Source organism: Desulfopila inferna, from assembly GCF_016919005.1.
Classification (GTDB): Bacteria; Desulfobacterota; Desulfobulbia; order Desulfobulbales; family Desulfocapsaceae; genus Desulfopila_A; species Desulfopila_A inferna.
In genome coordinates this window covers 346,030-807,402 of the sequence record NZ_JAFFQE010000002.1, presented here as the reverse complement: position 1 = coordinate 807,402, position 461,373 = coordinate 346,030, and the positions used below count along the sequence as shown (strand labels likewise).

The 461,373-nt window shown below is 49.5% G+C and carries 402 protein-coding genes, 5 tRNA genes and 2 pseudogenes (1 of these 409 only partly in view); 214 read left to right on the top strand and 195 right to left on the bottom strand.

Translation table 11 applies throughout. The annotated features are described in order from the left end of the window. From dapA to argB, 8 genes are all read right to left on the bottom strand, one after another. Window positions 1-554, bottom strand: the 5' portion of a protein-coding gene (gene dapA, locus JWG88_RS07575) for a 4-hydroxy-tetrahydrodipicolinate synthase (protein WP_205233096.1). 328 nt of this gene lie to the left of the window's left edge; the window shows 554 of its 882 coding nt (coding positions 1-554); the start codon lies at window positions 552-554; its stop codon lies off the left edge, out of view. Window positions 555-682: 128 nt separating this feature from the next. Next, window positions 683-1,519 (bottom strand): diaminopimelate epimerase, encoded by an 837-nt coding sequence (dapF, locus tag JWG88_RS07570; RefSeq protein ID WP_205233095.1) that lies wholly within the window; start codon window positions 1,517-1,519, stop codon window positions 683-685. A 74-nt stretch (window positions 1,520-1,593) separates the two neighbouring features. Beyond that, entirely contained in the window at window positions 1,594-2,643 is a 1,050-nt protein-coding gene (locus JWG88_RS07565) for a fibronectin type III domain-containing protein (protein WP_205233094.1), read from the bottom strand. Continuing rightward, complete coding sequence (gene argH / locus JWG88_RS07560; RefSeq protein WP_205233093.1) at window positions 2,643-4,046, bottom strand: argininosuccinate lyase; 1,404 nt, start codon at window positions 4,044-4,046, stop codon at window positions 2,643-2,645. Before argH ends, JWG88_RS07565 begins: the two co-directional genes overlap by 1 nt. Before the next feature lie 38 nt (window positions 4,047-4,084). After that, window positions 4,085-5,281 carry an argininosuccinate synthase gene (locus tag JWG88_RS07555; protein WP_205233092.1) on the bottom strand — a complete coding sequence of 399 codons (1,197 nt, stop codon included), beginning with the start codon at window positions 5,279-5,281 and terminating at the stop codon, window positions 4,085-4,087. Window positions 5,282-5,538: 257 nt separating this feature from the next. After that, the gene (gene argF / locus JWG88_RS07550) at window positions 5,539-6,462 is read right to left on the bottom strand and encodes an ornithine carbamoyltransferase (protein ID WP_205233091.1); all 924 of its coding nucleotides are present in this window, start codon (window positions 6,460-6,462) and stop codon (window positions 5,539-5,541) included. Window positions 6,463-6,629: 167 nt separating this feature from the next. Then, on the bottom strand, window positions 6,630-7,835 hold the full coding sequence (locus JWG88_RS07545; protein ID WP_205233090.1) for an acetylornithine transaminase: 1,206 nt from the start codon (window positions 7,833-7,835) through the stop codon (window positions 6,630-6,632). Beyond that, on the bottom strand, window positions 7,832-8,713 hold the full coding sequence (argB, locus tag JWG88_RS07540; protein WP_205233089.1) for an acetylglutamate kinase: 882 nt from the start codon (window positions 8,711-8,713) through the stop codon (window positions 7,832-7,834). The genes JWG88_RS07545 and argB overlap by 4 nt, the downstream gene beginning before the upstream one ends. Window positions 8,714-9,056: 343 nt before the next feature. On the opposite strand from argB, the gene lptA reads away from it, so the two are divergent. The 4 genes from lptA to JWG88_RS07520 all read left to right on the top strand — a co-directional run bounded on the left by lptA (window position 9,057) and on the right by JWG88_RS07520 (window position 12,900). Further along, a complete protein-coding gene (gene lptA, locus JWG88_RS07535) occupies window positions 9,057-9,614 on the top strand; it encodes a lipopolysaccharide transport periplasmic protein LptA (RefSeq protein WP_205233088.1) in 558 nt (185 codons plus the stop codon). Window positions 9,615-9,755: 141 nt separating this feature from the next. Next, window positions 9,756-10,478 carry an LPS export ABC transporter ATP-binding protein gene (gene lptB / locus JWG88_RS07530; RefSeq protein WP_205233087.1) on the top strand — a complete coding sequence of 241 codons (723 nt, stop codon included), beginning with the start codon at window positions 9,756-9,758 and terminating at the stop codon, window positions 10,476-10,478. 9 nt (window positions 10,479-10,487) lie between these two features. Beyond that, window positions 10,488-11,945 carry an RNA polymerase factor sigma-54 gene (gene rpoN / locus JWG88_RS07525; protein WP_205233086.1) on the top strand — a complete coding sequence of 486 codons (1,458 nt, stop codon included), beginning with the start codon at window positions 10,488-10,490 and terminating at the stop codon, window positions 11,943-11,945. Window positions 11,946-11,961: 16 nt separating this feature from the next. Further along, the gene (locus JWG88_RS07520; protein ID WP_205233085.1) at window positions 11,962-12,900 is read left to right on the top strand and encodes a helix-turn-helix transcriptional regulator; all 939 of its coding nucleotides are present in this window, start codon (window positions 11,962-11,964) and stop codon (window positions 12,898-12,900) included. Between the two features lie 7 nt (window positions 12,901-12,907). On the opposite strand, the gene JWG88_RS07515 is transcribed toward JWG88_RS07520, so the two are convergent. Continuing rightward, window positions 12,908-13,519: a YcbK family protein gene (locus JWG88_RS07515; RefSeq protein WP_205233084.1), complete on the bottom strand. Its 612-nt coding sequence runs from the start codon at window positions 13,517-13,519 to the stop codon at window positions 12,908-12,910. A 224-nt stretch (window positions 13,520-13,743) separates the two neighbouring features. On the opposite strand from JWG88_RS07515, the gene JWG88_RS07510 reads away from it, so the two are divergent. The 4 genes from JWG88_RS07510 (at window position 13,744) to JWG88_RS07495 (ending at window position 15,688) form a co-directional block, all read left to right on the top strand. Next, complete coding sequence (locus JWG88_RS07510; protein WP_205233083.1) at window positions 13,744-14,109, top strand: PilZ domain-containing protein; 366 nt, start codon at window positions 13,744-13,746, stop codon at window positions 14,107-14,109. A gap of 293 nt (window positions 14,110-14,402) precedes the next feature. Beyond that, window positions 14,403-14,699 carry a hypothetical protein gene (locus JWG88_RS07505; RefSeq protein ID WP_205233082.1) on the top strand — a complete coding sequence of 99 codons (297 nt, stop codon included), beginning with the start codon at window positions 14,403-14,405 and terminating at the stop codon, window positions 14,697-14,699. Window positions 14,700-14,925: 226 nt separating this feature from the next. Continuing rightward, a complete protein-coding gene (locus tag JWG88_RS07500; protein WP_205233081.1) occupies window positions 14,926-15,144 on the top strand; it encodes a hypothetical protein in 219 nt (72 codons plus the stop codon). 43 nt (window positions 15,145-15,187) lie between these two features. After that, the gene (locus JWG88_RS07495; protein WP_205233080.1) at window positions 15,188-15,688 is read left to right on the top strand and encodes a dihydrofolate reductase family protein; all 501 of its coding nucleotides are present in this window, start codon (window positions 15,188-15,190) and stop codon (window positions 15,686-15,688) included. A gap of 13 nt (window positions 15,689-15,701) precedes the next feature. On the opposite strand, the gene JWG88_RS07490 is transcribed toward JWG88_RS07495, so the two are convergent. The 4 genes from JWG88_RS07490 to JWG88_RS07475 form a co-directional block, all read right to left on the bottom strand. After that, on the bottom strand, window positions 15,702-16,085 hold the full coding sequence (locus tag JWG88_RS07490) for an Mth938-like domain-containing protein (protein WP_205233079.1): 384 nt from the start codon (window positions 16,083-16,085) through the stop codon (window positions 15,702-15,704). Between the two features lie 272 nt (window positions 16,086-16,357). After that, window positions 16,358-16,831 carry a ferritin family protein gene (locus tag JWG88_RS07485; protein WP_205233078.1) on the bottom strand — a complete coding sequence of 158 codons (474 nt, stop codon included), beginning with the start codon at window positions 16,829-16,831 and terminating at the stop codon, window positions 16,358-16,360. Between the two features lie 296 nt (window positions 16,832-17,127). Continuing rightward, window positions 17,128-18,072: a bifunctional Delta(1)-pyrroline-2-carboxylate/Delta(1)-piperideine-2-carboxylate reductase gene (lhpI, locus tag JWG88_RS07480; protein WP_205233077.1), complete on the bottom strand. Its 945-nt coding sequence runs from the start codon at window positions 18,070-18,072 to the stop codon at window positions 17,128-17,130. 126 nt (window positions 18,073-18,198) lie between these two features. Next, window positions 18,199-19,371, bottom strand: a complete 1,173-nt coding sequence (locus JWG88_RS07475; protein WP_205233076.1) for an MFS transporter — start codon at window positions 19,369-19,371, stop codon at window positions 18,199-18,201. Window positions 19,372-19,915: 544 nt separating this feature from the next. Here JWG88_RS07475 and JWG88_RS07470 point away from each other — a divergent pair. Beyond that, on the top strand, window positions 19,916-21,322 hold the full coding sequence (locus JWG88_RS07470) for an MBOAT family O-acyltransferase (protein ID WP_205233075.1): 1,407 nt from the start codon (window positions 19,916-19,918) through the stop codon (window positions 21,320-21,322). 116 nt (window positions 21,323-21,438) lie between these two features. Continuing rightward, entirely contained in the window at window positions 21,439-23,070 is a 1,632-nt protein-coding gene (locus JWG88_RS07465; RefSeq protein ID WP_205233074.1) for an alginate O-acetyltransferase AlgX-related protein, read from the top strand. A gap of 52 nt (window positions 23,071-23,122) precedes the next feature. On the opposite strand, the gene lpxB is transcribed toward JWG88_RS07465, so the two are convergent. From lpxB to JWG88_RS07390, 15 genes are all read right to left on the bottom strand, one after another. Then, window positions 23,123-24,268: a lipid-A-disaccharide synthase gene (gene lpxB, locus JWG88_RS07460; protein WP_205233073.1), complete on the bottom strand. Its 1,146-nt coding sequence runs from the start codon at window positions 24,266-24,268 to the stop codon at window positions 23,123-23,125. Between the two features lie 16 nt (window positions 24,269-24,284). After that, window positions 24,285-25,265 (bottom strand): Gfo/Idh/MocA family protein, encoded by a 981-nt coding sequence (locus tag JWG88_RS07455; RefSeq protein ID WP_205233072.1) that lies wholly within the window; start codon window positions 25,263-25,265, stop codon window positions 24,285-24,287. A 59-nt stretch (window positions 25,266-25,324) separates the two neighbouring features. Next, complete coding sequence (locus JWG88_RS07450) at window positions 25,325-26,134, bottom strand: LpxI family protein (protein WP_240194311.1); 810 nt, start codon at window positions 26,132-26,134, stop codon at window positions 25,325-25,327. Between the two features lie 143 nt (window positions 26,135-26,277). After that, a complete protein-coding gene (locus JWG88_RS07445; protein ID WP_205233071.1) occupies window positions 26,278-27,447 on the bottom strand; it encodes a DegT/DnrJ/EryC1/StrS family aminotransferase in 1,170 nt (389 codons plus the stop codon). A gap of 8 nt (window positions 27,448-27,455) precedes the next feature. Further along, window positions 27,456-28,046 (bottom strand): acyltransferase, encoded by a 591-nt coding sequence (locus JWG88_RS07440; protein ID WP_205233070.1) that lies wholly within the window; start codon window positions 28,044-28,046, stop codon window positions 27,456-27,458. Between the two features lie 123 nt (window positions 28,047-28,169). After that, the gene (locus tag JWG88_RS07435; RefSeq protein ID WP_205233069.1) at window positions 28,170-28,328 is read right to left on the bottom strand and encodes a hypothetical protein; all 159 of its coding nucleotides are present in this window, start codon (window positions 28,326-28,328) and stop codon (window positions 28,170-28,172) included. 418 nt (window positions 28,329-28,746) lie between these two features. Continuing rightward, window positions 28,747-29,292, bottom strand: a complete 546-nt coding sequence (locus JWG88_RS07430) for a hypothetical protein (protein WP_205233068.1) — start codon at window positions 29,290-29,292, stop codon at window positions 28,747-28,749. A 6-nt stretch (window positions 29,293-29,298) separates the two neighbouring features. After that, window positions 29,299-29,832: a hypoxanthine phosphoribosyltransferase gene (gene hpt / locus JWG88_RS07425; RefSeq protein WP_205233067.1), complete on the bottom strand. Its 534-nt coding sequence runs from the start codon at window positions 29,830-29,832 to the stop codon at window positions 29,299-29,301. Between the two features lie 260 nt (window positions 29,833-30,092). Further along, a complete protein-coding gene (locus JWG88_RS07420; RefSeq protein ID WP_205233066.1) occupies window positions 30,093-31,256 on the bottom strand; it encodes a glycosyltransferase family 2 protein in 1,164 nt (387 codons plus the stop codon). Window positions 31,257-31,610: 354 nt separating this feature from the next. Then, window positions 31,611-32,429, bottom strand: coding sequence for a sirohydrochlorin cobaltochelatase (locus JWG88_RS07415; RefSeq protein ID WP_205233065.1), 819 nt, complete (start codon window positions 32,427-32,429; stop codon window positions 31,611-31,613). Window positions 32,430-32,560: 131 nt separating this feature from the next. Continuing rightward, complete coding sequence (locus tag JWG88_RS07410) at window positions 32,561-33,229, bottom strand: YrbL family protein (RefSeq protein ID WP_205233064.1); 669 nt, start codon at window positions 33,227-33,229, stop codon at window positions 32,561-32,563. A 108-nt stretch (window positions 33,230-33,337) separates the two neighbouring features. After that, window positions 33,338-35,464, bottom strand: coding sequence for a Tex family protein (locus JWG88_RS07405; protein ID WP_205233063.1), 2,127 nt, complete (start codon window positions 35,462-35,464; stop codon window positions 33,338-33,340). A gap of 476 nt (window positions 35,465-35,940) precedes the next feature. Next, the gene (locus JWG88_RS07400; protein ID WP_205233062.1) at window positions 35,941-36,558 is read right to left on the bottom strand and encodes a class GN sortase; all 618 of its coding nucleotides are present in this window, start codon (window positions 36,556-36,558) and stop codon (window positions 35,941-35,943) included. After that, the gene (locus JWG88_RS07395; RefSeq protein ID WP_205233061.1) at window positions 36,555-38,693 is read right to left on the bottom strand and encodes a marine proteobacterial sortase target protein; all 2,139 of its coding nucleotides are present in this window, start codon (window positions 38,691-38,693) and stop codon (window positions 36,555-36,557) included. The genes JWG88_RS07400 and JWG88_RS07395 overlap by 4 nt, the downstream gene beginning before the upstream one ends. Window positions 38,694-39,193: 500 nt before the next feature. Beyond that, window positions 39,194-39,712, bottom strand: coding sequence for a hypothetical protein (locus tag JWG88_RS07390; RefSeq protein ID WP_205233060.1), 519 nt, complete (start codon window positions 39,710-39,712; stop codon window positions 39,194-39,196). A 111-nt stretch (window positions 39,713-39,823) separates the two neighbouring features. Between JWG88_RS07390 and JWG88_RS07385 the strand changes: the two genes are divergently transcribed. After that, a complete protein-coding gene (locus JWG88_RS07385; RefSeq protein WP_205233059.1) occupies window positions 39,824-40,330 on the top strand; it encodes a four-helix bundle copper-binding protein in 507 nt (168 codons plus the stop codon). 216 nt (window positions 40,331-40,546) lie between these two features. Here the strand turns inward: JWG88_RS07385 and JWG88_RS07380 are convergent, their stop codons facing one another. After that, entirely contained in the window at window positions 40,547-41,128 is a 582-nt protein-coding gene (locus JWG88_RS07380; RefSeq protein ID WP_205233058.1) for a hypothetical protein, read from the bottom strand. 276 nt (window positions 41,129-41,404) lie between these two features. On the opposite strand from JWG88_RS07380, the gene JWG88_RS07375 reads away from it, so the two are divergent. The 3 genes from JWG88_RS07375 to JWG88_RS07365 are packed head-to-tail and all read left to right on the top strand — an operon-like array spanning window position 41,405 to window position 44,372. Beyond that, window positions 41,405-42,493, top strand: a complete 1,089-nt coding sequence (locus JWG88_RS07375; protein ID WP_205233057.1) for an acyltransferase — start codon at window positions 41,405-41,407, stop codon at window positions 42,491-42,493. Then, the gene (locus tag JWG88_RS07370) at window positions 42,490-43,569 is read left to right on the top strand and encodes an alpha/beta hydrolase family protein (RefSeq protein ID WP_205233056.1); all 1,080 of its coding nucleotides are present in this window, start codon (window positions 42,490-42,492) and stop codon (window positions 43,567-43,569) included. The genes JWG88_RS07375 and JWG88_RS07370 overlap by 4 nt, the downstream gene beginning before the upstream one ends. Window positions 43,570-43,604: 35 nt before the next feature. Then, window positions 43,605-44,372 carry a M15 family metallopeptidase gene (locus JWG88_RS07365; protein ID WP_205233055.1) on the top strand — a complete coding sequence of 256 codons (768 nt, stop codon included), beginning with the start codon at window positions 43,605-43,607 and terminating at the stop codon, window positions 44,370-44,372. A gap of 219 nt (window positions 44,373-44,591) precedes the next feature. Here JWG88_RS07365 and JWG88_RS07360 read toward each other — a convergent pair whose 3' ends face one another. Both JWG88_RS07360 and JWG88_RS21890 read right to left on the bottom strand, forming a co-directional pair. Next, window positions 44,592-45,101 carry a type 1 glutamine amidotransferase domain-containing protein gene (locus tag JWG88_RS07360; protein WP_205233054.1) on the bottom strand — a complete coding sequence of 170 codons (510 nt, stop codon included), beginning with the start codon at window positions 45,099-45,101 and terminating at the stop codon, window positions 44,592-44,594. A 57-nt stretch (window positions 45,102-45,158) separates the two neighbouring features. After that, the gene (locus tag JWG88_RS21890; protein WP_306793066.1) at window positions 45,159-45,290 is read right to left on the bottom strand and encodes a hypothetical protein; all 132 of its coding nucleotides are present in this window, start codon (window positions 45,288-45,290) and stop codon (window positions 45,159-45,161) included. Between JWG88_RS21890 and JWG88_RS07355 the strand changes: the two genes are divergently transcribed. Continuing rightward, window positions 45,289-45,438, top strand: a complete 150-nt coding sequence (locus JWG88_RS07355) for a hypothetical protein (protein WP_205233053.1) — start codon at window positions 45,289-45,291, stop codon at window positions 45,436-45,438. The genes JWG88_RS21890 and JWG88_RS07355 overlap by 2 nt on opposite strands. A gap of 341 nt (window positions 45,439-45,779) precedes the next feature. Then, entirely contained in the window at window positions 45,780-47,366 is a 1,587-nt protein-coding gene (locus JWG88_RS07350) for a DUF748 domain-containing protein (RefSeq protein WP_205233052.1), read from the top strand. Window positions 47,367-47,607: 241 nt separating this feature from the next. On the opposite strand, the gene JWG88_RS07345 is transcribed toward JWG88_RS07350, so the two are convergent. The 5 genes from JWG88_RS07345 to JWG88_RS07325 form a co-directional block, all read right to left on the bottom strand. Next, complete coding sequence (locus JWG88_RS07345) at window positions 47,608-48,417, bottom strand: phage holin family protein (RefSeq protein ID WP_205233051.1); 810 nt, start codon at window positions 48,415-48,417, stop codon at window positions 47,608-47,610. 84 nt (window positions 48,418-48,501) lie between these two features. Then, the gene (locus tag JWG88_RS07340; protein ID WP_205233050.1) at window positions 48,502-49,104 is read right to left on the bottom strand and encodes a hypothetical protein; all 603 of its coding nucleotides are present in this window, start codon (window positions 49,102-49,104) and stop codon (window positions 48,502-48,504) included. A 267-nt stretch (window positions 49,105-49,371) separates the two neighbouring features. Continuing rightward, the gene (gene mtgA / locus JWG88_RS07335) at window positions 49,372-50,094 is read right to left on the bottom strand and encodes a monofunctional biosynthetic peptidoglycan transglycosylase (RefSeq protein WP_205233049.1); all 723 of its coding nucleotides are present in this window, start codon (window positions 50,092-50,094) and stop codon (window positions 49,372-49,374) included. 103 nt (window positions 50,095-50,197) lie between these two features. Further along, the gene (locus JWG88_RS07330) at window positions 50,198-51,271 is read right to left on the bottom strand and encodes a membrane-associated sensor domain-containing protein (protein WP_205233048.1); all 1,074 of its coding nucleotides are present in this window, start codon (window positions 51,269-51,271) and stop codon (window positions 50,198-50,200) included. Window positions 51,272-51,566: 295 nt separating this feature from the next. Then, complete coding sequence (locus JWG88_RS07325; RefSeq protein ID WP_205233047.1) at window positions 51,567-52,946, bottom strand: PRC-barrel domain-containing protein; 1,380 nt, start codon at window positions 52,944-52,946, stop codon at window positions 51,567-51,569. Between the two features lie 467 nt (window positions 52,947-53,413). On the opposite strand from JWG88_RS07325, the gene JWG88_RS07320 reads away from it, so the two are divergent. The 3 genes from JWG88_RS07320 (at window position 53,414) to JWG88_RS07310 (ending at window position 58,511) form a co-directional block, all read left to right on the top strand. Beyond that, complete coding sequence (locus tag JWG88_RS07320; RefSeq protein WP_205233250.1) at window positions 53,414-54,109, top strand: response regulator; 696 nt, start codon at window positions 53,414-53,416, stop codon at window positions 54,107-54,109. Between the two features lie 6 nt (window positions 54,110-54,115). Further along, entirely contained in the window at window positions 54,116-56,269 is a 2,154-nt protein-coding gene (locus JWG88_RS07315; RefSeq protein WP_205233046.1) for an ATP-binding protein, read from the top strand. 172 nt (window positions 56,270-56,441) lie between these two features. After that, the gene (locus tag JWG88_RS07310; protein WP_205233045.1) at window positions 56,442-58,511 is read left to right on the top strand and encodes a methyl-accepting chemotaxis protein; all 2,070 of its coding nucleotides are present in this window, start codon (window positions 56,442-56,444) and stop codon (window positions 58,509-58,511) included. 12 nt (window positions 58,512-58,523) lie between these two features. Here the strand turns inward: JWG88_RS07310 and JWG88_RS07305 are convergent, their stop codons facing one another. Next, window positions 58,524-59,261: a dienelactone hydrolase family protein gene (locus JWG88_RS07305; RefSeq protein WP_205233044.1), complete on the bottom strand. Its 738-nt coding sequence runs from the start codon at window positions 59,259-59,261 to the stop codon at window positions 58,524-58,526. Window positions 59,262-59,531: 270 nt separating this feature from the next. On the opposite strand from JWG88_RS07305, the gene JWG88_RS07300 reads away from it, so the two are divergent. Continuing rightward, window positions 59,532-60,860, top strand: coding sequence for a ferredoxin reductase family protein (locus JWG88_RS07300; protein ID WP_205233043.1), 1,329 nt, complete (start codon window positions 59,532-59,534; stop codon window positions 60,858-60,860). Between the two features lie 271 nt (window positions 60,861-61,131). Then, on the top strand, window positions 61,132-61,725 hold the full coding sequence (locus tag JWG88_RS07295; RefSeq protein ID WP_205233042.1) for a YceI family protein: 594 nt from the start codon (window positions 61,132-61,134) through the stop codon (window positions 61,723-61,725). Window positions 61,726-61,912: 187 nt separating this feature from the next. On the opposite strand, the gene JWG88_RS07290 is transcribed toward JWG88_RS07295, so the two are convergent. From JWG88_RS07290 to JWG88_RS07280, 3 genes are all read right to left on the bottom strand, one after another. Continuing rightward, window positions 61,913-63,205, bottom strand: coding sequence for a pyridoxal phosphate-dependent aminotransferase (locus JWG88_RS07290; protein WP_205233041.1), 1,293 nt, complete (start codon window positions 63,203-63,205; stop codon window positions 61,913-61,915). A 60-nt stretch (window positions 63,206-63,265) separates the two neighbouring features. Next, complete coding sequence (locus JWG88_RS07285) at window positions 63,266-64,090, bottom strand: rubredoxin-like domain-containing protein (protein ID WP_205233040.1); 825 nt, start codon at window positions 64,088-64,090, stop codon at window positions 63,266-63,268. 299 nt (window positions 64,091-64,389) lie between these two features. Next, the gene (locus tag JWG88_RS07280; protein ID WP_205233039.1) at window positions 64,390-65,607 is read right to left on the bottom strand and encodes a PQQ-dependent sugar dehydrogenase; all 1,218 of its coding nucleotides are present in this window, start codon (window positions 65,605-65,607) and stop codon (window positions 64,390-64,392) included. A gap of 34 nt (window positions 65,608-65,641) precedes the next feature. Here JWG88_RS07280 and JWG88_RS21885 point away from each other — a divergent pair, with 34 nt between their 5' ends. From JWG88_RS21885 to JWG88_RS07245, 8 genes are all read left to right on the top strand, one after another. Further along, window positions 65,642-65,776 (top strand): hypothetical protein, encoded by a 135-nt coding sequence (locus tag JWG88_RS21885; RefSeq protein ID WP_306793065.1) that lies wholly within the window; start codon window positions 65,642-65,644, stop codon window positions 65,774-65,776. A 48-nt stretch (window positions 65,777-65,824) separates the two neighbouring features. Next, window positions 65,825-66,898, top strand: a complete 1,074-nt coding sequence (locus JWG88_RS07275; RefSeq protein ID WP_240194309.1) for an AAA family ATPase — start codon at window positions 65,825-65,827, stop codon at window positions 66,896-66,898. Window positions 66,899-66,902: 4 nt separating this feature from the next. Then, window positions 66,903-67,817, top strand: coding sequence for a DUF58 domain-containing protein (locus JWG88_RS07270; RefSeq protein WP_205233038.1), 915 nt, complete (start codon window positions 66,903-66,905; stop codon window positions 67,815-67,817). Then, window positions 67,814-68,443: a DUF4381 family protein gene (locus JWG88_RS07265; protein ID WP_205233037.1), complete on the top strand. Its 630-nt coding sequence runs from the start codon at window positions 67,814-67,816 to the stop codon at window positions 68,441-68,443. Before JWG88_RS07270 ends, JWG88_RS07265 begins: the two co-directional genes overlap by 4 nt. Further along, window positions 68,440-69,426 carry a vWA domain-containing protein gene (locus tag JWG88_RS07260; protein WP_240194308.1) on the top strand — a complete coding sequence of 329 codons (987 nt, stop codon included), beginning with the start codon at window positions 68,440-68,442 and terminating at the stop codon, window positions 69,424-69,426. The genes JWG88_RS07265 and JWG88_RS07260 overlap by 4 nt, the downstream gene beginning before the upstream one ends. 72 nt (window positions 69,427-69,498) lie before the next feature. After that, complete coding sequence (locus tag JWG88_RS07255; protein ID WP_205233036.1) at window positions 69,499-71,382, top strand: VWA domain-containing protein; 1,884 nt, start codon at window positions 69,499-69,501, stop codon at window positions 71,380-71,382. Next, window positions 71,382-73,205, top strand: a complete 1,824-nt coding sequence (locus tag JWG88_RS07250; RefSeq protein ID WP_205233035.1) for a BatD family protein — start codon at window positions 71,382-71,384, stop codon at window positions 73,203-73,205. Before JWG88_RS07255 ends, JWG88_RS07250 begins: the two co-directional genes overlap by 1 nt. Next, entirely contained in the window at window positions 73,202-74,152 is a 951-nt protein-coding gene (locus JWG88_RS07245; protein ID WP_205233034.1) for a tetratricopeptide repeat protein, read from the top strand. Before JWG88_RS07250 ends, JWG88_RS07245 begins: the two co-directional genes overlap by 4 nt. Here the strand turns inward: JWG88_RS07245 and JWG88_RS07240 are convergent. Further along, window positions 74,121-74,858: an RsmE family RNA methyltransferase gene (locus tag JWG88_RS07240; protein WP_205233033.1), complete on the bottom strand. Its 738-nt coding sequence runs from the start codon at window positions 74,856-74,858 to the stop codon at window positions 74,121-74,123. The two genes, JWG88_RS07245 and JWG88_RS07240, sit on opposite strands and share 32 nt — an antisense overlap. 227 nt (window positions 74,859-75,085) lie before the next feature. Between JWG88_RS07240 and JWG88_RS22130 the strand changes: the two are divergent. Together JWG88_RS22130 and JWG88_RS07235 are read left to right on the top strand one after the other, a co-directional pair. Continuing rightward, a pseudogene (locus JWG88_RS22130) lies at window positions 75,086-75,313 on the top strand (hypothetical protein); the annotation flags it as partial. Window positions 75,314-75,378: 65 nt separating this feature from the next. Beyond that, complete coding sequence (locus tag JWG88_RS07235; RefSeq protein WP_205233032.1) at window positions 75,379-75,750, top strand: PilZ domain-containing protein; 372 nt, start codon at window positions 75,379-75,381, stop codon at window positions 75,748-75,750. Window positions 75,751-75,758: 8 nt separating this feature from the next. Here JWG88_RS07235 and prmA read toward each other — a convergent pair whose 3' ends face one another. After that, a complete protein-coding gene (prmA, locus tag JWG88_RS07230; RefSeq protein ID WP_205233031.1) occupies window positions 75,759-76,655 on the bottom strand; it encodes a 50S ribosomal protein L11 methyltransferase in 897 nt (298 codons plus the stop codon). Window positions 76,656-76,922: 267 nt separating this feature from the next. On the opposite strand from prmA, the gene JWG88_RS07225 reads away from it, so the two are divergent. The 4 genes from JWG88_RS07225 to JWG88_RS07210 all read left to right on the top strand — a co-directional run bounded on the left by JWG88_RS07225 (window position 76,923) and on the right by JWG88_RS07210 (window position 83,693). Then, on the top strand, window positions 76,923-78,284 hold the full coding sequence (locus JWG88_RS07225; RefSeq protein WP_205233030.1) for a paraquat-inducible protein A: 1,362 nt from the start codon (window positions 76,923-76,925) through the stop codon (window positions 78,282-78,284). Beyond that, window positions 78,268-80,955 (top strand): PqiB family protein, encoded by a 2,688-nt coding sequence (locus JWG88_RS07220; protein ID WP_205233029.1) that lies wholly within the window; start codon window positions 78,268-78,270, stop codon window positions 80,953-80,955. Before JWG88_RS07225 ends, JWG88_RS07220 begins: the two co-directional genes overlap by 17 nt. Before the next feature lie 370 nt (window positions 80,956-81,325). Next, on the top strand, window positions 81,326-82,210 hold the full coding sequence (locus JWG88_RS07215; RefSeq protein ID WP_205233028.1) for an N-formylglutamate amidohydrolase: 885 nt from the start codon (window positions 81,326-81,328) through the stop codon (window positions 82,208-82,210). 160 nt (window positions 82,211-82,370) lie between these two features. Then, window positions 82,371-83,693: an MFS transporter gene (locus tag JWG88_RS07210; RefSeq protein WP_205233027.1), complete on the top strand. Its 1,323-nt coding sequence runs from the start codon at window positions 82,371-82,373 to the stop codon at window positions 83,691-83,693. Window positions 83,694-83,798: 105 nt separating this feature from the next. Here the strand turns inward: JWG88_RS07210 and JWG88_RS07205 are convergent, their stop codons facing one another. Together JWG88_RS07205 and JWG88_RS07200 are read right to left on the bottom strand one after the other, a co-directional pair. Then, the gene (locus tag JWG88_RS07205; protein WP_205233026.1) at window positions 83,799-84,830 is read right to left on the bottom strand and encodes a hypothetical protein; all 1,032 of its coding nucleotides are present in this window, start codon (window positions 84,828-84,830) and stop codon (window positions 83,799-83,801) included. A 250-nt stretch (window positions 84,831-85,080) separates the two neighbouring features. Further along, window positions 85,081-85,791, bottom strand: a complete 711-nt coding sequence (locus tag JWG88_RS07200) for a hypothetical protein (RefSeq protein WP_205233025.1) — start codon at window positions 85,789-85,791, stop codon at window positions 85,081-85,083. A 285-nt stretch (window positions 85,792-86,076) separates the two neighbouring features. On the opposite strand from JWG88_RS07200, the gene JWG88_RS07195 reads away from it, so the two are divergent. Together JWG88_RS07195 and JWG88_RS07190 are read left to right on the top strand one after the other, a co-directional pair. Beyond that, complete coding sequence (locus JWG88_RS07195) at window positions 86,077-86,802, top strand: metallophosphoesterase family protein (RefSeq protein WP_205233024.1); 726 nt, start codon at window positions 86,077-86,079, stop codon at window positions 86,800-86,802. Beyond that, entirely contained in the window at window positions 86,799-88,148 is a 1,350-nt protein-coding gene (locus JWG88_RS07190; protein ID WP_205233023.1) for a protein kinase domain-containing protein, read from the top strand. The genes JWG88_RS07195 and JWG88_RS07190 overlap by 4 nt, the downstream gene beginning before the upstream one ends. A gap of 157 nt (window positions 88,149-88,305) precedes the next feature. On the opposite strand, the gene JWG88_RS07185 is transcribed toward JWG88_RS07190, so the two are convergent. Beyond that, window positions 88,306-88,701 carry a pyridoxamine 5'-phosphate oxidase family protein gene (locus JWG88_RS07185; RefSeq protein WP_205233022.1) on the bottom strand — a complete coding sequence of 132 codons (396 nt, stop codon included), beginning with the start codon at window positions 88,699-88,701 and terminating at the stop codon, window positions 88,306-88,308. 275 nt (window positions 88,702-88,976) lie between these two features. Here JWG88_RS07185 and JWG88_RS07180 point away from each other — a divergent pair, with 275 nt between their 5' ends. Continuing rightward, window positions 88,977-89,858, top strand: a complete 882-nt coding sequence (locus tag JWG88_RS07180; protein ID WP_205233021.1) for a DMT family transporter — start codon at window positions 88,977-88,979, stop codon at window positions 89,856-89,858. Window positions 89,859-89,912: 54 nt separating this feature from the next. Here JWG88_RS07180 and JWG88_RS07175 read toward each other — a convergent pair whose 3' ends face one another. Continuing rightward, on the bottom strand, window positions 89,913-90,827 hold the full coding sequence (locus tag JWG88_RS07175) for an AEC family transporter (protein WP_205233020.1): 915 nt from the start codon (window positions 90,825-90,827) through the stop codon (window positions 89,913-89,915). 504 nt (window positions 90,828-91,331) lie between these two features. Between JWG88_RS07175 and JWG88_RS07170 the strand changes: the two genes are divergently transcribed. From JWG88_RS07170 to JWG88_RS07160, 3 genes are all read left to right on the top strand, one after another. Next, window positions 91,332-93,311, top strand: coding sequence for a polysaccharide biosynthesis protein (locus JWG88_RS07170; RefSeq protein ID WP_240194307.1), 1,980 nt, complete (start codon window positions 91,332-91,334; stop codon window positions 93,309-93,311). Window positions 93,312-93,425: 114 nt separating this feature from the next. Then, on the top strand, window positions 93,426-94,415 hold the full coding sequence (locus JWG88_RS07165; RefSeq protein ID WP_205233019.1) for an MraY family glycosyltransferase: 990 nt from the start codon (window positions 93,426-93,428) through the stop codon (window positions 94,413-94,415). Window positions 94,416-94,794: 379 nt separating this feature from the next. Continuing rightward, entirely contained in the window at window positions 94,795-96,216 is a 1,422-nt protein-coding gene (locus tag JWG88_RS07160; protein ID WP_205233018.1) for a mannose-1-phosphate guanylyltransferase/mannose-6-phosphate isomerase, read from the top strand. Between the two features lie 209 nt (window positions 96,217-96,425). Here JWG88_RS07160 and JWG88_RS07155 read toward each other — a convergent pair whose 3' ends face one another. Genes JWG88_RS07155 through JWG88_RS07145 form a run of 3 tightly spaced genes read right to left on the bottom strand, consistent with a single transcriptional unit; the run spans window position 96,426 to window position 99,417 of the window. Further along, window positions 96,426-96,797: a YdbL family probable chaperone protein gene (locus JWG88_RS07155; protein ID WP_205233017.1), complete on the bottom strand. Its 372-nt coding sequence runs from the start codon at window positions 96,795-96,797 to the stop codon at window positions 96,426-96,428. 29 nt (window positions 96,798-96,826) lie between these two features. Next, complete coding sequence (locus JWG88_RS07150) at window positions 96,827-97,024, bottom strand: YnbE family lipoprotein (RefSeq protein WP_240194306.1); 198 nt, start codon at window positions 97,022-97,024, stop codon at window positions 96,827-96,829. Between the two features lie 2 nt (window positions 97,025-97,026). Then, entirely contained in the window at window positions 97,027-99,417 is a 2,391-nt protein-coding gene (locus JWG88_RS07145; protein ID WP_205233016.1) for an intermembrane phospholipid transport protein YdbH family protein, read from the bottom strand. 493 nt (window positions 99,418-99,910) lie between these two features. Between JWG88_RS07145 and JWG88_RS07140 the strand changes: the two genes are divergently transcribed. Genes JWG88_RS07140 through JWG88_RS07125 form a run of 4 tightly spaced genes read left to right on the top strand, consistent with a single transcriptional unit; the run spans window position 99,911 to window position 102,846 of the window. Further along, window positions 99,911-100,738, top strand: a complete 828-nt coding sequence (locus JWG88_RS07140) for a metal ABC transporter solute-binding protein, Zn/Mn family (protein WP_240194305.1) — start codon at window positions 99,911-99,913, stop codon at window positions 100,736-100,738. Between the two features lie 8 nt (window positions 100,739-100,746). Next, window positions 100,747-101,532: a metal ABC transporter ATP-binding protein gene (locus JWG88_RS07135; protein ID WP_205233014.1), complete on the top strand. Its 786-nt coding sequence runs from the start codon at window positions 100,747-100,749 to the stop codon at window positions 101,530-101,532. Then, the gene (locus JWG88_RS07130) at window positions 101,525-102,388 is read left to right on the top strand and encodes a metal ABC transporter permease (protein ID WP_205233013.1); all 864 of its coding nucleotides are present in this window, start codon (window positions 101,525-101,527) and stop codon (window positions 102,386-102,388) included. The genes JWG88_RS07135 and JWG88_RS07130 overlap by 8 nt, the downstream gene beginning before the upstream one ends. Before the next feature lie 2 nt (window positions 102,389-102,390). After that, window positions 102,391-102,846 carry a Fur family transcriptional regulator gene (locus JWG88_RS07125; protein ID WP_205233012.1) on the top strand — a complete coding sequence of 152 codons (456 nt, stop codon included), beginning with the start codon at window positions 102,391-102,393 and terminating at the stop codon, window positions 102,844-102,846. Between the two features lie 180 nt (window positions 102,847-103,026). Here JWG88_RS07125 and JWG88_RS07120 read toward each other — a convergent pair whose 3' ends face one another. The 12 genes from JWG88_RS07120 to JWG88_RS07065 all read right to left on the bottom strand — a co-directional run bounded on the left by JWG88_RS07120 (window position 103,027) and on the right by JWG88_RS07065 (window position 116,138). Beyond that, window positions 103,027-103,227 (bottom strand): helix-turn-helix domain-containing protein, encoded by a 201-nt coding sequence (locus tag JWG88_RS07120; RefSeq protein ID WP_205233011.1) that lies wholly within the window; start codon window positions 103,225-103,227, stop codon window positions 103,027-103,029. Between the two features lie 150 nt (window positions 103,228-103,377). Beyond that, window positions 103,378-104,841: an ATP-binding response regulator gene (locus JWG88_RS07115; RefSeq protein WP_205233010.1), complete on the bottom strand. Its 1,464-nt coding sequence runs from the start codon at window positions 104,839-104,841 to the stop codon at window positions 103,378-103,380. A gap of 266 nt (window positions 104,842-105,107) precedes the next feature. Further along, window positions 105,108-106,628: a PAS domain-containing sensor histidine kinase gene (locus JWG88_RS07110; protein ID WP_240194304.1), complete on the bottom strand. Its 1,521-nt coding sequence runs from the start codon at window positions 106,626-106,628 to the stop codon at window positions 105,108-105,110. Window positions 106,629-106,707: 79 nt separating this feature from the next. Further along, window positions 106,708-107,706 (bottom strand): hypothetical protein, encoded by a 999-nt coding sequence (locus tag JWG88_RS07105; RefSeq protein ID WP_205233008.1) that lies wholly within the window; start codon window positions 107,704-107,706, stop codon window positions 106,708-106,710. Window positions 107,707-107,822: 116 nt separating this feature from the next. Continuing rightward, a complete protein-coding gene (locus tag JWG88_RS07100) occupies window positions 107,823-108,206 on the bottom strand; it encodes a response regulator (protein ID WP_205233007.1) in 384 nt (127 codons plus the stop codon). Between the two features lie 41 nt (window positions 108,207-108,247). Next, window positions 108,248-109,174: a methylenetetrahydrofolate reductase gene (locus JWG88_RS07095; RefSeq protein WP_205233006.1), complete on the bottom strand. Its 927-nt coding sequence runs from the start codon at window positions 109,172-109,174 to the stop codon at window positions 108,248-108,250. Beyond that, complete coding sequence (locus JWG88_RS07090; RefSeq protein WP_205233005.1) at window positions 109,171-109,839, bottom strand: methylenetetrahydrofolate reductase C-terminal domain-containing protein; 669 nt, start codon at window positions 109,837-109,839, stop codon at window positions 109,171-109,173. Before JWG88_RS07090 ends, JWG88_RS07095 begins: the two co-directional genes overlap by 4 nt. Before the next feature lie 29 nt (window positions 109,840-109,868). Continuing rightward, on the bottom strand, window positions 109,869-110,312 hold the full coding sequence (locus tag JWG88_RS07085) for a hydrogenase iron-sulfur subunit (protein ID WP_205233004.1): 444 nt from the start codon (window positions 110,310-110,312) through the stop codon (window positions 109,869-109,871). Beyond that, window positions 110,312-113,356 (bottom strand): FAD-dependent oxidoreductase, encoded by a 3,045-nt coding sequence (locus tag JWG88_RS07080; RefSeq protein WP_205233003.1) that lies wholly within the window; start codon window positions 113,354-113,356, stop codon window positions 110,312-110,314. Before JWG88_RS07080 ends, JWG88_RS07085 begins: the two co-directional genes overlap by 1 nt. Before the next feature lie 65 nt (window positions 113,357-113,421). After that, on the bottom strand, window positions 113,422-114,294 hold the full coding sequence (locus JWG88_RS07075) for a methylenetetrahydrofolate reductase (protein WP_205233002.1): 873 nt from the start codon (window positions 114,292-114,294) through the stop codon (window positions 113,422-113,424). A 193-nt stretch (window positions 114,295-114,487) separates the two neighbouring features. Then, window positions 114,488-115,810, bottom strand: a complete 1,323-nt coding sequence (locus JWG88_RS07070; RefSeq protein WP_205233245.1) for a (Fe-S)-binding protein — start codon at window positions 115,808-115,810, stop codon at window positions 114,488-114,490. A gap of 85 nt (window positions 115,811-115,895) precedes the next feature. After that, entirely contained in the window at window positions 115,896-116,138 is a 243-nt protein-coding gene (locus JWG88_RS07065) for a sulfurtransferase TusA family protein (protein WP_205233001.1), read from the bottom strand. Window positions 116,139-116,381: 243 nt separating this feature from the next. On the opposite strand from JWG88_RS07065, the gene JWG88_RS07060 reads away from it, so the two are divergent. Continuing rightward, window positions 116,382-117,788, top strand: a complete 1,407-nt coding sequence (locus JWG88_RS07060; RefSeq protein ID WP_205233000.1) for a sigma-54 interaction domain-containing protein — start codon at window positions 116,382-116,384, stop codon at window positions 117,786-117,788. 77 nt (window positions 117,789-117,865) lie between these two features. Here the strand turns inward: JWG88_RS07060 and JWG88_RS07055 are convergent, their stop codons facing one another. After that, on the bottom strand, window positions 117,866-118,351 hold the full coding sequence (locus tag JWG88_RS07055) for a CBS domain-containing protein (RefSeq protein ID WP_205232999.1): 486 nt from the start codon (window positions 118,349-118,351) through the stop codon (window positions 117,866-117,868). 261 nt (window positions 118,352-118,612) lie between these two features. Here JWG88_RS07055 and JWG88_RS07050 point away from each other — a divergent pair, with 261 nt between their 5' ends. The 3 genes from JWG88_RS07050 to JWG88_RS07040 all read left to right on the top strand — a co-directional run bounded on the left by JWG88_RS07050 (window position 118,613) and on the right by JWG88_RS07040 (window position 122,582). After that, complete coding sequence (locus JWG88_RS07050) at window positions 118,613-119,158, top strand: type I restriction enzyme HsdR N-terminal domain-containing protein (protein WP_240194303.1); 546 nt, start codon at window positions 118,613-118,615, stop codon at window positions 119,156-119,158. 85 nt (window positions 119,159-119,243) lie between these two features. Continuing rightward, complete coding sequence (locus tag JWG88_RS07045) at window positions 119,244-120,590, top strand: class II 3-deoxy-7-phosphoheptulonate synthase (RefSeq protein WP_205232998.1); 1,347 nt, start codon at window positions 119,244-119,246, stop codon at window positions 120,588-120,590. A 543-nt stretch (window positions 120,591-121,133) separates the two neighbouring features. After that, entirely contained in the window at window positions 121,134-122,582 is a 1,449-nt protein-coding gene (locus JWG88_RS07040; RefSeq protein ID WP_205232997.1) for a DegQ family serine endoprotease, read from the top strand. 263 nt (window positions 122,583-122,845) lie between these two features. Here JWG88_RS07040 and JWG88_RS07035 read toward each other — a convergent pair whose 3' ends face one another. The 3 genes from JWG88_RS07035 to radA form a co-directional block, all read right to left on the bottom strand. Beyond that, entirely contained in the window at window positions 122,846-124,090 is a 1,245-nt protein-coding gene (locus tag JWG88_RS07035) for a cyclic nucleotide-binding domain-containing protein (RefSeq protein ID WP_205232996.1), read from the bottom strand. A 354-nt stretch (window positions 124,091-124,444) separates the two neighbouring features. After that, on the bottom strand, window positions 124,445-125,011 hold the full coding sequence (locus JWG88_RS07030; protein ID WP_205232995.1) for a hypothetical protein: 567 nt from the start codon (window positions 125,009-125,011) through the stop codon (window positions 124,445-124,447). 73 nt (window positions 125,012-125,084) lie between these two features. Then, window positions 125,085-126,452 (bottom strand): DNA repair protein RadA, encoded by a 1,368-nt coding sequence (gene radA / locus JWG88_RS07025; protein WP_205232994.1) that lies wholly within the window; start codon window positions 126,450-126,452, stop codon window positions 125,085-125,087. A 184-nt stretch (window positions 126,453-126,636) separates the two neighbouring features. On the opposite strand from radA, the gene JWG88_RS07020 reads away from it, so the two are divergent. The 7 genes from JWG88_RS07020 (at window position 126,637) to JWG88_RS06990 (ending at window position 133,797) form a co-directional block, all read left to right on the top strand. Further along, window positions 126,637-127,446 (top strand): EI24 domain-containing protein, encoded by an 810-nt coding sequence (locus JWG88_RS07020; RefSeq protein WP_205232993.1) that lies wholly within the window; start codon window positions 126,637-126,639, stop codon window positions 127,444-127,446. Continuing rightward, the gene (locus tag JWG88_RS07015; protein WP_205232992.1) at window positions 127,436-127,915 is read left to right on the top strand and encodes a CYTH domain-containing protein; all 480 of its coding nucleotides are present in this window, start codon (window positions 127,436-127,438) and stop codon (window positions 127,913-127,915) included. The genes JWG88_RS07020 and JWG88_RS07015 overlap by 11 nt, the downstream gene beginning before the upstream one ends. Window positions 127,916-128,178: 263 nt before the next feature. Then, window positions 128,179-130,104: a biosynthetic arginine decarboxylase gene (speA, locus tag JWG88_RS07010; RefSeq protein WP_205232991.1), complete on the top strand. Its 1,926-nt coding sequence runs from the start codon at window positions 128,179-128,181 to the stop codon at window positions 130,102-130,104. A 41-nt stretch (window positions 130,105-130,145) separates the two neighbouring features. After that, window positions 130,146-131,360, top strand: coding sequence for a saccharopine dehydrogenase family protein (locus JWG88_RS07005; protein WP_205232990.1), 1,215 nt, complete (start codon window positions 130,146-130,148; stop codon window positions 131,358-131,360). Window positions 131,361-131,364: 4 nt separating this feature from the next. Next, window positions 131,365-132,537 (top strand): carboxynorspermidine decarboxylase, encoded by a 1,173-nt coding sequence (gene nspC, locus JWG88_RS07000; RefSeq protein WP_205232989.1) that lies wholly within the window; start codon window positions 131,365-131,367, stop codon window positions 132,535-132,537. Further along, a complete protein-coding gene (gene speB / locus JWG88_RS06995; RefSeq protein WP_205232988.1) occupies window positions 132,534-133,427 on the top strand; it encodes an agmatinase in 894 nt (297 codons plus the stop codon). The genes nspC and speB overlap by 4 nt, the downstream gene beginning before the upstream one ends. After that, a complete protein-coding gene (locus tag JWG88_RS06990; RefSeq protein WP_205232987.1) occupies window positions 133,414-133,797 on the top strand; it encodes a hypothetical protein in 384 nt (127 codons plus the stop codon). Before speB ends, JWG88_RS06990 begins: the two co-directional genes overlap by 14 nt. 13 nt (window positions 133,798-133,810) lie before the next feature. Here the strand turns inward: JWG88_RS06990 and JWG88_RS06985 are convergent, their stop codons facing one another. After that, complete coding sequence (locus JWG88_RS06985) at window positions 133,811-134,299, bottom strand: hypothetical protein (RefSeq protein WP_205232986.1); 489 nt, start codon at window positions 134,297-134,299, stop codon at window positions 133,811-133,813. A 542-nt stretch (window positions 134,300-134,841) separates the two neighbouring features. On the opposite strand from JWG88_RS06985, the gene JWG88_RS06980 reads away from it, so the two are divergent. Next, a complete protein-coding gene (locus tag JWG88_RS06980; RefSeq protein WP_205232985.1) occupies window positions 134,842-135,108 on the top strand; it encodes a hypothetical protein in 267 nt (88 codons plus the stop codon). 344 nt (window positions 135,109-135,452) lie between these two features. Here the strand turns inward: JWG88_RS06980 and JWG88_RS06975 are convergent. The 7 genes from JWG88_RS06975 to rdgC form a co-directional block, all read right to left on the bottom strand. Beyond that, a tRNA-Pro gene (locus tag JWG88_RS06975) sits at window positions 135,453-135,529 on the bottom strand. Between the two features lie 437 nt (window positions 135,530-135,966). Further along, window positions 135,967-137,160 (bottom strand): MFS transporter, encoded by a 1,194-nt coding sequence (locus JWG88_RS06970; protein ID WP_205232984.1) that lies wholly within the window; start codon window positions 137,158-137,160, stop codon window positions 135,967-135,969. Window positions 137,161-137,443: 283 nt separating this feature from the next. Next, complete coding sequence (hemW, locus tag JWG88_RS06965; protein WP_205232983.1) at window positions 137,444-138,571, bottom strand: radical SAM family heme chaperone HemW; 1,128 nt, start codon at window positions 138,569-138,571, stop codon at window positions 137,444-137,446. Window positions 138,572-138,573: 2 nt separating this feature from the next. Next, on the bottom strand, window positions 138,574-139,320 hold the full coding sequence (gene radC, locus JWG88_RS06960) for a RadC family protein (RefSeq protein ID WP_205232982.1): 747 nt from the start codon (window positions 139,318-139,320) through the stop codon (window positions 138,574-138,576). A gap of 10 nt (window positions 139,321-139,330) precedes the next feature. Then, the gene (gatB, locus tag JWG88_RS06955; RefSeq protein WP_205232981.1) at window positions 139,331-140,755 is read right to left on the bottom strand and encodes an Asp-tRNA(Asn)/Glu-tRNA(Gln) amidotransferase subunit GatB; all 1,425 of its coding nucleotides are present in this window, start codon (window positions 140,753-140,755) and stop codon (window positions 139,331-139,333) included. 48 nt (window positions 140,756-140,803) lie between these two features. Beyond that, complete coding sequence (locus JWG88_RS06950; RefSeq protein ID WP_205232980.1) at window positions 140,804-141,355, bottom strand: hypothetical protein; 552 nt, start codon at window positions 141,353-141,355, stop codon at window positions 140,804-140,806. Between the two features lie 26 nt (window positions 141,356-141,381). Further along, complete coding sequence (rdgC, locus tag JWG88_RS06945; protein WP_205232979.1) at window positions 141,382-141,987, bottom strand: recombination-associated protein RdgC; 606 nt, start codon at window positions 141,985-141,987, stop codon at window positions 141,382-141,384. 367 nt (window positions 141,988-142,354) lie between these two features. Here rdgC and JWG88_RS06940 point away from each other — a divergent pair. From JWG88_RS06940 to JWG88_RS06925, 4 genes are all read left to right on the top strand, one after another. Then, a tRNA-Lys gene (locus tag JWG88_RS06940) sits at window positions 142,355-142,430 on the top strand. 13 nt (window positions 142,431-142,443) lie between these two features. Continuing rightward, window positions 142,444-142,521 (top strand) — tRNA-Glu (locus tag JWG88_RS06935). Window positions 142,522-142,879: 358 nt separating this feature from the next. Then, the gene (locus JWG88_RS06930) at window positions 142,880-143,176 is read left to right on the top strand and encodes a hypothetical protein (RefSeq protein ID WP_205232978.1); all 297 of its coding nucleotides are present in this window, start codon (window positions 142,880-142,882) and stop codon (window positions 143,174-143,176) included. A gap of 101 nt (window positions 143,177-143,277) precedes the next feature. After that, entirely contained in the window at window positions 143,278-145,134 is a 1,857-nt protein-coding gene (locus JWG88_RS06925) for a lytic transglycosylase domain-containing protein (RefSeq protein WP_205232977.1), read from the top strand. Window positions 145,135-145,418: 284 nt separating this feature from the next. Here the strand turns inward: JWG88_RS06925 and JWG88_RS06920 are convergent, their stop codons facing one another. From JWG88_RS06920 to JWG88_RS06910, 3 genes and pseudogenes are all read right to left on the bottom strand, one after another. Next, window positions 145,419-145,835, bottom strand: coding sequence for a secondary thiamine-phosphate synthase enzyme YjbQ (locus tag JWG88_RS06920; protein WP_205232976.1), 417 nt, complete (start codon window positions 145,833-145,835; stop codon window positions 145,419-145,421). Between the two features lie 427 nt (window positions 145,836-146,262). Further along, window positions 146,263-146,619, bottom strand: a pseudogene (locus JWG88_RS06915) (cytochrome C); the annotation flags it as partial. Window positions 146,620-146,784: 165 nt separating this feature from the next. After that, window positions 146,785-147,339: a PDZ domain-containing protein gene (locus JWG88_RS06910; protein ID WP_205232974.1), complete on the bottom strand. Its 555-nt coding sequence runs from the start codon at window positions 147,337-147,339 to the stop codon at window positions 146,785-146,787. Here JWG88_RS06910 and JWG88_RS06905 point away from each other — a divergent pair. Next, entirely contained in the window at window positions 147,332-147,559 is a 228-nt protein-coding gene (locus JWG88_RS06905) for a hypothetical protein (protein ID WP_205232973.1), read from the top strand. The two genes, JWG88_RS06910 and JWG88_RS06905, sit on opposite strands and share 8 nt — an antisense overlap. A 54-nt stretch (window positions 147,560-147,613) precedes the next feature. On the opposite strand, the gene JWG88_RS06900 is transcribed toward JWG88_RS06905, so the two are convergent. The 3 genes from JWG88_RS06900 to JWG88_RS06890 form a co-directional block, all read right to left on the bottom strand. Continuing rightward, window positions 147,614-149,728 carry a multicopper oxidase family protein gene (locus JWG88_RS06900; protein ID WP_205232972.1) on the bottom strand — a complete coding sequence of 705 codons (2,115 nt, stop codon included), beginning with the start codon at window positions 149,726-149,728 and terminating at the stop codon, window positions 147,614-147,616. 596 nt (window positions 149,729-150,324) lie between these two features. Continuing rightward, window positions 150,325-150,861, bottom strand: a complete 537-nt coding sequence (locus JWG88_RS06895) for a hypothetical protein (RefSeq protein WP_205232971.1) — start codon at window positions 150,859-150,861, stop codon at window positions 150,325-150,327. Then, complete coding sequence (locus JWG88_RS06890; RefSeq protein WP_205232970.1) at window positions 150,842-151,390, bottom strand: RNA polymerase sigma factor; 549 nt, start codon at window positions 151,388-151,390, stop codon at window positions 150,842-150,844. Before JWG88_RS06890 ends, JWG88_RS06895 begins: the two co-directional genes overlap by 20 nt. Before the next feature lie 259 nt (window positions 151,391-151,649). Here JWG88_RS06890 and JWG88_RS06885 point away from each other — a divergent pair, with 259 nt between their 5' ends. Together JWG88_RS06885 and JWG88_RS06880 are read left to right on the top strand one after the other, a co-directional pair. After that, window positions 151,650-152,282 (top strand): DUF6448 family protein, encoded by a 633-nt coding sequence (locus JWG88_RS06885; protein WP_205232969.1) that lies wholly within the window; start codon window positions 151,650-151,652, stop codon window positions 152,280-152,282. A gap of 143 nt (window positions 152,283-152,425) precedes the next feature. After that, a complete protein-coding gene (locus JWG88_RS06880) occupies window positions 152,426-153,046 on the top strand; it encodes a methyltransferase domain-containing protein (RefSeq protein ID WP_205232968.1) in 621 nt (206 codons plus the stop codon). Window positions 153,047-153,168: 122 nt separating this feature from the next. On the opposite strand, the gene JWG88_RS06875 is transcribed toward JWG88_RS06880, so the two are convergent. Then, a complete protein-coding gene (locus JWG88_RS06875) occupies window positions 153,169-153,849 on the bottom strand; it encodes a class I SAM-dependent methyltransferase (RefSeq protein WP_205232967.1) in 681 nt (226 codons plus the stop codon). 471 nt (window positions 153,850-154,320) lie between these two features. On the opposite strand from JWG88_RS06875, the gene JWG88_RS06870 reads away from it, so the two are divergent. The 3 genes from JWG88_RS06870 (at window position 154,321) to JWG88_RS06860 (ending at window position 157,548) form a co-directional block, all read left to right on the top strand. Beyond that, entirely contained in the window at window positions 154,321-155,709 is a 1,389-nt protein-coding gene (locus JWG88_RS06870; protein WP_205232966.1) for a sensor histidine kinase, read from the top strand. Beyond that, window positions 155,699-156,358 carry a response regulator gene (locus tag JWG88_RS06865; RefSeq protein ID WP_205232965.1) on the top strand — a complete coding sequence of 220 codons (660 nt, stop codon included), beginning with the start codon at window positions 155,699-155,701 and terminating at the stop codon, window positions 156,356-156,358. Before JWG88_RS06870 ends, JWG88_RS06865 begins: the two co-directional genes overlap by 11 nt. A 161-nt stretch (window positions 156,359-156,519) precedes the next feature. After that, the gene (locus JWG88_RS06860) at window positions 156,520-157,548 is read left to right on the top strand and encodes an ethylbenzene dehydrogenase-related protein (RefSeq protein WP_205232964.1); all 1,029 of its coding nucleotides are present in this window, start codon (window positions 156,520-156,522) and stop codon (window positions 157,546-157,548) included. A gap of 81 nt (window positions 157,549-157,629) precedes the next feature. Here the strand turns inward: JWG88_RS06860 and JWG88_RS06855 are convergent, their stop codons facing one another. The 7 genes from JWG88_RS06855 to nadB all read right to left on the bottom strand — a co-directional run bounded on the left by JWG88_RS06855 (window position 157,630) and on the right by nadB (window position 166,640). Continuing rightward, complete coding sequence (locus JWG88_RS06855) at window positions 157,630-158,979, bottom strand: glutamate--cysteine ligase (protein WP_205232963.1); 1,350 nt, start codon at window positions 158,977-158,979, stop codon at window positions 157,630-157,632. Window positions 158,980-159,159: 180 nt separating this feature from the next. Further along, window positions 159,160-160,068, bottom strand: a complete 909-nt coding sequence (locus JWG88_RS06850) for an amidohydrolase family protein (RefSeq protein WP_205232962.1) — start codon at window positions 160,066-160,068, stop codon at window positions 159,160-159,162. Between the two features lie 195 nt (window positions 160,069-160,263). After that, entirely contained in the window at window positions 160,264-160,827 is a 564-nt protein-coding gene (locus tag JWG88_RS06845; RefSeq protein ID WP_240194341.1) for an ABC transporter permease, read from the bottom strand. Window positions 160,828-161,095: 268 nt separating this feature from the next. Further along, window positions 161,096-162,196, bottom strand: coding sequence for an ATP-binding cassette domain-containing protein (locus tag JWG88_RS06840; protein ID WP_205232960.1), 1,101 nt, complete (start codon window positions 162,194-162,196; stop codon window positions 161,096-161,098). Further along, entirely contained in the window at window positions 162,193-163,356 is a 1,164-nt protein-coding gene (locus JWG88_RS06835) for an ABC transporter permease (protein WP_205232959.1), read from the bottom strand. The genes JWG88_RS06840 and JWG88_RS06835 overlap by 4 nt, the downstream gene beginning before the upstream one ends. A 21-nt stretch (window positions 163,357-163,377) precedes the next feature. Beyond that, entirely contained in the window at window positions 163,378-164,304 is a 927-nt protein-coding gene (gene osmF / locus JWG88_RS06830) for a glycine betaine ABC transporter substrate-binding protein OsmF (protein WP_205232958.1), read from the bottom strand. Between the two features lie 707 nt (window positions 164,305-165,011). Beyond that, on the bottom strand, window positions 165,012-166,640 hold the full coding sequence (gene nadB, locus JWG88_RS06825; RefSeq protein ID WP_205232957.1) for an L-aspartate oxidase: 1,629 nt from the start codon (window positions 166,638-166,640) through the stop codon (window positions 165,012-165,014). A 183-nt stretch (window positions 166,641-166,823) separates the two neighbouring features. Between nadB and JWG88_RS06820 the strand changes: the two genes are divergently transcribed. Genes JWG88_RS06820 through JWG88_RS06810 form a run of 3 tightly spaced genes read left to right on the top strand, consistent with a single transcriptional unit; the run spans window position 166,824 to window position 169,024 of the window. Next, window positions 166,824-167,642, top strand: a complete 819-nt coding sequence (locus JWG88_RS06820) for a ParA family protein (RefSeq protein WP_337833109.1) — start codon at window positions 166,824-166,826, stop codon at window positions 167,640-167,642. Window positions 167,643-167,646: 4 nt separating this feature from the next. Then, a complete protein-coding gene (locus tag JWG88_RS21880; RefSeq protein ID WP_205232956.1) occupies window positions 167,647-168,519 on the top strand; it encodes a ParB/RepB/Spo0J family partition protein in 873 nt (290 codons plus the stop codon). Beyond that, complete coding sequence (locus tag JWG88_RS06810; protein WP_240194302.1) at window positions 168,506-169,024, top strand: SH3 domain-containing protein; 519 nt, start codon at window positions 168,506-168,508, stop codon at window positions 169,022-169,024. Before JWG88_RS21880 ends, JWG88_RS06810 begins: the two co-directional genes overlap by 14 nt. Window positions 169,025-169,267: 243 nt before the next feature. On the opposite strand, the gene JWG88_RS06805 is transcribed toward JWG88_RS06810, so the two are convergent. After that, a tRNA-Ser gene (locus tag JWG88_RS06805) sits at window positions 169,268-169,360 on the bottom strand. A gap of 7 nt (window positions 169,361-169,367) precedes the next feature. Further along, window positions 169,368-169,453: transfer RNA gene (locus tag JWG88_RS06800), tRNA-Ser, on the bottom strand. 320 nt (window positions 169,454-169,773) lie between these two features. Between JWG88_RS06800 and JWG88_RS06795 the strand changes: the two genes are divergently transcribed. The 3 genes from JWG88_RS06795 to JWG88_RS06785 are packed head-to-tail and all read left to right on the top strand — an operon-like array spanning window position 169,774 to window position 172,582. Then, entirely contained in the window at window positions 169,774-171,327 is a 1,554-nt protein-coding gene (locus tag JWG88_RS06795; protein ID WP_205232955.1) for a sigma-54 interaction domain-containing protein, read from the top strand. Further along, window positions 171,328-171,897: an epoxyqueuosine reductase QueH gene (locus tag JWG88_RS06790; protein ID WP_205232954.1), complete on the top strand. Its 570-nt coding sequence runs from the start codon at window positions 171,328-171,330 to the stop codon at window positions 171,895-171,897. A 10-nt stretch (window positions 171,898-171,907) separates the two neighbouring features. Beyond that, window positions 171,908-172,582: an XTP/dITP diphosphatase gene (locus JWG88_RS06785; protein WP_205232953.1), complete on the top strand. Its 675-nt coding sequence runs from the start codon at window positions 171,908-171,910 to the stop codon at window positions 172,580-172,582. A gap of 172 nt (window positions 172,583-172,754) precedes the next feature. Here JWG88_RS06785 and JWG88_RS06780 read toward each other — a convergent pair whose 3' ends face one another. The 4 genes from JWG88_RS06780 to dnaN all read right to left on the bottom strand — a co-directional run bounded on the left by JWG88_RS06780 (window position 172,755) and on the right by dnaN (window position 180,000). Next, window positions 172,755-173,780 (bottom strand): NAD(P)H-dependent glycerol-3-phosphate dehydrogenase, encoded by a 1,026-nt coding sequence (locus JWG88_RS06780; RefSeq protein ID WP_205232952.1) that lies wholly within the window; start codon window positions 173,778-173,780, stop codon window positions 172,755-172,757. Then, the gene (gene gyrA, locus JWG88_RS06775; RefSeq protein WP_205232951.1) at window positions 173,758-176,235 is read right to left on the bottom strand and encodes a DNA gyrase subunit A; all 2,478 of its coding nucleotides are present in this window, start codon (window positions 176,233-176,235) and stop codon (window positions 173,758-173,760) included. Before gyrA ends, JWG88_RS06780 begins: the two co-directional genes overlap by 23 nt. A gap of 26 nt (window positions 176,236-176,261) precedes the next feature. Further along, complete coding sequence (gene gyrB / locus JWG88_RS06770) at window positions 176,262-178,673, bottom strand: DNA topoisomerase (ATP-hydrolyzing) subunit B (protein ID WP_205232950.1); 2,412 nt, start codon at window positions 178,671-178,673, stop codon at window positions 176,262-176,264. Between the two features lie 196 nt (window positions 178,674-178,869). After that, entirely contained in the window at window positions 178,870-180,000 is a 1,131-nt protein-coding gene (gene dnaN / locus JWG88_RS06765; RefSeq protein ID WP_205232949.1) for a DNA polymerase III subunit beta, read from the bottom strand. A 443-nt stretch (window positions 180,001-180,443) separates the two neighbouring features. On the opposite strand from dnaN, the gene JWG88_RS06760 reads away from it, so the two are divergent. Further along, window positions 180,444-181,457, top strand: a complete 1,014-nt coding sequence (locus JWG88_RS06760; protein ID WP_205232948.1) for a serine hydrolase — start codon at window positions 180,444-180,446, stop codon at window positions 181,455-181,457. Window positions 181,458-181,643: 186 nt separating this feature from the next. Here JWG88_RS06760 and JWG88_RS06755 read toward each other — a convergent pair whose 3' ends face one another. After that, a complete protein-coding gene (locus tag JWG88_RS06755) occupies window positions 181,644-181,886 on the bottom strand; it encodes a sulfurtransferase TusA family protein (RefSeq protein WP_205232947.1) in 243 nt (80 codons plus the stop codon). Between the two features lie 266 nt (window positions 181,887-182,152). Between JWG88_RS06755 and JWG88_RS06750 the strand changes: the two genes are divergently transcribed. The 5 genes from JWG88_RS06750 (at window position 182,153) to cmk (ending at window position 186,716) form a co-directional block, all read left to right on the top strand. Then, window positions 182,153-182,737, top strand: coding sequence for a 5-formyltetrahydrofolate cyclo-ligase (locus tag JWG88_RS06750; RefSeq protein WP_205232946.1), 585 nt, complete (start codon window positions 182,153-182,155; stop codon window positions 182,735-182,737). 246 nt (window positions 182,738-182,983) lie between these two features. Beyond that, window positions 182,984-184,090 (top strand): HD domain-containing phosphohydrolase, encoded by a 1,107-nt coding sequence (locus JWG88_RS06745; protein ID WP_205232945.1) that lies wholly within the window; start codon window positions 182,984-182,986, stop codon window positions 184,088-184,090. Between the two features lie 20 nt (window positions 184,091-184,110). Beyond that, a complete protein-coding gene (gene gatC / locus JWG88_RS06740) occupies window positions 184,111-184,395 on the top strand; it encodes an Asp-tRNA(Asn)/Glu-tRNA(Gln) amidotransferase subunit GatC (RefSeq protein ID WP_205232944.1) in 285 nt (94 codons plus the stop codon). Between the two features lie 69 nt (window positions 184,396-184,464). Continuing rightward, window positions 184,465-185,922 (top strand): Asp-tRNA(Asn)/Glu-tRNA(Gln) amidotransferase subunit GatA, encoded by a 1,458-nt coding sequence (gene gatA / locus JWG88_RS06735; protein WP_205232943.1) that lies wholly within the window; start codon window positions 184,465-184,467, stop codon window positions 185,920-185,922. A gap of 80 nt (window positions 185,923-186,002) precedes the next feature. Beyond that, entirely contained in the window at window positions 186,003-186,716 is a 714-nt protein-coding gene (gene cmk / locus JWG88_RS06730; RefSeq protein ID WP_205232942.1) for a (d)CMP kinase, read from the top strand. A gap of 96 nt (window positions 186,717-186,812) precedes the next feature. Here the strand turns inward: cmk and JWG88_RS06725 are convergent, their stop codons facing one another. Beyond that, a complete protein-coding gene (locus JWG88_RS06725) occupies window positions 186,813-187,457 on the bottom strand; it encodes an OmpA family protein (RefSeq protein WP_205232941.1) in 645 nt (214 codons plus the stop codon). A 626-nt stretch (window positions 187,458-188,083) separates the two neighbouring features. Here JWG88_RS06725 and rlmKL point away from each other — a divergent pair. From rlmKL to JWG88_RS06680, 9 genes are all read left to right on the top strand, one after another. Continuing rightward, window positions 188,084-190,228, top strand: a complete 2,145-nt coding sequence (rlmKL, locus tag JWG88_RS06720; RefSeq protein WP_205232940.1) for a bifunctional 23S rRNA (guanine(2069)-N(7))-methyltransferase RlmK/23S rRNA (guanine(2445)-N(2))-methyltransferase RlmL — start codon at window positions 188,084-188,086, stop codon at window positions 190,226-190,228. 250 nt (window positions 190,229-190,478) lie between these two features. Continuing rightward, complete coding sequence (locus JWG88_RS06715) at window positions 190,479-190,904, top strand: response regulator (protein ID WP_205232939.1); 426 nt, start codon at window positions 190,479-190,481, stop codon at window positions 190,902-190,904. Further along, window positions 190,898-191,254: an Hpt domain-containing protein gene (locus tag JWG88_RS06710; protein ID WP_205232938.1), complete on the top strand. Its 357-nt coding sequence runs from the start codon at window positions 190,898-190,900 to the stop codon at window positions 191,252-191,254. Before JWG88_RS06715 ends, JWG88_RS06710 begins: the two co-directional genes overlap by 7 nt. Before the next feature lie 35 nt (window positions 191,255-191,289). Further along, on the top strand, window positions 191,290-192,291 hold the full coding sequence (locus tag JWG88_RS06705) for a response regulator (RefSeq protein ID WP_337833108.1): 1,002 nt from the start codon (window positions 191,290-191,292) through the stop codon (window positions 192,289-192,291). A gap of 195 nt (window positions 192,292-192,486) precedes the next feature. After that, window positions 192,487-194,118, top strand: coding sequence for a response regulator (locus tag JWG88_RS06700; RefSeq protein WP_205232937.1), 1,632 nt, complete (start codon window positions 192,487-192,489; stop codon window positions 194,116-194,118). Window positions 194,119-194,325: 207 nt separating this feature from the next. Continuing rightward, window positions 194,326-195,369 (top strand): 3-oxoacyl-ACP synthase III, encoded by a 1,044-nt coding sequence (locus JWG88_RS06695; protein WP_205232936.1) that lies wholly within the window; start codon window positions 194,326-194,328, stop codon window positions 195,367-195,369. Between the two features lie 15 nt (window positions 195,370-195,384). Beyond that, window positions 195,385-195,948, top strand: a complete 564-nt coding sequence (gene amrA, locus JWG88_RS06690; RefSeq protein ID WP_205232935.1) for an AmmeMemoRadiSam system protein A — start codon at window positions 195,385-195,387, stop codon at window positions 195,946-195,948. A gap of 98 nt (window positions 195,949-196,046) precedes the next feature. Next, window positions 196,047-196,670, top strand: a complete 624-nt coding sequence (locus tag JWG88_RS06685) for a hypothetical protein (RefSeq protein WP_205232934.1) — start codon at window positions 196,047-196,049, stop codon at window positions 196,668-196,670. A 23-nt stretch (window positions 196,671-196,693) separates the two neighbouring features. Further along, window positions 196,694-197,203, top strand: coding sequence for a PaaI family thioesterase (locus JWG88_RS06680; protein ID WP_205232933.1), 510 nt, complete (start codon window positions 196,694-196,696; stop codon window positions 197,201-197,203). Between the two features lie 6 nt (window positions 197,204-197,209). Here the strand turns inward: JWG88_RS06680 and JWG88_RS06675 are convergent, their stop codons facing one another. The 7 genes from JWG88_RS06675 to cbiM all read right to left on the bottom strand — a co-directional run bounded on the left by JWG88_RS06675 (window position 197,210) and on the right by cbiM (window position 202,789). Beyond that, window positions 197,210-198,268, bottom strand: a complete 1,059-nt coding sequence (locus tag JWG88_RS06675; protein WP_205232932.1) for a hypothetical protein — start codon at window positions 198,266-198,268, stop codon at window positions 197,210-197,212. Between the two features lie 2 nt (window positions 198,269-198,270). Next, on the bottom strand, window positions 198,271-198,999 hold the full coding sequence (locus tag JWG88_RS06670) for an energy-coupling factor ABC transporter ATP-binding protein (RefSeq protein ID WP_205232931.1): 729 nt from the start codon (window positions 198,997-198,999) through the stop codon (window positions 198,271-198,273). 127 nt (window positions 199,000-199,126) lie between these two features. Continuing rightward, window positions 199,127-199,894, bottom strand: a complete 768-nt coding sequence (locus JWG88_RS06665) for an alpha/beta fold hydrolase (RefSeq protein ID WP_205232930.1) — start codon at window positions 199,892-199,894, stop codon at window positions 199,127-199,129. Window positions 199,895-200,031: 137 nt separating this feature from the next. Beyond that, window positions 200,032-200,784 carry a cobalt ECF transporter T component CbiQ gene (gene cbiQ, locus JWG88_RS06660; RefSeq protein WP_205232929.1) on the bottom strand — a complete coding sequence of 251 codons (753 nt, stop codon included), beginning with the start codon at window positions 200,782-200,784 and terminating at the stop codon, window positions 200,032-200,034. Then, on the bottom strand, window positions 200,785-201,564 hold the full coding sequence (locus JWG88_RS06655; protein ID WP_205232928.1) for a DUF4198 domain-containing protein: 780 nt from the start codon (window positions 201,562-201,564) through the stop codon (window positions 200,785-200,787). It abuts the gene before it with no gap. After that, window positions 201,561-202,187, bottom strand: a complete 627-nt coding sequence (locus JWG88_RS06650; RefSeq protein ID WP_205232927.1) for a NikL family nickel/cobalt ECF transporter subunit — start codon at window positions 202,185-202,187, stop codon at window positions 201,561-201,563. Before JWG88_RS06650 ends, JWG88_RS06655 begins: the two co-directional genes overlap by 4 nt. Further along, window positions 202,184-202,789 carry a cobalt transporter CbiM gene (gene cbiM, locus JWG88_RS06645; RefSeq protein ID WP_205232926.1) on the bottom strand — a complete coding sequence of 202 codons (606 nt, stop codon included), beginning with the start codon at window positions 202,787-202,789 and terminating at the stop codon, window positions 202,184-202,186. Before cbiM ends, JWG88_RS06650 begins: the two co-directional genes overlap by 4 nt. A 405-nt stretch (window positions 202,790-203,194) precedes the next feature. Here cbiM and tsaA point away from each other — a divergent pair, with 405 nt between their 5' ends. Continuing rightward, a complete protein-coding gene (gene tsaA / locus JWG88_RS06640) occupies window positions 203,195-203,938 on the top strand; it encodes a tRNA (N6-threonylcarbamoyladenosine(37)-N6)-methyltransferase TrmO (RefSeq protein WP_205232925.1) in 744 nt (247 codons plus the stop codon). Here the strand turns inward: tsaA and lptC are convergent. The 4 genes from lptC to pyrG are packed head-to-tail and all read right to left on the bottom strand — an operon-like array spanning window position 203,923 to window position 207,648. After that, window positions 203,923-204,501 carry an LPS export ABC transporter periplasmic protein LptC gene (gene lptC, locus JWG88_RS06635; protein WP_205232924.1) on the bottom strand — a complete coding sequence of 193 codons (579 nt, stop codon included), beginning with the start codon at window positions 204,499-204,501 and terminating at the stop codon, window positions 203,923-203,925. The genes tsaA and lptC overlap by 16 nt on opposite strands. Then, window positions 204,498-205,130: a KdsC family phosphatase gene (locus JWG88_RS06630; protein ID WP_205232923.1), complete on the bottom strand. Its 633-nt coding sequence runs from the start codon at window positions 205,128-205,130 to the stop codon at window positions 204,498-204,500. The genes lptC and JWG88_RS06630 overlap by 4 nt, the downstream gene beginning before the upstream one ends. Beyond that, window positions 205,120-205,971, bottom strand: coding sequence for a 3-deoxy-8-phosphooctulonate synthase (gene kdsA / locus JWG88_RS06625; protein ID WP_205232922.1), 852 nt, complete (start codon window positions 205,969-205,971; stop codon window positions 205,120-205,122). Before kdsA ends, JWG88_RS06630 begins: the two co-directional genes overlap by 11 nt. Before the next feature lie 6 nt (window positions 205,972-205,977). Further along, on the bottom strand, window positions 205,978-207,648 hold the full coding sequence (gene pyrG / locus JWG88_RS06620; RefSeq protein ID WP_205232921.1) for a CTP synthase: 1,671 nt from the start codon (window positions 207,646-207,648) through the stop codon (window positions 205,978-205,980). Between the two features lie 438 nt (window positions 207,649-208,086). Between pyrG and msrB the strand changes: the two genes are divergently transcribed. Beyond that, the gene (gene msrB, locus JWG88_RS06615; protein ID WP_205232920.1) at window positions 208,087-209,097 is read left to right on the top strand and encodes a peptide-methionine (R)-S-oxide reductase MsrB; all 1,011 of its coding nucleotides are present in this window, start codon (window positions 208,087-208,089) and stop codon (window positions 209,095-209,097) included. A gap of 54 nt (window positions 209,098-209,151) precedes the next feature. Here msrB and JWG88_RS06610 read toward each other — a convergent pair whose 3' ends face one another. From JWG88_RS06610 to trhA, 3 genes are all read right to left on the bottom strand, one after another. Further along, on the bottom strand, window positions 209,152-212,121 hold the full coding sequence (locus tag JWG88_RS06610) for a response regulator (protein WP_205232919.1): 2,970 nt from the start codon (window positions 212,119-212,121) through the stop codon (window positions 209,152-209,154). 464 nt (window positions 212,122-212,585) lie between these two features. Then, on the bottom strand, window positions 212,586-213,302 hold the full coding sequence (locus tag JWG88_RS06605) for a YkgJ family cysteine cluster protein (RefSeq protein ID WP_205232918.1): 717 nt from the start codon (window positions 213,300-213,302) through the stop codon (window positions 212,586-212,588). A gap of 33 nt (window positions 213,303-213,335) precedes the next feature. After that, window positions 213,336-213,980, bottom strand: a complete 645-nt coding sequence (trhA, locus tag JWG88_RS06600) for a PAQR family membrane homeostasis protein TrhA (RefSeq protein WP_205232917.1) — start codon at window positions 213,978-213,980, stop codon at window positions 213,336-213,338. A gap of 661 nt (window positions 213,981-214,641) precedes the next feature. Between trhA and JWG88_RS06595 the strand changes: the two genes are divergently transcribed. From JWG88_RS06595 to JWG88_RS06565, 7 genes are all read left to right on the top strand, one after another. Beyond that, a complete protein-coding gene (locus JWG88_RS06595; RefSeq protein WP_205232916.1) occupies window positions 214,642-216,264 on the top strand; it encodes a BCCT family transporter in 1,623 nt (540 codons plus the stop codon). A gap of 37 nt (window positions 216,265-216,301) precedes the next feature. After that, window positions 216,302-217,216, top strand: a complete 915-nt coding sequence (locus JWG88_RS06590) for a glycine betaine ABC transporter substrate-binding protein (RefSeq protein ID WP_205232915.1) — start codon at window positions 216,302-216,304, stop codon at window positions 217,214-217,216. A gap of 70 nt (window positions 217,217-217,286) precedes the next feature. Further along, entirely contained in the window at window positions 217,287-217,988 is a 702-nt protein-coding gene (locus tag JWG88_RS06585; RefSeq protein WP_205232914.1) for a S1 family peptidase, read from the top strand. A 409-nt stretch (window positions 217,989-218,397) separates the two neighbouring features. Next, entirely contained in the window at window positions 218,398-220,503 is a 2,106-nt protein-coding gene (locus JWG88_RS06580; RefSeq protein ID WP_205232913.1) for a 3'-5' exonuclease, read from the top strand. A gap of 145 nt (window positions 220,504-220,648) precedes the next feature. After that, window positions 220,649-222,529: a DUF294 nucleotidyltransferase-like domain-containing protein gene (locus JWG88_RS06575; RefSeq protein WP_205232912.1), complete on the top strand. Its 1,881-nt coding sequence runs from the start codon at window positions 220,649-220,651 to the stop codon at window positions 222,527-222,529. A gap of 160 nt (window positions 222,530-222,689) precedes the next feature. Continuing rightward, window positions 222,690-223,493: an enoyl-ACP reductase FabI gene (locus JWG88_RS06570; protein ID WP_205232911.1), complete on the top strand. Its 804-nt coding sequence runs from the start codon at window positions 222,690-222,692 to the stop codon at window positions 223,491-223,493. A 310-nt stretch (window positions 223,494-223,803) separates the two neighbouring features. Further along, window positions 223,804-224,085, top strand: a complete 282-nt coding sequence (locus tag JWG88_RS06565) for a hypothetical protein (RefSeq protein ID WP_205232910.1) — start codon at window positions 223,804-223,806, stop codon at window positions 224,083-224,085. Window positions 224,086-224,186: 101 nt separating this feature from the next. Here JWG88_RS06565 and JWG88_RS06560 read toward each other — a convergent pair whose 3' ends face one another. Next, entirely contained in the window at window positions 224,187-226,049 is a 1,863-nt protein-coding gene (locus JWG88_RS06560; RefSeq protein ID WP_205232909.1) for a sigma-54-dependent Fis family transcriptional regulator, read from the bottom strand. Between the two features lie 203 nt (window positions 226,050-226,252). Between JWG88_RS06560 and JWG88_RS06555 the strand changes: the two genes are divergently transcribed. The 9 genes from JWG88_RS06555 (at window position 226,253) to JWG88_RS06515 (ending at window position 234,906) form a co-directional block, all read left to right on the top strand. After that, entirely contained in the window at window positions 226,253-227,335 is a 1,083-nt protein-coding gene (locus tag JWG88_RS06555; RefSeq protein ID WP_205232908.1) for a tartrate dehydrogenase, read from the top strand. Between the two features lie 249 nt (window positions 227,336-227,584). Further along, window positions 227,585-228,538, top strand: a complete 954-nt coding sequence (locus JWG88_RS06550; protein WP_205232907.1) for a Bug family tripartite tricarboxylate transporter substrate binding protein — start codon at window positions 227,585-227,587, stop codon at window positions 228,536-228,538. A gap of 127 nt (window positions 228,539-228,665) precedes the next feature. Beyond that, window positions 228,666-230,177 (top strand): tripartite tricarboxylate transporter permease, encoded by a 1,512-nt coding sequence (locus tag JWG88_RS06545; RefSeq protein WP_205232906.1) that lies wholly within the window; start codon window positions 228,666-228,668, stop codon window positions 230,175-230,177. Next, window positions 230,174-230,629 (top strand): tripartite tricarboxylate transporter TctB family protein, encoded by a 456-nt coding sequence (locus JWG88_RS06540; protein ID WP_205232905.1) that lies wholly within the window; start codon window positions 230,174-230,176, stop codon window positions 230,627-230,629. The genes JWG88_RS06545 and JWG88_RS06540 overlap by 4 nt, the downstream gene beginning before the upstream one ends. 138 nt (window positions 230,630-230,767) lie before the next feature. After that, entirely contained in the window at window positions 230,768-230,929 is a 162-nt protein-coding gene (locus tag JWG88_RS06535; protein WP_205232904.1) for an isocitrate/isopropylmalate family dehydrogenase, read from the top strand. Window positions 230,930-231,172: 243 nt separating this feature from the next. Further along, the gene (locus tag JWG88_RS06530) at window positions 231,173-232,336 is read left to right on the top strand and encodes a mandelate racemase/muconate lactonizing enzyme family protein (protein ID WP_205232903.1); all 1,164 of its coding nucleotides are present in this window, start codon (window positions 231,173-231,175) and stop codon (window positions 232,334-232,336) included. A 50-nt stretch (window positions 232,337-232,386) separates the two neighbouring features. Next, window positions 232,387-233,286: a L(+)-tartrate dehydratase subunit alpha gene (ttdA, locus tag JWG88_RS06525; RefSeq protein ID WP_205232902.1), complete on the top strand. Its 900-nt coding sequence runs from the start codon at window positions 232,387-232,389 to the stop codon at window positions 233,284-233,286. Further along, entirely contained in the window at window positions 233,283-233,888 is a 606-nt protein-coding gene (gene ttdB / locus JWG88_RS06520) for a L(+)-tartrate dehydratase subunit beta (RefSeq protein WP_205232901.1), read from the top strand. Before ttdA ends, ttdB begins: the two co-directional genes overlap by 4 nt. A gap of 172 nt (window positions 233,889-234,060) precedes the next feature. Next, window positions 234,061-234,906, top strand: coding sequence for a sulfite exporter TauE/SafE family protein (locus tag JWG88_RS06515; protein WP_205232900.1), 846 nt, complete (start codon window positions 234,061-234,063; stop codon window positions 234,904-234,906). A gap of 467 nt (window positions 234,907-235,373) precedes the next feature. Here JWG88_RS06515 and JWG88_RS06510 read toward each other — a convergent pair whose 3' ends face one another. The 5 genes from JWG88_RS06510 to JWG88_RS06490 form a co-directional block, all read right to left on the bottom strand. Further along, complete coding sequence (locus JWG88_RS06510; protein WP_353740666.1) at window positions 235,374-236,477, bottom strand: sodium ion-translocating decarboxylase subunit beta; 1,104 nt, start codon at window positions 236,475-236,477, stop codon at window positions 235,374-235,376. Window positions 236,478-236,958: 481 nt separating this feature from the next. Continuing rightward, window positions 236,959-238,758 (bottom strand): biotin/lipoyl-containing protein, encoded by a 1,800-nt coding sequence (locus JWG88_RS06505; RefSeq protein WP_205232898.1) that lies wholly within the window; start codon window positions 238,756-238,758, stop codon window positions 236,959-236,961. A gap of 81 nt (window positions 238,759-238,839) precedes the next feature. Next, complete coding sequence (locus tag JWG88_RS06500) at window positions 238,840-239,133, bottom strand: OadG family transporter subunit (RefSeq protein ID WP_205232897.1); 294 nt, start codon at window positions 239,131-239,133, stop codon at window positions 238,840-238,842. 77 nt (window positions 239,134-239,210) lie between these two features. Further along, window positions 239,211-239,495 carry an antibiotic biosynthesis monooxygenase family protein gene (locus JWG88_RS06495; RefSeq protein ID WP_205232896.1) on the bottom strand — a complete coding sequence of 95 codons (285 nt, stop codon included), beginning with the start codon at window positions 239,493-239,495 and terminating at the stop codon, window positions 239,211-239,213. Between the two features lie 470 nt (window positions 239,496-239,965). After that, window positions 239,966-240,712, bottom strand: a complete 747-nt coding sequence (locus JWG88_RS06490) for an N-acyl homoserine lactonase family protein (protein ID WP_205232895.1) — start codon at window positions 240,710-240,712, stop codon at window positions 239,966-239,968. Window positions 240,713-241,046: 334 nt separating this feature from the next. Between JWG88_RS06490 and pyrF the strand changes: the two genes are divergently transcribed. Continuing rightward, window positions 241,047-241,763 carry an orotidine-5'-phosphate decarboxylase gene (gene pyrF, locus JWG88_RS06485; RefSeq protein ID WP_205232894.1) on the top strand — a complete coding sequence of 239 codons (717 nt, stop codon included), beginning with the start codon at window positions 241,047-241,049 and terminating at the stop codon, window positions 241,761-241,763. Between the two features lie 29 nt (window positions 241,764-241,792). Here the strand turns inward: pyrF and JWG88_RS06480 are convergent, their stop codons facing one another. Further along, a complete protein-coding gene (locus JWG88_RS06480; RefSeq protein WP_205232893.1) occupies window positions 241,793-243,043 on the bottom strand; it encodes a sigma-70 family RNA polymerase sigma factor in 1,251 nt (416 codons plus the stop codon). A gap of 654 nt (window positions 243,044-243,697) precedes the next feature. Here JWG88_RS06480 and JWG88_RS06475 point away from each other — a divergent pair. Continuing rightward, window positions 243,698-246,316, top strand: coding sequence for a GAF domain-containing protein (locus JWG88_RS06475; protein ID WP_205232892.1), 2,619 nt, complete (start codon window positions 243,698-243,700; stop codon window positions 246,314-246,316). A 244-nt stretch (window positions 246,317-246,560) separates the two neighbouring features. Here JWG88_RS06475 and JWG88_RS06470 read toward each other — a convergent pair whose 3' ends face one another. Beyond that, a complete protein-coding gene (locus JWG88_RS06470) occupies window positions 246,561-246,752 on the bottom strand; it encodes a hypothetical protein (protein ID WP_205232891.1) in 192 nt (63 codons plus the stop codon). A 519-nt stretch (window positions 246,753-247,271) separates the two neighbouring features. Between JWG88_RS06470 and JWG88_RS06465 the strand changes: the two genes are divergently transcribed. Continuing rightward, a complete protein-coding gene (locus tag JWG88_RS06465) occupies window positions 247,272-248,834 on the top strand; it encodes a sigma-54-dependent Fis family transcriptional regulator (RefSeq protein WP_205232890.1) in 1,563 nt (520 codons plus the stop codon). Here the strand turns inward: JWG88_RS06465 and JWG88_RS06460 are convergent. Beyond that, a complete protein-coding gene (locus JWG88_RS06460) occupies window positions 248,828-249,190 on the bottom strand; it encodes a hypothetical protein (protein ID WP_205232889.1) in 363 nt (120 codons plus the stop codon). The two genes, JWG88_RS06465 and JWG88_RS06460, sit on opposite strands and share 7 nt — an antisense overlap. Before the next feature lie 296 nt (window positions 249,191-249,486). Here JWG88_RS06460 and JWG88_RS06455 point away from each other — a divergent pair, with 296 nt between their 5' ends. The 5 genes from JWG88_RS06455 (at window position 249,487) to JWG88_RS06435 (ending at window position 255,731) form a co-directional block, all read left to right on the top strand. Continuing rightward, a complete protein-coding gene (locus JWG88_RS06455; RefSeq protein WP_371927047.1) occupies window positions 249,487-250,494 on the top strand; it encodes an amino acid ABC transporter substrate-binding protein in 1,008 nt (335 codons plus the stop codon). Between the two features lie 523 nt (window positions 250,495-251,017). Then, window positions 251,018-252,199: an amino acid ABC transporter permease gene (locus JWG88_RS06450; protein WP_205232887.1), complete on the top strand. Its 1,182-nt coding sequence runs from the start codon at window positions 251,018-251,020 to the stop codon at window positions 252,197-252,199. Window positions 252,200-252,201: 2 nt separating this feature from the next. Next, window positions 252,202-253,299, top strand: coding sequence for an amino acid ABC transporter permease (locus JWG88_RS06445; protein ID WP_205232886.1), 1,098 nt, complete (start codon window positions 252,202-252,204; stop codon window positions 253,297-253,299). 372 nt (window positions 253,300-253,671) lie between these two features. After that, entirely contained in the window at window positions 253,672-254,376 is a 705-nt protein-coding gene (locus JWG88_RS06440) for an amino acid ABC transporter ATP-binding protein (RefSeq protein WP_371927046.1), read from the top strand. A gap of 221 nt (window positions 254,377-254,597) precedes the next feature. Next, complete coding sequence (locus JWG88_RS06435) at window positions 254,598-255,731, top strand: trypsin-like peptidase domain-containing protein (RefSeq protein WP_205232884.1); 1,134 nt, start codon at window positions 254,598-254,600, stop codon at window positions 255,729-255,731. 20 nt (window positions 255,732-255,751) lie between these two features. Here JWG88_RS06435 and JWG88_RS06430 read toward each other — a convergent pair whose 3' ends face one another. From JWG88_RS06430 to ilvY, 5 genes are all read right to left on the bottom strand, one after another. Beyond that, a complete protein-coding gene (locus JWG88_RS06430; RefSeq protein ID WP_205232883.1) occupies window positions 255,752-256,237 on the bottom strand; it encodes an asparaginase domain-containing protein in 486 nt (161 codons plus the stop codon). Window positions 256,238-256,377: 140 nt separating this feature from the next. Then, window positions 256,378-256,701: an Hpt domain-containing protein gene (locus JWG88_RS06425; protein ID WP_205232882.1), complete on the bottom strand. Its 324-nt coding sequence runs from the start codon at window positions 256,699-256,701 to the stop codon at window positions 256,378-256,380. A 64-nt stretch (window positions 256,702-256,765) separates the two neighbouring features. Further along, on the bottom strand, window positions 256,766-257,449 hold the full coding sequence (locus JWG88_RS06420) for a response regulator (protein ID WP_205232881.1): 684 nt from the start codon (window positions 257,447-257,449) through the stop codon (window positions 256,766-256,768). Between the two features lie 830 nt (window positions 257,450-258,279). After that, window positions 258,280-259,041, bottom strand: a complete 762-nt coding sequence (gene surE, locus JWG88_RS06415) for a 5'/3'-nucleotidase SurE (protein ID WP_205232880.1) — start codon at window positions 259,039-259,041, stop codon at window positions 258,280-258,282. Further along, window positions 259,038-259,928, bottom strand: coding sequence for an HTH-type transcriptional activator IlvY (ilvY, locus tag JWG88_RS06410; protein ID WP_205232879.1), 891 nt, complete (start codon window positions 259,926-259,928; stop codon window positions 259,038-259,040). The genes surE and ilvY overlap by 4 nt, the downstream gene beginning before the upstream one ends. A gap of 145 nt (window positions 259,929-260,073) precedes the next feature. Here ilvY and ilvC point away from each other — a divergent pair, with 145 nt between their 5' ends. From ilvC to JWG88_RS06395, 3 genes are all read left to right on the top strand, one after another. After that, on the top strand, window positions 260,074-261,546 hold the full coding sequence (gene ilvC / locus JWG88_RS06405) for a ketol-acid reductoisomerase (protein ID WP_205232878.1): 1,473 nt from the start codon (window positions 260,074-260,076) through the stop codon (window positions 261,544-261,546). 336 nt (window positions 261,547-261,882) lie between these two features. Further along, on the top strand, window positions 261,883-262,863 hold the full coding sequence (locus tag JWG88_RS06400; RefSeq protein ID WP_240194300.1) for a sigma-70 family RNA polymerase sigma factor: 981 nt from the start codon (window positions 261,883-261,885) through the stop codon (window positions 262,861-262,863). Window positions 262,864-263,109: 246 nt separating this feature from the next. Next, window positions 263,110-264,312: a bifunctional alpha/beta hydrolase/OsmC family protein gene (locus JWG88_RS06395; RefSeq protein WP_205232876.1), complete on the top strand. Its 1,203-nt coding sequence runs from the start codon at window positions 263,110-263,112 to the stop codon at window positions 264,310-264,312. A gap of 394 nt (window positions 264,313-264,706) precedes the next feature. On the opposite strand, the gene glpK is transcribed toward JWG88_RS06395, so the two are convergent. The 9 genes from glpK to JWG88_RS06350 form a co-directional block, all read right to left on the bottom strand. Then, window positions 264,707-266,200, bottom strand: a complete 1,494-nt coding sequence (glpK, locus tag JWG88_RS06390; protein WP_205232875.1) for a glycerol kinase GlpK — start codon at window positions 266,198-266,200, stop codon at window positions 264,707-264,709. 245 nt (window positions 266,201-266,445) lie between these two features. Beyond that, complete coding sequence (locus JWG88_RS06385) at window positions 266,446-268,137, bottom strand: ABC transporter substrate-binding protein (protein WP_353740665.1); 1,692 nt, start codon at window positions 268,135-268,137, stop codon at window positions 266,446-266,448. Window positions 268,138-268,313: 176 nt separating this feature from the next. After that, window positions 268,314-268,595, bottom strand: a complete 282-nt coding sequence (locus JWG88_RS06380; protein ID WP_205232873.1) for a DUF2160 domain-containing protein — start codon at window positions 268,593-268,595, stop codon at window positions 268,314-268,316. Window positions 268,596-268,607: 12 nt separating this feature from the next. Beyond that, complete coding sequence (locus JWG88_RS06375; protein WP_205232872.1) at window positions 268,608-269,405, bottom strand: carbohydrate ABC transporter permease; 798 nt, start codon at window positions 269,403-269,405, stop codon at window positions 268,608-268,610. Window positions 269,406-269,407: 2 nt separating this feature from the next. Beyond that, entirely contained in the window at window positions 269,408-270,271 is an 864-nt protein-coding gene (locus JWG88_RS06370) for a carbohydrate ABC transporter permease (protein WP_240194336.1), read from the bottom strand. Between the two features lie 32 nt (window positions 270,272-270,303). Next, window positions 270,304-271,392 carry an ABC transporter ATP-binding protein gene (locus JWG88_RS06365; protein WP_205232871.1) on the bottom strand — a complete coding sequence of 363 codons (1,089 nt, stop codon included), beginning with the start codon at window positions 271,390-271,392 and terminating at the stop codon, window positions 270,304-270,306. An 8-nt stretch (window positions 271,393-271,400) separates the two neighbouring features. Further along, on the bottom strand, window positions 271,401-272,489 hold the full coding sequence (locus JWG88_RS06360) for an ABC transporter ATP-binding protein (protein ID WP_240194298.1): 1,089 nt from the start codon (window positions 272,487-272,489) through the stop codon (window positions 271,401-271,403). 204 nt (window positions 272,490-272,693) lie between these two features. After that, the gene (gene glpD, locus JWG88_RS06355) at window positions 272,694-274,199 is read right to left on the bottom strand and encodes a glycerol-3-phosphate dehydrogenase (protein ID WP_205232870.1); all 1,506 of its coding nucleotides are present in this window, start codon (window positions 274,197-274,199) and stop codon (window positions 272,694-272,696) included. 204 nt (window positions 274,200-274,403) lie between these two features. Next, complete coding sequence (locus tag JWG88_RS06350; protein ID WP_205232869.1) at window positions 274,404-275,174, bottom strand: DeoR/GlpR family DNA-binding transcription regulator; 771 nt, start codon at window positions 275,172-275,174, stop codon at window positions 274,404-274,406. 258 nt (window positions 275,175-275,432) lie between these two features. Here JWG88_RS06350 and JWG88_RS06345 point away from each other — a divergent pair, with 258 nt between their 5' ends. Next, on the top strand, window positions 275,433-276,179 hold the full coding sequence (locus JWG88_RS06345) for an enoyl-CoA hydratase-related protein (protein WP_205232868.1): 747 nt from the start codon (window positions 275,433-275,435) through the stop codon (window positions 276,177-276,179). A gap of 560 nt (window positions 276,180-276,739) precedes the next feature. Here the strand turns inward: JWG88_RS06345 and JWG88_RS06340 are convergent. The 7 genes from JWG88_RS06340 to glpA all read right to left on the bottom strand — a co-directional run bounded on the left by JWG88_RS06340 (window position 276,740) and on the right by glpA (window position 285,068). Then, entirely contained in the window at window positions 276,740-278,038 is a 1,299-nt protein-coding gene (locus JWG88_RS06340; RefSeq protein WP_205232867.1) for a CBS domain-containing protein, read from the bottom strand. 44 nt (window positions 278,039-278,082) lie between these two features. Beyond that, window positions 278,083-278,535, bottom strand: a complete 453-nt coding sequence (locus tag JWG88_RS06335; protein WP_205232866.1) for a hypothetical protein — start codon at window positions 278,533-278,535, stop codon at window positions 278,083-278,085. Between the two features lie 32 nt (window positions 278,536-278,567). After that, window positions 278,568-279,674 carry a pyridoxal-phosphate-dependent aminotransferase family protein gene (locus JWG88_RS06330; RefSeq protein ID WP_205233238.1) on the bottom strand — a complete coding sequence of 369 codons (1,107 nt, stop codon included), beginning with the start codon at window positions 279,672-279,674 and terminating at the stop codon, window positions 278,568-278,570. A 183-nt stretch (window positions 279,675-279,857) separates the two neighbouring features. Next, window positions 279,858-280,562, bottom strand: a complete 705-nt coding sequence (locus JWG88_RS06325; RefSeq protein WP_205232865.1) for a DUF6639 family protein — start codon at window positions 280,560-280,562, stop codon at window positions 279,858-279,860. A 116-nt stretch (window positions 280,563-280,678) separates the two neighbouring features. Then, window positions 280,679-281,989 (bottom strand): PQQ-dependent sugar dehydrogenase, encoded by a 1,311-nt coding sequence (locus tag JWG88_RS06320; protein ID WP_205232864.1) that lies wholly within the window; start codon window positions 281,987-281,989, stop codon window positions 280,679-280,681. A 198-nt stretch (window positions 281,990-282,187) separates the two neighbouring features. Beyond that, window positions 282,188-283,486, bottom strand: coding sequence for a glycerol-3-phosphate dehydrogenase subunit GlpB (glpB, locus tag JWG88_RS06315; RefSeq protein ID WP_205232863.1), 1,299 nt, complete (start codon window positions 283,484-283,486; stop codon window positions 282,188-282,190). Between the two features lie 4 nt (window positions 283,487-283,490). Then, complete coding sequence (glpA, locus tag JWG88_RS06310; protein WP_205232862.1) at window positions 283,491-285,068, bottom strand: anaerobic glycerol-3-phosphate dehydrogenase subunit A; 1,578 nt, start codon at window positions 285,066-285,068, stop codon at window positions 283,491-283,493. A 436-nt stretch (window positions 285,069-285,504) separates the two neighbouring features. Between glpA and JWG88_RS06305 the strand changes: the two genes are divergently transcribed. From JWG88_RS06305 to JWG88_RS06290, 4 genes are all read left to right on the top strand, one after another. Beyond that, window positions 285,505-286,383, top strand: coding sequence for a hypothetical protein (locus JWG88_RS06305; RefSeq protein ID WP_205232861.1), 879 nt, complete (start codon window positions 285,505-285,507; stop codon window positions 286,381-286,383). A gap of 358 nt (window positions 286,384-286,741) precedes the next feature. Then, window positions 286,742-287,122 (top strand): cupin domain-containing protein, encoded by a 381-nt coding sequence (locus tag JWG88_RS06300; protein WP_205232860.1) that lies wholly within the window; start codon window positions 286,742-286,744, stop codon window positions 287,120-287,122. A 256-nt stretch (window positions 287,123-287,378) separates the two neighbouring features. Continuing rightward, window positions 287,379-289,028 carry an ABC1 kinase family protein gene (locus JWG88_RS06295; RefSeq protein WP_205232859.1) on the top strand — a complete coding sequence of 550 codons (1,650 nt, stop codon included), beginning with the start codon at window positions 287,379-287,381 and terminating at the stop codon, window positions 289,026-289,028. 74 nt (window positions 289,029-289,102) lie between these two features. Then, complete coding sequence (locus tag JWG88_RS06290) at window positions 289,103-289,390, top strand: sll1863 family stress response protein (RefSeq protein ID WP_205232858.1); 288 nt, start codon at window positions 289,103-289,105, stop codon at window positions 289,388-289,390. A 209-nt stretch (window positions 289,391-289,599) separates the two neighbouring features. Here the strand turns inward: JWG88_RS06290 and JWG88_RS06285 are convergent, their stop codons facing one another. Next, on the bottom strand, window positions 289,600-290,616 hold the full coding sequence (locus JWG88_RS06285) for an Lcl C-terminal domain-containing protein (protein ID WP_240194296.1): 1,017 nt from the start codon (window positions 290,614-290,616) through the stop codon (window positions 289,600-289,602). 31 nt (window positions 290,617-290,647) lie between these two features. Continuing rightward, a complete protein-coding gene (locus JWG88_RS06280; RefSeq protein WP_240194295.1) occupies window positions 290,648-292,024 on the bottom strand; it encodes a dihydrolipoyl dehydrogenase family protein in 1,377 nt (458 codons plus the stop codon). A gap of 232 nt (window positions 292,025-292,256) precedes the next feature. Between JWG88_RS06280 and JWG88_RS21600 the strand changes: the two genes are divergently transcribed. From JWG88_RS21600 to arsB, 3 genes are read left to right on the top strand one after another with little or no spacing between them, the layout of a single operon-like run. Then, on the top strand, window positions 292,257-292,760 hold the full coding sequence (locus JWG88_RS21600; RefSeq protein ID WP_240194294.1) for an ArsR/SmtB family transcription factor: 504 nt from the start codon (window positions 292,257-292,259) through the stop codon (window positions 292,758-292,760). Next, window positions 292,697-293,089, top strand: coding sequence for an arsenate reductase ArsC (locus JWG88_RS06275; protein WP_240194293.1), 393 nt, complete (start codon window positions 292,697-292,699; stop codon window positions 293,087-293,089). The genes JWG88_RS21600 and JWG88_RS06275 overlap by 64 nt, the downstream gene beginning before the upstream one ends. Beyond that, the gene (gene arsB, locus JWG88_RS06270; RefSeq protein ID WP_205232856.1) at window positions 293,086-294,270 is read left to right on the top strand and encodes an ACR3 family arsenite efflux transporter; all 1,185 of its coding nucleotides are present in this window, start codon (window positions 293,086-293,088) and stop codon (window positions 294,268-294,270) included. The genes JWG88_RS06275 and arsB overlap by 4 nt, the downstream gene beginning before the upstream one ends. Window positions 294,271-294,451: 181 nt before the next feature. On the opposite strand, the gene JWG88_RS06265 is transcribed toward arsB, so the two are convergent. Further along, the gene (locus JWG88_RS06265; protein ID WP_205232855.1) at window positions 294,452-295,036 is read right to left on the bottom strand and encodes an exopolysaccharide biosynthesis protein; all 585 of its coding nucleotides are present in this window, start codon (window positions 295,034-295,036) and stop codon (window positions 294,452-294,454) included. Between the two features lie 115 nt (window positions 295,037-295,151). Between JWG88_RS06265 and JWG88_RS06260 the strand changes: the two genes are divergently transcribed. The 3 genes from JWG88_RS06260 to JWG88_RS06250 all read left to right on the top strand — a co-directional run bounded on the left by JWG88_RS06260 (window position 295,152) and on the right by JWG88_RS06250 (window position 298,093). Then, window positions 295,152-295,313, top strand: coding sequence for a hypothetical protein (locus tag JWG88_RS06260; protein WP_205232854.1), 162 nt, complete (start codon window positions 295,152-295,154; stop codon window positions 295,311-295,313). A gap of 463 nt (window positions 295,314-295,776) precedes the next feature. Further along, window positions 295,777-296,403 (top strand): uracil phosphoribosyltransferase, encoded by a 627-nt coding sequence (gene upp / locus JWG88_RS06255; RefSeq protein WP_205232853.1) that lies wholly within the window; start codon window positions 295,777-295,779, stop codon window positions 296,401-296,403. Window positions 296,404-296,755: 352 nt separating this feature from the next. Next, on the top strand, window positions 296,756-298,093 hold the full coding sequence (locus JWG88_RS06250; protein WP_205232852.1) for a uracil-xanthine permease family protein: 1,338 nt from the start codon (window positions 296,756-296,758) through the stop codon (window positions 298,091-298,093). A 114-nt stretch (window positions 298,094-298,207) separates the two neighbouring features. Here JWG88_RS06250 and JWG88_RS06245 read toward each other — a convergent pair whose 3' ends face one another. From JWG88_RS06245 to JWG88_RS06235, 3 genes are all read right to left on the bottom strand, one after another. Further along, window positions 298,208-300,742, bottom strand: a complete 2,535-nt coding sequence (locus JWG88_RS06245) for a S8 family serine peptidase (RefSeq protein ID WP_205232851.1) — start codon at window positions 300,740-300,742, stop codon at window positions 298,208-298,210. A gap of 347 nt (window positions 300,743-301,089) precedes the next feature. Next, window positions 301,090-301,971 (bottom strand): HAD-IIB family hydrolase, encoded by an 882-nt coding sequence (locus tag JWG88_RS06240; protein WP_205232850.1) that lies wholly within the window; start codon window positions 301,969-301,971, stop codon window positions 301,090-301,092. Then, on the bottom strand, window positions 301,964-303,250 hold the full coding sequence (locus tag JWG88_RS06235; protein ID WP_205232849.1) for an amylo-alpha-1,6-glucosidase: 1,287 nt from the start codon (window positions 303,248-303,250) through the stop codon (window positions 301,964-301,966). The genes JWG88_RS06240 and JWG88_RS06235 overlap by 8 nt, the downstream gene beginning before the upstream one ends. Before the next feature lie 525 nt (window positions 303,251-303,775). Between JWG88_RS06235 and JWG88_RS06230 the strand changes: the two genes are divergently transcribed. From JWG88_RS06230 to JWG88_RS06160, 15 genes are all read left to right on the top strand, one after another. Then, window positions 303,776-305,098 carry a DUF8689 domain-containing protein gene (locus tag JWG88_RS06230; protein WP_205232848.1) on the top strand — a complete coding sequence of 441 codons (1,323 nt, stop codon included), beginning with the start codon at window positions 303,776-303,778 and terminating at the stop codon, window positions 305,096-305,098. A 414-nt stretch (window positions 305,099-305,512) separates the two neighbouring features. Then, window positions 305,513-305,701, top strand: coding sequence for a Flp family type IVb pilin (locus JWG88_RS06225; protein ID WP_205232847.1), 189 nt, complete (start codon window positions 305,513-305,515; stop codon window positions 305,699-305,701). Window positions 305,702-305,962: 261 nt separating this feature from the next. Further along, complete coding sequence (locus JWG88_RS06220; RefSeq protein ID WP_205232846.1) at window positions 305,963-306,151, top strand: Flp family type IVb pilin; 189 nt, start codon at window positions 305,963-305,965, stop codon at window positions 306,149-306,151. A gap of 54 nt (window positions 306,152-306,205) precedes the next feature. Beyond that, window positions 306,206-306,763 carry an A24 family peptidase gene (locus JWG88_RS06215; protein ID WP_205232845.1) on the top strand — a complete coding sequence of 186 codons (558 nt, stop codon included), beginning with the start codon at window positions 306,206-306,208 and terminating at the stop codon, window positions 306,761-306,763. Window positions 306,764-306,802: 39 nt separating this feature from the next. After that, window positions 306,803-307,654, top strand: coding sequence for a Flp pilus assembly protein CpaB (cpaB, locus tag JWG88_RS06210; protein WP_205232844.1), 852 nt, complete (start codon window positions 306,803-306,805; stop codon window positions 307,652-307,654). Window positions 307,655-307,719: 65 nt separating this feature from the next. Then, window positions 307,720-309,162 carry a type II and III secretion system protein family protein gene (locus JWG88_RS06205; protein ID WP_205232843.1) on the top strand — a complete coding sequence of 481 codons (1,443 nt, stop codon included), beginning with the start codon at window positions 307,720-307,722 and terminating at the stop codon, window positions 309,160-309,162. Window positions 309,163-309,216: 54 nt separating this feature from the next. Then, window positions 309,217-309,501, top strand: coding sequence for a hypothetical protein (locus JWG88_RS06200; RefSeq protein ID WP_205232842.1), 285 nt, complete (start codon window positions 309,217-309,219; stop codon window positions 309,499-309,501). 22 nt (window positions 309,502-309,523) lie between these two features. Further along, a complete protein-coding gene (locus JWG88_RS06195; protein WP_205232841.1) occupies window positions 309,524-310,003 on the top strand; it encodes a TadE/TadG family type IV pilus assembly protein in 480 nt (159 codons plus the stop codon). A 1-nt stretch (window position 310,004) separates the two neighbouring features. Further along, complete coding sequence (locus JWG88_RS06190; protein ID WP_205232840.1) at window positions 310,005-311,237, top strand: TadG family pilus assembly protein; 1,233 nt, start codon at window positions 310,005-310,007, stop codon at window positions 311,235-311,237. 62 nt (window positions 311,238-311,299) lie between these two features. After that, the gene (locus JWG88_RS06185; RefSeq protein WP_205232839.1) at window positions 311,300-312,469 is read left to right on the top strand and encodes a CpaE/TadZ family protein; all 1,170 of its coding nucleotides are present in this window, start codon (window positions 311,300-311,302) and stop codon (window positions 312,467-312,469) included. An 18-nt stretch (window positions 312,470-312,487) separates the two neighbouring features. Further along, the gene (locus JWG88_RS06180; protein WP_205232838.1) at window positions 312,488-313,849 is read left to right on the top strand and encodes a TadA family conjugal transfer-associated ATPase; all 1,362 of its coding nucleotides are present in this window, start codon (window positions 312,488-312,490) and stop codon (window positions 313,847-313,849) included. A 28-nt stretch (window positions 313,850-313,877) separates the two neighbouring features. Continuing rightward, on the top strand, window positions 313,878-314,834 hold the full coding sequence (locus JWG88_RS06175) for a type II secretion system F family protein (RefSeq protein ID WP_205232837.1): 957 nt from the start codon (window positions 313,878-313,880) through the stop codon (window positions 314,832-314,834). A gap of 8 nt (window positions 314,835-314,842) precedes the next feature. Further along, window positions 314,843-315,781 (top strand): type II secretion system F family protein, encoded by a 939-nt coding sequence (locus JWG88_RS06170; RefSeq protein ID WP_205232836.1) that lies wholly within the window; start codon window positions 314,843-314,845, stop codon window positions 315,779-315,781. 34 nt (window positions 315,782-315,815) lie between these two features. After that, window positions 315,816-317,030 carry a LytR C-terminal domain-containing protein gene (locus JWG88_RS06165; RefSeq protein ID WP_205232835.1) on the top strand — a complete coding sequence of 405 codons (1,215 nt, stop codon included), beginning with the start codon at window positions 315,816-315,818 and terminating at the stop codon, window positions 317,028-317,030. Between the two features lie 231 nt (window positions 317,031-317,261). Further along, entirely contained in the window at window positions 317,262-318,248 is a 987-nt protein-coding gene (locus JWG88_RS06160) for a tetratricopeptide repeat protein (protein WP_205232834.1), read from the top strand. Window positions 318,249-318,348: 100 nt separating this feature from the next. Here JWG88_RS06160 and JWG88_RS06155 read toward each other — a convergent pair whose 3' ends face one another. The 4 genes from JWG88_RS06155 to metK all read right to left on the bottom strand — a co-directional run bounded on the left by JWG88_RS06155 (window position 318,349) and on the right by metK (window position 322,467). Continuing rightward, window positions 318,349-318,975, bottom strand: a complete 627-nt coding sequence (locus JWG88_RS06155) for a class I SAM-dependent DNA methyltransferase (protein ID WP_205232833.1) — start codon at window positions 318,973-318,975, stop codon at window positions 318,349-318,351. Between the two features lie 50 nt (window positions 318,976-319,025). After that, window positions 319,026-319,652 carry a class I SAM-dependent DNA methyltransferase gene (locus tag JWG88_RS06150; protein ID WP_205232832.1) on the bottom strand — a complete coding sequence of 209 codons (627 nt, stop codon included), beginning with the start codon at window positions 319,650-319,652 and terminating at the stop codon, window positions 319,026-319,028. 97 nt (window positions 319,653-319,749) lie between these two features. After that, window positions 319,750-321,198, bottom strand: a complete 1,449-nt coding sequence (ahcY, locus tag JWG88_RS06145) for an adenosylhomocysteinase (RefSeq protein ID WP_205232831.1) — start codon at window positions 321,196-321,198, stop codon at window positions 319,750-319,752. A gap of 63 nt (window positions 321,199-321,261) precedes the next feature. Then, a complete protein-coding gene (gene metK, locus JWG88_RS06140) occupies window positions 321,262-322,467 on the bottom strand; it encodes a methionine adenosyltransferase (protein WP_205232830.1) in 1,206 nt (401 codons plus the stop codon). A gap of 660 nt (window positions 322,468-323,127) precedes the next feature. Between metK and JWG88_RS06135 the strand changes: the two genes are divergently transcribed. Further along, window positions 323,128-324,510, top strand: a complete 1,383-nt coding sequence (locus JWG88_RS06135; protein ID WP_205232829.1) for a sigma-54-dependent transcriptional regulator — start codon at window positions 323,128-323,130, stop codon at window positions 324,508-324,510. A gap of 2 nt (window positions 324,511-324,512) precedes the next feature. Here JWG88_RS06135 and JWG88_RS21870 read toward each other — a convergent pair whose 3' ends face one another. The 5 genes from JWG88_RS21870 to JWG88_RS06115 form a co-directional block, all read right to left on the bottom strand. Then, window positions 324,513-324,635, bottom strand: coding sequence for a hypothetical protein (locus tag JWG88_RS21870; RefSeq protein WP_306793061.1), 123 nt, complete (start codon window positions 324,633-324,635; stop codon window positions 324,513-324,515). Window positions 324,636-324,797: 162 nt separating this feature from the next. Next, a complete protein-coding gene (locus JWG88_RS06130; protein ID WP_205232828.1) occupies window positions 324,798-325,205 on the bottom strand; it encodes a hypothetical protein in 408 nt (135 codons plus the stop codon). Between the two features lie 387 nt (window positions 325,206-325,592). Beyond that, entirely contained in the window at window positions 325,593-325,931 is a 339-nt protein-coding gene (locus JWG88_RS06125) for an STAS domain-containing protein (RefSeq protein ID WP_205232827.1), read from the bottom strand. Between the two features lie 305 nt (window positions 325,932-326,236). Then, the gene (locus JWG88_RS06120; protein ID WP_205232826.1) at window positions 326,237-326,644 is read right to left on the bottom strand and encodes an ATP-binding protein; all 408 of its coding nucleotides are present in this window, start codon (window positions 326,642-326,644) and stop codon (window positions 326,237-326,239) included. Window positions 326,645-326,724: 80 nt separating this feature from the next. After that, window positions 326,725-328,797 carry an ATP-binding cassette domain-containing protein gene (locus tag JWG88_RS06115; RefSeq protein ID WP_205232825.1) on the bottom strand — a complete coding sequence of 691 codons (2,073 nt, stop codon included), beginning with the start codon at window positions 328,795-328,797 and terminating at the stop codon, window positions 326,725-326,727. Between the two features lie 831 nt (window positions 328,798-329,628). On the opposite strand from JWG88_RS06115, the gene JWG88_RS06110 reads away from it, so the two are divergent. Beyond that, a complete protein-coding gene (locus tag JWG88_RS06110; RefSeq protein ID WP_205232824.1) occupies window positions 329,629-331,425 on the top strand; it encodes a PP2C family protein-serine/threonine phosphatase in 1,797 nt (598 codons plus the stop codon). A gap of 247 nt (window positions 331,426-331,672) precedes the next feature. Here the strand turns inward: JWG88_RS06110 and JWG88_RS06105 are convergent, their stop codons facing one another. Genes JWG88_RS06105 through JWG88_RS06095 form a run of 3 tightly spaced genes read right to left on the bottom strand, consistent with a single transcriptional unit; the run spans window position 331,673 to window position 335,520 of the window. Next, the gene (locus JWG88_RS06105) at window positions 331,673-332,437 is read right to left on the bottom strand and encodes a PP2C family protein-serine/threonine phosphatase (protein WP_205232823.1); all 765 of its coding nucleotides are present in this window, start codon (window positions 332,435-332,437) and stop codon (window positions 331,673-331,675) included. A gap of 10 nt (window positions 332,438-332,447) precedes the next feature. Then, a complete protein-coding gene (locus JWG88_RS06100; RefSeq protein ID WP_205232822.1) occupies window positions 332,448-333,812 on the bottom strand; it encodes a sigma-54-dependent transcriptional regulator in 1,365 nt (454 codons plus the stop codon). A 1-nt stretch (window position 333,813) separates the two neighbouring features. After that, complete coding sequence (locus JWG88_RS06095) at window positions 333,814-335,520, bottom strand: two-component system sensor histidine kinase NtrB (RefSeq protein ID WP_205232821.1); 1,707 nt, start codon at window positions 335,518-335,520, stop codon at window positions 333,814-333,816. Between the two features lie 613 nt (window positions 335,521-336,133). Here JWG88_RS06095 and JWG88_RS06090 point away from each other — a divergent pair. From JWG88_RS06090 to JWG88_RS06030, 13 genes are all read left to right on the top strand, one after another. After that, a complete protein-coding gene (locus JWG88_RS06090; RefSeq protein ID WP_205232820.1) occupies window positions 336,134-336,571 on the top strand; it encodes a hypothetical protein in 438 nt (145 codons plus the stop codon). Between the two features lie 86 nt (window positions 336,572-336,657). Next, complete coding sequence (locus JWG88_RS06085) at window positions 336,658-338,073, top strand: TolC family protein (RefSeq protein WP_205232819.1); 1,416 nt, start codon at window positions 336,658-336,660, stop codon at window positions 338,071-338,073. A gap of 3 nt (window positions 338,074-338,076) precedes the next feature. Beyond that, window positions 338,077-339,630 (top strand): efflux RND transporter periplasmic adaptor subunit, encoded by a 1,554-nt coding sequence (locus tag JWG88_RS06080; RefSeq protein WP_205232818.1) that lies wholly within the window; start codon window positions 338,077-338,079, stop codon window positions 339,628-339,630. Window positions 339,631-339,640: 10 nt separating this feature from the next. Beyond that, window positions 339,641-342,775 carry an efflux RND transporter permease subunit gene (locus JWG88_RS06075; RefSeq protein ID WP_205232817.1) on the top strand — a complete coding sequence of 1,045 codons (3,135 nt, stop codon included), beginning with the start codon at window positions 339,641-339,643 and terminating at the stop codon, window positions 342,773-342,775. A 1-nt stretch (window position 342,776) separates the two neighbouring features. Continuing rightward, window positions 342,777-343,244 carry a preQ(1) synthase gene (gene queF / locus JWG88_RS06070; protein ID WP_205232816.1) on the top strand — a complete coding sequence of 156 codons (468 nt, stop codon included), beginning with the start codon at window positions 342,777-342,779 and terminating at the stop codon, window positions 343,242-343,244. Between the two features lie 26 nt (window positions 343,245-343,270). After that, a complete protein-coding gene (locus tag JWG88_RS06065; protein WP_205232815.1) occupies window positions 343,271-344,347 on the top strand; it encodes a DUF418 domain-containing protein in 1,077 nt (358 codons plus the stop codon). Between the two features lie 200 nt (window positions 344,348-344,547). Continuing rightward, a complete protein-coding gene (wrbA, locus tag JWG88_RS06060; protein WP_205232814.1) occupies window positions 344,548-345,153 on the top strand; it encodes an NAD(P)H:quinone oxidoreductase in 606 nt (201 codons plus the stop codon). 193 nt (window positions 345,154-345,346) lie between these two features. After that, a complete protein-coding gene (locus JWG88_RS06055; protein WP_205232813.1) occupies window positions 345,347-345,802 on the top strand; it encodes a universal stress protein in 456 nt (151 codons plus the stop codon). An 801-nt stretch (window positions 345,803-346,603) separates the two neighbouring features. Continuing rightward, the gene (locus tag JWG88_RS06050) at window positions 346,604-347,773 is read left to right on the top strand and encodes a citrate/2-methylcitrate synthase (protein WP_337833106.1); all 1,170 of its coding nucleotides are present in this window, start codon (window positions 346,604-346,606) and stop codon (window positions 347,771-347,773) included. Window positions 347,774-347,780: 7 nt separating this feature from the next. Then, entirely contained in the window at window positions 347,781-348,014 is a 234-nt protein-coding gene (locus JWG88_RS06045) for a hypothetical protein (RefSeq protein WP_205232812.1), read from the top strand. Continuing rightward, window positions 348,011-349,483, top strand: a complete 1,473-nt coding sequence (locus tag JWG88_RS06040) for a RimK family ATP-grasp domain-containing protein (protein WP_205232811.1) — start codon at window positions 348,011-348,013, stop codon at window positions 349,481-349,483. The genes JWG88_RS06045 and JWG88_RS06040 overlap by 4 nt, the downstream gene beginning before the upstream one ends. 4 nt (window positions 349,484-349,487) lie before the next feature. Next, complete coding sequence (locus JWG88_RS06035) at window positions 349,488-349,949, top strand: GNAT family N-acetyltransferase (protein ID WP_205232810.1); 462 nt, start codon at window positions 349,488-349,490, stop codon at window positions 349,947-349,949. Beyond that, window positions 349,946-350,554 carry an SET domain-containing protein gene (locus JWG88_RS06030; protein WP_205232809.1) on the top strand — a complete coding sequence of 203 codons (609 nt, stop codon included), beginning with the start codon at window positions 349,946-349,948 and terminating at the stop codon, window positions 350,552-350,554. The genes JWG88_RS06035 and JWG88_RS06030 overlap by 4 nt, the downstream gene beginning before the upstream one ends. Window positions 350,555-350,682: 128 nt before the next feature. Here the strand turns inward: JWG88_RS06030 and JWG88_RS06025 are convergent, their stop codons facing one another. Continuing rightward, window positions 350,683-351,576 (bottom strand): LOG family protein, encoded by an 894-nt coding sequence (locus tag JWG88_RS06025; RefSeq protein ID WP_205232808.1) that lies wholly within the window; start codon window positions 351,574-351,576, stop codon window positions 350,683-350,685. Between the two features lie 272 nt (window positions 351,577-351,848). Here JWG88_RS06025 and corA point away from each other — a divergent pair, with 272 nt between their 5' ends. After that, window positions 351,849-352,928, top strand: coding sequence for a magnesium/cobalt transporter CorA (corA, locus tag JWG88_RS06020; protein WP_205232807.1), 1,080 nt, complete (start codon window positions 351,849-351,851; stop codon window positions 352,926-352,928). A 167-nt stretch (window positions 352,929-353,095) separates the two neighbouring features. Further along, window positions 353,096-353,887 carry an alpha/beta fold hydrolase gene (locus tag JWG88_RS06015; RefSeq protein WP_205232806.1) on the top strand — a complete coding sequence of 264 codons (792 nt, stop codon included), beginning with the start codon at window positions 353,096-353,098 and terminating at the stop codon, window positions 353,885-353,887. A 54-nt stretch (window positions 353,888-353,941) separates the two neighbouring features. Here JWG88_RS06015 and JWG88_RS06010 read toward each other — a convergent pair whose 3' ends face one another. After that, the gene (locus JWG88_RS06010) at window positions 353,942-356,104 is read right to left on the bottom strand and encodes a GAF domain-containing hybrid sensor histidine kinase/response regulator (protein WP_205232805.1); all 2,163 of its coding nucleotides are present in this window, start codon (window positions 356,102-356,104) and stop codon (window positions 353,942-353,944) included. A gap of 209 nt (window positions 356,105-356,313) precedes the next feature. Beyond that, on the bottom strand, window positions 356,314-357,057 hold the full coding sequence (locus tag JWG88_RS06005; RefSeq protein ID WP_205232804.1) for an alpha/beta fold hydrolase: 744 nt from the start codon (window positions 357,055-357,057) through the stop codon (window positions 356,314-356,316). 308 nt (window positions 357,058-357,365) lie between these two features. Here JWG88_RS06005 and JWG88_RS06000 point away from each other — a divergent pair, with 308 nt between their 5' ends. The 3 genes from JWG88_RS06000 to JWG88_RS05990 all read left to right on the top strand — a co-directional run bounded on the left by JWG88_RS06000 (window position 357,366) and on the right by JWG88_RS05990 (window position 360,169). Next, complete coding sequence (locus JWG88_RS06000; protein ID WP_205232803.1) at window positions 357,366-357,632, top strand: DksA/TraR family C4-type zinc finger protein; 267 nt, start codon at window positions 357,366-357,368, stop codon at window positions 357,630-357,632. Between the two features lie 208 nt (window positions 357,633-357,840). Next, entirely contained in the window at window positions 357,841-358,302 is a 462-nt protein-coding gene (locus tag JWG88_RS05995) for a YHS domain-containing (seleno)protein (protein WP_205232802.1), read from the top strand. A gap of 616 nt (window positions 358,303-358,918) precedes the next feature. Continuing rightward, entirely contained in the window at window positions 358,919-360,169 is a 1,251-nt protein-coding gene (locus JWG88_RS05990; RefSeq protein ID WP_205232801.1) for an acyl-CoA dehydrogenase family protein, read from the top strand. Between the two features lie 107 nt (window positions 360,170-360,276). Here JWG88_RS05990 and JWG88_RS05985 read toward each other — a convergent pair whose 3' ends face one another. Beyond that, window positions 360,277-360,918, bottom strand: a complete 642-nt coding sequence (locus JWG88_RS05985) for an OB-fold nucleic acid binding domain-containing protein (protein ID WP_205232800.1) — start codon at window positions 360,916-360,918, stop codon at window positions 360,277-360,279. A 611-nt stretch (window positions 360,919-361,529) separates the two neighbouring features. Between JWG88_RS05985 and JWG88_RS05980 the strand changes: the two genes are divergently transcribed. Next, window positions 361,530-362,483 (top strand): aldo/keto reductase, encoded by a 954-nt coding sequence (locus JWG88_RS05980; RefSeq protein ID WP_205232799.1) that lies wholly within the window; start codon window positions 361,530-361,532, stop codon window positions 362,481-362,483. Between the two features lie 98 nt (window positions 362,484-362,581). Here JWG88_RS05980 and JWG88_RS05975 read toward each other — a convergent pair whose 3' ends face one another. Continuing rightward, on the bottom strand, window positions 362,582-363,544 hold the full coding sequence (locus JWG88_RS05975) for an ABC transporter substrate-binding protein (RefSeq protein WP_205232798.1): 963 nt from the start codon (window positions 363,542-363,544) through the stop codon (window positions 362,582-362,584). A 580-nt stretch (window positions 363,545-364,124) separates the two neighbouring features. Here JWG88_RS05975 and JWG88_RS05970 point away from each other — a divergent pair. From JWG88_RS05970 to JWG88_RS05950, 5 genes are all read left to right on the top strand, one after another. Beyond that, window positions 364,125-364,865, top strand: a complete 741-nt coding sequence (locus tag JWG88_RS05970) for a (Fe-S)-binding protein (RefSeq protein WP_205232797.1) — start codon at window positions 364,125-364,127, stop codon at window positions 364,863-364,865. Beyond that, window positions 364,862-366,325, top strand: coding sequence for a LutB/LldF family L-lactate oxidation iron-sulfur protein (locus JWG88_RS05965; RefSeq protein ID WP_205232796.1), 1,464 nt, complete (start codon window positions 364,862-364,864; stop codon window positions 366,323-366,325). Before JWG88_RS05970 ends, JWG88_RS05965 begins: the two co-directional genes overlap by 4 nt. Further along, window positions 366,318-367,097, top strand: coding sequence for a LutC/YkgG family protein (locus JWG88_RS05960; RefSeq protein WP_205232795.1), 780 nt, complete (start codon window positions 366,318-366,320; stop codon window positions 367,095-367,097). Before JWG88_RS05965 ends, JWG88_RS05960 begins: the two co-directional genes overlap by 8 nt. Before the next feature lie 186 nt (window positions 367,098-367,283). Continuing rightward, window positions 367,284-369,131, top strand: a complete 1,848-nt coding sequence (locus JWG88_RS05955; RefSeq protein WP_205232794.1) for an SLC13 family permease — start codon at window positions 367,284-367,286, stop codon at window positions 369,129-369,131. A 291-nt stretch (window positions 369,132-369,422) separates the two neighbouring features. Continuing rightward, complete coding sequence (locus JWG88_RS05950) at window positions 369,423-370,508, top strand: DUF4388 domain-containing protein (protein WP_205232793.1); 1,086 nt, start codon at window positions 369,423-369,425, stop codon at window positions 370,506-370,508. Between the two features lie 43 nt (window positions 370,509-370,551). On the opposite strand, the gene JWG88_RS05945 is transcribed toward JWG88_RS05950, so the two are convergent. From JWG88_RS05945 to JWG88_RS05915, 7 genes are all read right to left on the bottom strand, one after another. Continuing rightward, window positions 370,552-370,926, bottom strand: a complete 375-nt coding sequence (locus JWG88_RS05945) for a response regulator (protein ID WP_205232792.1) — start codon at window positions 370,924-370,926, stop codon at window positions 370,552-370,554. Then, entirely contained in the window at window positions 370,923-373,505 is a 2,583-nt protein-coding gene (locus tag JWG88_RS05940) for a histidine kinase dimerization/phosphoacceptor domain -containing protein (RefSeq protein WP_205232791.1), read from the bottom strand. The genes JWG88_RS05945 and JWG88_RS05940 overlap by 4 nt, the downstream gene beginning before the upstream one ends. A gap of 127 nt (window positions 373,506-373,632) precedes the next feature. Beyond that, window positions 373,633-374,334 (bottom strand): ABC transporter ATP-binding protein, encoded by a 702-nt coding sequence (locus JWG88_RS05935; RefSeq protein WP_205232790.1) that lies wholly within the window; start codon window positions 374,332-374,334, stop codon window positions 373,633-373,635. Then, window positions 374,334-375,083, bottom strand: a complete 750-nt coding sequence (locus tag JWG88_RS05930) for an ABC transporter ATP-binding protein (RefSeq protein ID WP_205233234.1) — start codon at window positions 375,081-375,083, stop codon at window positions 374,334-374,336. Before JWG88_RS05930 ends, JWG88_RS05935 begins: the two co-directional genes overlap by 1 nt. Further along, on the bottom strand, window positions 375,076-376,068 hold the full coding sequence (locus JWG88_RS05925) for a branched-chain amino acid ABC transporter permease (protein ID WP_205232789.1): 993 nt from the start codon (window positions 376,066-376,068) through the stop codon (window positions 375,076-375,078). Before JWG88_RS05925 ends, JWG88_RS05930 begins: the two co-directional genes overlap by 8 nt. Continuing rightward, window positions 376,068-376,982: a branched-chain amino acid ABC transporter permease gene (locus JWG88_RS05920; RefSeq protein WP_205232788.1), complete on the bottom strand. Its 915-nt coding sequence runs from the start codon at window positions 376,980-376,982 to the stop codon at window positions 376,068-376,070. The genes JWG88_RS05925 and JWG88_RS05920 overlap by 1 nt, the downstream gene beginning before the upstream one ends. 39 nt (window positions 376,983-377,021) lie before the next feature. After that, window positions 377,022-378,179, bottom strand: a complete 1,158-nt coding sequence (locus JWG88_RS05915) for an ABC transporter substrate-binding protein (RefSeq protein WP_205232787.1) — start codon at window positions 378,177-378,179, stop codon at window positions 377,022-377,024. Window positions 378,180-378,832: 653 nt separating this feature from the next. Here JWG88_RS05915 and JWG88_RS05910 point away from each other — a divergent pair. Further along, complete coding sequence (locus JWG88_RS05910; protein ID WP_205232786.1) at window positions 378,833-379,423, top strand: DUF3786 domain-containing protein; 591 nt, start codon at window positions 378,833-378,835, stop codon at window positions 379,421-379,423. A 59-nt stretch (window positions 379,424-379,482) separates the two neighbouring features. Here the strand turns inward: JWG88_RS05910 and JWG88_RS05905 are convergent, their stop codons facing one another. Continuing rightward, window positions 379,483-380,916: a cytochrome B6 gene (locus tag JWG88_RS05905; RefSeq protein ID WP_353740663.1), complete on the bottom strand. Its 1,434-nt coding sequence runs from the start codon at window positions 380,914-380,916 to the stop codon at window positions 379,483-379,485. Window positions 380,917-381,576: 660 nt separating this feature from the next. On the opposite strand from JWG88_RS05905, the gene JWG88_RS05900 reads away from it, so the two are divergent. From JWG88_RS05900 to JWG88_RS05875, 6 genes are all read left to right on the top strand, one after another. Next, on the top strand, window positions 381,577-382,218 hold the full coding sequence (locus JWG88_RS05900; protein ID WP_205232784.1) for a (2Fe-2S)-binding protein: 642 nt from the start codon (window positions 381,577-381,579) through the stop codon (window positions 382,216-382,218). A gap of 3 nt (window positions 382,219-382,221) precedes the next feature. Further along, a complete protein-coding gene (locus tag JWG88_RS05895) occupies window positions 382,222-384,543 on the top strand; it encodes a xanthine dehydrogenase family protein molybdopterin-binding subunit (protein ID WP_205232783.1) in 2,322 nt (773 codons plus the stop codon). A 3-nt stretch (window positions 384,544-384,546) separates the two neighbouring features. Next, entirely contained in the window at window positions 384,547-385,539 is a 993-nt protein-coding gene (locus JWG88_RS05890) for an FAD binding domain-containing protein (RefSeq protein ID WP_205232782.1), read from the top strand. 4 nt (window positions 385,540-385,543) lie between these two features. Further along, on the top strand, window positions 385,544-386,413 hold the full coding sequence (locus tag JWG88_RS05885; protein WP_205232781.1) for an XdhC family protein: 870 nt from the start codon (window positions 385,544-385,546) through the stop codon (window positions 386,411-386,413). Beyond that, the gene (locus tag JWG88_RS05880; RefSeq protein ID WP_205232780.1) at window positions 386,376-386,924 is read left to right on the top strand and encodes a nucleotidyltransferase family protein; all 549 of its coding nucleotides are present in this window, start codon (window positions 386,376-386,378) and stop codon (window positions 386,922-386,924) included. The genes JWG88_RS05885 and JWG88_RS05880 overlap by 38 nt, the downstream gene beginning before the upstream one ends. A gap of 290 nt (window positions 386,925-387,214) precedes the next feature. Then, a complete protein-coding gene (locus tag JWG88_RS05875) occupies window positions 387,215-388,309 on the top strand; it encodes a GGDEF domain-containing protein (protein WP_205232779.1) in 1,095 nt (364 codons plus the stop codon). A gap of 32 nt (window positions 388,310-388,341) precedes the next feature. On the opposite strand, the gene JWG88_RS05870 is transcribed toward JWG88_RS05875, so the two are convergent. Continuing rightward, complete coding sequence (locus JWG88_RS05870) at window positions 388,342-388,809, bottom strand: PaaI family thioesterase (RefSeq protein ID WP_205232778.1); 468 nt, start codon at window positions 388,807-388,809, stop codon at window positions 388,342-388,344. Between the two features lie 247 nt (window positions 388,810-389,056). Here JWG88_RS05870 and JWG88_RS05865 point away from each other — a divergent pair, with 247 nt between their 5' ends. The 17 genes from JWG88_RS05865 to JWG88_RS05785 all read left to right on the top strand — a co-directional run bounded on the left by JWG88_RS05865 (window position 389,057) and on the right by JWG88_RS05785 (window position 408,599). Beyond that, window positions 389,057-389,425, top strand: a complete 369-nt coding sequence (locus tag JWG88_RS05865; RefSeq protein WP_205232777.1) for a DUF423 domain-containing protein — start codon at window positions 389,057-389,059, stop codon at window positions 389,423-389,425. An 89-nt stretch (window positions 389,426-389,514) separates the two neighbouring features. After that, on the top strand, window positions 389,515-391,098 hold the full coding sequence (locus JWG88_RS05860; RefSeq protein ID WP_205232776.1) for a PAS domain S-box protein: 1,584 nt from the start codon (window positions 389,515-389,517) through the stop codon (window positions 391,096-391,098). Between the two features lie 466 nt (window positions 391,099-391,564). Continuing rightward, window positions 391,565-392,326, top strand: coding sequence for an ABC transporter ATP-binding protein (locus JWG88_RS05855; protein WP_205232775.1), 762 nt, complete (start codon window positions 391,565-391,567; stop codon window positions 392,324-392,326). A gap of 8 nt (window positions 392,327-392,334) precedes the next feature. Continuing rightward, entirely contained in the window at window positions 392,335-394,260 is a 1,926-nt protein-coding gene (locus JWG88_RS05850) for an AMP-binding protein (protein WP_205232774.1), read from the top strand. Then, window positions 394,257-395,150: a branched-chain amino acid ABC transporter permease gene (locus tag JWG88_RS05845; protein ID WP_205232773.1), complete on the top strand. Its 894-nt coding sequence runs from the start codon at window positions 394,257-394,259 to the stop codon at window positions 395,148-395,150. Before JWG88_RS05850 ends, JWG88_RS05845 begins: the two co-directional genes overlap by 4 nt. A 2-nt stretch (window positions 395,151-395,152) precedes the next feature. After that, a complete protein-coding gene (locus JWG88_RS05840; RefSeq protein ID WP_205232772.1) occupies window positions 395,153-396,247 on the top strand; it encodes a branched-chain amino acid ABC transporter permease in 1,095 nt (364 codons plus the stop codon). Between the two features lie 330 nt (window positions 396,248-396,577). Continuing rightward, entirely contained in the window at window positions 396,578-397,804 is a 1,227-nt protein-coding gene (locus JWG88_RS05835; RefSeq protein WP_205232771.1) for an ABC transporter substrate-binding protein, read from the top strand. A 140-nt stretch (window positions 397,805-397,944) separates the two neighbouring features. After that, window positions 397,945-398,757, top strand: coding sequence for an ABC transporter ATP-binding protein (locus tag JWG88_RS05830; RefSeq protein WP_205232770.1), 813 nt, complete (start codon window positions 397,945-397,947; stop codon window positions 398,755-398,757). Between the two features lie 38 nt (window positions 398,758-398,795). Next, window positions 398,796-399,194, top strand: a complete 399-nt coding sequence (locus JWG88_RS05825) for a universal stress protein (RefSeq protein ID WP_205232769.1) — start codon at window positions 398,796-398,798, stop codon at window positions 399,192-399,194. A 373-nt stretch (window positions 399,195-399,567) separates the two neighbouring features. Further along, window positions 399,568-401,085: an AMP-binding protein gene (locus JWG88_RS05820; protein ID WP_205232768.1), complete on the top strand. Its 1,518-nt coding sequence runs from the start codon at window positions 399,568-399,570 to the stop codon at window positions 401,083-401,085. Window positions 401,086-401,553: 468 nt separating this feature from the next. Next, the gene (locus JWG88_RS05815) at window positions 401,554-402,816 is read left to right on the top strand and encodes a hypothetical protein (protein ID WP_205232767.1); all 1,263 of its coding nucleotides are present in this window, start codon (window positions 401,554-401,556) and stop codon (window positions 402,814-402,816) included. A 196-nt stretch (window positions 402,817-403,012) separates the two neighbouring features. Further along, window positions 403,013-403,207, top strand: a complete 195-nt coding sequence (locus JWG88_RS05810) for a YwbE family protein (protein WP_205232766.1) — start codon at window positions 403,013-403,015, stop codon at window positions 403,205-403,207. Between the two features lie 377 nt (window positions 403,208-403,584). Continuing rightward, the gene (locus tag JWG88_RS05805; protein WP_205232765.1) at window positions 403,585-404,190 is read left to right on the top strand and encodes a flavodoxin family protein; all 606 of its coding nucleotides are present in this window, start codon (window positions 403,585-403,587) and stop codon (window positions 404,188-404,190) included. Between the two features lie 13 nt (window positions 404,191-404,203). Next, window positions 404,204-404,983 (top strand): NAD(P)-binding domain-containing protein, encoded by a 780-nt coding sequence (locus JWG88_RS05800; RefSeq protein ID WP_205232764.1) that lies wholly within the window; start codon window positions 404,204-404,206, stop codon window positions 404,981-404,983. A 17-nt stretch (window positions 404,984-405,000) separates the two neighbouring features. Next, window positions 405,001-405,918, top strand: coding sequence for a DMT family transporter (locus JWG88_RS05795; RefSeq protein WP_205232763.1), 918 nt, complete (start codon window positions 405,001-405,003; stop codon window positions 405,916-405,918). A gap of 166 nt (window positions 405,919-406,084) precedes the next feature. Further along, window positions 406,085-407,848: a succinate dehydrogenase flavoprotein subunit gene (gene sdhA / locus JWG88_RS05790; RefSeq protein WP_205233233.1), complete on the top strand. Its 1,764-nt coding sequence runs from the start codon at window positions 406,085-406,087 to the stop codon at window positions 407,846-407,848. Window positions 407,849-407,867: 19 nt separating this feature from the next. After that, window positions 407,868-408,599: a succinate dehydrogenase iron-sulfur subunit gene (locus JWG88_RS05785; protein WP_205232762.1), complete on the top strand. Its 732-nt coding sequence runs from the start codon at window positions 407,868-407,870 to the stop codon at window positions 408,597-408,599. 28 nt (window positions 408,600-408,627) lie between these two features. Here JWG88_RS05785 and JWG88_RS05780 read toward each other — a convergent pair whose 3' ends face one another. Further along, entirely contained in the window at window positions 408,628-409,149 is a 522-nt protein-coding gene (locus tag JWG88_RS05780; protein WP_205232761.1) for a hypothetical protein, read from the bottom strand. A 724-nt stretch (window positions 409,150-409,873) separates the two neighbouring features. Between JWG88_RS05780 and nrfH the strand changes: the two genes are divergently transcribed. Together nrfH and JWG88_RS05770 are read left to right on the top strand one after the other, a co-directional pair. Then, a complete protein-coding gene (gene nrfH / locus JWG88_RS05775; RefSeq protein WP_205232760.1) occupies window positions 409,874-410,338 on the top strand; it encodes a cytochrome c nitrite reductase small subunit in 465 nt (154 codons plus the stop codon). A gap of 143 nt (window positions 410,339-410,481) precedes the next feature. Next, the gene (locus JWG88_RS05770) at window positions 410,482-411,951 is read left to right on the top strand and encodes an ammonia-forming cytochrome c nitrite reductase subunit c552 (RefSeq protein ID WP_205232759.1); all 1,470 of its coding nucleotides are present in this window, start codon (window positions 410,482-410,484) and stop codon (window positions 411,949-411,951) included. Window positions 411,952-412,334: 383 nt separating this feature from the next. Here JWG88_RS05770 and JWG88_RS05765 read toward each other — a convergent pair whose 3' ends face one another. The 9 genes from JWG88_RS05765 to JWG88_RS05725 form a co-directional block, all read right to left on the bottom strand. Then, a complete protein-coding gene (locus tag JWG88_RS05765; protein ID WP_205232758.1) occupies window positions 412,335-414,029 on the bottom strand; it encodes a CotH kinase family protein in 1,695 nt (564 codons plus the stop codon). 151 nt (window positions 414,030-414,180) lie between these two features. Beyond that, window positions 414,181-414,999, bottom strand: a complete 819-nt coding sequence (locus JWG88_RS05760; RefSeq protein WP_205232757.1) for a hypothetical protein — start codon at window positions 414,997-414,999, stop codon at window positions 414,181-414,183. Window positions 415,000-415,001: 2 nt separating this feature from the next. Further along, the gene (locus JWG88_RS05755) at window positions 415,002-415,697 is read right to left on the bottom strand and encodes a DUF4956 domain-containing protein (RefSeq protein ID WP_205232756.1); all 696 of its coding nucleotides are present in this window, start codon (window positions 415,695-415,697) and stop codon (window positions 415,002-415,004) included. 123 nt (window positions 415,698-415,820) lie between these two features. Next, a complete protein-coding gene (locus tag JWG88_RS05750) occupies window positions 415,821-416,501 on the bottom strand; it encodes a VTC domain-containing protein (protein ID WP_205232755.1) in 681 nt (226 codons plus the stop codon). A 456-nt stretch (window positions 416,502-416,957) separates the two neighbouring features. Beyond that, a complete protein-coding gene (locus tag JWG88_RS05745; protein WP_205232754.1) occupies window positions 416,958-418,127 on the bottom strand; it encodes an isovaleryl-CoA dehydrogenase in 1,170 nt (389 codons plus the stop codon). Window positions 418,128-418,198: 71 nt separating this feature from the next. Further along, window positions 418,199-420,148 carry an acetoacetate--CoA ligase gene (locus tag JWG88_RS05740; RefSeq protein WP_205232753.1) on the bottom strand — a complete coding sequence of 650 codons (1,950 nt, stop codon included), beginning with the start codon at window positions 420,146-420,148 and terminating at the stop codon, window positions 418,199-418,201. Between the two features lie 184 nt (window positions 420,149-420,332). Further along, on the bottom strand, window positions 420,333-420,923 hold the full coding sequence (locus JWG88_RS05735) for a Zn-ribbon domain-containing OB-fold protein (protein ID WP_205232752.1): 591 nt from the start codon (window positions 420,921-420,923) through the stop codon (window positions 420,333-420,335). 159 nt (window positions 420,924-421,082) lie between these two features. Beyond that, complete coding sequence (locus tag JWG88_RS05730) at window positions 421,083-422,510, bottom strand: thiolase domain-containing protein (RefSeq protein ID WP_205232751.1); 1,428 nt, start codon at window positions 422,508-422,510, stop codon at window positions 421,083-421,085. A gap of 161 nt (window positions 422,511-422,671) precedes the next feature. Next, the gene (locus JWG88_RS05725; protein WP_205232750.1) at window positions 422,672-423,214 is read right to left on the bottom strand and encodes a helix-turn-helix domain-containing protein; all 543 of its coding nucleotides are present in this window, start codon (window positions 423,212-423,214) and stop codon (window positions 422,672-422,674) included. A 311-nt stretch (window positions 423,215-423,525) separates the two neighbouring features. On the opposite strand from JWG88_RS05725, the gene JWG88_RS05720 reads away from it, so the two are divergent. The 4 genes from JWG88_RS05720 (at window position 423,526) to JWG88_RS05705 (ending at window position 425,626) form a co-directional block, all read left to right on the top strand. Then, window positions 423,526-424,116 carry a helix-turn-helix domain-containing protein gene (locus JWG88_RS05720; RefSeq protein WP_205232749.1) on the top strand — a complete coding sequence of 197 codons (591 nt, stop codon included), beginning with the start codon at window positions 423,526-423,528 and terminating at the stop codon, window positions 424,114-424,116. Window positions 424,117-424,184: 68 nt separating this feature from the next. Next, window positions 424,185-424,364 carry a hypothetical protein gene (locus JWG88_RS05715; RefSeq protein ID WP_205232748.1) on the top strand — a complete coding sequence of 60 codons (180 nt, stop codon included), beginning with the start codon at window positions 424,185-424,187 and terminating at the stop codon, window positions 424,362-424,364. Between the two features lie 229 nt (window positions 424,365-424,593). Beyond that, window positions 424,594-424,899, top strand: coding sequence for a GYD domain-containing protein (locus tag JWG88_RS05710; protein ID WP_205232747.1), 306 nt, complete (start codon window positions 424,594-424,596; stop codon window positions 424,897-424,899). 481 nt (window positions 424,900-425,380) lie between these two features. Then, complete coding sequence (locus JWG88_RS05705; RefSeq protein ID WP_205232746.1) at window positions 425,381-425,626, top strand: hypothetical protein; 246 nt, start codon at window positions 425,381-425,383, stop codon at window positions 425,624-425,626. 15 nt (window positions 425,627-425,641) lie between these two features. Here the strand turns inward: JWG88_RS05705 and JWG88_RS05700 are convergent, their stop codons facing one another. The 3 genes from JWG88_RS05700 to JWG88_RS05690 form a co-directional block, all read right to left on the bottom strand. Further along, a complete protein-coding gene (locus JWG88_RS05700) occupies window positions 425,642-427,294 on the bottom strand; it encodes an AMP-binding protein (protein ID WP_205232745.1) in 1,653 nt (550 codons plus the stop codon). Between the two features lie 9 nt (window positions 427,295-427,303). Then, window positions 427,304-427,873 carry a cupin domain-containing protein gene (locus tag JWG88_RS05695; RefSeq protein WP_205232744.1) on the bottom strand — a complete coding sequence of 190 codons (570 nt, stop codon included), beginning with the start codon at window positions 427,871-427,873 and terminating at the stop codon, window positions 427,304-427,306. 239 nt (window positions 427,874-428,112) lie between these two features. Next, window positions 428,113-429,177, bottom strand: a complete 1,065-nt coding sequence (locus tag JWG88_RS05690) for a branched-chain amino acid aminotransferase (RefSeq protein ID WP_205232743.1) — start codon at window positions 429,175-429,177, stop codon at window positions 428,113-428,115. Window positions 429,178-429,596: 419 nt separating this feature from the next. Here JWG88_RS05690 and JWG88_RS05685 point away from each other — a divergent pair, with 419 nt between their 5' ends. From JWG88_RS05685 to JWG88_RS05670, 4 genes are read left to right on the top strand one after another with little or no spacing between them, the layout of a single operon-like run. Further along, on the top strand, window positions 429,597-430,148 hold the full coding sequence (locus JWG88_RS05685) for a 2-oxoacid:acceptor oxidoreductase family protein (RefSeq protein WP_353740661.1): 552 nt from the start codon (window positions 429,597-429,599) through the stop codon (window positions 430,146-430,148). Continuing rightward, window positions 430,149-430,454, top strand: coding sequence for a 4Fe-4S binding protein (locus JWG88_RS05680; RefSeq protein ID WP_205232741.1), 306 nt, complete (start codon window positions 430,149-430,151; stop codon window positions 430,452-430,454). Between the two features lie 4 nt (window positions 430,455-430,458). Further along, window positions 430,459-431,652 carry a pyruvate ferredoxin oxidoreductase gene (locus JWG88_RS05675; RefSeq protein WP_205232740.1) on the top strand — a complete coding sequence of 398 codons (1,194 nt, stop codon included), beginning with the start codon at window positions 430,459-430,461 and terminating at the stop codon, window positions 431,650-431,652. A gap of 10 nt (window positions 431,653-431,662) precedes the next feature. Continuing rightward, window positions 431,663-432,562, top strand: a complete 900-nt coding sequence (locus tag JWG88_RS05670; protein ID WP_205232739.1) for a thiamine pyrophosphate-dependent enzyme — start codon at window positions 431,663-431,665, stop codon at window positions 432,560-432,562. A gap of 23 nt (window positions 432,563-432,585) precedes the next feature. On the opposite strand, the gene JWG88_RS05665 is transcribed toward JWG88_RS05670, so the two are convergent. Continuing rightward, window positions 432,586-433,236, bottom strand: coding sequence for a TetR/AcrR family transcriptional regulator (locus tag JWG88_RS05665; RefSeq protein WP_205232738.1), 651 nt, complete (start codon window positions 433,234-433,236; stop codon window positions 432,586-432,588). 447 nt (window positions 433,237-433,683) lie between these two features. On the opposite strand from JWG88_RS05665, the gene JWG88_RS05660 reads away from it, so the two are divergent. Both JWG88_RS05660 and JWG88_RS05655 read left to right on the top strand, forming a co-directional pair. Further along, the gene (locus tag JWG88_RS05660) at window positions 433,684-434,763 is read left to right on the top strand and encodes a radical SAM/SPASM domain-containing protein (RefSeq protein ID WP_205232737.1); all 1,080 of its coding nucleotides are present in this window, start codon (window positions 433,684-433,686) and stop codon (window positions 434,761-434,763) included. Window positions 434,764-435,485: 722 nt separating this feature from the next. Continuing rightward, window positions 435,486-436,115, top strand: coding sequence for a DUF2062 domain-containing protein (locus tag JWG88_RS05655; RefSeq protein ID WP_205232736.1), 630 nt, complete (start codon window positions 435,486-435,488; stop codon window positions 436,113-436,115). Between the two features lie 66 nt (window positions 436,116-436,181). On the opposite strand, the gene JWG88_RS05650 is transcribed toward JWG88_RS05655, so the two are convergent. Next, window positions 436,182-437,027 (bottom strand): 3-hydroxyacyl-CoA dehydrogenase family protein, encoded by an 846-nt coding sequence (locus tag JWG88_RS05650; RefSeq protein WP_205232735.1) that lies wholly within the window; start codon window positions 437,025-437,027, stop codon window positions 436,182-436,184. Between the two features lie 387 nt (window positions 437,028-437,414). On the opposite strand from JWG88_RS05650, the gene JWG88_RS05645 reads away from it, so the two are divergent. The 3 genes from JWG88_RS05645 to JWG88_RS05635 all read left to right on the top strand — a co-directional run bounded on the left by JWG88_RS05645 (window position 437,415) and on the right by JWG88_RS05635 (window position 440,902). Further along, window positions 437,415-439,061: a hydantoinase/oxoprolinase family protein gene (locus JWG88_RS05645; RefSeq protein WP_205232734.1), complete on the top strand. Its 1,647-nt coding sequence runs from the start codon at window positions 437,415-437,417 to the stop codon at window positions 439,059-439,061. Between the two features lie 3 nt (window positions 439,062-439,064). Beyond that, window positions 439,065-440,381 carry a histone deacetylase family protein gene (locus JWG88_RS05640; protein ID WP_240194292.1) on the top strand — a complete coding sequence of 439 codons (1,317 nt, stop codon included), beginning with the start codon at window positions 439,065-439,067 and terminating at the stop codon, window positions 440,379-440,381. Between the two features lie 86 nt (window positions 440,382-440,467). Continuing rightward, window positions 440,468-440,902: a MaoC family dehydratase gene (locus tag JWG88_RS05635; protein WP_205232733.1), complete on the top strand. Its 435-nt coding sequence runs from the start codon at window positions 440,468-440,470 to the stop codon at window positions 440,900-440,902. A gap of 18 nt (window positions 440,903-440,920) precedes the next feature. Here the strand turns inward: JWG88_RS05635 and JWG88_RS05630 are convergent, their stop codons facing one another. The 3 genes from JWG88_RS05630 to JWG88_RS05620 form a co-directional block, all read right to left on the bottom strand. Further along, window positions 440,921-441,436 (bottom strand): DNA-deoxyinosine glycosylase, encoded by a 516-nt coding sequence (locus tag JWG88_RS05630; RefSeq protein ID WP_205232732.1) that lies wholly within the window; start codon window positions 441,434-441,436, stop codon window positions 440,921-440,923. Between the two features lie 134 nt (window positions 441,437-441,570). Then, window positions 441,571-443,457 (bottom strand): bifunctional acetyl-CoA hydrolase/transferase family protein/GNAT family N-acetyltransferase, encoded by a 1,887-nt coding sequence (locus JWG88_RS05625; RefSeq protein WP_240194291.1) that lies wholly within the window; start codon window positions 443,455-443,457, stop codon window positions 441,571-441,573. 31 nt (window positions 443,458-443,488) lie between these two features. Next, window positions 443,489-445,600 (bottom strand): acetate--CoA ligase family protein, encoded by a 2,112-nt coding sequence (locus JWG88_RS05620; protein ID WP_205232731.1) that lies wholly within the window; start codon window positions 445,598-445,600, stop codon window positions 443,489-443,491. Between the two features lie 329 nt (window positions 445,601-445,929). Between JWG88_RS05620 and JWG88_RS05615 the strand changes: the two genes are divergently transcribed. Next, on the top strand, window positions 445,930-446,595 hold the full coding sequence (locus JWG88_RS05615; RefSeq protein ID WP_205232730.1) for a nitroreductase: 666 nt from the start codon (window positions 445,930-445,932) through the stop codon (window positions 446,593-446,595). A 9-nt stretch (window positions 446,596-446,604) separates the two neighbouring features. On the opposite strand, the gene JWG88_RS05610 is transcribed toward JWG88_RS05615, so the two are convergent. After that, window positions 446,605-449,436, bottom strand: coding sequence for an FAD-binding and (Fe-S)-binding domain-containing protein (locus tag JWG88_RS05610; RefSeq protein ID WP_205232729.1), 2,832 nt, complete (start codon window positions 449,434-449,436; stop codon window positions 446,605-446,607). A gap of 90 nt (window positions 449,437-449,526) precedes the next feature. On the opposite strand from JWG88_RS05610, the gene JWG88_RS05605 reads away from it, so the two are divergent. Further along, on the top strand, window positions 449,527-449,769 hold the full coding sequence (locus tag JWG88_RS05605) for a hypothetical protein (RefSeq protein ID WP_205232728.1): 243 nt from the start codon (window positions 449,527-449,529) through the stop codon (window positions 449,767-449,769). Between the two features lie 167 nt (window positions 449,770-449,936). After that, the gene (locus JWG88_RS05600) at window positions 449,937-451,298 is read left to right on the top strand and encodes an APC family permease (protein ID WP_205232727.1); all 1,362 of its coding nucleotides are present in this window, start codon (window positions 449,937-449,939) and stop codon (window positions 451,296-451,298) included. A 30-nt stretch (window positions 451,299-451,328) separates the two neighbouring features. Here JWG88_RS05600 and ligD read toward each other — a convergent pair whose 3' ends face one another. Both ligD and ku read right to left on the bottom strand, forming a co-directional pair. Then, window positions 451,329-453,782, bottom strand: coding sequence for a DNA ligase D (gene ligD / locus JWG88_RS05595; protein ID WP_205232726.1), 2,454 nt, complete (start codon window positions 453,780-453,782; stop codon window positions 451,329-451,331). Between the two features lie 49 nt (window positions 453,783-453,831). Then, window positions 453,832-454,596, bottom strand: a complete 765-nt coding sequence (ku, locus tag JWG88_RS05590; protein ID WP_205232725.1) for a non-homologous end joining protein Ku — start codon at window positions 454,594-454,596, stop codon at window positions 453,832-453,834. A gap of 342 nt (window positions 454,597-454,938) precedes the next feature. On the opposite strand from ku, the gene JWG88_RS05585 reads away from it, so the two are divergent. Continuing rightward, window positions 454,939-455,283 carry an MGMT family protein gene (locus tag JWG88_RS05585; RefSeq protein WP_205232724.1) on the top strand — a complete coding sequence of 115 codons (345 nt, stop codon included), beginning with the start codon at window positions 454,939-454,941 and terminating at the stop codon, window positions 455,281-455,283. 78 nt (window positions 455,284-455,361) lie between these two features. Continuing rightward, window positions 455,362-456,576 (top strand): mechanosensitive ion channel family protein, encoded by a 1,215-nt coding sequence (locus tag JWG88_RS05580; RefSeq protein WP_205232723.1) that lies wholly within the window; start codon window positions 455,362-455,364, stop codon window positions 456,574-456,576. A 40-nt stretch (window positions 456,577-456,616) separates the two neighbouring features. On the opposite strand, the gene JWG88_RS05575 is transcribed toward JWG88_RS05580, so the two are convergent. Both JWG88_RS05575 and JWG88_RS05570 read right to left on the bottom strand, forming a co-directional pair. After that, complete coding sequence (locus JWG88_RS05575; protein WP_205232722.1) at window positions 456,617-457,213, bottom strand: flavodoxin family protein; 597 nt, start codon at window positions 457,211-457,213, stop codon at window positions 456,617-456,619. 209 nt (window positions 457,214-457,422) lie between these two features. Next, window positions 457,423-457,674: a hypothetical protein gene (locus JWG88_RS05570; protein ID WP_205232721.1), complete on the bottom strand. Its 252-nt coding sequence runs from the start codon at window positions 457,672-457,674 to the stop codon at window positions 457,423-457,425. A gap of 96 nt (window positions 457,675-457,770) precedes the next feature. Here JWG88_RS05570 and JWG88_RS05565 point away from each other — a divergent pair, with 96 nt between their 5' ends. Beyond that, complete coding sequence (locus JWG88_RS05565; RefSeq protein ID WP_205232720.1) at window positions 457,771-459,915, top strand: VTT domain-containing protein; 2,145 nt, start codon at window positions 457,771-457,773, stop codon at window positions 459,913-459,915. A gap of 103 nt (window positions 459,916-460,018) precedes the next feature. Here the strand turns inward: JWG88_RS05565 and JWG88_RS05560 are convergent, their stop codons facing one another. After that, complete coding sequence (locus JWG88_RS05560) at window positions 460,019-461,305, bottom strand: acetyl-CoA C-acetyltransferase (protein WP_205232719.1); 1,287 nt, start codon at window positions 461,303-461,305, stop codon at window positions 460,019-460,021. Between the last annotated feature and the right edge of the window lie 68 nt (window positions 461,306-461,373).

The window sequence follows — 461,373 nt, the reverse complement described above, 5'->3', positions numbered from 1 at the left end:
AGTACGATAAAATCATCAGGGCAGAAGCGAATGACATCGCTGATCTGCTCGAGGCTCCCACAGGCTTCCTTGATGCCGATTATGTTTTTGATTTCGGCAAGTCGGGCGACTGTTTCCGGCAGGATATTGACCACCGTTCTACCGGGAACATTATAGAGAAACATCGGAATATCGACGGCTTCTGCCACTGCTTTAAAATGCTCGTAGATTCCCTGCTGGTTCGGCTTGTTGTAGTAGGGCGCCACGGAGAGCACTGCATCCGCGCCCGAGTCTTTGGCACTCTCGGTAAATTCGATCGCCTCCAGGGTATTGTTGGCGCCGGTTCCGGCAATGACCGGGACCCTGCCGTTAACTGTTTTCACCGCTATCTCGATGACGCGTTTGTGCTCATCGAAGCCCAGTGTGGCCGATTCACCGGTGGTGCCGCAGGGCACCAGACCGTGAATTCCTGCTGCTATCTGAAACTCTATCAGGTTGATGAAACCCTGCTCATCGACTTTGCCATTTTTAAAAGGAGTGACAATCGCTGTGAATGCCCCGCTATATTTTTTCATACTTCACCTCTTTATTATCTCTGCCGTTCTGTTGCCGGCGGTGTATGCTACTTATATAAAAGGCAATCTAGTTACCTGGTGTTTAACTCCGTGATCTTTGATTGCCAAGGTAACGTTGGGATAGAATGCTAGAGCAGCGCTTCGGCAGTCAATTCTCCCCGGTAGACGATACGCGCCGGTCCTTTCAAATAGACATTTTCAGCGCGGGTGCCGTTCCTCAATTCAAATTCTATAGTCAGCCTGTCTCCGCCCGAGGTCACCACGACAACCGGGGATACGACATGCTTTTTTATCGAGGCGATGATAGCGGCAGCCACGGCTCCCGTGCCGCAGGCCCTGGTTTCATCTTCAACTCCCCGTTCATAGGTTCGGGCCAGAATCTCGCCCGGTCCGCGTATGGTGACGAAATTGGCATTGGTGCCGTCGGGCTGGAACATTGGATGAAAACGAACTTCCGGTCCCCACTCCCTGACGGGAGCATCATCGTTGTCAACAAAGAGCACCGCATGCGGAACTCCGGTATTGACAAAAGATGCCGCCATCTCTCTGCCGCCGATGTTTAAAGAGAAATCGTCCTGCAGCCCGAAAGGATCGGTCATACGGATACGGACATCTTCATCTGCACAAATCTCCGCTTCAATGATTCCGGCAAGCGTTTCAAAGCGCATGTTCCTGCCGGCAATGCCGGTCCGGTAGGCAAATCTGGCCGCACACCTGGCGCCATTGCCGCACATCTCCGGCATGGAGCCATCGGAGTTATAGAAGCGCCAGCGAAAATCGGCTTTGTCCGAATCCTCGATCAGGATAAGCCCATCAGCTCCCACGGAAAACATTCTTCTGCATACCCTGCCGGCGAATTCCGCCTGCCGATCAACCGGAATAACTCCATCCCGGTGATCAATGATCAGGAAATCGTTGCCGGTACCGTTCATCTTGGTAAAAGCGATGGGAAAGATGTTTTCCATCCAGTTTACTCCATTTTGCATTGGCTCAGCGTTGGCTCAGTCTAACGCTTGAGTTTAAGACTGGCCCACGTTAATCAATGCCTGGTGGTTACTTCCTCTGATTTCTTCCCGACATTGCCGTCCTGATCAAAGGCAACGATGGAATAATACGCCCTGTCCCCACCGGACATCTCATTATCGGTGTAGATGGTCTGGGTAGGTCCAACCTCTCCAATTCTGCTGCTTTCTTTGTCGTCGGCAAGGCGGCGGTAAATCCGGTAGCCCGCCAGATCGTCAACGCTGACACTGTCCCAGAATATCCTGATATTAGTGGCGGAGGCAACTACGGTTACTCCGCTGACCTGTGGCGGCGGAACCGTATCGGTAACGTTTATGGAAACAGCAGAGCTGAGCGAACCTTCGACCGGAGTTTCCTCGAGCATCATGGCGCTCTTAACCCTGTAGGAATAGGTATTGCCTCTTTCCACCTCGCTGTCGACATAGGTAGTCGATTCCTGCAGAGCGCCTATGTCGCTGTACTGTTGTCCATCTGTGCTCTTCTGCACCTGATACCTGAGCGGCAGATCCGCGGATTCACCGTCAGTCAGGGTCTTCACCGGTGACCAGCTTAAGCGCACGTTGTTTCCGGCCATAGCGGCGCGCAGGTCCTGCGGCGCGGCCGCCGGAGTGTGAAAGATGAAGGAGACGATATTGGAAGGTTCGCTTTCGGCAAGCCAGTTGGTTCTTGAAGTTACTTTGAAAAAATACTTATTGCCGGAACGCAGTAATCCCGAAGAGAACTCGGCGGTGTTGCGCTGTTCTACTCCCGGAGCGCCACCTTCGACAGCAATAGGCTCGCCGAAGGGGATGGGGCAGGTACTGCAGAAATCATCGAGCGGTATCTCTGCTCGGTACAACTGAAAGGAAAGGATATCTTCGATGTTATCGCCATTTACTTTTTCCTGGGGATAGGTCCAGGTCAGTCGGGCACCTTCATCTTCCAGGCTGTAGCGCAAATCCTCGATAGCCTTCGGCACCACGGTCTGGGGCGGAACCGGGGGTGTTTTATATCCGCAGCCTCCGCTTAATGAAAGAGCAGCAACCAGCAGAAGTGATCCGGCAATACCTGATTTCCTTAAATTCATTATACCATTCCTAGTTGTTTTTCAGCTTTCTCTATAGCTTCCTCTACCCTCTTCCGAGCTGTTCCACCCGTGGATAACCTGCTGTTGACCGAACCGTCCACGGAAAGAACCGCATAGACATCTTCACCAATTGCCGGTGAAAATTTCTGTAAATCATCGAGCTGAAGATCTTCAAGCTCACAGCCCTTTTCGATGCAAAATGCCACTGACCGGCCCACAATCCCGTGAGCTTCACGGAACGGCACATTCTTCATGACCAGATAATCGGCGAGATCAGTTGCCGTTATAAAACCGGTCTGAGTCGCCTTCTTCATTCTATCGGTATTAAAGCGAAGATTGCCGAGCAGCTCAGCCATTATGGAAAGCGAGGCGGAAACGGTGTCCACCGCATCGAAGACCGGTTCCTTGTCTTCCTGAAGGTCACGATTATAGGTGAGGGGCAGACCTTTGAGCAGAGTGAAGAGCGTCATCAGACTGCCGATAACCCTGCCGCTTTTGCCGCGAATCAGCTCCGGAATATCCGGATTTTTCTTCTGCGGCATAATCGATGAGCCGGTACAGAATTTATCGGAGATATCGACAAAGGAAAACTCCTGGCTGGACCAGAGCACCAGCTCCTCGGAAATACGCGACAGATGGGTCTGGATCAGGGCACAGCAGCTGACAAACTCGATGGCGAAATCCCGATCTCCCGAACTGTCCATGGAGTTGGCCGTCACCCCGTCGAATCCCAGCTCTTCGGCAACGCTTTCCCTGTCTATGGGCAGCCCTGTTCCGGCAAGCGCGGCACAGCCCAGGGGAGAGAGGTTGATGCGCTTTCTGCAATCGAGAATACGCTGCCGATCGCGGCCGAACATTTCATAATAGGCCAGCATATGATGAGAGATCAGTACCGGCTGGGCGCGCTGCAAATGGGTATAGCCGGGCATAATATCACCGAGATAGTGGCGTGCCAGGGAGACGCAGGTTTTTTGGGCATCGGTGAGCAGGACGGCAAAGCGGTCGCATTGATCGCGCAGGTAGAGCCTCAGGTCCAGGGCGATCTGGTCGTTCCGGCTTCGGGCGCTGTGCAGCTTGGCGCCGGCGGGTCCGATTTTATCCACCAGGGCCTTCTCGATATTCATGTGAACATCTTCCAGCTCGCTCTTAAAGACGAAGCTGCCGCCGTCGATCTCTTTTTCAATGGCGCTGAGGCCATCGATAACGGCATCGAGTTCATCCTGAGTCAGCACGCCCTGTCTTTTCAGCATGGCGGCATGGGCCTTGCTGCCGGCAATATCATAGGAATAGAGCCGTGAATCGTACTGAATCGAAGAAGTAAAGGCCTCTACGGAGTGGGCCGTTGCCTCGGCAAAGCGGCCGCCCCATAATTTCTCGGATCCTGCTGGTTTTTCTTTGCTCATGATCGGTGCTTTACTCCCAGGTATCTATCCGGTTCTGTCTATTTTTTCTGTAATGCCTGAATGCGCAGGCGCAGGCCGTTAAGTCTGATAAACCCGGTGGCGTCACCCTGATCGTAGACATTGTCCTCTTCAAAGGTGGCGAAGCTCTCCTGATAAAGCGACTGCTCGGATTTTCTGCCCACCGGTACGCAGTTGCCCTTGTACAGTCGGAGACGGACCTTGCCGTTGACGGTCTTCTGGGTCTCGTCCATGAGCTTCTGCAGCAACTCTCTCTCCGGAGAGAACCAGAAACCATTGTAGATCAGCTCACTGTACTTGGGGATAAGGGCGTCGCGGATCTTCATGACCTCCCTGTCCAGAGTAATGGTCTCCAGGTCGCGGTGAGCCTTGCGCAGAATTGTACCGCCCGGTGTTTCATAGACGCCGCGGGATTTCATGCCGACGAAGCGGTTTTCCACCATATCCAGGCGGCCGATGCCGTTTGCTCCGCCAAGCTTGTTCAGTCTGGTAAAAAGCGCCAGCGGCTCCATCTTTTTCCCGTCGAGTGCCACCGGATCGCCGTTCTCGAATTCAATCTCCAGATAGGTTGCCTTGTCCGGAGCCTTTTCCGGAGAAACAGTCATCTGGAACATGGCCTCATCCGGCGTCGACCATGGATTTTCCAGAATACCGCCCTCATAGCTGATGTGGAGCAGATTCTCATCACAACTGTAGGGCTTTTCCTTGGTGACCGGTACCGGGATGTTATGGGTCTTGGCGAATTCCACCAGTTTCTGACGGGAATTCAGATCCCAGGTTCTCCACGGCGCTATGATTTTCAGGCTGGGATCGAGGCCGATGTAGGCCAGCTCGAAACGCACCTGATCATTACCCTTGCCGGTGGCGCCATGGCTTACCGCATCAGCCCCTTCGGCCTGGGCGATGCGTACCTGCTCCTTGCTGATCAGCGGCCTGGCAATCGATGTTCCAAGGAGGTAGGTCTCCTCGTAGATGGCGTTGGCGCGGAATGCCGGAAAAATGTAGTCCTCGACAAATTCCTTTTTCAGATCGGAAATGATCACCTTCTCGGCTCCGGTCGCCAATCCTTTTTTACGGACGGCATCCCAGTCTTCCTGCTGACCGATATCCGCGGAATAGGCGATGACAGGGCATCCGTATTCCTCTTCCAGCCACTTCAGTATCACCGACGTATCCAGGCCACCGGAATAGGCCAGTACAATTTTATCTATGCTCATAATTTTTCTCGAACCCTAATATGTTGTGATGGGATGCGATCCCTCTGATGGTTTTTTTTAATTACTAATGAACTCAACCGGTTTCATGCTGCCTGCCTTTGAGATTTTTACAAAAGCGTATTTTAAACACATTCCGCGAAGTTGATGATTTGCCCATAAATTTAGTTTCTTTGGCTTTGGTAATTAAATTATTTTTTGTCTTTTAACATACCTTCCAATTTCTTCTATTTCTATGAGAGAATCTCAGGAGTAAGGTGCTAATGGCTGCCCCCAGCGAGCAGCAGCTCCAGTATAGCCTTATGCATATGCATTTTGTTTTCGGCCTGGTCAAAAGCGACACACCGCTTTGACTCAAGGACCTCTGCAGTAATCTCCTCTTCCCGGTGCGCCGGCAGACAATGAAGGATCACCGCATCTGCGGGTGCCTTGGCGAGCAGCTGCGTATTCACCTGAAAGGGACTGAAAATCTTGAGTCGTTCCTGCTGCTCATTCTCCTGGCCCATGGAGGCCCAGACATCGGTATTGATGACATCGGCTCCGGCAACAGCCTCCTGCGGATCGCGCAGCAGCGTGATCGGCTTAGTGGCCGCGGCCATCGCCCTCTCCAGGATGCCTTGATCCGGTTCATATCCTTGCGGACAGGCCAGCGCCAGTTCGAAACCCAGGATGGAGGCCGCCTGAATCCAGGAGTTCGCCATATTATTACCATCGCCGATCCAGGCTACTTTCAGACCATCGAGAGACCCCTTGCATTCAATGACGGTCATTACATCGCTGAGCACCTGGCAGGGATGATGAAGATCGGTGAGGGCATTGATCACCGGAACCGTGGAGTACTCTGAGAGCTCGACCACGACTTCCTGACCGAATGTTCTGATCACCATGCCGTCGACATAACGGGACATCACCCGGGCCATATCCTTCAAGGGTTCCGATCTGGCCAACTGGGTGTCGCGCGCGGAGAGAAAAATAACCCGACCGCCGAGACCGTACATGGCGGCTTCAAAAGACACCCGCGTCCTGGTGGAGGGTTTTTCGAAAACAAGCCCTATGGTTTTTCCTTCGAGCTGCCGGTGCAGAACTCCCTTTTTCCGTTCGTCCTTCAACACCGCTGCCCGGAACAGAAAGGCCTGCAGCTCTTCTCTGCTAAAGTCCTCTAACGACTGTAAATGTTTAGGCATATTGATCACTTTTAATCCGGATTGGAAAGGCAGTCTTCCGCAAAATTCCTGCTCTCCCGGATTCTGCGCTCACTTTTCCCAGGAGAAAACTTTTATAACTACAAAAAAAAGAGGCGATTTGCAAAGGAATTCAAGTCCGCCGGAGTCGATCTTTTTTTCCCTTTTCTTTACTTTCCTGACATTTCCTCCAGCAATTCGGCAAGCTCCTCGATCATTTCGTCTATCTGCTCCCTGGCAACAATAAGAGGTGGAGCAAAGCGGAGGGCGCAATTGCCGGCAAAGTTGATGAGAAAGCCGCGGGCAAACATGGCATTGACAATCTCCGTTCCCCTGGCAACTCCCTGCTCGGAGAGAACCAGCGCCTGCAGCATCCCTGCTCCTCTGGCTCCCGCCAGCAGATCCGGGAAACGCGGCACAAGTTGAAGAAGCCGATCGTGCAGGTAGGCTCCACGTTGCCTCACACCTTCCAGAAAACCCTGTTCAAGCATGACCTTCATGGTAGCGACACCGGCTGCGGCCGCTACTGGGTTCCCGCCAAAAGTAGTGGCATGAGTTCCAGGCACCAGCGCTGCCGCCGGCCCTCTGGTGGTCACCATGGCACCGATGGGTAAGCCGTTGGCGAGACCTTTGGCAAGAGTCATAATATCGGGAACAACCCCTGTCTGTTCATAGGCAAACAAAGTCCCGCACCGTCCCATGCCGGTCTGTACTTCATCGAAGATAAGCAGCAGGCCGTGTTGATCGCAGAGCTCCCTGACGGCCGCGAGATACTCTCTGGTCAGCGGACGCACGCCGCTCTCACCCTGAACGGGTTCGCAGAGGATGGCACAGGTCGTCTCGGATATGAGATCCTTTAAAGCCTGCAGATCGCCAAACGGGGCGTGAACGAAGCCCTCCGGTAATGGCTCGAATCCGGCATGAAACTTGGGTTGCCCGGTGGCTGCGACCGTCGCAAGGGTTCTGCCGTGAAAGGAACCCTCGAGACTGATGATCTGATAGCGCTCCTTGGCGGCGTGAATTCTCGCCAGTTTGATGGCAGCCTCATTGGCCTCCGCGCCGCTGTTGCACATAAACACTTTGTCGCCGAAGGAATTGGCGACCAGAAGCTCGGCCAGTTCAGTCTGCGGCCGGGTATAGTAGAGGTTGGAGCAATGGACCAGTTCTCCGGCCTGCCTGCAGACAGCCTCGGTGACCTTCGGATGGCAGTGCCCCAAGGCGCAAACGGCAATACCTGCGAGAAAATCCAGATACTCTTTGCCCTTTTCATCATAGAGGACACACCCCTCACCCTTGACCATGACCGCGGGATAGCGCAGGTAATTATTGACAAATACCGCCTCGTTTCTGCTTTGTATATCGTTGGCTTCGCTCATTCTATTATCTGTGTCCCCACTCCTTCGCGGGTAAACATCTCCAGTAAAATTGCATGCTCGACACGACCGTCGATGATATGGGTTTTGACCACGCCATTGGCAAGTGCCTCGGCGCAGCACCTTACCTTGGGAATCATGCCGCCGGCAACCGTGCCGTCGCTGATGAATTTTTCCAATTCGTCTTTTCTGATAGTGGTCAGCAGCTTGCCCTCTTTGTTCTTGACCCCGGCAACGTCGGTGAGGAGAATCAGTTTGGCCGCCTTCAGCTCTCCGGCAATGGCGGAGGCCACCAGATCGGCGTTGATGTTGAAGGCCTGGCCGTCTTCCCCAACGCCGACAGGGGCAATGACGGGGATAAATTCCTCACGCTCAAGGCTTCGCAGCACGCTGGGATTGATGGCGGTGACCTGTCCGACTCTGCCGAGATCGATGAGTTCGGGCGGGGCATTGTCTGCCACCGTTTTGCTGACCTGGAGCTTGCGGGCGCAGACCAGATCACCATCACGCCCCGACAGGCCGACCGCCTTGCCGCCGCAATGATTGATCTGACCGACAATCTCCTTGTTGACCTTACCCACCAGAACCATTTCGACAACGTCCATGGTTTCGCCATCGGTTACCCGCATGCCCTGGACATAGTTGGCTTTGATATCGAGCCGCTCCAGAAACTTATTGATCTGGGGTCCGCCGCCATGCACGATCACCGGATTGATGCCGATATGCTTCATCAAAATAACATCCAGGGCAAACTGCTTTTTCAGGTGCTCATCGACCATGGCATGCCCGCCATATTTAATGACCACCGTCTTATGTCTGAATTCCTGCATGTAGGGCAGAGATTCGATAAGAACCTTGGCCCGTTCTATACTTTCCTGCATACTCGTCCTCGATAGCAAGTTGAGGGTTTGCAATCACACTCCCTGAAAAAATTTTTTCATGGCAATAAATGCCTTGCAGCATCAACTATTTCCGCTGGATTCCAATACCTTAAAAGATACGTGCTCCGGGTGGAAAATGAAAAAAACTTGCTTTGAAAATTCAGGATATTAGATGACAAAAACAGCCTATCTGTTCCATAGCATTCTACTTTTTCGTTCTCTTTTAGTAAAGTACTTCTTCCGGGCTGAGAAACATCCCTTTCCTTTACTTTGAAAACCTATTAAGGTATAACAGGCCTGGTAATTGCATTAAACCATGACTTTATCGTCGGAGACGAATTTTATGAAGACCATGAGAGCTCTCTTTTTACACCTGAAGTATACGGGCGCAGTGCTGTTTTTACTGCTGCTTGGCGGTTTTGTCTGCATTGCCGCGGAGCAGCCGATACAGATAGAAGCAGACAAGATGACTGCCGTGGAAAAATCGCAAACGGTTATATTTTCCGGAAACGTGGATGCCACCCAGGGTGATGTACGCATACGTTCCGATGAAATGACGATTTTCTACATTGAAGACGAAATGAAAACAGGTCCGAAAAGTGCCGGCAAAGACGCACAGCAGGTGGAGAAAATAATCTGTAAGGGCAATGTCGAAGTTACCAGCCAGGAATGGCTGGGCACATCGGAAACCATGCACTATTTTTCCAAAAAGAACCTGGTTCAACTTATCGGCAATGCCAAGGCCTACAAAGGCCAGAATATGGTGCAGGGCGAAAGAATAGATTATGATCTCGAGACAGGACAATCCGAGGTCTACGGGGGTAAAACGCGGATGGAAGGGGATGAAGCGGCGACCACCGAAAAATCCGGCCGGGTCAATATGACTATTCTGGAAGAATGATGGCGTCGCGATAAGCGAAGACTTCGAGAAAGCCCGATCTCCGGCGTTGCCTTGTATATCGAACTTTTTATCTAGCCATCTGACATCGTGGCGACTTTTTACGAAGTTATCAAGAATAGCCAATCGTTCAAGGAGAACATTGTGTCCCTGTTGGAGACCAAAAAGATAAAGAAAAAGTACGGCAGCAGAACGGTTGTCGACGGCGTCAGCCTGCAGGTGAAAACCGCCGTTGTCGTCGGTCTGCTCGGGCCTAACGGCGCCGGGAAAACCACATCGTTCTATTCGATTGCCGGATTTATCCGACCCAATGAGGGCAACATTCTGCTGGATGGAGAGGTCATTACCAACCTGCCCATCCATAAAAGAGCCCTTAAGGGTATCTCCTATCTGGCTCAGGAGCCTTCGGTTTTCAAGAAACTGACGGTTGAGGAGAATGTGCGCATCATCCTCGAGCCGCTCGGCCTTGCAAAAAACGAGATCAACAACAGAATCGATGAGCTGATGGCTGATCTGGGCATAGAATATCTACGCAACAACAAGGGGCATGCCCTGTCCGGCGGCGAGCGGCGCCGGGTGGAAATCATGCGGGCCCTCTCCACCAGGCCGCGTTTTATCCTGCTGGATGAACCATTTGCCGGTATCGACCCGCTCGCAGTAACCGATTTGCAGAAAATTATCAGAAAACTCAAGGACAAAGGACTGGGGGTGCTTATCTCGGATCATAATGTTCGGGAAACCCTGCAGGTATGCGATTTTGCTTATATCATGAATGCCGGTCAGATTTTAACCAGCGGAGTTGCCGATGATATTGTTGAGAGCGAGGTTGCCCGCAAGATGTACCTTGGTGAAAATTTCCACATGTAAGCAATAATTATGGCGCTGGAACTTCGACAACAACTAAAGCTTGTACAAAAACTTGTGATGACGCCGCAGCTGCGTCAAGCCATCAAGCTTCTTCAGTTAAACCGGCTTGAACTTACTCAGGCGCTGCGTGCGGAAATAGAGCAGAATCCCGCACTGGAAGAGGATATTGGAGCCTTTGATGCAGGCGAGCTTGCCCACGGCCTTTCCTCAACCTTTGAAACTACGGAACCGGGTCGGGAATCCGATTTCACTGAACGGGTTTCTGCAAGTGATATGCCCGCCGAGACCAACTGGTCCGACTACGCCAACAATTTCGACACTAATTTTTCCTTTTCCCGGGAAACGCCGCCTGCCGATGCGCCCTCCCAGTTCGACTTTATCTCCGAAAAACCCGGGCTATCCGCTTATCTGCAATGGCAGCTTGCTCATTGCAATCTGGAGCCCGATGAATGGGATGTTGCCCGATTTATCGTTGGTAATCTCAACCGCTACGGCTTTCTCGAAACCGATGTCGAAACCATCATTGAAAAGACCGACTCGGATATCGACCAGGTCGAGTATGTCCTTGAGGTCATCCAGGATCTTGATCCACCCGGAATCGGAGCACGTGATGTCAGCGAATCCCTCTACCTCCAGCTGGAAAGAAAGGGGATGGCCAAAAGCCTTGCCGCAACCATCGTCAAGAACCACCTGCCTCTGCTGCAGACCAAGAATTACAAGGCTCTGGTTAAGGCTACCGGACATAAACGCAGCGAAATAGTACGCGCCATCGACTACATTACCAGCGAGCTCACGCCTTTTCCCGGGCTGCCCTATTCCAACGACAACACCAACTATATCGTTCCTGATGTCTATGTTCGCATGATTGATGGAGAATATGTCATACGTCTCAACGACGACGATTTGCCTAAACTTAAACTTTCATCATATTATCAGGATCTTCTCGATTCAAACGACTCTCTGCAGAAGGATTCAAAAAATTATATAAACGAAAAGCTGAAGAGTGCGGAATGGTTTATAAAGTCAATCCAGCAGCGGCAAAAGACGATTTACAGGGTAATGGAAAGCCTGCTCCGCTTTCAGTATGACTTTTTCGAGCATGGCCCCAGCCGCCTCAGGCCTCTTATTTTGAGAGATGTTGCCGAAGATATTGAAATGCACGAGTCCACCATCAGCCGGGTAACCTCGAATAAATATGTGCATACGCCTCAGGGTATTTATGAGTTGAAATATTTCTTCTCAACCGCCATCCCCAGAGAAGGCGGTGATTCTTTCGCAGCTGAATCTATCCGCTCCAGAATACGGCAGATGATCCAGGAAGAGGATAAGCACAAGCCTCTCAGCGATAACGCCATCTCGGAAAAACTCGTTGCGGAATTCGATATTAAAATTGCCCGGCGCACCGTAGCCAAGTATCGGGAACAATTGAAGATTTTACCAGTAAAGCATCGTCGGCAATCGAAATAATGTCTCAGCCACTATCATGAGCCTTCTTGAACGCGTCTATCATTTTCACGAAGAGCTCAAAGACGACCGTTATCCTAACGCCAAAACACTCGTCGAGCAATTTGAAGTATCGCTCGCCACCGCCCGCCGCGATATCGCCTACCTGCGCGATCGGCTTTTAGCTCCCCTTGCCTTTGATCAACGAAAAAACGGTTTCTACTACACGGAAAACGGTTTTGGGCTGCCTTTTGAGCAAAGCCCGAAGATCGTCTTTCTTCTCGGAATGCTGGGAAAAATAGCCGACGAGACAGGACTTGGGGACCTACCTGAAGTCCGTGCCCTGGAGAAGCGGCTCTCCCAACTGGTTTTTCCGGAGTACTCCAGACTGGTCGAGGCGATTCATTGTGAATGGGTGGAAGTAGAGGCGGTTCAACCTGCGATTTTTGATAAAATCATAGAGGCAACCGTCAAACAAAGGGTGCTCAAGATCGACTATAGATCGGCCCTGGCCCGGAAAAGCGAGAGAGAACTGGAACCGCTACGCCTGATCTGCTATCAGGGACGCTGGTACATCCTGGCCTTTTGCCGGCTGCGTGGCGACATCAGAGTCTTTCATATCGCCCGCATCGGCAGAGCGACGCTGCAGAAGGAGGTTTTCAGGCGGGAGAGCGAGGATAATTACTCCAGCTATCTGAACTCCGCCTTTGGTATCTTCAAGGGAAAGCCGCTGTTTAACGCCACCATCCTTTTCACCTCAACCGCTGCGGAGCTGGTACGGCATCAACGCTGGCACAGAGAACAGATTGTCGAAGAAGTACAGGAGGGAATTCTGCTGCACCTCCCGGTAAATGACGACAGAGAGCTTGTCATGAAAATTCTGCAGTACGGCTCCATGGCCCAAGTCATACACCCCGACAGACTCCGCCGCCGCCTCTCCGATGAAGCTGAAGCAATCTCGAAACTCTATATTACCTGAAGCGGATCTACCAGCTTCTCTTCCCTCCGGTGTCAAGATGTACGAAATCGGAGCTGGGATAGAAGCCGACACCGCCCTGATGCAGGTTCAGTGCCAGATCACGCAGGGTCTTCGTGGGAAGACCGCTTACCCGGATATCTAGCGCCCGCCCTTGCATATGCAGGCTGTTGCGAGCAACTCCACTACTGGTTTTCCATAAAAATTCATTGGTTGAGGGAGATCTGTATCCTGAGATAACCTCAAAAGAAGTCTGCACCTCACAATTATTCTGGATGGCATAGAGACTGTCAAACAGCAGCGCGTCGAGAGTGTGCATCTCCCCCGTGCGAAAATCACGCAGAAAGTACTCCAGGGCCTGACGCACGGAGCCGCCATATGATCCCGGCGTATAATCCACCACCATTCGTTCCCTGGTGTGGATATTGTAGAAGCGCAGAGGCCTGCTCACCACTTTTGCGGCAAAGACAGGTTTGGGCAAAATTAAACCAATTGCGGTACCGGCCGATGCTGCCAGGAAAGCACGCCTGTCCAGCCTGCTGGTAAAAAAAGGGGTATGTGTTGTCCGGCTGTTTCTGGAATTGTTTTTCATTATGATCAACAGACTTTGAGAACTTTTCATTTTCGCCCCCCTATTAAAATGAATACGGCCCTCTTTGTCAAGCTCGTCAACCCGGCAGGCCAAGTTAATGGTGGGTTGTTTTTCTTTTTTCCTACAAATCTGTATGGCAAAAGTGCTATCATAAAAGACACGGGGATGGTTTGGTTCTGCACAATTTTCATCAAAGATGAAGGACGACAACAGCATCGCATCCCAAAGCCTGCGCTAAAAAATGGAGCGACACCATGACGCCGAACGAGAAAAGAAGATTTCAACGACGGGACTCACTTCAGCTGCTGGATTATCAGGTCATCGACAAGTCAGGCAACGAAGGTGAATATTCCATGGGACGAACTCTTGATATCAGCGTCAAAGGTATAAAACTTGAAACATCCCGAAAAGTTCCCATGGATAAGTCACTGGTTATCACCCTCGCTATAGAAGATAATCTAGTGGATCTCCTGGGGAAGCCCATTCATTCGCACCAGGCAGACAATTGGTATATTTCCGGCATTGAATTCAATAAGATCAGCAGTGAAGGCTGCTCTATTTTACGGCAATATATCGATGAGCTGCAGATCCGAAAAGCGAAGCCTGCGGAACATGATTAGCCCCCATTGCCTGCCGATACGCTATGATGTTACCTTGATTTTTGGTGTCGCAGCTTTTTTTCAGCACTCCCCAACAGAATCGTATTCCAAATATATTCTTACCAGATAATCCCCGAGATTCTGATTATATTGAAACCCAGAGCCTATCTCTCTGTCTTTATGAGATTACCAGCAGATATGCGGCTTGCATTCCCGGCAATAAGTTGGTAGCATCCCGCCCGCAAATATGCTATTAAGATCATTAATTTTTCTCACCGCTGAAGCCATTCAGTTTCCAATCAGCTGGATTAGGTATGGAAAAAAAGAGCCGCAGTAAAAATATTCCCGGAAGCCCAGGCTTTGTGGAACGACGCAAAAACCGCGAAAGACGCCAGAACTCGGATAGACGCTGCAGTGAAGAGCGTCGTCATGATTTTCGCAACGATTCTAAAGGCCGGCGAAAATCATTGCGCGGCTGGCTGCGCTCCATCACCAATGCGCGGCTGGGTGTCGACCGGCGTAAGGGCGAGAGAAGAAGCAATCTGGACAGAAGACAGCAAAACCTTCAATCCCTGCTCACTCAGGACGAGATTTCCGATCTTCTTGAATGATGGCGTGGTGGCAATTTTTTACGAGATTATCTTGAATGACGGACTCAGAAAAAGTTGATCTATGTCGTTTCAGCTACAACGCCTCCCTTTCATGAATTCCCAAAAGCCCCGGCCAAACAGCGGCCTTTTATTCCCCCTGGATTGAAATGTGTATTCATGTCATTATATTTGTAAGGATGCTGACCTTTTCCGACAATCTGTTGAACGACAAATCAAGGAGATCAACATGGGATATGATGTCGCTGTTTTCAAACCCTATCCTTTTCAAATAGGGCAGAAAATTCGAATCAAAGAGACAAGACGGGCTGGAGACTGGGAGATAGCTGCAATCGGTGAACACACTGTCACATTACGTTGCCCTTTTTCTCATAAGGAGTTTGAATGGAATATTTTCTGCTATCAGGTGGATGAGCTGATGGATACGGCCTGGCCTGAAAAAAAATGAACCTCTATCCGCCTCAATACACGATACGGAGATCCCTGCCATCATGAAAGTATTCCTGATAATGGCCCAGACCCTGGATGGGCATATTAGCAGAAATTCCAGTGAATTTATTGACTGGACAGGCAGTGCGGACAAAAAAATGTTCGTGCAGGTCACCAAGGAGGCCGGGGTGATTATTATGGGATCAAAGACCTTTGATACCATAGGCAAGCCGCTGCCGGGCAGAAAAAACATCGTTCTGACCCGCAATAAAAAACGCGTCAGCGATGCCCCTGATCTTGTTTTCACTGCCAGAGAACCGCGCCAGCTGCTTTCGGACCTGGAAGGGGAAGGATATAGCAGCGCAGCCGTAATCGGCGGTTCTCAGATCAACACCCTTTTCGCCAGGGCCAACCTCATAGATGATATCTATATAACCATTGCTCCGCGAATATTCGGCCAGGGCCTGAGCCTCTTCAATGTCTCGCTCGATCTGCGGCTCAGACTTGTTTCCACCCGAATACTCGAAGAGGATTATGTACTGCTGCACTATTCCGTGAAGTGAGGTATTTTTCACCTCAGCAGGTGGAGTGAAACAGTCCCCCCACCGCTCTGCCCTGCTCAACCAGGGAATTGTATATCTGCACTGCCTTCTTTGTTTTTTCAGTTATTATCTCAACTTCATTTTTTTCGAGATAGGCTATTGCCTGAGGGGTAACCTTTAGCCGTGAATACACGCCCCGGCTCAGGACAATCACCTGGCAGCCATGCTCAAGAAGCTCCTCACAGTCTCCCGGTTGGATTCCCGGTGAATGTGCCGTGCCATGTTCACTCCAGTTCCAGTTTCTGCCCCCGCCGGGCCAGAGCTTAAAATCCTTGCCGGCCCCAATACCCTCGACCTCCATTTTGCCCCACTTGACCGAGAGAATTCTCGGCGAGTTTTTGTTGCTGCCTTCAGCCATTTGAAACCCTCGAATCCTTTATTCCTGAAATTCATTTCTCTTGGGCGGTACAACCGCCTCATCCGTCGGCCACTCCTGTTTTCCACTCATCCGTGAGTGAAAAACTAGATTACCCCTGATCCTCAGCTCAAGGTCGGGACTGCTCTTGGTATTGCTCTCTGCAGCCCGGACGGCTGCAGCGAAGCCTCTATGGACGGGTTTACTGCGGCCCGATGAAAGAGCAGTCCCGCCTGGGCCAGAAGATGCTGAATTTCAAGGGTAATCAGAAAAAACTATTTGTCGGCAGAAGCTTTTTTGAGCAGCGTCTGTAGTTCCTCAAAATGTTTATGTTCTTCCGATATTACCGACTGTAGCTGTTGCCGGGTCTCGTCGTCCTCTATAAAACCGGCAAGCATTTCATAAAAAAGAATCGTATCCTGCTCAAACCCTTGGGAAGTGGAAAGAATTTCTTCCAGTGAAGAGACGGATCGGAGATCATTTTGATCAAGAGAAAAGGTGCGATTTCTCACCATTTCCTGCAGGATAGTTTTGCCGACGGCTTCCATTTCGCGCTGCTCTGCTGTCAACTTCTTGTTTGCATTGATCCGTTCAAACCACTGGGCATGTTCCTTTTCATCGTCGGCCATACGGACCAGCATTGCCGCAATTTCCGGATCCTCGGCAGCCGCTGCAGCCTTTCTATAGGTTTCCTCTCCATTTCGTTCTATCTGGATGGCTATATGACGAATATCTGCAATGGTGAACATTTTCCGCCCCTTTTTGCTCTATTTTCGAACCTGATTACCCCTAATCCTCAGTAGAAGGCCGGGATTGCTCATTTTTTAAGGGTCCCTGTGCAGCGAAGCCCCCATGGACGTCCCGGCGTGGGCCAGGAGATACTGAGTTTCAGGGGTAATTACATTTTCGAATAAATATACGTTAGTCATCCCGGAATTGATGCGAAATTATTTTTTTCTAAATAACAGTGGAATCCGGATCGGCACGGAATGACGGCCTCTCGGGGGATAATGATGCGGCAGAGCCGACTTGTTTTAGAGCAGCATCAGCTTTTTCGCCAGTTTTCATAGCAAAGAATGGCTGCCGCCAGGTCCTCCAGAGACGCCCCCACCGACTTAAAAAGGGTTATCTCTTCCCCTGTTTTTCTGCCGGGATGGGCGCCGCGGGTAAGTTCGCTTAAATCAGCAACAACATCTTCCGCCTTGAACAGCTTTTTTTCCATGGGACTGAGGAGATCACCAGCCTCGGCTAATGCCCCCTCCCGGGTGTCGACAAAGACCTCGGACCTGACGATAACCTCGTCATCACTCTCCCGCATAGTCGGCTTGAACGAGCCGATCAGATCGACATGCACCCCGGGACGCAGCCATTTCCCCTTGATCAGGGGTTCTGTCGACAGCGTCGCACAGCTGATGATATCAGCCCATGATGCGTCTTTTTCCAGATTTTCCGAGACGCTGCAGGTTATCCCGGCTTTCTGATATTCCTCCGTAATCTTCCGGGATTTTCCGGGGCTCCTTGCCCATATGCGGATCTCCTCAAGGTCCCGCACCGCCCCATGAGCAAACCCCAGATATCCGGCAAGCCTGCCGCTGCCGACGATCAGCAGTTTTTTGGCATCCTTTCTGCTTAAATAATCTGCGGCAAGGGCCGAGGCTGCCGCAGTACGGCGAGCGGTCAATTCTCCGGCATCCATCGAAATCAGGGGAACGCCGCTCGTTCCATCCATCAGCAGGTAATTCCCGGTTATCGTAGGTAAACCGCGCTTACTGTTATCGGGGTAGACATTGAGCTGCTTCAATCCGACATATTTGCCAGGCAGCCATGCCGGCATAAGCAGAAGGGTGGCCTGTTGCTGTCCCGGGATATCCATGCCGTGATGGTGTCTGGGCGGAGCCTCGCACCCTTCGGCGAACATCTTTCTCAAGGCTTCGACGATATCCTGCCAACCCAGATTCCTGCCAACTGTGTCCCCATCTATATAGTGCATATTTCTCTCTCGCCTAGTTTATCTTTCTCGAAGTCGGAGTTTATGCCCGCACGGGTGCTTATCGCAGAGTCCATCCGGCAACTTCGACGACACAAGAACATCTTATCATTTCATTGTACAAAAATTTCATGCCGGTTTCCATCCTTTAAGTCCCCAGAGAAGGGAGACCAGCCCCATAACTGTCAGAGCGGCCGAAACCCAGACCACACCTTCTATACCGCCGGTCCGCCAGAGAACACCGCCGATGAGCACGCCAACCATCCTGCCCAATCCGGCAGCGGCATAAAATCCCGCCATCATGGTGGCACGCGCTTCAGGCAGAAGCTCGGTGCTCAAGGAAAAGCTTGTCACCATTGTATACTCAAAGGAGAAGAATACAAAAAACATGGCCACCATTGCCAGGGGCAGAGACGTTCCGATTATCGGCAACAGAAGATAGGCAGTGATAGCCAGGACAAGCCCGATGATGATCGAACGCTTCAAGCCGAGTCGGTCGGAAAAGGCCGCAGTTGAAAATTCACCCAGTAATTCAGCCACCCCGATGGCTACGGTGCTGAAACCCAAGGAGACCAGGCTGATATTAAAATCATGTTCAAACCAGGCGCCATAAACCACGAACAGGTTATCGTTTGCCAGACTTATCCAGAAACCGAAGGCCAGCATTCCGGCGGCCGGTCTAATCTTAAACAGCTGTATCAGGGAGTGAAAAAGCTGCTTTGCCCCCCTGCGCGATACCTTCTCCGGCTTATCGGCGGGAAACACCTTGCCGATAGCGACCCAGCCGACAAATCCCAGCAATGCGATGATGTAAAAACTGCTCCCCAGGCCGGCATATTCTATCACCAGTCCCAGCAGCGGAATACCCATAAGTGTCGATCCGGCCCAGGATATCTCGATAGTACCGATTGCCCGTGCTCTTTTGGAATAGGGCACATTTTTGCCGATGAAGGCCTGAAGTGCGGGATCAAAGAGAATCTTGCCGAAACTGGCCAGCACCAGACCCAGGAATACCACCCAGTACACCGGAGCGAGGCCGCAGAGAAGCATGCCCATCGCCAGTGTGGCCAGACCGGCCTGCATCATGAACCTGTAGCCGGTGCGGTCGGCCAGAGGACCGCTGAAAAGACCAACCAGTGAGGTAATCTGGGTGGTGGCGATGATAGAGGTGATGGCGGTCAGAGGGACATCAAGTCCCCTGCTCAGGGCAGGAGCAAAAGGATAAACAAAGCGTCTGCCGATATTGAGGAGAAGCTTGCAAAGAGTTCCTAGGATTATCTGCCGAGAAAGATGTCCCTTCATTTTTTTTTACCGTCTGTTGAAGTACCCCGTAAAGCAGTACTTTTTCCATTGTGATGACGCTGCAATCCATGGGCCGCTGTTTCTCTGGTGACTGTCCGGGAATGAGCAGTTTCGCAACCTGGGCGATCTGAAATCGAAGCGCTTGATTAATGCAACCGCAGCCATATAGCTGATATCGGTGTCGTTTATGAACAGGCGGGGATACCGAATAATTCTCTGTTGTACCCAATGCTAAAGAGATGTACAACCATTAGCCTGAGCATTGATTGAAAAAACCACAAACCTCTTAAGGTGACAATACACTTTCCGGTAGCCCTTGCAGGGCCGGTTGAAGTAGTGCAGGAAATCACTTTCATCCATCGCCGGCAGAACCTCATTTTTGAAGGTTTATTTTTATTTTGACCATATCAAGACGGGGCTGAAAAACCAACCTCTCATGGAAGACATTTCATAGGAAATATTCGCAACTCCGGTTGGGAACTGGTATATTTTAAGGCAAATACAAAAAGAATTAAAATAATGTCTACATAGATTTGTTACTATTATGATTTTCAGTTCAACTGTTTTTCTCTTTGGTTTTCTGCCCTGCATTCTTCTCTGCTATTACGCAGTACCTTTCCGCCTAAAAAACATACTGCTGCTTTTTGCCAGTCTACTATTTTACGCCTGGGGAGAACTCGCCTATACGCTTCTGATGATCGCCTCTATTGTCTGGAATTACTTTCTGGGAAGATTGATCGACAGAGGCCATGGAAATAAGAAGATAGCTCTGGTTTTTGGAGTAACCGGTAATCTTTTGCTCCTTGGGTATTTCAAATATTCCAATTTCATTATTGAAAACATAAATGTACTTTTTTCGGTTATCGGGCTGTCTGCGCTCCAGCCGGACCCGGTCCACCTCCCTCTAGGAATATCATTTTTCACATTTCAGGCCATATCATACCTGGTTGATGTATATAGAGGCGAGAGCAAATGCCAGAAGAATCTGCTCACCCTTGGCCTCTATATCTCTATGTTTCCACAGCTTATTGCCGGTCCGATTGTCCGCTATGGTACAGTTGCACGGCAGCTGGTCCGCCGCACAATTACTTTTGTGCAGATGGAAAAGGGGGTTCTTCGGTTTGTCTACGGCCTGGCTAAAAAACTGCTGATAGCAAACCCTCTCGGCGAAATGGCCGATGCCCTGTTTGCACTGCCGGCAGACCAGCTCACAGCATTTCCTGCCTGGCTTGCCATTATTGCCTATAGTCTGCAGATTTATTTTGACTTTTCAGGGTATTCGGATATGGCCATAGGTTTGGGATTGATGCTTGGTTTTACCTTCCCCGAAAATTTCAATTATCCATACATTGCCAGAAGTATACGGGATTTTTGGAGAAGATGGCATATGTCCCTGACGGCATGGTTGAGAGATTATCTCTACATACCTCTTGGCGGAAGCAGGGTTGCGGCTCCACGCATCGCTTTTAATCTGATAACGGTCTTTCTCCTCTGTGGTCTCTGGCATGGGGCAAGCTGGAATTTCATCATTTGGGGTGGCTGGCATGGAGCATTTATAATACTGGAGCGGGGAAGCTTTGGACGGGTTCTCTATAAACTGCCTGCATATTTCCAGCACTTTTACCTCCTTCTGGTGGTTACCATCGGCTGGGTATTCTTCAGATCCGAGTCCTTAGCCCAGGCCCTCTCGCTTTTGCAGGCGCTTTCAGGATTTCAGGGCTGGACCAATGATTTGTATCCTGTTCAATTGTACTTATCAGGAGAAACTCTCATGGCTGGTCTGGCCGGTTGTGTTCTATCCATGCCCATCTTTCAAATGATCAAAGCAAGGTTGGAAGAAGGGGTGCAGGGTTTTGTCATCAGGCTGTCGCTGATGTCCCTACTTCTTTATGGCTCCTTTATGAAAATATCATCAGGAACCTATAATCCATTTCTCTATTTTCGTTTTTAATAGAGCTGAACTAAGTCAACCGGGCCGGATACGTTTCCTGAGGTACATTTGAGCTATTTGATTTTTAAGTGTTTTCGCTTTCCTGTTTTTGACAGACTTTTAGGAGTACCGCACTAATGCGTCACAGCAATACCAGTTTTGCCGTTATTATAGTGGTCATATTTATGCTGGCAATTTTTATACCCTTTGTCGGTGCCTTTCTGCAGCAGGATCAGGGTATATCCTACACAGAGAAGCGTAAGCTGCAACAGCTGCCTGAGTTTCCAGAACGGCTCGAAGAACTGTCAAGCTTCATACCTCAGTTTGAAAAGTACTATAACGATCAGTTTGGCTTACGTGATATCTTTATTAAGAGTTACAAACAGGCCAAAAAACTGGTGGGTGATCACGATATTTCAAGCACTTCCGGTAATGTTGGCACCAAAAACACTGTAAAAGGGAAAGAAGGATGGTTTTTTCTTAACCGTAAATGGGACGGCGATCCCTTTTCCGATTACAGAAACATTGATCTCTACAGCGAAAACGAACTTCTTCGATCAACGCTGCTCTTCGCCGCCCGCGCCGACTGGTTGAAAAGCCGGGGCATAGAATATCTGTTTTTCTTCGCGCCCAATAAACATACGGTCTACTCTGAATATCTGCCGGATTACATTAAAAAGGAAGGCGATATCTCTTCCCTGGACCAGCTGGACGACGCCCTGAGAAGATATACCGATGTCCACTTTGTCGACCTCAGAAATACTCTGCAGCAGGCTAAGAATGAAGCATCGAAATACTGGAAGGACCAGAAAGAGGATGCAGCCCTCTATTACAAAAAAGACAGCCACTGGAATGGCGCAGGGGCAGATATAGCCCAATTTGAAATTGCACGTAAGATTGAGGAATTATTTCCGGGAAAGATACACCCTGCCAAACGTCCTTTTGATGATTTTGCCATGTCCGCTTTCGCCGGCGACATCACTCTTATTATGGGAGGAAAGGAGAAAGAGGCATATGGCCCTGTCCTGGAGAAGGGATTATGTACTTCTGAAAAAAAATCGGATTATCTGCAAAGACAGCATGTGACAGTATGTGAAAAAGGAATACTCAATGCCGTCATTTTTTACGACTCCTTCTTCCCGCCCTTGAAACCCTACTTTACCGATTACTTCCACCGGACCGTCTACTATTGGGAGGAAATGAGCAAATCCAAGGTTGAGGAGCAAATTTCCATCAAAAAACCCGATATCATCATCGAAGAACGAGCCGAGCGGCATTTGCCTTTCACTCCCGAGACCGAAAATGAAAGCTATAGTGAATTCTGGGAAAAACACTGGCCGAAGTGGAAAAATACCGTTTTTGAACTTGACCTGAAGGAGACAGGAAAGGCTGGTCGGAGCGACAATGTCACACTCAGCTACAATGAGAAGGATATGGCATTGCTGCTGGAAGCTATCAATGATGATCCGATACTCTATCTACCCAAAACAGTCTTTGTAAAAGACAGACTGTATCTGGTCAAGACCATAATTGTCAGCGATCATGATACCGAATTGGAGATCTTCTACAGCGTCATCGGCAAAGAGAACCAGTTCTCCCAGGAGCACTCGGTGACAACCCGGCTCGCCAAAGGTGAGAATACTGTTTTCCTGCCTCTTTTTTCAATGGATTTAGCTGGTGATCTTCGATTCGATCCAGGTAAGAAATCAGGAAAATACAGCATTCAGGGGCTGGAAATAAAAGAAATAGATTGGATAGATCTCAGATAGTACACTCTCTTAAATAACAAGGGTAGGGTCGTACATCAGATCTCCTGCGGCACTACCTGCTATGGTCGCATCCCATCAGAGTACAGGCGATTGCGGCGACCTTCCGCGAGGCTCCCCGCTCCCCCAACCTTTCCCTGACAACAGCTAATTCCCGGCAAACCTCCTGGTACTTATCCGGATTGGAAAGTATCGCATGGGCAGAATCACTGATTGCCTCTGCAGTAACCTGCTGTTGCACCAGTTCGGGCACAATACACTTTTCGGCGATCAGGTTGACCAGACCGATATGTTCCACACGAATCAGCGCCCGGCCCAGCCGGTAGCTCAACGGAGAAACCACATAGGTAATAATGATGGGAGTTCCGCAGATAGCGGCCTCCAATGTTACTGTGCCCGAGGCCACGATCGCCAGATCGCATCTGGGAAACAGCTCGCTTACCGGTTCACTGCTGATTTCGACATGTCGTAGTGAACATTTGTTCAGAAGGGAGGGAATCAGTGTTTCGTCGATGGACGGAGCTGAGGAGATCACAAAGCGGACCTTATCCATCCTGTCTTGCAGGAGCTGAGCGGCTTCAAGCATTGTCGGGAGAAGACTGCCGACTTCGCCGGGCCGTGAGCCCGGCAGGAGCCCGATAAGCGGGGCCTGAGCATCAGGCAATGACGGCAGGCGCAGCGGTACTCCGCCTGTCCCGGAATCCATCAGGGGATGACCGACGAAAGATACCGGGACGTTGTGCTGCCGGTAAAAGTCTTCTTCAAATGGCAGGATCACTGCCATATGATCCACTCTCTTCTTTATCTTTTTGACCCGGCCGGACCGCCATGCCCATAATTGCGGGCTTATATAATACAGCACAGGGATGCCGAGCTTTTTCGCAGTGGAAGCCAGATGAAGATTGAATTCAGGGTAATCGACCAAAACCAGCAGATCAGGCCGGAGGCCGAAAAGCAGCTTTTTGAGCCGGCTCATGGCCTTGAAAACCTCGGAGGCCTTGGCAAGCACTTCCGTTATGCCGACAACAGCCAGGCGATCGGCATCAATCAGGATATTTGCTCCAACCGCACGCATGGATCTACCACCCATTCCGCAGACATACAGGGAGTTGTGCTGCTCACGCAGGGCCTTGATCAGATGAGCTCCATGAAGATCACCTGATGCCTCACCCGCCACCATGACTATCGATTTTAGTTTCATAAAAAAGGTGCTGCCGCTATCGTGCCAGCCGTTCGCTGGTCTGCTGAATTTGATCCATTACGCTGAGTGCGATCTCCAAGGCATCTCTTCCCATCCTGCCGGTGACCTCCGGTATCTTCCTGGCGGCAACGGCTTTGATAAACGAGCAGATTTCGTCATTAAGAGCGTCGGCATTTGAAAAGCTGCGCTGATCGACGGTCATGCCGGGAATAATTCCCTCGCTTTTGATTCCATTCTGACGGATTATGGTAATATTGCGGTCGGCGAAATTCACGGAAATGTATGCATCATTCTGAAAGAGCCTGATTTTGCGTTCATTTTTCATGGAAATGCGGCTGGCGGTTACATTGGCGATGCAGCCACTGTCAAACTCCAGGCGGGCATTGGCTATGTCCACGGTATCAGTGATCACCGGGATTCCGGCAGCATGTATGGTTTTGATGCCGGAGCCCACGAAATTTAAGATGAGATCGATGTCATGAATCATCAGGTCAAGCACTACGCTGACATCGAGGCTGCGAGCCTTGAACATGCTCAGACGGTGCGATTCAATAAAAAGAGGTTTATGAACGGTCCCCTGCAAAGCAACCACCGCCGGATTGAAGCGTTCCAGCTGTCCGACCTGGATAAGGCTTCCTTTCTTTTCCGCCAGGCTGATTAAGTCATCGGCCTGTCCGATGGTTGTGGTAATCGGTTTCTCGATTAAGACATCCACACGATTATTGATAAAGTCGCGGCTGATCGAATAATGAGACTCCGTCGGCACTGCGATACTCACGGCATCGACTTTGCCGATCAGTTCCCTGTGATCATAATAGGCGGGAATGTTCCATTGCTCTGCAATCCTGTCAGCCTGCAGGCGATCGGTATCCGCAATACCTATCAGGTCAACCTCGGGATGACGGCAATATTTTTCTGCATGGAATTTTCCCAGATATCCGACTCCGACAACACCAACCCGAAGACGTGCCCTCCCTTTTTTTTCCTTTTTGGTCATGGCAAGCTCATCGTATCCGGTTGTCTGGCTGGAGGCCCTTGGAATTATTCTTCAGCCAGTCACGTCCCTTGAAGGTCTTCTTCATTAAAACCGGCAATGGTCATCCCATACCGGTTGGCATGCTCAACCATGGTCTCACGATCGAAAACCACGGCCTTGCCTGCTTCAACGGCCAATGCTTTAACATCGACCTGTTGCATCGTTTTGATAGTACCCAAACCAATTGCAGGAATATCGAAACGGGTATCCTGAGTAGGTTTGCAAACCTTGACCACAACTGCCTGTCCTTTTCCCAGAGAGCCTCCCCGGGTAATAGTGGCATCAGTTCCCTCGATGGCCTCGACCGCCACCACACTGCCGCCGGCAACAACTACACATTGACCTATATCCAGTCGCCCTATTTCCTTGGCAATCTTCCAACCGATACGCATATCTTCACGCTCGGAACGTGATGGTTTTCGAGAGGTCCAGATGCCGGGCGGGGCAACCAGTTCGGGAAGCAGAAAGGTCGAGGATTCAATGCGGATACCTTCCTTCTCCAGCAGATCGGCGAACGCCCTCAGTATGGCATCATCATGAGTATGACGCATGCGCGCCAGCAAGGCGATGGCCTTTGTATCCGGACGGAAGTGGGTTAGCAGTCGCGCTTTGGCGACCCCGCCGATCATTACCGCATGGGAAATATCATGTTTTTTAAAAAATTTGATGATTCGTTTGATCTGGCCCAGATAACACCATTCCAGAACGGGGACATGCTCAGCCAGCAGCGGATCCGTTTCACCCTGATAACCGATGGCGCATACCTGCAGCCCCTTGAGATGCGCGGCCTTAGCGAACAGCAGGGGAAACTGGCCATTGCCCGCAATCATACCTATTTTTCCAGTCATCATTCAGTTGTCATGTTCGCTTGATTTCAGTTGCACACTGCTGCGCATTGTATGATTTCAAATTTGTCATAATTATGATAATCTCGTGGGAAGCCATCGAAGCAGCCGAGATGGACTCCATCATCTCAACTGCTCATTGCTTCATTCAGGATATAACAAATTCTTTCAACATGTTCATCAGAGAGATAGGGGTGTATCGGCAAGCTTAATATCCTCTCGCATATTTTTTCGGTTACGGGAAAATCATCTGCCGCAAACCCCAGGCCACTGTAGGCCGTCTGCTGATGTAGTCCTTTAGGGTAATAAATCATCGAAGGAATGCCTGCTTTTTTCAGAGCATTATGAATACTATCCCTGGAGTCGGACAGTATCGAATATTGTGCCCAGGCAGATGAACAGTCATCCGGAATATGTTGAACCGTAACCCCGGGCTTATGCCGGGAAAGAAGTTGAGTATATTTAGCGGCGATTTTCTGCCTGGAGGCGAGCTCATCAGGGAAAACCTTGAGCTTCTCCAGTAAAATCGCGGCCTGCAGTGTGTCGAGCCTGCCATTGAGACCAATACGGATATTGTCGTATTTCTCTGAACCCTGTCCATGATTTCGTATTGATTGAAGCTTCTCGGCATATACTTCATCATCGGTGAAGACCGCACCTCCGTCGCCGTAACACCCCAGAGGTTTTGCCGGAAAAAAGCTGGTTGCCCCTGCATGCCCGAGTCCTCCCGCCCGGCGTCCTTTGTAGGCGCCGCCAAAGCTCTGGGCCGCGTCCTCCAGAACAAAAAGTCCCTCTCTTCCGGCTATTTCCAGGAGAGGTTCATAATCCGCGGGTAAACCGAAAATGTCAACGGGAATTACCGCCCGTGGCTTCAGGGCGGAAATCCCGCAGGGAACTTTGGGGAGAGGATGAATGGCAGGATCAATCTTCTTCATAGCCTCTATTGCCAGGAGAAGCTTGTGATGATCAATATTGAAGGTTTCGGGATCGATATCAACAAATATCGGGGTAGCACCAAGCAGAGAAATAACTTCCGCTGTAGACACAAAGGTAAAAGGAGTGGTAAAAACCGCATCTCCGGGTCCAATATTCTCTGCCATTAACGCCATTAACAAAGCGTCGGTGCCACTGGAACAGGATATCGCGTACTTGACCCCGACATAACCAGCCAGACGTTGTTCAAGCTCGTAAACCTCAGGGCCCATGATAAATTTACCATGCCGGAGCACAGAGTCTATACCGGTACGGATTCCCTGTTCCAAAACTTCGAACTGCGCCTGAAGATCGACAAATTGCATGTTTTCATTTATTTGTTGCTTGTATTGAGAATCGAACAGCTGTTCTTCTCAAGAATATAAACGTCACCCGTATGTGGACATGAGTCCCGGCCTTGTCCGGATAGCGGCAGAGATAACCGTTCTCCAAATCTACTCATCCATCCTATGTGTTTTGCCGGATTTCCGGCCATCAGAGCAAATGGCGGAACACCCCCGGTAACGACGGAACCGGCTCCAATGAAGGCATATTCCCCAATGCTGTTGCCGCAGACGATCGTGCAGTTCGCACCAAGAGTCGCACCTTGTTTAACAATTGTGGACATATATTGATCTCTGCGTGAAATTTCGGCGCGGGGATTAATAATATTGGTAAAAACCATACTTGGGCCACAGAATACATCATCTCCAATAATTACGCAGTCATAAATTGAGACGTTATTTTGAATTCTGACGTTATTGCCTATCCTGGCCTTTCCGCTGACAAAAACATTTTGCCCAAGAGAGCAATTATTGCCGATCCGCGCACCACTGCTGATATGGGTCCAGTGCCATATCCTGGTACCATTGCCGATCACACAATCTTTATCGATAATCGCAGTCTTATGACTGAAAAAGCTCATGGATTCTTTTCATCGGAGGAAAATTCAATGAAATCAGGAGAGAACGGTCAGAACTCCCAGCAGACAAAAGGGGAACTGCAGTATCACCGCACTTCCCCTTAGCGGGCATAAAAGCGTTTTTCTTTACTTCTTCACCATATCCTGATTGCAGCACTGCAGAGGAACATTGCAGGCCTCCTCCTCACCTTCCTTACAACTACAAGGCTTGGACACTTTCAGCTCAAGGCCGCAAACATTGCAGACAAACAAATCGCCTTCCTTCATATCGCAACAGTTAGCCATTTTAACCTCCATTATGAAGAATTTAACTATTTAAGGCAATTTTATAAACGCCTTCGTTCGACTTGCCGGCCATCGTCAAACGTCTGTTTCCGCATTCATGGTTTTTACCGGGTGATCACAGACGGAATAACATTAGGATCGATGCAAGAGCTGCATTTCCTTTCAGCCTATCGTATCTTCGCCGCTTTTTCCAGATAATTTCCACCGGTGCGGAAGGGGCGGAACGAGGACCGCTGATATTCTCAAGGTAACGTTTGAGCGCAATTGATGGTCGCCGGCAATAACCAGCTGAGGACATGGCCGTCTGGAATGACAGCGCGGAGTTTTCCTGAATTGTTATCCCGTCCCAGCTGGGCTGGGCTAGTTTACAACCGAGTTAGATTCTTGATTTCATCAATAGTTATTGATATTGCCGAAATCATTCTTTATTTGCATACAATTCAATATCCGGATACAGTTTTTTTGCACAATCCGGACATATCCCATGAGTAAATTCAGCTTCGGAATGATCACGTATATATGATTCCATCTGCTTCCATTGCCCTTGATCATCCTTGATGTTCTTACACGATGCGCAGATAGGAAGCAGACCACTCAAAATTTTTATTTCTTCGAGTGCTTTCTCTTTCTCTTCATACAATCGTTTCCTCTGCATGCTCAGGATGGTCGCCGTCCAGATTGCAAATATGGCCAGGAAACGATTAGCGACAACCTGCCAAAGCTCACCACCGACCGGAGATATAAAAAAACCGATTATAGTCAACAAGGAACCGGTGGTTGCCATATACACCGGCATTTTTTTTCTGGGCGACCACAATGAAATAAGAACAACCAGGATATACGGCACTCCTCCCGCAATACCCAGAGGGATTGACGCATCTATCACAAATATTGCAAAAAAAAGGAACAGACACACCATCAACAAGAGATGGTCGGAGCTGAAGAATGTCGCTTTTATTCCCATAGAAAGTTACTCACCCAGGACACCCACATATGGCAGGTTTCTATATTTCTGAGCAAAATCGAGTCCATAACCGCAGACGAATTCATCCGGAATGTCCTTGCCGCAGAAGTCGATCGGAACATCGAATTTCCGGCGCGACGGTTTATTGAGAAAGGTGCAAACTTTCAGTGATTTGGGATTTCTATTCTTCATCATGCGAATAACCTTCTGAAAGGTGGTGCCGGTATCTATTATATCTTCAACAAGTAGCACATGCTTGCCTTCGACAGATTCATCAAGATCCATCACAATTTTCACATCACCGCTGCTGACAGTGCCGTCGCCATAGCTTGAAACAGCCATAAAATCGAGCACCAGTGGGTAATGAATCTTTCGTATCAAATCGGCCATAAAGACTACGGAACCACGCAGCAGCCCGACCACCATCAGTTCTCCGCCGCTCTCCCGGTAATGCTGGGTGATCTCCTCTCCAAGTCCGGCCACGATTTTTGCTATCTCTTCTTCTCGAATAAGTATTTTTGTGACTCCGGTATCCGGCATGATATCCTCTTTATTTTAAAGTATTATGAATTTCGGCCAACAGAACATCACTTTCAAACGCTTGTCTCCTGAAACAATATTTTTCATAATAATATGATTTCCGATGAAAATCAGCCGGAATAGCAGAGTTCAACCTCTGTCAATGATTACCAGATGATAATCACCAATTAAACTCAGTCAAAGACAGATGGCGTCATCTGCAAAAAGGCCTGTGCAATATCTTCAAGCGTAGCATGAATCCAGCTGAATTGGTTTCTTGGTCAAGGCCACAGCGGCTCGTTCTTTTTCAGTTCGGCAAGAGAATAGTGGGTTCCCCTCCAGATAATCCCTCTATCCCGATAATTATACCATGCCGCCCGAAGAACAATGTAAACGGAAAGGTACGGAGTAATAATAGTCCCAGGGGCGCACCAGGGCGAGATTTCCAGCAGACGTGTGCCGTAATAGAATGCCGTTATCCTCACGAGTATTGCACCGACAAAAAACAATCTGCTATAGCCATCGAGGAACATCGTTGCCCAAAAGGGCACGATAGTGAGCATAACCATGCCAAAGAGTAGCGGGATCAACATGAAATAACGGTAGTTAATGGTGGCCATGGCATTTTTCATCAGGCCGTTCACCATTGCCCTTATATCGGAGTACCAGGGTACCGTCACCAGATCCATGCCAAGAAGGCCTTCCTGATGGTATCCGTCGCGTTTGATGTTCTTGCCGAGCATAATATCATCTATGGGATGCATACGAATAGCTTTATGACCGCCGACGGCATGATATACCTGCTTCCGCACCATATTGAAGGCGCCAACGCCGATAAAGTTTTTCGAGTTTTTTTTCCGTGCCCGCCACGGTCTGAAAAGCTGCAGAAGAGACGCACTGGAGTCGAGAATCAAGCTGTTGAGCAGCCAGCCGGGAGAGATATTTCGAAAGACTAAGGCAATATGATCGAGATCTTCGTTTTCCATATGTTCGACGGCCCGGGCAATAGTCGTACTGTCCATCAAAATGTCACCATCGGTAAAGAGTAGATAATGACCGTTCGCCGCCTCCGCTCCAAGCTGCAGAGCATGGGATTTTCCCATCCAGCCCTGCGGCAGATCGTCAATGTGCAGGATCTCCAGTGCTTCATATTTTTTACCGAGTTTCTCAAGGATGGCACCTGTTGCATCGCTTGATCTGTCATTTATGGCTATTATTTGCAGATGTGGATAATCCTGACGCAGCTGGGCCCGGATGGTCTGCTCAATATGCTCTTCCTCATTGCAGGCCGGTATTATAACGGAAACCAGCGGCTGTTCCCGATCTTTCAACGGATCGACCTCGCTCAACCTTCTCATGCCGCGTATACCGAAAAAAAGATCGGCTGCCGAAAGGCAGGTAATGAGAAAAATCATCAGGGCGGCAGAGAGAAAAACAATTTCCATATATGCTGCTCCTGTTTATGCCTTACTTCTGAAAGTCGTCACTTAAGACCAGAAAACGATAATGTATTTAATTCAGTAATGGGCCTTTACTGCCCAGGCACTGATCCAGCTCTGCTGGTCCGTAGTCTCCCGATGAGTGAATCATTAACGATCGCATAGATCATAGAAAAAAGATCAGACTCTTAACGACGCCATAGAGATAGTGTAGTCATTGAGAAGAAGGGAAGAAAGAATGATTCGCTCTGTTCAACCTGGCAGGCTCAGGTACAGCGTTATCACGAGCTCGCGGTAGATTACTACAGCTTTCCCCGTGATGCCTCGTCCCATAAACCTGCCAGGCTCATGAAATCATATTTAGCTGCGAAGCAGAGTCAGGCTGCGCTCTAGTCTTTGCAGGAAAAATTCGAGAACTTCAGGATAGCAAGCCAGGCTTTTATAAAAACGTTCACCACCAAACTCGACAACCGGGCATTCGACATCAAAACCCATATTTTCTAGGCTGACTTTCCAGCTTGGTCCCTCCCCCATTAAGTCATCTTCGACATGAAGTCCGGCGATGAACAGCAGGGGGAGTATGCGGATCCGCTGGTATTTTTCAACCAGCATCGATCGTTTCATTTTGCGGAAAACCGCCTCGTGGTCCGGAACTCCTTCAAGAGACGCTACCATAACATGATCATAACGGTCGGTTACAAGTTTTTCGAGGCCGAGACAGACACCGTTGGCGGGATCTCCGGCCAGGGGCGAACCGTGAAGGGCAAGAAGATTCAGCGCTTGATCTGAACCTGCAAAATCTTTTTCAACGACACTCAGAACCTCTTTGACGAATTTCCACCTGTGCATCAGGGTTTCCCCGACAACAACTTCCAGATCGGGAAAATTAACTGCCGCAGCAGATATATTCTGATATTCCGCCCCGGGAAAGATTTGCAGAGGCAGAATGATGGCTTGGCGGAAGCCGGCAGATTTCACCTCAACAAGGGTCTGATGAAGGCTTGGCTTTCCGGTTTTCCGGCAAATTATCCGAGAGGTGTAGCCCCAGTAAATCGAGTAGTTTCTATAGCGCTCGGCCACCTTTTCGTGGAACAGGTCAAAAATAGCCTTTCCCCGACGACTGCTGCCGAATGCAGCTAATATCAGGGCAGGCTTATCGGTTATGTGCTGCGCTATCATTTTTTCAGGATCACCAGATGACTGCTTGAGTATATAGTATTTGTTTCACAATCCGCAATTTCAAGAATCGAAAGCGGTCCTTAGATCATGGTAAAGCATTCCCAGCCAAAGCGAATTTCCTAGGCCTGCCTTCATCCTTCCATCATTTGCAGTTCTTCCCTTCTTCGATGATACTCGGTTATCCTCTGCAGAAGCTGTGAACTTCTCCGCCTCAGCTTCTGTAGGGAAAGATACGGAATATACCTGGAAAAGGGGATCAATTCGTAATTTACATATCTCCCCTTCACGTCAATAATATAGGGTTTGCAGGTACCGTCGGTAAGCTGTTTGAGGACAATATTTTTTAGATTAAGATCAAAAATCCATATCCGGTTGGAGATCAGGAAATCACAGAATGTTTCTGTTATTTCGAGAATATGCCCTACATCACAATCGTCCTGGAAGACGACCGTATCCCAAATGGTTTTTGATATAGCGCCATCATCATCTCGGATACAATCGCAAACAAGTCCCTGCCCCTGATCTGTATTGACAAAACCATAACAGTGGCTGACAAATGACAGATCAATTCCTTCTTCCCGCAATATCCGATAACCCTTCAGTTCATTGTGATTAGCCTCGGCTTTCTTTCCTGCGGTGCTGATCGGAACCTTTATCACCAGTTTGGTGTCTTTCGGATGTCGATAGCAGGTTCTTTCGCTTCCTCTGTTGATGACCAATTCATCCGAAAGATGGAGGATATCACGATGATTAAGAGTATTCTTATGGGCAAAGTTGTCTTTATTTTTAAAAATAGGCATTAAAAGAGTCTGGAATATAAAAATTACATACGGAAATAAGGTGTATATCATAGAAGAAACCGTACTTTCTTTCAAAATTCAAGAAAATACGACGGCCGCGGGAATCCATCAGAGTAGCAGCGAAAGGCCGATCCGCTTTCTCTGGATATCAACTTCAACAACTTTTACCCTGACCTGCTGCCTGATACTCACCACTTCCGAGGGATCTTTGATGAAGCGGTCCGCCATGCGGCTGATATGAATCAGGCCATCCTGTTTTATGCCGATATCGGCGAATGCCCCAAATTTAGTGACATTGGTGATAATCGCCGGCAGTATCATGCCGACCTGCAGATCTTCCATGGCGTGAACGCTGTCATCGAAGCGGAACTGCACGAATTTTTGCCGCGGGTCCCTTCCCGGCCTGGCAAGTTCCTCCATAATATCATTCAGCGTCTCCATGCCGACGCCGTCGCCGCTGTAGTCATGCAGCCGAATGCGGCTTCTGGTTGACTCCGAAAGTAGAAGATCCTTAACCTCGACTCCAAGATCCCTGGCCATTGTCTGCACCAGAGCATATCGTTCCGGATGGACACCGCTGTTATCCAGAGGATTTGCCGAGTTACGGACGCGGAGAAATCCGGCACACTGCTCGTAGGCTTTGGCGCCAAGCCTTTTCACCTTGAGCAGATCTCTGCGACTGCGGAAAATTCCATTGTCATTACGGTAGGCCACAATATTGGCGGCAAGAGTCGTTCCCAACCCGGCAATATAACTGAGCAGCTCACCGCTGGCGCTGTTGACCTCCACTCCGACGCGGTTGACACAGCGAATCACAACTTCCTCCAGGCTTTTCTTCAGATCGGTCTGGTTGACATCATGCTGATACTGTCCGACGCCTATGGATTTCGGATCAATTTTTACCAGCTCCGCCAACGGATCCTGTAGCCTCCTGCCGATGGAAACAGCACCGCGTACGGTAATATCTTCATCCGGAAATTCCTTTCGGGCTGTTTCCGAAGCCGAATAAATCGAGGCACCGTCCTCGTTGACAAGAGTGATAAGAAGCGAATCCTGAAGATTGAGGGAGCGCACAAAGGTCTCGGTCTCCCGACCGGCGGTACCGTTGCCGATCGCTATTGCTTCGATTGCATGCCTGTCGGTCAGTTTTCTGATGACGGCTGCCGCCTGTTCGCTGTTTTTGCCGCCGTGGGTCGGATAAATGGTCTCACGATGCAGCAGCGCCCCCTGTTCATCAAGGCAAACCAGCTTTGCCCCCGTTCTGAATCCCGGATCCAGGGCCATCACCCTTTTCTGTCCAAGGGGTGGGGCAAGCAGCAGCTCTTCCAGATTTCTGGAAAAAACCTCGATCGCCTCGGCATCCGCCCGTTCCTTCAGAGTCTTGCGCAGTTCATTTTCCAGCGATGGCGCCAGCAGCCGGGAATAGCTCTCCTCCAGTGCCTGAAGAAGCTGTCCATTTTCCCTGCGGTGGCCTAAATATAACGAGCTGATCACCTCCAACGCCTTCTCGGCGGCAGGACGGATGGACAGCTTGAGATATTTTTGGGTTTCACCGCGGAAGAGGGCAAGCAACCTATGCCCCGCTGCCTTGGCGACAGGCTCCTGCCAGTCGAAATAATCCCTGAATTTGACAGCCTCTTCCCGTTTTTTCTCCACTACGCTGGAAGAGATTACCGCCTCTTTTGCAAAAAGACTACGCAGGCGCCGACGCACGTCGATACTCTCACTGACTCCTTCGGCGACAATATCGCGGGCACCGGCCAGAGCATCTTCGACGTTGATTATTTCATGTTCCTCCGAGAGAAAGTCCGCGGCCTTTTCCTGATATGGACCTCCACTCAGGATCAACTGCGCCAGGGGCTCCAGTCCTTTTTCCCGGGCAGCCATCGCTCGGGTCCTTCTTTTTGGTCTGTAGGGTAGATAGATATCCTCAAGGTGGGTGAGGGTCTCGGCGGCATCGATTTTTCGGCGGAGATCGTCCTGGAGCAGGTCTCGTTCGGCAAGGGACGTGAGAATTGCCGACTTGCGCCTGACCAGTTCCCGATGATGCGACAGGCTGTCCCTGATCGCGGTAATCTGCACCTCATCCAGTGATGAGGTCATCTCCTTGCGGTATCTCGCTATAAAAGGAACGGTGCCGCCCTCTTCCAGCAATGATATGGTGTTGGCCACACTCCGCTCAGCGATCCCCAGTTCGGCCGAAATGGTTTGTGTTTCTTTTGCGGTGATCTTCATTTTGTTTCTTTCTTTACTTTTTTGGTTCAATAGACTGAAGCGCCCTTTTGTTCAGGAGCTCAATCATCAGAATGGCGGTGAAGCAAAAGTACCCTAACTCCGGAAGAGCCGCTTTTTAAACTTCCACGAATCCTGAACAATCCATCATACCTTATAAACAATACATTGGCAGTGGTTATCATTCTACGGGGCGAAATGAACAGTTTAAAAAACTGAGGAAGGAGAGGAGAAGCAGTTTATTTGAAGAGACAACGAGACGAGCCAGTGGCCTGTCCCGAATTGGAATTGCATTATAATTTCCTGATTACCCTATCCTCAGCGCAAGGTTGGGACTGCTCTTTTCTCGGGTCTCTGCAGCCCGGACGGCTGCAGCGAAGCCCCCATGGATGGGTTTATAGCGTCCCGATGAAAAGAGCAGTTCCGACCTGGGCCGGAAAATGCAGGGTTTCAGGAATAATCAGTTTTACTTTGATACTTTACCCTCCATTGCCGAGATGCACCGCGATATCCGCCCGCTGAGAACGTATCTCCCTGGCAAAAACCACGAACCGCTGTTCGCTCCCGCCTTGCAGGGCATCAAAGGGATAGCAGGTGATCAGCGTGAGCCACGGGGTAACGGTCTCTTCAACAAAGAGATCCTGCTGGTTTTTGATTACTGTGGATACTACCTGATAGCGGCGTTCCGCATCGTCGATATTCTGCAGCAAAAGGACATCCCCCTTTTCAAGTTTATTGAGGAAACCGAATGAGGTATCCCGATGGCCCACCAGGGCGCAGTTTCCCTCGGTTGCCGGCTTGGCGCTTTGAGAAAGATGACCCGGACCAAAGGCCAGTACCTCACCGCTTTCACCCTCCAGAACTATGCAGTCGATACCGAGCCGTTCGACCCGCAGCCGTGCCACGGGCCAGGTATCCGCCCACGGCCACGGCTTGACGGGATTTTTCCCGGATATTGTCTGCTGCCAGGCTTGCTGCAGCAAATGTTGAGCGACTATCGCCTTGGCTTTTATATAGAGGCCGTCGCCGATAAAGAGAGCGGCCAGGAGAATCAGGGCCAGGCCTGTCCGTCTGCCTATCCATCTTTTCATTTTCATGAATATCTCCTTCTGGAAAGCTGAATCACGAGGGTGCCGATAGCCAGCACGATAATTCCCAGCATGATAGCCAGGGAAGAACGGGTCGCCGTATTTGCCACACCGCCGAAGACCTTGGTATACTGCCAGCCCTGGGGCAGATTGGTTTTCATAGTGGAGGATTCCAGATCCCTGTCCCGCGGACGGGAAACTTCTTCTTCGACCGCAACCAGGCTGGTATAGCGGCTGACCAGGTGATGCTTCACGGCGATATCGATCACCTCCCGGCGTACCGTATTTTCATCGGCGCCATGATGGAGGGTATCAATCAGGCCGCGAATCTTTTTTCTGGCCCACAGAGCGGCTATTCCCGGACGCATCTCGCCCCTCCCGGAAATATTGATATCCCATGGCTTGCCAAGCTGAGTGCCACTCAAGCGCAAGGGACCAAGGGCTTGCGACGTTTTCAGCAGTAGACGAAGGGGTTCTCCGCTGTAGAGATCGGGGAGAGGTTGGGGATATACTTCCATTTCGCCGCCAGCTACGGATTCCAGTTTTATTCCTGTGATCACGGGATTTTCCAGTTTCTTAAACAGAGTGGTCATCTTCTCGCCAACCTCATCGACGTTGCCGATGAAGGAATAACTGCCCCGCCCAACAGCGGCGGCACGTGTCATGAAATAGGAGTTGGGCGCGGAGCCGATTCCAACTGTGAACAGCCGGGAATCGCCCAATCGCCTGGTAATATACGCAAAAAGTGTTTCTTCATTGGCGACCGCTCCATCAGTCAGAAAAATAACCTGCCGGATGCGGCCGTGATCGTCTCTGCCGTCGAGGGCCAGCTTAAGAGCTGAGGCAATCTCGGTACCTCCCGAAGCCTCGAGTCCGGCGAGCTGTCCCAGCGCCCTTGATCTGTTCTCCGCAGTTGCCCTCAACGGTTCAGGATAGAAAGTCCTGGCCGAATCGTTAAAAACCACGACATTGAAGCGGTCCAGCCGGCGAAGCCGGGAAATTGCCAATTGCAAAGCCCTCTTGGCCTGTCGGATTGAACTCCCGGCCATGGAACCGGAAATATCAAGGACAAACATCACCTCGCGGGGCAGAGGGTTTTCCAGAATTACCGAGGGCGGCGTAATCATCAGATAACCATAATTGTCATCGGAGACAGATTCGGTGAACAGTGAAGCTGAAATCTCCGAGCCTGCATCCGCCCTGTATTCTATGACAAAATCACGATCTGCATAAACCCTGCCGTCAAAGGACATGCTGTAGGTGCCGTCGTCGAGTATTTTCGTCCTGGTACCATGATAGAGGCTGGTCAGGCCGCGCAGCGGAAATCCGGGTGCCAGGGAGAGGGAGAGCTCTACCGGGTTGACGGCGGGTTCGGAAGGTACGGCGACAGGAGGAGTTATTTCGGAAGCATCCCCAACCTCATTGCTGTCGGCGGACCAGCCGCCACCATCAAATGAAATGTTCTGTTGACTATTGGCCAGCGGTTTCCCGGGAATATACCGTGGACCGACAACAAGGGGAAATCGATAGGAAAAAACATCATTATCGAAATGCACTGCATCGAGAAATTCGATTTCGACCTCGACCACACCATTGGGAGGGATGTTGGCAACAGCCATGGAAAAAACATTCGGCCGTTTCTGGGCGAGCAGAGATGTCTTCTTCCCCTCGCTTCTGGCTTTCTCATAGATCCTGCGAGCTTCCCGCTTCTCTTCTATTTTGCCGACAATTACCCTATCTCCGACAATCATGCGCATATGCTGCACTGCACTTTCGTCCGGCAACGGAAAAACATACACCGCTTGCCGCCACTGATCGCTGTCATTTATGAAGCGCTGCCGTACAAAAGCATTGGCCACCATACCGCTGATGGAAATCTTCACCTCGTATTCAAGAACCGGCGCCTTCGAAAATATTGCTGTTTCGTCATGTTGTTCAGCAGCAATGAACAATTCGCCGCGCCGCACATCATTGAGGTCGGCCTCTTCCCCGGTAGTTCCGGTTTCTGCCGAAGCCTGGGAAAAACTGCCGAGCAGGAGGAAGAAGGCAATGATCATGATATAGATTACGATGAGGAGATTACCCGGATCGCCGGTTTTCACAGGATCATTCTTGCCGTGATAAATGTCTGCTCTATTTTTCATGCTCCGTCCCTTATCCTGTGATGGTAGTAAATGTAAACTTCTGATCGTTAAAAACGCCGCCGTGAAAAAAGGCAGCTGTTTACCGTACCTTCACATTAAAAACCTTCAGTGTGACAGAGCGCTGAAGAAAAAATGACAATGTCCGCAGCAATTATGACGAAAGATGACCATGCCGGAATTCTGTCACTGGAAATCACAGAAACCTGACCGACATGGGCGGCAAAGCGTCGGAGGTTGCTCTCAATCTAAAGCCGGTTCCTATCCTGTGGGATTTTCCTTTCAATCAGGACAATGAAAGAGCGGCAGTAGCCTTTATTGGAAAAATTGAAAAACACAAGGGGATACGGTCAAAAAGGGCGTAGGTTCGCAAATGACAAAAGGTTCATCGGTTTGAATAGCCTTCGTCTGCAAATAATCAATGGGAGCGGGTGCTGTCGGGCCAGGGATGAACATAACCCCGCCGAGAACCATAAGACAGGATTATGCTGTAACTCCAGTATTCACTTTTCCTGGATTTTCAACAGCTCTTCAGCCTGGCGAAAAGAGTCTCCATATTCCGGCTTCTGTTCGAAATCCCCGCGTATCATTTTGAGGGCGTTGCGTTCCTGTTCGATTTCCTTGCGTGTTCTTACCCCGAGTCGCCGTAGCACCGGCAACGGCGGACACCAGCCCTGCAGGGCGTGCTGGGCAAGAAAGCCCGTTACTCCCAAAGAAAGATAGAACCATCTCCGGTCAACAAGCTTGCCGAGCAGGACACCGCTGAAGGCAAGTATGGAGGCGTTGAGCTCTAATGTGCGTTCAGTATCCCATTCCCTGTCCAGTTTTTTCAGACGGGAGTCAATCTGTTCCGGGGATGTAATGGATTGAGCGATATTATTCACCGTACATTTTCGAATACGCTCCTGAACAGTATGTCGGGTATGCCTGGGAACGCGCTCTGCAGATGAGGGAATAATACCTGTGGATTCGGATTCTCTGCCATGAGTTGCTGACGGGGATTTCATTGTTGTCTGCTCCATAATATTTCTCCTTTTGTTGGAAATGACTCACCATTAGCCATATGGCTTACGGCAGCAACATTTATGCCAGAGAAATCTTCGGCTTTCCTAAAGTCATCGGAGGCTAAAAGCATGACGCAGAGATATAGTTGTGAGCATGCACGGCAGCTCGGATTTTTGCTCCCTGATCCGACTCCCTGTAGAAGCATATACGGGTTAACTTTTATTCCCTTCTATAACAAATACTTTCAGGGAAAAGGAACACCCCTTATTGACAAGCAGTTTTGTGACAGTGAAAAACTGGCGAAGGCTATTGGGGAGCTATATATATGCGCTCAGGCCTGCATCGCCTGTGCCGATGCCTGCCTGGGGGAAAAGCAGATACAGACTCTTGTCCGCTGCATCCGGCTTAATCAGGACTGCGCCGATATCTGCCATGCTACCGGTGCTCTGCTTTCGCGCCTGAGCATGGTTTCGAAGGATGCGCTGAAATACCAGGTTCAGGCATGCGCTGCCGCATGCAGCCTGTGCGCCTCTGAATGCGAGCAGCATGCCGGCATGCATGAACATTGCGGAATCTGCGCCGAAGCCTGCCGCCGCTGTCAGAGTGAATGCGAAAACATAACCGGACTGCTGTAGGTACATAAAATCGGAAGCAATTTACTGCTGTCATTCCGGTAAGCTTAATTCTCTATATCATCTTCACCGGAATGGCGGCAGAAGACATTCAGGCAAAAGATCGCTTTATAGCCTCAATCTTTGAGCAAGAGACAATTGCCGTCCCGATCCCGAAAAGATCAACTATTTTGGGGGGGCACAAAATCTCGGTTCTCCATAAAGGACATAAAGCCGTCCTTAATCTCGCCGGAGGAGATGAAGTATTGGGGCCAGCGGCAGTGCTTCAGCGGGAGGTGGCTCATCGGTGAACTGCAGCTGCCAGGAATAGGTGCCCGACCCGGTGGCGCCGACATATGGCGCGGTTTTCGTAGTGTTGTTTGTATACTCCATTTCAAGCTGGAAATCTGTATTTGAAGCCTCCACATATCCTGTTCCGCAAGATCCCGATAGTGTAATTTCCGAATATGTTTCCTGAATTCGCATGTTCAGGACACCTTGTACACATTCTCCGGTTATGGTCACCGTAACATCCGATTCGCCTTTGGAGGAACATTCGGATTCAACTTCCATTTCTACTATTCTTTGCAACACATTGTTGCCGGAGTTAACGATACCGGAAGGACCAATTTGTATACCGACAAAACCTAAGACTCTAGATGCCTGGCTGAATTCTCCAAATTGATTGAGCAGATTATGGTCGTAATTCAGTAGAGCATATCTATCGGAACTTGGGCATGTCGCCGTTTTAGTCCCCTGCGCGGAAATTGACATATAGATGCAGACGAAAAAGAGAGCAGCAGTGACCATTCTTAGATTCATTATTTTTGCAACCCAATGGCCTGACAAGGTGTGACATAAAAAATATCTATACACATCAGCAGGCAAATCTGCGGCGCGACTAGAAAGGTGTACGAATTAATGTACACCTAAATGTTGCTATATAAACAAAATATCGGGTATTGTATTATTCAAGCAGGATTGCTCTTCTGTGAATAAATCATCTGTGGACAGACGATGGCTCGGCACTGAGTCCATCAATGATCATTTTTCTGCGGTTCCGGTTTCATTTCTCATATCCATGGAAGAATACTGAAAATGCGCTTACTCTGGGCTGAAATCATGAAGATGACCGCCATCTTCGCGGTCATTCTTCTGCATGTCTCCGCACCCTTTCTGGTTCCCTTTGCAAGAACACCGGAATGGTGGATCGGCAACATCTACGATTCTCTCTCCCGCTGGTGCGTCCCTCTTTTTGTCATGGTCAGCGGGGCTCTGCTCCTGGCTGGCGCGGGCAGAATGCCGCTACGGAAATTTCTCCTGAACCGGGTGGGCAGGATTCTGCTTCCTTTTCTGATCTGGAGCGGTATCTATTTTATTTATCGCATCTATGTCAAGGGAGAAGACCTCGCTTTTATCCAGTTTATTCCAATGTTGCTGACCGAGCCGCTCTACTACCACCTCTGGTTCATCTATATGCTGATCGTCCTTTACCTCTTCGCACCGGCCGCCGGTGTCTTTTTAAAAGAGGCTCCGCGAAAGCACGTCTGGTATCTGATCACCCTTTGGTTCATCTGGGCCTCGCTCCTGCCGGTTATAGACCAGCCCCTGGATCTGCAAACCTACTTCACTCCGGACATGGATGATTATTCTCCTCTGAAGCTTTCCGGTTATTTTCTCCTCGGCTACATGCTCAAGGACAGGGTAGTCAGGCCGGGATTGCCGTTGTTCCTGATGCTGCTGGTCTTCCTGGGTGGCGCTGCAGCCACTGTTATCGGAACCTATGTGATGAGTGCAAACAGGGGAGAATTTCACCCCTATTTCTATAAATACTTCAGTATCACCGTGGTCACCATGACCATCTCGCTCTTTCTCCTGATTAAGAGCATTTTTCATACCCGCAAAGAGATCACCCCGGAAGGAGAAGAAAGGATCCGCAGGCATTCCCCTGAATTCATGCAGAAAATAGGCATGAGCGTTTTCGGGGTGTATCTGGCCCATGCCCTTATCCTTGATCTCCTCCGCGATGGTGTCTTCGGCTTTACCATCGACCAGACCAGCGCCTTCGGGATGGCGTTGCACCCCGCACTTGGAATCCCGCTTTTCGCGATGTCCGTTTTTGTTTTTTCGCTCGTTGCGGTATTTCTCATCCGCCTGACACCCCACCTGAGGAATCTGATCACATGATAAATTCAAAACTTATTCCTGCCCTGTTCATCTTCGTATTCTGTCTGCCCTTCAGCTGCACGGGAAGCTCCGATGAAGAAATCCAATTTGTCGAGGAGTATACTTCCTTCACCAAAATCGCCGAGCTTCCCCTGCGTGATCTGCCCAAGCGGCAAGCCTGGGAAAAGGCAGCCCCGGGTATCGATGAGATCACTATTCCCCGAAAAGATGGCGAATCGGGGCAACCCGCACTCTGGTATCATTCGGGCACCAGGAAAAAGAAGCCGCTTCTTCTGGTGCTGCACAGCTGGAGCGCCGACTACATGCAGCATTACGGCATCCCCTATGGGGTTTTTGCCGAAAAAAACGACTGGATATTCATCCACCCGAACTATCGGGGAGAGTTCGACGGAGCGGATGCCACAGCATCTGAAAAAGCAGTGGAGGATGTGCTCGATGCTCTTGAATATGCCACATCGCATGCACCTGTGGATGAAGATAGAATTTATCTGGCCGGATTCTCCGGCGGGGCCATGATGTCGCTTATCATGGTCGGACGTTTTCCCGAAAAGTTCAGCGCTGCCCTGGTCTGGGTGCCGGTGTACGATCTGAACGACTGGTATGATACCGTGATACAGTCGCAATACAAATATACCGAACATTATAAAAAAGATATCGAATCCTCGTGCGGCGGCAAACCGAATATTGACAAAAAGGCTGAAGAGGAGTGCCGCAGACGCAGCCCATCCAACTACCTTGCTAAGGCGCGCAATAGTGATGTCCGGGTTTTTATCAGCGGAGGAATCAAGGACCACTTCGTTCCCCCCTCGCATGCCGTCCGCGCATTCAACGACCTTGCCAGAGAGGAGGATGTCATCTCAGCGAAAGAATACCGTTTTCTCGACGAAAAGGGAGTTCTTCCCGACGGGCTTAAGGGACAGGGAGGAAAAAACAGGTTCTTCGAGGAAATGGGTCTTCCTGTGGTTTTTGCGCGAAAATCCGGTAATGCGGATCTCTTCCTCTTTGACGGGGGCCACGATATTGTTTATAATGCTGGACTGGAATGGCTTATACATAGCCCATCACGGCAACCTTGATGATTTTTTTTACCATCAATTATACTTAAAACAAAATGATTTCTGTTATTACCACGTTGTTCTCTCGTGGCAGGGCTTTATCGTTAATCCCCGTCTTCGCAGTATGTCTTCTGACACTTCCCGGCACTTCATCCGCCCTGATAGCAGATTCGGCCTATGTTTCTCCTCCTGCAGGAGCAAGCGAACGATCGGTATCAAGCGAATTGGAACAGGACCTCCGCCAAAAAGGGTTGATCTGCGCCAACATGCTCGACCCCTCAATCATTGTCGATCTCAAATATGCCAGGTCGGATAATTTCATGGGAGTAAACGTCTACCGCGGTCTGAACCGGGCCTATCTCCTTCCGGAGGCGGCCGAAAAGCTTGTCGCAGCCAGCCGGATTCTTCAGGAACAGTATCCGGAACTGCGCATCCTGGTAGGCGATGCGGTCAGACCCCGGTCCGTGCAACAGAAGATGTGGCAACTGGTTGTCAACACTCCCCGACAACCCTATGTCGCCAATCCGAAATGGGGCTCGATGCATAACTATGGCGCGGCGGTCGATGTCACCCTCTTCAATGTAAAAACCGGAAAAAGAGTGGATATGGGAACTCCGCTCGACCACTTCGGCCTCCTGGCCCAGCCCCTGCTGGAGGATGCTTTCCTGCGCCAGGGTAAACTGACCTCATCTCAGATCGAAAACCGTCTGATCCTTCGCAATGCTATGCTCGATGCGGGATGGCACATGATCAACATCGAATGGTGGCACTTCAATGCCTTTCCCAAGGAAGTTATCCGCGACAGCTTCTTGATAATCGAATAATTGGCATCCGATCCATCGCAGATGTTGGTCATCTTTTTTGAAAGCCGCAAACCATAAAGAGCATGGACCCTTCTGCCTTCCAACTGCATCGAAATTATATATCAACCTGCAAAATAGCCTTGCCGTCATTCCGGAGCTGAGCGTCCTTGATCAAATTTTCCTGGAATGACGGCAGCAAAAGGTTTACCCGTGTAATCCGGGCATCTCCTGACCCTCGTCCTATAGTTTTTTCAGCGATTCCTCGATAAATGCCGGGATATCGGAAGGATTGCGGCTGCTCACCAGATTTCCGTCGACAACCACCTCCCTGTCGATAAATTCGGCGCCTGCATTTTTAATATCCTGAATGATCGATTTGTAGCCGGTAAATTTGCGACCCTGCAAAACCTGAGCTGTGATCAGCAGCTGACCGGCATGGCAGATGGCGAAAACCGGTTTGTCACTGTTGACAAAATCCGCCGTAAAGCTGACTGCTTTTTCGTCGATACGAAGTTTGTCCGGAGAAAAACCGCCCGGGATGAGAAGCGCGTCGAAATCATCAACGCTGACCTCACTAACGGCCCTGTCGATTTGCACTTCCGTGCCTTCTTTTTTCCCTTTGGCAATTTTACCTGCTTCAAGACCGATATTTATTACCTCATGTCCTTTTTCCCTGAAAGCTTTGACGGGCTCGGTATATTCCGAATCCTCAAACATATCAGTGAGTATCGCCGCGATTTTTTTTCCCATAGTTATATCATCTCCCTCTCGGTAATTTCTGTGTCTGACTGAACGAAATCCTATTGCTCAAGGACACCCTATGCTGCACGGTATTTTTCCTATTTCGTTCTTGTTGTAGGGTTGTACATTGGCTTTGGACCAGCTTACGGTCTGTTTTTCCAGCGGTATTCCTTTTTCTTTGAGTGGATTGAAGCCCATGATTTTTCTCCTTTTAATGTTTCAGGTTTTTGTAAGTGGGATGGTTGCAAATACTGAAACGACACAGGAACATGGTGGTCGTGCAACGCCTTTACTCGAACTAACTGCGTTAAAAGCGGTAGAAAGAAGAAAATGTGAAGAAATGTAAGATATCCGGCAGGTCATTTATGACCTCGTCCATTTAGGTATAAATGTTAATGATGGCCTCGTGAAAGCCATCTTAAAGCTTCGTGACTATTCAGGAGATTTCTTAGTGATGAGTGCAAAATATGTGCCGATTATTTGACATCCATTCCCTATCCTTCGGTGTCAAACTAATAATTATTTCTCTCTCAAATTCGGCTATTTCACCTTTAGTCTTCATTGGAGTTGTCAACCGTCCCCAGTGGTCATGATCCCTTGTCACTTGTTTCGGACGATCATTCATGTGATAATTACAAAGGAACAGTGAATTGAAGATTAACCTAGAAGGGAGGTTCTCGCAGGATCATGGAAATCAAAAACCGTCTTTCCAGGACCGGGGTATGGGCAGGCGGCGCAATAATACTGGCGCTGCTTGTCATTTTTCTTCTATCATACCTGATAGAAGGGCCACTCCGGCAGCGTATGGAAAAACAGATAAACATGTCCCTTGAAGGATATTCTGTCGAGTTGCTGGAGCTCGATTTTCATCCTTTTGGTTTCGCTGTCACCCTGTATGATCTTATTGTCCGACAGGATGTGTACCCGGATCCCCCGGTGGCTCATTTTCCCAGATTAGATGCCCATGTACACTGGCGGGCTTTACTCTCGGGCAGACTCGTTGCCGAGTTCGACCTGCAAAACCCGCGCGTACATGTCAACCTGGAACAGCTCCGCAGGGAAGCGGAAAATAAGACGCCCGTCGAAGAGAGAGGCTGGCAGGGAGCCGTCCGGGCAATTTACCCGCTCAAGATCAACCGTCTGACTATCAGTGAGGGCGATCTTGTATATATCGATGAAGATCCGGAACGACCTCTTCATGTCGACAAGATTGATCTGCAGGCTGAAAATATCCGCAACGTGGAGTCTCCGGATCGAACATATCCGTCGCCATTCACCTTTTCCGGGAGGGTATTTGAAACGGGCCGCGCCTCAATGCAGGGGAAGGCTGATTTTCTGGCAGAACCACATGTCGGCATGGAGGCTGAAATTGAACTGGCCGGGATAGCGCTGGAATATTTCAAGCCTGTGCTGTCCCGCCATAATCTGTATATCGATGAAGGTATCTTCTCCGCTTCTGGTCAGATAGAATATGCTCCGGAAGTCAAAATCGCCCACCTGCGGAATCTTCAAGCACATAATCTCGCCCTGGATTATATCCACTCAGCCGAAACAGAAAAACAGGAGAAGGAAAAGGCAGAGAAGGTTCAGGCCGCCGCTCAGGAGGCTGGCAACAAACCTGGCCTTCTCCTGCGAATCGACCACTTGAGCCTGACCGGTCGCCTCGGCCTGGTCAACAATAAATCGGAACACTCCTACCGCATCTTTGTCAATCCCCTGGACTTCCAGCTTACAAATTTATCAAACCAGTTCCGGCAGGGAGAAGCCAGAGCCAGGCTTCAGGGCAGGTTCATGGGGAGCGGAGAAATTCTGGCAACGGCGACCTTCCGGCCTGAGATCGATGGTCCGAACTTTGATCTGAACATCAAAATAGAAGAAACCGAACTCACTTCAATGAACAAACTTCTTCAGACATATGGTAATTTTGATGTAGTCGGCGGACAATTTTCCCTGTACTCAGAGATCAGTGTGAAAAATGATAGTATTGACGGGTACATAAAACCTCTTTTTCAGGATATGGAAGTTTACGACCGGCGCCAGGATGAGGAGAAAAACATTTTCAGTCAAATGTATGAAGGCTTGGTAGAAGGCATTTCGGATCTTCTGGAGAACGTTCCCCGTGAAGAAGTAGCCACTCGCGCCGACATCTCCGGGGAAATCGTAGATCCTGAGACCAACACCTGGCAAATTATCATCAACCTCATCCAGAATGCTTTTTTCAAGGCAATTCTTCCCGGGTTCGAACAGGAAGTCTCCTCATCTGAAGAAAATTGACCGCTCTGGAATATGCTAGATCTTGATTTTTTTAAGAGCCCCGGATTCCTGCGCTGTCACCCCATCTTACAGTCTGCATGACGATCTTTCTTAAATTCCTCTTACATGCCCAGGTCACCGTATTTCCGAACTTTCTGGACATGTCTTGCCCGGCCGGACTGCTGCCGGGGAAAACCGGAAATCTTCAGGCAATCCCCTTCAAATTTCACAAGGACTCAGGAGCAAATGACAATGATTCGGCTCAGCTGGGTTTAGATTCCTGTTCGCTTTTCTTGCCAAGCTCTTCCTGAAAAGTCTCACCGGCAGCAGCAGCGGCTTCCTGACCTTCTTTGAATTTCTCTCGGCCGAACTCCTCCGCCTTTTCAAAGAGTTCTTCACCTTTTTCTCCCATCATTTCCTGTTCCCTGGCTGTTATCGGCAGGCTCATGGCAAGCAAGGATCCAACCACAAGTCCTGCAGCCGCTAAAATTACCGGCTGGCCGGCTATGTCGGAGCCTTTGGACTGCATCTTATCGGACCACTCATGCCCCTTGCTTTGCAAATGGCTCCGGCGTTCTTTCATGGTAGCAGACATTTGGTGCATCTTATCGCTTGCGCCACTGACCATATCTGCCGCTTGGGATTTCTTTTCGGCATACTTATCGCGCAGGTTTCCCTTTGCTCTCTCTGTATTCAGGGATCCGTAGTGGTGGGATCTGCCGCCATAATTCGATTCGGCAGCCATAAGCCGCATTTTCAGATTTGCCTTGGCTTTACCGATCATAGATATTCCAATGATCAGAACAACAACCGCAACTATCAGTGCGGAAAGCCATAAATCAAGAAATAATCCCAGGGCAAGAACTGCCGCCATCAGCAATACCAATACACCGGCATAGGCCACGGCTCCCCCGACGACAAGCGAAATCAAGCCACTTGTGGCCTGGCCCGCTTTTTCAGACATTTCAGTTTTAGCCAGACCAAATTCCTGCCGCAGGAGGGTGGTTACTTCTCTGCTCAGATCTGTGAATAAGTCGGCAATGGAATTTTCGTTTCCGCTTTTCGAATCCATATTCATTCTCCTGGTATGATATTCTGACGAGACCGGAACAATCTTTCCCCCAGCATTCCGGCTCAAGCTATTTGTTTTTCATACTTAGTATTCCGTTTCCTCACCAAGACCAGCCGCTGGCGCAGTGTAGGGAGGTCTGGACTTTTCCTGCCTGAAGGTTTCGTCCTCTTCGTACCTCTTTGAGGGGTAGGGTGACTGAGTTCCACCAGGCCTGTTGCGGTTCTCATATTCCGGCCCTCCATCACTGTCAATGCTCCTGAGCAATCGCGTGAAAGCAAAACCGGTAAGAAGAGCACTCCCAAGAAGAAGCAGCGGCTGACGCTGACCAAAGTTCTTGACTTGTCTCATTATTCCGTTGGCATCCTGTTCCTGCAAAGAGTTTGAGAACTGCCGGATGCCGCCGGATGCCGACCTGACATATTCAGCAGAAATTCGGCGTTCCCTGGCATCCAGCTCACCTGCGGCTTTTTGAAGGGCGTCTGCGAAATCGGCCATGACTCCTGCAGCTACATCTTTACGCTGTTCAACAAATTCCTGTCCTTTCCGGAGAGTTTCCTCCTTTATCTTTTGGGATTTTTCTTTTGCCTGTTCTTTCACTTCAGGTCCTGTTGTTTGACCGGTCGGCTTCTGAGTAGTTGTTCTTTCGGCGCCGGTGTCCCGGCTCTTACCCGTATCCATAGTTTCCATAAGACCTCCCATGATTTGAGTACAATGAGAAAAATCACCTCTCCGCACTGGAATGGATTTCTCAAAAACGTCTCCCCAATAAAACCGGGAGTTCAAAGTCGCGCATATCCTTTTGCTACAAGTAATATGGCAGTTCAAATGTTTTTGAGAGTTTACTGGTATGCTATGGTTATCTGAGCTTTTCTGAGGTATGATGGGTATACGATCTTTTTTGGTGGTATAACGCGATTCCTGCGGTGATCCAGGCAGCGGCACTGGAACGGTCTATCAGTTAAGCTGCAGAGGGCCTAGCCGATGCATCTGACTGGTAATCCAGTCGATGCGGCTGCGGATATAAGGACTGGGGGGATTTACTTTATATTCTCGAGGGTTAGGCAAAATTGCGGCGATTGCCGCCGCCTCTCTTTTTGTCAGACCTGCAGCAGATTTATTGAAGTGATGGTGAGAAGCTGCCTCCGCTCCATATATGCCCTTCCCCATTTCGATGCTGTTCAGATATACCTCTATAATGCGCTCTTTACTCCATAGAATCTCTATGAGAATGGTAAAATAGACCTCGAGAGTTTTGCGGATCCAGCTCCTATGCGGCCAGAGAAAAACATTTTTGGCCGTCTGCTGGGAAATGGTGCTGGCGCCACGCAGCCGCTTGCCCCCCTTCTCTTTTTTCAGGTAGGATTTGATGGCGCCCCTGATCGCCTCAAAATCAAGGCCGTAATGATCAAGGAAATTTTGATCTTCACTGGAAATTACCGCCACAACGAGATTGTCGGATATTGCCTGGAGAGGCACCCATTGGTGTTGAAGATGCAGTTCTTCTCCTGCCGAAACCTGTTCCAGCAATCTGATCAGCATCAGCGGCGTGGCGTAAACCGGAACAAACCGGAATATCAGAACCACAATTATGGATAATGCTGCAAACCACACTGCAGTTTTCCAGACGAACCGCAGTAATCTTTTCTTTGCGCTCTTCTTTGTCTTTTTTCGTGCCATCTGAAGCTGAGTGTTTTTTGTGATTTCGGAGGAAACCGGGGGGCAGTTTTGGCGGTGAAGAAGCTATTGACCTTCAGGTTCTGTAAACATGAGAAGATTCCCGTCAATTTTCGGGTAAAAATTGACTGTAATGCTGTTTTGCACACTCAGGACAGTAACTATGGCTGAATTGCAGATCCGAATGCTCATCGAAATATGATTCCAGGCTGTTCCAGTAGCCATTGTCATCGCGGATACTTTTACATACCGAACAGATGGGCAGCAAGCCCTGCAGGGTCTTAATCTCTTCAAGGGCCTGCTGCAGGTTGTTGATCAGTTTCCCTTTCTCCTTTTCGGTCCTTTTACGGATTTCAATTTCTTTCTTCAGGCCGCTGTTGGCTTTGTCGAGGTCGAAAAAAATCAGATCGAAGGGCTCCTTTATTCCTGTTTTAACGATTGCTTCATATATGAAGAAAAATGAGAAAATCTTAAAATAATGACCCACCATATTAAAAATATCGTAATTGCTCAGATAAAAAGTGAAAGAGATTTCCGAGAGTATTGTACAGAGTATCGACAGAAGCAAAATTGTATATATTTTTCCCTCAAACCTTTCCCTGTTTTTCTGCAGAAAAAAAATTGATGCTGCCAGGATACCGCAAATAACATATTCACTGATTATCTTGAAGGGAGTCAGGCCGATTCCATCGATCCAGCATTCCGGAAAGGTTTTCCAGTAGAATATGCTGGCGATCATCACAGCGGTAATAACCGTGTAGACTGCAAAGACAGTGTTGGCTTTGACTTCTTTATTCCAGCCTAAAAAGAGGAAGGCCACAAGGAGGGTCATACTTTCCATGTACCGCGCTGCAATCCACAACTGATTCGCATAATAGTCATAGTCGGTAAACAGAGGCATTCCTTTAAATGAAAGGGTATGCAGCAGATCGAGCAAGGCAATGAAAAGATAGGCGATGCCGACGAATAAAAGGTATGAATTTCTGCTGTACTGTTTTGAGTTCCAGGCTATGACGAAGATGGAGAATGCAATAACAATGCTGAAAATCTCCGCCATCGTATGAAAAACCAGGTAATTGATAAAGGTGGTAAGATATAAACCTATAAGAGCTGCCAATAGGATTAAATGATTGATAGCCGTTTGTACCCCAAGATCTTTATTACTGATGAGAGTTTTCAAACAAACCTCCTGGATGACATGCCATATCTGCTAAGTGCGACGTGATTCAGCGCAATATCACCTATAATGAAGAAAACTTCCAGGTTTTAAACTGTGGAAACAGGTGGGCTGGATTTTTGCACGTCTCTTGGCGTACCACATGTTTTTCGATATAAATTTGAGCAAATCGGGAGGAAATTCTACACCTGTTGATTCTAAGTTATTTTGGGAATTACCGTGGGAGTGGCAGGATAAAAAAGGTATTAAAATTCCCGTCCTGCCGGCAACAGGAGGACGGGAACTGTGGCATGAGTTTCTACTGTTGTGTTTCCGGCCGAGGCGGATTTTCCTCCGTATCAATGCCGGGCTGATTCATCTGCAGCTGTTGGGATTCGGGTGATTGCTTGTCGGGCTGCTGTCTGCCCTGCGGTTGATTTCCCTGCTGCTCCTGCTGCCAGGCGGGAGCGATTCCGTAATGGCTCTCGATCTCCTGAGAAAATTGTTGCTCGGCCAGACGCTGCTCTTCATCAGGACCGAAACTCGGAGAGCTGTCAAACGTCTGTTTATCAATCTTGACAGTTAATTCCTGTTGCCCCTCTTCTGCCTGTACCAGTTCAGCTGGAACGGGATGCATCTCGTTTTGATCTCCCTGGACTATCAGGAACTCAACAGTATTTCCGTCCTGGGAAAGCTTGGTGTCCTCGATACTGCCAAGCCTTTCGCCGTCACTGCTAACGAGATCGCGTCCAACCAGTTGTTCAGCTCCCGCTGCATCCATTCCTGCAGCCCGTGGCTGTTCCCGCTGTTGTTGGCCTGCAGCCTGCTGATCTTCCTGCGGCTGCTGGACGGCGACATCCACCTGCGGCTCACCTTGCTGCTGTACCTGGACCTGTGCCTGTTGCTGTTCTTCCACGTAGACCTCCGGGCGACCGGACTGTTCCACCTGGACTTCAGGATCGCTCTGCTGTATTGCTACCTTAGGCTTCTCCTGCTGAATGGAGACTTTCGGTTCCTGCTGTTCCACCGCCACCTCAGGTTCCTGCTGCCGAACATCTACCTTGGGCTGCCCTTGTTCCACGGTCACCTCCGGCTCCGGCTGTACTACCTGCACTTCAATTTCCGGCGGCGGCTGTTTTACCGTTACCTTCGGTTCAGGCTGTGCCACTCTTACCTGCGGTTCAGGCTGCTGTACCTGGACCTGCGCCTGAGGCTGCTCTACCCGTATATCCGCCTCGGAATCCCGAGCTACAACCTGGTCTCTTTGCTGCTCTGACTTCTGGTCCTGCTGCTCGGCAGTTCTTTCCTGTCCCGGCTCCTCCTGGTCCCGCTGGGCAGCAACAGGTCTTTCCTGTTGCGTCTCCTGCTGGTTCTGTTGTTCGGTTATTTGCGGCTGTTCAGCTCCGGCTCCGGAATAGACGTAAGAATCCTGATTCTCTCCCTGCCTTAGAGCGTTCCAGGGTATTCGGTTTTCTTCACCTCCCATCCCCAGAAAACCGCCTTTTTTGACGACAACCGCTTCGATATTTCCATCCGGTCCGATGATAACTTCCTCGATGGTGCCAAGAGTTTCACCCTGCTCATTTTGAACTTCCTTCCCCTTAAGCTCCTCCGCACTCTGCTGAGCCAGCACCGGAAAGCTCAACAAGAAAACCAGGAAGCCTGCCACGATTATTGATGGTATTGGTGATGTTTTCATAAATTCCTCCTTATCATTTAGTTCCTGTTTTTTGATGAAAATCAAAATGACTTTCATCTGCTTCAGAACGAAACAAGAATGGATAACGAGAAATTTATATACCTATCATAACATGTCAACGGCTCCAAACCTCTCGGCAGCAGCCATTGTTTCAAAAAGCTGTCTGGCATTTTGGGTATCTGTATAGAAATATAAAACAAGAATGCTCTTGGCCATGAAGAAAAAATCTCATGGTAATCTTAATTTATTTTTGGGTGTTGATTTTGTTGATTTGACTATTGCCATTTACCCTGAAGACCATGTGCCGTTATCAAGTGGATAAGCCTCAGCAATTATGAGAAAAGATGACCATACCCCAGTTCTGCTGCTTTTCTGCTTGCAGTGATGCGGGGCAACGGATTACTTTGATGCGATTAATTGTCGATCATTTTCGGATCCATACAACTCAAGGGAAGGTAGCGGAAGCCATGACGTATACCATAGCATTAGTTGAAGACGACGAACGCCTTAGAGCCAACTACGCCCAAGCCTTGAAAAGAGAGGGCTATGCGGTCAGCAGCTACGCCGGTAGAGCTGAAGCGCAGTCCGCCTTTACCCGTCAGCTTCCCGACCTCGCCATTCTTGATGTCATGCTGGGTGATGAAATGGAAGGAGGATTCGACCTCTGCCGCGAACTGCGCCGCGCTTCGCCCTCTATTCCCATCATCTTTTTGACAGCCCGTGATTCCGACCTGGACAAGGTGTCGGGCCTGCGGCTCGGGGCTTGGGATTACCTCACCAAGAACACCACTACCCTTGATTTTCTGCCGGTCCGGATTTCGGCACTGTTCAAGATGATGGAAGTACTAAAAGGAAATCCTGAAGCTTCAGAAAAAACATGGCGTTCAGGGGATCTTTTAATTCAGGAGGAGAGAAAACAGGTGTTCTGGAACGACATCCAGCTCAATTTCACTCTGACGGAGTATTGGCTTCTTGTCTCGCTGGTGAAACATCCCGGCCATGTCAAGTCACATTCTCAACTGATGGCGGCCGCCAATGTAGTGGTAACCAATAATGCCATTGCCGCTCATATCAGAAGAATCAGGGAAAAATTCAGAGAAATCGACCCCCAATTCAACACCATCCGCGCCGAATATGGTATGGGATACCGCTGGGTGGAATAACAGCCTATGCGAATATCTCTCAGGCTGAAACTCGCCTTGATTTCACTTTTACTACTCGCCATCCCGTATACAGGGGTACGCCTTGCCGCCATTGTCAAAACCAGCCTGCTCGAGAGCAAGAAGGAGGCGCTGATGTTTTCCGCCCGTGCGGTGGCCTCGGCATTGAGCGGCAGGGCAGGTCTTTTCGACCGGGAACTCTTTCATTCGCTGGACCGCAGCCGCGATCTCTATCTTTTTCAACTGACAAGCCCGATGCGTCTCAACGGTAAAACGGACGACTGGGAACCCCACCTGGAAAACGCGCTGTACTTCGGCAGTGAACATATCCTTGATTCACCGCAAAACTTTGATCCCGATGGCTCGGGATTCAGGCATCTGATCGGCAGAAGGGGAGACCACCTGTATGCCGTCTTTCTGGTGAATGACGATAGTCTGGTTTTTCGGCAGGAAAACTCACTGGCCCTGGACAGATCCGATCACCTGCAGATAGCCATTGAAGACAGACAGGGCAATCTCAACCGATATATCATCACGGCAAGCGAGCCGGGATGGGTTAACGGATATCTGGTCTCGCGAGACTTCGACAGCATACTGCCCGCTAAAAATGAATCCCGCCTTCAGGGAGTCTGGGAGACAACTTCATCCGGATATATTCTGGAAATGCGGCTGCCGCTTGAACTGGTCGGCAATAGGCTGGCATTCGCCATCGTCGATGTAGACGATGTCTTCTCCCGCAGAACAGAAAATATCATCGGGACGGCCGACCTTGAAAGTCCCGAAGATATCGGTTGGCTGCTGGCTCAATCCACCTCTATTGAAGATATTCTCGAATCGCTGAACCGGCCGCAGTCAAAAATACAGGTAATCGATTCGAACCAGCATATCAGGGCGAGCTACGGTTCTCTCAGAACAGCTGATGATGTCAATGCCGATATCCCCGGCCGGAACTCTTTTCTCTCCCGGCTGAACACTTTTTTTTCACCTCTCTATCATCTTTTCACAGAACCATTTTCCAATGATTTTGCCGACCCTGAAGCGCAGCCCTCGACCTTGAATCTCGAAGGGGTGCGCGAGGCCCTGCTCGGCAGCAGCTCCACCTCAAGCTACCGCATCGCCGAGGATGAAGTTGAGGTTATGGCGGCGATCACACCTTTGTATGAGAATGACACCATCGTCGGAGCAGTAGTTGTCGAACAAACCACCAACTCTATTCTTGCCTTGAAAAACAGGGTTATTGAAGAATCAATTGGCCTGACCCTGCTGGTCCTTATTTTTGGAGGCTGCGGACTGCTCTTCTTTGCCTTTCGCATTTCCTCGCGAATTCGTTTGCTTCGGGACCAGGCTGCCGCGGCAATCGGTGAAAACGGTCAGATTCTCACCTTGCCGTCTCCGGCAAATGCCCGTGATGAGATCGGCGATCTTTCCAGAACCCTTCATTCGGTTCTTTCTCAGCTTCAGGCCCAAAGCCGCTACCGGGAAAAAATGGCGGACAATCTGGAGCATGAAATGCGCACCCCGTTGGCCGGTGTTTCAGCCTCTCTGAAAAACCTCGCCCAGGAACTCTCCGGCCAGCCGGACCACATATCAAATTATGTCAACTGGGCTCTTGGAGATATCAAGCGCATGGAAGACATGCTCACCGGCATCCGCGATGCGGCAAATCTGCAAAATGCTCTCTCCCAGGATTTTGTTGAAAATTTCAATCTCTCCGAGGCCCTGGCAATGTGGCTGAGCTATAGTTGGCGAGTCACCTTTGATAAGGTTGAATTTATCTATAAAAAACCTGAAGAAGATGTCTACCTACTCGGTGATCCCTACCGCATCCGCCAAATGCTCGATAAGGTAATTGAAAACGGAGTTGCTTTTCATCAAAAGGGCACCGCCGTCGAACTGCATCTGGAGGCCTTTAAAAGCACATCCCGCATACACATTACCAACAGAGGCCCGGCTATCCCGGAGAACATGCTGGAGGAGATTTTCAGCTCAATGGTATCGGTGCGGACCACACATGACCAGGAACCGCATCTTGGTCTCGGTCTCTTCGTCGTTAGAACAATAGCCAATCATCATAACGGCTCGGTAAGCGCTGCAAATCTCCAGGGTGAGAGTGGCGGTGTCTGTTTTACTATTGAACTGCCTCGGCCTGAACGCGAAATATAGCCTTTTGTTTTTTATGTCTTTTAAGAGATCCGCTCTCAAGAATACGCATGTAAGGACCGATACGTAAATATCCTCAAAACTGGAACAGTCTCTGATATTCCGGAGAGAAAGCTTCGCAGCAGGGCGTTGATATTCTCGCGGCAAACACCATAATTCTGACAGGAACACCACTATGTTGAAAGACTTCAAAAGCAGTCTCAGCCTCAAGGTTCTCGGCGTTTTAGCTGTTATCCTGACTATTTCATTTATTGGCTTATGTCTCACCATTCTCGCCAGACAGAGCAGCCTGCTGGAAGACATGCGCGAAAACGTCAACGCCAAGCTCAATCAGACAACGACATCGGCACAACAGGAGTTTACCGCCCTGCAGCAGGATGTAAACGGTTCTCTGACAAAAATGAGCGACCAGGCCTCCTCCAGTCTGCTCGAAATTACCGAGACCGCTCTGTCGGCGGAGGAGAAAAATGTCACCAGAGGCATGGAAAAACTGTTAAAAGCCAATGCCCAGGGAATCGCCTCCCTCATTGCCAGTGTGGGTACAGACGCTATAAAGGCAAAGGATTACGGACAGCTCATTAAATTGAGCCGGGCCGGCGCCCAGGCCGAAGAAATTCTCTTTATCCTTTTTCTCGGACAAGAGGACGAGCCCCTGCCTAGTTATGTCAACAGGGTCGATGACACCATCGTCGACTATCTTGAGGACTTTGAATCCGACAAGAGCAGCGGACTGGAAGTTGCATTTCAGGAAATCCTGCAGGTTCTGGAGAAAGCAAAGCAGGACCAGGCGGTTTTGATTCATGAAAGCCCCATTGAGTACTATGGCCAGAAGGTGGGAACCATCGTCATTGGTATTTCCAAAGCCATGGCCATCCAGGAAATCAATGCCATGGGGATACGCTTCGATGGCCTTAAAAAGAAAAATGAACACACCATCCAGAACGTGCTTGCCTCAGAATCGGAGGAGGTGATCCTGCAGATAAAAAACAATCTGAACCAGGTCCAGGCAAACAACGTTTCTTCATTACAGAAGACCGCTGAAATCCTGGAAAAATCGTCATTTGATGTCAATTCTTCCACCACCTCCATCGTCATTATCGTTGGTGCACTTTGCGGCCTTATCATACTTCTGCTTTTTGCTTTTCTCCTCAAATTTATGGTCATCAGGCCGATTCAGGAAATTTCCAGAGGGTTGCAGGATGCGGCCGAAGGGGAGGGGGATCTGACCAAACGTCTCAATTCCTCCAGAACCGATGAAATAGGCGTCGTCGCCGGCTGGTTCGATGCATTTGTCGAACGGCTGGAGAAAATCATCATTAAAATAGGCGGCAATTCCGAGACGGTTACCTCTTCCTCGCTCGAAGTTCTTTCCGCCTCCGATTCTCTTGAAGGTGAATCAAATGAACTCAGTATGAAGGCCGATACCGTCGCTGCGGCCAGTGAGGAAATGAATACCAGCATGACCTCTATAGCCGCCGCCAGTGAGCAGGCCTCGACAAATATCAGTAATGTGGCGGGAACAGCCATGGAGATGAAAAGTGCACTCGAGGGAGTTGTGGTCAGCTGTGATCAGGCGATGCAAGTGTCGAATTCAGCCACAGGCCAGGTCCAGAGCGCCACGACCAAGGTAACTCTTCTGGGAGATGCGGCTCGTGAAATCAGCAAAGTGACGGAGGTAATAACTGAAATTGCCGATCAGACCAACCTCCTTGCCTTAAATGCAACCATTGAAGCGGCCCGTGCCGGAGAAGCGGGAAAAGGCTTTTCCGTTGTTGCCGCAGAAATAAAGGGGCTGGCCAATCAAACTCAGGAGGCCACCCGGGAGATCAAGAAAAGGATTGAGGGTATCCAGAATTCCACAGAGGGGACTGTTGAAGAGGTTGGCAGAATTTCCAAGGTAATCGCGGATATTGATTCAATAATCAATTCAATTGCCGGCTCCATGTCGGAACAGGCCGGACGCGCCTCGGAGGTTGCCCTCAATATTGAGCAGGCCTCTCTTGGTATCAGCGAAGTCAACGAAAACGTGGCCCAGAGTTCACAGGTGTCAGCGCAGATAGCTCAGGATATTGGTGAGGTGAGCGCCATCGCCCAGGGAATGAACACACGGAGCAACACGTTGCGCAGTAATTCAAAAAATCTCTCCGATCTTTCTTCCCAACTGCGCAACATGATCAGTGTCTTCAAGGTTTCGAACCGCGAGGTCTCATTCGCCAATAGAGAGGCGCAGAAAAAGAATAAATAAATATTCAGTTTCCTAGAGTGTGTCGGCAAGGAATCTGGTGAAACGCTGCCATGATTTCCTGTCGGCATCCTCGCGGTAGCGCTCGGTGTCGAAGACCGTAAAGGCATGGGGAGCACCGCCGTAGGTTATCATCTCATGATCGACATCCTGCTCCTCCAACTCTTTAGCCAGGGCGGCAAATTGGTCCAGAGTTACGGATGTATCGGCGCTGCCGTGAAGAACCAGAATCTTGCCTTTCGTCTGCGAATAACTCTGATTTTCAGGAGTTTCCAAGCCACCGTGAAAGGAGACAAATCCCTTAAGCGCAGCGCCTGTTCTGGCTAATTCCAGAATAGCCGCACCGCCGAAGCAATAGCCTATGGCAACGGCATTGTCCCTGTTGCCGCCGAGCTCTGCGGCCTTATCCAGCCCGCCCTGGAGAAGTCCCCGCATTCTTTCCCTATCCTCGTATAACATGCCGGTCAGCTTCTTTTTCTCCTCGGTCTCAACCGGCCGTATCCCTTCACCGAAGAGATCGACAGCAAAGACGGCATATCCAAGCTCGGCAAGCATATCTGCCCGCTTAACTTCATATTCCGTCAAACCGTCCCAGTCGTGCACCATCACAATCAAGGGCGCATTGTCGGCAGGCGAAATGAAATATCCCTCAAAAGATTCGCCGCCGACCTTGTATTGGACAAAATTTCCTGCAGCAATTGCCCCATTAGCGAACAGCAGCATTGCCGATACCAAGATGAGTCTGCGTATCATAATTCCTCCTTTTTCCTGCCCAGGCAGGGGGAAATTCTAGAATTACTTGGGATTTACCTGCGGTTTGGAAGTGGAAAGCCTCAAATTCTGTTGAACAAAACATGGTCAGCAAATATACTTTCGAAGACTCATATTTCCAAAGAACCGGAATCCATTTTTGGCCAGGTTCGAATAAACCATAGGAACTGAATCAGCGGAAATCAATTCAGAATCCAGGCTTTTTGGAAAATTCCAGATGGCCAGACACCATCCCGCAGGAGCTACTCCAGCATGCATTTGCGCCCTCTCTACCCCCCCGGCAAAAGAAAAGCACTCAAACTCATCCTCGTGCTCATTCTTCTACTCCTGCTAGCAGGTGCCGTAACTATTCCTTTTCTCTGGGAATCCTCCTCCCTCTGGTATAAGTTCGGGGGCGACAAGAGGCTCCTGCAGACCGGCAAGATAGCGGGTTTGTTCGCTGCCGTGCTGGTTTTTTTACAGATTCTCCTGGCTTCACGCCTCATCCTTTTCGATCGAACCTTCGGCCTTGATAAGGTCTATTTTTTCCATCAGCTCAATGGATTTGCGTTGGCCGGCCTGGCCTTGCTCCACCCTTTTCTAGTCCTGATTCCCGAAGGCATAGATAATCTCCCCATTGGCTGGAAGTTCTGGCCTGAAATGGTTGGCGCAACTACCTTGCTTTTGCTCGTCATCGTAATTTTCACCGCATCCCTGAAAAAAGGATTCATCCCCTACCATCTCTGGAGAATAGTGCATCGCCCTATGGGATATCTACTGCTAATCGGTATGGGCGTTCATGTTCTCACCGTCAGTGACTCGTTCGGGCAGGATGTGCCACGCCACTCGTTTTTCCTTGTTGCCGGAATTGTTCTCCTCTGTGTGATTACACATACATTCAGAACCATCAGGGATGCTTTAAGATATTTCAATATCAGCAATATCTCGCCGATAAGCGACAAGGTAATATCCCTGGAGATAAAGGCACCGACTTCCTTCTCTTTTGCTCCCGGTCAATTCGTCTTCCTGCGATTAATCGGCCACACCGTCAGCACTGAACCCCATCCCTTTACCATTGCATCCTCACCTGACAAAAACGAGACCCTGCAGTTTATGATAAAAAAATGTGGCGACTGGACCTCGAAACTTGATGCCGGAGCCGTTTTCAAGGCAGCCATTGAGGGTCCCTTCGGTCTTTTCAGCTATAAGGCCCGACCAGTAGCTTCTCATATGGTTCTCATTGCCGCAGGTATAGGGATAACGCCCATGATCAGTATGCTGCGGCAGCTTTCCACCGAGGAAAAGCAGCCCAGGCTTATGCTTCTCTGGAGCCTTCGTCGGAAAAATGAGTTTTTTTTGCATGATGAACTGAGAAATCTGAAAAATGAGCTTTCCTCACTTGAGGTCCATCTGCTGTTTTCGCGAGAGAAAAAAGGGAGAAGGATCAGCTGCAAACTTCTCGGCAATCTTCTGCCTTCTTTTCCTCGGACCAGCCATTTTTATATCTGCGGGCCGGAACAGATGATGGTGGAAACCGGAAAGAATCTGCAGAAACTCGGTTTCATGGGAAAGAACATTTTCCGGGAACGATTTTCTTTGTAGGGTGGCAATGAACCTACCAGCAACCTCCTTCGATCTTGTTCTTCCTCTAACATGTCTTACTGTTATGGAAAACAGCATCTCCAACTAGGTTAAATCCAGTAAAAAGTCGTCAAGTTGGCCGAGATGGAATCTGCGATAAGTGCAGACTTCGAGAAAAGCTTTATATACACAGTGCAGATCCAGCTTTTTACGAGTCATCGAATATAAAGGCCACCTTAACGACAATACTCGGATAACCCATTCACATATTCCAGAGAACCAGAGGTAAAATATGAAACGGTCGTTTTTGTATTCTCTGCTGCTGACTCTTTTCTTAGGGGTCCAAAGCAGTTTCGCAGAAGTTCCCGTCTGGCAGCTGGACAAAGACCACTCCAACTTCTACTTCAGTGTCGAACATATCTTTTCCAAGGTACGGGGCCGGTTTGAAAATTACACAGGGACCGTAAGGTTTGACCCGGCAAATCTTGCTGAAAGCAAATTTATCTTTGAAATAGAAGTTGACAGCATCACCACCCACCAAAGCAAACGGGATCGGCATCTGCTCTCTGCCGATTTTTTCGATGAATCGAAGTTTCCCATTATCCGCTTTGAAAGCAGGGAGATAACAGAATCAGGCCCCGACACTTATAATGTAGCCGGTACCTTTACCATAAAGGGAAAGGAATATGATCTCGACCTGCCTCTGAGGCTGGCGGGAATAAAGGAGCACCCAATGATGGAGGGAACACGGGTTGCCGGTTTCAACGGCAGGGTCACTATTGATCGTCTCGCCCATGGCGTCGGCACCGGTAAGTTTCTGGAGGCTGGGGTTCTCGGCAGAGATGTTGACATTTTTGTCAGCCTGGAGGTGCTTGATAAGCAATAATCAGCGGCCCCGGTGATTCCTCCAGCAAGCATGGTATCTACGGCAGACGACGCCCGCAGCTTTTCCACGCAACCAAAGTAATACATTTGTAGTCCAGACAAAATTCTCCTCACCGCTATGAGTTCTAGAAGTGTTCACTTCATTGTTTCAAGACATCACCGGTGCGGGCCAGGTTTGAGACTCCGCTTTATTCATCCAGGGCCCCCAGCCATTCGATGATGCGCTCGATCCCCGTCAGGGTGTTGGTACAGCAGGTCGCCAGATAGCTCTGGTCCAGGCCATCGTCTCCCGGATAATCGCGTAATGCCTTTTCACCATCGAAATCGACAAAGGCGAGCCTGGCGGTAAGTTCGGTAACAGGTCTGCCGAAATCGGAGCCTGGTAAAATGGCTACCCCGGTTTCATGTAAAAGCTCGTCACAAAGTTCAGCGCTGGTGAAGATATGTCTCTTCTCCAGCCTCAGACGATAATTGCCGAAATCCGGAAAAATATAAAATCCTCCCTGGGCGGGAATGACATCTATATCGGTTTTGGCCAGCCTCCGGGTTATGTCTCCGGCCAGTGCCCCAAGTATTCGTCGACACCTGTCGACATATATATCGATCTCCGGATTTTCCTCGAAAGCGGCGATCGCCGCATATTGAATTGGAGCGCTGGTGGAGGTGAAGGTCTCACTGGCCACCGTTGCCATGGCATTGGTGATCCAGCGCATGGCCTCCGGAACAATGAAAAGTCCCAGCCGCCAGCCGCCGGCCCCGCACCACTTACTCAACCCACCGCTGAATATCGTCCCTTCCGGATAATAGTCGATAATGGAAGTATGCTTTCCGGAGAAGGTCATCCTGGCATAAATCTCATCGGAGAGTACCAGCACCTGGTATTTAGAGACTACTTCGGCAAGCTCTTCCAATTCATTGGCATCATAGGTCTGGCCGGTGGGGTTGGAAGGATAATTGAGGATCAGCATGCGGGATCGTCCGGGATCGAGCCTGCAGATACTGTCTATCTGCTCTGCTGTAACTTTCCAGCGGTCTTTTTTCTCGGTGACGATATTGTTGACGTGCCGGCCGATGATTCTGGCCTGTGGTGCATAGGAAACCCAGGCGGGTATGGGTATCAATATCTCTCCATCGTAAACCAGCTGAAGGATAAACATCAGCTCCTTGGAGCCGGGCCCAATGATGACATCCTCAATATCGCAGCCGATGCCATAGGAGGCACAGTGACTTGCGGCAAGGGTCCGGCGCAATTCCTCGAGCCCCTTGACGGCGAGGTAATCTTTCTGGTGAGCATTTTCCTGAAGCGCCCTGACCACCGGTGCCGGGACTGGGAAAGGCGACTGCCCCAGACCCAGCCGGTAGATGGTTTTCCCTTCTTGTTGCAGTTGCCTGCATAATTGCTGGATGGCAATGGTAGCGGAAGTTGAAAGTCTACCGAGGTTATTATTAAGATGCGTTTTTGGAGAATTGTGATAAATCATGCACCCTCCCGATATTACGATTCAGTTTTCCCTGGTGATCAAGACAGAGAAACAAATTGGTCAATCCACATTTTTTCCAAACACCAGTCGTCCGCCAAGACTTCCGGCAAATCCCGCCACCGCAAGTACGACAGCGCACAGGGAAATGTACGTCCAGCCCGCAGTTCCTCCGGAAAACACAACCTGCGGATCTAAAATCCTCCAGAAAACCAATATGATCATGAGTACGGCTATAATGGCACTGCAGGCCCATTTGGCCTTGAAGATAAATGTTCTAGCCCCGCGATACTTTCTCTTCCAGGCAATAAACCCGGTTGCATAAACCACCGGCAAACTGATGAGAACAAAGATCAGATTGAAAAAAGCCGCCTGTTCCATGGCTCTTTGCTGAAAAAATACGGCAAGAAGGAGAAATACCAGGGCAACCGGCAGTACTCCGTTTGGTATATGGACAGTGATAGGATGAAAATGGTGACGGGTGACGATGGCGCCGATAATCCCGAAAGGTTTCTCCTCCTCAGGCGCCTCGGGGTTTACCGCAGATTTGTTGGTTACCGGCGGATTGTCGCCTGCCGTCTCCTTTTCGGTAATTTCCACAAAAGCGCTTTTGTCAGCGCCGCAGACCGGGCAGACATCAGGCGGCTCCTCGCCTGTATGCACATAATTACATACGGTACATCTCCATTTTCTCTGGGCAGCGGGATCTTTTCCCGGATCGGCTGCGGCCTCCTGTCGTTGTTTTCCTTTTTTCTCCTTCGCCTTCAACTCCTCATTATCGTCTTCACCTGCAATCATGTCCGCTCCGGCTCCACAGGCAGGACAGTTTTTAGGTTGTTCATCAGCAGAAAACACATAACCACAAGCAGCACATTTCCATTTTCTCATGCCTGAAACCTCAGATTTCTCATAACTTAATTTAATTTAAACACTTTTTCTCACACCGTGGGAATTATGGTTTCGGCGCGAATCTATTTATTCCGGATAAAAACTTTTGGCCATGCCCACCACCAGGATAAGACAGCTAGCCCGACATTTCATGACTTCTGAAATATCCGAGCTAGACTAGTAATCTCTGTATCTTATCACACCTACGACACCTGACCAAATACAATTTATCAAACTTTGGAGTTACCCCATTAACGGCGTCCTAATTGCCCGTTTTTCGAGGCGACTTGGCAATATCCTCATTGATTATCCAGCAGAAGACCGTAAATAGAAGAAATCGAACGGCCCGAATTCTCAGGAACAAGCCTGAAGAGACCATTAACCTCTCCTCCATCACTGGTGAAATAGATGTGGCCGTCCTCACCGACAGCAACACCGGCTGGTCTGGCAAATCTGCTGCCGTCACTGCGCTGAAAGCCGGTCACAAGATCTTCAACTCGGACAGCGTCGCCGTTTTCAAAAACCACCAGAGAAAGCTGAGGGGGTCTGCGCGACTCCGGCTCGCCACCCGGAGAAGTAGCCCAGGAACCATGAACGGCCACAACCGCACTGCCGTCATACTCTCTCCCCAGGCTGGATTCCTGCAGGAAAGCCAATCCCATCGGGGTCGAACGCGGCGGAAACAGGGCAGCCGGAGCAGTGGCCTGCGAAGCCGGCCGCGGAGGCGTACTTGCCGCACAGCCTGCCTCCCGGAAGCTCCCGTCATAATAGTAGAACCAGGGCATTCCATGAAAGGAATCGGGGGCGAGCGGAGAAAATATCTCCGGCGGCATGTCATATCCCAGGTGATCCGGCCCGGCATTGGTCGCATACAACTCATCGGTCTGCGGGTGGAAGGCCAAACCTATGGGATTACGCAGGCCGGAAGAAAAGCGTTGAAGATTATCATGCGCATCAAGGACAAAAACTCCGCCTCTTCTTGTTTCAAAAGGATAACTGTTATCGAGATACTCATCTGAGCAGTTGCCGCTGATGCCAAGCCCCACATAGAGACGGTCATCGGGCCCGGCAATGATAGTCCTGCTCGAATGCCCACCGGTCGCCGAGGGAAGTGAAGTTACTTCTATAAAATCCGCTGCGGTCAGACTAGTCGATGCTCCTTGATAATCTGCCGCCAGCACGGCTCCTGTTTCCGCAGCATAAATTCTTCCCTCTTTATAGGCCGCACTATGAATATAGCCCTGGAGGGTCACTAAAATTTCCGCCTCACTATAGGGATATGGAATACGATAGATGGTGGCCCCTCGGGAGCCGATGAGCATCTCTCCGTCAGGTCCCAGGGCAATAGCTCGCGGACGACCAATATTGGCCACATACTCGACGGTCATGCCCAGTGGAACCTGCAGTTCGCTGGAATAGCCGTTGACGGTTATATTCCGGCTCTGCAGAGGCAGAGAATAGAGCACGTCAACCGAACCGAAGAAAATACAGCAGATCAGCACGATAATTTTTTTCATATCTGACTCCTGGGTGGATTTTGTATTTTTCTGAATGAAGGATATCTCTACAATAAGTGTTGCCTATCTACTTGTCATGGAAGATGGCGTCGCCCTCATCGAATATTTTCAGGCTCATTACAGCAATGTAATGCTTATGAAAGGTTATGGTAATGTTGAGCTGGTATAGTAGCAGAATTCAAAAGGATAGACTGATCATGTCCTATAAGGAGAAGATATGTGGAAAAATAATAACGAGCAGGCTGTGGCTGCATACCCGCCACAGCCGGAAAATTTTGACGGGAAACAATCTCATCAGGACGTCTACGGCTCCATTGCCAAGATAAATGAAGCAGTCAGGGCCAGCGCAGTCTGGCTGGATCCCTTTCGGCGGCAGATGGCAAAAGCGGTTATCGGCCAGAGTGATCTTGTCGAGCGTTTGTTGGTGGGCCTGCTCACCGGCGGCCATGTCCTCCTGGAGGGATTGCCGGGACTGGCCAAAACACTCTCCGTGAAAACTCTGGCGATGACGATCCACTCGGACTTCAGGCGAATCCAATTTACCCCGGATATGCTGCCGGCGGATATCATCGGCACCGAGATATATAACCCCAGAGACACAGCTTTTGAGATCAAAAAAGGCCCGATTTTCGCCTCGATCATCCTGGCCGACGAAATCAACAGAGCACCGGCCAAGGTGCAGTCTGCCCTCCTTGAGGCCATGCAGGAGAAACAGGTTACCATTGGCGATCAGACCTTTCAGCTTCCCGAGCTTTTTCTGGTTCTGGCCACCCAGAATCCCATAGAACAGGAAGGCACCTATCCCCTGCCGGAGGCCCAGATGGACCGCTTCATGCTGAAGACCATTGTCGGATATCCCTCAATGGCGGAAGAGAGGCGCATCCTCGATGAAGTGGAGCGGACGGACAGGACCGTCAAGGTCAGCCCGGTCATATCCCCCGAAGATATACTCGCAGCACGAAAGATTGTCGACACCATCTATATAGATGATAAGATAAAGGATTATATCATCTCACTGGTTTGCGCCACGCGGGATCCGCGCGCCTTCAAGCTCGATCTGCATGAATACATCGAAACCGGAGCGAGTCCCAGAGCCACCATTAACCTCAAGGCTGTTGCCAGGGCGCTTGCCTATCTGGCAGGACGCGGTTTCGTCACGCCGGATGACGTTAAATCCGCTGCCTGTGATGTTTTGCGGCATCGTATCCGGATCAGCTACGAAGCCGAGGCCGAAGATATCAGCAGCGAGGATATCATCCGCAAAATTCTCGATTCAATACCTGTCCCCTGATCAGATGGAAAACGGATTCACCAAAGAGATCCTGAAGAAGGTCAGACAGATAGAAGTACGCACCAATCGTCTGGTCAATGACAGTCTCGCCGGAAGCTACCACTCCGTCTTCAAGGGCCGGGGCATGAATTTCGACGAAGTCAGGGAATATGTGCCGGGGGACGATATCCGCACCATCGACTGGAATGTGACGGCCCGGACAGGTGTCGCCCATATCAAGAAATTCGTGGAGGAGCGTGAACTCACGATCATGCTGCTGATCGACATCAGCGCCTCCGGCGAATTCGGCTCATCCGCCTTGTCCAAGAGGGAGATGATGGCGGAGCTCGGCTCGGTGCTGGCCTTCTCCGCTGTACGCAACAACGACAAAGTCGGGCTTATTCTGTTCACCGACTTTATCGAACTCTATATCCCGCCGCAGAAGGGCCGCACCCATATTCTCCGGGTTATCAGGGAAATTCTCTTTTTTACGCCGGAACGAAAAGAGACGGACCTCCGCGTCCCCCTCGATTTCGTCAACAGGGTGATCAAGCGGAAATGCGTGGCCTTCCTGATCTCCGACTTTTGCCTTGGTGAGGACTTTGATGGTACTCTGGCCCGGCTCTCGCACACTCTGAGGATCGGCAGTAAACGGCACGACCTTATCAGCCTTATGGTTTCAGACCCCAGAGAAACTGAGTTGCCCGACATCGGCAGGATCACTCTGGAAGATGCGGAAAGCGGACATCAGGTGGAGCTCAATACCTCCGATCCGGCAGTACGCCGCGGCTATCGCGAAATCGCCGAAGAAAACCGGCGCAAGATACACCACACCATTCGTTCGGCCGGTGTTGACCTGCTCGATCTTTCCACTGCAGTATCCTACCTGCCGCCGCTGTTGGGCTTTTTCGGAGCACGCCGGAGGAGGATGCGTCGATGAAAGTGCTTGCTCGGATTTTTCACCACAGCTTGATGATGGTGATATGTCTTCCTGTCTCGGCGATCAGCCAAAACGATCTGATGCTGCAGCATTCCAACACACCTCCAGCCGCTGCCGAAAACCAGGACCTCTACGATATTTATGGACCTGTTTTGCTGCCGGACCCTGTCAACTGGCCGCTCTATATTGCCGCCGCTGTCGCTGCCGCCGCCGTCATTGCCCTTGCTGTTTTTTTCCTGAAACGACGAAAGAAAAAGAAGCCTGAGACAGTTGTTGCTCCACATCAGGCAGCCCTGGCCGAACTTGCTTCAGCCCGCGCCTATCTTGAGAGGGGTCAGTCGCTGCTCTATGCACAGAGGATCTCGGAAATATTGCGAGGCTATATCGAGAAAAGATTCTCCATTCGTTCCACCCGGCAGACGACCTCCGAATTTCTCTTATCGATTCAAACTGAACAGGAGAGTAAGCCCGCTTTGTTACTGCCTTTTGAGAAGTTTCTGGCCCATTGTCTCAACCAATGTGATCTGGCCAAATATGCCTGCAAAACGACAGACAGGGAACAGATGGAAGAGATGGAGAAGAGTATCCGGCTTTTCATCGAGGATACCATCACGGAGGAGAAATGATGCGATTTGTCTATCCCCAGCTTCTCTGGCTGCTCGCTCTTTTACCGCTGCTGCTGATTCTCAAGGGTAAAAGAGGCGCCGCCCCGGCGCTATTGTTTTCCTCGACCACCGTGGCGAGAACCCTTGCCCTGGGCCGTAAAATGAATGCCGGGAATGTAGCCCTGACCTTCAAATTACTTGCCATGGCCTTTTTAATTGCGGCCCTCGCCAGGCCGCAGCAGGGCAATACAACCACGGAAATTCACGCCAGTGGAATAGATATTCTTCTTGCCGTCGATGTTTCAGGATCCATGGAAGCCATGGATTTTACCCTGCGGGGCCGCTCGGTAAACCGGCTCGATGCGGTGAAGGATGTTGTGGCGAAATTCATTGAAGACCGCCCAAATGACCGCATCGGCCTGGTGGCTTTCGCCGGTAAACCCTATCTGGTCAGCCCGCTCACTCTCGACCATGACTGGCTGCTCAAACGACTCGATTCCCTGCATATAGGTATGATCGAGGACGGCACCGCCATCGGTTCGGCCATCGGTACATCGGTGAACAGGCTGCGGGATCAGGAAGCTACATCCCGCATTGTCATTCTGCTCACCGACGGCGTCAACACCAGCGGCAGGGTGCCGCCGCTGATCGCCGCCGAAGCGGCGCAGGCCATGCAGATAAAGGTATATACCATCGGCGCCGGAACCCGCGGCCTGGCCCCCTACCCGGTCATGCAGGGAGGCAAACGGCGTCTGGTCAAAGCCCAGGTTGATATAGACGAGGAGACCCTGCGCAAAGTTGCCGACAAGACAGGGGCACTCTATTTTCGCGCAACCGATACAAACTCGCTTGAAGAAATATATGCCGAGATCAATTCCATGGAGACAACCATCCGAACCATAAAAAAATTTGAAAATTATCGGGAGCTCTTTCCCTATTTGCTGGCGGCGGTCTTTGTCCTTCTGGCCACATCCTTCGCTGTCGACCGTAACCGTCTGCCTTAGCCCGAACGTTGCATAAAAAAACGAAAGAAATAAAAATATGCATATTATGAAATATTCGTGATAGGAGTTGTCATGAATTTTGCTCAACCTCAATGGATAGCTGCCGGGCTGCTCTGCTGCAGCGCCATCTATCTCCTTCATCTGCATCTGGAGAAAAAGCGCAACCTGGCCCTGCAGGTCTTTGCCGCCCAAACCCTGCTGGCCGGTCTGACCCGCAATGTCTCTTCGAACAAAAGAAAGATCAGGCTTTTTCTGCTCCTGGGCACTGTTTTTTTCTGTTTTATGGCACTGGCCCGTCCGCAGTACGGTCATCACTGGATAGAGGTGAAGCGCAAGGGTATCGATATTCTCTTTGCCATAGACACATCCGCCAGCATGCTCGCTGAAGATATACGTCCCAATAGACTGGAGCGTTCAAAATTTGCAATCCTCGACTTCGTCAACCGGCTCGAGGGCGACAGGGTCGGCCTGATGCCTTTTGCCGGCTCAGCCTACCTCATGTCCCCTTTAACGGTTGATTACCATGCCTTCGAACAATCGCTTCAGGCTGTCGACACCACGCTTATCCCCGATCCCGGAACCAATCTGGCCGCTGCCATCACGCAGGCGGAATCGGTACTGCGCAACGATGCCAACCATAAGCTCCTGATAATAGTCACCGATGGAGAAAATCTACAGGGGGATGCCATAGCGGCCGCCTCCACTGCCGCCGAAAGAGACCTGACCATTTTCACCGTCGGAGTCGGCACTCCCGAAGGAGAACTCATCCCTTTGAAAAAAGGCGACTCTCCGGAATTCGTCAAGAATGATTCCGGTCAGTTTGTCGTCTCCAGGCTGGATGAGCAATCTTTGCGGGACATCGCCCAAAAAACCGATGGCCTTTATGCGCCGCTGGGCAACAGGGGGCAGGGTCTTCAGACGATTTACAATGAGAAGCTTATTCTTATCCCCAAGGAAGAGCTTGCCGAGAAACGGCATAAGGTGCCGGTGGAACGATTCCCCTGGTTCCTGGGCATCGCCCTTCTCCTGTTATTTGTGGAATACCTGATGGTCAGCCGCCGGATAGAGGGGTTGGCCTTTCAACTCCCCAGAAAGCTGCGTGGCAAAACAATAATGATGCTATTCCTGCTGCCTGCAGCCATATTTCACTCTCCTTCCGCCATCATGGCATCGCCTGGAGAACAGGCTTTTCAGGAAGAAGACTATCTGGCTGCAGCCGAATATTATGACAACGCCCTTGCAGATGATCCCGACAATGCCGCCCTGCTCTACAATTACGGAACCGCTGCCTATAAGAACAATCTCCATGATGAAGCAATTACTTCCTTCAACAGGGCGCTTCAGAGTGACGATCTTCTTCTCCAGCAAAAAGCCTACTACAACCGGGGTAATGCCCAATTCAAAAAGGGTGAAGAGAGCCTGCAGGCTGATCCCCGCAAAACCATTGGACACTGGCAGAACGCTTTGGCATCATATGAGGCTTCCCTGCAGCTGCAGCCTGATAATAAGGAAGCGGCAGCCAATCACGATTTTGTAGAAAAAAAACTGGAAGAGCTGCAACAACGGCAGCAGGAGCAGAATAAGGAAGAAAAAAACCAGGGCGAAAAAGACACCGACAGCGAAAACGGTAATCAGAACAGCTCGGAACAAGAGCCCCCCCCGGAGCAACAGGATAAAGAAGGGGAAAACAGCGGCGAGATCGCTGCTGAACCGGAAGAGCAGGAAAGAGGAGGCCGGGAAGAGACGACTGAGCCGGAAGAGCAAGAAGACACGGAGAAAAAATCGCAGCCGGAGAGCTCGAAGGACGGAGAGAAACAGCGGCAGGGACAGGAAGGAAAAATGAGCAAGGAGGAAGCCCGGCAGTTGCTGGAGGAGATGAAAAATGAAGACGGCACCCTCAATTTTATCCCCAAAACGGATCATAAGCCATCCAACACCCAAGGGAGAAACTGGTAATGAGCAGATTTTTTGATATGTCTCGGCTCGGGATAGTTTTTCTTGGGTTTTTAATTCCATTTTTTCTGTCAGGACCCAATCCCGTTCTGGCCCGGAATACACCTGATCTTACTGTTGCCCTTAATACATTGGCCTTCTCAATCGATTCGCCAGCCTATCTTTCAATTACCGTCACCGGCGCATCTTCGGCCGATATTGATCTGCCGGAGGTTGAAAACCTGATTTTTCAGAGAAGGGAGCAGCGCTCCAGCACTCAGGTGATAAATAGTTCCATAACCTCTTCAATCACCTATATTTACGTAATACAGGCCCTGCGAACGGGAACTTTCACCATCCCTTCCTTTAAAGTGAAGACCGGAAATGAAATACTTTTGTCGGAACCGCTCACCTTTGAAGTAAAATCAGGAAGCTCTTTAAATGAACCGAATCCAGTCAGCACTGAGAAGGAAAATGATTCCAGCAAAAATGTCTTTGTCATTGTCGAAGGTTTGCCGGAGAAGGCTTATGTCGGGGAAATTCTGCCGGTTCAGATCAAAGCGTATTTTCGTCAGGGCATACGCGCTGAAATCCAGAGAATACCGGAGATCAACGGCGAGGGTTTCATGCTCAACCCGTCCTCGGGCGAAGCTGAACAGAAAGTCGAAGCCCATAACGGCAGAACTTACTCCGTCATTACCTGGCGGTCGTCCCTTTCGCCGATCAAGGAGGGCCAATATGATTTCCAGGTAAATCTCGATTCCACTCTGCTGGTGCCGCAAAAAAACAGCAGGTCGCCTTTTTTCGGCAACGACCCTTTAGCTGATGATTTTTTTGGCGATCTTTTCGGCAGCATAAAAAGAGAGGAGGTTCATCTGCTCAGTCCGAAGCACCCCATGGTCATCCTGCCTCTGCCACAACAGGGCAGACCTGAAAGTTTCAGCGGCGCGGTGGGCAGATTCGAATTTGACCTGAAGGCCGCTCCCGATACTATCGGAATTGGGGATCCTGTGACCCTTACTATGACGATTTCGGGAAAAGGCAATTTCGACAGGGTTTCCGCTCCGCAATTTCCGGCAGGCAGTGAGTGGAAAACCTATTCTCCTACCGTACGCTTTGAAAATGACGGCAGCAGCTATCAGGGCAAAAAGATCTTCGAACAGGCAATTGTTGCCGAACGTGCTGAAATAAAAGCTATCCCAGCACTGAGCTTCAGTTTTTTCGATCCTGAAAAACAAACATATGTAACCAAAACGACGGCTGCGCTGCCGCTTACCATAAAAGTAGACCCTGCCCATGCATCCGCCCCGGCCTTGTCTCCAGCGGAGCTGGCGACAAGCCCGCCACAGCAGAGCGAAAGTCCACCGGCTGTGCAGCTACGCCTGGAAACCGGGACATTCGTCACGGAAATCATTCCTGTTTATCAGCGCAGCTGGTTTATTGCCATCCTGATCCTCTGCACACTTTTACTGCTTTCGATATTGACAGTGACCCTACTGAGAAATCACCGCGCCGGCAACAGTGAACTGCTGCTCCAAAAGCGTCAGCGGAAACATCTTTCTGCGGAACTGCAGGCTCTGATGCAGGACATTGAAGCCGGCGATGAAGCTGCTTTTGTACTCCGCTGCCGACGCATCATTCAAGCGCAGCTGGCGCTGCCATGGAAAATGGCGCCTGCCGCCATAACCCTGCATGATTTGCAGAGCAGGCTGCCTGCGGATTCGCCGCTTATTCTTCTCTTTGCGGCGACGGAAGAACATGCCTACGGTGGGCTGCACCTCTCAACCGAGGAAATGAAAAAATATTTTACAGTTGTGGAAAAGGAACTGGGGGAGGTGATCTCATGATCCAGCTCAGCCGAATTGGAATGCTTGCCGGCAAACTTGTGGGTACCCTGAAAAATGAGATTTTTCGCTCACGGTCGAGGCGTGGCAGCAAAATTTACCGGAGGCATATATTTTATATTCCGAAGATAAATTTTACTGACACAACGAAGAGATTGGGTGAAAAGGCCATTTCTCATGGTGGCCTGTTGTTTATCATTATGATAATGCCGCTCTACACCAGCGGCCATTGCGCTGAAACCGGGCAGGCCCCAGCCCAAAGGTTCGATGAGGCCAACCAGGCCTATACCGAGAGGAAGTATCAGCAGGCCATCACAATTTACAGAAGCTTGATCGGCGAATATGGCTTTTCCGCGGAACTCCTCCATAATCTGGCTAACAGTTATGCCGGCGCAGGGCAGGATGGAGAGGCGATTCTTCACTACCTGCGCGGGTTGAGAATCGCCCCGGGAGATGACGACCTGCGCGGAGATCTTGCCATGATACGAGAGAGGAACGGGCTGTTTTCGGAGCAAAAAAGTCTGGGAGAGAAGCTTCTCGTTCGCTATGACATGAACCAGTGGGCGTTGCTGGCGCTTTGCGGCTACGGTGTTCTCACCCTGCTTCTCATGTTATCCCTGCGCTTCCGTTTGAGAAAAGGGCGGTCGACTCTCTGCCTCCTGCTTATCGGTTTTATTGCTCTCGCCGGTCTGGGCGCCTATCGGCAGCACACCTTGTGGAATAGCGGAGTGATTACCGAAGAGGACATCAGGCTGCTGACATCCCCTTTTGATTCAGCCGCTTCTCTGGGCAGTCTGGAAGAGGGGACCCTGGTCCATGCCGGTAAGCAACATGGAGACTATCACTATGTACAGGACGAGAGAGGGCGATCAGGATGGATTCCCACTACCTCCTTTGAGCAGATCAATACCAGCCATATCACATATTCCCAAGATGGTGTTGGACGATAGAAACCGCGGCAATGACAGCGGTTTCAGCCCGCAGTATCCGCTGTCCCAGACCCACCGTTTGCCAGCCGGCGCGGCCGGCACACTCAATTTCCTCCTCGCAGAAACCGCCTTCCGGCCCGAAAAGGAGAAAAACCGGACTGCCGGGCCTTAACGGCTCCTGCAGGGAGGCCAGGTTCGTCTCCCTTTCATGCTCCCAGAAAAGCAGTTTTACCACATTGTCTTCGATTTCCGGCAGGTCGATAATCTCTTCGAAAGGGTGGATGGCCTGAAGATCCATGGGTCGGGAGCGCAGACATTGTTTGCATGCCTCGTCGATAATGCGGCGCCAGCGCTCCCCCTTTCCCCGATATTGCCGTATCAAATCACCCTGGCAGCGACTGCTCAAAAACGGGTAAAAGCCGTCAACCCCGAGCTCGGTACATTTCTGCAGCACCAGTTCCAGCTTTTTTGTTTTTATAACTCCCTGTCCAACCAGCAATCCGGTATTTCCCTTCTTCGCTCCGCTCCTCTCGGCCAGTATGCGCAGCCGCACATTCTCGGATGTGTCCATAATTTCAGCAAGATAAATAGTCCCTTTACCGTCTTGAAGCTCTACCTGCCGACCAGGCTTGTAACGTAGAACCCTGCTGATATGACGTGATTCGTCTGCACAGAGAATCACCGTCTCTCCGCTACGTTGTTCAGTATTAAAGAAAAATCGTCTCATAATCCCATACCATTCCTAGTGCGATAGTGACAAGCTATCTTCTTTCCACAGATTTATCCAGATTTTTTACAGGGCAGCTGACCAGTCCCCGGGCAGCTAATATAAAATTCATTTTCCTGCCTTTACTTATGCCTCCCAAAATTTATTGTTCCAATAAGGAAGTGTTATCGCACCGGTGCCGCCGGAGAGCATATCGAGCTTTATGAGCCCGGAATCAACAGGAGTACTCAGGAGGAGCGTCAGGCCGGAATGATTCTTCCGAGGCAGTCAGAACAGCTGTAATTAATAAGCGGGCCAGCGGCGCCGGCCTGATTACCGGACGCAAGGCCTTCCAGCGGCCGATGCGGGAAGGAGTAAAGCTCCTGAATACCAGTCATGTATCTCTCATATGCGGTAACCATAGCCTGGGTCTCTTTAAAAGAAAAATGATCCATTTGTTTGACATCCAGGCTTAACTCAACTATTAATCTGAATAACTGGTATTTGCCCTCGAAATCAGCACAATTACATCACCCTGAACATGAATAAAAATGACCGTAGGTACCACGAACGCTTTCTCCTGCAGCTCCAGGCCAAATTAAGTGCAGCTGCGGATAGTGCGGGAAATCCTATCAATGAAGTAACCACCGCGGTAAATATAAGCTCCGGTGGCGCCTTCCTGATCACCGATATACCAATTCCCCTGGCCAGCAGGGTATACCTTGAATTTTTGGTCGACTACGATCAATTGAAAAAACTCCGTTTTATCCTTTCGGCGGGCAGCCTGAAGAAGCTCGGAGCCGAGAAAATCTGGGTTAAGGCAACAGGGGTCGTTATTCGCGCCGAGGAGACGGGTCTGGGGATCATTTTTGATCAGGACTACCAGCTTTCACCCATGGATACCGCCGGGTAATTCCGGAATCAGCGTACCTTTTTCAAAAGCAGCGCCGCCCATTCATCCCGGTCCTTTCTCTTTTGCAGGCTAAAGCCCAGATCCTCGTAAACGTCGATTAGAGACTTCGCCTGCCGCTCCTGGAGAATACCCGAGAGAATCACAAGGCCATCCTTTATGGTCAGGCGATATAAATCTGCCGACATCCACTCTAAGACATCATAGACGATGTTGGCTATAACCAGAGAAGATTCCTCTTCCAATTGTGCCAGTGGAGTCTCTCTTACTGCCATAACGGCACCAAGAGCGTTCTTCTCTATATTCTCGGCAGCCGCAGCAACGGCGATAGGGTCATTATCTATACCAAGTACCTTTTCAGCTCCCAATAGAGCTGCCGCCATTCCCAGAATCCCCGTTCCGGTTCCGACATCGAGTACACTGCGAGGTCCATTGGGCTGCGCCATCACTTCCTTCAGCATCTGCAAGGCAAGAGCCGTGGTGGCGTGGTGCCCTGTGCCGAAGGCCATACCCGGATCCATGACCAGGACCTCTTCTCCGGGTTTAGGCTGGTAGTTCTCCCAGGAGGGCGCTATGACAAGTCCATCAGTAACGGCAAAAGGTAAAAAATGCTTCTTCCAGTTCTTTCCCCAATCCTCCTCTTCTATTATCGTCCAGCTGAGTTCAGGCGGGTTTACCTGAAAAATCTCCGCCAGCTCCAGAGTGTGATCAGCAACCAGCCGGAGTACCTCTTCAAGCTCATCCTGAGACGGATTTTCCTTCTCAACATAGGCATTGAGGGACTTCAGATAAATATCTTCATCAATGCCGATTTCCACCCCCGCACCGACGATGCCGATAAGGAAATCGGCAATAGAATCGACGAGAACCGGTTCTGTAATAAATGAGAGCTTTAGCCATCTTTTCATTTTAATCCTTGTTGCCTGGTTAAGATTTCAAACGATCGCCTTCATAAGTCATGGGCATTCTTTCATCCAGCTGTCTGCTCTTTAACTTGAGGGGGAATCAATTAGGATACGACTCCAACAAATATATTTCGACAAAAAAAGTATTTCAGATTACCCTTAGAGGTCTTTGGAACGTGCCCTTCAGTACATAATACTTTGGACACTTTCGACACTCTTGGGAACTCTGCCGAAGAGATTATTCATTACCTCTTAGCATCATATTTTCCCGTGAAACATCATTTTTACAACGCCATCGACTATAATACTCAATTCATTGCCTGCCCTGACTGTGATCTGTTGATGCATAAGATACGGCCCCCCGATGACAGGAAGAGCGCGTGTCCCAGATGCGGCCGTGTACTCCTTCAGCATTGCCGCGACAGTGTAACCAGGTCGCTTGCCCTGGCGTTGGCAGGGATGTGTCTCTACTTCCCCGCCGTCCTCATGCCTCTCTTGACTTTTCAGCAGCTCGGCCTGCACGAAACCGGTAATATCCTACAGACCATAATGAAATTTCTCGACAGAGACTATTATTTTGTTGCCGCAGCCGTATTCTTTTCTGTCGTCATTTTTCCGTTGCTTAAGCTCTCTCTTCTGGCAACTGTGGCTTTATGCCTTCGTCTCCGCAAGTATCCGCCCCATCTGGGCAGATTATTCCGAATATATAACCATCTTGGTGAATGGGTCATGGTCGAAGTCTATCTTCTCGGCATTGTGATAACGGTTATCAAGATGCTGCAAACGGTGGAAATAGATTTCAATATAGGCTTTTTCTGTTTTACAGGCCTGGTATTGATAACCATGGCAAGTTCGCTGGCAGTATGCCGGGAAAGCTTCTGGAATCTTATAGAAAATAAGGGTAAGAGCGATTCGCTGCCGGTACAGAGAGATACGGCTTCTACTTCCCCTTTCGCTAATCTTACGGCGGCCGGCAATAGTCTGGCGGTCTGCAGCGATTGCGACAAGCTCTCGCCTGTCCTGAATTCTATGCCTGAGGGTCAGCAACGCTGCAGTCGCTGCGGCGCTGTTCTTCATCTGCGGAAACCAGCCAGTATAGGCCGGACCTGGGCACTCATAATCGCCGCCGCCCTTTTTCTCTATCCCGCCAATTTTTTACCTATAATGCGTGTCGAATTTTTCGGTATACCCAGCCATTCCACCATTCTCGACGGTATTATTCTCTTCTTTCAGGACGGCTCCTATGTCATAGGGCTGATAATACTTACAGCCTCAATCCTGGTTCCCGTCTTCAAGATTGTGGGTCTGGCCATAGTTCTGCTCACTATTAAATTAAATCGTCCGAGATATCTACGGCAGAAAACCGCTATGTTTCGTTTTATAGCGTTTATCGGCAGGTGGTCCATGCTTGATATTTTTGTCATTGCCCTGCTCGGTTTCTTTGTGAATTTTGGTTTTTTCTCCTCAATTGAAACAGCACCGGCAGCTACCTATTTCTGCCTGATGGTGGTCGCCACAATGCTTGCAGCGCTAACATTCGACCCACGAATCATGTGGGATCTGCTATCCTCGGAAAAACCGCAGGATAAATCGGCCATAACCGGGGAAACACTTCATGGAACCAATTCCTGAATTCAAGAAGAGAAAAGGCATTTCACCGGTCTGGATTCTTCCCATTATCGCTCTGTGCATCAGTGGCTGGATCGCCTATACCAGCTACCAGAATGCCGGCATCGGTATTGTTATTTTTTTTGATGACGCCAGCGGCATCACCCCGGGGAAAACCCAGATAATTTACCGCGGCATTCCTATCGGGCAGATTTCCCGACTCGAGCCTGATCTTGACAACCGGAGAATCAAGGCCCTTGCTGAAATAGACAAAACCGCGGCCGGTCTGCTCGTCGAAGATACCAGGTTCTGGATTGTCAAGCCGGAAATTTCCGCCGCCAGCGTTCAGGGCCTCGACACTCTTCTCTCCGGTAGTTATATCGGCATCCAGCCGGGGACCTCATCGGATCCGGAAGAAACCTTTACAGGATTGTCCTCGCCGCCGCCGATACCGGCCGAAACTCCGGGCCTCCATGTCAAACTGCGCGCAGAAGAGCTGGGTTCCGTGCAAACCGGGTCTGGCATCTATTTCCGAAATATACGTATCGGCTCCGTCACCAATGTTGAACTTGAACAGGGTAACGATTTCGTCATCATCAACATCTACATCAAACCTGATTATGCTCATCTGGTAAAAGAAGACAGCAGATTCAGTAAGGCCGGCGGCATCAATATTTCCGGAAAACTCACCAACCTGGAAGTACAAATAGAATCCCTGGCCTCGCTTTTAAAGGGCGGGATTGTCCTGTTTACCCCGGAGGTATTTAAAGATTCCAAACCTGCACAAAACCGACAGGTTTTCCCCCTGTATGAAAACATCGAATCGGCCAGATACGGCATTCCCATGACACTTCAGCTCGCCTCCAGTACTGGAATTACCGAGGGAGAAACTCAAGTTATCTATCGAGGACTGGTTGCCGGTATAGTCGAAAAGATCGAATTCAACGAGGATGAACGGCATTCGGTAACCGCTCATATCATGCTTGATCCCAGGGCGGAACGGATCCTCCGCAGCACCACTGAATTCTGGATAGTCAGGCCCGAGATTAGTCTCGAGGGCATGGAAAACCTGGATACTATCCTCTCCGGCCCGTATATCACTTTTCTTCCGGGTGACGGGCCATTTAAAAAAAATTTTGAGATTCTGCCGGAACCGCCGCCCCTCAGGCCCCTGCGGCCCGGATCCGAACTGCTCCTCAGCGCCGCGAAATCACACTCTATTAATAAAGGCGCTCCGGTAAAATATAAAGAGAAAAAGGTCGGCGAGGTCCTGGATGTCGGATTTGATGATGATTTTGACAAATCGGAAATACTGATATTCATTTATGAGCAATATGAAGAGCTTGTTCAACCCTCTTCTGTTTTCTGGAAAGAAGGAGGTATCACCTTTGATGCCGGCTTCTCCGGTGTTCATTTGCAGACGGACTCTCTGAATGCCGTCTTAAATGGCGGAATTTCATTTATCACCCCCAAAACTGCCGCCGCCACTTCCCCCGATAAGACTGACAATATCAACTTTTCCGTATATGAAAGTTACGCCGAGGCTGTGAGAGAATCCCCCCTGCTCCAGTCCGACGGTTATCATTTTCAATTAAAAACGGATAATCCCGAATCCTTTAAGGTTGGAACCCCACTCTATTATCAGAAAATCGAGGTTGGGAAAGTAACCGGGTTTCGCCTCTCGGCGGATAACCACACCACAATTATTGACTGTTTTCTGGAAAAACAATACGCGGGTACAGTTAATTCTTCTTCGCGATTTTACAATATCAGCGGCATAACCGTCAAAGGCAGCCTCTCCGGATTCACGGTGGCTGCACAATCTCTTCAATCCATTGTCACCGGGGGTATCGGTTACTTTACCCCTCTGCGGAATGCCCTCCCCCAAAAGAACGACATTTTCCCTCTCTATGCCGATAGAAGCGCGGCCGAAGATATCGATAAGATAACCGTTTCCGTCAGGTTCCGTGAATCAGGTGATCTGCGCAAGGACTCCCCTGTCAGATACAAAGGTGTTGAAATAGGTCATGTAAGTGATCTCAGCTTCGCAGAGAACATGAATGATATAATAGTAAGGCTTTCGATTGATAAAGAAGCCGAGTCCTTTTTTCGGAGCCGCACAATGATATGGACCGAAAAGGCGGAGATGAGCCTTTCCGGCATCAGGAACTTGAAAAATGTTCTTTTTGGCTCCTATCTCAGTATCCTGCCGGGATCCGGCAATCTCAGTAAAGAATTTATCGCTCTGTCCGAACCTCCATCCTTCACCGTGGAGAATACTGCGGGATTGCATGTCATACTTGAAAGCAAGCATCTCGGCTCGCTGAAAATCGACTCACCGGTCTTCTACAGACAAGTAAAAATCGGCAAGGTAGTGAGCTACAAACTCTCCGATACCTTCAGGAGTGTCTTTATCCATTTAAACATTGAAGATCCTTACAGACCTTTAATCCGGGAGAATACCAAGTTCTGGAAAGCAAGCGGCGCCAGGATTGAAGGTGGTTTGTTCTCCGGACTTTCCGTCTCGATAGAATCACTGGAGGCATTATTGGCCGGAGGGATCGCCGTGGCGACTCCGAATAATTCCAGGATGCTGAGTGGTTCGGAAAAATACCACTTCACTCTGCATGATCAGGCCGAAAAGGAATGGCTGGACTGGCAACCTGAAATAAAGCTCGTGGAAGGGGAGGAGTAATCGCCTCCTTCTGTCTGTATATCAAAATTATCTATTCAACAAAGATTTCCTTAATTAATTTTACAGCATTTTTTTATTGATCATCATACTGATATCTTAAAAAATATTAATACTCAAGATCTGACCCTCATTCTTCCCTGAAAAGCCATCCGCTTGATTCATTCATCACTTTCGGTTATAATTTATTCGATCATAAAGACTTGAAAGAAATTGAAGCGGCAGCAGAGCTTCGTCTTTCACTGCCCGTTATCGACTGCGACACATCTCATTATCCCGGCTTTTTCACCCTTGATACTGTCGTATACTATTAATATCGATTTTCCATACAGGTTTCTTATGCCGGAAAGCGCCTTTTCCTGACATTATTCTTATGAAAGAAGAGCTTACTCAAGATGCAATGAAGCTGCCGCTCTTGATTTCGGTTCCTCATGGCGGCTATAGCGTTCCCCCTGATATAGTGCATCGGATAGCCTTGGATTTTTCGGATATTTTTCCCGATAGCGATCCTTGTACCCGTTCCATCTATTCTTTCAGGGATGAAGTCTGCTATTACCATGATTCCAATATCGCCAGAGCCATAATCGATCTCAACAGAGCTCCCGATGATCTGCCTCCCGAAAATCCTGATGGTGTGGTCAAGAACCACACGGTCATGGAAACCCCGGTGTACCGTCAGGGACACCGACCTGATAGTCGGCTCATCCAGGATCTGCTGGAAAGATATTACTACCCCTATCATCAGCAAATAGCTGAGGACATGACTGATCCCGCCCTGGTCTGCGGTCTGGATTGCCACTCGATGCTCGAGTATCCTCCAGGGACCGATACCGGAGAAAATGAAAGACCTTTTATCTGCCTCAGTAACTGCGGTGATGAAAACGGCTCGGGAGAAGATCTGGATATCTCCTGCCCCGCTGATCTTATCAATCTCTTTGCCGACTGTCTGCGCTCTGAATTTCCCGAAGAAGCGGACCGGATCGTTCTTAATAATCCCTTTAAAGGCGGACATATCTCACAACTGCACGGCAAGCAGATTCCCTGGATTCAGATCGAACTTAACCGAAGCGCTTACCTGCGTCGTCCGTGGTTCGATCCTGAAAGCCTGCAGGTAAATGGAAAACGGCTGCAGTATCTGCGCCATAAGCTATTCCAGGCCATTCTTTCCTTCTGTGAAGAAGCTGGCAGCATGCGTTATTTGCCGAATCAACCCAGTCTGCAGTATCATCTGAGACATTTTGCCCCGTCCCTTCTGTAGTTTTTCAATTTTCACCTTGTTGTTTTTCCACAGGAATCCCGCTTTCTAAAGATAATATACCCCTCGAGTGTCGTCCCGCATTGCTTTGACAATCACATCCGTCTCTGCTACATTCTCCCGGCTGTTTCTTGTTTCTCCTACATACTTCCGGAGTCTTTTAATGTTCAACACCAGTCAGACAGGCACCTATGGTTCCGCAATGGCCTTTGCCACGGCAAAATGGGCGATTTTTCTCATTCTCATCCTGACCTATATACTTGTCTATTTCCACAGAATGGCCCCAGGGGTTGTCTCTGAATATCTGATGATGGAATTTCAGATTAGCGGCACCCAGTTGGGAACCCTTTCTGCTATTTATTTCTTCGTCTACGCATTTATGCAGATTCCTTCGGGTGTGCTTGCCGATACCCTGGGTACACGAACATCTATTATCAGCGGTAATCTCACAGCAGGGCTCGGTTCCCTCTGTTTTGGCCTGGCGACCTCTTTTGAAATGGCATGTGTCGGCAGATTTCTCGTAGGCCTGGGAGTCTCTGTTGTTTTTGTCGCAATAATGAAAAATAATTCGGTCTGGTTTAAAGAGAGGGTTTTTGGTGTTATGAGCGGTCTTACCCTGCTGGTAGGCAACCTTGGTTCTATTCTGGCAGCAGGACCGCTTTCGCTCCTTCTCGATCATTATACCTGGAGGTCTATATTCACCGGTATCGGAGCGATGTCAATTGTACTGGCTATCCTGGGTTTTCTTGTGGTTAGAAACAGGCCGGAAGATCTTGGCTTCTCCGCCCCTAACGGTCCTGGAAACCTTCGGGACGGGCTCCAGGACAGCTGGATGAAGAATCTTCTTGATGTCATGAGAATAACTCGAATCTGGCCCGGTTTCTGGGTGCAGTTCGGTATGGTAGGGGGGCTCTACTCCTTTATGGGTCTCTGGGCGATCCCGTTCCTGCGGGACACCCAGGCAATGGGCAGGAACCAGGCGGCCGATTATGTTAGCATGATGATGCTTTTTTTTGCCGGGGGCGCACTTTTTTTGGGCTGGTTTTCCGACAAATTAGGCAAAAGGAAACCTATACTGCTCGGCAGCGTCCTCTGTTATTTTGGGGTCTGTGCACTGCTGATGTTCAGCCCATGGCAGCCGGGCCCTGCCGGATATATTCTTTTCAGTCTCATGGGATTTGCCGGAGCAGGGTTCGTTTTGACCTTTGCCTGTGCCAAGGAGATAATTCATCCTGAACTTTCCGGCATGGCAGTAAGTGTTGTCAACACCGGCTGTTTTATCGGCACTGCTCTGATGCAGCCTCTTTTCGGCTGGATAGCTGATATTTACTGGGATGGCCGGGTAGTGGATGGCATGCGTATCTACTCGGCGGCCGATTATCATCATGGATTTTGGGCGATGCTCGTTTTTGCGGCTATAGCGGTTTTGGGTGCGATACAGGTCCGGGAAACCGGATGCCGCAATATTTACAGAAGCTTCAGCTGAAGTATGGAACTCCCATCGTGATTCCTCGACAGGCACTGTTGAAAGCAGAGGACCACGAGAGGCCGGATCTAAATAGATAGGCAGAGCGCTATTTTCGGTGAAAGATTAATGCTTCTTCCGTTTCCTCTTAATATTGTAGCGTTTTTGGGCTTCGGCGGCGATTTTGCCGACATTGAGTCCTATATCTTCTTTGGGCATGATGGTATACAGATTATATTTCAGGGAACGCCTTCCCGGATTGGTCTGACAATAAACGCGCAATATCCCCAGGATTGTCAGATCGCCGTATTCCGCAAAAACATCTTCCGGCCGTAATTTTATCTTTCTTCTCTTCATCTCCTTGAGAAGCGGGGGAGTGATGGCCTCAAAGGAGATTGTGGCGAACTCTCCAAATTTTCCTATGCCTACAATCCTGGTGAGTCCGGTAAAGTTGTTTTCCTTATATCTGGTATCATGACAAACGACAATATACGGAGGATAGAGGCACTTGCCGTCACTCGAGACCGGTTTTTCCCTGGCCCTGTCAAGATCCCGGGTAAAGATCTGAGTTTGCTCCCGGGAGAAGTTGAATTCTGCCTTGTAATAGGCGAAGAAAAGAGGTGGGTTTATGAGCCCTACGGAAAGACAGGAACTGATGCGGGTACGGGCGCCATAGGGTGGTTTCATGTAGATCGGACAGTGACTCCTGATGATGTCGTCTGCACTGATTTCGATCGGAGCAGAATTACCGATTTTCATCTTTCTACGGTGGGCCGCCCTTTTATAGGTAAAAATTCTTCTCGCCGCCTTGGAAAAAAAACCGCCGTCAAGGTTGATCCCATTAGCGATGCCATCCGGGTAGAGCAATGTGGCATTGTCATATCTCATGGACTCTCGGATTTTTTTCCTGAAACTCTCTCCGTCGATCTGACCATAAGGCGAATAGGGGATAAATTGCTCATCGACATCCTGGTAGATCAATCCCCCGGGAGTAAAAATTGCCCCTTTGTTATCAAATTTTCCTGTTGCTCCTTCATCGTTCTTACCAGGTAAAAATCCGTCCTCGTTTAGCCCAAGCATCCTCCAGAGAGTATCCAGGCGAATTGCCACAATCTCCCGAATCAACTCATTATCAATGATTGCTTTTTTAGTGACCATATTGAAACGATTTATACCTGATAAAGAAAATAATATTTATTTGCAAATACTTACGCTCTTTCAAAAAGCGGTGCATCCGAGAGAGAAGCAAAGATTCCGTTGGTCTCGGAACCTATATGTTATTGTATTTTTAATTCATTTTCAACACCTGCCGGACGGCATCAATGCCTGTGGGTGTGTTTTTCCCTCTTGCTCCTGTGTTTCATCAGGAATGAATAGGCACAGGTTCGAAGGTTGAAGAGAAGCAGCCTCATTCTGCTCTTTCAGACTGCCAACTCAATTTCAGCAGAAAAAAGCTCACGGGAATATAAGCGGATAGAGCCAGAGCCGCTATTGAGGGGTAAATTATTCGTGTTTCCGGTGAATAAATGAGAAGAAAAGACACAAATGCAGGTACCTTGTCAAAATGGAGCATTGAAAAAAGGGCAAGGATAATTTTTCTCATCAAATCAGGATAATCCGGCGCAACCCCTTTGGAGGCTTTGTAAAAGAGAAAAAGTGCCGCCATTGTGCCTATAAGGTAGAGACAAGTTCCTGCAAAGACGTACATCCCGAGTGTGCCGGAGTCCATACTGAGCCGCTTTTCATCAGAGGGAAACCAGAGCAGGGCCGGAAGAAAGACACTGAGGATATAGGCAAAGAATCCTCCTATAAAATACTGGAAATGATGGGATGATACCGTCTCTTCTTCGGCACTCTCCTTTCTCCCGGAGAAAAGCAGCGCCGCAATTCCTGCCAGTATGAGGGCCAGGAGAAAAAATGGCCAGGCCGCCCCATCACCATAGATGGGGAACCACAGTTGCCTGTTTTGCTGGGGCACTACGAAGAGGATTCCGAAAAAAACGGAAGCCAGAGCCCCGAACCCGATAAGCAGACCACTCATCACGCGAGCGTATCCTGCCATGTAACTTATTGCAGAGGCCCCTGAAACAAAAAGTACCAGTATAATTCGTATAATCATAAACTCACTCCATTAATTCAGACAGCGTCCCTGCGGTTTCCTCCAGCCTTCAATCCGGAACTATGGATCCATCCTGTTTTTCTGGAAATTTTCTTCTTCATTTATTAAAAGGAACCTCGTCAATGTACTTATCATACCATCAATACCGGGACCTACAGACAATTTTCTTTTCATTGCTGATAAGTAATGTAATAATGATTTCATCAGATTAAAAATGACTTCTCCAAATTTTCCAGCCTTTGACGCCGTAGCCGTGTTCTACAGTTCAAGCAGAGTAAACCAGCCATGTTGATTGCCATTATCTCGGATATCCACGGAAATCTCGAAGCTTTTCAGAAGGTAATCGATCATATGGAAGCGCAGCAACCGGAAAAGGTGATCTGCCTGGGTGATCTGATCGGTTATGGCCCCGACCCCGATGAGGTCGTCCGCCTCTTTCGATACAAGGGATATTTATCCGTACTCGGTAACCATGAGGCGGCCCTGCAAAATCGGCGGATGCGGAACTGGCTGAATTTTCCGGCCCGGGAAAATTCAATTGAAACCGAAAAACTGTTGTCCAGAGAAAGTTTCGACTTTTGCTGCGGCCTCCCTGAGACTATAACTGTCGAAAATGCTCTTTTTGTTCACGGTTTTCCGCCTGCCTCGGTATTGCGCTCTGTAACCATGGCCTCAGATAGTGATTTGAAGAACTACTTTAAAAGCACGAATACCGATCTTTGTTTTGTCGGACACACCCACGAACTCCTTATCTTCTGCTGGGATGGCAAGAGTCTGAGGCGGGAATCTCTCGACCAGGACACATACCAGCTCCACCGGCAACATAAATATATCATCAACACTGGAAGTGTAGGTCAGCCCCGGGACGGCTCCAACAGTGCAAAATACATCCTCTGGGATACCGTGAGGCATCGCCTGGAAATCATCCGGATCAAGTATGATTATAGATCCACGGCGAGAAAAATTCAGAAGCGTGGTTTTTCGGAAGCATTCGGACGCAGATTATTATGAGAACAATCGGTAAATATATTGTCCAGGGAAGAATTGGCAGAGGCGGTATGAGTTCGGTATATAAAGCCCGGGCTCCAATAACGGCACGCACTGTTGCCATAAAAATCCTGCAGCCCCGAGATGACATTTTTATAGAACTGGTCGGGGAGGAGGGGCTCCGGAAAATATTTCTTGAAGAGGCGCGCCTGATGGGGGAAATTTCCCATGATCATGTGGCCAAGATTCTTGATTGTGACGAGAACGACGGCTCGCCGTTCATTGTTCTTGAATATTTCGCTCATTCCATCGGTTCGCTCATTGGAGAGACATACCTGCTGGAAGAACCTTCCAGGGTTATCAGCCTCAATAAGGCCTACCGCTATATTCGCCAGGCACTGCACGGGCTGGAAAGGCTGCATTTCGCCGGTATTATTCACCGTGACATAAAACCTTACAATCTGATGATCACCAACGATGACCGAATAAAGATTATAGATTTCGGTCTCTCCAGGGTCCGCGGAGAAGAAAAGACGGCCATACCCGGCTTGCAGGTGGGTTCTCCCTATTATGCCGCCCCGGAACAGGAAAAGGAACCGAAAAATGCCGACGAGAGGGCAGATCTCTTCAGTGTCGGCATCATGGCCTACCGTCTGGTGACCGGCCGGCTTGTCAGCCATAAGCAGCACATTTCTCCCCCCAGCAGCTTCAATCCCGATCTGGATTCCGAATGGGACGACTTTCTGCTGAAAAGCATCAGCAGAGATACCCGGCAGCGGTTCCAGTCGGCACTTGAAATGAGACAGCACCTCGATGAGCTTTATACAGGCTGGGTCCGACGGTCAAAAAAGGATTGTACATACATGGCGCAAGACCCGGTAAAAACCCAACCGATCCCGCGTTCCCTCCGTTCCAGGCCGGTCTTTATCCTTCATAAGCAACTGCAAAAAGAATTTGATCTCGACTCGCTCATGCGTCCAAAAAACTACAGTTCCCATCGCTTTGAAATCAGAGACAACAACCTTCTGGCATGCCTGGATACCGGTCAACTCTGGCAGCGGCAAGGTGCAGGCTTTCCGCTCACCTGGAACAAGGCCCATGAATATATCGACTACCTCAACAGCAGACAATGGCAGGGGTACACTCACTGGAGACTGCCGACCACTGAAGAACTTGGCTCTCTTCTGAGACCGCCTACTTCCATGCGGGATTTCTGCTTCGCCTCCTATTTTTCACAGGATATCCACTGGCTCTGGAGCAGCGACACCTGCACCAGGCAAAAAGCCTGGGTGGTGGATATTCAGGAGAGCTATTTTCAGGAACTGGACAAAGACGGTATGGCCGCTGTCTGCGGTGTTGTTTCCAAGTGAATATAATAGTAACTATTCAGCAGCACCCTATCTGCACGCCCATCTGGAGCACCCGAAGTCGGAGTGTATGCCCGTCTCGGTGCTTACCTCAAAACAGTTACAGTTTAAGGTAAGCTACTGATTTTATTTGCTCATTGCTGAATAGTTACAATATATATTACAGGGAAACTTCGGGATCTCCACTGCCTACAAGTGGTAATATTTTGTTAACCTTGAAATACACCAGATGCCGGACAGCTTCCTTGTTCTCTTCATATTTCCCCTTTCTTCTATATATTTCCTCTATTTTTGCCGAATCCTGCTCCTCCGACGTCTTTTCCAGATACAACCTGATGCCGCTTACCCCTTTTCCCTCCGTCATGAATAAATACGCCGCCTTGGGATTTTCCTGAAGATTGCTGTGGCTCAATTTTTCTCTCATGATAAAGGCAATCTGTTGATCCTCCATAAAGTGAGGAGTGGCATACACCGCCGCATCCACGTTTCCAGCTCCATCTGCGGTAGACAAAACTCCCCGACCGCTATTCGTTTCAAAAAAATCCTGAAGTTTCATTTATTTTTCTCCTTATAAAAGGTTCTGCCCTGAATGAGAGTTTTTCTCAAGAAGCTTCTTCAGCCAAACCATAAAGCACAAGCCGTTAAAATCAATCAGCTCTTATTTGATATTTCCTGTGTACTGGCCATTCTATTCTTTCGACATCCGACCATTCGTTATTACCTTATGCAGTGTTTTCACTTTTACTGTAAATCCCCTAATAATCCGGCCTGGATCAGCGGTCCTGGAATACATTTTATCATGAATAAACCAACACTCGGCCATCATTTCTCATGACTCTGCCGCATTTACTTCTTGCTCTGCTGGCTAATTTCGCCTGGGGGTTCAATTTCATTGCCGGAAAAATCGGCGTGGATCATTTTCAGCCGCTGCTGTTCACCAGCATCCGTTTTATCTTTCTTCTGCTGCTGATGCTGCCCTGGCTGAGGCCGGCCAGGGGATATATGTGGCCTCTGCTGAGGGTTTCATTTCTGCTTGGAGTGCTACATTTCGGCATGATGTTCACAGGTCTAAAAGCAGGAGGCAATATTGCCTCCATTGCAATTGCTACTCAACTGTATGTGCCTTTTTCAGCCGGGTTGGCTGCGATTTTTCTGCGTGAACGCATCTCCCTTGTAAGGATACTGGCAATAATGATTGCTCTGATGGGTGTAATGGTCATCGGCTTCGACCCCATTGTCTTTACTCACCTGGATGCCATGATCTGGGTGATCGGAGCAGCATTTGCCATGGCCGGTGCCACAATATTGATGCGCCGCTGTCCCAATCTCGGAGTCTTCAAGCTGCAGGCCTGGATAGCCTTGACAGCATCGCCTTCTCTTTTGCTGCTTTCCTTTATTTTCGAATCCGGACAGGGACAGATTCTGGCGGATACACGCCTGCTTGACTTCTGGTCTCCACTTTACTCAGCAATCGGTGCCTCTATAGTTGGTCATGGGATCGTGTATTTCCTTATTGGCCGATACCAGGTATCGGTGGTAACACCACTGCTCTTGCTTGCTCCTATTCTCGCCTCGGTTTTTGGAGTATTCTTCTTTAATGACGTACTGGGTTGGAAGCTGATAGTCGGTGGGGCAATGACACTGCTGGGTATTCTGGTGGTTTCCATTTATCCTGATCTTCAAAGGAAGAAGCGGCGCCTGGATGAGACATAGTCGTTCACCGTTATGAAATTCATAACAACCAAGAGGCAGTCAGTCCCTGCTAAGTCAGAGCAACAGAATAAAAGTCAGCACCGGAAAAGAAAGGAGAGTGGAAACAAGAATTGTCGAAGAAGCCAGCGACGCATCGCTATGCATCTGAGAGGAGAGAACATAGATGGCTGTTGAAGTCGGCAAGGCGAAAAAGATCATTCCCACCTGAAAGGCAGTACCGCTGACTCCAAACAGCCGCAGGAAGAGGAAACCGATCAGGGGAAAGAATATCAATTTAGTCAATGCTGCAAGCAGAGACAGCGGAATGTGCTGACGGATTCCTGCAAATGTCAGGGTACCGCCGATGGAAAGCAACGCCAGCGGCAGGGTCAGCATGGAGATTAGACTCAGGCTGTTGTCAATAAAATCCGGAAATCCGCTAAAGCTGCGGGAGTAGATGATGCCGATCAGGCAACCGATTATCAGAGGATTGGAAAGAAGCGCCCTCATAACCAGCCTGCCCCTGTTCTTTTGCTGAAGTTTCTCCTGGGAGTACCAGATAAGCGTAGTGATGGCGACCACATTTATTATGGGTATGGCAATTCCTATCAAAACACCGAAATAGCGGATTCCCTCTTCACCGAGACTGTTAAGGATTATAGCAACCCCCATATATGTGTTGAACCGGTAACAGCTCTGGGCAAAAGATCCGGCCTGGTAGTAAGAAATCCTGAAAACAAGGATAAACACAAAGCTGAGCAGGAACATGACCAACAGGGCGGCAAGGACGGCAAGGCAAAGATCCCAGTTAATGCCGTTTTCATAAGAAGATCCTCCGATCTTCCAGAACAGCATCAGGGGAAAAAAGATATAGTATACCAGTTTGTCCGAGGTCTGCAGGAAGATGGTATCAGTCAGCCCTGACCTTTTCAGGAAAAATCCTAAAAGAATGAGCACCACCACCGGAAAAAGAGAATTGAGAATGAGCATGTGAAAATCTGAAACATCTCCTCTTTTTGATTTCACTTGATTTCGGTCCCATGCCGAAATTTACAATTCAATAACTACTTTATTTTGATTAATTCCAAAAGACCTGATAGAAATTCCAGCACATTTGATGAGTATAGCCGAAATTATCACTTCTGATGTCATTACATTCTATTTCATCTTTATCATAGATTCAGCAACTTATACCCACACGACTACCTGCATTTATGATTAGATTCAATTAGACTACATTTTCTGATGCAAATTGGGTATATTGGCAAGCAAATAATTTGTCCAGCACAATTATCTCTCATCGCTAACACCAGAAAGTATTAAATACAAGAAAACAATAAGGTTCTTAACCAGCTTGGCTGGTGTAGAATATTGAAAAATTTTTATTAATCATCAGAAAATTTCCGCCGGAACGCTGTGAACTCTTATTTCAAGCAATCATTACTGAATCAGGTCATTCTTTTCAAAAGCCTGTCCAGAAATCCGAAGTTCTGGTTGATACTCTCAACTGATATAGTGCTGCTTATTGTGGCGCACTACCTGGCCTTTGCCATCCGTTTTGCCGACAGCCTCTATGGTCCCGCGCCTTTTAATTATCTGTCGCTCACCTCGATTTTTACCCTGCCTGTCCTGCTTATAAGTGTTAAGATTCCTGTATTTTATGCCGTCGGCCTCTACAGGGGGATGTGGCGCTACACCAGTTATTCGGATATACTGGATATTCTCAAGGGGACAATATACGCAGCCGTTCTGGTGATCGTGGTGCTCCTCTTTGCCAATCGCTTCGAAGGCTATTCCCGATCCATTTTCATACTCGACTCGCTGCTGACCTTTTTTCTCATTACCGGACACAGGGTCGCCATCCGATATTTCTATAAAAATCTTGAAGGTCCACGCCAATTCTTTAAACGAAGACTTAGCGTCCGCAAAAGGAAGCTGCTTCTGGTAGGTGCCGGCTCATCCGCTGATAAGGTTCTTCGTGAAATCCAGGGTAATAGAGCTCTACCATATATCGTTGTTGGTATGGTGGATGATGATCCGGACAAGGCGGGTCTGAAGATCCATGGGATTCCGGTTGTCGGCCTGCTGGAAGACCTCGCTCAACACGTAGACCGAACCAGCGCCGAAGAAATCCTCATCACTGACTCCAAAATAAGCAGTAAGGCAATGCAGCGGATAGTCACCCTCTGCCAGGAAAGTGGAACCCCCTTTAAGGTACTCCCGGGAATTGATCAATTTATAGACGGCAAAGTCTCCATTAAGGCTATACGTGATATTTCTTATGCCGATCTTCTCGGCAGGGAAGAGATCAGGCTGGAACAGGAAATAATTGGCAGCTACCTCACCGACAGTGTCATTCTCATCACTGGGGCCGGCGGCTCCGTAGGCTCAGAGTTGAGCCGACAGATTCTTCGTTTCTCCCCAAAACAGATTATTCTCTATGATGCCGGAGAGGAAAATCTCTATTCCATCGAAATGGAACTGCAGTATGAATTGGGATACTGGAATACCATCGCCGTCCTGGGGAAGGTTCAGGACCAGAGGCTGTTAGAATGTATTTTTGAAAAGTATAAACCTTCAGTTGTTTTTCATGCAGCTGCCTATAAGCACGTTCCACTTGTAGAGAAAAATCCCTGGCAGGCCATACACAACAATGTTTTTGCGGCCCAGCTTCTTATTGAGACATCTATTGTCCATAAGGTTGAGCGGTTTGTTCTGGTCTCCACGGACAAAGCGGTTCGACCGACCAATGTTATGGGAGCCTCCAAACGACTGACCGAACTACTGATGCTGGCCTATGGCCAATCAAACTGGGACGGCAGTTTTTGTCCGGCACGTGCACGGCTGCATGAGATGGAAATTCCAACCGCTGAACGTCGGGAAAATATCAGCACCCATAAAACCATATTTATGGCGGTCCGCTTCGGTAATGTTCTTGGTTCTTCAGGCTCTGTAATTCCACTGTTCAGGAGGCAAATAAAAAGGGGAGGGCCCGTGACGGTAACACATCCTGACGTCACCCGGTATTTCATGTCCATTGAAGAAGCTTCCCAGCTTATCCTCCAGGCCGGAGCCATGGGGAGTGGTGGTGAAATTTTCATCCTGAAAATGGGAGAACCCATAAAAATAGCGCAGATGGCCAGAGATCTCATCAAGCTTGCCGGCCGTGAGCCCGATACCGAAATAGAAATACAATACACCGGCTTGCGTGCAGGCGAAAAGCTCTTTGAAGAACTCATCACCGAAGGGGAAGGAATCCTGCCGACCAAACATGAAAAGATCATGGTCCTGCAGGGCAACGGAAAGACCTGTAATGAACTGAGCCTACCTCTCGAGCGGCTCCTTCAAAAATCCAGAGAACACGATAGCCATGGCATCAAAGAACTGCTGCAGCAATTGATCCCGGAGTACGATCCAGACTACTCCACTGATTCACTGAATATTCAGCTTCAAAATGACACCTTGCAAAATTGATAATTTCGTAAAAAGTCATCGAAGTCGTCGAGATGGGCTCTGCGATAAGCGCAGATCGAGCTTTTTACGAGTCCATCAAAATTAAAAACAACAGGAGCAAAAGAGGAAATTGAATTGGTAGAATCAGTACTCGTTAGTTTTGTTCTCGGAGGACTTGGAGCAGCATGCATTTATTTTTTTGGAAAAGATCTCGGATTCATAGATATTCCAAATCACCGAAGTTCACATAGGAAGCCTATTCCTAAAGGCGGCGGTATCGGCATTCTCGCTGCATTTCTACTTCTCTCCATGCTTACCAGGATTCCTTTGCTTTTCTCCGCTTCCGTCAGCATAATTTCTTTATTTGGCCTGCTTGGCGATCGCAGGGACATATCTCCCCGGCTGCGGTTGACAGTTCAATTTATTTGCGCATTGCTGGCAGTTCTCGTTTATTTTGATCGTGATTCAGCCGGCACACTGGAATACTTTCTCCTGCCTGTTTGGATTTTTTTTATTGTCGGAACTGCCAATTTTTATAATTTCATGGATGGTATCAATGGCATTGCCGCCATCACCGGTGCTGTTGCTTTTGGATTTCTTGCTTTTTTTCTTCATCTTGAAAACCTTGAGCCATCCTTTGGTATCATTTCGGCATCTCTGGCTTTTGGCTGTCTTGGATTTTTGCCCTTCAATATCCCACGGGCACGTGTCTTCATGGGGGATGTGGGGAGCATACTGCTCGGTTTTGTTTTCGCCGTCATCGTCTTTAGAATTACAGATTCGATTCTTGATTTTCTGTGTTTTTCATCCCTGCTTTTTCCATTCTACATAGATGAACTCTCAACCATGGTTATTCGCCTGAAAAATGGGGAAAATCTCACCCAAGCCCACCGCTTGCACCTCTATCAGATTGTTGCCAACGAGAAAAAAATGGCGCACTGGAAGGTTTCTCTGTTATACGGCCTGTTGCAGTGTATTGTCGCCATTGGGGTGTTCTCGTTAAAGCCCATGGGAATCATGGCGGTTCTGCTGTTTCTTTTTCTTGCTTCAGCGGGTTTTCTGCTGTTAAGCTTCTGCATAAGGGCACGGCTCAGGTTTGGTGAAGAAACGAAAAAACCAGTTTAAAAAGAAGTTTGATTAACAATATCAGCCTGAAATGCTATGATCTGCTATGTACAAAAAATTAGATTCGGCACCGTAAAAAAAGGCTTTTGCAATAACTTCCAGCCTCGCGGCATGAATACACTGAGTTCCTTCAGTTAATAATGGACTCAAAAAAAGTTCGATCTGCGTCATTGTAGACCGCCTAATCGCCATTAGAGATCCTACGCCTATCGAGCTTTCTCGACGTCGGAGTTTATGCCCATACGGGTGCTTGTCGCAGATTTCAACTCGGCGCCTTCGATAACTCTTAACGAGATATCAGCAATATAATAGTACATATTTTTGACCCGATCGCTTTTATGCACAATTGAGCCAATAAAAAAAACTAACGGAGAAACCTATGATTCCGGTAATAATGGCAGGTGGCACTGGAAGCCGGCTCTGGCCCTTGAGCCGCATGTTATATCCAAAGCAATTTATGGCCCTGGAAGGCGAAGAATCCCTGCTGCAGAACACGCTCAAGCGGCTTCATGGAATGAACTGCTCTCCTGCGATCGTCATAAGCAATGAAGAGCATCGCTTTATTGTAGCGGAACAGCTTCGCCTGATCGGCGAAAAAGCAGGACCCCTTATTCTCGAGCCAGTTGGACGGAGCACGGCCCCGGCGGCGGCCCTGGCCGCCATTGAAGCATTAAGCCAGGAAGAAGATCCCGTTCTTCTGATCATGGCTGCGGATCATGTCATCAAGGACGTTCCTGCCTTCCAGAAAACAGTAGTCGAGGCTTTGAAAATCGCAGAGATGGATAAACTGGTTACTTTCGGCATCGTCCCCACCGAGGCGGAAACCGGTTACGGTTATATTCGGGCAAAGGGGCTTACATCAACTTTGAACAGCGCCGATGAGCCCGCCTATCCGGTCGACGAATTCGTGGAAAAACCGGATCTGGAAACGGCCCGGCTCTACCTCGACAGCGGAGACTACTTCTGGAACAGCGGTATGTTCATGTTCAAGGCCAGGCGCTACCTCGAAGAATTGGAAATTCACAGTCCCGAAATTTTACGGGCCTGCAGGGCTGCCATGAAGCACACATCGAAAGATCTTGAGTTTTATCGTGTCGATAGAGCTCAATTTGAAGACTGCCCCAGTGATTCCATCGATTATGCCGTAATGGAAAAGACCAGAGATGCCTATGTTGTGCCTCTTAACGTTCAATGGAATGATATCGGCAGCTGGTCGGCACTCTGGGATATCGCTGAAAAAGATGAGAACAACAATGTTCTGAAAGGAGACATCCTCCTCAATGAAGTTCGCAACTGTTATATAAACACCACCGGTAAACTTGTTGCTGCTGTCGGTCTTGAAGATATTGTTGTTGTCAACACCCCGGATGCCGTTCTTGTGGCCACCAAAGACAAGGTTCAAAATGTAAAGGAGATTGTCGAAACCCTGAAGAAACAGGGGAGGACAGAGCATTATAACCACCGGGAAGTTTATCGGCCCTGGGGGAAATATGATTCAGTTGATACCGGAGATCGCTATCAAGTGAAACGTATCACGGTCAAGCCGGGAGCGAAGCTTTCTCAGCAGATGCACCACCACAGAGCGGAGCACTGGGTTGTTGTCAGCGGTACAGCCAGAATTGAAAAAGGAGACGACACAATTCTGCTCACGGAAAACCAATCAATCTACATTCCGCTGGGCACCACCCATTCTCTCGAGAATCCGGGAAAAATTCCGTTGGAGCTGATTGAGGTTCAATCAGGGTCTTATCTTGGCGAAGACGATATCATCAGGTTTGGAGATGTGTACGGCCGGGTATAGCTGAAAAATCGAGACCTTCATTTTAACAGATCTTTATTTAACTTAAAAAAGCCCTTGCACGACAATGCAAGGGCTTTCATCGAAAGAATTTTTTCCCGAGTCCACCTCGGCAACATCGCAGACACTTTATGGGGCATCCCTTAAGATACTCTCCTAAAAAGTCAGCATGGCTATGACGCCGGTGATTGGGCTTTTTTATGGTGCCGTCTTTATTTTTTGTACCATTCTCCATCGGGTCTTTGAAACCAGTGCCCGGGCGATCCCTTTTCAGCGATCATTTTGGCGCGTCGCTGGCCTACCAGGTTAGCGGGAGCTTTCTGACTATCGCCTATCGCCTTGTAAACGAGATCTCTATCTGCATTTTCAGCGGCAATAAGTTCCTGCTGCGGTTTTTCCGCCGTGCGATATTCAAGGAAACCCGCATTGTTTTCCCCTATAACCCCCTGATCTTTTAAAGCATCTATAGCAGGAATCCGTGCCGCCATTCGTTCTTTGACCGAGGCTGAATGTACGGCAACCGGTAGGATCAGAAATATACAGGTAAAAACAAGAAGGATAAATGAGTTACGGGTAAGGTTCATTGCAGCACCTCTATGGTATTGTTGTGACATTATTCTGCCTTGACTTCATCCAGATCACTGAAGAAATCATCAAGAGCCCTATCTACCCTGACGTTGACATCTATGGTGATATGAATCGGCTTTACCTCAATAGGTTCGACTTGCACATTATGTCTGGTGCAGGCTGCGGAGCTAAGAATCATCGCGAGCAGACCGCAGAACAGAGCCGGTGCTAATAAACATTTCATTTTCACATATTCTCCATAAAGGATTGAATATTTTTCCCGTAGCGAAACAACTCGCTCAACGGCAGACTAAAATTCAAATCGACCCTGAGAGGATATTGAATTCCGGAGCCTTCAGCAGTACTCGCGATTTGACCATCTATGAAGCCATAGGGGAGAGGCTCCGACGGTTTACCGTCAAGCTGCAGAGAAAGCAGCAACATCTCCTGCTCTGTATTAAAGGTCAGCTTGGTCCAGTTATAGGAGAAGTTCTGCAGGGCGTCCATGGTATACTCCAGATAAGGAGATCTTTCCATAGCCTCCATTCCCTGGCGCAACTGCTCCGTATTCCTGAATCGTACTATACCACTCTTCCCGGGAGTGGAAAACAGAAATCCATCATCGAAGACCAAGCCGTCCCTGCTGATGATAACCGGCAGTCTGCCATTGAGGGAGCCTTCACCCTCGGCATCTCCAATACCGAACTGATTCAGCAGTTCGGTTAACCCCAGTCTATCACAGTAGAATGTGGTTTCAAGCTGTTCCATATCCTGATAAACCTTAAATCCTGCAGCCTCTACTCTTCCCTTGCTCCATTTCACCCGCAAGCGTTCGACAAAGAGTGTTTGCGGATCATCAATTCGTAGATATATCTGCGCATCCGACATGCTGATCTCACCAAGGTCAATGGAACCGATGGTAATAAGCTGGCTGGCGCTGCTGCGAATCCTGGGCAGTTCGGGAAACTCGAGACCTGCAGAAATATTCGACAGTGTATGCTCGTTGAATGTCGCATTTCCCTCACTATATTGCAGCTGCATACTGCCGGAAGGGCGGAAATCACGCATTTTCAGGTCAAGCTCACCGGCAATTTTCCCGGTAAAGGAGACAGATTGGGGAAGAGTTATATATGCAGGCAATGCAGAAGATGATATTTCAACTTCCGGCAGACTGCAGGAGAGCATTGTCTCTAATTCCATATTTACAGAGCCGCTGCAGGAAATTTCCAGCTCATTATGCAGCGGTGAAGTCAGCAGAGTATCCAGATATAACTTCTCTGCAGAGGGGGTAATGGATGCCTGCAGCCTGCCGCTGTCAACTCCCTGGTAACGAATCGTCTCTATCGAACCATTTCCGGACACTGCTGCACCATTTACGGTTTGAGGATAACTAAAGGGAAAATCCAGGTTAAGATTAATCAAGGCAAGATCATGTTCCTCTACGGTTATTTCATCTACGTGCATAGTCATATTGCCCAAGATGGTTTGTCCCTGAATGCTGACATCACCCTCCGCACTATACCCCTTGATGTTCAGGGTCTTCCCGAAAGTGACCGGTTCACCGTATAAACGATACTTCATCAATGCAGTTGTCGCCAAAAGTGTACCCTGATAATCCATCATGAGCGGCGTTCCGGTTCTTTGTGGTACCAGAGTAACTGTGCCTTCCGCTTCTCCATCCTCAAAGCCATAGGTTCCGCTAAGTTCAACAGTACTTTGTTCAGGGTCGCTGAAAATCAACCCGTCCAACCGATATTGAACCTTTGCGGTATCTCCTTGAAGCTGAAGGACGACTGGTGATTGAGCTTCTTCATTTTCCAGGATGAAGCCGATGCCGTTCAATCGGAACCCTTCAAGTTCGGCAGCACCGGTATACCGCGATATGCCACCTGTTTTGCCCGCCTGCAGAGTGCCGCTCAGTTTCAGTTGCCCGTCAATTTCGTTTATCCCGGCTTCGGGCACAAATTCAACAGCATCGGCTATATCGGTAATACTCATATCGAAGGATATCTCGTATCCCGTCGTCGTCGATTGTACGGCGGCTTCAAGACCGGCCGGCAAAGCACCGCTGGTTTGCAGGCTGCATTTGAGAGACTGCAGTTCCTTTTCACCGTCTGATCCAGTCCGATATTGCAGAGATATTCCCCCGTCAACTCCAAGAAGAGAGACATCGGATTTCTCTTTATGGTAAACAATGGCACCGTTTCTCAGGATGATTTCATCGACGCCAAGCGGCAATGACTGCATATCCATGGGAGTCCGCTCCTCCTTGGCTGGAACTCGCTTCTGCAGGCCGCGCACGGTAAGCCGCCCTTCTCTTTGTTCCAGATGAATGACGGCAGATTCGATATGCAGCGATCGAATCTCTTTTTTGAGAAGATCTTCTGGAGCATAATGCAGAGAAAAACGGGGTACCACGATACCTGGTTTATCCTTTTCACCCAGAAAAATCGTGCCTTCCAGATGCCAGGGTGAGACCCTTAAGAGACGCAGTTCATGTTGAGAGAAGGGTATTTTCCCGGCTGTCGCGGAAAGGAGAAACTGATTGGCGATGGTTGGCAGGAGCAGAAAAACAACGGCGCCGATAAGCAGAATAAAAGCTATGATACCGGCGATAAAGAGGCCTTTCCTGGGCATGTCTATACTCACTTGCTGTGCATTAGTGCATAATCTCTGATAGATTCGTAAAAATTGATAATTTTGTAAAAAGTCATTGAAGGTGCCTGGATGGACTCTGCGATAAGCACCCGTACGGGCATAAACTCCGACTTCGAGAAAGCTTGATATACTAGAAGTAATATCTGGAATGGCAAGTTGGCAGTACATGTGGTACGGCAACTCGCCATTTCAGATCTACAACGACGTAGATCGAGCTTTTTACGAGTCCATCAAAAATTACGGCTCAGCTATTCCCAGCATATCAGCAGGATCATGATTTCACCATATTTTTTCTTGCCAATGCAGGTAAATGCAATATAGTTGCATAGTAATATTGATCAATGCAATTTAGTTGCACGACATTAGCGATCTCATTCCATCTTCGGGGCAGACTGTGATGACAACCATTTGGTTATCTATAATCTCATGTTTATTCGTCATATTTCCAGCAACATCAGGAGCGGCAGAAACAATGCCTGATCAGGTGTTTGTCTCTATTCTTCCCCAGAAATTCTTTGTGGAGCAGATCGGCGGAGATACGGTGGATGTTCAGGTTATGGTTCAACCCGGAGCAAATCCCGCGACCTATGAACCAAAACCGTCACAGATGGTAATGCTCGCTTCCAGTAGTGCCTATTTCGCCATCGGCGTTCCTTTTGAAAACGTCTGGCTGGATAAAATCAGCGGCACCAACCCTGCCATAAAGATTATCCATACCGATGAAGGCATAGATAAGATCGCCATGGATACCTCTCACAAGCACGAGGACGACACCGGAGGTGAACATAAGCAACGCCACAACCTTGCACGAAAGGCACAAGATCCGCATATCTGGCTATCTCCAACCCTGGTGAAAAAACAGGCAGCAATTATTTACTCAGCCCTGGTTGATCTTTTTCCCGACAAATCCTCACTTTTTCAGACCAACTATACACGATTTACAGCGGAGCTGGAGGCGCTGCATCACGAGCTGCAGGATCTCCTCAAGGAGCACCGCGGCAAACGTTTTATGGTCTTCCATCCTTCTTGGGGATACTTTGCCCGGGAGTACGGGCTTGAGCAGATTGCCATAGAAATCGAGGGCAAAACCCCTAAACCTGCGCAGCTGGCAGAATTGATAGAATACGCAAGAGAGCATGAAATCAAAGTGGTTTTTGCCCAGCAGCAGTTCTCACAAAAAAGCGCCTCGATCATTGCCAGGGAGATAGACGGCGAAGTCAGAGTAGTCGATCCCCTGGCGGAAAACTGGGTTGCCAATATGAAAAAAGCCGCCCACACATTTTCAGTGGCTGTTCAATAGGAAAGACCATGGCTGCTCCGATTATAGAAATTGACGACCTCTGTTTTTCCTACAGCGGCACAGAGGTGCTCCATAACATCAACCTTACGGTTTTCGAACGGGATTTTGTTGCCGTGATCGGTCCAAACGGCGGCGGAAAAACCACCTTGCTCAAGCTGATCCTTGGACTTTTAAAGCCTTCATGGGGTTCAATAAAACTCAGCGGCAGGCCGTTGGGATCCGGCCGGACTACAATCGGCTATGTTCCACAGCAGATCGATCATAATCTCAGCTTTCCCGCCACTGCTTTGGATATCGTGCTGATGGGCCTGCATACTCCCAAGAGAAGATTATTTTTCAGGCATTCTCCAAGCGATCGGGAAGATGCGCTGGATGCCCTCGAGCAGATGGGCATCTCTACTCTTGCCGATGCCAAGATTACCGATCTCTCCGGAGGACAGCGACAGCGCATTCTCATCGCCCGCGCCCTGGTTACCAAACCGGACCTCCTGGTGCTGGACGAACCGACAGCCAGTATAGATACGAAAGGACAGGCGGATTTTTATGAACTTCTCAGCTCTCTCAACCGTCGGTTAACAATTTTTATGGCAAGCCATGACCTGTTGACCATCTCTTCCTATGCCAAATCGATAGCCTGCGTCAATAAAAGACTGCATTATCACCGGAGCTTTGAAACATCCAGCGAACTGCTCAGCGCTTTTTATTCCTGTTCCGTGGACGAATCCTGCCCCGTGGAAGCCGTCTCTCAGAAAATTGCCATGCAGCAGGAAAAGTCAGGAGGCATCAATGATTGAGGCACTTCATTTCGAGTTTATGCGCAATGCCCTTATGGCAGGTGTGCTGGCAAGTGTCATCTGCGGGGTTATCGGCACTCTTATCGTCGTCAATAGACTGGTCTTTCTCTCCGGCGGAGTGGCCCACAGCGCCTATGGCGGCATAGGACTGTCGTTTTACCTCGGCATCCCCTATATGCTCGGGGCCGTTGGCTTTTCTTTCCTTGCCGCCATGTTCATGGCCGCTGTGACTATCAAGTCGAAACAGCGTTCCGATACCATTATCGGCGTTATCTGGGCCGTAGGTATGGCTACAGGCATCCTTCTCCTGGATATGACACCCGGATATAATGTCGATTTAATGAGTTATCTTTTCGGCAGCATTCTCAGTGTGCCTTTCTCGGATCTGCTCACCATGTCTATCATCGGCGGCCTCATTCTCCTGTTGATTGCCTATTATTTCCAGGATCTCCTGGTAATGTCCTATGATGAAGAATTTGCCATGGTTCGCGGAGTACCGGTCAGGGGCCTGTACTTTCTGCTCATCGGCATTGTCGCGATTACTGTGGTGATGGTGGTCCAGGTAGTCGGCCTCATTCTGGTAATCGCCCTGCTGACGATTCCACCCTATATTGCCGAAAAATATACCAGATCGCTTTTCCAGATGATGATGCTCTCCTGCTGCCTGGCCTTGATCTTCACTATCGGCGGTCTATGGGCCTCCTATGCCTTCGATTTGACGTCGGGTGCTGTTATTATCTTTCTGGCAGGCATTGCCTTCTTTCTCTCTCTCCTCACCGACAGGGTCATCCTTTTGGGAAGGAAGAGAAGTATGATACGAAGCCATGAAGAGGAAGTCAAAAGAGTGAACAAATAGCTATGTGCAGCCGCTGCGATTATACCCGGATAATCGAATCCGCCGGACTTGAACCGACTTCCAAACGGCGTCGGCTCCTTGAGGTTATCGGCAACAACGGCCATCCTCTCAGTGCCGTCGCAATTTTCAACGCCATACAGGAATTTCACCGAATAAACCGGGTGACTGTTTATAGAATTCTGGATCTTTTTGTGGAAAATAATATCCTGGAAAGGATAAGTACAGGAAGCCGGGCGGCCCATTACGGTATGGGGCCAAACGAAAACCACGCTCCGCACCCTCATTTTTACTGCACGCGCTGTGGTCGGCTCGATTGCCTCCAGCCGGAGAGCATGGCAGTTGACCTGGAAAAGCTAAAGAAAAGTTTCTCCGGTGAAATTGACCGGGTCGAAGTCCGGGTCGACGGGATCTGCAAGAATTGTCTACGCCAGGAAATATCCCTCAAGGAATTAACATAACAAGCCAAATTCCAATAAACCGGCCCCCTGTGTAAAAAGCCCGGTCGCAGGAGTAGCGTTTGTCGGTCACATATCCGCCAATGACATCCCCGTTCTGAGAAACAGCGTGAAAGTTGACAGGGTAAAGCCATTTCGGAATGTGTAGCTTTACCCTGTTTATATTACTTTTTGGAAGTGAGATCAGACCATTCTTCCCTGATCATGAAATTCCTTGAGACTGCAGGGATCAATCCAGATCTTTCCCTGCTGCCGGATGGCTCTTAGTTCGCCATACTCCAACAGCTGATATACCACCTTGCGTCCCACCCCCAGATATTTTGCAGCCTGAGGTACACTGACTAAATCCGGTAATTCCGGAATAACAGGTATTATTTTCTGCATAAAAAACTCTTTGTCTACACGTTTTTTTCTTTCTCCTCCAGCCCGCACCGCCGGCTTTCAAAAAGAAAGCGCTGTCACAGTCAGTAGTATAATCACTGGCCAGTCATTATGCCACGTTGTAGCACCTGATAATGTTCCGGCAAACCCCCTTTATGCATTTCCCTTTGGCGGCAGAAGGACGGTAAATGTCGTGCCCTGATTGAGTTTACTCTCGACACCAATGGAGCCCTGATGAGCATCCACGATAGATTTTACAATGGCAAGTCCCAACCCGGTCCCATGAATCTCTCTGGTATTTTTATCTTTCACCCTATAAAACCGTGTAAATATTTCCGCCAGATCCTCCTCGGGGATTCCGTAACCGGTATCACGTACCTTTATTGAAGCAAATTCGCCCTCCTTTCCCGCTGTAACGATAACTTCACTCTTTGCCGGCGAATATTTAATGGCGTTGGTTATCAGGTTGGTCATAACCTCCTCCATGCTCTGCTTGTCTGCCTCAATCGCCGGAATTTCCTCTTCAATTTCAAGCTGAAGCCGGATATCCTTCTGTTCCGCCGCCGGTCTGTGGAAATCTATTTGATCCTGAAGCAATTCTCTGAGTTGAATTTCTTCCTGTTGCCCACCCACTATTCCCGCTTCGATTTTGGCAAGATCAAGCAGTTCGGAGACCAGGTTCACCAGATTATTGACCTTACCCGAGGCCCTTTCCAATATCTGTCGCTGCTTCTCGGTTACATCACCGGCTAGTCCATCAAGAATTACCTTTATCTGGGCAAGAAGGGAATTCATCGGACTTCTGATCTCATGAGAGACCATGGAAACGAAATCCGACTTCATTCTGTCCATCTCCTTTACTGCGGTAATATCATGTAAAACGATTGTCATCCCCTGAATTTGCCCGGTCCTGCTGCGAAACGGCGCGCAATTGGCACCCACCACTCTGGTGGTATCTTTTTCCCCGGAGATCAGCGAAATCTCTTTATATGATCCGGCAATGGCATCCACCGGCATGGCCAATGCCTCGCCGATAATCTGGAGAATCTCCTCATTGTCAATGACCTCCTCGACCGTTTTTCCCTGCACCTGATTTCCGGTGAACCCGATCAAATCGAGAAAAGCGGGATTGGCGAGAACAATTTTCTTGTCGGCATCAGTGGTCATTACTCCGTCGAGCAGGCGATTCACCATAGCCCGGAGGCGCGACCTGGAATCACTGATGTCCTGAAGAGCCCGGGTATATTTGATCGATTTGGCCACAACAGCCCGCAGTTGGTCAGGAGAAAAAGGCTTGGGAATAAAATCGAAAGCTCCTTTTTTCATTGCCTCTATTGAATGTTCGACCGTTGCATAACCTGTAATTACAATGACCGCAGTGTCGGGATGCTGCTCCGTCAGCCTGGGCAGCACATCAAGGCCAGATATGACCGGCATCATAAGATCGAGGAGAACCACATCATAATGCTCAGCCTCTATCATCTGCATGCCGAGAGTCCCATTGTCGGCCGTTTCCACCACGTAACCCTCATCTTCGAGAACCATTTTACATGCATCGCGAATCCTCTCCTCGTCATCGACAACAAGAATTCGTGGTTTTTCCATCTCTCCTTCCATTTTTTTCTCCTGTTCGTCCCCCACTGATATTAACTAGTGTCTGTCCAGATGAGCAATTTCGAAGCCCACGCTATCCGAAGTCTACGCTTAGCTGTTCTGAATCCAGGCGTTCGATGATTTAACCACAGGCATACCTGATATCGGAATCACACTTACCTCCGAGGATAAAATTTTTGAGAGCAACCGGTAAGCGAAGCAATGAGACTCCGAGAGTTAGGGCAGTTAAACATAGACTCAGAAAGTGCCATTTTATGGACAGGCACTAACTAACCTATCGAATCAAAAAGCAGGCCTTCACAGTCGGCAAGCGCCGGCAACTGCATCATAATTGTGGTTCCCGCTGGACCCGTCTCCTTCACAGAAATACGCCCCTTGTTCTCCTCAAGTATTCCATAGGCCATGCTCAGTCCCAAACCGGTGCCCTTGCCCGGAGCTTTTGTTGTAAAAAAAGGATCAAAAACTTTGGAGAGGTTTTCTTCCGGGATACCGCAGCCGGTATCACAGACCTCAAGGTAGGCCTTGCCAGTTCGCGGCACCCCGTATGTCCTGATAGTGAGCAGACCATTCCCTGCCATTGCATCTATTGCGTTCATGATCAGGTTAATAACCACCTGGCACAACTGATTCCTGTCGGCATCTATATAGATCGGGTAATCAGCGAGATCCTTGATCACCTTGACATGCAGAAAGAGTTTCTGATCGCGGATCAAGCCTAGACTTTCATTAACCAGGGCATTGATGAGAAATACTTCCTTTTTGGGGTTTGTCTGCCGGCTATAGGCCAGCAGGTTCTTAACAATATCCCGGCAGCGCTCTGCATCCTCTATAATATAATCCAGGTTTTTCCGTACTGAATTTTCACCTGTCATTTTTTCCTGCATAATGTTGCTGTAGAGCAGAATGGAGGTGAGTGGGTTGTTGATTTCATGGGCAACACCCGCAGCCAGGCGACCAAGCGAGGCCATTTTCTCAGTCTGGATAACCTGACTCTGCGCTTCCTTTAACTGCTTCTCAACCGCCAGTCTTTCCCGCAAATCATTGAAAATTGCCGCCGTCGCCGATTCCTTGCCGTCCTCATAAATGATCGCAGCGGTCATTTCCACAGGAATCTCTTGACCATTGCGGGTAAGAATATGGACATTGGTGACCGGCAGCTTTCCCTTTTCGCCGATATCGGGATCACGGAGCTTCCGCATGATCTCCCGCGCCACTCCCCTGGGATAGAAGTCTTCAATGTTGACCTCATTGGCCTCCTGTGCGGTATAACCGAAGAGCTTCTCCGCCGCCGCATTCATTAAAATGATATTGCCCTGACGATCGGCGGCCATTATCGCTGAAACCGAGCTCTGCACGACATTGTCGATAAGCTGGCGCATGCCGTTGTACATCTTTTCCAGAATCTTCACGCGGGTTATATCGCGAACGCTCTCTATGACATACCTGACCTCTCCATTATCACCCAAAATCGGTGAAAATACGCGATCCTCCCATTTCTGTTTGCCGTTGCGGTCAACAATATTAAATACAACCGATTGTCCTGTTTTATATTTAACCGCCTTATACAGTGGGCAGTCTTCACCACTGGGGAACTGCTGATCGGGTGCATGGATCCGATTGATGTCGTTGCACTTTTTTCCGATGATTTCTTCAGTGCTGCCATCGATAATCTCAATGAACCTTTGATTGACGGCTATGATGGTGCCATCGGGTTTGAGAATTCTGGTGGGATAGGACAGCGAGTCAAAAACCCGCAGCCGCCAGTCCAGTTCAGTTTCCTTTTGGGTCATGATCATCCGTTATGTAAAGAGTAATTCTTCAATAAATCTCCCTTGCCTCTCTGCCCGATAATATTTTTTCAGTATTCGGCTATTGAGGGATGATACAGATTTCCTTCAGGCATTTCTCGACATGCTCACTCATGCCTGCGGCCACGACCAGGTGAACACTGGTCCCGGTACACCCTGAAGCCAATGCAGTAATACCGTTTTTCATCAATGTCGAGAAGGTCAGTCCGGCAATGCCGTAGCGATCATGGAAGTGCGGTCCATGAAAAGAGATGAGTTCCCTGCCAACACCGACCGCCAGATGTGATCCCGGTTGGCATTCCGCTATTTTTTCCAGTCCCGCGCAGATTTGGTCTCTGCCTCCGGGCTCAACCAGAAAAACGCATGTCACTCTATCCTGCGGACCTGTCTGTAAAGCCACCTGACGGAATTTTCCCTTCAATGCCCTGAACTCATGCCGGCAATCACCTTGCAAGACAGCCGCCGGGCAGTCAAGCTGCACAGAGATCAAGTCCTTAATAATCTCCATGCCGTAGATGCGTATTTTCGGTTCCCAATACACCGCTACGGTTTCCACGGCTTCACCATCGAGGAGGACTACAGGGCGAAGAGGCGTATGATTTTTCGGGAGCCTGCAAACTGTCAGCAATGCTTCCGCCGCACTGTCCAGCAGGGAATAGTCGGTGTGAATGACAAGCGTGGATACGGATGAGCTTATTCCGTAAAGAGGGATGTTTTTTTGTGCCAGTGCAGAAATAGCTCGTGAACAGAGAGACAGATCGTGACCGTGGGGAAACAGGGAAATGGTGCCGACCGACGGCAGAATTCTGCTCCATCCCTCCGGCGTCTCCGCATCGGTATCGGCCTGCAACCCTTGAAAATCCTCGGCACCAATACAGATAGTGGTCTGCATTGCTTTGCCGGCTTCTCCCTGATGCAGATGCGGAATGCTGATCTTGGCTGAGGCGATCCTGCGCAGAAATCGAATAAGTTTCTCACCAGGAGTTTTCCGCTCCAGAAAATCAACCTGAATCAGTTTGCCGCTCAGTTTGATACCGCCAATTCCGACTGTATCAACCATGTCATGCCCCTCAGGAATGATGAAGGCCTGGAAGCCCGCACCATTGCCGGTCTTTCCATGCGAAACTCATGGGACTGTCCGGGAACTGCCGTTCCCGGAATGTCCCATACAGCCTGCTACAGATTATCTTTGACTATCTCCATGAGCTTGTCGAGGTCTATCGGCTTTGGCACGAAATCATCGGCCAGGGTGGTCTTGCCACCCATGTGCGTGTAGTTTGTGGAACTAATAGCATCCGAAACCGCGGTGAGAAGAACAACGATGATGTCCTTGTACTCCTCGGAATTTTTCAATTCATCGCAGAGGGCATAGCCATCTTTCCTGGGCATCATCACATCAAGAATGATAAGAACTGGTTTTTCTTCTTTTATTTTATCAAGAGCCTCGACACCATCGTATGCTTTGGCCACACGGAAATCTTCGCTTTCCAGTTTCATGGAAATCATTTCCACCAGATCAGTATCATCATCCACTACCAGAATGAGTTTTTTATCGCTCATCAGTCTACTCCTCCTTTGACAATCTCGGTTGCACGTTCTTTCTACACCTGAGGTCTTGGGTAGAGACCTGCCCTTTTGACAATTTCCCCTACCTTCTCTTCCCACTCTATTGCCATTATATGAAATCCGGCAACGCCTTCAATGTTTTTTAGGCGTTCCATGGTTTCCAGACATATATCCACGCCCTCATCCGGCTGCTTCTCCTTGGGAACAGAAGCCATACGATCAACGATCTCCTGCGGAACATCCATGCCCGGCACCCTGTTTTTCATGTAGCGTGCCGCACCAACAGATTTTATCGGGGTGACGCCGGCCAGAATATAGCATCTTTCATGCAGGCCCTTCGCCCGAACGCCTTCCATCCACTTTTCGAACTTATCAACATTGAATATACACTGAGTTTGAATAAAGTCAGCACCTGCGTTGATTTTTTTTGCCAGACGCATTACCCGCAACTCGAATGGATCGGCAAAGGGGTTGGCGGCGGCACCGATGAACATCTTCGGCGGCGGGCCCTTAAGCTCGGCTCCGCCCTGGAACAGACCTTCATCACGCATCTGTTTTACCATCTGGATGAGCTGAATGGAATCAATATCATGAACATTGGCAGCCATGGGGTGATCACCGAATTTGGTGTGATCCCCGGAAAGACAGAGCATGGTATCGATACCCAGGGAGTAGGCGCCGATGATATCGGCCTGCATGGCAAGCCGATTACGATCCCGGGTTACCATCTGCAGCAGGGGATTCAGTCCCTGCTGCTTGGCGATAACGGATGCGGCAAAACTTGACATCCTCACCATTGCCGTCTGATTGTCGGTGATATTGACGGCGTCGACCACGCCTTCAAGAAATTTTCCCTTCCTGACTACCTCTTCAGGCATAGCACCACGAGGGGGACCACATTCCGAGGTAACGGCAAGATGACCAGCGGCTAATACTTTTTCTAGATTGCTATCGGTTTTCATTCTGCTAAATCCTCTCTAATTATCTTTCGCGGTCCACTGCCTCCGCCGGATCTCCAATCCTTGGCAGGCGTTATCTCAACAAAGCTCTCCTCTATGCCGAGTGCCTTCATACGATCCCAGATGAGCTGCCAGGCGCAATCAACATCATCGCCAATCTCGCAGATTCCACCTGCTGAACCGCCGCAGGGGCCGTTCATAAGCTGTTTGGCGCACCTGGCAACTGGGCAGATGCCGCCCGTCCGTCCGAGCATGCAGTCGCCGCAGCCTTGACAGCGCTCCGCCCAGACACCCTGACGTTCGGATGCGCCCATAAATTTGGTGTTTACCGCCGGAAAAACCGGCATATCCTTGAATCTGGCGGCAAGCTGCTGGACACCACAGCCGCAGGCCATGGACATGATAGCCTCGGCACCACCGATCATGGGAACAAGTTCTTCGACATATTCAGGGTCGCATTGTCGCTCCAGGGTGTGCTGCCTGATATCGATGGAACTTCCCGACTTCAACAGGGCCATCTGCAGACCGGAGGCCAGAAGCCCCACTTCCTTGCGCCCGCCGGCGGCGCATACCGTTACACACTCGTTGCAGCCGAGCAGCAGGATACGCTTGTAGGGTTTGATATATTCAATCAGTTCTTCTAAGGGTTTTCTCTCAGCAGTGATCATTGTCGTTCACTCTCCTTCTGAATTTTCCATCAACAGGTCACTTTGCCGGCTTTTTCGGCGGCGCCTGACTTAATCGGGCTCGGTCCGAGCTCGCGGATTTTTTCTGTAATCTCGGTGGCTATCTGGGCAAAGCGATACCCCATTCCGGCGGACATCCGCACCATCTGCAGCCGTTCGCTTTCTATGCCGATCTCATCCAGATACTTCTGGACATATTCGACCCTTTTTGCAGCCCTGTTGTTGCCGTTCTTAAAGTGGCAGTCACCCTCCAGGCAACCCGCCACATAGACACCGTCAGCCCCTTTTTCAAAGGCCTTGACAATATGCATGGCATCAACCTTGCCGGAACATGGGACCCGGATGATCTTGACGTTGGCAGGATAAGGCAGCCTCTGGCTGCCTGCCATGTCGGCTGCCGTATATGCACAGTAGTGGCAGCAGAATGCCACAATTACCGGTTCGAATTTCTCCATTATGCCTTGGCCTCCAATCTTTCAAACAAATCTTCAATTTTTGCTAGAATTCTATCATCTTCAAACTGCATCAGCTGAATAGCCTTGGCCGGACACTCGGAAGCGCACAGCCCGCAGCCATGACATTGTGCAGGATCTATCTCGGAATAGCCCTCCGCATTAATAAAGGGAATGCCGAAGGGACAGGCCCTGACGCAAATCAGGCAGGCCGCACATTTATTTCCATCAACTTTCGCAGATGCCGCTCCCAGGTTGATGAAGTCCCTGGCCAACAGCGCCTGTGCCCGGGATGCGGCGGCGCGGGCCTGAACCAGACTCTCCCGGATGGACCGGGGCGAATGCGCCGTTCCGGCCACATAAAAGCCGGGCATGGCCAGGTCTACCGGCCGCAGCTTGACATGATCCTCCAGGAAATATCCATCACCGGTGCGCTGCAGTTTAAAGACCTGCGCAAGTTCCTCTGTGGAGTCTTTATCGGCAATCAGACCGGTGCTGAGACAGAGACAGTCAGCCGCAACTGTCAGATTCATACCGAGAATGGGATCGGTAAAGCTAACCTCGATAATCTTGCCCGCCTCTTTGACCGTTGGAGGAGCATCGCTATCATAGCGTACAAAGATGACGCCCTTCTCCCGAGCCTTCTGATAATATTCTTCCTGGAAGCCATAGGTTCGCATATCGCGGTAAAGTACGAACACGCGAATATCCGGATTGGTCTCAACCAGCCGCAGTGCGTTTTTTACCGCATTCTGGCAGCAGATTCTCGAGCAATTGGGATTTTCTTCATTGCGAGAGCCGACACACTGGATCATGACCACGTTGTCCCAGGTCTTGACAGTCTCCGGCTTGTCCTCAATGAGAGTCTGAATCTCCAGCTGGGTGAGCACATTGTCGTTTTCACCGAGAAGATATTGCTTGGGACGGTTTGGCAGGGCACCGGTGGCCATGACGGTGACGCCATGTTCAATCTGCCGATAAAACATCTGCTTGCCAACCTGCATTCCAGTTTTGAACATCCCCGGCATACCGGTATGATCAACAATGATTGCTCCGGTAATCACTTCTATACTCTCGTGAGCCTCCGTCTGGGCAATGAGGTCAGCCACCAGGGCCTGGACATCATCGCCTTCCAGGGTTTTGCGCAGCGACTTGGCCACACCTCCCAGTGATGGACTCTTCTCAGCCAGGTATACCTTAAATCCCTGTCCGGCAAGCTCCAGGGCCGTTGTCATACCGGTAACGCCTCCCCCAACCACCAGAATATTCTTATTCATGGGCAGACTGTGCTCGGAAAGCGGCTTGGAGGCGATGGCTCCGCCAACCGCCACCCGAATCAGATCCTTGGACTTGCCGGTGGCAAGAGCGGGTTCGGCTCCATGAACCCAGGTGGACTGATCGCGGATATTGGCCATTTCCAGAAGATACTTGTTCAAACCGGCCTGACGAATCAACTCCTGAAATTTGGCTTCATGGGTTCTCGGAGAGCAACCGGCAATGACAACGCGGTTAAGTCCCTGCTCGATGATAGTGGACTTGATCTGTTCCATTGATTCACGGCTGCAGCCATGCCCTTTAGCCTCGGCAACGGCAACGCCGGGAATCCCGGCCGCATATTCCACGAGCTGTTCCACATCGACAACCGCACCGATATTCTCTCCACAGTCACAAATGAAGACCCCGACTTTGGGCTCTTCTCCGCTGATGTCTTTTTCCGGCATCAATGGTTCCTTATCTTCATCGGCTATGGAAGGCGCAATATCCTTGCCCGCCATGCATGCTGCGGCGCTGGCCTGAACCATGGTTTCGGGGATGTCTTTTGGCTCCTGAAGCGTGCCGCAGACATAAATTCCGGGTTTAGAGGTCGCCACCGGATTAAATCCGGCAGTGACCGGAAAATTATTGCTGTTGATTTTCAGGCCAAGCTTTTCCAGAAGCTCCCTGCTCTCTTCGCCGACCTTAAAGCCGGTGGAGAGAACCACCATGTCGAACGATTCGGTGATCTGACTGGCATTGCCTTCGAGCGTATAGGAGAGATGCAGATCCTTTTCACCCTCGGCCTGGAGGATAGAGTGGGGCCGGCTGTGGATAAAACGGACGCCGAAATCATTTTTGGCCCGCTGATAATACAGCTCGTAATCCTTGCCGAAGGTACGCATATCCATATAAAAAATGGTGGTTTCGATATCATCCCGAAAACGCTCCTTGGTGACCATTGCTTCCTTCAGGGCAAACATACAGCAGGCACTGGAACAGTGGGAGCCCGCACCCTTCTGGATGCCGCGGGAGCCGATGCACTGGAGCCAGGCAATCTTCTTGGGCCGTTCATTGTTGGACGGTCTCAGCAGCATACCCTGGGTCGGCCCGGAAGCCGAAAGGATCCGTTCATATTCCAGACTGGTAACTACATCCGGTTGGGCGGAGTAGGCCAGATAATCGAGATGGCTGGGGTCAAAAAGCTCGGCACCCATGGCTAGAACAACGGCACCGCATTTCACCTCCCGGTTTCTGCCGATATCATCGGGGATGATGGCACCAGCCGGACAGACCTTGACCAGGGCCTTGATGTCATCGCATTTTTCCAGATCGATCGAATATGCCTGCGGAATGGCTTGAGGATAGCGCATACAGGTCGGGGCACGGTGATCAAGCCCAGGCGTGAAACGCACACATTCGGGAAATGCCTTGAGGCACTCACCGCAGGCCGTACATTTTTCCAGATTTATGTAGCGCGGTCTGGTCTGCAGGCTGGCCGTGAAATTTCCCTTTTCTCCACTAATACCGAGCACCGTGGTCATCGCCTGGAGCTCAATATGCTTCTGTCTGCCGCTCTCCGAAAGATTTGGAGAGATAGTGCACAAATCACAGTTATTGGTGGGAAAGGTTCTGTCAAGCTGGGTCATCAGTCCACCGATATTATAGGACTTATCGACCAGGATCACATCCTTTTCAGCTTCTGCCAGATCAAGTGCGGTGCGAATGCCACCAAGGCCACCGCCTATAACAAGCACCTTATTGCTGGTTGGAAGTTCTTTTGTATTCTGCATTTCTACCTTCTTAGTCACTGATTGAAAGGGTACAGTTCAGCCTTTATTGTCAACATCTGCACGAATCAGATTCCGGCGGCATCAAGAATATCCGGAAGCTTGTGTTCCCAGCCCAGCGTCTGGACCTTGACACCTTGGGCCGCGCGCCGCAGCACCGCAATGGTTTCACCGGCAATCTTGATGCCCTCAAGCTCCCTGTCGGGAGATTTTCTGATTCTACGAATCAGTTCATCCGAAATATCGGCGCCGGGTTCACTGTTGGCAATATACTGAGCGATAGCAAGAGATTTTAGCAGGAAAACCGTGGGAATGATTGGTACCGCCAGCCCCTTGGCCTTCTCCATGAATTTTTCAAAACCGCCCATATCGAAAACGGGAGGTGTAATAACAAAAGAAGCGCCGGCCTCAATTTTCCTTTTGGCCAGTTCAAGCTCCTTATCAAGCTCCTTGTCATTTTCATAAGGGGCAATGGTGCAGCCCGCCGTAAAGGCGGGGGCGCCGTCAAGCTCAAACCCCTCCATGTCCCTGCCTCCGGAAAGCGATCTCAGAGCAGCAAGTAGCTCGACTTCATCTATATCATTGACGGTCTGCGCTTCACGGTGATCACTCTGGCTCATCTCCTCGCTATGAACCACGAGAATGTTTTGAATGCCCAACACATGAGCCGCCATGGCATCACCCTGAAGAGCAAGGCGGTTGCGATCCCGGCAATACATATGCATAACCGTCTCGATCCCTTCCTGGCGCATCAGCACACCGCCGGCCAGGGCGCTCATCCTGACGATACCGTTGTCCATATCGGGCACGACTATGGCATCCACCCTTCCCTTGATTCGACGCGCATCATTTACCAATCTGGCGATATTGACGCCTTTGGGGGTGTGCATCTCGGCCAATACAACAAATTCTTTTGATGACAATTTTTTCTGCAAACTCATGTATTTTTCCTCCTAATCAGAGATGTCGGTTAGTAATTCTCCCTCAATCAGCCAGCGAAGCTGACGCCTCTAGAAAAATTAGATTCTTACAAAAATACAAGAAAATAATTATCCGGGCACCGACCCGGTATTCCCGGATAAGCGCCTTCTCCGGTTTTTTCTCCCGCAAAGACGCAGAAAAAACGCCGGATCATTAAAACAGGGAGGTTTCAGGGTGAAAAACGTCAACATCCTTCAGATCATCTCCAAGATACTCACGCTCATTCGGGCCTAAGATGCCCAGAGACAGGCAGATAAGCGTCCAGAGGTGAACCGTGCTGTATGATCCTCCAAAATGATGACCGATATCATGAACCTGAGCATGACAGTTATGGCAGCCCGTGATACAGTAATCGGCACCTGTCTCCATTATCTGGTCGAACTTGAATTTACCGTAGGCTCTGCGTTCCTCCGTATATCCGGACTGAAGGAAGCCGCCGCCGCCGCCGCAACAGTAATTGTTGGATTTGTTCGGCGTCATTTCGATGACATTCTCTGCTCCGACAACCTGCTGCACGACATAGCGCAGGTCATCGGCAACGGCATCCCCATATCCCTTGCGCACGATTTGACAGGGGTCCTGGATGGTAAACTTGATTTTGCGCTCTTTATTCCAGTCGGAATTTACCTTCAGGCGGCCCTCACGGATCCATTTGGCGTAATACTGATAAATTGAAGCGACTTCAAAGTTATGGTCTATATTGAATTTTTTCAGTCCGGCCCGGACTGAGAATGTTATGTGGCCTCACTCGGTATTGAGAAAGACCTTACACCCCAATTCATCGGCCTGTTTTGCCGAAACCCTGGTCACATGCTCCCAGCATTTATCATCGGCCAGGAAGAGGCAGTAATTCTCCGCCGCCCAGCCCTTGCTGCCGTAGGTCCAGTCCACTCCGGCCAGATGGAGAATCTTCCATAAGGGTACCAGTTCATCCGGTTCGGTTACAGGCTCCCTGGAGTTCTGATTAAGGAAAAAGTGCGCGCCGGCCTTGTCGATCGGGGCCACCATTTCCTTGAACTCCGGCTGGGACTCCTGATATTCTGCCAGTACGTCCTCGACAACAAAGATAAAATCATCCGGAGCCGTTCCCATGGCGCTGTTTGAATCATTGCGAAGCGCCATATCGCAGGAGTCCCGGATTCCCTTAGGCCGCTCGTCACGGGGCCAGGTGGCCCTGGCGTTATAGACAAGTTGTGGGATATTGATTTCCATGGGACAGACATAGATACATCTCTGGCACATGGTACACATCCACACCCACGGAGATTGTGTTGCCTCCTCGTCCATTCCCATCGCACACATGCGCAGGAATTTTCTGGGGTCCATGTCCGCAAGCCCGGTAGCGGGGCAACCGGAAGCACAGGCGCCACACGTCAGGCAAAGGTTGAGGTTGCCGCCTTCAGGCAATATCTCCTTAACCTTGTCCAGAAAGGAACCCTTCCTTTTCCCTTTGATTGTTATACTGCTCTCTGCCATTGATTTCGTCATTTTTGTCCTGTACACGTTTTGATATTTGGTTCAGTTGCCGATGTAACCGGCAACGCCTTTCATCGTCAGAGATTCAGCCGCATTTGCGAATCCGCAGCCGGTTCCGATCCTCATCAGCTGCATCCTCGATGTGGACGATCTCATAAGCCGTCTGCGGCAGAACCTTGAACAGATCCTGCCGGATATCGGGATCGGCGCCCCGTATTTCCAAAATCTCAGAAGGCTTCATCTTGTTGAATACCTGCGTCACCTTGAGCAGTGATATAGACGAGAGTGAGTCCCTGAAATCAATTATTTTTTCAATATCTACAGCCAATGAAATGTTCTCCAAGTAAAGTGTTCAACACCATTTACGAGCAACATCCGCGCCATGGCCAGATCAGAAATATTTATCCATAACATAAATATAAATATTTTTCCTTTTTACAAGGACATAAACAAAACAAATCTGCACCTCTCCTACACTGTAGGAGAACAAAAGCTATTCGCCTTGTCAACAAAGTGTTAAACTGTTAAGGGTGTTGTGCTTTACAAGTGTTAATGCTTAACAGGAGAACATATGATCGGCCGAGAGCTTGAGGGATACTGGAAAACCGTGGTGGATACCATCCGCGACGGCATCATGATTGTCAACACCCATGGTGCGATTGTTTCAGTCAACAAAGCCTTTGAAAAGATTACCGGATATACCCGTGCCGAAATCATCGGCAAGTCCTGCGAAATTCTGCAGTGTGATATCTGTGCGGACTCGCGGGCGCTGGGAGAGGATCAGTGGTGCGCTCTTTTCCGCTACGGCGAGGTTGAGCAGCGAAAATGCACGGTGCGCCGCAAAGACGGCACTTTTTTCCAGGCCTTGAAAAACGCCGCCATTCTCAAGGACGCTGACAATAATGTTATCGGCGCCGTGGGTACCATTGCCGATATTTCCGATATAGCCGAGAAAGAAAATCAGATCGAAGCCTTCCGCCGGCAGCTCCACTCCGAGGACCACTTTCAGGGAATAATCGGGGTTTCGGCGAGAATGCACCAGGTCTTCGATATGATCAGAAACGCCGCGGGTTCTAATGCCCCCGTTATCATTTATGGTGAAAGCGGTACCGGCAAAGAGCTGGTCAGCCGCGCCATTCATAACCTGGGCTTGAGAAAAGATAAACCTTTCATCAAGGTCAACTGCGCCGCCCTTACCGAATCACTGCTGGAAAGCGAGCTTTTCGGCCATGTCCGGGGAGCATATACAGGTGCCTATAAAGACAGGGTGGGCCGCTTCGAAAAAGCTAACGAGGGTAATATCTTCCTCGATGAAATTGGCGATCTTCCCATCTCTACCCAGACTAAGCTGCTGCGCGTCCTCGAAGAAAAGGTAATTGAGCGGGTCGGCTCAAGCAGCCCCATTCGCACCGACGTACGCATTATCTCCGCGACCAATCAGGACCTCATGCAGCTGGTGGAACGCGGTGACTATCGTAAGGATTTCTATTTCAGAATCAATGTCATTCCCATCTTTCTGCCCCCCTTGCGCCACCGGGTTGAGGATATACCCCTTCTGGCAGAATCCTTTCTCAAGAAAATGATCCTCAAAGACAACAAGACCATCAAAGGAATCAGCAAAGACACCGTCGAAATACTGATGAATCACTCCTGGCCAGGCAATGTCAGAGAGCTGAAGGGGGCATTCGAGTATGCCTTCGTTACCTGCCATGAAGAGGTCATTCAGCCACAGCATCTCCCCGAAACCATCTACAAACCCCGAAGACGGCCACCATCCGCTGCCAAAAAAAGCTCCTTCAATATGCAGGAGATAGAGCGCAGGGAATTACTGGAGATCCTCAAGAGGACTGGAGGGAATCAGTCTAAGGCTGCGGACATACTTGGTGTATCGAGAGTCACCATCTGGAATAGAATGAAGCGGCATGGCATAGATGCCAAGCGGCTCATCGAGGTGAGGGAGGAAGTAAATTCCAGCTGAGCATTTGTTAACCCTCCTGTGCAGCCGCAAACGATGATTTCAGCTGCACCGGCAACAGAAGACCAGGTTTTATTTATCTACATGGAGGCCGGCTCCATCTCACACAAAAGCTTGGTCACGGTGTTATAGACGTCTCTGAGATAGACTACGCCAACCACCCGACCGTCAAGGGCAATAACCGGCAGCCTGCGAATCTGCTCGACCAGCAGGCGGTCCGCACACTGCATTATCGATTCATCCGTGCGGATGACCCGGACATCCTCCGTCATTATGTCCTGGACGCGGATATTCTTGGTTTTCTTGATTCGATCCTGCCGCATTCCTTCCCAGGAAAATGCATTCAGGTCATCATCAAGGAACATTCCGGGAGGGAGAATTGTCCGCAGAATGTCCGTGGTGGAAACGATGCCTACCAGTTTTCTTTCAGCATCGAGGACCACGATTGCATTGACCGACAGACCGTGGCCGCGCTTGACCCTGCGCATAACCTGTATCGCTTCGTGCAGTGTCATCTCGGGGGTCAGCCAGTCACCTAAAGGTTCCATAATATCCAACACTTTCATGACTCCTCCTGCTGCTTGAACTGCGGATGAACCGGATTCTTTCATCATCCATTCATCAGTATCTCTGTTTGCAGTATATAATAACACAGAAATCCTTCTTTTCAATAATACTGATCGTTTTCATCATGAAAATATATACTAAGCGGCAACAACGACTTTCATTTGTTGACATTTGCCGGATTCAGCCCTTACTATACGTGTAAACCCCGCTGATCCGGGTAAGAACTGTTAGCTTATTTTCTGAAAAACAAGACAGCGAAAATGATGAACCATGATCACTTCCACCACCTTGTATATGGATCTCTTCGGGACTACCTGACCGGAGAAGTACTTGTCGATACCGACGATGAGCGAATCCGCCAGAATCTCAGCAGACTCATGATCGAAGAGAAAGGATATACAGCAGACAACCTTCTGCCTCGCCTCTATATTGAGACCCTGTTCGGTGGAAACTTCGTCAGGTCAACGATTGAGCTTACCGTTGCCGTGCGCGGACGCCGCTTTATGATCATCAGGTATGGTCCCGGTTCCCTTGTCAGCCGGGAGCGATCGGCCATAGCAGCAGCGAGAATACTGCATCCGGAATATCAGATTCCTCTGGCAGTCGTTACAAATGGCCGTAGTGCGGAATTAATTGATACTGCCACTGGCAAGATTCTCGGGAATGGGTTAGAATCTATCCCCAGTCGGATCGAGGCAGAAGAATTGGTCTCCACTCTCACCTTTCCCCCCAGGCAGAACGGTCTTGAACTGGAGCGTGAAAAGCGTATCCTGAATGCATTTGATGTGGAGCGGTGCTGCCTGTAGAAATCCCGGCACTATTTTGTATCTGTTCAGGAATAAGGACAGACACTATCTACTTATCCCAGTAATTTTTTTTAAAGGAAGGAGCATGGTAAATCAGAAAGAGTGGACAAAAACAAGCTGGCGCAACTTCGAGGCCCTGCAGCAACCTAACTGGCCCAGCGAAAAAGAAGTCCATAAGGTACTGGAAAATCTCTCTATTCTTCCACCACTGGTCTTTGCCGGTGAAATCAGATCGCTGAAGGATATGCTTGCCAAAGCCGTGATTGGCGATGCCTTTTTACTGCAGGGAGGGGATTGCTCCGAAAATTTCTCCCAGATTACAGCACCTAAGATCAGGGAGACGCTCAAGGTTATGCTGCAGATGGCCATCGTCCTCACCTATGCCGGCGGTAAACCCGTCATTAAGGTGGGCAGAATTGCAGGTCAGTTCGCTAAACCACGCTCCTCGGACACCGAAACCATCAATGGCACGACCTATCCTTCCTATCGGGGAGATATGGTCAATCATGCCGAATTTTCGGAAAAGGCGCGAACCCCTAATCCTAAACTGATGCTGCAGGGCTACAACATGGCGGCTTCGACACTCAATCTACTGCGAGCCTTCACCCGTGGCGGATTTGCCGCCCTCGATCGGGTCCAGGCGTGGAATCAGGAATTTGTCGTCCAATCGCCCATGGGCAGATCCTATAATCGTCTTGCCAAGCAGATAGATCAGGCCATACGTTTTATGAACACCATCGGTATCCCCACGGATACACCACAGGTTCACCAAACCCAGCTTTACACCTCGCACGAGGCCCTGCTGCTCGGCTATGAGGAGGCACTGACGAGAATCGATTCAACCTCGGGGGACTGGTATGACTGCTCCGCTCATATGCTATGGATCGGAGAACGGACCAGACAGGTGGACGGGGCTCATGTCGAATTCCTCCGCGGTGTTCTCAACCCGCTGGGGGTAAAGGTTGGGCCAGATTACGACCTCGATAACATCAAGCGTCTCATCGATGTCCTCAATCCTGAAAACGAGCCGGGAAGACTGACGCTGATCACCAGACTCGGCATGAAAAATGTCGAAAAGGTATTGCCGCCGCTGCTGCGTGAAGCCAAAAAGGAAGGCTACAATATCGTCTGGAGCTGTGACCCGATGCATGCCAACACCTACACTGCCGAATCTGGGCATAAGACCAGAAACTTTAACGACATTCTTGCCGAAATCACCTGCTTTTTCGAGGCACACTGGTCGGAGGGCACCATTCCGGGCGGCGTTCATTTTGAAATGACCGGCGATAATGTTACGGAATGCACCGGCGGTGCCCGAAATATCATCGACGAGGAACTGCACAATAACTACCTCACCTCCTGCGATCCACGCCTTAATGCCGAACAAAGCCTTGAGGTTGCCTTCCAGATCGCTGATATGATCAGAAGTTGATTCAGCTCCCTATGGCGGAAAATCTTCATCGGTTTTCCGCCATTCTTCCATTTCCACCTCCAATTTTCTGTCTTTCCTGTTTTAACTTTTGCCGAGATACAATCTTTTCATTGCCGGTTCGAAGCGACTTTTTTTCTGGCCAGAATTTCGATATACCAGCTGCATTATCTAAAACGACGATCCTGCAGTACATGTGGTACGGAGAATCGCCTTTTCAGATCCATAACGGCGTAGAACGTGCTTTTTACGAGCCCATCAAAATTACTTTTCTGTAATTTTTCTTGACCCTATTCCATTAAGTTTTACTGTTACTCAAATAATATAGAGTATCTGAATGCCATGAGGCTCAGCAATCAAGGTAAGCCAGGAGTCACTCTATCCTGCCAGGAAAATGGATTATTCCGTACAACCAATCCATTCCTGCAGGAATTGCCGGTGCTTTATCTTCTAAAATACATTTTGTTCTTCGGCTGGGCACCGGGGCAATCAGACAATAGCTGTCAGGTAATACTCCCTATTCAAAACCCAAAGAGGAAAAAACTTATGGAGACAATCATTCGAAAAAAACGGCAGATGACATATTTTCTAACCTTATTCTTCCTGGCAGCATCTATCAGCCCGGCTTTTGCTGCCACCGACGAAGGCGTCGAGGTTTTGACCAAAACTTCACGTGCTTTCTCTACCGTGGTCAAGGAGGTGACGCCTGCCGTTGTTCATGTGCAGGTTGAAAAAGAAGTAGGGGCCAGGGACTACACCAATGAATTCTTTGACAATCCTTTTTTCGAACGATTCTTCGGGCCGGAGTTTCGCCGCCAGGCTCCCCCCCAGCAACGCAAACAGCAGGGCCAGGGATCAGGATTCATCATCAGCGATGACGGCTACATTCTTACAAATAATCATGTAGTTGCTGATGCCGATACCATTACCGTTACGCTGTCGGATAACACCAAGCTGGAAGCGGAATTAATCGGCAGCGACCCGCAGTCCGATGTCGCTCTTATAAAAATTGACAACGGCAAGAACCTGCCGGTTGTCCCCTTGGGAGATTCAGATGCTCTTGAAGTTGGTGAATGGGTAATCGCCATCGGCAATCCCTTCGGTTTAAACCAGACGGTCACCGTCGGCGTTGTCAGCGCCAAAGGTAGAAGCAGGGTGGGCATCAATGAATATGAAGATTTCATCCAGACGGATGCCGCCATTAATCCCGGCAACTCAGGAGGACCGCTGCTCAACATACGGGGCAAAGTGGTCGGTATAAATTCGGCTCTTTTTTCCCGCACCGGTGGATACATGGGTATCGGTTTCGCCATTCCCATCAATATGGTCAAGGCCATATATGAACAGCTCCGCGAGGAGGGCAAGGTAACCAGAGGATGGCTGGGCGTTGCCATTCAGGACGTCGATGAGAGCCTGGCTCAATCCTTTGGGCTCAAACAGGCCGAAGGTGTATTGGTGAGTGAAGTCCAGCCGGATTCACCGGCCGCAGAAGCCGGAATCCGGCAAGGAGACGTGATAACGGAACTTAATGGAGTTAAAACGACGAATGTCATTGAGCTTCGAAATGCGGTAGCTCTTCTCGTCCCAGGAGTAAAGGCCAAATTGACCGTCATTCGTGACGGCAGCAAAAAGGAGATTGAAGTGGTAATCGGCGAGCAGCCCGGGAACCTGACCGGTGAACCGCAGGCTTCTCCCGGTGAAAAGGAATTCCTTGAAAACTTCGGCCTTTCCTTTCAGGAGCTCACGCCGGAGCTTGCCGAGCAGTTAGGTTATGAAGGAGAGAAAGGGGTTCTGATCGGCGGTGTTGAACCAGGCAGCGTCGCGGCAACCGCCGGTTTGCAGCCCGGTCAGCTGATCCAGGAAATCAACAGGCAGAGAGTTGAAAATATTGAGGATGTCCAGCAGATCCTGCAAAAGACACCTTCCCCGGAGAGAATACTGCTCAGAGTCAAAACAGGACGGTACAGCTCATATGTGGTACTTGAAGCACCGTAGAATAGCGGCCTGATAAAGACACAAAAAAGCCTGCCCGGTAGAATATTCAACAGGGCAGGCTTTTTTTATTTCGTAACTATCCAGCAGCACTCTGTCCACGATCAAGGCGTCCATACCCAATGTATAGCTAACCGCCCTGCTTATGGACATATGGCGCACCCGAAGTCGGAGTTTATGCCCGTCAGGGTGCTTACCTCTAAACGGTTACAAACAAACAGGTGGTTGGCCAAATAATGAGAAGCAATCTGAATAGTAACTTTATTTCAGTCATTGCCCCTACGCCTTTCGGCAATTTTTTCAAATATTTTCATAATGATCGGCAGCTTCTCGAATTCATCTCCGGATATGCGGCGCAAGACAACATCGCTGTTGGCGATAACGGTTGCGTTGCGTGTACGGCTGCTGGAAAAATAGGCCATCTCTCCGAAGACATTTCCGGCGGTCAGGGTGGTAATCAGATTGTCGTTCTCGTCAAGCGCATTTACGCTGCCGTTATCGATATAATATACGCCGTTTGGCGGATCATTAATCTTGACGATCACCTCACCCTTCTTCTTCCAGATCAGTTTGAATAAACGCTCCCATTCCGTATCGACTACCAGGGTGTGATAAAAATCGACATCCATGGCACGCAGCAGTTCATTGGAAAGATGCAGCAGCCGGATTCCCAGAGAGTCGCCGGTCGTTCCCCGTATCATCATGCCGGCTTTGTTGAATTCATCACCGGGATACGGGGTGTTGCGGATATATTCCAGCAATCTCTCAGAGGCCACGTCTTTCTTGCCGGTCATCGATACAAAAAGTTTTTGAACCTCGTTGAGCTTTTCCTTGGCCAGGGGAAAATCCGCCCGGATACCCTGAAGCTGATTGCCGCAAAACAATTCCACCGCTTCATTCTTCATCTCGATAAACCTGAAGAGATCTTCGGGGTCGCCATCCATTGGACAATTGTGTATCCCGGGTTTATAAATGGTATAGACGTGAATGGGATGGTGAAAATTTTTGGGAGTTATCTTGCCGATGCTGACTGTATTGCCTTTTTCCCGGGCCTGCCAGAAGGCTACTTCACGATCCATCAAAAAGCTTGTACCGAAATATCCGCACAGCTCTTCGAGACGGCTGGCCACGGAAAAACTCGCCCCAAACCGCATGATCCTGCCGCCGATGTACGCTTCTATGATATCACCTGCAAAAATTCCGATGCGGGTCTGCGGTATTGCTCCACGCTCCATAGCACGTGCCATGTTCAGCGCCGCCTCGATAGCCCGGTCACAGACATCGGTCTTGCCCTCGCCCTCCCTGTTTTCAAAAATAGCAATGGCGCCGTCCCCTGCCGACGGTTCAATATCCTGGTACTCTTCATCGCCGACATTGATGATTTCCTGGAGATTGCGATGATATTCAATGATGAAATCACGAATCTCGACAGGGCGCATATCTGCGGTTTTCTGAGAATACCGCACCATGTCGCAGAGGAGGATAACAACTCTTTTTTCGCTACCTTCCATTTACCGCCGTCCCTCCATTCAGCCGGTGTATTGTATTCTGAATCTGCCGATATCTCGATTTATTGAGGCTCGGGAAAAACCTCAGTTTATCATTCCAAGAAAAAATAACGCCGCAACTACCACCGCAAAAAAGATGGCGACCTTGACGTTAACCATCTCATCTTCAGGCTCATGCCGATGTTCATCCATATCAACCTCATCTGTTTTTGGTTCACTTTATATTCTTTACTGTCCACCTGATTTCAAGATGTGACAACGCCGCCTTTACCGGTGAGTATAAGCTCCTGGTATCTTTACCTTCTCGAAGTCGGAGTTTATGCCTACAGGTGCTTATGGCGATGTCATCAGCTTGTGCTATTCTGCGGCAGGCTTATTCAAACGCTCATCATAAAAACTCAACAGGATGAAGGTGGCCAGCGGCTGGGCCAGCAGGATAACCAGCGGCAATGAACCTCCTATGGATATGATGGCAATATATACTATGGTAATGATAATGTGATCGGCGATTGGATCCTTCACCGCCATGTTCCATGATTCCTTTATGGCGTCAATGAGTCCCAGTTTTTGATCTGTCATCAACGGCAGGAGATAAAGACAGGCGAATACAATAAATATCATCACGCCGAACCCGGGAAGTACCAGCAGCACAAAGCCTAAGGCGACGGCCAGAAATGAAACAAAACCAAAAGCGAGCAAAGGCAGAAAAAGCGACATATGGGCGAACAGATCCTTAACCACGGGAGTCCTTCCCTCGCGCTGAGCCAGCAAAAGTGACTGGAAGTAGCCGGCGGCAGTTACCGGGGCGAGAATTCCCAAACTGAAAATCGACACTACAATCTGTACAAAGGTGAGCAGCAGAGCCGGTCCGATAAACTGTAAAAAACTGCCCCAGCCCTTTTCCAGATGAACTTTCAAATCCATTCTTTCCTCCATTTCATTTGTTATTGATTGTTAACCAGTGTCTTTCCAGAAACGAGTAATTCCGGAGTCTGCTTTATTCAGTAAAGACAACCTCCAGAAGTTCCTGAAGAGTTGCAACTCCGACAAGGTGCATGCCGGATTTTTGATGAAGGCGGTCAAGATTGGCCTTCGGCATAATAAAACGTTGAAACCCGAGGCGTTCCGCTTCACCGACCCGCATTTCCACCTGACCGGCGGCCCGCACCTCTCCGGCCAGCCCGACTTCCCCGCACAACACGGTCGCCGAGGGAATCGGGCGCTCCAGCATGCTTGAGGCCAGAGCGCTGATAACTCCCAGATCGAGAGCGGGTTCCTCAATGCGTATGCCTCCGGCAATATTGAGGAATATATCGTGGCCATAGAGGTCCATTCCGGCCTTTTTTTCCAATACCGCGCAGAGCAGGGCAAGGCGCTGGGGATCGGCCCCGATGGCTGTTCTTCTCGCCGTTCCCAGATTTGTCGGGCTTACCAGCGCCTGTACCTCAACCAGAATCGGCCTGGTTCCCTCGACACTGGGTATGACAACCGATCCTGGCACATCCAGCGGTCTTTCCGCCAGAAAAATTTCCGAAGGGTTTTTCACTTCCACCAGACCTTCTTCCTTCATCTCGAAGACCCCGATTTCGTTGGTGGAGCCGAAACGGTTTTTCTGGGTCCGCAATATCCTGAAAGCATGATTTCTATCGCCTTCGAAATAGAGGACGGTATCCACCATATGCTCAAGGATTTTAGGACCGGCGATAGCACCTTCCTTGGTAACATGGCCGACCAGCATCACCGGAATATTTTCCACCTTGGCCATGCTGAGCAGCCTTGCCGCCGATTCCCGCACCTGGGTCACGGATCCCGGCGCTGAGGAAATCTCATCACAACTCAGGGTCTGAATGGAATCGACGACGAGCAATGCCGGGCGCATCGCCAAGGTCATTTCGATAATCTGTTCAACGTTGGAGACAGTAGCAAGATATTGTTCGGGATGCAGGGCATCGAGCCGCCTGGCGCGCATTTTGATCTGCCGGGCCGATTCTTCTCCCGAGGCGTACAGTACCTTTCCGCCCTGCCGGGCCACTGCCGCCAGCATATGCATCATCAGGGTTGATTTGCCGATTCCGGGATCGCCGCCAATGAGAACCACCGCTCCGGGCACGACCCCGCCGCCGAGGACCCGGTCAAGTTCTTCAATTCCGGTAAAGATACGCTCCTCATCACCATCGGGCGCCAGATGCAGCGGCTGCGGTTCAGCCTTGGGTAAACCGGCTGCTGATGCGGGCCGGCTGATCCTTTCGGCAAAACTGTCCCACTCACTGCAGTCGGGGCAGCGTCCCAGCCATCTGCCGCTCTTGAACCCGCAATTGTTGCAGACGTACTGTATTTTGTTTTTCTTTTTTCCTAAACTGCTCACAAAAGCACCATATATAAGACATAATGCAAGAAAAATTCGGCCCGCCCCTTTACTCCCGGGAGATTAACTAATATTCTACTCCAATCGGAAGTCTCATCGGACTACGGGCAAAAATTGTTTAAAAAGTGCCTGTCCGGGATTTATGGACAGGCACTAACTATAATCAACACTGATATATAATGCCATGCAAACCACTGGATTTGAAAAAAATACAGCCCCGAAAGCAGCTCGATATATACCGCTGCCAAGCTCCATTGCTTTTCTCTTCAGTAGAAAAAGGCTGGTGGGGCTCAGCCTCCTGCTCTTCCTGGTAACCATTTTTCTGACCTGGCTGTGCTATCAGTTTTCCCTGAATCTTATCGACGGCATCACCGGCGGCTTTTTCGTTTCGCCACCCGACACCGCCACCATCATGGGCTGGCTGCACCACAAAGGTTGGCTGATACTGAAGTGGGTCTATCTGTTGATAACCCGAATTGCGGCTTTCTACCTTGCGTTTTTAGTGGCCTACACCATAACCACCCCCGGATATGTCCTTCTCTCTACCTCGGCGGAAAAGCTCCATGCGGGAGAAAAATTTGAAATGGATGAAGGTCTCACCCTGCGTGGAATCCTGCTTGATCTGTGGGAAGGCCTCAAAATAGCCGGATTCGGCATCATTGTAACCATAGCCGCACTGTTTACCAGCTTTATACCGGTGTTCGGCCTGATCATCACCTTTCTGCTCTACACCTACTATTCCGCCTTGATGTTTCTCGACTATCCGGCTTCACGACGCCGCTGGTCGCTCGGCCGGAAAATTGCCTGGATTATGAGCCACAAAGGCCATTCATTTCGCCTGGGTCTTCTTCCCGCCATGGTCAGCATGATTCCTGTTTTCAACATTTTCTTCATTGCCCTGTTATTTCCTGTGCTCACCGTTCATGCCACCCTCAACTTTACCACCCTTGAACTTGTCGCTCAAAATAAGAGGAAACCAAATCATGGCCGTTGAAATCGAAAAGAAATTTCTGGTAAAAAACGACAGTTGGAAAGAAAACACCACTTCTATGATATATTATCAAGGCTATCTCTGTTCGGTTTCCGGGCGCACCGTTCGCATCCGCATCGCAGGATCGAAGGGTTTCCTCACGGTAAAGGGAAAACGCAGCGGCATCAGCCGTCTTGAATTCGAATATCCCATCCCTCTTGAAGAAGCGCGGGAACTACTGGAGAAATTCTGTGAACGACCGTTTATTCATAAACGCCGCCACCTGAAAAACTATGGTGGATTTCTATGGGAAATTGATGAATTTTATGGCGATAATGAAGGACTCGTTGTTGCCGAGATAGAACTTGAAAACGAAAAGCAGAAATTCCCCAGACCTTCCTGGTTGGGTAAAGAGGTCTCTCGTGATCGCCGCTATTATAATGCCGGCCTGAGAGCCTTTCCGTATAAGGACTGGAAGGACGAAGAGAAATGACAAAAGTATGTTTTATAAAATGTTCAAAAGCAGGTAAAAAAAGCCACACAGGGGCAGTAGAGGAAACTGGCCTGAGCCGTCCATCTGCTTTTGCATTTTTTTACGCTGGTTCATATCTTTATGTTGACTTTTGCAGGGGCTTGGTTGTACATTCCTGCGGCTCGCTAGAGCGTTGACCGTGATGTTTTTTGCCCCCCCTCGGAAAATTATTTAATGGGGGTATTTGCCCTGAATCGCTATAAACCAAAGAGGTGAGTAACGGCATGGTTCGAAACCTATATTCCAAACAGAAGTGGAGCATTGAGGATGCTTCGGAACTCTACGGTATCAACAACTGGGGAGCCGGCTATTTCTCCGTTGACGAGTCCGGAGACGTAGTGGTAACCCCCTTTGGTTCAGACCATGGTCCGCGGATAAGCCTGTATAAGGTTGCCCGGGAGATAGAGGAAAGAGGCTTCTCCATGCCGGTCCTGCTGCGCATTGAAAATATACTCGGTTCCCAGATCAAGCTGCTCCATGAAACCTTCCGCAAGGCCATCAAGGAGAATAATTACCAGGGTGAATACAAGGGTGTTTTTCCCATAAAGGTCAACCAGCAGGAGCAAGTCATCGAGGCCATATCCCAATTCGGCAAGGATTACGGCCATGGACTCGAGGCAGGAAGCAAGCCGGAACTGATCGCCGCCATCTCCATGATGAAGAATCGCGATGCCTGCCTTATCTGCAACGGCTACAAGGACGAGGAATTTATCGACCTGGGTTTGTATGCGGTCAGTATGGGATTCAAGGTTTTTTTCGTCATCGAGGTTCCTGGTGAAGTCGATCTGATCATCGAACGCTCCAAACATCTGAACATCAGGCCGCACCTGGGTCTGCGCATCAAGCTCTCGACTCAGGCAGAGGGCCTGTGGTCGCACTCGGGCGGGGACGCCAGCGTCTTCGGCCTGGGAATGAGCCATATCGTTACCGTGGTCGACCGTCTCAAGGAAGAGAACATGCTGGATTGCCTTCAACTCCTGCATTATCATATCGGCTCCCAGATTCCCAATATCCGCGATATTCGCGCCGGGGCTATCGAAGCCTGCAGGTTCTATGAAGAGTTGATCAAAGAAGGTGCGCCAATGGGCTACCTCGACCTTGGCGGCGGTCTGGCGGTCGACTATGACGGCTCCCATACCGATCATCACTCCAGCAGAAACTACACCATGGAGGAGTATTGCACCGATATCGTCGACTCCGTCGTCAGCGTTCTCGACAAAAACAATATCCCTCACCCGACCCTGATCACCGAGTCGGGCAGGGCCACGGTTGCCTATTATTCGCTGCTGCTTTTCAACATCCTCGACGTGTCTTCCTTTCTGCCTCCTCCCATTCCCGAAAAGATGCCGGAATCGACCAACGACCTCCTCGAAAACCTGCTGGCCACCTACAAGATGATATCCCCCAAGGATATTCAGGAATGTTTAAACGACGTTCTTTTTTATAAAAGCCAGGCCAGACAGCTCTTTAAACACGGACAGATAACCATTCGGGAGCGGGCTCTCGCCGAAAACCTGGTGCAGCATATCCTCATCGAACTCTCCGAGGTATCGCGCCACATGAAGCAGATTCCCCGGGGACTGCAGAATATCAACCGTATGGTGTATGACATCTATTACGGCAACTTCAGCCTTTTTCAGTCTCTCCCGGACGTCTGGGCCATAGATCAGATCATGCCGGTCATGCCGATCCACAGACTCAAGGAGGCCCCCACGCATCCCGCCATTATTTCCGACATAACCTGCGACTGCGATGGCAAGATCGACAAATTTCCGGACCCCTACAACGAAAAAAGAAACATCATGCTGCATGAGCTGCTACCGGATGAAGATTATTATCTCGGGGTTTTTCTGGTCGGCGCCTACCAGGAAACGCTGGGCGATTTGCATAATCTTTTCGGAGACACTAATGTAATATCTATCAATGTTAATCAGGACGGCAGTTATCAGTTCATCCGTGAAGTCGAGGGGGATTCTGTAGCCGATGTTCTAGCCTTTGTCGAATATGACGTTCGCTCAATGAAAAACAGATTGAAAAAAATAGCCGAGGAATCAATCCAGCTTGGCCTTATCACAGCCAAGGATCGCAAGGCCATCATCGAGAGCTTTACCGCGGGATTACGAGGGTATACATATTTTGAAAAAGATTGACTAAAAGACACCTAACAAACCAGCAGCCTGAGGAGAAAATTATGTCACGAGTTTTGATCATCGGTGCCGGCGGGGTGGGGAATGTTGTTGCCAAAAAATGTGCCCAGCTCTCCGAGATTTTCACCCACATAACCCTGGCGAGCAGGACATTGCATAAATGTGACGCCATCGCCGTGGAAGTCAAGGAAAACTACGGCGTTGACATCAACACCATACAGGTGGACGCCGACCATGTCTCCGAACTTATCTGGGTTATCGAGCACGTCAAACCCGAACTGGTAATCAATGTTGCCCTGCCCTACCAGGATTTGAGCATCATGGAGGCCTGTCTTGAAACCAACACCAACTATCTCGACACCGCCAACTACGAGCCCCCGGATTCGGCGCATTTTGAATACAGCCATCAGTGGGCCTACCATGAGAAATTCAAGGAAAAAGGGCTGATGGCACTGCTCGGCTGTGGATTTGATCCGGGAGTGACCAATATCTTCTGCGCCTATGCCCAAAAAAATCTGTTCGATTCCATCGAGACCATCGACATTCTTGACTGCAACGCAGGCGACCACGGCCATCCTTTCGCCACAAACTTCAATCCCGAGATCAATATTCGTGAAGTGACCCAGGTGGTGCGGCACTGGCGCAATGGTGACTGGGTGGAAACACCGCCTATCCTCGAAGACGACTGCGTTCATTTCACCTTCGATTATCCGGAGGCGGGCCCAAAGGAGAGCTACCTTCTCTATCATGAAGAGATGGAATCCCTGGTCAGGCACATCAAGGGGCTGAAGCAGATCAGATTCTGGATGACCTTCTCCGAGCCCTATATTACCCATCTCAAGGTTCTTGAAAATGTCGGCATGACCCGCATTGACGAAGTGGAATACGAGGGCCATAAAATCGTGCCGCTGCGTTTTCTCAAGGCGCTGCTGCCGGATCCCGGATCACTGGCTGCCAACTACACCGGCAAGACCGTGATCGGCTGCGTCCTCCGGGGCGAGAAAGGCGGGGAGAAGCAGCAGAAATACATCTATAACGTCTGTGACCACCACGAGGCCTTCACCGAGGTGCAGTCCCAGGCGGTCTCCTACACCACCGGCGTGCCTGCAATGATCGGAGCCATGCTCATGGTCAGAGGGGACTGGATGGGAGAGGGGGTCTTCAATGTCGAACAGCTCGATCCCGATCCTTTTATGGATGCGCTGAACATCTACGGGCTTCCCTGGCAGGTGGTCGATTTCCAAGGCAAGCTTCCCTGAAACCATGACGACCACGATTTATACCAATGATGCATGTCCCGCCGATATCGCCGGCCGGGTTGAAACCCCCAGCTACCTTATCAGCGAGGATATAATCAGGGAGAACTGCGCCATTCTCGAGGAAGTGCAGCGCCGCAGCGGGGCCAGGATACTCCTGGCCCTCAAGGCCTTCGCCCTGCCCGCCCTTTTTCCCCTGATCGGCAGGAGTCTCCAGGGAGTCTGCGCCAGCGGTCCTATTGAGGCGCGACTGGGCCGCGAGGATTTCAAAAAAGAAGTACACACCTACTCCCCTGCTTATTCTGATGACCAGATGGAGAGGGTTATTCACTACTCCGACCACATCCTCTTCAACTCCATCTCCCAATGGAACAGACATAAAGCAGCCATTGCCGGAAGCGGCAAAGACATAGAAGTCGGACTCCGGGTAAATCCGGGATACAGCGAAGTGGCTACCGCTCTCTACAACCCCTGTCTGCCGGGATCCAGGTTCGGCATTCAACCAGCCGATCTGGAGAATATCGATCTAAAGGGTATCAGCGGTCTCCATTTTCACGCCATGTGCGAGCAGAACGCCGATGTTCTGGTCAGGATACTGGAGCGCTTCGAAGAAAGATTCGGCCGCTATATCGATCAGCTCAAATGGGTCAATTTCGGCGGCGGTCATCATATAACCAGAAGCGATTACGATCTCGATCTTCTCTGCCGCACCATCACCGACTTTAAAAACAGGCACCAGGTCGAGGTCTATCTCGAGCCGGGCGAGGCGGTGGTTCTCAACGGCGGCTTCTTTGTGACCTCGGTTCTGGATATTATGCACAACGGCATGGATATCGCCATCCTTGACAGTTCAGCGGAAACACATCTTCCCGACATTCTGGCCATGCCTTACCAGGCGGAAATCCCGGACAGCGGCCAACCACAGGAACTGCCTCATACCTATCGTCTTGGCGGCATCTCCTGTCTTGCCGGAGATATCATCGGGGACTACTCCTTTGCCCAACCCCTGGCCCGCGGCGACAGGCTGGTCATGACCGACATGGCACTTTACACCTTTGTCAAAAACACTACCTTCAACGGTGTCGAACTTCCCTCCATCTATACCTATTCCCTGAAGAAAGGTACCCTGGAGCGTATTCGTAAATTTGGATATGAAGATTACCGGAGCCGGCTCGCATGAGTAAAATCAACTTCCATGGCGATGATGTCGCTTTTTCTCCGCCTCATAAGGCACTTTTTCATATCCTGCCGGTGCCGCTCGAAAAAACGGTATCATATCTGGGTGGAACGCAGCATGGCCCCCAGGCCTTGCTGGAGGCCTCCTGCCAGTTGGAGCTCTTCGACGGAAAATCGATTCCCGCGGAATACGGTATTTATACCGCCGATCCTCTGGACTGTTCTCCCACCATCGAAAAGGTCCTGAACGACCTGCAAGAGAAGGTAAGCAGCACCCTGGAGCATCGCGGCATCCCGATTGTTCTCGGCGGTGAGCATAGTCTCTCCCTGGCTTGTGTCAAAGGCCTCAAGCAGCACAGTGACGATTTCGGCGTCATCCAGTTCGATGCCCATGCCGATTTGAGAAACAGCTACGACGGCAGTCTGCATAGCCACGCCTCCGTCATGCGCCGTATCTACGAGGAAGACATTCCCATCTGTCAGATAGGCACCCGCAGCTACTGCCTGGAAGAACACCTGCTGCGCCGGGAGAACAACATATTCTTTTGCGATGCCGAAACCATCTGGCAGAAGGGTATCGAAGCCGTAAGTCTTCCCGCCGACTTCCCGGAAAAGATCTACATCACCTTCGACGTCGACTGTTTCGACACCTCACTCATGCCTGCCACCGGCACCCCTGTTCCGGGCGGATTGCACTGGCATCAGGTCACGGAAATCCTCCGCTCTCTCTTCAGGGATCGTCTCTGTCTGGGTTTCGACCTCGTTGAACTGTCGCCGCAAACGGGCATGCACGGTGCGACCTTCACCGTAGCTCAACTGGCCTATAACATGATGGGATATCTGGTGCGCAGCGCAAAAAACAAAACCTATTATTCCCTTAGTGATGTCCCTTAAGCTTCGCTATGCCTCATTCCTTCTGCTGGTTCTCTGCCTGCTCGCCCTGTTCTGCAGCGGTGCGGTCTTGCTGATATACCGGAGCAGTTATGTGGCGGCCGCAGGGCTTCTCCTGCTTCTCTATTTCACCACCTATTTGCTGGGAAAGAGATTTGCCGGAATATTTTTCACCCTCTCTTTTCTCAGGCTTTTGAGACAGAAAAACGGGGTATACTCCCGAAGAGCATTCGAACTCTATATGGAGAAATCGATAGCCGCCAGGAGGGATCCCGAACAAACTGAGGTACTGAAACACCAGATCCTGCAGGTTTTGAAGGAGGAGGGATTGATATCCATCGCGGATGATACAATCCTTCTCCTGAAACCTTAGGATTTAGCGTAAGTTAACTATCGCCAAGAAGCATATACTCTTTGAGAAGCCGCGGTCGCGGCCCCTTCTCCTGCAGAAACTCCACGACCTCGCTCTGGGCATCAGCCATTCCCTTATCAAAGGCGGTGCACTGTTTCGCCACCTCCTGATAATTCTCGTCATCCTCGGAAAATGTCGCTGCCTGCTTTCTCGTGGTAAGCTTGCCTTGAACAAATTTCATGCCGCTGCCGGGAAACATGGACTCAAATATCGCTTCAGCGCTCTGTTTTTTGGTTATATCTTCGCTGAAAAGCTCGGAGAGGTATTCATCAACATAGCCGATGAGGTAACCGGCGACAAACATGCTGTTCAGCCTGTCGTTGAAAACCTGCTCGTCCACAACGGCACCGCTTTTGGCCTCATCCCGAGCGTCGCTGATCTGCTGGAAAAGCTCTTTGGCAATCTTATCAACCTGGCTGTCCGGCTGATCCTTCTCACTTGACTTAAAAATTGTAGTAAACATGGTTTTTCTGAAAGGTTTTATTGTACCCCAAAGGGCGGCAATAGCTATTTAAAGCAGAAACTCCCAATAATTGTATATAGATATACATATTGGGATCAATGTTCTGATAATGCTCTATGTTTATGGCTGGTCGAAAGGGGCGAATACGGCTAATGGCATCCTGGTAAACAAGGTAGCACTTAATTCAACGGGGCGCAACGGCTACCAGACCTTTTATTGTCTCCGAGAGAGGTTTTTTTCGTTTTTTTTTCAGGAAACCAAACCATAAAGCACTTCCGAGAATCGATGTGATCAAGGGCGATATTAGAGGAAATGGTGGTTTTTACAACCGCCTCACCCTCTGCCTGCAATAAGGTTTTTACTGAAATAACCGAGCCGCTCTTCACTGATAGCACCAAAATTAAATAGACACAGGAGCGCTTCTTTTGATAGGCTATTGTCTACTAACATACCATTCTTCTTATCCCTCTTTTTACCAAACCGTTGCAGAAAGATGACAATAATAATCCGATATATCCTAATAGTTTCAATCAGGAGAAAAGATGGAAAACTATGTCACAAAAGATGAATTGGATTTGCTCGTAAAAAAGATGCACAAGACAGAAATCCAGGCGCATATCAGCATCAATTTCGCCTTTATAGCATTAACCTTCTGCAAAAACACTGACGAAGTCCTCAGGGCCCTGGAAAGAGGATATGAAGCGGGACTGACGGAATTGACCTTTTCTCATGCAAGCGACGAAGATATCGAGTTCTTCAAAAATCAATATACATCGTATATAGAACAGGTCCGGCTTCTTTCGCGCTAAGCTGTGGTGGGCAATCCCATCTTCTTCGAAGACCCTCAGATAGTTGGTTAAATGGTTATTATATCTTTATTTTTTGTGTCTCCTTAGGAAGGAAAACTCGTTCAAGCAGTAGTTCCAAATAAGCCTCTAACACATTCATTCGCACGAGCCTACTGACGATGACTATTATTATCAATGGGATAGCAGGAGCAGTACGTGGAGAATTTGTTGCAACCGAAAGATGGCATAAACGGCCGCAAGCCGCGAGTAATCAATACAAAATCTTGTTTTTGATGGATGAAGAAAGATGTGAATGGGATATTGCCCGTTGGGGCAACTCAATTTAAAGGAGAAAACCACGCAAATGGTCGGGAAGAGAGGATTTGAACCTCCGACCCCAGCGTCCCGAACGCTGTGCTCTACCAGACTGAGCCACTTCCCGACCTATTATTCGCAAGTTGTTTTTGAAAAGGTTCAAGCTGTGCGCTCGAATTGAGAGGAAACCTTTTCTCGGCCTCCTAATTCAGCTTTCGATTTATACTGAAAAAGGTATCAACCGTCTGCTGAACCTACTGCGTCCAGCACGCATCAAAACATGCTTCAAAACTCTCCTGTTGTCAAGCAATTTTGTGATGAATGAACGGTGTTGTTGAAATGCTCGGAGGTCGGTTTGATGCAGCAATCTTCCAGCTCACTTGTGGCGGCGTGACTGCTCTTCGGTTTGATCCCGAAGAGCAGTGCTTCAGGGGATGAGGTGGAGAATTAAACTTCCTCTTGTTTCCTGTTTTTCAGTATCTTCTCCTTCCAGTCATCGAACTCCGGGAAGCGGTTCTGAAATTCCAGCCGGAACCTGCTCTTGAACCCGCCGGGCTTTTGCCTTTAGGATTCTTTAAAATCATCGCCGAGCATATGAAAAACAAACCAGGCTGCTGCTCCGGAGAGGATCAAAAGCACTACGCCGCTCGACTTTAAGGCAAAGGATAGGCTGTAGCCCGCGGAGAGACTGCCGATAAAGGGCCCGAGCAGGGCAAAGCCGAAACGGATTATCATATTGCGGATCGACAGGACCGTTGCCCGCGTCTCAGAGCGGCAATGGCTGTTGGTCAGATCCTTTAAGAGCGGTGTTGCATAACCCCGGATGGCATAAAATATCAACAGCACTATCACTGCCGGGATGAGCTGGACCATCCCCAGAGCAATATACGATGCCGGAATAAAGAGAACTATGCTAAGTATTGCCTGCCTTTTTCCCATTTTTTCAACAACCCTTGAGGCAAATGCCGCCACAACGGCCACGGTGAGATTCAAGGCAACCCATAACGGGGTAATCAGCTCCTCGGTTAGTCCCATATAGACGAAATAAACCTGAGCCGTCCAGGCCATGCAGAGCGTCGAGGTACCGATAATGGCGGAGAGCAGCAGGGTTGAGCTTAACTCTAAGTTGACGAACAGGCTTTCCCTGCACACCCTTAAAATATGCCTGATTCCCGGAGTCGAGGTTATTTTTTCCCGGGGCGGCTCTATCAGCATCAGGGAGGCGGGAATGGCAATTGCGGCAATTACCGCCTGGGAGGCATAGACAAAGCGGTAGCTGATCGCAGCGGCGAGCAGGCCGCCGCAGAGTGCCGCGGTGGTTTCCGCAAAATTTCCCAGCGAGGTGATCCTTCCCTCCAGCCGCAAATATCTATGTTCTTTTTTCATGGAGGCCAGGCTGTCGTAGAGCAGTGCCGAATCGGAGCCCGAAATAAAGCTGCCCCCCAGGCCAAGGGTGATTTCGGCCAGCAGAAAACCGGTGAAGTCGTGAGAAAGAGAATAGAGGACAAATCCCAGGGTTCCCAGGATGCTGCCCATTACCAGCGATTTTTTCCGCCCGATTATATCGGCCATGTAACCCGAGGGTATCTCGAGAACCGCGACGCTGACCGAATAGATCGCCTGGAGGAGATAGATGTCATAGGCATCAAGGCCGTTTTCCGTGTAATACAGGGCCACGATCGGCATGATCAGCATAAACCATTTGGATAGCTTGATCAGGTAAAGTCCATAGATATTTGTCTGCAGTGTTCGTTGCATTTCTTCCTTTTTTACTGAGCAGCAGTGAAATGACTATTTAAATTTTCGACACTGTGCTGTCAAGCTGTTATGCCGGGAGCTCTAAAAAAGTCGCAGGAAGGCTCCGGAATTTGAATATGTTGTTTTTGCCTCTTTCAGAACAGGGTCGGGTTTCAGTGGATTGCGGATCGGGGTCCGGAAAGACGGTAGTAGTTTTTTGCTGAATCTACATGCTTGGCTACATGAAGCCGGAAGGGTTTTATTGGTTGCCTGGAACGCAGAAATATGCAGCTCGCAGCACCGCTTATACCAGCTCGGAGAGGATTTGATTAGCCAAAGGTCTCCCCTTATCGGTCAGGCGAAAATGGGTATCGGTGTACTCTACATACCCTCCTTCAAGAAGCGGGGTGAGAATTTCACCATAATACTTCGGCAAATGAATGCCGTATCGCTCGAAAAGGGCCCTATATGAAACACCCTTGACCATCCGCAGGCCCATAACCACACTTTCCCGAAAAGACTCTTCAGGGGTCAATTTCTCGCTTTCCTCGGTGGTGGTCTCGCCGCTCTCCACCGCCTGGCAATAGCGTAGCGGCTGGGAAATATTTCTCGAGCGGCAGCCCTGCTGAAAACCGACGCTTCCCGCACCGACGGCAAGATATTCGAGATTATTCCAATAATTGATATTGTGACGGCATTCGAAACCGGGCATGGCAAAGTTGGAGATTTCATACTGTTCCAGCCCCGCCTCTTTACAGAGATCAAATGAAATTTCATCCATCAGCAGTACCTCGTCTTCTTCCGGCAGGCTCAGATTGCCCCGGCCATAACGCACGGCAAAGGGAGTATCCTCCTCGATGGTCAGCTGATAGAGGGAGACGTGGGGAAGGTTCAACGACAACGCGGTTTCTACGTTCCAGCGCCAGCGCTCCGGAGTCTGTCCGGGAACGCCGTACATCAAATCCAGGCTGATATTGGCAAAACCGGCCCCGGTTGCATCCCGTATACAGTCCCAGCTGTCCTGTGCGCTATGCAGACGCCCCAAAAGATTCAGCTCGCTGTCGATAAATGACTGTACTCCAATGGAAATCCTGTTTATGCCGGCCTGACGCAGCTGAAGAAGCTTCATAAAGTCCAGGGTCTTGGGATTGGCCTCCAGAGATATTTCCGCCCCGTCTCCTATACCCGGAAATTCCCGGCAGCAGGAAAGAATTTCGCCAATATGATCGACCGGCAAAAGTGAAGGAGTGCCGCCGCCGAAAAAGATGGTATCGAGGATGCCGGTCTTTTCGGAAAAAGAAAGATCGACTATCTCCTTTTTGACGGCTTTGACATAGCGTGAGAAAAGATGCTCCATGCCGGTAAAGGAACTAAAGGAACAATACTCGCACTTGGCCAGACAGAAGGGTATATGGATATATAAAGAGGCCATGATCAGTTCCTCCCCGCCGCGAGAGTTTCTTTGATGGTTTGATCGACATCCTCCCGAATGGTGGCCATAAGGCCTTTATCGGCAAAACTGTAGGAGCCGTCTCCGATGATGAAGTGATCAAGGAGAGTTATCTGCATCATCGAGCAAAGCAGGGAAAGCGTGCGGGTCAGATGCATGTCCTGGGGCGAGGGCTGCAGTGAGCCGGAAGGGTGATTGTGGGCAACGATAAGGGCGGCGGCGTTGACTTCCAGAGCCCGCTTGACTATCTCCCGCGGATAGATGGTATTGACGTTGACCGTCCCCTCGGCCATCACCTCTGTGGCGACAATGGCATGCGACGAGTCGAGGAAGATAACGGTCAGCACCTCGCGGGGCAACTCCCGCATGGAATGGAGCAGATAGTCCCGGACCTCTCCGGAGGAGTGCAGATATTTGCGGCCCTGCAGACGCTGCTGCAGATATCTTCTGGCGACCGCCTGAATGAAACGGACGGCAAAACTGTTTTTAGGGCCGATACCGGGAATTTTAAGAAGATCCTCCCCCGGCGCCTCCAAAACGGCGGCAAGGGTGCCGAACTCCTTCAGGGCCAGCCTGGCCGGAGATTTGCAGTCGGTTCGCGGGGTGCCGAAGGAGAGCAGCAGCTCCAGCACTTCGGCATCGCTGAAGCCCTCGGCGCCAATCTCCAGAAACTTTTCGCGCAGCCTGGCCCTGTGGCCGGCTCCCTTTTTCTGCCACTCTTCTTTCTTCAATGAAATTATTTCAGCCTTTCAACACCTTGTGAAAAAGCTCATTGGCCATTTTCGGATTGGCCTTCCCCTTGGTCTTTTTCATCAGCTGCCCGACGAAAAAGCCCATCACCTTGTCTTTCCCCTCCCGGAACTGCTGGGCCTGATCCGGGTTGGCGTCAACAATTTCCTGCACTATGGCAAGCAGTTCTCCCTCATCGGAGACCTGGACCAGGTTTTTCTCCTTGACCACCACTTGCGGATCTTTGCCGGTTTCCATCATCTCGCTGAACACCGTTTTGGCGATTTTACCGCTGATAGTGCCCTCTTCGACCATGGCGAGCAGTGCGCCCAGTTGTCCGGGGGCCACCGGGCAGACCGCGATATCTTCCCCCTTCAACTCGCGCAGGAGTTCGGTCATGATCCAGTTTGAAACTTTCTTCGGGCTGTTGCAGACCTGCACGGCCGTCTCGAAATAGTCGGCCAGCTCGCGGGATCCGGTAAGGATGGCGGCATCATATTCCGGTAGTTCATAGACGCTGACAAATCGCTGCTTGCGCTGATCGGGCAGCTCCGGCAAGGTGGCGCGCATCCTCTCGATCCAGTCTTCGTCGATTTCCACCGGGACCAGGTCGGGACAGGGAAAATATCTATAGTCGTGGGCCTCCTCCTTGCCCCGCATCGGCTCCGTCCGGTTTTTGTCGGGATTCCACAGCAGGGTCTCCTGGGCAACCTTTTCGCCGTCGAGGAGCAGATCGCGCTGGCGGCGGATTTCGTATTCCAGGGCACTTTCCACATTCCTGAAGGAGTTCATGTTCTTCAGTTCGGTCCGTGTGCCGAATTCTTTGCGCCCCATGGGCCGCAGCGAAATGTTGGCATCACAGCGGAAGCTTCCTTCCTGCATATTGCCGTCGCAGATATCCAGATAGCGCAGGATCGCCCGGATCTTTTTCAGGTAGGCGGCCGCCTCCTGCGGCGAACGCAGATCGGGCTCGGAGACGATTTCCAGGAGCGGGGTGCCGGTGCGGTTCAAATCGACATAGGAGAGCGGCTCATGCTCGTCATGGATCAATTTGCCGGCATCCTCCTCCATATGCATCCGGGTGATGCCGATCCGTTTTTTTTCACCGTCCACCTCTATCTCGACCACGCCATGCTCGACTATCGGCAGGTCGAACTGGGTTGTCTGATATCCTTTGGGCAGGTCGGGATAAAAATAGTTTTTCCTGGCAAACTGATTGTACAGGTTGATTTTTGAATCCGTAGCCAAACCCATCTTGATGGCAAAGTCGACGACCTTTTTATTGAGCACCGGGAGAACACCGGGCATTCCCAGGCAAACCGGACAGGTTTGGGTATTCGGCGGCGCTCCATAGGCCGTGGAGCAGCCGCAGAAGATCTTTGAATCCGTTTTGAGCTGGGCGTGTATCTCAAGTCCGATAACTGTTTCAAATTCCATGTTTCATCCTGTACTTTTTTCTCTGGCCCTGTTGTTCTAATAACACATTCAATGGGCGGTTCTCAACGAATTGCTCACCCAGGTCCGAACTTTTTCCCGCTCTTCCAGCCAGTCTTCGCTCACCCGCACCTTGAGGAAGAGATGAAAAAGTTTGTTGACAAGCTGGACGAGCTCCTCAAAAAGATAAATCCTTTCCAGAATCATGCCCTCGGTTTCCTCCGGATTGTTCGGAGCCCCCGCCTCCGTTCCTGCGGTCTTGGGGAGCTTGACGTTGCGAAATTCCATCATCGCCGCCGCCAGGGTAAAATTGTATTCCTGCTCCGCAGATACCAGCTGTATACGGGCCTGCTCCAGTTTCTTACCCATCTGCAGGCCGGTGCGCGCCTCCTGCAGCTCGGTCTGCAGTCCACTGCAAATAAGCTTCTCGTTGGTTTCGCCCTCCCCGTATTCGAGAAGCATATGCTTCTCGAAAGCCACGGTGATATCGCCATGCTCGGGCAGGAGGATGCTCCCTCCTCTTTCCTCGCTCTTCCACCACAACCAGGTGAGAAATTCCTGTCCAAGAAATCGTTTTTCCGCTATTAAATCTACTAAATCCATTATTTTTCACATTACCTTGATTAATGTTAAACCAGAATTTCCGGGCCAATGCCGGCAAGCCGGTATCCCTCTTCTTCAGTAAGAAGATGTTCGGCGGTAATATACGGAATCTGCTGCATGATCAAAAGGCCGAAGGTCTCCTTAAAGAAATCCTCGAGCTGGGCATGCACTTTTTTGTTGGTGGAGAAAAAGAGCAGGGTACCGTTGGAGAGATCCCAGCACAAATCAAATATTGAGGGAACCGGCACCGATCTGCGCATCAGTTCGGTGTTCATCCGCTCCTTGATCTCCATCTTCATGGCCTTGCCGATCTTGGGAAGCTGGCGTTCCTTCTTAATACGCTCCTCCTCCTTGGCACAAAATTTCTTCAGTATCGCCGGCGAAACCTTGCGCTCGTCCATTCTCAGGGTCAGCGTCACATAGTCGCCATTGGCATAGGAGGCGTATTCGAAATCGGAATCAAACATATTCATCACCGAAACCCAGCCGATCGAAAACTCGTCATAGGTATCGTCTATATCCTGGAAGGAGAAGGCCGCTACCCTCTCCGCTATGAAGTCCCAGACATTTTCCGGAAGTTCACCTTCGACGCTGAAACGGACAAAACTTGCCGAACCGTTAATAAAACCCATCTCCGTCCCTCATGGTCATCTGTTTATGAAAGACCACACTGCATAGTGGTCCGGGAAAATTGAAAACTGCATCCTATCATTAGAGAAACACTGCGACAACGTTTTTCCTTCTTTGAAAGACGCGTAAAAAGTTCGATCTCCCGCAGTCCCCGGAGGCCCAAGCATCTTGATGAACAATATAGTATTGAAAATACATAAAATTAAGCTCTCTGAAACACTAAGCTGACCTCTGCCGAAGAGACCATTATCTATCTTCTTTCTTTTGGCATAACCGCTTGACTATGATTTGTGCGAGTGATAAAAATTATAAAGGTGTTTTTTTTCGCTTGACAGTTTTTCGACATATTTGTATATAGCATTCCCTCATGGGTCGTTAACTCAGTCGGTAGAGTATCTGCCTTTTAAGCAGAGAGTCGTTGGTTCGAGTCCAACACGACCCACCAGAAAAAGATCCCGGTCCCCATCGTCTAGTCAGGTCCAGGACACCGGCCTTTCACGCCGGCAACAGGGGTTCAAATCCCCTTGGGGACGCCAGTATATACAGGCACTTAACGGTTTTCGTTAAGTGCCTGTTTTGCTTTGAGGGGCCATGAGGGCCTCATGTATTCTTCTGAAAGAAGGAAGTCAAACAATCTGTAACGTCCTCAAATATTTCTGTTCTTTCCTCAATGCGGTCTGTTTTGCAGCACAGCGTTCTCCCATCCGACAACATCACAGCCACTCAACCTGTCATTGCATGGACAAACAATATCCTGTATGAATCATCAGAATGGATGTCCCATATATGCAGTCAGCGAAGGAGCGCTTCTTAAGATAAGACATCGTTTGTTATGAATTTCCAACACATTAACAAAAAATGAAAATACAGTTTTTGGTCCAAGGATCAACCGAAATGCCCTACCTGGTCGAATTTATAAGAAATTCCGATTCAACTATTGCAACACACTGCACCTGTCCCACCAGCCAGAACGGACAATATTGCCACCATAGATTCAACATCATTGAGGGAAAGACAGCAGACATTGTCAGTGAAAACCTTGATGAGGTGGAAACCGTGCAATCATGGATACCCGGTTCTGAAATCGAAACGGCAATGGTAGAAGTACAAAGGCTGGACGATGAAATAGCAAAAGCAAAAGAACTGCTTGCAGCAGTGAAAAATGAAGCTACAAGGGCAATGATGAATTAAAATTCATACTCACGATTTGGTCGGTTTCGCGATACGTTTCGTATGACCAGAAGGGAAAAAATTATCTTCCCGTTTACCGGAATACACCCATAGTGACTGCAATGATCAAAAAAACCATTCTTTTACTGGCCCTGGCGATTACTTTTATTTACAGCGGCGTCAGCGAGGCCGCACTGCAGACAGTGACCCTGCCGATCACCATTGATTATCCATTGCTCCGCAAGCTCCTGGTAAATCATGCCTTTCAGGAAAACAACGAATCCGCCACCCTTATCAATGAAGGAAACGGCTGCATCTATCTTGCTTTATCTGCCCCCCAGGTTTCCGAGGAAAACGGCAGAATCAAGCTGGATATACAGGTGAACGCCAGGGCAGGCACTCCTCTTGGAGGCAGATGCTTTACGCCGCTGGAATGGCAGGGTCATCTTGTTCTCTATGAGCAGCCTTTCCTTAGCCCGGACACCTGGCAATTGTCTTTTACCACCGTGGGATCACGGTTGCTAGGGGCAGACCGGCAGCCGGCCCGGATTACGGATGTGCTCTGGGATCTTATTAAACCCCATATCTGGTCCTATATCTCCGGGATACGCATAAATCTTATGCCGCCCGTCGCCGATGTGAAAAACTTTCTTCTGCCTCTCTTCCCGCAGGAAAAGCGGAGACAGGCCGAGGGTATGCTGGCTTCAATGCGTCCGGGAAAGATCGAGGTACAGGCGGCTTCAATGCATCTGCCGATCCTTACGGATGTGGCCTCTATTTACGACCCGGATGAGAAACAGGAACAGGCCCGTTTGGAAAATGAAGAACTCGAGAGAACGGTTGCTCTCTGGGAAGAATGGGATGGACTTCTGGTATATCTGATAACCACTCTTTCGCAAAACGTACTGACACTGGAAGAAAAACGGATACTGACCAATGTTCTGCTGGACACCCGCTATCGTTTCGTCACTGAGCTGTCCGATAGAACCATTCCCCATGATATTGTCCGGCAGCAGTTTGTCAGTGTTTGGCAGCAGCTTTCGCCTCTTTTCAGAAAGCATGTTCTGGGCCACACCGAAGTATCGAAGGCCCTGGGTTATCTCGCCTTTGTTGCATCCGCCGATGCCCTGCTGATCTTCGACCGTATTGGGCCGACAATGGGCCTTGAAATCAGCACGCCCGGACTGGTCAGACTGGTTGGGATGCTGCACGCCGATCCGGCACTGCTCCACTACCAATCGGAAATAAATCCCGATCTTCAAAAACTGTTTCAACTTGGACCGCAGGACGCCTCGCCAAAGCCTCCTGAAGAAAAAAAAAGCAGTTCCATGCTCCACCGGATTTTTGAGGCTTTTGGTATTTCCGCCGCTTACGCGGCTCAACCTCTGCCGTCATTCAAGGATATCATGCAATGGAAGGTCCCTGAATCCGATGTCGGCGATTACCTCAAGCGTGTCGAAAATGTGCTGGTTTCCTCCTCCGAATCCGTAATTGCACAGGGCAAGGTGCCCGAGGACAACCAGGCAATGTTCCGTAATCTTATACCCGCCATGGCCTGGCAGGAGAGCTGCTTTCGCCAGTTTGTGGTCAAGGGAGATCAGCTCACCTACCTGCTCTCCTATAACCAGAGTTCAGTCGGGGTGATGCAGATTAACGAACGGGTGTGGCGCGGCCTCTACGAGCAGAATCGGCTGCGCTGGGATATCAGCTATAATGCCATTGCCGGAAGTGAAATCGCCGCGCATTATCTGACCAAATATGCCTTGCGGGACCCTGAGGCCGGCCGGACACTCGACGATAACACCCTGGCCCGGCTGGTCTACGCCATGTATAACGGCGGCCCTTCGCAACACGGCAAGTTCCTCAAGCGTCTGGAAACCGAGAAGCTGTATGACAGCGATCTACTCTTCTGGGAAAAATACAGCTGGGTACTTGCGGGAGAAATCAACAAGGTAAGTAAATGTCTTATCGGCAGGTGAAGGTTCGATTCGTCGGCAAGGCGAAAAATTAAATTGGCTACTTCACATTTTCTCACCTTGCCTGCAACCTTTTACTGGATTTCGGTGAAAATGTGATACATAATAAAGACAGGAGTCCTCGTCAGTGGCTTAGATCTGTGAGACACTCTTTCTATTTCACAACTGGTCCTTAAAACCATGAACCACCGAGAGGGCTCCTATTTTGATGCCGCCCTCTACTGTTCATTTGTTCAGTCCATTTCGTCTAAGCAACTCCCTCCCGCCCCGGCCAAAATTCACCGCTATTACTCACCTATAATCTTCACCAGCACCCTCTTTTTACGGCGACCGTCGAACTCTCCGTAAAAAATCCTTTCCCAGGTACCGAAGTCAAGCTGCCCCTCGGTTACGGCAACGACAACCTCCCGGCCCATTATCTGCCGCTTCATATGGGCATCGGCGTTATCTTCGTAACCGTTATGGCGATATTGATCCACAGGGGCATGCGGCGCGAGTTTCTCCAGCCACATCTCATAGTCGTGGTGCAGGCCGGATTCATCGTCATTTATAAAAACACTGGCGGTGATGTGCATGGCGTTGACCAGCACCAGGCCTTCCTGGATACCGCTCTTTCGCAGGCATTCATCGACAGTGGAGGTGATATTTATGAAGCCGCGCCTTGAAGGGACTTCAAACCATAATTCCTTTCTGTAGCTCTTCATTTTCACTCCTTATCTTTCTTTACGTTTTTCAAACACGATATTGTCTCTAAAACCTGGAATAGCATATATCATCATTTTACAAAATAGCCAATCATCGTGAGTACCGTCGCCTGGCTGCAGGATCTTGATCTCTTTCGAAAATCAACTCTGCATCACGTTTTTCGTATTTTAGGGTTTTTCTCACAGGTCCCATGAGAGTTTGGGTATTTGTTAAGGCGTTATTTTGGTGGAACATTCAGGTGAGGCTCAGTTTGCTTGAACAGCATTTGCTGTTTTAAAAGTGGATGCTCTGCCTTTTATCAGATTGGTAGTGATATAATTTAAATAGCGTTCACAGGCCGAAACATTTGCGGAATAAGCAAAAGCTAAAAACAACCAAAGGCAGGCATCTCACCCGCCTTTGCCCGGGAATTGCGGAACCAAACGGTCACCTTGGCAGGTAGCCGTCCGAGAGAGTCATCATAAAAGCGACGATGGCATCCTCTTCTTCATCGGTTAAACCCAGATCTCCAAGTTCATCGGAGTTGATATTCTCGGCGACCTCAGGAGGCGGCCAATCTTTTACATCTCTTGTATTGTAAAAATGAACAACATCCTTCAATGACTTGAATACACCGTTGTGCGTATAGGCTTTCGGAAAGTTTTTGCCATTAGCTTTCCCGACATTCCGCAGGGTCGGCACCTTGTGCTTGCCCATATTTTCCTCGGCCATATCGGCCCATTCAGGACGAGTTTGCAGAAATCCACCGAGGCCAGGGTCGATCCAGTCCTGCCCCAATGGATTGATTGGGCTTCCATCATCCAGATAACCTCATCCATAGGAAATTTGACCACGCAACGAAACCTGTCGTAAAGATGGAAAGTATCACAATCATCGACTTTGCAGGTATTCTCATATTCGCCTCCTTTTCTTCTCTCTCGCTGAAGGCATGCGTCGGCATTCCTCTTGTCATCGAATGCTTACGCCTAGCTGGTATGTGCGAGCCCGGCGTCGAACGGTGAGATCCAGGCTGCTTTCACCCTGGATTGCTTGAACGATATCCCTGAGTCCCTCTTTCCCGCTTACTCCCCTGCCGTTCACCTGCAACACCAGATCACCACCATGGAGACCCAGATCTTCAAAAACGCTGCCGGTTTCGATGGAGCTGATCCTGAAGCCTTTTTTATGGTTCAAGAGCCTTCCTTCTGCAATTTCCACCGCTTTCACCACCTCTTCAGGATTGCTCAGGGCAGAGGCTGCCTTTTGCCGGCTGAGGGTGTAGTGCAGATACCGCTCCCCTCTCCTTACCGCCGCCGGTGAGCTTGATGCCGGTTGAGGCGAAGGTATCTGCAAAGCCCTGGCCGCAGGCGAGGGAGAGCGGCCAAGCTTCATCGCGCCCTCCCCCCCTGCGCTGGTGTATGTTATGCCATCGGGCAAAATCTCCCTGATAGTCATCCCATCATAGGTACTGCCTTCATGGAAAAGAAATTGCCTTCCGTTGCGTTTATCTGCAAGGATGGCCACATTATCTGCCGAATTTCGGGATACCGCTGTTCCGATCAAGGTTATCGATCTCTCCGCAGCAGGAAATATAGAGGAGTACCGCCTTTCATTTGCAACTGCCGAGCCTCTCTCACTGGCCGGCAGTACATTGCCCAAGGAAAAAAACAGAAACAATGTGATCAACAGGGAAGCCTGCAAGGCTGTCAGCTTGAAAGACATGATGACACCTCATGTTGCTTGACAGATGGTTGAGTCGAGCATGTTTCGGTATTTCGAGGAAACAGCCGACCTTCCGCTACGCACCAGGTCCAACGTGCAGCGCACGCATCATTTCATGATCTTCATGGGAAAGAATATGGCAGTGCCAGACGTAACGTCCGGGCTTGTCGAACGTGGCTTTGATCCTCGTGATCTGCCCGGGCAGCGCCGTCACCATATCCTTGGGTGCGTTTTCCACAATTTCTACTGGTTTATCAACCGCAGGCCCATACGCATCTCCAGGTGACGGTGGATGGATGATTCGAAAACCTATGCCGTACGTGTCCATATTCCCAGCCACGGAGTTGTGCTGAACGGCAGGTTGGGTAACCAGATATATACCGTCATTCGCTGGACTTGATCCTTCGGGAATGAATCCATCTTCATCACTGTTGCTGTCCCAGCTGATCTCCTGCCTGTCAAGCACCTCGAAATGCACAAGGTGCAGATGGATCGGGTGGGCATCTCCGGTGACATTCCAGATCTCCCACTCTTCCGTCGAATTCAGCGCGGGGTTTTCCGTGGTTGGGCTGTGCCAGCCGATGGATCCTTCCATTTGCCCTGTCAATCCAATGTCGGGGTCGGAATATACCGGAGTATCCGGCCAGTTGATGGGATATCCCTGGTAATCGGTGGCCGGTTCCGCCGTCCCCAGCAGCGGCTGCAGTCTATCGAATTCATCCCTGCCCTCGAAAAGAGCCACCTTGCGGGTCCTGGTCGGGCTGCCCACAGAAGGCCCAAATCCTATGCCATTTGGACTGGCATCAGGCACAGAGGTATCCAACGGCAACACGACATCGAAGGCCATAATGCGGTCGGTGTACTCGAAGAGCATTGGACCGGGTATCGCGCCGCCAAAAGGCTCGTCGCCGGCGATATTCTTCATAATAACGCGACTGCCGGGAGTAACTGCCGCGAAATTGACAATGATGTCATAGCGCGCCCCCGGTTCGAACAGCAGGGTTTCGACGGTTGTCGGGCTGGAGGCCAGCCCCTGGTCGCTGCCGATGACGGTGAACTCCAGTGGACCTGCCGCGGTTGCAAAATCGGTTGCCGCAGCTGGCACCTCAAAAAACTGCACGGCCATGAAGCGGCTGTCGCAGCCATTCAGTAAGCGCATGCGATAATTACGCGGCTCCACGTTTTCCTTGGGCCAGATCTTGCCGTTGACAACCATATGGTCACCGAAAAATTCAGCCAGAGCCGTCGGACCACCATTGGGAAATAGAGCCGGCGGCAGTATCGCTCCTTCTGCGGTGATGAAGTCGTCATAAAAGGGTTCTCCCGGATAGGCAGGATAGAAAAGCTCGCCGGTGGCATAGAACATCCTGTCCTGAATGGCGTAGGCAAGCTCGTAGGGATAGGCTGGCAGGCTCAAAGGATTACTGGGCAGGCCGGTGTCGTATTCGTCCCTGATGAAGTAAAATCCCGCCAGACCCGCATAGACGTTGAGCCTGGTTATTCCCAGAGCGTGGTCATGATACCACAGATTGCCCGCGGGCTGATCATTGTGGTAGATAAACTTCTTCTCCTCCCAGCGCGGTCCCTGGACCGAAGCCGGGCCGAAGAAAAATTCGGGATTACCGTCAAACGGATAATCGCTGTGACCGCCGTGCAGGTGAGGGACGATCGGAACGCCGGCGCTGGCGATGGTATACTCCTCATAGCCGTGCAGGCTATAGCACCAATGCAGGTTGGTGTCCACCGGCAGCAGATGCGGCAGGAAGCCGCCGGGGCCGATGAGCTTGTTTTCCCACTTCACTTCGATGGGAACGCCGCTCTGCACCTCAAAGGTGCGCCCCGGCCAGTCGACTCCTCTTCCATTTCTGCCATATCCCCACACGGGGGTAGCCACGCGGTTGCCTTGTGCAGTGCGCAATCCGGTAAACTGCGCCCCCTGCTCGATGGTGATTTTATATTTCCCCCTGTTGACGTTCTGCGCTGGAAACTTAAAGCTTGGATGGAGTGCATTCGGCGCCAGTTCGACGAATTTTTCTTGCAGCACGGGATCGCTCAATCCCAATGCCGCAGAAGTTGCAAATGCATTTTTCGGCAGGAGGCGCCAGGGAACCATCAAACCCAGACCGGCGATCACCCCGCTTTGCAAAACCCTTCTTCTGGTCAGTGAATATTCCACTATGCCTTTACTCATAATCTAACCCCCTATGCTTGATGTTTCGGCGGTCCGCCTTCATCGGTCTTTTGCTTGTGGATTGTGATGAGGCAGCTGCGGCCTTGTTGATGTTCACGACCAAAAAAAAATCGAATTCGCTGATGGCCGGACAAACAGCGCCAGCTGTCAGTGACATTGAGAGTTGCCAATGGAGTAATAATTCTTTTTTGAGAGAATCATGCCCTCTTATGAACGCATAAAGAAAGGGTTTAAAAAGGGATTTCAAGATAAAAATTTAGCCAACTGAAGGCTTCGAAAAGCGGCGAGCGGTTACAGCATTGAAGAACTGAAATCCTGAGATCGATGAACCTGCAGGGTACTTGAAGTGCTGTGGTCGATGATTTCGGACAGCACGCGATGATATCTTCAATTTCATCACGAATCAGACGAAAAGGCAAGCTCAGAGAGTCATCCGAAGTTGATAAATATATTCTTCATATATGGATTTATTGGGAAAATCAGCAGTGATTTTTTTGCCGAGGGTCTAATCAGAGGAAGGAAGAAAATCTGATGCTATCACGGTTTGTTTCGGGGAGGCCGGGGCACACCCGTGTTGCAGTTATGATTTCATGGCGTTAACTTGCATAAAGCCGCAAGCGGGCAACTGCGCTGAACATAACAAGATTGCCCAGCAATCCGCCAACTATCCAGACCAGCGAGCTGAGAATAAAAGCTTCGGAACCCAGCGTCACCAAGACGAGATAGGCCAGCAGTGTGTAAAGTATAAAGTAGGGATACTTCTGTCGGCCAAAAGTGCGGATTGCGGCACGCGGCAAAACCAACCCTCCAAGCACGGCGCCGAAACCAACAAAAATCAACCCACAGAGCAGATAAAAAACCGGCGGTGTGGTGGCCGAGTGCAGTGCGTGCAAAAATTCATTGTGCGTGCCGAAGCCCAAACCGAATTGCGGACAGAGGGTCAGCGTCAACAGCCCTGCTGCCACTTCAACCAGGGTCAATTTACCCCAGGTTTTCCACCATACTGGACGCAGGTCACGCGTCACCCGCCAAACAATCACCTCATCCAGCACCGCGGCGGGTGCCAATGGCTTTGCGGCAACAAATTCGGCAAACTCCTGCTCCATCTGTTGTTCATTCTTGTATTGAGTCACGTCGCTTCTCCTTGCGGGTCAGTATTTTGCGCAGTTTACGGATCGCCCGACTGATAACCTGTCTAGCGTTCTCCTCCGAAATCACCAGCCGTTCACCAATCTCGGCAAAGCTCATTTCCTGCTGAAAGCGCAAATCCAGCGCTTGGCGCTGGTTTGTGTTTAAGCGGTCTAGATTAGCACTGGAAATATCGGCTGGGGACTCAGCTGCCAGCGGCGCGGCATAGGCTTCCAGAGGTTTTCCAGAACTGGTGATATGCACTTGATAGCTGTTTCGCCGGCGGATATGATCAATCATGGCATTACGCGTTATAGTGAAAATCCAGGGGAGAAAAGGGATCTCAGTCCGGTATTTGCCTCTGGCGACATGCAATTTGGTAAAAACCGCCTGAAACACCTCTTCAGCTTCAGTCTGATCCTTTAATTTCGACATTAGGAAGCCGAAGATACGGCTTTTATGGCGTCGATATAACACCTCAAAAGCCTCCATGTCGTCAGTCGCGTAGGCCAGCATCAATTCCTCGTCGGTCAAATGGTGATCTCCTTTTTCTCTCATTGTCTAATATATATAACGCCGCAGCGCAGAAATTTGTGACACTTTTTAGATGATTTTTTCATACTGAAATGAATACATGAAAATTAGAGCAGTAGCAAGCATACGGCCTCCGGGATTGACATCTTCATATTATCCAGGTACGCGTTTGGGGGATGATCTTTTTTTGTCACAAAAGCCGAATCTTCACGTTCTAGTGAGTAAGCAGTTTCAATAACTCACAACAAAGGAGAAAAAAATGAACGTTTCATCAAAAGGATTTAAGGGCTATGCAGGGATGGCATTATTGTTGATGGCAATTCTGGCGATGCCGGGCAGAGTGTTGGCCCACTGTGACACTCTGGACGGCCCGGTGGTCGAAACTGCACGGACTGCGCTCGACAAAGGGGATGTGACCAGCCTGTTGAAATGGGTGAAGCCCGATCAGGAAGAGGTAATCAAAACCGCCTTCACAGAAACCCTGACGATGCGGGAAATGGGACCCGAAGCCAAAGACTTTGCCGATCGGTATTTCTTCGAAACGCTGGTGCGCATTCATCGCGCTGGCGAAGGGGCTCCGTACACCGGTTTAAAGCCGGGAACCGCTGTCGATCCGGCAGTGGCTCTTGCGGATCAGGCATTGGTAAATGGTTCTGTCGACAAACTGGTGAATGTGTTGAGCAACGCCATGGCCAACGAGATTCGTGTGCGTTTTGCCGAGGCATACGAAAAGCAGAAACATGCTGATGCCAGCGTTGACGAGGGCCGTGAATTTGTGGAATCCTATGTTGTGTTCACCCATTTTGTGGAAGGGCTGCACGGCCTGATCAAGGCAGACGCCGGTCATCATGGCAAAGACGCAGCCGGCCCAAAGAGCAAGCATGAACATTAATCCTCCGAGATGCAGCCGCAATTGTCTGCAGTCTGATGGCCACCCGAGCCTTTGACGACAAGTTTTGAAAAACACTGGGACCACATTCTTCGAAAACTGAAAATGTTCAACACCAGCAGGAAAATAAGAGGGGAAACAAAATTTTGAGAAAAAATCCGCATAAACTGGTCACCGATCTACATAACGAACGACTGGATCTTGTGGTTCAGACATTGCTGAAGAGCGAAGCTGAGAGTGTGCTCGATCTTGGCTGTGGAGCCGGTGAACTACTGGTTCGCCTGATGAACGAAAAACAATTCAGGAAAATAGTTGGTATCGACACCTCAAAGGAGGCACTGGCCGGGGCAAGATCCATGTTTTCTCAACCTGACGTGTATGTTGATAAGCGCCTCTCTATTTTTCAGGCTTCTTACACTTCTTTTGACGAAGACATGGCTGGTTTCGATGCTGCCGTGATGGTGGAAACCATTGAACATCTTGAACCCCAGCGTTTGTCCGCCGTTGAGAAGGTTGTCTTTTCCTGCTGCAGGCCGAAAACGGTAATCATTACCACCCCAAATCAAGAGTATAATGTGCTGCATGGCGTCCCCGAGGGTGAGTTCAGACACCCAGGGCATCTCTTTGAATGGTCCCGGGCAAAATTCAGAAACTGGGCGGAGGGCGTAGCCGGACGCAAAGGCTACCACACCAGTTTCGACGATATCGGGCCTTTTAATCCGGTATTCGGCAGCTCGTCCCAGATGGTGACATTTACAAGGTCATGACGATATTTTGTGCGGGCAAGCATGTATTCTGCGCAGTTGTCGATCACAGCTTACGATCACTTTGTGGCAACTATTTACGATAACACAAAATTCCTTACAGAGGGTTTCTCAAAACAACGGTGTTATTTTCGCATCAGGGCTACATCCTTGACCGGAATTTCACATGTCCATCCGAACTCGCGGGCAAGATGACAAAGGGTTTTTTCCCGGTAAAACACTACGTGGGTTGGATCCCGACGATAATGCCAGGAAGCAAACCGGGTATCGTCGGTCTGAAAGCAGGTCATAACCGCCAACCATCCCCCAGGCCGTAACAGACTGTCCAGGCGTTTGAATTCCTTTGCCGGATGATGAAAGTGTTCAATGGTTTCAGTGCAGGTTATAAAGTCGTAGAGATCGCTCAACGGTTCCTGCTCCGGAAAAAAATGCAGGTCAAACAAACTCATGCGGTGTCCCGCTTCACTCAGCATACCGGCCAATGCCGGTCCCGGTCCACATCCGTAATCCAGCCCCTTTGCTTGCCGTGGGAGGCGCTGCAGCAGAGGAGCGGTAAGTTTGGACAGGAAATGCCGATATTTCAGGTCATCCGGGTTATTCCGATGCAGGCAATAGTACGCGTATTCTTCCTCTATCGAGACCCTGTCAGCCGGATCCAGAAAAGTTGCCTGACAGGTATCACAGCGCCAATAGCTTTTGGCGCCGATACAGGTAAAAATATGTGCCGAAACCGTGTCGCAGACAATACATCGTCGCTGTAGCTGGTAAAGGTGATATCCTTTGCTTAGGCTGGCTGATTGACCCATATGACTCTTCCCGTTTAAGCTAGAGGTTTTGTTCAACGACTTCTGTCCCTAATTGTTCCCAAGATCTTCTGTTTCCATTTGTTTTTATGCGTACTCTCTCACCCTGCCGTCTATCGTCTCATGACAGTCCACGACGGTTTTCGTTCTGTCATAATGCTTTCCGAGGTGGTTCTTTGTAAACCTGTACGCAAGTTCAGTGCCAAACACCTCTCGTGCTGTGTTATTTTGTTGTTGCTGCACCTTGTTTTTTTTAAGATTTTATCATAGAGAGTCAGATAATAACGTTAAGGTGGTATGGTGATTAACGAAGCCATGGGTAGAACAAGCATGCTGTGGATAAAAGGTGCGGGAACCGGAACTAACCCACAAAACGGCCACCTTCCAACCGATATAGTATTGCAGACACATGTTGAGAAGAGGTAGGATGAAATAAAAATTTATTGCAACTACCGGCAATAGCGGTGACCCTTAATGATCTGGAACTTCTTTCTCTACCTTCTCTATGGCCTGGCTTTTTTTACCCTTGGCATAGCTATTCTCTCAAGAGATATCCGCTTGAGCGAACTCGGCATAGCACGAATTATCTGGCTGCTTGCCACCTTCGGTATCATCCATGGATTTCATGAGTGGCTCGATTTACTCAGTCAGCTCTATCCCCATATTTCGCCGGCCTCCTTTTCCCTGTTGCGCCTTGTCGTCGTCAGCTTCTCTTTTCTATTCCTCCTCTATTTCGGAATATTTCTGAATATCATCACCTTGTACGGTGATCAAGCCCTTAAAAGGACTCCACCTCTGATCAAGGGATTGGTGGGAGTTTCCGCCCTGACGCTGATACTGGTTGCCCTGGTTTTTGATGTCGGCAGCGGTAAAGATATTCATGTGCGCATTTTCGTTGCATTTCCCGGTGCTTTGTTAGCGGGAATCGGCTTGATTTTCTACTCAAGGACGGTACGGTTATTTTCCGCTAATGTTGCCGTAAACTTTATCCTGGCCGGAAGTTTTATGGTCTGCTACGCCTTTCTGACCGGGGTGGTGCCCTCCGATGTGGTTGTGCCCGGGATTGGCGTCAAAATCGTCATGTTCAGAGGAATATGCGCTTTTTTCATCATGATTTTTACCATACGAGCCCTCTCTGTTTTCAGCCTTGAACAGCGGGAACTCGTCAATGAACAACTGCAGCGGTTCTCACAATCGGAGAAACTGGCATCAATGGGTATTCTGGCAGCCGGAATCTCCCATGAAATCAACAACCCCCTGGCCAATATTTCTCTGAACCTCGAGATGCTCAAAGATCTGCTGAAAGCTGACGAAAAAATTGACAGAAAAGTGTCGGCCATTGAAAGAAATGTCAACAGGGCCTCGAGAATTGCCAGGGAACTGCTGCACTTTTCCCGGGAAAAGGAAACCGCACTGGAGCCAACGGACATAAACGAGGTGATTAAAAGCAGCATAGATTTGTTAAAAACGCAGAAATTGAGTACAATTATTTATCCTAATCTGCAAAAGGTTCCTGAAATATTGGGTATCCCCTGGAAACTTGAGGAAGTGATAATAAACCTGCTGATGAACAGTATCGATTCCTGCACTGAAAAGGGCAGAATCGATGTCGAAACTCTTTTTGAAAACGGATATGTTAAAATCGTGATAACAGATACAGGTCAGGGAATAGCAGAGGAAAATCTCACCAAGATCTTTGACCCATTCTTTACCACCAAGGAGATAGGTAAGGGGACGGGGCTTGGACTGTCGGTATGCTACAATATAGTACAGCAGCATGGCGGCAATATATCTTTGGCGAGCGGCGAACTTGGTGGTGCTGTCGCATCTTTATCTTTTCCGGTGAAGCCCGATGAGCAATAAAAATATTCTGGTTGTCGACGATGATCGCGACCTTCGTGAAGGTATTGTCGAGATTCTCGAAGACAATGGTTTTGAGGCAATTGGCTGCGAAACCGCCGAAGCAGCACTGCAAAAAATTAAGATCCAGGCTCCTCAGCTCGTGGTAGTTGACAACATGATGCCGGGAATGGGGGGAATGGCCTTTATTTCGCTGCTCAAAAACAACTACCCCAACATCAAAATCATCATGATAACCGCTTTTTCAACAGTGGATAATGCTGTGGCGGCGATGAAAGGCGGTGCCGACGATTACCTCGCCAAGCCCTTTAGAAGAGATGAACTCCTTGTTGCGGTAAGGCGCAATCTCGAAGAATTGAAGTTTGAAAAACAGCAGCAGCCCGATCCGGAATTGGATGAAGCGCTTGCCTGCCTTTCCAATCAGATACGAAGACAAATCCTGGCGGCGCTCTTTCTGAAAAAAGAGATGCGATTTATGGATATCACCAGATACCTGGAGATCAGTGATCACACCAAGGTGAACTTTCATCTCAAAAACCTTAAAACCAACCATCTCGTTGCCCAAGACAGAGATAAATCCTATCAGCTCACTTCGCAGGGAGAAAAAATGGTGGAAATGCTTCACCTCTTTTCTCAAAAGATATCAAATTAATTCAGTACTATCGTTCTCCAGTGTGAAGAATGTTTCACAGAAAAGCATGTTTTGTGAGTAACCTTTATCTGGAACAGCCCGTACAATAGCACTACACTCTAATTTACAGTCAGCAGTATGGTTTGTCATACTCCCCCCACCCCTCAACAAAGGAGAAGTATATGAAAAAGGCGGCGGTTCTAACTCTCGCAGGAATTTTTTCTCTCAGTGCAACGGCTTTCGCAGCCGATCAGGTCCTGATCAGCTCCAAAACTGATTCGCCTATCGTGCTGGACGGAGTCGCGGAAAACATTTGGGATTCAGCTAAAAAAATCACGGTCACCGTTGATGAACTCCCGTACGAGCCAAGCAACGGATACAAGGGAATGACCAGTACCGACGTCTCAGTGAAATCTCTCTATGACGACGAGTATGTGTATTTTCTGATTTCCTACAAAGATCCAACCAAGAGCCTTGCTCGTTTTCCATGGGTCAAGCAGGACGACGGTTCCTGGAAAAAACTCTCCGACAAGGACAGTACAGGGCACGACAATACCTACTACGAAGATAAGTTCGCCATGTTCTGGAATATCAGCACCAAGGGTTTTGAGGAAGACGGCTGTATGATAGCCTGTCATCTGGATGAGCCCGGTGACACCTCGGCAGGACGAAAATATACCGACTCCCCCGGCGAGACCATTGATATGTGGCATGCTAAATTTGTCCGCTCATTGCCTATGGGTATGTTCGACGATCAGTATGTCGACGACAATACAGATCCCAAGGAGAACGCAGGCTGGGGCAGGAAGGGCGATACCGGTAAGGGTGGTTACCAAAACAACGACAGCGCCGACAAATCCAGGCCGGCATATATGAACCTTAACCCGACTGAGGATGAAATGTATTATGTCATCCCCAGCAAGAAAGTTCCCTTTGTCGACAATTTTGCAGCGGGAGACGTGGTTCCCGGGATCGATATCGCTCCGATGATGGGGGGCCGTGCGGATATCCTCTCCCGCGGCAATTACGAAAAGGGCACCTGGACTCTGGAAGTGATGCGGTCACTCAAAACAGAGGGTGAAAACGCCGACACTCAGGATGTCCAGTTTACCGATAAATCCAAGGGCTTTCCCTTTGGACTTGCAGTCTTCGATAACTCCCAGATCAATCATCTCTTTCATGTTGAGACCCTGGAGCTGCAGTTTAAATAAAGCGACAGGTAACTCCTGACAAGCCTTCATCAGCTCCTTCAAAGGAGCTGATGAAGGAATATAGTTCACTCTCCTCATCAATCAATAGGCGAAATCGTTAAATACCGGCCTGACGCTGTTTTTCCAGTCATGATAATATAAATTGAGTTTCTGCTCTGCAGGCGTCTCGCCGCTTTTCACAATTTCCCATAGATTACTTAAATAGATGGACTCATCACGCCCTGCACTATTGATGCGGGCACGCTTTTTTAAGCCGGTTTCAGCAATATTCATCACCCGCTCCGCCAGGTCCTGCAAGGTTCCCGCCGGTGTCCTGGTTTTCAAACCGTAACGCGGCGCTTCGGCGCGAAGCTGCTCGCGCTCTCCTGCATTCCAGTCGGCAACCAGGTCCCAGGCGGCATCAAGGCAATCCCGGTCATAGAGGACCCCCACCCAAAAAGCAGGCAGTGCACATAAACTGTTCCAGGATCCGGCATCGGCCCCGCGCATCTCCAGAAAGCGCTTCATGCGGACCTCGGGAAATGCCGTGGTCAAATGGTCTTCCCAATCGGCTATAGTCGGAAGTTCCCCTGGGAGAGCAGGTAGTCTGCCTGCAAGAAAATCACGAAAAGACTGACCGGCTGCATCGATAAAATGTCCATGGCGGCGCACAAAGTACATCGGCACATCGAGCATGTAGTCGACATATCGCTCAAAACCCATGCCATCCTCAAAAACAAAGGGCAGCATGCCGCATCTTGCCGGATCGGTATCGCGCCAGATAACGGAGCGATAGCTCAAATAACCATTCGGTTTACCCTCGCTGAAGGGAGAGTTGGCGAACAGCGCCGTTGCCAGCGGCTGAAGAGCCAGAGAAACGCGAAATTTCTTGATCATGTCTGCTTCGTCGCTGAAATCAAGATTGACCTGTACAGTTGCAGTGCGAACCATCATGTCCAGACCGAGATTGCCCACACGCGGCATATATTTCCGCATGATCCGGTAACGATCCTTTGGCATCCAGGGCATTTCCTCACGACGCCATAACGGAGTAAAGCCCATTCCCAGAAAACCGACACCTAAAGGTCTGGCCACGCTCTTGATCTGATGCAGATGGGTATGTACCTCACTGCAGGTCTGATGAAGGTTTTCCAGGGCCTCTCCGGAAAGCTCCAGCTGTCCTCCGGGCTCCAGGGTTATCGAACCACCTTTGCCGCTCAAGGAGATGATATTGCCATTCTCCTCAACCGGTTCCCAGCCGAATTTATGGCAAAGGGCCTTTAAAATTACGGCAATACCGGGATCACCATCATATTTCAGGGGTGAAAGATCGTCCATACGGTAGCTGAATTTCTCATATTCGGTGCCGATTCGCCAGTTTTTGGGCAGTTTTGAACCGGCTTCCAGGTACTCGACCAGTTCGGATTCGTTTTTTATAGTTATCATTGCCATAATGTTTTTACCTAAATGTTGGCGAATACAATCAATGGTTACCAGGGCGCGGCCTGTAAAACATTTTCTTCAATTTATTAGATCATGCTGCTACACGTTCATTGTGTTCCTCAAAGTTAAGGGAAAAACAGCTACGGGTGCCTATGGTTGATCGTGGTCGATGATCTGATGTACTTGTTATTATAGATTTTCGTAAAAGAGCGACTCCTTGAGATCGAAAAACTCAACGGCATTCCTCCAGGTAATTTTTTCCAGAGCATCGGCTGTAATATCGGTTTCCTGTAAAACCTTGAGCTCTCTGTCCCAGGCATAAGGTATATTGGGGAAATCAGATCCATACATTATCCTCTCTGGTCGATAACGGCCTAGTTCGATCTTTTCCTTGATCGGAAAATAATCGTTGATAACCATAGTGGTATCAAGCCAGAGGTTGTCGAATTTTTCAATTAAGCGTTTATACTCCGCCACTTCATCAAAACCCAGATGAGGCACACAGATTCTCAGCTCTGGAAAATCCTTTAATACCCGTTCAAGTCCTTCGGCACGGCAGAGCTGATAGGGGTCGCAATTATAGGCCGTGCTTTTCGGTTCTCTGCCTATATGCATTATGAGTGGTTTTCTATTGGTACTGCAGCACTCATACAGAATATACATCTGATCGGAGTTTACCTCAAAACATTGGACATGAGCGTGGAGTTTTAGTCCACCGAGGCCGATATCGAAGGCTTCCTGTAAAACTCTGCCGGCATCTTTTTCGCCGGGATATACAGTGGCCATACCGGTGACCCTGTCGACATAGGCTCTACATTGCTCAGACATATAGCTGTTTAACTGACGCGCTATACCAGGCTTGTGGGCATACTGAAGAGCAATGATATGGTGTACTCCCCTGGACAGCAGATAATCGAAGATTTGGGGGGAATTCAGTCTATACCTGATTTTCCAGGCATTCTCATCAAACCACTTCCAGATTGCCGAAAAAATCGTATCGGGGAAAATATGTACATGAGCATCGACAATAGCGGGAAGGTCCGCAGCGACCTCTGAACCCTCCTGATCATTGATTATCGGCATGTTGGGCTGTAGCATTTTGCACGAATTTAATCCTGTTTACTCTGGTAATTAATGTAAACTAACCCTTAGTCAGGCTCTTTCAGGAAGCCTGCTTCAATATCAGCTCTCTATAACCTGTCGTCATAGACTATCCTAACAGAGCCGGCTTTTCCATGTTTTTTAATGGGGAATCGTAGGCTTAAGATGATGAAGAAGATATTTTTTAGCGGATCACGCCCTAACACTGAAGGTATGCTCGAGGAGCTCCATAATCCTATCGGCAACGATGGCGAACAATGCCGCAATAACTGAACCTTGAAGGATAAACGCCGGGTTATCCGAGGCCAGTCCCGTGATGATCGGCGCCCCCAATCCTCCGGCGCCAATGGTCGCGCCGATGGTTGCCGTACCTATGTTTATAATCACCGAGGTCTTGATGCCAGCCATGATCACCGGAAATGACAATGGCATCTCCACCCGCCACAGGGCCTGCTGTTCGCTCATCCCCATGCCGATAGCAGCTTCACGGACAGCCGGGCTGACCGCTTCCAGGCCACTGATGGTATTGCGGACAATCGGCAATAGACCATAAAGGAAAAGTGCAACGATTGTGGGTTTGACCCCAAAACCCAGTACTGGAACGGCAAGCGCCAGTACCGCCACCGGCGGAAAGGTCTGCCCTATCGAAACGAGACCATTGAGGCCCTGCAGAAAATCACGGCCATAGCTTCTGGTAACCAGCGCACCCAGTCCAACCCCAATCACTATAGAAAAGATACTGGAAATTGCGACCATCACCAGATGTTCCCAACTCAGACGCCATAAACTGACCCGAGGGTAAAGATACTCAGAGAGACCGGGATATAGAGATGACAGTAACCATTCCCATACCCCAGTCCAGGAGTTTAATAGAATAAACAACAGGAGAGCGGATACCAGCAGCAGACTATGATAGTATGGTTTCTGCATTTTTATCCGAGTATTCAGGATGATTTTACCAAAAAGCCATCAAAGTTGCCCTGATGGACTGCGGATAAACCTGGATCATTTTTTCAAATATTCCTCAGGATTCAAGAACATCGACCAATCTGATCTCGCCCTGAAGTTTATACTGTTCATCCACTACCGGCAGGCACACTACCCCCTGCTGGACGAACATTGACAGTGTCTGTTTCAGACTGTAGTTGCCACGCACCGAAACCTCGGAGAGATCAACCTCCACCAGATCATCCTCTATTTTGAAGGAATAGCCTGTACGCTTATATCCGTCAATCCAGCCAACCAGACGGCCATCCTCCTCCGTGACCCAAAGATAACGGGCACACTGATTCTCTTCCATATGCCTGAATTGGGCCACCAGGGCTTCCGGTTTAACCTGCCGCGTCACTGAATGTGCCGGATGTATAAAATCCCCGGTAGAGAAACGGGAGAGCCGTTTCAGCGCTCTGTCCAGACCAACGAACTTTTTGACGAACGTATTCACCGGTGAAGACAGGATTTGTTCGGGAGGTGCGTATTGAACCAGCCTTCCCTCTCTGAGCAATGCCACCTTTGTTCCAAGGCGGACGGCCTCATCAATATCATGAGTCACGAAGACTATGGTCTTTCGGAGTTCTTTCTGAATTGTGAGAAACTGGTTCTGCAGGTGCTCACGGTTTATAGGGTCAAGGGCTCCAAAAGGTTCGTCCATCAACAGTATTTCAGGGTCTGCGGCAAGCGCTCTGGCAACTCCGATCCGTTGGGCCTGGCCTCCCGATAATTCAGCCGGGTATTTACCGGCATACTCACGAGGATCCAGTTCCAGAAGTTCCAGAAGATCATTTCCCCGCCTGGCACATTGCGATTCCCCCCACTTCAAAAGTCTTGGAACGACCAGAATGTTCTCCATGACGGTCATATGGGGAAACAATCCTATGCTTTGGATCACATAGCCTATATTTCGGCGTAGTTTTTCGGCGGGTACCTTCCGAATATCTCTACCTTTTATTGTAATTGCACCGTTGCTTGGTTCGACCATCCTGTTGATCATCTTCAAGGCCGTACTTTTACCACAGCCGGAAGGGCCTATCAGACAGCATAGTTCACCCTCTTCAACGGAAAAACTCAGATCTCTTACCGCATAAAAATTATCGTATCGCTTTGAAACATTGTCTAGCGTGATCATGACACCCCCTCAGGCGTTATAAAGGTAATAACGCCTTGATAGAGATAATCCACCAGAACCGCCAGTAGAATTGTGGGCACAGCTCCGAGCAGCACCAAATCTATGGCAGACTGGCCAAGACCCTGAAAAATAAAAACACCGAAACCACCTGCTCCTATAAGAGCTGCAACCGCTGTGTTACCGATGTTCTGTACGCTGGCAACACGTAAGCCATTGAGAATTATCGGAGCAGCTATGGGAAGCTCTACTTTGAAGAACATCTGCACTCGCCCCATCCCCATGCCGCGCCCCGCTTCAATGATATCCCTGTCAACCGTTGCAAAACCGGAAAAGGTGTTTCGTACTATCGGCAGAAGCGCATAGAGGGTTAGCGCTATAACCGCAGGAGCCCAACCAATGCCGCGTACTCCCCAACTTCTTAGCAGGGGCATCTCGTTCGAAATATATGATAAAGGAGCGATCAGCAGTCCGAAAAGAGCCAGGCTCGGTATGGTCTGGACGATGTTGAGTACCGAAAAGACACCATCTTTGAACTTTGCATACCTAAAAGCGATGATACCGAGAGGCAGACCAAGTATCGCAGAGGTGCCGACCGAAAAACCGGTGATAAGCAAATGGGCTTTAAATTCCATGAAAAAACGATCACTTCGGCTTCTAAATTCTTGTACAATCGAGAGCTCATCAAGGACACCTGCAATTGCCAGTAAGGATATGCCTCCGCTGAGAAGAATAATCAGAATTAATTTGGTCCAGGCTCCAGGCCTGATCCTTTGGATCATGTCTGTAAAGATAAGAAAAAGACCTAAAAGAGCCACCCACAGCGTTGAACCCACGGAAACCCGTGTAAATGGTCCCCCTTGTTGGGCGAGGTCTCTGGCCACCATGCCCTGTGACCATAACAAAGCCATAAACATCAGCGGTATGATAACAATTGCCAATCGCAGCAACCATTTCCCCGGCTTCCAGGAGATGTATGCCAACATTCCAAGAAATATTGCAAAGGCACTATATTGCCAGACAGTGAGTGCTTCAAATACTGACAAAGGCTCTCCGGGCACCAACCTATTTGGGCGGAGAATTGCAAAATCACCTAGCAGAGCTGCCACAAGGATGATCAGAACTCCGATGAGCCCAACCTTAGAGACACTTTGTTGCGTCAAGGCCTTCTCCATAGTAAAAGACTACAGAAGTCCCTGTTTTTTGAGGTAGCTGCCGGCAACCGACTTGGCACCCTCGCCGCCGATGGCTATACGTGAGTTTAGCTCCTGCAACGTCTCTTGATCAAGAGATTCAAAAACCGGTGTCAATAAGTTCTCGATATCCGGATATTGATCCAACACCTCCCGGCGTACTACCGGCGCCGGGGCATAAACCGGCTGCACCCCCTTGGTATCATCAAGCAGTTTTAGTCCCAGGGCAGCAAGAGCACCATCCGTGCCAAAGGCCATGGCGGTATTGACGCCGCTGGTTCCCTGTGCAGCGGCTTTCTCTGTTTGTGCGGTATTGCACCCCGAAAAGACAATCATCTGATCATTCCTGATCTTAAAACCATAGGCTTTCTCAAAGGAGGGAAGGGCATCTTCACGAGTTACAAACTCCTCACAGGCCGCGAGTTTTATAGTGCCCCCACCACTCACATATTTCGAGAAATCCTCCAGTGAGTCAAGCTCTTCCTGTTCAGCCAATCCCCCCCGTACAGCCAACGCCCAGGTATTGTTAGCAGGTGACGGTGTAAGCCACACCAATCCATTCTCCTGTAGATCAAGCTCTTTTACCTTCGCATACGCCTTTTTATGATCTTTCCACAATGACGGGTCCTCCTCACTGAAAAAGAACGCCCCATTGCCTGTATACTCAGGATAGATATCTATTTCGCCGGATATGATTGCTTTCCTGACAATTGGTGTCGGACCAAACTCGGTCCGGTCTTCAATGGCGAAATCATTATTTTCCAGCACCAGAACAATCATCTGGCCCAAAAGAGCGCCTTCGGTATCTATTTTTGAACCAACGGTAATCTTTCCTCTCTCTGCTGCATGTCCCATCGGAATAATGACCACCATCACAACACAAATGATTCTGGCCAGCGCCAGTATATTTCTGAACATATCGTCCTCCTTTGCGATTCCTGGGTCAAAGACCCTGATTTTGCAGTTTTCTTTGCACGAAATAAATCTGTCTTGAAGTTCTTATCCATTTCAACTGGATTAGCGCTTTACTACTCAGAAACCAGAAGTATTAAAAAACGGAGAATATATTCACTACGCCACTTTTCAGTTTAGATGCATTTCGTAAAGATAGGTTGGGTTATTTCGCTGTACCAACGAAAAAGGCCTCTTGATGTCATGTCTGAAATATTCTGCATATTCAGTAGGATCACCAGGATAATATGGCCTTCAGAGAATAATCACCAAGGATGGCAGCAGACAGCGGCTTCATAATGGACAACCATCAAAACCACTTATCAAAATGATATCACGAAAAACGCATAAAGAAAAAGACGGATGGAGATACATCCTGATTATTTATTCTGAAACAGCAGAACTGAGAGACCGAAGACTACCAACCAACACCCCCCTCCTAAAACCTTAACTACTTGATATGTATAGATATACACACCAAAAAGCCGGATCAGGTAAATGTGGCAACGTTTATTTTTCCGAAAACATCACATACAGCCTCAGCCCTACATGAATGATAAAAGGGTTCTCTCTTCCCTGGAGTAAGAACCCTTTTTTTTGAACTGCCAAACCGATTGTGACAGAGACAATATTCCTGCTACTTGTTCATTGATACTGGTAAAATGCATTTGTCTTTATAGGGCGCGTTTATCTACTAATCGAACCGCCCACTCCGCATTTGTCTGTCCTCTCGCAAAGATATTCCAACAAAGGTAATCGTCACGAGTGTCCGGATAATCCGTTACGAAATGTAACCCTCTTGACTCTTTTCTCTGCAAAGCGGCCTCTATTATCATCATTGCTACTAAGCTTATATTTCGAAGTTCTATCATGCTGGCGCTGATATAATAATCTCTATAGTGCTGCTCTACCTCTTGCAGAATTTCACTCATTCGCTGTTTAGCCAGCAGCAATCTTTTCGTAGTGCGCACAATGCCAACATAATTCCACATCGTTCTACGTAAAACATCCCAATTGTGGTTTATCAGGATCTCTTCATCAAGATCTATAGCTTCTCCAGCGGACCATTCGTCAACAGTGGGCAACTCCCTACTGAATATATATTCTCTGTTGTCTCTACAAAACTGATAACTTTTTTCTGCGTAGACAACTGCCTCCAATAAAGAATTACTGGCGAGCCTATTGCCACCATGCAACCCGGTATTGGCCGATTCTCCGAGCACCATGAGACCGTCGACACTACTTCTGCCGTGAGTATCAACAAGAACCCCTCCGCACATATAGTGTGCGGCGGGAACTACGGGTATTGGCTGTTTGGCGATATTTATACCGAGGTCACGGCACCTTTCATAAATTGTCGGGAATCGTTTATGTAAGAAGTCCTCACCCTTGGAGCGTATATCGAGGTAGACACAATCCAAACCTCTTTCCTTCATCTCCTTATCGATTGCACGTGCAACGGTATCTCGTGTAGCAAGCTCACCACGTTGATCATATTTGTGCATGAATCTGTTACCGTCAACATCGACCAAAACTCCCCCTTCCCCTCTCACCGCCTCCGAAATCAAAAAGTTTTTTGCACTCGGGTGGTATAGACATGTAGGATGAAATTGAACAAACTCCATATTTGTAACCTTTGCACCAGCTCGAAAGGCCATGGCGATACCATCACCCGTAGAAATATCCGGATTACTGGTATACAAATACACCTTTCCACAGCCTCCAGTGCACAGTGTTGTCCATCTGGCTCTATATGGAACCACCTTACCATCTTCCTCGAGCACATATGCGCCAATGCAACGTTCATTGGTGGTATTTTTACCGCTAATCAACAAATCTATGGCTGTAAAGTTTTCATATACTTCAATATTTGGATTTTTTTTAACAGCCTCCAACAAAGCGCGTTCTATTTCTCTTCCTGTTAAATCATAGGCGTGGGCTACTCTTCTCTGAGAATGTCCTCCCTCCCTTCCCAGATCAAGGTCCCCACCACCTCCTTCTTCTCTGACAAAATGGACACCTAGATCGATCAAATCCCGAATGCGTTGCGCTCCGCACTCAACTACCATTTTCACAACCTGGATATCACACAAACCGGCACCACTGACCAGTGTGTCATGGACATGATACTCGTTTTTATCCTCTCTAGAGAGTACTGCCGCAATACCACCCTGGGCTAAGTTTGTGGCTGAATCAACCCTCTCCTTTTTTGTAATCAAAACAACCTTACCTAACCCGGAAACCCGTAGTGCAAAAGATAACCCGGCAATTCCAGAACCTATTATCAAGAAATCAGTTTCCATATTATCCTCATTGTTTCACGTGAAACAAACGTACAGTGAAGCCATTCAAAGAATGGCCAGCTTACACCTTGGTAAAGTGTTGCTCAAAAAAAGGCAAGACAATTATGCAATTTGCATAAACATAGGTGAAGCAAGGCGAAATTAAGTGGATTTATTGGATTTTATCTTGTTAGGAAGACTTCAATGTATTACAAAGAGAGCATCAATCAGGAGAAGGAGAATATTATGCCGAACACGTTGGGTAAAATCATTGCTGTTGCTAACCAAAAAGGCGGGGTAGGCAAAACCACATCGTCTGTCAATCTGGCAGCTGCCCTCGCCGGTAAACGTAAAAAGGTACTGATTGTCGACTCAGACCCTCAGGGGAACGCATCGAGCGGTGTCGGCCTCAGCGTCCAAAGCAGGAAGAAACATCTTTACCATGCCTATACCGGGGATACACCCATTGCCGACATTCTCTGTGGTACTGGAGTCAAAAACCTGAAAGTTGTTCCTTCAAGCATTGATTTGGTGGCTACTGAAATTGAGCTTGTCGCAGCCCCTGGCCGTGAGCGTGTTTTAAAGGGAATTCTTGAGGAGCTTCGGGGAAGTTTTGATTTCATTTTTATAGATTGTCCTCCCTCCCTGGGCTTACTCACTGTAAACGCACTTACAGCCTCTGATTCTGTTCTGATTCCCCTACAGTGTGAATATTTCGCTATGGAAGGCCTAGCCCAACTCGTTTCCACAATACGCTCTGTTAAAAAAAGCTATAACAAAAACCTCTTTATCGAGGGTTTACTGTTGACAATGTATGACAAAAGAAACAAACTGACCTTCCAGGTAGCCGACAAGATAACAGAGCACTTCCAAAAACAAGTTTATTCGACCGTTATTCCGCGCAATGTCCGTTTGAGTGAGTGCCCCAGTCACGGTCAAACAATTATCGAGTATGATAATCAATCGACTGGAGCCCAGGCCTATAATCAATTAGCCAATGAATTTCTAAGAAAACAGGGGTAATACTGTGACAAAGAACAAAGGACTCGGCCAAGGCGTGGGTGTTCTCTTTGGTGATGATAGTGAGGAAGAGCTCTATTTTGAGTGCAATGTTGAAAATATTACCGCTAACAAACACCAACCTCGGAACCACTTTGGCGAACAGGATTTAGCGGAACTAGCTGACTCAATAAAAGAACATGGAATTTTACAGCCGCTTGTTGTACGCCGAAATCCGAAAAAAGGTGGTACCTATGAACTCATAGCCGGAGAGCGAAGATTCCGGGCATCAAAGATGCTGGGCATGCCAACTGTTCCGGTTATCGTCAAAGACGTTGCCGATGAGAACACACTTCTTGAACTCGCACTTATCGAAAACATCCAACGAACCGACCTCAATCCTATTGAAGAGGCTGAAGCGTACCATAGCCTCATCAGCAAGTTTAATTACACACAGGAAGAAGCCTCGGTAAAACTGGGAAAAAGTAGATCTTCAGTAGCTAACATATTAAGATTATTAAACCTTCCTGATTTTATTAAACAAGATTTAATCGAAGGAAATCTTTCTGAGGGTCACGCGCGTTCCCTCCTTCGTCTGGCGGATAATATTGCTGCCATTAAGGAGATACGGGATCAGGTTCTTTCCAAGAAACTCTCTGTACGACAAACGGAAATGCTTGTACGTAAGTATTTGCATAAGCCGGCTACACAAACATTAAAGAAGAGCGAAGACCGCCAGGAAATCCCCGATTCCTACTGCTCCACTCTCACTAACCAGTTAACTAACAAACTTCACTCGAAGGTAACTATTCTTCAAAATGGTTCGCGAGGTAAGATAGAAATCGAATATTACTCACTCGATGATCTCGAGAGAGTGATAGGTTTAGTTGTCAAAGAGTAAAAACCGTGAATTTTTAAAACCTATTTACAAGATTCTTATGTTACAGAAAAAATTATACTATCAACTCGTCCTCTTTCTCGTTTTTTCCCTTTTTTCCTGTGCCCCATCCTTTGCTGAAATGTTGAGTGTGGATGGAGATTCGGTCAACCTTCGTTCAGGTCCGGGCACTAATTATGATGTTAGGTGGGAATACGGCAAAGGTTTTCCATTAAAGGTAATTTCCAAAGAGGGAGATTGGGTAAAGGTCAGTGACTTTGAAGATGACAGTGGCTGGATATACAGGCCTCTGCTGGTTGATAAGGGCCATATGATCGTCAAGATGAATAAGGACAAGAACAGTAAAATAAACATACGGAGTGGACCTGGCGTCAACTATAAGATCGTTGGAAAAGCGTATTATGGTGTTGTTTTTGAAACGGTTGAGCAACGTGATGGTTGGGTCAAGGTAAAACATGAAACCGGCCTTGTTGGGTGGATAAAACGCACCCTCATCTGGGGATTTTAATATCCCCCTTTCTAGATTGACAGTTTCAATATGTGTTTATTAGAGGCAATAAGAATTTAGCGAGAGAATTACAGTTCCATTGCCTTATCACCGCCACTGTTTCACTTCAGAGTGATGCACTCGAGCTAAACCTAAAGGAGTGGTTGAATTGATAATAAAAAGCCATTCCCGCACGCGATAGCGCGCTAGTTTTAAATAAATGGGGTCTCTTGCGGCTTACGACTGCTTCTTTATCGTAAATGATGGCGGAGAGAGAGGGATTCGAACCCTCGGTGGAGTGTTACCCCCACACTCGCTTAGCAGGCGAGCACCATCAGCCAACTCGGTCATCTCTCCATTCAGGTGGCGGAGGGAGTAGGATTCGAACCCACGGTACTTTCGTACAACGGTTTTCAAGACCGCCGCCTTAAACCACTCGGCCATCCCTCCGGTCTTTCGACTCAGTTTTTGTAACACCTCTCAGTCCTGTTGTCAATAAACACAGAGAAGATAAATATGTTTTTTATCAATTGTATACAATATTGTAATGTTTTGTGTATGTTTTTTTGAAAAATGTTATTTTACTTTGAGGTTGTTATTTATTTTGATCTCGTAAAATGTGGTCGAATTTGCCGAGATGGGCTCTGTGGTCAATTCAGACCTCAAGAAAAGCTCGGTGTAGTTCTGATCGGGATTTGGCAGGACGTATTTCGGATCAACAACGATGCTGGTCTCTTTTACGAGTTCATCAAACAGGAACGTGGTGTGTAATGAATAGAACAATAGATGTCGAAGCCGAACTTCAAGACCTTACCTGCCTCTATGATATAACAAAGGAACTTGCCTCGTCCGGGAGTATTTCCGAGTGCTTACACAAATCAATGGAAATTCTCTCTTTTTCCAAAGAAATGGAAAACGGAACCGTCTCAATTATCAACCCGGTTACCGGTAAACTCGAAATAGAGGTAGCCTACGGAATACCGGCTGAAGGGAAACGGCGCGGCAAATATAAGATAGGTGAGGGTATAACGGGAAGGGTTGTTGCCACCGGTGAATCAATCATCGTTCCCCATATAGCGGAAGAACCGTTATTTCTCAACAGAACCAGATCACGCGGAGATATAAAGAATCAAAAGAGGTCGTTTCTCTGTGTCCCCATTAAGGATGGTAAGCGGGTAATTGGAACTCTTTCAGTTGATCGTGTATATGAAAAGGGTATTGACGATCAAGCCAACAAAGATCTTCAATTTCTCACTGTTCTGAGTAGCCTTATTGCCCAAACCACCCGACGAATTCAGATTGTCAACCGTGAACAGGAACATCTCCGTATAGAAAACCTTAAACTCAAAAGAGAATTGTCGGAAAAGAACAAAATTAACGATATTATAGGCAACTCCAGCAGAATGCAGGATGTCTATGAAATGGTTCATCGGGTAGTAGACTCAAACGCTACCGTCCTCCTCAGGGGGGAATCCGGTACGGGAAAAACGCTGGTGGCTAAGGCTCTTCATTATAACAGCAAACGAAAAGATAAGCCATTTGTCGCTGTTAACTGTTCAGCTCTACCTGAAACACTTCTCGAAAGCGAGCTTTTTGGGCATGAAAAGGGTGCATTTACCGGAGCAAACGAGCGTAAAACAGGGAGATTTGAAAAAGCTGAGGGCGGGACTCTCTTTCTTGATGAAATAGGAGAAATAAGCCATTCGGTCCAAGTTAAACTGCTCAATGTTGTACAGGAAAGAACCTTCCAGCGTCTGGGCTCATCTAAATCCATCGAGTGTGATGTTCGTCTGGTTGCTGCTACTAACCGGGATCTTGAGAAAGCGGTGTCTGAAAAACTTTTTCGGGAAGATCTGTATTACCGACTCAACGTTTTTCCGGTCTATATGCCTCCACTCAGGGAGAGAAGGACCGATATTCTCCTGCTTGCAGAATACTTTCTTGAAAAATATGCCCGAGAGAATAACAAGACCATACGTAGGATTTCTACTTCCGCTATTGATATGCTTATCCAGTATCACTGGCCTGGAAACGTTCGCGAACTGCAAAACTGCATGGAAAGAGCGGTATTAATCTGCGATGACGATTCTATAAAAGGAGTGCATCTTCCCCCAACTCTCCAGGTGGCTGGCGAAACTATTTCGGATAAGCCTCTTTCTCTTGCTTCCTCAGTGGAAAGATTTGAAAAAGATCTTATAATTGAAGGTCTAAAAAAGCATAACGGTAACCAGACCAAAACAGCAAAATATCTTGATACCAGTCTGCGCATTATTAATTATAAAATTCACCAATATGGCATAGATCCTAAGAAATACAAACTTTAAATGAAACTCCTTCTTCATACATGTTGTGGTCCATGCCTGTTATATCCACTTGATATCCTTCAACAAGATGGCTTCGAAGTAACCAGTTATTTTTACAATCCCAACATTCACCCATACAAGGAATTTAGAAGGAGACTTGATTCTCTTCTTGAATTGTCGGTAAAAAGTGACATTTCTCTCATTTGCCACCGGGATTACGACTTTAACACCTTTGCCCGCCAAGTTGTTTTTAATGAAGAGAAACGATGTGCTATCTGCTACGACATTCGTCTTGAGGAAACCGTCAAATTTGCCAAAAACAACGAGTATTCTTCCTTTTCCACAACTCTTCTATACAGCGTTTATCAAAACCATTCCCTTCTTCGCGACAAATGTTCTCTGCTATCTAAAAAATATGATATTTCATTTGTCTACCATGATTTCCGGGAAGGATGGCAGCAGGGCATAGATCTTTCCATCCAAAACGATCTTTATAGACAGCCCTATTGCGGCTGTATCTATAGTGAGCAGGAAAGATATGACAACAGACTGAAAAAAAAACTAAAAAAAAGAAAATTCACAAATAAATAGAGGTGGCTCCATGGTTAATATTATTGTCCTGGCTACTAACAATGAAAATAAGATAAAGGAATTCAGGACTATTTTGCATGATTTTAAAATAGAGATTCGATCTCTTTCGGATTTTGGACCGATACCTGAAGCCATAGAGGATGGTGCCACCTTTGATGAAAATGCGTATAAAAAGGCACATCATGTCGCTCGCGTTCTCGGTCTTCCGGCTATAGCAGATGATTCAGGTCTGGTGGTTAATGCGCTGAATGGCGAACCGGGTGTTTATTCCGCAAGATATGCCGGCGCTGGCGCGAGTGATGAGGAGAATGTGGATAAACTCTTGCGGGAAATGGAGAATGTCGCCGACAGAAGTGCATACTTCCACTGCGTTCTCTCGGTAGCCGTACCTTCCGGGCCCGCCCTCACCTACGAAGGAAAATGTTACGGTACTATCACTACGGAAAAACACGGAAGCAATGGTTTTGGATATGATCCTGTCTTTCATGTTGCTGATTTTGATAAAACCTTTGCGGAAATATCACCGGAACAAAAAAACTCCATCAGTCACAGGGGGAGGGCGCTTGCCGAATTTCGTTCGGAAGCGGACAAGGTCATGAAATGGCTGGAATTACGACTCATGGAAGAAAAACCAGAAAAACCTGACCATAGCAGATTTCTTGATAATGACTGGTCTGATCGATAGTTTATTAGCAGCAAGAAGTTAAAAACCGGCAGTTTACCCTGAGTGGTAACCGTTCAGCCGCTCCAGATAAGCAGCCTGGAAAATCATAGTGCGCCTATATTTTTCGGGCTGATCGTGTGCAGGTGCAAATGGGGTGTGCCCGGAGCCAGCGCTTACCTCTGAATGGTTACGATTATTCAGCCTTCATGTCCCGGGAGAGCAGGTCCTGTACGGCCTTTGAACAATCTTTGTTTTCGTAAAGAATCTTATATACCTGCTCTAGTATCGGCATTTCGATACCATTTTTTCGACTAAGCTTGTAGCCTGAGAGTGTTGTTTTAACACCTTCGGCAACCATGTTCATTTCTGAGAGTATTTGCTCAAGCTTTTTTCCCCGACCCAACTGCACACCAACGCTCCTGTTTCTGCTCAAATCCCCGGTACAGGTCAGAATAAGATCGCCCATGCCGCTCAATCCGGAAAATGTCTGGAGGTCGGCACCTATGTGCATACCATACCGTGTTATTTCGGCAAGCCCGCGAGTAATCAGGGCTGCGCGCGTGTTCATGCCGTAACCGAGCCCATCACATATGCCCGTTGCTATGGCTATTATATTTTTAAAGGCCGCGCTTACCTCCAGGCCGACGACATCAGTGCTTACATAGACACGGAAGGTATCTGTTCCAAATAAATCCTGCAGCATCCTCGCCGTCGACATATTACGGCAGCCAATTGTCACGGCCGTAGGGACGTTATCTGCAACTTCACGGGCAAAAGATGGCCCGGACAATACAGCGAGTTGAACAGACTCTTTTTTGCCGTTATGGATCAATTCCTCCTCCATTACCTGAGTCATGGTGAGAAGGGTTGTATTTTCTATACCTTTTACAGCAGAAACAATGATAGTGTTATCTCGCAAATTCGGAAGAATTTCCTTAAACACCGATCTATACACCTGGGAAGTTACGACCATGCAAAGTATTTCGCTTTCCCCAACCGCCTCTTTCAGGTCGGTGGTCGGGATAAGATTTTTGCCAAAGAAGAACCCGGGCAGATACTTATTGTTCTGCCCTTCTTCTTTTAGCTTTTCCATATGCTCCCGACGGTGGCCCCACAGGAAGGTAGTATGTCCCTTGCTGCTTAGAATTCCAGCAATAGCCGTGCCCCAGGAGCCAGCGCCTACAACGGTTATTGTGCTATTCTTCTTCGATAATATCATCTTCTTCTACAAAGGCAACAGTATCCATAGCCACTACTTTTTCGCCTTCCTCGAGGTTGATAAGTTTAACACCTTGAGTAGTTCTCCCGATCAGCCGGAGATTTCCAAGATCCATTCGGATCATCTTACCGGAATCTGCTATAAGAATAACCTCATCGTTGTCAAAAACCTGTTGAGCGCCGACGACATCACCATTTCTTTCACTTTGTTTTATGCCGAAAACACCTCTTCCGCCTCTCTTTTGTTGCCTGTATTCAGATACCGGTGTTCTTTTACCATATCCATTTTCCGTGACTATGAGTATGGAGTCCTCATCGGAGGTAATAACCAGAGCGCCGACAATGATATCATCATTTCGCAGACGTATTCCTCGAACGCCTGCAGCCATTCTTCCCATAATTCTAACGTCTGACTCATGAAACCTGATGGACATGCCCTTTTTGGAGAGAAGGAAGACAGTATCATCGCCATTAAGAATACTGGCTGCGATGATCTCATCTCCGTCATTGATGGTCAATGCTCTTTTTCCCTTACGCAATGGCTTCTTGAATTCATGAAGGCTGGTTTTTTTCACCCGGCCGAACTTAGTGACCATCATGATACTTTTACTCTTATCATCATCATCGAAACTTGAAACCGGTAGAATTGCGGCTACCTTCTCTCCTTCCGCCAACTCAAGCAGATTGACTATAGCTTTTCCCCTGGCCGTTCTGCCGGCCTGAGGTAATTGGTAAACCTTTCTCCAGAAAACCTTCCCATAGTTGGTAAAAAAGAGGAAGGTATCCAGAGTCGAAGCAACATAGAGGTCAGAAACAAAATCTTCCTCAATATTGTTGACTCCCTTAATACCTTTGCCACCTCTTCTCTGAGACCTGTAAAGACTGAGAGGGTTCCGCTTAATATAGCCGGTGTGGGTAACGGTTACGGCCATATCCTCAGGGGCAATGAGATCTTCAGGCAGTAGTTCATCGACAGCGTCGATAATTTGTGTCCTGCGCTCATCACCGTAGGTATCCCTGATCTCAGTGAATTCATCCTTGATGATCTGCATAACCTTGTGCTCATCAGCGAGGATAGCTCTTAAGTGATCAATCTCCTGTAGGATATTCTTATAATCTTCGGCTATTTTATCCCGCTCAAGACCCGTGAGCCGCTGCAGCCTCATATCAAGGATGCTTTGAGCTTGTATTTCAGAGAGATCAAACCTGGAAATAAGCCCCGTTTTGGCTTCAGCTGGATTTTTCGATCCTTTAATAAGGGCGACAACCTCATCGAGGTTATTTATGGCAATATTCAAGCCTTCGAGTAAATGCGCCTTTTCTTCGGCCTTTCTCAATTCAAAGGCAGTCCTTCTGTAGATGACAACCTTACGATGTAAAATGAAATACTCGAGTATTTGTTTAATATTTAGTATTTCAGGTTTGTTATTAACAATAGCCAGAAAAATTATGCCGAATGATCTTTGCAGCGGTGTCATTTTATAGAGCTGGTTGACCACTATTTCAGCAACCTCGCCCCTTTTCAGATCAAGGACAACCCGGGTTCCCTGTCTGTCGGATTCGTCGCGAATTTCCGAGATGGAACTGATTCTCTTGTCCTTGACCAGTTGAGCTATCTTTTCAACCAGAAGAGCTTTATTCTGCTGGTAGGGAGTTTCGGTGATTATAATAGATTCTCTGCTGCCATCCTTTGATTTCTCAATATGCGTCAAGGCCCGCAAAGTAATAATACCGCGCCCGGTTTCATAGGCTTCCCGGATACCGGCTCTGCCACAGATTATGCCGCCGGTAGGGAAATCAGGTCCGGAAATAATTGATATAAGCTGATGTACAGTTATATTGGGATCATCGATCATTTCAATAAGTCCGTTAATAACCTCGGTAAGGTTATGCGGCGGAATATTGGTTGCCATACCCACGGCAATTCCTGAAGAACCATTAATAAGCAGATTTGGAATCTTGCTCGGCATAACCGCTGGTTCATTCAGGGAGTTATCGTAGTTGGGGACGAAATCGACTGTTTCCTTGTCGAGATCATCTACAATTTCTCTGTCTATCCTGGTCATTCTCGCTTCCGTGTAACGCATGGCCGCGGGAGAATCGCCATCAAGTGAACCGAAGTTGCCCTGTCCATCCACCAGAGGATAGCGCATGGAAAAATCCTGCGCCATTCTGACAATGGTGTCATAGGCGGCGGTATCTCCGTGAGGATGATATTTACCTATGACATCACCGACAATTCTTGCCGATTTAACATAAGGACGATTGTAGAATACCCCCAGCTCTCTCATGGCGAAAAGAGCCCTTCTATGTACCGGTTTGAGACCATCGCGTACATCGGGCAGGGCCCTGCCGATAATTACGCTCATGGCGTAATCGAGATACGATTTTTTTAATTCTTTTTCTATGGAGATTCCGGGGAATTTCTCTTTTGGTGCTTCTATATCATTAGTCATGAATACGTCTTCTCTATGATTTTAACTTATATGTCGAGATCAGTTACTTCGAGAGCATGATTTTGGATAAACTCCCGCCGCGGCTCAACCTTATCACCCATGAGCGTAGTAAACATATCGTCAGCCTTTTCAGCGTCCTCAATGTTTACCCGCACCAGGACGCGATTTTCTGGATTCATGGTGGTTTCCCAAAGCTGTTCCGGATTCATCTCACCCAAACCCTTGTAACGCTGCAGATGACTGCCGCGAAATGATTCGGTGCGAACGGTCTCGACCATTTTTTTCCAATTATCACACGGTATGTCTTTTTCCTGTCCACCTTTTGGGGATAATCGCAGAATAAAGGCCGATTCTATGTACTCTTTCAGCAGAGGAAAGAGATCAAGAGCAGATCTATACTCTTTTATCAGGGGGATTTCCGGGCCAAGAGTAACCATCTCCTGAACTTTGCCACGGATGGCAATGTCCACTTCATAACAGTCTGGGCGCCACCGGCAGGACCGGATGTTTCCAATAATGAGTTTCTCGCTGTCCAATTCCCGGACAAGACGCTCGACAAACTCCTTATCGCTAAACTGATCTGCAGATTTGACTTTATGGGTAAGCAGGTAATGCAGCATATCTTCCCAGATGTTCATACGGCTCAGATAATTGACAATACGCTCATAGGTAGAAATTTTTTCGAGCAAAGTCACCATTTCTTCACCTTCTATGAAGGTGTCGCTGTCTACAAAGCCGATACTCATTTTTTTGCTGGCTTCCTGGAAGAGATAGCTGTTCAGATCGGCCTCCTCCAGAAAATATTTTTCCTTTTTCCCTCTGCCTAGTCTGAATAAGGGCGGTTGTCCGATGTAGATAAAACCATGCTGCAGGACCGGCAGCATCTGCCGGTAAAAGAATGTTAACAACAGTGTACGTATATGTGCACCGTCAACGTCGGCATCGGTCATTATTATGATTTTATGATACCTCAGTTTTTCGACGTCAAATTCATCCTTTCCTATGCCGCAGCCTAAAGCTGCAATGAGCTGCTTTATTTCCTCACTGCCGAGAATTTTGTCGAACCTGGCCTTTTCGACATTCATAATTTTTCCGCGTAGAGGCAGTATGGCCTGGGTTTTTCTGTCACGACCCTGTTTTGCGGAACCACCGGCCGAATCTCCCTCAACTATGAAAATTTCCCGGTTTGCCGGATCTTTTTCCTGACACTCAGCAAGTTTTCCAGCCATAAGAAGGCTTGTCGACCCTTTCTTGCGACTGAGATCACGTGCTCTTTTGGCAGCTTCCCGTGCTCGTGCAGCTTCAACGGCCTTAGTTAGAATTTTTTTGGCTATCTGAGGGTTCTGCTCCAGAAAGAGCACCAGTTTTTCGGTGCAGATCGAATCTACTATCCATTTAACCTCTGAATTACCCAGTTTGGTTTTGGTCTGCCCTTCAAACTGAGGATTTGGGACATGTACGGAAATTACACAGGTAAGACCCTCTCGAACATCATCTCCACCCATCTTTTCCCGCAGATTTTTTGGGATAATATCGTCACTGGCATACCTGTTGATACATTTAGTGAGCGCCGATCTGAAACCGGCGACATGACTGCCGCCCTCACGGGTATTGATGTTATTAACGAAAGAAAAGAGTCTCTCGGAATAGCCATCGAAATACTGAAGCGAAATTTCTACTATGACATCGTCCTTTTCGCCTCGTATATAAATGGGTTCGGGGATAAGGGGAGTCCGTTTTCTATTAAGATACTCGACATATGAATTTATTCCGCCTTCCGCATGAAATTTATCTTCGGCGCCGGTTCGTTCATCCTTGAGGTAGATGCGGATATTCTTATTTAAAAAGGCCAGTTCTCTCAGCCTGTTTTTAACAAGTTCATAATCATATGAAGTTGTTTCAGTGAAAATTTCAGGATCAGCCTTAAATTTTATGAGGGTTCCCGTTTTGTCTGTACTCCCTATAACTTCGACATCTCCAATTTTCTGACCACGTTCATAATTTTGCAGATAAGCACTGCCGTTTCTTTTGATTTTTGCCGAGGCCTCGATGGACAGAGCATTGACAACGGAAACACCGACCCCGTGCAGACCACCTGAAACCTTATACGTTGAATGATCAAACTTTCCACCGGCGTGTAAAGTCGTCATGACCAGTTCAAGAGCAGATATCTTCTCGGTAGGGTGGGGCTCTACCGGTATGCCTCTACCGTCATCTTCTACCGAAACCGCATTATCTTCATGAATGGTTACACGTATTCTTTTACAATATCCGGCTAAAGCCTCATCTATACTATTATCGACCACTTCCCAGATAAGATGGTGTAAACCTTCAAGGGCCGTGTTACCAATGTACATTGACGGTCTCTTCCTTACAGCTTCCAGGCCGTCAAGCACTTTGATATTTTCCGCACTATACTTTGATTTTTCTTCAGTCACTTTTTTTCCTTCTTAAAAATTGAAAAGGCAAGCCATCTTGTTTTGGAGGAGTCTTCGCATACCGGCCATCTCCGCGTTATTTCCCGAGAATCAATGATGCTCAGGTAAGCACAGAACTTCTATCAACTCCAAATGGCAGTGCTTGAACCTTTGAAAATTCCTCTTCTCGGACAACCTCCCTGGGACAGCTTTCTTTTTAGAGCTGCATTGGCATGATGATACTGAGAAAACCCTTATCGTCATCCGATTTCATAAGGCATGGGCTATTATTGGAGTTTATATATGCCTTGACCGTATCACATTCCATTACCTGGAGTGTTTCAATAAAATATCTACAGTTAAAACCTAGAATTAGAGGATCACCTGAGTAGATAACATTTTGTTCATCTTTGGCATTGCCCAGATCTGCATTTTGTGAGGTAAGCACCATAGACCCATTTTCAATTTTTAATTGAATGGTGTGAAAAATGTCTTCGGTAAAGAGGTTGATCCGCTTCAGAGATTCAAGAAAAGGGATTCTGCTTATCTCCAGGCAATTATCAAGCTTGACGGCGTCGACAATAGCCCTGTATTGAGGAAACTCACCCTGTTTAAGACGAATGACCATGACAGCTTCACCATCGCGGACAACCATCTGTTTTTTCTCAAAGGAGATTTCTATGGTATCCCTGTTTTCGCAGAATTTCTTCAGCTCCTGGATACCTTTTTTGGGTATCAGGGTTATTTCGTTGATATTGAGTTGATCTACGTCGGTTGCGACATCCTTTTCCATGATCGAAAGTCTGTGGCCATCTGAGGAAATCATGCGCAGATACGACTGCTCTTCCTTCTTATCCTTTTCAAAAAGAACGGAAGTTAAGGAATAAATATTCTCCTGCTCGCTGGCAATGGAGTAGATAATCTTGTCTATCAAATCAAGAAAGATGTGAGCCTCAAAGGAAACGAAAGCGTCTTCTTCATATTCCGGGAATTCAGGATACTCATCGCTTCCTATGCCGGCAAGGTTATACGTACTGAGTCCGGCCTTTATCACAGCCCAGCTGTTCTCGGTTTCCTGCAGGTCTATATTGCCGATGCCAGACTCTCTGACTATCTCAAATATTTTTTTCGATGGAAGTGTCAGCTTGCCCGGTTCCTTTATCTCTGCTGGAACAAAGAGACGCGATCCCACCTCAAGGTCCGTACCTGTCAGTATGATTCCATCCGTTGAGGATTCTATGAGGACATTGGCAAGTATGGCAAGTGTCCCCTTTTTGTTGGTGATATTTTGTAGACTGTTTAGGCCTTCCAGGAGTTCATTTTTAGAAACAGTACAGTTTAGTCCCATATGCTGTCCTTTGGTTTATTTATATTCATTTATCTTTTATATTATTGTTATTATAGCGGTTCAAATGTGCAAAACAGAGATAATGTATTAATATAATTTCATATTTAATGAACATTCAGATGTAGGTAATTGTCTTCTTTTTGTTAAAAACGAGTTATGAACAGGCTATAAACAGTTTTTTCCAAAGAAGCATCAACAAGAGGTGTTAATAAGCTGTTGATAAAGTCATTGTCAAAAAAAGAATATTTAAAAAAAACAAAGAGATAAAATAAATAATAGCAGGGTACTAATCTAGTAAAAAAAGGCAAAAAATTCAACTCATTTATAGGAAATAAAGTCACTCTTTTAATATGATAATAAAAGACAGAAGAAATATAGAAGACATACTTCTAAGGTTTTTAAATGATAGAGCTTTCAGCGGATGTGCATTAGGTGTCTCCCGGTTGCGGTCCGAAGGTTTTGAGCGGTTGCATGTATTTGCAGGAAAAGCCGATGAAGAAAACAACGCTGAAGAGGTGAATAAAAGATCATTTTTCGACGTCGCTTCACTTACCAAACCTTTGGTTACCGTACTCTCCATCCTTTCTCTGGTCAAAGAAGGAAAGATCTGTTTTGAAGAGAAACTGGAGACCTTGCTTCCTGTTAATATCCCTGCTGACAAGAAGCGTATTGATGTTATCCATTTGCTGAGTCATAGATCAGGTCTGCCCTCTCATAGGGAGTATTACAGGAAAGCAGTTGATGGAGAAGTTCTGTGTGCTGAAAAGCTCGTTGAGATCATTCTGCAGGAAAAACTGGAAAATAAACCGGGGGAAAAATATATATACAGTGATCTCGACTATATGCTTTTAGGAGAGATAATAAAATGGAAAAGCGGTGAATCTATTGAAAGTTACTGGAGGAAAAGGATAGTGGAACCTTTGTTCCTATCCGAAAACTTCCGCTGCCAGGGTTTTAAAAAAGGTGAGAATGAGGATTCGTTTGTCAGTACCGGAAAATGCAGTTGGTCGAAGGTAGCCTTGCAGGGAGAAGTACATGATGATAACTGCAGAGCTGTTCAGGAAATGATGGGGCACGCAGGGCTTTTCGCGACCCTCGGGGGAATTATGCATCTGTGTGAAGATATCCTCTTAAACTATCTCGGCAGAAGTAATCATCCATCTTATGAGAGAGATGATCTGCTCTATATCCTCAACAGGAAGAACAATAACCACCGGGTAGCTGGATTCGATGTGGTAACCGGAGAGTCTCCTTCAAGTGGAAAATATTTTTCCACCCAGACAATAGGCCACCTGGGGTTTACCGGTACCTCTTTCTGGATTGACCTGAAAAAGAAAATATTGATAGTTCTGCTGACAAACAGGGTTATTTGTGGCGCTGATAAGAGGAAAATACAAGAAATGAGACCTCGCATTCACGATGCTGTTATGGAAAATCTAATAAAGGATAATTTTTGATGGATCCATAAAAAGCACGATATACGTCGTTGTATATCTGAAATGGCGATTCGCCCTACTGCAAGTATTTTCCTACGTTTCAGATTTTCCGCACACAACGGATTCATCCCGAAGTCGGAGTTAAGGCGCGAAAGGGTGCTTGTCAAAGAGTCCGTCGCGGCAACTCCAATGACTTTTACCGAACTATCATTTCTGAACGAAAAAGCTGGTATATTCAGGTTCTTGTTTTTCACCCAGAAAGGTATGGTCCATTCTTGAGCACCAATTGGCAATGTCATTGCCAGAGCCTGCATCCGTACAGTCTATCTGCAATATTTCTTCAGCATGCATGAGTGCCAACTCTTTTTTAAGTCTGAGCAGAGGCAGAGGACTGTGAAGATCCTTTGCATTTATGGACCTGTTTGGAGTAACTTCGTAACCTATTATCATATGATCTCGATGTCATTGTTTTGTAAGATGCACTCAAACCAAAAGCAGGCTTTTTTATAATCCGGCTTGTCAGGGTACAAAAAAGCTACTTAAAGTCTACGACCATGTCAAGTAAATGAATAAAGATGGGCTTGTAAAAAGCTCGATTCTACACCCAGGAGATAGAGCTTTCTCGAATTCGGAGTTTATGCCCGTACAGGGTGCTTGTAGCAGAGTCCGTCTTTGGTAACTTAGAACGAGATCATTAATAAAAGAAAGGGATTAATATGAATTATGCAAAAGAAATTAGAAAAGAGAAACTTGCACAGAGAGACAGCCTCACGATTGAAGAAATTTCAGAAAAAAGCCGAATAATAGAAAAAAAGATACTGAGCCTCGATGAAATACAAAGCGCACTGAATATATTCATCTATGTGAGCTTTCGCAGCGAGGTGAGTACCCTTTGGTTGATAGAAGAGTTATTAAAGAATTCCAAAAAAATCTCGGTTCCGATAACGCATGTTGCGGAAAGAAGAATGGAGGCTATACACATTGAGGATCTGTCCCGAGATCTGGTGCCGGGATATTGTAATATTCCGGAGCCCAATGAAGAACGCGTACGCAATAACGTGACAGATCCTTTTAATATAGATGTAGTTATAATACCGGGTTCGGTTTTCGACGAGAGAGGGGCGAGATTTGGCTATGGAGGCGGTTATTACGATCGTTTTCTGGAAAAAATACCTTTTGCCGTGCGGATAGGACTTGCTTTTGAGATGCAGATGGTTGAGGAAGCCCCGATCCAGCCGCACGATGAATTGCTGGACTACATCGTCACCGAGCAAAGAACGATAAAGGCAAAAAGATTGTAAAAATGGTGTTTACTCTGGCGGCTAAGGTAAAGTTTGAAAAAAAAAGAAGGAAACAGTAGAGTGAGAGCGGCTTTAACTTCACCCTTCTCCCAGGCCTTCTTTTGTCGGGTTTCAGAGAAAAAGCAGGAGTAGGTGATATTCGATCATCATTTAATAAAGGTCAGTAAAGTTTTGAAATATTATATAATTATTTATGCCACCCGGCTTCGGCTGAATGGTGAGGTATTGTTCCTTTAAGGGGTCATTTTGCAGAACAAAAAAGCCAAGATACTCATTGCCGATGATGATCCGATGGTCCGCAATACCGTGTCCAAAATATTGGAGATGTTTGGGCATAGGGTAGAAACAGTGGTGGACGGCAGTGGAGTAATGGAGGTCATAAATGATAGTTTTGATGTTATTATACTGGATATCAATATGCCGGGCATGGATGGTTTTGCCACCATTAGCCAGCTCAACAAGATGGAGTATGATATTCCGGTCCTCTTTTTAACTGGTGCTGGTTCTATGGATTATGCCGTCAAGGCGATAAACCTGGGCGCCTATGATTTTCTGACCAAGCCCATAGAAGATCTAGATATATTCAATGTCAAGATAAGGCGTGCCATAGAGAAGAGAATGTATGTCATCAAGGACAGGCTCTACAGAGAGGCCTTGGAAGATGATGTGCGTAAAAAAGCCGAGATGCTTGAGGAACAGAATAAACTTCTTCTCACCTACAGCGAGAATCTGGAAAAAGCAACCGTCCAGTTGATGAGCAGCATGCAAAACGCCATGGAGGAGAAGGATTACTACACAGCCGGTCATACCATGAGGGTGACCGAATACGCTGCTGTGCTCGGCAGGGCCATGGATTTAAAAGAAGAGGATCAACTTGTTTTGCGCAGGGCGTCCCAGTTTCACGATATAGGCAAACTGGTCATAGATCTATCCTGTATTCAGAAACCCGGCAAGTTAACCGAGGAAGAATGGATACTTATCAGAAAACATCCCAGTGTCGGAGCCAATATAGTCAAGCCCTTAAAATTCATGGGGAGAGAACGTTTCATCATTCGGCATCACCATGAACGAATAGATGGCAAAGGGTATCCTGACGGAATGCACGGAAATCAACTGGACCAGCTTACCAAAATACTGACGGTTGTCGACAGCTATGATGCCATGACTTCCAAGAGAAATTATCGAAAAAATATGGATATGGAAGAGGCGCTGACGGAGCTGCATTCCTGTTCGGGAACCCAGTTTGACCGGGATACAGTTGAAGTCTTTTCGAAAACTATTGTTCATTACAATTTGAAGAGCTCAGTTTTCACCGAGGATTTTTTTGGAAAATACACCTTACCTAAGAATTAACCTGTCCTGCGGGAAAAATTATGAAAATTACCAGAAGTGAAGTGGAACATGTTGCCCATCTGGCCAGACTCAATTTAAGCGAGGATGAACTCGAGAAAATGACCATCCAGTTGGACACCATACTTAACTACGCTGCCAAGCTGGAAGAACTTGACGCTACAGGCATCGAACCTACCACCCACTCCTTTTCCATCAGCAATGCCTTTAGAGATGATGTGGTCCGGGAATCATTGCCGCGGGAGGAATCCCTGAGAAACTGTGCCGTCAGAAATGATGAAGCATTTATCGTTCCGCGTATTATTTAAAAAATTCATCTAAATCAGCCACAGGTTATCAACCCTGAGAGCTTTGTTGAATTTGCTACGAGACTAAACATGAAGCCATATACATATACGATTTCAGAATCACTGGAAAAGCTTAATGCAGGAGAGCTCTCTTCAAAAGAACTCGTCGAGAGCTGTCTTCTGAGAATTGAGGAGACGGACAGTGATATTTGTTCTTTTATTACCGTAGAAAGCGAAAAAGCTCTCTTACGTGCGGACCATGAAGATCAAAAAAGAGCGCAAGGTAATGGCGGCCTGCTCTGTGGTATACCGATTGCCATAAAGGATCTCCTCTGTACAAAGGATATTCCCACAACTTGCGGATCTAATATCCTTAAGGGTTTTGTCCCTCCCTATAACGCCACAGTGGTGGAAAGACTGGAAAATGAAGGCGCTGTAATTCTGGGCAAGACGACTATGGACGAGTTTGCCATGGGCTCGACATCCGAAACCTGTGCCTATGGAATACCACGGAATCCCTGGAAAAAGGACTATGTCGCCGGCGGCTCATCCGGGGGATCGGCCACCTCTGTTGCTGCTGGTCAGTGCCTGGCCTCGCTAGGTTCGGATACCGGGGGGTCGATAAGGCAACCGGCCTCACTCTGCGGTATCGTAGGGATGAAACCAACCTACGGCAGGGTATCCCGCTACGGTCTTGTAGCTTTTGCCTCTTCTTTGGATCAGGTCGGCCCTTTCACCCGGGATGTGCAGGATTGTGCGCTTATGATGAACAGCATCGCCGGTTATGATAAAAGGGATTCCACCTCCGTGAATACCGAAACCGGCGACTACAGGGATGGTCTTATTGAAGGATTGAAAGGATTCAAGATTGGGGTGCCCCGGGAATATTTTGGCCAGGGACTGAACAACGAGGTTGAACGGACCGTCCGAGAAAATATTGCCATTTTACAGGATTGCGGAGCGGAGATAGTTGACGTCTCCCTGCCGCATACCGATTATTGTGTAGCTGCTTATTATCTTATTGCCCCGGCGGAGGCAAGTTCGAATCTGGCCCGATATGACGGCGTACTCTATGGGTACAGAGATCTGCAGGCCGATACGCTTCTTGACCTGTACAAGGATACACGATCCAAAGGCTTTGGCAGCGAGGTGAAACGGCGTATCCTGATAGGAACATATGCACTTTCCTCCGGATATTATGATGCCTATTACAAAAAGGCCTCCCAGGTGAGAACTATAATTCTCAATGACTTCAAAAAGGCATTTGAACAGTGCGACGTCATGATATCCGCGGTAACGCCGACACCAGCCTGGAAGATCGGCGAAAAGGCCGATGATCCTCTTGCCATGTACCTCTCCGATATCTTTTCGCTGTCCGCCAACCTGGCCGGGGTGCCCGGAATGTCCGTACCTGGCGGGTTCAGCCAGGAAGGACTTCCCATAGGGATACAGTTGCAGGGACCGCATTTCCGGGAGGATTCCCTGTTTAGAGTTGCCTGCAATATCGAAAAGGCAACCGGTCTCGGCAACAAACTGGCCGAGATCTAGATTTTACGAAAATCTCAATCTGATAAATCCGGCCTCGCCGCTCCATCACTTAACCAACAAGCGGAAGAAACCTCATACATATGCTCCCACATCAGCAGATCATAACGATTGACGGACCATCCGGTGTCGGCAAATCTTCCGTAAGCCGAAGGGTTGCCTCGAAGTTGGGATATACCTATTTAGACACTGGAGCAATGTACAGAGGGGTTGGGCTTTTCTTTTATCGATCCGGCATAGAAGTGGACGATGAAGCAAAGATAGCGCCCAGGTTGAAGGAAATAGATATACTCTTAATTCCCCCGACATCAACCAATGGTGATGTCGGCGTCATTCTCAATGGTGAGGATGTCAGCGCTCAGATTAGAACGCCGGAAATGGCGATGATCGCTTCGAAAATCTCGGCGTTACCCTGTGTTCGCAGCTTTTTAACGGATATTCAGCGAAAACTGGCCCAATCCGGTAAAATTGTCGCTGAGGGAAGAGATATGGGAACTGTTGTTTTTCCTCAGGCCGCGCATAAGTTTTTTCTTGATGCCGATGCTCGGGAACGCTGCAGCCGCCGTGTAATTCAGTTGAGAGAAAAAGGGATAGAGGTGGATGGGGAAGAAATGCTGGAGATGATCAGGGAGAGAGACAGGAATGACAGCCGACGAGCCGTTGCTCCGTTAAAAAAAGCCGACGATGCTCAACTTATCAATACCACTGTGCTAACTTTTGAACAGGTCTGTGAAGAAATACTTTCAGCAGTAGCCCGGAAGGCCGGGAGCACTGTACACCCGGCCGAACCGAAATAGCTCAGGCAGAAAACTGGAACCCAGCCAACCGCTGATATTCGCGCCGTAAAAACCTTGAGATTTAAAGGGTATAAGCGATTCGTTATTTAACGGATTTTATTCCAGGATAAAATCAACCCTTCTGTTTTGGGCATAGGAGAATTCATCCTGCTCCGGAAAGAGGGGATGTTCCTCACCATAGCTGATTGCCCGCATCCTGGTGTTTTCCACTCCTAGATTCACGAGATATTCCAGGGCATTCTGGGCGCGCCTCTGTCCCAAGGCCAGGTTATACTCCTTGGTGCCTCTTTCATCGCTGTTGCCTTCTATAACAACATTTGAGTCTGGTGTCTGTTTGAGAAAAAGTGCGTTGTTCTCCATCCTGTCAATCATGTCAGGACGGATGCCGGCCTGGTCAAAGCTGAAGTAAACAGGACTGAGACCCACAGAGGAGCGGCCGTGCTCCAACTTGTATTCTCTTGATTTTTCTCCCCCTTCATCGTTCAGGGATAGATTGCCTCTTGCACCATTCCCAACAGGAATTCCGGTATCGTCAAGTGTTCCTTCGGCGCCAAGTGAGGTCTCTGAATAGGGCGAGCCTTCCGCGGCCGGATAGTCAATATCCGTACCTCCTGTCATCGGAGTACCGTCCGCATTAACTCCTGGTGCATCAACGGCCTTCTTGGCACAGCCGCCGCCAAGAAGAAGGGCGGAACCTAAAAGTGCGGTGAGGATTATGTCCTTTGCTTTCATAATTTTCATACTAGCTCCTCTTTTTCGAAAAAAAGGGTGATTGACAGCTTTTTAGAAACATGATTGAAATGTGGGCGAAAAAACACATTCTTTCTGACCCGGCTGAGCAGGGTCAGACTCCTTGGACAGATTATTTTTTGGAAAAAACAAAACAATAACCCGTAACCCCGCTAATGAAAAAAAAGTGATAATTCTGTAAACTCTATGGCAGTAGCATACTGCGGTTCTGGAGCCCGAGCGATGTCGCCGAAATTACAGTTTCCGTATATCTTATCAATATATCCACGGAGGTCAAGGCTATTTCCATATCAGCCGCTGCGTTGGTGAATTTTCCGAGATGACGGCGTCCTGTAAACCACAATCTCCAGAGGTTACACCACCCGCAGTTCGACATGGTCAGATAATAATGAGAGCTTCGCCTGATTGCCATGGAAACATCAGGGAAAGGGACTGTTTTGGGCTTTGGTATGGCGGATAACTACCGATAGTGGTAATGAGATTAGCATGGTATCGTGAAAATCCGACCCTCTTTTCGGAATTATTTTTCCAATCCGGTCGGAAGTCCGATAATCGAATACCTCATAATGAGAGAAAACTATTCCCGGTTGAACTTACCGGGGAATCGAGGATAGTAAATGGCTGGGGACTTTAAATTCATAGCCGGCTGTGCTGCCGGAATAGAGGGTTTGGCCGGAGAGGAAATCACCTCTTTCGGAGGTACAGGGGTAGATGTGGCGGTTGGAGTGGTCGGCTGGCGGGGCACCCTGGAAACGGCATATCGCGCCTGCCTGTGGTCCCGCTATGCCTCCAGAGTGCTGCTGGAAATACACTCCCTGAGTATTGATGACGGGGATGATTTATATAGTCAATGCAGAAATATTGACTGGTCTGCACATCTGGACAACAGTATGACTTTTGCGGTTTCCTCCACACTGGGAAAGAATGCGGTGATTCCGCACAGCCATTATGCGGCTCTGCGGGTAAAAGATGCCGTAGTTGATTTTTTCCGTGATACATGCGGTGATAGGCCGAATATATCAAGGGATAAGCCGGATCTGAAAATTCATCTGCATGTTCATGAAAATACCGCTCAGCTCTATATTGATCTCGGCGGTGAAAGCCTGCATAGAAGGGGATATAGAGAAACCGGCGGTGTCGCGCCCTTGAAAGAAACGCTGGCGGCGGCCATCGTTGCCCTGTCGGGATGGAACAGCGGGGTATCTTCTCGAACGACATTCCTGGATCCGATGTGCGGTTCGGGAACACTTTTGATAGAAGCTGCTCTGCTCTGGAGTGATTCCGCACCCGGACTGTCTCGCACATATTTCGGGTTCAATAAATGGCGAGGGCACAATGACGTTTTGTGGACGGACCTGGTTAATGAAGCAGTGGCTGTGGAAGAAAAAAGTTTTGCCGGGAAATGGCCGAGAATAATCGGTTATGACAGTGATCCCGCAGTGGTTGCCACGGCACGTAAAAACATAGCAAAGGCCGGGCTAGAAGACAAGATAGAGGTGCACTGTAAAGATGTCGCCTTTTTACGGCCGCCCAGTGATGAGGGATTTTTTGTTTCCAATCTTCCCTACGGCGAGCGCTTGTCTGAAAAAGAAGAGGTAAGGTTCCTTTACAACTGTGTGGGCAGGATTCTACGCGATCTTTTCAAAAACTGGAGGGCAGGAATTTTTATCTCCGATCCCGACGTTGCCGACCAGTTCAATATTGACATTGAAAGTAATTACCGACTATTCAATGGTCCGATCTCCTGCCGCCTGCTGGTCGGCAAGGTGATTTCCGATGAAGCACCTCCCTTCCACTGGCAGATCAAAGATGACACCGAAGTTGAAGAAGGCTCCGATTTCGCTAACCGTCTCAAGAAAAACTTTAAAAAAATCAGCAATTGGGCGAGCAATAATAGCATCAGCTGTTTCAGAGTGTATGATCGTGATCTGCCGGAATATAATGTGGCTATTGATATCTATGAAAAATGGATACTGGTGCAGGAGTACATGCCTCCCGCCTCCATTGATGCTGATTTGGCCAAGAAAAGATTTTCCAATGTTTTATCCAGTCTCCGCCACATCTTCCAGATACGGAGAGACCGGATCTTTTTAAAACAACGCCGTCGTCAACGGGGCAAAAGTCAATACCAGAAAAGAGAAATAAAAATCCGCTATCATCAGGTCAGGGAGGGAGAATGCTATTTTCTGGTGAACTTCCAAAATTATCTGGACACCGGACTTTTTCTTGACCACCGTCCGCTCAGGGCGAAAATAGCCGAGCTTGCAAACGGCAAACGCTTTCTTAATTTGTTTGGTTATACAGGTGCGGCAACGGTCCATGCGGCCAAAGGCGGGGCTGCTCTGACAACCACGGTTGATCTCTCCGGTACTTACCTTGAGTGGGCCCGAAAAAATCTGGCCCTCAACGGATTGAGCCTGAAAAGGCATGAGACAATAAAACAGGACTGCCTCTCCTGGCTGAGGGAGGCCCATGGGGAATATGATCTGATTTACATTGATCCACCGACTTTTTCCAACACCAAAAAAAAGAACCTCGTCTTCGACGTCCAGCGAAGCCATGCCGAACTTATAGATCGTGCCTCAAGGCTGTTGACGGAGCATGGAGTTATCCTTTTTTCGACAAACTATAAGGGGTTCAAAATGGACAGACAGATCTTAACCGACTTTGTGCTCGGGGATATCAGCAAGGAAACCATCCCTTTTGATTTTCAGAGAAACAGATCCATCCACTCCTGCTGGAAGATAATTAAAAAGAGATGAGGCGTTGTTGGAACCGATCTGTCTAAAAAATTAATGCATTGTATCTAGAACATAACATCGAACCATCTTTGAGAAAAGACGAGGTTCGTCAGTTGGCAGACTAAGGGTATTTGACAAAGAGCATCCCATCACTATTTTTGCTGAACACACTGTGTTGACAGGCTGAAAAATCAAAGCCCCAACCATTTTGGCGATTTTGTGGAAGGTATGATATGGTATGAAGAAAGACGATCAACGGAGAGAGTAACCTATGAAAAGTCTGGTTGTTGAAGATGATCCTCTTTCAAGGATGCTTCTGTTTTCTATCCTGTCGCGTTTCGGTGAATGCGATGCAGCTGAAAACGGCAAAGAGGCTGTTACCCGTGTGGAAAAAGCCCTTGAACTACAAAGACCCTATGATGTTATGTTTCTGGATATCATTATGCCGATCCTCAGTGGTCAGGAGGCTCTTTTGGAAATCCGGAAAATCGAAAGGGAGCATGGTATCAAGGAGCTTCATTTTCTCAAGGTGATAATGGTAACGGCCATGATGGATTTTGAAAACATCACCCAGGCCTTTGAGGCGGGGCATTGTGAGGCCTATCTTACCAAACCGTTCAAGGAAGAGGAGCTTCTCGAGCACCTTTACGAGCTTAAGTTGGTTGAGAGCGACTCTGCCCGGGAGAAAGGATGGTGAACAGGAACGCTGCAGGTGAATCTCCTGCCAATGTACACAGGGAGAAGCTGAGGGATCATTTTAAATCAACCTACAGATTCACTGAAGACCAGATAGATGCACTGCTCGAAAGTACTGCACAATCAATGAATGCTACCCTGGGATCCCTTTACGCGGCGCTGGAGAAAGAGAGCAGCTCCGAAGAAATATCCCGTCTGTGGCACACCATGAAGGGGCTGCTGCTCAATATGGGAGAGCAGCAATGGGCTGAAGTAGCCAGAGAGCTTGAAAACGCCGCAGGCCGGGGTGAAAAAAGAGATTACAGAAAAATGGTGAGGATCATTCACCAGGGTGTGGAGGATATCCTGTAACTTGTAATCAACTTTAAGTAAATGGTGAAGAGTTAGTGGCACATCACAAAATCTTACTTGTAGACGATGATCCAGCCCAAAGAAAGCTTCTGAATATGTGCCTCGAGCAAGGCGACTATTCTGTTGTAGAAGCCGGTGATGGAGAGGAGGCCTACAGGGTTTTAGAGAGAGAACCAGACATAAGGCTTGTTATTACCGATCTTGCCATGCCGGTAATGAATGGTTTTGAGCTGATAAGCAAAGTCAGGGATAGTGATCTCCGCTACCGTTATATCATCGTACTGACCTCTTCCGAGGAACAGGGATCGTTGGTTCAGGCCCTTTCCCTGGGTGCGGACGATTATATTTCCAAACCGATCAGGCCTGATGAAATGCGCCTCAGGGTTGAAGGTGGAATCAGGTTGCTGCGCCTGGAAATTCAGGAAGAACTGATCCTGTCGATGGCCAAACTCGCCGAATACAGGAGCAATGAAACAGGATACCATCTGGAGCGTGTTCAGTATTATACCCGGGCACTTGGAAGAGACCTCAGCGCCAAGCACCCTCAGTTGAATATCACAACAAGACTGGCCGAGGAGTTTGCCAGAGTCAGCCCTCTTCATGATATCGGCAAGGTAGCCATTGCCGATGCAATCCTTAATAAACCCGGAAAGCTGACCGGAGTGGAATTTGAAGAGATGAAAAAACATGCGAGTATCGGGGGTCAGCTCCTCAAGGATATCTATACAGAATCACACTCCCCTTATCTCAAGGTTGCCTATGAAGCAGCCATGTATCATCATGAACGCTATAACGGGAACGGATATCCGTCAGGCCTCAAAGGCGAGGAAATTCCCGTTGTCGCCCGCATCGTCGCCCTGGCCGATATGTATGATGCAATGACAACAGAGAGATGTTATAAAAGAGCTTTCAGCCATGAAAAGGCTAAAGAAATAATTATCGCCGAAAGGGGGGAGCATCTTGATGCCAAAATGGTTGACTCCTTTCTCGCCCGGGAAGGTGAATGGCTGGCTATTCGGGAAAGATTTAAGGATTGATGGACTCGTAAAAAGCTCGATACTACGCTTGTGATATCGAGCTTTCCCCAGAGTTCATCTCGACAACCAATGACTTTTTACGAAATTATCAAGATTGCCGTCGTTGTATAAAGTCCGATCCACCGTGCTGGGTTTTGTAACAATAATGGGACAGTATCTCACGGGAACACGTTCACCAATACTCTTATATAAGTGATGAAAAAACAACAGGAACTGGAACAGGAAATAGTCAGACTGAAATCCGAACTCGAATTTCAGCAGGAGAGGAACAGGAAGCTTGAAGGTTTGCTGACCAGCCGAAATGGCGAGGCGGGCCTGCCGTTCTCAGATCTGACCAGAAGTAAGCTCTGGTCAAGCATCAGTCATGAAATCCTCACACCCATGGATGCAATTCTGGGTATGACGGATCTTGTTATGGACACGGAGCTGGACAGCGATCAAAGCAATTATCTGGAAATGATCAACTCTTCGGCTGATCGCCTTTTTGGGGTTATCAGCGATGTTATCGATTACTCCCAGCTGCTCGAGGGTAAACTGCGGCGCGATGTGGTGAATTTCGATTTATTTGAAGAGCTTGAATATGATCTATATATCGCAAAACTCTCCTGCAAACACAAAGACCTGGATTTTTCCGCAACCTTTTCAAAAGACATACCCAACTATCTCAACAGTGACCCTGCCAGGCTGCGCCAGGTTCTCAGTAATATAATCAGCAATGCCATCAAGAATACCGATTCAGGTCAGGTTTCGGTCAGGATAGAGAAAGATGGTTTCGATGAGAAGGGCAGGCTTCTTCTGAAGTTCTCGGTAAAAGATTCAGGCCACGGTTTATCTCCGGCAATACAGCATTCCATTTTCGAAACACCCCTGGCTCTCGATATCAACGGAGGGGAGGAAAAATTTAGCGAAGGCGGTCTGGGCATGGTTGTCTCGGCAAGACTGGTGCAGCTTTTCGGCGGTGAGATAGGAATTGAGAGCAGCACCGCTGAAGGTTCGACTTTCTGGTTCACCTGGCCTGTGGTAAACCCTGTTGAAATGTATATGGGAGAATTGCCTCCGGATATGTTCAGTCAGGTGCAGGACAGGAGCATGGTGTTGCGCGGGGCCAGGGTTCTGCTGGCAGAGGATGAATATATCAATGCCTCCATCACCAAGGCCTTTCTGGAACAGGCGGGCCTTGAAGTGACGGTTGTTTCAAACGGCAGGGAAGCCTTGGAGGCCTTGGAAAAAGACACCTTTCAGTCAATACTGATGGATGTGCAGATGCCGGTGATGGATGGTCTGGAGGCTACGGCCATGATCCGCAAAAAAGAGCGCAAAAAGGGAAGCTACACTCCTATTATCGCCCTGACGGCCCATGCCATGCATGGTGACAGGGAAAGATGCCTGCAAGCCGGTATGGATGACTATCTCACCAAGCCCCTTGATAAGGATCAGCTGATCGAAATGCTCGCCCGGTGCATGACCAGAAAAGCTCTGGTGGTAGGAAGTGATCCTGTGAACCAGCATGAAATAATGGAACCACTGGTTCAAAACGGCTGGGCAGTGATACTTGCCGAGACCGGGAGGCTGGCCATGTATGAGGCATCGCTGTCCCACTTCGATATGATTGTGATCGATTCATCCCTGCCGCTCGAAGACGGTCGGGAGACGGTGAAGATGATCCGCAAACTCGAGGAGTTTTCCGGCTGCCGTGCCACGATTCTGGGAATGGGGTTTGCCGGGGAAGAAGAGAGTCGTCATTATAGCGATTGCGGTTTTGATGCGTTGTACACCCGCTCAGTAATGGAAAAAGAATTGAAAAAGAGAGTTGAGCATTTTAATTAGTGGCGATTTTTACGATATTATCATAGGTGATGATCTCGTAAAATCATCGAAATTGCCGAGATGGACTCTGGCATCCGCTGTTTCCAGGGAAAAACAGGGGGACAATGTCCCGGAATCATGGACAGAAAATCTGAACGCCCTTAAAACAGCATGTAGGCCATGTCCCCCGGCTCTCTCTGTTGTCCCCTATACTTCTTTATATAACCCATGTTACAATATTCCCACGTTTGCCTCCATACCTTCGGCTATGAATTGCCTCCACGAATACTTACCTCGGAAGAAATTGAGAGGCGCCTCTCGCCCGTGTATGAAAGATTGAAGCTGCCGCAGGGCAGGCTTGAATTGATGAGCGGTATACACCAAAGACGCCTCTGGGAAGAGGGAACGCGCCCGAGTGAAGCTGCCGCACGTGCCGGCAGAAAGGTCCTGGAGGAAGGTGGAATTTCCCCCGACTCCATCGAGTGCCTGATTTTCACCTCCGTTTGCAAAGACATGATGGAGCCGGCCACGGCATCCTTTGTTCATGAAATGCTGGGTATCTCTCCTCATTGCCTTCTCTTTGATATCTCCAATGCCTGTCTCGGTTTTCTCGATGGAATGGTGATGCTTGCCAACATGATTGAGTTGGGACAGGTTGAAAATGGTCTTGTCGTTTCCGGAGAGACTGCCGAAGAATTGATCACCTCGACCATTGAAACGATGCTGGCCGATGAGAAGCTTAATCGCAAAACCATAAAACCCGCCTTTGCTTCACTGACCATCGGCTCGGGTGCTATGGCTGTATTTATGAACCGTGCAGAGGCGAAGGGTGGCGAGATCAAGCTGACCCACGGTACCTGGCGGGCCAACACTCAATATTCCAACCTCTGTCATGGGGGGCAGAACAGCAGGGAGACGATATTGATGGAGACCAACTCCGAAGAGTTGCTGCATCGTGGAGTGGAAACCGCCGAGTCAACCTGGCGCTCCTTTTCCTCACAGCCAGGCTGGTCCGGAGAGGAGATAGACAGGTTTTTCTGCCACCAGGTCGGCTCGGCTCATGCCAAGCTGCTTTTTGATACATTGCGGCTCGACAGCACTAAAAATTTCGAAACCCTGGCGACACTGGGGAATGTTGGATCTGTATCCGCTCCCATTACTATGGCCATGGCAATAGAAGAAGGGGCCTTCAGTGCGGGGCAGAAAGGAGCTCTCCTGGGTATCGGCAGCGGCATCAACTGCCTGATGCTTGGTGTTGAATGGACCTCCTGAGGTGAGAAAATAAACATGAGAAAATTGACAGAAAAACAGGGTTCAATCCTGCTTAAAATCGCCAGGGCCGCTATCGGCAAAAAACTGGGAGAGGCGCTATCGCCTCCGCAGGAGAATGATCCAGTCCTTGATGAGGCGGGAGGAACCTTTGTCACTCTTAAGATTGATAACCGGTTGCGGGGGTGTATCGGCAATATCGAACCGGTCAGGTCATTGCGGGATGGTGTCCGCGATAATGCTCTTAATGCCGCCTTTGAGGATTATAGATTTTCTCCGCTGTCCCGCAAAGAGTTTGATGAGGTAGAAATATCTCTTTCCGTTCTTACCCCGGCAAGCAGGCTTTCCTATACCGATTCCAAAGACCTGTTGAAAAAACTGCGTCCAGGAGTGGATGGGGTGATTCTCCGGCACGGCGTCCGTTCCGCCACCTTTTTGCCTCAGGTATGGGAGCAGCTTCCGGAGACAGAACAATTTCTCGCCCATCTTTGCCAAAAGGCCGGCCTGTCGAAGGAATGCTGGAAAGGCGGTGAGGTGGAAGTGTACATCTACCAGGTGCAGAGCTTTACCGAAAATGAATAATGATGGCGGCGTAAAAAGCCCGATCTTCCGCGCCTTGTATATCGAACTTTTTATCTAACCATCTGACATCGTGGAAATTTTTTACGAGAGTATCAACAATGAATGATGTAAACCTTTCCGCCTCCATGATAGTGCGGATAGAAGAGATATATACAGCAATGGAAACGGCCTACGACAAAGTTGCGGCCGAACTCGATTTCAGCTGCCGGGGTTGTCCCGATAACTGTTGCGACTCCTATTTCCTCCATCATACCTATATTGAGTGGAGCTACCTGTGGCTTGGCGTCGGTGAACTGGACAACGGGAAGCAGCAGCAGATTTTTGCCAGGGCGCATGATTATGTCATCCGGGCTGAAAGAGACCTGCAACAGGGCAGACGACCGCAAATCATGTGTCCGCTGAACGAGAACGGCCTCTGTATCATCTACAAGCACCGCTTAATGGTCTGCAGAACACACGGGGTTCCGGCAACATTGACCCGACCCGATGGGAAAATACTGCACTTTCCCGGCTGCTTTCGCTGTCAGGAGCAAAGAGGTGAAAATAAAAAAACCCCCGTGGTTGAGCGTACCCCAATGCTGCAACGGCTGGCAATTTTGGAAAACGATTACCTCAACAACCAGAGGCAGCGCTATCCCAGGGTTAAACTGAACATTGCGGAAATGCTGGTAAAGGGGCCACCAGCATTGCAACCGGAAGCCTTGGAAAAACAAAGCATCTGAATAATCCTGGCCAAGGAGAATATATGCAATTAGCAGTTAAGGGAAAACAGCCTAATTCTAAAATGTGTTTTGTCTGCGGTACGGACAATGGTTTCGGTCTGAAGAGCAGGTTTTACGAGCTGGAAAACGGGGATCTTCTGGCGCGGTTTATGCCCGCCCCTGAACATCAGGGATACCCCGGCCGCCTGCATGGCGGCATAGCTGCGGCCATTCTCGACGAGACGATCGGCAGGGCCATCATGATGAAATATTCCGGCACTGTCTGGGGCGTTACCGTGGATTTTTCCATGAAACTGAAAAAGCCGGTTCCGCTGCATGGGGAAATTCAGGTTCTGGCCCGAATAACCAGGGACAGGAAAAAGATTTTTGAAGGAAGTGGAGAAATAGTGCTGGCCGACGGCAGTGAGGCTATTACCGCAGCCGGAAAATATCTGAAAATGGAGATTGATACCATAACCGATACCGATTTTGAACAGGAGTCCTGGGAGGTCAGCTATGATGCCCAGGATCCTGAAGCAGTAAGATTGGGCTAGCGGGTCTCAAAGGCGCAGCCGGCCCAGGAGAAATTCGGCAACCTCATCGGCACCATTCCGAACAGCAGCTTTGCCCCCCTGTACCTCACGGGTCAGTAGTGCCGGCCATTTTCCGGAAAGGAACTCGTTTTGTGAGATGATGGTGGAGCCCATCTCTTTTTCCGCGAAACGCTCCAGGGCTTTCGATTCGGCAAAATCCCGTTGAATACAAAGTGAAGAAGTGCCGCACTGGTAACATTCGGCCAGAGTTGAGTAGCCGCTTTTAAAGACGACGATATCGGCGCAGCCAATGAGGTCGGGGTGGTAATATTTAGCGGATCTGTCAAGAAGCAGCACATTTTTCCCCTTCCTGTGTTCCAGCTGCTGTCCTCCAAAGACAAAAAAGAAGGAATCATACTTCTGAAGCTCGTTTAAAAAGTCGGGTGTATAGCCAATGCCGCCAAGAGTGACGAGGACCATGGTTCGTAAACCTCCTCCGAGCTCTTCCCTCAGCTTATCCAGATCTCCCCGGGTTTTTCTGAAGATAGGTCCGCAGTGGAGATCCGCAGCAACAGGAGCGCAGAGCGGTTCTGTCTGGATGTGAAAATCAGCCGAAAGGAAGGTTTCAGCCAGGTAATCTTTGAAAAAGCCAAGTTTTGGGTGACTCCTGGTATAAAAAGCATAGAGCCAGTCCCAGGTGAAATTTTCAATGAGAACCGAAGGGATTCCCGTCCTCTTCCCCACCTGTATTCCCAGTCCACTGATGTCACAGAGAAGAAAAGAACATTTGCGGCACATCGCCGCCAGATTATCGATAAGATCTTCGCGATAGGGCAGCAACGCCTCAAGTTCTGCACAAGTTGCCTGCATATCGAGGTGAAAGGCATCGTCCTGTATAAAACCAATGTCGGTTAACTGATGATGGTAGGTGAAGTTGGTAAGGGTCTGGGCAAAAATTTCTTCTCCTACGGTGCTGAAGATATGGGCGGTAAAATCAAGATGTTTTCCCAAGGCCTCCAGTACAGCCGCCGTTCGTGTAGCATGGCCGAAACCATGTGGGGAGACAAAACAGCCTATGTGAACCATTGTCAGTCTTTGTGTTGGTGGGGCCGATCACCATAGGGGTGAACGTGGCGATGTTCATGAATATGATCTTCTCCACACTTGTGGAGATGTCCATGGTCAATGGTATAGAGCGAGGAGGTTGTCTCGGCCAGGAAATCCCAGTCATGGGAAATGATGACAAAGGGCAGCTCCAGGGTGTTGAGTATGTCGGTGAGCCGGGAGAGAATCTCGAGGTCGAGGTTGTTGGTTGGTTCATCAAGGAGAAGGAGCCTGGGTTTCATGGCGAGAATGGTCGCCAGGGCCACCAGTTTCTTCTCACCTCCTGATAATTTATGGGTAATGCGATTCTCGAATCCCTCAAGGCCGAGGTCTTTCAGGGTGTCCAGAGAGATCTGCCGCGCTTCATCGATGCTGAAGCCGAGGTTGAGTGGGCCAAAGGCGACATCTTCAAGTACGGTTGGCGAAAAGAGCTGGTCATCGGAGCTCTGAAAAAGAAAACCCACTTCCCTGCGCAACGGCTTAAATTGTTTTTGTGTGGAAATCTCTTCACCTTTGAAGAAGATCTTTCCTCCACTGGGGCGGAGTAGCCCCATTATGATGTGGAAAAGAGTTGTTTTACCGCTGCCGTTGGGACCGATCAGCCCTATTTTTTCTTTTCCGATGGTGAAGTTAATATCGTGGAGAAGAGGAGGAGTTTCCGCGGAAAAGCTATAGCTGATATCGCTGAGTTCGATAAAGTGAGGATCGGACATTCGTTGTATTCTCTTGTTAAAAAGTGCTCTCCAGTGGAGAATTCCGTATTTCTTTCCTTTCTACTGCATTTCGTCTCAAAAAGCACGAGAGGACGACAACCGCCGGTCTGAAATTAAAAGGAACCAATCAGCGCCCGAGACGAAACAGCCACGGGAGAATGTGGGAAATGCACCAGTCGGGATCGTCTGTTGTCAGATCATGGCCGGCCCGGTTATGACTTATGACAGGTGATCCCCAGACTTGAGCGATATCGCGCGAGCAGCTTGGTGAAACCAGCCTGTCCCGGGCACTGCTGAGAATAAGCACCGGAACCTTTACCTCCCGCGGCAGCGAAAAGATGGCAGAGGCAAAAAGCTGACGAAGGACGTTGTATCTGGCAATGGGTGCGCTCCTGCTGATGTCCGCCCATTGCCGGGCGATTTTTTCAGTATCTGCGAGATTGCAGACTTTATCGGCTATTCTTTTCTCCTGCCGGTAAACGTCCCGGATCAGGAGACTGCCAATCAGGGCCTTAAGTCCGGAGAGAGAAATCCTCTGCCTGGGAGGAGAGAGAGAACTGCTGCTGTTGATAATAACAGCCGCTCGATAATCGGAGGGATAGGTGTCGATCCATTGTGCGGCTATCATGCCGCCAAGGGAAAGGCCAAGAAGGAAGTTATGTTCCTGGTCCCGGCTATGGCGAAGGAATTGTGGCCGTATTCTTTCGACATATTCACTGATAGTGGTCGGGGAGCTTTCATTTCGCAGGACTCCGGCCCCGGGAATTTCCAGGGGAGTAACTTCTATTCCGGCACCGGCAGCCCGCAACGTTTCCGGAAAGGTTCCCCAGTGGCGAACCTCACGGGCCAGTCCACGAAGCAAAAAAATATTGATTGTGGTGCTTTTGCTCGTCATGAGGGATCAAGATTGATCATCTCTCTCAGCTGGGTTGGATAAATGTGCCTTGGTAGTTGTCAAAGCCTGTCGTTGGCCTTAACTCTGCTTTTTGTTTTTTGTGGCATTTTTCAAGTGTAATGATCTGCAATATCAGGTCAATAGGTGATGTTCAGGAGTATGACGCTTATGACGGCAAGAGCAATAAAAGAGACAAAAACTACGTCAATCTTACAGAAACGATAGCTATACAATGATACCAGCCTGCCGTCAAAGCCCCGCAGCAGCATGGCTTGATGGATACGCCGGGAACGGTTATAGCTTTTCACCAGGGTCATACCGAAAAGATAGCCGAACGTTCTGTAGGTGTGCAGGTTGGTCCCCGGCGAGAAAGAGCGCAGCTTTGCCGCCCGAAGCAGTCTGGCATACTCCTGGTATATCACAAACACGTAGCGATAGGAATAGAGCAGCAGAAAACAGATCTTTTGGGAAAATCGCAGTCTATCCAAGGCGCTTCCAAGCTCGGCAACCGACGAAGTTGTCAGCAGAGCGATTATAGTCAGTACGATGGTGTTGGTTTTCAGGGTGATGAGCGCTGCCAGCACCATACCTTCCCTGCTGAGGCTCAAAAAAGCAGTATCGATCGGCTGCCCGCCGCCGTAGGTAAGCGGCAGCGAGATCCAGAGAAACAGAGTAAACCCATTGACCAGCAGCATCCTTTTGAGCACGGAGAGGAGTGGCAGCCTGGCGAGCAGAACCAGAAAAAGTGACAGGACAAGTGCCGGCCACAAAGCGGCAAAGGAGTTCAACAGGGCAACTGTGACAGTGAAACAGAGTGCGGCCACAACTTTTCCCCGCGGATCCCGGCGGTGCAAAAAAGAGTCACCCTGCGCAAAGAGTTCTTCAATCATTTATTTGTCCGCGGTAACAAGATCGTCGAAATAAAGCCAGAGAACACCGCCGAGTTCCACGTTTTTTTCCTTGTTGTCGGGACCGGTCATGGTGTAATCCGCTTCACTCAACGCCGAAAATCCCCACCAGCCCGGAACAGGACAACTGAAGCTAAACATCCCGTTGCCGTCGGTAGTGACCACCTGGGTGATGTGGTATTCGCTTGGACTCTTAAGGACGTTGTCCTTGTTGTAAAACTCGACTTCAACTTCGCTGCCTGCAGCAGGCTGTCCCCCTATCAGCACCTGGCCTGTGAAGGTATTACCCGCATAGTTGCCATAAGGCCGCATAAGCGGAATAATTTCGGTAGGAAGGCCGATCGGCTCCGACCATCCTTCATTATCGCCAAAAGCGGCAACAATGGTTTTGGTGTAGTGGATAATATAGAGATCCTCCGCTGGTTCCCAGTATGGTGCGGGCTCCATTATATATTGATATACGCCGGGACGCTGCAGTTTGTGGGAAGTCTGCCAGGATAGATGGTCCATGACTTGTGTTTGTTGTATATCCGGCAGGAGATCGGTGCTCTCTTCTCCCAGAACAACATAGAACCGGCTGGGTTGTTCCATGTCCATGCCGATTCCCTCGAAAGGATGAGAAAAGGAAAGGGTGAGAGTGATTTCTTTACGGTTCTGGGTCACGATGTTGTCTGATGGAATGACCATGCCGAAATGAGCCTGTGCGGATGGGCACAACAACAACAGCAGCGCAGCAGAGAGTACGCCGTGATGAATCCTCATGATTTAACTCCGTTTTTTTTGAATTTAAAATAGGCGGCTATACCGGCAAGGCCGAAAATATAGCCAAGTCCACCGAGAATGTCTCGGAGGGTCGGCTTTTTCTCCCTTTCCTGAGCAAGCATTCGTTTAATTGGAAGGAGCTCTTTCCGAATAATCTCTTCGATGCGCTCTTCCAACTCGTGGGAATCCGGTGTATCACTTTTTAGAGTATCAGCTGGATTGGAAGGTGGTTCAGAGGCTGGTTCAGGTGCCGGTTCGGTCTTTTGGGACGGTGTCTGGGCGAGATAATCACCTGCCTCCAGCAGCCAGGACCCCCGATGCCCCTCGCCGACATCTGCGATAATATTCAGATCCAGTCCCTGGTTCAGGGCCTCTTGGGGAACGGTAAAGCGGAATTCTCCGTTCTCATCCGTGGTTCCTGAAAGCAGAGGACTGCCGTCCTTTTTCTCTACGGCAACCGTGCTGTTTTGGGCAGGCCGTCCGTTGCCGAACTTGACCTCGGTAATTATTGTTCCACCGCTTTCGTAGGCAAAGACCCGAATTTTATGGGCTTGAGCAGAGGAGGAGAGAAAGAATGTCGCTGCAAGGGCGACGAAAACTGAGCGCAGGAATGTAGTTGTCATGATTTGTTGTTGTAGAGAAAATCGGGTTGTACCTTTGCGAGAAAGAGTACGGCGAACATGGTTATAAAGCCTTCAATAATCATAAGAGGAAGCTGAGCTGCCAGAATCAGGACAGCTGTATCAAAAAACCCCGAATCGCTGGTAATCAGGGCGAGCGCCATGAGGATCGAGGAAGAAAAGATGGCCAGAAATCCGGCGGCGAAGGCGGCGACCGATCGCTTTTTGTCGTTGTCCTTTAGCCAGGGGCGGACGATATAGAAGGCAAGAAGTGCCGGCAGAGCCATGATGATGGTATTAACCCCCAACACCGTGAATCCGCCATATTGAAAAAAAAGAGCCTGGAGCAGCAAGGCGGTAACAATTGCGGGAAAAGAAACCCACCCCAGAATAACGCCGAGAAGGCCGTTAAGCACCAGGTGAATAGAGCCTGGTCCTAAGGGGACGTGGATAAGAGAGGCGATAAAGAAAGTTGAGGTCAGCAGGGAGACATTCATTATCCTGTCTATATCCAGCTTCTTCAAGCCGACAGCGGTACAGGCGGCGGCTGCGACGCCGCAGCCGATGAGAACGGGTGCGTTAAGTATGCCTTCTGATATATGCATTAGAATAAGAATGGAGTAAATTATCAATAATCATAGTGGGCCACAGGGTAGTAATACAATATATTAATAAGTGTTACCTGATAATATATCGAGGCCTCGGATGGCTGTCAAGAAAAAGGTAACACATCTATTTGAAAAATATTATTACTGTGATTTTTTATTGGCGGCCTTTTGCTGTTGTACAATGGCTGTGTGGAATTTGAGATGATTTACCTGATTACCTGATCCTTAACTTAAAGGTTGGGACTAGCTTTGCACGGGTCTCTGCAGCCGTCCGGGCTGCAGAGAAGCCACCCGGGACGAATTTATGGTGTCTAGATGAAAAGAGCAGTCCCGGCCTGGGCCAGGAAATGCTTAGTTCAGGGTAATCAGATAGCATTATGTAGAGAGGAGTAACCTGAGAAAATGACAGCAGATACGAAAAATAATAAACCGGATACCGGCGTGGTGGATGTCTGTCCTATAGGTGTAATTCGTTCCTGTTATACCGAAAAATTCGGGATCCCGCGTCAGCCCGGCATGGCGGATAAAGCCAGGGCCCGCATTGAGCTGCTGGCCCCCTATGACCGGGAGGAGATGGTCAAGGAGCTGGATGTTTTTTCTCATATCTGGGTGCAGTTTCTCTTCCACGATGCGATCAAAGAGGGCTGGAAACCGACGGTGCGGCCACCTGGCCTGGGCGGCAGGAAAAGAGTCGGCGTTTTTGCCAGCCGCAGCCCGCACAGGCCCAACCATATCGGGCTTTCCGCTGTAAGACTTTTTGAAATTGATAGAAAAAGCGGGCTATCTCTGCTGGTGGGCGGTGGAGACTTTCTCGATGGAACTCCTGTTCTCGACATAAAACCCTATATACCTTACAGCGATTCCCTTGACGGCGCCGGTCCCGGATATTCAGGAGAAAACAGGGCGCCGGTTCATGTCTGTTTTCTCAAGGAGGCGGAGAGGTTTTGTTATCAGTATGAGCAGGAAACCGGCAGGGAGCTTTCTGGATTGATATCTCAGGTGCTTCGCCAGGATCCGCGTCCGGCAAGTCAGCGTGGCAGGAAAAGGAGTTTCGGCTTTCGGCTGTGGGATATAAATATCAGGTGGGAGGTCCGTAATAATGTTTTTACCGTTGTGGAGTGCCGCAGGGTTCAGGAACTTTTGTAGCCCTGCAGGAGGCAGAGAACCCTGCCGCCGACGATATATTCTCCACTGATCATGTTGTGACTGAAGCTCGAACCGTCGATGGAAATGCCGTCCCCTTTGAGGTGGGTTTCACCGGGGCAGAACACCGTGCGTTTGTCACCGTCATAATAAAGCAGGTCGGTTTCCATGGAATAATTATCGGCCAGATTGGTGATAACCACGTTTTCAATGAGCTTGAGGCGTTTTCTGTCTATATTGTAGTTGCCGGTATCGGCAATGACATTGGTAAGGTTGCCGTTTTCATCAAAGATGTCGGCATCGACTTCCTGGAGTATATACTCATTGTGTCTTCTGCTGGAATAGGCGGAGGCCGCATGTATGGTGGCGGTATTTTTGCCCTCTTCGCTTTGCAGGATGGTAACCACATCCATGGAAAAGTTATACCCCTCGTTTTTTTTGCTTGATTCTCCTGAGTCAAAACCGCCCCTTGGAGTCAGAAAGGAGGCTACAGGAATTTTCCACAGGGGAAAGGTCAGGATCAGGAGCAGGGGGACAAGCCAGAGAGAGTTTCTGCGGGTAATCATCGGTTCAAATAGGAATGCAGGAGTTGCTGCTGCACCCCTTTGGCTTTGAGTATCAGATCAATCACTTCCCGAACGGCTCCTTCACCTCCGCAGCGCCTGGCGGTAAAATGCACCTGTTGCCGCACCTCGTCAACACCATTTGCCGGAGCGGCGGAAAAGCCTACCCGTTTGATCAAAGGAAGATCGAGCCAGTCATCTCCCATATAGCCTATTTGGAAGGGTTTCAATCCACTTTCTTTAAGGATGGTTTTGTAGGCATTGAGCTTATCGGTATCGCCCTGGTAGATATAGCGCATTTTCAAACCACTGCACCGCGCCGTAACCGCCTTGGATTGTCGCGCAGTAATTACACCGACATCTATTCCAGCTTCCTGCAGGAGTTTGATGCCGAAGCCGTCCTGGGTGTGAAAACCTTTGCTCTCCTCGCCTTCCGGAGAAAAGATCAATATGCCGTTGGTAAGTACGCCGTCCACATCGAGCAGGAGAAGTTGTATTTCCTTGGCGCGGGCCACTATCCGTTCATCAAGTTTTTCCTCGGTCCGGTCATGTGCCATTTTTCGCAGTCCCTCTGTGACCTGACAGTCAGATGGATATGAACCCGGCGACATGCAGCCGCAGTCATCGCTCATTTTTTTCCTCCACGGCCCTGCGGATCCGGAGGATCCGCAAAAGGAATTCTTCCATATCCTCAAGCGGCATGGAATTGGGACCGTCGCACAGAGCCTTTTCCGGTTCCGGATGAACTTCCATAAAAAGGCCGTCTATTCCGGCGGCAACGGCAGCCTGTGACAACGGGGCTATGAATTGACGCTGTCCGCCCGATGACCCTCCCTGACCGCCGGGGAGCTGGACCGAGTGGGTAGCATCATAGATGACCGGACAGTCGAATGATCTCATCACCGGCAGGCTGCGCATATCAACCACCAGGTTATTGTAGCCGAAGCAGGATCCGCGTTCCACCAGCATAACTTCACTGCTGCCGCTCTCCCTTATTTTCTTCACGGCATTTTCCATATCCCAGGGCGAGACGAACTGTCCCTTTTTCAGATTGATCACCTTTCCGGTTGCCGAAGCGGCCCTGAGGATATCGGTTTGCCGGCAGAGAAAAGCAGGTATTTGGAGAATATCAAGAACTTCAGCGGCTTCGGCCGCCTGGCCCGGTTCGTGGATGTCGGAGATGACCGGCACTCCAAGATCCTCACGAATACGGCCCAGGATAGCAAGTCCTTTCTCCAGGCCGGGCCCCCTGTAGGAATTGATGGAGGTGCGGTTGGCCTTGTCGAAGGAAGCTTTAAAGACATAGGAGAGCTGCAGTCTGGAGCAGATTTCCTGCATCGTCCCGGCAACCCGGCGGGCCAGTTCTTCAGACTCAAGGGCGCAGGGGCCGCCGATGAGAAGAAGTGGCTGACCGCCACCGACCTGAATGGGGCTTCCCTGTGGGGTGTTTATAGTAACAGTAGTCGGCAGCATGAAACACTATTCCTTTTGCTTTTTCCGGGCCTTATATTCCAGGCCGGCCTTAATGAAATCCCGAAAGAGCGGATGCGGTGCCATCGGCTTTGATTTGAACTCCGGATGAAATTGGCAGCCGAGAAACCAGGGGTGGCCTGCAAGTTCGACAATTTCCACAAGATTATTGTCGGGAGATGCTCCGGAGACTATCAGTCCGCTTTTCTCAAGCACCTCCCGGTAGTCGTTGTTGAACTCGTATCGGTGCCTGTGTCTCTCGGAGATCTCCGCGGCACCATAGGCCGCCGCCGCATGTGTGTCCTTGCTGAGTACACAGGGATAGGCGCCAAGGCGGAGTGTTCCGCCGAAGTCCGAATTTTCATCACGTGTCTGGACTTTCTGGTTGCGATAGTCGAACCACTCCTTCATCAGGTAGATTACGGGATCCGGCGTATCGGGTTCGAGCTCGGTGGAGTGGGCTTCGGGTAGATTTGCGACGTTACGCGAGTATTCGACTACAGCCAGCTGCATGCCGAGGCAGATCCCGAAAAAAGGTATGTTGTTTACCCTGGCGTAGTTGATGGCCTTGATCTTGCCTTCCATTCCTCTCTTGCCGAAACCGCCCGGTATCAGAATGCCGTCGCAGCCTCGTAAAAGTTCGTCCGCATCGTTTTCATCAAGCTCTTCCGCGCTGATATAGTGAAGAATGGCGTGGGTCTTGTTGGCCAGTCCACCGTGGATCAGTGCTTCGTGGAGGCTTTTATATGACTCCGTCAATTCTATATATTTCCCGATAATGCCGATGGTGACGGTATGTTGGGGGTTTTTGATGGTGTTGACCAGATCGACCCAGGGCTTGATATTCGGCTGGCCGGTCCAGATGTTGAGTAGTTCGAGAATCTTGGTATCCAGTCCTTCGTCATGCAGGCGTAAGGGCAATTCATAGATGGTGTCAACATCAATCGCAGTAATGACCGCATCTTTGGGGACATTGCAGAAAAGGGCGATTTTGGCTTTGAGGCTGTCTTCTATGGGTACTTCGGTCCGGCAAACGAGAATATCCGGCTGAATACCGTCGGCCTGCAGCCGGCGTACCGAGTGCTGGGTAGGTTTGGTTTTGACCTCTCCGGCTGCCTTGATGTAGGGTACCAGGGTCAGATGAATGTAGAGACAGTATCCCGGGCCAAGATCACCGCGCAGCTGCCGGATTGCTTCGATAAAGGGTAATCCTTCTATATCCCCGACCGTTCCGCCGATTTCAACAATGGCGACATCGGCGCTGCCGTCGAGTTGCAGCACGGCCTCTTTGATTTCATCGGTGATATGAGGGATGACCTGAACGGTACCGCCCAGATATTCACCACGGCGTTCCTTGGTGATCACCGAGTAGTAAATGCGTCCGGTGGTGTAGTTATTCTTCTGCGACATCAGGGCGTCGGTATAGCGCTCATAATGCCCCATATCCAGATCTGTTTCGGCGCCGTCGTCAGTAACAAAAACCTCTCCGTGCTGAAAAGGATTCATGGTTCCCGGATCAACATTGATATAGGGATCCAGTTTTTGAAAAGTCACAGTGAGACCGCGGCTTTCAAGAAGAGCGCCGATAGCTGCCGCCGCCAGTCCTTTGCCCAGTGAAGAGAGAACCCCTCCGGTGACAAATATAAACTTCGTACGTTGGGTGTGTTTTGATGTATTCATGCAGGCCACTATAGTAATGGAGGTGAGATTTTGAAACAGAAAATTTGGAATTTTCTGATCCCCAGTTCCTTCTTTGAAATGAAAATCAGAGACTGAGTGTAGACCATAATGGCTGGAAAATCTCCAACTATCTTGTGTCAATCCGGGAATCCAATTTCGAAATCTGCGCAATCTGTTATGAATCCAAGCGTTTCGATGAATATACCTGCAGTTATATAACCGATATCACAATGGTTGTTTTTGAAAGTAAGCGGGAGGTGAAGTAACGGACTCTGACGAATCAGGGGAGTTAAACCTTTGCTTCAAAAATACCGATTGGGAAAGGGCACTATCTTGTAAGGCTGGCGCTAAATGCCTACTATTTATTTATTGGATCAATGAACTGCAGGAATTATCTGGCTGGATCTTGAATTTAATTCAACGGGGGAGGGAGCGGTGATGAGCGAGGTTGAGGAAGCGCAAAAGAAAACAGAAATTGCTATATTTGCCGGCGGCTGTTTTTGGTGCATGGTGCCCCCCTTTTCCGATCGGGATGGTGTGATTGAGGCAGTGGCCGGCTACTCGGGTGGAACAACCAAAGATCCCGATTATCAGGCAGTGGCTCATGGTCAGACGGACCACTATGAATCTGTCAGGGTCACCTATGATCGGGAGAAGATCAGCTTTGCGGAACTTCTTGAGATATTCTGGCGTCAGATTGACCCGACCGATGACGGCGGGCAGTTTGCCGATCGGGGCAATCATTACCGAACCGCAATATTTTATACAACCGAGGAACAAAGGAGAGTTGCCGAGCGCTCAAAAACAAACCTGCAGGAGTCCCGCCTTTTTTCACAACCGATTGCAACAATGATACTTCCGGCGACAGCTTTTTATCCCGCAGAGGAATACCATCAGAACTATCATCTCAAGAATGTCCTGCATTATTCCTCCTATAAAAAGGGTTCGGGAAGAGAAGCCTTTATCGAAAAGGTCTGGAAAGAAAAAGACTTGCCTGGGGCAGCCGGCAAATATGAAAAACCACCGGATGAGGAACTTTGCAGAAAGCTCACTCCGTTGCAGTACGAAGTTACCCGGAAAAACGCCACCGAGCCGCCTTTCAATAACAGTTACTGGGATAATGAGGAAAGTGGAATTTATGTGGATATCGTTTCCGGTGAACCGCTTTTCAGCTCAGAGGACAAATATGAATCCGGGACCGGGTGGCCAAGTTTTATCAGACCGCTGGTCCCAGATAATATAGTCGAAAGGGTGGACCGGGAGTTGTTCACCGAAAGAATTGAAGTCCGCAGCAGGCACGGTAATTCACATCTCGGCCATGTCTTTCCGGATGGTCCCGAACCTACCGGTCTGCGATATTGTCTCAATTCCGCAGCATTGCGTTTTATCCCCGCCGAAGATCTGGAGAAAGAGGGATACGCTGAATTCGCGGATCACTTTTCGAAATAACTCACTCAGGGAACCGTCATCTCGGTGCAACAGGATATGCTGCCATGGTAATGGTTAATTGGCGGTCGGGATTGCCACCTTCTCCGGCGTCAGTGGCTTGGTGATGATCTTTTGTATTCCCACTGCGGCGCATCTCTTCTGCAGATTTTCATCTACATGTCCGGCAGTGGCGAGTATCTGGCTGAATTTTCCGGTCATTCTTTTTTTTCTGTCCACCCGTTCGGCGATGGCTGCCAGGTTGCTCTCCGCCATAAAAAAATCGACGATGATGAGGTCAAAACTGAAGTTTTCGCACTCCCACAGACATTGGTCGATATTTTCTGCAAGGGTTACCCGCCAGCCGGCTTCGGTGAAAATACGGCCTGCCTGTTTCAGGCTTGAGAGGTGATCGTCAGCTATCAGCACCCGGCGGAGCAGATGCCGTTCAATGGTGGCATACAGCTCGGTTGTATTAATAGGTTTGGTCACGTAATCATCCATGCCGGCGGCCAGGCACTTTTCCCGGTCGCCCTTTATTGCATGGGCGGTCATGGCGATAATCGGTGTATGCCGTCCACTCTTTGCCTGTCGCCGCCGGATTGCCGCGGTGGCCTTGTAGCCATCCATTTCAGGCATCTGAATGTCCATAAGAATCAAATTGTATTCTGTTCTTGCCGACTCCTCAACGGCTTCAACACCGGTATTTACCGCGGTGGCCTTGAGTCCGGCCTTTTTCAGGATGGCCAGCGCAAGCGTTCTGTTGATGTGATCATCCTCGGCCAGCAGAATTCTGATGCCGCTGAATATTTCCGTACGGCTGAGTTTGCTGCCAATGATAAGCCCCTGCCCTTTTTCCTGCTCCCGATGTATGTTCTCGGGCAGAGTAAAAACGGCAGTAAACCAGAACAGTGATCCTTTGCTCTCTTCACTTTCCAGGCCAATTTCACCTCCCATCAGGCGGCAGAGCTGGGAAGAGATGGTCAACCCCAAACCTGTCCCTCCATATTGCCGTGTCGTCGAGGTGTCGGCCTGAGAGAAAGAATCAAAAATGGCCCTCTGTTTTTCCTGCGGCACCCCAATGCCGGTATCCCTGACGCTGAAACAGAGGAGAGTCCGAGTAGCTGAGACCATTTTTTTCTCACCTGCCCGGATCAGGACGGATCCGTTTGCAGAAAACTTGATGGCGTTGTTGGTCAGATTAATAAGGATCTGCATAAGCCGGGTGGGATCACCTATAACACGGTCGGGAACGTTGTCGGCAACCTCAGCAGAGAGAGTGACCTTGTTGTTACGGGCCTTGATCGACATCAGAGAAACGAGCTCATTCAGTTTATCCCGGAGCGAAAACTCCAGCTCTTCAAGCTCCAGGCGTCCGGCCTCGATTTTGGAAAAGTCAAGAATGTTATTGATAATATCGAGAAGACGGTCGGCCGAAGAGCGGACCATCTCGAGATAATTGCGCTGTTCCGGCTGCAGGTGGCTGTCGAGGACGATATTGGTCATTCCCATGATACCGTTCATTGGCGTTCGTATCTCATGGCTCATGTTGGCGAGGAAATTGCTTTTGGCGCGGTTGGCCTGTTCAGCTTCGGTTTTGGCGGCAATCAGTTTGCGTTGATCTTCAAGTTTGTCGGTAATGTTGCGGAGTATGGTAAGGTAAACCGTCGCTCCGTCACGACTGATTGTGGCATTGGTGGTCAGGGTGAGGTCGATGATTGCTCCGGTTTTCGTTTGCTGCTTACTCTGATAGTCGATGATGGAACCCTGCTCCTGGAGAAGCTTGAGCCAGTCCCTTCTTTCCTCCTGGTCGATCCAGAAATCTTTGGGGTCGGTGGCCTTCAATTCTTCTTTGGTGCACTCCATCATCGATAAAAAAGCCTGATTTGCCTCCAGGAATCGACCGTCCGCCGAAACGATGCTAATGGCATCCCTGGACTGCTCAAACAGCATCCTGTATTGGAGCTCCTGGCGGCTTACCCGTTTAAGTTGCCGTTCTGTTTCCTTTCTCTCCTCGATCTCTTTTTTCATCTCCCTGTTCAGTTTCTTCAGGTAAACATTTTGATCGCGGATTTTGCTTTTGTATCTGACTTCATTGATGTATTGATTAACTTTCAGGAAAAAGAAGAAGGCCGGTATGGTGAAGGCCAGACAGACCAGAGCAATGGTGAAAAATGCGGACTTTCGGGGTAGCAGCGTAATAACGGTCCAGTCGGACAGAGCAATTCCCTGCATTTGTACGCCATATCTTTTTCCTTCAAGGAAAGCTTCACCGTTCTGCACCTGAAAAGGGAGGGGGGTAAGAGGTTGGCCGGCAAACTGACTTGACTCCTTAAGGGCTGTGAGTCTCTGCGGAGACAATGGTTTAATGGCATGAAAGAGCCAGGATTCTTCCGAGGAGGCGAAAACGATGCCGTCGCCTGTGAGAATGGCTGCCGGTCCTTTGTTTGCCGATTTGGATAATATCTTATCGATGCTCTTCAGGCCGCTTTTGATTATGGCTACACCGTGAACCCGCTGTTCCTGGTCTTTGATCGGACTGCTGAAATATATACCCCTCTGATCGGTAGTTACTCCCAGAGCCGGGTAGATAAAATCTCTTCCCTGCATCGATTCTGTGAAATATGGCCGGAATTTATAGTTGTAGCCATAGAGGGTTTCTCCGCTTTCAGAGAAGGAAGAGGCTATTACCGTGCCAGTATGATCCTGAATATATACCAGGCTGGCTCCGAGAATCTCTCTGGTCGAGTTGAGAAGAGCGGTGGCCTGCCGGGTTGCAGATGGATCCGGATTGAGAAAAAGTTCAAGTATCGCTTGCTGTCCGGTGAGAGCCCGGCTGCTTTCGCTGAAGTTTGTCTCCAGGTGTCTGTTTATGTCCTCGCGCAGACTGGAAGTAAGCTGTCTTTGTTCCCGCAAGGCCTGCTGGTGCCCAACGCGGAGGGTGATTAAAATGGTGAGGAGTACAACGCCGAATGTCGTAAGAGTGAAGAGCAGAATATTCTTGGGGGAAAAAAGAGACAACAGATCTCTTTTATTGATCTTCGACATATATACAGGCATACCTGGAATTTAAGTAGGTGGTTAAATACATTTGAAAAACATTGATATATAGTTTAATGCCTTCCTCCTGAAAAACTGCCACAAAAACAAAAAAATAAAAAATTTTAATTTAAATCTGTGAATTCATCTCTATAGCCAAGACACCTTGGAGCGTACCTCTGAGAGTCTGTCATAAAAACCAGAAAACGGAAAGCATATTTAAAGGCCGGTAATTTTAATTACCCTCAAGGTGCTTATCCAGCTCAGTTAGGTTTAATTTTACATTTATCTCTTTGTATTTCAATTCATTTATTGTGATCTGATAAAAAGTCATTAAATATGCCGAGATGGGCTCTGTGACGTACGGACATAAACCCCGACATCGATAAAGTTTGATATACCAGGCGTAGTAATAAGACCTGATGTGACGGTCATGTGGTAGCGTTTACGTGTGTTGTTCTTTTTCGAATCCATTACCGGCCGTTGAGGATCTGTTCGATGGTTGTGCGACCCAACCGCGTCTCAAAGATGGTGCGCAGGAGCTGGTCCAACCCGGCCTTTTCCGCCGGAGGAAGAATAAATCCGGGCAGCGGGAGGGCTCGGTGCACCTGGGTGCGGGCGTGCTGCAGCAGTTCCTGATTGTCCAATGGTTCAAAGCTGCCAGCATACTCCGGCGAATTCACCAGAATGACAAGGACATCGACCATATTACCCCAATGGTCAAACTGTCCGAGATGTTCGATGAGCTGCATCATCGCCATGGATCCGTACAGATGGACATCGGGGATAGTCGCGGCACCACTGCTGCCACAGAGGATTGTTGAAAAAAAACATCGGCAGCTGAAGGGCCGTACCGGGTAGATACTGCATCTGCCTCCTTCCAGGAAAGGGCAGCTCTCTGAAGATTTCGCCTGGTTTTCGCTGTTCTGACGATTATGCAGAATATCTTCGACGTATTCGTTTGTAGTCTGCAGGGCCGGATCTGCCGGATGAAGGCCGTCGAATAATCGCACCAGCCATTCTCTGCCTTTCATTTCGCGACAGTAGTTGAGGATTTGCCTGCCCTCAAGAGCGGTGATAGTGACATTGCGGGTACAGCATGAGGCACAACCCGGAGCACAGCAAAATTGTTCGGATGGAGACCATTCGGCAAAGACCGCATAAATTGTATCAAGAATCGTAACTTTCATTGGCGGATGATCCGGCAGAAAGGAGGCCCAGTCCTAGGGAATGACATAGAAAAAAACAGCAAAGAAATGAAGAACACTGCCGCCCAGCACAAAGAGATGCCAGATCGCATGATTGAAGACGAGTGCATTCCAGATATAAAAAACCACTCCCAGGGTGTAACAGAGGCCGCCTCCGGCAACAAGTGCTATGCCGCCCGGGGCAATACCGAGGAAAAGGGGCTTGATAGCTACAATGATAAGCCAACCCATGGCGATATATAAACTGAGAGAAAGCTTTTCAAATCTCTGACCGGTGACTGTTTCCAGAATAATTCCCGCAACGGCGAGGCCCCATACTATGCCAAAGAGTGTCCAGCCCCAGCTGCCATGCAGGGTCACCAAGGTGAATGGAGTGTATGTTCCTGCAATTAATATAAATATTGATGAATGATCAAGTGCCCTGAAGAGCTTTTTCATCTTTGCTGTTTTCACCAGATGATAAAAAGTCGACATGGAATAGAGGAGGACCAGGCTTGCCCCAAATATGGAACTACTGACAATATGGTAGCCATTACCATTGAGAACGGAGAAGACTACCAGGAAAATGAGTCCCTTAATGGAGAGAAGGACACCCAGCGCATGTGTAGCCGCATTGGCGAGCTCTTCCCTGGCACTGTACATTGGAGGTGAAACAACCATCTGCCGTTCCTTTACAAAATTATTAATCCGATGAGTTTTTTTCGGTATTGTCGGGTGTTGAGGGGGATGGCTCGTCAACAGAAGCCGATTCAGGTTCGGCTCCGCAATATATACCGGTGCCCAGACATTCGGGGCATTCATCCCAGGTTATGATAAACCTGCTTACTCCACCAAAGTAGCCGACCTGGCCAGAACCCCCGCATATATCGCATACCTTTTTCATAGCCCTATTGTAATGCATCGACGCCAAAAGCCAAGAAGATGCCCTCTTTTTCTTCGAGCGAAAAGCTGGGAGTTGCCGGACCATCTAATTGTGCAGACATTGTAAAGGAGCAAACGATATGCTATCATTTCAGTGCTTGAATGATGATTCGAATGGCTATGAGAGGCACTTGCAAAAGCACGTCACCTCATTATCCGTACGCTTTTTTCCCCCTCTCATGAGTTGTTCTTTTGCTCTTTCTTATAATTGATAACCTCGTGAAAACCTGAATTTTCGGATGGCTAAGTAAAAAACTTCATATGCTAGGCGCGCAAAATTTCTATTATTTCGGCGTACTAAGGTACGTCGTAATGATAGAAATTTTGTAGCAACGACGCAGATAAGCGAAGACTTCGGATGAAGAGTTTTTACGACGCCATCATAATTGGGAGGTTCCGCATGGAAAGCAGTGAGCATTCTCCGTCGGGGGAAAAAGGTTGGTTTCATCTCGATGTCCATCCTTATGTTTTCTTCATTTCCGCCGGGCTCATTCTCACATTTGTTGCCCTGACCCTGGTTTTTCAGGCCAATGTCGATAATTTTTTCTCTAACCTCCAAGCTCTGATCGGCAAATATGCCGGCTGGTTCTTCGTCTGGACCATGAATATCATTCTGGTCTATGTCATTTCGCTGTTGCTCGGTCGTTTCTCCAGCATAAGACTGGGTGGAGTGGAAGCAGAACCGGAATTTACCACACTTGGCTGGTTTTCCATGCTTTTTTCTGCAGGTATGGGAATTGGTCTTCTTTTTTACGGCGTCGCCGAACCGATGTTTCATTATGTTGCCTCCCCCCTTGTTGAACCCGGCACTGCAGAGGCCGCCAGAATCGGTATGGACCTGACCTTTCTGCACTGGGGGCTGCATCCCTGGGCAGTGTATGCCATTGTTGGTTTATCGCTGGCATTTTTTTCTTTTAACAAAGGATTGCCTTTATCGATCCGCTCGGCGTTTTATCCGTTGCTCAAGGAAAGGATTTACGGTCCCATCGGCAACATGATCGATATTATGGCGACAGTAGCGACTATGTTCGGCGTCGCCACCTCCTTGGGATTGGGAGTTCAGCAGGTTAATGCCGGCCTTAATCACCTCTTTGGGATACCGCAGTCAACTTTTATTCAGGTCCTCTTGATTGTCGGTATTACTTGTATTGCCGCCTGGTCGGTGGTCAGGGGCATCAGTGCCGGCATCAAATTGCTCAGCCAGATTAATGTTTATCTTGCCGCAGGATTGATGCTTTTTGTGCTGCTGCTGGGGCCGACCCTGTTTATCATGAAGGCGCTGATGGAAAATATCGGCTTTTACTTTCAAAATCTTCCCCAGCTGGCTACCTGGAATGAAACCTACGAAGCGACGGACTGGCAGCTGGCCTGGACAATTTTCTATTGGGGCTGGTGGATTTCCTGGTCGCCCTTTGTCGGCATGTTCATTGCCCGTGTCTCCTATGGCCGTACCATCGGTGAGTTTATCAAAGGAGTTCTGTTTGTGCCCACCTTTATTACCTTTGCCTGGATTACCGTTTTCGGCAACAGCGCCATAAACATTGAGATGTTCGGAGCAGGAGATATCGCCCGGGCGGTTCAGGAAAATGTCCCGGTGTCGTTATTCAAGCTGCTTGAGCATTATCCGTTGCAGTCCCTGACCTCAATGCTGGCGATCGTTGTGGTAATCACCTTTTTCGTTACCTCGTCTGACTCCGGTTCGCTGGTGATCGACATCATCACCGCCGGAGGCAATCCCGACCCGCCTGTCCTGCAGCGTCTGTTCTGGGCCGTGATGGAGGGTGTTGTGGCCGCGGTGCTACTTATAGGCGGCGGTCTGGTGGCGCTGCAGACCGCGGCGATCACAACCGGACTGCCCTTTGCCCTCATTTTGCTGGGGATGTGCTATTCCCTGCATAAAGGACTTGCCGAGTATAAGGAGGGTCAGACCTTCGAGCTGTCTATCGGAGACTCAAAAACCAAGGAACTCCGGCACCGTCCTTCGATTAAACTGCCGACTTTCGGACGGCGTCGGTTCTGGTAGCGGAAAAAGAAATTATTTTACGCTCGGGAGGCGATTGATGGATAAGCCCGGAAAATGTTTTCTGTATATCCTTATCCTTACAGCGATATGGACAACAGCAGGGAGAGACGTCGCAGAGGCACGGGAAACGGTGAAACTTGCCTATACCAACTGGTCCTCATCCATTGCCGGCAGCTCTCTGGCACAGGCCGTGCTCCAGGAGGAACTGGGGTATCGGGTGGAGCTGGTAAGGCTGGATGCCGATCAGATGTGGGAGGCGGTGGCAACGGGAAAGGTGGACGCCATGCTTTCCGCCTGGCTGCCCACGACACACCAGCAGTATTATCAACGATACGGAGAGCAACTGGAAGATCTCGGACCGAACCTCAGCGGAGCCCGGATCGGCCTTGTTGTCCCCGATGTCAGTGCCGGACGCCAGGTGGGAGGGCAGGGCTGGCGGGCGCCGTCATACATTGCCGCAGAATCGATCAGCGATCTGCGGGAGTATGCCGAAGAGTTCCGGGGCCGGATAATCGGTATCGATCCCGAGGCCGGAATCATGAAGCGGACATTGAAGGCTCTGGAGGTCTATAATCTCGACTACAGGCTGATAGACGGCAGCGAAATCTCGATGACTGCCGAACTTTCCAACGCCATTCGCCACAAGCGCTGGATTGTGGTAACCGGCTGGACGCCGCACTGGATGTTCGCTCGCTGGAATCTGAAATTCCTCGCTGATCAGCAGGATGTATTCGGTGGAGCCGAGGAAATACATACAATGGTGCGGTCCGGCCTGCGCCAGGATCTCCCCAAAGCGTATGCCTTCCTCGCTCGCTTTTCCTGGACTCCGGAAGAAGCGTCGCAGTTTATGATCTGGAACCAGGCTGATCAGGGACTTTATTCCTACGAAACGGCGCTGCGCTGGATGCGGGTCCATCCGGAGCGGGTTCGGCAGTGGCTCGATGATCAGTAGCCCTCTGGCTGAAAAAAAACAACGTGAACCGAATGCCATCTCAATAACCACAAAGGGTGCTGGAGGAAATATGCTCGAAACGGTTTTTAAGAAGTTTCATAATGGTTGCCTGATGGTGTTTCGCCGTGATACCGACACGGTATTGTTTCTCGGTTCGGCATTTCTGGTCCATTCCGGCGGTTACCTGCTCACAGTCTCCCATATCCTGCCCAGCGAAGGTCAGCTGATGGTGGTGAGTGGTGAAACGATGAGCAATGAATTCACCCCAATCAGCCAGGAGATGGTAGCCTCTATTCCTGTCAGTATAGTGAGACGCAACCGGGAACGAGATGTCGCCCTGCTAAAAATGGAGGTTGAGATTGATATGTCGCTGCCCGATTTTTTCCTCGGCAGTGCGGAAAATATCCCTATAGGCTCCAGTGTAATGGCCATGGGCTATGCCTTTGGCCATCAGTCGCTGCACACCCTTGTCGCCATGAATGCCGTGGTCAGCGCCAGGATGATTTCCCCCAACAACAGCAGACTGCTGCTGTTTGACTCGATGATGCACGATGGGGACCGGGGAGGGCCGCTGGTAGGTGTAAGTGAGGGAGTTGTGGTAGGCATCATAAGCGGTCGCTTTGATCCTCGAGAGGCGGCACGTGATATTACCGACGACAGTCGTACCGTCGAAACCAATACCAATATCTCCTATGCCGTTGCCATAGAATATGGTCTTGAACTGATGGAAGAGGAAGGGCTTCTTGAAACGAGAACGACACTGGGGGAATAATTGCCCTCATGAGAAACGAGGATATTCTGGTTACCTCTGAAACTCAGCATTTTCTGGCCCAGGCCGGGACTGCTCTTTTCATCGGGAATCCATAACCCCATCCAAACTGCAGCCGTTCTGGCTGCAGAGATCCGTGAAAGAAGCAGTCCCGGATTTGAGCTGAGGATCAGGGGTAATCAGGACCCCATTTTTCAATTCGGTCCCGTCAAATTACTCTATTCAGGTGATTTATTCGAATCATCCCGACAAAGAGACTTGCAAAATTGGTGGTACTTGGATAGCCTTGCAGTACGTGTACCATGAAATTGAGTCTAAATTGAAACATTCCCGAGACCCATTGGCGGTATTGCCGGATGTTCACCATTTAGACAGACAGCTGCAAAGAGTCCTTGGGAACGGATGAATCGTTATGAAACAGACGAATGCATTCTGGCAATTTGTCTTTCTGGCCTTAGCTCTGACTCTCTGCTACATCTTTTTTCTTCTCTTTCTGGTCTGGCAGCAACTCGCTGTTGAAGAAACCCTTTTTCTTCGCCGGATAGTCCATCAAAACATTTATTATCTGCTGGCCTTGATCACTGTTGTCCCCGTGGCCTTATGGGTGATCTTCGAAATATGCTATACCAAATTCTACCTGCCGCTTAAAAAAATTCCTGCCGAAACCTCCGTTATCTACAGAACAAACCCGTCTCATCGTCTTCAATTTAACGGAAACCATAATATTAATGAATTATCCGAAGCCATTAACGGCTTTGCAGAGGTTCATGAGAATCTCATCAAACATATTGCCCGGGAAATAGGTGCAGCCAGGAGCGAAACGGAGAAGGAGCGCAATCTACTTGCCTCGATTATGGCGGAGTTGCCGGTAGGGTTGATAATATGCAATATCAACGGCAGGATACTGCTCTTTAATTCGCAGGCTAGGATGGTATTTACCCGAAACAGATCGACGAGAAGGTCGGAATACTTCTTAGGCCTGGGCAGGTCGATTTTCCATATAATCGACAAGTCACTCATCATACACGCGCTAGATGAAATCGAGGAACGGCTGGCCGCTGGCAAAAGTCGGGTTGCTTCCTCCTTTATTACTCAGCTTGAAGAAGATGTCCTGGTCAACGCCGAAACCATTCCGGTCCTCAGCGAGGAGCGACGGATAACCGGGTTTATTTTAAGCCTCCAGGATATTTCCGGCAACATAGAGAGATATGAATCGATAAACCGGAGTCTGTTATCTTTTGGCCGGGATCTGCAGAAAAGCCTTTCCCGAATCGAGGAGTTAGTAACACCGGAAATGCATCACCGGGATGACGACGTCAAGGTGGTGCAGGAGTGTCTTGCGGATCTGGGGAAAAAATTTGATTCCACCTGTGTATCCGTGCTGGACAGGGCCTTTGAGACCATGCCTCTGACCAGGATAGATCTGCAGCGGTTCCTCTTCCTGATTCAAAAGACTGCGGGAGAAAAAAATATCAGGGTAAATATCACCACCACCAGTCAAGGCAAAAGAATTTTGGGCGATACCTTCTCCTTTGCTGCGGCCTTTGTCTATATTGTGGAGAAGCTCAGTGCACTCACCTTTCTGGATGAGTTCGACATGCTGGCCACAGCCCAGGAGAAACAGGTGGTCTTCGAGATCTCCTGGGGCAGCCCTCCGGTAAGCTGCCGGGAAATCGACAACATCATCTCGGAGAAAATTACGCCGCTCACCAACTTAGGCTATGTCCTTAAACAAAACAGAGCCACCCTCGAACCCATTGCCGACAGAGAACAGAAATGTTCGCTGGTGAGAATAACAGCGAAATCGGAACTGGCTTCTCCCTCATATGCCAAACGAGGCCCGGTCATCACCGGCTCCAGGCCTGAATATTATGATTTTAACCTTTTCACCGTAGATGAAGAGAACCGGGATATGCTTGATTCCAACCTCACTTCACTTACCTACAGTGTTATCGATACCGAAACGACCGGGCTTGATCCCGGAGGAGGTGATGAGATCATCTCCATCGGGGCGGTAAGGATCGTCCACAACCGCATTGTCTATCAGGACCAGTTCGAGCAGCTGGTCAACCCCGCACGTGACATTCCTTTTGAATCCTATAAAATTCACGGCATCGAACCGGATATGGTGAAGGACAAGCCAACCATCGAAGACATTCTGCCGGCATTGAAAAGCTATATTGCCGATAGCGTTATCGTCGGACATGATGTTGGTTTCGATTTGAAGATGATAAAGATGAAGGAAAAAAGCAGCGGTGTGGTGTTGGCCAATCCTGTTCTCGATACCCTGTTGCTCTCGGCCATGCTGCATCCGATCCACAAGCAGCACAATATTGAGAACGTGGCCAAAAGACTTGGTGTCAGTATTATCGGCCGCCATACCGCACTTGGTGATGCACTTGCCGCGGCGGAGATATTTCTCAAGCTTCTGCCGATCCTGCAGAGTAAGGGAATTTTCACCTTAAAAGATGCCATTGAAGCATCGAAACGGACATTTTTCCTACGATTACGTTACTGAGACAGCACCTGCCGGAATACTGAATACTAAGTCCATCTCGACAACTTAGAAAAATTTCCATGATGTGAGATGGTTAGATAAAAGTTCCATAAACAGGGCGGAGTGTCTGCGCTTATCGCGACGCCATCAATACAAGAGGTAGTAGATGAGTGAAGAATATTCGTATGCGCCTTTTTCGCTACTTTCCAGAGAGGAATTTGATGCCATCAGCACGCATCTTTCTTATGAGTCCGTGGCCGCCGATACGGTTCTTCTTATCCAGGAGATTACAGTTGTCGATAAATTCCGGGTCATCATCTCAGGTTCTGCCAGGTTTTACTTTGAATTCAATTTTGTCGAGACCCTGAAAAGACATATGCAGAAAGGGGACAGTTTTGGTGGAATCTCCATTCTGCTCAATGAGGGAATAGCAACCAAGACTCTCAGGGTGCTTGAGGACTCAGTATTCCTTACCCTCGATTCCGGTCATTTCCTGACCCTGTGCGAAAAAAACGACCGCTTCACCGAATTCTTTACCACCGCCTTCGGCAAAAGCATGATAAACCGGACCTATGCCGGGATTATCTCCCGCCAGATCAAGGACAAGGAGCTCAATCTACCCTTCTTCAATCAACCGATTTCGGCGATGTACAGGCCGGTCCTGGCAGAATGTCACCGCTATGCCTCTATAAAAACAGCCGCGCAGAAAATGGCCGAGACCAACAGCAGTGCTCTTTTGGTCAGAAGCGACACCGGGATCGAGGGAATCGTAACCGATGCCGATCTTCGTAAAAGGGCAATTGCCATGGGACTGGAGGTATCGGCCCCTGTTGAGAAGATATTGTCGTCGCCGGTAATTTCGATCAGCGATGATTCGCAGGTATATGAGGTATTTCTGGAGATGCTTGAGAAAGATGTACGGCATCTAGTGCTTATCAATCATATCGGAGAGATCACCGGCATTATTACCGAGAAAGATCTCATTACCGCCCAGGCAAACTCAACGTATCTGTTGATAAAAACAGTCAAATCCTCCAAAAATATCGATCAGCTTGAAAACATTCATGCAAGACTGACAAGAATGCTCCTGAATCCTATACAAAATGGTTCCAGCACCGAATATATAACCAAATTGATTACGGCCTTCTCCGATGCCATTATTGAAAAAATCATCGCTTTCTCCGTTGAAGAACTTGGACCTCCGCCGTGTAAATTTGTGTTTATGATTATGGGCTCGGAAGGCCGTGAGGAGCAGACCTTCATCTCGGACCAGGACAATGCCATTATCTATGAAGATTTAGAGGATGCATCGCAAAGGGAACAGGCCCAGAACTATTTCGGTCCGCTGGCCGAACGTATCTGCAACCAGCTGAACACTGCCGGATACAGTCTCTGTGTGGGTAACAATATGGCCAAAAATCCGGACTGGTGTCAACCTCTGTCCGTCTGGAAAGAGTACTTTTATAAATGGACCCATGTGGCCAAACCCGAAGATTTGCTGCATTCCAGTATTTTCTTTGATTTCAGAGGCGTTGGCGGAGATACATCCCTTGCGGATCAACTGAAGAAATACCTGCTGCGTCTCATCGACAAGTGGCCGGGATTTTTGCGAAATATGACGGAAAACACCCTTTTTTTCAAACCGCCCATCACTCTGCTGGGAAAATTTGTCGTGGAAAAAAAGGGAGAGAATAAGGGGAGCTTCGATATCAAGCTTGCCCTGCTGCCCATCATTGATCTGGCCAGAATATATTCCCTGCAGAATAATATTACCGATACCAATACACTGCGGCGCCTGTTCAGGCTCCATAAGATGCGGGTGCTGGATGACGAGGAATACAGGGATCTGGTACAGATCTACAATTATCTGATGCGCCTGAGATTTTTAAGACAGATCACGGTAATAATAGATGAGGAAAAGGAACCGGATAATCTCATCTATCCGGCCAGACTCTCTTCCCTGGATCGGGTTATACTGAAAAAGGCATTTAAACGGATCAAGAAGTTCCAGCAAAAATTGAGTTTCGATTTTACCGGAACCGCATAAATAGCAGCAATCTTACTGCATTTTCAGAAGATTTTTGGCGAACAGGATGTGCTGGTAAACATTGTTTCTTGTGTGAGCGGGCACTCCAAGGTATGCTGCCCGAAATAAACAATTAACTTGTACGAAAGCAAACTGTAAACAAATACCGATACTCGAAAAAATGAGCTTTATTACCTTTGACAACAAACGCATTGCCGTCTTCGGACTGGCCAATAAAAAGTCGGTGGCCTTTTTTATAGCCAGGGAACTGATTGCCTCAGGTGCCGAAGTGATTCATGTGGTGCGCTCCGAGGAGCGAAAAAAAACAGCCCACAAGCTCTTTCCGCAATGTTCGGTATTTATCTGTGATGTTGAGGATGAAGAGAACATCATCCGGGTCAGAGATGAGATCCGGGAGGAGCTTGATGGAAAATTGCTGCACGGCATAGTACATTCCATCGCTTTCGCCAACTATTCTGAAGGATTCAAACCCTTTCATCAAACCAGGAAAGACGATTTCCTGCAGGCTGTCAATATCTCCTGTTTCTCTTTTATCAGTATTGCCAATCATTTTAAGGATCTTCTCCACTCCGATGCCTCGGTCGTGACAATCTCGATCTCGACGACCACCATGGCTGCGGAAAACTACGGCTATATGGCTCCAATCAAGGCAGCCCTTGACTCATCGCTTTGTTTTCTCGCTAAAAGTTTCTCCGCCTTTTCCAATATCCGCTTCAACGCCGTAGCCCCCGGTTTGCTGAAGACCTCGGCCTCAGCCGGCATTCCCGGATATATCGACAGTTACCTCTATGCCGAAAAGGCTATTCTGCGTAAAAAGGCCATTTCCACCCAGGAAGCAGCAGATGCCGCCGTTTTTCTTCTCTCTGATCGTGCTTCGGCAATAACCGCTCAGACAATCGTGGTGGACGGCGGCATGGCGGTAAACTATTTTGACAAGGAAATTGTCGGCAAGGCCGTGGGATGAGGGTGAGATAAGCAGATAAAAAAATGTCAAAGGCCGGAGATGCTTGAGAGCGAAGTGATTGAACAGGCACTTTAAAGTCCTGGCAGTAAGGAATTTGTTATATTTTACTAATTATTTAATCGCTTAGGCCTTGATTGGATATGGAATTTTGTGCATAGTTAGTGCCTGTCCATAAATTGCGCTATTTTATTGCGCGCCTCGATTTAAACCAGGGAAGCGTAGACTCCGAAATTACCCATTCCTGGATAGATACCAGTTAATAATGTCACAAAAATCAAGAAAATCCACGAGTATTCAACAGGTTGCTCACATGTTGCGGACGCCTGATCTGAGTATCCTCGGCGAGAGTATATCTTCCCTTCCGGTTGCCCAGTGGGCGGAGAATATGCTGTTTTTGGGCGCGCCCGATGAGGATCTTCTTGATCTGACAGGATCGTTTCCCGCCACTCTGCGTCAAGACAAGACCACTCACCCCATATTTATTCTTAAAACCAATCCCATCGGCCATTATGCCTGCCCTTGCTCCAGTAAAGGTAATGCCAAGGAGAAAAGATTTATCCGATCCGGCTGTTCTCTGACTTCGTCAGAGTAGATGCACGAAGTGTCGCTGATGTTGAAGGAATGCCCCGATCAGAGGGGATTGAGACTTACACCCCCGCATTTGTTAAACGCATAAGAACGACAACCATTTTTCTATATTTTGATTTTTTTAAGCCTGCGCCACAAAGTTGACCGACTGATGCCGAGAATCTTTGCGGCTTCGGCATGCTTTCCCCTGCCTAATACCAAAGCCCGCCTGATATCTTCCACTTCCGCATCTCGCAGTTGCATGTTAATCTCACTCTCAAATTGGTCTTCCAGATGTAATCGGACTATTTTCGTATCAATCTTTGAACCTTTCAACGTCGCCAGGACTCTCTCCACGACATTTTGGAGTTCCCGGATGTTTCCGGGCCAGTTGTGTCTGGTCAGTTCTTTGAGGGCATTTGGCGTAAATCTCAGTTTGCGGTTCATTTTTGCAGCATGCTTTCCGAGAAAAAATCCGGCCAGAGCGATAACGTCTTCGTTACGATCCCGCAGGGGATAAAGCCTCAACTGCAATACATCGAGGCGATAGTATAGGTCAGCCCGAAATTCTTTCTGGTTGACAAGTTGCTTAAGTGGCCTGTTTGTGGCGGAAATGATCCTTACGTCTATTGGTGTGACGCGGTCACTTCCCAGACGCATGACCTGTTTCTCTTGTAAAACGCGCAACAGCTTTCCCTGTGTCATTGATGACATTTCGCCGATTTCATCTAGAAAAAGCGTTCCACCATGGGCCACCTCGAAGAGTCCTGCCTTGCCTTTCTGGCTGGCACCGGTAAAAGCGCCGCCAACGTAGCCGAACAGTTCGCTTTCAAGAATCTGCTCCGGCAAAGCCGCACAGTTCAGTGCCACGAACGGGCCATGGCTTCGGCGGCTGCCGTTATGGATGCTTTGAGCAAAGACCTCCTTGCCCGTCCCTGTTTCCCCTAGAATCAGAATGGCTGAATCGGTGCGGGCAAAATCCCTGGCCAGAGAGATCGATTTTTGTATCTGGTGGCTGGTGCCGATGATGTCGTCAAAGCACTTGTGGGCAACATGACCAGTTGAGAACAACCGTCTCCTGACTTTGGCTTCCATCCGTTGAAGCTTGGTCACATCCTGGAAATTAATGACAGCGCCAACGACCTTATCGTTGACGTTGATTGGCACCTTATTGCAGACAACCTGATCATTATTGATGCTCAACAACTGGGCCAGGTCTTCTCTGCTGGTTGATAACACTTCATGAAGCTCGAAATCGGGCAAAACCTCCCGGATATTTCGCCCTATAGCTTTTTGGGAGGGGATTTGGGTGATCTTTTCTGCTACGGGATTGAATATGGTTATTAATCCCTTGGTATCAACAGAAATAATGCCATCGTAGGCATAGTCTACAACCACTCGAAAAAGATTTCCCTTGGTCTTTTCTCTTTGCTTAGCCAGGGCGATGTTCTTCGCCTCCTGGGCGGCCTGCCTCAGGCTTTCCGGACTGCTTTCGATAACGGCAAATGGAATGTTGCGTTTGTTTACCACATTGCCTGTTATTGCTCCTCCGACGATTATATCGACATTATCCTCAACAGCCTCCAGCACTTTCGCCTCAACCTCGTTCTCACTTTTCAGGGGATAAAACCGGATGGAGGTGTCCATTACAGTGCCAAAATAGTCAAGTCCGGATATCAAGGGGGCAAAGGCTACGACACCAATACTTTTGCCGTAAAGATTGGCCCTTCCGATAGTCTGGAACACATCCATGACCGTGAAGGGGATCTCTACAACAGACCACTCGGGATTGGCGTTCTTGATCAGATAAGCAGTCATCCCCCGGCTGATAAATACCTCAAAACCTTCTCCTGCCAGCTTCTCCGCCTGTAGTATGCCTTTTTTCATCAAGCCGACTTCGAGGCGGATGTCGTCGTGTTCGCCATGAAATGCAAGACGCGTTTGGTCCATGAGGTATGGATCGGGAAGAATACAGGCGATTATAGGCAAGGTGCTCTCCATTTGAAACAGAAATGATATTAATTGAAACAATTATGCAACATAAACGATTTTTTTTCAATTAAAAACAAGTAACCACACTGAATTATGTGCATTTTTATATTGGCACGCTTTTGGCAATAGCTTTGTTCAAAATCAATAAGCTGATATACTATCATTATGAGGTTTCTCATTGTTCAGGAAAGGGTGATAAGATGAAAACATTTAACATCGCGTCCATCCCCGGAGATGGCATAGGTAAGGAGACGGTGTCTGCCGGGCGTCAGGTACTCAATACTGTCTGCGATGTCCACGACGGGTTACGAATGGAATATCTCGATCTGGACTGGAGTTGCGAGTATTATCTCAAAAACGGCCGGATGATGCCTGAGGATGGCCTGGAAGTTTTGCGCTCCTGCGATGCCATCTTTCTTGGTGCTGTCGGTTTTCCCGGAGTTCCGGATCATGTCTCGCTGTGGGGACTACTGTTGCCGATTCGACGGACATTCAGGCAGTACATTAATCTCCGACCGGTGAAACTGCTCCCCGGTGTTATAACCCCTTTGGCCAATCGAAAGCCCGAAGATATCGATTTTCTGGTTGTGCGTGAAAATAATGAAGGGGAATATTCCAATATGGGAGGACGTCTCTATCAGGGAACCGACCAGGAAATCGTCGTCCAGAATACGGTGTTCACCCGATACGGAGTTGAGCGGGTGATACGTTACGCCTTCGACCTGGCAGTGAAAACAGGCCGGCAGCAAGTGACTTCGGCAACGAAATCCAACGGAATCAATTTTACCATGCCCTTCTGGGATGAGGTGTTTGCAGAAGTCGGCAAAACGTATCCCGCTATCACGAGAAACCAGTATCATATCGATGCGTTGTGCGCCCGTTTTGTCACCCATCCCCAGGATTTTGATGTCGTTGTCGGCAGCAACCTGTTCGGGGACATTCTCACCGATCTTGGCCCAGCAATAGCCGGCAGTATCGGAATTGCTCCCTCGGCTAACATTGACCCGACCAAAGAGTATCCTTCAATGTTCGAACCGGTTCATGGCTCTGCCCCCGACATCGCCGGCAAAGGAATCGCCAACCCCATGGGACAGATATGGTGCGGCGCAATGATGCTTGATCATCTCGGTTTTGCCGATTGCGGAGAACTGGTCATGCAAGCCCTTACAGAAACACTCGCAGCCGGAATGACCACAGCCGATGTCGGCGGCCGTTCGAATACCCGTGAGGTCACCGAAGCGGTCTGTAGTCGAATCCGAATGCTTGCGGGTACTGTGGCCTGATTTGAAGGTCTAACCAGTGTCTGTCCATAAATGGCACTTTCGAAGTCTGCGCTATCTGCTCTAACTCGTCGGAGTCTGCGCTTACCGGTTGCTTGTAGAATTCAATCGGCGGAATATCAAGCATATGCCTGTGGGTTAAATTCATCGAGCGCCTGGATTTAGAACAAGATTGTTCATTCCAGTACAGACACTGACTAGAGGTACGATCGTTGTTGTCTCTCACAAAAACTTTAGGTAAAGGAGAAAAAAATGAAAGTTACTCTCAAACGCTCGTTTCTGGCAGTAGTTGCTGCGACCCTGATAATCCCGGCTGTCGCATTTGCCGAATTTCCCGAAAAACCTATTACATACACGATACCTTTTAATCCTGGTGGAGAGTCGGATATTACGGCACGCCTTCAAGAGCCCGTATTGGAAGAAGATCTCGGCGTGGCCGTTAATGTTACCCATAAACCTGGTGGCGGAGGTGCAGTAGCGTGGAGTGATTTTCAGCGAACGGCAAAACCAGACGGCTACAGCATCGTCGGAGTTAATATTCCCCACATCATCGGCCAGCCGCTTATCCGAAAGGAGGCGGGATACGAGACAGATGGCTTTAAAATAATCATGTGGTTCCATTTCACACCCAACGCCCTGGTGGTCAGCAAGGATAGTCCTTTTCAAACGCTGGACGACTTCATTCAATTCGCCAAGGAAAAACCATTCGTCGGCACTGTAGGCGGAAGCGGCACATACAGCGCGAATCACCTGGAAACGATCAGATTCATGAAAGAGGCCGGTATCGACTTGACGTATGTCCCTTATACCGGAACCGGACCGGTGATCCCAGCGCTGATGGGCGGGCACTTAAAGGCTGCAATGACCTATACGCCCGTTAGTGTCAATTATAAAGACAAATTCAGGACTCTGGCCGTTGCCGCCGACGAACGCGTCCCCGCCCTGCCTGATGTTCCAACCTTCAAAGAATTGGGCTATGATATCGTTGGCGGTGCTTTTCGCGGTGTTGCAGCACCTTTGGGAACTCCCCAGCCTGTTGTTGATCGATTGGCCAAGGCCTTTTCCGAAGCAAACAAGAAAATCAGCCAAAAACAGGTGGATCTGGGCTTTGTAATGAAATATGCCACAGGCGAAGAGGCACTGGCCCTGGTTGACCAGATGCGCGCTGCATACGGTGACGTGCTGGCCGATATCAAGAAGAAATAGTATTACGCCTATCTTCTTTTAAAACCACAACAGTTCCTGCCACCGATGGGGCGAATTGAAACGAGCCGCACATTCGCCTCCTCGGGAGCAGGCTCGAAAAAGCTGATACTAAGAGCCTGATACTATTATGCTACTAGAAACGTTCATTATGCTGCTCGACCCGGTGATCCTCCTGTCCATTTTCGCAGGTGTGTCTGCCGGCCTCTTCGTCGGAGCGATGCCGGGTCTTACCGCTACCATGGCTCTGGCCGTTCTGCTGCCATTCACTTTCACACTTCCTCCGCTCCACGGATTAGTGGCGCTGGGAGCCGTATATATGGGAGCCATCTACGGCGGTTCCTTTGCAGCTATCCTCGTTAATACGCCGGGGACACCTTCCTCGATCGCCACGGCTTTTGAAGGATATCCCATGGCTAAACAAGGCCGTGCGATAGAAGCCCTCAACATAGCGACCATCGCTTCAGCCGTTGGCGGTATCGCCGGAAGTCTTTTCCTGCTGCTGTTATCTCCCCCTCTGGCAAAACTGTCCCTTCGTTTTGGACCTGCAGAATATTTCTGGGTTGCTATTCTCGGCTTAACCCTGATTGCCAGCCTTTCCGAAGGATCGAGCATAAAAGGTATGATGGGAGGCGCCCTTGGCATGATCATCGGCACAATCGGTGTGGCCCCCATCGGTGGCGAAACGCGGTTTACTTTCGGAATGCCTGTACTTCAGGGCGGTGTTGCTATGATTGTCGCCCTGATCGGACTTTTCGTCCTTCCTGAACTCTACACTATGGCAGCCAAAGGCAAAACTTCGCTCAAAGCAATAGAAATTGACTCGAAGGCCCGAAGCTCGTTCTGGCAAGTGACCAAAACAGTTTTTTCAATGCCCGGAAATCTCATCCGCTCCTGTATTATTGGAGAAATCATCGCCATCATCCCTGGCGCAGGGGGCAATGTCGCCAACCTGGTAGCCTACAATGAAGCCAAAAGAGCCTCAAAACACCCCGAAAAATTTGGTACGGGTTTGCCGGAAGGACTGGTGGCGTCAGAGTCGAGCAACAACGTCACCGTGGCCGGAAGCATGGTGCCTCTGCTGACCCTGGGCATACCGGGAGCGCCTCCTGATGCCGTTATCCTGGGGGTCATGATGCTTCACGGTCTCAGACCTGGTATTGAACTATTCACCACGAGTGGGCATTTAACCTACGGTTTTATTATTTCAATGGGGATGGCGGCCGTCGCCATGGTTCCCGTTGGTCTGTTGGGGAGCCGCTTGATCTACAAAGTAATTTTTAAAACGCCGGTGTATTTCCTGGTACCCACCATAGCGATGGCCACCATCCTGGGGACATATGCTGTGCGAAACAGCCACACCGACGTGATCATCATGCTTGTTCTGGGCACCCTGGGTTTTCTGTTCAAGCAGCTGGGGGTAGCCCCGGCCCCTATCGTTTTAGGACTCATTTTAGGAAATATCGCTGAAATGGGCTATGTGCAGACGATTTTAGGAGGGCAGGCATCACAATATCCTGTGTTGAAGCTTTTTGAGAACGGCTTGTCTCATATCCTTATCGGTATGATCCTCTTTTCAGTTGTATGGCCATATTTTTCCGCGTTGAAGCGACGATTGAGCAGCAAAGGAGGGCCATCATGAAAAGAGAAATCAATACTGAAATAGTAAGCGGAATGATAGGATTGATCCTGACGGCGGTTTTTTTCTTTGCTCTTGAAGATGTCCTGTGGATGAGCCTCGTCTTTCCGAAAACCATGGTCTATGTCCTTGGCATTATTGCCTGTATCCTTGTCCTAAAAGGTGCAGTCAAACCTTCTCGCAATCCTGTTTTCAACGTAGGCTCCAATGTGAGATGGATCGTGACCGGTATTCTTTTCTTCACCTGGGTACTTATCATGCCCGTATTTGGTTTTTTCGTGAGCACCGTAGTGTTCATGACCATTATCGTCGGGTATCTGGCACAGGCACGTACGCAGCTGACTATAGGCAAGTTCATGGTCTGGATACCCGTCGTGATAGGGGAAGTAACCTTGTTCTATCTTATTTTCACCAAGGTTTTATACGTGCCATTGCCAACGGGAATGTTCTTTTAACAACTTCTGCCAGTCCGGATTCATAAGGAGAGTACCATGCAAAAATTTCAAACAAGGAATTTCCATCCATGTTGAGCAGGTTCATGGTTCTGCTCCTGATATTGCTGCCAATCCGATGGGACAATATGGTGCGGCTCGATGATGCTTGGTCATCTTGGTTTTCAGGACTGTGGCGAGCTTCTGATGAAACCACTGACGGACACACTAGCCTCGGGGATTACAACTGCTGATATCGGAGGTACATCCACGACCAGGGAGGTCACGGAGGCGATTTGCGAGAGGATAAAACAGCTGGTTTAAACTTTGAGCGGATAGAAGCAGCATGAAGAGGCCAGAACAAACCTGTCTACTAGATAGAGTCTGCCGCCTTTTTAACGGAGTACTTTCACATCGGAGAATTTGCTTAGTCGGCTGAAATTCACGTACTTTTCAAGGCCCGGCTTTTTTCTATGGAAATCAGCCCCAACCAGATTGTTCTGTGCTTTTACGAGCAAAAACATCGGCTTCTCCTGCTAAATACTACTTTTAATGGACTTATAAGCTATGAAAATTATAGATATTCGAGAAGTTACCAAACCGATTTCCTCACCGATCCGGAACGCTTATATCGATTTCAGCAAAATGACGCTGAGTCTGGTGGCGGTAATTACTGATGAAGTCCGCGACGGACGGCCGGTCATCGGTTACGGCTTCAACTCCAATGGACGTTACGGTCAAGGACCCTTGATCAGGGAACGTTTCCGCCCAAGGATAATGGATGCCGACCCGCAAACACTGTTGGATACCAAGCGGGATAATCTGGACCCGCATCGTATCTGGGATTGCATGATGAAAAACGAGAAGCCCGGCGGACATGGAGAACGATCTGTTGCCGTGGGCACTATTGACATGGCAATCTGGGATGCTGTGGCAAAAATTGAAGAAAAGCCGCTATACCAGCTCCTTGCAGAGCGTTACGGCAACGGCAGACCGATGCGCAAGGTTTTTGTTTATGCTGCAGGAGGATATTACTATCCCGGAAAGGATAACATCCAGCTACAGGAGGAGATGAGGAGTTATACCGATCGTGGCTATACCGTTGTTAAAATGAAGATTGGAGGTGCTTCTTTAACCGAAGACCTGAAGCGTATCGAAGATGTTCTTAAAGTACTCGGTTCCGGGGAGCAGTTGGCTGTGGATGCCAATGGCCGTTTTGATTTGCAGACAGCTGTCGATTACGCCAGAGCCCTTTCCGGCTATGAGCTGTTCTGGTACGAGGAACCCGGCGATCCGCTGGATTTCGAACTCCAGGCTGAACTCGCAAATCATTATTCTGGCAGCATGGCTACTGGTGAGAACCTCTTTTCGATGCAGGATGCGCGCAACCTCATCAGATACGGCGGCATGCGACCGGACCGGGACTGGTTGCAGTTCGATTGTGCCTTAAGTTATGGGCTCGTCGAATATCTCAGAATTCTCGAGATGATTAAAAAATACAGCTGGTCTCCTCAGCGTTGCATCCCCCATGGCGGTCACCAGATGTCTTTAAACATTGCTGCCGGGCTCGGCTTGGGCGGCAATGAATCCTATCCCGACCTTTTTCAGCCCTATGGTGGGTTTCCGGATGGTGTGGAGGTCGAGAATGGCCATATTATACTACCTGAATTGCCGGGGATAGGGTTTGAGGGAAAGGCCGACCTCTACAAGGAGATGCAAGAGATATCCTGATTTGGGTTCAGAAACGATACGACGTTGTAAAGGATCATAAGGAGTAATATATGCAGCATGCTCAAGCTGTCGCAACCATGACCGATATCATGGCGAAGTTTACTGATTATATCGGCAAACATCTTCCTGATGATATTGTCGCTAAGTTGAGCGAATTGCGCTCTATGGAAGACAGTCCGTTGGCTAAGGTGGTATATGATTCCATGTTCGACAACCTCGCCAAAGCAGATGAGTTGAATCGGCCATGTTGTCAGGATACAGGCGTTATACAGTTTTTCATTAAAGCCGGGGCAGACTTCCCATTGCTATCTGATGTCAGGCCCATTCTCGATGAAGCTGTACGAACCGCCACCCGGCAGGCACCGTTACGGCACAATGCAGTCGAGATTTTTATCGAGAAAAATACCGGTGACAACACCGGTGATCGCATTCCCTGGATTGACTGGGAGATAGTTCCACACGATTCCGGTATTACACTTGAGGTCTATATGGCCGGGGGTGGTTGCAGTTTACCGGGGCAGGGAAAAACACTCATGCCCGCTGCCGGATATGAAGGGGTGACGCAGTTTGTTTTCGATGTCATGACAACATATGGCGTAAACGCATGCCCTCCGCTGCTGGTTGGCATCGGCATAGGCGGTTCCATTGAAGTTGCTGCAAACCTTTCCAAAAAGGCACTGTTTCGCTCCATCGGCTCCCGCAATCCCGACCCAAAGGGTGCAGTAATGGAAAGACTCATCGAAAAAGGGCTGAATGATATCGGCATAGGCCCTCAAGGGCTGTCCGGTAAAAGCTCTGTTATGGGAGTTCATATCGAAAAAGCGGCACGACATCCTTCGACAATAAGTGTTGCAGTATCAGTCGGCTGTTGGGCACATCGCCGAGGCACGATCCATATCAATGAGGATATGAGCTATGAAATTCTTTCCCACAAGGGGGTTACGCTGTGAAAAAAGTCCTGAAAACACCAATTACAAGTCAAGACGTCGAACAGCTGAATATTGGAGATATTGTCTTTTTGGATGGTTCTCTTATTACCTGCCGGGATATGGCGCACAGGCGGTTGATCGATATGGGGATGAAGCTTCCAGTCGATCTCGATGGTCTGGCAATCTTGCACGCAGGACCGATTGTTGCCAAAGAAGGAGATGGCTGGAGAATTATTTCTATCGGACCGACAACCAGCATGAGAATGGAAGTTCATGAAAAAGAGTTTATCAGGCAAACCGGTGTAAAACTAATCATCGGCAAAGGTGGAATGGGGCCGGAAACGGCGGAAGGGTGCGCCACCCACAAAGCAGTTCATGCGGTATTCCCAGGTGGTTGTGCGGTTCTTGCAGCAAGCAGGGTTGAAGAAATAGAGAGAGTTGAGTGGCTGGATTTGGGAATGCCCGAGGCATTGTGGATATCCAGGGTTAAGAATTTCGGCCCGTTGATCATCTCAATCGACACAAGGGGCAACAATCTCTTCAATAAAAACAGGGCTGAGTTTAACGCGAAAAAAGGCCCTGTTATTGAAGAGATTTCAAAACATATCCGCTTTATAAAATAGTTTTTGGGATTTTCCAAAAAGAAAAAGTTAAAATGAAATCAAGTATTAAGATAACTCCAGAGGAGGGCTAAGTTCATCACGACACATCATCCCATTCCACGCTATGAGCTTCCAATCCTAATGGATCTAAAAACATTCGCTCTGAATTCAGAGATTCCAGACAACATGGCAAATGAAACCGTGGACATCAGATGATAAGAGAGCTGCGATCATCTGTAAGAGAGATAAAGGTGCAAAAATATTTGAATCGCTTATGACCCTCTCATCTATATTACCTTTCCTCTTTATCATAATCTGTGGGTTTGCCGCCTCGGTACACGGCATAGTTGGTATTGGTTTCCCTTTGATTGCCACACCATTAATAGCAATGATCACGGATGTCAGAACTGCCATTCTTGTCCTTGTGATCCCCACCATAGCTCTAAATATCGCCAACATTGTGAAAGGCGGAGCCTGGAGCAAGAGCATTGCCATTTATTGGCCCTTGGCCTTTTATGGAGCTATTGGCAGCTTCCTTGGAACCCACTTGCTCATTATAGTCCCACCTGAAACCTTCCGGCCTTTACTTGCCGGCACCATTCTGTTGTATCTGAGTGCAGAAAGAATCGGGGTTGGCCTCAACTGGGTTAAAAATCACCCACAAATCGCAATGGCCGTTTTTGGAGCAAGCGCTGGGGTTCTCGGTGGAACGGTAAATGTCATGCTCCCTGCCTTGGTAATCTTTTCACTTGAGAGCAAAATGGAAAAGACCGTAATGATCCAGGTATTTAATTTTTGCTTTTTATTCGGAAAATTGATTCAAGGGGCAGTGTTTATGGACGCAGGATTTTTTTCACTGAATATTTTACGAATTTCGATACCGCTAGCCATGCTAAGTCTGAGCGTTATGTTTTTGGGAATGAGCTTACGTAAGAGGCTGGACGAGAATATATATAGAAAATGGCTTCGGAAATTGCTTCTGGTCATGGCTGTGATTCTTGTCGCACAGTCCTTAACAGGTCTGTTTCATGTAAAGTAAATATGCAATAGCCAGCACAAATCTATGATTCGTGCTTCGTTCCCAAATTGAAGCTTTCTTCAGTTGAATGGTCTTGACATCAGGCGTAAGGATGAACGAAAATAGTGTATAGTTAATACATCAATCTAAAAGGAAAAAACTGGATCTATTATGTATATAGACTGTTAAGGTCTTATTGTGACTGATCAGACTAAATGAATGGCTCTTACTACAGCAACCTGCTGTCTCTGACTGCCGGAAAATTGTTGAGACTTTCTATGCCAGAGATGTGGCAGTTGAACGTTGGAGTGTGAGAACCCTCCGGAATAATCCAGGATCTCAGGAGTTATATAAGGAACTAAAATGACAAAAGCCCTTACGGTACTGCAACCATAAGGGCTTAAATTTTGTAGCATAGATGCCCTGGACCAGGAATCGAACCAGGGCAGATGGATTTACAGGACGTTTTTCAAGGGTAATGCCCTAAGTTAAAGCAAGGCAAGCAGAACACCGGCGGCAACTGCCGATCCAATAACTCCGGCAACATTCGCTCCCATGGCATGCATGATCAGGTGATTTTGCGGGTTAGCCTCAAGACCAACCTTGTTGACCACTCTGGCAGCCATCGGTACCGCAGAAACTCCTGCTGCTCCAATTAATGGGTTGATTGGATTTTTCGACAGCTTATTCATCAGCTTGGCCAGCAGTAATCCCGAAGCAGTGCCAATGGCAAAAGCTATCATACCCAGGGCAAGGATGCCAAGGGTCTCCAGGTTAAGAAACTTATCCGCGGAAAGTTTACTGCCTACTCCCAGACCGAGAAAGATAGTAACGGTATACATTAACGAGTTCTTGATGGTGTCGGACAGTCTGTCGACGACCCCGCATTCTTTGGCCAGGTTGCCGAGCATGAACATACCGATAAGCGGAGCGGCCGAGGGCAGCAACGTGGCACAAATTCCCAAAACAAGCAGAGGCAGGATGATTTTCTCTATTTTGGAAACATGGCGCAGCTGCACCATTTTAATCTGCCTCTCTTCCTTGGTGGTCAGCCATCTCATAATCGGCGGCTGAATCAGCGGCACCAGCGCCATATAGGAATAGGCGGCGATGGCGATTGAACCGAGCAGTCGCGGTGAGAGCTGGCTCGAGAGGAAGATGGCCGTTGGACCATCGGCACCGCCGATGATGCCGATGGAGGCGGCGTCGCGTAGGGAAAAATCTATCCCCGGTACAAAATCCGAGAGCAGCAGGGCTCCAAGCAGGGTAGTAAAGATACCGAACTGGGCGGCTCCACCCAGGAGTATGGTCTTGGGATTGGCGATCATGGGGCCGAAATCGGTCAATGCCCCGACACCCATGAAGATCAGCAGAGGAAAAATACCGGTGACGATACCTACCTCATAGATATAATAGAGAATTCCTCCCGGATCAGCAATACCGGCAATGGGTATATTGGAGAGGATGGCGCCATAACCGATGGGAATAAGCAGCAGCGGTTCGAACTTTTTGAAAATACCCAGACAAATAAGGACCAGACCGACAGCGATCATCAGGATTCTACCGATACCGAGTGTCCAGTCTTTGTTCATCTGATCGCTAATGATACCGGCGATCCCGGTTGTTTTAAAGAGTTTGATGAACAGCTCGCCAAGAGCCGGCAGCTGGCGGCTCTCGCCACTGACGGGGATATCGGCAACGATTGTCGAGCTGGCGATGGTGCCGATAAGGGCGCCTTTTTGTATTTTACTGTACGATTGATACTTTACATCGAGGACCTTTCCAGCCACACCCGCATGAAGGACAATATTGGTACCATCCTCCCTTTTCACAGTGGCTATTTTGTCCCCACTGTACACCAGGCTCCCTGGTGATACTTCAATACTCAGTATTTTGCCGTTGGCTGGAGAAATAATCTCCACGGCGTCATCCGCCGCCCAGGCGGATGACAGCGCGGCCAGGCAAAAGCCAAGCATGGTGAGTAAGAACATTCTCATTTTCATAATGCTTTCCCGATTGCAACGAAGAAAGGAAAACACACCGTCCGGGCTGCTGCCGAACGGCGTGGACGATTTATGCGATAGTAACCAGTGGTTCCGTAGCCTGCACGGTGTCACCTGCGCTGACATGAACAGCCGTTATTTTACCGGCCTGCGGTGCCTTGACTTCGGATTCCATTTTCATGGCTTCCATGACAACGAGCGTTGCGTCTTTGGCCACCTCATCTCCCACCTCGACCAGCACCTTGACGATGTTTCCAGGTGTCGGGGCATCAACATCGGTACCTTCAGCCTCTGCAGGTGCAGGTACAGGAGCCGCTCCGGCTGCCGGTACGGCCTGGAAACCGCCGCCTGCGCCCTCGGCGACCACAACGTTATATGGTCTGTTGTTCACCGTGATTGTATAGCTTCGGGGACCAGTGGCAGGTGCGGCAGCCGCCGCCGAAGTTTTTTTCTTCTTTTTCTCTTCCGGTTTTTCGTCTGTAATCTTACGGACATTGACTACTGCATTGCCGAGGAGAAAATCCAGACCTTTCTGCTCGCAGCTGGCGATGATAAAAATATTCTCATCGTTGACAGGCAGGTTGTTTTCTTCCAGAATCTTGGTTGCCTTGGGAATGCCGGGCTCGAGAATATCGAGAGGATCATCGGTAAAAACCGGTTTGCCCAGCTGTTCAGAGGCGATCCTGACTATTTCTTCATCCGGCGGTACCGGAGTCCGGCCGAAATACCCAAGAACCATATTACCGTAGCTTGGATTGATTTTCTTCCATTTGCCCTGGGTGACGTTCAGGTAGGCCTGTTGAAAATAGAACTGGGATACCGGTGTTACGGAGGTTCCGAAACCGCCACGCGCCACTACCTCCGACATCGCCTTGATGACGTCGGCATAGAGGTGAAGGGTTCCGGTATCACGCATCATCATGGTGTTGGCAGTCAGGGCGCCGCCGGGCATCGGAGAGAGAGTGACGGTGGGCGAGATCATTTTTGCCTCGGGCGGGAAAAAATAGTCCTTCATCGCTCTTTCAAATGACTCGGAAGCGAGCAGTACCTTTTCATAATCGAGATCAAGGGTATAATCGGTTCCCTTGAGCGCATGGATCATGGAGAGAATATCAGGCTGGCAGGTGCCGCCGCTTACCGGGCTTTTGGCAAGATCCACACCGGTGGCGCCGCCCTCGATAGCCGCAAGATTCTGGGAAATGCCCAGGCCTGCGGTATCATGGGTATGAAACCAGAGTATGGTGTCTTCGGGAACAATCTTGCGGGCCTGCTTCAGGGTTTCATAAACCTTTCTGGGATTGGAGGTGCCTGAGGCGTCCTTAAAGCAGATGGAGTGGAAAGGAATGTCGGCATCGAGGATCTGCTGGAGCCTATCCATATAAAACGCAGGATCATGAGCGCCGGAACAGCCCGGCGGAAGTTCCATCATGGAAACCACTACCTGATGATTGAGACCGTGATGAGCGATACGCTCACCGGAATACATCAGGTTGCGAACGTCATTCAAGGCGTCAAAGTTACGGATGGTAGTCATGCCGTGTTTCTTGAACATCTTGGCATGCAGGTCAATGATGTCGCGGGGCGCCTGGCTTAAGGCGACAACATTTATACCCCGGGCCAGTGTCTGCAGATCGCAGTCCGGTCCCACCTCGGCGCGGAAACGATCCATCATATCAAAGGCGGACTCACCGCAATAAAAGAACAGACTCTGGAATCGTGCTCCACCGCCTGCTTCAATGTGGGTAATTCCCGCGTCTACGGTTGCTTGCAGAGCAGGCATGAAATCGTCTGACAATACCCGTGCACCAAATACAGATTGAAAACCGTCCCTGAAAGACGTGTCCATGAATTTAATTACTTTTTTACCCACAGTTTTTCTCCTTTAGAGTTGCTTCTATCATTGCAGAGATAGAAATCTGAAATAGGAATCTATCAATAACGTGTTCTGTTGTCAGACCGGTAATCTTCTGTCTGATTGAAAGGCGGCAATCGCTGCGGCAATGACGGCAATGTCGTCCTCGTCGTCGGCACTGCGTGAAATTGTTTTTGCCTCAAGTTCCCTTTTCTTTCTAGCTTTAGCGGCCTCGGCGAGCAATTTGCGCTCCAGCTCGATTGCTTCAAATTCCCTTATGGTATGTTCTTTGGTAAGTCTGGAAACCAGAGTAAGCAGGAAGATCATAAGACTGAGAAACAGGAGGACGGTTCCCATTCCGACGAACATTAACTTGAATCCTTCAAGTATCATATTGACATTCCTCGAGTGTAGATGGTATGCGCTGCGCAGGAAATGATGGCAGCGCTTTTATCGTGACTTATATAATTCTAAGACTCATAAATGGCGTATTCCGTTTCCTGGCCCAGCAGGTTATCGATTTCCTGTTGAATAGCTACGCGTTGCTCATTTTTAACCCAGTCATACCAGTCATCAACGGAACGCCAGGTACTGATAACCATACATTCACCCTGTTTATCAATCCTTTTTAAGGTTTCTCCGGAAATATACCCGGGCCGGCTGATCGTCAGGCTGCGTAATTTCTTTAAAAGAATGGTCAATTCTATGACGTTGTTGTCCGATACTTTTCTTTTAATAAAGATTTTAACTGACATGATTATCTCCTTTTTGAAGGGAAACCCTAAATGGATTGCTGAAGGAATACTATCCGAATGCTGCATTAAAAAAAATGAGCCGAATAAAAGCATTCGTCAATGGGGTCTAAAAAATATACCTCTGTCTATATAGAAATAACAACGACAAGTCAATTATTAACGGTTTTTGATTGATTAGTAATAATTAACGGCGACTCAAAAAAAAATTATCTGAGCTCGTAAAATCCTCCATAGGATCTTTGGGATTTTTTGGCGAATCAGGAAATTATTTTTTGATTGACTGGCAAAAAGCTCAAACTATGTCGTGGTAGGTCTGACACGACGATTTGCCGTCCCGCCATATACAGTGAAGTGAGACAGCTAAGTGAGAGCGGAAGAATGGATCAGGAGGAGGTGCGAGGTGCTCAGAAGTAAATCGCAGCGCCGGGTTGGAGATAGCCCGGACTGCGAAGAGCTGTCTGGCGAGCTGTTTATCCAATAGTTGTGACAGCCGCGAATTCAGGCTCATGGAGCGGAATGATAATATCGGCCATTTCCTTGATCCTGATCATGGTATCATAGGCCTCGTAGCTATTGATATTGGTACCGGGTGGAATGACCTCCATCTCCATGGCCCTGATCTGCAGCGGAGGTTCGAAGTTTTCCTTAATCACACAAAATCCGGTTATCGCCGCTTTTCCCTTTGGTGTGTCGATGAACACCGTCATTCCTCCGGGAGTATGGATGGGAGTGTGCATCAGACGTATGCCGGGTAGTATCTCACCATCTTCACGAACTATCTCAATCTGCTTATTTTCTTCGATTTCATAAATGTAATCTTCGACATATCTAAAATCGAGGGGGTGGTATCTCCTGATGGTCTCGAGTTCCTGTTCATGAATGTAAAACCTGGCATTGGTGCATTTGTAGTCATTTTCACAGTGGTCGTTGTGCAGGTGGGTATGGATGACGATATCGATATCCTCGGGGCGCAGATCATAAAGGGCAAGTCCGTCCTCGAAGGTATAGATTTTTCCGCCGATGGCTTCTTCCCTTTCCCGGGACTGGACGGGGTGCATCTCGCCGGTATCGATCAGGATTTTTTTGTCACCGCCCTCAACATACCAGCAGAAAATGGGAATGGTAAACGGAGTTCCATAATCATGCTGATAGGTCATCATGCCCTTATCAAAAACTTTTGTTCCCATGACAATGGGATGGATTGTATAGGTCGTCATGTCTCTCCTCCTGATGGCTGTAAAATAGCTGAACCGAATTTTAGGTGAAGTAAAACTACAACATTATGAGCAAATAACAGAATGTCAAAGTTGATGCCCTCGCGATAAGCGCAGAGGTCGATTTCGGCAACTTAGACGAATTTTTACGAGATTGTGTTTTAAAGAAAATCACTTTTTTTTCTGTGGAATAATGGTAGATTATACACAAAATTACTTATTCCTGGACAGACACTGTCTTAAAAATATCTCTGTAGGGACACATCCCATCCTTAATGTCTTCAGCGTGAGGAAGGCATGGAGTCATCTGAAACACTTTTTACGAGGTCATTATAATATGAATTACAAAAAAATACCTTTGAATGAACGGATCATTGTGGCCCTTGATGTCGATTCCGATGAAAAAGCACGGGATGTGGTAAAACGCTGCGAGTCGCATGTCGGCTATTTCAAGGTCGGTCTCCAGCTGTTTATGGCCAACTGGTTCAATAGCGTGGACTGGATCCTCGACCGGGGGCACAAGGTAATGCTTGATTTGAAATTTTTTGATATTCCGGAAACGGTAAAGCTTGCCGTTGAGCAGGTCAACAACCGTGGAGTCAGCCTGGCGACGATACACGGCAATGATCCTATTATCAGGGCAGCTCTCCAGGCAAAGGGAGATATGCAGCTTCTTGCCGTTACCGTGCTGACCAGCTTCGGTGAAGAGGATATGCGGGCCATGGGGATGACGCAGACGGTTGAAGAGCTGGTTTTCTATCGAGCTCAAAGGGCTTTGGAGCTTGGCTGTGATGGTGTTGTCTCCTCAGGGCTTGAGGCCGGTAGGCTGCGCCGGGATTTGGGAGAGAAGCTTTTGATCGTCACACCCGGAATTAGACCGGGCGCCAATGTAACGGATGGCGGCGATGATCAGAAAAGAATCGTCACCGCTGAAAGAGCGATCGGCGATGGTGCCGATCATGTTGTAGTGGGGCGGCCGATAACTCAGGCAGCGGATCCTGTTGCGGTAATCGAACAGATGCAGATGGAAATTGAAAAGACCATTGCGGAGTAAAGCATCGCTAAACCCAAACAGATTTTCTTTCAGACGCGAGAGGAAATATAGCTTCGCAGCTTTTTCAGGGCAGTCAGTTCAAGCTGATAGATGCTGCCTCTGGTGACACCATACATCTTTCCGATGTCGATGACCGACTGTTCCCGGCCCCGGTATGATCCGAGTCCATAGCGCCGCATGATCACATCAGCACTTTTGCCGGAGAGTACGGTTTCGACAGCCTCCAGAAGAAGGCGGTGTGTTTCTTCATTTTCCAGCCGGTCGTCCGGGCAGTCAAACGGATCAGGCTGCCGGTGGAGGTCGGCATGTTCAGGAGAGAGGTGCAGCTGGGCGGTTGCCCGGCAAAGCTGATGGAAAGCACTATCGTTTTCGCTGTCTTCCTCTGCCCTTGCCTGGCGGGATATTTTTTCCACCAGATTTGAGGAAATGCGAATCAAGCGACCCTCCAGGGCCTGCCTCTGTATCTCTTTGAGGATCCAGTGAGAGGCGTAGGTTGAAAAACGAAGCCCGGAGGAGGGATGATAACGGTAGGCCGCTCGGGCTACGCCGAAACTTCCGATCTGGTGTGCATCTTCGGGGCCGATCGATTGCCGGTATATCGAACCGATATTCCTTGTCAGCTTTCGGACCAGGCCCATTGACAACAGCATGTAAATATTTCGCAGGGTATTGAGTCGTTCCACCACTTCATGAAGTTCCGCGAACGGTTTGCTGTCGAGAAAACTATTGCTGGCCTGACTGATTATCCGATCCCATACCCGGGCGAGAATCAGATGCTGGAAGGTTTTTCCCAGCGGTATGGAGTTTCTCGCCGGAGAACCGCTGAACAGCAGCAGGGCTTCCTGCCGCTCCTTTTCTCCAGAAATATCAGAGCTGCCGAAGAAAATTTTCCGCTGCCTGAAGAGATATATATTCTGAATAATGGTGAGAGCAGCTTGTCGGAAGACTTTATTTTCAAAGACAAGGCGGGTAAAGGCATGCCGGGCCAGGAGGACTTCGCCGGCTAACTCCTTCTCATTATTTTCATTGAGGCGGTGTTTACCCGGAGACCAGCTATCGGTACCATAACTCTGGGTGGAAAGAATTTTCTTCTCAAGCGATGGACTCAAACCAATCTTTTTTACCCTCTCTGCAAAAGAAAGAGTGGAAGGTGCCGTGCGAAGAAGATCAATGATATTGAGATGCTGTTGATGAAGCAGGCTTTGCAGGCGGGTCAATTCGCCGGCGTCACTGGTGTTTGAGCTTACTGGGGATTCCTGTGGAGTCACTCTATGCTTCATTGATTCTATGCAGATAAAAAAGACGCTTCTATTAAAGAGGCCGGTGCTTAATCGGCCCTGTATTCCGAATAACCACAACACCTTGGTCTGACATTTTTTATCGGTACCGCGCTGTAAAAACTTTAGTGAACTGGCAGCTGTTTTTTTATATTCAGCTGAACTGGGAAAGACCGCGGGTAGGATTTGTTACGAGATTATCTTGATAACCTCGTAAAAAGAAAAAGTTGCCACAAAGATTACAGATGGCTAGATAAAAAGCTCGATATACAAGGCGCAGGAGATCGGGCTTTTTATCTAGCCAGCTTGCCTGATTTTGTTCGTATCTCTTTAACATATCACTTGATTTGCAACTAATATAATGTCACTATCAACAACAGGAGCAGCATAGCTTCAAAAAACTAACTATTCAGCAGCACCCCATCTGCGCTTACCTGCGCACATCCGGAGTCGGAGTTTATGCCCGTCAAGGTGCTTACCCGGACTGCGTTGAACAGTTACAGATCTAGCTAAGCTGCTGGTTTCCTGCTCTTTGCTGAATAGTTACCAAAAAAGTAAAAACATGATGGCGTCTTGATAAGAGCAGACTACGAGAAGCCCCGTTCCCGGGGTCTCCGAACCTGATCTATAACCTCAAGCTTTCACGGATTGTCGAGAATGCGAGACCTGGCTGGTATTTTACATAACAAAGAGGTGAAAAAATTTCTCTCTTTTCGCTCCAATAGCGTTCTCTATCGGCTGACGATGGCCTTTGGGCTCTTCTTTTTGGGTCCCTTGCTGGGCCTCTTTTTTTTGAGCGTCAAAACAGATCTCTTTGGTACCAATGAGTTGCTGTACAGCCTTCTGGGCCTGCTGATTTCCACCTTTTTCGGCTATCTGATAATGCGTCAGATTTCCAATGGCATTGTCAGAGTGGAAAACCGGATGGCCGACACGCTGAAGACCTTTGATCGGTTCGGAAAGATTGGTGAGGATGAGCTGGAGAATATTTCGGCCTTCGCCGACAAGATGAGTGAGAATATAAAAATAACAGGAGATTCTCTAAGCAGAAGAATGAACGAGATTCACGCCCTGCGGGAGCTCGGCGGGCTCTCCGCCCTCCAGGTCACGCCTCAGTCGCTTGCCTTGACTGCGTTGGAGCGTTCCATTGAGGTGGCGGAAGCGGCAGGGGGCGTTATCCTTTTTATCTCCGGTAATCATGGGGTCTGCAATTTGAAGCGAGGTGCAGGTCTTACTCTGCAGAAAAATCAATCCTTCAGCTTCAGCTCCTTCCCCTGGCGAAAAACGATTCAGCAGAATATTCCGATGATCCTCCAGGAAGAAGATAGCGCGGAGTGGAGAAATTACTTTGCTGCGGAATGCAGCTCAGCTGCAATAATTCCCTTTTGCCGGTTCGGTTCCACTACGGCTGTTGCACTGCTGGCCTCGGGGGCGCAGCAAAACTGGGATGAGAGAACCCTCGAATTTTTGAGTACTTATTTTCTGAGTATCGGTAATGCTTTGAAAATGAAGGAAATCGATTCCAGAAAAAAGGAAACCGACCAGGAATTGAAGGTAATCCTTTCCATTATCAAGGTCCTGAGCTCCAACCCAGGGAAAAATGATCTTCTGGCAATTATCGCTCAGAAGATCGGAGAGATACTTCCTCATCACTGGATTGGTCTTGCCTTGAAGGACGACTCCGGAAAGCATCTCTACCTTTCACATTCCTTCAGTAAATACGCCCCCGAAGTTAAAACGGGGAAGCGAATCCAGACCAAAAAGTCACTTTTCCACCTCGCGGCGCATTCGGACCAGATTATATCGATAGATAATCTCATGACACGGCGGGAGTTCTGTGAGAAGAAATTATTTCAGCATCTGGCTTTGAAGTCATGTGTGCTGGCGGGACTCAACAGCAGCGGCAGGACAATAGGTTCTATTTGTCTCGGCAGTGAAAAAAAATCCGGATTCGGACAAAGGGAAAAGCGCATTTTTTCTATGATTGCCATGGCCGTCGCCATAGCCATAGAGCAGTCAAAGATTTTCGCAAGAGAAAGGGCAAAAAGAGCAGAGCTGGAAATTTTCAACAAAATCGGTGGAGCTCTGACATCACATACCATCAGGGCCAACAAAGTATTGACCTACATACTGGAGAGAATAGCCGATCTGATAAATGTTGAAGCAGGCAGTATCATGCTGCTGGAGTTTGACGCTCTGGTTGTGGAGGCTGCAATAGGCGCGTTCAGCAAGGAGTTGAAGAAACAAAAATTCACTCTTAATCATGGTGTAGCCGGATATGTGGTGGCAACCGGAGAACCCGTCATTGTCGATGATACCCGGGACAACCCCCATTTTTTATCCATTGTCGATGAAAAAACCGGCTTTGAAACCCGCAGCCTGCTCTCTGTCCCGTTAATATCGGGAGGAAGGGTCATAGGTGTAATTGAATTGCTCAACAGGATCGGCAAACCGTTCTCACAGGATGATATGCAGACGGTCAAGGCAGTGGCCGCCTCGACGGCTATCGCCCTGGAGAATACCCGGTTGTACAGCGAATCGAGTCATATTGCCAAGAAAGAGAAGTTTATCAGAACGATCTTTCAAAAATATGTTCCCGAAGAGATTGTGTTGAAGATTCTCGAAAGAGGTGAAGCCGATCAGATGGCGGTAAGCGAGCGGAAGATCGTTACTGTCTTTAATGTCGATATACGAGGATATACCAAGATGTCTAAGGAGGCCTCGACTGAAGACGTTGTTCATATCCTCAATCATTTCTTCTGTCGGCTGGGAAATATCATAATCAAGCATAAGGGGTTGCTCGACAAATATCTTGGCGACGGAATGCTGGCCATATTCGGAGCTCCGGCCTCAACGGCCAATCCTGCTCTCGATGCGGTGCTGGCGGCCCAGGAAATGATACAGGCTATGGAAAAACTGAGTATTCTCTCGGTAGACAGATGCGGTGTGCCGCTCAAAATCGGTATCAGCATCAACACCGGTGAGGCGATTGTCGGGAATATCGGTTTTTCCAAAAAGATGGAATATACGGTTATCGGCGATGTAGTGAACGAGACCTTCAGGCTGCAGGATCTAACCCGTAACAAGGCAAACTCAATCCTGATCGGCGAGGCGACTTATCATCAGGTAAAGAGTGTTGTGCGGACCCGTCCTTATGGACTGAAGAAACTCGATTCTTCTCTGGTCAATGTCTATGAGGTGGAGACGGACTATCTCCTTGAGGAGCCGATCTCGCCGGTAGTTTCAATGGGATCTGATGTGGTTAAAATTCACTGACGATACTCTTATAAAAAGTCATCGAAACTGCCTAAATGGACTTTGTGATAAGCGCAGACCGAGAAAGCCCGATCTACAACAACGCAGATCGGGCTTTTTACGAGTTCATCACTGATGATAAAAGAGGAGGGAACTGTCTGCATTGAAAGAACTTCAATAATTCTCCGGATAAGAGATTTTAGCTTCAGGGGATTAGTGATACCCGTTAAATTATTAAAGTCCTCTCAATACAGACAGCACCGGCTTAATCAACCGCCAGAAAACTGTGTTTTTCTTCCAAAGGTTCGATATTGCCGTTAACCTCGACATACCTTTTGTTATTCTGATCTATATAGGCCATTGCCAATGATCTTCCTGCCGGCCCTCCCGGGAAGGGAGTATTGACTATAAAACCACGACCTATCGGCCGAAAATTCTGCTTTTGCTGATTCTTCATATTTCCTTACTGTCGATACAATCTAAAAACATGTTTGAACAATTACCTGTCAGAAAGGTTGTTGCAGTAAATATACCAGATGGCAATATTTCGTCTTGAGAAGATGATTTTTGACCGGAAATCCTGTGTATGTTTGATAAGAATCTAAAATAACAAACATTTATATTGTTAAGAATGACTGTTCCAATTCTGGATATCAATCTTCCTTTGAAGACCCAGCCGGCGAAAAACGTAAACGTAGTTTCCTTAACGAATATATAAACAAAGAGGCCGGGTCCTCTTCGCCAAAAAAGTATCCTGCCGGCAATGTACTCCGCAAAACTGGCGGCATCTTTTGTCCGTTTCTCTGAATTGTGGTTGATTATACTGTAAATAAAGACAATTTTATCAAAATTGCCTTTTGACAATTGTACCGTACTCCATTATGATGCCTCCACATAAAGTAGGGCATCTCAAATCTTTACGTCGGATACCCGCGTGTCTCCGATGCTCATCAACTACTGTAAATAGGGTTTACATATGTCCTTTGATCACTCTCCGTATTCCCTGTCTTCCAGAAAAAGCCTGGCGGTTCTGAGGCAGCAGTACCTTCAGCTCGCTTCTTCCTGGGCTATGGAAGACTACAGAGCCTTTGTCACCTTTCATACGCGGATGCTGCCCAAGCTGATGAATGTTGAAAGATGCACGATCTACATTATTGATATCGGCAGCAACCGCATTTGTTCCATATACGGAACCGGCTTGAGTGAGACGCAGATTGAAGCCCCTCTGGATGGCAGTCTGGTGGGCCGGGTTATAAGTACCGGGAGAAGCCTTATTGAGAATAATCTTGAAGCTCATAGCGGCTTCCATGAATATATAGCCGAACAGACTGGTTATATCAGCAGGAATATGATCTGTTCACCCATCAAGAGCATGAGTGGTAACGGTGTTTCCGGTGCGATTCAGCTCCTGAATAAAAATGATAACAGCGGCTTTGGTGAAGACGATCTTGCTCAGCTTGAAGAGGTGGCCCATTATCTGTCGATCTCGATCGAGGCCATAGTTCTTAATAAAGAGATACTGAGAATTGCAGATTATCTTGATCAGGAGGTGGATCGGCTGGATCAGTATTCTGTGCGCGGTTCCGTCTTTATCGCGGAGAGCCCGGCAATGCGAGAGGTCCTGGATCTCGTGCGCGTCGTCGGCGCCACCCCGATAAATGTGGTTATTCAGGGAGAGAATGGGACGGGCAAGGAACTTATTGCCAGAATGGTTCATGAAAAAGCCGGCCTTCGCAAGCAGCCGTTTGTCGCCGTCAATTGCGCCTGTATCCCGGAAAATCTCGTGGAAACGGAATTTTTTGGTCATGAAAAGGGCGCCTTTACCGGAGCGGACAGCCCCAGGAAAGGACGTTTTGAAGAGGCCGAAGAAGGCACTCTTTTTCTGGACGAAATCGCCGAGATGCCTCTGCAGATTCAACCGAAGTTTCTGCGGGCCATCCAGGAGGGGGAGGGAACCAGGCTCGGCAGCAGCAAAGTTGTCAAATACAATTTTCGGCTGATAAGTGCCACCAATAAGGATCTGTCGGCGGAAGTGAAGAGCGGAAATTTTCGTGAAGATCTCTTCTTCCGTTTGTTTTCCGTGGAAATCCTGGTTCCGCCGCTGCGGGAGCGGAAGGAAGATATTTTGCCCCTGGCTATTCACTTTCTGGAAGAAACCAATAAACTTTTCAGTAAGAATATCAGTGGCTTTTCCCAGGAGATACTTGATCTTTTCGAGAAATACAGCTGGCCTGGCAATGTCCGTCAGTTGCGCAAGGAAGTAGAGAGGCTGGTAGCCCTGACTACTGACGGAGAGCTTATCGTCCCCGATAATTGCTCACGAGAGCTGGCATCGTTTTATACATCCGGAGCTTTTGGGGCGGTGGAGAAGGGCTTGGAACTGAGCATACCCGATCAAGTGAAAATGTTAGAGGTAGAGCTAATCGAAAGGGCCATGAAAAAGGCAGCGGGTAATAAATCGAAGGCTGCCGGGCTATTGAAAATAACCCGGCAGGGGCTCCTCAAGAAGATAAAGAGGTACGGTGTCGAACTTCATTGATCCGGCAGAGTTGAAGGCTGCCAGGTGGAGAGAAAGAGGCCAAAGGAATCATATCGGAGCGGTAATGGTAAATCCAGCCGAGGTTCGGGGCGTTCGCTGAAGATGAGATCGTCGACTTCTGCCGAAACGCTGCCGTCTTCTGTTTGGATCAGCCCTAATTGAACAAGTCTTACAAAATGGGGCGTCAGCGAAGAGGTATCAGAGGCGAGGATGCCGGAAATCTCGGCAACCGTCTTTTTTCCATCGATTAAAAGCAGTACTTTCAGGTCCCTTCGGGTAAAGACAGTCATGCCGAAGTCATATTTGTCTTTTCTGTGATAAACTGCATCCGAAAACCTGGTCATGGTTGAGCTCATTGTCTTCTCCTGGTTAAATTATCGACATGTCACGCACTGCATTATCTGTGCCGGAATGACAGTTGGTGAAGCTCCAAGTTGAGGTGCTCATTCTGAATAATGCGAAATTTCAATGGAAGACATCAATAGAATAACTTGTTGCGGGATGCAAGGTTTGTATGCTACTAAATAAAGAGTTCTTTTTTACCATGTCGTCATTGTTGAATTCTTACCGTCGTTACAATGGATTGTTCGGGGGAGAGATCCCAAAGGTTAATTACAAAGTGGAGGGAATAATGCGCTATCTTAAAGGATTTATGTTCGGCTGTACCCTGCTTTTATCTTCAACAACCCTGGTATTTGCAGATACCGGTGATACCTTGAAGGACGTCAAGTCCAAAGGGTATATTCAGGTTGGAGTTAACGGAGATCTTTTCGGCTTCGGCAAGGCGGATCAGAAAGGTGAATGGAAAGGACTCGATGTCGATACGGCACGGGCTGTAGCCGTGGCGATCTTTGGAGATTATAAAGATAAAGTTCGTTACACTCCGCTGACCGCAAAAACCAGATTTACCGCACTGCAGTCCAAAGAAATAGATCTTTTAACCCGTAACGCCACGCAGACATTAAGCCGGGACACTGCTCTGGGTTTGGATTTTGTCCAGGTGAACTACTATGACGGGCAAGGCTTCATGATACCCAAAGCCCTGGGTGTGAAAAGTGCTCATGAGCTGGACGGCGCCACGGTCTGTGTTCTTCCCGGGACCACAACTGAACAGAATGCCGCTGATTTTTTCCGCTCCAACGATATGGAGTGGAAGACCGTAACGATTGAATCAACAGCCGAGCTTTCTCAGGCATTCTTCGCCGGCCGTTGCGACGTGATGACCTCGGATGCCTCTCAGCTCGCCGGGATCAGGGCCAGTGCTCCGCAACCTGATCAATATACGATTCTGCCCGAAATCATTTCCAAGGAACCTCTCGCTCCGGCTGTCCGCCATGGCGATAACCAGTGGAAAGATATCGTCAATTACGCCGTCTTGGCGATGATCAATGCCGAAGAGCTGGGCATCAATTCTGAAAATGTCGATGAAATGCTGAAGAGCAACAATCCTAAAATTCAGCGCTTTCTCGGAGTTACCCCGGGAAACGGTGAAGCCCTTGGTCTCGATGAAAAGTTCGCCTACAATATCATCAAAAAAGTCGGCAACTATGGTGAAGTCTTTGAGCGCAATGTCGGAGTAAACACACCTCTTGGAATTGAGCGCGGTCTAAACGCACTCTGGACAAATGGTGGGCTTATGTACTCTCCTCCTTTCAAGTAAGATGGACCCGTTTCTCCAGAGTCCATCCAGTTAATTTAGATCACTTTTTACGATATTATCAAGTAAGAAGTTTGAACCTATCGAGGGTAACATGAGGTAAAGAAAAAAAACCCATTCTGAACCACTGCAGGTGTTTCATTCGGAATGGGTTTTTTTTTGTAATTTCGATACATTTGTCTCTAACCCAGCTGAGCTGGACTCTTTACAGTACCCCCTGAGGGGTATAAGAACCTTTAGACAGAATATTTTCTTGCAAAAAACAAGAAAACAACCTGTAAGTTACTAACCCAGCTGAGCTGGATAAGTACCTTGGATATAGAGGGCAATTCGCAGTTATCAAATACTTATTCCTTTTCTTGTTTTTTCTGACAGTTTTTAAGGAGTAAGGTACTAAAGCAGAAGTACCGGCGCTGCTGGGAAAAGTTATTTTCTCCGCCTCAGCCGGTGTGTCGTTTGACCGGAGCCTGTGCCGTTTTTCAGGCTCAAATGATCTTTTCTCAGCAAAAAAAATCTGTGTGGCTCAATGGCTGAAACGAATATTACTCCTTTGAAGAAGGTTTATTTCTGGAATGATGAAAAAACCAGAGGCATCCTTTATCAGATTATTACAGCGATGATAGTGGCCTTCGTCGGCTATTATCTTATTTCCAATGTCCAGGAGAATATGGCGAGGCAATCCATCGCCAGTGGTTTTGGTTTTGTGGAGCGTGAAGCTGCCTTCGAAATAGGCGAGAGTCCCATCGAATATTCGGCTGCGGACTCGTATGGCAGAGCTCTGGTGGTCGGTCTTCTCAATACGCTGAAAGTATCGGTGGTCGGCATGCTGCTGACTACGGTGCTGGGAACTCTTGTCGGCGTCTTCTCCCTTTCCAAGAACTGGCTTCTGGCGAAGCTGGGGACGTATTATGTTGAATTATTCCAGAACATTCCGGTACTGCTTCAGCTGTTTTTTTTCTATGCCCTTTTTTATGAAGCGTTTCCAGGTCCTCGCCAGGCACTGAATCCAATTCCGGGGGTGCTTATTTCCAACCGCGGAATCGATTTGGCGGTCCCGATGGACAATCCGGTCTGGTCATATATGGTGATCGGCCTTCTGGTGGCGGTTGTCCTGGTGATCTTTATCACCCGCTGGGCCAGAAAGCGCCAGGAGATGACCGGACAGCAATTTCCCGCAGGTCTGACAGGAGCCGGTATTATACTCGGGATTCCCCTTCTGGTCTGGATTATCGGAGGTGCCCCAACTGAGATGGATATGCCGGTAATGAAAGGATTTAATATCCAAGGCGGGTTGAATGTCAGTCCTGAATTTGCCGCGCTGCTTGTCGGCCTGGTGCTCTACACCGCGGCATTTGTGGCGCAGATTGTCCGGGCCGGAATACAGTCGATCAGCAGCGGGCAGACGGAAGCGGCTATGTCCATTGGCCTGAAACCGAAACATGTTATGTTCCGGGTCATTTTTCCCCAGGCATTGCGGGTAATCGTACCGCCACTGACCAGCCAGCTTCTCAATTTGACGAAAAACAGCTCTCTGGCGGTGGCAATCGGCTATCCTGATTTCGTCCAGGTTGCCGGAACCACAATTAACCAGACCGGACAGGCAGTGGAAGGAGTTGCCTTGATGATGCTGGTGTACCTGACCCTGAGTCTGCTGACTTCGGCATTCATGAACTGGTACAACAAGAAAATTGCAATTGTTGAACGGTAAATATGAGCACACATCCTGAAGTTGAAACAATCAAGCCGCCCCTGACCAACATAGGTGCTCTGGGCTGGGTCAGAAAAAACCTTTTTGGCGGATTTTTTAATTCCCTGGCAACCATACTGATATTTCTTGCTCTGGTTAAAGTAGTACCGCAGTTTGTGCAGTGGGCCTTTATCGACAGTGTCTGGTTCACCTCGGGACAGGAATGTCATCAGGCCGAAGGGGCCTGCTGGTCGGTGGTAACTCAGAATATCAGGTTTAATATCTTCGGGTATTATCCATATGAGCACCAGTGGCGTCCATTGTTGGCCATGATCATTCTTGTTTCCATGCTGATCTACAGCAGGGACTGGAAAAAATGGAGCAAAACGCTCGGCTATTTCTGGCTTGTGGCTTTATTCGTCATGGGCCTCCTGATGAAAGGCGGCCTCTTCGGCCTGGTTTCAGTCGAAACTACAAAATGGAGCGGACTGCCGCTGACTCTGCTGCTCTCCTTTTTTGGTATCCTGGCCTCATACCCACTGGGGGTCGTTCTGGCCCTTGGCAGGCAATCCACCTTGCCGGTGATTAAAGCATTCTGTGTTGTCTATATCGAATTGATCAGAGGTGTTCCGCTTATTACTCTGCTGTTTATGTCGTCGGTGATGTTTCCCCTGTTTTTGCCGGAAGGGGTTACCATTGACAAGGTTCTGCGAGCTCAGGTTGCCATAATCATGTTTACCGCAGCGTATATAGCCGAAGTTGTTCGCGGTGGGTTGCAGTCTCTCAATAAGGGGCAATACGAGGCTGCCGAATCGCTTGGTCTGAATTACTGGCAGAAAATGCGCCTGGTCATTCTGCCCCAGGCCTTGAAGATCGTGATTCCGCCATCCGTGGGGATTTTAATTTCTGCATTTAAAGATACTTCGCTCGTGGTGATCATCGCTCTCTACGATATACTTAACACCACCAAATCCATTCTTAATGTACCTGAATGGACCGGTTTCAGTACCGAAGCATACATTTTTGTGGCCGCTATTTATTATTTATGCTGTTTCTCGATGTCTACATACAGCAGAAGGATCGAAAGGGAGCTTGAGTATAAAAATGTTGCCGCAAAATAAGTGAGTTCGAAAAACGGAAATAGATACTTTGAAAACTAAAATTTGATATATGGCTGAAAAAATTTCAGACGTCAAATGCTGGAAGCTGGGAAATTAGCGCCTGTACAACGGACGGAAATTATTTTAGACGCCTTTAAAGAAGATAAACTCGTAAAAACCAAAAAATAGGGATGGCTAAGTAAAAAACTTCATATGCTAGGCGCGCAAAATTTACATTATTTCGGCGTACTAGAGTACATCGAAATAATGTAAATTCTGCAGCAACGACGCAGATAAAGAGTTTTTACGACGCCATCAAGGAAAAGATCCATGAAAAACAGGCAGCATGCAGACGCATCCAGTGATGGCGGGGCCATCATTGAAATAGTTGAGATGCACAAATGGTTTGATGAGTTCCATGTCCTCAAAAACATTAATCTTCAGGTGCAGCCTCAGGAGAGAATCGTGGTTTGCGGTCCTTCCGGGTCCGGGAAATCAACGATGATCAGGTGTATCAACCGGCTGGAAGAGCATCAGCGTGGCCGTATTATCGTCAACGGTACTGAGTTGACCAGAGATTTAAAGGACATCGAAAAGGTGCGGGCTGAAGTGGGCATGGTTTTTCAACACTTTAACCTCTTTCCTCACCTGACTATCCTGGAGAATCTTACCCTCGGTCCTATCTGGGTGAGAAAGACCCCGAAAAGAGAAGCCGAAGAGCTGGCCATGCATTATCTGGAGATGGTTCATATTCCCGAGCAGGCCAATAAGTATCCAGGGCAGGTCTCCGGCGGTCAGCAGCAGCGTGTGGCCATAGCTCGAAGCCTTTGCATGAAGCCGAAAATCATGCTCTTTGATGAACCGACTTCTGCACTTGATCCGGAAATGATCAAAGAAGTTTTAGATGTTATGGTTGATCTGGCGGATGAGGGAATGACCATGATCGTCGTCACTCATGAGATGGGTTTTGCCAAGACTGTGGCCGACAGAGTAATTTTTATGGATTACGGAGAAATTGTGGAAGAGAATGAACCCAATGCCTTTTTTGATAATCCGCAGCACGAGCGAACCAAGCTCTTTCTCAGCCAGATTCTCTAGGGGCCTGTCGGAGAAAGCACTTTCTCGGAGTCTTCACTTACCGCCCATCTCGGCATTGTTTTCAGAAAATCAATGCTCGCAGGTAGCGAAGACTCCGATATCATGTACTGACCTGATCTGAGAAAAAATTGCAATTCTCCGACACACTCCTGGGAAGTTCTGTTCAGCCAACCTCAAGCAGAGACTGCAGGGAGGTTAATTCTAATAGAAGGGAAAAAAACATGCGGTGCCCGAAATGTAATCACATTCAAGCAAAAGCATCCGAATGTCGCCAATGCGGTCTGATCTTTGCCAAGTATAAAACCTTCCAAAAACGCAAGCAGGAACTGACGGAGAAAAAAGCGGCGGATAGGTCCGGGATTGGTAAATACACGCAAATACTGGGTCTGATCGTTGTTGTGGCAGCAACTACATATTATTTCACCAGACCGGACACGGGCGCGGTTCAGAGTGAAGGTGTAAGGCTGCAGAGTCCGCTAACAGCAGAGCAGCAGAGCACGCAGAAAACGGCAGTGGAGCAGCAGGCTTCTTCGCAAGCGGCAGTGATGCAGCAGCCATCCTCGCAGCCGAATGGAAGATCACCCGTTGAATATGCCCGCGAGGCCACAGTATCCATTGAAACACCGTGGGGAACAGGATCGGGCTTCTTTATAGCGAAAAATTACATTGTCACCAATAAACATGTGGTGCAATTCAATGAGGATGAGTTCAGGGAAATACAGGAAAAGTTACAGACAAGCAGAAAAATAATCGATCTAGAGGAGCAGAAACTTGCCGAGTTTCGCAGGCGAATGAAAAAAATGCCTGCCGGTCCGGGAAAAAGCCAGCTTGAAATACTTATCAGAGAACGGGAAAAGTATCTTGCTGAAGTTATACAGCAGCAGCAGGAAGGCGAAGAACGTCTGGCCAAGCTGGAAAAAGATTCCGCCGCCCCGCAGATAAAAATCATACTTTCCAATGGAGATGAACACCAGGCCGGCTACATGCTGTCCAGTTCGAAGTATGATCTTGCTTTGCTGGCGCTGTTTGCTCACGACGGTCATCAATTGAAGAGGCCGCCCAGCGGCATGTCCATCCGGCAGGGAGATAAGGTTTATACGGTGGGCAGCCCCGTGGGTTTGCGACATACAGTGACGGCTGGAGTCTTTAGCGGATATCGTCAAAGAGAGATGGATGATCAGGTATTTCTGCAGACTGATGCGGCCATAAACCCAGGCAACAGCGGTGGCCCGCTTATCGATGAAAACGGTTTTGTGCATGGAGTCAACACTATGATTCTCAGGGACACCGAGGGAATCGGTTTTGCCATACCTATCGAGAAGGTTTTTGAGGAATTCAGTTCCACTCTGATGTGATTCGTTCGCAAGGGCGATATTCAGTGGATCTCTTCAAATATTGATTTCTCTACGTTTTTTACCACATTATCAGGATGGAATACCCTGCCGTTCATGACGATATAAATACCCTCTCCAAGTGTCTGGACCGCCCCGACGGCGCAGGCTATATTGAAAGATGCATCACTGGATTTAAAGCGAGCCGGGGACATGGAGCCGGTGAGCACCACAACCTTGCCCTTGATGGTTTGTAGGTGTCTGGCAGTAGTAACCATGGTATCCGTGCCATGGGTCAGGATGATATGGCGACCGGGGTCATTGTCGATGGCAGTATAAATACGGTCACGGTCCTCATCGGTCAGATCGAGACTGTCTTTTTGTAGAATGACCTTGCTTTCAAACTCGAAGGTGACATTGCCGTCGCGCAGGATTTCCTCAAGAACCGGTTCCCCTACCTGATATTGACTCTTGGCATCAAAATAAATCTTATCAATGGTGCCGCCGGCTGTATAAAAAATTATTTTCATAAGAATACATTGTGAATAGAGAAAATTTATGAATTCTATAGTGGTCCGTTTCAGAAATTGCTATTATTTTTTTAAGCATAGCACGTTGGAGATCTATTGCCATTCAGGAATGAAAAAATCCCACAACTTCCCTTTGGAGTTCAATCCTTATTCTTGATCCCTGTACACCGGCAGTTATCAGAAAGACTGGTAAGATATATGTCTATCTCCTTGACAAGAGATATTGATTGCTCCCAGTTTGCCAGGCGGGCACAATCCTCCAGATCTTGAAACATTTGGCCTAGTGTGTGGCACCCATAAATTGCAGCAGCACCCTTATTGGCATGGCAAAGAAAAACCAGTTGATCGACATCACTTGATTTAATCGCGGTTATCAATTTTTCGTGCTCAGTGAACATTTTTTCCAGAAACAAAGGAATGAGTGGCAAAAGAGACGGCCGGACTTCCAAGGGAAACTTTTTCATAAGTTTCTTCTATTCTTCCACAACGCCCTTCTCTGGTAATTTATCTGCTTACTCCTGATGCCTCTCACGACCCGTTTTTCTTTTTAGTTATCCAGCTATCGAACTGGACAACCCCTTGCCGCAGCGCATATTTTATCAGATCAACCTGCTGCTTCAAGCCTAATTTTTCCATGATGTTGCGCCGGTGAGATTCGACTGTTTTGGCGCTGATATTAAGGCGCTGGGCGATTATTGGTATTTTCATTCCCTCTGCCAAAAGCTGCAGCACTTCCCGCTCCCTTGAGGTAAGCAGTGAGGTCGGTCTCTTGAAATCGGGTGGCGATATCCCGTCTTTGTAACAATGGATTACTAGATCAGCGACTTCTGGGCAAAGGTAGTAGTGACCTCTGTAGACCGTATGTATTGCCCTAATGAGTTCATCCACTGAACATGTCTTAAGAAGATATCCCCTTGCGCCTGCTTGAAGGGCACTGGACACATAGCGTTCTTCACTATGCACTGTGAGGACAATCAGGGCAATTTCCGGACTATGGCCGCTTATTAATTCGATAGCGTTAATGCCATTTAGTTGGGGCATGCCAATGTCTATTATGAGGATATCAGGTGCCAGCTTTTTGGCAAGATCAAAGGCCGCAAAACCATCTTCAGCCTCACCAATTACCGTGATATCAGGACAGGCCTGAAGAAGTGCTACAAGCCCTCTGCGTACAAGATTATGATCATCTGCCAATGCTATTTTGATATTCATTAGTAAGGTGTCCGAGGTACAGGTCTGGCTAAGTCGAATAATGAGGACTATCTTGTCGAAGGTCTCTTTGAGGTAAATTATTCAAACTGCACGGGAGTGTTTATTCGTTAGGCAATATGCAACTGATCAAAACTGCATCGTTTTGTCAACAAATATAAATTAAATGATATTGTTCTAAGTGTTTTCCTGAGATCAAATCAGGATTTAGCCTATAGCAATATTTGTCGTCATTCATTAAACACTAACGAAGGAATTGATCTATAAAGCTTAATTATAAATTCTTAAAAATGTGATGCGGGAGTGTAAGCCGCTTGGTTTTCTTGCCAGCTCGTGATTCCAGCTGAGCTACAGTGAGATTCAATATACTGAATGGAATAGGTGAAATCCTAAAGAACCAGCTGGAAAATAAAAAGAGACTGCCATATCAACTTCTGTTTTCCCGGCTGTGGAGGGGTAATCTCCCTTACCCCTCCATTTTTTCACCAGGATAAAAGTACCCTGACGACTTCCTTAAAACTGATAAAAAACGCGAAAGATCGAAGGAATAATAGATGCCGTCTACCTATAAATGTGAAAGTTTAATTATGTTTGAAGAATCAGGATATGGGAGGTTTAAGATCTGTCCTCAATGCGGCAATTACGTTTCACCAGAAACTGCCTATCAAAAGACAGCTATTTGTCAAGCGTCAGTCTGCAGGAAATGTAAAAAGGCGGTAGAGTATTGCAAGTGTAAATCTTCCGGAAAAGGAGATAATTGTCGTTGACATCTAAGTCTTTATTCAAACTATAGCTCTCTGCTCTAACGGTGCCGACAGAATTTCTCCCCTGAGCTAGCCGCTCTGCAGGCCGTTTTTCTCCAGCTGCCAGTCATCCCGCAGCTGAAATATCCCCTCGTGATTGGTTTTGTCGATATGGATCGGCGTCACCGAGACATATCCCTCCTTGACGGCATGGATATCTGTGTCGGTGGCTGAATCGGTATAGGGAGATCCTCCTCCAATCCAGAAGAGTTTGCGCCCCCAGGGATCGGTAGTTTCCTGGATAGCGTTGCGCCACATCCTCCTTCCCTGTCTGGTGACTCGTACGCCCTTGATTGCGGCTTCTGCAGGTATGTTGATGTTGAGAAGGGTATTTTCCGGAAGTCCTTTGCTGAGAGTCAACTTTGCCAGCTCTGCTGCAATTGCGGCGGCATAACGGTAGTCCGTGGTTTTCTCCGTCATGGAGACGGCCAGCGAAGGCACGGCATGCATTGTGCCTTCAAGTGCTGCGGAGACAGTTCCCGAGTAGGAGATGTCATCACCCAGATTAGGGCCATTGTTGATACCTGAAACAAGCAGATCAGGAACCGTTTTCAAAATCTTCTGGAGGGCCAGGGCGACGCAGTCGGTAGGGGTGCCGTCAATGGCGATTATATCGGTTTCCATATGTTTTACCCGAAGCGGACGGTGCATGGTCAGCGAGTGGGAGACCGCCGATTTATCACGGTCCGGCGCCACCATCATCACTCTGCCGATCTGTTGCAGTGCCTGGAAGAGTGCCCGTATACCATCACTGGTGAAACCATCGTCATTGGTAAGAAGGATTGTGGTCATGTTTCATGCTCCGGTTCATTCCCTGCATTGTGCCAGAATTCACTGACGATGGGATTGTGCATATTTTTGATTGTGGTACAGACTCCCACGGAGAAAGTCTGCAGTGCGGGACTAATCTGCAGAATTTTGACCTCCTCCTTCATGGGGCTTTTCAGAAGGACCAGTTCGGGGATGATGCCGACTCCGCAGCCCATACTGACCAGGGTAATAATAGCTTCATTTCCGGCAACCTGGGAATAAACATTGGGTACCACCCGCTTCTTGCGAAACCATGCCTCTGTCCGGCTTCTGCTCAGACCTCTTTCTGCTAAAATAAGAGGGGTTTTTTGCCAGTCAATGCTGCCGTTCCTGTAAGCTACGGTTTTGCCGGCATCTTTGGGTGCGATAAAGATAAGAGGTGTCTCGATGATTTTTTTAAAGGTCAGGCTCGCAGGAAGATCATCAGGTAAAGCGGCAATGCTGATGTCGGCCTCTCCGCTTTCGAGTCTGCCAAGGGCCATGGCCGCATCGCCTGTCTGCAGGTTGATGTGTACCCGGGGATGAGTGTTCCTGAATCGCTCCAGAATGGAGGGAAGAATGCTCAGAATTGCGGTGACGGAGCAGTATAGAGTAAGTTCACCGCGCAGTATACCATCACGGTTCAAATCGTTTTGCAGTTTGTTCCAGCTCTGCAGAACCTCGTCAGCGTAGGAAGCAAAGATCCTGCCGGAGCCGGTAAGGGTGACGGTGCGCTGATTTCTGGTGAAAAGCTTCTTGCCGAGTTCGTTCTCCAGCCGCTGGATGGTTCGGGTCAGTCCTGAAGGAGTGATGTTGCAGGCCTGACTGGTTTGACCGAAATGGAGTGTCCCGGTTAAATGCTTAAACAGTTTCAAATCTCTGATATTCAATATTCACGCCGGTGCAGGGAATTTTATGAAGGAATGTATTGCATATTATGCAACATAATATAACGAATAAATCACTTGACGCAATATAGAAATACCAATATATGAAGAGATCATATTACTCACTCAGATAAACAAGGAGATACAAATGGAAAACAACTATTTTAACAGACTGCCGCTGCGTCTGCAGCTTGAGGAGCTTTCCCAGTGCCGTTTAATGGAGCCTGCTGAATTTGATGGTGTGGAGGCGTTGAAAGGGAAAAAGATCGTCATTGTCGGTTGTGGAGCGCAGGGTTTGCACCAGGGGTTAAACCTGCGGGATTCTGGCCTTGATGTCTCTTATGCTCTGCGCCAGGGCGCTATAACCGAAAAGAGGCAATCCTGGAAAAATGCGACGGAGAACAATTTTACCGTCGGCACTTATGAGGAAGTTATCCCATCAGCCGATCTGGTCATAAACCTGGCCCCGGACAAACAGCATTCAGACGTGGTTTCCAAGGTTATGCCGTTTATGAAGCAGGGTGCCTGTCTTTCCTATTCGCATGGTTTCAATATAGTCGAGGTCGGCATGGAGATCCGTAAGGATCTGACGGTAATCATGGTCGCGCCGAAATCGCCCGGAACAGAGGTTCGGGAAGAGTTCAAACGTGGTTTCGGCGTACCTACGCTGCTGGCGGTGCATCGCGAGAATGATCCTCAGGAAAAGGGCTGGGAGATTGCCAAGGCCTATTGCTGCGGCACCGGTGGTGACAAGGCCGGGGCATTGCAGTCATCTTTTATAGCTGAGGTTAAGTCCGATCTCATGGGTGAACAGACCATCCTCTGCGGCATGCTCCAGGTCGGCTCCATTCTCTGCTACGACAAAATGGTGGAGGAAGGCATCGATCCGGGATATGCCTCGAAGCTGGTGCAGTATGGCTGGGAAACCATTACCGAATCCATGAAGCATGGCGGCATTACCAATATGATGGACAGACTTTCCAACCCGGCCAAGATAGAGGCATTTTATCTCGCCGAGGAGCTCAAGGAAATTCTGACCCCACTCTTTGAAAAACATATGGACGACATCATGTCAGGTCATTTTTCCAGGACAATGATGAAAGACTGGGCCAACGATGACGCCGATCTGCTCAGGTGGCGCAAGGCCTCCGGTGAAACTGCCTTCGAACAATCCGTAACTACGGATAAGGAAATCAGTGAGCAGGAGTATTATGACAATGGAATCCTTATGGTGGCCATGATCAAAGCCGGGGTCGAACTTGCTTATGATGTCATGGTATCGGCAGGCATCAAGGAAGAGTCCGCGTATTATGAGTCTCTTCATGAAACACCGCTCATTGCCAATACCATTGCCCGGAAAAAACTTTATGAGATGAATGTCGTCATTTCAGATACCGCAGAATATGGGAACTATCTTTTTGCCAATGCCGCTATACCATTGCTCGTCGATTTTATGAAGAAAATCGATACCAAAGTTATCGGCAAAGGGCTTGATGTCAAAGACTACAGTGTGGATAACCTCGAGCTGATCGAGGTAAACGAAGCTATCAGATATACCAGCATCGAGGCCGTGGGCGAGGAGCTGCGTTCATATATGAGCGCCATGAAACCTCTTATGTAGCGGCAATAGCCGATTCCGCTTTTTCATACCCACTGCCGCTGCCTGAGCGGTAGTGGGTATTTTTTTCGCTTCAACTGTACCGGAAGTTACAAGCCTTGCACTTCATTCCCCCGGCAATATCCTGATTTCGTACTATATCTATAGAACACGAAGTGGCATGAATTGTGCTTACGTGTGTCACATGGTTGGATAATTGTTTTCGCATCTCGAGGAAGAATTCCATCCCGGGTCTGAATCAGCTTTCCAAAGGGAACTCAATTAATAGTTCGCTTTGAAGGGAGCGGCTCTTTATTTCAACGAAACGGTATTTGAAGAAGGATTATAGAGAATATGGATATGGCATTTACTAAAAAGCACTCCAGGTCGATCGAACAGTTCATTTTTCCACTGGTTTCGACAACCCGGCAGGGGACGGCTTTAAATAGCAAAAATCAGGAATTTAATCGGTATCTCAAAGAGATCGGGCAATATGAGCTTCTCTCCCGCGAGGAGATGGAGAAAATGGCAATCAGGGTCATTGAGGATAATGATCAGGAGGCAGCCTACCGTTTGATATCCGCAAATTTGCGCCTTGTGGTGAAAGTGGCCATGGATTTTCAAAAATTTTGGATGCAGAATTTCATGGATCTTGTCCAGGAGGGCAATATTGGCCTGATCAAGGCGGTCAGAAAATTTGATCCACATAAAGGGGTAAGGTTTTCCTACTATGCCACCTATTGGATACGAGCCTATATTCTAAAATTCCTGATGAATAACAGGAGGCTGGTCAAACTCGGCACGACTCAGGCCCAGCGCAAGCTGTTTTTCAGCCTGAACAAGGAAAAAAAGGCACTTGAAATAAAGGGTTATGTGGCGGAACCGCGGCTATTGGCCGAGCGGCTCAATGTGAAAACATCGGATATCGAGGAAATGGGCTGCCGTCTGGATAATGAGGAGGTATCGCTGGAAAGTCCAATCGGTTCGGACTCCGAAACCGAAAAAAAGGACTTCATTGCCAGTAATGACCCTGGAATTGAAGACATACTTTGCAGCCGCGATATGAAAAAAAGAGTCCATTCACTGGTTCAGGATCTCGAGGGGAGCCACAACGAAAAAGAAAAAATGATACTTGAGAAGAGGCTTCTCACGGACGATCCCCTGACCTTGCAGAAGATCTCCGAAATATTTGGTATCTCCAGAGAACGTATCCGTCAGATCGAGAGTAATATGCTCAGAAAAATGAAAAAATACATAGAAGAGACGGATCCGGAAATGATGATTTTCGCCGCCGGCGTACTGCCCCGGAAAAAAGCACTGGCAGAGGTGTACTCAAGATAGTTGTCACCTCCCTTCTTTATCCTCTCTCCCCGAAGGAGTCGCAGCGGAGATCTCGCTGCGGCTCATCTCTTCTCCAATATCCTTTTGCCATAAATCCAGTAATCGTCTCTCCGCACTTATAAAGAGGGGAACAGGGAGACGCTTTGATGATTATAACCGGAGCCCGATACTGCTGGATCTTCATGTGGAAATACGATAACCTGAAGGTGGATACAGATCAGCCGTTCAAGTCAGATACTGGAGGATATGATGCGATTTGATTTTCCCAACAGAAACGGTGAGATATTGTCAGGAAAGTTGGAACTCCCACCGTCGTCTCCGCGTGCATTTGCCTTGTTTGCCCACTGCTTTACCTGTTCAAAAGATATTATTGCCGCCCATGTTATCTCCAAAACTCTAGCCGCCGCCGGTATTGGCGTTTTACGTTTTGATTTTACCGGACTGGGAAACAGTCAGGGCGACTTTTCAAATACCAATTTTTCCTCAAATGTCGAGGATCTGTTGAGTGCCTGTGACTATTTAGGGGAAAAATATGAATTTCCCGAGCTTCTCATCGGACATAGTCTTGGAGGGGCTGCTGTCTTAAAGGCGGCTACCAAAATAAAATATGCCAGGGCGGTGGTCACCATCGCGGCTCCCAGCGATGTCCGTCATGTACACCATCTGCTGCAAACGGATATCGGCACAATCGAAGAAGAGGGAAAGGCAGACGTTCAACTGGCCGGGCGCAGTTTTACCGTCAGGAAACAATTCCTCGACGACGTCAATGAAACCGAGCTGCTGGAAGGGATAAGAAAATTCCGGAAAGCATTGCTGGTGATGCACGCACCTCTGGATAAAATAGTTTCCATTGATCATGCTTCCGCAATTTTTAAGGCTGCAAAACATCCTAAGAGTTTTGTGACGCTGGACAGTGCCGACCATCTGCTTTCCAATAAAAGAGATGGCAGATATGCCGCCGCTGTTATAGCAGCCTGGGTTGACAGATACATTTCCTCAGTACCCGAAGAGAAGGTAAGGGCGGAAAAGGGAACGGTTCGGGTCCGCTCAAGAAAAGGGGCAAAATACACCCAGGATATTGCCACTCTCGATCATCAGCTTGTGGCGGATGAGCCGACATCAGCCAGGGGGGACAATCTGGGAATGAATCCTTATGAGCTGCTTCTGGCGGCACTCGGCGCCTGCACCTCAATGACCCTGGCAATGTATGCCGAGCGCAAGGGTATGCCTCTGGAAGAGGTCGAGGTTAAGCTCCAGCATGAGAAAATTCATGCGAAAGACTGTGCAAACTGCGAAACTTCCAATGGAAAGATCGACAGGATCTATAAGACTATTTCACTTTCAGGTCCGCTGAGCGACGAACAAAAGCAGCGTCTCCATGAAATCGCCGAGAAATGTCCGGTAAATAAAACGCTCAAGTCGGAAATCGATATGATGATCCAAAAATAATTGGTCAATGTGCTTCCCATGACTGTCGTTGCTCCTTAACGTCGTCCTTTCAGGACTCATGGTGTGTGCGCAATGTTTCCGGTGGTTGAAAACACCGGCTATACGCCCCAATCCCTTCGGGATTCTTAAAACCACCGGACAGCCCCCCATTCTCCAAGTCCTGAAAGGACGACGTTGTTGCTTTCTCGTCCAAAGGTATCGCTCGTCATATTCCACCTCAGGACGTTAAAGAATCACGTACTGCAAATAACGTGATATATTAGTGCCTTACTCCCATGAAGCTGTTCATGAAAACAAGAAAATGGAAAGTACATAAAAAGTAGGCCCGTTAAGCATACTGCCAAGGCACTGATATCCCTCAAAGGGGTTCTGTGAAGAGTACAGCTCTGTTGGGTTAGTAATTTGTCAGCGTCCGCCTGACGGCATCCTTCCAACCTTTGTATTTGCGTTGCCGTATTTCACTGGAGAGATGCGGCAGAAATTGTCTGTCCAGTCTCCAGGTGGAGGAAAATTCCTCGGGGGAAGGATAGATGCCGGCTCGCAGACCGGCCAGATATGCTGCCCCTACCGCGGTGGTTTCGAGGATGACGGGCCGATCTACAGGAGCATCGAGAATGTCGGCTAAAAACTGCATGGTCCAGTCATTGGCGACCATGCCACCGTCTACGCGTAAGACGGTATTGGCGGCGAGATCGGGCCAGTCGCCCTTCATTGCCTCAAGCAGATCCCTGGTCTGGTAGCATACCGACTCCAATGCCGCCCGGGAAAGCTCGGCAGGAGTGGTACCGCGGGTTATCCCGAAGATGGCGCCGCGGGCATCGGGATCCCAATAGGGGGCTCCAAGCCCGGTGAAGGCCGGGACAAGGTAGACATCCTGAGCAGGATCGGCCTTGGCTGCCAGTTCAGCAGTCATCGATGCCTCTTCAATAACCCCGAGAGCGTCGCGCATCCACTGGACCGCAGCCCCGGCGATGAATATCGAACCTTCTATAGCATAGGTTGTCCTGCCATTAAGACGGTAAGCTATGGTAGTCAGCAGTCGATTGTTTGAGATGACCGGATCCTCACCTGTATTGAGGACCGCAAAACAACCGGTGCCGTAGGTGGATTTTATCATTCCCGGCTCAAAACAGGCCTGGCCCACCAGAGCGGCCTGTTGATCGCCGGCAACACCTTGTATTTTAAGAGGGACATCAAAAATCCCCGGCGCCGTCACTCCGAAATCATCGGAAGAATCCAGGACTTCGGGAAGAAGCGTTGCCGGTATATTCAGCAACTCGAGGATAGCGGTATCCCAGCAATTATCGTGGATATTATAAAGCAGGGTACGGGAAGCATTGGTGGCATCGGTGACATGGGTTTTGCCCCCGGTCAACCGCCAGATGAGGAAAGAGTCGATCGTGCCGAATGCCAGCTCCCCGGCTTCCGCTCTGGCCTGTGCTCCTTCGACATTATCGAGGAGCCAGCGAACCTTGGTTGCGGAAAAATAGGCATCGATCAGCAGTCCGGTTTTATCGGCAAACATCCTGGTATGACCTTTTTCCATCAGCTCATTGCAAAACCCTGCCGTTCTTCTATCCTGCCAGACGATAGCCTTGTGGATTGGCCGGCCTGTTGCGCGGTCCCAGATGATGACGGTTTCGCGTTGATTGGTTATGCCGATGGTGGCGATGTCTCCAGCACTCAAACCGGCCTGGTGCAACGCCTGATGACAGGTGGTCAGACAGGTCTGCCAGATCTCTTCCGGATCATGCTCGACCCAGCCGGATTGCGGGAAAAACTGCTCAAACTCCTGCTGGGCAACAGCGATAATCTCAAAACGGTCATCAAAAATGATAGCCCTGCTGGAGGTTGTACCCTGATCAATGGCAAGAACATGGGGGGACATCGCCTTCTCCTTCGAGTAAAATAAATCCGGCGGGCAGCCGGGTCCTTTTTTGACAACAAATACCTTTTTCTGTAATAACTATTTCTGATTACCCCTGAAACTCAGGAATTTTCCGGCTCGGCCTGAGGAGCTGAGGATAAGGGGTAATCAGGTAACGATTTACAACATAGAAGAGGCCGGCCATATCGCAAGCCGGCCTCCTGGTTTTTATTGCGGCAGCATATGATATTTTCTATATCGTTGTGCTATTCTTTCTTTGCCGCTTCCCAGCTTTTGACCAGCTCGTCATAATCAATGGTCATGCCCTGAGGTTTTTCATTGGCCAGCTTCGGCTTGGGGGCACCCGGCATATTGAACCAATAAGAAGGATCCTTGGCTTCATTCAGTTTGGGTCCACATTCACCCTGGATACCGGCGCGTTCCAGACGCTGCATTACCTTGTCCTGCTGCATAGCAAGAGAATCCATGGCCTCCTGGGGAGTTTTCGAGCCTGTAACCGCATCGGCAACATTCTGCCACCAGAGTTGAGCAAGTTTGGGGTAGTCGGGAACATTGGTGCCTGTTGGTGTCCACTGCACACGGGCCGGACTGCGGTAAAATTCCACGAGACCGCCCAATTTCGGAGCTCGTTCGGTAAAAGATTCATGCCAGATGTCACTATCCCGGATCGGGGTAAGTCCTACATGGGTTTTCTTCAGGCTGACGGATTTGGAGACGACGAACTGGGCATAGAGCCAGGCGGCCTTGCGGCGGTCAACCGGAGTCGATTTCATCAGGGTCCAGGAACCCGCATCCTGATAGCCAAGCTTCATGCCTTCGCTCCAGTATGGTCCGTGGGGAGAAGGTGCCATGCGCCATTTAGGATTGTTGTTTTCATCGACGACGGGGGTACCCGGTTGCGCCATATCGGCGGTAAAGGCGGTATACCAGAAAATTTGCTGGGCAATCTCACCCTGGGCAGGAATAGGACCTGCTTCCGAGAAAGTCATTCCGGCAGCTTCGGGGGGTGCATACTTTTTCAACCAGTCGATATATTTGGTCAGTGAATATACTGCCGCCGGACCATTCGTGGCACCGCCGCGGGCAACGGTCGAGCCGACAGGCCGGCAGCCATCCACGCGGATCCCCCACTCATCGACGGGCAGGCCGTTGGGAATTCCCTCATCGCCGGCACCGGCCATGGAGAGCCATGCATCGGTAAAACGCCAGCCGAGTGATGGATCTTTCTTGCCATAATCCATATGGCCATAGACCTTTTTGCCGTCTATTTCCTTGACTGTCTCAGTAAAAAATTCGGCAATATCTTCATAGGCCGACCAGTTGACGGGAACGCCCAGCTCATAGCCGTAGGCATCCTTGAATTGTTTCTGCAGATCCGGACGCTTGAACCAGTCATAGCGGAACCAGTAGAGATTGGCGAACTGCTGGTCGGGGAGCTGATAGAGCTTACCGTCCGGCCCGGTGGTAAATGATATACCCATGAAATCATCGATATCAAGCATGGGATTGGTTACATCCTTGCCCTCGCCTTCCATCCAGTCGGTCAGCGGCACAGCCTGCTGATAGCGGAAGTGGGTACCGATCAAATCAGAGTCGTTGATGTAGGCGTCATAGATATTCTTGTTGGACTGCATCTGGGTCTGCAGTTTCTCGATAACATCGCCTTCACCGATCAGGTCATGAGTCAGATTTATGCCGGTTATTTCCGTAAAAGCCTTGGCAAGGGTTTTGGATTCATATTCATGGGTGGTAATGGTTTCCGAGACGACATTGATATTCATACCTTTAAAGGGTTCTGCCGCCTTGATAAACCATTCCATCTCTTTCATCTGCTCAGCCTTGGACAGAGTCGACGGCTGAAACTCAGTGTCTACCCACTTCTGTGCCTCCTCGGTGCCGGCCTGCAAACTTCCAGGTCCGGCCAGGAGAGCAACCATTGCAGCAGCTGTTGCCAATTGTTTAATCATTGTCCTTCTCCTCTGTTGTTCTTTGAATTTTTCCATTCCCCATTTCCCATTCGCTCAAGGTTTAAGGTAATGGAGCAAAATACCAACAACGAATCGGTGATATTGCCCTTCCCGGCAAGAGAATCCGGTAAAGGGAAATGCCACTTTTATACCCACTTAAATACGCACAGGGCGTAAATGAGTGACAGCACCATGGCCCACCACAGATTGATGCTGAGAAGTCCCAGCCAGAAAATGTGGATATAGGCAGAACCCAACAATGAAATAAAAAGGCGGTCTCCGCGTGTGGTTTCAAACCCCAGTACACCGTGGCGGGGAGCACCGCCGGGAGATTTCATTTCCCAGATAGTCATGCAGACAAGCAGGGTAAGAATTATCAGGAAAAAAGTGGCCGTGGGTTTGGTCCAGGCCATCCAGTTCAGGTTCATGATATTCCTCCTCTAGACCCGGCCAAGGGCAAATCCCTTGGCAATATGATTGCGGACAAACCAGATCACCAGCGTCCCCGGAACGATGGTGAGCACACCGGCTGCGGCAAGAACTCCCCAGTCGAGACCAGAGGCGGAAACCGTTCTGGTCATGATCGCAGAAATAGGTTTGGCCTCGACGGCGGTGAGTGTTCTGGCGAGAAGAAGTTCGACCCAGGAAAACATAAAACAGAAAAAGGCGGTGACTCCGATGCCCGAGGCGATATTGGGCACGAATATCTTAAGAAAAAACCGAGGCCAGGAGTAGCCGTCGATAAAGGCTGTTTCGTCAATTTCCTTGGGAACGCCGGACATGAAGCCCTCAAGAATCCAGACGGCAAGAGGCAGATTGAACAGACAATGGGCCAGGGCCACGGCGATATGGGTATCAAAGAGTCCAATGGAGGAGTAGAGCTGAAAAAAGGGCAGGGCGAAAACTGCGGGCGGCGCCATCCTGTTGGTCAGCAGCCAGAAAAAAAGATGCTTGTCGCCGACAAAGGAGTAGCGGGAGAAGGCATACGCTGCCGGCAGAGCAAAGGTCACGGAAATAACGACGTTGATGGAGACATAGATCATCGAATTGATATATCCTGAATACCAGGAGGAATCATTGAAGATCACTGCATAGTTGGCAAAGGTCAGATTCCGGGGCCAGATGCTGAAGACCGAGAGAATTTCCGAGTTTGTTTTCAGGCTCATGTTGAGCAGCCAATAGATGGGAAGCAGCAGAAAGATGATATAGACGAAGGGGATCAGCCACTTGAGTTTCATGTTTAATTTCCTCCTTTCGGGCCACTTTTCTGGCCGCTTTCGACGCCGACATTGCTCATCACCGTATAGAAGACATAGGAGAGCAGCAGGATGACCAGAAAGTAGATTAACGACATTGCTGCAGCGGGTCCCAGGTCAAACTGTCCGATCGCCATTTTGACCAGGTCGATGGAGAGAAAGGTGGTGGAGTTGCCGGGGCCGCCGCCGGTGACGACAAAGGGTTCGGTATAGATCATAAAACTGTCCATGAAGCGCAGCAGCACGGCGATCAGCAGCACCCGCTGCATTTTGGGAAGCTGGATATAGCGGAAAACGGCAAGCCGGGAAGCGCCGTCGATTTTGGCTGCCTGATAGTAGGCTTCGGGAATCGAGCAGAGTCCGGCATAGCAGAGCAGCACCACCAGGCTGGTCCAGTGCCAGACATCCATGATAACGACGGTGATCCAGGCCGCCAGCGGATCCTGGGTGTAGTTGTAGTCAATACCCAGTGCGGCCAGGGTATGGCCGAGTAGTCCGATATCGACCCTGGCAAAGATCTGCCAGATGGTACCCACCACATTCCAGGGAATGAGGAGCGGCAGGGCCATGGTAACCAGGCAGACCGGTACACCCCAGCCTTTCCTGGGCATGGACAGGGCGATGATTATCCCCAAAGGTATTTCGATGGCAAGAATGATGCCTGAAAAAAGCAGCTGCCTGAGAAAAGAGTCGTGAAAGCGTTCGGAATGCAGTAAATCCCTGAACCAGTCGAGTCCCGCCCAGAAGAAGACATTGTTGCCGAAGGTATCCTGCACCGAATAATTGACCACCGTCATCAGGGGAATGATGGCACTGAAGGCCACCAGAAGAAAAACCGGCAGGACCATAAACCATGCCTTCTGATTAACCTGTTTTTTGATCACAGCTCCTCTCCCGTTATTAAATTGTCATCTCCATAGATATTGATATGATCAAGGTCAAAAACGATAGTGCCCGTATCCCCGGCGACTTCCATAAACTCGGGGACGATAACATTGAAGACACTGCTGTTGAAACTGACCCTGGCAATCTTATATGGTCCGATATCGTCAATTTTATGTATTCTTACCGCCAAGCCTTCCGATCCCGGAGGCTTAAGACTCATGTATTCCGGGCGCACACCGAGTTCAATCTTACGGAAATTAGAGAGATCGCCATATTTCCGCTTCAAGGCGATATCGTGTCCTTCCACCCTCATCCTGTTGCCCGAAACTTCACAGGCGATTATGTTCATGCCGGGTGAACCGATGAAATAACCGACAAAGGTGTGTTCAGGGTTTTCGAAAAGAGCTTCAGGTGTGCCCACCTGCACGATTTTACCTTCATACATCACCACCACCTCGTCGGCAAAGGTGAGCGCTTCCGTCTGGTCATGGGTCACATAGATCATGGTGAAGCCGAACTTTTTGTGAAGCCGTTTAAGCTGCGAGCGCAGCTCCCATTTCAGGTGGGGATCGATCACGGTCAGAGGCTCGTCGAAAAGGATAGCATTGACGCTTTGACGAATCAGTCCCCTGCCCAGGGATATTTTCTGTTTGGCATCCGCGGTGAGGTGTTGCGCTTTGCTGTAGAGCTCCTTATCCAGATCCAGTATTCGGGCAAGTTCTATAACCCTCGGCTCTATCTCCTTGCGGCTGCGCCCTCTGTTTTTCAGGGGAAAGGCCAGATTCTCAAAAACCGTCATAGTGTCGTAAATTACCGGAAATTGGAATATCTGGGCAATATTACGCTGTTCAGTCGCCAGGGTAGTGACGACCCTGTCATCGAAAAGAACATCGCCAAGAGTAGGTGTCAGTAAACCGGAAATAATGTTGAGAAGTGTTGTTTTGCCACAGCCTGATGGGCCGAGAAGAGCGTAGCAGTTGCCGTCCCTCCAGGTGAGGTCAAGGCTTTTCAGGGCAAAATCATCGGGATTTGTTGAAGGACCCGAATAAGAGTGTGCAATTTCTTTTAGAGTGATATTGGCCATCTTTTTTCTCAAGCAGGCGACAGGTGGGCAGGTGCCACTACCAGGTCATCGTTATCATCAAATACATAGAATCTGTCAGGATCAAGAAAGACTTCAATGGTTTCCTCAATTTCGAATGAATGGATGGAATGTGCCAGCACAACCCAGCGCAACCCGGCGATATCTACATGAATATAACTGTCGGATCCGGTGATCTCGGTGACAATCACCCTGGCCTTGACGCCGATGGCCTGCGCCGATGTCGGCTCAAGATAAAGATGATGAGGACGGAAGGCGATGGTATAGTCGGCATCGGCAAGCCGCGGCAACTCGCCGATCAGGGGGATTTCGACATGCTTGAAGAGCATGCGGTTGTTCAGTTTGGTCACCGGCAGCAGATTCAGCGGCGGGTCGGAAAAGGTCTGTGCCGTAAGGAGGTTTTCAGGCCGATGGAAAATCTCCAGTGTCGGCCCGAACTGATACACCCGGCCCTCATGAAGCGCCGCGGTATTACCGCCAAGCAGCAGTGCCTCGGAAGGTTCGGTGGTGGCGTAGACGAATATGGCGCCGGTTGCTGAAAAGATACGGGGAAGTTCCTCGCGCAGTTCTTCGCGCAGTTTATAGTCGAGATTAGCCAGGGGTTCGTCGAGCAGTACCAGGTTTGCTCCCTTGACCAGGGCTCTTGCCAGCGCGGTACGCTGCTGTTGGCCTCCTGATAGTTCCATCGGCATGCGTCCAAGCATATCGGACAATTTAAGGAGTTCGGCTATTTCGTGAACCCTTGTCTTTACCTCTTTTTTGGCGGTCCCGGCTATTTTCAGCGGGGAGGCGATATTCTCGTAAACGCTCAGATTAGGATAATTGATGAACTGCTGATAGACCATGGCGACATTGCGTTTCTGCACCGGGATCCCGGTAACATCCCGGCCGTCGATAAGCAGTTTACCCGAAGATGGCTTATCAAGTCCGGCCATCAGTCGCATCAGGCTGGTCTTGCCGGAGAGTGTCGGCCCCAGAAGGATATTCAGCGAGCCCGATTCAAATGTGAGGGTTACGTCGGCGATGTGCAGTTCTTTGCCGACCATTTTGGAGATGTTTTGTAACTCAAGCTGCATCATTTCCTCGTTTGGCAAGGGTGATGAATTGAACCACCGGAAAAAGTAATCTCTCTATTTATCGCGATCTTCCACAATGCTGCGGAGAAATCCTGGGCGGCGGTTGTCGGCCTGCGCAAAATCAGCCTCTGCAGGAGGTCATGTTTTTATATGGTGCTATCGGAATTTCCTCATGTTAGCAGTCATTTGTGAACATAAGCAAGGAATTTATTGATTTCGATGGCTTTTCATCCAGTCTTCAAGGCCACAACATTCTTCTCTGTCCAAAAAAAGACCCATATTCGATCGGCGCCGCAACACATCCTCCGCAGTCATGGCCCATTCGTGTGTCATCAGATAAGATACTTCCACTTCATAGAGATCAGCACCGAAGCATCGGCCGAGATCGGACGCTGTCCTTACCCCTTTTACAATTTCAAATGCTTTGCTGCCATAGGCGCGCATCAGTCTGGTTGCATGTTTTTCTTCGAGGCAGCTGCAGGCTGAGCGGAGCTTTTCGACCTGCGCTTCAAACTCGAAAGGATGAAAATCCCCACCGGGGAGAGGTGCTCCCTCGGTCCATTCCTCTCCCATGGAAGGAATGTAAGGTCTGAGCTTCTGCAAAACGGCCTCTGCAAGCTTGCGGTATGTAGTGATCTTACCGCCATAGATCGAAAGCAATGGAGCTGAACCGTTATCATCATCGATTTTCAGGACATAATCACGTGTCGCTGCTTTAGCCTCATTTTTGCCGTCGTCGAAAAGCGGGCGGACACCAGAGTAGCTGCTGATGACACTCTCCCGGGTAACCGGGGTGATAAAATATTCGCTGGCGGCATCACAGAGGTATTGAATCTCTTCATCGCTGATCTCAACCTTGCCCGGGTCGCCCTGGAAGTCGACATCGGTGGTGCCTATGAGCGTAAATTCATTCTCATAGGGAATCGCAAAAATGATACGGCCGTCGGCGTTCTGGAATATATAGCTGCGCTTATGGGAGAAGAGCTTCTTGACGATGATATGGCTGCCTTTGACCATTCTGATGTGCTCTCCGTGGTCCTCATGGTCGGCATGGGTGAGAAAATCATCGAGCCAGGGTCCTGTTGCGTTGATGACGGCAAGAGCATTTATCTCTGAATGAGTGCCGTTTTCAGTGTTTTCCAGCTTGAGCTGCCAGATGCCGTTAACGCGGACGGCCTGGATGCATTTGGTCCGGGGGAGAATATGGGCTCCAGCGGCTGAAGCATCCATGGCATTGAGAATTACCAGACGGCTGTCCATAACCCAGCAATCCGAATATTCAAAACCTTTGGTGAAGAGTTTTTTCAGCGGAGCCCCGGCTTCGTCGCGGGTAAGGTCAACCGTCGAGGTCCCGGGAAGAAGGCGTCGGCCACCGAGGTGATCGTAGAGAAAAAGCCCTAGACGGACAAGCCAGTATGGCCGTAGTCCTTGATGATGAGGAAGGATAAAACGTAGCGGCCAGATAATGTGGGGAGCGGCTCTCAAGAGAACCTCACGTTCCCGCAGCGCCTCGCGAACGAGGCGGAACTGATAATATTCCAGATAGCGTAAGCCGCCGTGGATAAGCTTGGTGCTGGCCGATGAGGTGCCGCCGGCTAGATCGTTCTGTTCGCTCAGGAAGACGGACAAACCCCTGCCTGCGGCGTCTCTGGCTATCCCGCAGCCATTGATGCCGCCTCCAATAACTGCCAGGTCATACAGTGGAGTCTTCATATCAGAGGGCGCTCCATGAAAATACCTCGCTTCGGAAACAACAAATTGGTTTCGGAAAATACGCAAAACAGTTTCGAGTGCATCTAAAAATAAGGCTAAACGAAATGGAAATCATTTGCAAGTGAAATTTATGCTATAAATAAGGGATCGTACGGGGGATGTTGAAACTGGAGGAAGAAATAATTCAGGAAAGGACGGATGGCATCATCCGGGTTCGGCAATCTCGAGGACAACCTCATGCTCTTGGCAGAGATCACGGAATTTTTTAGAAGGTATTCCGTCGATGACCAGCGTGTCGATCTGGGAAATGTGTCCAATACGAACCGGGGCATTACGATTGAACTTCATCATATCGGCTACCATGATTACATGCCTCGAATTGGCTATTATAGCCTGGGCCACCCGTACTTCGCTGAGGTCGTAGTCGAGCAGGAGGCCATCCTCGTCTATACCCGAGACGCCGATGATCGCATAATCTACCTTGAACTGGTTGATAAAATCCACAGCGGCTACACCGACGATACCGCCGTCTGAACGGCGCACCAATCCTCCGGCTATAATCAACTCGATGCCGGGGGAAGATCTGAGAATATCTATGGCTTTGATGTTGTTGGTAATCGCCATCAGGCCGCGGTGAGAGGTGAGTTCCATGGCCACCTGTTCGGTGGTGGTTCCTATATTGATAAAAAGAGAACAATTATCGGGAATAAGCTGAGCCGCCCGTTTGCCGATGGCCTTTTTGCTTTGCGGCGCCAGCAGCTTGCGCGCCTCATAACTGACATTTTCGATGCTTGATCCGATGATGGCGCCGCCATGGACTCGCTGGAGCAGCTGCCGGTTGCAAAGCTCGTTGAGATCCTTGCGGATCGTCTGCGGCGACACACGAAAAAAAGCGGCGAGCTGATCGACATTGACCCTGCCTTTTTTCTTGGCAGTATGAAGAATATGTTTCTGTCTTTCGGATATAATTTCCATAGAAAAGCGAAGCGGCGGTGAAATTTAGAATGTAAAGAACGGGATCGTCCGGCGCCATCTCAGGCTAACATTATTCATGGTAGTACTACAGTTGTCAAACAAAATAAAATGCCGCCATTTTTTTATCCATAAATTAATAGCAATCATTCCATATTATTATAATTGATGATATGGTTGTGGGCAGACCAATGGGCACCGAGCAATGCTGCTTATACTAAAATGCCATTTACAGACAGGCACTATCTGAGAGGATGATGAATGGAAACCTATACCGATATAGAAGTTCGCTATGAAGACAAGGTTGCGCATATTATCATTAACCGGCCGGACAAATTGAATGCCATTCGGATAAAAACCTATAGAGAGTTGATCTCTGCACTGCAGGAGGCTGACGATTCCCCGGATTGTCATCTCATCGTTTTGGAGGGGAGCGGCGGTCAGTTCACGGCAGGTAATGATCTTGCCGACCTGGTCGGAGCCGATAAGCAGCAGGTAATGGACGGAGTACAGGGGATTTTTAACTGTGTCGCCGGTCTGAAAAAGGTAGTGATAGGCGTGGTGGAAGGAGTAGCAGTAGGTATCGGCACAACCCTCCTGCTGCACTGTGATCTCGTCGTTGCCTCCAGCAAAACCAGATTCCGTCTGCCCTTCGCCAATCTCGGGGTCTGCCCGGAAGGCGGCTCGAGTGTCTTGCTGCCTCAGGCCATCGGCCAGAAAATGGCCCGGGAGGTGTTGCTGACCGGACGTTTTTTCAGTGCCGAAGAGGCCTTGCGCTGGGGATTGATCAACTCTGTTTTCGAAACGGGCAAGGCAGCAGAGGCGGCGCAACACTATATAGTACAGCTTCTTCGCCAGCCTCTCGATTCCCTTATTGCCACCAAGAAACTCATGCGGGCATCGATGGCCGATGTCGAAGAAGTGGTGAGCAATGAACTGCTGGTCTTTGGTGAACTCCTGGAAAAAGATGAAACGCGGCAGCGTATTGCGGGTCTGCTGAAACGATAAAGTATTTTTGGTTCACAGGCTGAAGGTGGCCTGCAGCAAAAACGTTGGGCTTCCTTGCGTCAGCACCAACCTAGCGGATTGTCGCAATCGAATTTTTGCAAGGTTGGGGGTGAGCCTAGCGAACCCCAACAATTTACAGCGTCTTTGCAACATCATGGAAACATTGATTCTTTAGGGGATTATTTCAAGCAGAAGAGCAAAAGTACGCTAAATCCGGAAGAGCCCTGTTTTATCTATGGCGTTTGAAAAAACTAAAAATCGACAGGAAACCTGGAGTGGGGCACTATCCCAGCAGAGCTGAACTCCTACAGTACCCCATTTGTGGGTATAGGTGCTTTGGCTGTAATATTTAAGTTATTAGCCTTTAGGGTTGTTTTCGTTTTTCTGCTTTTTATGACTGATTCTCAGGAGTGAGGAGTGAGGAGTGAGGAGTGAGGAGTGAGGAGCAAAGCACTAACCCAGCAGAGCTGGATAAGTGCTTTCGCTGTAGAGGCGGATTCACGGATTTTAACATATCTTCCGTTTTTCTGCTCTTAGGCTGTTCTCTAAGGAGTAAAGCACTAATCAGGCAGCATGTCATAAAAAAACGTCAACATGTCCGTCCGGGTCAGGATACCTATTATTCTGCCCTGGTGTTCAACCGGAAGATGGCCAATATTGCGCTGCACCATTATCTGGGCGGCCTCGGCAGGATCAATGTTTGGCGGAATGGTAGTCACGTTGCGCGCCATGAAAGCTTTGACCGGCGCCTTCCACTGGCGGTCCTGTTTGATTTTTTTTAAATCCCACAGTACGATTATGCCTTCCAGATCCTCTTCGGTACCCACCAGAATTCCCCTGATACCTTTCTCTTCCATGATTTCGCGAATCTTTTCCATCGGCGTGTCCGGAGATACCATGGTAACCGGATAGGACATCAGATCTGCAATTGTGGCCCTGTTGATCCTATTCTCCCTGATAACCCTGATGATCTTCTCTTTAACGCTTTCGGGGCTATAGCGTTCCAGTTTTATGGTCGCTGATGCAGCGCCGGGATGACCGCCGCCGCCAAAATGTCCCAATACTGCTGCGACATCAACACGTTCATTGGCACTGCGGGCAATAACGGTGCAGGAGGTTTCATTATTGACGAATATGGCGAAAACGACTTCGGTGCTGATGAGCTTGCGGTACATGCTGACGATGGAGGCCAGCATTGGCACATTCTTTTCGAGTTTGACGATATTGATCCCTATCAGGATCTTGCGATGGCTGATCTTCTCGGTGTTTTCGATCAGCTTGAAGAGAACATCTCTCTGCACTTCCTCATACGGAGGGTTGAGAAAAAACGAGGCAACATTGAGATCGGCGCAGTTGCCCAGCAGATATTCTGCGGCCGCGGCGTCCTCCCTTCCGGTCAAAGGATAGGAGAGGTGGCCGGTATCTTCATAGAGGCCAATGAGCAAAACCGTGGAGTCCAGAGGCGTCAGGCAAATTTTTCGGCGTTGCAGCTCCCTGACCAGCAGAGTCACGGTTGCACCGACAGGTTCGATACATTGCCAGGAGGCGTTGATGTCTCCTTCCTCATGATGATCCCAGATGTGAATCACCAGATCATCCCGTTGACGCAGTTTCTCCATACGGTCAAGTCGTTTCCAGCAGTGCGTGTCGACGACGATCAGGGTATCAACTTCTTCATGCTCGATTTCATGGGGAAGAACAATATTGAAGGCGGTTTTATGTGTCGAGAGGAATTTTTCCACATTCCTGTTGACCATTTTAGGAATTACACCAATTGCGCCGGGGTAAAGAATGGTTGCCGCAATGACGGAGGCAAGAGCATCGAAGTCGGTATTTTTATGGGTTGTGATAATTTTCATTGCAGATGTTTCCTTGTTCCTTCCCTATTGAGGCAAAAAAAGGTTCAGTTATCTTCTTCCCGCCCAGGGATGATGCCGTTCCCGGCAGTATTGACAACCCTGCCGCACCGGGGGCACTCCAGGATCAGACGGACATTGGAAAAACCTTCATGCTCTACGGTCAGCCTACTCCGGCTGCCGCATAAATCGCATCTTGCCGGATAACCACCCTTTCTCATACGGATAAAGACATAGGTCACATAAACACCGATGAGCAGGAAACCGGCCAGGGCGAATCGTTCAAATTCGGCCAGATAAAGTATGGCCAGGAGTAAGGCCGCAATGGCTCCGAAAAACCTGATCCAGTGGAAAAGCAGAATACTCATGGTGAGGCAGAGGTAAATCCGGGAAAAACAGCTATTCTTCCTTGAGGATAATGAAGTGGAAACAACATAATTGAATGGAGTAACGACCAGGCCGGGCATGAAGAAGATCGAAACGAACACGATCCTCTGCATGCCGTTGCTGCCGTAGCGGAAAGTAAAATCATCTACAGTATTTCCTGAAGTGCCTGGAGCAGCCTGTCGACGTTTTTTTCTCTGGCGGTATGTCCCATAAGGCCAACTCGCCAGATTTTACCGGCCAGCGGACCGAGGCCGGCACCTATTTCTATATCATATTTTTTGAGCAGCTGTTGGCGTATCCGGGCATCCTCGGTACCTTCCGGAATGGTCACGGCATTGAGCATCGGCAGACGGCTCTCCGGAGACACGGCCATGGCAAGCCCTAATTTCTCAAGGCCCTCAACAAGGTAATCATGCGTTTGGCGGTGACGGGCAAAAACCTGCTCCTTTCCTTCTTCCAGAATCACGCCTAATGCCGCGTAGAGACCATAGAGCATATTCACCGGAGCGGTGTGATGATAGGCCCGTGTGTCTCCATCCCAGTAGTTGATGATCATGGTGAGATCCAGATACCAGTTTGGAACTTTGGTCTTGCGTGCTTTTAATGTTTCAATCGCTTTTGCAGAAAAAGAGATCGGTGCAAGCCCCGGCGGACAGGAGAGGCACTTCTGGGTGCCGCTGTAGATGGCATCGATCTTCCAATCGTCAGTCTTCACCGGTAATCCGCCAAGGCTGGTGACGCTGTCGACCAGAAAAAGGGCGTTGCTTGCTGCGGCCATTTCCCCGATTTTATCAACAGGGTTCATTACCCCGGTAGATGTTTCTGCATGGACGACAGCGACAATTTTGTATGATTTTTCCTGCAGCTTCTTCTTTACTGCTTCAGGCTCTACCGCGGTACCCCATTCGAATTCAAGGACATCCACGGCAGCTCCGAGCCGGCCGGCCAGATCCTCCATACGCATGCCGAAGACACCGTTTTTGAGAACGAGAACAGGATCCCCCGGCTCTATGAGATTGACAAAGCAGGTTTCCATTCCCGCTGATCCGGTGCCGGAGATGGGAATGGTCAGCCTGTTTTCAGTTTCCATGAGGAGCTGCAATCTCCTCTTTATCTCATCCATAATGCTGATAAAGCGAGGATCGAGATGACCGATTGTATAACGGGACAAGGCAGCATATACCGGGTCGGGGACGCATGAGGGACCAGGACCCATGAGCAGCGTCTGGGATAGGGTATCGAGGTGGTTCATTGGCATTGTTCTCCTGTGGCTGCAATTCAGTTCGACTCCTCTGACAAGGCGGCAGTTGACCTTGAGAGAATCAGGGAGCATTTTGTCTTCCTTTATCACAATTGGAAAGGCAGTGCAAATATTTCAGAAGCGGGTTGAGTGACTATCCCTGATTCTCAGTCCCGGCCCGCTTCACCTCCTGCCTCAGGGAACATTAATGGAAAACCATTTCGAATTCAGCAAGATTCCAATAAAGGCTTGAGGATCATCGCATGTCACCAGATGACTATATGATTTTACCGCAAAATGTTCCGGGTCCAAACCCAAATAGGTATCGCTTATGATATCTCCTGATTCCCAGGGAGTGACCTCCATCCGGGCGACGATGCCGGTTCTCCTGTCTTCTGGAAGAACTGCAAGCTGGATGGCATGAGCAAGATACTCCTGCTGGACGATTCCTGGAGAGATGTGCGGAGAATATTGATGAAAAACAGCATGGGTTATTTCATGTGCTATTACACTGCCGTAAAAAACCCGATCAAAAAATTCTCCATACATCTGTGGATGGTCCTGATTGCGGAGGATCGATTGATATGACATCAGGGTGATCCTGTCCGTGCGACTGTCGTAGGCGCCATAGGCAGTGCAGCCAAGGTTCTGTATTTCTTCCTCAACTATTTCTATGATGATCTGATGAAGAGGAATGAGTCCGAACCGGCTCAAAATCGATAGTGACTTTTCCGCATAATCGCAGATGGTGTTCGCCGTATGGGGGTCTTTTGCGAAAACGGTAATCGCAGGCAATCCATCACATGTATATTTTCCAGCGGGTGCCTCGTTAAAAGAAAGAACAATCAGCATTAAAGAAAACAACAGGATTAGTCTGTTAGGTGGTGGGATTTCAGGCATGACATTTTGCTCCCTTGCTTGAGAGACTGCAACAGTCCGCTGATGTATCGACTCCCAGTTTGGAAAAAAAGGGTGGGGTGCAGAAAATCAGGCCGCTACGTTATCGGGAGCGCACGTCATTGATCCGCGGTTACCCTCCAGATAATGTTGCCGACATCGTCCGCTACCAGCAGGGCACCCTGTTTGTCAATGGCCACGCCTACCGGTCGTCCCAGGGCATCACCATCCCCGCTGAGGAAGCCGGTGAGAAGGTCTATGGGCAGCCCATCCGGCCGGCCCTCATGAAAGGGGACGAAGATTACTTTATATCCGCTATGCGGTTTGCGGTTCCAGGAGCCATGCTGGCCGACAAACATGCCTTCGGTAAACGGCTCAGGCAGCCTGACACCTTCCGAGTGAACCAGGCCCAGGCTGGAGGTATGCGGTCCAAGAGCGTAGTCCGGTATTATGGCACGATTCACCAGATCCGGTCTCTGAGGCTGCACGCGTGTATCGATATGCTGTCCGAAGTAGCTGTAGGGCCAGCCATAAAACCCACCGTCGCGCACCGAGGTCATATAGTCGGGAACCAGGTCACTGCCCAGCTGATCGCGCTCATTGACCGAGGTCCAGAGCACACCGCTGAGGGGCTCGATAGCCATGCCGTTGGGGTTACGCAAGCCGGTGGCAAAGAGGCGGTGATCTCCTGTTTCGGTATCGACAACCCAGATTGCGGCACGTCCCCTTTCCCTTTCCATCCCATTTTCCCCATGGTCGCTGTTTGAGCCCACGGTAACATAGAGCGTGCGGTCATCTCCGGCGGCAAGAATATTGCGAGTCCAGTGCCGGTTGATGGTTCCTGCCGGCAAATCCAGGATTTTGGTACCGGGGGCCTTGATTTGGGTCGTATCCGGCGTGTAGGGAAAACTCAGCAGGGCATCGGTATTGGCAACAAAGAAGGTATCTCCAATAAGTGCCATGCCAAAGGGAGAATGGAGTTTCTGCAGAAAAATGGTGCGTACATCCACCACTCCGTCACCGTCTTTATCGCGCAGCAGGGTAATTCTGTCGGCACTGGGTACGCCGGCACCGGCAATTTTTTTCATCATTTTCATCAACCAGCCTTTGATGCCCTCTTTGCCCGCTTCTTCCGGAGCATTCGCTTCGGCCACCAGGACATCTCCGTTAGGTAGGACATAGATCCAGCGAGGGTGATCCAGGCTATCGGCAAAAGGCCGTACCGTCGTTCCTGGAGCGGAAACGGGTTGACCACCTTCGGGCCAGCCTTTGGCCGGGGCTATGTTAACGGTGGGAATAATGTTGTCAGGCGGGGACGGCAATACCGGATCGGGACCGGTCCCTGCTGAAACAGGTAATTGTGCCGTATGATTGCACCCTGCAAGAGTGAGCATCAGACCAAGCCATAATAATCCGGGTAGTCTACTCATGGGACACCTCTACGCGATAGAAGAGGGGATGCGGACATCCGTCTTGAAATATACACGGTCCAAGGCGGGGCATTTTTGTCAGGAATGGCGGTTATTGCTCAATCGTATGCATTGTTGTTCGACGGGTCAAGCGTCTTTTTGGCGGGCCGGGAGGTTGGTCAAAAGGAGTAAGGTGCTATGGTGAGTGAGAACAAAACTCTAGCGGGTGCCGCTCCGGGCAGCACGGCCGCTTTTAAGGTATTTCAGCGCCTCCTCAACCGCCCTGTAAGCAGTGGCAATCGCCAGGCCGGCACCGCAGCGCTGACGGATCCAGTCTTGGTGGGCCAGGACGGTGCCTGCGCAGAATAACCGCGGGTCAAAGGGCTTGCCGGAGTGTCCGAGCGGGCGAAAAGAACCGTCCGTTTCAATGCCGGCAAGATGTATGTCATGTCCGCGGCTGTCGAAATATTCTTTGCGGTACCAGTCCCGCCTGCAGGGAGGCTGGTATACCGGCAGACCGATCAGGGATTCGCTGATACCATCAAAATGCGAGGTCAGTCCGCTGCTGAGAAACCGGCCTGTCGCCAGCAGGGCCGATTTGGCTCGAATAACCAGAGAACCACGATTGTCGCTGAGTTTTAGTTCAAGAGATTCCTGTGAAAAATCTATGGCATCGACTTTTTGCTGCGGCACCAGCATCCTGTTTTTGCCTGGGAGAGCCTGCTCAAACATTTCGCGCAGGCGGATTCCTGGAATGGATGGCGGCATGGTGGGAATTTCGAAAAGCAGACGTCCGGTCAGTCTCTGGAGTTCGGCAAGAACCACGTCCGGCCTGTGCATCCCCAACAGAGCGGGAACACCGACGAAAGCGGATGCCCCTGCCTCCCTGTTGATAATCTCGGCAAGCAGCTTTCTGTTTTCAGCAACTTCAAGAGAACGGGCCGCCGCCTCGGGATACAGCTCACCGCCTCTATGGCCAGGGAAGGTAACTTTGCGTTGCTGCAGTTTCGGCCAGCTTTTACGGAGGTTGGCGACTATTTGAGAACCGCTGAATCCCTTGAGGCCATGAAAACCGAAAATCGTGCATTCACCTTTGTTTTTCAGGGCCTCGATGCCATTCTCCATGGTTTTCGGGACACAGAGTGTGGGCTTGATCGTTCCAGCAGGGGTGAGCGCGCAGATATTTTTCTTGCCGGGTCTTGAATAGCCGATGCCGTGTTCTTCGACAAAGGTGATAAATTCTGCAAAGGCAGACTCGATGGCAGTAGCGGAGATACCGGCCAGGGGGTGCCCGGGGTTGATGTTTCTCAGCCCGATAAGACTTTCCCAGGGATTACCGATAATCCGGGAATCAAGAAAGCCCAAAAGGTCAAGATAGCCGGTGGTGTAGGTCAGGGCGCCGGTATTGCCGGCGACTGTACAGGACATACCTCTGTTGCCGGCAAAAATCGCGCCTGCGGTTCCGGCCAGTCCCATGCCGATGATGGCCAGATCCGTTTCTATGTATCGAGAGTCCATTTATTTACCCGACTGAAGTTTCAGCATCGAGAAGGTCCAGGCCGAGAAGGCCTTTGTGCAGTGCCTCGGCCAGTTCCATCTGAGCCATCTGCTGCCCCCAGATAACACAGCGCATTCCCTTGAAGCGCTCGCTGAAGAAATCCCGCATGTGATCGAGACCGGTGGAATCTGCATAATGTCCGCAGTCATAGAGGAAAGAGGCTATGCGCATACCGCAAAAAGATCCCTGACAGGAACCCTTGCCGGCCCGGCTGCGCAGGGCGATGGCAGTCAGGCTCATTTCCTTTTCGGCGCCGGGCGTCTCATTGATTATTTGCGAGATCGCTGACTGCGGCACCATCTCGCACTCGCATAGAAGCAAGTCTTCAGCATCGTTTGCGGTAAAACAATAGTGTGAAGATTCTCCGGGTTCGGTCCATCTGCAGTCACTTGAATCAGGAAGAGCCGTGAGATGAGTGGTGCAGCATTGGGTGTTGCCGAGTCTGAGGGCAACGAGATCTGCTGTTTTTTCAGCCATGAGCCGGTAGGTGGTCAGTTTGCCGCCGGTGATGGTGCAGAAATTCTCCAGGGAGGAACTGTGCTCAAAAAGCGAGAAGCTGCGCGCGATATTGCGGTCATCATCCTGCTGCGCCTCCTGCACCAGGGGGCGAACCCGGGAGAAGGCCCTGATGAACCGGGTATGCTCGAGTCCTGGAATCATGACCATCCCTTCCCTGATGTTATGGTTTACCTCTTCCACGGTCGGTTGTACATTGTCAATGGTGTCTGTCCTTAAAGAGGTGGTGCCGAGGATGGATACTGTGCCGCCGGGGACAAGAATATCGCCGTCGGAGGGCGGCCTGAGGCGATTGATGACACGATCAGTCAAGCGATTATGGGTGACGAGCAGGGTGCCTTTCGACCAGAGAAGCCGCACGTCATCGCAGCCCGCCAGAGCAGCGATTTCCATGGCCCATCCTCCGCCTGCATTGACGAATTGCTGTGCCCGGATAGTAAGGGTTTTGCCGGTGAGGTTGTCGCGGCACAATGCCTCATGTATCCGCCCGTGCCGTTGTTGAAGGCCGACGATGCCGCAGTGGGGTAAATAGCGGCTGGTGTTGATCATGGCGGCATGAGCGACGTTTTCCAGTGCCAGATGAAAGGGATCGATCGTCGCATCAGGCACATGGAACGCCCGCAACAGCTTATTGGAGAGGCCGGGTTCCATGATCATGGCGTCATGAGAAGACACCTCTTCACAGGCAATGCCGGCGGTGCGGCAGAGAGGCTGAAATCGGGCTGCGAACTCTTCATCGTCACCAGCCATACCGACGAACAACCCGCCGGTCTCCTCAATACAGTGAGGAGCAATTTTCTTGAGAATGTATCCTTCGTTGCGGCATTCGACAGCGGACTGCAGATCGTTGGATACATACCGCGCTCCCGAGTGAAGCAGACCGTGGTTTCCCCCGGAGGCACCGGCGCAGAGATCGTTTTTCTCGACAAGGATGCAGTGGATTCCCCGCAGGGCAAGATCGCGCATGATTCCGGCCCCGGTGACACCGCCTCCGATAATAAGTACTTCCGTTTCCAAGGTTGACATTCCTTTTGTCGAACACTCTGCTGTAGATTTTCTGATTACCCCTGAGACTCAGCAATCCTGGCCCAGGCCTGGACAGCTCTTTTCATCGGGAACCCAGTTCTGACAGGGGAAATGTTGAACACCCCTCCATCAATTTCTATAGTGTTTTATATATTATTTCAAGTGAAATCAAAAATAGATTCAAACGAAAGCTGAATTGGATAAAAATGAGTGCAGTGCCTGTCGCTCTTATGGTGAGAACATTTCGTTCCACAGCACAATGGGCGGCAGGAGAGGAGCCTGCTTTAAAATTAAAAACTTCCATAAAGCTGAAGGATATTGTATTTAAAACAGGTGCTGTTTTGGAGAGAACAGCACACCAGACTCAGGGGATTTTGAATTATCGGTAAAGAGTCCAGCTCAGCTGGGTTATACACTTTTAAGCAAATATTCTTTAATGACGAACAATTTTACTACTTCCAATACCACACGTCTTGCCGGTGCCCATACGACTTCAAAATATCTGAAGGCCGAAAACGAGCTCCTCAAGAAGGCCGTCGAAAAAGTTACCCTGACCGTTCATGCCTCCGCCAATCAGGCCATGATGGCCATTGAAAAAAATCGGGAGCGCATCTCGGACGCCACGGACCATCTGGATGGAGTTTTCGTTAGCTCCCTGCAGATTTCCCAGGCCGCCGAGATTGTCGAGATTACCAAAATCGGCGAAGAGCTCAACGCCTATTTCGATAAAGCTGTACACCAGAGGGCCTTTAAGAATTTCAGCGATGAACTTCATCAGCAGGTCAGAGAACTTGAGGAACGTCAAAAAGATCTCAAAAGAAGAGAGGACAAACTCGAAAAAACCATTGCCGCCCGCATGGCGGCGGCCGAAGCTAGAATCATCAGGGAGAGTACAAGTTCGCGAGGACTTTTGGAAAGTGCCCTGCAGAAAGCGGAGAAGGTCTTTGACCAAAACAAAATTACCAGATTTGCTTATTCGACGATTTCCCGTTTTCAAAATGAGTTTGATCGAGTCCATGATGTCAGGGATGTTGAATTCATAACCAAATTATTCCAGGAAACCATAGAGCCCTTCCAGAAGACCAAAATGGTTGCCGATAAGGATGGCAAACTTATCAAACTAATCATCAATTCCTTTACCGAGTCCTGCTATCAGGATCTCTTCTTCTTTTTCTATAAGTATTATAACGAGTTGCTTGAAATATATGAAAAGGAGAAGGAAATACCTTCTACCGCTATAGAATTGGCCAGGATCTTTAAAAGCAAGCAGAAAGATGCCGAAGAAATCATTGCCAACATGCACAAGAGGAAATAGGGATTACCATTCTGATGACGTCGTAAAAAATTGATTTACAACGCCATCCACCAGATGCTGCTGTACCGACTGACCCCTCCATCCTTTCCCCTCCCGGTTATTTTATCTCATACCTGATTACCCCTAATCCTCAGCTCAAGGTCGGGACTGGGCCAGGAAATGCCGAGCTTCAGGGTAATCAGAATCTCATAAAAACGTTGTCAAGCATCTCAGATGCCGGATATGCCTCTCTCTGGTATTGGTTTCCATAGCTTTTCAGTGGTAAAATCTGGTTTGAATGAATAATTGCGGTTCCCACATATCGATTTATTCAGGTCAAAAAGATGGAGCCGGATAGATACTAAAGAAAGGAGTTGATATGATGAAAGCGGAAGTAAAAAGAAAAACCGAGAAGGAAGAATACTGGTTCAGAGAAGGGTGCTTCATAACCGAAATCGCCAACGATGAAAGTGATTCTGTGGTCTCCATAGCCCGGGCGCGGGTCAAACCCGGTTTCACGACTGCCTGGCATATGCTGGACGGTGTCGTGGAGAGGTACATCATAGCAAGCGGCAACGGCAGGGTTGAGGTGGGAGAAAGAGCTCCTGAGGTTGTCGAAGCCGGAGATGTAGTGCGAATTCCGGAGAACACCAGGCAGAGAATTACCAACTCAGGTGATGATGACCTGATTTTTTATGCGGTCTGCTCTCCTCCGTTCAGGAGTGGATGTTATGTTGCACTGGAAGAAAAAGGTAAATAATTCTCCAGGGACCATCTCCACAACCCGGATGACTTTTTACCCGGCTCGCCCTCGCAGGAGAGTGGACTCGACACAACTAGTTTCAATGATTAGAGGTATTACCACTATCACGGTAACTTTAAAGACTTTTTAAGGGATTTCTTACCGATGACGTCGTTTACTCCGCAATCATTTGAAGAGGAAAGCCTGTTGCAGGACTTTATGAAGTTGCAGCGGTGTTCTTACATGATAGCCATCCAGGACGAGGCGAGATACCATGCAGATCAATGATTTGAGAAAACTCAAGCGCTTCAAGGATATCGTTGCCATTCTGGCAAAATACGGCTTTGACGACATTGTACAGCACCTCGATACTCCGGGATCCGATCTTCTTCGCCGGATACATCCGCCAAATCTCGAGCTGGAAAGCTATGAGCGAATTCGTGCCGCCATAGAAGATCTGGGTCCGACATTCATCAAATTCGGTCAGGTTATGAGCCTGCGGCCCGATATGCTGCCGCGGGGAATGCTGAACGAGTTGGAAAAGCTTCAGGATAATGTGCCTGAAGTTGATTTTGAAGAGATCTCAGCCGCCGTCGAAGAAAACCTGGGCCGCCCAATCAGAGAAGTGTTCTCAATGTTTCATGTCGATCCGATTGCCGCGGCGTCTTTGTCTCAGGTTCATCGGGCGGTTCTGCGGGAGGGAGGAGAATTTGTCGCCGTCAAGGTGCAGCGGCCCGACATTGCTAAAAACATCAAACTGGATCTTGATATCCTCGAAGGCATAGCCGGTTTTCTCAATCATCAGTTTGTGGACGTGCAGCATTATGATTTGCCGGGCCTGGTCAAGGTGATCAGGCGTACATTGATAAAGGAACTGGACTTCATACAGGAATTGCAGAATATGGAAATCGCCCGTTCCTATACTTCCAAAAAAGATTTTTATATTCCGAAAACATACCGGAGATATTCCAATGAACGGCTGCTGGTCATGGAACATATCGAGGGCGCTAAATTTAAAGAGTTGTCAACGGCTTCGGGATATGACCGCGAAAAGATCGCCATCATGGGCTTAAATGCCGGCGTCAAACAAATTCTCGAAGACGGATTTTTTCATGCCGATCCCCATCCTGGGAATCTTCTGCTTATGGAAGACATGAAACTCTGCCTTATCGACTGGGGAATGGTGGGCAGGCTCACGGAAAAGGACCGTTTTCTGCTCATCGATCTGCTCAAGGCGGTAGTTGAAAAGGACAGCGATGCCTTGCTGAAAAGCTTTCTGAAATTGTGCGATACCAAAGGGGAAATGATCGATCCCGGCAATCTTGAACGTGAACTGCTCGAAATTCTCGACAACTATCATGCCTTTCCGATCAAGGATATGGATGTTGGGCAGTTTCTGCTGAGCTTGACCGATCTCCTCAGAGCCCATCATCTGCAGATGCCCAGAAATTTTATAGTAATGATAAAGGCGCTGGTAACCGCGGAAGGTTCTGCTCGCCTGGTCTATCCCGATCTCGATATCATATCCGAGATCAGCGACTACATCCATAAACTGGCATTGAGACGTTACCGGCCCGATGTCCTCTGGCGTCAGATCAGGAATTCATTTGCAGGCTTAATATTTGCACAACGGCAAATACCATATCAGATCGGTCAGGTTGTCAACAAGCTGGAGCGGGGAAAACTGGGCTTTACCTTTCGCCTGGAAAAACTGGAACGATTGCTCAGCACACTTGAACATGCCTCCAACCGGTTAACGGCAGGCATCATTACCGGTTCTATAATAATTGGATCATCCATGATTATTACCACTGGAGTCGGCCCATATCTTTTTGGTTTTCCGGCACTTGGTGTCGTTGGCTATCTCTTGTCGGTTATCCTGGGCATGTATTTGATTTATACCATATTACGCAAAAGGAAATAATGACGGACTCAGCTGAGCCCGACCGCTGCCTGGGTGGGTTCAAGATCTGAACCGAGTATTAGAAGGAGTTGGTTATGAAGAAGAAAGAAGAGTTTATCAGGAAACTGCATCAAAAAATTGATGAATGGGATGCGGAGATAGACAGGATGTCGATCAAGGCTGCTCAGGTTGAGGAGGATTCCAGGGTGGAATTCTATGAGCAGATTGCCGAGTTGAAAAGCAAGCGCATGCAGATAGAGGAGACGCTGGAAAAAATTCAGCAGAGTGGCGAGGAAGCCTGGGGGGATCTAAAGGCCGGGGTCGATCTGGCACTGGAAACGATGAATGATGCCCTAAGGTCGGCTGCAGCACGGTTTAAATAGTGGCTGTCGTCCATAAATGGCACTTTCGAAGACGCTTGCCGGTTGCTCTCATAATTTAATTACCCTGAAGCTCAGCATTTTCTGGCCCAGGCCACCCATCCATGGGGGCTTCGCTGCAGCCGTCCGGGCTGCAGAGGCCCCGTGAAAAGAGCAGTCCCGACCTTGAAATGAGGATTAGGGGTAGTCACGGAATATTATTGCAGCACGGTTTAAACAGCAGCTTTCTCCATTACCGGCCACAGAGAAAAATCCCGGTTCTTTTTGAAGCCGACTCCCACCGCCCCTTTGTGCAAATAGAGCACATATGCCCAGTCCGGCTCAAAATAACTTGTGGTTGATGACCAGTATGCCTCACAGACGCCGGAGAAAGGATGTCCTGCAGGCAGGGCCGGCGAGTGAGAGGAAGCATCCACCAGGCTCTCCAGTTCATTGATAGAGGGGAGACGCCACGGCAACTGGGACTGCAGGGCCAGCTGCCGCACCGCTGCCAAAGCCTCTTTCCAGGTTGAAAGCTTTTCAAGATCAGCCGAATGATGCCAGATAAGGCCGGTGAGATCATCGGCTATACCCTCTTGCATATGTCTGAACCGGGGCAGGGGCCAGGCAACCCCATACTGCAGGGCACCATCCTGACCGTATGCTTCGTCGGCATCGCAGGATATTTCCCCTCCCCGTTCATCATAGCAGTTATTCTGTCCCGTACGGGGGAGTATTCCACTTTCTCCGCACACCGGCCAGATCAGATAATAGCTGTCTTTACGGCCGTAAAACATTCTCCCGCCTTCCATATGGACATACCAGGCATAGCCGGGTGACCTGGCCGAGGTTGTCGAGGTCCAATACCAGCCCAGAAAGACATTTTTAAAGGGGTGGCCCTGAGGCAGCGCGGGTTTTCGGGCACCATGACTGATAATGCTTCTCATTTCACGACGGTTAGGCAGCCTCCAGTCGCTGCGCTTGCATTTTTTTGCTTCGTTGAGCCGTTGGACCTGTTCAAGTCCCTCCTGCCAGGACATCGGATAGGAGAAGAGATTGCCATCGATCATCCAGTAAAGCCCGGTGGCCCTGTCATGAACCAGCGCGTCATTCTCCGTCACAAAGCGCGGCTCCGGCCATGGGTATCCGCAAGGATATTCTCCATCCTGGCCCGATCCCCGGCACGGCACGGTCTTGCCGTCGCTGTCGAAGCACTCCGCAAGGCCGGTCCAGAGGATATGCTTTATCATCGTTTCTCTCCGGTTGGATATGGCATGAGGATCAGTCGAGAAGAGGGCCCAGCATGTAGAGGATATCACTCTCCCGTGACGGGTAAGGGGAAAGGATGTTGTCGTCCCGGACCTTGGAAATGGGGGATTTATCCAACATTGCCTGCTTGAAGGTGTTGACCAGCCCGGTAGTATTGTCGGCGAGAAAATGAGCTCCGAGAACCTGGTCGTTTTCATCGACAAGGATTTTGTAGGCAGCATGCTTCATGCCGACCCGACGATATGTTGTCCAGTCCAGATGGGTATCGTGGCTCTTCCAGTATTTGATGTTTTCCTGACGCAGCTGCTCTTCGGTTTTTCCTACCATGCCCAGTTGAGGGTAGGTGAAGAGTACCGCGGGAACGGCGCTGTAGTCCATGTGCGGCATCTCGCCGCCTTTTTCCGCTGCCATTATGGCTTTGACGGCTATCCGGGCCTCCATATCGCTGACCCGGGCAAGTTGAGGACTGTCGGTACAGTCGCCTGCGGAAAAGACAGCGGGATTCGAGGTTCTCATGGCCGGATCGGTTGTTATTCCTTTTTTTGAAAATTCAACACCGGCCGCCTCCAGGTTGAGCGATGAGATGTTGGGAGCCCTGCCGGCGCCGTTGACCACCAGATCAACTTCGAGAATATCGCCGGATGCCAGTTCAACCTGGTAATACGGACCCTGCTTATGCAGGGAAGAGACAGTAATATCGGTGTGAATTACAATTCCTTCACCTTCCGAAGCCTCGACCAGCTGGTCAACCATATCGCCGTCAAAGGAGCCCAGCGGCCGTGATTCTGTTTCAAGAATATGAATCTCACCGCTTTTACCGCCCAGCCTGGCCACAAAATGAGCAAATTCAAAAGATATGAATCCGCCGCCGATGAAGGCAATGCGCGGGGGCACCTCTCGCAGTTCGAGAAAATCACTGCTGGTAGCCATGTATTCCTGACCCTCGAAAGGTAAATCCATGGGTTTTGCTCCCGTGGCCACAACGATATACCGTCCCTGAATCTTTGTTTCACCAAACTGGAGGGTGGTGCCATCCACAAATTGTGCCGAACCTTTCAGATACTCAACACCGTTGCCGCGCAGGGCTTTAACCGTACTCTCGGGAACGGTTGAGGTGAATCTGTTTTTTTCATTGAGAATTTCCCGCCAGTCCGTCAGCGGCGGTACAGTGACGCCGATATGTTGAAGATGGCGGCTGCGGGCTACTACTTCGGTTACCTCGTAAAACCATTTTTTGGCCTGACAGCCACGCAAGGCACAGACACCACCCGGGGAATCGCTCTGCTCGACCAGGGCGACACTCAACCCTTCTGCAGCGAGCTCATATGCTGCGGTCTGCCCTGCTGTTCCGGAGCCGATGATGATGACATCATACTTTTTTATGATCATAGTTGTCTCCCTTGGTGTGGTTTTCTGCCAATTGCCTGGATTTTCTGGCTTGCTTCGCCGTAACCATCTGATATTTAGTATAAACAGTCTACGTATTTTGGAGCCATCTTGCAAGGGATGGTTTTTTCTTCAGTAGGCTTTTTATCACTCCCATCAAAAAAGGCGATGGAAAATCTAAGAAAAACGGGATATATTTAGTCAATCGGCTAAATGAAGAACCGGAGAGATGCTTATGCAGACATTATCGTCAATGTTCAAAGCGCTGGCGGATAAAAACCGCCTGCGAATCGTGGCGGCATTGCTGCAGCATGACGAACTCTGTGTCTGCCAACTTACGGAACTCCTTGGGGTTGCCGGCGCTACCGCCTCACGGCATCTTTCTCTACTGCAGAAAGCGGACCTGGTGCAAAGCAGAAAGGTGGGGCGCTGGGTCTATTGCCGGCTCAGGGACGATCTGCCGCATGAGTTCCCCATGGACTGGCTCAAAGAGCATCTTCTGCAGGATAGCGACATTGTAAAGAATATGGAGCGGATGAGAGCTGTCCTCGCCGAGAACCCTGAAGCCATCTGCAGAAAGCGGCGAGGTGACACCACCCCAGCCGGGGTATGCGCGCAGAATCGAACAAAAAAAAGATTCTCTTCCTCTGTACCGGCAACTCCTGTCGCAGCCAGATGGCGGAAGGCTGGACCAGTCATCTCCATGCCGATTCCCTTGAGGCCCATTCCGCCGGAATAAAGGCCCATGGACTCAATCCCTATAGCGTGGAAGTGATGAATGAGGCAGGCATCGACCTCTCCGGCCATCGCTCCAAACAGCTCGATGAGTTTGATCTGCAGAGCTTCGATGTCATCATCACTCTCTGTGATCATGCCCATGAGAGCTGCCCGCTTGTACCGCCCGGCTGCCGTCTGGTCCATAAAGGATTCGACGACCCCCCGAGGCTTGCCCGGAATTTGCAATCGAAAGAAGATATACTTCAATGTTATCGAAGGGTGAGGGATGAGATTCAGGCGTATGTTCAGTCTTTTCCCGCATCCTTACCTCTGGAGGAGAAAGAGAAATGACAGCAGCACAACCCGGGGATGACCGCAAAATGTCCTCTCTTTTTGAGCGTTATCTAACCCTTTGGGTACTTTTGTGTATCGCCCTGGGCGTTATCTTAGGCAAAATAGCTCCCGGATTCGCCAGGGCGCTGGACGACATGACACTGAATGTCGGCGGAGCTCCGGTTGTCTCCATTCCCATTGCCGTTTGTCTGTTTTTCATGATGTATCCGATTATGGTGAAGATAGACTTCGGATCGGTGATACAGGCCGGCAAAAGCGGTAAACCGGTTTTTCTTACCATGTTTATCAACTGGGCCGTCAAGCCTTTTACCATGTATGCCATTGCCGCCCTCTTCCTCGGCGTACTCTTTCGCGGATTTATAGGGGTTGAGGCGGTCGATCTGGTCAAAATGCCCTTCGGCCTGGACCTGGATGTGGGTGCCACCCATGGTGCAGGCACCGTAGTCCTGCATGAGGGTGTAAAAATGCTGGAGATACCGCTGTGGCGCAGTTACCTGGCCGGTTGCATACTCCTGGGGATAGCGCCATGCACGGCAATGGTGTTGGTCTGGGGTTTTCTGGCCCGCGGCAACGACGGCCTGACCCTGGTGATGGTCGCCATTAATTCCCTCACCATGCTGGTTCTCTACGGTGTTCTGGGTGGTTTTCTCCTCGGGGTAGGACGTCTGCCGGTTCCCTGGGAGGCGCTGTTGCTCTCCATCTCCGTCTATGTCGCCTTGCCGCTGGTAGCCGGTTATTTCTCCAGAAAAATGATCCTGCGGGCCAAGGGGGAAAAATGGTTTAAAGAACGTTTTCTCCATGTTCTTACCCCGGTGACCATAATCGCCCTGCTTACTACGCTGGTGCTGCTCTTTAGCTTCAAGGGAGAGGTCATCCTCTCCAATCCGCTGACCATTGTCTGGATTGCCGTGCCGCTCTTTATCCAGACGGTGGTGATTTTTGCGCTTGGCTACTGGCTCGCCCGGGTATTTCGCTTGAAATATGAAGACGCCGCACCGGCAGCCATGATAGGCGCCTCCAATCACTTCGAGGTGGCCATCGCCACATCAGTCATGCTCTTTGGCCTCTCTTCCGGGGCGGCGCTGGCGACGGTGGTCGGTGTGTTGATCGAGGTACCGGTCATGCTGATGCTGGTGAAAATCTGTTTGAACACCAGGCATTGGTTTGCAGAAAACTGAGGTTATTTGTCCGAGACAGGGCAGATAGTATTGTTATAGAAGATAATCCCGTAAAAAGTCATCGAAGTTCCGGGATGGACTCTGCGATAAGCACCCGGACGGGCATAAACTCCGACTTCGAGAAAGCCCGATATACTAGGCGTAGTATCTGAAAACGTAGATCGGGTTTTTTACGAGTCCATCATAAAAGGCTGTAAATAATCAATAGCGAAACAATACCCGTGAGGACAAAGGCGATCAGAGCCAGAAAACCATCATTGGCAATCAGTGCAAGTCCGTAGAGGGCAAGAACTGCACCGGCTCCGGAAGCGGAAAAAGGGAGCAGTTCCATCACCGGCATAAAGACAGAGATGATAATACAAATCAAGGCGATAAGGTGTGTGCTTACACCTTTGACAAAAATCATCAACCGCGGCCGCAGCCAGCGATCGATAAAGCGCGCCGAGGGGCGCAGCCAGTGTATGGCCTGATCGGCCTTTTTCTTTTTCACCGAGCGCTTCAGCAGCCAGCGCGGCAGCCAGAATCCGTTTTTGTGCAAGGGCAGTTGACTGATGATCAGTATAACAAAGATCCCCATGGCTGTCGGCATACCCGGGATTCCACTAAGGGGGGAAGCCAGGATAATGCCCGCCAGGAGCAGCAGAGGCCCGAAGGATCTGCTGCCAATCGTCTCCACTATAATCCCCAGAGAGATACGATCCTGCTCGTTGACGATCTCACTTATCCTATCAAGCAATTGCTCCAGATTACGGAGTTCCTTTGCCATTGTAGTACCTGTGCATTACCTGTTTTTCGAGAAAAGTTGAACCTGCAATTTCGGGAGAACCGAAAATTTTAACCTGATTACTCCTAATCCTCAGCTCAAGGTCGGGACTGTACCCATGATCAAGAAGAAAGACCGGCGCCGGGTCATCGGGGCGGGATGGGGGATAGACGGTGAAACCACAGCCGGTGATGATGAACTGACAGAGCAGAAAAGCAGAGGAAAAAAGCATGCGGGAGATGAATTTCAGCAGAAGAAGAGCATGGCTCCCGGCTTTTGACATTGTTCAGGTCCCTTCTATGTCCCTGCACGGATTGTTGTGAGCAAGGTATTTGCAATAAATACCACAAAATTTCGGCCAGGGAGGCTTCACAGGCGTTGTCCTCATATTCTTCGGCAGGTGCGTAAAGCGACGGCTGTTTATGAAAAAGGTGGTGCACCATCTCTCTCGATCCTCTCCTTTCTCTGGAAAAGACTTGCTTTTTCCGTCCATATTTAATATCTGCTCAACAGATAACGAAAAACTTACATCAGCTGCAATAAATGATGATGGCCTCGCAAAAAGCCCGATATCCGGCGTTGCAGGTTTTTGGCAGAACTTCGACATACTATGGTCAAAGGCCTGCCAAAAACATTGCGTCTTGTAAATCGAACTTTTTATCCAGCCATCTGAGATCGTGACAACTTCACTTTGCAGTGAAGAAGTCAATCCTGATCTTTATCATACCACAGGGAGAAAAAATATGAGCGTACATGTGGTGGATCATCCACTGATCAAACATAAGCTTGGCCTCATGCGGCAAAAAGATATCTCCACAAAGGATTTTCGGGATTTATCCTCCGAGGTGGCGCGGCTGTTGACTTATGAGGCAGCCAAAAATCTGCCCACCGAAAAAGAAACCATCGAAGGCTGGGCCGGGCCGGTGGAAGTGGAAAAAATTAAGGGCAAGAAGATCACTATCGTACCAATTCTCCGTGCCGGTCTCGGAATGATGAACGGCGTTATAGACCTTATCCCCTCGGCCAAAGTGAGCGTAGTCGGCTACTACAGAGATGAAGAAACATTGCAGCCCGTCGAATATTACGTGAAGACAGCCAGCGAGATGGAAAAGCGAATTGCCTTGATTCTCGATCCCATGCTGGCCACCGGGGGCACGCTGCTGGCCACCATTGAAACCTTGAAAAAGGCGGGCTGTAAAAATATCAAGGGACTTTTCGTCGTCGCCGCTCCCGAGGGAGTAAAGAGAATAACCGAAGCTCATCCCGATGTTGAAATATATATTGCCGGAATGGACGAACGGTTGAACGAGGTTGGCTATATTCTTCCTGGTCTGGGCGATGCCGGAGATAAAATATTCGGGACTAAATAGCAGCGGCGATATATAAAAATCAGCCCGGGGCCTGATCCGCAATACGTAGTTCAGGATCCCCGGAAATAACGACGAAAGATGATGATCTCGTTAAAAGTCATCGAAGTTGCCGAGAAGGACTCGTAAAAAGATAATTTATAGAAAGAATTAGAGTAACTATTTAGCAAAGAGCTAAAAAAACAGCAGCTTAGCTTGAACTGTAACTGTTCAACAGTGCTCCAGGTAAGCGTAGACTCCGGATGTGCGTAAGCAGCCTATAAAAAACTATAGTGTGCCTATGTTTTTCGGGCTGATCGCGTGCAGATGGGGTGCTGCTGAATAGTTACGAATCAGAAATGTAAGGAGAGGATGCATGGCAGCAGATCTACCGAATTCAGAGTATAAATTCAGAATCAGCGACGGCCTTGTCGGCGCCCAGATGTTGTTCGTGGCCTTCGGCGCCCTGGTGCTGGTGCCGATACTGACGGGCCTGGATTCCAATGTCGCTCTTTTTACCGCCGGAGTAGGCACCCTGCTCTTTCAGGTGGTGACAAAGGGAAAGGTTCCGGTATTTCTGGCTTCCTCCTTTGCCTTTATCGCTCCTATTATTTACGGCGTCCAGACCTGGGGCATACCTTCGACTATGTGCGGCCTTGCCGCCGCCGGTGTGTTTTATGTAATTCTGAGCTTTGTCGTCCGCATATTCGGCTCGGACATGCTTCACAGGATCTTGCCTCCCATTGTCACCGGACCTGTTATTATGGTCATAGGCCTGGTGCTGGCACCGGTAGCGGTGCATATGGCCATGGGACGCACCGGTGACGGCTCTGCCTGGCTGGTGCCCGGTACCACGGCGACGATCATCGCCACGGTGGCTCTGGTCACCACTGCACTGGTTTCACTTCTGGGCCGGGGATGGTTCAAGCTGATTCCCATTCTCTGCGGCATTATCGCCGGATATAGCGTTTCCCTGGTTCTTGATCTGGTCGGTTTTTCGGCATCCATGCAGGCATCTTTTGATCCGGGGGATTTGCCGAACTGGACGGCGCCTGCGCTCATATCCATGCAGCCGGTGGTTGAAAAGGTCTGGTTTGCGATACCGAATTTCACCTTGCCGGAATGGCGCTGGGAAGCTGTTCTCTTCATTGTTCCCGTGGCACTTGCTCCGGCCATTGAACATTTTGGCGATGTTCTTGCTGTCGGCGGCATAACCGGTAAGGATTACGTCAAGGATCCGGGCATCAAGAACACCATGCTCGGCGACGGGCTGGCCACTTCCCTGGCCTCGTTTCTGGGCGGACCGCCAAACACCACTTATTCGGAAGTAACCGGTGCAGTTGCCCTGACCAAAGCCTTTAACCCGGCGATCATGACCTGGGCGGCTATTTTCGCCATCCTGCTCTCCTTTGTCGGTAAGATAGGTGCCTTCCTGACCACAATTCCATCCCCGGTAATGGGGGGAATCATGATCCTGCTCTTCGGCATGATCACCGTCATCGGCATCAATATCCTGGTGCGCTCCGGTAAAGATCTCTCCACTCCCAGAAATCTGGTAATTGTCGCCGTCATTCTGGTGGCCGGCATCGGCGGCATGAAATTTACCGCCGGCAGCTTTGCCATTGAGAAAATAGGCCTAGCCGGCATCCTGGGTCTCTTCCTCAATCTTGTGCTTCCGCAGGAAAGGGAAGACAAAGATGGCATCACGAATTGACCTTGGAGCACGATTAATCAAATAAAACGTATTGCCCGGAAAAACTTGCGCCGCAACCAGGCACATGGAGGCGGGCAATACGCATTATGGTTTAAAGCAAAGCCGGACGGGTGATTATTTGCACTTAATACCGCGACAATCACCTGAACAGCAGTCAGCAGCAGTCGCACATAACGAGCCTTTAGTTCCACAGTCGCCACAGGACAGCTCATTGGTGCAATCTGCATCCAGGCAATCGATGAACCCGTCACAATCATCATCAATGCCGTCACTACAGTTTGTCTCCGAAGATAGTGGTGTTCCGCAGTCATCAGGACAACTGCAATATTCCTCCGGATGACAGTACCCATCACCGCAAAATGATGAAATTTCCTCAACCTTGACAAGGACTTCATTGGAGAAATCTGAAGAAATTGTGGCATTATAGGCATAAACACGATACTTGTAGTTGCCTGGAGATATATTCATGTCGCTATAGCCGGCAGTACCATCATATCCCTCCCCAGTCTCACCGAGCCTTTCGAAAAGATATTTTCCTCTTATTTTCTCTGCCCGCTCAACCACAAAACCATCTTCATTGCCTGAAGTATCACGCCATTGCAGGTGTACGGTATTAGCCTCGACAATAGCGACCAAATCTGCGGGTGCATTGATTCCGCTGAGGTCATTCAAGCTCACTTGCTGACTGGCTGTGCCTGTAGCCCCCTCATCGTCTGTAACAATGAGAGTCACGCTGTACTCACCGCTATTTGTGTATGAATACACAGGATTTTGCTCGCTCGAGGCTTTTCCATCCCCGAAATCCCACTGATATTGGACAATATTCCCATCTTCGTCCGAGCCGGATCCGAAAAAACTGCATGTCAAACCAGTGCATTGATAGGTAAAGAAAGCCACTGGTGGTTCATTTGAGGGTGCTGCCACGGTAACTTCCTGACTTGCTGTATCCGAGGCGCCATCGTTGTCAGTCACCGTAAGGCTGACCACATATGTACCCGGGTCGGCATAGGTGTGTGCGGGATCCTCCAAACTCGAGGAGTTTCCATCTCCGAAATTCCAGGCCCAAATCATGATGTCACCGTCGCTGTCATTACTCAAATCGGTAAAGGTGACTGTCTGCCCGTCTGTAATATACGAAAAATTCGCCGTGGGGTAAGCGGTCGCAATCGCAACAGCATTTGCAGCATTAATAATTCCCCCGGTAACAGTTTTTGTGGAAAGTTCATACACCGGCCGAACGGTATCGAGAATTCGATTGCGGACTTGAGCATACGACCAGTCGGGATGCTGCTCAATTATCATAGCCGCCACTCCGCTGACATGAGGAGTGGCCATTGATGTCCCATCCAGCCACGAATAATCAGGATAACCATTTGTCCATTTCCAGGTACTGAAAATCTGTACACCAGGTGCTGCCAGATCGACAGACTCAAATCCATAATTGGAAAACACGGCAAGATTATCGTTATAATCCGTAGCAGCCACGGAAATGATATTATCCAGATCAAAGCCAGACGGATAATGAGGGGTTGTGTCTGTATCTACACCAAGACCCCAAGAGTTTCCATTACCTGCTGCGGCCATGACGAGATGGTTATTCGTCCGTACGGCTGCAATGGCGTCATAAAGAGCCTGGTGTCCCAACTCCTGTTCATCATAATACCCCCAGCTGTTGTTGGATATCCTGGCACCCATATCTACAGCATATTGCAGAGCATCAATCGCGTCAGTCAGCCAGCCCTGTCCCGCATCATCCAATGCTTTCAGAGCCATCAACTTCCCCTGCCACAGTACTCCAGTGGTGCCAAGATCGTATTCAGGAACCGATACTCCATTATTGCCTTCCGCTGCCACAATACCTGCGACATGAGAACCATGACCATGACCGTCATACGGATCATTGTCGTCGTTGACAAAATCCCAGCCATATACATCATCTACATAACCATTGCCATCGTCATCTATGCCATTATCTGGAATTTCATGGATGTTTATCCAGATATTGCCATCAAGATCCGGATGATCGTAGGCGATGCCGGTATCGATTATGGCCACCGGCTGGGAGCTGCTGGTAAGAGTATCCCAGGCTTCTGGAGCGTCGAGATCGGCATCGATGGTACCCGGACCCCATAATGGTCCTAGCCCCCAGAAACTGTCCCACCCACTTGATTGGCCAATGTTGTGAAGCGCCCACTGTTCTGAAAAATTGGCATCATCCGGGATGGTCTGGCTAATGGAGATAATATGGTTTGGTTGGGCGTATTCCACAAAAGGCAACCGCTCCAGTATTTCGATGGCATCCTTGACTTCCAGACCGGGTATATCGATGAGCAGATATTCGAGATTAGGCACAAGAGAGTAGGTCCGGAGCATTTTAGCCCTTATCATCTGCCGGCCCATGCTTTTGTCAGCTGCTTTGGTGCCAGGTTTAAAACGGACAAGGACGGAGTCGGGAACAAAACGATGTGATGAAGATCTTGAGACGGCAGGAATGGTATGACCTGATACTGTAATTCCCCGAGTTTTTGTTCCTTTATAATTCAATTCTGCTCCGGGTGGACCGGATCTCTCGTCAGATGCGGCAAAGGCATGAGCAACGACAAATAGAATACTTGCAAAAAGCAGTGTGCTGATCAAATATTTTCGCATAGCTTTACCTCCCTGTTTATTTTCTCTTAAGTCATTGGTGTATCCTAAAAAATGGTATAAAAAGTAGAAAGAATTGACTCTGCGATAAGTACCCGTGCGGGCATAAACTCCTACTACGAGAACGCTCGATATACCAGGCGGTAGTATGTTCATCAAAAAACCGGAACACCTTTAGAATAAAGGCAACCAGGTTATCAGGCGGCCGGGCTATCTGGCAAAGACGCGCGGTTTTTCATCCCTGTCTTTGTGTCGGCAGGGATAGAAGTACTCAAAATATTTGTTATAAGAAAGTGTATTACACGGAGCAATATTTAGTCAATGGAATAGTATGATCTGGAGTGTGTCGGTTAATCTCCGTGATGCGGTGAATTTTTTCCATCCTTGACAAAATTATCGATATTCATCAGCTGTTGCGTCTCCGGAAAGAAGTGTGCCACACCCTCCAGCACCCCGGCGCAGTAGTTGCCGTTCATGCCGAGAAAGTCGCCTTTGGCAAGATAGAGGCAACGCTCCAGCCCCTTTTCCTTTATAGTACTTACCGCCTCCTGCCTCACCTCTTCCATGGCGTTTTTGACCAGAATGGCATTGAGGCCGCTGGTCAAAGCCGGCAGGTCATTGCCGGAGTCGCCGGCGAACACCGTCCTTTCTTCGGGAAATTCCATCTTCTTCATCAGGAAGCGGATGGCATGAACCTTGGTGGCCCTTTTGGGCAGGACGTCCAGCAGGCCGACATTCTTTTCTTCATCGATGCTCCAGATGATGCTGGCGCGTATGCGGGCTGCATCGAGGCGCTTCTCCATTTCTGCCTTGAGATCGTCTTTGTCGATGGCGGTATCGGTGTAATAGCTTAACTTGAAGGTATTCTGTTTTGCGGCCTCCTGGGCTTCGAGCATTGTGATATCGGCGAACATTTTTTCAAGATCATCGCGGCTTCTGCCCTGCCAGTCCTCTGCTATCTCGGCAGCCCAGTCCTTCCAGGGCCGCCAGTTATCTGCAGGGTTATAGATTGTGGTGCCCACATCGCCGATAGCATAATCGGGCAAGGGGATATCATATTCTTCAAGAGCGTCCTTGAGCAGAGATTGAGAGCGTCCGCTGACATAGACAAGGGTAATTTCAGCCATGCCGGCAAGTTTATGAAGTATTGGGAAAGCCCTGGGCGAATGCGGCTGGGAGCCATTCGGCAAAATGGTCCGGTCCAGATCACTGCAGATCAATATATTATTCATCCCTGTCACCAATACGGAAAAATGATTTTCCCTGCAGGGCGCAGGTGCCGATAACGGCGCCGGCAGCGCTCCAGCCCTGATGGCGGGTTCCGGCGGCACTATGTTTGCTGCCGTGGATATATTCGGGAAAGCCCCAGGGCTCCCCATCCATGACCAGGCTGTTGGCTTCATGGATCTTTTGCAGATGACGCTCGGCAATGTCCTTTTTGCCGCGCCGTGCCATATCGGCAACATAAAAACCTGATATCATCGGCCATAGACCACCGTTGTGGTATTCATACGGTTCATTCTTGAAGGTATAGGTAAAGGTCATATGCAGATCCTTCCAGTCATCGTCCATTGGTTTGATTACCGGGGCAAAGGCCGGCAGCAGCTGTTCGCCGTCGGTCATGACGGTATTTCTGATATATTTTTCCACATTGTCCCTGCGCTCATCGTCGGCAACGTCGAGCAGGGAGACAAGAACGTTGGCCAGGCTGTCAAATCTGTAGCCATAGCCGTGGGGTGAAAAGAAAGGGACCCAATAGCTGGCGGCGCATTTGGTGGCGGCCTTGCGCCCTTTTTTGTAGAGGATTTCATGGTAGACGTCGTCGGGGATGATGTCGTCGACAAACCAGTAATTCGCCCGGATAAGGTGTTTCAGGCGGCTGACTTTCTCCCGCAGAGCATGATCCTCGGTATTCTGCCGGGCCCTGTGGATGGCGCAAAGTGTGCGGAGCGCCTGCAGATAAAGAAGTTGGTCAAAGAGGACGTAACCGTTATGAATATATTCATCGGCCCAGTCACCTGTCTCGGGGATATAGAGGAGGCCGCGGTTATTGAACTCCCAGGCGCCGAGGAGAAAACGCACCTTCTCTATGGCGGGTATCATCTCATCGAGAAAATCGTCATCTCCCGTCGCCCGCCAGTACTCACCGCAACCGATAATAAACCAGAGATTGGCGTCAACCCGTCCGGCCATGCCGCCATAGCTGATCCTGTCGCTGGCGGTGTCGACATTGCTGGGGATTTCGCCATGCGGTCCCTGATAGGCAGCAAGGGTTTGCAGGGTCTGCCGGCCGGCGTCGATGAGGTCGGCTTCATCGGTCATAAGGGCGGTAATGCCCAGGATGGCGCCGTCGCGGCCCCAGATTCTGCGGTAGTTGGTTTTTTCGGTCGGCGATGCCAGAAAACCGTCTTTTGAGGCACATTTATGCAGGAGTTCCAGAGCCTTGGCGTAGCCGTTTTGGTAAATATCTTTACTTTCTTTGAGACTATTCGTTGTTTCCGTTGCAGTCATTTTTGTATCCTTATTTCGGTATACTTCGGACCGGGTGGGTGATTTTCCTATGTGCAGGAAGAGATACCCGGCGACTTCACCTCCTTTTAAACCTTTTTATCAGGATAATATCCTAACCGGAGTTGAATCAAGATATATTCATAAAAAGTGTACCGGGTTCTTGGTGAGGGCAGCTAAAACCCGATCAATCAAAAACCGCCGAACCTTGGGGGTGTGGAAGTAATCCCAACATAATATAAGATCATAAATGTGAATTCTATGAGAGCCGGTTGCAGCAGTCTAAATGGCAACTGACACAGCTTTCCATTCGATCTCAAAATAACTTTTATATAAAAAAATTCTTAATACCAGGAAAAAAAAAGCTAGGAAAAAGAGAAAATCCGAGTTAGGCTGATTTAGGAAATTATCCTCAGGTTCGCTTTTCTTCTGAACAGTGATGCTCGTTTTTCCTCTATACCCAGTAGTATCTTTTTATTAAAAAACGGCGGCATTTTTACTTTCTTATAAAAGTAAGAGGACATTGTTATGACTCGTACATTAAGCGCTATACTACGAATAGCAGACAATAAAGCAGAGAGAAAAGATTCCGGGCCCTTTTTTCCGGAGGTGCCGGCGAGGTTGGAGCAGACCGGGGTAAATCAGATCTTCATCGAGGATCTGATCTGTAAGCTGCTTCTTTCCTACGGTTCACTGAGCGGTAAGGATATCTCACAAAAAATAGGCCTGCCGCTGAAGCTCTTCAAAGATCTGCTCTATGATTTGAAGCAGCGTCTCCTTCTTTCCCATCAGCTGACTTCGGGGATAGATGATTTCATCTATATCTTAACCGAGGAGGGCCGCGAAAAGGCACTGTTTGCCCGGGAGCACTCAAATTATATGGGAACCGTACCGGTTCCGCTTGAGGAATATATCTCCAGCATAGAAAAACAATCGATCCGCAATGAAAATCCCGGACGGGATCAGCTGCGGAAGGCATTTGCCGGGCTTGTTCTGCCTGAGAGGTATTATAATTCCATCGGCCCGGCGGTCAACTCCGCCAGGGGGCTGTTCCTCTATGGAGAGCCGGGTAACGGAAAAACCGAAATAGCCACCCGGATCGCCAAATGCTTTACCAATACCATATATATCCCCAAAACCATTATTGTCGAGGGAGCATTGATTCAGCTCTATGATCCGCAATGCCACACCCCTGCACGAAGCAGCGAGCCTCTGGAGAAAGCCGATCAGCGCTGGGTGAAAATCGAACGTCCTGCAGTCGTGGTCGGCGGCGAGATGGATCTTGATTCCCTGGAGATTGGTTTTAATGCCCAGACGAAAATCTGTGAAGCCTCCCTCCAGCTCAAAGGCAATAACGGCATTTTCGTCATCGACGATTTCGGTCGCCAGCGTGTCGGACCGGAAGCCCTGCTGAACCGTTGGATGCTGCCTCTCGAGAAAAGGATCGACTACCTTACCCTTCCCAGCGGCAACAAGATAATGGTTCCATTCAACGCATTGCTGGTCTTCTGTTCCAACCTTGATCCGGGGCGCTATCTCGATGAGGCTTTCCTGCGGAGAATCCCGTATAAAATCCACATGCAGGATCCCAGCGAACAGGATTTTATCACAATTTTTCAGGAAGAGTCACACAACCTCAATATCCCTTACGATAAAAAGGCCGTTGAAGATCTGCTCGAACGGCATTTTCGCGGCGTGAGGTCTCTGCGGAGCTGTCACCCCAGAGATATCCTGCAGCAGCTGGTCAATATCGCCAAATATGATAATAAACCGTTGAGTATGACCAGTGCCGACCTTGACAGATCCATGATGTTGTATTTCTCCGCTACCGGACTTGGAGAAAATCGTTAGAGCACGAACAAATTACCATCCTTTTCATACTCTATCCGCCTGCCTTAATGAGGTAGCATGCTGCGGCAAACTGACAGGTGCAAGTTTAAGGCTGGCAGTAAAATTGCTAGCCTGGATAGGTAAAAATACCTATCTGCCAATAGGTATTATCAGCAAGTGATATTACGTATAAGTACCAATTAAAAACCTTTAAGATCAAATACTTAACTTTTTTTACTGTTAGTGAAAAAAATCCTTCCAATTCTAATCAATGATAGGCATAATGGTAAGGTAATCCATACATCGGGGGATGTACTTAGTCAATTATATTCGATTGATATTAAACATTAGCACTAAAGCTTTTCAGGGGGGAATTCCCTCAATAATAATGGTGCGTGATATCACGCACTGAAACTCAATTCAATGGAGGGTATTATGGCTTCAATATTAACCTTGATTAAGAATTTTTTGGTGGAAGAAGATGGTGTAACTGCTATTGAGTATGGTTTGATTGCTGCTTTGATAGCTGTCGTTATTATTACCATATTGGGTACAACTGGGGATGCTTTAGTTACCATTTTTACTACGATAAGTGACGAGTTAACTGGCGCAGCGGCACCTTAAGTTTTTTTTAAAAATTACTGATTTTTGAAATGAAAAAGCAGGGCAAGTATGTTTATGAATTTGTTTGACAATCTTCTCCAGATGTTTGTCTACTGTGGGTTGGCCTCGATTCTATCTTGTCCTGCTATACCGCCCTGTCATATAGAATTCTTTTGACATACCCAACAATTTTGGCTGCTCTCCTGTTCACTTGTCAGGTGGGCTCAATAATAGATAATACATGATATCGCGTATTGGAACTCATTTTTAATGGAGTGAATAATGGCTTCAATATTAACTATGATTAAGAATTTTTTGGTGGAAGAAGATGGTGTAACTGCTATTGAGTATGGTTTGATAGCTGGTTTAATAGCTGTCGTTATTGTAGCCATTTTAGGTACAACTGGGGATGCTTTAGTTACACTTTTTACTGCGGTTAGTGACGAGTTAACTGGCGCAGCGGCACCCTAAGCTTTTTTTTAAAATTACTGATTTTTGAAATGAAAAGGCAAAGCAAGTATGTTTATGAATTTGTTTGACAGTCCTCTCCAGATGTTTCTCTACTGCGGGTTGGCATCGATTCTTATCTTGTCCTGCTATACCGACCTGTCATATAGAATGATACCCAACGTTCTGACATACCCAACAATTTTGGCTGCTCTCCTGCTTCAATATTTGTCAGGTGGATTGAGTGGTTTTCTCTTCAGCCTGAGTGGGGTGGCCTGTGGGCTTCTGATTTTCCTTGTTCCCTATCTTATGGGTGGCATGGGTGCAGGAGATGTCAAACTGATGGGAGGGGTAGGCGCAGTTTTGGGTCCGGCACATACGGCCATTGCGCTGGTGTTTATTGCTCTTGCGGGAGGGGTATTCGCCATAGGTTTGATGCTGAAGCGGCGCATATTAACAGAAACACTCACAGGAATGCTCTACTCGGCCTTACTGCCGGGGTATGTGAGGGAGAATACAGCCAAAGGAGATAAAAAAGATGGCATACCATATGCCGTTGCAATTACCGGCGGTGTATTTTTGTTTGCTCTTTATATGATGAAGGATACCGTGGAGCTTGTTGTTTTTGGGATCTAGAAAACGACTGCAGCAACTGTTTGGCCTTAAGGAGGCAGTATGAATAAATCAGCACGTATACTTTTTTTAATCGTAGCCCTGGCAGCGGCCTCCCTGGTGAGCTATATCGTCTACCAGAAGTCTTCTTTAGAGCCGGCCACCGCTGAAACGGCAAAAAATCAGGAGATAGCTCAGATTGCCGTGGCTGCAGGCGACCTGCAGAGAGGCGCCAAGATAACCGCACAGGACCTGCGCCTGGTCTCCTACCTCAAGGCATCGGTGCCCAGAGGACATTTCGCCGATCTCGCCACGGCTGTCGGCAGGGTGATCATCAAGCCTATTGGGGAAACGGAACCAATTCTTGAATCGGCGCTGGCTCCCACCGATTTCACCAGAGGCGGTATGGCCGCTTTTATTACCCCGCAGAAACGGGCCATGGCCATCAAGGTGGATGAGGTCATCGGCGTTGCCGGATTTTTACATCCCGGTCATAAGGTCGATGTTCTGGTCAGCCTGGAGGAGCCGGGAGAAAGAAGGAGTCAGATTACTAAAACAGTCCTTGAGAACATCGTGGTCCTTTCCGTAGGCACCCAGGCCCAGGAGAGTGATGATAAAAAGGCCACCAGGGTCACCGTGGTCACCCTGGAGGTCGATCTTGAAGAGGGCGAAAAACTGGCCCTCGCCGTCAATCAGGGTAGAATTCAACTGGCGCTGCGAGGCTATTCGGACACCGACCATATACTCACCAAGGGAATAACAGTGCCGTCCCTGCTGAAGTCATTCGCCACCGCCAGTATCGAGCCGGTTAATGTCAAAAAGATGGCCGCCGCTCCCAGCCGGCCGATCCGGCAACATATTATCGAAGTGATGAACGGCAATCAGGTCAGCAGGATAACAATGGACGGTAATTAATGAGGATGGACTCGTCCATCCCGGCAACATCGATGACTTTTACGGGATTATCAATGAGGGAAATAATGGAGAAGGAAAAGCGTCAGAAACAGCATCCGGCGATTGTGTTCATTTTCTGTCTTATAGGTCTGGTTGCGGCGGCATCTCCGGTCCGGTCGGCGGAGACCTCGGCTTCGGTAATCAATATTGATACCGACAGCGGTGAATCCATTCACCTTACCATCGACAAGCTTGCTAAAATACAATCTTCCGCGGTTATAAAAAGAGCCCATATTGTTAATCCTGAAATCGCCGAACTTGTTTATTCCAAGTCGCAATCGCCCAAATGGGTTTTTGTCAGCGGTAAAAGCGTAGGGAGTACCCAGTTGACTCTCTGGGGGGAAAACAATGGCATGTTAGGGTCATACGAGGTGATCGTCAGTCCTGATATCTCCGGATTGAAGAGAAGCCTCCATGAGATCTTTCCCGGTGAAAAGGTGCTGGTCAGATCTTCCGGCGGCTTCCTGACACTGGGCGGAACGGTTTCCGATTCCATGAAGCTTGCAAAGATTCTGGCGCTTGCCGAGGCCTTTGCCCCTGAGAAAGTGATAAATCTGCTCCAGGTCGGCGGTATCCAGCAGGTGATGCTGGAGGTTCGCATTGCCGAAATTTCCAAATCAGTGGGCAACCGGCTCGGCATCAACTTTGCCTGGGATGGCTCCGACGCCTTCGCCCTGAGCGTGCTGGACAACCTCACTGCCATTCCGGCGGCTGGATGGCCGGGAAATCCGCTTGAGGTTTCCAACTCGATCAATTCGGTACTCGGCTTCCTCCGCGGTGATACCCTCATTGTCGCCATCGATGCTCTGCAGCAGGAAGGTCTCCTTCATATTCTGGCCAAGCCGACTCTGATAGCCCAGAGCGGGCAGAGTGCCAGTTTTTTGGCTGGAGGGGAATTTCCCTACCCGGTCGCTCAGGAATTTGACAAGTTCACCATTGAATGGAAGCCTTTCGGGGTCGGGCTCAGTTTTACCCCGACGGTCCTCGGCGACGATACCATATCACTGGCGGTCTCGCCGGAAGTTTCGGAACTTGATTTTACCAAAACAATCTCCTATGCGGGCTATGTCGTCCCATCGATCGATACCAGGCGCATGTCAACTGTGGTTGAACTCAAGGACAACCAGAGTTTTGCCATCGCCGGGCTTCTCAAGAACTATGTGCGCGAATCGGTGAAAAAATTTCCGCTTCTGGGCGATATTCCGGTTTTAGGCGCGCTTTTCAGGAGTACGCGCTATCAGAAAGATGAGACGGAACTGGTGGTAATTGTTACCCCTCATCTGGTGAAACCGGTGGATGGCGATGAGCTGCCGCTGCCCACGGATTCCTTTGAAGATCCGTCCCCCTTCGAGTCTCTAATGCTCGGCATGCTAGAAAAATATCGGCGGCATCCCGGAGCAGACAATGCGATGGAAACAGGTTCGGGTCCAATTATAGAGGGTGACTTCGGCTACATTATTCCGGAATAGTCTGAACATAGCTCCATAAAAATATTTTCCAGAGTGTCAAAAGAGGTAAAAATCATGGCAAGACTTCTTCTCACTATTTTGACGGCAACGATCATCGCTGGCTCGGCAGGTTGTGCAAAATTTGAAACTCCGGTGGACAGTTTCTATGGAACCTCCTATGAACTTGCGAGGCAGAGCCAGATTCATAATCCCGCAGCCGGAATCAGCGCCGGCCCTCCTCTCGGACTGGAGGGTAACGTAGCTGTAAAGACGATTCTCAGGTATGAAAAAGGATTTGATAAGCCAGCGCCGAAAACGAGCACCTACTCTGTCGACTCCGGCGGATTGACAATTAAATAGTTATGAATCGGGAGATCATATCATGTTGAAGTCTGAAAATGGTGCTTCCGCAGTCGAATTTGCCCTGATCGCACCGCTTCTCTTTGTCCTCACCTTCGCAATTGTCGAGTTCGGCATTCTTCTTTTTGACAAGGCGGTTATTACCAATGCCTCACGGGAAGGGGCAAGAGCGGCAATCGTATTCAACAGGGGTATTACTGAACCTTATCTTGCTTTAACAGAATCAGAGGTGGAAGCGGTTGTAAGGAACTATACCGATAATTATCTCATCAATCTTGGATCGCCTGGCAGCACCATATCGCCTCCTGCAATCCAATACATTGAGGTAATAGACAGTAACGGCGATTCTAGAACAGATATCGAAGTCCAAGTCAACTATACCTATGATTTCCTTGTTTTTCCAAACCTTTCTAACCTGATTGGCGGAGGATTCACTGGTGATATCGACTTAGAAGGAACAAGCAGAATGCGAATGGAATTAGCCAGCACCGGGGGTGTTTAGGATGCGTATCTATAGCCATATAAAGATGCACAAGGAAAAAGGAGCAACTGCAGTATATGTTGCTGTTGTACTCACTGTGCTGCTGATGTTTTCTGCTTTGGCGATTGATGTCGGTCATTTGTACGGAGTTCGCAATGAGCTGCACAACGCCGCAGACGCTGCAGCACTGGCGGGAGCAGCCAATTTATTTAATGATGACGGCTCGCTGAATAGTCAGGCGGCGATTGCTGAAGCGGAGCGTATCGCATCTTCAAACAGGACAGGTAATCAGTTGGTCGTCGAAATAACTGCAGAACCAGGACACTGGTCCTTTTCAACTAGAGAATTTACAGCAAATTTTAACACTACTCAAATAGATTGGCAGGAGCAATCTTTCGGCGATCTTGATTCGAACACCGATTTTATTAATGCCGTCAGAGTTCGGGCTGACAGATCGGATACACCCTCTTTCTTAGCACGAATTTTGGGTTTTGATCAATTCTTTGTTAGTAACGATGCCGTTGCCTATATCGGTTTTGCCGGAACTCTTTTTCCTGGAGAACTTGACCAGCCAATTGCTATCTGCCAGGAATCCATAACCGACGCTGATGGAAATTATTCCTGCAATATGGGAAGAATGTTGAACAGCGGCGGCAATGTCGCCACAAGCAACACCGGGGGCTGGACAAATTTTTCCCAGCCCTGTGGCACGGCCAGTGCCTCAGAGATGACCGACCTGGTTTGCGCAGGAGGGAATACCGAAGCGCTTAATTTTGGTAATGGAATCGGTGCAACCGGCGGAGTGCAGAACAGTACGCTTAGTGCTTTTTATGACTGCTGGCGGGCCGCAACAAACGGAGTAAGAAACTGGTCCTTAACGCTTCCTGTGGTGGAGTGCCCTCAAAATAACGTCGGTAACTGTGTGAATCTGGTTGGCGCGGTAACAGTGGATATTCTCTGGATGATTCCTCAGAACGATCCCCAGTATAATGATGTTCCACGGGAAATGACGGTGAACGATGATCCCACCTGGACCTGCACCGATCCTGACGGCTTTGCCTGCTGGCAGTCATTTGTCGACAACTACGGGCTTGCCAATGTCAATGGCAGGCCGGTAACTGCAGAAGATTATGAAGTGATGTATCAGAACAAGAACATCTTTTTTCTTCCAAGCTGTATAGAACATAGACCTACCGGGGTCACTGGCGGAGAAAATTTTGGTATTTTGGCTGAATATCCTTTGCTTGTGGAATGACTACAGTATAGCAAAAGTTTGAAAGTGGATAAAATTATTTAACGGCTGCATAAAAGGAACGTATGGATGCTCAAAACACGACATTATCTGTCCAGCTTGCTGTAAAAACCATCGAGGTCAGAAAGAGCCTTTCCAGGATCATTCAGAAATTTGATGGATTGACACTGGAGGAGAACACGGATTCCCCCTGGGTCGATATCCTGGTCCTGGAGATCGGCAGCAATCCCTCCGCTGAATTCGAAACCATCAAGGCACTGCTTCAGGAAAATGTTGTCGGTAATCTTTTCCTCACTTCACCAAAGACGACGGCGGATATCCTCCTGCCTGCTTTACGGGCCGGGGCCAGGGAATTTTTTACCCAGCCAATCGATGTCGAGGAGGTAAAAGCCGCTTTTCAGAAGGTAAAGGACCAGGCGCACAACCAGAATACTGTTGCCGATCAGACGGTTAACAAGGGTAAAATTTACAGCGTACTCGGGGCCAAGGGCGGGGTCGGCACGACCACCTTTGCCGTTAATTTTGCCACCAGCATTCAGGCCCGCGACAAAAATAAATCGGTCGCCCTGATCGACATGAACAGACTGGTGGGGGAGGTTCCTCTTTTTCTGGATCTGGAAACGGATACCAACTGGGAAGATATCGGCCGCAATATCAGCAGACTTGATGCCGCCTATCTGCAGAGCGCCATGGTCAGGCATTCTTCGGGCGTCTATGTGCTGCCCGCTCCCGGGAAGGTCGATACCGAAAAACTCCTGCCTGCCGGTTCACTTTTTCAGGTAGTTAAATCGATGCGCAATTTTTTTGACTATATCGTCGTCGACGGCGGCATGTATTTTGATGAGAATCTCTTCAAGATATTTACCGAATCGGAGCAGATTTACCTGGTCTCCATTCTCAGCCTGCCTTGCATCATCAATGTACGAAAGCTGCAGCAATCCGTGTTTGCGGCCAATGGTGTGACCAATGGCAGACTACGTATTATCGCCAACCGATTTGAAAAAAAGGCCCAGGTCAGCCTGGCGGAGGCCAACAAAATCATCGGAACAGATATCTCCGCCACTATTCCCAATAACTACGCTCTGTCTATGACGGCAATCAATAACGGCAAATCCATCGCCGATGTTTCGCGCAATTCCAATATCGCCAGGGCATATTCACAACTGGCCGAATCGGTGGCCGATTCCGGACTGGAAAGGGCTGGCGGTATTTTCAGCTGGTTCAGCAAAAATTAACGATCAAGAGGTAATGACTTGGAATTAGCCGAGCTCCTGAAAAATCTGGAACAATCATCGAAGTCATCTGCCAATGCAGAGGATGAATATCTCGCCGATATAGATGTATCCGATGAGTATGTCGATCTTAAGTCCAATATTCACGACAGACTCACTAAAATAATAGATCTGTCGCTCCTTGAGGATATTGAAGAAAGCCGCCTGCGCCGAGAGATAAATAAGGCCACGGAAACCGTTCTGGCTGAAGGTGATCTTGCAGTCATGCCGCTTAATGCCAAAGAGCGCAGCCGCCTTCTGCGGGAAATTGAAAACGAAGTTATCGGTCTGGGACCTTTGGAAAGTCTTATGCAGGACCCTTCGGTCTCCGATATTCTGGTTAATTCCTACAAATCCGTCTATGTGGAGAGGTACGGCAAAATAGAAAGTACCCGGGTGCGCTTCAAGGACAACGATCACCTGATGCGCATCATCGAGAAGATAGTCTCCGCGGTTGGCAGAAGAATCGATGAGATCTCACCGATGGTGGATGCTCGTCTGGCGGATGGTTCACGGGTCAATGTCATTATTCCTCCTCTCGCTCTTGACGGACCCTGCCTGTCGATCAGAAGATTTTCGGTCGACCCGCTGACCCTGAAGGATCTGGTGCTGCTCAAAACCATTACCCCGGTACTGGGTGAGCTTCTTACCTCCATCGTCAAGGCACGGCTCAATGTCCTTATCTCCGGAGGAACGGGTTCCGGTAAAACCACGCTTCTCAATGTGATGTCCCAGTTCATCTCGCCTGCCGAGAGAATTGTGACCATCGAGGATTCAGCCGAACTGCAGCTCAAGCAGGACCACGTTGTCCGTCTTGAAACCAGACCTCCGAATATTGAAGGAAAAGGGCAGATAACCCAGAGGAATCTGGTGCGCAACAGCCTGAGGATGCGGCCGGACCGCATCATCGTCGGCGAGGTTCGCGGAGCCGAGGCCGTTGACATGCTCCAGGCCATGAACACCGGGCACGACGGCTCCCTGACCACGGTCCATGCCAACACCCCGGTGGATGCACTGATGCGCATCGAGACCATGGTCAATATGGCCGGCTTCAACCTGCCGAGCACCTATATCAAAAAATTCATCAGTTCAGCCATCGATGTCGTGGTCCAGGTGGAGAGGCTGGTGGATGGCTCGAGAAAACTTGTCAGTCTCCAGGAAATTACGGGTATGGAGGGAAGTGTGATAACCATGCAGGAGATTCTCTCTTTTGAGCAGCGCGGCGTCAACGAAGAAGGCATCGTGCTGGGACAGTTCCGCGGTCACGGTGTACGGCCGAAGTTTTTCGAAAGATTCAAAAAATCGGGGATTTCTATACCGCAAGAGTTATTTGACATGGAATAGGCTCCTCTGACTTTGCAACAGGTGAACAATGAACATAGTTTTAACCGTCGCTCTCTTTTTTCTCATCCTTATCGTTTTTGAGCTGCTCTATTCGCTCTTCAAGCAGCCGGACGGACGCTCGATCGGCGGAGCTGTGGAGCGATACTCTTCCAACTCGATGCCGGAAGAGGAAATCGATATCCTCTATTATAGAAAATTCAGCGATATTAAAGTATTGAATACTTTCCTGTCGGCTATTCCAGCCGTCGGGAAACTCGATGAGCTGATGCAGCAGGGTGGGGTAAAGACCCTCGCCGGTATTTATATTCTGCTAATCCTGGTCGTTGGAGCAGTGCTCTTTCTTCTCTGCGGACTGTTCAATTATCCCCTGCCGTTGAGCTGTATCATCGTCGTCATCGGCATGCTGCTGCCCTATTTCTATCTGCTGTATCGACGCAAACAGAGACGGGCCCGGTTCGAGGTTCTTTTCCCGGATGCCCTTGATCTTATGGGATACTCACTGAAAGCCGGGCATTCGATACTTTCCAGTTTTAAGATGGTGGCCGAGGAAATAGCCGACCCGGTCGGCGAGGAATTCGACCGGGTGGTTGAAGAGATCAACTTCGGCAGAGACCTAAATTCCTGTTTGAGAAATTTTTCCCGAAGAATTGATTCACTGGAGCTGCGATTTTTCGTAACCTCCGCAATTATTCAACGAGAGACCGGCGGTAATCTCGTTGAAATGCTGGAAAAAATTTCCGAGGTTATTCGCAAGAAATTCCGCTTCCGTGAAAAGGTGAAGACGATGAGCGCGGAAGGCAAACTTTCGGCGATAATCCTGCTGGCCCTGCCAATCTTAACCGGAGCGGCCATCTTTGTCCTCAATCCCGAGTATCTTATGATTTTACTCAATGACCCGATCGGCCCCTATATCATTATCACGGCTATAGCGATGATGGCTGTAGGTTCATTTATCATGTATAGACTGGTGCAATTGGACGTATGACTATTTTTATGGAAAATACACCCCTGATTCTAGCCGGAGTGAGTTTTTTAGCCATACTCTTTCTTTCTTTAGCTCTTTCTTCTTTTTTGTCCACCTCCAGCAAAAAAAGAGCATTTGTAGAACGGATAGAAAAGATGAGCAGCGGCGAACAGGGAAAGACATCTTCCGGCTCAGACGATCGGGCACCGGGGAAAAAGGGCCTTTTCGCCCGGTTTGGCAAAGGTAAAGAAGGAACTTCGACGGAAATTTACACCGACACCCCTCTTTTTTATCAGTGGGCCGGCATTTATAATAAGTATTCAATACGCTACTATCAGACACTGCGATATATTCTCCTCCTGGCGCCGCTGCTGCTACTGGCTGTCTCCCACTTTATTTACCTCCGCCCTTTTAACAGCACTCTGCTACTTGGGGCTATTGCCGCCGGCTGTGTCGGATTTTTTCTGCCAGTTCTCTGGCTGCGCCTGGTCGGAAAATCCCGAAACAAGGAATTAAACAGAGCCTTCCCCGATGCCATGGATCTCCTCATGGTCTGCGTGGAAGCCGGCATGGGGATCGATTCCGCAATTCGCCGGGTTTCTCAGGAAATACATATAACAAGCCCCGAGCTGGCCAAGGAATTCAAGATCCTCTCGCTTGAGTTGAAAACGGGAAAATCGCGCAATGAATGCCTCAAAAATCTTGCCCGCAGATCAAATCTTCCCGATGTGGACAATCTGGTAAATCTCCTTATCCAGGCAGATAAATATGGAACAGGAGTGGCCAATGCCTTAAGGATTCATGCGGATGAGATGCGGCAAAAACGCTACAGCAGGCTGGAAGAGATGGCCGCCAAGCTGCCTATCAAGCTGGTTGTTCCTTTGATAGTCTTTATTTTTCCGGCAATGTTTGTCGTTATCGCCGGATCGGCCGCCATTCAGGTGTTTCGCGTACTTATACAGGGGTAGATAAATGATTATGCAATCAGCTGCGAGCCCAATAATGTATTTTATGAAAACCAGGCTGCTCGTTCTGTTTCTCCTTTGCCTGTTTTTCAGCGGATGCAGCTTTCATACCAACCAGCTTTCCTACTTTAATATGCTGGATGATGAAAAAATCACGTTACAAAACCGGGAGGCTGCCGAGAAATTCTGGTCGTCCATACGACGGATTGACACGCTCTCGGCAGCGCATTATAAACTGGGGCGCTACTACCAGCAGCAGGGAGAATATGATAAAGCTATCGTGGAATTTTCCAAGGCAGTGCGTAATGATAGAGACTTCTGCAAGGCCTACAACGGGTTGGCCATGTCCTATGATGGCCTGAAACGTTGCGATTTGGCACATCGGGCATACCAGCAGGCCATACAGTGCGATCCGGAGCTGCCCTATATCTACAATAATTTTGCCTGCTCCAGTCTTCTTTGCGGTGATTCCAAGCGAGGAATAGCCCTGCTGCGCAAAGCTCTCGATATGTCGGAGGGCAATGTCCGTATCGGCAATAACCTCAAACTGGCCATGGCGGTCATCGAAAGAGAAAAGATAGCCGATAATCACTCGCGAAAAGCCTCTCTGCAAACATTGGCCGGCATGGATTCAACTCCGGATTCCTCCTTCCGGAAAGACACGCTGGAGCCATCATTAAAGTTTTCTAATCAACCGGAACCTGTTATACAGAATGATTTGAATTCAAAGCCGGTTTATAGCAAGAGGCTAAAACCAAAGGCCTTGGAGGAAGCCGGGCACGGGCCGGCAGCAGAAGCTGCAGAAACTGCGTTCATACCTCCGACAGCCGGGAAAGAGAACACCGCAATTCTCACTCTTGCCCCGAAAACCACCACCAGGATCGAGGGCGATGGCAGCGCAACCGCCCCGCTGACTCTTGCTGATGTAGCCTTCGAGGTATCGAATGGCAATGGAGTTACCGGCATGGCAGGCCGCAGCGCTGACTATCTGCGCGATCACGGCTTCAGCATCCGCCGGATAACCAATGCAGACCATTTCCGCTTTACAGAGAGCATCATCTATTACAGGAAGGGATATCTGCAGGCGGCACAGGAACTTGCCGGGGTTATCCCCGGTGCTCAGGATCTTCGGGAAGTTGAAGATCTCGGGAGATCGTATATCGGTGTAAGGCTTTTGTTGGGACGGGATCTGATAAATATGCATTTCCCGGATGACTACTATTACAGGCAATTGGCTCTGGCAAAGCGTTAAAAAAATTATCTTACCCATGAAACTCTAGTTTCATGCTACCTGCCTTGGAGATGACACAGAAGCCCATTTTAACAGTCATTCCGGACTTGATCCGGAATCCAGAAGCATCAAAGAACGATGGATTCCGGATCAAGTCCGGAATGACGAAACTAACACATTCCCGAATATTCTTGGTGATTTGCCCGAATGACAAGTATCTTTGGCTGAATTTTATTGGAAATTATAAAAATTATGCAGAAAGTTGCAGGCAACCTTAATTGTGTAGACAAGCTGATCACGGCATTATTGCAAACTGCATTGTTTCTTGGAGCCATTCTGGTATTAAGCAGCTGCTCCTATCTTCAGCAGAGCGGCAGCGCAGATCTGGACAGGCAGATAGAACGTCAACAGGCCCAGCAGGAGATGATTGCGGAGCCCTCTTCCCGAAGGGATATGGAAGAAATGACGGTTTCCGAGTCTGAAGAAATGGGAGATCGTTATTTGCGCCGGGGTGATATAAACAAAGCCTATTTCCATTATATCAAAGGGCTGGCAAAAGAGCCTGATAATGTGTCCCTTCTTCACAAACAGGGGGCACTGCTTTTAAAGAAAAAGCGATATGGTGAGGCCGAGGCAATATATAGTAAACTACTGAATCTTGACGGCAAGGATCCCAGGGCTTTTGAAGGCCTGGGGAGAGTAGACTTTGGTTTGGGGAATTTCAAGGAGGCCGAGTCGAATTTTCTTGAGGCGCTGAAAATTGATCCTGAACTGTATCTGTCTCATCAGTATATGGGGCTGATCTACAGCAGGAAGCAGAATTTTGATCAGGCGATTTATCACTTTCAGAAGGCTCTGGCGGATAAGCCGGGCGATGTCGGGATCAGCAACAATTTAGCAGTCACCTATTACCTGAACGGCAATTTCAAAAAGGCGGTAGCTCTCTTCAGGGAAACGGCGAGGATTTCAAATGACAGGAAAATCTATAACAATCTTGCCCTCGCCTATTTTCAGCTCGGCCTCTATGAGGAAGCGCTGGAATCCTTTAGGCGCGGATCCGAAGACGAATCGGCAGCCTACAACAACATGGGGTATGAATTTCTGTCCACCAGGCAATATACGAAGGCAATTAAAGCATTTGAAAAAGCCATCGAACTTCACCCCAGATTCTATTCCTCCGCCCAGAAGAACCTGAGCATCGCCAGGCAGGAACTGGCAAAGATCGGCGGAGATTCGTAAAAAGACAGCCAGGTTTCATCAGAGACGGTCAATGCCGCTGCAGGAAAGCAAAAAAGCTTCCGCAGCGGCATTTTTCATGATTGGGCTAAGCTTTTTCACATCAGTCCAGAACCTTGTATGTGCATATCTTGCAGGAAACATCCTCTTTTTTAAAATATACGGTGTTCTCCATGGAGAGAAGCTCCCACTGGTTCTGCTGCTCCAGCTCTATCATGTGCTGCCGGTAGCCGTAGTCCTCGTAGGCTCCTTCCCTGATGGTGAAACAGATAATGCCGCCGGGCCTGGTGATGCGGATCAGCTCATCGAAGGCATTGGCCTTGACATGACCGTAGGTGAATGTTCCCGTACAGACGACGGCATCATAGCTGTCCTCCACGATGTCGATCTGTTTACTCAAGTCAGCCTGGATATGCTGCTGATAGATATTTTTCCGCCTGGCCTCTTCCAGCATTTCCCTGGAATAATCGAGGGCGTCCATGGTGGTGTATCCCCGTGCCGAGAGTTCCTCTCCTACCAGTCCGGTGCCGCAGCCGGCATCGAGAATGCGGGCGCCATGGCTTTCCAGTACGTTGTCGAGCGCTTCGGCTGAGGCAACATGGGCGACATAGCCGAAACGACCGACGGTATCGTTTTCATAATCCGATGCCCAGTCTTTATAGGCATCCATGAGTTGTTCGTGATTTTTTGCGGTATATACTTTGTCGAGTGTCTTGTTGTCACTGACCATTTTTTAACCTCCCTTACAGAATATGAACTTCAATGCAACTGCTGCGGCTATCAGAGAACCTGATAGGTACAGAATTTGGCGGTCACATTTTCCTTGACCAGATAATCTTCTTCGCGGAGTTCCTGCAGCTGCCATTTCTCGGTAGCTTCCATTTCCAGCATTTTCGTGCGATAGCCATATTCCTGGTAGGCGCCGTCGCGGATGGTGAAGCAGATATGCCCGCCGGGACGGGTAACGCGCACCAGCTCGTCGAATGCGTGGGGACCGACATGGGCGAAGGTGAATGTGCCCACGCAGATGGTGGCGTCATAGCTGTTGTCGGCAATGGCCAGCCTGCCGTTCATGTCTTCCTGGTAAAGCTTTCTGTAAACCTCTTTCTTTTCGGCTTCACTGAGCATGTCGGCTGAAAAGTCCATGGCGTCGACATTCTCGTAGCCCAGCTTGTCGAGGATCTCTCCTACAAGTCCGGTACCGCATCCGGCATCCAGCACCCGGCTGTCCTGGGACTCCAGGTGGAAATCCAGCATATCCGCCGCCACCTTGGGCCCGACATAGCCCATTACCTCCAGGGTATCATTGTCGTAAAGGTGCGCCCATTTTCCATAGGCCTCAATGAGTTCCTGCGGAGTTTTCGCTTCATAGGTGGCTTTCCACAGCTCCGGTGTTTCCTGGTTCATGGTTTCTCCCTTTCTCTGGGGCGAAGTGGAACAGCGCACTGCACCACTTCACCGGTTGTATGGTTTCGGCATGTTATCCCGCCGGCGACGGGGCCGGTTAATAGCGATAATGCTCGGGCTTGTAGGGACCTTCAACCGGTACACCGATATAATCGGCCTGGTCCTGGCTCATTTCGGTAAGGATGGCGCCCAGCTTATCCAGATGCAGCCGTGCCACCTCTTCATCCAGCTTTTTGTCGAGGGTGAAGACTCCGACTTCCCGGGTTTTGCGATTCTGCCAGAGATCGATCTGGGCCAGAACCTGGTTGGTGAAACTGTTGGACATGACAAAACTGGGGTGGCCGGTGGCGCAGCCCAGATTGACGAGTCTGCCTTCGGCCAGCAGGTAAATGGAGTGGCCGTCGGGGAAGGTGTATTTATCTACCTGCGGTTTGATCTGTACCTTCTTGATGCCAGGCCAGTCGTTGAGTTTATCAACCTCTATCTCGTTATCAAAATGACCGATGTTGCAGACAATAGCCTGGTCCTTCATTTTGCTCATATGTTCGGCTGTGATGATATTCATATTACCCGTGGTGGTGACAAAGATATCCGCCGTATCCAGGGCATCCTCAACCCTGCACACGGTGTAGCCTGCCATACAGGCCTGCAGCGCGCAGATAGGGTCAACCTCGGAGACCAGTATCCGGCTTTTCTGGCCGGCCATGGATTCTGCGGAGCCTTTGCCGACATCGCCGAAACCGCAAATCATCGTGGTCTTGCCGGCCAGCATCACATCCATGGCGCGGCAGATGGCGTCCACCAGTGAATGACGGCAGCCATAGACATTGTCGAATTTTGACTTGGTCACCGAATCGTTGACGTTGATGGCCGGCACCAGCAATTGTCCTTCCTTCTGCATATGGTAAAGACGATGAACACCGGTGGTGGTCTCCTCGGAAACGCCTATCCATTCCTTGACTGCACGATGCCAGAAGGTTTTATCGCTGCTGTAGACTTTCTTGAGAAGCTGATGGACGATCTGCACCTCTTTGTTGTCAACGGCAATCTCCAGGAGCGAGGGATCCTTTTCCGCCGCATATCCTTTATGGATGAGCATGGTGGCGTCGCCGCCATCATCCACTATCAGCTGCGGAGTTTTCCCGTCCGGCCAGGTTACGGCCTGCTGCGTACACCACCAGTATTCCTCGAGAGTTTCGCCTTTCCAGGCAAAGACAGGGATGCCGGCTTCGGCAATGGCCGCGGCGGCATGGTCCTGAGTGGAGAAGATATTGCAGCTGGCCCAGCGCACATCGGCTCCCAGAGCCACAAGTGTCTCTATCAACACGGCGGTCTGCACGGTCATGTGCAGACTTCCCATGATCCGTACGTCCTGCAAAGGTTTCTGCGGACCGTATTTTTCCCTGGTGGCAATGAGTCCTGGCATTTCCTGCTCGGCAATTTCAATTTCGCGACGTCCCCAGGCGGCCAGGGTGATGTCGGCAATCTTATAATCATTTTCCTCGGCTGAACCCGCCTTGGAAGCTTGCGATGTTTCTGATAACATTCCTACTCCTTTATATTTTGAACTTTTTCGATATTTTTCTGGTTTTACTGTCGTATTAAAGTTTTAAGCTACCTGTCTGACTTTAAGTCCCAGAGCCTGCTGCAGGGCGTCGCTCTTGTCCGTCTTCTCCCAGGAGAACTTGTCTCTGCCGAAATGACCGGCCACCGAGGTATCCCGATAACTCCAGCCTTGGGGCTGCATAAGCTGCAGATCTCTGATAATCGCTGCCGGCCTGAAGTTGAAGATTTCTTCTGATTCCAGCACGGTCTGAATTTTCTCGTCGGAAACTTTGCCCGTGCCGAAGGTATCGACATTGATGGACAGGGGCCGGGCGATACCGATGGCATAGGCTACCTGGATCTCGCATTTTTCGGCAAGACCGGCGGCGACGATATTTTTCGCGGCATAACGGGCGTAATAGGCTGCGGAACGGTCCACCTTGGATGGATCCTTACCACTGAAAGCACCGCCGCCATGACAGCCTACGCCGCCATAGGTATCAACGATTATTTTTCTGCCGGTAAGCCCGGCGTCGCCGTGAGGGCCGCCTATGACGAATTTGCCGGTGGGATTGATGAAGTACTCGGTGTTGTCGTCGATAAGGCCCGAGGGCTCAAGGAGATCGCGGCTTACGTCAATGATATCCTCACGAACCTTTGACAGAGGCACCTCGTCGGTCTGCTGTGAAATAACCACATTGGTGATGCGCACGGGAACACCATCCTGGTGGAGGACCGATACCTGGGTTTTGGCATCGGGACGCAGATAGGCGATATTTTTTTTCTTGCGCAGATTCTGAAGGTGTTCCAGCAGCTGGTGGCTGTAATGAATGGGAGCGGGCATCAGCGAGGGTGTGGCTGTGGTGGCGTATCCGAACATCATCCCCTGATCGCCGGCACCCTGCTCCTTGAAGAGTCCCTCGCCTTCACTGACCCCTTGGGAGATATCGCTGGATTGAGAGTGGATATGACAATCGTAGTTAAAGGTCTCGCTGGAAAAGAGAAGTTCTTCCCTGTCATACCCGATTTCCCTGACAACCTGGCGCGCAACCTTTTCCGGATCGATATTATCCCAGCCGCTGCAGGTAATTTCTCCAAGGTTGATGAGGAAATTTGTGGTTACCGCCGTTTCGCAGGCAACCCTGCTGGCAGAGTCTTCTGCCAGGCAGGCGTCAAGAATGGCGTCTGAAACCTGGTCACAGACTTTGTCCGGATGTCCTTCACTTACAGACTCGCTGGTAAATACGTGCTTATTCCGTAATTTGCTCATAATTTTTCATTCCCTTCTGTTTGCTGGTATTGTTTACCCGTAATTTCAGTGATATGGAGGCCAAGTTCTGGGTTATGCCAGACATGCAAACTCCCGTTCCGGGTTGGTATCGGTGAAAAACGTAAAAGCAAGAGCAAAAGCCATACCAGGAAGAGGTTGTTGTTGAAGCAAGGGAGTCAAAGGGTTTCCCCGCCGTTGTTTTCAATGGGGAAAAAATCTTTGGCGGCCATGGCGAATCATGGTGGAGGGACTTATTGGCTGCTGAGACCACCTGGATGGGCAAAATAAAACCACTTGTTTCGGAAAAATGGAAATTATGGGCAATTTATGCTCATAATGATTTTGAATCATAATGGATGAATCGTCACTGAAGGTTTTCTGATTCTTTTGTATAGCTGGTACTTGCGTTATTTATATAGGGATGTTTAACTGTGCCGCTGATACGCGGCAATACTGCGAGGTGTAGTAGGAAATAAGCTATGTGCAATATTTACACATGCTAAGAAATGTTCCCATCTGTTCCTGCATTCGGAGGCTGCCGAAATCCAAACAGTTCGTTCTTGTGGTACGCGGTTAGGCGGGGCAGAAACTGTCGCCGCTGTTTCAGTCCCAAAAAAGCAGGGCGGACATTCAGCCGAATTTCAATGGCCGGGAAAAACTATGGAATGCTTAAATGACGGGAAGATCAAAATAATCTGTGTCGACGAAGGCCGCGGCCTGGCCCGGCAGGCGATGAACATATTCACCGAAGAACGCTTCACCTTTGCCTATGAGCGCAGCCTGGAAGAGGTCGGAGACCGCTTTGAAAGAGAAGCATTCGATTTGATGCTTTTTTGCAGTTCTGTTGCCTATCATCAGCCGCAGGATGCGCTGGATATCCTGGAATTGATTTGCGCCAAATGTCCAGGTACTCCCATTCTGTTCTTCGCTCATCCGGGAAAACTCAAAATTGCCCATCAGGCACTGCGCGTTGGGGTCTTCCACTACTCGGTATTGCCGGTCACCGATGAGGAGCTCAAACTGCTCATTGAAACCGCTCTGGAGAGAAAACCCCAGCTTGGTTTAAACATGATGTTGCGCACCGAGGTGGAAAAAACGACCTTCGAAAGTATGGTGGGGCGTTCTACGGCCATGCGCCAGGTGTACCGGCAGATTCGCCAGGCGGCCGCCACGGATATTCCTGTCCTGCTCTCAGGAGAAACAGGAACGGGAAAAGAACTCGCAGCTCTTGCCATTCATGAATTGAGTGCCAGAGCAAAAGAGGCATATGTGCCGGTCCATATCGGTTCTCTGCCCACCGACCTGGTTGCCAGTGAACTCTTTGGGCATGAACGCGGCGCCTTTTCCGGAGCGACTTCCCAGCGCAAGGGATGCTTTGAAGTCGCAGAAGGCGGCACCGTTTTTATGGATGAGATTGCCACTATCGATGAAAAAATGCAGATCAGCCTGCTGCGCCTCCTTGAAACCAGCGAGTATTGCCGGATCGGCAGTCAGGAGAGCATACCGGTGAATGTCAGGATGATTGCCGCCTCCAATGCCGATCTTGCCGAGGAAATCCGCAAGGGCAAATTTCGGGAAGATCTCTACTATCGGCTCGATGTCCTCCATATTGCCATGCCACCGCTGCGGGAGCGCCATGGGGATATTCATCTGCTGGTGGATCATTTGATAAAAAATGCCAGTGATACCTTTCAGAAATTCATTCGCGGCATTTCGCCCGGTTTTATCAGCTGCCTCGAATCATATCCATGGCCGGGGAACGTCCGCGAACTGAAAAACGTAATTCAGCGCTCGGTTATTTCCTGCACTGGAGACATTCTCGATATCCCTCAGCTGCCTCCCCGCATCAGTCAGTATCGCGACAAGGATATCAAGATGACTATTCGGGTAGGCATGACCATCGAAGAGGTGGAGAAAGAACTGATAGTGCGAACGCTCGAACATGCGGGACATAACCGCTCCCGGGCCAGCGATATTCTGGGGATATCACGGCGCTCGCTGTATAATAAGATGCAGCGCTATGATATTTACCGCCCAAAATAAATCTATCTGATCATCCAAGGAACCAGCATCTTCCGGCCCAGGTCCGGACTGCTCTTTTCATCGGCACGCCATAAACCCGTGACCATGGGGAAGGGAACAATCTGTAAGGCACTAAAATGAGCCATAGACACTTGCTGATAATGCTCCAATAATGCACCGAAAAGTGTTATCTCGTCATTCCGGATCCGTCGGAACCGGAATGACGATAAGTGGATTTTGGTAGGATCTTCACTCCCGGCTGTTTGAAACCTGGACTCGTCTTTGAGTGACAAAGAGTGGTAAGAGCATCAGCGAGCAGTCTCAGTGGTATTGAGGTTGTGCATTTCGGTGCGAAGATCGATAATTTCCTTTTCAAGCCGGGCAAGCTCACCTGCAGAGGTTGCGGGATTACGTGAGGCTTCAGATAATTCAAAGTACTTATTATGCATTTCTTTGCGCAGGGAAGCGGTTGCATCAAGAAAATCACGGTCATGCCGCATTCCGGTATCATAATTACCGAATCCCCGGCAGCCGCCATAGGACATGGCTCCATGAGGTACCGCTCCATCCGGTCCTTGCATATACATCCCGGTCTGCATGTGATTTCCCGCACCAAACATATGATGGCCGCCGTTTCTAAAGAATTCGTTGCTGTGCCCGTAGGCTAAACCGGCGATAAGCATAATTGCCGCCGTTCCTAAAATTACCTTTTTCATAATTCCTCCTGTTGATTTTAAAGAGTTGGTTGACATTTGCTGTATGGATTGCATTAGCCGTGCCATTTTGGAAAACTTCAGTTTTTGGCTTAACTGTTTGAATCAATAAGAAAATTCAACATATGCAAAAGAAGGTGGTTCGGTTCTTTACTGAAGTGCCCAAATTTTGGACGGCAAATTGCAAAAATAAGGAGATAAGTGTCCAGAGATTGGAGAGATAAAGAGAGCCCTGGGGAAATAATTGCGCTGACTTTCCGCTTAAAGCTGAAGCAAGAATTTTTTATCGTAGAATATTCGGGATCGAGCCGCCAATGGCATAAAGCAGTTTCTTGTATTGATACAGGTCATTGAAAAAAAGGTGGCGGCGCCCGTGTTTTGGCAGGTGTTTCAGGAGCTTCGCCGGCCTAGAGCGTCTTTTAAGGAAGGATAGACATTGAGGAAGGTGTCAAAGCCGGAAATCTCGAATACTTCTCGTATATGATCCTGCATCCGGCAAAGGACGAAGTCTTCATTTTTGCCCTTTAAAAGCTTGGAGGTATTTAAAATAAGACGCAGGCCCGCGCTGGATATATAATCCAGATGTATCATATCAAGGATAACTCCATGATGATCGAACTCCAGCTGCTTTTCCAGGAATTGTTCCAGCTCCGTTGAGGTGTGTGAATCAAGCCGCCCTGATACGGCAATTATCAGATATTCGTTTTCAGCTGTTTTTGAAATTTTCATTTTTTATGTCACGTAATGCTGAAGTGGTAATCCCGCATGTTACCGGAAAAAAGGAGTTTCTGCCGCATTAAGTTCCGGGGGCCTGTCAGAGAAGAGACATTCTGTCTCGGCTCGGGTAAGCACCTGACGGGCATAAACTCCGACCATTCACGGATAACTCCTAGGAGCCTGTCGGAGTATGCCCTTTTGGTCCATATCTTCGTTATTTCCAGAAAATCAATGCTCGCAATATCAATTATATGGCTGTGCTTGATTTCCTGAAAATGCCTCGATCTGAACCAAAATGCCTATACTCCGACAAACTCCTAGCGTAATTTTTTGGTGAGCGTTGTCTGGTTCAATCCCTTAAGTCTCTTGTAAGCAATTGTATCCGTATATCTTTTGACCAGCATGAGGCCAAGGCCGCCGGCCTTTCGTTTCTCAAGGGGCAGACGGGTATCGGGTGCCGCAACAGCGGTGGGTTGAAAAGGAATACCGTTATCCCTTATAATCATTTGTAAAAGATCATCTTCGCAAGTGGCTTCAATTTTTATGAACAGGTCCTCGGTTTCCGGATTATATTCGAATATATTTGTACAAACCTCATCCAATATCAAGTTAATTTCAAAAATATCACGATGGTTAAGGTGAAAAAGCGTCTTGAATTCCATAGATTTCTCTTCCAGCACCTGCTGATAACGGTCTTTTCTGGTAAGAGCGATTTTTATGGTCATAGCGGTTTCAAGGGAGTAACTCTTTCATTATCATAGGTTTTCTCTCACTTCGGCAACTTCGATAAATTTTGACGCCATCATCACTTTGTTTTTTCGGAAATGAGCTGTTTCAGAAATTTTCCCTGATCGATGAGCTCGCTGTATGATCCTATTTCGACGATTCGTCCATCTTTCATTACTGCGATTTTGTCATAGTTGTCGATAATGTCCAGTCTGTGGACTACTGCGACAACGGTGATTCTGTTGCGCCATTTGGTCATCCTCATTCTTTCTATCCGTGTCTGCGACGTGTTGTCAAGGGCTGAAGTCGCTTCATCCAGGATGAGAAAATTAGCCCTTTTGAGAATTACCCGGGCAATGGCTAATTTCTGGCGCTGACCGCCTGACAATTTTACGCCCTGGCTGCCGACATTGTAGTGGAGTCCGAGTTGTGTGACAGTTTCCAGACAATCTTCCTCAATCAGTAATTGCACGACAGCCTGGTTTATCCTTTCCTGATCTTCGAATCTGGTCGAAATGATTTTCCCGAAAAATATATTGTTGATTATGGATTGATCGTCCAGATAGGTTTCCGAAGGGCAACCGCTTTGAGGATGATCATAGAATTCAAGTAATTCAGAGAGGTCGTCCCGGTAATTCCGCAGGAAATTTTTTCTCATCTTTATTACTTTTGTTGTGAAATCCGTATCCCCGGCAGGTGGTCTTGTATCTAGTCCGAAGCGGAGAACGTCAACAAAAAGAGCACTATTCTGCAGTGCCTCGATTTTGTCGTCGAGAGAGGGGAGCGGATGATCTTCGAGGGAGTATTTCGCATTATGGGCATACAGCAGATTATCTTCTAACGTCCCTGTAAAAATAAAGGGGTGCTGGGATACGAAACCGATATTATTGACTACATACGATTTACTCAAATCCGTAAGATCAAAACCATCAAGGAATATCGAGCCCGGCGGACAACTCTGCAGGTTGCCGATGCATTTGGCCAGAGTGCTCTTGCCGCTGCCCGAAAAACCAACCAGGGCAAGATGTTTCCCTTTCTTCAGTGTAAAAGAGATATCCTTGAGCAGGAGGTGCCCGTCATCTGTCCGAAATGAAAGATTGGCAAGAGTGAGATCTCCCAGCAATGGCGGTAAGCCATCGTCGTCCTGCGAGAAATTAACTTCGCTGTCGATGTTGAAATGATCGGTGGTTTTTTCATATCTGATCTGAGCATCTTTATAAAGCTGGTAATAGTCAATCAGTTCTTTCCAGGGATCATACAGTTTTTCCTGGGCAGAGAGAAAAGCAACCAGTGCCCCAAGTTCCAGTTCTCCCTCAATGGCGAGATATCCACCCAGGATAAAGACGATAAACGGCCCCAGGCTGACGAAAAGATTATTGGTGGATTTGATACCGTGGCGGAGAAGAGACCAGTGGATCCTGACCTTTTTCAACTTTTCAATCAAAGATGCGAAGGCTTTGTTTTCTTCGATGAAGGACCCATGAGCATGAATTTCATTGATTCCTGAAATTGTTTCGGCAATTTTGCTTGATGTCGTTCGCGATATGTCAACACGCTGTTTGTTGGCGAGATTCGCCTTTTTCTGCAGCTTCGGCAAAAGAAAAATCACAACAGGATAAATTGCCAGCGTTGCCAGCGCCAGTTTGGCGTTGAGCCAGATGAGATACCCGGCTAATGCGGCAAGAGTGAGGATGTTGGTCAAAGGTACGGCAACGGCCATACCGGAAAATGTGCCTATGGTGCTTAATTCACCGATAATGGACGAAACCACGAATCCCGGCTGGGTCTTGCGGAAGAAGCTCAGCGGCAGAGAAATGACATAGTTGTAGAGCGATTGCCTCATGGTGCTCATGGCACGTTCGCCGATAAATGTCTGCGTGGTATTGATGGCGAACTTCAATGCATTTGAGCTGATGATTGCCGCGAGATAAATAATACAATAAAGATAAAGATTATCATAGCTGCGCAGCATGATCGATTCATTGATAATGCGTTTCTGTATTTCCAGAGGGGCAACGCGGGCAACGACAACGAGAATGACCAAAAGAACAAGAAGAAGCTGGAGCCAGCCATTGCCATGCAGAGCCCAGTGAAAAAGCGGCTTATCGCTGAAATTTTCGACAATCTTCCTGGTGTTTCGTCGTCGGCGCAAAATTTATCCTTTTTCGTTCAATTCAGTGGAGATCGGCCTCTTTTGTGTTTTGAATTTGCAATAAATGTTCCGCTATTTTGTTGTTGCAAAGTGCAGAGAAGAGAAATGAGCAAAAGCGTTGGGTTTTCTTTCGTCAGCACAACCTATCGGATTGCCGCAAATGAATTGTGAAAGGGTTGGTTGGCCATTTCTGCTGCAGGGACAGTTTTGTCATGTCCTTTAATCAAAAGGATTTTTTATAACCAGTAAGATTCAACCAAAGAAACTTAAATTATGGGTAAACCATCAAGAATATTCGCGGAATATGTTTGTGTTGTCATTCCGGTCCCAAATCGGAGTCCAGGATGACGGTAAAAATAGGCTTTTGTAAAATCTCCTGGGCAGGCAGCATGAAACTAGCTGAGTTTCATTGCTAATCAGAAAGAATTTGTCTACCGACCAGTCACGGTGTTGACCAAAGTATGTTTAATCCGGCAGAGCGCACATATTTGATTTCTCACCGGCTGACCATGTCTTAAATCTGTACAGTGAAGCTGAGCCAGGAAAAGCAATATTTTCAAAAGCTCTCCAGTGCTTGTCCATAATTTGAAGTAATGGAAAAAATTCGCTGGTAAAACCTGTTGTTATTAGAGCCAAACACACTTCAGTGGTTGGTGGCATGATCGATGCATAACTCCTTCTCAATGACAATATCTATGGAAAAACGGGAGCTAGGAGAGTTTGAAATGAAAAAGTGTATTGATGTATTCTCGGTATTCATGCCGCTGCTCCATTTTCATGGTAAGGAGCACAGGATAGTCAGCTCGCATCATATTACGGATAAATATTAAAATGATTACATTCCGCTTTAAATCTTTGCAGCAGAAGATCGTCGTGCTTGTGCTGATCCCGACATTTCTCTTTCTCACGGCCATTGGATGGGGGGGCTATGTGTTTGCCAGAAAAGGATTATTGACTCAATGGAGTGAGACGGCCATAGCCAATCTGCAAAAAGCCGCTCACCGGGTGGACATGCGGTTGGGTCTACCGGAAGACTTGCTGCAGAGACTCCAGTATGCATCCGGAGCGGAAATGGCTCACCTTGCGCTGCAATATACCCTGGAACAGCTTGAGGAGCTGGAAGGTGTCGCAGAGGTTGATATTACCTGGGATTCCGATACGGAAAATGGGCTGCATGCCATGGGGGGCACTGGTGGAAAGCATCACTCAGCAGGATCGCTGGAAATTTCTTCCCCTGTGTATTCCTGGGAGAAAGGTGATCAGTCGGTGGTATTAGAAAGCTCTCTGATTGAACCAGAGCACGGCGAAAGCGGCAGCATTAAGGTTGAAATTACGGTTTCCGATCTTGTCGAAGAGCTGGCCAAATCAGAATGGTGGAAAAGCAACAGAACCATGCTGATTGATATGGAGGGTAATGTGATTGCTCATTCCTCATATGAGGCTGCTCAAGCCTCGGAGCAGATAAGATCCTTCGGCGATTCTTCACTGGAAAAGCTGACACTTGCCGCGATCCAGGAAAAATCCCACGGCACGATTTTCGGCAAAGGTAATCCGCCACGGGAGATAAGCGGTTTCTATCGTCTGGCTGAGGCACCATGGTATATGGTCGTTATTGCTCCGGGTGAAACGGTGATGCAGCCTATCCTGGACTTCAGATTCTACTATTCCATGCTCTTCGCCACTGCCATCATTTTGATCATTGCCTTCATCCGTTCCATGACTTCGACAATGACCGGTTCCATCAGAAAGATATCAATAGCCGCGGAGAATCTTGCCGGCGGTGTTTTTGGGCCTCCGTTACCTGTGCGCTCAAGTGATGAGATCGGAGAGCTGACCAAAAGCTTCAACACCATGACTTCGCAGATCAGGCAGGGAATGGAACTGCAGAAATCCATGGAAATTGCCAGAGAGGTGCAGCAGAATTTTCTTCCCGGTTCCAGATACAAGGACAAGAATATAGAAATTTGTGGTGTAAGCAGGTATTGCCAGGAAACCGGAGGGGATTTTTTCGATCTGGTCCGGTATAAAAATGGACCGGAAAGGGTGGGCGCGATTGTCGGCGATGTCGTTGGTCACGGTATTGGTGCCGCCTTGCTTATGGCCTCGGTCAGGGCAATGCTGCGGGCGAGAAACGATCAACCCGGAACTCTCGCTGAGATTATCACCGATGTCAACAGGGTATTGTGCCGTGATACCGAAGCTACTTCAAATTTCGTCACGCTCTTCTATATTGCCGTTGACCCTCGGCAAAAAACCATGGAATGGGTCAGGGCCGGCCATGACCCTGCATTACTGCTTCAGGTCGGCGATCAAAAATGTACCGAACTCTATGGGAAGGGTATAGCAATGGGAGTCGAGAGCAGCCTCGAGTATGAGAGCAATCAGGTGGCGACAACAGGAAGGGATCAGCTGATTGTCATTGGCAGTGATGGTGCCTGGGAGGCCGAGAATTCTCGCGGAGAAATGTTCGGCAAAGAACGGATCAAGAGAATTATCATCGAAAACAGCAGGCTGGAGCCCGAAAAATTAATTGAATTGATCAATAGCGAGATTGATATTTTTCTGGAAGGGGTACCGCCGCAGGACGATATCACCTTTGTAGTTATCAAAATGATGATGGACTCGTAAAAAGCTCGATCTACGTCGTTGTAGATCTGAAAGGGCGATTTGCCGTACCACATGTACTGCCAAGTCACCATTTCAGATACACGCCTAGTATATCGAGCTTTCTCGAAGTCGGAGTTTATGCCCGTACGGGTGCTTATCGCAGAGTCCATCCCAGAACTTCAATGACTTTTTACGAGATTATCAATGATGACAAGCTCGCCGAAACCCATAACTATCTAAAACAACTGGATTCCGGATCGAGTCCACCTTAACTGAGAAAGATAACCAGGACGGTGATATTGTCGCTGCCTCCGCCCTGCAGGGCCAGAGATATCAATTGCTCGGCTGCCCCCTCAGGCGAGTCCGAGGCTAAGAGGACCTGCTCAATTTCTGCGTGTCCGACCTCTCCATGCAGACCATCGGTTGATAAAATGAACCTGTCGCCGTGAGCAAGTTGTATACGCTGGGTGTCAACCTGCTCGACAGGCTCGTTGGTTCCGATAGCTTGAGTCAGTTTGTTCCTGAAAGGGTGCGTCAGCGCAGCTTCCGGAGTGATGAGACCTTCTCTGACTAAATCCTGAACCAGGTTGTGGTCGGTGGTCAGTTGCTTAAGGTTCCTGTTGCGCAATCGATAAATACGGCTGTCGCCGACATGCGCTATGACCGCTTTTTCCCGTAGGAAGAGGATTGCTGAAAGGGTTGTCCCCATATCCATGCAGGGGGTATTGGTGAAGCCATGATTTCGAATCCGGTTGTCGATATCAAAAATTTTCTGCTGGAACCGTTTTTCGATGACCTCCGGTCGTTGTCTGAGGAGTTGACGATCCAGAAATCCGGAGAATTCGTCACATGCCATCCTGCTGGCGACTTCACCGCAGGAGTGTCCGCCCATACCATCGGCTATAACACAGAGAAGCTCGTCGTACCGGTCATTTACATTCGACTGCCGGGGTCCTTTTTCAATGGAATAGGCGTCTTCATTGTTCTTTCTTTTTAGACCCTTGTCGGTCAGTGCCGCATATGTAATCTGCATAAGTCTGCCCTTATTCGATACCGTACTCCTTAAGTTTATTCAGTAAGGTCTGACGGGCAATCCCCAGCTTTTTTGCCGTAGCGCTTTTATTGTTGCCGGTTTTTTCAAGTGTCGTTTTAATGACTTCACGTTCCATGTCGCGCAGGGTGAAATCTGCCTTTACAGAACTCTCGGCCGCTTGTGGCTGCACACCTTCAGGAAAAAACTGCGGCGGCAACTCCCGGGGGGTGATCTGTTCTCCCAGACAGAGTATGGTGGCTCGTTCTATAGTATTTTCAAGTTCGCGGATATTGCCGGGCCAGTCGTATTGCATCAGAAGATTGAGTGCTTCCGGATGAAAGCCTTTGATATCTTTTCTGTTTTTTACGGCATAGCGTTTAAGGAAAAATTGCGCAAGTTCGGGAATGTCTATATTTCTCTCCCGCAGCGCTGGAAGATGCAAGGGAATGACCGAGAGTCTGAAGAACAGATCCTGACGGAAGGTCCCTTCGCTGATCATGACCTGCAAATCTTTATGGGTGGCGGCCAGGAGACGAACATCTACTTTGATGGTTCTGTTTCCTCCTACCCTTTCAAACTCGCCCTCCTGGAGTATGCGCAGGATCTTGGCCTGGGTGGCAAGACTCATATCCCCGATTTCATCTAAAAAGAGGGTACCCTTATCGGCAAGTTCAAATCGACCTTTTCTCTGGCTTGAGGCTCCGGTAAAGGAGCCGGCTTCATGACCGAAAAGTTCGCTTTCCAGAAGATTTTCATGGAGTGCGGCGCAGTTGAGTTTGACAAACGCGGCGTTGCTTCTGGCGCTGTTTTGGTGCAGGGCATCGGCGATCAGTTCTTTTCCGGTGCCTGATTCCCCGGTAATCAGAACAGTCGAGTCGGTGGGGGCGACCAGCTTGAGGGTGGCAAACATTTCCTGCATGGCAGGGCTCTTGCCGATAATATTGTCAAATTGATATCTCTCGCCCAACTTCTTCTTCAACGATCTGTTCTCTTCGTCCAGTGTCCTGAAGTTGAGTGCCCTGGAGATGGTCAGTTTGAGCTCTTCGATATCCACGGGTTTGGTGATGTAGTCAAAGGCTCCTTTTTTCATGGCCTCGACAGCACTTTCAACCGAAGAAAAGGCAGTGATCACAACTACCGGAATTTTTATGCCGGACTGCAGGAGCATCGAGAGGGTGGAAAGACCGCCCATCCGCTTCATTTTTAAATCGAGCAGAATCAGATCAACTTCCTTCTCAGCCAGTATCGGCAAAACCTCATCGCCGTCCTGAGCCTCGAGAGTAGGGAATCCGGCGCTTTCCAGGTTGACTTTGAGCATGGTGCGGTGACTGGAGTCGTCATCGACCAGCAATATGGTTTCCTGTCGTTTGGCCATCTTATTTCTCCATGTCATAAGGTAAAAGAATGCTGATAGAGGTTCCTGTTTCCGGTTGAGTGCTCACCTCAAATACGCCGCCGTGCTGCTCGATTATCTGGTGGCTGACCGCTAAACCAAGGCCGGTACCCGCTCTGGTGGTTGTGAAAAACGGATCAAACATCCTTTCCCGGACCTCTTCGGACATCCCGGAGCCGTTGTCTGCAACAGTAATCCTGATATAATGATCCTCCTGAGCGCAGGCCAGGGTGATAGCTCCCCCGGAAGGCGTAGCCTTGATACTGTTTTTGATCAGATTCATGAGCACCTGCAGCAGCAGGTCGGGATCGGCCCTGATATCGATTCCGCAATCTTTTTGCCATTGCAGTTCAACGTTTTTACTGGAGAAATCTGCTTCCATCATCGAAACCGTTTTTTCAAAAAGGCGGTCGATCTCAACCTTTTTGAACTGTGGGGCTCGCGGTCTGGAAAATTGCAGCAGACCTGATACCGTCTGGTTCAAGCGGTCTATTTCACTGATCATCAGCTCCGAATACTTCCTGCTGTCCTCAATGGATTTTGATTGGCTGCCGAAGAACTGGGCAAACCCCCGCAGTGTGCCAAGTGGATTACGGATCTCATGGGCTATGCCTGCCGCCATTTTACCAAGCGCCGCCATGCGGCGGGAGCGCTCGAGCTGAATTTCCATGCTCTTGATCGAACTCATATCCCGGATGATCAGGACCTTGCCGATCTTGACGTTTTCATGATTGACCAGAGGAGAACAGCTCACCCGCAGGGGAATTTGTCTGCCGTTAACGCCGGGGCATTCCGTCTCGTATTCCAGCAGACTCTCGCAGGCTTCCTGCTGGTATATGGGGCATTTGGGAAAAGCGGTATAAATGCTTGTTCCCTTGATTGAGGAGAGCGGAGATGCGAAGAGCTCTTCGGTGTTGCGGTTGCAGGAAACAATATTATCATCGACATCCAGGGTTACAACGGCCACGGGAATGGATTCAATGATATTATCGGTATAGAGCTTCATGTTGGCAAGGTTGGTGCCGGTAATCCGTATCTTTTGATAAAGAAAAAGAAAGTAAAGACCGGCACTGCTGACCAGAAACAAAATTGCACCCATGAACATGGTATGACGAACATCCTGTTGACGGGCGATATCAAATTGTCTGGTAAGAAGGCCGATGGAGAGTATTTTTTTATCAGCCTCATTTTCAGAAGATTGTGAGTACCTTGAGTTCATCGGCATCCGTGATCCTCGGAAGTCAATTTCGAAGAGGGCCGACAGGGTGTACATTCCTTCCGCTCTGTTTAACTTAGTAATGGAGGTGCTGGAGGAAAATATTTCGTCTACTTCGTTCTCCGAAAAAGTTACATCGGCCGAAGAACCCGCGTGTTTCAGGATAGTTCCGTCGGTATCGACGATACTGATATATTGAATATCCCGGTCTTTGACAAACTCCGCCAGCAGTGTATCCAGGGGATCGCCCGCGCCCATGTGATGCATCATTGTGGCCCTGCTGCCCGCTTCAATTGCCCGGATAATTGTTTCTCCTTTATCCAGGAGAAATTTCTCCATGAGTGACTGAGCTCTGCTGATATTCTGAAGTGTCGAGAAAACAAGAATCACGCCGAGCACTATCGTGGCGGAGAGCAGGCCCACAGCCGCCCTTGAAAATCGAAAAGTATGAGTGGAGCGGGGGATTGACTGCATTATTTTATTTAATCACCAATAAATCTCAGCTAAAGATGATTGCCTTTCAGGCAAATTATCAAGAATATTCGGGGATCTGTTAGTTTCGTCATCCCGGACTCCGGTCCGGGACCGGAATGACAGTAAAAATGGGATCGTGAAGCCTTCAAGGCAGGCAGCATGAAACTAGCGGAGTTTCATTAGTAATCTATTTGTTTTTAGAATCTTCACAATGCCGGTTCAGCAACTTCGCTCATTCCCAGCTGTTTATTTGCAAATTCCGCACCAGGAATACAAAGAGGCGGTTATCATGTTTTATCTGGCCATTCGAGAGCTTCGTCATCGAAGTAGCTTAATGGACTGTCCAGAAATGATACAGCGTGGCTGGGAGGCTGTCAAATAATTGGGCACTGCGTCCTTGTTCAACTGTGCGCTGATATCTGTTCCCCCCATCCCTTGTAGCTAACAAAGCTACCGCGGTCAAGACCGTGAATTTATTGAGTTGGCATACATGTTGCTTCAGGGTGGTTGAAAACCAATAAAAACAATGCGGAAAGGGCAAGTAAAAACGGCTTTCTCAGGTTAGAGAATAGACCGTCCTGGAGAATATCAAATAAAAAACCGAGGAGATATTATGAAAAAGATCATTTTATTCATCACTTTTGCATGCATCATGTTGAGCGGGAATACCATGGCAATGGAAGGGATGGACCACGGCAGCGAGAGTGCGGATGGAACCTTCAAGCATGCCGTCATGGCAGGTGATATTCATGCGGAGTTTCAGGTCATGGATCTTGCCGCTATGAATATGAAGGATCCCGAAGGCAGGACCCATCACGTTATGGCTACCTTTATGCGGGATGGTGAAAAGATAGAAAAGGTTGTCGGTAAGGTAAAGCTCGTCTCTCCGTCCGGCAAAGAGCAGCTTGCTTCACTGGAGGATTTCGGCAGCGGAGTCTTCGCCGCTAATTTCACCATTGACGAACCGGGTAAATGGGGCGTTATCGCTCTTTTCAAAGCGGGTGAGGATACCCATACCGTGAAATTCTGGTATCCTCATATGGCTATGTAGTTCATTGAGTATCACAACCGGGGGTCTGTTAAAGCAAGGCCCCGGTTGTGACAGATAACCATCCACAGGGCCGGGAGGAAATCTCAGTGAAAAAAACAATCATGCACAAACTATCGATTATGAAGAGTAAGAGAGTAGTACTGCTCCAAACAGCTCTGGTCATCGGTGTTTGCTCGATTTCCATGGGGGCGGTGAGTACGGCTGCCCAGGTACTCAGCCTGGAAACAGCGGTGGGAGCAGCCCAGGCCAACGACCCCTGGCTTGTTGAAAACCGGTATTCGCAGGATGCGGTTGAGGCGAGAAGCATTTCCGAGGGTGTTATGCCTGAACCCAGATTTTCTGCAGGACTGGCTAATTTTCCAACCGATACGTTCGACATCGATCAGGAACCCATGACCCAGATCACCTTCGGGGTAACCCAAACCATTCCGCGAGGTGACACTCTGCGGATCAGGCGGGAGCAGCTGCGGACCATGGGACGGCAATATCCCTTTCAGCGTCTGGACCGCCAGGCAAATACCGTGGTTACCGTCAGTCGGCTTTGGCTGGAGGCCTATAAAGCCCAGCAAAGCATTGCCCTGATCGAGAAGGATCGTTCGCTGTTCATTCAACTGGCGGATATCGCGGAGGCCGGCTATTCCGCCACCCTTGGAAGAGCCAGGCAACAGGATATCGTTCGCGCCCAACTGGAACTCACAAGGCTGGATGATCGACTCACGGTTTTAAAGCAAAAACAGGAAATGGCGCTGGAGGAATTATCGGAATGGGTCAGCGGGTATTTTCGGGAGGAATACCTCGGCAGCCCGTCGGACGGTCGGCAGGGCAGACCGAATCTTGAACTGCCGCGGGATTTGCCCGACATTCCCATGCTCAATGAGCCTCTGTATACAGGCGAAAGAGAGGCTGATCCGCAGGTGCTCTATGGCTATTTTATAGAGCACCCCGCTGTTCAGGCGATAAAACGGAAGATTGAGGCCAATAATCTCGGCATCGATCTTGCCCGGGAGCGATACAAACCCCTGTGGGGAGTGAGCGCCGTTTATGGATATCGCGATGATCCGCCTAGCGGAGACCGTGCCGATTTTATTTCTTTCGGCGTGAGCTTCGATCTGCCCATTCTCACCAAAAATCGTCCGGAGCAGGAATTGCAATCAGCAGTGTCCGAGGCTGAGGCGGTAAAGACCCAAAAATGGTCTCTTATTCGAAAAATGATAGCAGGATTCGAAAAAAACAAAACACAGCTCAGGAGATTGAAGCAGCGGCAACAGCTCTATCAGAAACAACTGCTGCCCCAGGTGCATGAACAGTCGGAGGCATATCTTACTGCATATACCAACTATGACGGTGATTTTGCCGAAGTGGTGCGGGCTCGCATAGCCGAACTCAATGCTCAACTCGATGCGCTGGATATAGATGTGGAGATGGAAAAGACGATAATCAATCTGAACTACTATTTTATGAAAAGCGCGGAAGACATTCTTGTTCGGAACCAGGAGAGATAAAAAATGAAGAAAAGTACAGGTGTGATTGTGCTTATAATCGGAGCCGTCATAGGTTCTCTGCTCACCTTTGTGGTATATCCCAAGGTAAGCGGTATGCTGAATCTACCGGGAGGCTCAGAGACGGCCGAAGTGGAATCGGGGGAGAAAGAACCGCTCTACTGGGTTGCTCCGATGGATCCGAATTACAGAAGAGACGAGCCGGGCCAGTCTCCTATGGGTATGGATTTGGTGCCTGTTTATGAGGAAGACGGCGGTGATGGGGATGCCGGTCCCGGAACGGTCAGGATCTCTCCCGATGTAGTCAATAATCTCGGAGTGCGCACCGGTGAGGCGCACCTGGAGGAATTGAAGTTCCTTATCCAGACGGTGGGCTATGTCGGCTACGATGAAGATCAGCTGGTCCATATTCATCCGCGCGTCAATGGCTGGGTCGAAAAATTGTATGTCAGGGCCTCCGGTGATCCGGTAAAAAAGGGACAACCGCTGTATGACCTCTATTCTCCGGAACTCGTCAATGCGCAGGAAGAGCTGCTCATCGCCATGGATCGTAATGCAGATCGATTGGTCACGGCAGCCGAAAATCGTCTGGCCGCCCTGCGCGTCCCCGGACAGGCAATCGAGGAATTGAAAAAAACCGGGGAAGCACAGCAGACCGTCACCTTTTTTTCACCCCAGGGCGGTGTGGTCGACAATCTCGATATACGCGAAGGTTTCTATGTCACCCCCGGCACAACCATCATGTCTATCGGTAACCTGGATCAGGTTTGGGTTGATGCTGAAGTTTTCGAGCGGCAGGCCTCCCGTGTCGCCGTAGGTCAACCGGTCACCATGACCCTTGATTACCTGCCGGGAAAAAAATGGCAGGGCGAGGTTGACTATATATATCCGACCCTTGATCCCAAAACACGAACCGTTTCAGTACGGCTTAGATTTGATAATGAAGATAATCTGCTCAAGCCCAATATGTTCGCCCAAGTAGTTATCCATGCCGAAAGCGGCGAAGAGACCCTGGTGGTCCCCAAGGAGGCAGTCATCCGCACCGGGCGGTCCAACCGGGTGGTGCTGGATCTGGGCGAGGGCTATTTCAAGTCGGTCAATGTCGAGGTCGGCCGCTACGACGAGGAGTCCGCCGAAATCCTCTCGGGACTCTCTGCCGGCGATAAGGTGGTGACGTCGGCACAGTTTCTCATCGATTCTGAATCGAGCAAGACCTCTGATTTCAAACGCATGTACCATGCGGAAGAACCGCCGCCACCGCAAAGCGTCTGGACCAGGGCCACCATCAATACCGTGATGGCCGATCACCGCATGGTCAATGTTACGCACGAGGCCATCGATGAATGGGACTGGCCGGAAATGACCATGGATTTCACGGTGGCAGACGATGTCGATCTGACGGTGCTGCAGGAAGGCAGGGAGCTCCATGTCGAGGTGACCAAAAAGGATGAAAACCGGTATGAGATTACCGCCGTGCATGTTCCGGGAGCTGAAGATACCAGGAGCCTTGATGACTTAAGCATCGACGACATGAGCCTCGACGATATGAAGGTGGAGTAGGAGTCTATCAATGATTAAATCCATTATACGCTGGTCGGTCGGCAATCGTTTTTTTGTTCTGCTGGCAACGGTGATATTAGTAGGCATTGGCTTGTATTCGTTGAAGAATACACCGGTTGACGCTATCCCCGATCTGTCCGATGTCCAGGTTATCATCAAGACCCGCTATCCGGGCCAGGCCCCTCAGGTGGTGGAGGACCAGGTCACCTATCCCCTGACCACCGCTATGCTTTCGGTGCCGGGAGCGGAAATCGTCAGAGGATATTCCTTTTTCGGCGACTCCTACGTCTACGTGATTTTCAACGAGGACACCGATCTTTACTGGGCCAGGAGCCGGGTGCTGGAGTACCTCAGCCAGGTGGCGCCGTCATTGCCGGAAAACGCCTCCCCCCAGCTCGGACCCGATGCCACCGGGGTGGGATGGGTTTATCTCTATGCGCTGATCGACCGCAGCGGCAAGCACGACATCAGCGATCTACGCTCCCTGCAGGACTGGTTTCTCAAATATGAACTGCAGACGGTTGACGGGGTTTCCGAGGTCGCTTCGGTCGGCGGCATGGTCAAACAGTATCAGGTCAAGGTGAGTCCCGAGAGGCTGCGGGCCTTCGGCATCCCCCTCTCCAAGCTCCAGATGGCCATCAAGGCGGGTAATCAGGAGATCGGCGCCTCGGTGGTGGAGATGGCCGAGGCCGAGTATATGGTGCGGGCCACGGGCTATTTGCAAAGCGCCAAAAACATAGAAAATATTCCCCTGGGCGTGAACGCCAACGGTACTCCGATACTGATCAGGGATGTGGCCGAGGTGGAGGAAGGGCCGCAGATGCGCCGCGGAGTCGCCGAGCTGAACGGCCAGGGCGAAACAGTGGGTGGCATCATCGTCATGCGTTTCGGCGAAAACGCCCTGAAGACCATCGACGGCGTCAAAAAGAAGCTGAAGGAGTTGCAGGCAGGATTGCCCGAGGGTGTCGAGGTGGTATCGGTCTATGACCGCAGTGCCTTGATCGAGCGGGCGGTCAACAATCTCTGGCATAAGCTGCTCGAGGAATTCGGTGTAGTGGCATTGGTGTGCATGATCTTCCTCTTCCATATCCGCTCCTCATTGGTGGCCATCATCAGCCTGCCGGTGGGCATCCTCACCGCCTTCATCATCATGCACATGCAGGGGCTCAATGCCAATATCATGTCGCTAGGCGGCATCGCCATTGCCATCGGTGCCATGATAGACGGCGCTATCGTTATGATCGAGAATATGCACAAGCATATGGAACGTACGCCGCTGACCAGAGAAAACCGCTGGCAGATCGTCTCCGATTCGGCCTGCGAAGTGGGTCCTGCGCTGTTCTTCTCCCTGCTCATCATCACCGTCAGCTTCGTGCCGGTCTTCACCCTGGAGGCCCAGGAAGGACGGATGTTTTCGCCGCTGGCCTTCACCAAGACCTATGCCATGGCGGCCTCCGCGGCGCTGGCCATTACCCTGGTGCCGGTATTGATGGGCTATTTCATCCGCGGCAAGGTTATGCCCGAACATAAAAATCCCCTGAACCGGCTGTTGATTGCCATCTATCTGCCGGCATTGCGGGGAGTTTTGCACTTTCCCAAAAGCGTCCTGCTGGGGGCGGTGGTGGTGATCCTCATCGGTTTGTGGCCTATCAACAAGATCGGCAGCGAATTCATTCCCAACCTGGATGAGGGCGACCTAATGTATATGCCCACCACCTATCCGGGCATTTCCATAGGCAAGGCGCGCGAGCTGTTGCAGCAGACCGATAAGCTGATCGCAACCGTACCCGAAGTGGTATCGGTATTCGGCAAGGTCGGCCGGGCTGAAACTGCCACTGATCCGGCGCCCCTGACCATGATCGAGACCTTTATTCAGCTCAAGCCGCGTGAGCAGTGGCGGTCGGGTGTGACCACCGACAGCCTCAGGAAAGAATTCGACAGCCTGGTCAAGCTCCCGGGTCTGACCAACGCCTGGGTCATGCCCATCAAGACCCGCATCGACATGCTGGCCACCGGCATCAAGACTCCTGTGGGCATCAAGGTGGCGGGACCCGAGCTGTCGACCATCCAGGCCATCGGCCAGCGGCTCGAGACCGTCCTTGAGGATGTGCCGGGAACCGCCTCGGTCTATTCCGAGCGGGTGGCAGGGGGCCGCTATATCAAGGTGGATATACAGCGTGAAGAAGCGGCCCGTTACGGCCTCAATATCGCCGATGTGCAGCAGGTGGTGGCCACCGCCATCGGCGGCATGAACGTCACCCAGACCGTCGAAGGACTGGAGCGCTATCCCGTCAATCTCCGCTATCCCCAGGACTATCGCAGTTCGCCGGAGCAGCTCGCGCTTCTGCCCATCGTCACCATGAGCGGCCAGCGCATCACCCTGGGCGATGTGGCCGATATCTTCGTCGAGGATGGTCCGCCGGCGATCAAAAGTGAAAACGCCCGGCTCAACGGCTGGACCCTTGTCGATATCGAGGGTGTTGACGTAGGCAGTTATGTGGAAAAGGCTCAGCAGGTGGTAGCGGACATGGTCGAGCTGCCGCCGGGCTACTCACTCAGCTGGTCCGGGCAGTACGAATACATGCTGCGCGCCAAGGAAAAGCTGACCTATGTGGTACCCCTGACCCTGGCCATTATCGTCGTGCTGCTCTATATGAACTTCCGGAGCTTTGCCGAAGTGGCGATCATCATGGGCACGCTGCCCTTCGCCCTGGTTGGATCGGTCTGGCTGATGTATCTGCTAGGTTACAACTTCTCGGTGGCCGCGGGCGTGGGATTTATTGCCCTGGCCGGAGTCGCCACGGAATTATCCGTGATTATGCTGGTGTTTCTGGATGTTTGCTGGCAACATAAAAAAGAGGAAAGCACAGCTGCCGGCAATATGCTCACCAAACAGGACCTCTACGACGCCGTGATCGAAGGCGGTGCCCTGCGCGTGCGCCCGAAGGCCATGACTGCAACAGCCATCATAGCAGGATTGCTGCCCATCATGTACGGCAGCGGCACCGGGACCGAGGTGATGAGCAGGATTGCAGCACCCATGGTGGGTGGTATGATGAGCGCCGTGGTGCTTACCCTGCTGGTGGTGCCTGCGGTATATTACCTCTGGCATATGAGGGATATCAGGAAAAAACAAGGAAAGTGAAATGAGCCCCGAAACAATATACACAAATCTTAGTCAGCTTGGCACTCAGACCACCATGCCGGAGAGTCCTGAAAAGGCCGTCCTGGAGAGGGTGGAAAATCCGCAGAAAGGGGTTGCTTACATTGTTCGTTTCACCGCCCCTGAATTTACTTCTCTCTGTCCGATAACCGGCCAACCGGATTTTGCCTACATTATGATTGACTACCTGCCGGGCGACTGGCTTGCGGAAAGCAAGTCATTAAAGCTCTATCTGGGATCTTTTCGCAACCACGGTTCTTTTCATGAAGACTGTACCGTTTCAATCGCTCTTCGTCTGATCAAGTGCATACAGCCTCAGTGGCTGCGAATCGGCGGTTACTGGTATCCGCGCGGCGGAATTCCTATTGATATCTTTTATCAGACAGGAGAGCCTCCTCAAGGCCTCTGGCTTCCTGAACAGGGGGTTGCCAATTACCGTGGCCGCGGTTAACTGATCCAGGCAGCAGGGAGAGGACCATGCAGCAGCGGATAATCGGTTATGATATTGCCCGTGCTCTTGCCGTCTTTGGCATGATCCTGGTCAATTACAAGATCGTGATGGGGGCAACCGACAAGGGTCCGGACTGGCTGGTCAGCTTGATCGGACTCCTTGAAGGCAGGGTTGCCGCTACCTTTGTGGTTCTGGCTGGTGTCGGAGTTTCACTGCTTTCCCGTAAATCCCGGCTGTTGAATGACAAGGATCTGCTGGCCCGGGATCGTCGTATATTGTTGAAGCGTGCTCTGTTTCTGTTTGCCGCAGGCATGCTGTATGCCTCTGTCTGGCCTGCCGATATTCTGCATTTCTATGGCCTATATCTCTTTTTTGCTGCATTTTTACTGGCCGCTCCCGCATTCAGGCTCTGGGTATACAGCGGCCTGATCGTGGCAATATCCGTCATTCTCTATTCCGTGCTGGACTATGAGGCGGACTGGAACTGGAAATCCCTGGAGTATATTAATTTCTGGTCACCTGCGGGGATGGTTCGCAGTCTTTTCTTCAATGGCTTCCATCCGGTCTTCCCCTGGCTTGCCTTCCTGCTTGTCGGCATGATCCTCGGACGCCGGGATCTAGGTGATCCTGCCGTATGCCGCCATTTATTTCTCTGGGGGGCTTCGGTAGCCATTGCCGCTGAAGCTCTCAGCCGGCTTACCTTTCATGGCGGACCAATGAGCGGTTCCATCAATGGAGAAATCATAACCACTTTTTTTAGTACCGCTCCGATGCCGCCCACACCGCTTTACTTCTGCTCGGCGGTGGGCACCGCCTGCGCGGTTATAGCCGCATCAATTGCCCTGGGAGAGCGCTGCCCCGGATCTGCCTGGATACGCGCTCTAGCTGCAACCGGCCGGTTCTCGCTGACGCTTTACGTGGCCCATGTAATTGTCGGCCTGGGTATACTGGAAGCTATTGGCCGCCTTGAAGGACAAAGCCTGGCTTTTGCGGTTGTAGCGACAGCCACCTTTTACCTGTGCGGAGCGGTCTTCGGCCATCTTTGGCTGACCCACTTCAAGCGAGGACCCCTTGAAGCAGTTATGAGAATGTTAAGTTCATGACATAAAGTCTTATGGTAAAACAAGGATTTATGTTTATTGTTCATGGTGGGAACATCTTGGCAAACTCGATGATTTTTTAGCTGGATCATCGGTTTTTTGATAAGCAGAAAATTGCACCGGCGTCAAAACTGCAAAAGGTTATCATCCGATAGTCCCATATTCGGATGTCCTGAACCATCAGAGAAAATAAGGAGATCACTATGGCAAAGATTCTTGTTCTTTATTACAGCATGTATGGTCACGTCGAAACTATGGCAAAAGCGGTGGCTGAAGGAGCCGCTCAGGTAGAAGGTACTGAAGTAACCATAAAGCGGGTGCCGGAGCTGATGCCTGAAGAAGTTGCGAGGAAGGCCGGCGCCAAGCTTGACCAGGACGCTCCGATCGCCACGGTGGATGAATTGCCTGACTACGATGCCATTATCTTCGGTACACCCACGCGATTTGGCAACATGTGTTCGCAGATGCGCAACTTCCTTGATCAAACCGGGGGGCTGTGGCTTAGCGGGAAGCTGATCGGCAAAGTCGGCAGCGTCTATGCCTCCACCGCTACCCAGCATGGTGGACAGGAAACCACCATCACCTCCTTTCACACCACCCTGCTGCATCTTGGTTTTATCATTGTGGGGGTACCCTATTCCTGTCAGGAACTCATGAATATGAGCGAAATCACTGGTGGATCACCTTACGGGGCGAGCACTCTTGCTGACACCGACGGCAGCCGTCAACCATCTGAAAATGAGTTGATAATAGCCCGTTTTCAAGGGGCTCATGTTGCGGAAATAGCGAAGAAGCAATCCGCTAGATGAATGGTCTGAGAGCGCCGGGCATTTATTTCCGCCTGCACCGGCATCGCTGTAGATTGGTTTACTTAAAGAAATGGAATATACGGTGGTGTCGTTTTTTCTGGTGTGTTGGAGAGGATAACATGGCCGGAAACAGAGGTATCTATGGCTGAGTTTCACTGGTAATCCGTTATTTTTTATCGGGCGGAGGGAAAATATGCAGGACATCAATCATATAGTCGTGCCGGTGGACCTTGACCGGCACACAGAGAAACTGATGGAGTACGCCGTCGATATGGCTAACAGACTGGACAGTGGTTTAAGCTTTTTTCATGGCGTGGAATTCGAATACGGCACCATGGGAGAAATGGTATTCGGTGAATATTCCTACGAGGAGCTTAATGCTTACCGGGTCGAGGAGGCGAAGAAGCTGCTGGAGAAAATGACCGGCAGGGTCGCAGGCAAATGCCGGAAGGAATGCAGCAGCAAGGTTTCCTTTGGCTACGTGGTCGATGAAATCATCAACTATGCCATGGAGCGACAGGCCGATCTGATCATCATCGGAACGCACGGCAGGAGGGGAATGGAAAAGGTCCTTCTTGGCAGCGTTGCCGAGCGTGTCATCAAGAATGCTCCCTGTCCGACCCTGGTGATGAACCCCTATCGTAGCTGACCTTCATCGTACGAATGCAGATCGGTAAGATTGATGGCGATGCCTTTTCGGCATGCTGTCGAATCCTGATGGACCGGGCAAGTCTTGCCTGATTCGGAATCCGGAGGTATCAGGAAGACAAAAAATACCAACCAAATTTCATTCCGCAAAAATGGCTTCCTAACCCTTCATCTCCTAAACAAATTGCATGCAGGAAAAGTTAGCCCGAGCTTCTTTCCACAAGACACCTCATTCGGAAATCTGATTACCCCTGAAACTCAGTACCACATGGCCCAGGCCGGGACTGCTCTTTTCATCGGGACGCCATAAACCCGTCCATGGGGGCTTCGCTGCAGCCGCCCGGTCTGCAGAGACCCGTGAAAAGAGCAGTCCCGACCTTGAACTGAGGATTAGGGGTAATCAGCTTCGGAAATGGAGTTCTGTTAATTATGTCATATAGCGTTTTTTAGGAAGTTGTTTTCCTCTTTTAAAGTTGATTCACTCTCAGATGGGTGCCTGGAGGTATCATCTTTTGTACTGTAGAATCAATGAACTACCAGGAATTCATGGGGACTCTGTTTGAATATTTTCGGCAGGAGAATACGGGAATATGTAGGAAAACATAGCGGAATTACACAGTTCTCAGCTAGTACGAACTGACATTCCTATTCTCCCCAAAGATTGATATATTTTGGAATCGTTAAATCGATTAAGATCAGATATACAGTTAAATAGATATTTAGAGAAGTTTTGGCAAGGAATGTGCAAGTCTCGGCTGTCCTGGAAAAAAACTGCTAATTCAACTATAGGAGAAGACCGGCAGTGAAGACGACTTTTGAAGAAGTGCCAGCACTGCAGGAGACAAAAAGGCAAAGCGAAGGCGGTCTTGCCGAAATAGTCGCCTGTAGTTCTGAGATTTGTTTTATAGATGGCAACAAAGGCCGTCTTGTATATCGAGGTTACGATGTGCTCGATCTGGCAGCACAAAGCACATTTGAAGAAGTCGCCTATCTGCTTTGGTATGGATGCCTGCCTCGAACTACCGAATTCAAAGCGTTTCTTGACGGTTTTACCGGATCGATGTCCCTGCCTGTGGAAACGACCATGATACTGCGCATGTTCCCTAAGGCTGCGACACCCATGGAGGTGATCCGAACGGCTGTGTCGTCTTTGGGACATTGGGATCCTGATAGCGGCAATACCCGCCTCGATGCAAGTCTTCGCAAGGCTCAGCGCCTCACCTTGCGCATTCCCCTCCTGATTGCGGCGCATCAGCGTTTGCGCCAGGGGCTGGAGCCGATTAAGCCGATTCCGGGACACGGCATCGCTTATAACTTTCTCTACACATTGCAGGGCCGGGAACCGGATCCGGTCATCGAACGGGCTTTTGACGTGGCCCTTATCCTCCATGCCGACCATGAATTGAATGCTTCCACCTTTGCTGCCAGGGTGACCTCGGCGACGATGTCCGATATTTATTCTTCGGTTACCTCTGCTATCGGCACTCTCAAAGGACCACTGCACGGTGGTGCCAACATGGAAGTTATGCAGTTGATCGAGGAGATTGGCGAGCCCTCCCGGGCTATAGGTGTGATCCTGGACAAGCTCGCGAACAACATCAAGATTCCAGGATTCGGTCATCGTGTCTATCGCTGTGAAGATCCACGGGTTGACGTTCTCCGCAAGCATGCCTGTTCAATAACCAGGCTGACCGGTAATATAAAGAATTATGAAATAACACGTGAAATAGAGCGAGTAGTTGTAGAAAAAACGAAAGTGTTTCCAAATGTCGATCTTTATAGTGCATCCCTCTACAGTGCCATTGGGCTGCCCGTTGAATTATTCACCCCGATTTTTGCTATCAGCCGGACCGTGGGCTGGACCTCGCATATCTTTGAACAATGGAGCAATAATCGTCTGATTCGTCCGCGTGCCGAATATACAGGACCCACCGGGTTACATTATCGCAGCATCGAGGAGAGGTCCAGGTGATCCCGCAGTGAGGCAGCAATTCGATAAACGGCAGTTTGTCAAAGAGCCTGTATTGAGCGGGGCACATATTTTTCAATATGGATGGACACCCGATAAGCTCGGACTTCGAGAAAACTTGATCTACATCGTTGATACTGCCAACTTCGTTTCAGATACTGCCTCTGGTATTTCGAACATTTCCACTATTCCGGCAACTTCGATGATTTTTGACCTGATCATCAACATGAGCAAAAAACAATGAATTCCCTGCTTATCATCATAGATTCTCTTGACCAATGGAAGCCGTATTATCAGACAGACAGCGTCATTACCGCGATCCAGTACCTGCAGTGGGATGAACTGAGCAAACAGTCTCATCAGGTTATTAATCTCTGTTCGGATATTTCCTATCACTCAGAAGGGTATTACTGCTCACTGCTGGCTCAGGCCAGAAAACACAGGATACTTCCAACTGTAGAAACACTGAATAAGCTTGATAACTTTATGCCGGGCAAGCTGGAAAGCTCTTTGCTCAGGCTCTGTAAATGTAATGAAGGGGCTCCTTCGCCCAAAAACGGAGATGAATTCCATCTCGATCTCTTCTTTGGTAAATGCGAAGATCATAAATATGAGCGGCTGGCCCGGTATTTGTTCGATAAATACCCCTGTCCACTGCTGCGCATCAGTTTTAACGCGGAAAAACCTACCGAGATAACCGCTATACGTTCACTTTCACTCAGCGAGTTCGACGATCACCAGCAGGATCTTTTTGCGAATTGCCTTGATCAATTCAATAAGAAGGTGTGGCGGCAGCCACGTACCAAAAAGCCTGCCAGGTACGATATTGCCATCCTGCATGACCCGGAGGAGAGTTTTGCCCCAAGCAATAAGGGTGCCTTGAACCTCTTTGTCAATGAGGCGAAAAAAATGAATATAAACGCTGAATTGATAACGGAGATGGATGTTGCGCGGCTGATGGAGTTCGATGCGCTTTTCATCAGGCAGACGACCGCGGTAAATCATATCACCTATAAGCTGGCACAGGCGGCGCAGCAGGCCGATATGGTAGTCATCGATGACCCTTCCTCAATCATCTGCTGCACCAATAAGGTCTATCTGAAAGAGCTGATGGACCGCTCCGGAATCCCCGCTCCAAAATCCAGATTGCTGTTCAAGGCGATGCAGCCCACTTACCAGGAAGTTTCACAACATCTTGGCAATACTATGGTGATGAAAATTCCCGATGGCTCGTTCTCCATTGGAGTATCTCTGGTCACCTCGGCGGAGGATTATGCCAATATGCAGGAAACCCTGTTTCGGCGTTCATCCATCCTGCTTGCCCAGGAGTTTCTGCCCACCGAATTCGACTGGCGTATCGGCGTTCTCAATGGTGAGTGCATTTATGCCTGTAAATATTTTATGGCTCGGGGGCACTGGCAGATATATCAGCATAAACCCAGCGGCAGCACCAGGTCGGGCCGGGTGGAAACCATTCCGGTTCATCTGGTGCCTAGAAAAGTGACCGGTGTTGCTAAAAAGGTATCCTCTGCCATCGGCAAGGGCTTGTACGGTGTGGATATCAAATGTGTGGGCAATGAAGTTGTGGTTATAGAGGTGAATGATAATCCGTCCCTGGATCACGGCATCGAGGATACAATTCTGGGGGCTGAACTCTATCGCATCATTTTGCGCGAGTTTGTCGAGAGATTGAAATTAAAACAGCGATCGTGAAAAGATGATACATATTGCCTCCGCCGGAGTGGCCGATCTTGAAAAACTAATAGATCTTGAGGACAGGCTTTTTCCCGTCGATCGTCTTTCATCCCGGCAACTCAGGTATCTCCTGACCAGAGCCAACGGCTTTGTCCTTAAGGCTGAACAGCAGGGAAGACTAGTCGGCACGATGGTCCTGCTGAAAAGAAAGAGAAGCGGTAAACTCCGCATCTATTCTCTGGGAGTCGCTCGGGAAGCGAGAAAACAGGGGATAGCACGGAAACTGCTGCGCCATGCTGAAACCACTGCCTCCGCCTGCGGTTGCAGCATGCTCACTCTTGAAGTATGCGAACATAACCAGGCGGCGATTAAACTGTACCGCATGTCCGGATTCAGCCCGGTCGGCCGAAAAGATAATTATTATGAAGACGGCTGTACCGCACTGCAAATGAAAAAAACGCTCAATTTAGAGGATGTTCCATGATTCATCCATCCACCGAAGTACGTTACATAAACGATGCCAAAGGATATGGTCTTTTTGCCACCGGCAGAATTGCCTGCGGGACAATCACCTGGACTCTGGACAAACTTGACAGGGTGCTGCTCCCTGAAGAGATGGATAGTTTTGATGAAAAATATCAGCAAATCCTTCTCAAATATTCATTCCGCAACAATCAGGGGAACTATGTCTTCTGCTGGGATAATGGACGGTATATCAATCACAGCTTTGATGCAAACTGCTGTCTTACTCCGTATGATTTGGAAATAGCAGTTCGTGATATAGAAGCGGGGGAGGAATTGACGGACGACTATGGCTACCTCAATATTATAGAACCTTTTGAGGCAGCCCCTGAAGGTAGTTCACGCTCAGTGGTTTACCCCGATGATCTCCTCATTTTTGCAGAAATGTGGGATAAAAAAATTGAGGCGGCCTTTCCGAAGATGCCTCAGGTAGACCAGCCCCTCTGGAGTTTTCTCTCTGACCATACCGTGGGGTCTATCCAGGCTGTTCTTGGTGGAAAAAGAGAACTGCTGTCTATAAGGAGCTGCTATTACGAGGGGGCAAAGATAATCGGTCCTGCCGTCTGATTCTGCCGATTACCGTGCAAGACAGAAAACCTTCCCTTGCGGTTAGCGCAGATAGTCTTCTCTTAAATCTCCGGATCCTCAGCCGGCAATACTGAGCTTGATTTTGAGAGTGCTGCAAATGTGGTTATTCACAGTTTTTTGGAGTTGAGGTACTCTTCTATAATCTCCGCCGCCTCTTCGGCTTTCTCCACAAATCTGAAGATCTCCAGATCGTTCGGACCTACGACCCCTTCTGCAACAAGAACTTCAAAATTTAATAGCTTCTGCCAGAACTCTTTACCGAAAAGAAGAACCGGGAGGGGGTGGATTTTTCTGGTCTGAATCAACGTCAATGTTTCAAACAGCTCATCCAGGGTCCCATAGCCCCCGGGGAAGGCAACAAGCGCCTGAGCCCGCATGAGGAAGTGCATCTTTCTGATGGAAAAATAATGAAACTGAAAGCATAATTCAGGAGTAATGAAACTATTTGGTTCCCGTTCGCGGGGCAGGACAATGTTGAGCCCCATGGTTTCCGCACCGATATCATGGGCGCCGCGGTTTGCCGCCTCCATAATTCCGCCTCCGCCTCCGGTGATGACCACGATATTGCAGCCGGTCCCGTGGTGTTTCAGTTTCGACAGTAATGCTCCGAGCTTTCGTGCTTCGTCGTAATAGTGGCTCTTTCGAAGGATACTTCGTGCCACGGCAAGGCGCTCTTTCAGCAGCGGATCCTGCGGACTTTCGGCCGCCGCCGCTTTAGCTTCATCCAGGCGCTGGGCCGCTATTTCGTGTTCGACTATCCTGCTGCTGCCGAATACCACCACGGTTGCCTCAATGCCATGTTCCTGCTGGAGTAATTCCGGTTTCAAAAGCTCGAGCTGGAGGCGAACCGGCCGAAGTTCCTCGCGGGTGAGGAAATCAATATCCGTATAGGATAAATGGAAGCTTGGGGATACCGTTTGTGGAGTCAATGGCTCCCTGGCAGTTTCCCTGGCATCCTCTTTGGATGTGGGATAATTGGAAAGCGATGGTCGTGATTTCATGATATTCCCGTTTTAAAAAAATTGTTAGTAATCTGAAGTCTATCAATATGAGTATATCATGATTTTCAGGATAATTAGCGGAGGAAGGAAATTCAAATACCCGGAGACAAATAGTCGGGTCTAAATTATCTTTTTTTTTGTAAAAGGCGAAGAGTCGGATTCTGAGACAGGGCCAATAATGGCACAAAAATTTCAGTCTTCCATTTACGTATGGAATATCCGGTATAACACAACATGAAATGTGATAACCTGATCAGCAAGGGAGGGCAAGGATGGTAAGGCATTTAAAAAGGCATGCAGCCACAAAAGGAGACAGGCCCGGGCGGGTTGTTTTTGTCGGCCAGAAAAAAATAGAGAAACCCGAATTCAGCATAATCAATTACGACCGAACCGAATTGCAGGAGTTTAAAGTTGGTTCCATCGAAGAATGTTTTCCCTTTAGGGACAAGCCGGTCATGAGCTGGATAAACATAGATGGTCTGCATGATGTCTCGGTCATCGAAAAAATCGGCAGCCATTTCGGGGTGCATCCTCTTATACGTGAGGATATAGCCAATACCGAGCAGAGACCGAAACTTGAAATCGGCGATGATTATATCTTTCTCTCCATAAAAATGCTTTATCCCAATGAGGATGAAAATAGAATCATCTCAGAGCAGTTCAGCTTTATCTTTGGAGAGAATTTTGTCATTTCTTTTCAGGAAAGGTCAGGTGATGTCTTCGATTCGGTCAGGGCAAGGCTGCGCGATACCGTCCCCCGGGTACGCTTCATGACCTCCGATTATCTGGCTTATACTCTGGTCGACGCCATTGTCGATCACTATTTCGTCATCATGGAGCACCTTGCCGTGACGGTCGAGGCGACCGAAGATGATTTGATCGATGATCCAAGCCCCGATGATCTGGCTACAATTCATGATTTGAAAAGGCAGCTGATCCTGATCCGAAAGGCGACCTGGCCCCTGCGAGAGATTATAAGCCGTCTCGAGCGTACCGAAAACCCTCTTATCCAGCAAACCACCAGGCTTTATATTCGTGATGTCTACGATCATACCGTCCAGGTGATAGACACCGTCGAGACATTCAGGGATATGGTCTCCGGGCTGCTGGATATCTATCTTTCCAGTGTCAGCAATAAAATGAATGAGGTCATGAAGGTGTTGACCATTATTGCAACCATCTTTATTCCTCTAGGTTTTCTGGCCGGGGTATACGGAATGAACTTTGATACCTCAAGCCCGTATAATATGCCTGAGCTTGGTATGCGCTACGGCTATTGGCTGTTCTGGGTCCTGGTTGTCGTGGTCAGCATGGGGCTGCTGCTCTTTTTTCGCAGGAAACGCTGGCTTTGAAGTGATTGGCGAAAATTTTGTCAGTGGAGCAGGGTGCAGTCCGGCAAAAGCCAAAAAACTGCACTGAGCCCGAAGGGACTGGAGCAGCAGAGGACGCTTTTTGTGGTTGGACTTTGCGGTTTTTCGATTATCATTTTGGCTGAACCTGAAGTCATACGGAGACCATCTTGTCACATATCCTAATCGAAAAGAACCATAGTTTATATTACCGCACAATAGAAGGAAAAGCGGATATGCCCTGTCTGGTATACCTGCATGAGGGACTGGGGTGTACTGCAATGTGGCGCGATTTTCCCAAGCAGTTGTGCCGGGCGACGAACTGTCCAGGTCTGATTTACGACCGCCGGGGATACGGGATGTCGTCTCCATTACCGCAGCCGCGTACAAACCGCTATCTCCATGAGTATGCTCTCCGGGAGCTTCCGGCATTTCTTGATAGGATCATTCCAGATACCCCCTATATTCTCATCGGGCATTCCGACGGTGGCAGCATTGCCTTGATATATGGTGCCAGACGGCCTTCTAAACTGCGGGGCATAATAACAGAGGCTGCTCATGTCTTTGTCGATTCGGAAACCATCACCGGGATACAGGCAGCAGAAGAAGCCTGGCAGAGAGGAAAGCTAAAGGGCCTGGCTCAATATCATGGCGCGAAAACAGAAACCGTGTTCAGGTCCTGGTCGGACATATGGCTCTCCGAATCCTTTCGGCACTGGAACATCGAGTATCTCTTAGCGGACATCGAGGTTCCTCTGCTTATCATCCAGGGAAAGAACGACCAGTACGGTTCAATTGATCAGGTTAATTCTATTTCTACCAAAACTTCGAGCCCTTGTCGTGTGGAGATAGTGGAAGAATGCGGCCATACTCCTCATCTGGAGACCTCTGGGGTGGTGTTAAAGCTTATGTCTGATTTTGTAAAACAGCTGATCCAGAGTTCATCTCGGCAACGTAGATGACTTTTTACGATTATCATTAGTGATTAATCCAACGGAGCCGGATGAGTATTTTTTTCAAACCAGCAGCCGGCTGAGCTTGGCCGACAACTCCGAAATGGTAAAAGGCTTCTGAATGAAACCCTTACAGCCACGTTTCAGAATTTCCCGGGCCTCGCCTTCAATGCTGTAACCGCTGGCCAGCAGAACCTTGACCTCCGGATCCATTTCTTTCAGCCTGTCAAAGAGCTCACCGCCGCTCATCCGGGGCATGATCATGTCGATAATAACCAGATCTATGCTCTTTCGGTTACTGGCGTAGACCTCGAGAGCTTCGCGGCCCGATGCTGCCGTCAGCACCTGATAGCCAAGAACGGCAAGAATTTCCTGGGCCACTTCGATGATCATCGATTCGTCATCCACCAAAAGAATCATTCCGGAGCCTTTTACCACAGTCGATGATCTTTCGATTTCAGACGGGATCTTTTTATGCGATGCCGGCAGAAGAAGAGTAAAAGTGGTGCCCCGGTTCAATTCGCTTTTTACGGAAACCGCACCTGAATGGTTGCGAATAATGCCATACACCATGGCAAGGCCTAGCCCTGTACCGCCTCCCCTGGCTTTGGTGGTAAAGAATGGATCGAAAATTTTCCCCAACGTCTCTTTATCCATGCCCTTGCCGTTATCGGAGAGAGTGAGCTGCACATATTTTCCGGGGGTAATATCGTGAAAACGGGCTTCATTTTCATCTATTTGAGAGAGGCCTGTTGTGACCGCGATGTGTCCGCCTGCCGCCATGGCCTGCCCGGCATTGACCAGTAAGTTGAGCAGAACCTGCTCGATCTGGCTGGAATCAGCTTCTATCGGCAATAGATCCTTCTGCAGGGTGCAGCTTATGGAAAGTTCTTTTTTTGTCCGGCCAAACATCTGCGTGCTTTTTTCTGTCAATGCATTCAAATCAACGGGTTGAACCTGGTATTTTCCGCCTCTGGCGAAACCGAGCAGCCTGGTAGTTAAACTCGCGGCACTTTCCAGGTAACTTTCAATGGTTGCCAGCTGCAGGTGATGTGGGTGTTCTTCTTCGAGGTCTTTCAATATGAGTTCGATTCTACCCTGGATCCCCATGAGCAGGTTGTTGAAATCGTGTGCAATGCCGCCGGCGAGCGTACCCAGTGATTCCAGACGCTGGGACTGCTGAAGCTGTTGCTCCAGAACTTTACGGGAATGATCGGCACTTTTGCGCTCTGTTATATCCCGGGCAATGCCCCTGTAACCGACAGGGCCGGCATCATCACTGCAGACTGCCGAGATTACCGTTTCGACGTAACGTATACCGCCGTCGCTGCGGTGAAGCTGGAGTTCCAGAGTTATTCCGGGTTGGTCCGTTTGGAGGATCGAGGCAAAGGATTCTTTGATTTTACGTTGAGATTCTTCGCTCATAAATCCTAAGGCATTCATACCAACCAAATAATTTTCCTCATATCCCAGCATTCCGCACAGTGCCTGATTGACAAGATTCAATCTCCCTTGAGGATCGATTTCATAATAGCCGTCTTCAATACTTTCAATGATGGTACGGTACTTTTTTTCGCTTGTGATTAAGGCCTGTTCATTCCTCTTCCTTTCGATAGCCAGGGCAATCTGTTCGGAAACAGAATTAAGAATCTCCAGATCAATCAGGTTAAAAGGGTGCGGTTCCTCGTAACACTGTGCAGCCATTACCCCAATCACTTCACCTTTTATTTTTAAAGGCACGCCGAGCCAAGCGATTGGTGCCGTTCCCACAAGGCGGTTTTCGGCAGCTCTCAGCTGCAGGTCCGCCTTGTCGAGAAAAATCGCTTTCTGTTTGCGGATAACTTCCCCGGTCAGGGAGTTTGATTTATTTATCTGGTCAGCATATACATCCGCTGAATCATATAGATCGATGAAATAGGGGAAGGCAACTCTGCCGGTCGGTTTGTGGTAGACGGCAATGAAAAAGTTGCTCAGATTGATAATTTCCCCGAGTATGCGATGAATCGAACCATATAGCTCGTCGAGACTCTTGGTGGTGTTGACGGCGTTTGAGATTCGAAAGAGGGTACGGGTTATCTGCTCGGCGCGTTTTCGTTCGCCTATTTCGCGATTGATTTCTGAATTCTCTTCAGGGGGCTGAGCGATATGAAAATGAGGCTTTTCGGCGTCTTCAAAAACCTTTCCTGAACCTTCCTGATCTCTGTCTGTGTATTTCCAGGTCTTCATTTTTGCTCATCACTGAGGTGTCATGGCTTTCGGGTATAGTTTTATCCGTTAGCACAATACTTTTATGCTGTAGTCTTTGCAAGTATCAGTCACTTATCCAGTCGGTCTATACTGTTAATTATTTGAAGTCCTGCCCGGTTTTTTCAATGGTGAGCGGAGAGACATGCCGCGGCCGAGAGGGAGCCTCTGCCCGGGTCATTGCATTTCTTTTACCTGGCGGTGTTATAAAGACCGCTTTGCAAAAAGAGCTTCCAGAGGGATGAGAAAGTCTTGATGTCGTGGCCTCCCTCTATCCGTATCACCCGGTTTTCAGGAATGACGGTGGCAAGAAGATTTTGGCCCTTGATATATTCATCGCTGTTGCCGTAACTGTGAAAGATCGGGATGTTTGTCTTGCCGTCGACACGGTCTTTTATCCAGTGCCAGAACATTTTTTCCCATTGCTCATCGGGATCATACCGGCCCGGTTGCCATTGCCGCACCCCTCCTGCGGCATAAACCTCGTCGAGAATGTCGTCATAGCCGAGAAAGGGTGCAATAAGAAAGATCCCGCTGATGTGCTCAGGCCGCTCTTTCCAATAGAGCATAGAGCCCAGACCGCCCATGGAAACGCCGACGAGCCAGATATTGGTGTAGCCCTGTCGGACTGCGGGCAGGATGACGTCTTCATGGAGCCGGTCTATTAATGTTCTTTCTGCATAATAGGCAAAATGCGCATTTGGAGCGACCATATCAAAGGGAATCGCACCCTTTTTGACCTCATCAACCATGCCGGCATCTTCAAAACTGCGGTTACTGCCGCCGAGCCCGCGCATAAAGACAAAAAGATTTTTGGTCGGGGCTTGGCCATGTTGGTATTGAAGTGTTTTCAATGGCTTGTTGGCAAGATACGAACAGGAGGACAACAATAGGCAGCAGAGAACCAGAGACGGAAAAGCGAATTGTCTTTTCATACTTATCCTGTTGAGGTTGGGGAAAGGTTGCTGTGCATATCCTTCACCGCAACAGTATGGCGTATATGAGCTGAAAAGAAAAGGACTTTCAAATCCTCGGACCCGAGCATCTTTGTACTGGGAAACAGGTGAACAAAATCCATCTTCAGTCGAGATTTGAAGAGTCTTTGCACGATTAACCGGTATGGACGAAGCCTGTATGTTGATTATAGTTTGTATTGGCTTTTTTCAGAGTCCATCTCAGGACTTTGATGACTTTTTACGAGATTATCAAGAATGGTGCGTCCATTATTAAAGGAGCAAAAGTTATGGCTGGTGGTTGGTCGCGTGACGGGGCTGTGCAGGATCAAATAGATGCCAGTGTTGAAGATGCAGTGAAACTGGCCAGAAGTCGTTTGTCCCAAGGTGAGAGCTTAACTCATTGTGAGGAATGCGAAGCTGCCATTCCCGAGGCTCGCCGAAAAGCGGTTCCGGGCGTTCGCTTCTGCATCAGTTGCCAGGAAAAGAACGAAAAACAACAGACAGCACAAACAGGCTATAATAGACGCGGCAGTAAAGACAGCCAGCTGAAGTAGCTTTTAGACAAACGGAGGCGTCTCCCATTTCTGGCATCTTACCTTTCAGGCCCGGCTGATAAAAAGGAACTGATTACCCCTGAACTCAGCATTTCCGGCCTAAGCTGAGGATCTGGGGTAATCAGTTAAAAAATATTCAAGCAATTACTGTTGCAGTAAAATAATCAATCTATAAGGTGAAACGACTGGAAGAACAAAGGAGCAGAATATGAACTTACCACGCTCAACCAATAAGATCCTGATCGGCATTTTCTTTGCACTCATATTGAATGCATTCGGAGGCATAGCGGCAGAGAGTTCGACGGAGAATGATGTCGCCATAAGGGGATACGACTCTGTCTCCTATTTTGTTGACGGTGAGGCGAAGAAGGGTGATGAGGAATTCACCCACCAATGGCATGGTATGACCTGGTATTTTTCAAGTAAAGAGAATAGGAATCTGTTTGCGGCCAATCCGGAAAAGTATGCCCCGCAATATGACGGGTACTGTGCCTGGGCTATGACGGAAGAGCGGAAGGCGGAAACTGATCCCGAAGTCTGGAGGATCGTCAATGGGAGGCTTTATCTGAACTGCAGCGAGGCTGCCTATGAAAAATGGAGCAGAGATATTCCCGGAAATATAAATAAGGCTGATAAGAATTGGTCAACGTTTAAGAAGAATACGAATTAAAGATAAATTACAATCCTTCCTTTCCTTAATTACAGGAATAAACATCTCGTTCAGTAGGGGGCAGCATTGTGCGTTCTTGCCCACTGGAAATAAGTATCTGTTTTTGCTGATTATATATTATAACTCAGCTGGTCATCAGCAAAAGCCTTTTTCCGCCGTCATTCCGAAGCCGGATCGTGTCGGGGGTGACGGCTCCGGAATCCAGAGGTATCAAAAGATGGATTCTGCGAGGAGACCTGCGATCTATAATCATCTACCTGAAATACAATACCTAAATATTTGACAATATAACCTATTTACATGCTATATAAGATAATCCCGAAAATTTTTATCGGTTGCCCTCATCCTCAGCTCAAGGTACCGGCCGGTCCAGAAGATGTCGGGTTTCAGGGGTAGTCAGAAAAAAATTTCAAAGTTGCCGAGATGAATTCTGCAATAGGCGCAGCCAGGGGTAGTTCCTGAAACGGGGATTTGTCAGGAGGGATACGGCGAATTGCTGTTTCAGGTCTGCATCGGCATAGGTCGAGCTTTTTCGAAGACGGAGTTTGTGTCCGTGACGGGGTGCTTATCGCGGGTCCATCAGGCTTATCACTCTCACCAATTCAAAGGGGGCAGGATGTTTGATTACATGATGACGGATGAACAATTACAGCTTCGCGACGAGGCCAGGGAATTTACCAACTGGGTGCCGAAAGAAATGATACTGGACATGGATGCCGAAAAGATACAATTTCCTCATGAATACCTGAAGGAAGCGGGGAGACGCAACCTTCTCGGCATCAGGCTGCCCAAAAAATACGGGGGAAGGGGCCTCACCTGGGTGGATGACGCCATAGTTGCGGAAGAAGTAGGTGTTGCCAGTTATTCGCTGGCCTGTCTCTGGGGAGTCGGTGCCGACATAGTCTGCGAAGCGGTGGTATTGTATGGATCTGAAGAACTGAAGCAGGAGATGGTCGTACCGCTGCTCAAAGGTGAAGTCTATGCTGCGGAGTGTCTCACTGAGCCACGTGGGGGTTCCGACTTTTTCGGCGCCACTACAACCGCAACAAAAGACGGTAGCGACTGGATCATCAATGGCCAGAAACGATTCATCGTGGGAGCCGAGGGTGCCGACTGGTTTATGGTTTACGCATTAACCAATCCTGACTCGGAGAAGGTCCACGAAAGGATTTCCTGTTTTATGGTTCCACGTCGCGCGGGTGTTGAAAGCAAGTACATCTACGGTCTGATGGGAGTCCGCGGTGGCGGTGCCGGTCGCGTCATCTTTGAAAATGTGCGCGTGCCCGAACGCTACTGCCTCAACGGCATTAATAAGGGTTTCGAGGTGTTCATGACCAACATGGTTCCGGAGCGGCTGGGGACGGCGGCAATGACCCTGGGTTCCGTACGTCCTGCAATCGAGATTGCCACGAGGTATACCTCCAAACGAAAAGCATTCGGACAGCCTATCATGAATTTTCAGGGGGTCGGCTTCAAGGTTGCCGACAGCGTGATGATGCTGGATGCCGCTCGCTCCATGGTGTATACCACTTGCCGTGCGGTGGATTCGGGCAAGGTACAGCCGGGTCGGATTCGTAGGATGGTTTCCGAATCCAAGAAGTTCGTCACCGATTCGGCCTGGGATATCGCCAACAACTGTATGCAGGTTATGGGAGGGATAGGCTATACGAATATTTATCCACTGGAAAGAATAGTGCGGGACATCAGACTGTCCCAGATATGGGTCGGTACCAACCAGATTATGCAGCTGATAATACAGAATGAATGGTACAAGGAATACCAGAAGGTATTGTCAAAACAACCCGTACGTGATGTGGAAAACGATGCGGTGCATGCCCACGAAACAGAGGAGAAGGTATATGAATAAACGAAGTTCCAAACAATTACACCACATTGAAGCGGTCTACCATAACTTGCTCTTCGCCTCAGGCGAATAGACGGGGTGTATATTTGTCCTCCTTCTGAAGGGTGCTCTCAGTTTCCTATAACTTTCCCCTTGTCCTCCAGGAGCGTCGTCACGACGTTTGCCGTAATCACATTAGTTTTAAAGGGGGTATTGTCTTTTTTTAGCTCCCCTGTGACTTGAACGGTATCACCAACTTTCAGTTGCTGGTATCCCTTGTCGTCCAGTGGATTGTAAGGCAATTCCGTGGTGTCGATAATCACTTTTCTTGAGCCCAGATTCATCGTAAACCGGCGATTATCGGTATCGACGATGACCCCTTGCAATTGAAAAACCCCCTCCTGATCAATTGCAGGCTGGAAGATGTCACCCGCCTCTTTCTTGAATACATACGTATTTAAATCCTTGATATATATACTGCTTGCTTCTATGATCGGTTTTTCACCCTGATCATTGTCGACTATGCCGTTAACTCTAATATTATCGCCCACCTGAATGGGATGATTAGGGTCATACCACTGCCAGTTGTTCATCTGAACCTTGATGAACCCTGAGCCGTAATCCATCTCAAAACCGGCTTTATCTGTGGCCACAACAGTACCGTTTAGGCTGAGCCAGCTATTATCATCAGCTTTTTTGACATTCTGGGCCATCAGGGAAGATGCCGCCAAGACTGCGAAGACCGCCGCAAAAAGGATTCGCAACATGTTCATAATTACCTCCTGGTTTGCCGTTTGTATGGACAAAAGGTTTCATCGATCAAGGAAGCATACATTATGCCATGTTAGCTTAAGGACATGAGTTTTCTTGATATGGTCTTTTAAGTTTTATGTAGTCGAGATAAGCGCAGGGGTCTTTTCGGCGACTTCGGCGACTTTTTACGAGATCATCATATTTGAAATTTTGCAGCCAAGATTTACAAGAAATTGACACAGAAGAGGTTATGATGGTGACTCCATATGTCCAACCAGGCAAGAAGATGTCCTCCCGGCTCGGACTATTTTCCTAAACTCTTGTCTCTTCCGAATAAATATGATGATCAATATGGAGACAATCAACATGACCCCATTTGACGGGGAGGAATATTTGACATACAATGATTCATTCAAAGTGTTATTAAGGTGTTGGACCTTTTTGGGGAATTCTTTCATTTACTGTCAATAAAGCTGAGCCAGCCATGCTGCCGAATTCGAATTTTTTTCCAAGGCTTTCTTTAACAGTCATTTTTGACTGAGGAGGTGCGAAAATATTATCGTTTATTTCTGGACCTTTTCAGACAAAAATTCCGGCACAATGATAATCAAAATACAAGGCGGGGGAATATATGAAATATATGAATTATCAGGAAGCAAAAATTCCGGCTTTAGGCCTGGGGACCTGGAAATCGAGCAAGGGGGATGTCTACGGAGCCGTTCGGGAAGCACTTCATATCGGCTATACCCATATAGATTGTGCGCCGGCCTATGAGAACGAAGAGGAAGTCGGGGCTGCACTCAAGGAAATGACGGATTCGGGTCAGATCAAGCGTGAAAATATCTGGATAACTTCGAAGCTCTGGAACAATGCGCATCTTGCCGCTGATGTCGAACCGGCCTTGAGGAAAACATTGGCCGATTTGCGTCTGGATTATCTTGATCTCTATCTGATTCACTGGCCGGTGGCATTCAAGCCGGGGGTATCTTTTCCGCGAAAGGCCTCAGACTATCTGCGGCCGGAGGAGGCGCCGATAACAGAGACCTGGCAGGCCCTGGAAGAATGCGTCGGCAAGGGGCTGGTAAAACATATCGGGGTATGTAATTTCAATGTCAGAAGAATTGGCGAGTTGCTGGCGACGGCCTCTGTTCCGCCAATGATGAATCAGATCGAACTCCATCCTTACCTGCAGCAGAATGATATGCTTGAATATTGCCGCAAGAAGAACATTCTTCTCACGGCTTATTCACCACTGGGATCGGCCGACAGACCCAAGGGTATGAAAAGAAAAGATGAACCGGCGCTGCTGGAAAACGAAGTTATTGCACAAATTGCCGGGAAGCATGGTTGCACTCCCGCTCAGGTGCTCATCAGCTGGGCGCTGCACAGAGAAACCGTGGTGATTCCCAAATCGGTAAACCGGCAGCGCCTGCAGGAAAATCTAGAGGCTGGGAGTATCACTCTTGGCAGCGATGAAATGAAAAAAATAGCGGAACTGGACAGGGGATTCCGCTATGTTGACGGGGCCTTCTGGGAGAGTCCGGGATCCGGCTATACCAAGGCCGGACTCTGGGATGAACAATAGCAGATCAAACTGCCGCAGCACGTTTCACCTACAACGACGTAGATCGGGCTTTCTTGAAGCCGGAGTTTATACCGGTACGGATGCTTATCGCGGCGTCATCAATGAAGGAAGTCGGCAGAATTAAGTATGTCCTCGTCAATTGTCAATCCCATGCGTTGTGCTGCTCCTGGATTAACATGAAAGGAAAGCTCTTTCTGGAATTCAACAGCAATATCACCAGGGTTTTCGCCGGCGATAATACGGCGGGCCAGAGCGCCGGTCTGCCTGCCATGCAGGTAGTAATCAAAACCCATGGCGGCAATGGAGCCCCGTTTAACCGAATCGGTGTCGGCCGTAAAAAGCGGAAGCCTGACCCGCTCGCTCACTTTGATTACACTCTCCAGCGCGGAAATAACGGTATTGTCGGTGGGAATATAGATAGCCTGCACCTTGCCCACCAGACTCTGGGCTGCCTGATACACATCGGCGGTGTTGGTTGCCGGAGCTTCAACGATCGAAAATCCCAGGACAGCCGCCGCCTCTTTGATGCGGTTGACGTTGGAGACTGAATTGACCTCGCCCGAGTTGTACATCACTCCCAGCTTTTTCAGATCGGGCACAAAACGGAGCACCATCTCCATATGCTTGTCCATGGGCAGCCGGTTTGAAACACCGGTAATGTTTTTCCCGGGATGCTCGTAATTGCTGACCAGCCCTGCCGCCAAAGGATCGGTAATGGCGGTGAACACCATGGGGGTACCACTCATCCGGGCGTGTTTTTCGAAAATTCTGGCACAGGCCTGGGCATTCGGCGTGGCGATGGCGACGATCATATCCGGGTTGTCGGAGACAATTTGATTGGCGATTTGTCCGGTTGTGGCCATGTTGCCGTGTGAATTATATACCTTGTAGCGCACCTCGATTTCGTTTTCTGCCAGATCGTCCTGGAAGCCCTGCAAAACTTCATTCAATGAGGGATGGTCGACGAACTGACTGATCGAAATCAGAGTCTCGGCAGCCATCGCAGCACTGCTCAGGGTGATCAGTGAGTAGAGAAATACAAATGTGAGAATTTTTTTCATGGCGGTCCTCTTGGGAGTCTGAGTTGCAATAAATTCCTGGAACGCTGAACTTTATATGATAGTATAGGTTGAGGCAAGAAAATAGTATTCCGAGAACAGCTCGGAATGCTCTTGCCTGAAAAATGGTAACAGGCATATTCTGCATATTCAGGTGGAATGTTTTTGTTGATTGTCAGGGTCGCTCAGCTGGAAAGATGCGTTCGGGTTTGAAGGTGTTTGGAGGAGTTTGTTCTTACTGTCATACGGTTCCGGATCAGTGCCCGGGAAGATCCGCAAGGCAGAGGTATTCGAGGGAGATGGATTCCGGATCAAGTCCGGAATGACGTTCTAATTGATTACCTTGTATATTTAGATACTAATCAATCATGCTGGCATCTTTGGCTGAGTTTGATTGATAATCAATTTTGACAATAAAAGTTAGAATCTGTGATGGCTAAGTAAAAAGCTTCATATTCGAGGTGCGAAAATTTTCTACTATTCCGGCGTACTAAGGTACGTCGTAATAGTAGAAAATTTGTGGCAACGAAGAAGATGAAGAGTTTTTACGACGCCATCAATTTTTTTTGAAGAAAGGAATCAAATGCATACCAAAGTAACTTTATTTATCCAGTGTCTGGTGGATTCCATGTTTCCGGATGTGGGTGATGCCATGGTCGAAGTCCTCACCAGACTGAAGGTTCCTCTGGCCTTTCCCGCTGATCAGACCTGCTGCGGCCAGCCCGCTTTTAACAGCGGCTATCAGAAGGAGGCCAGAGCGGCGGCGAGAAGATTTGTCCGCATATTCGGCAGCGCCGAGAGGATTGTCTGTCCATCGGGATCCTGTGTCCATATGATCCGCCATCATTATCCCCAGCTCTTTGCCGATGAGGATCTGGAGTTTCGCATGCGCGTCAAGGCGCTGGGCCACAAATGTTATGAATTCAGTGAATATCTTGTGGATGTTCTGGGCGCTGTCAATGTCGGTGCCCACTTTCCCGGAAAAGTGACCTATCATGATTCCTGTCATCTGCAGCGCGGCCTGGGGATCCGCTCCCAGCCCCGCAAACTGCTGCAGAATGTTGAAGGACTGCAGCTGATAGAGATGAATGACAGTGATGTCTGCTGTGGTTTTGGCGGTACCTTCAGCGTCAACTACCCGGAGATCTCCACGGCCATGGCCGATGAAAAGATAGACAATATCCTGGCCAGCGGCGCAGATTGTGTAACGGGCTGCGATGTCAGCTGTCTTATGAACATCCAGGGCCGGCTTTCACGGCGGGGCGAGAAGGTCAGGGTCAAACATATTGCCGAAATCCTGGCAGGACGGGGAGAGCGGACATGAAAAGAACCAAGGAGCCTACATACAGCCAAGACGCCCAAAAAGCCCTGGAAAATCACGTCCTGCAGAGCAGCCTGAAAAAACTGCAGAATCGATTTGGCAAGGGGGTTATGGAATATTGGGCAGCCAAGGACGATGACGAGCTGCGCGATAGGGTAAAACGCCGGCGCATGTCGACCATTGAAAACCTCGATGTAGTACTCTCTTTGCTGGCGGACAATGTCCAGAAAGCGGGCGGTCATGTTTACTTTGCCAAAACCGGAAGTGATGCGGTCAAATATTGTCTGCGGGTGGCGCAGAAGAACGAGGTGAAAACCGTCGTCAAGGGCAAGTCGATGCTCTCTGCCGAAATTGGTGTTGACAAGGCGTTGGAGCAGCAGGGCGTAGAAGTAGTCGAGACCGATCTGGGAGAGTTCATCATCCAACTGGCCGGAGATGCTCCTTCGCATATCATCGCCCCCTGTATTCACCTGAACCGGCAGCAAATTGGCAAACTCTTCCAGGAGAAGTTGGGCATCGACTATACCGATGATCCGCCGGAGTTGACCCGGGCCGCCCGGGGAGCACTGCGCCGCAAAATGATCGATGCCGATATGGGCATTACCGGCTGCAACTTTGCCTGTGCGGAAACCGGCAAAATCAGCCTGGTTTCCAACGAGGGCAATATCCGCATGGCCACCACCATGCCCAGGATTCATCTGGCCCTGATGGGAATCGAAAGGATTGCGGCTACCATGCAGGAGCACCAGGGAATGCTGCAGCTACTCACACGGGGGGCGGCTCTGCAAAAACTCAGTACTTACGTGAGTTTTGTGGGCGGACCGAAAAGTGAGGGCGATCCGGATGGGCCGGAGGAATTTCACCTGGTTCTTGTCGATAACGGCAGGTCTAAGATTCTGGGAGATCCTGAATTCAGAGAGGTACTGGCCTGTTTACGCTGCGGGGCCTGCCTCAATATCTGCCCGGTCTATGGCAGGATCGGTGGCCATGCCTACCATTCACCGTATCCCGGTCCCATCGGCGCGGTGGTCAGCCCCCTGCTCTTTGGCATGAACCAACATGCCGATCTCTGCAAGGGTGAGAGCCTGTGCGGAGCCTGCCTTGATATCTGTCCGGTGAAAATCGACCTGCCGCGCATGCTGCTGGCCCTCAGGCACAAACTGGCCTACGGTGACGCCAAATGGCAGGCCAGACAGCATAAACCGAGTGAGGCCTTTGCCTTCAAGCTCTATCGTCTGATCATCTCCAACTCGATGTTCTACCGGCTGGCGCTGCGCTGCGCCCGCCTTCTGCAGAAACCATTCATGGGCAAATCGGGTATGATCGGCAAAATGATGGGCCCCGGGGCCAGGTGGACCAATGATCGTGACTTACCGCCTCTTGCCAGGGAGCCGTTCAACAGGCGCTGGAAGAAAAAGCACAGCCGGAATCAGAAACGCAACAATGAGGTGAACCATGGATGAGAAAGGCGTTTTCCTCGCAGATATCAGAACGGCGCTTGGCTATACCAAAGAAGAGACCAGGGACATGGAGCAGTGTCCGGCAGTGTTTGCCGATGTCGACGATTCACTGATTCTCGATAGAATACAGTATCGGACTCATGTTGAAAAACAGGCGCTTTTGCAGATCCTCCAGGATAACGGTGAACAGCTTCGGCTTGAGGTTCATCCGGTCTCTTCGCTTGACGCCGCTGCTGAGACGATCGTGGCAATTATCAAGTCAACCAAACCGGAATTCAGCACCGCCAGGCAGATCATCCAGCACGATCATCCCGATCTCATAGAACTCGGGCTCTGGAAAAGAATGGCCGGTGAGGCCGTCCATGTCCACACCGCATATTCAAACGATAGTGAAGTGCGTGAAAAGTCAGTTGAATCCTTTATCGGTATAACGGTACCCAGATGGGCGGTGGCGGAATCCGCAACCGTAGTACAGATCACCGGACCCGGCAGGCCGCGATCCACATCATTGCTGCCTTCCGTGCATATCGCTCTCATCCGTCTGGAGCATGTACTCGCCGATTTGACCGAAGTATACGCCCTCTTGGGAGATGAGCCGCCAAAGGAGTCTTTTGTCTTTATTACCGGTTCATCCAAGACCGCGGACATCGAGGCCCATATGGTTCACGGCGCCCACGGTCCGCGGCAGACCCATCTTGTGGTGATTGATGAGCTGATGGTCCAAAAAACCACCCCTCTCAAAGGCAGCGGAATTTTTGCCTCGGCTGAGATTTAATCGTTTTGTATATACCGGAAAATCTTCTTGCTCGATCTGCCTGGAAGCTGTAGTATTTAATCGTATACTTACGTAGCTCGGCTGAGTTGGCCCTTTACAGATTGTTTGCTTGTTTTTTAAGTATTCTGAGTCAACTCGGCTGGATGAGTTCATAATCGATGTTGATATCTGACTCACGGGAGAATAATGGAAGCCGGCGCACTGACAACTGATATGATTATCGTCTTCGTCCTTCTGGGGATTGCCGTGACGCTGTTCGTGTTCGATCTTCTTCGCGTTGATCTTGTGGGAATTCTCATGATGGTTCTGCTGCCTCTCAGCGGCGTGGTCACCGGTGATCAGGCTATTGCAGGACTCAGCTCAAATGCGGTCGTCTCTATTATCGCAGTGATGATCATCGGTGCGGGATTAAACCGAACGGGGGTAATGAACCTTGTCGCCGAACATATCATTCGAGTAGCCGGAGTGAAAGAAACCCGCGTGATGGGGGTTATCGCGGCTACGGTTGCCTTTATTTCAAGCTTTATGCAGAATATTGGTGCGGCTGCCCTATTTTTACCGGCAACGATGCGCATCAGCCGGCAACTCAATATCTCCGCGGGCAGGATTCTCATGCCCATGGGATTTTGTGCCATTACCGGCGGCTGCCTTACCCTTGTAGGCTCCAGTCCTCTTATCATGCTCAATGATCTTATGGAGTCCTGGTGGATCAATAATCCTCAGGCGCTCGATAATGCGCCGTTTGAACCTTTGGGATTTTTCTCTGTAACTCCCATAGGCATTGTCCTGCTTGCCGTCATCCTTCTCTACTTCATTTTATTCGGCAGAAAGCTCCTGCCAAGTGATGCCTGCCTGATTGATGAAGACACAATGGAAAAGCGTCTCCAGGAGATCTATGGTTCAGAAGTGGGAAGCAGTTACGAGATAGAGGTGCCTCCCTATTTTCCGCCGCAGACTTTGGGAGAATTGAAGATTCGTCCCCGCTATCATGTTACCGTGGTGGGCGTAGTCAAGGCTGACAGAATGCGGAAGGATCTCTCGCCCACCCAAGAAACTCATATAGAACCGGGTGATACATTATGGGTGATCGGTTCCGAGGAGCGCATCGCCAAAATCGCCGAAGATCATGGCTGGACGGTCAAGGAAGAGCACGATGTTTTCCGGGATCTCAATTATCCCGAAGTATCAGGCGTGGTCGAGGGTGTGGTAATTCCGCATTCCAATCTAAGCGGGCACTCCATGGAGGAGCTGCAGTTCCGGGAAACCTTTCATGTCAATCCACTGGCCATAGTCCGTCGTGATGAAATCATCCTGGATAATATTAATGTAACCCAACTCAGACAGGGCGACACAATTCTTCTGCAGGGCAGATGGGAGCAATTCAGGCTTCTGGCCGGAAAAACGGATATTGCCTTTCTCGAAGATATCAAAGGCCAGGATCTGCGGCCGGAGCGAACACGTTGTGCTCTTTTTTTTCTGGTACTTTCCCTGGTGTTGGCCCTGACCTTCAAAGTTCAGCTCTCCATTGCCCTGCTTACCGGTGCACTCGGCATGATTGTTACCGGAGTTATCAAGGCGGATCGAGCCTACGAGGCGGTGGACTGGCGGACCGTGTTCCTGCTCTCCGGCCTCATTCCTCTGGGGACGGCTTTTGAGAAGACCGGGGCTGCGGCCTATATCGCCACCATGGTCCTGGAGGCGGTTGGCAATCCCTCCCCGTTGGCACTGATGCTGATCATCTCCCTGCTGTCCGCTTTTTTCTCGCTGGTGGCCTCGAATGTCGGTGCAACGGTTCTGATGGTTCCGCTGGCCATGAATATGGCTGTGGATGTCGGAACTAATCCGGTAGTCGCTGCCATGGTGGTTGCCATTTCGGCATCAAACACCTTCATGCTTCCGACACATCAGGTCAATGCCCTGATAATGCGGCCCGGTGGATACCAAACCAGAGATTATATGAAGGCGGGATTCGGTGCGAGTATTCTTTTTACGACAGCTCTGGTTACTTATCTGTGGGTTTTTTATCCTCTTTAAAAGGCCTCGATAACACCCGTACGGGCATAAACTCCCGACTTCGAAAAAGCCCGATCTCCGGCGTTGCAGGTTTGTTGATTGACCTCTGAAAGCTGCCCGGAACACGGCGCCTTTCATGAACCAGGAATGGTTTTAAAAACTTCCGCCCTCCTGTAGTTAACGGCAAACAAATACGTCTCAATACTTTATCTTGAACTCTTGGATGGAAGGTCGTATCCTGTTAGGGCTTTTTTTACCCGCTAATTTAGCGGAAATGACTTCTCAGGGTAAGACTATCACTAAGAGCGTGCCGTGGAAAAGAAAGCTGTTAAATTTCGTGATGCCATTTTTATTGTCACCCAGGAACGTTCCTGTCCTATCTATAATGTCGGTGAAGAATTCAAGGTTGTTAACTGCTGCCTTTCGATTTCCTCCTTCAAGCCCGGCTGCCTTTTTCTGGCACAGGAAATAGTCAAAATCATCAGCTCTCGGGACAGCTTCGGCGGTTTTTCTAAATTAGGCGGCCAGAGAACGAAATTCAGTTGCGGCGGCTGCGAGGGGCATGTCAGTTTTGAGTTTAAAAAAGATAAAGATTTTGCAACATTGCAGATGAAGCTTCTCAATGAGACGGAAGAGAAGCGTCGACGCCAGCACCTGGATAAATTCTTTGGTGTGCTGCGAAACCTGACCATCTTCGAACCTCTTGATGATGATGCCCTCAGCGACCTCACTCTGCTTCTTGACTTGAAGACCATCCCCATTGACAAGATAATTATAAAAAAGGGAGCCCCCGGTGATCACCTCTACATTCTTCTGAAAGGCCGGGTGGCGGTTATGGCCGACGATGGCTCACGTCTGGCGGAATTGGGGCACGGGGAGATTTTTGGTGAAATGAGCCTGCTGACCGGCGAACCGATAAGCCAGACGGTACGATCCATAGCGGCCGTCCAGGTGGCCATGCTGAGTATCAAAAACTTTAAGCAGATCATTGTAAAGCATCCGGTATTGCAGCTTTTTCTTTTCAAAATGCTGGTAGAGCGAGCTCAGACCATGGCCCTGCGTTCAGGAAATATTACCTCGGGCATGACCGGAGAGCTGGCAGAGATCACCATTGTCGATCTCTTTCAGCTTATCAATTCAGCTCAGAAGACCGGCACGGTTTCCCTGGCTCTTGATCAGGGCAAGGCACTGGTTTTTTTCAGGGATGGCCAAATCATTCATGCCCGTTTTCTCAAACTCCGAAATCGCGAAGCTATCCTGATGCTTCTATCTGAGAAAAGCGGCCATTTCAGTTACACCAAAGGGGTCCCCGCTGAACTTGACAGGCTTCCGCCGATTGGTGAATTTATCGGAATACTTATGGAAGGATTGCAGCGGATCGATGAACAGCGAGGATAATCATCTGCTTCCAAAGTGACGGGATGTCAACAGGAATTGAAATTCAGCCGGCAACGGCCTTTTCTATAGCAGCCTGCAGTTCTGCAATACTGCCCATTTTCGAGACGATTGCTACAGGTTCAATCTTTTCGGCCTCTTTGGCCAGATCTTCTTTATTGTAGCCGCTGAAGAGGATTATGGGGATATTGTATTTAACCTTAATCTGCCGGGCTGCCTGCAGGCCATTGATGCTTCCCGACAGGGTGACATCCATAAGAATCACCTGGGGCTGGTCATATCCGGCCTGATCGATAGCCTCCTCTCCTGAGGTGATGACATCTCTGACATCATAACCGAAGGCCCGCAGTTTTTTGGCAATCATGATGCCCACGAGAATTTCATCCTCGACCACCATTATCCTTATCGGCTGCTTTTTCATAGACGCTGCACTATCTTTGGTTCAGGAAAACTGATTTGATATCGTGTGCCTTGACTGCGCTCCACCGTGATCTGGCCCTTAAGCTGCATTTTGACCAGACTGGATATGATGATTCCCATGCCGAAGGTGGTGCTGCCCAGCACATCAACCTCTTCAGGAAGACCAATACCATTATCCGCTATGGTCAGCAAGAGCTCTTTACAGCCCGACTTTTCTATACTCAGAAAAATTGAACCCGGCATCTTGTTCGGAAATGCATGTTTGATGGAATTGGTTATTATTTCGTTGACAACCAATCCCAGCGGGACTGCATAATCGATATTAATCAGTATCGGTTCGGCATCTATCTTAAGTTTTATCCTGTTATCGAGCACCATGGAGGTGAGCAGTGATTCTGCAACATCATGAAGATAGCTGCCCATGTCTATTTCTGCAAGATTCTGTGACTGATAAAGTTTCTCGTGGACCAGGGCCATCGATCTGATCCGGTTTTCGGTTTCCTGGAATATGGTTTTGAGACCTTCGTCCTCAAAATCCTCGCTCTGCAGATCGAGCATGGATATGATAATCAACATATTGTTTTTGGTCCGATGGTAGATCTCTTTGAGCAGCACTTCTTTTTCGCGCAGAGACTGCTGGAGCTGGCGGTCCTGGATCTGGAGACGTTCTTCATTCTTTTTAATATCGCTGATATCGGAAATTGTGCCGACCAGTACCTTCTTATGCTGCCAGGCTGAAACCCTTGACCATATTTCTCCAGGAAAAGAAGAGCCATCCGGACGAAGACATTTAATTGTATAAGGGGGAATGTCCACACCTTTGAGGCGTTGCTGTATGTTCTCTGCAGCGAGTGGGCGTTCCTCTTCGCAAAAAAGTTCCAGAGGGCTTTTTCCAACAAGTTCCTCCTTGGAGGAACGAAAAAGGTTTTCGGCCAAAGATGTATTAACATAGCTGATGATGCCGTCTTCAACGATATAGACACCGGCGTTGGATGATTCCAGGGTATCAATGTACATCTTCTGGCTATGACGCAGGGCCTCAGAAATTATCTGTCTGTGCTCAATCTCCCTTTTGAGCTGGGTTATGATTTTTTCCAGATCTTTTTTTTGTCTGAACAGCTCCGCGTTTCTCTGTTCCACCTCCAGCTTGAGAGAGTTCGAATGCTGCTCTTGCTGCATCTGCACGGCCTCGAGTTGCGTCACCATGGAATTGAACGAACGCGCCAGAACACCGACTTCATCGGTTGAGGTTACCGGGCTGCGGACCGTGAGGTCTCCCGCGGCGACCTGGGTTGTTGCAAGAGCAAGTTTGCGCAGAGGAGTGATCAGATATTTGAGAAAGGTAAAAATAATGAAAACAGCAATAAACACCGTGAACAAAGAAATAAAGACCCCCTTAGCAGCCATGCTTTTAATGGTTTTGCTCAGTTCCTGGCGGCTCTCGGCAACAGAGAGGAGCATATCCTCTTCCAGGACAGCTATGCCGAAAATCCATCCCTGTTTGGGCATTTTGCTGGTAGCGATGTAGTAATTCTTGGAATCAATCGAGAGCTTTCCCGAATAATTTATTAACCTCTTGGCGGTATATACCATCTCCTGGACGCTCTTATGGTGTGATTCCCAGAGATAGGTATTGAGACGATCGCCGGTATTGGCAAAATCTGGATGATCAAAAGTTATACCGAGAAGTTGAGCGAATTTTTGCGGCATTGCAACTATCCGCCCATCTTCGTTCAGAATAAAAGAGAACAGGATCAAGTCCTTGGAGGGAATTTTGTCATAGGCGTAAACTTCACTTATGATGGTACTGAGAGGTATGTCGATGCCGGTTATGCCACGAAACACATCATTGTCATCATAAATAGGTGCACTGGCGGTCAGCATATAGTCATTAGTGACTATGTCCTTGTATATATCGGTCCATTTGACATCATATTTCTCCTGCTTTTTTCGGCCAAAGATGGTCATCGGTTCTCCATGGCGGAGATCGAATACCGTAGTGGGCAATATGTCAAATGCAGCTTTTTTGCTTCTACCATTGTTGGTGAAGTAGTGGCCCATCCCTGAAATAAAAATAGTGTGGACCGCGTGTGCCTCGGGGTTTTCCCGCAAGACTCTCTTGAAAAGAGGGGTCAAATGGGTCATGGCCCGCATTTCCTCGCTGACCTTTGCCGGTATATCTGTTTCCCCCCAGTAAAGAGTCACCACCGGGTCGACACTGTCGTTTCTCCAGGTATTGTTTTTTTTCGATAATTTGTAGGAATATTTTTGGAGTGGAATTGCCGAATAAATGGGGAGATCGGCATAAATTGCCGAGGCCTGGCTCCCTAAAAGAGCAGCAGAAGCTGCAATGCGGTTAAAATATTCCTGATATCTGCCCGCTTGCTCGCTGGTGATTTTTGTTAGTCCGGAAAGCGCCTGAAGCCGTATTTGCTCTTCGTGCAATTCGTCGGCTATTTGACCATAATGTTTGAGAGAACGCAGGGCGGTGAAAGTAAGTGGGACAATAGCCAGAATAATGACGATTGTAAGTAAAAGAAGCAGCTTAAAACCTATACTGGACTTGATCTTTTCAATCATATTTTTTAGCTATCGGCTCCTTGTCTTAAATTCAGGTAAGCATAACAAGGTATTCCAGTAAAGTAATGTGAAAAAATTCTGAACACCACGGCACAATTATAATAACACGACAAACTCATCTCACAAGTCATACTCCCAGGTAGCGGGACTGGAGATCAGGGAGAGATTGGAGCTCGGCAGTAGTACCGTCCCAGACTATTTGGCCCTTTTCCATGATATAGTGGTGCTCTGCTATATTCATCAGAGCCTTGAGATTTTTATCAATTATTAAAATTGCCAGACCTTTGCTTTTGAGAATGGCCAGGCCCCGCCAGATTTCACGGCGAACCAGGGGAGCAAGGCCTTCGGTGGCCTCATCGAGAATGAGCAATCTGGGATTGATCATCAGGGCTCTGCCGACCGCAAGCATCTGTTGTTCGCCCCCGGAGAGCTGATTGCCGAAGTTGTTAAGCCTGTCCTTAAGCCGCGGAAAGATGGTGAAGATATCGTCAGTGGTATAGGGGGTAGCCGATCCGGTAAAATTAGAGGCCGTGGCGATGAGATTTTCGCGGACGGTGAGATTGGGGAAAATCTGCCTGCCCTCCGGCACCAGACCAAGCCCCAGGCGGGCGATACTGTAGCTTGGCAATGTGTGGATTAGTTTTTCAGCGAAGGAAATCTGCCCATGCCGGATCGGGGTGAGACCCATGATGGAGCGGATCGTCGTACTTTTTCCCATGCCGTTTCTGCCGAGAAGAGTGACGACCTCGGCTTCTTTGACCTGGAGCGAGACCTTAAACAGCGCCTGGCTTTCTCCGTAAAAGGTGTCAATTTTATCAAGCTTAAGCATTACTCACCTTCTCCAAGGTAAGCGGAGCGCACCCGCTCATCCCGCCGGATTTCACTGGGAGGTGCGGTGAGGATATTTTCGCCGTATACCAGCACCGTGATAATATCGGCAAGGGCAAAGACCACGTCCATATCATGTTCCACCAGCAGGATGGTCAGATCACCCTTGAGCCTTTTTATCAACTTGGAAAGCTCGATGGTCCCGCCTGGACCCAATCCGGCCATGGGTTCATCAAGTATAAGAAACTCGGGTTTGCCGGTGAGCGCCATGCCCACCTCGAGCTGTCGCTTCTCGCCGTGCGACAGAGCGCTTGCCCGTACATCGGCTCGACCGTTCAGGTCGATGCGTTCCAGCGCTTCGGGCAGTTTTTCCCTGACGATTCTGCTTTTCATACTGTCGGACCAGAAGCGGAAATTATGACCGTCATTGGCGCAGATGGAAAGGGCCATGTTTTCGGCAACGCTGAGATTCTCAAAGATGTGGGTGATCTGAAAAGACCTGGCGATTCCCAGTCGTGCCCTGCGGTAATCCCTGAGTCCGGTTATGTCCTTGTTTTTATATATTATCCTGCCACTGTCGGAGCGGATATCTCCGGTCAGCTGATTGACCAGGGTGGTTTTGCCGGCGCCGTTGGGCCCGATGAGAGCGTGGATGTGCCCTCGCTCAACAGCGAAGCTCAGTTCTTTTGTGGCCTGCAAGGCGCCATATGATTTATTGAGGCCCTTCACTTCGAGGATTGTTTCAACCATTGTTGTGTTTCTCCCCGGTAATGAGGCCGAACAGACCGCGTTTGGCAAAGAGCACAACGATAACCAGAAAGGGTCCCATATAGACCATCCAATGTTCGGTATACATGGCCAGGGTTTCCTCGAGCAGAAGAAAGACCGCGGCACCCAGGACCGGGCCGAAGATCGTGCCCAGGCCGCCGAGCAGGACCATAACCATCAATTCCCCGGAAAGGGTCCAGTGCATCAGACCGGGGCTGACGTATTCCGTCTGGTTAGCCAGCAGTCCTCCTGCCAGACCGGCTCCGGCGCCGGCGATGACAAAACAGGCCAGCTTGTATTTATAGGAGTTGATCCCCAGGGCACAGAGACGCCGCTCGTTGTTGCTGCCTCCTCTGATCATCAGGCCAAAACGGGATTCCACCAGCCTCTTGGCCATGAAGAGAAAACCCATGAGCAGGAAGAGACAGAAATAATAGAATTGCAGATCATTATCCAGATCCAGGCCCGGCATGGTTGAGCGCGAATAAAGGGAGAGACCGTCGTCTCCGCCGTATTTTCCCAGGGAGACAAAGAAGTAATAGAGCATCTGGGCAAAGGCCAGGGTGATCATGATAAAATGCATGCCCTTGGTCCTCAGGCAGAGTGAACCAATGACCATGGCAAAAAAGGCAGAGACGAGGACAGCCAGGGGCAGCACCAGCATAGCGTTTTCACTTCCCTGTAGAAGAAAAGGAAAAGAGAAAAGCGGTTCCATCTCGGAGGCATGATAAAAGAATATACCGACTACATAGGCGCCGATGCCGACATAGGCGGCGTGGCCGAGACTGATCATGCCGGCATAGCCGAGCAATAGATCCAGACTGACGGCGGCCAGGGCGTAGATGAGGATCCTGCTGAACAGGGAGATGAAATAGGGCTCCTGCGCCAAAATGGCGGCAACCGGGAGAAGGAGCAGAAAGACTGCACCAAGGGTAATCGCCGCTGTTTTTCGAAAATTTGCTTTCATTAGCTGTGCGCCGGAAAAAGGCCTGTGGGTTTCCATACGAGAACCGCTGCCATAAGGATATAAATGGCCATCGAGGAAAGAGAAGCAGCAGCAGCGTCGGCGGTGGCCGATTCGAACACCAGGCGGAACAGGGTGGGCAGAAAGGCCCGTCCGAGAGTATCGACCAGGCCGACCAGCAGTGCCCCGGCGACGGCTCCCCGGATTGAGCCGATTCCTCCGATGACGATCACCACGAAGGTCAGAATGAGAATGGATTCTCCCATGCCCGCTTCCACGGCAAGAATGGGACCGGCCATAACACCGGCCAGTCCCGCCAGCATTGTGCCGAGTCCGAATACCATGGTGTAGAGCAGTTTGATATTGACGCCCAAAGCGCCGATCATGTCGCGGTTCGAGGCTCCGGCCCTTATCTGCATGCCCAACCTGGTCCGTGAAAACATGAACCACAGAGCCAGGGCCACGAACAGACCGACGCCGATGACGGCAAGGCGGTATACCGGATAGACAAGATCGGGCAGCAGCTCAATACTGCCGCTGAGCCATGACGGCACATTGAGGTAGAGGGGCTGGCGTCCCCAGAGGATTCGGGTGAGTTCATTGAAAAACATGATCAGCCCGAAGGTTGCCAGAACCTGATCGAGATGTTCACGTTTATAGAGCCGTCGCAGGATGACAAATTCCATCAGCATGCCACAGAGGGCCGCGGCCGGCAGAGCGAGCGCCATACCAAGAAGAAACGATCCGGACCGGGCCGCCACGGTGGCGCAGACATAGGCGCCAATCATGTAGAAAGAACCGTGTGCCAGGTTGATAACCTGCATTATGCCGAAAACGAGAGTCAATCCCGCCGACATCAGAAAGAGAGTGATCCCGAGTTGCAGACCATTGAGAATCTGTTCAAAGAAAAGAAGCATAAGAGTGGGGGCCGGATCGCGGCCCCCCTGTACCGTCAGCTACATTGGACATTCGGAGGCGTAGGCATCAACATGATTGGAGAAGACCTTTTCCACGGTTTTATTGGTATAGCCTTCTGCCGTTTTAATGACTTCACGAATATACACATCCTGGATGGGATGTTGATTGTTGCCGAAGCTGAAGTTGCCGCGCACGGATTCGAAATCGGCCTTTTTCAGAGCTGCTCTAAACTTGATGAGATCGGTCGGATCACCGTTCACCTCCTTTAATGCACTGCCGATCAGACGGGCGGTATCGTAACCCTGGGCGGCATAGAGGGTGGGCATGCGGTTGTATGCTTCCCTATAGGCTTTGACAAACTGGATATTGGCCGGATAATCGAGGTCGTGAGTCCACTGAGAACCGTTTTTGACTCCCTCGGCAGCGGGACCGACGGCCTCGAGGATGCGCTCATCAAAGGAGAAGGCGGGGCCATAGATCGGGATTTCGTCGGCAAGACCTGCCTGCGAATATTGTTTGAGAAAGTTTATGCCCATGCCGCCGGGCAGAAAGAAAAAGACCGATTCCGGCTGGGCCGCCCGCAAACCTGCAATTTCCGCGGCATAATCGGATTGGCCGAGTTTGGTATATACCTCACCTTTGATTTCGCCCTTGAAATAGCGCTTGAACCCGGCGAGATGATCCTTGCCGGCGGGATAATTCGGGGCAATGAGATAGACACTCTTATGTCCGCTGTCGTTGACATATTGCCCGACCACCTCATCAAGATTGTCATTCTGGTAGGAAACACTGAAGTAATTGGGATCACATCCTTTACCGGCAAGCTTTGACGGTGCGGCATTGGTGCTCAGGTAGACAACATCCTCCCGGACGACTTTGGGGATGACGGCCATGGCGACATTGGAAAAAACGATGCCGGTGAGAATCCTGGCGTTATCCTTCTTGATGAATCGCTCGGCGATCTGCCGGCCTTTTTCAGGCTTTCTGCTGTCGTCTTCAACCATCAGCTCAATGGGAAAACCGCCGAGCTTGCCGCTCTCCTGGGCTATGGCCAGCTTGAAGCCGTCGCGGGTATCCTCCCCAAGGTATCCGGCTTTGGTCGAAAGCGTGGTGATCATGCCGATTTTAACAGGCTCTGCAGCACTGAGCTGCGTCGCGATAACCACAAAAAACAGTGTCAGTATACTCTTTTTCATACTCCCCTCCCGTGATTGAGACCTGTGACCGGCCGGTTGTTTTTCTTCCGGCAGAATGCACTTACCCGATAACTCCATAGATCTGCAGAAAAGATTTCGCAGAAGAAACCACTCCACGAAGAATGGTAACAGTCCGGCAATGCGGGCTGGATCTTGCTCAACAGAAAAAAACCGGGATAAGCGGGTATTCGGTGTGATCTACGTTCCTTCCGAATACCAAACCTGGAAGACTAGAAAAAGATTGCAAAAGTTGCAAGTAAAATAATCGGCGTGAAATCTCTATGGTATTGAATTTTCCTGCTTCACAAAAGACGCATCATCTGTCACAATAGCGCAAACAAGAGAATCATTGATTTTGCCGAATACATCAAAACGGCTTTCTCTGAAACTGTCGCAGATGCAAATGATACCAACCCAGCTGAGCTGGACTCTTTACAGTACCCCCTTGAGGGGTGTAAGAACCTTTAGACAGATATATTTTCTTGCAAGAAAACAAGAAAACACTCTGTAACGTACTAACCCCGGGAAGCCGGTAAACCGGCCGGGATAAGTACCTTGGATATAGAGGGCAATTCACAGTTATCAAATACATTATTCGTTTCTTGTTTTTTCTGACGGTTTTTCAGGAGTAAGGTACTAAAAGGAGAGGGAATATGGCAGGCATGGTGGATAAACAGCTTTTCGCCGAACTGGCTGAACGCAGGGTGGATGATATCGTCATGGCGCCGTTCTGCCGGTATAACAAGGAAGAAGGATGCTATGAAGTTTCGGCATGGAACAGCAGGTTCGCAGTATATCCGCAGAGAGAATTGATCAAAGCCCTGGACGGCGCACCCGAGGCGCATGATTACTTCTATGTCTTTCTCATTAATTATCTGCTGTCCCCCAAAAAAGCGGTCCCGGCCTCCAATTTTATCTCGGAGAAGGATCTTGTCGGCGGGACTACTTTTTTTCGGGGACCGCACGCCATCCCCACAGATCTGATCATCCGGGCTTTTGGCGACGATCTTCAGGCACTGCAGCGCAAATGCGAGTCGCTCAAGGGCATTCCTCTGGATATGGCTGACTGTTCGTTCAGCTTTCACATACTCGGCTCGATCGACGTCGCCCTGCTTTACTGGGTCGGCGATGAGGATTTTCCTGCGGAGGCCAAACTGCTAATCGACAGCTCCGTTGCCGATACGCTGCGCCTGGACGTCGTTTTCGGTCTGCTGTGTGATGTCTGTCTTCGTATTGCCGCTTGACATATCTTTCGCGGATATTCCTTAAATGAGAATACCCGCGTTTTTGACCCGGCTCAAGCCTACAGGCAGCGGAGAAAGGCAGTAAGGGCCTCTTTCTCTTCTTCGTTGAGTTTGAGGTCGGTGACCAGGTTGAAGAATTCGACCGTGTCTTCAAGCGTCAGAAGCCGACCGTCGTGCATGTAGGGCGGTGAATCCTTGATACCCCTGAGGGTAAAGGTTTTGATGGGTCCTACCCCGGTTATCCATTTCTTGTTGCTCATATGGGGCTTATAGAAACGGTCCACCCGCAGGTTGTGCATCTTGTCATCGAGATAGAATGGAGCGGGATGACACTCGGCGCAGCGCCCCTTGCCGAAAAAAACTTCCTCTCCCCTGAGCTCCTTCTCACTGGCCTTTTCCGAGTCGAGACGACCGAAAACCGTAAGCTTCGGCGCCGGCGGAAAGTCGAACATGTTCTGCATCTGCGCCATCATGGCCACCTGGCTGGTGCGATCCGGCAGATGAACACCTTTCTTTGCGGCAGTTACGTGATCGCCGTCGAAATATGCGGTTCGCTGTTCGAATTCGGTGAAGTCCTCAATTGAACGCAATGATCGTTTCGAGCCGTGGATCTGCTGGTTGAACATCCCCCTGAGACTGACGGTGTCCAGTCGAAAACGGGCTACATGGGGCCTGGTATCCGGGTTGAGGTGAAAGGCCGCATTGGTATGACCGTTGGCATGACAATCCAGGCAGGAGATTCCCAATGTTGCCTCTTCCACTTTGCGATCCTCTGTCTGGTTAAACTGCTGCTGTGGAAATGGAGTGAGCAGAAGCCTCAGCCCCTCCATCTGCACCGGGGTGATTATTCCGTGCATTATCTCATAATAATTTCTAATGGAAAGCAGCTTGCCCTGTGAAACATCCCCCAAATCCGGTCTGCTGCTGAGAAATATCGGCGGTGGATATTCGGGCAGCAGGTGGTTGGGCAGGTCGAATTCGACATCGAAACGCTCGAGGTTGCGCTGTTCGAGATTGTTGATTTCCTTAATCTGTTCCGGTGGAATCACCTGTCCGCCGGTTTCATGCTTGGCATGGGGAAGAGGAAGAAATCCTTCCGGAAAGGCATCCTGTTCACGTATTTCCGACGGCGACATTGTCGAGAGCTTTTCCCAGGTCATGCCTTGGAGAAGTTTCACCCGGACTCCCTGCTGAACGGCTTTTCTTTCTGCAGACATCATGACCTCGGAGGGATTGTCGCTCAGGTCATAACGGCGTTCGAGCAGGGTCTGCTGGCGCGCCATGACTTCAGCCTTCATCGCCTTGTCTTTTTCCATGGTGCTCTGCAAGCTTTCTTTTATAACTACTGGAATATAGGTGGAGTGGATTGGGTCGACATCCTCGGGAATACCCATTTTTTCATGACTCTCGTACTCCGCCTGGATAGAGGATACGGCCGGGAGCATGGCTGCGGCCAGGAGCGCCGCCGTGATCATCATTTTCCGATGTTTCATCATGAACCTCCTTTTGCTTTTTTTTTTCGGGATGGTTGCTCGGGACTGACACTGCAGATGCAGGCGGCCAGTGACCGTTTGATCGTATATTTCAACTCATCGGAGATATATCGACACGAGCAGCATCACTATTCTGAGAGGCGAAGGTGATTATGATGCGGCCCCCTCAAGCACCGGTTCAACACATACAGAGTTTCAAGCAGTGTGCCAGTTGGTGAGGGGATTGCCTATGATTTGAATACAGCCTCGTTACGGCTATGCCGTTTTTCCCTGATTGTCATTTCCGTCCAGGCAGGCCGGACTGATCCGGTTAAGCAGGACTGAAGGGGCCTTTTTTGTCGGAATACTCGGGTGAACAGACATTTGGAGAAATTTGCAGGCCCCGGCTGAGTTGGATATGAGACCATGTCGCCCTGTTTAAGCATCCGTTCTCAAATTCACTTTCGATTTTCTTTTTTAAGATAGGTCTCTGAGGAGCGAGTTACTCAATGATGGTATGCAAATTGCTTTTTGGAACACAACATCCTAATCAAGCTGAGCTGGATAAGAACCTTTAGACAGATTATATTCTTGCAAAAAAACAAGAAAAAAATCTGTAAAGTACTAATCCAGGCAACGGAGACAGAGAATCTGCATCCACCTTTTTTATGAGGAGGAGTTATGAGCCACAATGAAGAAGAAAAAGATTTTGCAGGTTATAGCCGCCGGGGATTCATACAGTTTATCGGGGTCGGTGCCGGAGTGGTCACCACTTCCCTGCTTTCTCCCCCCCTGTTCAGACAGCTTCAGGCCGCTCCGGGAGAGCAGGTTATGCCCGATGCATCGGTAAAGCAGGTCGAACTCACCATCAACGGCAACATGTATACTCTTCTGGTGGAGCCGCGCTGGTCTCTGCTTTATGTACTGCGCGAGATTATCGGGCTTGGCGGTACGAAAATGGGGTGCGACCGCGGCGAATGCGGGTCCTGCACGGTGCTGATCGACGACGTGCCCAGGTATTCCTGTCTGACTCTGGCCGTTGAAGCAGAAGACAAGGTGATCACCACCGTCGAAGGTTTGCTGGATGGCGAGGAACTTGGCCCGGTTCAGACCGCCTTTGCCGAGGAGGATGCCTTTCAATGCGGCTACTGCACCTCAGGGCAGATTATGGCGGTTGAGGGTTTGCTGCGCAAGGTTGAGTCGCCTTCTCCTGAGGTAATCAGAAAAGGCTGTTCCGGAAATCTATGCCGCTGCGGAGCCTATCAGAATATCTTCGCCGCCGCCGACAAGGCGGCCCGGCTCAAAAAAAACCAGGGGAGATAATCCATGGCAGCCAACGATGACATTTACTACAGGGAAGGTATTCCCGTTCCCGAAACTCCCGTAGGGGAAGATGCCCCCTCTTTCTGGAAGAAAACCGATGTGGTCGGTAAGCCGCTACCCCGGGTCGATGGCTATGAAAGGGTCAGTGGTACAGCTCAATATCCTTCGGATATTCTCTTGCCTGGAATGCTCTATGGTGCCATTCTGCGCAGCCCGCATCCACATGCCAGGGTGAAAAAAATCGATGTATCGGAGGCGGAGAAGATGGAAGGGGTGCGGGCGGTTCTTACCGGAGAGTCCAGGGAAGCAAAAGACATCAAATGGAAGTACCAGGACCGCCAAGTACCCCTTTTTGACCCCCACTGCCGCTTTGAAGGAGAGATTGTTGCTGCCGTCGCCGCCGATACCTGGTATCAGGCGAGCGATGCCGCACGAGCGATACAGGTAGAGTATGAGATCCTGTCCTTTGTCGTCGACCATGAAAAATCTCTCGATGAGGGGGCGGTCAGGATCGGCAGAGAGGGCAATCTGCTGGAAGAGGAGGAGTATTCCCGAGGGGAGGTGGAAAGGGGGTTTAGCGAGGCCGATGTCGTTCTGGAGCAGAGCTATCGGACCTCTGTCGAGCTCCACACGCCGCTGGAATTACATGGCTGCGTGGCCAACTGGGATCGTGACCGCTTGACCATATGGGAGTCGAGCCAGGGAGTGTATGCCGTACAGTCGCGCATCGCCGAGGCGCTGGGGCTGCCGCTTTCCAAAATTCGGGTTTCCAATCAGTATATGGGAGGTGGGTTCGGCAGTAAACTCAAACCGGGGAAATATACCGCCGTCTGCGCCCTGCTCGCTAAAAAATGTTCCCGGCCGGTGAAGATGCTGCTATCCAGAGAGGAAACCTTTCTCTGTGTCGGCAACAGGCCGGCAAATAGTATGCGGCTCAAGGCAGGAGCAAAAAAAGACGGCACCATTACCGCCTTTGATTTCGAGTGCAGCGGACCCAGCGGAGCCTATCCTGCCGGCGGTGTCCAGCTGGTGGACTGGTTGATCCGCGATCTCTATCTCTGCGACAATGTCCGCACCATCAGCAGGGATGTGCTGATCAATGCCGGCCCGGCCCGGCCCTTTCGCGCCCCTGGCCATCCTCAGGGCGCCTGGGCTTTGGAGCAGATGATGGATGAGCTTGCCGATAAACTTGGCATGGACCCGGTTGAATTCCGGTTGCGCAACATTCCGCAGAAAAGCCAGGCCAGGGAGGATAAACCCTATACTACTGACGGGCTGCGCCAATGCCTGGAGCGGGGCGCAGAAGAATTTCAATGGCAGGAAGCCCTGCAGCAGGCCAGGGAGTACAATGAAGGCAATGAATACATCAAGCGCGGTGTCGGGGCCGGTGCCTGTCTCTGGATAGCCGGAGACGGCGGACCGCCTTCCACAGTCATTCTCAAGCTCTTCAAGGACGGCTCCGTCAATCTCAATATGGGCGCCAGCGACATCGGCACCGGCACCAAGACGGTGATGGCGCAGGTGGCCGCCGAAGAGCTGGGTGTTCATCCTTCAATTATCCAGATAGAATATGCCGATACGGCCACCACCCAGTTTGCCACTCCCAGTGGAGGCAGCAAGACGGTGCCCACCGAAGCGCCGACGGTACGCAATGCCGCCATCGCCCTGAAACAGGAGTTGAAGAGGATGGCCGCCGAAGACCTTGGTGTCGAAGTGGAACAATTAAAATATATTGGTGATGAAATTGTCTCGGGCAATGACAGCTCCAAAAAGGTGAAGATCAAAGAGATCAGCGGTCTAAAGAAACGCGGCGAGGTCATCGGTGTGGGATATCGCGGTCCCAATATCGAAGATAAAGTGATCAATCCTTTTGCCGCGCAATTCTGCGAACTCGAGGTCAATCTTCGTACCGGAGAGGTGAAGCTGCTGCGATTTCTCGGTGCACATGACAGCGGACGTGTTTTAAACAGGGCAACTTTCGACAATCAGGTGTATGGCGGTATTGTCATGGGAATCGGCTTCGCGCTTACCGAATTCCGCCAACTCGATGAAAACCAGACCGGCAAACTCTGCAACCGGAACTGGCACGATTACAAGCTGCCGACCGCCCTCGATGTGCCGCTGAAAACAGTCAGCGTGGCAATCGAGATTGACGATCCCGAGGCCAATAATACGGGGGCCAAGGGACTGGGCGAGCCGGTCACTATTCCGACCGGCGCAGTCATTGCCAATGCTCTGTATATGGCCACCGGTATTCGTTTTACCAAGTCACCGGTTCTGCCTATGGATATAATCCGTGAACTTTCCAAGAAAACAAAGGGGTAAGCCATGCTGCCGAAATTTGCCTATGTACGTCCCTTGAAGCTCGATGAGGCCATCACCCAGCTGCGCCATGAAGGCGCGTGGGTGCATGCCGGCGGTACCGATCTGCTCGGCTGTCTTCGTGAACGGATCATAGACAGCAGGACGGTGGTGAGCATCAGTGGCCTCAAAGAGCTCAAAGGTATAAGAAAAACGAATGAAGGTCTGCAGATAGGGGCGCTGACCACCATTACCGAAATCAGTGAGAACAGCATGGTGAAGAAAAACTTCCCGGGCCTGTCTCAGGGAGCCGCCGAAGTTGCCAGTCCGCAACTGCGCAACCAGGGAACGATAGGCGGCAATCTCTGCCAGAAACCAAGATGCTGGTACTATCGCGGTGAATTCCATTGTCTGCGCAAGGGCGGGGAGAGGTGTTTCGCCCTCGGCGGGGAAAACCAGTTTCACGCCATCTTCGGACACAATCATATCTGTGCGATCACTCATCCCTCGGATACGGCCCCGGTGCTGGTCGCCTGTGACGGTGTGGCTCACGTTGCCGGCCCGGACGGCAACAGGAATATAGCCATTGAAGACCTTCATGTCCTGCCGCAGGACGATGTCGAGAAGGAGACGGCGCTCAAGCAGGGCGAGATCATCACCCACATCACCGTTCCCGATGCTGCTGCAGGCCAATATTCCTCCTACCGGAAGATTCGGGCCAGGAGGGCCTGGGATTTCGCCCTGGCCGGTGTCGCTCTGGTGCTTGGCGCGGATGGCGGCCGGATATCCAGGGCTGCCGTGGTGCTCTCCGGGGCTGCGCCTGTACCATGGCGCAGTACCGCAGCCGAGGAAGAGCTCAAAAATAAAGCGCTCAATGCGCAGACTATTGCGGCCGCCGCCTCGGCTGCCGTTGCCGATGCCGAACCTTTGAACAAAAACCGTTACAAGATAGCGATGTTTCGGGGTATGCTTGAAGAGGAACTTGCCAAAGCGGGAGAAAAAATAGGAGAGAAAAAATAGCCTGATGAATAAAAAATCGGTTGGGACGGAACGGGTCTTTGAGGAGCTTGTCAAAAAACAGCAGCGGCAGGAACCGTGCGCCCTGGTGCTGCTCATTGACGTTAAGGGCTCGGCGCCTGCCAAGGCCGGCGCCAAGATGGTGGTTTTCGGCAATGGCGATATCATCGGCACAGTGGGCGGCGGAACCATGGAAAAAGAGGCTGTCGATGCCGCTCTGCTTGCCATGGAGAAAGGTGAAACGGTTCTCCATCATGTGGATTTATCTGCGGCACCGACGTATGTCTGCGGTGGCCGGGCCACCCTCTATATCGAACCCGTCCTGCCCGCCAGCCGTTTGATCATCGCCGGTGCCGGTCATGTGGGCCAGGCCCTCTGCAGAACGGCGGCCGCGGTCGGTTTCTCGGTGATTGTCGTCGATGATCGGCCCGAATTCGCCGATCCCAAACTGCTGCCGGATGCGGCCCGGGTCATGACCAGTGATTTCGAGACAATATTTGATCAATTGCGGGTGAGCCCTTCCACCTGCATCGTCTGTGCAACCCGCGGCCATGCCCACGACTACACGGTGATCCGCAAGGCCCTCGCCACGCCGGCATCCTATGTCGGACTGGTGGGCAGCCGCAGTAAGCGCACCTCTTTTCTCAAGCGGCTGCAGCAGGAAGAAGGAGTCGGTGAAGAGGAGCTGGTCAGGCTCTATACCCCGGTCGGTCTTGATATCGGTGCCCGTTCTCCTGCCGAGATAGCGGTGAGCATCACCGCTCAACTTATTCAGAGAAGGAGCAGCCATGGTCTGCAAGACGGCTTTCATACTGCTCGCGGCTGGGGCATCACGTCGCATGGGGCGGATAAAGCAGCTGTTGCCGCTGCGGAATGAGCCGGCGCTTACCTTTTGCCTGAATCGTATCCTTAGTGCTGGAATAATCGATATAATTGTGGTGCTGGGTCACCATAGAGAAAAGATTGTACCTCTTCTTGCCGACATGCCTGTGGCGGTTGCCGTTAACCGTGATCCTGAGAGCCAGATGTCGGATTCGCTGCAGGCCGGCCTTGATCTTTTGCCGCATGGAGTTAGCGGGATAATGGTCGGGCTTGCCGATCACCCCCTGGTTCTTTCTTCGAGCTACAGGCTCCTGAGCCGGCAGCATGAGCGGTATCCGCATCATATCCTTATACCGACATATGGCGGCCGCGGCGGCCATCCCACGCTTTTTCCTGCTGCACATCTTTCTCGCGGTGCCCACGTAAAACCAATGAATCGAATAATTGCCGAATGTCCTAGCAGTGTTTTGCGCCTGCCCATCGATGATCCGGGGGTCAGCACGGATATGGACTGTTTCAGAGACTATCAGCACCTCGCCTCTCTGGCCGAAAAAGAGAAAGAATAATTCAGCCGGGGATCTTTACTTTTCCTCACCGATAAATGCATTTCCGAACCGACCTAGATTACGCTTTTTACGAGTGCATCATTAAGGAACAGTGAGTATCATTTTTTATCGGTGCAACCGAAGCCATAAGCGGAAAGAAAAGATCGATGCTCATCTCGGAGAAGGACATCGAATCAGCATGAGCAATTCTGTTTCTTCGATGGTATGTATGAATATTATTTATTGCTCTTGGCCCTGATAAGGATGACCGTAACGGGCTGGTCGGCACAGATGTATCCGGAAGTTTTTCTATGGGTCAGAGAAAATATTTTATGATTGGCGACTGGTTCAAATATATCATCTATGCCGGTTCTGTAAAGGAAAGCAGTGCCGATGTGCGTAAGCAGGTTATCATCACTTCAGTGTTCAGCATTATCAGTTTTGCGCTTCTGGTTGCATTCGGTATAATCGGTTTGAAGGAAGGCAATATTCAGCTGGCAGTAGTGGTCTTTTCCGCAGCAGGTTTCAGTGCCGCAAACTATGTTTTTCTTCATATGACCGGCAGGTATCGTCTTTCTTCAACTATTGTCGTTACCATGATGACCTTTCTCGGTCTGTACCTTCTCAGTACCGGCGGAAGTAGTAATACCGGTCCCCTCTGGATGTTCGTTATGCCGGGTATGATTTTTTATATTTTGGGATTGATCCCCGGATGTATATATCTTGCCGCACTTCTTGGAATGGTGGTCTTTATGTTGATGGTTCCCGACAACATTCTCCTGAAGACGGAGTATTCCCCCGCCTTTACTCTGCGTTTTATAGCAGCCATGTTCTCGACGAGTTTTGTCGCTCTGGCGTATGAATATGCCCGGGAGGACGGCAGGAAGGAATTGCTCAATCTCAGCCGTAAACTCGATCGTCTTTCCAGAAAAGACGAACTGACCGGTCTTTCCAATAGAAGAGATATGTTTGAGCAGCTCCGCAGTGAATTACGCCGCCTGGAGAGAAGCGGCAAAGTTTTCAGTGTGTTGATTGCCGATATCGATCATTTTAAGGGGATTAATGATACCTATGGGCATGAATGCGGCGACAACTTCCTGCGAAAAATATCTGATGTTTTTGTTGAAAATACTCAAAAGCGTGATGTCGTAGCCCGTTGGGGCGGGGAGGAATTTCTGATTTTCCTGCCGGAGACAACAGGCGAACAGGCGAAAAAAATAGCAGAGCGGCTGCGGGCGGCAACGGAGAAGATTTCGATCATCTGTCAGGAAAACCAGGTATCGATAACCGTCAGCATCGGCGTGGCCGAATATATCCAGGGACAGAAATTGAATGAACTGATCAATACCGCCGATAAGTTTCTGTATCAGGCGAAACGGCATGGCAGAAATAAGGTAGAGGGTTGATCCGTTTTAGCCGGGCCGATCGCCTGTTATCCTTATTCCGGTAGCAGATGCTCCGGCATCTGAACGGCGACAACTTTCCCTTTTGCGGTAACCTTGTCCTCGACGATGCATTCGGTTTCTACAACGACTTTTCTTCCCTTGATCTCGGTAACCCGTGAACGCAGGTGGAGTGGGGGTCCCAAGGGTGTGGGCAGGAGATAATCGATATGCAGTGAAGCCGTGACGAAGCGGAAAGCGGGCTCTGAACCCATTTCCCGTCCCTCTTCCCGGTAGGCCGCGGCCGCCGCAGTTCCGGTGGAGTGGCAATCGATTATCGAAGCGATCAGACCGCCGTAAACATATCCGGGAAAGGCCATATGATATTTCTCGGGATGAAAAACCGCGACGGATTCATCGCCATCCCAATAACTCTTTATCTGCAGCCCACTGTCATTTTTTGAACCGCAGCCGTAACAGTGACTGTAGGATTCCGGGTAGTGATCTTGAAATGATTTCTCCATGTATCAGTCTCTTATGTGATAGATTTTTTTAACCCACGGGGTATTTCCGAAGATCAATTTCGGGAACTTGGTCAGTGCTGATTGTCTCGATTCTGTGAGATCGTCACCATGCCTGCCTGTTAAAAAGATTGTTGACACAATTTCCTTTTCGTTTCAATGTAAAATACAAGTATTCTCTATATTCTCAATGCTAAACGGCAAATCCGGTTGAGCTGACTTTCTGGGTTTGCTCAATAAGGAGGCGGTAATGGCTCGTCTTTTCTTTCTTCTCGGTTCGCTGCTGGCCGGCATCTCTGTGGCTGTGGGATCCTGGGGAGCCCATTCCGGGTTATTTAATGAGATGCAGTCCCTTTGGATAGACAAAGGGGTGCGTTATCAGATGTTTCACTCACTGGCCCTTCTCTGTACATCGCTGTTGATCGCTTCTCAGAAGCAGCCGGCGAGGCCGGCAGTTCTGGGAGGCTTCTGTTTCCTGGGCGGGATTGTGTTTTTCTCTGGCAGCCTCTATTTGATGGCGTTTAGTTCCGTTGATACCGGATATATCACCCCGGCAGGAGGAATACTTTTTTTGGCCGGCTGGCTCTGTCTTGCTGCTTGCAGGCCTGGCAGGAAATAGAGATTGGTTTCTCCCGGACAAGGCAACCCTGTCTGGAAACTTGATGCTCTTTTACCATGCCGTCAAAAGATAAAAGCTAATCTTAAATTATGAGCAGAAAACCTTCCTACATGGATCTGGCCCGGCAGATCGAAACGCTCAATCTGGAGTTTAAACGCCTCAAGGCCGCTGAGGAGGTATTTCATCGGCATAATGAGTCCCTGAAGGCCCTTCACGAGACTTCCCTGGGCTTGATCGATAAGCTGGACAAGGAAGAGTTGCTGGAAAATATTCTCGAACGGGCGGCATCTCTCAGCGGCACCGCGCATGGCTATATTTATCTGCCATATGCCGGGGGAGAGCAGATGCAGATGAAGATGGGAATGGGTTTTTTCAAGGGCCAGCTGGGCCGCAGGGTTTCTCTCGGCGAAGGTATGGGAGGTCGGGTCTGGCAGGCCGAAGCACCAGTTCTTGTAGAGGATTATTTGACCTGGCCCGGCCGCATTGCCGATAAGGTTCTCGATGGACTGCGCTCCATAGTGGGAATACCGCTTAAATCAGAAAACCAGGTGCTGGGGGTCATCGGTCTTGCCCATGTCGACGCTGACAAACGTTTCAGCAGGGAGGATATCGCCACTCTCGAGCAGTTCGCCGCACTGGCAATTATTGCCCTTGAAAAAGCGCGGCTTTATGCGGATGTGCGGCGTGAACTGGTCCAGAAAAAAATGACTGAAGCTTTCTGGCGGGAGAGCGAAAGTCGTTACCGCACCTTCCTTGAGTCTTCCCCCGATCCCATTGTGGTTTATGACATGCAGGGAGTGGCAACCTACGTCAATCCGGCCTTTGAGCAGACCTTTCAATTGTCGAGGGACGAGCTCCTCGGCAAGCAGATTGACTTCGTTCCCCCGGAAAATGTGGCGGAAACAAAAGAGGCCATTCGGCGGATGCTCAGTGGTCAGAAGATTCATCTTTTTGAAACCAGGCGATACACCAAGGACGGCAAAATCCTGGATGTTCAGTTGAGTTCGACTCTTTATCAGGGAGATGATGGCCGGCCACAGGGCAATATTGTGACCTTGCGCGATATCAGCGCCCAGAAGCAAGCGGAAGATGAGTTGAGAAATTATAGGGACCACTTGGAAATATTGGTGGCGGAGCGAACTGCAGAGCTTGAGCAGACGAACATACAGCTCGAGCAGGAAATAGAAGACCGCAGGCGGGCCGAAAAGGCCCTGCGAAAACGTGAAAAAGAGCTTCAGGCCCAATCGGATCATCTTGAAGAAGTCAATACCGCTCTCAGGGTGCTTCTCAAGCAACGGGAAGAAGATAAAAAGGAGCTCGGTGAGATTGTTTTGCGCAACGTGCAGGAACTGGTCAATCCCTACCTGCAGGGGATTATCAACGGACGATTGAACGACCGGCAGAAAACTCTTGCCCGGATTCTGGAAACGAATCTGAATAATATAATCTCACCTTTCATCGATAAGCTGGCCTCGGGCCTGGTTCATCTTACTCCTGTGGAGATTAAAGTCGCAAGCCTGGTTAAGGAGGGTATGACCAATAAGGAAATTGCCGAAATTCTGTTGGTTTCCAAAAATACCGTTCTTTTTCACCGTCACCATATCCGTGATAAATTAGGTATAAAAAACAAGAAGATAAATCTTCGCTCTCATCTGCTGGCTATGGAAAAATAGTGGGAATATACCACTATTTTCCCACTATTATATAAACTTGCGAAATATGTGGTTTCTAGTATTCTATCAATATATTCGGCGACAGCTTATCTACCTGTCTTCGGATAACCTCTCACATGAACCTAGTCTCGCATTACATGCTGTGCCTCATGCGCAGCTCAATATACAATGTATGTGTTGTCGAACCCAGAGGAGCTGGACTCTTTACGGTACCCCTTGAGGGGTATAAGCACCTTGGCAGTATTCAAGATCTCGGCTTTTGAAAGAGTTTCCGTTTTCGTGTCTTTTATGTCGGTTTTTGGGGAGTGAGGTACTAACTACCCTGCACATGCATGTCCTGGCCCGAGTAGTAATATATTGATATTCGTCTCTAATCCAGCGGAAACCGGACAATTGCCCTGGCTATAGAGGCCGACGTTTTGGATAGAAACCGAACTCTGTTGAAACTGTTGATATTACAGACTCTATGACGAAATTAATTGTTTCCGATGTTACTCTCACATTTGGCGGTCTGAACGCGCTCACCGAGGTCAATATAACCATTGAACCCGGGATCATCACCTCGATTATCGGACCGAACGGTGCCGGCAAAACAAGTATTCTCAACTGCATCTCCGGATTCTATCATCCTACCAAAGGAGATATACACTATGGTGAGCGCAACCTGACCAATGCATCTCCCCATCAGATCTCCAGTATGGGTATTGCCAGAGCCTTTCAGAACCTTGAATTGTTCAGAGGACTCTCGGTTCTCGACAACCTCCTTCTCGCCCGCCATCAGAACCTGCGCTATTCTCTGTTTCACGCGCTTGTCTATTTCGGCAAGACGTCAAGAATCGAGGCCGAGAATCGGGCCTTTGTCGAAAAGGTTATCGACTTTATGGAGCTGGAGCTCTATCGGAAAAGTATGGTCGGCAATCTGAGTTACGGGGTCCAGAAACGTGTGGAGGTAGCGCGGGCGCTGACCTTGGCGCCCCAGCTCCTGCTTCTGGACGAACCCATGGCGGGAATGAATATCGAGGAAAAGGAAGACATCGTACGCTTTATCCTTGATCTGAAGAAAGAGTGGGACATTACCATAGTTCTGGTAGAGCATGATCTGGGCGTTGTCATGGATATCTCGGATCAGATTTACGTTCTTGATTTCGGCGAACTGATCGGCTCCGGCAGCCCGGAAGAGGTTGCGGCTGATCCTACAGTTATTGAAGCCTATATTGGAGAAGAGTAAGTTTTATAATGGACGAGAGAAGCCACTTACTGCAGTACAGTATTCCTCAGCTCCTGCGCTGGCGGGTCAAGGAAACCGGAGAGAAAGTCGCCTTGCGGGAAAAGGATTTCGGCTGCTGGAATAGTATTACCTGGAATGAATATTATGATGCCGTGCGCAAGACCGGGCTTGGATTACGAAAAATCGGTTTTGACAAGGAAGATAAGATTGCCATTATCAGTGATAATATTCCGGAAGCACTCTATATGGCCATCGGTGCCCAGGCTGTGGGGGGAATTTCGGCGGCAATATACCAGACAAGCCTTCCCGAAGAGATTAGCGGTATTCTCAATTACCTCAATGTCAGCATCGTCTTCTGCAACGATCAGGAACAGGTAGATAAGGTCGCGGAGATTCGGGATACGATTCCTCAGGTAAAAAAGATCATCTACGAAGATCCCCGGGGAATGCGGAACTATCAGAGCGATAGCTGGTTCATGTCCGTCAAAGATCTCTACAGGCTGGGGGATGAATACCATCAGGAGCATCCGCAGAACTTTGATGATCTGGTCGATAAGGGGGACCCCGACGATGTCTGCCATTTTTGCCTGACCTCCGGCACCACAGGGTTGCCCAAAGGAGCAATGCTGACTCATCGCAACTATATAAATATGGGGCTCCAGCTCACCGAAGTCGATCCGCTGGAGGACACCGATGAATATGTTTCTTTTCTGCCTTTTGCCTGGATAGGGGAGCAGATGAATTCCTTCGGCGTGGCGATGGCCACCGGAATTGCCATCAACTTTCCGGAGTCCGTCGAGACCAGCATGGAGGATCTCAAAGAAATCGGGCCGCATTTCATGTTCGGCGCTCCCCGTATTTATGAAACAATCCGCTCTCAGATCTGGTTGAAAATGGACGAGTCATACTGGTTGAATCGCACCGTTTATACCTTTTTCATGAAGATAGGAGAAGAGGCCGCCCGCTATCGTATGACGGGCCGGCCGATGCCCGGCAAACTTCGGGTTTTGGCCTGGCTCGGCAAGCAGATGATCTTCCGTCCTCTGGTCAACCAGATCGGTTTTCTCCGGCTGCGCCGAGCCTATACCGGTGGCGCCGCTTTGGGACCGGAGCTCTTTACCTTTTATCAGGCCCTCGGGGTCAATCTCAAGCAGATTTACGGCCAGACCGAAATTGTCGGCATTGCCTACATGCATCGCGATGGCGACGTGCGGCCCGACACCGTCGGCAAGCCTCTGCCGGGAACGGAATGCAGGATTTCCGATGCAGGTGAAATATTGTCGCGTTCCGCCTCGGTTACTCCGGGGTATTACAACCTGCCGGAAAAGACGGCAGAGCTGCTCGAGGGTGGTTGGCTGCATTCCGGAGATGCCGGCTATATCGATGAAAATGGCCATCTGGTGGTTATTGATCGTATTTCCGATGTGATGCACACCCAGAAAGGGGAGATGTTCAGCCCGATGTTTCTGGAGAATCGCTTGAAGTTCAGCCCCTACATCAAAGAGGCGGTGATCTTCGGGGATAAACGGGAATATATTGCCGCGCTTATCAATGTAGATCCTATTGTGGTCGGCAAATGGGCCGAGGACAGAGGGATATCGTTCAGCACCTACATGGAGCTTTCGACGCGGCCGGAAGTAGCCGAGCTTATCCAGGATGCGGTGGCGAAAATCAACCGGAATGCCGAACAGAGCCATTTCCGGATTCACCGTTTCGCGCTGTTATACAAGCTGCTCGATATGGATGACGGCGAACTTACCAAGACGGGCAAAATCAGGAGAAAGTTCGTTCGCGAAAAGTATGCCGATTTGTACGAAGCCCTCTACGACAAAGAGGTAACGGAGAAAAAGGTCGAGGCCTTCTATCAGTATCAGGACGGCCAGACAACCACGGTGAACACAACCATCCACTTTTACACAATGGAAGATCGATGAGCTATTTTTTTCAGCTGGTGGTCAGCGGCATTGTGGTCGGATCGATTTACGCCCTCTCGGCTCTCGGATTCGTCCTGATTTACAAATCCAGCAGGGTGCTCAACATAGCCCATGGCCAGATCATTGCCGCCGGCGCCTTTATTACCTATGCCCTGACGGTATGGATGGGTATTCCTATTTATCTCTCCTTTCCGATGAGCATGATTGCCACATTCTTTCTGGCCATGAGCGTTGAGAGGATTTTTCTGCGCCGCCTGATCGGTGAGCCGATCATCTCCGTGATCATGGTGACCATCGGCCTGATGTCCATTCTTGACGGGCTCATTTACCTTACTCCATTTGGTTCGGAAAACTTTTCTTTCCCAAGTTTTCTGCCGACCGCCCCTCTTGCCTTTGGAGGCGTGTCCATTTCATGGACACAACTGGTGGGTGTGGGAGTCACCATTGTACTGATCGCCGGATTTTCCTGGTTTTTTAAAAAGTCAACGGTAGGCATCTCCATGAGAGCGGTGTCGGATGATCAGCTGGCCTCCATGTCCATCGGTATCTCGGTGCCGCGGGTCTTTGGACTGGCCTGGGCCATGGCCGGACTGAGCGCTGCCGCGGCAGGCGGAATCATCGGCAATATAACCGGGTTGAATTTTGAAACACTGCACGCTTTTGGCATCGTCGTTTTTCCCGTGGTTATCCTGGGCGGACTGGACTCGATCCTCGGAGCCGTGGTAGCCGGCATAATCATGGGTCTGATTCAGCAGTTTGCCGGTGGCTATCTCGACGGTAATTGGGGATTGAACGGGACTGGACAGGTTTTACCATACATAATTCTTCTCATTATCCTGCTTTTTAAACCCCACGGTTTGTTCGGGATCCATGAAATAGAACGGGTATAATTATGTCATCAAATCGCTGGCTGGCTACTGGAAATTATTTTACCTCCTACCGGGAGGAGCAGAGGATCTTTTTCTCCAATCTGGACAGGTCGGTGATGTGCCTTTTCATCTTTCTTCTTTTTGCCTGGCCTCTTCTCTTCGAGGTAAGTAACAAGTATATGCTGGTTATAGATAATATTCTTGTGGCCATCATCGCCGTCATGGGCCTGAACCTGGTAACAGGATTCGCCGGTTTGATCTCAATCGGGCATGCCGCCTTTGTGGGAGTCGGCGCTTATACTATCGCTTCCTTCGCCAGGGTTCTGGGAGACACCCATGTTCTTATCATCCACGGCTGGCCGCTGATGATTCTGCTCTCCGGCTGTATGGGTGCGCTGTTTGGAGCGCTTGTCGGCCTGCCGGCATTGCGGCTCAAGCATCTTTATTTGGCCATTGCCACACTCTCTTTCCAGATGATCTTCGAGTGGGTCATCAAATTCATGAATTTTTTCAACCAGGGTCAGACCATACCGATTGGCCGGGTTTTCTGGTTGAACGGCAAGGTTATGCGCGATGATCACTATCTGTTTTGGTACTATGCCATTCTGTTTGTGATCGTCTTTCTTGGGTTCGGAGTGCGCAACCTGCTGCGCACCCGCTACGGCCGCTGTCTTGTTGCGGTGCGCGACAACGACAGGGCTGCCGATGCCATGGGCATGCACCCGGGCTTCACCAAGGTATACGCCTTTGCTCTTGCGGGTTTTCTGGCTGGAGTGGCCGGTGCGCTGCATGCCTATCTCTATCGGGGAGCCGGTATCGATTCTTTTACCCTGCATCATTCGATCAACTACCTCGCCATGGCCATTGTCGGCGGGCTGGGGACGCTGCATGGATCGTTCTGGGGACCGGTTGCTATAAAAGTACTCGATCTCCAGGTCGAGCGTCTTTCCGAGTGGGCCGGCAGTTATCTGACTACGTCAACCAATCTTACCACTGCCCTCAAGCCCTTGAGCTTTGGTTTGGTCATTGTTCTTTTTCTCATGTTTGAACCCAGGGGAATTGCCAACTGGTGGCGGATTGCACGCTCATACGTGAAGCTGTGGCCTTTCCGCTATTGAATGCCGACTTCGCCGCTGCCGCAGGGCGTTTTTTAATATGGAGAGTTGAAGCTCCAGCACGTGTCTGAACGAAAAGCAGTTGAAGATGATTCTTTTGCCCAAGGGGCGGTACAATCAGCTTTCATAAATTGCCCAATCCGTCAGTTGATGAGGTCTTCGTATCTGTTTTTCAACACCGCAACCTGTGTCTGTCCAGGAATGAGCAATTTCGGAATCTCCGTTTACCTGTTCTAAATCTAGGCGCTCGGAGGATTAAATTTTGAGAGCAACGACGAGTTTGGGCAAAAGTGCCATTTATGGACAGACACAACCTAATGTTAAGGAGGAGATATGAAAAAGAACACAATAAACAGATGGGTTTTATTGACGGCGGCATCCTGCCTGATGGCTCTTCCTGCTCAGGCCTTTGGAGAAGTCCATAAACTTGGTTTGTCTCTTGCCATTACCGGACCGACTTCGGATGCCGGTAATCCTTACGCTAAAGGGGTGGAGGATTATTTCAACTATGTCAACGACACCAAGATGCTGGGCGAGGATAGGATCGATTGCACCATTCGCGACGATCAGTACAATAATGATGTAACCAAGCGCAATTTTGAAGATTTTCTCGACCAGGGGATCGTTTTTTATCTGAATTATTCCACCGGTAGCACGCTCTCGCTGAAAAGGGATTTTGAAGAAGAAGAAATGCCTACTATTCCTGCCTCGTTTCATGCCGGAAATCTTGAAGATTCCAATTATATTTTTCTGCCTATCGCCTCTTATTCCGCTCAAGCGATTGGTCTTGCCGAGTATATTGTCAAGAATCATAAGGGAGAAAGTGCTCCGAAAGTGGCGATGTTCATTCATCCCTCCGCCTTTGGCCGAGGACCGGTCGAGGATGTGGAGAAAGCTGTTGCCGCCGGACTCAACATGGAAATCGTTGAAGTTGTCGAGCATGGCAAGGATCTGGACAATACCGCAATGCTGAAGCGTCTCAAAAGCAAGGATGTGCAGTATATAATCAGTCATACCGTCCAATCTCCGGTGGCAACAATGTTAAAAGATGCCAGTGGTCTTGGGCTCGTAGCCGGATCCTTTGGAGAAGAAGGAAAATTTACCTTTCTGGGTGCGCATTATACCGGAGGCAACGATCTGGTTGCCCTGGCGGGACCTTCATCGGAGAACTTCTATTGGACAACCTCCTATATCGTTACAAGTGAGCCTGGCAAGGGTGCGGAAATGCAGTTGGATCTGGCCAAAAAATATAACCGCGATGAAAAGACCGCCAACTCTCATAACTATGCCAACGGCATGATGGTGGCGCAGGTGGCAACGGAGGTCATCAGGCGGGCCAAGGAGAAAGGCAAGGAAATTAACAAAGAGACGCTGTATGAAGAACTCCAGAACATGAATGGCGATAATGCCTTTAATCCGCACACCACGGTGGGACCGGTAACATATTCGGAAACCGACCATGCCGGCGTTGACACTCTGCAGCTCTATGTTGTCAAAGACGGCAGTTTCAAGTCGGTAGGTGAGCCTTTCGTGCCTGAATATACAGCGAAGATCGAGTAGACAAAAAAGAGAAACCGGACCAGCAATATCTCTTCACTTAATGCTTCTCCCGTATCACCATGAACCGTGGTACGGGAGAAGAGTATGCCCGGCCCCGGTCATCGGCATAAAGAAGAATCAGCCTGAATCAGTGTATTATCATGAGAGAAACTGAAAAACAGCTGGAAGTGAATAATATTGAAGTTGTCTACAATGATATTATTCAGGTCTTGCGCGGCGTCAGCCTGAGTGTTCCCACCGGTAGTATTGTCGCCCTGCTGGGTACCAACGGAGCCGGGAAAACCACGACACTGCGGGCCGTCAGCGGGCTATTGAAGCCGGAAAATGGATTTATCCGCGAAGGATATATCAAATTCCAGGGTAAAGATATTACCAACCTGCTCGGCACTCATGTGGTCAAGCTTGGAGCCGTCATGGTGCCGGAAGGACGGCGGGTTTTCAAGCATCTGAGCGTCGATGAGAATATCAAGGTCGGCTCTATAACACGGCAGGATGGGGCGCAGCGGATCAAGGAAGATCATGCCCGCATGTACAGCCATTTCCCCCGTCTTTCGAATATTACTCACCGTATGGCCGGCTATTGCTCCGGTGGTGAACAGCAGATGATCGCAATTGCCAGAGCGCTGATGGCGGCGCCGCAAATGCTGATGCTCGATGAACCCTCTCTGGGGCTCGCTCCCTTGCTGGTCAAGGAGATTTTCGAGAATATCAAGCTGATAAACCGTGAATTAAACACTACTATTTTAGTAGTGGAGCAAAATGCCAAGATCGCCCTGGATATCTCGGATTATGCCTACATCATGGAATCCGGCAGGATCGTACTGGAAGGTTCTTCCAAAGAGCTCCAGGAAAATCCAGATGTTAAAGAGTTTTATATGGGTATAACCAGAGGTGGTGGAAGAAAGTCGTTTAAAGAAGTCAAATCCTATAAGAGGCGGAAACGCTGGATGTAATTTCCCTGGAAAGTTCAGAGGAGAAGGAGAGAGAAGAGATGAAATTCCTGGTAGGGTATAACGGCTCGGAGGTGTCCAGGGCTGCGCTATCTCTGGCGAGAACCTACGCCGATCTTTTTGGAGCAGAGGTGCTGGTGGTAACCTCCATGGTAGGTGGTGCAAGTGAAAAACCGGATAAAATTGGGAAGGCCGCCGAGGACCTGAAATTTGCCGAAAATTTTTTCAAAGAAAAAAATATACCCTGTGAAACCCATCAGCTGGCGCGAGGAATGGCACCCGGCGAAGATATGGTCAGATTCGCGGAGGAAAATGATGTCGATCAGATTTTCGTGGGAATTGAGAAAAAATCGAGAACCCAGAAAATTATATTAGGATCGAATGCTCAGTACATAATCCTCAAGGCTCCATGTCCCGTTGTGAGTGTCAACAGTCCGTAGCTGTTGAGCCGGCTTCCTTCAGGTCCGGACTGACGAAAAGGAAAATTGTCAGGTATTCGCCTAAAACTATAAAATTAAGCTAATCGGAATAGATATACAGATCTTCGGTGCTGCAATATTATCTAGTGTCTGCCCCTGAATGGCACTTTCGAAGCCTGCGCTATCTGCTCTAACTAGTCGGAGTCTGCGCTTACCGGTTGCTCTCAAAATTTAATCCTCGGAGGTAAACGAAGACTCCGATATCAATTATATGCCCGTGGTTAAATTCATCGAGCGCCTAGATTTAGAACAGGTAAACGGAGATTCCGAAATTGCTCATTCCTGGACAGACTCTAGAGAAATTGTTGACCCGGGAAATTCGGAGGACGGTTATATGGGACTATACGATCTATCTTTCTATGATGTGATACAACGGAATGCGCTTGCTTTCGGCCCACAGCTTTGCTGGCATGAAGTCGACGACGGCAGGACGTTGACATTCGCTGAATACAAGATGCAGGTTGACTCCCTGGCCGCCGGACTGGCCCGGGCCGGTATCCGAAAGGGAGACCGCATCGGTGTTATTGGCAAAAACAGTCTGGAGTTTTTTCTGATATATGGGGCTGCAGCGTATTTAGGCGCCATTGTTCTACCGGTTAACTGGCGGCTTTCAGGCGATGAAGTCCGCTTTAATCTTGATGATTGTCAGCCTAGGATCATCTTTGCCGATGCGGAATTCCAACCGCTTCTGCAGAGCGGAAGTATCGAATCAAATGTTCAGGGATCGTATAATCTGAAAAGTGATAGTGGTTCATTAGTACCGTTTACTGAGTTGATGCAGGAAGCTGAAAATGTGGCCCCTGCCGAAGTTGAAAGTACGGACGGATTTGTCATTATCCACACGGCTGCGGTGGCCGGACGCCCGCGCGGCGCCCTGCTCAGTCATGGCAACATGCTCTTTGCGGACATGCATTTTCAGTATTACCTGCAGCTTGGTGCGGAAGATGTCCACCTGAATCTGTTGCCGCTTTTTCATGTGGGCGGACTTTTCCTGGCCACAAGTGCATTTCACGCCGGAAGTGCCAACCTCAATATCAGCAAATTCGAGGCCACTGCCGCGGCCAATCTGATCCAAAAGCACAAGGCCACCCTGTTTTTTGATTTTCCTCCGATTCTTGACTCTATTCTCAAGGCCGCCGAAGAGAATCAAATCGATATCAGTTCGCTCAAGTCCGTTGTCGGCCTGGGGACTCCAGAGGTCATAGAAAAATTCCAATCGGTCACCGACGGGTATTATTACGTCATGTATGGCCAGACGGAGACATCCTGTCTCGCCTCCATGGGTCGATATAACGACTGCCCCGGTTCGGCAGGTAAGGCTATCCCGCTGGGCGATGTTCAGCTGGTGAACGATCACGATCAACCCGTTGCTCCCGGGGAAACGGGAGAGATCACCCTCAAGGGACCCATGGTGTTCAAGGGATACTGGGGATTGCCCGAGGACAATGCCTACACTTTCCGTGAAGGTCGTCATCACACCGGTGATCTCGGCCGTTTTAATGAGGACGGTTTTCTTTTCTATGCCGGACGAAAGGCTGAAAAAGAGTTGATAAAACCGGGCGGTGAAAACGTCTATCCTGCAGAGGTCGAAAAGATCATCCTGCAGCATCCCGCGGTGGAGCAGGTAGTTGTTATCGGTGTGCCGGATCCCAAGTGGAAGGAGGGCATCAAGGCGGTCTGTCTGCTAAAGGCAAATGCCACCCTGGAAGCTGCCGAGGTAATAGAATTCGTCGGTGCACGAATCGCCAGATTCAAGAAGCCGCAATATGTCGAATTTGTCGCTGAGCTGCCCCTGAATAAAGACGGTTCCATAGACCGGGGGAAGGTAAAGAGCCTTTATGGCCAGAGCTGAGAGCGGCAGAATAGTAGCTATATAAGCACCCGGAATCGGAGTTTATGTCCGTCAGGGTGCTTACCTCTAACGCCGGTAAACGCAAATAAGTACCTTGAGTGCATATCCAGCTCAACGATTTCAAATGCATTCTTGTTTTTACACCTTTGGGGAGTAAGGTACTAAACAAGAGCTCCCGCTTATCGCTGCTATCCGGCTGGATGAAAACTCTGAGCCGATTGGCATCAACATACCTTTCTGATCAGACAATATCCTGATACCCATGGCGAAAAACTGTGCATCCCTGGATTATTTTATTTTTTTTCTGATCCTTACCTGATATCTTACCTGCTTTTGCGCCAGAGTCAGGGTGGACGCGATTAAAAAATATCGATGTCCTGCACAGAAACGTCTGGTTTTAGATAAAATTCATCAGCGAGTTGGTGTAGTAGCATCCTATCCTGCAGATGATGAAGGTTATGATCAGCTATGAGTAAATATGCCGGGTGGATTATATTCGGTACCCTTGTTTTTTTTCTTTTAAGTGTAAAGCTGCCTTTTCTGCTGATACTGCCGACAATTTCTGCCTGGCTGGTACCCGTGGTGATGTGGCAATTTCTCGGCAAAAGTTCCCGTAAACAAACCCTGTGGCTGCTGATAATCGGTTTGGCAGCTCTTTTCTTTTCAGCCGGCCAGGGTATTTATCTGGGCTGGAGGCAAATTTTTGCTGCCAATCTGCCTCTGCTGGCAATGTTTGTCGCTGTCTCCTTCCTTACCTTAACCAGCTCCGTTACTGAAGGCCCTGCTTTGCCGAATGGCAAAAAGGCTGTAATAACCACGGCCATCGGCACCCATCTGCTTGGAGCTGTAATTAATTTGTCGGCAGTATTTCTTTTTGGTGACAGACTGCAAAGGAATGGGAGCCTTAGCAAGGTACAGATGATCATCCTGGCGCGTTCATTCTGCGCAGCTGCATGGTGGTCGCCCTTTTTTATCGCCACGGGTGTTGCCCTGATTTATGCTCCTGATATGTCATGGAAAGAGACGCTGATTCCCGGTGCTGTGATGAGCATTATTGCAATAAGTTACTCAACTGTTGAAGTATGTTTTTTCAGCAAAGCACGATTTTCCGGATACCCTCTGAAAACTGAAAGTCTGGCAATACCGCTTTTTCTGGCCGCTGTTGTCATCGGTGTGCATCACTTCCGGCATGACATAAACGTTCTGGTCCTCATCTGTCTGCTGGCCCCTGCAGGAGCCCTCCTGTTTATGAAAGGTAGGCCCAGGCTGCCGACATTGCGTGATTTTATAGATAACAGGATATCAACAGTGAGCAGTCAGTTTGCCTTGTTCCTCGCTACTGGAGTTTTTTCTACCGGCATTAAATCAATAACTCATGTTTATCCCGCGGTATTTACTCTCGAAGGTTCGTTTACACCGTTGATGTTTGCAATTATATTGGGAGCAATGATACTCATCGGGATCGTAGGGGTTCATCCGGTGGTCAGCATAGCAATCGTCAGCCCGTTGCTGTTACCCCTTGATCCCGATCATTCCCAGCTTGGTTTTCTATTTCTCACCAGCTGGGCTGTGTCCACGGCAAGCAGCCCGTTATCGGGAGTGGGACTGGCTCTTGTCAGTCGATTCAAGGCTTCTCCCAAAGTGATAATTCAGAGCAATTGGCGTTATGCCCTGGTGATGTGGGCAATTGCCTCCATGATGAACATATTATTTTTTGTGGGCTCGCGATAAGCGCAGAGTTTCTCGGTAATTTGATAATTTTTTTACGCGATCATCATTCCTTACCTGTTGTGAAATTACAGAACTATTCAGCACTTGCTGGATTAAATGCTGTGATAGAATCTGTATAGAGTGTATTCTGTGAACGGCAGGTGGAAGCCGGATTGAGCCTGGAATGGCGATATTAAAATGGTTATGGGAATTGAAAATGAAAACCGGAACACAAAGAGCCGATATCAAGGCCGGCATAAAAGTATCCATCGTATTGAAGCAGGATCAACGTTCTGGAAAGCTCACCGAGGGCATTGTTCGGGATATTTTGACGAATTCGCCGAGTCACCCACATGGCATCAAGGTCCGGTTGGATAACGGTCTGGTGGGGAGAGTAAAGTCCATTGATTGATGGCGTCGCGATAAGCACCCGTACGGGCATAAACTCCGACTCCGAGAAAGCCCGCTCTCCCGCGTTGCAGGTTTTTGGAAGACCTTCGACATACTACCTGTATAGTCGAAGGCCTGCCAAAAACACTGCGCCTTGTATAGCGAACTTTTTATCTAGCCATCTGACATCGTGGCTACTTTTTACGAGTCCATTTCCAACTGAAAATATCACATAACGGTAGGCGGGAAAGCATCGAACCCAGCTGAGCTGGATAAGTACCTTGGATAGGGCAGGCAATCCACAGTTATCAAATACATTATTCGTTTTCTTGTTTTTTTGTGGCAGTTTCTTAGGAGTAAGGCACTAATAGAGGCGCAGCGCCCTGAGGAGGAGGTTGCATGGTCAAAATTATCGCTATTTACGGCAGTCCCCGACGTGACGGCAACAGTGCCGCCCTGCTCAAGCAGGCAGTGGCCGGCGCCCGGCAGCAGGGCGCTGAGGTAGAGGAAGTGATCCTTCGGGATTACAACATGTCTCCTTGTCTGGAAATATATCAATGCATCAAAACCGGTGAATGCGCTATCCGTGATGACTTTCCCAAGGTTCTGGAGAAACTGGAAGCCAGCGACGGCATCATCCTCGCCTCTCCGATCTTTTTTTATACCGTGAGTGCGCATACAAAAATATTAATGGATCGCTGTCAGTCCCTCTGGGTGCGGAAGTATTGGATTGAAAAACAGGATTTTAAAAATGCCCCTCAGACCCGCAAAGGGGTGTTTATTTCGATAGGGGCCACAACTGGAAAAAAACTCTTTGATGGAGCCCTGCTCACGGTCAAATATTTCTTCGATGTTCTCAATGCCGGTCTCTGGAAAACCGTGCTTTGCAGAGGGGTAGATCGCAAGGGCGAGATCGACAAACGGGATGATTGCCTTCAGGAAGCATTTGAGGCAGGCAGGGATCTGGCAATTGTTCTGAAAGATGAGAAAAAGATTGCTGAGTGATGAGAAGGATGCAATGAGGACGGGTTTTATTGGTACGGGTGCTATCACTGAGGCTTTGGTTACCGGACTATGTACCTCAAAGGGGGGCATCGGCTCTATTACGGTCTCTCCACGCAACGAGGATAAATCAAAACTGCTGCAAAAGCGGTTTTCTCAGGTAACGGTTGGCCGCTCCAATCAGGATGTTGTCGATAAGAGTGATATTGTGGTCCTGGCATTTTTGCCCAGGGATCGGGGGTCGGTCCTGGATTCCCTGAAATTCAGGAATGATCAGATACTTGTGAATCTGTTGAGCGGCACGCAGAATTCTCAGATAGCTGCGCATACAAACAGCTCATGTTTCATCAGCAGAGCAGTTCCATTGCCGTGCGCAGCCGAGCATATCGGTCCGATTGTGGTGTTTCCCGACAATGATACAGTTAACCAGTTGTTCAAAAATGTAGGCACCGTGATTACGGTTGAAAGCGAAGAGCAGCTTGAATCTCTGTCCGTGATCACTTCCCTGATGGCGCCATATTTCCAGATGCTGGCCACCATTACAGACTGGGCGATACAAACCGGAGTTGAACAGAAGCAGGCCGGCGACTATACCGCTGCCATGTTCGAGGCATTGTCCGCACTCGCCCGGAAAAGTCCGGGCGGCAGGTTGCGCCAGCTTGCCGATGAATCCATGACACCTGGAGGCCTGAATGAACTTGCAAGAAAAACCATCAATGAATCGGGCGGCTTTGAATTCCTGAAACCTGCTCTGCAGGCCGTTGCCGACCGGGTGAGAGGGGGAAAATCCCGGTGATGGTGGAGAAAAAAAGAATGAATTCTGAAAATCCTGTTTTTACGTATGTCGCTCTGGGGTTGGCCGTTATATTCTGGGGGCTCTCTTTTGTTGCCACCAAGGTGGCCCTGCAGAGCTTTACCCCGTTTTGCCTGATGTTTCTGCGCTTTTTCGGCGCTTCGCTTTTTTTTGCAATACTATTTCGACGAACCGGATTTCCGCCGATTTCCAGAAAATCCGTAAAATCCCTGATGTTCCTGGCCCTGATGCAGCCCGGGCTTTACTTTACCTGTGAAACCCTCGGCCTGCAGTATACCTCCGCAACCAAGACAGCTTTGATCATTGCCACCATTCCGGTGTTTGTCCTGGCGCTCTCGGCTATCCTGCTGAAGGAACGTATGCGGCCCGTTAATCTGTTGGGGATCCTCCTCTCTCTTATCGGTGTCTCTCTATTGGTTTTTGGAGATCAGGGGCGGACTGCGCTTCAGGGCAGCCTGATCGGTGATCTTCTGATTTTCGGCGCCGTTCTTTCCGCCGCGGCGTACATGATCATGGCCCGACAGCTCGGCAGTACCATTCCCTCCTTTCAGATCACCGGTATGCAGATTATTTTCGGTGCCATACTCTTTTTCCCCGCCTTTCTGTGGGATCTGCCAAAGTTCAACTGGGAAGCGGTATCGGCGGATTCGGTCATCGCCCTGATTGGCCTGACACTCTTCGCCACGATTGGTGCATTCCTCTGTTACAACTATGCGCTGACCAAGATCCCTGCCGCCCGTGCTTCAGTATGCATCAACGGTATTCCAATGGTAACCGCCCTGGGAGCCTGGGTATTGCTTGGAGAGTCGCTGACAACCGTACAGCTTTTCGGAGGGGTAGTGGTCCTTGTGGCAGTCTTTCTCGCCAACCATGCACCGCGTTCTCAGGCGATAGCCAAAATCGTGGCCGAGGTGTGATTGCCGGATCTCATGTTTAGGCACTCTGCAGCATGACCACAAAACAATCAGGATTTATTTTATCAATAGCAATATAGATACTACTCCACTGCATTGACTGATGGTCCTTGTATTTGATATACATGATATACAAGCAAACTTGGGAGTCCCCTCAACGTCATTTTTCATGCCCTCGGGCAGAAGGAGATGCCTTGTGATTCATCAATTCGATACGGTTATTGTTGGTTCCGGCGGTTCGGGCCTCTATGCAGCGCTGGAGGCGAGTCAGCGGTCCCGAACGGCGGTTTTGTCAAAACTTTATCCGGTTCGCAGTCATACCGGAGCTGCTCAGGGCGGCATCAGTGCGGCACTGGGGAATGTAGAGGAAGATAAAGCGGAATGGCACGCTTTTGATACGGTAAAAGGCGGTGACTATCTGGTCGACCAGAAGGCCGCTGAGATCCTGACCCGGGAAGCGATCCAGGCGGTATATGATCTGGAAAACCGGGGTCTGCCCTTTAATCGGACCGCAGAGGGGCGGATTGATCAGCGCCGTTTCGGCGGCCACACCAGAAATTTTGGAGAGGCAGCAGTAAAACGGGCCTGCTATGCAGCAGATCGAACCGGTCATATGATTCTGCAGACCCTCTATCAGCAATGCATTAAGAACGAGGTTGCCTTTTACGATGAATTCCAGGTTATCGATCTGATCAGGGAGGGCAACATCTGCCGGGGCGTGGTGGCCGTGGAACTGGCCAGCGGGGAGCTGCATATCTTCGCCGCTAAGGCGGTGCTCTTTGCCACCGGCGGCTTTGGCCGCATGTTCAAGGTCACCTCCAACGCCTATGCCAATACCGGAGACGGACCGGCCGTTTGTGCCCGTCGCGGCATTCCCCTGCAGGACATGGAGTTTTTCCAGTTTCATCCTACGGGCATCATGGGCCTGGGGATCCTGATTTCCGAAGCGGTGCGCGGTGAAGGAGGAATACTGCGCAACCGCAACGGCGAGCGCTTTATGGAACGCTACTCGCCGGTCCTGCTCGACCTGGCACCACGGGATATTGTCGCCCGCGCCCTGCTGACTGAGATCCGGGCCGGCAAGGGAATCCGCGGAGACGGCAGGATCGACGACTATGTCAATCTCGATGCAACTCAGATAGGCAAGGAGACGCTGCTGGCCAAGCTGCCGGACATTACCGGATTTTGCAAAACCTACCTCGGCATAGATCCCGCGGATTCACCGATCCCGGTTTTGCCGACGGCGCACTATGCCATGGGCGGCATTCCCACCGATGTCCATGGATGTGTAGTGGCCGACGGCAAAGGGAGTCTGATAAATGGACTTTATGCGGTTGGAGAATGCGCCTGTGTCTCCGTGCATGGCGCCAATCGTCTGGGTACCAACAGCCTGCTCGATCTGGTAGTTTTCGGCCGGCGGGCCGGACGGCATATCGGGGACTATGTCAAGCATGCCGAGATTCCGCAGCTCAGTGAGGCCGCGGCAGACCCTGCCCGCGAGTGGCTCTCCGGATTGACTGAGGGAAAATCAGAACATCACGGCGGTCATATAGCGGATGAGATGCAGACGGTCATGATGGAAAAGGTCGGCATCTACCGCAACGATGCGCAAATGCAGACGGCGGTAGCAGAGATACGGCAGTTGAGGGAACGCTATCGGGAGGTTCGTGTGCAGGACACCAGCGCACGGTTCAACACCGATCTGCTCGAGCTTATCGAGCTGGGCAACCTGCTGGATCTCTCCCTGATCACCGCAACATCGGCGCTCAACCGGACAGAGAGCCGTGGTGCACACAGCCGTGAAGATTATCCGCTGCGCGACGATGATAACTGGCTGCAGCACACTCTCGCTTATCTGGAAGAGGATTCGGTGCGTATCGATTACCGGCCGGTGGATACCTCGATCTGGGAACCAAAACCGCGCACCTACTGATGCAAACAGGAGTTGAACCATGAAAATCAATCTCAAGATCCAACGGTATAATCCGGACAGCGATGAACAGCCATACTTCCAGGAATATCAGGTTGAGGCGCAGCCCAATGAACGGCTGCTGGACGCTTTGATGCGGGTAAAGCGATTTCAGGACGGCAGCCTGGGTTTTCGCAAAAGCTGTGCGCACGGGGTATGCGGCTCGGATGCCATGCGCATCAACGGTAAAGACGGGTTGGCCTGTAAGATGCTGATCAAGGATATTGTGGCGGAGTTCGGAGATACCATCACCGTCGAACCGCTGCGGTATCTGCCGGTGCAGCGGGACCTGATTGTGGATCAGGCTGATTTCTTTGCCAAATATCGGTCCATCAAGCCCTATCTCATCAATGACGAGCCGGTCGAGGAGAAGGAGCGTCTCCAGTCCCAGGAGGACCGCCTTGTCTTTGACGACACTACAAACTGTATCTTGTGTGCTTCGTGTTATTCGGCGTGTCCCGTGTTAACGGAGAATCGAAAATTTTTGGGCCCGGCTGCGATCAGCCAGGCTTATCGCTTCCTGGCGGATACCCGCGACCGCGGTTTTGAGGAGCGGCTTCCGGTTCTGCATGACCCTGATGGGGTATGGCCCTGTGAAAATCACTTCGAGTGCACCAGAGTCTGTCCACGTTCGATACTGATCACTAAACGCATTAACCAGACCAAGCGGATGATTGAGGCGCACAGCCATCGGGCCGATGATGAGAAAAGCTGATCATACGGTTTGCGAGGTTTACGACGGATCAGTGCGGTTCATCGTAGGCATCAAGAAGCATTTCAGGCGCGCTTTTCTCTTCAGACCTGACCTCGGGATTGCTGTTGATTATTCGCGCACAGGAGTTCCAGCGCAGTACCGCATCCTGATTTGAAGGATCGCAGGTTTTGATCGCTTCGTCGTACGATTTCATCGCCTTGGCGAACCACTGATATGCTGCAGCGCCGCCTCCGGGCTCTTCCTGCTTGAGGTAGTTTTTAGCTCGACGTTCATAGAGTATACCTCTGTAGTAAGATTTACAGTATGGAACTGGGAGTCTGTCCACAATTGCCTTGGCTTTCTCAAACGACGGACTCAGGCCGCTGCTGGAAAACTTGTCCGTCAGCGCCAGAAGCAGAGTTATTAAGGTATCCTGATGGTCAGGGTCAACCTCCAGTATATCAAGACAGATGCTCTCCGCCTCATCCGGTTCATTAAGCAATCGATACTGTTTTGCCAGCTCAAGTGCTGAAGGGATATTTTCCCGCTTGATCTTCCTGAGTTCTATCATGTTGCCTCCCTTTCTCGAGTTCTGTTGTCAGCCAATTGCGTCGTGTGTAATCTTCCCGGAGGTCATTTTCCGGATTGGCGGCAAAGTGCTTTAAAACCAAGGGTTCCAGGACCCAAAACAGATCGATCTCGATGATAATCGAATTCCGAAAATTATTTACGGCCCCGGCGTATTTGAGACGAATGGCTGAAAGATATTCCCACCGCTTCGTGGGGGAGATCAGGGTTTTCCGGAAGCGACTCTGCTTTTCCACGTAGGCGGAGTTCCGGTATCCGGAAGAATATACCAGTTTTTGTTGCAGTACTTCTCCGGATGCGTCAAGGAACCAGGTATATACATTCAGGGAGTGGGCTGAATACTCATGAGAAGCCTCTCCCGACAAATGTAATGCAACTTTTTATCCATGATCTCAGCTTTTCGCGTTATGTACGTCTGTTAATTATAAGCAAGACAAGGGAAAACTCAAGAATCCGACTGATAATTTCGATCTTTGGTGATTTCCGGAATTGACATCTCTGTCATCGTTTGACATTAGTTACTAACATTCACCATATTCAATAGATCATCAGTTTTTGTCTGCCCGGAAAGCAGGTGAGATATATTTTCAGGCAATAAAAAATTAATTATGTTATGATCTTAGCAGGATACGTTGGACAGAGGTCGGGACCACGATCATTGGAGCCGGGAAAGCGTGATCGTGGTCATGACTTAACCAGAGGAACATATGGAAATGAGAAAATTTTTCAGACCAAAATATCTGCTTATCGGTGCTGTACTTCTGATTGGTGCCGGGTTTTTTCTGGCCTTCGGCCCGCCGCAAATGTTGGCCAAGACCGAGACTCCACAGTACTGTGCCTCATGCCACGTCATGGAGGATCAATATGAAGCCTGGCAGCACCAGGGAGCTCATCGTCGTCAGGCCTGCGTGTCCTGTCATCTACCGCATGACAATCTGGTATCATATTATCTTTGGAAGGGCATCGATGGTATGAAGGACCTGATTGTATTTCATACGGGCACGGTGCCGGAGCGTATAGAGATTTCTAATCATGGTATTGAATTCATACAGGGTAACTGCATCCGCTGCCATTCTGCAACGGTGGAAAAGATGCTGGATACGGAGCGTCAATGCTGGGACTGCCATCGTAATGTGCAGCACAGGCTTGCCGGCTCCAGATTGTCACTGTAGCGAATATTCCACCGGAAATTGTAATGTGGAAGCAAGCACCGAGATTTCAGGAACATTTGATAATATCAGATATTAGAGCAAAAGTGGTTATCTGCAGACGCTGGTTACATGTTGATGAAACCAGCTATTTAAGGAGAGACAAAATGATCATGAAAAAGAAGAGTGTGGCCGGGCTTGGAATATTGCTCATTTTTGGCTTGCTGGCATGTTCGCCGGAAGAGCCGCAGCTGGTGCAGCCGGTAAATATCCCCGATAATACCATAGATCCGGCAGTCTGGGGGAAGGCCTATCCGGTGGAGTACGATCTCTGGCTGCAGACCGAGGAACCTACTCCTGCCGGTAAAAGCAAATATAAGGTTGGCTTCGATGCCGATAATATCACCTATGATAAGTTGTCCATGTATCCTTATATGGCGCTGCTGTTCAACGGCTGGGGGTTCGGCATCGAGTACAACGAGCCACGGGGGCATGCAAACATGCTCAAGGATCAGCTTGAGATTGATGCCAAACGTGTGGGCGCCGGTGGTGTATGCCTGACCTGTAAAACACCGTACGCTCCTGAGCTGGAAGAGAATATGGGAGAGGATTATTATAAGCTTCCCTTTAAGGAAGTGGTCGACAGAATCCCCGAGGAACATCGGGAGCTTGGCGTGGCCTGCATAGACTGCCATGACAATAAGGATCTGACACTTCAACTCTCACGCAACTTCACTCTGGGCAGGGCCCTTGATGCCATGGGTGTTCAAGCCGAAGAGCTTAATCATCAGGAGATGCGCTCTGCAGTCTGCGCCCAGTGCCATGTGACTTACAACATTACCAAGACGGCAGAGGGCAAATCCGACGGTATTTATTTTCCCTGGCAAACGAGTACATGGGGAAATATCAGCGTTGAAAACATCATCGAGAAGATTCGTAGTGATCCGAATAACAAGGAATGGACACAAAGCGTTACCGGTTTCAAACTGGCTTTCATGCGTCATCCCGAATTTGAGCTCTACTCCTATCAGAGCACACATTGGCAGGCAGGGGCCTCCTGCTCCGATTGCCATATGCCTTATACCAAAATCGGTGTCCAAAAAGTTTCGGATCACCGTGTCATGAGCCCGCTCAAGGCCGATCTGCGTGCCTGCGCCCAATGCCATGCAGAAGACACCGAATGGCTCAAGCAGCGCGTCATAGGAATTCAGGACCGTACCGTTTCGCTGATGCTGCGGGCCGGTTACGCCACGGCAACAGCAGCCAAGCTCTTTGAAACTCTGCACAATGCCCAGGAAGAGGGTACTGAGTTTGATCCCAGGTTTTATGCACAGGCCAAGGATTTTTATCTTGAGGCCTTCTATCGTCAGCTGTTCATTGGTGCCGAGAATTCCGTTGGCTTTCATAACCCTCCCGAGGCGTTGCGTGTTCTTGGCGATTCTGTGGCTTTTGCCGGTAAATCTGAAGCCTTGCTGCGCCAGATGTTGGCAGAGGCGGATGTGCAGGTGCCAATGGATATCGACCTGGAATTGACTAAATATGTGGATGAACGGGGCGAGAACAAGCTCATGGGTAAGCCGGAGCAGGAGATTGAGGATCCCTTTGGATTACAAAAGCGATTCCTGCAGAAGCGATAGCAATGTTGAGGTGGCCTCCTGGATTTCGCCAATATTGGCCGAGGTAAAATTACGGGACATAATATTGTTCCTAATATTGTGTCCCGACAGAGCAAAAAACGACTTTTAAAAACTAAAAAAACAATAATAGTTTTCAACTAATGATGGATCTACAAACGCTTGCGCATTTGTGGAAAAGGATATTGGGGGAATTGCTGCAGAAGTAATGCTTTGAAGGGGAATACGATTCCCATGAGATTCTGACGTCAATCTATTACGAAGGATGATGGCGGCCGGAATGGCCAATCTGGCCTGGAGAATTTTTCACTTCCGTAAGCGCTGAGTCTGCTGCGGATATGTTCCGCCGGTTCGAATCTCGGAAACGAGATGTCTGCCGGCCGACATCATTGTTCAACCCACCTGATTGTTGTTTTTTTCTGCAAAGAGATAGTCACCTTTCCGGCGGCAGCCTTTTTGCCATCCACCAGCCAATGGCCCGCCTGACTGTCATGTTTCGGCGGCAATTCGACAACCACTTCCATTCCGCCAGGATAGTGCCCGGTGTAAGGCAGCGTTTCAGGATAACTATCCACTAATATCTCTGGAATAATATCGCTTTCGACATGAAGTTGCTGAAACTCAGGCAACCCAAAGAAATGACGCATTTCATAACGGATGTGGCCATGACGATTCTGAAAGAAGCGCAGCAGTTCGGGATTACTCTCCCTGTCATACTTTTCCAGAATTATCTCATATTTTCGATAGAGAGCAGCAAGTTGTTGCGGGCTCAAGTCATGATTGAGAATTTGTACATAACGCCTGATGAAATAATCCTCAAAAGAAGGATCTTCAATAAATAATCGTCGGAAGAGCCGCAGCCGCGAGTTCCCCAGCCTGTGCAGCTTCTCTTTAAAGATGAGTCCGAGCCCTTCCTGCTGCCAGACCTCTCTGTCGGGATTCCTGCTCCTGGAGGCGTACCAGTCGGTAAAACAATGATCAAGGTCCCAGGCAACCCATTGCCAGGTCGAAGAGTCGTCTTTGGCATCTTTGAAAGCCACTCCCTGGCTCCAGTCGGTATTGCCGCTGAAGGTAACCGCTATAAAATAATTCATCAAACCTTCAATATCTATCACTCCGCGAACCTTTTCATAGGTCAAGGTTGCATCAGTTGATAGTTTATCCATATCTTCCCAGAATACGGAATTTTTTTTATCCCCTCGATAACGGTGAAAGTGCATCGATTCGAGATTGTACTTCTGCCGGAGATATTTTTTGCTGAGATGCGGCGAGAGCCAGACAAGACCCTGGTCGACGCCATTGAGGATAAATTCGGCCTGGGAATATTCAGTGGTGTTGACCCCGGCCATTGCATAAAGATCATTGGCGATAACGTTGCTCAGCGGCCAGCCATCAGGAATATCATCATGCACTACCAGAGTTCTGAGAGCCGCCAGTTTGGGAAAAATTTCTGCAACATCCAACCATTGAGACCCGTAGATCTTCCTGAAATAGAGCCTGTAACTGTGCTTTGGCAAAGACGGATCCCGGCTGGTACCGCCATGCAGCCTGAAGCCGACGGCGCTTTGCTGCAGCAGGGTGTCACCTTTTTGAATTGCAGCGTAAGCCAGACGTTCGGCTTTTTTACCGCGTTGCTGATAATTGGTCAGAATACCGTGTTCGCCGTCAATGTTTTCCGCTTCGGTGACCACCGAGATCGTGATGTTGTCGTCGTTTACTGCTTTTTTCAGATTTGCTGCTGCAGCCCGCATCAACTCATACTCTTCTCCAATACCGATTAAGGCGCCGCTTATCTGCCGTCTCTTTTGGAAGGGACCGATATTCTCCATTTCCGGTTGATCAAACTGCTGTTTATACCGGAAGCTGTGATTAGGAATAATTGTGGTAGCGCCCATCTTATGGAATAGCTCTCCGAGCTTATTATAGGAGAGCAGCTCAGAAGGAACATGGCGAACCTGCAGGACCTTTAGTTTCTCCGCCACAGGTGTATGATCCTGCAGGAAAAACAGCAGCGCGGCAAACAGCGACAGGACAAGAGCCAGCAACCAATGGGTAAGTATGGGAGGTCTGGGTAAACGCATTTAGAACCTTACTCCTGAAATTCTGCCACTCGGTTCATACCCCCTTGAGGGGTGTAATAAACAGGAAAACGAATAATGTATTTGATAGCTGTGAATTGCCCTAGGTACTTATCCCCTTTTGGGGTTTAACCAAAAATTACCAGAGTGACAGCTACACTATTTCTCCACTGCGGGCTGCATCGCAGCGCAGACTCCGCAGATGGTTTTTTACAGCAGCATCCTGCAGCAATGTGCGAAGCAGCTCAGCAGATTGAATATCGATTTGAAATAGGACCTGCATTGAATCACCGGCGAGGCTCGATTGCAGTATTCTGTATGATATTCGTTTCCTTTGCAGAACTTCGAGAAAGGCATTCAGAACCTTTTGGTAATCACCACGTATAACCATATCAAGAAAATACCTTCCCTTTTTTCCCTTGAGAAGATAGCGGGACAGGAGAAAATGCAGGCCCAGAAAGAAATAAATCGGCAGAAAGAACTGATAGGTTATGGGCCGTATCTTCAAATCAAACTCAAATTGAGGATCGGCATCTGTAAAGATCATCTTCTCGGCATTATCTCCGATCTTTGCTGCGGCAGTTCCCTTCACTGCATCGAAGTCGTCAATGTTCCCGTCAAAGTGCCTGCTTCTGAACAGCCATTTGAAAGAATATCCTATTGCCTGGACTTCCACTGGCGCTGGAGGTATGTCCCCTTTGCCTTGCTGAAGATCAATCCGCACTTTTTTGATAAGAAGAGCATCGTGCAAAGGAAAGGAGTAAACATTATGTCCTTTCTCACTTACCAGCGTCGAGGTCCTTTGGGTCGAATACTGACCGTCTTCTCCGGCCCAGAAGATCTGAATGAAATTTTGTTCCCGGCTGGTCATTTCTATGGTCAGATATGCGGTGTCCGAAGCAGCAACGGACAGGCCGACCAGAATCACGGAAAGAAGCAGGACGGGCAGATGCTTTTTAAGTAACAGAACCACTTTTAAGATGTTTGGTTGTGGTAAAAGACATCGATCTTGACTCGCTTGTCAAGGGCTGCCAGGGCAGATTTGAGCTGGACAAGTTCGGCACCGGGAAGCTTATGGAAACTTGTACTGACCACGGCATACTCTCCTGATTCACTGATTGAATCGATGCGCGCTCCGGCAACACGGGAGATAATTGTTTCCATGATACCGTCAAGAGATGCTGAGGAATCGCCGGGCAGTGTACAGGTGATCATACCGCTGCTCAAATAACTATCCACCAGGACCCCGCCAAATCTGGCCAGAAAAAGCCCCAGGGTGGCGGTCAACAGGATAATGGCCAAAAATGCCAGATTGAAGGTGGCACAGCTGATGGAGGTGGCAACGAGCAACATGAGAAAGCCGATTTCTTCAGGTTCTTTTATCGGAGTCCTGAAACGGACGATGGAGAGAGCTCCCAAAAGGCCAAGCGACAACGGCAGGGAAAACTGAATGCAGATAAAAATAGCAGTAATGGATATGCCCAGAAGAGGAAAGGCACGGTGGATCTGACTTCCGGTGGAGCGCTGTTTGAAGAAATGAACATAGAGATAGGAGACGATGAAGGCGCTGATCAGTGAAATGAGCAGCAGACCCGAGAGAGGCCATAACCCTATGTCGGTAATTTCCTTATTGCCGAATCCGCCAATAAAATCCAATAATCCACTTTCCATTTTTTCACCTGATAAATATGCTGTACAGATTCTGCAACCTGCTGATAAACGTTTTTACGTTACTCATGAAGGAAAATACGAAAATCTTCCTGATTATTTTCTTCTCCCAAAGCTGCGCACCGCCTAAGCAGTCAGGCCGGTAATATGCTCGAAGCAGTTGCTGTATTTGGAAAATGAGCCCTTCCGGCAGCCAAACACTGTGATGCCGTGGAGTCGATCCGGTAAATCCATTGAGCTTGATTTAAATTCAAATACTCCGACATTTAAGGGTTCCTTCCAGTTCCGTTTCACCATCATCGGATTTATGCGCGGGACGTGGATTTCGCTATCCACGGCAAGCCTGGCACCAGACAGAGGCTCCACAAAGCGGTGCCGCACATAACTTATCTGAAAAGCCGGAAGAATCGAGCGTTCAGGAGGAAGCGACTGAGAATAAACCTTACCGGGTAATTCGATAAAATAAGGATCGTTAAGATACCTGGCCTTTTTGACCGCATCGTCAAGCGGTACTTCAACCCTCATTTTTTCTCTCGAGCTGCCGATCTTCCGTTTCTTTTCGAAATAGGCCATGGCGGAATAACTTGAATAACCGGTATCCTGGTACCAGCGCAAACGAAACTTCGTCTTGAGAAAATCGCTGTTATTTTTCTCTGCGAGAAAATTCCAAGCCAGTGTATCATAATACACCGAGGAAATGACCCCCCTGGGATAATCGCCATCTTCAACACAGCGGCTCAGCAACCAGTTGATCAGGGGCATTGACTGTACTGCGGGAAAGACAAATTTTGTCTCGTGTTCGGCCATTTTCTCTACTATCTCCAATCTCTATCCGTGAAGCAGGTGCGACATTATCTCCGGTGATTCAATTTTATCAGCGACTACACTAGTCGATTTTGGATGCTGCCACAATTTTTTTGTGATGCCCGATTCAAGGGGGGTGAAGCTACTTCAGCTAAAATGATACGAGCGAAAGAGAGTTGCTAAGTTGTAATGGTAAGCTCAGCTATGCAGAACAGGCACAGCTGTGAAACCATTGGCTGGAGGGAGGGGCGATCAGAACAATCCAGAAACGCTCGGTTATGTGGATGTCTTTAAGGTAATGATTGATACCATATCCTCAGTAGAACATCATCGGTGTCGTCAGACCGCTGGATTCTCTCGGGCGAGAAGTTTTGCAGTCCGTGTCCTTGTGGGTTCTGATAAGCAGGACCCGGCAGTCGTTGTACTGATCTGTAATTTGTAATCCGCAACAGCTGATTTTTATTCAGCGGTATCGCGAAACAGTTCACGGCCAATCAGCATTCTGCGTATCTCGGAGGTGCCGGCCCCGATCTCATAGAGCTTGGCATCCCGGAGGAATCTGCCGGTGGGGAATTCGTTGATATAGCCGTTGCCGCCGAGGCACTGGATGGCCTCGAGTGCCATCCAGGTTGCCTTTTCGGCGGCAAAGAGGATTACGGAGGCGGCATCCTTACGGATTTTATAGCCGGCGTCGGCTGCCTTGGCCACCGTATAGACGTAGGATCTGCAGGCATTCCAGGTGGAATACATATCGGCGAGCTTGCCCTGCATCAGCTCGAATTCGCCAATCGCCCGGCCGAACTGCCTGCGCTCATGGATATAGGGGAGTACTACATCCATGCAGGAGGCCATGATTCCCAGCGGCCCGCCTGACAAAACCAGGCGTTCATAATCAAGTCCGCTCATCAGGACCTCGACACCTCTGTCCACCCGCCCCAGGACATTCTCCGCGGGGACCACGCAGTTTTCAAAGACAAGCTCGCAGGTTGGAGAGCCCCGCATGCCCAGTTTGTCCAGTTTGGGTGAGGTGGAAAAACCCTTCATTCCCTTCTCCACCAGAAAGGCGGTGATGCCTTTGTGTACCATTTTGGGCGAGGTCTTGCCGTAGACCACCAGGACATCGGCATGGGGGCCGTTGGTAATCCACATCTTGGTTCCATTGAGGATATAGGAATCTCCCTCCCTGTCGGCGGAGAGGCGCATGCTGACCACATCGGAGCCCGAGCCTGCCTCGCTCATGGCCAGGGCCCCGATGTATTCCCCGCTGATAAGTTTCGGCAGGTAGCGCTCTTTCTGGGCTTCGCTGCCGTTGAGCTTGATCTGGTTGACGCAGAGATTGGAATGCGCGCCGTAGGCCAGGCCGACCGAACCGGAGCCGCGGCTGATCTCTTCCATGGCGATGGTATGCTCAAGATAGCCCATTTCCGCACCGCCGTATTTGTCGTCCACGGTGATGCCCAGAAGTCCCATGGCGCCCATCTTGCGCCACAGCTCAAGTGGGAATTCATCGTTTCTGTCAATATCGTCCGCCAGTGGAGCGATTTCCGTCCCGACAAAGCCCTGCACTGATTCACGCAGCAGGTTTGCTGTTTCTCCCAGATCAAAATTCAATTGAGGGTAAGTCTTCATGGGTGTCTCCTGAGTTTGGGAAAATTGCCACCATTTGAATCAAGTACAACGATCCATTGCCGTGGTGGCTTTTATGACTCCAGCTCCTTGACTTTGCCGAAAAAATCGAGGGCTTCTGGATTTTTCAGGGCGTCTTTGTTTTTTACTTCACGTCCGTGGATCATTTTCTGTACGGCAAGCTCCACTTTTTTCATATTAAGGGTGTAGGGGATATCAGGCGCTGCTATGATTTTTGCTGGAACATGGCGTGGTGAGGCTAAGGAGCGGATCAAGTCCCTGATGGTCTTGATTAAGTCATCGGAGAGCTCATAACCGTTTTTCATTTTGACAAAGAGAAGAACTCTGACATCGTTCTGCCATTTCTGTCCGACGACGACGCTGTCCTCGATATCTTCAATCTGTTCGATGATTCGGTAAATCTCCGCCGTACCTATCCTTACCCCGCCGGGGTTGAGGGTGGCATCGGATCTGCCGTACATGATCAGGCCGCCTCGTGGCGTCACCTCGATGAAGTCGCCATGGGTCCAGGCGTTGGGAAAGCCTTCAAAGTAGGCGGAGCGGTATTTACTGCCGTCTTCATCATCCCAGAAATAGATGGGCATCGAAGGGAAGGGGGCCGTGCATACCAGCTCCCCCTGTTTGCCGACCACGGGGTTGCCGCTCTCGTCATAGGCAAAGACCTTCATGCCCAGCCCACGGCACTGGAGTTCGCCTTCATAGACCGGGCCCATGGGATTGCCCAGAGCGAAACAGCCGTTAAGGTCGGAGCCACCGGAGATGGAGGCCAGCTGCAGATCCTCTTTTATTTCCCTGTAGATGAAGTGAAAATCCTCTTTGGAGAGGGGGGAGCCGGTGGAGAGCAGGGCCTTGAGTGGGCTCAGATCAAATTGTCTGCCCGGCTTGACGCCGGCGTTTTTCAGGGCTGCTATATAACCGGCACTGGTGCCGAAAATGGTGATCTGCTCATCCTGAGCCATGCGCCAGAGGGCATCGGGTTCCGGATGAAAGGGATTACCGTCGAAGAGAACCAGCGTTGCCCCGACAGCAAGCGAGGTGGTCAACCAGTTCCACATCATCCAGCCGCAGGTCGTGTAGTAGAAGATGGTATCCTCCCGTTTAAGATCGGTATGCAGGACCAATTCCTTCAACTGGTGGATGAGCACACCGCCGCTGCTCTGTACCATGCATTTGGGCGGGCCGGTGGTACCCGAGGAATACATGATGTAGAGGGGATGGTCGAAAGGCAGCTGGACGAAGTCGATCTGCTCCGTTTCATGGTCGCAGAAATCCGTGAAATGCACGGCCTTGGGCAGATTCTCGATATCGGGCTCCTTGGAAATATAGGGCACCACCACTATTCTTTCCAGTGAGGGTATCTGCTCGGCAATGCCGGCGATCTTTGCCAGGCTGTCAATTGTCCTGCCCTTAAAAAAATAGCCATCGGCGGTAAAGAGCACTCTGGGGCTGGTCTGGCCGAATCGGTCGAGCACACCTTTGACACCGAAATCGGGAGAGCAGGAAGACCAGACCGCTCCAAGGCTGGTGGCGGCAAGCATGGCGATAATCGATTCCGGCATATTGGGCATGAAGCCCACCACCCGGTCCCCGGGGATAATGCCCATATCCTTGAGAGAAGCAGCAGTCCCGGCCACAGCCGCATAGAGTTCGCGGTAGGTAAGGGATCGACGGACACGGTTCTCTCCCCGAAATATCAATGCCGTCTCTTCATCCCTGAAGCGCAGCAGGTTTTCGGCAAAATTGAGCCTGCTTCCTGAAAACCATTGTGCGCCCGTCATTTTTTGCGGATCGTCGATCACCCGGTCGTAACTTCGCGAGGCCTTGATGCCGACAAAATCCCACAACTCCGCCCAAAAGTCCTCCAGGTTTTCTATGGACCACTGATAGAGAACATCGTAATCGGAAAAATCCATTCCATACTGACGGTTGACACGCTCCATGAACCTGTACATATTGGAAGCTTTAATGCGTTGTTCCGATGGAGTCCATAATGGTTTCGACATGGTATACCTCTTTTGTGTGCTCTGGCCGCAAAAGAAAATGGAATAGAGCAGACCAGCCTATCTGTTGTCTCAAATGAAGTCTAAGGGTGATTCTCTCCTTCTGGAAATCAGCTCCGGTATCGACCTCCCGCTCGAGAGGAAAAGCGGGAGAGTATGATTGAAAAAAGGGGGGTAGTGACAATTTTTAAAAACTAAATCCCTGGGGAAGATCCTCTTCCCCGGTCCCTTCTACCACCCAGGAAAGATCGAGGATGGTGAATGTCGGATCGGACGTCTTGAATATCGGGACCACTTTCAAGCCTAATTCGGGATCGCCGCAGCTGAGATAGCTCATCAGGATGGTGGCCACTCCGTCAAATTCTATGTTGATGAACTTGATGGGCTTGTCGAGCATGTTGAAGGCGCCTGAGCGTTCACAGACCATGAAGGTATGGATTTTAGCGGTTTTCTTTGCCGTATCGGTGAGATCGATGACTGTATTTTTACTTAGGCAATCCGGGCAGTGGATGCGAAACGGCATGTAAATGGTGCCTTTCTGTCCACAGCCGGCGCTGTCGCAGCGGGTAGCCATCAGTTTTCCCTGGCTGAGCGATTCGAAAAATATGGCCTCTCCGCCATAGGAATGCATGTAGGTCATGTCTCGTGGGTTGGTGATGCCGAGGAGCTTCCAGTCGTCATCGGCATTGCGGATAGGGGTGTTGGGGGTGAGGTGATGGAAATCGCCCTTGGGCTTATATTTATTGTTTTTGACGTAAACCTGTCCGAACATACTCATAGCACGTCTCCTTTAGTATCTTACAGATTGTTTCTTTTTTTTTTTGCAAGAATAAATCTGTCGAAAGATTCTTATACCCCTCAAGGGGATACTGTAAAAAGTCCAGTTCAGCTGGGTTAGTATCCTGGTGAAAAATTTTCTTTTGAAGGTTCATCGTATTTATTTTATCAGATGATCGGGATCCATCAAAATGGTGGAGGTGACGTGTGAACCGACACCTGCATGGCTGATAGCCATTCCTCTTTTGGCACCCTGGACCTGGAGGTTGGTCCAGTCCGCCGGCTTCTCCCGGTTGAATTTGTTCCAGAGATTTTCATCGCCGTGGTATTCTTCCCACCTGTTCCAGATATGTGTGGCCACTTCGAAGGCCTGCATGATGCCGGTGGCTCCCACTGAGTGCATACAGCCGATCAGGCCGCCGGAGAGGTTGGAGGGAAGTTTTCCCGGTTCTCCGGTGTGCGGATTGGTGTGGTAGCAATCACCCGATTCCACATAATCACGCCCGTAGCCATAGGGGCGAATGCCTACATCCTCATAGGTCTGCACATCGCTGATGGTAAAGGCGTCGTGGAGCTCAACCAGATCTAGATCTTCGCTCGGATCGGTGATGCCGGCCATGCCGTAAGCATAGTAAGCAGCCATTCTTGCCGCCAGGAATCCGGTAAAACCGGGGTATCTGTCTCCACCGGGAAAGCGTTCGCCCAGATCTTTGTACTGATCCGCGGTCTCGTTGGGGAGCAGGGGGATGGCCATATCCAGTCTGTCGGCAGGGCGGAGGGTATGCGAGCCTGCGGAAACATAAACACGCAGCGGCTTATTCCTGGTATTTTGGGTAAGCTTGTCCGCGGTATCTTCATCGCAGAGAATAGTGCAGGCCGCGCCAACGCTCATCAAACAGCAGTCCAGGGCCCGCAGCGGGTAGGCGACAACCGGCGAATTCAGGACATCGTCAACGGTTATTTTCATCGGCGCCTGGGCAAAGGGGTTGAATCTCGCATAGCCGTGGTGTTTCACGGAGATCTCCGCCAGCGTTCTTCTGAATGATTCTTCCGATTTTCCGAAAATCTGCCAGTAGCGCTGGGCCATAACCGCATAATATCCGGTATAGATATGGCCTAATGGGGACTCCCAGTCTTTGTCGGCGGCGCAGGAAATCAGAAAGTTGCCTTCATCGGTGGGGACCTCGTCCATTCTTTCCCAGCCCATGACCAGAACGCAGTCCGAATAGCCGGAGGCCACCGCTTTCATGCCCTCCCAGAGAGTCGAGCCTCCCGTGGCTCCGCCGGTTTTTACCCCGACATTACCGAGCGGATCCAGGCCCAATCGATCATGAATTACAGATTCTCCCAGGAGTTGGTCGCCGAAATGGTCGGCAAAGTGACCGTAGTAACAGCTGTGGATATACTGTTTCAGCTCAGCCGGTGAGATGTCCAGCATTGCCGCCGCCATGGTAAAGGCGTCGATACACAACTCTTCGGTGCGTTTATCGGGAAAGGCCCGGTCGAACTTTGACTGTCCTGCCGTCACCATGTATACAGGTCTCTGCAGCTTGGGAATTTTCAACTGTTGCTTGCTGAATGTTATCATACCATTGGTCTCCTTGCGTTAAGTTGACTATCTTGACAACTCTCTTTCCTGATGGCGTCGCGATAAGCACCGTACGGGCATAAACTCCGATTTCGAGAAAATCAGATCTCCCGCGTGGCAGGTTTGCAGACCTCTCTCTTACGGGGCCGGTTGATTCTGCGTTAAAGGGTTCCTACCCAGAGCACAAAACTTTTGTGGACACTGTTGTTGGTTATTTTCTGATGTTCCGGGTTCGACCAGAAATGAACCGAATCACCTTCGACCATCTGGTAGGTTGTATCACTCAGCGTAAGCTCCACGGATCCTTTCAGAATGCAGAGAACTTCCTGGCCGTTTTTAATATTTTTGCGAACCGGAATTGATTTGCCCGGCTCGATCACCAGGACGGAAGAGTCTATGACGGTTCGATCATCCGGAGAGAAAAAGCGCCGGGTCACAAAGCCGGTATGGGAAAGATCGATATCATCCCAGTCCGCCTTCCTGATCAGTATTATCTTTTCCTTATTGCTTACCTGGGTGAGAAGGTTTCCCGCATCGACATCGAGGGCATTGCAAATGCGGATAAGGGTATCCACAGAAGGTGAATTGACGTCATTTTCCACCTGACTGAGAAAACCTTCCGAAATCGAGGCCTGTTCCGCCACTATTTTGAGGGTCAATTTTTTTTCCTTGCGGCGTTTTCTGATCAAAGTTCCTATATTCATGAAGCACCGTGCAAAACAAAATGGAAAGCGTATTTGGATTTATGATTGACAATAGTTAACATTTTATATTAGTTAATATTAACCTATATAAAATATTCATATTCTGTCAATAACTATTATTGATGGACCCGTAAAAAGCTCGATCACGTCGCTGTAGATCTAAAAAACATCTGTGTGTTCGGCGTATTCAGTGGTAAAATTGGATTTTACACGATTTATTGAAGAGACTGAAACAGGTTGACCCAGCTAAGCTGGATATACTGCAGACGGCTTTCTCAAATGGAGCAGGATGGTTGAAAAGGAGTTAAACGATGCCTGAAAATACAAACAGCGTTGCTGAAAAAATCAAAAGCTTGCGAAAGGCCCAAAGGCTGTCGTTAGAGGAGCTTTCCCGTCAGTCCGGAATTTCCGAAACATTGCTGAGGGAAATGGAAAGCGATAAAATTTCTCCGCCTTTAGGCAATATTATAAATCTGGCAAAGGTTTTTGAGGTGCCGGTGGGGGATTTTTTCGGAGACAGTGGCGACTCGCCCTTTTGCATTACCCGGAGCGGTGACAGGGCCACGGTTACCAGATTCGGTTCCACCTCCGGTGAATCAAACGGCTATAGTTATCAGGGGCTCGGTCAACAAAAAAGAAATCGACAGATGGAGCCTTTCCTTGTAACCTTGAATCCTGCAGATCCCCGAAAGGTCGAACCGAATCAGCATATCGGTGAAGAATTTATTTTTGTGCTGCAGGGAAAGGTTGAAGTCAGCATTCTTGATCATAAAGATGTGCTCAATCCGGGTGATTCAATGTATTACGATTCAAATGTGCCGCACAAAATTTCCGCACATGGAGATGAGCCGGCCACCATCCTTGCCGTGATTTACGCCAAAGAGGAGATGATAATCCTGTAAGTTGAAAAGCGTGGGCAGCCTTTCCCAAATATCGGATGACGTGAATTTTGACACCATAAAGGAGCCGAATGTTACTTTTAATAATTGGCCTGCATCTGGTTCTCGGCAGTATCTGGCTGATGAATAACAGCCATCCCGGGCCGGCACTGCTCTGTTTTGTCGCCGGTATGGCGGCGACTCATTTCGGCTGGAAAAAGTTTTCGAGCAGGAAAAGTCAGGAGCCGAAGAAAACCGACAATCAAAATTAATGGCGTCATAATATCTCTCAGCAAAATTTCATAAACCTGCCGATTTCTTCCGTAGTCGTTATCTCCATTCTCCGTGAGAGATCTTCTCTTGTCCTTTGATCCGGTATACTCACCGGCCTGGATATCTAGTTAACCAATTCTCACCTGCAGGAAATTCTGTCACATAAATTGCATTCATTTTTCAACAGTCCCTGACGTCTGTCCGTATTCCAGCAGAGGAGGTTCGGTTATGCCTTTATTCATCATGTTGACGCGTTTAACACCAACGGCTTTGAAATCACCGGCAACGCTCGAGGAAGCCGAAAAATCCATCAAGACAAAAATTCGAGAAAATTGCCCCGAGGTTAAGTGGGTGAACAATTATGCAGTCATGGGGCCATACGATTATGTCGATATTTTTAAGGCTCCCGATGTCGAGACGGCATTTAAGGTATCCACCATCATTCGGACATTCGGGCATGCGCAGACCGAGATATGGTCCGCCACGGAATGGAGCGACTATAAGGAATCGGTGCGTAATTTGGCGCAGGGTTAGGAAGTCCTGCGGAGATTGCGGAAACTCTATCGTATTTCATTCCGTTATACTTCGAGCGCCTGCCGTCCGGCGGCATAAGACTCTGTCCGGCCCCGTAGGACTGTGAGTTCCGGCCGGTACCATCTTCGGCTTGATCAAGTTGTCGGATCAACAGGGTATTCGGACTCCCGCTGGCGTCTCTCCGTCCATTATTCTACTATGGCATGATATTTGCTATTTCTGTTAATGGTAGTGTTTGTTCTTTTGCTTAAAGGTTTGTGGTACGCTTTTTAGCACCTCTACAGAAAAAACTTTCCAGATAAGCCAGACTAGCAGAGGAAAGAGGAGCTTTCCAGGAATTCTGGCACATTGGCAGTTTTTGAAAGACGATACAGTCTCAAGTCAAAAGGAGGTAAAGGCAAATGGAATTACCGATGTATGAATGCGGCAATTGTCAAAAAATAATCTATTTGATGGAGCCTGGTCATGGCAAGGAGTTGAAATGCTGCGATCAGAAAATGAAAGAGATGGGCAAGGAGAAAAAGGAAAAATATCTCAAAGAAAAAGCACCCTTTCATCCCTGGTTTACGGAACCGGGTTCACCCTGAATATTTCAGAGAATGGGCACGGTTTAACTAACCCAGCTGAGCTGGACTCTTTACAGTACACCCTTGAGGGGTATTGGAACCTTTTGACAGATTATTTTCTTGCAAAAAAAAAAACAAGAAAACAATCTGTAAGGTACTAAAGAGAGCCGTTCTGTTCAGATCCGGTCCGGCCACAGAGTTTCCGACATTTCGGTGAGTTTGTATTTCTGTATCTTACCGCTGGCCGTCATAGGATAATCGTCAAGAAAGTGCACATATTTCGGAATCTTGTGTCGTGAAATTTTGCCTCTGCAGTAGTCGATGACATCGCTCTCATCGATGTCGGCATTGTCTCTGCGGATAATAAACGCTCCAACTTCCTCGCCATATTTCTTGCTGGGTACCGCTGCGATCTGAATATCTTTGATAGCGTCCATGCGGTAGAGAAATTCCTCAACCTCCCGCGGATAGATATTTTCGCCGCCGCGAATAATCATATCTTTATACCTTCCGGTAATCGAGAGGTTGCCTGCTTCATCCATAACGCCCAGATCTCCGGTATGGAGCCAGCCGTCTGCGGTGATGGTTTCGGCCGTGGCCTCCGGGTTGTTGTAGTACCCCTTCATTATATTGTATCCACGGCAGCACACTTCCCCCTGAGTGCCGTTGGGCAGGGTTTCATGGGTTTTGGGATCGACGATCTTCACTTCCATGTGAGGTAGAGCCCGGCCCACGGTTTCCACCCTGAGCCTGAATTCGTCTCCAATCCGGGTGTAGGCAATAACGGGAGAAGCTTCAGTCAACCCATAGCAGATAGTGATGTCGCTCATGTTCATCTGCTCGATCACCTGTTCCATGACATGCACCGGACAGTTGGAGCCCGCCATGATGCCGGTTCTGAGTGAGGAGTAGTCAAATTTTGAGAACATGGGGTGGTCCAGAAGGGCGATAAACATGGTGGGAACCCCATAGAGTGCGGTGCATTTCTCCTGCTCCACGGAAGCCATGATCAGCAGCGGATCGAATTTTTCCAGAATAACCATGGTAGTGCCGTGATTCACTGCCGCCATCACCCCGAGAACGCAGCCGAAGCAGTGGAACAGGGGAACGGGCAGGCACATCCTGTCCTTTTCGCTGAGTCTCTGGTTCTGGCCGATAAAAAAGCCGTTGTTGCCGATGTTGTAGTGGCTGAGCATTACCCCTTTGGGGAACCCTGTAGTTCCGGAGGTATACTGCATGTTGACGACATCGTAAGGCGACAATGACTGCTGTCGGGCAAGATATTCTTCGTCCGTTACCATTACGCTCAAAGAAGAGATTTCCGGCATGGAATACATGCCTCTGTGTTTTTCCTGACCGAGAAATCCCACCCGCTTAAGGTGAGGGAATTTCGGGCTTGTAAGTCGCCCACGTTCCACAGTCCTGAGCTCCGGTACAAGTTCATAGATTGTGTTGATGTAATCAGTATCCAGATAGCCGTCAATTAAGAAGAGATTTTCGCTTTCCGACTGGGTGAGCAGATATTCCAGTTCCGCACTCTTGTAGTTTGTATTGACGGTGAGAAGGATTGCCCCCATTTTCGCGGTAGCAAACTGCAAGATCACCCAATTGGGAATATTAGTCGCCCATACCGCCACCTTCTCCCCTTTTTGGATGCCAAGGGCCATGAGGCCTTTGGCCATTTCATCGACAGCTTGCGAAAATTGCCGGTAAGTCAGGCGGAAATCTCTGTCGACGTAAACGATGGCGTCATTATCCGGAAATTTCTCAACGGTCTGATCAAGGATTTGGCCAAGGGTAAGTTCTTGCAGCGGGCTGATATTCTCCATAACTCTCCCTCACTCCGGTATGTAGACCACTGCGTGGATCTGCGCTTTCACAGCACCCTTGCAGCTGACGTAATGAGGCACTATGGAATTATAGTAGACGCTGTCGCCTTCTTCGAGGATATAGGTCTCCTTGCCGTAAATGACCTCTATGCTTCCCTGAACCACCGCTATCCATTCCTCGCCCTCATGGGAGGAAAGAGTTTTCCGGGTAGCCGATTCCGGGAGAATTTCAATAAAAAAGGGTTCCATGTGACGATCTGTTTTCCCCATCCCTAAAGAGAAAAAATTTAACGAAGCCGGCTTGTTTTTCTCGGCAAGCACGCTGAAGTTGGCTGTCCTGTCGGCCTCCCGCACGATATACGGGTCGGTGGTTTGCTGGTCGTCGAGAAAGGTTCCCAGGCGTACCCCAAGGGTACGTGCAATTTTGATTAGAGGACCCAGCGGCGGATAGATATTTGCGGAGAGCATGGTCTCGATAAATTTCGTATCCAGGCCTGTTGCTTCGGCAAGTTTGCAGGTGTCTATCTCTCTTTTTTCCATAAAATACTGAATGCGCTGACTGATCTTTCCTGTACTCATGATCTCTCCAACTATGAAAATATATTTAAACCGGACTTTCCGGAAGCCGGCTTATGCCTACCCTGCCGGATTCCAATTTTTCCGGAGGCAATTCCGATGAGGTTCATCGGAGGCGGTTTGCTTTCTTAGCACGGACTCCGGGTGCTCCATATGTGTGCGCGAGCAGCCTGGAAAACTATAGTATGTCTATGGATTTCGGGCTGATCGCGTGCAGATGGGATGCCTGAATAGTTACTAGTCTATTTCACCGGCATGGTCCAACCGAAGGGGTCATCGGCCTTGCAGTATTGGATGTCCATCAGTTCTTGAAAAAGCTTTGCCGCCAGAGGTCCAACCTGTCCGGCGCCAATAAGGATTTCTCTGCCGTTGTACTTGATGTTGCCGACAGGTGAGATGACGGCGGCGGTACCGGAACCGAAAACCTCTTTAAGTTCACCACGGTCATGAGCGGCATAAATCTCATCGATGCTGATTCTTCTTTCCACTACATTTATCCCCCATGACCGGGCGAGCCTGATCACGGAATCCCGTGTAACCCCGGCCAGGATACTGCCATTCAGCGCCGGAGAAATGAGTTCGTCGCCGATCATGAAAAAGATGTTCATCGAGCCGACTTCCTCGACATATTTGAGTTCAACACCGTCGAGCCACATCACCTGGGTGTAACCGTCTTTGTTGGCCAGATCCGTGGCATAGAGGCTGGCAGCATAATTCCCTGCCGTTTTTGCCTGGCCGACTCCGCCGCGTACGGCACGGACATAATCGGTTGTCACCCAGATTTTCACAGGGTCGAATCCTTCGGGGTAATATGCACCAACCGGTGAGAGAATCATGAAAAAACGGTAGGTGTGCGAGGAGCGCAGACCGATATAGGGGTCCGTGGCAATTATGGCCGGGCGGATATACAGTGATGTACCGGGGGCACCGGGGACCCAGTCTTTCTCAATTTTCAAAAGCTCGAGCAGGGCCTCGAGGATAAAATCTTCGTCCAGTGCGGGCATACAGAGTCTGTTGGCGGAGAGGTTGAAACGGTGAAAATTGTCTTTCGGCCGGAAGAGCCGGATATCCCCGGATTCCGTTCTGTAGGCCTTTAATCCTTCGAAGATGGCTTGACCGTAATGGAGCACCATGGTGGAAGGATCCATCTGCATGGGACCATAGGGTTCAATGCGGGGATTATGCCAGCCCTTTTCGGGGGTGTAATCCATGTTAAACATGTAGTCGGTGAAAACGGTACCGAATCCCAGGTCGGAATCCTGCGGATGATCTTTGAGTATGTCTGCTTTTTTGAATTGTATTTCCATCGTGACCTCGTCTATTTAGCAACTCTGAGTAGGTATTTTTAATATTTTTTATGCCTTTTAAAAGCCAAACACAGTATTCTGACTACTCTACACCAGCAATGGCAGTCATCTTATGCCTGCCTGTAAAGATCTGGCATAGTAGTGCGAAAAGAATCTGCTTCGGGCTTATAACATTGATATTACCATTTTATCTCTCCTGAATCGGGATAGTGGCGGCCAGGGAGAACTATTTTTTTTGACAGTAAGCCATGTTGGTAGTAAAAAATCAAGGATATTACTGTAAAATCAACAGTATGAGTGTTTGTTAAAGCAAACAGATGTTTGTTTATGCTAAACAGCTATTGACTAAAGCTTGCCAAAAAGCAGAGATTATTTGAAATTTCACGAAAATTAATTATCGGTGAAAAATGAGAAAAGACATAATTGAAATACGATGGCATGGCCGCGGCGGCCAGGGAGCGATTACCGCTGCCAAAATCGTTGCCAATGCCGCCTTTGTTTCAGGGTATAGAGGAGTAGTCATGGCTCCCACCTTTGGAACCGAACGACGGGGAGCACCGGTGTTCACTTCCCTGAAGATTTCTAAAGAAAAAATCTACGATCTTTCCCCTATCACTACCCCTGATATGGTGATCGTTCTTGATCATACCCTGCTTGAGGAAGTAAATGTTGTTGCCGGCCTCAAGGAAAACGGCCTGGTTATCCTCAATAGCCCCAAACCGGCTTCAGAGTATACTTTCGAAGGTGCCGGAGTAGCTGTTTCCGATGTCACGACTCACGCTGTTCGAGCGGGGCTGCCGCCGGGTGTTGTCAACACCGGAATTATCGGTGCGTTTTCAAAGGCCAGTGGACTGGTGGATATTGATATTCTGGTGCAGGCAATCAAAAATGAATTTGTTGGGAAAAAGCCGGAATTAAATGCAGATGCAGCCAGAATTGCATATGAAAATACTTCTGTTGGAGGCGTGTGAATGGCAACCAGAGATTATTGCAAAATGATATCACGGAGCAAACCCGGCCCTGGAGACGGCGGTAACACCGGCTCATGGCGGGTGCTCCGTCCTATAATAAACAATGAAAAATGTATCCCGGTGAAAACTGGAAAGAAGGCCTGCTTCAACTGCTGGCTGTATTGTCCGGATTGTGTAGTCTCCAAGACAATTCCCCCGACCATTGATCTGACATACTGCAAGGGATGTGGCATCTGTGCTGAAGAGTGTCCGGCTGATGCCATCGAGATGGTTGATGAGTCACGATTAATTGTGGAGGAGAAATAGTACCATGCATATTATTGAATCGGGTAACGTCGCTGCAGCAACGGGTGTAAAGTTATCACGGGCCCAGGTTATTGCCGCATATCCAATCACTCCGCAGACACCATTGACTGAAAAATTATCGGAATTTGTGGAATCGGAAGAGCTCGATGCCCAGTATATACCCGTCGAGAGCGAACACAGTGCCATGGCAGTCTGCATTGCCGCCTCAACCGCAGGAACACGGGCGTTTACCGCCACCAGCGCCAACGGTCTTCTTTATATGAACGAGCAGCTGCACTGGGCTGTCGGAGCGCGCCTTCCCATAGTCATGTGTGTCGCCAACCGCGGCATCGGTGCTCCCTGGACCGTGTGGAACGATCATCAGGACAGCATGTCGCAGAGAGATGTCGGCTGGATCCAGATTTACGCCAACGACCATCAACAGATAATTGATTCCGTCATCAAGGCCTTTCGCCTGGCCCAGACCGTCAGTATTCCTGTAATGGTGTGCTATGACGGTTATCTCCTGTCGCATACCTATATGCCCTTTGAACAGCCGGAGCAGAGCATGGTCGATAACTTTCTCCCTCCTTTTGCTCCCAAGCATTTCCTCGACCCTGAAGATCCCGGCAACTTCAATACCGTCACCCTTCCCGATGTCCGCCCGGGAGTGGATGGTACTGTTGAACCGGGTTATATAGAGATACGTCATAATTTACACGAAGATCTGCGCGCGGCCCTCGATACCTACGCTGAGATCGACAGTGAGTTTGAAAAGGAGTTCGGCCGGGGTGGAAATCCGTTTATAGAGGAGTATCGATGTGATGATGCCGAATTTGCTGCTGTCTGTATCGGCTCGCTGTCCTATCAGCTCCGGGACGTTGTCGATGCCATGAGGGAGGAAGGCGTAAAGATCGGGGTTATGGGTGTGCAGCTGTACAGGCCCTTCCCGGATGCCGTCATTGCCCGGGCGCTGGCGGGTAAAAAATGTGTCATTGTTTTTGAGAAGGCCTTAAGTTACGGTAATCAGGGCCCTTTGTATGGTGATATCAAGTCGGCACTCTACCGCAGCCAGGACAAGCCGCCTATCCATAATTATATTGTCGGTCTGGGTGGAAGAGAAATTCAGACACAACAGCTGCTTGATGCCTTAAGGGAATCATGTCTGTCTCCTGAAGCAATTGAAGATACTCCACGCTGGATCGGTTTAAAACTATAGGAAGAATGAAATGGCAGAGAAAACAACTATACTCAACCTGACGGAAGAAGAATTTGTCCATCCCGGTAACCGAGCCTGCTCGGGTTGCGGGCTTTCGATCGTCTACAGGATAGGGCTTAAGGCCCTTGGTAAAAATACCATTCTGGTGGTGCCGCCCAGCTGCCTTACCGTTCTTCAAGGACTGTATCCCGTAGCTTCGGCAAAACTGCCTTGTGTCAATGTTACCTTCGCCTCAACCGGAGCTGCGGCTACCGGTGTGCGCGGCGCCATGAAGGCACTGAAAAAGGATAACGTCAATGTTGTCGCCTGGGCCGGTGACGGCGGCACCGGTGATATCGGTATCCAGGCGCTTTCCGGGGCCTGCGAGAGGGGCGAAGAGATAATCTACATATGTTACGATAACGAAGCCTATATGAATACCGGGGTGCAGCGCTCAGGGACTACCCCTCAGGGGGTACTGACCACCACAACGCCGATTAAGGGCAAGCTGCAGGCCAAAAAAAACGTCCCTGCGATTATCGCAGCCCATGGTATCGGTTATGTCGCCACAGCATCCGCGGCCTACCCGCTTGACCTGTATGACAAGGTGAAAAAGGCCACGACGATTTCCGGGCCTAAATATATCCATGTGCATACACCGTGCCCGCCTGGATGGGGATTTGACAGCAGATTTACCATAAAGACAGGAAAACTTGCCGTGGAAACCGGTCTTTTCGATCTCTATGAAATAGAAAACGGAGAATTCAGACTTACCGGCGCATCCAAAAGACTCATGGGAAAAGAGAGAAGGCCGGTGACCGAGTATTTTGATACTCAGGGACGGTTTAAAACTCTATCTGCAGAATTATTAATAGACCTACAGCGGCAGGTTGATGTCAAGTGGTCGGGGTATCAGAAGAAAATGAAATAGGATTTATTAGTATTAAAGTAAACCTAAGCTATTACCGTATCAGCAGACAGGAATCCCAGAATGAATTCTGTCTGCTTTTCAATATATTGTTCAATTGTATAATGCTTGGCAAAATACCACCGCCGGAAAGCCCAGGTATGGCCCAGCACTGAGATGGTATGCCCGATAAAGTTGATGGTATCAGTGTCGAGATCGAGCTTTCCTTCTTTTTCAAGCCGTTCTATCGCATCCAGAAAAAGCCTGGTTATTTCCAGCTCCGCAGCCAAAATCCTCTGCTGAAAATTTGTCGGTAAAAAGTGGGTGACCTGGTAGAGCAGAAGATAATGATCGCTCAAACGGTCGCAGACAAGAAAATATTCCCGGACAATTTCCTTAAGTACCTTCCTGCCGTCCTCTGAAGTAAAGTGAACATTTTTCATACTAGCTTCGACATCGGTATAAATGGCTCTGCAGACCAGATAAAGAACATCCACTTTGGTGGAAATATATTCGTAGAGAGTTCCTGTCGAAATGCCGATTTCTTTGGTAAGCTGACGGGTCGAAGTCTTGTGATAGCCCTGTTTGATGAATAATTTGACTGCACAGTCCACTATCTGCCGGCGGCGTTGCTTTACAAGTTCCTGGTCCTTGATCTGGGTGGATATTTCATATTCATGGCTGTCTCTGATATTCATACCGGAAATCTCCTGTCGAATAGCCCTGATTTCTCATGGACAGTGATTTTTAAACCATACATTCCGTTATAATGTTGCGGGATGCTTACGCTCCTCGAGGAGTACGTAAAGAGCCCAGCTCCGCTGGGTTTGGCAATTTGCAGTGCAGCTGATTCGATTATATCGATAATTGCGCCTACCAAGGCTGGTATAGTTTCAGGGAGAAATACCGACCAAAGATATTGCGCAATCAGTGTCACGTTTCAGAGCGTCAGCATGATCCTGTAAATGTAGCAATTATTTTTATAAATAGCTTGAAAAAAAATGATCTATGTTTTTTGGTTGAAAAAGTGATTATCCCGGAGGTGAAGACCTGACAAACGCATCACCATGAGATAGTATTGAAAAAAAGGGTTCTGGTCATAATGCACGGCGAAAATGGGTCGGAAGAAGAGCGGAGCAGATACAATGGCGAAAGCGGATATCGGCGATATGCAGATAGAGTTGACCAGCAGGTGCAACTTGACCTGCAGGACCTGCGTGCGAGCACATTTTTTTGAAAAATGGCAGAGCCGGGATTTATCTGCAGGTGCAATCAGCAGCATACTTGAACAGAGTGCCGATTACTCATCTGTTCACTTGCAGGGATGGGGAGAAAGTCTGCTGCGTTCCGACTGTCCTGAGCTGATTAATAGATTTAAACAAGCGGGAGTACGGGTGAGTCTGAGTAGTAACGGCTCCATAATGTCCATTGACCTGGCGCAAAATTTACTTGCAGCAGGCCTTGATTCCATGGCCTTCAGCCTGGCCGGTGCATCGCCGCAGAGGCATGATGTCCTGAGGGGCAGAGGAAGTTTTGACAAGTGCCTGCAGAGCATCCGCATCTTCAACAGAGAGCGTCAGGCATCACAGCCGCCCTTAGTCATCAACTATCTTCTCACCCCTGCAAGCATACAGGACTTAAACGCCGTGATCAGGCTGTCCGCGGAACTTGGTGTCGATTATCTTGTCTGCACCAACATGGTGTATATATGCAGCGAAGAACAGTTGAGAATGGCAGTTTATCTCGGCAGGAAAAAATATCGAATCAGAGTGTTTTTCGGGAATCTTACCGCACTGTTGAATTCTATAGAGTTGTCTCTGCCACCTCTGCTGGAAGTCGAGCAACCGGTATGCGCCAAAAATCCAACCCATAACCTCTTTATCGGTGCGGACGGTTCCATCTCTCCGTGCGTAAATCTTTGTCCGCCGCTGCTGAGCGAATATCACAGATATCATTGTGGTAATAAATATCCCGAGACCAGGACCGTCTTTGGCAATATCAACCGGGAAAGTCTGGTCGATGTCTGGCAAAAGGCAGAATATCGGACTTTCAGGGAAATGCTGCAAAAGCGGTGTGACATATACAACGAACTGGTTCAGCCGGTTTCCGCAGATTTTGATGGAATGGAAAAGCTGATGCTGGTACAAGATGGCGTTTCTGCAATGCTGGCATCAAATCCTCCACCCGGACCGTGCCGAATATGTCCAAAATTGTATGGAATGTAGAAAACAGGCTGAAAGAAGAGTTTTTGTTTTACTTTTTATTCGTTAAAATAATTTGGTAAAAAGTCATCAAAGTTGATGAGATAGGCTCTGTGATAAGCACCCGTACGGGCATAAATTCCGACTTCGAGAAAGCTCGATATACCAAGGCTGGAATATGAAACCTCCATTTCTCCATTTGGCAGTACATGTGGTACGGCGATCGCCGTTTCAGCTCTGCAACAACGTAGATTGGGTATTATACGAGTCCAGCAAAATTTCAGGAGCAGATATGAAAGAGGTGTTGAATTAATACTCAAAATCGAGTATCCGCTAACGCAGGCAGCTGTTGTTCTCATGGACTGCAGAGCACCTCTAATCCTTAAATGCACCCTCACTACGATGGTATTGCGATAAACACCCGTACGCGCATAAACTTCGACTTCGAGAAAGCCCGATCTCTCGCGTTGCTGGTTTTTAGCAGGTTTTCGACATACTACCTGAATAGGCCGAAGACCAGCAAAAAACTCTGCCCTTGTATATCGAACTATTTGTCTGGTCAGCTGACATCGTGGTAACGTTTTACGATATTGGCAATACTTATTGGTACAGTACTATGCTTCATTTTAAAAATCATCCCTTTCAGGGTGTTCCATTTTTTGACATGAATGACCGGGTATCTTCCAACCAGGTGGTGCTGACCATTTTGGGGCAATGGCAATGTATATCATCGCTTACCGGGTACTATGTCCACTGAGAAGAGCCGAAAATCATTGAAGGGGTTCCTGCTCCGGGTTAGGCCGGTGCTGCGCTTCATCAAAGGATTCCGCGGTTCACCGCATGCCATAGCCGGTGGATTTAGCCTGGGTATTTTTATCGCCCTTACCCCGACAATCGGATTGCAGTTAGTAATTGCCGTATTCCTGGCCACGCTTTTAAAAGTGAGCAGACCTGCCGCTCTTCTTTCGGTAATGGTCACCAATCCACTGACAATTCCGCCGATCTTTACCTTCAATTACTGGGTGGGAAAATTCTTTTTTGATGGCCCTTCCATACGGACGGTATATTATCATTTCATTCAAATAGCCGCTGAGATGGCAAAACTGAATGCCTTTGAGCTGCTGGTCCGGATAAAATCATTTGCAGAGACCAGCCAGAATATGCTGATCCCTCTCATTGCCGGGTGTATGCTGGTCGCTACTCTGGCGGGCATAGTTTCCTATATAGTTCTGGTACGTTTTCTCTGGTTTCTGGTATTGCGTCAGGATCGAAAAACCATGCTGCGGGAACAGAGAAAGAAAAGAGCCTTAAAAACACAAGAGCAAGAGCAAGAGCAAGAGCAAGAGCAAGAGCAAGAGCCGAAAGAAGAGGCTTGATTCCCTTAAAATCTTTAAATTTGCGATGACGTCGAGCCGATCTCCGGCGTTTCAGCTTTCTACGAGTCAGTTGTCATAAAGATAAAATCCTTCACCGGATTTTCTACCGAGCTTGCCGGCCTTGACCATATTGCGCAGCAGGGGGCATGGCCTGTATTTGGGATGGTCAAATTCACGATGCAGGATTTCCATGATTGAGAGACAGGCATCAAGTCCGATCATGTCGGCAAGACGCAGGGGGCCAAGAGGATGCCGCAGTCCAAGCTGCATAATCCTGTCAACCGATTCGACATCGGCAACACCGTCAAAGACACAGATGATGGCTTCGTTGATCATCGGCATGAGCAATCTGTTGGAGACAAATCCGGGATAATCGTTGACCTCGATGGCTTCCTTACCGAGGTTCTCGGCCAGTTCCTTGATGACTTTGCAGGCATGATCACTGGTTTTCAAACCGCGTATTATCTCCACCACCATCATTGAGGAAACCGGGTTCATGAAATGCATACCGACTACTTTTTCCGGACAGTCAGAAGCTGAGGCAATGTCGGTAATGGAAAGTGAAGACGTATTTGTTGCCAGAATGGTATGTTGGGTTATATAATTTGAAAGAGTGGTAAATATCTGTTTTTTTATGGTCACATTTTCCGTGGCCGCTTCTATAATATAGTCGGAATGGACGGCTTCCTGGAGGCTGGCGGCCGGCTTGATTTTTTCCAGTATCTGCTGCCTGCCTTCGGCATCGAGATCTTTCCGGCTGACCAGTTCCATTTCAATTTCCATGAAGCTTTTTTCCAGGATACCGGGTAGATCATTGAGAAGGACAGTGTACCCTGAGCGTGCCGCGAGTTGGGCCAGCCCCTTTCCCATTTGCCCTGCGCCGACAATCATGATTATACCAGTCTGCACCATTGTGAATTCCTTTGTTCCTGCAGTTTCCGATAGTTGTCAACCCCGAATCGGGGGTTTATATAAATGCCTCTTGGGAGGCGGCTCATCTCCACCAAATCCTCTTTAACCACAGTGTTAAGATTGGGTCTTATGCAATTATAGCATACTCCAGCCCGGATGATATCATATCGTTAAAGAGAAATCTCCTATTATTTGTTATGTATGGACTGTCTCAGGTAGATCGGCATGGGGTTGAGGGGGGGGTGGAATTTTTCTGATCCCATCAAAACAGAGCATATAAGATACCTGAAAATGTCTTTGTCTTTTTTGGTATATTGAATAGTATCGAAAGAGAAGAATTTTTTCAAAGGAATGGGCCATTGATTCGAAAAAGAGAAAGGTGACACGATGATTATCGGGATTGATGTAGGCGGTACCCATGCTGATGGCGTCCTTTTGTGGAAAAACACCATTGCCGCAAAGAAAAAAGTCTGGGTAGATCATGACAACCTCGGAGATTCCATAATTACCCTGCTGGAATCCCTCCTGCCCCCGGATAGAGAGGCTCTGAAAAGAATCCATCTGAGTACCACCCTCTGTACCAATGCCTTGATCAATGAAAAGCTCGACGAGGTCGGCATGTTCGTTCAGGCAGGTCCCGGCATGAACCCAGATTTCCTCAAGTGCGGAGATCATCTCCATTTTTTCTCCGGGGCCGTGGACCATCGCGGACAAATTCTTCGTGGCCCGGGTGTAGCCGAAATTCAGGCCGCCGCCTCTGAATTACAAAGAAACAATATCTCCTCCATCGGCATAGTCACTAAATTTTCACACAGAAACAACGAGCATGAATTATGGGTCAGAGATCAGCTGCAGGATGATTTTACCCACATCAGCATGGGGCATCGTATATCGGGCATGCCGAATTTCCCCAGGCGGGTCTATACCACCTGGGTCAATAGTGCCCTGAAGTCGCAGTTTTATCAGTTTAAGGAGGCGATGGAGGAAGGTTTTTCAAAGCTGGGCCTTACCTGCCCCTGCTATATACTTAAGGCGGACGGGGGCACCATTCCCTTTGACGTCGGCTGTGAATTTCCCTGCCAGTCCATTCATTCCGGACCTTCGGCCAGTATTATGGGGGCGCTGGCTCTGGTGGATAATATTGGTGATGCCATTCTTCTCGACATTGGTGGAACGACAACCGATATTGGCATATTTGCCGACGGAGTGCCGCTGCTTGAACCGTATGGTGCCACGGTGGGCGGCAGACCCACTCTGATACGCGCCCAGCTCACCAAAAGCATTGGTCTCGGCGGAGACAGCAGTGTGATCCGGCAGGGTAATGGTTTTCAGATTGGTCCGGAAAGAAGGGGGCCGCCCATGGCCTTTGGTGGTATGTCACCGACCCCCACCGATGCCATGGTAGTGCTGGGCAGGATCAAAGCGGGCTCGCAGACGGAAGCACGAGCGGCGATGGAGCGGCTGTGCCCTGAAAAGCCGCCGGAGGAGACGGCGGTCGAGCTGCTTCATTGTTTTGTCCGGACAGTGCATAGAGCGGTGATGGACATGATTGAAGAAATCTTCAGTCGGCCGGTCTATACGGTTTCCGCCTTTCTTGAGCGGGAAAAGATCACCCCGGAGAGGCTGATATCCATAGGCGGCCCCGCCCTGGCATTGCAGAGTTTTCTGCAGGATACCTTCGGGATGGAATGTGTGGTTCCTCCGGATTACGAGGTTGCCAACGCCATAGGGGCGGCCAGGGCACGCTTAACCGTGCAGGCGAGCCTGTATTGCGACACCTCCCTGGGCAGACTGAGCATTCCGGAAATATCCTGCATGGAAAGCATCGGCAAGCGGTTCAATATGGAAGATGCTGAATTGCTTGTCATTGAGGCGGTCCGGAAAATGGCGCTGGAGATGGGCGCTGAAACCATTCCCGAGATTGACTTTATCGAACGGCTCGAGATGAATACGGTCAAGGGATTTGCCACAACTGGAAAAATCATCTCGCTGAAAGCACAGATACGACCCGGTCTGGTGAAGGTGGAGGAGTAAATCATGATAAAATATATGCCGACAGCGGCACGAAAAACCGGACTCGTTCTCTTTCCGGCCTTTGACTGGTGTATAAGCCCCTCACATCCCGAGCGCGAGGAAAGGCTGCTGTATACCAAGGACCAGCTGATTGAAGAAGGATTGGAAGATGTCGAAAACATTTACTTCTACAATCCTGAAATGGCTCTGGAGCAGGATATTGACAGGGTGCATCTTTGTGTTCCTTCCGCGGCCAGATTGATGACCGCTTCTCATTTTATTTCCACGGGTGGGGCCATCCGGGCAGCACGGGCGGTAATGGACAAGGAAGTGGAACGCTCCTTCGCCATTGTCAGACCGCCTGGGCACCATGCCATGCAAACGGTTTTCGGGGACAGGGGATTCTGTATCGTCAATGTAGAGGCGATCATGGTCGAATATATCCGCCGCCATTACGGCATCGGCAAAATCGCCATCATCGATACCGATTGTCATCATGGCGACGGTACACAGGATATTTTCTACAATGATCCGGACACCCTTTTTATTTCCATGCACCAGGACGGCCGTACTATTTTCCCGGGCAGCGGATTTGTCCATGAATCGGGCGGACCTTCGGCGCCGGGCTACAACATCAATATTCCACTCCCTCAGCAAACCTCGGAGGAGGGCTTCGATATGGTCATGGAGCGTGTGGTGTTGCCTATCCTGGATGAATTTAAACCGGAGCTGGTAATCAACTCCGCAGGTCAGGACAACCACTATTCCGACCCGATAACCAATATGAATTTCACCGCGCAGGGATATGCCCGGTTGAATAAAAACCTAAATCCCGATATCTGTGTGCTGGAGGGGGGATATGCCATCGAGGGAGCTCTGCCCTATACGAATCTGGGAATTATACTGGCCATGGCCGGCATGGATACCTCCCATGTCCGGGAACCGGGATATGATCCGGCACGCTTTATCCAGTCGCGGGATATGAACAGCTATATCGAGACCATCTGCAATCAGGCAGTTGAGGTGTTTCATAATCGGCATAAGCTGAAGAAGCAATATGAAGGACAGCAGACCGTCGTTGCACGCAAGCGTATTTTTTACGATACCACCGGCTTTCAGGTGGGGGAAACCAGGGTATACAACCTCTGTCCCGACTGTCCGGGCTATTCCGAGGTCGTCGCCGAAGGTCTGCACCAGCATCTCCACGGGTTCTGTATACCTTTCAGCTGCTGCAGGAAGTGCAGCATCAAGGCAAGGGACGGCTTTGTCCGCGCTCCCCGGGAAAGCGATACCTTGACTGTTCTGCAGGACAGGGTGGAGGATATCTTCGAAAGGAGATAGGGGCCTAACCCCGCTGAGCTGGATAGTAAAATCAGGTCCGCAACGCTGAGAAAGCAACAGACTCATACATAAAGACTATCAACATCATGCTCTACCAATACCTTGATATATCAAAGCTGAAGGTTGGTGATTCGGCCAGCCTTTCAAAAACCGTAAGTGAATCGGATGTCTATCAATATGCCGGCATCACCGGTGACATGAACCCGGTTCATATAGATGAGGAATATGCCGCCCGCACCGCCTTTGGCGGCAGAATCGCCCATGGCATGCTGGCGGCAGGCTTTATCAGTGCGGTCATGGCTATGAAGCTGCCGGGTCCCGGAGCAATATATCAGGAGCAGTCCCTGAAATTCACCGCGCCGATCCGTATTGGAGACACCATTACCGCCACGGCTGAAATACTCGAAATCGGACCGAAAAGAAAATCAGCCAGACTCAAAACCACCTGCATCAATCAAAGAGGGGTTGTGGTTTGCGAGGGCATAGCCTCCATTCTTCTGCCCAGGAAAAAAAGAGAATAGGATAGCAATTTCCGGAATTCACTTCAGTGCCGAACTCCATGCCAGGAGCTTTTGCTGGAAATTCATGCGGGCATTGGCGGGACTGGTCGAGGGCAGCCGCAGGTAGCTGAGCCCGTGGGTGCAGAGAAGATGACCGACATAGCGCTTGAAGCTCTGTTCCGCTTTGGCGCCATTGAAAAAAATCCGGGTCAACAGAGGGTGATCTGCCAGAAAATTCTCGAAATCATTGACCGCGATCGATTCCTCCTCAATGGCTGAATCAAGACTCGTTTCTCTCCGGCAACTCTTAATTACATCCCAGACGCTGATCCCGTTGTCCACCAGGGTTTGCCTCCTTTGGTCATAGGAGAGCGACGGTGTAGCGCCATAGATCTCTCCCATGATGGGCCAGAAGGCGTTTCGATTATGGGCATAGTATTGGCTGGCATCAAGTGAATCCCGGCCTGGCATGGAACCCAGGATAAGGGTATGACAGGCAGGGCCCGATATGGGTGGAAAACCATGAAGCATCATTTTGTCGGGGCAAAAATTCAAGTCGTCGCCTATGGGCGGCAAGTTTCAGAGCCAACTTTCAAGTCTTAACTTACTTAGGGAGAATCTCAACAAGTTCCACCCTTACGTTTTATCCTGGTCTCCGTTGTTTCTTTTCTTCCCGAAAGTCTTCGTGCCTAGAAGTCGATAATAAAGCTGTAGGCGTTCTTCTCAAGGGTGTGGGAAACCTTGTGTCCGGCATGGATAAAAATGGTCTGCATGCGGTTATTGCTGCGCAGCACCTCCGCCGTGAAGCCGGCGATACCGTTACGTTTTGCAATCTCGGCCATATGTCTGTACAAATAGGTCCCAAGACCTTTATTCTGCCAGTCATCACGAATGATAAAGGCAACTTCCGCCCTGTTGGTTTCCTCATCGAGGTAGTATCTGCCAACACAGATGACATCATCTCCATGGGCCTCCGGCACCGTTCCGACGATAGCCACATCCTTGCGGTGATCGATATAGACGAAATCCTGGATCTGCTTATGGGTAAATCTGTTCTGCTGGCTCATAAAACGGTAATACACGGTTTCCCTGGAGAGATCGTAGAGAAGATCTTTCATCCGTGGTTCATCGGTAGGCTGAACCGAACGGAAATAGACCTGGGTACCATCCTTGAGCAGCATGGTGGAGCGCATTAAGTCATCCCGTGGGACCATGAATCCGGTGGTGACATCCGCCATTTCCGGACGGATATAATGAGCAGCAACCGCCGCCTTGAAGAGCTGTTCGCGAAAATTCGGATGAGCGATGGAGATTAGCGCCATAACGCGTTCCTGTACCGACTTGCCATGCAGGTAGGCAATGCCGTACTCGGTAACCACATAATGAATGGTGCCGCGGGTAATAGAGACACCGGCGCCCGGGCTGAGGCGTACGACTATCCTGGATCGCTTGGCATCGAGACTGGCGGAGGGGATGACGATAATGGTCTTGCCGTTTCTCGAGCGTGCCGCCCCGCGATTGAAATCTACCAGACCGCCTATCCCCGAGTAGAACTTGCCGTCCACAGCGTCCGTGCAGACCTGTCCGGTAAGATCGATCTCCTGACCGACGTTGATGGCCACCATCTTCGATTGTTCGCTGATGACATGGAAGTCGTTGACATATTCCGTCGGTCGAAAGCAGAACAGAGGATTGTTGTCGACATAATTGTAGAGCCTTTTTGTTCCCATGCAGAAGCTGGTGACGATCCTGCCCCTGTCTGTACTTTTTCTGCTGCCGTTGGCAACGCCGGCTTCAATCAGCTCTATTATGGCGTCGGTGATCATCTCGCAATGAATGCCGAGATTTTTCTTTTCCAAAAGGTAGGGAATAGCCGCGTGGGGGATACGGCCAAAACCGGGAGTACGGCCCAGACCGAACTGGATGGTGGCATTGTCCGGAATCAGAGTAGCGACGTTTTTGCCGATGGCGTGGCTGATCTCCCCCAGCTCCTCTTCTTCTCTTTCAATAAGCGGTACATTAGCCGGCACCAGGATATCAAGGTCATACACATCGACCATACTGTCGCCCATGGTCCATACCATCTGCGGGTTGACCTGGGCGATGATGAGCGAGCCGTTTTCCACCGCGCTTTTGACGATGTCCACGGAAATGCCGAGACTGACCTTGCCGTTGACATTAGGTGGAGTGACCTGGATCAGAACGACATCGAGAGGGAGCTGGCCGGAATAGAAAAGTTGCGGAATATTCGAGAGAAGGATCGGGGTGTAGCTGCCCAGCCCCTCCTGGATCATGGCCCGGACGTTCTGCCCGATAAAAAAGGAGTTGACAGTGAAGCTCTGCGCATGACTCTTCTGGGCATAGAGAGCATCGCCCTTGGTAAAGAGCTGAACAATTTCGACATCGGCCAGTTCAGATGACCTGGCCGTCAGCGCCTTGACCAGTTCGGTGGGCTCACCGCAGCCGGTCCCGATGAAAACCCTGTTGCCGGAACGCACCTGCTTCAGCGCCTTTTTGGCCGAACTCACCATTTCCCTGTAGCGGTCCTGCCAGTTAGTATCGTAATCCATCGCCATTTATTATTTCCCGTCAATGCTCGTGATTTTTTCAGATAATAATCCTTTTATCGGCCGATAAAAGGGTCATCCTGCCGTCTGCGACCACCGGATCGGTTCCCGTTTCTCCGACGATAAAAGGATTGATGTCGAGTTCGATGATCTGGGGGAAGTCGGTGGTCAACTGGCTTATACGCTGGAGGCCGTTGGCGATGCCGACGATATCGACGCCTTTCTGGCCCCGCTTGCCCTTGAGAATGTTATAGGACCTGGTGGATTTGAGCATATGAATGGCTTCATCCTGAGTGATGGGGGCCAGGTGAAAGGTGACATCCTTCATCACCTCGACAAAAATGCCGCCGAGACCGAACATCAGCATGGGACCGAACTGCGGGTCTCTGCTGACGCCGATAATTACCTCCAGTCCGGGATCCACCATCTTTTCGACATAGATACCTTCGATGATGGCACTGGGAACCTGCTGCAGAATACGAATCATCATCAGGTCAAATCCGTCCCTGACCTGCTGTGCGGTGGTAAGGTTCAGCTTAACCCCGCCCATATCGCTTTTGTGAACGATATCCGGTGAGACAATCTTCATGGCTACCGGAAAGCCGGTGCGGCGCGCCTGTTCAACCGCTTCTTCGGCATCGGTTACCAGCCTGCCGTCGGGTACGTTGAAACCGTAAGACTGCAGGATTTTTTTGGACTTCACCTCATTGAGCTGCAGAATATTGAAGCGCCGGCTGCGGGTAATGATGCGCTCCACCCGCCTTCTGTTGACCCGAAAACGGGTAACCATTCGCGGCGGCCGGTGCAGCCAGGTTTCATATTCGTGCATTACTTTGAGGGCGCCGACGGCTCGCTCGGGGGACTCGTAATCGGGCAGCCCGGCCGCGGTCAGCTCGAGTCTGCCGGGCATGACGTCCTTGCCCCCCATAAAGGAGGCGAGAACCGGTTTGCTGCCGTCGATTTCCATGGCGATGGCCCGGGCCGTTTCCTTGGGGTTGGACATCACCTGGGGAGTGAGGATGATGATAATGGCGTCAACGCTGTCGTCATTCTGGGCGGTGCGCAGGACCTCCCGGTAACGCTCCGGCGGTGCATCGCCAAGGACATCGACCGGATTGCCGATGCTGACGCCCTCGGGGAGCTTGTCGCGCAATGCCGTTGCGGTATTGGAAGCGAGATCGGCAACCCTCATGCCGCAGTGTTCAACGGCATCGGCAGCCATGGTTCCCGGCCCCCCGGCGTTGGTGATGATCAACACCCTGTTTCCCTTGGGCAGAGGCTGCATGGAAAGGGCCGTGGCGTAATCAAAAAGGGCTTCAAAAGTATCGGCCCGGATCACCCCGGAGCGCTTGAAGGCCGCACCGTAGGCGGTGTCGGTGCCGGCCAGAACTCCGGTGTGGCTGGCGGCAGCCTTTTGTCCTGCTGCAGTGGTCCCTGATTTGAGCAGCACCACCGGCTTTTTCATACAGGCTTCTTCGGCGGTTTTAATGAAGGTATCGCCTGATATGATATTTTCCAGATATCCGGTGACAACCGTTGTCTGCTTGTCATCGGCGAGATAGGAGAGCAGATCGTTTTCGTTGATATCCGCTTTGTTGCCGATACTGATCAGCTTGGAGATTCCGAGACGGCGGCCTTCAGCCAGGTCAAGCATGGAGGTACAGAGTGCGCCCGATTGAGAGAAGATGGCGATCTTGCCGCGAGCAGGCATACTGCCGGCGAAGGAGGCGTTTAAATTGTTCTGGGTGTTGAGCAGGCCCAGGCAGTTGGGGCCAAGCAGCCGGGCGCCGTGGCTTTTGCAGATTTTGGCGACTTCCTCTTCAAGCCGCCGCCCGGCCTTGCCGGTTTCCTTGAATCCCGAGGAAATGAGCACGACCGCTCCGGCTTTTTTGGCCATGGCATCCTTGACTGCCTCGAGCACACGGTCTTTAGGCACCACCACAATGACCTGTTCTATCTCGCCGTCAAACTCCCTGAGGCTGCGCAAGACCGGCAGATCGAACATTGTTCCTCCGGCCGGATTGACGGGCAGAATTGTGCCTTTGAATCCTCCTTTGACCAGGTTGGCAAGAATATCGTGGCCAACCTTTCCCGGAGTCCTTGATGCCCCTATAATGGCGACGCTTTGCGGTAAAAAAAGACTTTCCAGCATGGAATTGTCAACAAAAAAAGAAGGTTAATTGAAATGGTGATGGATCTCATCGTGCTATTATAACTTTTGGCGGGCTGAAATCAATTGCTTTTGAACGATCCGTACTTTCTGCAGTATCACGAATGCTTTTATGTGTTCATCTTTAGGGCAGATTATCTGCAGCCAGATACTCTTCAATCCAAATTGATTGGTGGAGGAGAGCTCCCGGTATTCGCTTGTGAACAGACTATACTGTAAAGGAGAAGAAATTTATGATAAATTTATAAGCAGAGCAGCAGTGATTCCAGGAGAAATGGTGAAGCAGTTTAACCATCCAATCAAAGGAGCGTATGAATATTTCCGAAGCAATCAGGCAGCGCAAATCTATTCGGGCCTACCAAAACAAAGAGGTGAGCAGGGAGAGTGTCAATGCTATTCTCGAGACGGCACGTTATTCCCCGTCGGGGGCAAACGCACAGCCCTGGCAGGTGGCCGTGGTTATGGGAGAAACCAGGGACAGAATCATCGATGCACTGCTGTCGGCCTTTCGCGCCGGAGAGCCGGAGGACCGCGATTATGACTATTATCCGGTAAAATGGCAGCAGCCTTTTAAGGCACGCCGCATTGCCTGCGGCATGCAGCTCTACGAAACTCTGGGTATCGAGCGACAGGACCGCCAGGGGAGAGTCAGGCAGTGGGAGGCCAATTATCGCGGCTTCGACGCCCCGGCGATGCTCTTCTTTTTTCTCGATCCTTCTCTTGCCATCGGCTCGTATATGGATTGCGGCATGTTCATTCAATCGGTCATGCTGGCAGCACTGGATGAAGGGCTGGCCACCTGCCCCCAGGCGGCCCTCAGCGGCTATGCGACCCTGGTGAAGGAAATTCTCGGCTACCCGCGGGATACTATTCTGCTCTGCGGCATGGCACTGGGCTATGAGGAAAAAGATGCCCTGGTAAACAGCTACCGCACTCCCCGGGAAGAGGTGGACAGTTTTACCTGGTATTTTGATTAGTGCCGGACTCTATTCCCACTTGGGTCCGGTGACCTCATCCACGAGATACAGGATCGAGCGGTATGGAATGCCGCTGTGCAGCGCCAGGCCGATCTCGCAGGTTTTGCTGGTCGAGTAGCCCGCGTCACAGGTGCAGACATGCTCATCCAGGCCGTGCAGGGCGGATTCGTTAAGCTCGGGGACATTAAACCCCCGGTCGCCGGCGAAGCCGCAGCAGTAGATGTCCTCCGGCCAGACGACCTCGGTGGCGCAGGCGTGGGCGAGTTCAAGGAGCCTGGTTTCGAGCCCCATTTTCCTGGTGCTGCAGGTGGGATGGATGGCAATCCTGATGTCTTTGCGTGAAAATGAGAGTCGGTCCATCAAAAAGCGCAGGACGAACTCAATCGGTTCATACAGTTCGAGGCGTTCATCCAACGTGGCTTGCATACGCTGCAGGCAGGGGCTGGTGTCGCAGAGGATCGGAAGGGCGCCATTCCTGGACACATAGAGTAGTCGGTCCGAAAGTTCTCGGGATTTCCGGTCAGCCTCTGTGAGGAAACCCTTGCTTTCGAAGGCCTGCCCACAGCAGAGATTATCAAGATTTTCCGGATAGATGATTTCGTAGCCGGCTTTTTTCAGAAGGGATGCCGTCTTTTTCGGCAGATCGTCGAGCCCGGTTTCCGCTCGCGAAGGACCGCTCATTGCCCGGCTGGCACAGCTCGGAAAATAGACGACCTGGAGCGGATTGGTACAATCAACCGGCTTTGTTTCAATTTTTGCGACGCCGGAAGGCATTTCCCTGTTCCACAGAGGCAGACGGTTGAAAGTGGCCTTCCTGGCAAGTACCGAGGCCTGTTCCATGAACGCGGTGCCGGTATAATTATGCGCGATATCAACGACATCGAGGGTGTGGCTGATCGTCTTCGCCACTATACCAAAATGGGATCCGACAGCACCTGCAATTGATTGCGCCGGCCAGCCGTGAGCTTCCTCGCGCAGGGCTTTGACCATTTTTCCGGTATCGATGCCTACCGGGCAGCGGGTGGCGCACAGACCATCCGCCGCGCAGGTATCCAGGCCGGGATATTGATAACGGCGCGAAAAACGTTTGAGTTCTCTGCTTTTTCCTTCCGCCGCCAGTCTTCTGCTGAGCTCCCGCCGACCGGCGATGCGCTGTCTGGGGGTGAAGCTCAAATCTCGTGATGGGCAGACCGGCTCGCAGAAACCGCATTCGATGCACTTGTCGGCGACTTCGTGGGTTGCGGGCAACGACTTGAGATTCCTGATATGGATCTCGGCATCCTCGTTGATGATAACACCGGGGTTGAGCAGAGTGTCCGGATCGAAAAGCTCCTTGATCTCTTTCATCAGCTCGAAGGCCGCAGTGCCCCATTCTTTTTCGACAAAAGGAGCCATATTCCGGCCGGTGCCGTGTTCCGCCTTCAATGAGCCGTCGTAGGTGGTAACGACCATTTCCACAACTTCGGCCATGAAATCACGGTAACGGATCACCTCTGTTTCTATCGAAAAATCCTGGGTGAAAACGAAATGCAGGTTGCCCTCGAAAGCGTGACCGAAAATAATGGCTTCATTGTAGTGGTATTTGGCGAACAGTGTTTGCAGTTCCAAGGCTGCCCGGGCCAATTTTTCTATTGGAAAAGCGACGTCTTCTATGATCACGGTTGTCCCGGTTTTGCGGACCGCGCCAACTGCCGGGAATAAGCCCTTTCTGATCTTCCACAAGTTCTGGTATTCCTCAGCCGCAGAGGTAAAAGAGATAGGCATGACGGTTTTGAAGTCTGCCAGGCAGGAGGTGATCTGCTCGATCTGTCCGGCAAGTTTTTGTGGATCACCTGCCCGGGTCTCGACCAGTAGAGCGGTCACCGACTTATCGAGCGTTTTCAAAAATTCCGGCATGCCGGGTTTGTCCTCGACCGAGGCCAGGCTGGCACGATCCATCAGTTCGGCCGCCGCCACCGACTGCCGGCGCAGGAGCCGGATGGCGCGACAGGCCTCCTCCATGTTGGTGAAGAGGATCAACGCGCTCGCCTTGTGCCGATGCTCGATGACTGTACGGTAGACCGCATCGGCGATAAAGGCCAGTGTTCCTTCGGAACCGATCATCAGGTGCGCCATGATGTCTATGGGGTCTTCAAAATCAATGAGGGCGTTCAGGCTGTAACCCGTCGTATTCTTGATTTTGAATTTATGTCTGATACGACCTGCGAGTTCACTGTTTTCCAGAACCCGCTGCCTGATGCGCGCCAGGTCGTGAAGCAGGGATGTATGGCTTTTTCTGAAATCATCGACACTCTTGTTGTCTCCGGTGTCGATCACGGTGCCGTCCACGAGGATCAGACGAATGCTTTCCAGGGTCTGGTAGCTGTTCTGCTCGACGCCACAGCACATGCCACTTGCATTGTTGGCAAGAATTCCACCGATTTTGGCGCTGTCGATGGACGCCGGGTCCGGGCCGATCTTGCGGTCGAATACCGCAAGTTGACGATTGGCAAGACCGCCAACGAGACCAGGCTGAACCTGGATGAGGCGGGCCTCGTCGTATATTCGGCAGCGATCCCAGCCCCTGCCCAAACGCACGAGAATACTGTCGGTGATCGACTGACCCGAGAGGCTTGTACCGGCAGCCCTGAAAGTCACGGGCAGACTACGCCTGCGGGCTTCCTGCAGAATGATCCGGACCTGCTTCTCATTTTCAACGTCAACGATAATTTGGGGAACAAGACGGTAAAAGCTGGCGTCGACTCCGATGGCGACTCTCTTGAGCGGATCTGTGATAATATTCTTTTCTGGGATCTTGCGAGCAATAGCTCTCCGGAAATCATTATATTTTTTTGGCTGCATAATACTCTTAGGCATGTATTTAATAATGGGTATCACTATCTGCCACTATATCATATCAGGCAGTTTTCTGAAAATCATTCTCATTACCCCTTGAAACTCAGCATTTTCTGGTACAGGCTGAGACTGCTCTTTGTCTCGGGAGGCCATAATCCCGTCCAGGGGGGGCTACGCTGCAGCCGTCCGGCTGCAGCGACCCGTGAAAAGAGCAGTCCCGACCTTGAACAGAGGATCAGGAGTAATCAGGAAAATCTTTGCGATAGATGCTTTAATCCCTTAATCGAAAGCTTTGCCCTCTCCAGGAGGAAACAGGGAAATGACGCCGGCAAATACTAATTTACACTGGCCAAGCCTTAGGTCGGGGCAACAAGACGGTTCAGATCGGCTGGACCAGTAAAATATCTCCTTGACTATTTGGTGGAATAAAAATAAAAGGCTTTTTCTGTAATCTGGAAAATATTTTGGTATCAGCAAAACCTTAGAAAGGCAAATCCGGTGGTAAAATGGATCATCTGCAGCGAAAATATGGTTTTTGGACGGCGACCGCCATGGTTGTCGGTATTGTTATAGGATCAGGCGTCTTTTTCAAGGCGGATGATGTTCTCAGGGCTTCGGGCGGCAGCCTTCCCACTGCCCTTCTGGCCTGGGCGATCGGCGGGTCGATCATGATAGTCACCGCCTACGTCTTTGCCAATATCGGGGCGCGAATTGAAAAGATCAACGGGGTCGTCGATTATTTTGAAGAGGCCTACGGCGAGAAAGGCGGTTACCTGGTCGCCTGGTTTATGACCTTCATCTACTATCCCACTTTGGTGGCCGTGCTTGCCTGGGTTTCCGCCAATTACAGCATAGGTCTGCTGGGGCTTGAAAAGGGAGTCTGGCTGTTGGCGTCCCTTTACCTGATATTCTTTTTTCTGCTCAACCTTCTTTCGCCGATACTGGCCGGAATGTGGCAGGTTTCGACAACCCTCATCAAGCTGGTGCCCCTGGGGTTGGTAGCGGTTATCGGTGGAATCTCCGGCATTCTCAGCGGGCAGACCATGGACAGCTTCGTCCGCAGCGCCGAGGGCATTTCAGAGGGCGGCGGACTGGCGGTGGCTACCCTGGCAACCGCCTTCGCCTACGAAGGCTGGATTATTGCCACTTCCATCAATGCCGAGATCAAAAATGCCAAAAAGACCCTGCCAAAAGCACTGGTGACAGGAACCATGATCGTGGCCGCCGTCTATATGCTCTACTATCTCGGGATCTCGGGAGTGCTTTCCAACGAGCAGGTCATTGCTGCCGGAGATAATGCTCCAGTACAGGTCATATCGCTGATATTCGGCAGAATAGGGGGAACGCTTTTGACGGTCTTCGTGGTAATTTCCTGTCTTGGCACCCTCAATGGTCTGATAATGGGCTCGGTCAGGGGCATGTTCGCTATCGCTATACGAGGACTTGGGCCTCGGCCCGAATTTTTCAGAGCCGTCAACATCCGCACCAACAGCACACTCAATTCGGGCATCCTCGGCTTCCTGCTGTCTTCCTTCTGGCTGATGGTCTGGTACGGCAACTTTGCCGGATGGTGGGGCAGTTTCATGGATATTTCCGAGCTTCCCATCGCCTTTCTCTATGTGATTTACATCGCCATCTATATCTGGGTGATAAGAAGCTTTACCGACCTGGGACCCTTCGCCCGCTTCGGCGCCCCGTTTTTTGCCGGATGCGGCTCGCTCTACATCATCTGGGGAGCCATTCAGAAGGATATGTTCGCGCATTTTTTTGTCATTACTCTTGCCATCGCTTCCATTGGCTATGTGCTCATGCGGCAATCTTCAGACCCGCAGGCCCCTGGCGGCGGCAGGAAGAAAAGCCGTTTGTAGGAGAGAACTCTCATAAACAGGGAGACTGGCTTATTCCTCAAGTTTTGCCAGGATCTTCTGCAAATCGACCCGGTGATTGAATAACGAGTCCCAGACATCTCCTTTGCTGTCCAGACGCCGGCGCATGGTGCGCAAAGTGAATCTGCCGGGATCGAAATTGCCGTTGAGCTCTTCCCAGTCGATCGGAGCCGAAACCGGTGCTCCAGGGCGAGGCCGGATGCTGTATACAGAGGCCATTGTCTTGCCCCTGGCATTCTGCAGGTAATCGAGGTAAATCCTGCCCCGGCGGGCTGCCGGGGAGCGCGCCAGGCTGGTCAGCTCTTTGTTTTGGCGATGTATATGGGTCTCGATGAGCTTGACGAAATCCTGGACCTGGGCGTAGGAATACTCCTGCCGTACAGGCACATAGAGGTGAAGCCCCCTGGAGCCCGATGTCTTACAGTAGGCAGGCAGACCGAGCTGGTCGAATAGCTTTTTGAACTCCAGTGCCAGTACGACAACCTTGCTCATTTCAACCTCAACCGGGTCGAGATCGAAAATCATGAAATCGGGGTTATCCAGCTGCGGCAGTGATGAACTCCACGGGTTGATTTCGATGCATCCCAGGTTGGCCATATAGAGCAGCGTATCCACGTCCTGGCAGAGCAGGTATTCAACCTTCTTACCTTTGCTGCTTGTCAGTTCAATGGTATCAGCCCAGTCGGGTACTATTTCCCTGACGTTTTTCTGGAAGAAGCCTTTTTCCAGAATGCCGTTGGGCGTCCGGTAAAGCGACTGCGGACGATCTTTCAGATACGGCAGGATCACCTGCGCCATATCACGATAGTAGGCGATGACGTCCTCTTTGGTATAGCCTTCCTCGGGCCAGAATATTTTTGAAAGGTTGGTCAGTTTTACTTTCGAGGTAGACTGAACGGGTTCAAACGCTTGTTCAAATTGAATTTCCTCCGGTTTCTTGTCGGTTCGCAGCCCAAGAAAGCTGGCATGACGCATTATCCCCTCGTTGGTCCAGCCGGCGAATTCTATTTCTGCAATCAGTCGAGGCTGAACCCAACGTGTTTTTCCGGTTGAGGGCGCATTTTCAATTCCTATTCTTTCCGTTTCCAGTGCATGCAGCTCCACACTGATATCCTGCTGCACCCGTTCGCTGAAGCCGGTGCCGACCCGGCCGGTATACACCAGAGAGCCGCCGTCATAGACTCCGCATACCAGGGAACTGAAGGCCCTGCTCTCTTTTTCGGAGGGAATGAAACCGCAGATAATCATCTCCTGCCGAAAACCGGTTTTGATCTTGAGCCAGTCCTTTGAACGGCTTCCCGAGGCATAGGATCCATCGGCACGTTTGGCGATGATGCCTTCGAGCTGCTTATCCTGGATCTCTGCAAAAAAGGCTTCTCCATTCTCTTCGACATGGTCAAGGTAGTGAATATGGGCGGGAGGATCGGCGAGAAGGAGCCTAAGTATTTTTTTCCGTTCACGCAGGGGCACCATCTGCAGATCATGGCCGTTGAGCCAAAGGATATCAAAGACATAATAATGAAGATGGTCCTGCTCATGGTCGTAATTCTGCAGTTTCTGGAAATTTGCTCTCTGCCGGCTGTCGATGTAACACACTTCACCGTCGATGATAAAATCGGCATTCAGGGAGAATAGTTCATCTGCAATGACCGGATAGATGTGGGTATATTGATTTCGATTGCGGGAGAGGAGCCTGACTTCATCACCCTTTTTGGAGCCGATCATCCTGTAGCCGTCGAGTTTTAATTCGTAGAACCAGTTCTTCTTTGAAAAAGGGACCTTGGTGAGAGTTGCCAGCATCGGCTGAATGTATCCCGGAAAATCAGTCTTGGCTGCCGAGGCAGAATGTTCGCTGCCTGCCCTATTTTTCTGCGGGCGGGCTTTTTTATTGTCCCACTGCATGTCCGAACCGGCGATTTCTTCCATGCTGCGTCCGGTCAGGGCGCTTCTGTCAAAATCATTTTCCCCGGCGGCAGATCCGGCTTTCATAAAAAACCATTCATTGTTTTTACTGCTTTTCTGCTCGACCAGATTAAAAAATCCCCTGAGCTTGGCTCCCTGCAGATACAGCTTCAGCGCTCCCTTTTGCAGTTTATGCTGCATCGCTTCAATAGTTGGGAACTCCCGGCCATCATTGATATAGTAATAGCCGAGATCCCAGACCATTACCGTACCGGCGCCGTAGTTGCCTTTTGGAATGGTGCCTTCGAAGTGGATGTAGTCCAGGGGATGATCTTCGACCTTGATGGCCAGGCGCTTTATTGCGGGGTCGCTTACCGGTTGTTTGGGAACGGCCCAGCTTACCAGCACATCCCCAACCTGCAGGCGCAGATCGAAATGCTGCCGCCGTGCCATATGCTTCTGAATGACATAACGATTCTTTTCCAGCGGCTCCAGGGCTGTCCCGTGCGGTTCGGGAGTTTCGGCAAAGTTTCTTTTCTGAGTGTAGTCGTGTAGTTTCTCCATTTTCCCGTTCGAACCTTGCACCGATTAGACGGAAGTGTCGCAGGGCCGATCAGCCGGCCTTCTCCAGGCTCTTTTTCAGTTGTTCCATCAAGTCCTGTACCGCGGATTCCTGGGCCTCGACCTGCTCGGTACTGATCTCCCGGTTTTCACTTTTGGCTTTGATAATTTCCCTGATGTTCTGCTGATAGGAATCCTTGAATTTTTCAGGCTGGAAGGACGTGCTCATGCTTTCTATGATCCTTATGGCCATATCCTGTTCTTCCCTGGAAGGTGCGGCGTCGGGAATTTTCAGATCGTCAGGCGGACGCAGTTCGTCATGAAAGCGCATCTGGATGAGATACAGCACTTTTTCGTCTGCCATGAGCAGGGCGAGATGTTCACGATTGCGCATGACGAACTTCGCCAGGCCGGCCATTTTCGATTCGCGGATTGCCTTTCGCAGCAGGTTGTAGGTCTTTCCCGCTCCTTTCTCCGGTTCCAGCAGATATGGTTTTTCAAAATAACGCGGGTTGATTTCCTCAGTTTTGACAAACTCCTGAATATCGATGCTGTCGCTTTTGCCCAGACTGGCCCTTTTAAAATCCTCGTCCGTCAGGGTTACATAGTAATCATCAATCCTATGGCCCTTGATGATATCGTTCCAGGACACTTCCTTGCCGTCTTCCTGACAGACACGGGTGTATTTGATGGGACACTGGTCGCCCTTGCGCAGCATTTTCAGATCGACATCGTGCCGCGAAGCTCCGCTGTAAAGTTTTACCGGAATATATACCAGCCCGAAACTGATTCCACCTTTCCAGATTGCTCTTGGCATACTCTGCTCTATAATTTGAGATTTATAAGGACAGGCTTATCCATTTTTTTATCCAGGCAAGAATTTCTTTTACAGAAACGATAATGTCGGATCGCTGAAAAACAATTAAACTCTCATTACTGGTTCCGGCGCTGAATGTAACGAAGAGAGAAGATACAATGAACGGGACATGTATTAATATGAAAATGGTATAATTATTATTTAGCCGGGTGAAAAGATCTTGCTCCCCTGGTGCAACCAGAGTAGAAAATTGGTAATCAGGTTGAGGAAATATCAGTGCCTTGTCCCTGGAAAAACGGCATAAGAATTAATAATCTACACCTTAGAGCAACAAGGAAAAGCGTGCAGTCTCCCTTCACAAAAAAGGCCATCGATATCATAGCTGCCATTCCGTCAGGCAAAGTGTCCACATACGGTATTATCGCCGCGCATGCCGGCAACAGCAGAGGGGCCCGGCAGGTGGCCAGGATACTTCATTCAAGTTCACGCAAATATGATCTTCCCTGGCACCGCGTGGTCAACAGGGATGGAAAAATTTCTCTGCCGAAGGAATCGGGGTATGAACTCCAGAAGGAACTGCTCAGGGATGAGAATGTTGAATTTGAGGAAGGTGACAGAATTGATTTTGAACGATTTCTGTGGTGGCCGAAACTTGAGATATCCGGAAGCTCATATTATAAAATCTGATTATTCCTGAAACCAGCATCTTCTGGCCCGACCTAGAACTGAGGGTTAGGGGTAATCAGGTTATAAAAAGGATAGGAAATGATAGCATTGCAAAAGACTTGGCTCATGTTCGTACTCATTTTTCTCGGGGGAGTCCACTGTGCTGCAGCGGCATCCACGCCCAAAGAGCTGGAAAATCAGGTGGCAACCCTGCTTGATCCGCTGATAACCATTTTTTCCACCAACCCATGGGTTAAGGGAGCGGCAGTAGTTCTCATAACATTCACTGTCGCTTCCTTCCTGACCTGGATATTGTTCAAGCTGCTGCGCAGAATCTGCCGCTTGACCAGTTTCGATATTGATGACAAGATTATCCTGCTGCTCCGCCCTCCCGTCTATTTTACCCTGTTAGCAACAGGAATATATGCCGGCATCGAACTTATGCCGCTTTCAGAAAAAATAGATGTTCTTTTGGGGAGGTTCATACGCACGATCGGTGTGGTCATTTGGATCTATTTCTTTGCCCGGCTGGCATCCCTGGTCCTCCAGAGATTGGCGGATCTCTCCTATAAATATACCTTCATTCAGCACAGGACCCTGACCCTGTTCGATAATGCCGCCAAGATTTTTATTTTCGGAGTCGGTATTTATGCGGCATTCGTGATCTGGAAGATAGACATGACCGCCTGGCTGGCATCGGCGGGAATTGCCGGTATTGCCATTGGTTTTGCGGCCAAGGATACCCTGTCCAACCTTTTTTCGGGGGTCTTTATCCTCGCTGATGCACCATACAAAGTGGGCGATTATATCGTCCTTGACCGCGGCGACAGAGGAAAGGTTATGAATATCGGCCTGCGCAGTACGCGCATTCTCACAAGAGATGATGTCGAAATCACCATTCCGAACTCGATCATCGGCAACTCCACCATCATCAACCAGTCGGGTGGACGCCATACCAAACTTAGGCTACGCTTGAAAATCGGCGTAGCCTATGGTTCCGATATCGATCTGGTCCGCTCAATCCTCATGGAAATTGCGCAAAAGGAGCGGTTGGTCTGTAAATCTCCCGAGGCGAGGGTACGTTTTCGTACCTTTGGTGCCTCAAGTCTCGACTTTGAGCTGCTTGCCTGGGTGGACAATCCGGAACTGCGCGGTCAGGCCATGGACAAACTCAATGAAGCGATTTATAAGAAATTTACAGAGATGAATATCGAGATCCCCTATGCCAAGCAGGATCTCTATATCAAAGGGCTGCCCGAGTATCTGACCTTGAGAAAGCCGGAGGAAGGCGCCCGGGAATTGAAAAACGAATAGTAGGCCGATCGGGCAACCCTGAAAGTGGCGGGGGTGAGATTTATTTCAGCAACGCCGCCACTTCGGCCATGCGCTTGCCGGTCTTATGGGCAGTTTTAATGCCCACCTCATCATGCTCATACCCTTCCGGGTGATTGCTCCAGCCGATTCCGCCAAAATGATCGCCATCGCCAATGATAATCATGTCGTGAATCATCATTGCTGCATGGACACCCTGGATGGTCAGTTCCTGTCCGCCGTTGCGTGAACCTCCCACGGCAAGAACGCTTCCCAGTACATTCTTGAGCAGAAAACCATTGCGTCTGAAGAGCACTGTTCTGTCGAGGAAGGCCTTTGCCTGGGAGGTCATACTTCCCATATACACAGGTGTTGAGATCACTATCCCTCTGAGAAGCGGGTCAGCGAGTTTCGGTAATATCTGCTGAAAGTCGTCATCTTGGCTGCAGAGTACGCCTTTGTTGCATTTTCCGCAGGCAACGCAGCCGGATATCCTCAGGCCGGACAAGTCGATTATTTCCGTTTTGATGGGTGCATCGAGAACAACGGAACTCTTCTCGATTTCGTCCAGACACTGTTGCAGCAGAAAATGGCTGGATTTATCTCTTCTGGGGCTTGCTGAAATACCTAGTATCTTCATTGAACGTTCTCCTTGACTACATCCTATCTTGATAATCTCATAAAAATTGGCTATGAAGCTCTCAGATGGCGGGATGTCGGTTCTGCCAAAACCAGCAGCCCGGGATCGGGTTGTTTCTGACGCATCCGTGTTGGTACACGTAATTTAGTCAAATTGCATCTTTTTTTCAAGCTTACCTGGAGGACCCCTGTCTTAAAGTTGGAGAAGATTCACTTCTTCAAGTGTAAATCATTCGCATCTATTGTGTCATAATAAAACACCATTTCCCAGTTCTCTTCCCTGTAAGCTGAAATAGTATTATCCGGTTGTTTCACTGCGGTTGTAATGGCATTATGAAACACGATTTGATCAACTGATAATGCTGGAAAAGCAGGTTCATATGGATTAACTTGAAACAATCCGACACCAGGGAAAAAGCTGTCGATGCGGCAGGGAGTGTTGTCTGAGGGAAGCTCAAACATTGCTCCGCTGTGGCTCTAAGGTTCTTATTCGGCTCAACTGGGGTTAGAGCGGAGCCATTCTGTTAAATATTATGGCTGAAGCAGAGGTGAAGGTGAATGAAGGATATCTTCAGGAAATCTGAAAACTGCTGGAGACTGGAAACGGCGCACCGAGCTGCCTTCCTCATAGACGGTGAGGACTATTTCAAGGCACTGCATCAATCAATGCGCCAGGCGCGCCGCTCCATCATGATAACCGGCTGGGATCTGCACAGCGGCCTGTGCCTGCTAAGAGGAGAGAAGAGCGGAGGATATCCATCCAGGCTCGGTAAATTTCTCAACTATTTGGCCAGAAAGACCGATGGCTTGCAAATTTACCTTCTGGGCTGGGATTTCTCGATGATTTATGCCATGGAGCGCGAGTTTTTTCCGCGCTACAGGCTGAAATGGATTAGTCATAAACGTATCCATTTCTGTCTCGACAGTGCCCATCCCGTCGGAGCATCGCAGCATCAGAAAATCGTGGTCGTTGACGATGCTGTCGCTTTCGTTGGGGGATTCGATCTCAGCAAGTGGCGCTGGGATACTTCCGAGCACCTTCCCGACAATGAATTGAGAAGGGATCCGGACGGCATCTCCTATCCTCCATTTCACGATGTACAGATGATTGTGGACGGACCGGCCGCAAGAGCCTTGGGCGAGTTGTCGAAAACCCGCTGGAAGAGGGCGTCCGGTGAGGCACCGTTGATCGACGGGACGAAAGAGATTGATGCTCCCTGGCCCGGCAGTGTGAAACCGGATTTTGAGAAAGTTCAGGTGGCTCTTGCCCGAACGCTGCCGCAATACCGGCACTACGACGAGGTGCGCGAGGTTGAACGACTATATCTTGACAGTATTGCCGCAGCACAAAAGTTCATCTATATCGAAAATCAGTACCTGAGCTCATTTAACATCGGCAAGGCTCTCGAGTCGCGCCTCAAGGATAAAGACGGACCTGAGATTGTCATTGTCATGCCCAAAAAGACCGGGGGCTGGCTCGAACAGCACACCATGGATGTCCTGCGCGGACGAATTCTTGGCAGGTTGCATAAGGTTGGATCCTGTAAACGGTTGAAAATTTACTATCCCAGGCTTGCAGTCAATCCCGAGGTCGATTTGATGGTGCATGCCAAGATCATGGTAATCGACGATAACTTCGTCAGGGTTGGATCCTCGAATCTCAGCAACCGCTCCCTTGGCTTCGATTCTGAATGTGACCTCGCCATTACAGCAGAACCTGGATCCCCGGAAGCGCAGGCGATAGCTTCTTTTCGGAATCGTTTATTGGCCGAACATCTGGGAGTTGCAGATGATGATATTGTCCAGGCAATGGATGAGAATGAATCATTGATCAAGGCTGTTGAAGCTTTGCGAGGCGGTGAGCGGAGCCTTGAGCCGATGGATGGCAGCATTTCTCCTGAATTAGACAATCTGGTGCCGCAATCAGAGCTGCTCGATCCGGAAAAGCCGATAGAGCCCAAAGAGCTCCTTGACTATTTCATCAGCCCCGATCAGCAGTTACCCGCTTATCGGCAAGTTCTGAAGGTAATTGCGCTCATCGCTGTTGTGCTAAGTCTGGCAGCGGCATGGCGCTGGACCTCTCTGAGCGACTGGCTGGAAATAGACAGGGTGCTTTCTGCTGCAGGCTGGCTGAAGCAGCAGCCTTTTTCTCCGATACTGGTGCTTGGCACTTATGTTCTCTGCGGGCTGGTTTCATTTCCGGTAACCCTGCTGATAATAGCCACGGTCATCATTTTCGGCCCTTGGTGGGGGATGTTCTATGCCTTGTCCGGAGCCGAACTCAGTGCTCTGGCCATGTTCTTTCTCGGCCGCCGTCTCGGCCGCGAAACCGTGAGCAGGTTTGCCGGCAGCATACTTAACCGGCTGAATAACAAGCTTTCCGAATCAGGGCTAATGGCCGTCATTACCTTCCGGATTATTCCGGTAGCACCATTTTCGGTTATCAATATGATAGCGGGTATCTCCAGCATCCGCCTGCAGGATTACCTGCTGGGTACCATTGTCGGCATGTTGCCCGGTACCATCGCAATTACAATTGTCGCCGACCAGATTTCCGAAACTCTGCGGCATCCCGATCTCGGCCATCTCGGCGTCCTGTTTGCGGCAGTCGTCGTTTTTGCCGCCGGTATGGTCTGGCTCCGACGCTGGCTGCGGCGCGGCCGTTCCGAGGAAAAAGCTGATAATGAAGATAGTTCAAAATGATGGACTGGGCCATCGCGGCAACTTCAATGAGTTTTATCAGATGGAATACACAGAAAGAGGCAAATGTCCTTGCGGTCATTCACCTCTTTTCAAGAAAGACTGTCTATTCAATCCGCTCAAGGACCATGGCCATACCCTGACCGCCGCCGATACACAGCGAAGCGAGGCCAAGACGCAGATCGTTGCGGCGCATCTGGTGCATCAGGGTGACCAGGATGCGGGCACCGGAACAGCCGATGGGGTGGCCCAGCGAGATACCGCTGCCGAGAACGTTGGTGCGGTCCCGGTTCAGGCCGAGTTCCCTGACACAGGCGATGGCCTGGGCGGCAAAGGCTTCATTGAGCTCAATTCTGTCGAAATCGGAAGTTGACAGGCTATGTTTAGCGAGGATCTTGCGAACCGCGGGAATAGGACCAAGGCCCATATAGGCGGGATCCAGTCCGGCGCTGGCATGAGCCTTGATCTTCACGATGGGAGTAAGGCCAAGCGCTTTTGCCCTGCTCTCGGACATGATCAGCAGCGATGCCGCTGCATCGTTGATTCCCGAGGCATTGCCGGCGGTTACGGTGCCGTCTTTGGTAAATGCCGGCCGCAGCCTGCTCATTTTCTCAGCGGTGGTGTCCATGGGACGCTCATCGGTATCAAAGACTAGTGGATCCCCTTTCCTCTGGGGAACGGCAACTGCAGCAATTTCATCCTTGAACAGTCCTGTGGAGATTGCCGACATAGCGCGCTGATGGCTGAGCGCACCCAACTCGTCCTGCTCCTCACGGCTGATTCCGTATCTGGAGGCGATATTTTCCGCTGTAATTCCCATGTGGTAACCGTAGAATTTCTCGAAGAGACCGTCATAGACCATAAGATCGATCATCTCGCCATTACCCATGCGCTGGCCCCAGCGCGCTGTTGGCAGCGCATAGGGTGTCATTGACATGTTTTCCATACCCCCTGCCAGCACCACCTCGGCATCGCCGGAACGAATGGCCTGATAAGCAAGAGCCACGGATTCCATGCCGGAGGCACAGAGCTTGTTGATTGTGGTGGCGCTTGTCTCCTTGGGAATGCCCGCCATGATCATTGCCTGCCTGGTTACGTTTTGCCCCTGGCCTGCACCGATAACGTTGCCCATGATGACCTGATCGATCATTACAGGTGGATGGCTCTGGTCATAGTCATGATATTGTGATTCGAGTTCGATGGTGCCGTCATCACGAATGGCGTCTGCACCAAATTTGATACACTCCTCGTCGGCGACAGGACGGATGCCGGCCTTTTTTAGAGTTTCTTTGAGAGTTACCGCGCCCAGATCGACCACGGGTGTTGATTTAAGTGTTCCACCATAACTACCGATGGCCGTTCTGGTGCCGCTGACAATAACAACATTTTCCATAATTTACCCCAGTATTAATAATTAATTTTTGATAATTCGGTTCCATCGGAAAAAGCAGAAAAAGGGTT

Excerpts from the sequence above, each read along its gene's own strand:
- JWG88_RS06275 (WP_240194293.1), top strand. The coding sequence starts at position 292,697 with ATGGCGGAAGGCTGGACCAGTCATCTCCATGCCGATTCCCTTGAGGCC.
- cmk (WP_205232942.1), top strand. The coding sequence starts at position 186,003 with ATGCTCCCACATCAGCAGATCATAACGATTGACGGACCATCCGGTGTC.
- JWG88_RS06365 (WP_205232871.1), bottom strand. The coding sequence starts at position 271,392 with ATGGCCAATATCACTCTAAAAGAAATTGCACACTCTTATTCGGGTCCT.
- JWG88_RS07470 (WP_205233075.1), top strand. The coding sequence starts at position 19,916 with ATGATTTTCAGTTCAACTGTTTTTCTCTTTGGTTTTCTGCCCTGCATT.
- JWG88_RS07350 (WP_205233052.1), top strand. The coding sequence starts at position 45,780 with ATGGAAATCAAAAACCGTCTTTCCAGGACCGGGGTATGGGCAGGCGGC.
- tsaA (WP_205232925.1), top strand. The coding sequence starts at position 203,195 with ATGACAGCAGATACGAAAAATAATAAACCGGATACCGGCGTGGTGGAT.
- JWG88_RS05855 (WP_205232775.1), top strand. The coding sequence starts at position 391,565 with ATGACGAAATTAATTGTTTCCGATGTTACTCTCACATTTGGCGGTCTG.
- JWG88_RS07420 (WP_205233066.1), bottom strand. The coding sequence starts at position 31,256 with ATGGAAATTGTTTTTCTCTCTGCCGCCCTGATGATTTTTCTCATTACC.
- JWG88_RS05885 (WP_205232781.1), top strand. The coding sequence starts at position 385,544 with ATGAATAAAAAATCGGTTGGGACGGAACGGGTCTTTGAGGAGCTTGTC.
- JWG88_RS06515 (WP_205232900.1), top strand. The coding sequence starts at position 234,061 with ATGAAACCGTGGACATCAGATGATAAGAGAGCTGCGATCATCTGTAAG.
- JWG88_RS06170 (WP_205232836.1), top strand. The coding sequence starts at position 314,843 with ATGGAAAATACACCCCTGATTCTAGCCGGAGTGAGTTTTTTAGCCATA.
- JWG88_RS07465 (WP_205233074.1), top strand. The coding sequence starts at position 21,439 with ATGCGTCACAGCAATACCAGTTTTGCCGTTATTATAGTGGTCATATTT.
- JWG88_RS06155 (WP_205232833.1), bottom strand. The coding sequence starts at position 318,975 with ATGGTCAGTGACAACAAGACACTCGACAAAGTATATACCGCAAAAAAT.
- JWG88_RS05650 (WP_205232735.1), bottom strand. The coding sequence starts at position 437,027 with ATGGTGCAGACTGGTATAATCATGATTGTCGGCGCAGGGCAAATGGGA.
- JWG88_RS07030 (WP_205232995.1), bottom strand. The coding sequence starts at position 125,011 with ATGGATTTGAAAGTTCATCTGGAAAAGGGCTGGGGCAGTTTTTTACAG.
- prmA (WP_205233031.1), bottom strand. The coding sequence starts at position 76,655 with ATGAAAAGATGGCTAAAGCTCTCATTTATTACAGAACCGGTTCTCGTC.
- JWG88_RS07020 (WP_205232993.1), top strand. The coding sequence starts at position 126,637 with ATGCAAACCACTGGATTTGAAAAAAATACAGCCCCGAAAGCAGCTCGA.
- JWG88_RS07455 (WP_205233072.1), bottom strand. The coding sequence starts at position 25,265 with ATGACCAAAAAGGAAAAAAAAGGGAGGGCACGTCTTCGGGTTGGTGTT.
- JWG88_RS07060 (WP_205233000.1), top strand. The coding sequence starts at position 116,382 with ATGATCGGCCGAGAGCTTGAGGGATACTGGAAAACCGTGGTGGATACC.
- JWG88_RS06700 (WP_205232937.1), top strand. The coding sequence starts at position 192,487 with ATGAAAAAACAACAGGAACTGGAACAGGAAATAGTCAGACTGAAATCC.
- JWG88_RS05690 (WP_205232743.1), bottom strand. The coding sequence starts at position 429,177 with ATGGAAATACAATTCAAAAAAGCAGACATACTCAAAGATCATCCGCAG.
- JWG88_RS07085 (WP_205233004.1), bottom strand. The coding sequence starts at position 110,312 with ATGGAGAAATTCGAACCGGTAATTGTGGCATTCTGCTGCCACTACTGT.
- JWG88_RS06090 (WP_205232820.1), top strand. The coding sequence starts at position 336,134 with ATGAAAAAGATCATTTTATTCATCACTTTTGCATGCATCATGTTGAGC.
- JWG88_RS07405 (WP_205233063.1), bottom strand. The coding sequence starts at position 35,464 with ATGAAGATCACCGCAAAAGAAACACAAACCATTTCGGCCGAACTGGGG.
- JWG88_RS06235 (WP_205232849.1), bottom strand. The coding sequence starts at position 303,250 with ATGACTGCAACGGAAACAACGAATAGTCTCAAAGAAAGTAAAGATATT.
- JWG88_RS06300 (WP_205232860.1), top strand. The coding sequence starts at position 286,742 with ATGATGAAAGCGGAAGTAAAAAGAAAAACCGAGAAGGAAGAATACTGG.
- JWG88_RS06570 (WP_205232911.1), top strand. The coding sequence starts at position 222,690 with ATGAGCTTTATTACCTTTGACAACAAACGCATTGCCGTCTTCGGACTG.
- JWG88_RS07355 (WP_205233053.1), top strand. The coding sequence starts at position 45,289 with ATGATTTTTCTCCTTTTAATGTTTCAGGTTTTTGTAAGTGGGATGGTT.
- JWG88_RS05640 (WP_240194292.1), top strand. The coding sequence starts at position 439,065 with ATGATAAAATATATGCCGACAGCGGCACGAAAAACCGGACTCGTTCTC.
- JWG88_RS05675 (WP_205232740.1), top strand. The coding sequence starts at position 430,459 with ATGCATATTATTGAATCGGGTAACGTCGCTGCAGCAACGGGTGTAAAG.
- JWG88_RS07290 (WP_205233041.1), bottom strand. The coding sequence starts at position 63,205 with ATGATTTATCACAATTCTCCAAAAACGCATCTTAATAATAACCTCGGT.
- JWG88_RS07075 (WP_205233002.1), bottom strand. The coding sequence starts at position 114,294 with ATGAGTTTGCAGAAAAAATTGTCATCAAAAGAATTTGTTGTATTGGCC.
- JWG88_RS05980 (WP_205232799.1), top strand. The coding sequence starts at position 361,530 with ATGAAATATATGAATTATCAGGAAGCAAAAATTCCGGCTTTAGGCCTG.
- JWG88_RS06265 (WP_205232855.1), bottom strand. The coding sequence starts at position 295,036 with ATGGCAAAGGAACTCCGTAATCTGGAGCAATTGCTTGATAGGATAAGT.
- JWG88_RS06025 (WP_205232808.1), bottom strand. The coding sequence starts at position 351,576 with ATGAAATCACGACCATCGCTTTCCAATTATCCCACATCCAAAGAGGAT.
- JWG88_RS07040 (WP_205232997.1), top strand. The coding sequence starts at position 121,134 with ATGGAGACAATCATTCGAAAAAAACGGCAGATGACATATTTTCTAACC.
- JWG88_RS06755 (WP_205232947.1), bottom strand. The coding sequence starts at position 181,886 with ATGATAATAGGTTACGAAGTTACTCCAAACAGGTCCATAAATGCAAAG.
- metK (WP_205232830.1), bottom strand. The coding sequence starts at position 322,467 with ATGAGCAAATTACGGAATAAGCACGTATTTACCAGCGAGTCTGTAAGT.
- JWG88_RS06840 (WP_205232960.1), bottom strand. The coding sequence starts at position 162,196 with ATGATCACGCTAGACAATGTTTCAAAGCGATACGATAATTTTTATGCG.
- JWG88_RS05655 (WP_205232736.1), top strand. The coding sequence starts at position 435,486 with ATGTCCACTGAGAAGAGCCGAAAATCATTGAAGGGGTTCCTGCTCCGG.
- JWG88_RS05865 (WP_205232777.1), top strand. The coding sequence starts at position 389,057 with ATGGCTCGTCTTTTCTTTCTTCTCGGTTCGCTGCTGGCCGGCATCTCT.
- JWG88_RS07445 (WP_205233071.1), bottom strand. The coding sequence starts at position 27,447 with ATGCAATTTGTCGATCTTCAGGCGCAGTTCGAAGTTTTGGAACAGGGA.
- JWG88_RS05920 (WP_205232788.1), bottom strand. The coding sequence starts at position 376,982 with ATGCTTCTTTTCTTTGAACAGATTCTCAATGGTCTGCAACTCGGGATC.
- JWG88_RS06530 (WP_205232903.1), top strand. The coding sequence starts at position 231,173 with ATGAAAATTATAGATATTCGAGAAGTTACCAAACCGATTTCCTCACCG.
- JWG88_RS07270 (WP_205233038.1), top strand. The coding sequence starts at position 66,903 with ATGGAAAACGGATTCACCAAAGAGATCCTGAAGAAGGTCAGACAGATA.
- JWG88_RS06220 (WP_205232846.1), top strand. The coding sequence starts at position 305,963 with ATGGCTTCAATATTAACTATGATTAAGAATTTTTTGGTGGAAGAAGAT.
- JWG88_RS07240 (WP_205233033.1), bottom strand. The coding sequence starts at position 74,858 with ATGAGACGATTTTTCTTTAATACTGAACAACGTAGCGGAGAGACGGTG.
- glpK (WP_205232875.1), bottom strand. The coding sequence starts at position 266,200 with ATGTCCCCCCATGTTCTTGCCATTGATCAGGGTACAACCTCCAGCAGG.
- JWG88_RS05860 (WP_205232776.1), top strand. The coding sequence starts at position 389,515 with ATGAGCAGAAAACCTTCCTACATGGATCTGGCCCGGCAGATCGAAACG.
- JWG88_RS06280 (WP_240194295.1), bottom strand. The coding sequence starts at position 292,024 with ATGATCATAAAAAAGTATGATGTCATCATCATCGGCTCCGGAACAGCA.
- glpD (WP_205232870.1), bottom strand. The coding sequence starts at position 274,199 with ATGAAGACTCCACTGTATGACCTGGCAGTTATTGGAGGCGGCATCAAT.
- JWG88_RS06460 (WP_205232889.1), bottom strand. The coding sequence starts at position 249,190 with ATGAGCTCAACCATGACCAGGTTTTCGGATGCAGTTTATCACAGAAAA.
- ttdA (WP_205232902.1), top strand. The coding sequence starts at position 232,387 with ATGCAGCATGCTCAAGCTGTCGCAACCATGACCGATATCATGGCGAAG.
- JWG88_RS06580 (WP_205232913.1), top strand. The coding sequence starts at position 218,398 with ATGAAACAGACGAATGCATTCTGGCAATTTGTCTTTCTGGCCTTAGCT.
- JWG88_RS06340 (WP_205232867.1), bottom strand. The coding sequence starts at position 278,038 with ATGAAAATTATCACAACCCATAAAAATACCGACTTCGATGCTCTTGCC.
- JWG88_RS07485 (WP_205233078.1), bottom strand. The coding sequence starts at position 16,831 with ATGTTCACCATTGCAGATATTCGTCATATAGCCATCCAGATAGAACGA.
- JWG88_RS05965 (WP_205232796.1), top strand. The coding sequence starts at position 364,862 with ATGAAAAGAACCAAGGAGCCTACATACAGCCAAGACGCCCAAAAAGCC.
- JWG88_RS05800 (WP_205232764.1), top strand. The coding sequence starts at position 404,204 with ATGAGGACGGGTTTTATTGGTACGGGTGCTATCACTGAGGCTTTGGTT.
- JWG88_RS06290 (WP_205232858.1), top strand. The coding sequence starts at position 289,103 with ATGAAGAAGAAAGAAGAGTTTATCAGGAAACTGCATCAAAAAATTGAT.
- JWG88_RS07150 (WP_240194306.1), bottom strand. The coding sequence starts at position 97,024 with ATGAAATGTTTATTAGCACCGGCTCTGTTCTGCGGTCTGCTCGCGATG.
- JWG88_RS06215 (WP_205232845.1), top strand. The coding sequence starts at position 306,206 with ATGAATTTGTTTGACAGTCCTCTCCAGATGTTTCTCTACTGCGGGTTG.
- JWG88_RS06185 (WP_205232839.1), top strand. The coding sequence starts at position 311,300 with ATGGATGCTCAAAACACGACATTATCTGTCCAGCTTGCTGTAAAAACC.
- JWG88_RS06575 (WP_205232912.1), top strand. The coding sequence starts at position 220,649 with ATGAGTGAAGAATATTCGTATGCGCCTTTTTCGCTACTTTCCAGAGAG.
- JWG88_RS07135 (WP_205233014.1), top strand. The coding sequence starts at position 100,747 with ATGGCTGCTCCGATTATAGAAATTGACGACCTCTGTTTTTCCTACAGC.
- JWG88_RS07245 (WP_205233034.1), top strand. The coding sequence starts at position 73,202 with ATGATCCAGCTCAGCCGAATTGGAATGCTTGCCGGCAAACTTGTGGGT.
- JWG88_RS07450 (WP_240194311.1), bottom strand. The coding sequence starts at position 26,134 with ATGATTGCGGGCAATGGCCAGTTTCCCCTGCTGTTCGCTAAGGCCGCG.
- JWG88_RS06425 (WP_205232882.1), bottom strand. The coding sequence starts at position 256,701 with ATGAAAAAGTTTCCCTTGGAAGTCCGGCCGTCTCTTTTGCCACTCATT.
- JWG88_RS07380 (WP_205233058.1), bottom strand. The coding sequence starts at position 41,128 with ATGAATCTAAGAATGGTCACTGCTGCTCTCTTTTTCGTCTGCATCTAT.
- JWG88_RS06900 (WP_205232972.1), bottom strand. The coding sequence starts at position 149,728 with ATGAGTAAAGGCATAGTGGAATATTCACTGACCAGAAGAAGGGTTTTG.
- ilvC (WP_205232878.1), top strand. The coding sequence starts at position 260,074 with ATGGAAAACAACTATTTTAACAGACTGCCGCTGCGTCTGCAGCTTGAG.
- argH (WP_205233093.1), bottom strand. The coding sequence starts at position 4,046 with ATGAGCAAAGAAAAACCAGCAGGATCCGAGAAATTATGGGGCGGCCGC.
- JWG88_RS06010 (WP_205232805.1), bottom strand. The coding sequence starts at position 356,104 with ATGAAGACCTGGAAATACACAGACAGAGATCAGGAAGGTTCAGGAAAG.
- JWG88_RS05970 (WP_205232797.1), top strand. The coding sequence starts at position 364,125 with ATGCATACCAAAGTAACTTTATTTATCCAGTGTCTGGTGGATTCCATG.
- JWG88_RS06370 (WP_240194336.1), bottom strand. The coding sequence starts at position 270,271 with ATGGTCCTGCCGGTTTTTCTTCTGGTGGCCTTCAGTGCCATCATTCCC.
- glpB (WP_205232863.1), bottom strand. The coding sequence starts at position 283,486 with ATGGACTCTCGATACATAGAAACGGATCTGGCCATCATCGGCATGGGA.
- JWG88_RS06610 (WP_205232919.1), bottom strand. The coding sequence starts at position 212,121 with ATGTCGAAGATCAATAAAAGAGATCTGTTGTCTCTTTTTTCCCCCAAG.
- hpt (WP_205233067.1), bottom strand. The coding sequence starts at position 29,832 with ATGCCGGATACCGGAGTCACAAAAATACTTATTCGAGAAGAAGAGATA.
- JWG88_RS05600 (WP_205232727.1), top strand. The coding sequence starts at position 449,937 with ATGGATCATCTGCAGCGAAAATATGGTTTTTGGACGGCGACCGCCATG.
- JWG88_RS07475 (WP_205233076.1), bottom strand. The coding sequence starts at position 19,371 with ATGAAGGGACATCTTTCTCGGCAGATAATCCTAGGAACTCTTTGCAAG.
- JWG88_RS06550 (WP_205232907.1), top strand. The coding sequence starts at position 227,585 with ATGAAAGTTACTCTCAAACGCTCGTTTCTGGCAGTAGTTGCTGCGACC.
- JWG88_RS21885 (WP_306793065.1), top strand. The coding sequence starts at position 65,642 with ATGAAGGATATCTCTACAATAAGTGTTGCCTATCTACTTGTCATGGAA.
- JWG88_RS07050 (WP_240194303.1), top strand. The coding sequence starts at position 118,613 with ATGATGAACCATGATCACTTCCACCACCTTGTATATGGATCTCTTCGG.
- JWG88_RS07400 (WP_205233062.1), bottom strand. The coding sequence starts at position 36,558 with ATGAAAATGAAAAGATGGATAGGCAGACGGACAGGCCTGGCCCTGATT.
- queF (WP_205232816.1), top strand. The coding sequence starts at position 342,777 with ATGAGCCCCGAAACAATATACACAAATCTTAGTCAGCTTGGCACTCAG.
- JWG88_RS06175 (WP_205232837.1), top strand. The coding sequence starts at position 313,878 with ATGAACATAGTTTTAACCGTCGCTCTCTTTTTTCTCATCCTTATCGTT.
- JWG88_RS06190 (WP_205232840.1), top strand. The coding sequence starts at position 310,005 with ATGCGTATCTATAGCCATATAAAGATGCACAAGGAAAAAGGAGCAACT.
- JWG88_RS07340 (WP_205233050.1), bottom strand. The coding sequence starts at position 49,104 with ATGGAAACTATGGATACGGGTAAGAGCCGGGACACCGGCGCCGAAAGA.
- JWG88_RS06850 (WP_205232962.1), bottom strand. The coding sequence starts at position 160,068 with ATGCTACAGCCCAACATGCCGATAATCAATGATCAGGAGGGTTCAGAG.
- JWG88_RS07095 (WP_205233006.1), bottom strand. The coding sequence starts at position 109,174 with ATGAAAACCGATAGCAATCTAGAAAAAGTATTAGCCGCTGGTCATCTT.
- trhA (WP_205232917.1), bottom strand. The coding sequence starts at position 213,980 with ATGGTTGTTTCACCTCCAATGTACAGTGCCAGGGAAGAGCTCGCCAAT.
- JWG88_RS07080 (WP_205233003.1), bottom strand. The coding sequence starts at position 113,356 with ATGCAGAATACAAAAGAACTTCCAACCAGCAATAAGGTGCTTGTTATA.
- JWG88_RS07395 (WP_205233061.1), bottom strand. The coding sequence starts at position 38,693 with ATGAAAAATAGAGCAGACATTTATCACGGCAAGAATGATCCTGTGAAA.
- JWG88_RS07410 (WP_205233064.1), bottom strand. The coding sequence starts at position 33,229 with ATGCCTATTTTTAAAAATAAAGACAACTTTGCCCATAAGAATACTCTT.
- JWG88_RS07110 (WP_240194304.1), bottom strand. The coding sequence starts at position 106,628 with ATGACCCAAAAGGAAACTGAACTGGACTGGCGGCTGCGGGTTTTTGAC.
- JWG88_RS06195 (WP_205232841.1), top strand. The coding sequence starts at position 309,524 with ATGTTGAAGTCTGAAAATGGTGCTTCCGCAGTCGAATTTGCCCTGATC.
- hemW (WP_205232983.1), bottom strand. The coding sequence starts at position 138,571 with ATGGCCTCTTTATATATCCATATACCCTTCTGTCTGGCCAAGTGCGAG.
- JWG88_RS06590 (WP_205232915.1), top strand. The coding sequence starts at position 216,302 with ATGGATAAGCCCGGAAAATGTTTTCTGTATATCCTTATCCTTACAGCG.
- JWG88_RS06555 (WP_205232908.1), top strand. The coding sequence starts at position 226,253 with ATGAAAACATTTAACATCGCGTCCATCCCCGGAGATGGCATAGGTAAG.
- rpoN (WP_205233086.1), top strand. The coding sequence starts at position 10,488 with ATGGCGCTGGAACTTCGACAACAACTAAAGCTTGTACAAAAACTTGTG.
- JWG88_RS05700 (WP_205232745.1), bottom strand. The coding sequence starts at position 427,294 with ATGGAGAATATCAGCCCGCTGCAAGAACTTACCCTTGGCCAAATCCTT.
- ligD (WP_205232726.1), bottom strand. The coding sequence starts at position 453,782 with ATGGAGAAACTACACGACTACACTCAGAAAAGAAACTTTGCCGAAACT.
- JWG88_RS06540 (WP_205232905.1), top strand. The coding sequence starts at position 230,174 with ATGAAAAGAGAAATCAATACTGAAATAGTAAGCGGAATGATAGGATTG.
- rdgC (WP_205232979.1), bottom strand. The coding sequence starts at position 141,987 with ATGGGTTTTATTAACGGTTCGGCAAGTTTTGTCCGTTTCAGCGTCGAA.
- JWG88_RS07555 (WP_205233092.1), bottom strand. The coding sequence starts at position 5,281 with ATGAGCATAGATAAAATTGTACTGGCCTATTCCGGTGGCCTGGATACG.
- JWG88_RS06845 (WP_240194341.1), bottom strand. The coding sequence starts at position 160,827 with ATGGTCGCAATTTCCAGTATCTTTTCTATAGTGATTGGGGTTGGACTG.
- JWG88_RS07105 (WP_205233008.1), bottom strand. The coding sequence starts at position 107,706 with ATGGTTGATACAGTCGGAATTGGCGGTATCAAACTGAGCGGCAAACTG.
- JWG88_RS07300 (WP_205233043.1), top strand. The coding sequence starts at position 59,532 with ATGCATTTGCGCCCTCTCTACCCCCCCGGCAAAAGAAAAGCACTCAAA.
- JWG88_RS07035 (WP_205232996.1), bottom strand. The coding sequence starts at position 124,090 with ATGGAAGGTAGCGAAAAAAGAGTTGTTATCCTCCTCTGCGACATGGTG.
- sdhA (WP_205233233.1), top strand. The coding sequence starts at position 406,085 with ATGCCCTCGGGCAGAAGGAGATGCCTTGTGATTCATCAATTCGATACG.
- JWG88_RS06985 (WP_205232986.1), bottom strand. The coding sequence starts at position 134,299 with ATGTTTACTACAATTTTTAAGTCAAGTGAGAAGGATCAGCCGGACAGC.
- JWG88_RS07440 (WP_205233070.1), bottom strand. The coding sequence starts at position 28,046 with ATGAGCTTTTTCAGTCATAAGACTGCGATTATCGATAAAGATTGTGTG.
- JWG88_RS06860 (WP_205232964.1), top strand. The coding sequence starts at position 156,520 with ATGAAAAAGGCGGCGGTTCTAACTCTCGCAGGAATTTTTTCTCTCAGT.
- JWG88_RS07280 (WP_205233039.1), bottom strand. The coding sequence starts at position 65,607 with ATGAAAAAAATTATCGTGCTGATCTGCTGTATTTTCTTCGGTTCGGTT.
- JWG88_RS07545 (WP_205233090.1), bottom strand. The coding sequence starts at position 7,835 with ATGAGCGAAGCCAACGATATACAAAGCAGAAACGAGGCGGTATTTGTC.
- JWG88_RS06655 (WP_205232928.1), bottom strand. The coding sequence starts at position 201,564 with ATGAGGATTCATCACGGCGTACTCTCTGCTGCGCTGCTGTTGTTGTTG.
- JWG88_RS07430 (WP_205233068.1), bottom strand. The coding sequence starts at position 29,292 with ATGGGAATAAAAGCGACATTCTTCAGCTCCGACCATCTCTTGTTGATG.
- ahcY (WP_205232831.1), bottom strand. The coding sequence starts at position 321,198 with ATGTTATCAGAAACATCGCAAGCTTCCAAGGCGGGTTCAGCCGAGGAA.
- JWG88_RS05665 (WP_205232738.1), bottom strand. The coding sequence starts at position 433,236 with ATGAATATCAGAGACAGCCATGAATATGAAATATCCACCCAGATCAAG.
- JWG88_RS07260 (WP_240194308.1), top strand. The coding sequence starts at position 68,440 with ATGATGCGATTTGTCTATCCCCAGCTTCTCTGGCTGCTCGCTCTTTTA.
- JWG88_RS06335 (WP_205232866.1), bottom strand. The coding sequence starts at position 278,535 with ATGCAGAGGATCGTGTTCGTTTCGATCTTCTTCATGCCCGGCCTGGTC.
- JWG88_RS05935 (WP_205232790.1), bottom strand. The coding sequence starts at position 374,334 with ATGCTTAAGCTTGATAAAATTGACACCTTTTACGGAGAAAGCCAGGCG.
- JWG88_RS07520 (WP_205233085.1), top strand. The coding sequence starts at position 11,962 with ATGAGCCTTCTTGAACGCGTCTATCATTTTCACGAAGAGCTCAAAGAC.
- JWG88_RS05680 (WP_205232741.1), top strand. The coding sequence starts at position 430,149 with ATGGCAACCAGAGATTATTGCAAAATGATATCACGGAGCAAACCCGGC.
- JWG88_RS07140 (WP_240194305.1), top strand. The coding sequence starts at position 99,911 with ATGCCTGATCAGGTGTTTGTCTCTATTCTTCCCCAGAAATTCTTTGTG.
- wrbA (WP_205232814.1), top strand. The coding sequence starts at position 344,548 with ATGGCAAAGATTCTTGTTCTTTATTACAGCATGTATGGTCACGTCGAA.
- JWG88_RS07495 (WP_205233080.1), top strand. The coding sequence starts at position 15,188 with ATGAAAGTATTCCTGATAATGGCCCAGACCCTGGATGGGCATATTAGC.
- JWG88_RS07175 (WP_205233020.1), bottom strand. The coding sequence starts at position 90,827 with ATGCTCATTCTCAATTCTCTTTTTCCGGTGGTGGTGCTCATTCTTTTA.
- JWG88_RS06325 (WP_205232865.1), bottom strand. The coding sequence starts at position 280,562 with ATGCCTGAAATCCCACCACCTAACAGACTAATCCTGTTGTTTTCTTTA.
- JWG88_RS06440 (WP_371927046.1), top strand. The coding sequence starts at position 253,672 with ATGCACAAATGGTTTGATGAGTTCCATGTCCTCAAAAACATTAATCTT.
- JWG88_RS07385 (WP_205233059.1), top strand. The coding sequence starts at position 39,824 with ATGACGCAGAGATATAGTTGTGAGCATGCACGGCAGCTCGGATTTTTG.
- JWG88_RS07145 (WP_205233016.1), bottom strand. The coding sequence starts at position 99,417 with ATGCCCAGGAAAGGCCTCTTTATCGCCGGTATCATAGCTTTTATTCTG.
- JWG88_RS05940 (WP_205232791.1), bottom strand. The coding sequence starts at position 373,505 with ATGATTGAAAAGATCAAGTCCAGTATAGGTTTTAAGCTGCTTCTTTTA.
- JWG88_RS06875 (WP_205232967.1), bottom strand. The coding sequence starts at position 153,849 with ATGGGTCAATCAGCCAGCCTAAGCAAAGGATATCACCTTTACCAGCTA.
- JWG88_RS07295 (WP_205233042.1), top strand. The coding sequence starts at position 61,132 with ATGAAACGGTCGTTTTTGTATTCTCTGCTGCTGACTCTTTTCTTAGGG.
- JWG88_RS06095 (WP_205232821.1), bottom strand. The coding sequence starts at position 335,520 with ATGCAGTCAATCCCCCGCTCCACTCATACTTTTCGATTTTCAAGGGCG.
- corA (WP_205232807.1), top strand. The coding sequence starts at position 351,849 with ATGGTAAGGCATTTAAAAAGGCATGCAGCCACAAAAGGAGACAGGCCC.
- JWG88_RS06055 (WP_205232813.1), top strand. The coding sequence starts at position 345,347 with ATGCAGGACATCAATCATATAGTCGTGCCGGTGGACCTTGACCGGCAC.
- JWG88_RS05850 (WP_205232774.1), top strand. The coding sequence starts at position 392,335 with ATGGACGAGAGAAGCCACTTACTGCAGTACAGTATTCCTCAGCTCCTG.
- JWG88_RS05910 (WP_205232786.1), top strand. The coding sequence starts at position 378,833 with ATGGCAGGCATGGTGGATAAACAGCTTTTCGCCGAACTGGCTGAACGC.
- JWG88_RS05990 (WP_205232801.1), top strand. The coding sequence starts at position 358,919 with ATGTTTGATTACATGATGACGGATGAACAATTACAGCTTCGCGACGAG.
- JWG88_RS05770 (WP_205232759.1), top strand. The coding sequence starts at position 410,482 with ATGATCATGAAAAAGAAGAGTGTGGCCGGGCTTGGAATATTGCTCATT.
- JWG88_RS06160 (WP_205232834.1), top strand. The coding sequence starts at position 317,262 with ATGCAGAAAGTTGCAGGCAACCTTAATTGTGTAGACAAGCTGATCACG.
- JWG88_RS06785 (WP_205232953.1), top strand. The coding sequence starts at position 171,908 with ATGGTTAATATTATTGTCCTGGCTACTAACAATGAAAATAAGATAAAG.
- JWG88_RS05810 (WP_205232766.1), top strand. The coding sequence starts at position 403,013 with ATGAAAACCGGAACACAAAGAGCCGATATCAAGGCCGGCATAAAAGTA.
- JWG88_RS05875 (WP_205232779.1), top strand. The coding sequence starts at position 387,215 with ATGGGTCAGAGAAAATATTTTATGATTGGCGACTGGTTCAAATATATC.
- JWG88_RS07195 (WP_205233024.1), top strand. The coding sequence starts at position 86,077 with ATGTTGATTGCCATTATCTCGGATATCCACGGAAATCTCGAAGCTTTT.
- JWG88_RS05890 (WP_205232782.1), top strand. The coding sequence starts at position 384,547 with ATGCTGCCGAAATTTGCCTATGTACGTCCCTTGAAGCTCGATGAGGCC.
- JWG88_RS07015 (WP_205232992.1), top strand. The coding sequence starts at position 127,436 with ATGGCCGTTGAAATCGAAAAGAAATTTCTGGTAAAAAACGACAGTTGG.
- arsB (WP_205232856.1), top strand. The coding sequence starts at position 293,086 with ATGACAGCAGCACAACCCGGGGATGACCGCAAAATGTCCTCTCTTTTT.
- dapF (WP_205233095.1), bottom strand. The coding sequence starts at position 1,519 with ATGGAAAACATCTTTCCCATCGCTTTTACCAAGATGAACGGTACCGGC.
- JWG88_RS06490 (WP_205232895.1), bottom strand. The coding sequence starts at position 240,712 with ATGACGACCTATACAATCCATCCCATTGTCATGGGAACAAAAGTTTTT.
- JWG88_RS06435 (WP_205232884.1), top strand. The coding sequence starts at position 254,598 with ATGCGGTGCCCGAAATGTAATCACATTCAAGCAAAAGCATCCGAATGT.
- JWG88_RS05840 (WP_205232772.1), top strand. The coding sequence starts at position 395,153 with ATGTCATCAAATCGCTGGCTGGCTACTGGAAATTATTTTACCTCCTAC.
- JWG88_RS06465 (WP_205232890.1), top strand. The coding sequence starts at position 247,272 with ATGTCCTTTGATCACTCTCCGTATTCCCTGTCTTCCAGAAAAAGCCTG.
- osmF (WP_205232958.1), bottom strand. The coding sequence starts at position 164,304 with ATGTTCAGAAATATACTGGCGCTGGCCAGAATCATTTGTGTTGTGATG.
- JWG88_RS05880 (WP_205232780.1), top strand. The coding sequence starts at position 386,376 with ATGGGGCGGATAAAGCAGCTGTTGCCGCTGCGGAATGAGCCGGCGCTT.
- JWG88_RS07190 (WP_205233023.1), top strand. The coding sequence starts at position 86,799 with ATGAGAACAATCGGTAAATATATTGTCCAGGGAAGAATTGGCAGAGGC.
- JWG88_RS06675 (WP_205232932.1), bottom strand. The coding sequence starts at position 198,268 with ATGGTTCACATAGGCTGTTTTGTCTCCCCACATGGTTTCGGCCATGCT.
- JWG88_RS06305 (WP_205232861.1), top strand. The coding sequence starts at position 285,505 with ATGACGAACAATTTTACTACTTCCAATACCACACGTCTTGCCGGTGCC.
- JWG88_RS07250 (WP_205233035.1), top strand. The coding sequence starts at position 71,382 with ATGAGCAGATTTTTTGATATGTCTCGGCTCGGGATAGTTTTTCTTGGG.
- JWG88_RS06535 (WP_205232904.1), top strand. The coding sequence starts at position 230,768 with ATGATGCTTGGTCATCTTGGTTTTCAGGACTGTGGCGAGCTTCTGATG.
- JWG88_RS06725 (WP_205232941.1), bottom strand. The coding sequence starts at position 187,457 with ATGAAAATTATGAAAGCAAAGGACATAATCCTCACCGCACTTTTAGGT.
- JWG88_RS06420 (WP_205232881.1), bottom strand. The coding sequence starts at position 257,449 with ATGAATATCAAAATAGCATTGGCAGATGATCATAATCTTGTACGCAGA.
- JWG88_RS05710 (WP_205232747.1), top strand. The coding sequence starts at position 424,594 with ATGCCTTTATTCATCATGTTGACGCGTTTAACACCAACGGCTTTGAAA.
- JWG88_RS05750 (WP_205232755.1), bottom strand. The coding sequence starts at position 416,501 with ATGGCCGAACACGAGACAAAATTTGTCTTTCCCGCAGTACAGTCAATG.
- JWG88_RS05975 (WP_205232798.1), bottom strand. The coding sequence starts at position 363,544 with ATGAAAAAAATTCTCACATTTGTATTTCTCTACTCACTGATCACCCTG.
- JWG88_RS05560 (WP_205232719.1), bottom strand. The coding sequence starts at position 461,305 with ATGGAAAATGTTGTTATTGTCAGCGGCACCAGAACGGCCATCGGTAGT.
- JWG88_RS07090 (WP_205233005.1), bottom strand. The coding sequence starts at position 109,839 with ATGATCACTGCTGAGAGAAAACCCTTAGAAGAACTGATTGAATATATC.
- JWG88_RS07045 (WP_205232998.1), top strand. The coding sequence starts at position 119,244 with ATGGTAAATCAGAAAGAGTGGACAAAAACAAGCTGGCGCAACTTCGAG.
- JWG88_RS06250 (WP_205232852.1), top strand. The coding sequence starts at position 296,756 with ATGGCAGCAGATCTACCGAATTCAGAGTATAAATTCAGAATCAGCGAC.
- JWG88_RS06970 (WP_205232984.1), bottom strand. The coding sequence starts at position 137,160 with ATGCAACGAACACTGCAGACAAATATCTATGGACTTTACCTGATCAAG.
- JWG88_RS07160 (WP_205233018.1), top strand. The coding sequence starts at position 94,795 with ATGATTCCGGTAATAATGGCAGGTGGCACTGGAAGCCGGCTCTGGCCC.
- JWG88_RS06375 (WP_205232872.1), bottom strand. The coding sequence starts at position 269,405 with ATGAAACTCAAGTGGCTGATCCCCTTCGTCTATATCATCTTTCTGCTG.
- JWG88_RS06285 (WP_240194296.1), bottom strand. The coding sequence starts at position 290,616 with ATGATAAAGCATATCCTCTGGACCGGCCTTGCGGAGTGCTTCGACAGC.
- JWG88_RS07285 (WP_205233040.1), bottom strand. The coding sequence starts at position 64,090 with ATGAGAAAATGGAAATGTGCTGCTTGTGGTTATGTGTTTTCTGCTGAT.
- JWG88_RS06105 (WP_205232823.1), bottom strand. The coding sequence starts at position 332,437 with ATGCAGATTACATATGCGGCACTGACCGACAAGGGTCTAAAAAGAAAG.
- gyrA (WP_205232951.1), bottom strand. The coding sequence starts at position 176,235 with ATGACTAATGATATAGAAGCACCAAAAGAGAAATTCCCCGGAATCTCC.
- JWG88_RS07155 (WP_205233017.1), bottom strand. The coding sequence starts at position 96,797 with ATGAACCTTACCCGTAACTCATTTATCCTTCTTGTTTTTACCTGTATA.
- lpxB (WP_205233073.1), bottom strand. The coding sequence starts at position 24,268 with ATGAAACTAAAATCGATAGTCATGGTGGCGGGTGAGGCATCAGGTGAT.
- JWG88_RS07255 (WP_205233036.1), top strand. The coding sequence starts at position 69,499 with ATGAATTTTGCTCAACCTCAATGGATAGCTGCCGGGCTGCTCTGCTGC.
- JWG88_RS05845 (WP_205232773.1), top strand. The coding sequence starts at position 394,257 with ATGAGCTATTTTTTTCAGCTGGTGGTCAGCGGCATTGTGGTCGGATCG.
- JWG88_RS06480 (WP_205232893.1), bottom strand. The coding sequence starts at position 243,043 with ATGAAGCATAGAGTGACTCCACAGGAATCCCCAGTAAGCTCAAACACC.
- JWG88_RS06000 (WP_205232803.1), top strand. The coding sequence starts at position 357,366 with ATGGCTGGTGGTTGGTCGCGTGACGGGGCTGTGCAGGATCAAATAGAT.
- kdsA (WP_205232922.1), bottom strand. The coding sequence starts at position 205,971 with ATGCTGCCGACTACTGTTACTATAAACACCCCACAGGGAAGCCCCATT.
- JWG88_RS06125 (WP_205232827.1), bottom strand. The coding sequence starts at position 325,931 with ATGAAAATTTCAAAAACAGCTGAAAACGAATATCTGATAATTGCCGTA.
- JWG88_RS07235 (WP_205233032.1), top strand. The coding sequence starts at position 75,379 with ATGAATAAAAATGACCGTAGGTACCACGAACGCTTTCTCCTGCAGCTC.
- JWG88_RS06080 (WP_205232818.1), top strand. The coding sequence starts at position 338,077 with ATGAAGAAAAGTACAGGTGTGATTGTGCTTATAATCGGAGCCGTCATA.
- JWG88_RS06165 (WP_205232835.1), top strand. The coding sequence starts at position 315,816 with ATGTATTTTATGAAAACCAGGCTGCTCGTTCTGTTTCTCCTTTGCCTG.
- JWG88_RS06780 (WP_205232952.1), bottom strand. The coding sequence starts at position 173,780 with ATGATATTATCGAAGAAGAATAGCACAATAACCGTTGTAGGCGCTGGC.
- JWG88_RS05570 (WP_205232721.1), bottom strand. The coding sequence starts at position 457,674 with ATGTTTGAGCTTCCCTCAGACAACACTCCCTGCCGCATCGACAGCTTT.
- amrA (WP_205232935.1), top strand. The coding sequence starts at position 195,385 with ATGAGAAAATTGACAGAAAAACAGGGTTCAATCCTGCTTAAAATCGCC.
- JWG88_RS07205 (WP_205233026.1), bottom strand. The coding sequence starts at position 84,830 with ATGGTCACTAAAAAAGCAATCATTGATAATGAGTTGATTCGGGAGATT.
- JWG88_RS05580 (WP_205232723.1), top strand. The coding sequence starts at position 455,362 with ATGATAGCATTGCAAAAGACTTGGCTCATGTTCGTACTCATTTTTCTC.
- JWG88_RS07305 (WP_205233044.1), bottom strand. The coding sequence starts at position 59,261 with ATGATACGCAGACTCATCTTGGTATCGGCAATGCTGCTGTTCGCTAAT.
- JWG88_RS06450 (WP_205232887.1), top strand. The coding sequence starts at position 251,018 with ATGGCTGAAACGAATATTACTCCTTTGAAGAAGGTTTATTTCTGGAAT.
- surE (WP_205232880.1), bottom strand. The coding sequence starts at position 259,041 with ATGACCACAATCCTTCTTACCAATGACGATGGTTTCACCAGTGATGGT.
- JWG88_RS05615 (WP_205232730.1), top strand. The coding sequence starts at position 445,930 with ATGAATATTTCCGAAGCAATCAGGCAGCGCAAATCTATTCGGGCCTAC.
- JWG88_RS06150 (WP_205232832.1), bottom strand. The coding sequence starts at position 319,652 with ATGAACCAGGAAACACCGGAGCTGTGGAAAGCCACCTATGAAGCGAAA.
- JWG88_RS07120 (WP_205233011.1), bottom strand. The coding sequence starts at position 103,227 with ATGCAGAAAATAATACCTGTTATTCCGGAATTACCGGATTTAGTCAGT.
- JWG88_RS05720 (WP_205232749.1), top strand. The coding sequence starts at position 423,526 with ATGCCTGAAAATACAAACAGCGTTGCTGAAAAAATCAAAAGCTTGCGA.
- JWG88_RS06865 (WP_205232965.1), top strand. The coding sequence starts at position 155,699 with ATGAGCAATAAAAATATTCTGGTTGTCGACGATGATCGCGACCTTCGT.
- JWG88_RS05955 (WP_205232794.1), top strand. The coding sequence starts at position 367,284 with ATGGAAGCCGGCGCACTGACAACTGATATGATTATCGTCTTCGTCCTT.
- JWG88_RS06710 (WP_205232938.1), top strand. The coding sequence starts at position 190,898 with ATGGTGAACAGGAACGCTGCAGGTGAATCTCCTGCCAATGTACACAGG.
- JWG88_RS06905 (WP_205232973.1), top strand. The coding sequence starts at position 147,332 with ATGGCCACATTATCTGCCGAATTTCGGGATACCGCTGTTCCGATCAAG.
- JWG88_RS05625 (WP_240194291.1), bottom strand. The coding sequence starts at position 443,457 with ATGGCGATGGATTACGATACTAACTGGCAGGACCGCTACAGGGAAATG.
- JWG88_RS05740 (WP_205232753.1), bottom strand. The coding sequence starts at position 420,148 with ATGTCGAAACCATTATGGACTCCATCGGAACAACGCATTAAAGCTTCC.
- lhpI (WP_205233077.1), bottom strand. The coding sequence starts at position 18,072 with ATGCACTATATAGATGGGGACACAGTTGGCAGGAATCTGGGTTGGCAG.
- JWG88_RS05830 (WP_205232770.1), top strand. The coding sequence starts at position 397,945 with ATGAGAGAAACTGAAAAACAGCTGGAAGTGAATAATATTGAAGTTGTC.
- JWG88_RS06040 (WP_205232811.1), top strand. The coding sequence starts at position 348,011 with ATGAATTCCCTGCTTATCATCATAGATTCTCTTGACCAATGGAAGCCG.
- JWG88_RS07005 (WP_205232990.1), top strand. The coding sequence starts at position 130,146 with ATGTCACGAGTTTTGATCATCGGTGCCGGCGGGGTGGGGAATGTTGTT.
- JWG88_RS05945 (WP_205232792.1), bottom strand. The coding sequence starts at position 370,926 with ATGAAAAAGCAGCCGATAAGGATAATGGTGGTCGAGGATGAAATTCTC.
- JWG88_RS07115 (WP_205233010.1), bottom strand. The coding sequence starts at position 104,841 with ATGGAAGGAGAGATGGAAAAACCACGAATTCTTGTTGTCGATGACGAG.
- JWG88_RS05660 (WP_205232737.1), top strand. The coding sequence starts at position 433,684 with ATGGCGAAAGCGGATATCGGCGATATGCAGATAGAGTTGACCAGCAGG.
- JWG88_RS06795 (WP_205232955.1), top strand. The coding sequence starts at position 169,774 with ATGAATAGAACAATAGATGTCGAAGCCGAACTTCAAGACCTTACCTGC.
- JWG88_RS05670 (WP_205232739.1), top strand. The coding sequence starts at position 431,663 with ATGGCAGAGAAAACAACTATACTCAACCTGACGGAAGAAGAATTTGTC.
- JWG88_RS05620 (WP_205232731.1), bottom strand. The coding sequence starts at position 445,600 with ATGCTGGAAAGTCTTTTTTTACCGCAAAGCGTCGCCATTATAGGGGCA.
- JWG88_RS21600 (WP_240194294.1), top strand. The coding sequence starts at position 292,257 with ATGCAGACATTATCGTCAATGTTCAAAGCGCTGGCGGATAAAAACCGC.
- JWG88_RS05870 (WP_205232778.1), bottom strand. The coding sequence starts at position 388,809 with ATGGAGAAATCATTTCAAGATCACTACCCGGAATCCTACAGTCACTGT.
- JWG88_RS06360 (WP_240194298.1), bottom strand. The coding sequence starts at position 272,489 with ATGATGCAGCTTGAGTTACAAAACATCTCCAAAATGGTCGGCAAAGAA.
- JWG88_RS05565 (WP_205232720.1), top strand. The coding sequence starts at position 457,771 with ATGAAGGATATCTTCAGGAAATCTGAAAACTGCTGGAGACTGGAAACG.
- JWG88_RS05985 (WP_205232800.1), bottom strand. The coding sequence starts at position 360,918 with ATGAACATGTTGCGAATCCTTTTTGCGGCGGTCTTCGCAGTCTTGGCG.
- JWG88_RS05915 (WP_205232787.1), bottom strand. The coding sequence starts at position 378,179 with ATGAAAAAGAGTATACTGACACTGTTTTTTGTGGTTATCGCGACGCAG.
- JWG88_RS06135 (WP_205232829.1), top strand. The coding sequence starts at position 323,128 with ATGGAATGCTTAAATGACGGGAAGATCAAAATAATCTGTGTCGACGAA.
- JWG88_RS06400 (WP_240194300.1), top strand. The coding sequence starts at position 261,883 with ATGGCATTTACTAAAAAGCACTCCAGGTCGATCGAACAGTTCATTTTT.
- JWG88_RS05900 (WP_205232784.1), top strand. The coding sequence starts at position 381,577 with ATGAGCCACAATGAAGAAGAAAAAGATTTTGCAGGTTATAGCCGCCGG.
- JWG88_RS05635 (WP_205232733.1), top strand. The coding sequence starts at position 440,468 with ATGCTCTACCAATACCTTGATATATCAAAGCTGAAGGTTGGTGATTCG.
- JWG88_RS06240 (WP_205232850.1), bottom strand. The coding sequence starts at position 301,971 with ATGAATAATATATTGATCTGCAGTGATCTGGACCGGACCATTTTGCCG.
- JWG88_RS06245 (WP_205232851.1), bottom strand. The coding sequence starts at position 300,742 with ATGCGAAAATATTTGATCAGCACACTGCTTTTTGCAAGTATTCTATTT.
- JWG88_RS05835 (WP_205232771.1), top strand. The coding sequence starts at position 396,578 with ATGAAAAAGAACACAATAAACAGATGGGTTTTATTGACGGCGGCATCC.
- JWG88_RS06870 (WP_205232966.1), top strand. The coding sequence starts at position 154,321 with ATGATCTGGAACTTCTTTCTCTACCTTCTCTATGGCCTGGCTTTTTTT.
- JWG88_RS06925 (WP_205232977.1), top strand. The coding sequence starts at position 143,278 with ATGATCAAAAAAACCATTCTTTTACTGGCCCTGGCGATTACTTTTATT.
- JWG88_RS05785 (WP_205232762.1), top strand. The coding sequence starts at position 407,868 with ATGAAAATCAATCTCAAGATCCAACGGTATAATCCGGACAGCGATGAA.
- JWG88_RS06495 (WP_205232896.1), bottom strand. The coding sequence starts at position 239,495 with ATGTCAGTTAAAATCTTTATTAAAAGAAAAGTATCGGACAACAACGTC.
- JWG88_RS06445 (WP_205232886.1), top strand. The coding sequence starts at position 252,202 with ATGAGCACACATCCTGAAGTTGAAACAATCAAGCCGCCCCTGACCAAC.
- ku (WP_205232725.1), bottom strand. The coding sequence starts at position 454,596 with ATGCCAAGAGCAATCTGGAAAGGTGGAATCAGTTTCGGGCTGGTATAT.
- JWG88_RS05715 (WP_205232748.1), top strand. The coding sequence starts at position 424,185 with ATGTTACTTTTAATAATTGGCCTGCATCTGGTTCTCGGCAGTATCTGG.
- JWG88_RS05795 (WP_205232763.1), top strand. The coding sequence starts at position 405,001 with ATGAATTCTGAAAATCCTGTTTTTACGTATGTCGCTCTGGGGTTGGCC.
- JWG88_RS06470 (WP_205232891.1), bottom strand. The coding sequence starts at position 246,752 with ATGAAGAATCAGCAAAAGCAGAATTTTCGGCCGATAGGTCGTGGTTTT.
- JWG88_RS07490 (WP_205233079.1), bottom strand. The coding sequence starts at position 16,085 with ATGGCTGAAGGCAGCAACAAAAACTCGCCGAGAATTCTCTCGGTCAAG.
- JWG88_RS05645 (WP_205232734.1), top strand. The coding sequence starts at position 437,415 with ATGATTATCGGGATTGATGTAGGCGGTACCCATGCTGATGGCGTCCTT.
- JWG88_RS07435 (WP_205233069.1), bottom strand. The coding sequence starts at position 28,328 with ATGGCTAACTGTTGCGATATGAAGGAAGGCGATTTGTTTGTCTGCAAT.
- JWG88_RS21870 (WP_306793061.1), bottom strand. The coding sequence starts at position 324,635 with ATGGCTCATTTTAGTGCCTTACAGATTGTTCCCTTCCCCATGGTCACG.
- JWG88_RS07390 (WP_205233060.1), bottom strand. The coding sequence starts at position 39,712 with ATGGAGCAGACAACAATGAAATCCCCGTCAGCAACTCATGGCAGAGAA.
- JWG88_RS21890 (WP_306793066.1), bottom strand. The coding sequence starts at position 45,290 with ATGGGCTTCAATCCACTCAAAGAAAAAGGAATACCGCTGGAAAAACAG.
- JWG88_RS07375 (WP_205233057.1), top strand. The coding sequence starts at position 41,405 with ATGCGCTTACTCTGGGCTGAAATCATGAAGATGACCGCCATCTTCGCG.
- JWG88_RS05930 (WP_205233234.1), bottom strand. The coding sequence starts at position 375,083 with ATGGTTGAAACAATCCTCGAAGTGAAGGGCCTCAATAAATCATATGGC.
- JWG88_RS06715 (WP_205232939.1), top strand. The coding sequence starts at position 190,479 with ATGAAAAGTCTGGTTGTTGAAGATGATCCTCTTTCAAGGATGCTTCTG.
- lptA (WP_205233088.1), top strand. The coding sequence starts at position 9,057 with ATGAAGACCATGAGAGCTCTCTTTTTACACCTGAAGTATACGGGCGCA.
- JWG88_RS05820 (WP_205232768.1), top strand. The coding sequence starts at position 399,568 with ATGGGACTATACGATCTATCTTTCTATGATGTGATACAACGGAATGCG.
- JWG88_RS07510 (WP_205233083.1), top strand. The coding sequence starts at position 13,744 with ATGACGCCGAACGAGAAAAGAAGATTTCAACGACGGGACTCACTTCAG.
- JWG88_RS06510 (WP_353740666.1), bottom strand. The coding sequence starts at position 236,477 with ATGAACAAAGACTGGACACTCGGTATCGGTAGAATCCTGATGATCGCT.
- JWG88_RS05815 (WP_205232767.1), top strand. The coding sequence starts at position 401,554 with ATGAGTAAATATGCCGGGTGGATTATATTCGGTACCCTTGTTTTTTTT.
- JWG88_RS06035 (WP_205232810.1), top strand. The coding sequence starts at position 349,488 with ATGATACATATTGCCTCCGCCGGAGTGGCCGATCTTGAAAAACTAATA.
- JWG88_RS07360 (WP_205233054.1), bottom strand. The coding sequence starts at position 45,101 with ATGGGAAAAAAAATCGCGGCGATACTCACTGATATGTTTGAGGATTCG.
- JWG88_RS07125 (WP_205233012.1), top strand. The coding sequence starts at position 102,391 with ATGTGCAGCCGCTGCGATTATACCCGGATAATCGAATCCGCCGGACTT.
- JWG88_RS07315 (WP_205233046.1), top strand. The coding sequence starts at position 54,116 with ATGCGAATATCTCTCAGGCTGAAACTCGCCTTGATTTCACTTTTACTA.
- lptC (WP_205232924.1), bottom strand. The coding sequence starts at position 204,501 with ATGATTACCCGCAGAAACTCTCTCTGGCTTGTCCCCCTGCTCCTGATC.
- JWG88_RS06665 (WP_205232930.1), bottom strand. The coding sequence starts at position 199,894 with ATGACGAGCAAAAGCACCACAATCAATATTTTTTTGCTTCGTGGACTG.
- JWG88_RS06950 (WP_205232980.1), bottom strand. The coding sequence starts at position 141,355 with ATGGATTTAGTAGATTTAATAGCGGAAAAACGATTTCTTGGACAGGAA.
- JWG88_RS06110 (WP_205232824.1), top strand. The coding sequence starts at position 329,629 with ATGATTACATTCCGCTTTAAATCTTTGCAGCAGAAGATCGTCGTGCTT.
- JWG88_RS05780 (WP_205232761.1), bottom strand. The coding sequence starts at position 409,149 with ATGATAGAACTCAGGAAGATCAAGCGGGAAAATATCCCTTCAGCACTT.
- JWG88_RS06330 (WP_205233238.1), bottom strand. The coding sequence starts at position 279,674 with ATGAACCACCTCGATACCCTATCCCAGACGCTGCTCATGGGTCCTGGT.
- JWG88_RS06680 (WP_205232933.1), top strand. The coding sequence starts at position 196,694 with ATGCAATTAGCAGTTAAGGGAAAACAGCCTAATTCTAAAATGTGTTTT.
- JWG88_RS06100 (WP_205232822.1), bottom strand. The coding sequence starts at position 333,812 with ATGGCCAAACGACAGGAAACCATATTGCTGGTCGATGACGACTCCAGT.
- pyrG (WP_205232921.1), bottom strand. The coding sequence starts at position 207,648 with ATGAATACATCAAAACACACCCAACGTACGAAGTTTATATTTGTCACC.
- JWG88_RS06260 (WP_205232854.1), top strand. The coding sequence starts at position 295,152 with ATGATCAAGAAGAAAGACCGGCGCCGGGTCATCGGGGCGGGATGGGGG.
- JWG88_RS06670 (WP_205232931.1), bottom strand. The coding sequence starts at position 198,999 with ATGTCCGATCCTCACTTTATCGAACTCAGCGATATCAGCTATAGCTTT.
- JWG88_RS06565 (WP_205232910.1), top strand. The coding sequence starts at position 223,804 with ATGTTGCGGACGCCTGATCTGAGTATCCTCGGCGAGAGTATATCTTCC.
- JWG88_RS07320 (WP_205233250.1), top strand. The coding sequence starts at position 53,414 with ATGACGTATACCATAGCATTAGTTGAAGACGACGAACGCCTTAGAGCC.
- JWG88_RS06430 (WP_205232883.1), bottom strand. The coding sequence starts at position 256,237 with ATGAAAATAATTTTTTATACAGCCGGCGGCACCATTGATAAGATTTAT.
- JWG88_RS07055 (WP_205232999.1), bottom strand. The coding sequence starts at position 118,351 with ATGAAAGTGTTGGATATTATGGAACCTTTAGGTGACTGGCTGACCCCC.
- JWG88_RS07220 (WP_205233029.1), top strand. The coding sequence starts at position 78,268 with ATGGAACCAATTCCTGAATTCAAGAAGAGAAAAGGCATTTCACCGGTC.
- nrfH (WP_205232760.1), top strand. The coding sequence starts at position 409,874 with ATGGAAATGAGAAAATTTTTCAGACCAAAATATCTGCTTATCGGTGCT.
- JWG88_RS07565 (WP_205233094.1), bottom strand. The coding sequence starts at position 2,643 with ATGAATTTAAGGAAATCAGGTATTGCCGGATCACTTCTGCTGGTTGCT.
- JWG88_RS06980 (WP_205232985.1), top strand. The coding sequence starts at position 134,842 with ATGGAAAACTATGTCACAAAAGATGAATTGGATTTGCTCGTAAAAAAG.
- glpA (WP_205232862.1), bottom strand. The coding sequence starts at position 285,068 with ATGTCAACCTTGGAAACGGAAGTACTTATTATCGGAGGCGGTGTCACC.
- JWG88_RS07200 (WP_205233025.1), bottom strand. The coding sequence starts at position 85,791 with ATGATTATACGAATTATACTGGTACTTTTTGTTTCAGGGGCCTCTGCA.
- JWG88_RS06455 (WP_371927047.1), top strand. The coding sequence starts at position 249,487 with ATGTTCGGCTGTACCCTGCTTTTATCTTCAACAACCCTGGTATTTGCA.
- JWG88_RS06695 (WP_205232936.1), top strand. The coding sequence starts at position 194,326 with ATGTTACAATATTCCCACGTTTGCCTCCATACCTTCGGCTATGAATTG.
- JWG88_RS06820 (WP_337833109.1), top strand. The coding sequence starts at position 166,824 with ATGTATTACAAAGAGAGCATCAATCAGGAGAAGGAGAATATTATGCCG.
- mtgA (WP_205233049.1), bottom strand. The coding sequence starts at position 50,094 with ATGGCACGAAAAAAGACAAAGAAGAGCGCAAAGAAAAGATTACTGCGG.
- JWG88_RS05575 (WP_205232722.1), bottom strand. The coding sequence starts at position 457,213 with ATGAAGATACTAGGTATTTCAGCAAGCCCCAGAAGAGATAAATCCAGC.
- cpaB (WP_205232844.1), top strand. The coding sequence starts at position 306,803 with ATGAATAAATCAGCACGTATACTTTTTTTAATCGTAGCCCTGGCAGCG.
- JWG88_RS07215 (WP_205233028.1), top strand. The coding sequence starts at position 81,326 with ATGAAAGAAGAGCTTACTCAAGATGCAATGAAGCTGCCGCTCTTGATT.
- JWG88_RS05755 (WP_205232756.1), bottom strand. The coding sequence starts at position 415,697 with ATGGAAAGTGGATTATTGGATTTTATTGGCGGATTCGGCAATAAGGAA.
- JWG88_RS05925 (WP_205232789.1), bottom strand. The coding sequence starts at position 376,068 with ATGAAAGCAAATTTTCGAAAAACAGCGGCGATTACCCTTGGTGCAGTC.
- JWG88_RS06475 (WP_205232892.1), top strand. The coding sequence starts at position 243,698 with ATGCGAGACCTGGCTGGTATTTTACATAACAAAGAGGTGAAAAAATTT.
- JWG88_RS06030 (WP_205232809.1), top strand. The coding sequence starts at position 349,946 with ATGATTCATCCATCCACCGAAGTACGTTACATAAACGATGCCAAAGGA.
- JWG88_RS07505 (WP_205233082.1), top strand. The coding sequence starts at position 14,403 with ATGGAAAAAAAGAGCCGCAGTAAAAATATTCCCGGAAGCCCAGGCTTT.
- JWG88_RS05745 (WP_205232754.1), bottom strand. The coding sequence starts at position 418,127 with ATGAAGACTTACCCTCAATTGAATTTTGATCTGGGAGAAACAGCAAAC.
- JWG88_RS05825 (WP_205232769.1), top strand. The coding sequence starts at position 398,796 with ATGAAATTCCTGGTAGGGTATAACGGCTCGGAGGTGTCCAGGGCTGCG.
- JWG88_RS07265 (WP_205233037.1), top strand. The coding sequence starts at position 67,814 with ATGAAAGTGCTTGCTCGGATTTTTCACCACAGCTTGATGATGGTGATA.
- JWG88_RS06585 (WP_205232914.1), top strand. The coding sequence starts at position 217,287 with ATGCTCGAAACGGTTTTTAAGAAGTTTCATAATGGTTGCCTGATGGTG.
- JWG88_RS07185 (WP_205233022.1), bottom strand. The coding sequence starts at position 88,701 with ATGAAACTTCAGGATTTTTTTGAAACGAATAGCGGTCGGGGAGTTTTG.
- JWG88_RS06005 (WP_205232804.1), bottom strand. The coding sequence starts at position 357,057 with ATGAAAAGACAATTCGCTTTTCCGTCTCTGGTTCTCTGCTGCCTATTG.
- JWG88_RS06395 (WP_205232876.1), top strand. The coding sequence starts at position 263,110 with ATGATGCGATTTGATTTTCCCAACAGAAACGGTGAGATATTGTCAGGA.
- JWG88_RS07275 (WP_240194309.1), top strand. The coding sequence starts at position 65,825 with ATGTGGAAAAATAATAACGAGCAGGCTGTGGCTGCATACCCGCCACAG.
- JWG88_RS07345 (WP_205233051.1), bottom strand. The coding sequence starts at position 48,417 with ATGGATTCGAAAAGCGGAAACGAAAATTCCATTGCCGACTTATTCACA.
- JWG88_RS06295 (WP_205232859.1), top strand. The coding sequence starts at position 287,379 with ATGCAGATCAATGATTTGAGAAAACTCAAGCGCTTCAAGGATATCGTT.
- JWG88_RS06200 (WP_205232842.1), top strand. The coding sequence starts at position 309,217 with ATGGCAAGACTTCTTCTCACTATTTTGACGGCAACGATCATCGCTGGC.
- JWG88_RS05995 (WP_205232802.1), top strand. The coding sequence starts at position 357,841 with ATGAACTTACCACGCTCAACCAATAAGATCCTGATCGGCATTTTCTTT.
- JWG88_RS07370 (WP_205233056.1), top strand. The coding sequence starts at position 42,490 with ATGATAAATTCAAAACTTATTCCTGCCCTGTTCATCTTCGTATTCTGT.
- JWG88_RS06345 (WP_205232868.1), top strand. The coding sequence starts at position 275,433 with ATGGAAACCTATACCGATATAGAAGTTCGCTATGAAGACAAGGTTGCG.
- JWG88_RS06650 (WP_205232927.1), bottom strand. The coding sequence starts at position 202,187 with ATGACAACTACATTCCTGCGCTCAGTTTTCGTCGCCCTTGCAGCGACA.
- cbiM (WP_205232926.1), bottom strand. The coding sequence starts at position 202,789 with ATGCATATATCAGAAGGCATACTTAACGCACCCGTTCTCATCGGCTGC.
- argB (WP_205233089.1), bottom strand. The coding sequence starts at position 8,713 with ATGCAGGAAAGTATAGAACGGGCCAAGGTTCTTATCGAATCTCTGCCC.
- JWG88_RS05735 (WP_205232752.1), bottom strand. The coding sequence starts at position 420,923 with ATGAGTATGTTCGGACAGGTTTACGTCAAAAACAATAAATATAAGCCC.
- gatA (WP_205232943.1), top strand. The coding sequence starts at position 184,465 with ATGAAGCCATATACATATACGATTTCAGAATCACTGGAAAAGCTTAAT.
- gatC (WP_205232944.1), top strand. The coding sequence starts at position 184,111 with ATGAAAATTACCAGAAGTGAAGTGGAACATGTTGCCCATCTGGCCAGA.
- JWG88_RS06380 (WP_205232873.1), bottom strand. The coding sequence starts at position 268,595 with ATGAACCTGAACTGGATGGCCTGGACCAAACCCACGGCCACTTTTTTC.
- JWG88_RS06120 (WP_205232826.1), bottom strand. The coding sequence starts at position 326,644 with ATGACCATAAAAATCGCTCTTACCAGAAAAGACCGTTATCAGCAGGTG.
- JWG88_RS06790 (WP_205232954.1), top strand. The coding sequence starts at position 171,328 with ATGAAACTCCTTCTTCATACATGTTGTGGTCCATGCCTGTTATATCCA.
- pyrF (WP_205232894.1), top strand. The coding sequence starts at position 241,047 with ATGAATTACAAAAAAATACCTTTGAATGAACGGATCATTGTGGCCCTT.
- JWG88_RS07210 (WP_205233027.1), top strand. The coding sequence starts at position 82,371 with ATGTTCAACACCAGTCAGACAGGCACCTATGGTTCCGCAATGGCCTTT.
- argF (WP_205233091.1), bottom strand. The coding sequence starts at position 6,462 with ATGCCTAAACATTTACAGTCGTTAGAGGACTTTAGCAGAGAAGAGCTG.
- JWG88_RS07515 (WP_205233084.1), bottom strand. The coding sequence starts at position 13,519 with ATGAAAAGTTCTCAAAGTCTGTTGATCATAATGAAAAACAATTCCAGA.
- JWG88_RS07325 (WP_205233047.1), bottom strand. The coding sequence starts at position 52,946 with ATGAAAACATCACCAATACCATCAATAATCGTGGCAGGCTTCCTGGTT.
- JWG88_RS05895 (WP_205232783.1), top strand. The coding sequence starts at position 382,222 with ATGGCAGCCAACGATGACATTTACTACAGGGAAGGTATTCCCGTTCCC.
- JWG88_RS07310 (WP_205233045.1), top strand. The coding sequence starts at position 56,442 with ATGTTGAAAGACTTCAAAAGCAGTCTCAGCCTCAAGGTTCTCGGCGTT.
- JWG88_RS06130 (WP_205232828.1), bottom strand. The coding sequence starts at position 325,205 with ATGAAAAAGGTAATTTTAGGAACGGCGGCAATTATGCTTATCGCCGGT.
- JWG88_RS06350 (WP_205232869.1), bottom strand. The coding sequence starts at position 275,174 with ATGGAAATTATATCCGAAAGACAGAAACATATTCTTCATACTGCCAAG.
- gatB (WP_205232981.1), bottom strand. The coding sequence starts at position 140,755 with ATGGAATTTGAAACAGTTATCGGACTTGAGATACACGCCCAGCTCAAA.
- JWG88_RS05695 (WP_205232744.1), bottom strand. The coding sequence starts at position 427,873 with ATGAGTACAGGAAAGATCAGTCAGCGCATTCAGTATTTTATGGAAAAA.
- JWG88_RS05960 (WP_205232795.1), top strand. The coding sequence starts at position 366,318 with ATGGATGAGAAAGGCGTTTTCCTCGCAGATATCAGAACGGCGCTTGGC.
- JWG88_RS07100 (WP_205233007.1), bottom strand. The coding sequence starts at position 108,206 with ATGAGCGATAAAAAACTCATTCTGGTAGTGGATGATGATACTGATCTG.
- rlmKL (WP_205232940.1), top strand. The coding sequence starts at position 188,084 with ATGGCTGGGGACTTTAAATTCATAGCCGGCTGTGCTGCCGGAATAGAG.
- JWG88_RS06630 (WP_205232923.1), bottom strand. The coding sequence starts at position 205,130 with ATGAGCGATGACTGCGGCTGCATGTCGCCGGGTTCATATCCATCTGAC.
- JWG88_RS06855 (WP_205232963.1), bottom strand. The coding sequence starts at position 158,979 with ATGGCAATGATAACTATAAAAAACGAATCCGAACTGGTCGAGTACCTG.
- JWG88_RS05610 (WP_205232729.1), bottom strand. The coding sequence starts at position 449,436 with ATGCAGCCAAAAAAATATAATGATTTCCGGAGAGCTATTGCTCGCAAG.
- JWG88_RS05725 (WP_205232750.1), bottom strand. The coding sequence starts at position 423,214 with ATGAATATAGGAACTTTGATCAGAAAACGCCGCAAGGAAAAAAAATTG.
- JWG88_RS05705 (WP_205232746.1), top strand. The coding sequence starts at position 425,381 with ATGCTGCGATCAGAAAATGAAAGAGATGGGCAAGGAGAAAAAGGAAAA.
- JWG88_RS06885 (WP_205232969.1), top strand. The coding sequence starts at position 151,650 with ATGAACGTTTCATCAAAAGGATTTAAGGGCTATGCAGGGATGGCATTA.
- JWG88_RS06065 (WP_205232815.1), top strand. The coding sequence starts at position 343,271 with ATGCAGCAGCGGATAATCGGTTATGATATTGCCCGTGCTCTTGCCGTC.
- speB (WP_205232988.1), top strand. The coding sequence starts at position 132,534 with ATGAGTAAAATCAACTTCCATGGCGATGATGTCGCTTTTTCTCCGCCT.
- JWG88_RS06320 (WP_205232864.1), bottom strand. The coding sequence starts at position 281,989 with ATGAGTAGACTACCCGGATTATTATGGCTTGGTCTGATGCTCACTCTT.
- JWG88_RS06930 (WP_205232978.1), top strand. The coding sequence starts at position 142,880 with ATGCCCTACCTGGTCGAATTTATAAGAAATTCCGATTCAACTATTGCA.
- JWG88_RS07500 (WP_205233081.1), top strand. The coding sequence starts at position 14,926 with ATGGGATATGATGTCGCTGTTTTCAAACCCTATCCTTTTCAAATAGGG.
- JWG88_RS06545 (WP_205232906.1), top strand. The coding sequence starts at position 228,666 with ATGCTACTAGAAACGTTCATTATGCTGCTCGACCCGGTGATCCTCCTG.
- msrB (WP_205232920.1), top strand. The coding sequence starts at position 208,087 with ATGAGCGAGGTTGAGGAAGCGCAAAAGAAAACAGAAATTGCTATATTT.
- JWG88_RS06230 (WP_205232848.1), top strand. The coding sequence starts at position 303,776 with ATGACTCGTACATTAAGCGCTATACTACGAATAGCAGACAATAAAGCA.
- JWG88_RS06750 (WP_205232946.1), top strand. The coding sequence starts at position 182,153 with ATGAATTATGCAAAAGAAATTAGAAAAGAGAAACTTGCACAGAGAGAC.
- JWG88_RS05730 (WP_205232751.1), bottom strand. The coding sequence starts at position 422,510 with ATGATAACATTCAGCAAGCAACAGTTGAAAATTCCCAAGCTGCAGAGA.
- JWG88_RS06225 (WP_205232847.1), top strand. The coding sequence starts at position 305,513 with ATGGCTTCAATATTAACCTTGATTAAGAATTTTTTGGTGGAAGAAGAT.
- nspC (WP_205232989.1), top strand. The coding sequence starts at position 131,365 with ATGACGACCACGATTTATACCAATGATGCATGTCCCGCCGATATCGCC.
- JWG88_RS07180 (WP_205233021.1), top strand. The coding sequence starts at position 88,977 with ATGACTCTGCCGCATTTACTTCTTGCTCTGCTGGCTAATTTCGCCTGG.
- cbiQ (WP_205232929.1), bottom strand. The coding sequence starts at position 200,784 with ATGATTGAAGAACTCTTTGCGCAGGGTGACTCTTTTTTGCACCGCCGG.
- JWG88_RS06920 (WP_205232976.1), bottom strand. The coding sequence starts at position 145,835 with ATGAAGAGCTACAGAAAGGAATTATGGTTTGAAGTCCCTTCAAGGCGC.
- JWG88_RS05805 (WP_205232765.1), top strand. The coding sequence starts at position 403,585 with ATGGTCAAAATTATCGCTATTTACGGCAGTCCCCGACGTGACGGCAAC.
- JWG88_RS06605 (WP_205232918.1), bottom strand. The coding sequence starts at position 213,302 with ATGAAAGTTACGATTCTTGATACAATTTATGCGGTCTTTGCCGAATGG.
- JWG88_RS06205 (WP_205232843.1), top strand. The coding sequence starts at position 307,720 with ATGGAGAAGGAAAAGCGTCAGAAACAGCATCCGGCGATTGTGTTCATT.
- JWG88_RS06500 (WP_205232897.1), bottom strand. The coding sequence starts at position 239,133 with ATGATACTTGAAGGATTCAAGTTAATGTTCGTCGGAATGGGAACCGTC.
- JWG88_RS06685 (WP_205232934.1), top strand. The coding sequence starts at position 196,047 with ATGAATGATGTAAACCTTTCCGCCTCCATGATAGTGCGGATAGAAGAG.
- JWG88_RS07415 (WP_205233065.1), bottom strand. The coding sequence starts at position 32,429 with ATGATAGCGCAGCACATAACCGATAAGCCTGCCCTGATATTAGCTGCA.
- dnaN (WP_205232949.1), bottom strand. The coding sequence starts at position 180,000 with ATGGGACTAAACTGTACTGTTTCTAAAAATGAACTCCTGGAAGGCCTA.
- JWG88_RS06595 (WP_205232916.1), top strand. The coding sequence starts at position 214,642 with ATGGAAAGCAGTGAGCATTCTCCGTCGGGGGAAAAAGGTTGGTTTCAT.
- JWG88_RS05905 (WP_353740663.1), bottom strand. The coding sequence starts at position 380,916 with ATGAAACATCGGAAAATGATGATCACGGCGGCGCTCCTGGCCGCAGCC.
- upp (WP_205232853.1), top strand. The coding sequence starts at position 295,777 with ATGAGCGTACATGTGGTGGATCATCCACTGATCAAACATAAGCTTGGC.
- nadB (WP_205232957.1), bottom strand. The coding sequence starts at position 166,640 with ATGGAAACTGATTTCTTGATAATAGGTTCTGGAATTGCCGGGTTATCT.
- JWG88_RS07365 (WP_205233055.1), top strand. The coding sequence starts at position 43,605 with ATGATTTCTGTTATTACCACGTTGTTCTCTCGTGGCAGGGCTTTATCG.
- JWG88_RS07130 (WP_205233013.1), top strand. The coding sequence starts at position 101,525 with ATGATTGAGGCACTTCATTTCGAGTTTATGCGCAATGCCCTTATGGCA.
- speA (WP_205232991.1), top strand. The coding sequence starts at position 128,179 with ATGGTTCGAAACCTATATTCCAAACAGAAGTGGAGCATTGAGGATGCT.
- JWG88_RS05765 (WP_205232758.1), bottom strand. The coding sequence starts at position 414,029 with ATGCGTTTACCCAGACCTCCCATACTTACCCATTGGTTGCTGGCTCTT.
- JWG88_RS06075 (WP_205232817.1), top strand. The coding sequence starts at position 339,641 with ATGATTAAATCCATTATACGCTGGTCGGTCGGCAATCGTTTTTTTGTT.
- JWG88_RS06385 (WP_353740665.1), bottom strand. The coding sequence starts at position 268,137 with ATGGTTGCTCTCCTGGCCGGACCTGGAAGTTTGCAGGCCGGCACCGAG.